The sequence below is a fragment of the Paenibacillus sp. FSL H7-0918 genome, assembly GCF_038007025.1.
GTDB classification, from domain to species: domain Bacteria; phylum Bacillota; class Bacilli; order Paenibacillales; family Paenibacillaceae; genus Paenibacillus_AQ; species Paenibacillus_AQ odorifer.
Map to the genome: position 1 here is coordinate 1 of NZ_JBBOWJ010000004.1, position 461,373 is coordinate 461,373.

Consider the following 461,373-nt stretch of genomic DNA (forward strand, 5'->3'; position numbering starts at 1 on the left):
GGTCTGGTCTGGTCTGAACTGATCTGATCTCAGAGCATTCGCTTCATAACATCGAACTTTTCTCCCCCATTAACTATCTTCAACACCCTAAACTCACAGTTAGGAATTCCACCTGAGTTTAAGTGTACTTTGTGCAACTATTCCTATCGACGTTACTCTGAGCACCTTTTTAACTGCACTTCTTACAACTATTTTTAGTGATTTTCTACTTAACCTAATCTTTGATGCGTTCTAAGTGTACAAAGTGCAACTATTTCGCATTTAGATAGCTATTTCGGCGATTTAGTTGTATAAAGTGCAATTATTCCCTTGCGCAGCTGTCCTATAGATGTCCCTAGCATACCTGGTCCGATCAGATCAGGTATGATTTGGTCTGATTTAATCTGATTTGATTTGGTCTGGTCTGGTCTGGTCTGGTCTGGTCTGAACTGATCTGATCTCAGAGCATTCGCTTCATAACATCGAACTTTTCTCCCACACTAACTAGCTCTAACACCCTAAACTCAGTTAGGAATTCCACCTGAGTTTAAGTGTACTTTGTACAACTATTTATATCGGCGTTACTCTGAGCACTTTTTTAACTGCACTTTATACAACTATTTTTAGTGATTTTCCACTTCATCTAATCTTTGATGCGTTCTAAGTGTACAAAGTGCAACTATTTCGCATTTAGATAGCTATTTCGGCGATTTAGTTGTATAAAGTGCAATTATTCCCTTGCGCAGCCTCTAAAGATCCTTACCACATTTGATCTGGTCTGAGAGCCTTCACCTCATAATACCGAATTCTTTCTCCCTGATTAACCGGCTTCAGCAACCCCTTCTCACTTAATGATTGCAGCAATCGACGCGCCGTACGGAAATTAATGCAGAAATGCATGGCCACATCCTTTGGACGAACCGGTCTACCGAGACGCCAAGCGAAACGCAGAACCTCTTTTTCCTCAGATAAAATAGCTACGCTAGCAGATTTACGCGCCAAGTAAGGCGCCAGCACCAGTTGTAACAGCATCCGGCAGACCTCGGGACGTTGCTGGATATCATCAAAAGAAAAATGAATCATCCTCCAGCCCATCCCAGTCAAAAAAGTGTCCCGATTTACTGAATAGTTGAATTTCTCGCGGTCCATATCTTTCACATGGCTTTGATATCCATCACACTCGATCCCAAAGCTGCTGCCCGTCTGTGGAAGATAAGCAAAGTCCAGAAATTGTGATTTGCGATTCCAGTCATATACTTCGTATTCTGGATGCAAATCGTCTAGGGACTCAAACATAGGCCACCATACATTCCGCAAAAATAGCTTTTCCGCAAAATTATGTCCTCTAACCAGCCTCCCTCTTCTTTCACCTGTTCTTGATTTCATATGCTGGTCGATAAACAAACCATGCGCTTCTTCAAACTCCATAACCTATAGCCTCCCCTACAAAATAAAAAAACGCCCTTCACCGCAAAAAGCGGTTAAAGGACGTTCTTCGTCTAATCTCATTATAACTAGCTCAACAGGCGATTTGCATTAGAAATCGCACCATGCGTTACACAATACCACTTATTTTGGCTAAACTTAATCATCTAAGTTTGCATTAGCCACAGCATCATAAATTTAAACCTAGTTAGTTTATTCCACTTTTGCTCGTTCTCGCCAGTTTGCTCGTTCTTCACCAGTTAGCTCATTCTTCACCAGTTTGCTCATTCTTCACCAGCTAGTTCATTCTTCGCCAGTTTGCTCGTTCTTCGTCAGTTCTTTGTGACGTCCGTTGGTCAACGCTAACTATAATCACTACACATTTAACTCAGTGTTTAGTTTAACAGTTATATAACCGAACCTACTGCCGGCTACGCCCATGCATTGTGATCGCTTCTTCGACCTTGATGCAGCGGTCCATAATGGCGATCATACCGTGCTCAGCGGCGATTTCAGCGGCTTCCGCGCTAACTATACCCTGCTGGAGCCACAGCACACGTGCGCCAATGTCAGCTGCCTCCTGCGCGACCTTTGCGCAGTGTTCGCTTCGACGAAATACATTGACGATGTCCACTGGCTCTGGAATTTCTGCTAAAGTGTGATAACACTTTTCTCCCAGGATTTCTCCGTCCACCGTTGGGTTAACGGGAATGATCCGATATCCCCGGCTTTGCATGGCGCCCGCGACCATATAAGAGGTACGATCTGTTTTGTCTGATAAGCCGACAACAGCAATGTTACCTGCGGAAGCAAGAATATCTCCGATCTGCTCCCGACTTGGATTCTCAAAGCTCATAAGTAGTGCCCCTTTCCATAGTTACACTTAATGATCCTTGTTTAACTGTAGCTAGATATGCTAGCTCCCTTATTCCTATTGTACCCACTCCACATTCGCACCAAGCGCACGCAAGTGATCAAAATATTGCGGATAAGATTTTGCCACATGATGTGCATCCTTAATCAAAAGAGGTTGACGCGCACGCAAGCCTACTACGGATAGTGCCATAATTACGCGGTGATCATAATGCGCATTAATGGTGACTCCGCCTTCGACACCTTCGGGCATGCCGTGAACAATAATCTCATCGCGTCGTTCTTCTACCTTGGCTCCGGCACGGGTTAACTCTGCCAAGTAATCGGTAATGCGATCACATTCCTTATAGCGCAAATTCTCAACATTGTAGAATCGGGAGGTACCTTCTGCAAATACTGCAGCAGCCACCATGGCCAGTACCGCATCTGTTGCAGCATCTCCATCGAATTCAACAGCTTTTAGGATACCGTTCCCTTGGACATGTACTGTACCCTCTTCATGTGTAAGAGGAACTTCCATCATCCGCAGTACATCAACAATGGCTCTTTCACCTTGTTTACTTTGTTCTGCAAGACGGTGAATTTTCACATCCGACTTTGTAACGGCAGCCGCCGCAAGGATTGCCGCAGAGCCTGGGTAGTCACCTTGAACAGTATATGATTTAGCTGCATAAGCTTGACGACCTGGAACTTTAAAGGACATGTAATCATCCGCGGCGTGCACCACAATACCTGCCTGCTCCAACACTTCCAAGGTTTGGCCCACGACAACCTTCGATTTCAAATCATCGAGGACAATAATTTCACTATCTTCTTCAAGCAATGGTGTCAGAAACAGTAGAGCACTTAAGAACTGGGAGCTTACTGCACCAGAGACAGTAATTCTGCCTCCAACCGGTTTACCCCCACGGATCGTGATCGGCAGTTTCCCTTCATTATGCTCCACCTGAACACCTAGCTGTTCCAACGACACAATCAAGTCGTCATGCGGACGTTTGCCCAATGAGTCTGGATACGTATTTACAAAAGTAACCTCAGGACTTAACGCGGCCACAGCCATAAGAAAACGCAGCACTGCTCCGGCATTTCCTACATTAAGTTCTTTAACGTCTTTTGGGTGACGTCCGAAGCCTTGAATCACAATCTTTTCCTCATCTTCTGTAAGCACAGCACCCAAATCTGCTATGCAGCGGCGGATCGCGTCGCTATCCTCACTATGTGCAGGATGATAAATTGTACTTACTCCTTCAGACAATGCCGCAACCAGCAGATAACGTGTCGTATAGTTTTTGGAAGAGAGGGCTCCAAATTCTCCTTGCAGAGATGGCGTTGGCCTAACAATAACGTCCATAATATAAACTCTCCTTAGTAGATGTAGTGGGTATGTAATGCTCGTTTGACAGGGTATTCTGTTCTTGTGTTATCATTAAACCATTCTTCTGATGAAAAGAGGTCAAACCCATGCATAATGTACCACAAATCACACCGCAAGAATTACGGCAGTGTATAGAGACAGGTGAAGACCTTGTACTCATCGATGTTCGCGAAGACGATGAGGTGGCCTTTGGGATGATTCCCGGAGCACAACATATCCCTATGGGAGAAATTCCGCACCGTACTGAGGATATTCCAAGTGACGCCAAAGTGATCTTCATTTGCCGTTCCGGTGCCCGCAGCCAACGTGTCTGCGAATATCTACAGCAATTTGGTTATAACGCTGCGAACCTTAGCGGCGGTATGATTGAATGGAATGAGACACTCTCTTAAAAGCTCAACCGCGGTAATGCATTAAAATATGTTGCGACACTTCTGCCGCAGTCAGTCCCGTTGTATCGACCGTGTAATGCGCGAATAGGTATGCATCCTGGCGATCTTCCATGATTCGTCTGACCCGTTCTTCTGCATTGCCGGCGAGCAGCGGACGATTCTCATCCCCGCTAACACGTGCAATAATCTCTTCCTCAGTTGCCGTTAGCGCAACTACATGCCCTTTACTCAGCATTAAGGCTGTATTCCCCGGCGCCAATACCGCGCCTCCACCAGTGGATATTAATTTATTCTCAGACTCTAGCATTTGCTTTAGAACCGCAGTTTCTACGCCTCGAAAGTATTCCTCACCATCTTCTGCGAAGATTTCTGCAATGCTTCTGCCTTCAGTCTCAATAATGACATGATCCAAATCAACCAGCTCATAGCCCAGCTCCTCGGCCAAAATAGCACCAACAGTTGACTTACCAGTCGCCATCATCCCTACTAAAATAATGTTTTTGTTCTTATCTTCCTGACTCATCGTTTTTAGTTCTTCTGTATCCCCAGCCATGACTATCCTCCAACCGCGATATTTGTCATATCATAACACAGGGTCAAAACATTAGACAATCCGCTTCTTCCAGTAAAAAAAGACCCGAAAGGCTCCCCATTTCTGGTGAAGCCGTCCGGGCCGCTTGTCATACAGTCAATTAGATTATTCCGCTGCCATCCAGTTGTGGTGGAAGACGCCTTCTTTGTCCACACGTTTGAAGGTGTGAGCGCCAAAGTAATCACGTTGAGCCTGAAGCAAGTTAGCAGGCAAACGTTCTGTACGGTAGCTGTCATAGTAAGCCAATGCGCTGGAGAATCCAGGAACTGGAACACCCAAAGTTACCGCAGAAGCAATGACTTTACGCCATGCAGATTGGTAATTGTCCATAACATTCTTGAAGAAAGGATCAAGAAGCAGGTTCTTAAGCTCTGCATTGTTCTCATAAGCATCTGTGATATTTTGTAGGAAACGGGAACGGATAATGCAGCCGCCGCGCCAGATTTTAGCCAGCTCGCCATATTTCAGATCCCAACCATATTCGTCGGAAGCTACGCGAAGTTGAGCGAAACCTTGCGCGTAGGATACGATTTTGCTCGCGAACAATGCTTTACGCACGTTCTCGATGAATTCGGCTTTGTCACCTTCAAATGTTGTTGCTTCTGGTCCGTTAAGCACTTTGCTTGCTTCTACGCGCTCATCCTTCATAGCAGACAGGAAGCGGGAGAATACGGATTCGGTAATCATGGACAGAGGTACACCAAGATCAAGTGAGCTTTGGCTTGTCCATTTACCAGTACCCTTTTGGCCAGCGGAATCAAGGATAACGTCAACCATAGGTTTGCCGGTTTCTTCGTCATATTGAGCAAAGATATCAGTAGTGATCTCGATCAGGTAGCTGTCGAGCTCGCCGCTGTTCCACTCTTTGAAAATATTGTGAAGTTCTTTTGCATCCAGACCTAGAACATCTTTCAACAACTGATAAGCTTCACAGATCAATTGCATATCACCATATTCGATACCGTTGTGCACCATTTTAACATAGTGTCCTGCACCGTCAGGTCCGATATATGTACAGCAAGGCTCTCCGTCCACTTTGGCTGAGATTGCCGTTAGGATAGGCTCTACAAGTTTATACGCACTTTCTTGACCACCTGGCATAATCGAAGGACCTTTAAGAGCACCTTCTTCACCACCAGAAACTCCAGTACCGATAAAACGGAAACCTTTTTCTTCCAGCTCTTTACTACGACGAACTGTATCAGGGAAGTAAGCATTCCCTCCGTCGATAATGATGTCGCCTTGATCAAGATGCGGCAGCAGTTGCTCGATGGTAGCATCAGTAGCTTTACCAGCTTGAACCATGATCAGAATTTTGCGCGGTGTTTCCAGCGAAGCTACAAATTCCTCAACGGAAAATGTGCCTACGAGGTTTTTACCTTCCGCTTCAGCAAGAAGATCATGTGTCTTCTCCGGGGAGCGGTTGAATACGGATACGGAAAAACCTTTGCTTTCGATATTTAGAGCCAAATTCTTGCCCATTACCGCCAAGCCAATAACGCCGATTTGTTGTTTTGCCATCTGGTCCTCCACCCTTTGCACCCTATATTTTTGTGAAATCCATTTCTCGCAGTATAAGAATACCACCCTTTATCAGAGACAGCAAAGCCTGCCCTGCGAATAGAGATCAATTTCATTGACAAATTCAGTCTAAGAAATGATCACAATGACTATTTTAACGTTTTTAACGTCAGAAGTGAACCCCTGTCTGCAAGTTCCAATACAAATATAAGACACCCCGATGAACGGGGTGCCTTGAAAGAACATTTGCGGCACTTGCTTACCATTCTAACATAAACAATTCCTTGGTCAAAAAGGCAAGCTCCGCTCGACATTTGTCCGCGCGAACCGTATCTCCAGCCTTTAGGGCATCATTTAACCGATCCAACTGTTCATCTACTTCAATTCTCCGCTGGCGAACCCGTTCTTCCCCTTCAATAGAATAAAAGAGTCTTGTCAGCTCCTCATCTGTGAGCATAGGTCCCTTCTGATATAACACGCGCTGCTGATAACCAGAAATTTCAACTAGGCGAATCACTTCGCCAAACAAAATATTTTCAATAATAATCTGCCGATCCCGGAAACGTTTAACGATTGCATGCCCGCGCATATCCCCAATTAATTTCTCCATCCACTCTGACAAGCGAGCATCACGGATCATATAATCGCCCACAAGCTTATAGCCGTCTTTAATCCTTTGAAACCGCAATTTCACTAACTTACGACCCGTACGGACCGAAATCACAAAGACCTGTTCATTCTCGCTCCAATATAGGGAATAACCTTCTTGAATCAAATCCTTGATCAGGTCCTGGATATGCTGTCTGTCGAACCGCAGTTCCAGGTTACAATATTCCACCTCGTCGTTTTTGTTCACGGCACTCCCCCCTAACAGCTTCACATCTGTAAAGCCAACCTTCATTAGTTCAATTCCAGAGTAATCATGGCTGCCGGACCTCTTCTTGAGTTAACTTCCTTTTTGCGTTCGTCTTAATCTTATTTTATACTTCAGTTTATGTAGCGGTAACTTGGTTTATTGACTATTTTTACCCGCAACAGCCTTTCTCCAAACGCTGATCGAGAATTTTAATGCCTTTTAGTCCTTTTGAAGCATAAACGTTCTAGTCCTTCAGCTGCACAGTGTCATACAGAAGACCTTCGAAACTTACTTCCGTTATATCGTATGTCCTTCTAATTTTCTAAAAAGCCGCTGATTTACCGGATCATTCTCCGGTTATCAGCGGCTTTTTTTCCTCAGCTAGTCTTAAATTTCTGTTTCGTTCTATGCACGATAAGCAGATGCAGCCCGAAGAGCATCAGCATTACAATAGCACTTGCCAGGAATGGGACACCATGTCCTACATGATCCCATAATCTACCTGACAATACTGGCCCCGCTACCATTCCTGAGCCTTGAAGTGTCAGGAACAGCCCCCAGACAGTCCCTCGTTCTCCCTTAGGAACTTGCTTAGCCAGAAAGGCATTCCATGCCGGAAGGATAAGCGCGTAGCTTATACCGACCAGTGCCACCGCGATAAAGGCAAGTGGCAGCCAGCGAACCTGAGAGAAAAAGGCCAGCGAAAAGGCAGCTAACAAAAAACCTATATTCAGAAACACCGTTGTCCCTATACGGTCCACCAGCTTACCTGCGGGAATAAGTGCAAGAACTGTAATCCCTCCCCCTGCAATGAGGAGCAAACTGAATTGATTGGGACTAACATGCAGCTCTGTACGTGCGAACAAGGTAACTACAGGTGTCATCAAGCCAATGGCGAAGGCCTGTAGGAACAACGCCGGGTACAGCCATCTGCTGACTTTCAGGGTAGTTCTCACCTGATGCAGCGTTCTTTTTATACTTTCTAACGGACTAAGTTTTTTACGCTCCATTGCTCCGCCAAGTCCATGCATGTCCCTCACGACAGCATGAGACCCGCTAGAAGAGATTCGTTTAGGTAAGAAAAGGGCTACTACAACTACAGCGGCAGCACAACCTAACAAGACTAGAAAAGCCACGTGATAGCTTTGTCCACCCTGATCCATTAAAAAATTCACAACAATTGGACCGATTCCTGTTCCTGCGAGAGAAGCCATCTCAACAGCGCCCATGGCCGCACCACTGCTGCCGCTTTTAGTTGATCCGGCCAGCTCGGTAATCCCGGTCATCACACAAGGCCAAAGCGGAGATGTCCCGATCCCAAGAATGAGACAGGCGATGGATAACGCAAGGGCCGTTTTGGCATAGATGATCAAACCAATGGCTACTAGAATCAGCAGCAATGCACTTGTCATCGTCCAGCGGAACCCTATGCGCTCCATAACCCAGCCTGAAGGGCTGCGGAAGACGTTGTCCCCCAAATACTGTAGGGCAAAAGCGAATCCCACTACTGTCACCGACAGCCCCAGTATATTCTCCATATACACTGGCAATAAAGCAACAAGCAGCGAACCTTTAACAAATTCAACTAAAAAAATAATTACCCACATCTCAATAATAAATGGTGATGCTAAACTAATATTCATCCGTTGTTCAGCTTTCGTGGGCATTCTATCACATCCAAATCCTAGTATTCTGAAGATTGTTTTGTTATACTGATGCTTGCCTTAAAAATTAACTATTCGCGAAAGGTTGTGACAGCATTAAATGAATCAACACCGTACTCCCCTCTTCACAGCTCTAAAAAAGCATGCCGCCGGCAATCCAGTTCAATTTCATATTCCCGGGCATAAGAAGGGGCTAGGAACCGATGCCGAATTCCGTGAGTTTATCGGCGATAACGCTCTATCCATAGATCTAATCAACATCGCACCGCTTGATGATCTACATCAGCCAACTGGCGTAATCCAGGAGGCTCAAAAGCTGGCTGCGAAGGCTTTCGGCGCCGACTATACGTATTTTAGCGTACAGGGCACGAGCAATGCCATCATGACGATGATCCTCTCTGTCTGCTCACCGGGTGAAAAAATAATTGTGCCGCGTAACATTCATAAATCCGTAATGTCGGCCATTATCTTCTCCGGAGCCAAGCCTGTGTTCGTCTCGCCTGTACAGGATGAGAATCTCGGGATAGATCACGGCATAACCACCAGTGCGCTGGAACGAGCGTTAAAGCGTCATCCAGACGCTAAAGGAGTTCTAGTTATCAATCCAACGTACTTCGGCGTATGTGCCGACCTGCGTTCGATTGTCGACCTGGCTCACCGTTACGGGGTACCCGTTCTGGTGGACGAGGCACATGGAGTACTGATTCATTTTCATGAGGATCTGCCGGTATCGGCCATGCAGGCCGGTGCGGACATAGCTGCCACTAGTGTGCATAAGCTTGGTGGTTCCATGACGCAAAGCTCGGTACTGAATCTAAATGCGAAGACTGGGCTGATTAACCCACAACGGGTGCAGACCATTATGAGCATGCTGACTACAACATCAACCTCATATATTTTATTAGCGTCTCTCGATACATCTAGACGCAATCTCGCGCTGAACGGACATGAAATGGCGGAAAGAACCATCCAATTGTCCAACTACGCACGCGAGACCATTAACACTATCGAAGGCTTGTACAGCTTTGGTAAAGAAATACTTGGAACAGAAGCAACTTTCGATCTAGATCCAACCAAACTTAACATTCACGTTCGTCATTTAGGGATCACTGGTTACGAAACCGAAAACTGGCTGCGTGAGAAATACAACATCGAAGTTGAACTGAGTGACATGTATAATATTCTTTGCCTTATTACCCCAGGTGATACTCAAGAATCAGTAGATAAATTATTAGCTGCTTTACGGGTGCTATCCGCTATCCATTATAGCAAGGGTGAAATCTATGAACTGAAGGTTCAGGTTCCAGAAATCCCGCAGCTTGCTTTAATTCCAAGAGATGCTTTTTATGCTGACACTCAGTTAGTTCCGTTCCGCGAATCTGCTGGGTACATCATTGCAGAGTTTATCTATGTATATCCACCGGGGATACCGATTCTCCTCCCTGGCGAAGTCATTACTCAGGATAATATCGACTACATTATCGACCACGTCGAAATCGGCCTGCCGGTTAAAGGGCCTGAGGACCGCAGCATCACTAATGTTAAGGTGATTGTTGAAGCCGATCCTATATCCTAAGATCTATCTTTTTCCTTAAAAACTTAAATCATTTATACAAAAACCCGATACCATAATGAGTATCGGGTTTCTGTATATAAGCATCAACTGTTCCATTCACATAGAACAGCTTAAGTTTAGTCGCTAGAATCTATTCTTGCTGAGCAAGCAGATTGTTGTAAGCTTCTTCAACAGCTTTCCATTCTTCTTCATCTTCGATATTATACAATACCATTTCTTCGTCTTCTTCTTCCATACGCAGAATAATGCCGTCTGCTTCTGGATTCTCGCGCTCTAACAACAGAGCATATAATTTCTCGCCTATGTCGAACGTTTCTACAAGCACCATTTCCACATCTTCGCCCTGCTCGTTCGTCAAGGTCAGCACAAACTCCTCGTGCTCATGGTCGTGATCATGCCCGCAACCGCATGCTTCACCATGCTCATGTTTGTGATCGCTCATTGTAATACCTCACTTTGAATTGTATTATCCTACATCTGGTATCGTACCACGTTAGATTAGTTCAGGTCAATTTAGAACACCTAATTTAACGCTGTTATTACCTTCTCCGACACAAGTACGTAATCGGCATTTTTGGAGGGCTTAATATAGAAGCCTACTCGGTATTTGCCCGCTTCTTTAAAATCATAAGTAAACTCCGAGGTTGGAAACCAGAAATTATCCTTCTGCGAGCCTTCAAGCACCTGTGACTGAATATCCTTAACGTTTCCAGACGGATCTGTCATGGCCACTTTCACAGCTGAAATCTCTTCGGTCAGACTATCTACCTGAGTTAATATCTTTATTTTCAGCTTGCCTACATTGACATTGCCAAAAACCGTATCCCCTTTAAAAAGTACAATATGGACATTAGGTTTAAGGATCGTAACTTTCCCAGAACCGTCCCAAGTAACAACCCCGCCTGTTTCTCTAGCAGGAATGTACGTTTTTCCATCAATTAGATAACCGCCGTCTACAATTTCTTTTCCGTTGCTCCATACTCTAATTTTCTGATTAACGGAATCGGCGAATAATAATGAGCCACCCATTAAGGAAAAAGCAAACACGCACAAAGTGATTTTTTTCCATCTATTCATTTGAGACCCTCCAGATAATTCATGCTGTTAATATATACTTACTTTGTTTCAGCAAGTTGCGCTGATTTCAGGTAAATATTTCATTGATCTTGCGAAAAATGATATTATGGTCTTATTCGAAGTAGAAACATTAGCTATAACCGATTTCAGGAGGGTTCTTTCTTATGAGTCTAAGCCTACAAATGCTAGGAACAGGCAATGCTTTTGCGAAAAAATATTTTAACAACAATGCCTTGCTGCTAGATGAAAATTACACCCTGCTGATTGATTGCGGGATAACAGCCCCGCTTGCCATGCATAGACTTGAAAAATCCTTCAGTGACGTAAATGCTACGCTCATTACACATATTCATGCAGATCATGTTGGAGGGCTGGAAGAGCTTGCGCTAACCTTAAAGCATGTGCACGGTAAAAGAATGACCTTACTTCTTCCGGAGACACTTATAGAGCCCTTGTGGAACAATACGTTAAAGGGAGGTCTATACCAAGAAGATGCTGTGTCTTCCTTATCTGATATCTTCGATGTTAAGCCCATGCAGCCTGAAAATACCTACAAACTCTCTCCTACTCTTTCATTAGAGATCATACAAACACCGCATATTCCCGGGAAAAACAGTTATTCCCTTCTAATAAACAACGAGATTTTTTATAGTGCGGACATGACCTTTCAGCCGGATCTACTGATTAGCCTTGTGCGGGAGCGCGGGATCCGGATCATCCTGCATGACTGCCAACTAGGTGGAACAGGCGTTGTTCACACTACGCTGGAAGAGCTGATGTCTCTGCCTAAAGATGTTCGCGAGCGGATCAAGCTCATGCATTATAGCGATGAACAACCAGATTTCGTCGGACTTACAGGAGAGATGGAATTTTTAGAGCAGCATGTGAACTATAAACTCTGATCTTTACAAAAAAAAGCCGTACATAAACGTCTGTAGACGTATGTACGGCTTTTCGTGTTGAACTATGAAAATGTCGGCAAATTATCCAGATTGTTAGTTGGATCTCCATCCGCATCTCCGCGAATATAAGTTTCTCCATCCTTACCTTTAAAAGCGTTCACTCCGGCAATATTTCCGGCCTGTACTTCTTGCAGGGCTTGGTCATACGCCAGCACACGTCCTGTAGAGGTCTGGAAGCTTGTTAAATCGCCATCCCCATTTTTTTGAACAGCTACGAAAGATTCACGTTCGTTATTTGGCACTTAAGTTCGCCCCTTGCACTTGGATTTGCCATCATTCGGCACATCCTAGCTTGCGTAGAGCGTCCAATAATTATGTGCGCCATCTTTAAAGCATTTTTTGCATACGTACATGTAATATACCTGCATCATAAAATGGTTCTGTAGAAATAACTTCATAGCCGAGTTTCTTATAGAAATTCTCTGCCTGACACTGAGCATCTAGAATTGAAGCTTCCAGTCCAAGCTCCCGAGCAAGCTCTTCCATCGCCAGTAACAAGACACGTCCGTATCCTTTGACCCGATAGTCTTTCAATACGGCGATGCGCTGCATTTTAGCAGTACCTGCTTTGTAATAGATCAATCTACCCGTTGCTACAGGTATCCCTTCATCTATAATCAGAATATGGTGCGCATTCGGACTGATGGCATCATATTCGTCAATTTCTTCCTCGGCCGGTACCTTTTGTTCCTCAACAAATACTTTAGTACGGATATCCAGCCCCATCTGAAGCTGTTCCTCTGTAGTTACCCGTAAGATTTCTGCCGCCATGTTAGTTGCAAACTCCTCTCTCTATGTAGCCAACGATAGTTGTCTATTATATAAAATAATGACAAGAAAGAAAAGCCTACACATGGAATCCGTAACCTCTCAGTAGACTAATCCACAGAATATACTTCTTCAGGGATTGAACGGTTATATACGTCTTGCATCACAGGTGACAACGGAGGATACTGACTTTTAGATTTGCCATCCAGATTGGTCATCTCATTGATTTCGATAACTTTTGCGGGTTTCACCGTAGAGCACCCCACTACACCCAGCAGTAACACTAGGCAAACGCCGACTTCCCATTTCACAATTTTAGACATAAAAAAGCTCCCTTCATCGCAGCTGCAGTTATACTCACTACAGCTTTGACGATTCAGGAGCTTTATAAACAATAGGAGCTATTCATTCCAGTTGCCCTCTTAGAGATTGACGTTTCCAACCAAATGGACTAGATACATCATCCCAACCAAAAAGCCTGCTAAAACAAAATAAGCTGTTCCATATTTCCAGCGTGTACTGGCTGGCACATCGTAATACTTATCATTATCGTGCACGGTACAGCTGATGTCACATTGCATTTTTAAATGAAGACCATTCTCTAACGTTACTTGCTCCAGCTGCGAAATTCTTACCTTTTCAATAATACATTGCTGTGGTAGTGTAGCTTTGCCATAATAATTCAGCTGGTCCCATCTGACCACAACATACTGCTGTCTCTCTAGATCACTGTAGGTAGTAAAAGGTAAATCCCGGCGATGCTCAGCTCCTGGAATCATGTAACCCGCCTCTCGCAAGGGCTCCACGGGAATTAAGAACCCCTTAGTGACAGACTGCGGCCGGTTGTTGTTACGTCTTTTCACATATTTATTATACAGATCGTAAGCAAACATTGCCCAGATGATAAAGAACAAAATCGAACGCAAGTAAACGATTATAGCTAAGCCACCCACCAGACCCACAAGCCACAGCCAGCGCGTAACTGCGGTAGCAATACGTCCACCGTCTAGCGGATGGATTGGCAGCAGGTTAATCAAATTAAGCAATAAGCCTATATAAGCCAGGGAATAAAGAAGTGGACTATCCATATAATATGCCGCTCCAAACACAGCAGTAGCCCCAATAGTACCCAGAATCGGTCCGCCAAAAGCAACATACGCTTCTGTCTTCGCATCCAGCGGATGTTTTTTCATAGTAATTAACGCGCCTAAAAAAGGAATAAATAACGGAGCGCTGACGGGTAACCCGATCCGCTTAGCGGCTATGACATGTCCCAATTCATGAACAAGCAAAAGCAGGACGATACCTATAGCAAACCCCCACGGATAAATCAAAGCATATGCCCCTATCGAAACCATCATGGAAATTAACGGCCCGGCAATTTTACCTATTTTCAGCAGAGACAAAATCGCCTTTCCTTTTAACAGGAGCATGGCGGCTCCGCCCCCCAACCATTTCAGCGGAGTAGAAGTATTCTTTTTCTGCTCATTTTGCATTTGCGGCAAGATCACAAGCTCCTTTATCTTTCAATTTTAAGAAACTACTGTACAGTTCCATCTATCTTATCATAGTAGCATTAAATATATTTCTACAGTGAGCCCTTCGGAAAGTATACGACGCAACTTTTAGAAACGTTTCAGCGTCAAACCAACTATCTTGGATAAATTTTACTGCCAGATAAAGAAAGGGTTGGTTCATATGCTCTCTTTTCACTCCAAAGCTTGGTTATCCGTCTTAATGCTCTCAACACTTTTACTCCCTACCACCATGTCAGCAAGCTCTTCATTAACTGTATCGGAGTCCTCTGCGCTTGCCCAAGCTTCCTCTGCTAGTACTTCGCAAGTATACTACCAATTTGGCATTCCTGGTGGAAACATAGGCGGACCTGCGCTGCTCAAAAATGGTGTAATCTACGTAGATGTTCGGGGGATCGCTGAACAAGCTGGCTTAAAAATGGAATGGGATAAATCCGGCAAACGTGCTCTGTTCAAAGGCTGGACTAAAAGTTTTGCTGTTCGAATCGGGAGTCAAACTGGCGTGCTTGACGGGAAAGCGGTAGATCTAGGAGGAATACCTTTTAAATCCAAAGAAGATGGGATATATGTGCCGGCCCGTTTTATCGTTAAGGTTTTCGAAGGCAGCCATCTCCGTCTGGACTCCACAACGAACACACTTTTAGCAGATGATCTGAAGACCTACAATGTTTTCACAGAATCCTTTGGAGGGCGTACCTATACGCTGGTCAAAGCTAATGGTGATTTATATGTCTCACAAGGCAAGGATACGGTGATAAAACTCACTTCACTCCAAACAAACTTTGACTGGGCAGGAATGAAGATCGAGAAAACGGCGGGGGGTCTGCTAGTCATTAAGATTATTGATTCCTATGGAGAGCCTCATATTAATACACGCAAAATCACACTCATATTCAAAAATGGTGCATTACTACGCAAGGCCACATTCGCTTACCAGTTCAGAGGAGATGCGGATTTCAAACCTTATGATGGCAACCTCATCTTGCATGATGGTAATACCTTACGTTTCATCCAAGACGGCACAGGCAATGTAATAGATACTCTTGATCTTGTAAAGCTGGGTGGCGAGGAAGATGCTTACTATGTAGAAAGCATTGATAAAGAAATCATACTGCTTCGTGGAAATCAGAATGGATTGCTAACCTTAATCGACCGCCAAACAGGCGAGCGAACCCTTTTGTATAAGGAGCTACTCACAGCAAAGGATCAGGAATATGCGGAAAATAACGATGTTCCTTTTAAAGGAGATACTTTGAAATTCGTAAAACGGAGCGGTGACAAATTGTATTTTATAAATGACTCCCCGCTTACTGGCAAAAAAGAAGTTATCTACTCCATTGAAGCTCATTCCAATAACTCCAAGAATAATACTGATTAGAAAGTACAGCACAAGCATGTGTATAGATTAAAGAACTAATCGAATCCTCCTCAGTGATTATCCCTGAAAATTAACCTTCCTACATATAGGCAAACGCCGTGAACGTTGTAGGCAAAGGACCATAGACTGTTATCAGGATTGAAACATTCGAGGAGGATATCCATGGAATCAAATACAAATTTTCATCAACAGGTCGCTTGGAATTGCATGAATAAATATGTAGGTATAGTAACGACTGATGGTCAATCCTTTGACGGCTTCATCGCTCACGTGGATCAGAACTATATCACCCTAGCGGTTCCCAGCAATGAAATGGTCGATCGTATGAACGGAATGCCTGCCGAGCAGTCGAACTATAGACAATTCGGGTTCCAGCCCGGCTTTTACCCAAGACGCCGCTTCTATCCACGCCGTATCCCTTTTTTCGGAATAAGCAGTCTATTTCTACTCCCGTTTTTTATCTGACTCGGTGCAGGGGGATGAAGGGTCATCCCCTTTCTAGCTATTTAACTACTTAATCGGAGAAAATTAAGAAGTAAATACAACTCTACATCTATATTGATTATAAAAAAGAATTGCCATCCTACTCTATCGTATGGTATTATAAATTTCGTCGCAGGACGGTAGCTCAGCGGGAGAGCACTATCTTGACAGGGTAGGGGTCATGGGTTCGAACCCCATCCGTCCTATACTGAAAAAGCCTTATTGTATAAGGCTTTTTCTTTTGTTTAGGGATGTTTATGTTTTGAGTGAATTACGAATTGGTGCCATTATGGTGCCCTGTAGTAGACTAAAGCAAAAGTGGTGCCATAATCGGCACCACTTTTTTTATCCCTGTAACCATTTAAGAAATACATCTTTTGAGACTTTTATCATCTTTCCGACCCGCACGATATGAAATTGACCCGAGTTTAATAGTTCATATGTTTGACGTTCACCGATACCAAGTATTTGTTGGATTTCCTTCGCTGTGAGTACAGAGGGATAATCAGAAGTAGTCTTATATATTTGTTCAATCACCCTTCTCTTCCTCCTTCTCGAAAGACAAAAACTCAAATATCCTATATTTTTCAAGAGCCGCTTCAACGGCAGCTTGCGTCCGTTCTCTATCTATCTCAGGCAATAAAATCTGTTGCACTGGGCAATCCCCCTTTGTTAAGAATCCCCCGACCGAAGTCGGGGAGTGTACCATCTTAGAACGGCAGATCGTCTTTATTCACAGGAATTATTTGACCATCTGTATCTTTTAGTTCCTGTTGTTCTTCCTGTTCTTCCTGATCGTCTTCTCTTTCTTCGTTCTCGTCTTCCTCTTCAGTCACCTCTTCTATCGTCATCTGACCGGAGTCAACATTAACCGATCCATCATTATCAATCGTTCCGCGAATACCTTGATGCGTATGTGTTGGAGTATAATCATCCAGATCAGCTTGCGAGCTGCTGAAGCTTACGAATGCTAGCCAGTATTTTTAATGTTTCGCAGGATGGATACCTGCTGGTCTGTGATATTGCCCTCGATCGTTAACGTGATTACGTCCTCTTTATTACCAAATTTGATATCCTTGATCTTTGTAGTTACGTTGGCTTTCATTTATAATTGCTCCTCTCAAATTTGGGTTTTATGAAAAAATAACCACCGCAGCTAATGCGATTATTGAAGCAACACATATTGCTGCCATGTCATGCTACCGAATTTATTTCTGTCCATTTCGGCGATTTACCCTATGAATGAAACTAAGAGAATAAAAGCAAAGATGATCTTAACCATATTGACGTCAGTTCCTCCCTCAATCCGTGATATATTAAATAAGAGGTGAATTTTATGAACGGTAAGAAAGTTATCACTATTCTTTTATCCATCTCTTTACTAGGTGTGATTGCTTACTTCGGAATAGCTTATGGATTACTATGGTATATCTTTAATGGGTAAGAAATGAAGATTATCCATCCCCTTTATAAGTTCAGTACAGCCAAACTATCTCTTATATCCTCCTTGTGGGAGAGAGTCTTTTTTTTGAAATTTGTTATAATTAAATAAAAACTTTTAATGAGGTGTTATCTTGCAATATTTTTTTTTAATACCGTTGGCATTTGTTTTGGCAATTCCCTTGGTTTTACTGTTAAAAGGTGATTATGGAACCAAAAACAAGGTTTCAGATAAAACTACTAGCATAGAGAAAAAATTAGACAGAATAATAGAATTACTTGAAAAAGATAAGGATGCATAAGCATTTTTATCTTTTTTCATGTCGCAATATGTATCTACTACGTCATAACCTTTGTGAGAGGAGGGCTATTAACCCTCTCTGTCCATGTATCTTCGTACTGAGAGTATCCGATTTTGAATCTGTTATGAGCCGATTTCAAGAGAGAGGAACTGATAAAATAACTCAACTCGCTGGGACACTCCCAGCGTATTACGCCATCTTTGATATCTTGATATACAAAGGTAAGGATACGGAGTTTGTACATCTGGAGTCCCGGACCAAATCTGGCATGCTTCGAAGCCCAGTATTTACAGAGTTTATCGTATAAGCACTAATAGACCCTTCAGGCATAAGCTTGACAGGTTATTTTATGTTTGTTCTGAATCTAAATCGCTACGGGACAAACGTGGCAACTCATATTTTTTAACAACACCTAGCCTCTAAAATTGGTCCCTTTTTTTATTAAAGAATTGGTAAAGGCAGGAGTAGACTCAATTGGTGTACTGGGATCAACTGGTAACTATGCGTATCTCTTAGTAGAGGGGAGCGTTTGCGTGTCCTTGAGCTTGCTGTTAGTTCTGCTGAAGGGATTCCCGTGATGACAAGCATAAGTGCGATTCGAACTTCAGAAGTACTTCGATTAGCGGAAGATGCACAACAAGCTGGGGCAAGTGCAGTACTCTTGGCTCCTATCTCCTATCAGGCACTAACAGATGAAGAGGTGTTTTTTCTATACGAGCAGGTGACAAGTTCACTCTCCATTCCACTTTGTGTTTATGATAATCCCGGCACTTCACATTTCCATTTCAGTGATGAGCTGCACAGCAGAATTGCTGTAGAAAAAATCAGAGCTGTTATTCCACTCCATGTTACGTTTGGAATAAGCGGGAATCCATCCGCATATCCAGGCTTGAGTGCAGGTTGTGACTTATGGTCTCAGTGCTAGGTGGTTTATTTCCGAGGTTATGTCTAGATATCACAAGAATGACTCAAAGTGGCCATTTAGAAGAAGCACAACACCTTTCAACATTACTAGAACCGATCTGGAAGTTATTCAATAGCTACGGTAGCCTTCGAGTGATTTCAGCAGCTGCTGAAATAATTGGCTTAATTAAAAGTCCTAGTCTTCCCTTGCCTTTACAACCATTAAACAAATCCGTTAGGAATCACCTGAATATCATTCTAAAGGAATTAAAGTTTACTGTATAAACTTAATATAATTCATTGGGAAGTATATATGCTGCTCTATAACACTGGTAAGGATCGTTAGTTTTCATCAATATAACAAATACCCCATCAACCTTAAGTGATTGATGGGGTATTTGTTATAGTCATGCTTATGCCAAAATCACGTTTAAAATATTACAACATTGTCAATTGTCAACTATTTTGCGTTCCTTAACAATGAAGTGGGTATTTTATGAATATAATCATCTTATGCAAGGGGGCTTTAATATGAATCTCACACTGATTTTTCACGCAATTGAAACAGAATTACAACTACAAATACATTTAGTCAGTGGAGAGACATATGTTGGTTTTTGTCAGGAGAGCGACTCTACAGGTTACTTCACAATAAGAACTAAGAGTGGTTTATTTTCTTTTCCTTCTTGGGCGATCAAACGGATTAAAGAAGTGTGATATCGTAGGTTATTGAATGCATGCTCTAAATTCAAATCACTTCCAAACAAAATGAGATCCAGCAAGTTTAATAGATCCGGTGCATCCCCTCTACAATCCCACCATAATCTATAAGATGACCTATTGGATCTGGTTCCAAACGAAACCAATCCAAGTATGAGTATCCATAGAGTTGCTGGTTTCCCCACAATAAAGTATGTCTCTCTGTATTGAAAATCTTTATTGTTCATCAGTACAAAAACTCCTTGTTCTCCGAACTATCTATTTCTTCGCAACCAATCTTTTTTCTGCTTTAAAGTCCATCTTAATAACTTTATTGTTGTTCATGTAATTATCCCACGAATCATACTTCCAATTAGGTGAAAAGTTATGACTAATCACATCGATGTAAATACGACACTAAGTAAACACTTCCCGCTTCTGGCACATCTTTATTGTAAAGACACTTCTTGCATTGTAGCTGTTGCTCTTGAAGAAAAACGTGGACAAAATTGAGATTAACTCCTGACTGTCCTTGGTGAAAGGGAAGTATCCGATCTTTTTACAACTCCATAACAACTATCCTCCTAATTCTATAATAACCTGGTGTTAAGATGTATAAAGATTCATCATCTTAGATCCCAATGGAGGTAATCCGATTGAACAAGAAAAAGCGGTCCGCTACATTAGTTGTTATCCTGTTTTCAGCTGGTGTGCTTGCAGCCAGTGCGCTGCTCGTCCCCAGCCTGATGAATTCCGTAGTTTTCGCCAAGAACAGTTCGTCAATTCAGGGCAGTAACCGGCTGGCTTTGAGTGAAAGCACGATACCCGTGCTGAAGGTGGAGGCGCCGGCGCCAGTATCCACCATACAACAAGACCTGTATCAACAGATGACAGCGGCGCAAATCCAGCAAATCTATGACTTTATAGACAAGGCAGAAGATCCCCATACTTCAGGTCGGGAAGAAACCGAATCCGAAATCAACCGCAGTCAAGTGTTGGACGATAAGTATGTGTATGACGGCCTCCGCCCCAAGCAGCAGCTGCCGTTAAAGGCTGGACAAGCAGATTTGTATCTAGATTTAGAAACCAATACGTACACCTACCCGGAGAGGAGTATGACTGATGAGGAACTGTTACAGCTGATTGACTGGTACTACCGGCTGAATTACTTCGTGTCCAAACGAAATCCGACTGTACCTCAGCTTCAGCCTCAGAAAATCAGCCAGGTTGAAGCTGAGGCACTGGCTTCTGACAGTGTGCGCAAGCTGTTCGATGCCGACGTGTCCAAGCTAAAAACATCGGGAATGCTGATTGAGCTGGGATTAACCAAACGTCCAACCTGGACAGTTCATTTTGCTCCTTACAAGACGCTTACCCTGCTCGGATCAGGCGAGGTATTCTGGGAATATGATGTGTTGATTAATGCAACAACCGGTGCCGTAGAGGATACGACAGCCATTAATTTGGCACTGAAGAGAACTCCCATCGACGACGACGCAGCCGGCACCATCCAGAAGGATGCCAGTTGGATTCATAAAGCCGTGCAGGTCATCACGGACAAGCAGGGAGAAACAAGAACCATTGTCAAAGCTTATCTAACCGATACCGAGTTTAACAACAAACGCGGGATGGTGGATGTTAAACTGTTGCTGGAAGATGGAAGTAGCTATACCGCGGAGTTCCGCTATCCCGATCAGACCCTTCGCTGCCTAATCTATGAAGCTTCTGACAAAGCCAATTAAGCGGAAACGTTACAGAAATACAGCAGTCGGGGCACCGCCGCCACACTGACTTTTTCAAGACCAGTTATTAATGTAATTGTGAGTATTACGCGATCACCAGATGGTTCTGATTCAGGTTGATCTGCCTTCTGAGGGGTAGCTGATGCTTTTGTTTGAAACTTAACTTTCCATTATTATTCAATGTAGTAACTACATAAAAATTGGTCTTACCGTTAGAAACAGATATATCTAAAAACCTATCTTATTACCAAGAAGCACAGTAGATGAAATACACAACATTAAAGGTTCTGTCTCTAAGAGCAGTATCTGTCGATATGGTGCAGAGGTTACATTTAAAGATGAGATCGGATATCCATATGAGTATGGTGTCTGTAAAACAACCTTTCTGTGATGCTTTAAAGTAATTAATATTTATAACTGTCAAACCACTTCATGTGTAGGTATGACTATTGTGCTACACTTCATTCGTATGTTCGAAGGTTCCACCATTTGTAAAATCTAGTGGCCCAAGCATTTCCTACTGTGCATCAAATCTCAGTCGAATGAATAGTACTCAGCAGCCTGAATCTTGTAAATATTAACATTTGATTATAAAATCAAACAAAGGCGGTGTTAACAATGAGATTAGTACTGTTCATGTTGGCTGGAGTAGGCGCGATTTTCTATCTCTCATTAGGAATCATCATTGTAAAGGTAATCCTTACAAGAAAATTACCAAATAATAATTACACTCCATTTGACTACATCACGGCCCAATCTCCTGTTGAGTTTCACGATGAGAAAAAAGAGATAGAAGAAAATGCAGACCATGGTGATGATAAGGACAAAAACATCATTTCATTATCAAAACGACGACCTTCTCTTCCCTGATGCGCAATAGGCTGCTACTTCTTCATAGCCTTTGGGAGAGGATTTCTGTAACTTCCTCTATCCCTTAATGTCATGTATCTTCGCACTACGTTTCACTCAATCATTTTTTGTTAAACTAAATTTAGATTTTGGTAATTTGTTTAGAGAGGAATTAATGATTTGAAAATATCTATCCAAACATTCTTAATCACCATGTCTTTGGTATTTGGAATTATCATCGTACAAAAAAGCCTTCAATTAATTTTTTCATCTTCGGTACTTATTAGATCACTAAATGTTGTAATGATTATTATTCTTTCTGGTTGTATTGGCGCTTTTATAAGAACATTACTTCTGCCAAAAGAGAAATAGGCTGCATTACCGCTAGATAGCCTCTATACTTCGCAATATGCGTCTACTTCGTCATGACCTTTGGAGGGACACTCCTACTCCTTGAATGATCTGTATCTTCGTACTGTGACATAAAAAAACTCTTACGTTATAATAGTGTTGAATTAAATATTGAAGGGACTGAACTATGCGCAGATATCGATATCTTAACCCCAAAACAAATAGATAATGGAGGTAATATATTGATTACAGAAATACAAACCAAAAGACTAATATTAAGAAAAATGAAATTATCTGACTCTGCTAGTTTGTTTAACATTTGGTCTGATCCTGAGGTTACAAAGTTTATGAATATCAATAGTTTCACTGAGGAAAGCCAAGCAGTAGAAATGATTAAAATTCTTAATAACCTGTCTTTGGAAAGCAAAGCTATTCGTTATTCCATAATTGAGTTAGAATCAAATCGCATAATTGGTTCCTGCGGTTATAATTCTATAGATTCTTCAAACGCTAAAGCAGAGATCGGATACGATATTAGTAAAGATTATTGGGGCAAGGGATATGCTCCTGAGGCCATTCAATCTCTGATGGATTATGCGTTCAACACTTTAAATTTCAACAGGATAGAAGCAAAAGTCGAACCCGAAAACAATAATTCCATCAGAGTTTTGCAAAAGTTAAACTATACATTCGAAGGAACAATGAGAAAGTGCGAAAAGTCCAAAGGAAAGTTTATTGATTTAAGCATTTTCTCAAAATTAGTAACAGAGTAACTTTTAATGGGTGGGCCTACATTTTTATGGTGTAGGCTTTTTATTTACTTCACGTTGCTCAACTCAACTAAATGAATAGTTTGCGGCTACTTCGTCATAGCCTTTGGGAGAAGAGGGATACTCCTACTCGTCTAATGAACTGTATCTTCGTACTGTGTATTAAGTAGAGCAACTGTTGTCACATCCTCCAAACGATGTACACATTCTTCCAGTTTGTACTCACAAAACATAATACGGTAAATGATTTAATCAATAGCAACCTTTTAGTTTATGTCGTAGCTGCTGCTATTCTTGAGGCATTACATAATCTATATGACTTTTTATGTGGCCATCTAGAGCGGTAATCTACTACTACCAAAGCTTTCCCAGGCACACATCATGGCGCAATAATGGATAGATTTACTCTATTGGTCCCTATTAATCATCTATTTTTTATATGGAGCACTTAATTGACCATCTATTGATTACATTGTATAATACAGGTATATTATGTAAAATAAAGGCAGGTGAGGCCGTTGGATGGAAATATCGATTTAGATTTAGATATAAATCTTCTAGATCTTGATCCAGCCGTAAAAGTTCTTAAAATGATATATTCTTTTGAAAGCTGGCCCAATCTTCTAAAACTAGCAGATACCTTTTTCAACCGAATAACTCAAATTTATAATAATTACACACACAATAATGAACTGGAACTAAAACACCAACGACCTTTAATTTATTATTATGGATACAGCTTGCTTATGTTGGGACTAGCCCACAAAGAAATCGAAAATTATGATAAAGCTCGAACTTACATTAAAGCTTACAGTGATTTGAGTTGGTTCAAGGGATTAGATGCTGAAGGATTAAATGAGGTAGCCTATTATAAGTACATATCAGAGCCAAATCTCTTAGAAGTAGAAGTGCTTTCCGGAAATATTCAATTCATAGATCGTTATGTTTCTTTCCTTTTATCCAACACTAAAGAAGTTCTACCGGGACTGATAACTTTGTTAAAAACAGCTACTAATTTCAATTTAAACATTGAATCTCATTTAGAACTTTTCTCTAATAGTATTTCAAAATTTGAGGATACCGCTGCTGATGAAATTATAATAAATTCCTACCAAGAAACTTTTTTTATTAATATGATCAGATATAAAACAAAAATTCAAGATTATAATACAGCTATCAAATATAGCATGAAATTATTAGATTCTGCAGAGGTCACAAACTCTGATAAAATCTTTAAACAAGCAGTAGTATACTTCGAATCATTACGTTCATGTGCTGATGCTACTCAGATTAAAGATTTTGAAGAGAAAATAATAAATTTCAAAGAAAGGGTTGAGTCTCTGTGAAAAAATTTGCCGTCTCTTTATTGTTGGTCCTCACTATCGTCAGCATTGCGCCAGCACTGCCAAGTACCTCACCAGTGGTCTTATTCCACGGAGCAGAACATTAACATCAGAAGTACAGCGCGGGTTAGGAGATTGCTCCTAACCTGTTTTTTATGAAGTGCATTATGTAGTTATTGCAATAACATCCTCCATCTTGAACCAATCCCACTCCTCCTCCGACCAGCGGAGTTTAATTCCCTGTTGTTTATCCAGCTTCATCACAATACCTCGTTTTAATATATTCTCCATGGGATCAAACAGAGTGAGTGTAATCGGGCTGTGCTCTTCCATCGAACGATATAACAATATTTCAAAGCGCTCTATCTCCTGTAGATCTAGAGTGGGTTTTTCACGACGTTCCTGTTCATTATTGTCATCTATAATCCTGCTTTTATGTTCAGGCAATATCATTCTGCTACACTCCCATACGTTCTCTAATTTTTTCATCATGAAGCTGCCCTCCTAATAATCCGTCCAGTAATTCGTTTTACTACCATCTGTCCCCCACTGGAGCTCTTGTGGCTCTGACTTTCTCTTTTTAAACCTAGGGTCAATCCTTTCCCAGCCTTCAATAATTCGGGCGCTCTCGGGTGGAGTGTGTGGGGTCCATTCTATATATTTTTCGTTAACTAATTCCCTAAGCCCACTAATGATCTTATCTGGTGTCCGTCCACTCTTGATCTCTAACTCCTGTAAAGTTGGCATATGAGCATGATGCACGGCAGAGTGGCGCATGATCATTAGTAGCTTTCGGGCGGTGTCACTAAGCATAGCGCTTCTTTTGCACAGGCTGCCAAGCAAGAATATTAGCCTCCAGAAATACGCGCGGTGCTCCGGTTGATAAGCAAGTTGCGCGAATATATCCCCCACGAATCCCTTTCACATCAATTTTCCGTTGAGATATCTTACCTGATTTATCTTGATACACTATTTCAATGGTTTGACCGATGCTTATTTGCATAATTACTCACCTTCCAAGGATAAGAACATTTGTTTGTATTATAACCAAACGTACGTTCGTTAATCAATGTAAAAATATCCCGTCAGGCATGAATTATTACATACAAAGTCATCGCTCAGGTTTATAATTTGTTCTATAAGCATTTATTGCATTTCCGCAAACAAACTAAGGAGTATGAGTGTTTTTTATATGTTATAGGGGGAAACGAATATTAGGACCGATGACTGAGGCTGAAGCTATGCGTGAATGGTTTACTCTCTCCGGTACAGTGAAGGAGATTTATATTATTGAGGTAGATGAGAACGATAAGGTAAGACGTCAGATCGGACCCACTAAGAAAAAAAAGAAATAAATATAAAGGGAAAAAACGTAAAAACACCCCGCCGACCCATTAAGGTTGACGAGGCTGTTTTTAATTTTTAAAAAGGAAACTGAGTAAGCGAGACTATTAACAATACAATCCCAACAATCGAGGATAGCACAGCCATTTTATCTTTCGTTTTCAAATACAATGCCGCTCCATTAAATATTAAAGCTCCGCACATCCCCAGCATAGTCCAAGACACTATCACTTGATCCTGGCCGCGGAAAAATGTGATTCCCAGAATGATTGTTGCTGCACTGAATAAAATACCGCACACTCTTAGTACTTTCAGCAAAATGCTCACCTCCGACAAATAAAACACGCTAATCTAATATATTGGTTCCGCCATAAATTATAATTCATAGATTACTATTCCTATATCTGGTAGAATTAATTAGCAATTATTAGCAGATTTAGGGGGATATAAAATTGAACAAAAAAGCTTTTTTATGTATCGTGGCAACTATTGTAATCCTTTCAGGATGTGGTAGTTCCACAACAAATTCAGAGAAAAAAAATACAACGTCTACAGGAGTTATACCGTCCGAAGCAACAGCCAGCCCTTCAGAGCCCACTCCTGAGCCAAAAAAGAAACTTACAGCTTCCGAGAAACTGGCTCTCAACTATGTAGAGATTTTCCTCAATGGTTCAGATATCGAAGCGAAAAAGAAATTCGTATCCGAAAATATACTTCCAGATGTACAACCCATTTTCCAAATGGCTGAATCTACTGAGACACCCGAGAATAATAAACTTAAGAATCCTACAGTAATTGAAACAGCTGATTATACGGACAAAGATGGCGGAAAAGATAAACTCGTGCTTATCCAAGGTGAGAAGTCTTCCTCCAATAGCGAACTTATCATTTTTATTAAAAATGACAAAGTTGGTTGGGGGTATTCGTCTAATGACAAAGATAAGGATGCATTTAACGAAGTGAGGAAACTCTTCAAGGAACCTGTAATTAATACTTCAGATTCAGGTAATGCAGGTACAACTGAACAGTTTCCTGAAGCGATGCTTAAAGAAATCAGTAATTTTGTCGTTTCAGATATTTGGAATGATGGATTTGTTGATATCAGCTGGTATGCAGGTTCAGGAACTGGCTCTACGGGTGAAACAATAGATATAGATTTTACAATCGAGCAATTAGGAAAAGCTATGATTCAAAAAATGGAATACGATAGTTATATCAGCAACCTTGATGCAAAATATGATTCAATTAAAAGCATCTGGGCTAAGCTCACGGGTGAGATGGATCGTATGTACAAACAAATCCAAGATACGCCTCCTATTGCAAATGATGCAACCACCAAAATAGATACAGGATTATTCACCCAGTACTTGGAAGCCTTTACTGATGAGGTTAACAAATTACCTAATACTTAGATTAAAAAATAACGTCCCTGCCGGCCGCCACGGTTAGCAGGGATTTTGTTCGGCTTTAATGGCTTGCGACTCAAAATAGTAATCCACCAGAGCATAGATGAAACCAGCAATACCGAAAAAAATAATAGCTGTACTACTATTCAAATGGTATTCCCGTATAAAGCGTTCATCGTACACCTCGTAAAAGAAACCATATCCCGCAATACCACTCAATAAGAATATCATTATGCGGTTTACTAAAGGATTAACTATCTTTCGAATAACCCATGATAAAGGAAGCAGTATAACCGGGTAAAGAAGAACTGAAAAGAGGAACACCAGAAAAATAAAAGCAAACCCAATGTTTTGAAAACCGTAATATTCTGTTGTACTTATTTTAGTTCCTTCCCAAAGCTCCAATCCAAAGGCTGCCAGGGTGAATAAAATCGTCGAAATAAACCATAACATTATAGGCTTAACTGCACGCAAAACAATCCCACCATCTTTATGCTTTTTATACTTACAGCCGATTTTTCAAATCATCATTTCGCACTTGGTTTTATTGAGGTTAAGAATGGCTTTTGCCCTATTCTACTATTATATGAAATAAAGTACTCCTCATTTACATCTATTAACTTATATATTCCTTTTGGGATTGTGACTGTATTTTGATCACCGCTCATATTTTGTATTACTATTTCTCTTTTATTTACTGACACTACATTAACAACAGCTGAAGTCCCTGCCATCAAAAAGTACCATATAATAAACAAAAAATGATCATGGGAAGTAGTGAGAATACTTTACGATAGTTCATATCTATTACCTTACACCTCTATTCATCGCCTTAATTATTTCACTTTGGATATTATATCATTAATTCCCATATATTATAGTTATGATTTCCCTTTGGAAGGGTTAATTGTCTTGTAATATGGGTAATCCATCTTCTCTTGAACTTCTCGAACTACATTTTCATTAGTAAGCGATTCTATGAAATATAAACCCAGATCAATCGAAGCTGCTACTCCTCCCCCAGTAAAAACATTTCCATCCCTTACGAACCGTTCCTTAACTACTTCGGAACAATAAGGTGCTAATAGTTCATATGCAGAAGGATTGGTAGTCGCCTTCTTCTGATTTAAGAAACCGGCAGCTCCCAAAATCAAAGCTCCTGTACACACTGACACCTTGTATTCAACCTCTCGGGCAGTCTGAATCCATGTTATAAAATTAGTATCGAATCTAAGTTGTCGAGTCGATAACCCTCCAGGGATAAATATCAAATCATAGGCTGACAGATCAGGGGAAACCTGGTTTATTTTCAACGTCAATCCTCGATCATCCGTGACTTCTTCCTTGTTGGAACAAAAATCCCACGATACATTTTCTATCGCCTTTAGAACTCCCATCCGGGTAACCGCATCATAAAAACCAACAAAATCTAACGTGGTCATCCCATCAAATAGAATATAAGCCATCCTCATCATTTTCATTCTACACACTCCTTCGATGCTTTTCGGCGAAATTCATTGGGGGTGATCCCGTATTCATTTTTAAAAACACGATAGAAAGAACGCAAACTGTTGAATCCGGAATCAAACGCGATATCCGTGACCGGATGGGTAGTGGATAACAGCAGCATATGAGCAAAGGCTACCCGTTGGCCATTGATGTAATCACGAAATGAAATGTGAAACTGCTCAGAAAAGATTCGGGAAATGATAAATTTACTAATGCCAAGCTCTCTTGAAAGCGTATTCAGATTTATGTGATCTAAAAAATGCATGTCGATGTAAGCTAGGATTTTGGGGACGAGATCCATTTCTTTTTTATAGTCTACTTTTTTCATTAGCAGTAACGGCAGCGCGTGCCCTAATACTACAGAGGTATAAGCCTTGAGCAGACGAACATCACATTGTTCTTTATATAGTTTATACAAGGTTGCCAACAGATCTTGAAGCACCTTTTGTTTCGTAACTATAGGGTTATCCGGAACATGATTAAGCAAATCCCCTGCAAAATCCCCCGGAAAAGTGGCGTCAAAAAAGAACAGCAGGATCTGGCTTTTCTCTAGAGTTTTGTAGCTGTGAGGTTGATTGGAAAAAATAATCGCTATGTCTCCTTCAGACAAATCATACTCTTTTCCATTGATGTTGATATTGATTTTGCCGGACAAAACCATTGTTATCTCTACATTTTTGTGTAGATGAAGAGGATAAGTGTTATTGGTAGAAATAAAGGAGTGAAACGCCTGGTCACGATGCTGATATTTAATATTCATGTTTTTCTCCCTGTCGTCATGGAATGCCAAGCACTATAGCTGCTGTAATACTAAGAACATAATATGAATTTGTTCGTTTACGCAAGAACCAAAGAGCAATAGTTGGCACAAAAAAAGATTTTTTTGGCAGGTAAATACGCCCTAAAAGTTTTAAAGTATTACCAGTAAGCTGCTTGTCGCAGACCAGTATCATTTCACTGAGAGGAGGAAGTATAACAGGAACAGCATTCAGCGATAAGACTGTATCCATGTTATACGTCAAAAAGATGAAATGGAAGAGTAAAAAATCAGGTAAGGTTATAGGTGTCTTATTGAGTTTTTCGGTAGCGTTTTCATTTTTAGGAGGTCACACACTTGCAGCTTCAGGGCAGGCAGACGGAGACAAAAGTTTTGCGGGTGCCTCTATTCTTGCTTTTCCTGGCGCGGAAGGTGGCGGCGCCTATACAAGCGGTGGTCGAGGGGGCGATGTATACATCGTAACTACCCTTGAAGATTACGCTGTAAAAGACAAACCGATTGCAGGGTCCCTTCGCTACGGGATTTTATCTACGCCTAAAGAGGGTCGTACCATTGTTTTTCATGTTTCCGGAACGATTGAACTGAAGAGCACGTTAAGTCTCAATAATATTAAAAACCTGACCATCGCTGGGCAAACCGCTCCAGGCAACGGAATTACCATTGCAGGTTGGGATACCAATATCAGCAATTCAGAGAATATCATTATTCGGTACACCGCTTTCCGTCCGGGTGCCACTAATGTGTATAATGGCAGTGATTCAATGGATGCGCTTTGGGGGAGAGACAACAACTACTTCCTCATTGACCATTGTTCCTTCAGTTGGAACACAGATGAAACTCTATCTTTATATAGAGGCGAAAATGGCACGATCCAGTGGTCCATTATTTCCGAAAGTCTGACTCTATCCGGGCATTCCAAAGGAAGACATGGCTACGGCGGTATTTCAGGCGGAGACAAAACAACATTCCATCACAATCTGTATGCGAACCATACCTCGCGAAACCCAAGACTAGGCGGCGGTTACGCAGGTGCTGCAGATGCTGATCATGTGGCGGTTGTTCAGTTCTCGAACAATGTAATTTACAATTGGGGCTTTAACGGCACTTATGGCGGAGGTTTTACTTTTACTAACTTTATGAACAATATCGAGATTGCCGGCCCAGGTACAAGAGATAATGTAACTAACCGAGTGATTGATGCCGGTGAAGCTACCAAACTGGGCGGTTTCTATATCGCTGGAAACAGAATTAACGGCAAGCTCACAGGCTTACTGAATGATTCTTCAGATTATGTGAAATTTTCTGGCGTGCAGAGTGGTGAACAAAAGACGACCCTTGCAGCCACACCATATCTTTCCGCGGACAGTACTGGAGTTAACCATGGTATTACCAATAAAGCATTTGATAATTATGTTAAGTCCGGCGTAAAGCAAGCGAATGAATCACTATTAAAAAGCATTCTGCAACAAGCGGGCGCTACCTATCCACGTCGCGATGCTATCGATGCAAGAATTGTGGCAGAAGTCGAGCAGAACTCGGGAAGATATATCAACACTGAACATGAAGTCGGGGGTTACATTTCAGACTTTGGCGTCATTGAGGCACAATATGATAAGCAATTTGACACTAATAAAAATGGAATAGACGACAAGTGGGAAAAGAAAAATAAAATCTGGGGCAGCAAGGATGCATACAAAACGGTTACTAAAAATGGTTACACCTGGCTTGAGCTTTATATTAACGGCCTAGTTGATATGAAACACGTCGCCGAAAACCCTGATGCTAAGCTTTTAGCGCCAGAAAACAATGCACAATTTGTTACCGGGAAAGAGGTCGTAGTTAAAATCAATGCTTCCCCTAAATCCGGAAACAAAATAAAAAAAGTTGCTGTATATAATGGTTCTAAATATCTTGGGGAAGCAGTCAAAAAAGGCAACACATACACATACACCCTCAAGAATTTAACGGATGCTTCCTACTATATTTCTGCAAGAGTGACCGATACCCAAGGAAATGAGACCCAGACCACAGCCACCAATATCCATATCAATGCTGCTACCTCTTCCCTGACTGGAAAGGGTTGGACTACAGCAGATATCGGTGATCCGAACATTAAGGGTTCCGGAAGTATGACAAATGATGTGCTTACCGTTAAAGGCAACGGAAAGCTTGGAAAAAGTGAAGGTGGCACAGAAGGATCCAAAGCAAACAATGCAACCAAAGATGACTTCCACTTCGTGTATAAAGAAATGAACGGAGATATGGAATTTACCGCGAAGCTCGAAGAAATCGGGGCCGTTGACAACCATGCCTTCACCGGGCTAATGATCCGCGATGACTTGAATAAAGACAGTGCCGCGGCGGCCCTTGGTATCTCCTATGTGAAATTGTCCAAAGAAACCAGCTGGTCATCTTATCTGACGGGCAGAAATATTAAGGGCGGAGGATTTGATGAATTAACTGAAACTTTAGACAGCGTATCTGCTGCTGAAAAAGCTGGCATTCAACTTGTTTCAGATATTCCATTTAAAATTAATGGTGTGGAGCAAGGGTATTGGCTCAAGCTTGGCCGTAAGGGAGATGTTTTCTATGCTTACGGATCAACGGACGGAAAAGACTGGAAGCTAATTGGGAAGCGAACTATTGTTATGGAGGGTTCGGTATATGTCGGATTCGCCGTTGACAGCAATGATGTCGCCAATAAGATTGAGCAACTGAACTATGCTAAGTTCTCTAACCTTACTGTGGAGAATACATTCACTCCAATAGGTGACTCAGCGATAAATAAATAGCGTCTGTTCATCTCCACAGTTCCAAAAAGACGGAAGCCAGTAAAGCGGCTTCCGTCCTTTTATTGCTATCCAATTGGACCAGCACAATAAATTGCCTGATTCACTGTTCACTATGGCTTTAAAGTTTTTTCTTTAACATTACTTCATCATCCTTAACATACCCGCTCAATTCATACGCTTTAATGGCTATACGATTATCTTCTCCTGTTAAAATCTTAACTGTTTTGACTCCACGAGAATAAAGCTGACTTTCCAGAAAAGAAATTAGTGCAGTAGCGACACCATTTCTACGAGCTGACTCTTTTACATACATTTCAGTAATTTCACCATATGCTTCATTATAACAAAATGATTTCAAACTTTGAGCACAGCCAAAACCAACCACTTCATCCCTTAAAGTAGCCACGGCCACCAATTCATTATTGCTGTTCAAACACTTGATGATCTCCGGCACAGGACGTTTTACTCCACCATTGAACTCAAGATTTAACCTAGACAAAACATCCGCGTCACATATCGTTGCTAGCCTAACATTTGGAAGCATTCTCTTCCCCCTCTACAATGTTCCCTTTTCAAGAACATACTCTTCATTGGAATTTTTTAAAACGATATCAAATTTATGATGATAAGAATGCATAAACAACTCATATTGCATCCTACGCTGTTCATGGGATTTTCTTAAATAATTAATATCTGTTCCTCTTTCAGAAACATCACGTATACTCCTTCTCATCAACTCAGTTTCTCCATCCGTGTATAAGTAGATTTTCAGATCATACAAATCCGGATCAGTAAAGGCAACGCTCATGCCTTCTACAATATTTACCTTGTTTTGTGAAGATATGAACATACTTTTTGTATAGTCTGTGCCAATTGTGTAAAAATCCAACCCATCCCTCAACATATGAATGTCTCTCTCTAAAGCAAATATATGATGAGCAGCAGGATGACAAGCTGTCACTTTATCGTGATAATGTACATTCTTATATTCATAGTCGATAGAAGTGTATTTTCTAAGACTAGATTCAACAATATAGGGGTCTGTATTAATATAATTCACATCATCCTGCTGCAAAAGCTTTAAAAGATTATTAGCAAACGTTGTTTTTCCAGATGCACCATGACCCGAAATCCCAATGATGATTCTATTAGCCTCACCGCTAATCAAATTAGCTATCTTATGTAACACCTTGTCCATATTATTCGCCCCTCTCCCTACTCGATCCTATGTATTCCTTACTCCGCTATGGTTTAGCACATTAAAATCAATGGTGCATTTTATATAAAGAAACTTAATAGAAAGGGGTAGATCTTCCATGGCTACTCGTCAGCCAGATTTAGTATTGATCAGTTGGAGCAGAAATCCTTTGGTTGCTGGATCAGCACGTAGGATTATTGCCGCCCGTGTTATTGGAAATGCCGTGCCGTGCAGACCTAGCTTGAGACCCCACGGATTGCTTAACACCGCTTTGGCTTGCTTATTAGACAACGATGTTGGTTTTAAAGTGGTCTTTCGTAAAAAAACTTCAAGCATTAGTGGATATATTTTGTTACAACGTAACTAATAGATTTAGGGGGCAGTGACATTGCTGCTCTCTTTTTCCTGTGTATCTCATTGCACTTAAAGTCCAATCAACCCTAGAAAATGGTGTATATAATTTATTAGAAACTGAATCTGATTGAAAATGGGTGAGTCCATGAAATTACAAGCTGTGAAAAAAAGCTATGATTTAATAGTAAGCTTAGGGATGTCTTGTGCTCCTGCTATAAATCTGCAAAGAAATAGCTTGAGGAAATTCTCCATGCCGCTCGACTGGATGGTTTCTTATTCATTGGCTGATGTAAATAGACTTTATAAGAATAGATTTCAAAATTTCATGGAATTAATAAATCTGCAAATTCTTGATGAAACACATTTTTTTCTGGAGGATGGATTACCAGTCTATCCTAATGGGAATAAAAATGCACTAGTGAAATCCTATTTTATTCAGGATACTTTATATAACATTATCTCAGTTCATGATTTTCCAATCCACCAAGGTAAACACTGGTCTATAACCTATCCTTCGTATAAAGCGAAGCTGGAATTACGAATTAATAGATTTTGGGACAAGTTAATCCACAGTAAAAAAACTTTATTCATTAGATGGTCCGCCTCATATGAACAGGCTGTAGAGCTACAGTCAATTTTGTCTGATTTATTAAAACCGAACGAATTTATTATTCTTATTCTTATTCCCGTTCGTGAATCAACCTCGGTACAAGAATTAAATTGGAACATTAATGATATTTGTGTGTTAGAAGTTCCTGAGGATATGAACGATTATGATAGCTGGGATTATATTTTGAAAGACATACAAGTAAGTAACTAACTAATAATTAATAATTAATCTAGCTCTTTAAAAAACGACCCTCTTATGGAATTATCAATAAGAATAGGAATGAAAATCTATGACGTTTTTATAATTTTTGGATAATGATTTGATTACCAGGACGATCAACCCAGAAAATTGAATTCCCGACCTTTTCTACGCCTTGACCGCTTCCATATGTAGGTGGTTTAATTCTCTCTAGAAACTTGAAAGAAGAGCCATCAAAATGATACTTATCCAAGCCCTGAGCATAATTCCCTCCAAATTTATTTGATCCATGTAAATTTGCATAAAGATTATCACCATCAAAAAAAATGCCTTGATACCCCCCCTCATCTCCAAATGTTTCTGAAAGTGGGTAACTTTTCTGTAGTCTAAATTGAGAATCAAATCTTCTGATTTCATTTTTGTCATGATAAACTATCCAGAAAAACCCCTTATATTTCGCTAACGATTCTGCCGTTCCATCACCGATATCGAATACATGAACTTGTTTTAAATCCGGCAAACTATACTTGACTATTCTACTAATTCGCTCATCTTCTGGTGGTGCTGAATTAAAATTATAGACAGTGGCATATAAAAAATCACTAGAAACATAACAATCTCCAAACGACATAAACCGATTATGGGTATCCTTACCGGTATATGCTCTTTTTAACTCCTTTATAAAATTGCCCTCAAGATCATAAACAGAAATTGTATTCAAAAGACTGAACTTCTCAGAACGGTCTGTGGTGACATATACGCTCTTCCCATTAGCTCCCACACCTTGCCATGCTCTAAATGGTTTTTTCATTTTAATTGTTCCTTCATAAGAGCTTTCAAAGGCCAGGGAATGAAAAGATAAAAGCCCGCTTAAACCAAAAGCAAGGCATAAACTAACAATGATTTTTTTCACGACGGCCTCCCACATGTCAATACAAGTATTAAAATCCACCTAAGCACTATCTAATCTGAAGTTCAAGTGTTCACTTAGTAGTATAGTTTTTTTGTGTTTTCACTGTATGAACACTTTCGCCTTTGTTGAAAAAATTAATTAGGGACGGTACTCATTTCTTGTAAAAAACATCTAGACAAGATGGAATTTCGCTATAAATCTAAAACAATCAACTTTGATCGATCATATGATTAATTATTTCCTCTGTTGCAAAAACATATGGATACAAATACAGCCTACTGATGCTGACCAATAAAGAAATAGGGTTACTAATTCCAAAATCGTATTGACTCCCATGCGCTGCTGGATTTGCGGGTTCAGGCTCTACAAGATCATACTTCTCCATCAGCCTTTCCTTGGTTCCACTATCTACTACTGTTCCGTTTCCTTTATCCGCAAGGACAGATCCCGATTGAAAACACGCCATGAATAAGACACAGCAAATGGTGAGGATCGCTAGTTTCTTTTTTCGCATCATACATCTCCTAATTCTTTCTGGGTCTCCCCTATAACTTAGAGCCGTTCAAATTATTTCTTGGGTAATCGCAGGAAAACTATATATTCGACAATCTTGATCAGTATAGATCATATTCCATGAAAATAATGGGAGAAAAAGTCTCGAATTCTATAATACTCCTTTCTATATATAAAAACAAAAGCACCCCACAGCTAAAATTAGCAGGGTACTTTTGGATACTTCGCCGTATTTACAATACCAACATTCCGCTGAGCGGTTTATGGAGTTGGTGTTCCGCCGTTCGCATTCAGTGTTTCGCCACTGATATAGCTAGATTCCTGGCTAGCCAGGAATACATATGCCGGAGCCATCTCCGCAGGCTGTCCCGGACGACCTAGTGGTGTGCTCGACCCGAACTCCTTCAGCACTTCCTCCGGTTGCCCACCCACAACTTGAAGAGGTGTCCATACGGGACCAGGTGCTACTACATTGACGCGAATCCCCTTATCAGCTACTTGCTGAGCGAGAGACTTACTGAATGTATTAATAGCAGCCTTGGTGGTCGCGTAGTCCAAAAGGATCGGTGAGGGATTATAAGCTTGAATAGAAGAAGTGTTAATAATGGTGCTGCCCGGTTGCATATGCTTCACCGCAGCTTTGCACAGCCAGAACATAGCATACACGTTCGTCTTAAATGTGTCGTCAAAATGCTTCGTAGTGAGATCAGCGATGTCTGGAACGAATTGCTGTTTGCCCGCGATATTGGCTAAAATATCAATTCCACCTAGCTCTTTAACCGCAGTATCGACGAGTTGTTCGCAGTATGCCTCATCCTTCAGATCGCCTGGAATGGCGATTGCAGTACGACCCGCTTCCTGCACTAGCTTGACCACCTGCTCTGCATCTTCCTCTTCCTCGGGCATATAAGATAGAACAATATCTGCCCCCTCACGAGCAAAAGCAATAGCAACAGCACGGCCTATACCGCTGTCGGCTCCCGTAACTAACGCTTTACGTCCGGTCAGACGCCCAGTTCCTTTATAGGTATCTTCTCCTGTATCGGGTACTGGATTCATTTTCTTCTGCAGACCCGGCTCCTCTTGTTGCTGCTGAAATTCCGGTCCAGCCTTAGTGTACTGAGTGGTAGGATCTTGCATCGTATATTGGTTAGACATCGATCAATTCCTCCTTTATTTTTAGAAATACATTTTTATATTTTCCGAACTCTTTGTTATGTAAACACAACAAGCACGCCTCTAAACATTCACCTTCAATAACACAGCCTTGAATAGTGCCGCAAAAATACCCCAACCACCTGTCAAGGTGGCCAGGGTATCCCCCGCCTAAAAATAAATATATGGAAGCTCACTTATTAGTTAGGGAACGCTCCGTATAGTCTGGCGTATACATTAGATAAAGGAGTGATAAATCATGGGCTTTTTTATATTCCTCTTTGTACTGTTAGCATTGCTTAATATCTTCTTTCCTCATTTGGGATGGTACATGCGCTATGGCTGGATGATGAAAGGTGATGTAGAACCCAGTGATGCCTATTTATTAATGACTCGCATCAGCAGTATAGTGGCACTTATTATCCTCTTTTTTATCTGGACTAGTTTCTGACTTACCCTAACGCTCTTAACACATCTTCAATCTTGCGCTGATGTGACAATACCCCATAATTCATCCAGGCCATAAAATCCACCTCATATACACAGCGATTACGAACAGCGGGCAGATTGCGCCAAAGTGGTGTATCCAACAGCTCCCGTCCTTCTCCTTCCTGTCGATCAAAGGTAATGAACAAATGATCTGCAGTGAGGCTCGCAAGCTCTTCTCTTGTTAGGCTCACCCGCTTCTGTCCACGGGTCAACTTCGGAACCAATTCATGGGGCTGCAAACCTAAATCCTCATGGAGTACGCTACCTGTATACCCCAATTGCCCGCATCCGTAGAGATTGATTCCGTAGGAAGATATTCTAAGGCATGCTACAGTCTGCCCTTGGACAGAACGGTTTAGCTCTCGTCTAGCTTGCTGCGCCCGATGCTCATAATTGCCGATCACTTCCTGGACACGATCCGTTCTGCCAAAGACGGCTGCTGCGGAAAATAACGTGGCCCGCCAATCCTCTTGATGAAAAGGCAGCTTGAACAACGGAGCAATTTGGCTGCACTCATCCAGGTGCCAACGCTGAAAGCCATCATCCAGCAGGATCAGTTCGGGCATGTACTGGGAGAGCTCCTGCCAATCGCCAGTCGAAATATCAACCGCAGGCACATCGAGGAGGGACAGATACTCTTGCTTCCCCCACTGAGCGTGAGAATATTGCGCCACTGGTGTAATATCCAGAGCCAGCAGATAGTCTTCCAGAAAAGGAGCGAACACCCGCAGCCCTTCCTGATGGAAGCTTCTGTATTGGCCGGGCGTAACGCCCACCGATCTTTTGAAACGCCGGTTAAAATAATACTCATTGCTATACCCTACAGATAACGCGATGTCATGCATACGGTCATTCGTAAGCAGCAACTGCTGCTGCGCCCTTTCAATACGAAGTCCGTTCAAATGCTCTAAGGGAATCCGCCCTGTCACTTCTTTAAAAATCTGTGTGTAGCGGGCACGTGTAATGCCTGCCACTTCAGCTAATTGATCGACGGTTATGGCGTGATTGTAGTGTTCCTGCATATAGCGGATGGAACGCTGTACCGCCTCATGGGCTCCTTTCATCTGGATGACAGAGGAATTTGCCCGCATGATCAGCAGCAGTAACTCTTGAAAGCGGGTATGGCCTGCGAACCATTCAATCTCTTCCGTACTTCTGCGACTATGATAGATAGCCTCCAGCAGTAATGCACATTGTGAAAAAGGTCTGCAGCTTAGCGGGCCGGACTGGAGAATTCCTTCTTTAGTCCCCTTTTCCATTCCACTCTGCCTGCTTCCCCCCGTTTCGATGACTTCAAACGTAAGCCTATAGAAGCTAAGTCCTCGCTCCTCTGCATTGATTTTGCTTATTAGCCCAGGTTCGAACAAGAACCCAACACCTTTTTCCAGAGGAAAACGCTTCTCCTCGGCTTCTAACCATCCCTGTCCTTCCGATACAATGATCAGGGTATGATTTTGAAACACTAAGGTCTGTCCGTTCACCGATAAGGATTGGGCTTCTATGTTAATCAAGCTATAGAATAGCCTCTTTTTATTGCTGTCTTGTAAATCTTCTGCCATTCTAGCGCCCTCCAATTGAGAACCATTTTCATTCACTTTACTATAGTTTAGAATAAAAAAGAAGGTCTATCAACTATGCTGATAGACCTTCTTTATGCTATTCCTTACGACGGCTGCCGTTTTATTTCACCATAGCTTTCAGCAAGTCATCAAGCTTCATCGAATTGGCTGTGATGGCACCAGTCTGCCAGTGGGAACGTTCCATTCTATAAACATTCCCGTTCTTCACCGCCGGCAGGCTCTTCCACAACGGGCCATCAAGGATTTGAGTCGCTTCCTGATTCCCTTCAGTATCCCAGCCCCCGTTGTCAGGGAACACAATGATATGATCCGCTTCGAGCTGAGGGATAAGCTCTTCGGAGATAATAGATTGATATTCGGTCATTTCTGCCGCCATAGGCACAGGTGTCAGGCCAAATTGAGAATAAATTACACCGGTGAAACGGTTTTTAACACCGAATAGAGCAAAGGTTTTATCCGCTACGTTGAGCCGGATCACTGCTACTTTTTCCTGACCTAGGGCCTGTTGCAGCTTAGCTTTCCCCTCTGCCACTTTCTGATCGTACGCTGCAAGGACAGATTCCGCCTTCTCCGGAATACCGAGGGCATCTGCAATAGCCGTAAGCACTTGTCTTGAGTCTTGCAACACCGCCTCAGGTAGACGATAGGTTGGTGCTATCTTGGAATATTGTTCATATTTCGCCGCATCCGCACCTCCATCCACAATAATCAAGTCAGGGTCTTTTTCCAGCAACACTTCCATACTACCGGTAATATCAAATTCTGGTACATCAAGATTTAAATAATCCTGTTTGCCCCAGCTTGGATGATACCACTGCACCACCGGGGTAATGCCCAATGCCTTCAAATAATCTTCAACATAGATCCCGGCTACCCGTTGCGGTTTAATTGGAATTTCAACATCCCCGAATTCCCCGGCAATCGTCCGAGTTGCACCCTCTTCTGCGGCATTTCCATTTCCTTCAGTTGGTGCGCTAGTGCTCGCTGAGGTAGATTCCTCTGCATTCTGTGTCTTAGCAACGTTTTCTTTTGCAGTATTGTTATTCGTTCCGCATGCTGCCAGCGCAGTTATTGCCATTATAAGTACCGCTGCCCATAAAAACTTCTGACCCCATCTTGCCATTGATCCCTTCACTCCTATGCTTTATTGTCATTGATTATCATTCTCAATAACCTTTATCACAATAGTAGCATGACTTTCATAGCTTTCAATGCACTTTCTCCGCAAAAAACTTATACAAACTATTTCTAGTTGTTCTGCTCTATCATTATTCGGTAGGATTCTTCTTCTATTAAAAATATGTCATCCTTTATTAATTTAATCGCAAAATTTCTTTTTTTACGATTGATTTATACGATGCTTTCGCTTACAATAAACTCATAAACGCGCGTTTATGAAAAGAGGGGAAACATGCGCAGCGAAGATATTGCTAAGTTGGCCGGGGTTTCCCGAAGTACGGTATCCCGCGTGATCAACAACTATTCCAATGTTCCTGAAGAAACCCGGGCCAAAGTGCTGCGGGTGATTGAGCAACATCAGTACGAACCGAACAGCTTTGCACGGGCTCTGGCCGGTAAGAAAACCGATACCATCGGATTGTTCGCCATCAGTATGAACGAGAAAGAGAACACTACCCGAATTTATCAGAACAATTACTTTGCACCATTCGTCGATGCCGTAGTCGACACGTCGAATGCCCGCGGATGTTACGTTCTGATTCATACGGTATACTCTCCAGACGATTTTCTGAAGGTAAAACAAGCTTTTCTGCAAAAACGGATTGACGGTGGTATAATTGTCGGCACTCAGAAGGATATTAATATCGTCCGCGAAATGGTGGGACTCGATTCTCCGCTAGTACTGATTGATTATGATATCTCAGAGATTATGTCGGAGCATCTTGACCGCAATCATTTGGCCATTGTGAATTCCAAAGATTACGAGGGCACCACAGAAGTGATTGAACATTTAATCTCCTTAGGCCATCAAGAGATCGGCATTATCTGTGGGCAAATGAATACGTACTCTGGTCGAGAACGCTACACGGCCTATGAGGACACGCTGAAAAAACATGGTCTGCCTATGAATGAGAAGTTTATCCTAAAGGGTGATTTTCTGAAAGAGACGGCTTATGAAGAGGTCAAGAAGCTGCTTGCTTCTGGTGAACCTTTGCCGACTGCCTTTTTCTCTTCCAACGATGACATGGCTATTTCAGCGATGGAAGCGTTCTCCGAACATGGAATCATTGTCCCTGAGGATATCTCCATTGCGGGTTTCGATGACATTCAGCTGGCATCCCGTATTCAGCCTAAGCTGACCTCTGTACGCTTGCCGATTTATGAAATGTCCAAGGCTGCAGTGGAAAAAGTAATCGAGCTGTGTGATTCGCAGCAGCCGACTTTCAGCACGATCAGCTTTCCAGCTCGTTTAGTGGAGAGAGATTCCTGTCAACCGCCGAAGAAGTAGCACAGATTCATCCTTCACTGAAGAATACATATTTTTCTGTGAAGCTGCTATCATCGGTTCTCGAAATCACTGCCTAATACTATCTTTTAGAAACAACGGAAAGAATCCCTTCCCTCGAGGGAATTTTTCCTGAAACTTATAAACGCGCGTTCACAATCGAAAGGAGACTTTCTCACATGAAATTCGGTACCTTTGACGACACTCGTAAAGAGTATGTAATTAACACACCAAAAACACCTTACCCTTGGATTAACTACCTTGGTAATGAACAATTTTTCGGACTTATTTCTAATACTGCTGGTGGCTATACCTTCTATAGAGACGCTCGTCTCAGAAGATTGACCCGTTACCGTTACAACAATATCCCAATGGATGCTGGCGGCCGTTACTACTATCTTTATGATGATGGTGATTTCTGGACTCCAGGCTGGATGCCAGTAAAACGTGATCTGGACTTCTACGAATGCCGTCACGGTCTTGGCTACACCTCCATTACTGGTGAACGCAACGGTATCTCTGTAAACCAGCTTGCTTTTGTACCGATGGGTCATAACGCTGAAGTACATCGTCTTGTAGTGAAAAACACGGGTTCCGCGAAGAAATCCGTTAAGCTGTTCTCTTTTGCAGAGTTCTGTCTTTGGAATGCACAAGATGATATGACTAACTTCCAACGCAATCTCAGCACTGGTGAGGTTGAAGTGAAGGGTTCTGTTATCTATCACAAAACAGAATACCGTGAGCGCAGAAACCACTACGCTTTCTACTCTGTTAACAAAGAAATCGCCGGCTTTGATACTGACCGCGAAGCTTTCGTAGGGATGTACAATGGTCTGGAAAGCCCGCAAGCTGTTGCTGCAGGTGAACCAACTAACTCCGTTGCCAGCGGCTGGTCCCCTATCGGATCGCACGCCCTGAACATTACTCTGGAGCCGGGCGAAGAGCAAAGCTTCATCTTTGTCCTTGGTTACATTGAAAACCCAGAAGAAGACAAATGGGAATCTCTGAACGTAATCAACAAAAAACCAGCAGAGGCTATGATCGAGCAATTTGCTACAGACGCTCAAGTGGACGCCGCTTTGGCTGCACTGGCTGCACACTGGGATAACCTGTTGTCCAAATATCAAATCCAAAGTGGCGACGACAAGTTGAACCGTATGGTTAACATCTGGAATCCATATCAATGTATGGTTACCTTCAACATGTCCCGTTCCGCTTCTTACTTTGAATCCGGTATTGGCCGTGGTATGGGCTTCCGCGATTCTAACCAAGACTTGCTCGGATTTGTACACCAAATTCCTGAACGTGCTAAAGAACGTATTCTCGATATCGCCGCTACACAATTTGAAGACGGCAGTGCCTATCACCAATACCAGCCGCTCACCAAAAAAGGTAACAATGAAGTCGGTACCGGCTTTAATGATGACCCGCTTTGGTTGATCCTCGGCACAGCTGCTTACATCAAAGAAACTGGCGACACATCGATTCTTGATGAGCAGGTTCCTTTTGACAGCAATCCGAACAACACAGCTACTCTGTTTGAGCACTTGAAACGCTCCTTCGAGCATGTAACTAACAATCTCGGACCTCACGGCTTGCCGCTGATCGGTCGTGCAGACTGGAATGACTGCTTGAACCTGAACTGCTTCTCTACAGAGCCGGGCGAATCTTTCCAAACTACTGCCAACATCGAAGGCCGCGTAGCGGAATCCGTATTTATCGCGGGTCTGTTCGTCTTCGTTGGACCGGACTATGCAGAAATCTGCCGGATGCGCGGACTTAATGATGTAGCTACGGATGCAGAAGCTAAGATTGACAACATGCGTGAAATCACACTGACTCACGGTTTCGATGGTGACTGGTTCCTGCGCGCTTATGACCACTATGGCGACAAGATCGGTTCCAAAGAAAACGAAGAAGGTAAAATCTTCATCGAACCACAAGGTATCTGTGTTATGGCCGGTATCGGTGTGGAAGATGGTCAAGCTGAAAAAGCTCTGACTGCCGTGCAAGAGCATTTGGATACTAAATACGGTATCGTATTGCAACAGCCACCATATTCCAAGTACTATCTGAACCTGGGTGAAATTTCTACGTACCCTCCGGGCTACAAAGAAAATGCTGGTATTTTCTGCCACAATAACCCTTGGATCATGATCGCTGAAACTGTACTTGGACATGGCGACAGAGCGTTTGAAATTTACGCTAAAATTGCTCCTGCTTACTTGGAGGACATCAGCGAAATTCACCGTACTGAACCTTATGTATACTCGCAAATGATCGCAGGTAAAGATGCCGTTCGCCACGGGGAAGCTAAAAACTCCTGGTTAACTGGTACTGCTGCTTGGAACTATGTAGCGATTACACAATCTATCCTTGGTATTCAAGCGGACTTCAATGGTCTGAAGATCGATCCTTGTATTCCTACAGAGTGGGACAGCTTTGAAATCACCCGTGTCTTCCGTGGAGATACTTATGTGATTCAAATCAAGAACCCGAATCATGTATCCAAAGGTGTAGCTAGTCTTACCTTGGATGGCGCAGCTGTAGAAGGTAACATCATCACTCCTGTTGGAGACGGCGCTGTACACCAAGTAGTTGTAGAACTGGGTTAATACAAAAAATCCGCTCAATCGTTCAAACGAACGGTTGAGCGGATCTAAAATTAACAGTAGATGCCCCCTGAAGGATTCAGGGGGCATCTTTTTTTTACCCTTCCACAATATCTGCTCTTAAATCACTCGCAACCTCAAGCATTCTAGGAATCACGGCTTCATTGGCGCCAGAAACATAAATATCGCCCTGATAATGTCTAAATGGGATTGTTGTATCACCATAGCTCCACATAAAGAAATCTCCCTCAATGGACATGGTAGTGGCACCTGTTACTGTAAAAACTGATGTATAGGTGAAATCAGGTTTGGATGCGAAATATTGCTTACACTCTTCTAAAGATAGGGTTGTTGCTGAATCTCCAGCATTCTGCATTGCTCTTGTCATCCGATAACGTTTACTCATTGTGATGCCTCCATTATTATCTGTAAAATGATCAGTTACCTTATCCAGATCAAATATAGCATACAATGAAGGGCAAATCCCATTCCATTTCTAAGTCGAAAATGTTAATATAGCCGTTTTTCATAGCTTTCTTTTAGTGATTTTGAGATATCCTCTGGAGTAACTCCAAGTTTACGGGCATGCTGCGCCAGTATTTTTGATGGATTAGGCAAGACTTCTTTCGCAAGCCAATGATCGTCATCCCACAAATGTGACCGTTTAAAGGCTTTTGCACAATGCATATAACATTCTTCAACTTCCACGCCAATTCCAATGATCGGCACTTTACCATGCGCTTCCATAGGTTTCAATATTTCTTCATCCTTAACTATACTCGCGTGCCCATTTATTCTTAATGTTTCTTCAAGTCCGGGGATGATGAATATCAATCCGACTTTTGGGTTCTCAAGTATATTCCGCAAAGAATCAAACCGTCTATTCCCAGGGCGTTCAGGGATCACTAAATGTTTATCATCCAACACGTGAACAAAACCTTCTGCGTCCCCGCGCGGAGAGACATCACAAGCACCGGACGAACCGCTTGTAGCCATAAAAAGCATTGGAGATTTTGAGATATAATCACGGCAATGATGATCTATAACAGTTATGGTTTTGTTGTTAACCAATTCGCTTGGGTACCCAAATAAAGACCTTAGCTCTTCTTCTGACTCTATAACTTTTTCGAAAAAGTTTGACTTCATACTTCTCCCTCTCTCAACTTAATAAGCCCCAATGTTCTTATTTTTGCTCAAATATCCGCTTGCTTTGAATGCACTTCTTCATTTTCAATGCCCAAAAAACAAAAGGGACAAGTATAACCCTCTGGAGCATGATTATAAATATAGCCCGCCTCCACTGTTATAGGATTTAAGAATATTTCTATGTTTCTTCTAATTTCGCCATTTCGCGTGTGTTCTCCTTTTTGCAAAAAGAAAAGGACAGACTGTAAATTACAGCTGTCCTCATCGGTAAATGTTGATAAACTACAGCCATTCCCGAGATCTATGTCTACCTATAACTTAAACGCTGGCTTCCGGAATCCATACCTTCATTTCACCACTGCCACGATTTCCCCATAAGTAATACGGAACCGCCTTAACCTTTACGGTTTGAACTGGTGCTTTGACTCTGCTGTAAAGCTCACCACTCCAGCCCTCTTTATCTACACGCAGCCCCTCTGCCTCGACAACAACAGCGCCGCCGAGCAATGTCTCATCAAAAGCCGCAGGAAGTTCACTGCCTTCTTTTAAGGAAATCGAGCTTAACGGCTCACCATTATCGATACTTTCAAGACAATACACAAGAGGTCCACGCTGAATCGTTACTTTTTGAGCATCAGCACGCAAACTTGGATGTGCGTAGATACGATGTGCCTCCATAGGGTCATGCACTTCGATTACATCTCCTGCTCTCCACAGTCTCCGGATAACGAGGTATCCCTGCTCGATGTTCTCAGCAGTATTCATTGCTTCACCGTTGACTCTGATCTCCATTCCTTGGCTCCAAGATGGAATCCGCAAGGCAATCCCAAACTCTGCTTCCGCTGCGGGATTAATCTTCAACGAGACTTTACCTTCCCATGGATAGTTACTCTCTTGCTGAATCGCAATATCTGTTCCACCCAGCTTTGTTGTCAGCTCACTGCCAATATACAAATTCGTATAGAGCGTATCACCATGGATCGTATAGATATATTGATTAAGCGAAGTCAGCAGACGCGCCACATTCGGAGGACAGCAAGCGCAGCCAAACCAACCTTGGCGCTCGGACTTCACATGATGTTTATCTGGATTGCAGCTGCATGCCTTAGGCCATACTTCTAGTGGATTCACATAAAAATAGTGCTTACCATCCTGTGCCATTGAACCCAACACATTGTTATAAAGCGCCCGCTCCATCACGTCGGCATAACGTGCATCCGGCGATATTCTCAGCATTCGCTGTGCAAAAAAGATCAACCCAATAGATGCACAAGTCTCTGCGTACACCGAATCGTTAGGCAGATCATAATCGAAGGTGAAAGCCTCACCTCGATGCGTAGATCCGATCCCGCCAGTAATGTACATTTGCTTAGTAGTGATGTTATTCCACAGTCTCTCGCATGCTTCGCGAAGGGTGTCATCTCCCGTAAGTGCGGCTAGATCAGCCATAGCAGTATACATATAAACCGCACGCACAGCGTGTCCTACAGCCACTTCCTGTTCTCTTACCGGAAGATGACTTTGGTAATATTTTAAATCTAAATTCTCCTTCTGACCTGTAAAAAAATTGATACTACCCAGATTATCCCATTGTTGCTTTAGGAAATTCGGCTGTTGACCTCGCTCATTAATAAAAAAGCTGCTGAGCTTCAAATACCGCTCCTCACCTGTGAGCCGATACAGCTTCACGAGCGCAAGCTCAATCTCCTGATGGCCATCATATCCCCGCATTTTTCCTTCTTCCGGACCAAACACAGAATCGATATGATCAACCATTCGGCACATGATGTCGAGCAGTTTACTTTTGCCTGTAGCCTCGTAATAAGAAACGGCTGCCTCAATGAAATGCCCAGCACAGTACAGCTCGTGGCAATCGTTCAGATTAGTCCAGCGTTTGCCGGGTTCTTTTATCGTAAAATAAGTATTTAAGTACCCGTCTTCCTGCTGCGCTTCTCCAACGAGGTCAATCACTTCATCCGCTTGACGCTCCAGCTCAGGGTCACGTTTGATGCTTAAGGAATAACCTACGGCCTCCAGCCACTTGGCTACATCACTGTCTTGAAATACCCAGCCGTAAAATTCACCGTTCTTCCGGCCCGCAGCAATCTCAAAGTTAGCAATGGCATGACTGGGCTCAGCTCCCGCTGCTTTATCGTGCAATGCCTCGTATTGATACGGGATTACAACATCCCGAACCAGCTTTATATAACTTCCCCAGAAATCATCTTTAATGCTAACGGATTGATCTTTTACAACTTGCTGATCCTGGATCGTTTTACTCATCATCATCTTCCCCTTAGCCTTATTTTATACTCGCTAAATACAATTATAGAGCGTACAATAGATAAAAAATATAATCAGAATCAACCCCTTTTTTGTACTATTTCACACTCCTATTTTCAAGGACTATTTTAGCTCGGACTACGATAAAAAGAGAGGTAGAACACAGTGAGTCCTTCCTATGTACATTTCGCAGCGCCGCCTTTTCCATATTTTCTGGAATGCAATCACACTGTTTATCAACCCGGAGAGCAGCATCCAAATAGAAGCCATATCGGCTTATTTGATCTGATTATTGTAGAGCAAGGTTGCCTATTTATCGGTGAAGAGCATAATCAATGGGAGGTTGCGGCTGGGCATACGCTGCTTCTGCTGCCTGACCGCTATCATTATTCCGTTAAGTCTTGCGAGGAGCTGACTTCGTTTATCTGGATTCATTTTCATACCCTCGCAGATTGGTCAAGTTCTGATGGCGAGCCCGTGTATATCAACCGAGAGACACATTTCCGGCAGTTTCTTACTCATCCATATACCATTCGCATCCCGCAGTTTGGTCCCCTTCCTGATCCCTTTAAACGGAGTGGACAAGCTGAGAAGCTTTTACAGCTGTCCACTGGAAGACGTTCCAGTGCAGTTTGGGAGCAGCAAAGGATTTTTGAAGAAATGCTGCGGATGATGGATCTGGCGCAGCATGATACTTCAGAAAGTCATGCGGTAGAGATCGCCGAGAGGACAGAGACTTATATCCGCAATCATTATGCGGAGCCTCTCTCCAATGCCTCTCTGGCGGATGCGCTGCATTTTCATTATAACTACCTTGCCCGCTGCATGAAACGCGTATATGGACTGACTCCGATGGAGTATTTAACGGATTACCGTTTGGAGCAGGCCAAGCTGCTTCTGCTTAAAACAGAGATGCCTATAGCTGCGATCGCAGAACGTATCGGTTTCGAGAGCACCGCCTACTTCTCGCGTCGCTTTACTCAGCAGATCGGAATCTCTCCGCTTCGCTTCCGCAAGCGGTATTCCCGATAACGGCAAAAACAGCATGTCTCATAATTGGAGGCGTGCTGTTCTCGTTGTTAATGCGGTGCACTGCTGTAGCTTTCTTATGTGCTGCTGCCTTTCTTCTGCGCTGCTGGCTTACGTGATCAGCTTTGGATTAATGGGATGCGAGATGCTCCTCTAGCTCGGAGAAACTTAGGTAACTATTATGATGGAGCAGTACTCCGCTTGGCACATTTATTGTGTACCCGTGATCCGTCCTAAATCCTTCTGCTGCTCTGCTTCTTGCTTCTTGCTTCTTGCTTCTTGCAATAATTTTACCAGTTTACCTTCCTAGGCGTGGCGCACTCATACTTATCATAGATCAACGCTGATTATGCGGCTCGACCCTCTATAGCTTATCAACAAGTAACTCTCTGTATAGCCATCACACTACTCTCTGTATCCCCCGGAGATGCGTCTGCTTAATCATCCATTCATAGCATTCCCCGTTGCGGACCGGATTGCAGCTATTTGTGATTTTCGATCCATTTTGCAGCAGTTTCGGACTGCATAGCTCTTATTGCTCATAATTTGCTCGGAATCGGACTACATTTGTGGGAATAGCTGCAACTGAGTCCGATAGTGTGACAAAACGAGCGAAATCATAGAAATAAGGGCAACTGAGTCCGAACAGTTGCTAAAAAGAACACCGCCTGCCGAATTTGATCCTAAACGTGCTAGCCATTGTTTAACTAGCTGTCTGGGGCTCAACCTATCTACTCCGTGCGAGAAATTAGTTACCTGTTGCTCAAACTAGCCGCCTACGTCTCGATACCTGCTACCTTTTGCTAGAACTTAATCGTATCGGACCGTATTGCAGCTATTTGTGATTTTCGGCCCATTTTTCGGAAATTTCGGACTGTATAGCTCTTATTACCCTTGATTTGCGCAGAAAAAGAGCACATTTGAGCGAATAGCTGCAACTGCGTCCGATAGTGTGACAAAACGAGCGGAATCATGGAAATAAGAGCAACTGAGTCCGAACAGTTGCTGAAAAGAACGCCGCCTGCCAAATTTGCTCCTAATCGTGCTGCCCATTGTTTAAACTAGCTGTCTGGGGCTCAACCTAGCTACACTGTGCGGAATAGCTACCTATAGCTCGACCTATCTATACCGTGTGCGGAATTAGCTACCTATGGCTTAACCTAGCTACACCGTGCGGGATTAGTTACCGATGGCTCAACCTATCTACTCCGTGCGAAATTAGTTACCTGTTACTCAACCTATCTACACCGTGCGGAATTAGTTACCTATGGCTTAATCTAGCTACTCCGTGCGCAGAATTTGTTACCTGTTGCATAACCTAGCTGTCTACGTCTCGAAATCAGCTACCTTTTGCTCGATCTTGATCCTATCGGACCCTATTGCACCTATTTGTGATTTTGGGCCCATTTTGCGGCAGTTTCGGACTGTATAGCTCTTATTGCTCATAATTTGCTCGCAATCGGACCACATTTGTGGGAATAGCTGCAACTGGGTCCGTTAGCTCGAAAAAATACTTTGTATCTGCCTAATAGGGGCTCCTGGGTCCGCATGGAGGCTGGGCGGTGAGTTACTCTAATGTCTGTTGAGCTAACGGACCGCACTGCACCTATTTGTGGGTGGGATCTCGCATAATGTATTGGTGAGAGTAACTTAACGTCTGTTGAGCGCAACGAACCGGATTGCACCTGTTTGGGGGCGGGATCTCGCTTGTGATTTATGGGTAGGAGTTACTTAAATCTATTGAACGTTGCGGACCCTGTTGCACCTATTTGTGATTTTCGGCCCATTTTTCGGAAATTTCGGACTGTATAGCTCTTATTGCTCATAATTTGCCCGCAATCGGACTACATTTGTGGGAATAGCTGCAACTGGGTCCGTTAGCTCGAAATAATGCCTTGAATCTGCCTAATAGGGTCTTCTGGGTCCGCATGATTAGGCCCGAAATCAGTTTTTTTGCTTCAATGCAATTTTTTGGAAGTGACAAGCATATTTATAAGACATGCCTTTAATGTGGAGATGTTAATATGCAGTCATTATTAAGATACGCGATCATCCTGATCGGAAGCTTGCTCATTGCAGCAGCAACTAATTTTTTTCTAGTCCCATATAAAATCCTAGATGGGGGAATAATAGGAATAGCCCTCATCATCAATTATTTATCCGATGCCAAAATCGGTATAGCTGTCCTTCTCTGCAGCTTTCCGATTTTCCTGTTAGCCTGGCTGAAGGAACGCGATATCTTTTTCAATAGTGTATTAGGTTTATTGACCTCATCGTTTCTGATTGAGCTTCTCGGTCCTTTGCAGTACCACTTTCTGTATTATTTTGAGTTCGGCTCCATTTCCAGCGCCATTATTGGCGGTTTTTTAATGGGAACGGGTCTTGGGCTTATGCTGCGGTTCAAAGCCAGTACAGGCGGAACGGATCTGCTTGCTCAATATATCAAAAGGTATCTCCCGCTTAACCTTGGACTCATCATTTTTTTGACAGATTTTATAATTATCGGCGCGGGGGGACTCCTGATTTCCAAAGAAACCTTCTTCCACTCCATCCTCACGATTATCGCTGGGGGTGTGGCCACAGGTCTCTGCACCTTGGAGACTGAAGAGAAATGGAAAAAAATATGAATATACACGATCATATGTTCGTATTATAATAATAAGAAAATCATCTACCGTATCTCTACCTCACCTGGAGAGTGTGAATCTATGAATAAAGAGCGTGTTATTTTGTTATCCGATTGTCAGAGCTTTTACGCCTCCGTGGAGAAGGCCTCTAATCCGCAATATAGCAACAAACCGCTTATTGTCGCCGGAGATCCGGCTAGACGAAGCGGGATTGTACTTGCCGCTTGTCCGTTAGCCAAATCTTTTGGCATTACTACCGCCGAGACCTTGAAGGAAGCACTCGCGAAATGCCCCGAAGTAATCGTCGTCAGACCACATATGCAGCAATATATCGATGTTTCCTCCCAAATCACGGACATTCTACGCAAATTCAGTGACCTCGTAGAACCTTATTCCATCGATGAGCAGTTTATTGATATCACCGGCAGCCTCAGCTTATTCGGAAGCCCAAGACAGATCGCTACGACCATTCAGGACTTAATCCGCAGAAATACAGGTGTGCGCGCACGTATCGGTATAGGTTATTCCAAGGTTACCGCCAAAATGGCTTGCGACCTGTGGGCCAAGAAGAACCCGGAGGGTCTATTTACCCTCACTCAGGAAGAGCTTCCAGATGTACTTTGGCCGCTGCCCATTAGTGAGTTGTTTATGGTAGGCCGCCGCATGTCCGCGCACTTCCAGAGCATGGGCCTCACAACGATTGGCCATTTGGCACAGATGCCGCTAAGCGAGCTGAAATGGCGCATGCGGGAGAAATTCCATAAAAAATGCGATATCGATGCCGAGCTATATTGGCGAATTGCCAATGGCATCGACGATAGCCCTGTAAGTCCCGCTACCTATGAAGTAGCCCCCAAGAGCGTCGGGCACCAAATGACACTGCCACGGGATTACTATACACTGCAAGAGATCAAGACCATCATTCTGGAGCTCTCAGAGCTGGTGTGCAGGCGCAGCCGCAAGCTGAAGGTGCATGGTGCAGTCGTGTCTGTTGGCTGCCAAGGCGCCAGCTTTGATGACCCCAGCGGCTTCTCGAGACAGACTACGATGAGCGATCCTACGAATGCAACCCAGCTGGTATACGAGGCCGCCCTCGCTCTTTTCAAACAGCATTGGGAAGGTCAGCCTGTGCGCCGAATTCATCTAAGCCTGTCCAATCTGTCTGACGAAAGCCAATATCAGCTAACCTTATTTGAGTCGCGCCCCCGCTACCGTGAGCTCGAACGGGCCACTGATGCGCTGAAGAATAAATACGGGGAATCGATCATTGGACGCGCTGCATCGTTCACAGATGCCGGACAACTTAAGGACAGATCCGGAAAGATTGGCGGACACTATAAATAAACAGTGCATCTTTATACATTTTATTTCTGAAACTATATTAAAATATATCCCATATCGTTTATAATGCTATATTGAGGTTGTTATTTTCACACAATGAAGCGACAATCATAAGTATATACACATAGATATGTAACATTCCAGGGGAGGACCGGAGAAGTTGGAAAGCACGAGCAACACTAACACTACCTATTATGAAATCGTTGATCTCTGTCTTCTTGCTGGCAAGATCATGCTGCAAAACGGTGCAGAAACCTACAGAGTAGAAGATACAATGACACGTATGGCTGCTTCTCTCGGTTTTCCAGGGGCACATAGTTATGTGACACCAACCGTTATTATGTTCACCACCAATAGAACGGAGCCCGTTAAGTTATATCGGATTGCCGAGCGAACCACAGATCTGCAGAAAGTCTCAGAGGTTAATGATATCTCGCGGCGTCTGAACGAGCGTCAGATTACAGCCGAGGAAGCTCGGACACGATTAGGTGAGGTCGATGATGCCGCACATGCGTATCCGGTATGGCTGCAAATCATAGCAGCGGCGCTTACCGGCGCTTGCTTCACCGTTATGTTTAAGGGCAGCTTGTGGGATGCTCTCCCCGCATTACCGATTTCCGGGTTAGGTTTTGCTGCGGTTATCTACCTGCATCGTCTTGTGCAGACTAGATTTTTTGCAGAGTTCTCTGCTTCCTTCCTGATCGGACTTCTGGCCTTCTATTCTGTAAAGCTGGGCATAGGTCAAGAAATGGACAAAATCATCATCGGCTCCGTGATGCCTCTAGTACCCGGTCTACTCATTACTAATGCCGTTCGTGATCTGATGGCTGGTCATCTGGTCTCAGGCATATCCAAAGGAGCAGATGCCTTTCTAACTGCTTTTGCGATCGGTACAGGCATTGGGCTTGTACTATCACTATTTTAATTTTCCATGTGAAAGAGGTTAGCCCTTCATGATTTTGCAACTTATAACCAGTTTTATCGCCGCGGCAACCTTCTGTATTTTATTTAATGCGCCTAAGCGCGCTCTACTGCAGTGTGGTTTTGCTGGAATGGTAGGCTGGATGGTGTATGTAATCCTTGATGTAGAGTGTGGGCCTGTTGTTGCTACGTTTGCGGCTACTGTAGTGGTGGGCATCGTCAGCCAGCTGTTTGCCCGATCCTTCAAAATGCCGGTTATTATTTTTAGTGTAGGCGGTATTATCCCACTTGTTCCGGGTGGCCTTGCTTACGATGCTATGCGTAGATTTGTAGAAGAAAACTATAATCTGGCTGTAGAAATCGCTGTTCGGGCATTAATGCTCTCTGGCGCAATTGCGGCTGGACTGGTACTGAGTGAAGTTATCGGACAAATGTTCCGCCGTCGTGCAAGCAAAGCATAACCTTCTTACAACGTCATCTCATAGATTCAAAAAAAAGAAATCGTCTCTTGGTATAATGAGGATCATCCGTCCCTCTTCCAAGAAGCGATTTCTTTGTTTACTATCCTATCTACACAAGTACTGCTACAGGTTCAACCTCCGAATAAATACTATTGATCCGGTTATTTTTAATCCAAGAAAGTCCCACGGTACCTTCACCCGCATGAACAGCCACGGCAGGAATGTAAGTCATAATCTCCGTACGTAAATCAGGCGCCATCTCTTTGATGTCTTCTTCTAGCTTCAGCGCCATTTCTAAATTATTGGAATGCATGATGCACACATCGCTAACAAGTCCAACATCCTGTTTAAAGATATCTAACAGCGCCTGCTTCGTCTTCTTCATCGTGCGGATTTTTTCCACAACAATGACCTTGCCCTCGTCAAAACGCAGCAGCAAATTTATCCGTAGTAATTGACTAAGAATTACCTGTGTACCAGAAACACGCCCACTACGGTGAAGCTGGGACAAGCTTGCAGGAATTAAGTAGAAGGACATATTTTGAATGATATTCTCTATCTTTTCTTTAATCTCTAGGCCAGTAAAGCCCATCTTGTGCCAATGAATACCTCGCGTAATCATTTCCCGAATCGGATAAGCGCCAACCTTGGAATCAATTCCAATAACATTAGCTTCCGCTATTTCAGCACCTTGCATGGAAGCATTGTATGTTCCGCTAAGCCCTGTCGAAAGATGCACCGCGATAATCTCATCATATTCTTCCTTCAACCGTTCGTATAACTCGATAAACTCACCGATTGGCGGCTGTGAGCTGCCTACTTGATCATGCTGACGCATTTTCTCATAGAACTCATCGATCGTAATATCTATATTTTCTTTATAACACTCGTTGTTAATAATCAGACGTAAAGGAACAATATACACATGGTTGTTCTTGGCGAATTCAGGATCGATTGTACATGTACTGTCGGTTACCCAGGCAATTGATTTCATGGTCACTTGTCACTTCTCTCTTTCATGAAAGGAATAGTAGAATGTTTGAAGAGACAAGGGCCACTAAACCTTCTCGGCCAATGAATCACTCTCTCATCCTGTACAATCAACATACGAATAGATCAGCGGTTTAGGAAGTCCTCGTGCGTATTCGTAAATTATACAAGATAACGAGCGATAAGATAGGCAAAACAGGCCGATAATGCAAATTTTATTCAACTTTTTTCAACTTTATTCGACATTATTTCACATTATGTATGACGAATATACCTATCCTAATAGAGACAGTTCATGTTATGTAAAAGCCTAACCACAGCAAAAATATCCCCGTCCCCACCCTCACCGTTCTTACATAAATCAGCGCTTGGTAGTTACATTAATAGGTACTCTTTACAGTTGTTACAGTACGGGGCTAAGTTATGATTGGTCAGATATGGCCCGGCATCTGTCAATTTGTCCAACTTTCCCTGTTGGCGGGTTGCGCTCGCTTTTATGAAGATCAGTTACCTTCTGCTGTGATAAAGCTTTTTACGGTGTGATTAAGGCTACCGTCCAGTTTTTCTCCTGAATTTTAAAATCCAACTCGCGATAAGACTTAGACAGTTCATCAATCCGTTTCTGAATCTCAGCGACATCCACCGTTCTCTGGAAACGAACCTCAGAGCGGCTATACCGATCCTGAGTGATCGAAGCTTGCTCAAGCAAATCGCTAAACAGCTTCCGCAGCTGAAGCATTTTATCCCGTTCGGCTAGGGCATCGGCAATACTCCAATTCTCATTGAAGGCAACAGATGAATTCGTTCGATTAATCGCTCGAATCAAAATCGTCTGCTCGTTAACAGCTATTTCTAGCTCATGCAAAAGAGCCTCCGGCTGCTCTGCCGGATCTTCCCCCTCCTGCACCTTAACGACCCGATCGAGCCGCTGCTTTAGCTGCGCGATTTTACGGGTAAGATCACTTCGGTTCACTAATGCTTCCGCAAGTTTCATCTTTAAGTTCCCCCTAAGATTTTCTGATAGCTGGCGATATCCAGTCTTCGACCAAATTTACAGCCAATCTCCTTGAAGTAGGCACATTGTTCATATCCATTCTTTGAGAAAAGCTGGCGACTGCGTTCATTCTCTGCGCAAACGGTAGCTACTAACACATGGAAATCCAGTTCGGCAGCTCTCTTTTCAATAAAGCGTAAGGCATGCTGTCCTATTCTTTTACCCACACAAGCCGGTTTCAAATACACACTGATCTCCCCAGAGCTATCATAAGCCGGCTTACTCTTATGTCTAGCAATCAGAACATAGCCCTGAATAACATTATCCCAGGATAATATAACGTATGATTTGAACCGCGGATCATCATTCATCACTGATTGCCGAATTTCGTCCAAACTTAAAGGCTCGGTATGAAAAGAAACCGTAGTGTTCAGCACGTAATAGTTATAAATATCGAGTACATCCGACAGATGCTCTTCGCGAATTTCAGTGAATAACAAGCTTTCTCCCATTACTTTGTTCAGCACAGCTAATCCTCCCAAATGGATGTTTCCAAATGATCGACGAACTTGCGTAATTTACCGGCTAGCTTGCGGTTAATGGTTCCATCCTGGTACATTTGCTGCACCTTATCCCGTTGCTCCTGAATAGCTTTCAGTTTCAATTCAAGCTTTTGATCATCAACGAGACCATCCTTTGTCCAGCCTTGACCCTGCTCGAAGCGTGAGATTAGTTGCTCATAACTGCATGCAACCTTCTCTACTGCTTTTCGGTTGTTCTCATTCATACTTGCATTAACAGCAGCTATTGCTGCGCGGGACATAGAAACCTTAGCTTTTCTTGCACATTCAGCCTGTTGCAGCATTTGTTGGCTAGCTTCCCGTTCGTTTTGTCCTGAGAACATCCCCGCAAATAGCCTTCTAATCTCTGTAAGGGATAATCTAATTTGAGAGTTGAGACTTCTGGCTAAGAAAACTTCACTATGATCCAAGAATTCTTCCATTTTCTGAGCCACTGAGGCAGGAATCTCATTGTTAGTAAGCAATCGGGTCAGCTCTTTGCGTTCAGCATGCAAGCCCACTATCCTTGCTTCAACCCCAAGCCGACGGAGTTCCTCAAATGCCGGATCGTTTGCTTGATCCTCGCGGTTCAGACTATAAACCTTTTCTCTGAATTCACTCAAAGCTGGCTGTGCGGAATCCTTGCTCTCCTCCGTCATCATACTTTGAAGCAGCGTTATCCCGGCAGCAACGACCTTAGATTTGGCCGCCTGTTCAACCTCAGTGTCCCCTGGTTCGGCAACCGGCTCTTCTTTACCTGCGAGAATTGGTAAAAAGATACTAGCGATCAGCAGCGACATCAGAATCACACCCGCAGCGATAAAGATAATTAGATCACGTTCAGGAAAAGGTGAGCCATCTCCTAACACAAAAGGAATCGAAAAGGCACCGGCTAAAGTAACCGCGCCTCGCACTCCTGAAATAGTCAGGATTAGCATGGACTTAATAGACGATTTTTCCATTTTTTGCAGGCCGGCGCCAGCCAGGGAAAATACATATACCCATATAAAACGCAGCACAAAAAGCAGTAACGTTATCGCTAATACATAACCAATCACCATAAGATTGTCCACTGCTGTATCCCGGTAGATCACTTCTATAACATCTGGAATCGACAATCCGAGAATAAGGAAGACCAAGCCATTCAAGATGTAGAGCAGCACAGACCATGTGCTGGCGGATACCAGCTGTAGCTTATACTGTGGCGAAACTGCACGATCCTTCTCGACCGCATGAATTATCCCTGCTGCAACCACAGCTAAAATGCCGGATACCCCTATTTCTTCACTAATCAGATACACAATGAAAGGAGTCAGGATTTGCAGCAGCACATGTACTGTGATGTCCTCCATCCCCAGTCTGCGGATAAATACACTGAACCGAATCAGGAGGAACGCGAGTATTGCTCCGACAATTAGCCCACCTAAAGCGATAATCACAAAGCTAATGGAGGCTTTCGGCAAAGAAAATATGCCTGTAACAGCTGCTGCAATAGCGAAGTTAAACGCAACAAGGCCAGAGGCATCATTCATCAATGATTCGCCCTCTAGAATACGATGAATACTCTTGGGAAGATGTACTCTCCCAGCGATTGCGCTTACCGCCACAGCATCTGTCGGCGATAAAATCGCTGCCAGCGCAAAAGCAGCTGCGAGTGGAATGGTGGGGATCATCCAGTTAATGGAATATCCAGCGATAAGCACTGTAGCAAATACCAAGCCTAGTGCCAGCATTAAGATTGGAGCCCGCAGGTTCCATAACTCATTTCTTGGTGTTCGCTTTCCGTCATTGAACAAAAGCGGAGCAATAAATAACACGAAAAACAACTCTGGCTCCAGTGACATATGTATTCCCAAAGGCAATAGTACGACCACTACACCCAAGCCAATTTGTATTAAGGGTATCGGCACGAAGGGAATGAATCGGTTTATGATGTTGGATATTGCGATAAGCCCAAGTAGGACGAGTACAACTAGAAATGTCTCCAAACCACATCAACTCCCTTTTTTATATTTGATTATTATATCGCAAAGCTTTAGGCAAGGGCAAAATCTAGCAAAAGATTCTTAACATTAAAATCCCCTACAAATTCCACAAAAATTCCATCAGATACATATTGACATAAATATTTATTTGTGTTATAATGAAATATTTATCTATTGTTTTTATTTTCAGTTTTGAGTAATATATGCATTAGCCTCACGGCGTCGCTCTTATTATCAATCACGGAGGGATATAATGTACATTGCTCAAGGAATAGAAATGCTCGAGATTACAGCGCAGGTTATGGGTGGAAAAGACACGATTTACCCCACGCTACTCTGGGATGAACATGCCGCCGTACTCGTCGATACCGGATTCCCGGGTCTACTCTCTACTTTCAAAGAGGCTCTAAAAGAAGCGCATGTGCCTTGGGAGAAGCTCCGTATCCTTATTATCACGCATCAGGATTTAGACCATATTGGTTGCCTCCCTGCCCTATTGGCTGATGAAGATCTAGAGCTTACTGTTCTGGCTCATGAAATTGAGCAGCCTTATATTCAAGGAGAGCGAATGCTCCTTAAGCACACTCCTGAAGCTTTAGCGGCGGCAGCGGCTATGATCCCAGCTCATGTACCTGAGGAATGGCGGCGTGCCTTCCTCTCTGTATTAGCCCATCCTCCTAAAGGAAAAGTGGATCAAACGCTTGTGGATGGAGAAAAGTTACCTTTTGCCGGTGGAATTACGGTGATCCATACCCCAGGCCATAGCCCAGGGCATCTCAGTCTTTACCATCATGATAGCCGTACACTTATTGCCGCCGATGCCTTGACCGTTCAGGATGGCGAGCTACAGGGTCCCACTCCTTCCGCCACACCTGACATGAAGCTGGCTTTGTCCTCTCTGAACAAATTCTCTAAGTATGAGATCGATACGGTCATTTGTTATCACGGTGGACGCTACCGCGGAGATGCAAACAGACGTATTGCTGAACTAGCAGAAGGAAAAGGAAAGCTGTAATGATACAAAAACAGACAGAGCCTGAAATCCGGCTCTGCCTTCTCTTGTTATATAGGATCGTTATTCTTCATTATCACTTAAGACTCTGAACCCACCGTAAACCGTTCACGAATATGCTGCGGCTGTTCGATTTCATCGACAATAGCAACGGCATAATCTTCGTAGCTGACATAACTCTCGCCTTTGGAGTTCACCAGAAGATTATCCTTACCTTTTACATAAGAACCCGTTCTTGTGCCGATGGCAAAATTAGCAGATGGGCTAACAAAGGTCCAAGAGAGTGCATCTGTCCCTTGCAGAATCTCCAGATTCTTGGCTTGATTCGTCGCTGTTGGCTTAATAAAGTCAGGAAAGTCATTCGTATCCACTACTTTAAGCGTTTTGGCTTCATCTACATAAAGACTTCCTGCACCCCCAACTACAATCAATCTTGTATCGGGCGAAGCCTTCAACGCTTCAATAAGCACATTCCCGGCATCCACATGCAGATGTTCTTGTCCAAACGGCGCACCAAAAGCATTTACAACCACATCGAACCCCTGCAAATCTTCAGCGGTAAGTGCAAATACATCCTTTTCAACGACATTCGCTTTACTATTTGTTACTTTAGATGCATCCCGCACAATCGCTGTAACTTCATGACCTCTATCCAACGCTTCCTGCGTAATTCGGCTTCCAGCTTTTCCACTTGCTCCAACAACTGCGATTTTCATATGATTGTCCTCCTGAGTTTACGATGTTTTCGCTTTAATATTTATATCAAGGAGCTCCTGAACGATGGTTCTATCGATATCGAGATCAAATTTTCTCCCCCAAAAGCATTCCGTGCCCCGTTGAGTGATCCGATCATAGTCTTCAATCGTTAGCGTTCTAGGATAATCCGGTCCTGTTTCCCAATCTGTATACCGCTTAATTTCATTCAGCACATGCATCTTATAAACACTATTCAAAATTATCGTATGGAAAAAGATTTCATCTCCACATAAAGTGTTCCTAAAAAATCTGACGTATTCCGGAGAGCTTTTTGTAAAATCCAAGATGCACTCCATACATCCACCTGTAATAGACATCCAGTTTGAGCCTTTATATAAACCGTTCGGCAGAGCGCTTAATCTTCTTTGCAGAAACGGAACGCTCATAATTAGTTTAATGTACCTCATTCGGATCGCTGTCATACGCCGGGTCCTTGAGATGAGGAATCTAGGATAATAAACTGAGACCCGCTCGTAACATCCCCAAGTTTCCGCAGCATTAGGCAGCTGCAAATACTTCACAAATTCCTTACCTTCATTCCCCTTAAAGAAATCTAGAATCACTTCATTTGAAGCCAGAGGCAGATCCTGACCGCTTAGGATGTGGATATAATTGAAATCCCCATGTTCTTTGATCAGCGAAAAGCACTTCAAAATGCATTCAATCTGGCTGTAATGCCCCCACTGCACATCAATAGGCTTTTCCACAAAATGAATATCGTTACGATGAATAATATCAGCTTCAATATTACTTTTCTGATCGACATGAAGGAAAAACTCTACGGACTCGTTAGTTAAACTATCGATTAGCAAATTGATCTGCTCCGGATTCTTATGACAAAGAATGATATACGCCATTTTGAATGCTTCCAACAAACTTCACCCTTCCGCCCATCTATTTCCAATATTATAAAATAAATGGACGAAAATGGATATATAATTATCTCTCTAAAACAAGTCTGATTCCAATGTTCCAAGGATCTTGGAATGTAGGATTTCCATTCACTTCTGTAACTGCGTACCCAGCCTGCCGAACTCGCTCCACCACAGCGTTGCGTTCCTCTTCATTCGTAAGAATTAAGGTAAAATAATCAATCCCCACAGTATCAGCTGGAGCCGCAGGTGCGCCCTGTCCAGCCCAAACATTCAGCCCGATATGGTGATGATAGCCACCAGCAGAGATAAACATAGCAGCACTTCCATAATTAGCTGTTAGTTCAAAACCAAGCAAATCGACGTAGAAGGCTTTCGCCTTATTTAAATTCCCCACATGAAAGTGTACATGCCCAATCACTGTTCCCGCTGGCAGCCCGTTCCATGATAAACCTTCAGAAGCTGCCAATAGTCCATCTACATCCACTGGATCAGTGGACATCATTACATGCCCTTCCGCATCATATTTCCATTCACTCTTAGGACGATCTCGATAGATTTCAATCCCATTATTATCTGGATCCTGAATATACAACGCTTCACTGACCAGATGATCCCCCTGCCCCACTTCAATCCCCGAAGAGATCAAATTGCGCACAACCAATCCAAGGCTAGGACGATCTGGAACAAGGATAGCGAAATGATACAACCCAGCCACAGAATTAGGGCGGATCACCCGCGCATTTTCAATCTCCCGCAAGATCAATAACACATTCTGACCGTCAGCGGTCATTTCCACTTCGCGGCCAGTCTGCCGCAAAACGCTTAATCCCATAACATTCTGATAAAAGGTGAGCGAACGCTCCAAATTGCTTACTCTAATTTGCACCAGACCGATCTGAGTGTCTGGTTGAAGTATTGTTTTAGTCGTCATTATAAATTCCTCCCAATCATGCTGTAACTGTTTTAGTTACAAATTAACTATCTTTAGTATAGTTACCTTCTATATGTTTGTCAATTACCTATAAAAAAATCATGTCGACTGGTGCACAGCCAAACATGATTCACAGGAACATATAATAAGTAATTCAAAAAAAGGTTTCCGGGTATTTCAACTCTCCCTTAATCCTCTGCAGTACGCCTTCCTTCAGCTCACAGACCATAAAGACATTCTCCGGTACCGCGAATTGTTTCAACTCCAGCCCATGTAGCCCTGCGGGTTGAAATCCGAATCTTGGATAATATTCGGGATGCCCGATCAAAAAGACAAGCTCATATCCGAGCGTTCTACATCTTTCTAACCCTTCTTGGATCAGCGCCTTGCCGATTCCTTGCTTCTGAACGAATGTTTTCGACCAACTGCGCTTCATCTTCCCGATCACCAAAAGCCTTAACATTCACTTGAAATACTTCATTATAGTCTGCCACAGTTTCTGCTCTAATTCTCATTTTTGTTGCTCCATTCCAGTAAATATTCGGATACACTGGATTCCAAAAGGCCGATCAAGTCTTCATCCATATACTTATAGTCATCAGCTATGTTCAGGCAAATTAATTTTTTGCCCCTTACACAGTCTCTAAATTTATCTTGAATTCTTCGAACATGTTTCTTCTCCATCACAAAAATCACATCCGCCCAACCCAAATGCCCTTCAGAAATTTTAATTCTGGCATGATCTTCAGTCCCTGCTGATCTCACTTCATGACCATCAATTCCTTGAAAGATCTTCTCCGCAGTTAGACTCCTCCAGCGATTCTGGCTGCAGACAAACAGGAGTTTAATAAGTGCACCTTCCTTATCCGATTGTTAAAAAGATATTTATTGTCTCGCCTGCTTCGTGTATTCAATCAACCAACAATCTCTTAGCTCTCCTTCATGTTGTTCGTGCTGTTCAAGGTATTTCTTTTTCACAAAGCCAATCTTTTCGTATACTCTAAGGGCTCTTTTATTCCAGGCTTGCGGGTCCATGACAATTTTTTCAGCCTGTTTTGCTTTTATAAGATAATTAACCGTTTCTTTAATGAGTCGCGAACCCATTCCTTGATTCCATAAATCAGGCTCGCCAATAAACTGGTCCATCCCAAAGATTTGACCTTCGAATCCCACGTAGCCGTACACCTCTAATTCTTCATCATCTATAAGATAAAACTGGAGATAACCTATATCCCGCTCCTTGTATTGCACAATACACCGTGTAACTTCAGCTTGCTCGTCGTAAAAATGCTCCTTCACCAGCTCCAAATCATGCGGGCGATCACGACCTTCATAGAACTCCAGTACAACGGGGTCTGAGAGCCATTTTACAAGTAATGCGGCATCGTTTAGCTCAAGTGTTCTCAGTCTGATCTCTTGCTTTTCAAAAATAATCATAACGCACTATACAGTTCATAAAGAGGTCTGTAGCTTGGATGTTCTTCTATTTCCGTTACGACAACACCTTGCTCGGAGTCAATCACACGGTAGGCTTTAGCTTCTTCTCTGGTCGACATCACTTTATATTCCTTATCTTTATAGATGATTGCACAATTGTTATCCACCGCGATTCCAGGCAAACCTCCACCTTTAACCATGCGTGTAAAATCTTCAACCCGAATATCCTCATTATAATGCGGACAATGAATGCCCGGCAGAATCCCCATGGCTTCAAGCTTGATATACTGCCATTCCCCCTGATCGTCGAACGCCTCAGAGTCACTATGCCCATATTCAAACCAACAGATGGAACCTGCGCTAAGCCCGGCCAATACGGTTCCAGAGGAGTAAGCTTCTTTCAAAAGCGTATCTACCCCTGTATTTTTCCAAATCTCCAGCATCTTTCGGGTATTGCCTCCACCAACATAAATCAAATCAGCAGCTGTAATTAAATCTGTAATCTCATCATGAGTGTAGGTTTGGCTCACAAGCAATAAGTGACTTGTTTCACATCCAAGAATATCGCCATATACTTTGCTAAAAGTATCACAATACCCTGGCGCATCACTACTGGCTGTTGGAATAAATAACGCCTTCGGCTTAGCCTTTTGAGTTAGCTGCACAACTTTACGATCAATTTCCAGCGTTTCAAGCTCGATTAACTCTCCCCCGCCAATCACTACGATAGTGCCCATGATTTCCCCTTCTTTCACTAGGATTACATCCTATTGCTCACTCTTGGCTTACCGATGCTTGCAAAATATTCCTCTGCCAAAATGCTGTAGATCTCCAGATCCACCAGCCCTTTACCTGACCATACATGCGCCTGCCTTAACGTGCCTTCTTTCGTAAAGCCATTTTTCAAAAGCACCCGCTTCGATCGTTCATTAAAGGGCATAACCTCAGCTTGAATTCGATTGACTTCTGCAGTCTCAAATAAATATTTCACCACTAACTGAATGGCCTGAGCTGCAATCCCTTTTCCCCAATAAGGTTCCGCCAAAAAGTAACCGATCGTCACCATATCCACCTTTTGATTAAAATCCATAACTTCGATGATACCTAGCAATATGTAAGGGTTATTTTTGAGGAAAATCCCCCATTTCACTCTTACCCCTTTGGTAAAATCACGTTCGAAATGACCGATCATATTCTTGACTGTATCTTTATTATGTTTCGGAATAATTCCACAGTACTCAAACACTTGATCATTGCTATATATCCCAAATACCTCATTAAGGTTGCTGACTTCAATCTTTTTCAGTAATAATTGCTCGGATTCCAAAGTAGGGAATTGCTCAAATACGTGACTAAGCTTCAATTTGTTCCCTCCATTACTTTTTGATGGCTTGGATCAGGGTTGCAGTTTGACTTTTTGTTTCCTTTATTATCCTTTCCTTTATTATCCCCGGACACTTCCCCTGTACTGCGCGGTTCTAAGCTCACGAATATAAGGCTCTGCAGCTGGCATATCTGCCTCAACGGCCTGTTGAACAGCTAACTCGATGTCATAAGGCACTCTTACAAATTGCATATTCAAAGGAGCTGCTGACACTCCCATGTATTCTCCCTCCATAATCACATAAGATGCCTGGGTTAGATCAAGCGGATTCCCCACACTGCCTACGTTAAATAAGGTCTTACCTTCTAGATGTTGAATAAAAGCATTATGAATATCCCCGTAACCTACGATATCCGCTTGTCGTTTTTCCTGGCAGAGATCAGAATAATCAAACAAAGACAATCGCTTTTCATAATCATCCCAAGGTTGAACACGTTAATACAGGCTTCGTGGCGAAGCATGAAATAACCGTACAAATTTACCACTCATCATAAACTCAATCGAAAACGGCAACGTGCTTAAATAAGCTAGGCGCTCTGGACCTAACAACCCGCGGCACCACCGAGCCATCTCAAAATCAACATCCTGATTCATTAAATCATCCCAGTTCCCCATAACACTGATTTCACAATTCTTTTTTATGATATCAACGGCTAGGTCTGAGTTCGGTCCTTTTCCAACAATATCGCCTAAACAAAAGACTCTGCTGATTCCCCGCTGCTGGATGTCATCTAAAACGGCCGTAAGGGCCGGTATATTTCCATGAATGTCTGAGATTATTGCAATTTGCTCCACTGTAGAACCTCCGTATATATTGATCTTTAAAAAAATTACTTATCCTAAAACTAATTGTACTGCATCAGCAGCTGTTGCTCGTTTATAGGGCATTTTTGCTTCTCTTTTAGTTCATCCATCGACTGTTGCTCGTTTATAGGGCATTTTTGCCTTTCTTTTCACACTTTCAGCGACTATTGCTCATTTATAAGGCATTTTTGCTTCTCTTTTAGTTCATCCATCGACTCTTGCTCGTTTATAGGGCATTTTTGCCTTTCTTTTCACACTTCAGCGGCTGTTGCTCATTTATAAGGCATTTTTGCCTTTCTTTTCGCTCATTCTGCGACTGTTGCTCATTTATAGGACATTTTTGCTTCTCTTTTTGCTACTTTGGATGATTTCAGCCAAATCTGAGGCATTTATACCGTACATTTCACCATTCCAGCCACTTCAGCCCATTTCAAAGGTATTTATACCGTACATTCCACCATTCCAGCTACCTCGTTCTAGTCACACTTAATCTTTTGTAAACTTTATGGATTGTAAAATATCCTCTATCCTCTTCATATCTTCTTTATGTACTTCATCCACACTATAAGGGAACTGCACCATAAATGACATTTCCGGTTCCTCAATAACGTAATAGATAGCTTTTCCTTTACTCCCTTCCTCTTCGAATACTTCAGTTTCGTACTTTACGGACTCTAACCCGCCTAAACTAGCTTTACTTTTTGTCAGCTCCGCCCCGTTGTTGTAATTCGTTTGGGCATCCTCGAGCCATTTGTTGACAAGCTCCATGTCCTTAGGCTTAAATCCAAAGAGCATTACTCCCGGACCTTTAAGTCCCTCAGCAGGTTTATAATCAGTCGTAGAGACTATCAACCATAATGGCGCTCCATACTTCTCAGTTACAACCCAATCATCCGGATAGTTAAAGGTGATTCCAAAATTAGTATCCTCGTATTTAGTGGTATCCCTTGATTCATTACATCCGGTAATCATTACTATAATTAGTAGTATAGGCAGTAATTTTTTTAACATTCTTAAGCTCTCCCTCAATGTATGTATGTATATTATCTTTAATCCGGCTTCTAAATACAGATTCTATATTCTCTCTTACTTCCCTTCTTTGACCATAAACCTAATTAAGCCAAAAAAGACCAGAATCACGTTTTCACATGTTCTGGCCTTACTTCTAAGCTGTGATATGGAGGAATCATAGTTCTGGCATTTCATTCACAATCTGTTCCAATGTAACCTCCTGGAGAACATTCTCCATTGCTTTTTGGGCGAGTGAGAACACAGGTACAATTGCACTGGCTATATTCTTGCCAACAGGACAATCTGGATTAGGATGCTCATGTACAGAAAACAACGAGTCCTCTTCCACCGCATTAACTGCCTTATAAATCTGCAGCAGCGTAATCTCGGATGCGCTACGTGTAAGCGAGGCGCCTGCGACTCCGGGGCGTGCATTTACTAGTCCTGCTTTTTGCAGCATACTCGTAAGCCGACGGATAACTACAGGGTTTGTGTTTACGCTACCAGCTATCCACTCCGACGTGCTTTTGCCTTCTTTATTGCTGTCAATCAACGTTAATATATGAATGGCTACCGCAAATCGGGTGCTAATATTCATGGAAATCTCTCCTTCTGCCTTGCTGCAAAACATCCTTCAGATGCAACTATAATAGTTACATTTCATGCATTTGTCAAACTTTTGAAGATATGAACAACTTATAATCTATCAATATTCTCCATATAGATTTGGATGGTGCATTTTAATGAAAAAAGATCGTTGGGACATATTTATAATAATAATAGCTGTCTTTGAATTTATTAATATAATGTACAGTTTAATATTCGAACAATCCATAGAGTGGTTTTCTTTGATTATATTAATTCTCTTTGTTTCTTTAATTGTTAATTCTAATATAAGTAAAAACAAAAAAAATGATTAAATACAACTGCCAAATGGCACTCGTATCCTAAGTGTCTTTTCCTATCTTATCTTATCTTATCGAATTCCTTTAGGATCTCAGCCACCTGGGCAGCATATTTTTTACTCAGACGCGATTTGCCAAGATTACTCTTCACAATCTTAAGGATTCGGGCATCTCGGCTCTTTGCAAATCTCTCCAGCATAACAAAGCCTTCTTCAGGCTCATTCGCCACAAATACACTCAAGCTGTATTCAAGTCCCTTAGATAATACACGAAAATGCTCAGCGTCCTCATGTTGCGCTCCCCCACCATCTATACTCTCCATGATTCCGGCAGCCAACTGAAGACAATACAGCGTATTTTCTTTCTTTTTTAAAAGAGGAGGATGTGCTAACGCCGCTACAAAAGCCCGTTGTTCAAGCCTGTTCGCATCTTTCTCCCACATGTCAATCAGCTGCCTGAGCAGGGTGAAATCATCCTCCCCTATACTTTGCAACGCCATAGCAGACGCTTCACGCACCCTCCATCGCGAATCATTCATAGCTGTCTTGATGCTGTTTTGAATCACTACTTGCTGTTCTTCTCCAGCGTAACTGTAATAAGCACCCAACGCCCTAACTGCACAAAACGGCAGAAACTCACGGGGATCATTCACCCCAGCTTCAGCTTCAGTAATGTCAGTCCAAGAGACGAGCAGCTCCCAGCCTGTATCTGTTAGATTAGGATGAGCGAATTGTTTGGCAAAATGGTCTGAGAGCTCCAAATTCACTCGTGGTCCTGGGAGTTTACTCTCCTGCATCATCAAATCATTAAGCTGTACCCACAGCTCCTTATCGTTTACCCATTGCTGAAACGGCACTTCAATCATCTTTTGCTCAGCCATCTCTGGTCCCTCCGATAGTTATCTTCAGATTTGAACAATTCCTTGCATCGCGTATGCGAGTTTCCTGTTCCATCAATATTTGATCAAATCTCCAGCATTAATCACTCATGGACATTTTACATCACATCAATGACTTATGCATATAACCGATGAGGGAATATTAACACCTTGGCAGAAAACTTCAAATCTAGATAAAGCGAAAACGTGCAAGACAAAAAGCAACTTATCTGTAGATAAGCCGCTTCTCTGTAACAAGTTCAATATCACCTAGGCTTAGATCGTTAAAAAGCATCCAATAGTTGCATGCAATCCTGGTGAAATTGGCATTGGTTTACCACTGAAACCTCCCCGGGAAATAAAGGGTTTTGCGCACATACGGCTAATTTATATTTCTCATCAATATGATACTGCTTAAAGTGATACAATCCGATTGTGTCATCGTTCTCCAATTGAATTCCGTTGTTTAAACGAAACGAAAACGAGTTCAATGGAAGAGATAATCCCTTCCCTATCGCTTTGATATAGCTTTCTTTAAGTGTCCAAAGGTCAAAGAACAGACTCATCCGGCCCATCTCTTCACATTCCGTCAATTGGACATATTCATCTTGCGAAAAAAAACGCTTAGCAATATTAAGATCGGCTTGCTGAATCTGCTCAATGTCAATACCAATCGGCAATTCATCCAATGCGCAAACCACCCATTCTCCTGAATGCGAAATATTAAACTCTACAGTACCCTCCCTTTTTTTTAGGGAGGGTTTTCCGTAGACATTTGTAACAAACTCGAGATCGCGGTTGTTCACTTTTAACCGTTTATTTAAGCTTACACGAACCAGCAATTCAGCAATAAGAGAATGCTGTAACGCTTCCACTCTTTTAAAGCGTTTAAGCCGCTCTCTCTTTTGTTGGGGGATGCGCCACATTAATGTTTCTAACGCAGGTTCAGATATTAGCTTAGCCACCTTCACCCCGAAAATCTCCATCGCTCATCGCTACTCCTTCAGCTCATAAGTACTTGCGGATCCTATTCATGAAAGGACAACACGTCATTCTCTATAAAAGCATCCTTCTCTACAATTTTCCGCTTATAATTCCTTACTTTTGCATCATCTTTCTCACCTTGAAGTGCAAAAAAACTATCCCGTGTTTCATCAGAAATTCCCCAGAATTTTTGCATCACCAAGGAAGTATGCATGTAACTTTCTTCACCATCTTTATAAATTCCAAAATCAAAAAGCTGTTCCTTCACCTGTTCATATAGCTGTGTGCCAACATAAGGAACATTAATATTTATCACATAATTATCAGCCTTTAAGGCTTTAAAAAAAGGTAACATCTCTATATAATCTTGGTCATTGAATCCAGGGCATCCCAGCAAAATATAGGCTGTCCGTTTGATTCCCGCCTCCGCTGCCATGCGGAAAGCTTCCTCGACTTCCGTCAATCTAATTCCTTTATTCACCACTTGCAGCATACTTTGATTGGCCATTTCTACACCAAATTTCAAATGCACGCACCCCGACTGCTTCATCTTATCAAGGATATTCTGTCTCACACAGATGTCCACGCGCGCCTCTGCCCACCAGTGAAACTCAGAGTACTCCTCTTTTAGTTCAATCAGCAATCTAAGCATTTCTGAAGTGCGTTTGCCTAAGCCCGGCAGAAAGATCATATCTGAGAAATAAAATCCAAATACATGCATATGTTCAATGCGGTAGCGGATTTCGCTAACAAAACGTTCGGGAGACATAAAGGAGACATTGCAGCCACGCAGCGAGGGCTGATAACAGAATGTACAGCGTTTGGGGCACCCGCGCATAGACATAATGTAGTCCCAGTCTTCCGGCTTATTTTTCTGCGCTAAATATGAATCTGTCAATATCGGAAGATCGTTTAATTGCTGGGCCCATTTAACAGGCAGCGTTCCCCTTGCATTCTCCTCTACTACAGAAACCGCAAGATCCTCGCCTTCTCCAACAATGATCGTATCCAAATCAGCCATATCCTTCAGCTTGGCATGTTTAAGCAAATGTCCATAACCAATACAGGTAACCTTATCTCCCCATCTCTTCTTTATCTCTTTTGCAAGGTATGCACAGGACTGAGTGCTTCCAAGCTCGACAGTAGGCATCAGAACATCGCCAACACCAATAAACACATAATCAGGCTGAAAGCATTCTAGCTCATTTATGACCATATCAAAGCTTTCATGCCCCCGAGTACAGCGTTCCTGCATAAGCCAGCTGTTCATAGTCATACTGTACCGCTCTGTATAATCATGATCATCTGGAGCATTATCGCCATTAATTAACGTGACTGCATGACCCCTACGATGCAATATCTCCGCTATGTAATGCATAGCAGGACTGATCCTATTGTTTTTCGACTCAATAAGCCGGTAAAACGGGGGAATAACACAGGCTACTCTTTTACTCTGACGATCTGCCATTGATTTCGGCCTCCATTGTTAAATTTTAGTGAAACTGAGGTCTGAATCTGAGACGATGGAAGAACCGACTTTGGCAGCGGAACCGGGAAGTGTTCCAAATCTGGCACCCAAAAAACTGGCAGAGAATTGGGGCATCCAGCCATGCACATTAAAGCAGCCATTTCGGTCAAAACCGGCAATTAACATTCCCGAACGGTCGTATCTCCCTCTTGGAAGCCAAATCCAGTATTCCGAATCCGGGGTATTACCTGTCAAAAATCTCACTCTAGCCACGAACAGAAGATACCTTTCCAAACTAAAGTTAAGATCCCCGCTGTCTTCCACCAAGTGTGCAACCTCTAGCCCTGTGTGTTTCATTAATGAAGGCGACAGCGCAGCCGATGTGCGAATCCAGCAATCTTCCTGCTCCGTTGCGGCTGTCACAAGTGGATCTTTTAAGGCCCAGCTTGAAATTCTTGTAAGCTCACCAATCTGTTCCCGTGTAATTCCCTTGGGAAAGCACAAAATAATTTCTCCATTTTCTCTCGATGAACGAATCTCTTCGCTTGTAAAAGGACAAGGCGATAGTTCGAATTTTCTGCCAATGATCTGATCTACCCCCATCCCACGATACCAGGATTCAAGCTCCAGACGCAGCATTTCGGGATCATCCGGTAAATGCTCAAGGTTTGCGGTAAACCGTTTGAGATCCGTCCGCTGAAGCACATTTGCGTTTAGCATATTATCTATAAGCTTTAACATTTGGTTCTTAGAGTTCTCCATTTCAATAAACCTCCTATACTTCTAAATCTTGTAGCATTCATTAATTTTTCTGCCTGCTGCAGTTAGCCAGCGATTGGACCGCAATGATGATATGTCTAATGTTTGTGCGGAATTCCCGGCTATTTCTTCACTGATTAGGAGTCCGGCGGCCGGGCTGTGCATAAAACCATGTCCGCTGAATCCTGACGCATGGTAAAACCCCTGGATTTTGTTATCAGCGCCCAGCACCGGATGGGAGTCCAGCGTGTCATCATAATACCCTCCCCAGCAGGATTTGATGGTTGCTTCCTGGAGACGAGGCAGTCGACGAAGAGCAGCTTCCAGATGTTTATATTCCCATTCCGGGTCTGAGTAGTTGTAATCCGGATCTTCGCATACCCCTGCAACAAAGGGCTTATTCAAGCCCGTTAACAGACCGCCTGTCTCCTTATGTAAGCCTAGACCTTCCCCGGGGAACACAATAACGGGAAAATCGGCGGGCAGCCATGGGAGCACATCTGTAACCAACAACTGCTGATGGCAGGGGATTACCGGCAACTCAATTCCGGCTTTAGCAGCCACAAATTTGGACCAGGGGCCTGTAGCATTTACAACAACTCGCGAAGTTATCGCTCCTTCTGACGTTACCACTTGCTGTATCGCGGAACCGTCAGTAATAAAGTCCGTTACAGCGACTCCAGGATAATATTTGACACCCAGCTCTCTGGAGAGCCGAATATACGCGTTTGTAATCTTATTGGGGTCGATCAATCCATCCTGCTTATTGTAAGTTGCACCGGCTACATCCTCGAGAACCAGCATCGGCAGCTTCTTTTGAATCTGCTTAGGCTCCATCCATTCCGTTTGCACACCCAACCTTTGCTGCAAAAGCATCGCATCATAAAACTCGGAAAGATTATCTTGTGCCGTGAAAATAAACATATATCCGCACTGGTCCATTTCATCCTGAACAAGGTTATACGAATCAAGCTGCTCCAGCAATCGAAAACTTAACTTGGACAATTCAATATTTATCTCCGTTGTAAACTGACTTCGCATCCCGCCTGCGCAGATAGATGTGGTTGCTCCGCCTAAACTTCCGCTTTTCTCAAGCACTACCACATCGGTTATCCCTTTTTTGGCTAAATAGTAGGCTGTACATGCCCCGACTGCTCCAGATCCAATAATAACAACTTCACATTTATCGGGTATCACCGAGAATTCTCCTTTTCTTCTATTTTGCTGATTACAGTACTAAACTCTTTCAAAAGCGCTGACAGAAGCGCGCGCTCTTGCTCATCGATACTCTCCACTGTGCGTGCAGCGATCCGCAACAGGTTAAGGTCAGGCTCAAGATGATATTTCACCAAAATGTTTCTGAGAATAAGAGTGGTTTCGTATATATCCTCATAGCCTTTCATAATGAAATCAGAAAGGTTATATCCACATTGAGACAAATATCCAAGCCTGTTAACCATGCATTTTTTGTGCTCCCAGAGTAAATGAAACGGACGAACACAATAGAAAATTTCGTTACGCGCCAACCTATCTAAATAGTCTAGCAGCGCCCCATACACCTTCATCCCCCAACACGAACCTCCATCTGTTTCCGGGCAGGTTACCATGGTTTTCGGCTGGCGTGAATAGTAATAATCCCCTAGGCTTGCGATCAGTGTAGTTGGCTCAAAATGCATCTTATCAGCTTCATTTAGCCGGACAGAGCGAATCGAATGCCGCTCGAATGCATGAGCGCGCAGCGATGATATGATCTGATCGGCGGGAAGCTCATGAAACTCGAAGATTTTATCGTAATCCGAGCCAGCAATACTAAATGTATGACTAAGATCATCATAGCCGTAAATCATAAAATTCCTTTCGAAATGAACCTTATTAAAATAGTGCTTACCTTCTATATAAAATTCATCCAAGCTTACTTCGACATACTCCTTCTCGGCAAGACAATCCAAGATCTGTTTTACAGCAACACATTCAGGACCAAGCCTGATCTCTTTAAAATTCAGATAGGGGAAATGCCCCAAAGATTGCTCGGGTGACAGAAATTCAAGATCCATCACATCCATATTCGCTCCAAGATATAAATGAATATAATGGTTATGCAGCCAATCCATCTTACTAGAGCAGACTTCCACTACACTGAGCAGATGAGAACTGTTCATGCTGCTGTTCACCATAGGGTACTTGATCGGCAGGTTAGGCATCTGTGGCACATCCTTCACCATTTTTACTCCAGAGATATGCCGTTAAATCTCCAACCGTAGGAAAATGTCCTGCTACCAAAAGGTAAGGATCAAAGTCCAATTGCAACGCCCGCTCAACTTCAACAATAAATTTGATGTAAGTAAGCGAATCCATTTCCAGATCTGTGAACGCACTTTCGGGCTCCAAGGAAATATCACACTTTACAAATAGGCGCAGCAATACCTCCACCCGCTGTTGTATTTGGTCCATCATATCCTCCCTGTCCATCATTTATCTCTGGCCTAATGTTCCTTCGCCTACTTGCAAAATTTCTTCCAATGACATTCCTAATTGAGATAACACTGATTTCGTCAGCTGTCCTTGGGCTGCAGCTGAGGACGGTTCAGACAGCATGTCCGCCATTCTTGCAATCGTAAATTCGCCTAGGTACAACTCCATAATGGTTATGTTTGTATTGAATCTTTTGTTGACAATACTAACTAGCTTTAGAGCTAATAACGAATGGCCGCCCAGATCAAAAAAATTCTCGGAAACGCCGATCGCACGGCCCTCCAAACTCAACAACTCTTGCCAGATAGATTCTATCTCTGCCTGAAACTCATTTTTAGGAAGTAGAGCGCTGCTCACTTCTTTAAATCTCACATCAGGCAGCGGAAGCGCCTGGCGATCAACCTTGCCATTTCGATTTAACGGAAATCTCTCAAGTTTCATAAAGATGCCAGGAATCATATAGGCCGGCAAATACGCTCTCGCATAGTTTCGCAGCTCCGCAGCAGCAATCTCTTCATCGCTCACATAATAGGCAATCATAAGCTGCCCCCCGTTATTCTGCTTCAGCGGATGGACAAGAATCTCTTTGATCCGGTTGTAACGGCGAAATACGGCCTCGATTTCACCCAGTTCTATCCGCGCACCGTTGAGCTTGATTTGTTGATCTGTTCTTCCCCCATAAATAATCGTGCCGTCTTCGAGGAATTTGCCCATGTCTCCTGTGCGGTACAGACGTTCAGCAGCAGGATGTCTGGAGTAAGGATTGGGTACAAAACTGCGGTTAGTCAGCTCTTCATTTCCGATGTATCCTAGGCCCACTCCTATTCCGCCAATACATATTTCTCCGTAAACCCCAACGGGAACCGGCAGAAGATACTTATCCAGAATGTAAATTCGGAGATTGGAAATCGGTTTGCCGATCGGAACACTTGAATGGCCTCGGCCTTCCGCACAGTCCCAGCAGGTTACATCAATGGCTGCCTCAGCGGGCCCGTACAAGTTGAACAAACGCGCAGCGGATTTAGAGAAAAAAGAATCACGTAATGTGGTACTCAGCTCTTCTCCACTGCAAATGACATTTTTAAGTGAAATGCAGTTTTCTATTGGAACGGAGTCCATAAACTGCTGCAGTATGGCCGGAACAAAATGAATGGTCGTAATATGCCTTTCGACAATCACATTCCCAATATATTCGGGATCATGCGGTTTATCCGGTCGGGCTAATACCAATTCCGCTCCATGCAGTAATGGCCACAGCAGCTCCCATACTGCCACATCAAAAGTGAGCGGTGTCTTCTGCAGCACTTTATCGGTCTCATCCAAACCAAACTGCCGCTGCATCCAAAGAAGCCGGTTGTATAATCCCTCATAGCTGTTCATCGCGCCCTTCGGGGTTCCGGTTGAACCGGAAGTATAGATAACATAGGCTAAATCGCTGGGCTCGGCCGGCTCATTGTGCACAATTTCACACCTTAAGTCAGCTGAATAAGAGCTAATCCCGACGAGGACCACCTTATGCATCGGTTTAAACAGAGCCGCATATTGTTCCTGGGTGATGATCAGTGCACACGACGACTCACAAATCATATGGGCCAGACGTTTGGAGGGCAGCTGTGGATCAAGCGGCATAAATGCCCCGCCGCATTTAATTACCGCCAGAATTGAGGTGACTAGCTCAACAGATCTCTCCAAGCCCAATCCAACAAGGCTGCCACGCCCGATCCCCAATTGCATCAGCCTCGAAGCAAGCATATCTGAGGCCAGATCAAGCTCCTCATAACTCATGTTGTCTTCTTCGCTCAAAAATACAGCCCGCAGATGACTATGCTTCTCAGCTTGTTTTTTGATCTGGCTTATGAACCTTCGGCTGTCCAGACAGCCGAAATCGGTACAAGTATCATTCCATTCGTAGATCACTTTATTGATTTCTTCCGCGGTCAAAAACATGTGGCTGCTAACCGTAGCCTCCGGTCGCTGCAGCAGCTGCTGGAGAATGTTAATGTAGTGGTAATGGAATTGCCTCAATGAGGCCGCGTACCATTTATCATTGTTGTATTCGTAAAATAATTGCACTCCGCTTCCGGTATCATTAAGCCCAATCGTCAGGTCAAAGGCCGAAGAGCTTTTATCTGCCTTTAACGCTTCAACAGTTAGGTTGGATAACTCCAAATCCGTTTTGCCGCTCTGCACATAAGTAAACATCGTTTGAAACAGCGGATTTTCCCCTGGCCTGCGATCTGGATGCATAATACTGACCAGCTTGTCGAAAGAGACTTGTTGATAGGCAATGCCCTCATTAATTGTTTCTTTCTCTTTATTCAAAACTTCAAAGAAGCTGTCTTCAGTCTGCACATTGGTGGTGAGTGGCAACGTATTGGCAAAAAAACCGATAAGATTCCTTACTTCAATGCGGTTACGGTTAGCCATGGTTGAGCCGATAATCAGGTTAGACTGACCGGTGTATCTAAACATCAGGACCCGGTAGGCTGCCAGCATAACGTTATAGACCGTGAATTCGGGGTGACGTTTTATAAAATCCAGCATTTCATTATAGGCATCCTGCGGCAACTCTCCCCCATAATTGCACTCCGAATCGGTTGGTCCAGCAGCTTCAGGCATTGCCGCAAGATTTAAATCAAGCCGCGTATCTGCCGAAGCTAACTTGTTGCTCCAATAATCCATTAGTGTTGAATTGCCGGCATTTGCAATATATTTTTGTTCCCAGACCGCATAAGCAGAATACTGTACCGGCAATTCAGGCAAGCGTGCCACCCTGCCTTCTTCCAAAGCGTTGTAGATCTCCCTGAATTCATTTGTAAAAATATCCAGAGACAACGCATCTGAAATGCTGTGATGGAAACGAAATATCAGTAAATGCTCGGTTGGGCTCATCTGCACCAGTACCGCCTCAAATAAAGAGCCTCCATTTAATTCGAACGGTTTATTAATCTCCATTACCAACCAATCCAGCGCCTGTTTCTCCATCTCTGACTCAAGACAATCCAGACGCTCAATCCTGACCGTTGCGGGCTGTGGAACCGTCTTTTGGTAAGGTTCCCCGTCTTTTTCGTAAAATACAGTGTCTAAAATTCGATGCCTTTCCTTCAAGATACCCAGACATTCAGTCAAGTGTTTATAATTCAGACAACCCTTCAAGCGGTATTGTATCGTCATATTGTAAGCGGAGCTGGTAGGGTTCAATTGATGCAAAAACCATAATCTGCGCTGAGCACCGCTCAGCGGAATATCAGTTAAATCGGAATCAGCACGGATAGGAGGGAGACTTCTATGCATTCGCTCGGCCTGCAGCAGCGCTTCCCAATTTGATAAACCTCGAGTCATACTTCATCCTCCCGATTCTTGGAATTAAAAATCATGCATCAGGAAATTGCCTTATCATTGAGCAACACTTTAAGACAGTTAATAATCGTCAGGGGAGACTCAAAGGTCTCCGGAGTGAGACAGTTGTCTGGAATCTGAACCCGGAAGACCTCCTCCAAATCGTACAGAAGATATAAAGCCCGAAACGAATTAACTCCCCATTCGCTTAAAGTTCTGTTCAAATCAGCAGCCTGTAGCGTCTCTTTCTGTTCTACTGTGGGTAAGGCTCCATTTTTGCGGATTAGTTCCATCACTGTCGCTTGGATATATTCCTCATCTCTGTTCATAACGGTCAAATCCCCTCGTTTCCCGTATTATTTTTCGATTAAGAAATTGCCGACCGCCAGCGCATCCATAGCGGAGGTATAGAAGGTTTTGATGGCGTCGTATGGAGTCTCACACACCGGTTCTCCTCGTGTGTTAAGCGATGTGTTCATTATCAGCGGAATTCCAGACAACTTATAATGCTCGGCAATAAGCTGATGCCAGACCGGATTCACCTCGCTTCGGACCGTTTGCGGTCTAGTGGATCCATCTACATGCACGATGGCAGGAACAGCTTGCCTTCTCTCTTCTTTGACTGTGTAGGCTTTCAGCATATACGGCGAATACTGCGCCTCCTCCACCAACCAATCCGAATGTTCATCCATAATACTTGGCGCCAGAGGTCTCCAGGATTCTCTGAATTTGATTTTTTGATTGACTTTTACATATGAATCATAACTTGCAGGACTGGCTGTTATGGAACGATTGCCCAATGCCCTTGGCCCCATCTCGGCTGCGCCTTGGAACCAGCCAATGACTTTACCTCTATCAATCAGTTCTGCCGTCTGCCGGCAAATATCGGATGAATAGTTATACTTCAAACCAAGCTTTTTTAACACCTCCGATATATGGTTGTCATCATAGGAAATTCCCCAGTAAGGAGTCTTCAGTCTGCCCTTTACAGGGAGAACGGAACGTTCTTTAGAGGCAATCATGGCAGCTCCGATACAGCCCCCAGCATCATTGGTTGCCGGTAATACGAAGATTTCATCGAACATTCCGAGGCGTTCCAGCCTTCCATTCGTCGTACAATTGAGAGCAACACCTCCGCCTATCACCAAATTTTTACTGTTGCCTTGCCGGATGGTCTGCTGGCAAAGATGCACAATAGTGTCTTCCAGCGCCTGCTGCGCCGATGCGGCAATATCTTTGTGCTTCTTGCTGTATTCGACCGTATAATTGAGCCCGCCATACAGTGTATTATTGCTATAGATACGTTTTGGAGGATCACCGAATTTACGGTACATTTCCTTCATCCATATTCGGGTCAGCTTGTTATACTTATCCTCCAAACCAAGCGAACTATCAGGTTCTCCGATAGGAATCTCGTACCCGTCTTCCGTCAACCGTACAGAAAAGTCATAGACTGACTCTCCATAAGAGGCTAATCCCATCAGCTTTCCTTCTCCCGATGCTCCAAGCTGTAAATAATCACTGACTATGGAATAAAAAAATCCAAGCGATTGTGAAATTCCGTATTCTTGCTTAACCTCAATATGCTCATTCTTCCCATAGGCTACTGTGGTTGAAATATCGTCTCCTTGTCCGTCCATGACCAAAATCACCGCATCATCGAACCCGGATAAATAGTAGGCACTTGCCGCATGGCATAAATGGTGGCTGACCGAAATGATAGTGGGCATTTTTTTGCCTGATAATACCGGGTGCTTCTTGAATTTCTCCAATATCCCCAATTCTTCCGCTTTTTGCGGGTCCCATGATAAAGCAATCAGATCGATATCTTCAAAAGCAACGCCCGCTTGTGACAGACAATTGAGGAGCGACAAAACCGGGGGCTCTCCGTAAGCATGTTTTTTTCGGCAAAAACGCTCCTCCTCAGCATAGGCCACCAAAACGCCATCATGAACCAAACATGCCGCTGAATCATGTCCTAGCCCACCGCTTAAACCAAGAATTAACACGTATACTCCCCCTCTAAGTTTTGTTGATATTGATTGAGAAGCTGATTTACAATTCGACCTGTTTTGGAATTCTTGATTTCCGCGATGTTCTCTGGTGTGCTTTCACCCAAGACTTGTCCCCCCTCCAGGCCTCCCTCCGGCCCCATGTCAATAATCCAGTCCGCCATGACTAAGACATCGGTATTATGCTCTATCACAACGACAGAATTACCCGAGTCGACCAACTGCCCAAGCATATCAATCAGCTTAATCACATCATGCGGATGCAGGCCTGTTGTTGGTTCATCAAGCAAGTACAAGGTGTGGTGTCTACTGCTTTTGGAGAGCTCTCTGGCCAACTTTACCCGTTGTGCCTCCCCGCCGGACAAAGTGGTTGCCGGCTGGCCCAGAATTAAATAATCCAGCCCAATACGGCACATCACATCCAGCTTGTTATATACGGATGGTTCATCCGCGAACAGTTCCATCCCTTCTTTTACAGAGCAAGCCAATACATCTGAAATGCTATGGTTTTTATACTTTACATCCAGAATCTCCGGCTTAAATCGTTTGGTCCGGCATACAGGACATGGGGTCTCAACCGACGGTAGGAATTGCAAATTCACTTGCACAAGCCCGGCTCCCTGACAGCGTTCGCATCGGCCGCCGGGTACGTTGCAAGAAAAGTGTTTGGCCTGGAGATTACGCATTTTCGCTTCAGGCAGCGCAGCAAAAATATTCCTTATCGCCGTGTACACATCTGTGTAAGTTGCCGCGTTTGATCTTGCAGTCTGACCGATAGGGGATTGATCAAAGCTAATGACCTTATGCACATTCTCCCAGCCCTTAACATCTGCATAGGCATCAGTCTCGGTGCTTTGGGTAAAATGAAGCTGTGCGGATCGAGCCAGGACGTCGAACATAAGAGTCGATTTCCCCGACCCTGATACCCCGGTCAGCACAACGAGCTTGCCCAACGGGATATTCACACTTACCTCCTTAAGGTTATGGCGATTGGCGTTTGTAATCTCAATGCATTTCCCGTTTCCTCTACGGCGCTGTTCAGGAAGAACCACTGTATCTTCACCAGCGAAATACTGCCCGGTCCATGATCTGCTGCACTGAATCAGCTGCTGCACGGAGCCAGCCGCAACCACTTCTCCCCCTTGCTTGCCCGCACCCGGTCCGATATCAATAATGTAATCGGCCGCCCGCATAACATCCGGGTCATGCTCGATAACTAGAACCGTATTTCCAAGATCACGCAACTGCCGGAGCACCCGGAGCAGGCCTTCGGTATCTATCGGGTGAAGGCCAATTGTCGGTTCATCGAGAATATACAAAACTCCTGTTAAGCTAGCTCCGATTAATGAGACGAGCTTAAGCCTCTGCATTTCTCCCAGAGATAAAGAAACGGTGGATCGGTCCAAGCTTAAGTAGCCGACACCCACTTCAATCAAGCGAGCCAGCTTTTTTTCCATTTCGGAAACGATGTTCATAAGCGGATCCTGACTTCCCTCTAGCTGTTGAGCGGACACTTTACGCAACCAGCCAAGCAAATGGAAGAGCGGCATTGCAGATGCTTCGGTGATACTTTTCCCGGCTAGCGTAACCGCTCGACTGTCTGTGTTCAGCTTCGTACCGTGACAATCCGAACACTCTTGCAGATGAAAGAATTTTTCAATCTTCTCTCGATAGTCCGATTCGTGTCCGCGTTCCTTGTATCTGCGTTCCAGGTTGGTCAGAATTCCCTCGAACCTTCCCTCTGCAGCATAAGTTGGAGGGGTCTTCTCAGGAAAATGCCTGATAAATCGCTGGCTGTATACACCGAAATACAGCAGATCCCGTTCGACCGTGCCCAAATCTCTCAAGGGTTTATCAGAATCAAACACAAATCCGTAATAGTTACCGGCTGCAACCAAATTATCGGCCATTAACTGTGCTCCATGAGGATTGCTCCCCTTAAGTGCACACTGCTTCAAGCTGAGGCTGTCATTGAAAATTTCTTGTAAATTCGGTTTTCGTTCAACCCCCAAGCCCATACAAACCGGACATGCGCCTTCAGGTTTATTGAAAGAGAAATGGGACATGGTCAATGCTCTAAGCTCATGGCTGCACTCTGGGCACACGGCTTTGCCCTCATCGGAATAGGACATAGGAAGATCTTTAATCTCTGTTTCGATCGACTCATAGTTTTCCTGCCAGATGTCAGCACTACTTGGACCCTTGACTTGGCTTCCGCAATTAGGGCAAGGTCTTTCTCCGCTTTTGGTAAACAATATACGAAGCAAGGTGTACAATTCCGTTGTAGTTCCAACGGTTGACCGGGGATTTCGGTTAGTGTGGCGCTGGTCAATACAGATGGAAGGCGACAACCCTTCAATAGAATCAACCTTAGGTTTGTGGATAAAATCACTTATCATACCGAGCGAATCCATGTATTGCCTCTGACATTCCTGCTGCAAGGTATTCATGGCAAGCGTTGATTTGCCGGAACCAGACAATCCAGTTAACACCACTAGTTTGTTTCGGGGGATAGACAGAGATATATTTTTCAGATTGTTTTCTCTCGCACCTTGAATTTTAATCCAGTCATTCAATGTGATCGGCTCCTTCATGAGACATCGTCATATGCTGCCGTATGAATGTTATCCATTCGGTCTTCGCTTCAGAAATGTTCATCAGCTCACTGAAGCATGATTCATGGTTAAAAGCTACTAACAGATTTCCTTGCATCTTTGATGCTGGTTTTCGTTTTTTGCCGCTCCATATTTCTCCTTCAAAAAAACAATAGCTATCTTCATCAGTTATACAAACCCCGCCTTGAGACTGGTGGCTTTGATTTAACCAGACATACACCAACACTGTAAGGGAAGCAGGATCGGCGGTACCGTGACGTATTACTTGGTCCGCAGTCATCAGTCGGTCGTGTTCCCGAAATATGGATTTCTTCTTCAATAAATCCACATATTCAAAAAAATGCTGTCTCGTATTATAGTCGCTCAGGAACTGACGAATAAGCGGACTATTCATAGATGCGAGAACATAAGCCTGCGGTTTTGTTACTAATAGTGTCTGATAAGCATATTTGGCGTACGTATATACAGAATCCGGCAGATTGCAGCTATATCTCAGCATCGTTTGACGCAGCAACCGATGAAGTTGCAGCGGGTCGGCGCATTCTTTTAAACTGGGCATTGGGCATTCATCCATATATCTAATTCCCGTTGTTAGCGGACGCGAGAATTTAAATACAATACCATCCTTGAACCAGTTATTTAACTGCTCCACCATCCGGTCTGATAAATTCGAACTTCCGGCAGCAGACCAATACTCCCTCTCATTGAACAGCTTGCTGATTTCGGTCTGATAATAGTAAGTACCTGCATTTAATTTAACAATCCGATCTGTGAAAAACAGATATGCCTCTCCAGTGATGGAGACGAGCAAACAATCGTAATTAACTAAACGGAGCTGGACGATATCCGAAGCCGCCAAGCCGCATAATCGGAGCACCGCAAAATAAAATGACATAAGCGGCGTACAATTAGCGGTTAATGGAAAGTGATCTTCAGCCAAGGTCAACAATTCATCATAACTAAACGTTGGAGCAGTAAATTTGCTTGACCAGCTGCTGTTACGATCAGGCCGCTCAATCTGGAAATTGATATTTTCACTTGCAAAATGATATAAGGACTCCAGCGTCCCTAGAGCGGTTGGCTGAAACAGCAATGCTGCCAGATCAGCTACGCGCAAAGACAGCATATTGGATAGAATGGCCGCACATTCCAATTCAGAGTGCACTTCCCGGGAACGTATATTTCGTGGAATTGCCCGAGCGTATAAATTCGCCGGCAGAGGATCGTTGCTGTTTCTAACAATCTCCAATTCCGCTTCATTGGTCCACCAGAAGAGATCAGTCATGGAATAAGTATCGTAATAAATTAGATCGGCTTCGGCCGAACCAAACGGTAGCCAGCTTTTCTCGATCGTTACAACCTTCCATTCTTTTTTGTCTTCAACATAGCGCATAGTATAAATATGCTCATCCTTTAGCTGGTCAAACTCTTCATAAGTAAAGGTCAAAGTACAGGCAGCAACAATTTCAGCAAGACTTATTCTGACATTTCGCACGTTAAATTCTATGCAAGTCGGAACTGTTTTTTGTAAATACCCATGGAACCATGCCCGCTGTGATTCAGCTTCCATTTCATCTTCGAAATACTGGGTCTCCAGCCAAAGTTCAATATCTCCTGTTGTTAAAGCGCGATGAAGACAGTCGAGCAATGTAACGGAAATGGCGGATGTATCCAATGTCTTTTCCACACTCTTCACCTCACCTTGCTGACATTTCGGATTGCAGCATATTCTCCAGATACAGTTCGAATTTTTCAGGCTGGGCCTCCGTTATAAATTCCTGCGCGGCAGCTTTAGAGGCTGCAGAAATGGATTCGTAGAGTGTCCTGTCCGTCAGCAGCCGTTGCAAAGTCTCCACCCATATGGCAGTATCCTGTTCGGGAATAACCGGCATTGTATGTCCTGTTGCTTCATCCTTGTAAGTTTCCGTAATCGGCGTCACCGGAAGATTATAGTCAACCTTGCATTTCGATTGCATGAGGCCGCCTTGGTCGCTTGCAATAACAGGAATACCTCTTAGCATCGCTTCAATTACTGTCTGCCCAAAAGCTTCAGCGCAGATGGAAGGATGAAGCCACACTCGTACCTGTTCAAAAATCAAATTCATCTCGCGCTCCGGTTCAAGCAGTGTCACATTAGGCAGAGCACGTAAAGCGGATTGTTCCTCCTGCTTCAAATCGCCCCATGTAATTATCGCAGCAAAAGGATAGTCCGGAAAAGCTTGAGCCAGCTTCAGAAAAATGGATAAACCCTTTATCTCTGTAGGGTTGCATATCGCGATGTATCCTCTGTTGAAATTATGAAAGGTTGGAAAAATACCATCCCCATAAATTGGGAAACGTAGCGAAACAGCATTGGTATAACTACCCCATTCGGTGATATTATGAGCTACGAAATCACTGTCACCAATAAAGCCGGAGACCTGGGCAAGCTCCTGTCGGAGCAGCGGATTTTCGATCCAGCTATGCGGCCCAAAAGGGAGAGTGATCACATCATGACAAATCACAACCAATTTTGTTGCGCTTCCAGCCACGAGCTTTATTCCCGCAGCAACCATGGTGTGGTAAGCCATATTCACAAGAACCACGTCCGGCTTGCCTTTTTTCATCAAATCCCCTGCTGTTCTGTATAACAGCATAACACTCGTGGTGAAATGGCATTCTACACCACTTACTGTACCCTGAAGACTATGCGCGGAACGAATAATATCGTTTACCCCATGCTCCTGCAGCTGTTCCTCCACCTGTAACAGAGAATCTTCCTGGTCTACCAGATGGACTACTCTACATTGATGTCCCCTGGCAGCCAGGGATTCGAATACTGCACGGTTAGCCTTGACGGCCCCTTGATAATAGGCAAAATAAGCACCTTCAGAAAGAAACAAAAGATTCATCGTCAGCTGCTCACCCTTTCCGACTGTCCCTCAATATATGCCGTCAATTTTCCGGTATCATTTAATAGTTCCAGTGCCAGGTCATCATCTTCAATGACGATTCCAAGCTGCTGTTCAATCTTAACGATAATCTGCAAAGCAATCAGTGAATCCATATGGAACGCTTCAAGTAAATCCGCTTGCGCATCCAGTTCCTCCATTGTAACCTCCTTGCTCAAGACCTCTGAAAAAATAGCGGCCAGCTTACCCAGAATCTCCTTGTTCTGCATGCTTATATCTCCTCTCAGAAAACCTTTGGTTGGCGCTCTGCCGTATCTTGTACCAGCTGCTGCAGCATGTTCAAGCTCTTGGTCCGGGCAGAAGGATCAGGAAACGAAAGGGCTTCAACGGCAAATTGATCGCAATACCCGCATACCGCACAATCCAGCGACCGGCAATCGACTTCTTTGAAAAAATCAATAAAACCTTGCAGCTTAGAATTGTCAAGATAAACATCCAATAAGGTCAGGGCACGGATGCTCTGGCGGCTCTGCTGCGTTTGCCGGGAAAAAACCGCCTTTTCTCGTGTAACCGCACCGGCGGCTCTGCGATGGTTGGTGTGAACGATGTTCAAAATATCAGCCAAGTTCCCCGGATACTGCCTATCATGATAGGCTTTTGCCGCCTGCAACAGCCAGGCAGTAGATTTTGACCGGTCTGTCAGCTTAAACCGGTGTATGCCTATCTTCTCATATTCCGCCAAATCCTCCGGCCTGATCCAGCGCGCCTTCATGATATTCCCTGGATCATTAAATTTCTCGTAAGTGCATTTGACGGAGCAATAATCCATAAAGCTTTGGTTATCCGTTCCACGGTTGGATGAGCCATGGCTCATTACATTGTCATGATAGACCTGCATTGGACATTCATAGAGACAGGTCTGATTGACAATGACCTGGATATCACATTCAACGCTGTTCTGTATACGTTCAAGCAGCCTGAAATCTCTGGCTATATTTTCTCTCACTGTGATCTCTTTGACGCCCATTGAATCAAAGTATTTTGCCCGTTCCACACTTTCGACCACCGCAAAGGAGGACAAGCTCACTTTGATCTCAGGATGTCTTCTCCTGCAAATATCCACAAGCAGCTGATTGGCTAAGGTGATCCAGTCTACACCTATTTCAGCAGCCCAATCCATTTGATCTACAATTTGTCGGTAGCCTTCATCCTCATATTCCCTGTTGCCGAGACAGGAACTGTTCATCAAATAGTTAAACTCTTTGTTGTACATATGGGCCCGCTTAACCGCTTGTTCAATATCGCTCCGCGTACTTATCGGCATTGCCGCAGCCGATCTTCCGCTTCCACAGCCCTCCTTAGAAGAACCACCGAAGAAGCAGCTGATATATTCGTATCCGCCCAGCTCGTCAATAAGCTGGATATCGCCGTTATATGGAACAGATATCTTCATAAATTACACCTGCCAGCTATTTTTTTGTGCCAGTGCGATCAATGCAGCACAGCAATTCTCAGTTCCGCTTAAAGTCCTCAGCTTGGACCTATAATGCCCGCGAAGCTCAGCCAAATTATCGTTCAACGCTGTCTCAACAATCTTACGGATACGGCTTGGTCTGAATGCTTGAACGGGTAGTTTATAAGTGAGCCCAAGATTTTGGAGCTGCGTACAATTATAGTCCCGTTCAAAATGTTGACCGGGAATGGTTATGCTCGGAAGTCCATGCAGCATTGTCGTAAGCATAGTATCTTGTCCGCCATGAAAGATTACCAGAGCTGCTTCCGGCATAATTTCAGCAGCCGGGATAAACCAATGGAATTGAATATTGTCGGTATGGTCAGGAAGCGCCTTAAGCTCATAATGAAATCCGCATAAACAGGCAACACGGTAGGGTTGCTTGTCAAAGATCTCTTTGACAAGCTCAATATAAATTAAAGGGGGAATGGCACTAACGCTTAAATAAATAAAAATTAGCGGCTTGTCCTGCCAGTCCGGATGCCACTGCAGATTTGAAGATTGTCTTGCCTCCAAATCCAGAATGTAACCGGCGAAATCGCACTCCTTCAACGCAGCCAGCTCCGGCTCCAGTTCCGGTAGTGTCGGTGCCATTTTAATCGTTGCTCTTGAAAATAATAATTCAGCCAGATTGGAAACAGAATCCAGTGAATAATCCGCCAACACCTCGTTAAAAGCGGCGATAGCTTTGGCAGATCCCGGATACTGTAGGTTGGCCGGGAAGGCTGGATGGCTTGGCCAGCTCGCAATCATCAAAGCGGGAATCTGGGCCACGGCAGCTGAAATGGAAGCACTCGGACGAGACTCGGCAAATATAGCGTTGGGTTTAAAAGCCTGTATCGCCTTCAGTTCAGCCTCAACCGCTTGACGGATAAAGCCCGATTCTGCCATCCCTGTCCACTCCACATAATCGGCAGCACTGCGAACATCTCCGGAATTCGCTGAAGGAAGCGGAATCGGATAGTCATAAACCTGAAAGCCGTTGGCTCGGACAAATTCAGCAAGCTTGCCGCCAATCACAAAGCTGACCGTGCAACCTTGGCTTTGCAGAACCTTGGCAATGCCCAGCGTTTTGCTTACTGATCCTACAGAACCGGAGCTAGGGGGGCTTGGAAGAAGCATAATTCTTGGCGGACTCACAAACTATTCACCTCGCTTCTATTGGACATTTCTTCGATTAAATAAGGAATCGCATGGGCGTAAGTAGGGTATGCCAGCCGTACATCGGCATTCTTTTTTATCTTTTCGTTTCCCATACGTACGGAAAGGGCACGTAAACCATGTATACTTAGTCTGATACGCTCAGTGACAGCCTCAGGAGAAATCCATTGTATTTCAGACAGTTGAGCATATTTCCGAACCTCTTTTATCAATTCCTCCTGTGTTAGAGGAAGATCATCACTCACGTTATAAATCTCTTGAACAATAAGATTGCTCCAGGCCAACTGCATCATTGAAATAACATCGTCAATATGCACTTTAGATGAGTAACTGCGTCCGTTCCCCAGCATCTGAGTGCAGCGCATTAATTGCCGGATATAATTATGCTCAAGCGGGCCGTACACTTCAGCGATCCTGAGAATGATATAAGAAAATTTCGCATGGGTGCAGTATTGCTGGACCAGCTGCTCCATTTCGAGTGTAATTCTTCCAAATGGATGAACGGGATGGCACAGTACAGATTCATCGGCCACACAAACGTTGTCGCTTCCATATACAGCCCCATTGCTTGCCACAATGAACTTGCCATACGTTCCGCTGCGCAAAAGTTGGTCCAGCAGATTCCGCGTCCCCTCTACATAAAGCTGCCTCATCCGGGACACAGAACCAGAATGTTTGCCGGCAAGATGATAGACGACATCAATATCCTCCCCTATGCCATCCATCGTTTCAGGGTTCAGAACGTCGCCTACCCACAGTTCCATACCCAATTCTGCAAGTGTTTCGCCAACGCCTTTTTCCTTCGGCAATACAAGCCCTCTGACAGCATGTCCCTGTTCCAGTAAACTGCTTGTTAACCTGCTCCCGATAAAACCGCTGCAACCTGTCACCAGAAATCTCATGGCGTCAGGATGTGACTGGCTGCTTGATTCTGATTTCTCAGCTTCTTCCCATAGCGACCCTTGGGAATGTTATCTGTCCACTTGATTACTCTAGGCACCTTATATGCCGCAAGTCTCGCTGAACAGAATCTGATAATATCATCGGCTGATACCTGGGCATCCAGCGGAACAATCTCCGCAATCAGCTTGCTGCCATAGTATTTATCGGAAACACCATATACAAGTGCTTCTTTAATGCCGTTATGGAGCAGCAGGACTTGTTCAATCTCTGCCGGATTTACCAAATGTCCGCCGACATTGATGTTATCAGAAAGCCGCCCCGACAAATACAGATACCCAGCCTCATCCAACCTTCCCAGATCACCCGTACGTACCCAACCCTGTTGAAAGACCTCTGCCTGCAACTCTGGCTGCCCGTAATACCCGCACGATATATGAGCGCCGCTGACCCATATCTCTCCCTCCTCTCCATGAGCAACCTCGTGCCCCTCCGGGTCAAGCAGCCGAATAGAAACTCCCAGATGTGGCTGTCCCACCGAATCTCTGATCAGTTCTTGCTCATTTGAAGGATTATAGGCAATTGCCCCACCTTCGGATGAACAGAACAATGAACGGATAGACTTGCCCGATAGCTTATAAAAGTCATTAAAAGTCGCTGCGTCCAGATGGGCAGAACAGCTGATGCACAGTCTCACTTTATCCCAAGCTACACTTGAGGATGACACGACTGACTCATTAAGCAAGGCATACATATAGGGAACCGCAAAAAGAATCGTTACCTCTTTGCGATTGATCTGCTCGCAAATTCTAGCAGGCATTGTTCCCTTCGACATGATTAATGTAGCACCGGCACAGAGGGCCGGTAGGACTACAGTGGTTAGCGTCGCGGGCAGCCACGGCGAAATCGGTGTGAACAGCTTGTCGTTTGCAGTAATCTCAAGCCCTCTACAGATAGCCATTACATTATTGTAGATGGCCCGATGGCTGAACTGTACACATTTAGGCGGTCCAGTCGTTCCTGAGGTATAAAAATTCAAAGCAATATCTTCATCAGACTGCTTATCTGCCTGTAAAAAAAGCGTTGCAGTCCTAAAAATAAACATCGGTACTCTGAGTACGAGCTCAAGCTGACTGCTGCCCTCCGAATCAATTGGATCGCAAATTAAATACTGACAATGGCTTGACGAGTGCATTCTCTCCAGTTCCGGTAAGTTCTTCACAGGTTCAAATGGGATCGGAACGGCTCCCGTATGCCAGCATGCAAGCCACAGCATGATAAAAGCAGATTTGTCTGCAACGGCTAAGGCAACTCTGTGCCCGGGCCGGATCCCCGCGAGATCCAGCTTCTCACTACTGTGCTCCAGTTCCTGCCGTAGCTCTTCATAAGAGATCGTTGATCCTTCATAATCAATGGCCGTAAGCCCTGGATTATTCAAGCAATTGAAATAAATCAAATCAAATATGGAAGAAGTGTCCACTTAGAATCCTCCTCAGCTTGAAGCACTTGCATATTTTTTCACTGCTCGTTTAAAAAACGCACTGGCTAACATTAGCAAAACCGCAGCTAGCAAGCTGCCTCCGAATAAATAGGACAGGCTTACCCTGCCCACTAATGCTTCTGCAGGAATAGAAACGATAAAGGCGACAGGAACGATCCAGGTAAGCGCCAATTGGATTGGTTTCTGATATACATTGACCGGAAATCTACCCATCTGCATGATACTGTCGAATATACTCAACATCGGACTTCCGGCATACCAAAACGCCAAAGAGCTTAATAATAGCAGTATTGAGTACAACAGCAGTAAAGCATTGCAAATGGCCCATACAAACATCAGACAAGTGGATATTCCTATCGCTTCTTGCATTTGAGAAACGCCAAGCACCATCACCGCTACTCCCACCATAACATCAAACAGATTAAGCGGAGACCAGTATCTCGTGCTCACATAAAATTGGGTCTCAATCGGTTTGAGCAGTGTTAAATCAAATCCTCCAGTCCATAGCTCCCCTTCCATCCCGGCTAATGAGCCAAGGCTTGGACCAACAAATAGATTTTTCATTGCCAAAATAAAATAGTAAACGCCCGATAATGCCAGCGTATCCGCAAAAGTCCAACTGTTAAGCGAATTTGTGTTGGAAAAGAGGATCGCGATCCCGCCAATCGTCCCGGTTAAATTAATTGCGGTATACAAAATTTTGATTAGAAAGTCACCGCGGAATGACGCTTCCTTTAGAAGCGCTGTAGAGAAAAACAATCTCAGCAAACGCATATATCTCAGCATGTTCCCTACCCTCCCACGGCCATGTATGCACGAATCCCTTTTTTCCACACTAAACGGTTACACAATATGATAACGACCGCCCAAATGAATTGAACAATTATGCCAAAAACAAGCTGTGAATGATCCAACTTTCCAAGGGAAAACTCTATCGGAAAGCTGATCATATATTGAAAAGGCAAATAATCCGAGATATCCTGCATAAATCCCGGAAGCAACGACGAAGGCGCTACCTGTCCGGCCAGCAAAAATACCAGGGTGTCGTTAATAGAAAGCAAGGACTTGATTTTATTGGTGAAAAATGCAAACAGGGAAAGTGTATAGGCCAGCATAAATCTGATTATTTGAGCCATGAGAAGAAGATAAACGGCCACCAGCAAGTCCAGACCGGATATAGCCAGTCTGAAGTTCAAAAAAATGGCAGCCACGCCGGCAACAAATATAACAAAAGGCATACAGACGATTTTGACAGCCAAATCTGACGCAACCACATCGTAAAAAGGCGATATCGGCCTCAACAATACAATCGACATCTTGCCGCCATAGATTTGATCGCCGACCGTCCAGTGTGAGGTAGGGTAGGTCAGCTGGTTCACAAGAATTAACAGAATATAATACCTCACAAAATCCTGCTGAGTGAACCCGGTTATGCTCCCATCCCCCGCAGCAACGGTCCAAACAAACATATAGATGATAGGTCCCATCATCCAACCAAGCGTCAATGTCCAGAAAAACCCTTTCTCAGCCATAAACCCGAACATAGTCCTACGTATCAGCGCAAAGCCTCCGCGAAAATTCAAAGGAGCCTCCCCTCTCGATACACTTCATCAATTACAGAATCGATTGGAGCATCATTGATTGTTACATTTCCAATGCAATAGCTATTAAAGATTTCTGAAACAATCTCAGGTACAGCTTCCTTCTGAATCTTAAACAATACGTAGCTTTCCGCAAGCTCCATGACCTGCAAGCTGTCAGTAAACTTCTCCTTTAGCTCTTCAATTGTGCCCGTTACGTCTTCATCCATAAAACTGACTTTGAGAATGCGGTAGGGAGCTATTTTACCGCTCAGCTGCTCCAGAGATCCGTCGTATAACAGCTTGCCTTGATTGATCAGTACAACCCGTTTACAAAGGGAAGAAATATCCTCCATATAGTGACTGGTAAGCAGGATGGTTGTCTCATGTTTTTGGTTATACTCCTTGATAAAACTGCGAAGCCGCAGCTGCATGCTGACATCTAGCCCCAAAGTAGGCTCATCCAAAAACAATACACGTGGCTGGTGTAACAACGCTGCTGTTAATTCACACTTGGAGCGTTCTCCCAAAGAGAGATTCCGCGCCTGATTCTTAAGCAGATGCCCTATATCCAGCAGTTCTTTTAGCTCATTGAGTCTTTGTTTAAAATCAGCATCAGAGACTCCGTATATTTCCTTCATCACAAAGAAAGAGTCCTCGACCGTAATATCCCAGGTTAACGTCGATTTGTTCCCCATTACCATACTGATGTTGCGCAGAAACTTATGTTGGCGTTCCCACGGTTTGAAGCCATAGACGGAAATGTCGCCTGATGTCGGATACAGGATACCGGAGAGCATCTTCAGCGTGGTTGTCTTTCCCGCGCCGTTAGGTCCGATGAACCCGACAATTTCTCCCGGCTCAACCCTGAGGTCGATACCTTTTACCGCCTCAACTTCGTTGTATTCCATTTTGATCAGACTTTTAAACGCATGCTTTAACCCATGTTCTCTTACAGGGACGCGATAGACCTTTCTCAGATTATCAATAATAATGCCCTCTTTCATTGCTGCCCCCTTAACTCTGCGACCACACTTAAGAATACAGCCAAAACATAATCGATCTGCTCATCAGTCAAATTGGGATAAATCGGCAAGCAGATATGACGCCGACAATAATCATCCGCTAGCGGATATTCCCCACTGAACTGTAGGGAAGCAGCGATCGGCTGCCTATGAAGCGGCGTTGCATATACCTCCCCTTGGAGCGAAACGCCTTTCTCCTTGAGTCTGTCCTTCAAATCGGAACTATCAACGTCCAAAGGCACTATAACAATGTACTTATACCAACTGCATCTGTCCTGCGGCATCACAATCTCGAAATCAGGAAGATTTTTCGTAAAGAAGGAAGTATAACGGTTGGCGATCGCTTCCCGTTGTTCAATGATCGCGTCGAGTCGCTCAAACTGGGTAAGCGCTATCGTAGCTGTGATATCACTCATTCGATAATTGTTGCCAAGCGAGGTGTGGTAAGTCTCCCAGGGCTGGGGCTTGCCATGATTGCGGAACATTCGCAGCTTCTCAGCCATTGAATGATCGTTTGTGACAATGATCCCTCCTTCCCCCGAGGTAATGATTTTCGTGGCAAAAAAGGAATAACTTCCGGCAATTCCGAAAGCTCCCGCACCTTTTCCAGCCATCCTGCTGCCATGTGCATGAGCGGCATCTTCAAATAACCAGAGCCCCTGCTCATCGCACCATTGCCTGATTTCTTCAATCTCCGGTGTAACAATTCCGCCAATATGTACGATAATAACCCCTCGGGTACGACTTGTGGCCTGCTTCTTTATTTCAGCCAGCGACACCGAGAATGTACGGGGATCAATATCAACAAGGCGAACATGCCCTCCGGCAAACAGGACACTGGAAGCCGTGGCAATAAACGTATTTGCCGGAACCAGCACTTCCTGCCCCTTTACTTCGAGCACTCTCATTACCGCTTCAATCGCACTTGTACCCGAATTAACCGCAATGGCATGAGTAACTCCTACATACCGGGCAAAACGTTCCTCCAGCTCCTGTACATACCTACCCTGACTCAACGCTCCTCTCGACAGACAATCATCAATTCGCTCCATAATGATACGCCGCTCCTGCTCAGAAAATGCAATATCGAGTGCGGGTACATCCATAACACCTTGTGTCAACTGCATGACGAACCTCCTCTACCAGTCATAGACTACAGTTTTCCCTTCAAAAAAGCCTTCCGCCGCTTGCCTGATAAATTGCTCCATATGTTCCGCATGAATATGTTGGGCAATTAGGCTGGTTACTTCAAGCTCTTGCTTCCCAATTCTGCGAGAGATTTCCTGAATACGGTCATGCGTTATGGATTCCTTAAGTATTCCAGGTCTTGTCAGATCAATAAATTGTATGTGCTGGTCTGGTGGATCGTTTTTTAAAGCCGAATGCCGTTGAACCTGCGAGAGCAGGTCCGAATCAAGTGCAACAATGGCTCTCTCCTCGCAGTCCCACACACCGCTATTTAACCCGGCCCAAATCTCATCCTTGGCCTCCTTCTTTTCAACACTGAAGCTCAAATCTTCATCCTGCTCAAGCAACCTTAATAAAAGCTTTCCTAGCAGTCCCATTCCCCACAGTTCCACCGTTTTAATGCCTTCATCTGCCAGCTCTTCACACACATTTAGTGCCACACAAAACATAGGAACAAACGCAGCTGTCACAGGGTCTAAGTCGTTGGAAATAAAGATCTGACCATCCACCCCACTGTGCAGAGGGACACATACATCCTTTGTATAATGAGGAGAAAACACAAGAGCTTGGCCTACGCGATGCTCTGCTCCAAGCCCCGCTTTAGTCACTACTCCGACACTGGAGTAAGGATAATGCCCTGGTAAATGGCATGCCCCATGAAAAAGCTGCAAGCAGGATGGGTCCTTTACCGTTCCCGTTAAAGTAAAACGGTTGGTAATGAACAATTCATTAGGACCCGGTTCCGCCTTGCGAGCAGTGGTGAAGTGTACACTAGGCTGAGGCCCCGATTCAGTGAACTTATTGTACATAGCCGAAATAACCGTCTCCTTACTGTTTATATATGGTCAGGTATCCAGGTATAACGTCCGCCCACCATAGGCGAGTGGAAATTCGGCATCCAGCCATGTGCTGTAAACTCGCCAGCCGAGTCGAAACCAACCACAAGCATCGCCTTTCCTTCATATTTGCCGTTGGTAATCCACATCTTTGTCCTTATATCCGGTGTTTGTCCTGTCAGATGCCTCATGCGGGCGACAAATACCAGATACCGCTCCAGACTCATTCCCAATTTTCCGGTTTTCTTGTATGTACGCTGTATTTCCACAGCCGTCCGATCCAGCATATCCGGTTCGGTTGTCCGCGGAACGGTGAACCAGAAATCCTCAATTTCCGGAGTTGCTGCGACCAGTTCACTCTCCAGCGCCCAATTGCGGATATTAAACAAGCAGCCTAATTGCTTGCGACTGACGCCTTGGGGAACACATAAAATGATCTCGTTTCTTCGGTCCGCTTCTTCTAATTCTTCTCTCGTAAACTGCGGCATCCGAAGTGAAAATTTTCGCTGGATGATATATTCGATTCCTAATGTTCTGTACCAATTCTCCATCTCGCTCCGGATGTATTCCGGAGAATATGTGTCGTGGACATCACTTTGAAACCTGAACATATCCTCCTTCTGAAGCAAGTGCTCATCGAGCATGACGCCAATCGTATGCAGCGTTTGTTGTCTTAATAGCTCCTTCTCAATCATCGCCCAACCTCCTGTACTGTGTTCAATGCCGACAATATTTCAGGTATGACTGTAAAAAGATCGCCTACGATCCCATATGTGGAGTAATCAAAGATAGGTGCATTGCGATCCGTATTTATTGCAATTATCGTCTCCGAATGATGCATCCCAACCTTATGCTGCACTGCCCCAGACACTCCGCAGGCAATGTACAGTTTGGGCTTGACCATTTTACCTGTCAGTCCGACTTGATGCATACTATCCATCCATCCACATTCTACAAGCGGTCTGGTAACCGCTACTTTCCCCCCAAGCGCATCGGCGAGCGCATAGATTAAACGAAGATTGTCTGCGTTTTGAATGCCTCTCCCGGCAGCAACAATAATTTCTGTAGTCTCGATGTTCTCCTTGCCCGCGGCTTCTTCAATTACTCCCATAAACTGCAGGACTGAGGAAGAGCAAGAATACTGGGAGCTTAGATCAACAATCTTGCCCTGCACGACGTGTGCGGTCTCAGCAGCGGAATAAAAATTGGTTTTTACAGTTGCCATTTGCGGCCGTCTTGCCGGTATTTTTATCTCAGCGAATTGCTCGCCCATTTGCGTCGGTCTGGTAATAATAAAATCCCCATGATCCGGTCCCATCTTCAAATCGATGCAATCGGCGCATAGCCCCGTCCGCAGGCGGACTGCAACTCTGGGGAAAATAGACCTCCCCCATGCGGTAGCCATACCTAGCACGACAGACGGTCTTTGATCCCGGAGCACCGCAGAAATCAAATTATAATGAATATCTTCGGCGTAACGCTGTATGCCCGGTTTGTTCACCATCCACACTTCATTTACTCCCCATTGAAGCAGACGCTGGGCTAGGTCTTCTATACGCTCTCCGACCACCAAAGCACAAATGCGCTGGGCTCTCATAGCCTGCAGCTGTTTTGCTGCGCTAACCAGTTCCGGAAAATATGAAGAGAGCGCGCCTTCAGCATGTTCCACAACAAGGCAAATACCTTCATGCTCAGGGTACGGTTGTCTGGTCTCCTGTACCCTGTCTTTCATTATAATGGCTTGGTTAGGACAGCAAGACGTGCAGACTGAGCAATAAGTACATGCCGCAACGTCGATACGCAAGCCCTCATCCTCATCTTTGATTGCAGCCGCGGGACAGCGTTTTAAACACAGGAGGCAATATGTGCATTGTTCCTGATCAATCCTAATCATCCACTTCTAACCTCGCTGATTTTGCTGATTATCGGCTCCAATACCCGTAGATATTCATCGCTTTCTAGCAAAATCCCCTTTCTTTCGGAGTGCTGTTCGTACACTGAAACTACTTCAGTAGCCGAGCCTGCCAAACCAACCGTCTGTGGGTCAAGGCCAAGGTCATGACACGACCATACCAGAATATCCTTGGTTCTGGCATGCAATTTGGCAGCAATTGTTAGCGGTTTCAACTCAGAGACGGCTGTCATTCCACCAATACTCAATACTGCCGGAAGCCGGCAAGACTGTCTGGTTGTTACCCCTTCGTCATGCTGGCGGTGGAACAATACCTCATCAGTCGAAATATCCTCAAACCGTGTTACATTTATCGCGTGGGGGATATCTAGATACTCACCGATTCCCGGACCTACCTGACCGGTATCACTGTCGGTTGAATGGCTGCCGGTCAGAACCAGATCACATCCACCAAGCTTCTCAACAGCACGAGCCAGTACCAGCGATGTCGCCAATGTATCCGAACCGGCAAAAGAAGCGTCGCTGAGCAGGACAGCCTCATCGATCCCATAACCCATGAACTCCTGTAGAACCGTTTTACAACCGGGAGGGGCCATGGAAATAAGAGTTACATTAGCATTACAGCTATTCTTCAGCTCCAATGCCACATGGATGGCTTGCCGGTCCGGATAGTTTAGCTCAAAGGTTGCCTTCGGTGGCGGTGAGGCCGAGATCTTACGGCCATCATCAATGCCACGCACATTGTATTTGTTCACGTGTGCAATAAACTTTAAACAAACCACTATTCGCAATATATCGCTCCCCCCATCACATTCTGCAGCTTTTTCACCAGAGAAACGTATGCCAAAATGTTTCCAAAAGTACTATTCTTCGCCAGATTACCACTTCCCTTTATTATCATAATATGATTATCATCACATAATTGGAATGAACAATTATTATAGTATAATAATGTCATTTATTTCATTTTTATTTAAATATAATGGGAATATGGAGGTGTAAATTGAGTAAAATTACTTTACCCGTTTCCGATCCACTAATAAATACTTCCAACACTTATGGGACTTTGTTTTCTATTATTTCTTCGGATAACCGCATATGGCCCTGGGTTTATTCCAACTTCATTCAGCTGAGATATGTAACGGATTGGGAAACTTACTTTTTTGACAATCATGAGCTTCTTGTTGATTATTGCCCATTTCTCAATAAGTTCATATTGCCTAGAACCATCATTTCCAAGTGGTCTTCCTTTACGGATTTCGTTGTAGACTCTATCAACGGCGATTGCTATGTATGGTGCCATCTCGACCGGTACTTTATATCTGCATATCAGGAGTTCGGCCAAGAGCACCGTTTTCACGAGACATTAATTTACGGCTACGATCTTGATCGCCAAACAGTCTGCATTCGGGACAATATTACGGGCGGTAAATTTATGACCGCTCAATGCACCTTTTCCGAACTGGAATCTGCCTTTGACTATCTGTGCAGAGAAGAAAATTTTATTACGCGTGTAACTTTGCTTAGCAAAATCGATGCAGAATTTGATTTAAACGTCGAACAGATTGTCGACAGCTTGCAGCGATATCTATCCTCCAAGCGCACATTTGATTTTATTAACCATACCACTACCAGCATTTATGGACAAAGTGTGTACCAACACCTCATTTATCAAATGGAGCACCCTAAAGAGGATGACCCTGAGCTTGACATTAGAGCTTATCATTTGCTGTGGGAGCATAAGAAGCTTATGGTTTTAAGACTTAAATATCTCCAACAAATAGAACTCCTGATGCAATGCAACCGATGGATTGAACGTTGTACTGAGCTTGAAGAACGTTCTCTTCTGAACAGAAATATGGTGCTTCGGTATAATCTGTCCATGGACCCCAAGGTGCTAGACGCACTCAAACATTCTCTGTTGACCATACAAACAGACGAAGCCAAATTATTGGGCGAAATAATAAGCGCACTCGGCTCCAAGGGATGAATTGGAGAATTAGCAGCAGTTGGAGGGACAATTATGCAGACGTTGCAGACGTTAGAAATGGAATATTACTATAATTCTGCAGGGGAGCCTATTGCAGAGGTACAGTCACTGGGAAACTGCTATACCCGTAATATTTTTTTCATGCTAAAAAGGTATGTCAATGACTCTAGCGTATTGTACAAGATGTTTTTAGATGATTTTAATCTGAAATTAGTTACCCATACTGACAGTGACCAGTTTGAATTAAGCTTGAACGAGATCAAAGATCCCGAGGATTATATAACAGTCGCTAATAAACATACTTTTAGCAACAATGCAGAGGCAGCCATCCAGACGATAGAGACACTGTTAGCAAATAACGAAGTCGTATTTGTCAATACGTTAATGAAACGAGTCCCCTTTTATAGAACATTTGAATTAAACCCGGCTCTGGAAACAGATCATATTGTGGATGGGCATATATTTTTGATCCTAGGGCAGACGGCAACTGATTTTTATTTCTTGGACAATTATATAAATTACAACAAAGAGTATTTCAAGCCTTATCCGCATAACAAAAATATCGGTCAAGATGCCAAAACTTCGTTTATAGATGCCTACAATCGGCAGTTTTCCTGTTTCACAGTGCATCCTAATCAAGATGAGCTTGCTGAATTGCCAGCCCGAGCCTCGCTCATTTTAAGAACCGCGCTATCGAATTATTATAAGCCGCCCTCTTGTACCGAAGGGCGCCTTGAATATATCGGACGATCAGCTATCCAGGAACTGAACAATCTGTTTGCAAGTGGACGCTTCATCCTCAATACAAAGATTTCAAACCGCCCCCATGACCTTTACTCTTTAACCCGGACGACGCTCACCCGTCATTCAGATAGAAAAAAAGTATTGCTGTTGCTGCTGAATTCCTTAGCGAATCCTAATGCTCTCAGCGATGTCATTCATTATGCTCGGCAAAGCATCGAACAATGGGAACTTTTAAGGAATGTTATGACCAGGCAGTATATCATGAATGAATTTACACTTACTGACCAGATGGAAGAATACATGGCCTATGTCCTTCATGCGGAAGACCTGTTTTATCATTCCATTGAAAAAAACATCGATAACTTATGCCAAATATAGGATATAAGCGTAACGCCTCATCCTAGAAAAAAAGAGACTTGTCAAATAGACAGGTCTCTTTAAAGTATTTACCGCATTGCCACTTATCACGGCTAATAACAACTTCGCTAACGACATGGAAGGAACGGAGGGTCCGGGTAAGGGCTTTTGCTCATATCCCCCTCCATCCTCCACCCCTTTAAGTCGCTATTCGAGCTTACACACTAGTCAGAATAACAGGCTCACCTTTAGTCACGATAATCGTATGTTCAAACTGCGCTACTCGACCGTTATCTACAACACTCAGCGTCCAGCCATCCGATTGCTGCTCCACATAGTCCGCTCCAGTCGAGAGGAAGGGCTCTATTGTAATTACTTGTCCTTCCTTTAGCACCGTGGTCACTCTTGGATTATAGAAGGGTAGAATTTCAAAAGGCTTCTCATGCAGTGATTTGCCAATTCCATGGCTGCACAGATTACGCACCACTCTATAACCGCGTTTGCGAGCTTCAAGTTCCATCATTCTGCCGATCTCGTTAACCTTCATTCCTGCCCGCAGATGATTGATCACACTCATCATGGTTTCCTCTGTACTCCGGCATAAACGCAGAATATCATCGTTATAGGGCGGCAGTTGAAAAGAAACGCCAGCATCCCCATAATACCCATTCAGCTCAGCAGAGACATCAATGTTGATCAAATCGCCAGCATTAATCACTCTCGGACCCGGAATACCATGAGCAACCTCTTCGTTCACACTGATGCAGGTGCTGCCCGGGAAATTATAAGTTATCTTCGGGGCTGAGGATGCTCCGAAGCTTTCCAGAATCTCAGCTCCAATAAGATCTAACTCCGCAGTCGTCATCCCAGGGGTTACTTTCTTTTTCATCTCGGCGATGGTGTGGCCCACCACTTTTCCAATAGCTTTTAACCCTTCTAAATCTTGTACCGTATCACTTGTCATCCAACACACATTCCTCTCACTTCATGAATTAATCATTTGTCCAGCCTCTGAAATGCACTCCCTACCCACTGAAAAGTATCTTCCACTTGTTTGCCTGCTGCGTTATCGTAGTAACTTCTCTTGAAGCTATGCTCATCAACTTTATCCAGTTTTATGGAATACCGCTCAGGACTGCTGATAAACAGCTGGTTTTCAGGTTTAATAGGCAGTTCTTCTATCACGTTATTTCTTCTGAGTGTAAAAAGCTTGTAGAAATAACCGTTACTCGTTCCATATTGTCCGATCGTAAAATCGGGATCACCATCTCCATTATAATCCTCAAACTGAAGCTGGAAAAAATCATTAAAGGTCTGGGCAAATTGATCATTTAACGGATAGCTACTCAGTGTTTTTCCATGCTTATCAGTCACTACTAGCCTAAATCGGCCACTCCAGTTTCTTCCCGCTAACGGACTCGGTGTAGTCCAATCTTCGCTATATGTCCCCTCTAGCAGTTGCAGATTTAAAAATCCCGCTCTCCCTGTGACCGGAGACAGTTCATTATGTGATAGGGTTACTGGACCTGTTACCTCGACAGAAGTCTCCACAGGGTCTGCCTGTTCAATGTTCTCCGTATCGATTGTTCCATAAATGAGCTTTCTTAACTGGTCAGAGTTTTTTACAGGAATTGTGTAGCCCTGACTGCTGTTCTCTGCTGTAGTAAACATCCCTTCATGTCCAAGTTGATCTCCAAGCGCTATGTAATAATCCTCCGAATAGCCGTCCCCATAAACAAGCTTCATTTCAAATTCCGGACCCCAATCCAGATCATCAGAAAATTTCTTACTCTTGTTCATAGCCTCCGCAAGCGTCTTGATCAAAACAGAATCCTTTAGCGTTAAGCTCTCTGAGTGCAAAGGACGATCCGCTTGTTTCTGATCACTCGTTGCCACGGGTGTCAACGACACGCCTTCGATCCATCTGGCATTGATGAAGCCCAAATCACTTTTACATCCGCTTAACACTACGACCAATAACAAAGGTGCTATCCATATTAACCGCCTAATGCGAATCGCCTCCAATACATAAGCATATTCCAATTATAACAGTGTCTATAAATATATAAAAACGACTTTATGAACACGCGATTAAAAAAAGACTACAACCTGCTTATTAAAGCGTGGTTCTAGTCTTAGAATGGCAATTGATTAGATTGCTCCCATCGTTTTGAGCCAAGCATCCGCAATAAGTGCATGACCTGCAGGAGTAGGATGTACTCCATCATATGCCCAGTAAGCCGGTTCTGCTTTTACGGAAGCCGCTGCAAAAAGTCCATCTAGCGGAACCAGCGGCGCCCCATATTCACGTGCCAGCTCGCGGACAATATGAATTTTAGGATCAAGATCCTGACGCCAAGTTCTACGATCTTCCGGTACAGGCAAAACAAAAGGCTCTATAAGCACTAATTTAGCATCTAAAGATTTCTGAGTGCGTTCGATCAGGTCCCGATATGAAGCTTCAAACTGCTCGGGAGTGGTTTCTTCACCAGAATCAAAACGCCGCCAAGTGTCATTAATTCCAATATAAATGGACACCCAAGTCGGCTTCAAATCCAGACAATCCTGATCCCAACGTCCCTGTAAATCAACAATACGGTTGCCACCAATACCACGGTTAATAAAAGTAAGATTCTTCTCTGGATATAAATACCCCAGACGAGCGGCGACCATCATTGCATAACCTACTCCAAGTGATGAAGCGTCTTCATGATTACGCCCCCAGTCTGTTATGCTGTCCCCTTGAAACAGAATGACATCGTTTTGTTGGAATATCATAAATGAAATCCTCCTCTAACTACCTCTGTTAATATAACCCAATCTATTATATCAAATACAATGAATACAGCCTACTGTGAAACATCAATAATGCAAACATTTCACTAAAAAAACAATAACAAAAACCCCGCTCAGATTTGAGCAGGGTTTAGGGTTAAACTATATTAGTAAGCTAGGCTGAACAATCCTTTAATGTGGGACAAGTAACGGATATTACTTGCTTCCTTCATTAGAGTTGCAGGCAAGCCTTTTAACGGAGTAGAACTTGCACCAACGATGGCAACACCGTCTTTACGGCCTAAGCTAGCAAGTGTACCAGAGTTGATTGGGCTAAAGCTTTCAAACGATTTATTTTTCAAGAAGGCATACAGATTGTATCCGATCAATTCACCCATTTGCCAAGCAATTTGCGCAGTTGGAGGGTAAGGACGTCCATCTTCTGCAAAGACCACCGCGCTGTCACCAGCAACGAATACATCTTTGTGGGAAGTGGATTGCAAGAATTCATTCACCGTTGCACGACCTCGGTTAACTTCAAGACCCGATTCGCCGATGAGTGGATTTCCTTGTACGCCACCAGTCCATACAAATGTGTTAGCAATAATTTTTTGACCGTCTTTCAAGTCAATCGCATTGCCTTCTACATTCGTAACAGGAAGACCTGTCAGGAATTGAACACCACGTTTCTCCAAGCTTGCTACAGCACGTTCGATTAATGCATCTGGCAATACTGGAAGGATTTTAGGACCTGCTTCAACGAGCATTAGCTTAATTTCTTTAGGATCAACGCCATATTTTTTAGTAAGTGTAGGCAATACATCCGCGATTTCACCAACAAGCTCAACACCTGTTAAGCCGCCGCCACCGATCAGGATGTTTGCATCTGCTTCATTTTTCGATTTCGCATATTCACGAATACGATCTTCAATATGTTGATGAATTTTGTTAGCATCTGCAGCTGATTTCAATACCATACTGTATTGTTCAAGCCCTGGAATGCCAAAATAAGCTGTAGTGCTGCCAAGACCTACAACAAGCGCATCATAAGTAAGTGTCACACCATCAGAAAGAACAATTTGTTTGTTCTCCACAGAAAATGAATTAACCTTCGCGATTTTCAGGTCAATATCTTTCCCTGCGAAAAGCTTAGTTAGAGGCATAGCTACAGCACCCTCTGCAACATTACCTGCTGCAAGACGATGCAATTCTGTAATGATTTGGTGTGTAGGATACTGATTAACTACAGTAATTTTAGCTTCATCTTTTTTGAGATATTTGCGTACGGTTAAGGCGCTTAGTAGACCACCATAACCTGCTCCTAGAATGACAATATGTTTAGACATGATGTTTCCTCCGTCCCTTACGTATAAGATATGAAAATGATTATTTCTGCTTACTGCGTTCTCCAGCAACTTGAAGGTATGCATTTACGAAACGGAAAAGCTTTTGCGCTTGTGGATCTTTCAACAACTTCATAAGACCAAAAAGACCAATAACTTCGTTACTTTCATTCGCACGATCTTTTGCTTCGATCACTGTAGCTGCCATATTCTTCGCGGAATGCACTACAGGTTCAGCAAGTTCTTTAATTGCACTTACCGTATCACTTTTCAAGACATCATCCGCTGCGACAGTTTGCACAAAGTCATAGGACTTTGTAAGCACGCCAACAAGCTCAGTTAATTTTGGCAGCTGTTCCACCAAGACTGTTAATGATTCCTGAACTTCTGGTTTCAAGAGCTGTTCTAGAACATCCATTTGTTCCTTGCTAACAGCTACTTTTGGTGATTCTTGTTCAGGTTGTGTTTGAGTGATTGATTCTGACATATCCAAATCTCCTCTGCAATAAGCTTTGCTGCTTAATAGTAATGAAAAACATAAGAACTTTTAACGCCATATTTCTATTATAGCACTTATCAAGTTATAAATGTCACAAAGTTTTTGAATTTCCATAAAAATTTGTGATTTTTATTACATTATAATAAATTATTTAAATTACTAGTGTTAATTAAAACCGTTTGAGTGAATTAATGTACAAATTCATTCAAATTCTTCTCAGTTTTCAATAAAACATCCACAATGTCCATATTCTTCTCTGTTAGAAGTAACCTGAAATAAAGAGAACGCAGGAAGTTCTTTGTATTTATTCGATTAACGTACTGGCTGTGGCTTCTAGGCCAACTGCCACATTGCGCCAAGTTGAGAATCCAATCGGTTATAGACTGCTGTGGAAGTAAATGATGATCGATGATTGTAACTATAATAGTAGCAATCCTTTCATCTTCTTCGTCCCTGAATATGTATTGATCGTTATAAAGCATCTTTTGAATAACTGCCAGAACCTCTTCCCGCACCGCGGCATCACTCTCCGAGCATAAAACCAGCTCATCCAAGGCGTCGGCGCCATGGGCTGCTGCGTGTGCCCAGCCTTCTTTTTCCATATAACCTCTTAAGTCCCGTTCTTCCTCATAATAACGAATCAAACCCTGCTTCACCTTTATAAATTCAGAGCTATCCAATATAGCCATTTCCCTATGCCTCTGGAGAATAAGAGCAACAACCAATACAGAAAATGTTCTTGTATACACCGTCAGATCTTCTTTATTCCCAATGTGATAAAAAAGATGCTGCTCGTCAAGAAGTATCCACAGCAGTTCACGAAGCTCCGCATCATTAAACCAATGTTTCTCATTAATCCATTTGTAGAATGTGGAATAAATCAATTCATCACGCAGTACAGGCTCGGGATCTCCTATATGCTCAAGCATCAACTTCACATAATCCTTTATGTCCTCTCCACTTCTAAGCTCGTAGTCATTCTCTTCGATTCTTTGCAAATCTATCATCAATTGTTCTCTACTATTAATCAATTTATCCACCCTTTCATCCACTGTGTTTCTACATATCCTAATATCCTAATTTATGTCCTATTTTTTGACAACAGGGTGTTCAAGATTAACTTCAATAAATTTTATCATTGACGAATTTTTTAAGCTGTGTTATTTTGAGTTAGTAACATTTAGTTAGTTCATTTACAAATATCAGGTGTTGATATTTTACAACCGAATACATACACAACGGAGGAATACTTATGAGCGCTTTTACAGACTTGATTCAGTCACGCAGATCCGCTATGAATTTTGTGGAAGGGGTTATCATCCCTCAGAATGAATTAGAGGAAATGTTCTCTTATGCCAGATTGGCACCCTCGGCCTATAATCTACAGCATACAAATTACAAAGTGATATCTAACGAGAGCTTAAAAGAAGAAATTCGCGAAGCAGCTTACGGCCAATATAAAATCCATACTGCTTCAGCAGTTATTGTAGTGCTAGGAGATAAGCATGCTTATCAGCAGGCTCCAGAAATCTATGGCGGGCTTAAAGCTTTAGGAGCGATGTCACAAGAGGAATATGATGAGCAAATAGAGATGATTAACAATGCTTACATTGATAAGGATGCTTTTCAAAGAGATGAAGCAATACGTAATGCCTCTCTCTCTGCCATGCACTTTATGCTGATCGCCAAAGATAAAGGCTGGGATACCTGCCCGATGATCGGCTTCGATGCTGATGCTATCCAATCCACCTTGAATCTGCCGGATCATATGGTACCTGCTATGCTGATCACGATCGGCAAAGACAAAAAACATAAAATCAGACCCCGCGGCTACCGTAAGCCAGTTAACGAATTCGTTGAATTCATCTGATTATAGATACAGCAAAACGTTCCATCCGAGGCAAGTAGCGGGTGGAACGTTTTTTAATTGGAACTCATCATGAAGATAATGAACCGTACGCCCGATATACAAGAGGGGCTCTACTTCGCATATTGTAAAATGGCTATCGCTGCTCGTTCCCGTCGTTCGGAGTCATCACAAATCAAAGCATCTTTCAAAATATTAAGCGCCTTAGAGAGTGTCTCCTCATCCAATTCCAGCGGACTATTCACTTCTTGTTCATTAGCAGAAACACCTGTAATCCACAGATCCAAGCGAGCACTTGGTTTGGGACCCTTATATTGTACAACCGGTGCACTTTGGTTAAATAACTCCCGCACGCCTGTGTTTAGTTCAGAAATCGGCACACTTTTCAACCACGTCACACCACGCCGATGGCATGTACCCTCGTCAACATTATCAGTAAACTCGTTGTAAAAATAATCTCCGAGGTCCCCGAGATGTACCCAATCTCCATCGGCCACCAGCACATAATCTCCATCTTGCATCGTATGTACAAATAGCTGAAGGGCTTGCAGATGTTGCGTAAGCTCCAACTCACTATATTGGTATGTGCCAATCAATCGATCACGAAGTTCCTCTGTGCTTAGATTCTCCAGATCCCCTATTCCGGGGTAGCCGATACTCACATAATTATCCTCCAAAAATGTGGTGATCCGCTCAATCCCCAGTGGCTTCGATCCCATCCGAAACAGATTCATATGTCATTCCTCCAAATACTTAATAAAATGCTTGTAGTAGCCCTTGGATTTGGGAGTAACAAACCGTCCATCATTCGCAGAATCCTTCATTAGTTTATGAAGCTTCGGACCTCCAGTATAGGGATCTACTACGCTAGCCTTAAGTCGTGTCGCTTGGATTGCCTTCTGAGGACAAGAATAAACACAACGCATACATAATAAACAATTTTGACTGAAAACAATTCTTTCTACGCCGCTACTAATATTGGATGTTGGACAGTTTCTGACACATTTTAAGCATAGTGTGCAAGCGTCCGTTGTACGCAATCCTTTGGCGAAGTATTTTCCCCCTTGGTGCTCCTCACAATAATATACTGTTCTCAGAACCCGCTCCAACACAGGGTGAATCGGCAGATTTCGTGGTGTCCGCTTTACGATTTCCTCTGCAAACAATTCCACCTTACGCTGTGCGGCTTGATACAACTGCTTATTCAACCTGTCATCATATTTAATATAAAAATTACATGGCATCGCCAAAATCGAATTGTGAAAGGGATTATATCCCTTCCCACGCAAAGAACGAAGCACCGTATTCGAAGCACCGTTATTGATATAGTGTGGAGAGGATGCCGTTTTGAATACAAATGCCGGGGTTCCATTACAATCAGGTAGCCCTTCTGCAAAACGTTCAACAAAACCGGAAGCGCCAAAGCCTAGAACCGGATGACCAATACCTATAAGATCATAGGCTTCATATTCTACAGAACGAGTGCCTTTAAAAACATCTTCCACTCTAAACAAATCTACATCTTGCCCTTTACTTCTTAGCCTTTCAGCAAATTGCTTAGCAATAATCTCCGTATTGCCCGTACCTGAGAAATAAAATATGGCCGTCTTTGCATTATGCATTCCATCCCCTCCCAGATCAAATATACCTCATTCCCGTCTGGGAAAGCTGTGAAGTTGAGATGGGTTTTGGCTATTTGGGACTCAGTTGCCCTTATTTCCATGATTTCGCTCGTTTTACCACACTATCGGACTCAGTTGCAGCTATTCGCTCAAATGCACTCCTTTTCTGCACAAATCAGGGGCAATAAGAGCTATACAGTCCGAAACCTTCGCAATATGAACCAATGTGCTGAAATAGCTGCAATACGGTCCGCTACGATCTCAATCGAGCAAAAGGTAGCTGGTTTCGAGATGTAGGCGGCTAAGTTTGGGACGTAGACGGCTAGGTTGAGTAATAGGTAGCTAATTCCGCACGAAGTAGTTAAGTTGAGCTATAGGGAGCTAATTCCGCACGAAGTAGTTAAGTTGAGCTATAGATAGCTAATTCCGCACGGAGTAGATAAGTTGAGCCCAAGACAGCTAGTTTAAGCAATGGGCAGCACGTCTAGGATCAAATTTGGCAGGCGATGTTCTTTTTAGCAACTGTCCGGACTCAGTTGCTATTTCCATAATTTCGCTCGTTTTATCACACTATCGGACTCAGTTGCAGCTATTCGCTCAAACCTACTCAAATACTGTACTTAACAAATCCTCAATCATGCGTCCTCACAGGAGTAATTAAAAAAAGTGTGGACGAAGATGCGTCTACAGGCAGGATCACCAGCGGCCTTTCTTTTCCCGCGAACCTGATTCTAAGCGTCTCACTATCGATCGCCCGAAGGATGTCCCTGAAATATTTTCCGTTAAAGGCTACTCGAAAATGATCACCTTCCAGATGCTCCAAAGGAATCTCTTCTTTTACATCCCCAATTTCTGCAGTCTTGGACACTAAACTTAACGTGTTAGAAGGAAGTACGCTGAGCAAAACACTCTCACCAGCCAATATAGAAATACGTTCAACCACATGTAATAAACGGTCTTTCTTAACAATCACTTCGGAGAGGTACGCTTTTGGGATTAAATTATTGACAGAGGGATAAGTTCCTTCTAGAAGAGCAGACTGAACCCTCAATCCATTAGAAATAAATCTGATCTGCTTGGGGCCTATTTCTAAATCGGTGCTGCTGCCTGCATCATCGTTTAATATTTTTAAAAGATCCTCCAGGGTGCTGCCCGGGATTACAACATCTAAAGGAATTGTCCCGTAATCTTCTACGCTTTCAACAACATGCTGGGCGAAGCGGATGCCATCAGTGGCGACTACACGAATATTATGCTTCTCTATTTGCAGCAAAACTCCTGTAAGCACAGGTCTGGTTTCCGATGAAGAGACCGCAAAAACCACTCTTTTAAATATTTGCTTCAGGAGAGTGTTCTTCATGCTTAACCTTTGAATGTTTGGATGATCTATGTATTGGATTCTTGGAAACTCTGCCACATCCATTCCACATAAACGAAATTGAGTGCTCCCTGATTGAATATTTAATATCAATGACTCTTCGATTTCCAGCCTAATTAGTCCAGGATCAAGCTTACGAATGATCTCATAAAAATAACGCGCCGGAACGACGATCTCACCTGTGTTGTGCACAACCACCGAATCCATTTTCACAGGGAGCTTATATTCAATGGTCATCCTTATATTGCTGGCTGTTAATATCAGACCCTGAGTTTGCGCTTGAATAAGTATTCCTGATAGAACACGTGAGGAGCAATTCGCGGATATGGCTTTTAATGCTGCCTGTAAAGCGGTACTAAGAGAATCTTTTGATACATGGATTAGCAAAGACTTCACCTAACTCTCCTTAGATTCCTTTACAAAATGCGCCTCAATGATGTTCCGAAATACTTGGGAGCGAGATGCGTTCTGATCCGCGCAAGCCTGCTCTATCTCCTGCCAAATGTCCTCAGATAACGTCAGTGATACCTTTTTAGTTACACCAGTGCTTTTTCTACCTGCACCTTCCCGAAGACCTCCCCTTGTAAAAAGAAACCCCAACTGCCCGTCTTTAGTGGCTACACCTACTTTGACTTTATCCTTGTTGTTACTTGCGCTATCGCTAGTGACTTTATCTTTAATTTCGCTAATACTGCTCCCCTTGTGTTCGCCTTCGAATTTATGATCACCCAATCCCTCACACCTCCATATTTGAATTTAGTAACTTAAATCAATATATCCACTAATTTCATAATACCATAATCGCCATTAATCCACCACATTTCTAACCACAAAAAAACACCCCAAAGATCGGAGTGTGTGCGGTGAGCTGGGCATGAGTTGGGTATTGCAACGTTAACCCATGGATTTTTTTATTTTGCTTAAAATCGTTTGGGAATCTATGAGTTAATTGCACTTTATACAACTATAAACAATACATTGTGCTGCCCGAGCGAAATAAGTGTATTCTCTGCAACTAAATTCAACGATATTAACAAATTAGTGTGAAAAGACTTCTTTTAACTGCACCAAATGCAACTAAAAGTGACTAAGCTTCTTATCTCCTGCAAATAAGTGTATAAACTGCAACTATCCCGTTTGCCCGCTCGCGGACACACGCACACACACCCTCATCATGCCACTAACCCAATCTTTATCCCCTCACGCACACCCTCATCATGCCACTAACCCAACCTTCCTCCCCTCTCCCTCACCTCATCATACCACTAACCCAACCTTCATCCCCTCACACACCCTCATCATCCCACTAACCCAATCTTTATCCCCTCACGCACACCCTCATCATCCCACTAACCCAATCTTTATCCCCTCACGCACACCCTCATCATGCCACTAACCCAACCTTCCTCCCCTCTCCCTCACCTCATCATGCCACTAACCCAACCTTCATCCCCTCACACACCCTCATCACGCCACTAACCCAACCTTCCTCCCCTTTCATATACCCTCTCCCAAAGACTCCTTTCCCTACAACTCCCATCACCATTACCTCAGAACTCCCTACTCATGTAAAAATAGCTCGCCTCATAACTCAACGCGCGGCACATATTAACATCTACTCTTCCACCCACGCGCCTTACTGAAACTACACTATCTCAGGATGTTCTGATAATTTGGTGGGAAGTCTGACTTTTTGGGGTCTTTTAGATGCTTGAACGATTCAAGCTTCACCTTAGGACCAGGAGAGATCCTAAAAGTCATGGTATCTTCTCCAACTGAAATATGTGGACCAACTGTAGGATATACGTTAAGTGTAATCAAGAAATCAAACCCACGGAAACCATTGAGCCGCTTCACCTCAGTCACATCCACAAAGTAAGGATAAACCATTGGCGATTCTCGCAAAAGCGGCGAATAAATATCTGCAATCTTTTTCTCAATATGAGGTAAAAGAAATAACATCAGCATGTCTTGAAACTTAAGTTCGCGAGAATCTTGATCTGGCAGTTGAAGTCCCGAATCAGACCTGGAAGGTGTTACAGATTGAGGTTGAATTAACCTATTTGCGGAGCAAGGTTGTGGCGTCAGAAATAGCATCACTGCGACAAGAAGGGGAGCAATCCAGCTTTTTTTCATCACAATAGCCTCCTTAGGGAACTTTATATAAATTCCCCAAAGAGACCCTATTTCTATACGTTAAATCTCAATCCTGTTAAAAAGAAAGGGTTCTCCCTTAAGATAATTTTTCAGGATCGCTAACGCATACGGCTGTTCTGCTTTTAGACCCTCGGTTTCCCTCGGATCGGATGCGTGATGGCAATAATTTTCGATCATAACCATGACCGTAAAATTCTCTAAAGTCTGAACCCACTCCCCGTCAAGCTTGGCGATACTTTCGTACCCCTTAATGACCCCTTCTCTTTGCAATGGATACAGTCCAAGAAGGGTATGTGCCACGTCATAAAGATAATACCCCCAACCACATCTCCCAAAATCAATCGGCCGAGGCTCACCCTCTTTAAATATGATGTTGCCTTGATGTAAATCTCCATGAATAACGCCATAAGACCTTCTGTTCTTATTTTTATGCTGCTTGCTTAACCAGTTGAATAATTTCTCAGCTGCCGACTGATACAGCACAAACTCATCATCCGTAAGAAAACAATGATAATGCAGCTTTAAACGAAGCATTGCTTTTCGAAAGCTATGTTCATCCCAAACAGGACGATTAAAGCCAGGGGGTAACTCCAGCTCCTGTGCCGCCTTATGTAGCTTGGCTAATAGAACGCCTTCTTTGTAAATTTGTTCTTCGGTAAGATTTTCATTCGCATGCTCCCCTTCAACCCAGCGCATTAAAGAGGCATAAACACCTTCTCCATTTCCCTGTTCCACTCTGAACGTTACAGCACCCGTGCGATCATGAACACCTTTTGGCAGGGGGACATCAATTTTGCTCTTCAAAAGCTCCAGCCACGCGATTTCGGAGTTAATTTCCTCTTTAGATCTCCCCGAATGAAGGCGCAGTAAAAAAGTTCCCTCTTTATTAGTTTCGATAACAAAGGTACAGGTATCCGATAGCTGGTTAAAACGAATCTGCGTCCAATCCAGGTCAAAGTTCTGAAGCGCTATTAAAGCTGCCTGCTTATAATTTTTTCTCATCGCAAAGGAAGGAACAATTCAGTCTCATCGGGCCAGGAAGGGTTCGCAAATTGATAGATTTCTATAACCAATCCACGATCATTACTCTGCAAACTGCTATTAAATTCTCGCTTCATTTCCGGCAATTCAAGCACTTGGACTTGGCCTTCATCATTCATAAATAACCATCCCTTCAATGATCTATAAAAATGAAAACTATCTGAAAAAATATTTATCTTGAAAATATTTTCAGAAAACTAAATAATAGAAAAACAATACTTACATGTCGGATCTATCATCTTAACCAAGGTGGAGCTTCATTACAGGCAGAAGAAAGGTTGAACATCGGCATCATGAATGCAATTCCAAACCTCAACAAGGCACAAACACGCAAAGAGCGAGCAGGGAAAGAGCCCTTTCCCATCTCTATACTCTCTCTTACGGTAGGCGCTTTTGCAATTGGTATGACTGAGTTTGTTATTATGGGTATTTTACCAAATGTGGCCAACGATTTACAGGTTAGTATTTCGACTGCTGGCCAACTCATTACAATGTACGCACTTGGAGTGGCCGTTGGCGCACCCATCCTGACCATTCTCACGCAGCGCATTCCGCAAAAGAAACTGTTATGTCTTCTCATGATTCTTTTTATACTGGGCAACGGAATCTCTGTGTTTGCACCAAACTATACCGTTCTCATGGTAGCTCGTATAATTACAGCTTTAACTCATGGTACTTTTTTTGGGGTTGGCGCAGTCATTGCATCCAATCTTGTACAACCCAATAAGCGGGCCGGAGCCGTATCTATTATGATGGCAGGTTTAACGATAGCCAATATTGTCGGAGTTCCTCTAGGAACATTTATTGGACAAAGTATGGGCTGGCGGGCCTCGTTTGCAGCGATTGCTGTCATGGGAGTCGCCGCGCTGATCGGCATCCTCATTTTTATTCCAAAGCTTAAACAAGAGAAACCAGCGAGTGTTATCCAGCAGATTGCTGCTCTGGCTAATCCAAAGCTGCTGCTATTCTTATTGATCGGGGCGTTAGGGAACGCCAGCTTGTTCACCGTGTTCACATATATTACTCCACTGCTTGAAGAAGTGACCGGTTTTGCTGAACATAGTGTGACTTGGATTCTAGTCTTATTCGGCTGTGGGGTGACCATCGGGAACATCGTTGGCGGAAAGCTTGCGGATTGGAAGCTGATGCCTTCTATCGTGGGACTTTATTTTGCAGTCAGTATGATTCTAACGATCTTTTCCTTCACGATGCATAGCCCAATAGCTGCGGTAATCACAATATTTTTCTGGGGTATGGTGTCCTTTGCCGTCATGCCAGGTCTGCAAATACGGATTATGAGTCTGGCTCAGGCAGCCCCTGCACTTGCTTCAACGACCAGCCACTCCGCCGGGAATCTCGGTAACGCAGCGGGTGCCTTTATTGGCGGTTGGGTTATTTCTCATCTAGCGATCACTTCGCTTCCTTGGGTCGGTGCGGTTCTAGTGGGCCTTGGTCTGGTATTAGGCATAGCTTGTTTTGTAGCAGAACGGAAAGAAACTGTAGCGTAAGCTTTATAGATATGTATACAAAAACGAGGGTGCTCCCAAAGTCATCATGGCTTGAGGCACCCTCGTTTTTTATATTTCAGAGGAACAATTCTGCTCTTCTAATCTTCAACATCTGCTTTGCACCTTTTTGAAATTCATAAGGAACCTCTAGTTCCTCTGCAGTAAACCCTTGCCTCACCAAATCATCAATAAGGCGGTCTAAATGCTCATACCTTTTACAAGAGAGGTCGACTAGTGGAAAGATTCGAAGCTCGCCTCTCGTCACCCGCATGAGTTCCTTAACAGTCTCTAAATGAAATTCATAGTCCAGCCGATCGCTGTACATAAATAGAAAGTGAGCAGATAATGTCAGATCAAATGCTTCATCCGCAAATGGCAGATCCGGAAGTATCACAGGAACATATCGCTGCGGGGTTTGTCTTCGATCCTTAGTGCTGGCGGTTAACGCTGCGTTCCTCGCTTCGGTCAGTCCCTCGATTGATTTAAAGTAGTTCCAAACGAAATTATCCTGTACTTTTTCCATTCCGGACATCGCATGTGCAATATCTTGAGCCCCTTTGTCTGCCAGCTCATCTTCAGAGTAATAGTAAGCAATATCAGCAGCCGTTACTTCACCACCCAACCGATTCGCTATTGCTGTAAAAGAGCAAGCACCCGCAGGACAATCCAGAATGCTCTGGCCGATAAGATCTGATTCCAGCAAATCAAACATACGTATATATTCCTCATAGGTTCTGCCAATAAAAACAATTCTCTCCAAATCAAGTTTTCCCTTTGCTCCGCTCATCTCAGCTCACCTTTCCTCTTCTAGGCTCATCTACACTTCTACTTCTGTTTTAATATACGAATAAGGTAATCCATTAGAATACCCAAAATCAAAAACGTTCCAAAATGAATAATATACGTTGGGAATCTGACGCTGATTAACGCACTAGTGGTTCCCCATCTCGAATTGTTTACATCAACCATGAAGCTTTCAAAAGGTTCTGTAAAGATCAGTGTATCTATAATAGGGTTCAAACGTACAAGAATAATATTCGCGATCCCCACCCCCAGATAGTCACTCAGACAGATGATGATACTTATAATCGAAAGCCAGAAACTGAATTTCCTCCTAAAAAACATCAAACACCGCCCTTTCTATTTTTTCTATTTCTTAACAATTCGTTTAAAATTCAAAATATCCTTGTCACGGTTAGTTCCTGTTTTAAAAAATGATACAATCTGGAGCTCGCTTGCTTAAGCGGATAATCTGAAAGTTTACATAGGATCCCACAGGTCATATCAATAACCTTCCCCTCCAGCTTCCGTACTATAGTTCCTGCTGGGGCTGGATTCAGCACAATCTCAGGAACAAGTGCCACACCTAAACCACTTCCCACAAAATATTTCAGCGCTGTCATGCTCCCAATCTCCATTGTATCTAGTGGCGGCCCGCCTGATTCCTGCAGCACACTTACTAATTTTTTACGATAAGGACAATTCGCTGCCGTAATCAGTAAGCGATGACTCTGTAGATCCTCTGGGGTGATACGTTCCTTGGATGCTAGCGGATGCTCTTCTGGCAAAAGTAACAAGAATTCCTCCGCAAATAAGGGTTCAAAATACAGCTCCTTACCGAGCTCTGGTGCCGAACACACTGCCAAATCAATTTCACCACGCAGGAGTAGTTCACTAAGTGCGGCGGTTCCCGCAATATCCACGGAGATCTTCACTTTAGGGAATTGCACCATAAACCTACTTAAAAGCTGCGGCAAACGATAGCTCGCCGTAGGGTCCGTTACCCCTAATCGCACGTTGCCAGCTTCCCCTATTTTTAAATCAGCCAAACGGCTCTCTAGTCGTTCCATATCTTTAACAATATGTAGGCTCTCTTCATAAAACAATCTGCCTGCTTCTGTTAAGCTGATTTGCTTCCCCCGCTCAAGCAATTGACATCCCAGATCAGATTCAAGCCTTTGCATCTGCATCGTAACTGTAGATTGGGCATAGTTCAATTCTTCTGCTGCGCGATTAAAGCTTCCGGAAGTTACGATCGTTTGAAAGGTTTTTATTGTTTTTAGATCCATCCTAGGGCCCTCCCCTATTCAATTCAAATTAATTGAACCAAACCTTCATTATATTCAATTATACGAAATCCACTTTTCTCTATAGAATACTTTATAACAACAACATACGCCAACATAAGGAGTGATTGAGGGTGGATCTCAACAATAAAGTCGCATTAGTAACCGGTGGAGGGACTGGAATTGGCAAAGCTGTAAGCTTGGAGTTATCCAAACGCGGAGCCCACGTCGTAGTGAACTATTCTAGATCTGAGGATGAAGCCAATGAAACCGTAAAGACGATTCTGAATCAAGGAGGGCAGGCTATAGCAATACAAGCGAATGTGTCTAAAGATCAGGAAGTGCGAAGTATGGTCGATTCGATTATTCAGCATTTCGGGACAATAGATCTGCTAGTGAATAACGCCAGTATAACTAAACATATTGCTCTCGGAGATCTGGAAAAGGCAACAGAGGAAGTATGGGATGAGTTATATGATGTAAATGTGAAAGGAATGTTTTTCTGCGCCAGAGCGGTTGCACCGTATATGAACCAAAAAAATTCAGGAGCCATACTCAATCTCGGCAGCATCGCTGGACAGACAGGCTTAGGCTCATCCCTTCCTTATGCCGTCTCCAAAGCGGCTGTCCACGGTCTTACCAAATCGCTGGCACACGCGCTGGCTCCCCATATTAGAGTTAACTGTGTAGCACCGGGAGCCGTTGCTACTAGATGGTGGTCTGGACGAGAAGAACAAATGCATAAACTAGCCCCTAATCTGCTGCTTCAGCATATTTCAACCGCCGAGAATATCGCCCAGTTCGTCTGCGCTGCGCTAGAACAGGAAGCAATGACTGGACAGATCATTACCATAGATAGCGGACAAACATTGTAACAGCCAAAACAGCAAATGGTATTTCAGAACTACCTTTAAATATCATTAGCTGGTTTTTGCGTACCGTACAGGAGGAAGTGAAGCGTTGATAGCATAATTGGGGAATTTCTCCCTAAAATTCTAAGTTTTTCGGTCATCCAGCCAATAATTAGAGAAAAACTCCCTAATTATTGGTTAATTTGCTGGAAACTAACGAATACGCCTGATTTTCAGGGAAGAATTCCCTGATTTCGTTGATTTAAAGCAAATATCGGCTATTTTCAGGGAGGTTTTCCCTAATTTTTATATAGCCAACACTATAGGAACCATAAATGCATCCGACATACCACATAACGTATACCACACCCCCTCTCATAGAACGTAGCACATAGCGTACATACCACCTATAGCCTGAGGGTTAAAGTAAGAAGCTGCCCCAAAAGTAGAATTTTCTACTTTTAGGACAGCCTCTTCAGCATAACTATTGGTGAAGATTCTTAGTTAGGTTCATTACCCCAGATCAGGTTACCTGAGATGTAGGCGGGCGCTTTTGTCCAGTCTACAAAATTGGTATCAACCGCATTAAAGGAGTAATCTCCGGTTTGAGTGTAATTTGACCAATCCTCTTTAGCTACTCGCACTTGGATATCGATGCTCGCACCCGCAGCTAGTGAACCTGCTGCACTCGAGAATCCAAGCTCCAGATAATAATCCGCATCCGCTTTAGCCGTTGGCAGCTTCACAAACGTGCCCGTTACATTCGCGCTTCCAGCCTGTGACCAATCGCAGAAGAAGCTTTGTGCCTTCTCTCCGTCAATTGTGTAATAATATCTTAATTTCACATCAGAAAGTGCAACGGCACTTGTACTTGTGTTCACCAGCTTAAACTTTGGATTTAGCGTATTTCCGGAAGCTGTCACTGTACCGTTATACATCTGCACTTTCAGTGCTGCTGTAGGAGCTACTGACGTATCTGAGAGAGTGACAACCAAGGATTGTGCCGCTCCGGCACTAAACTCAAAGGTCAGCGTTGTCGTTCCTACCGCTTGAGTTGCCAAATACTCCTTCTTGAGAGTGACTGTTGATCCACTTACCGTATAATCCGTTCCGGTTACGAGGGTTGCCGTTCCGTTCTTGATCGTGCTCAGTGTATTTCCGTTCAACGTCATAGTTACTGCGACGTCCGCTTGATTTGCTGTTTTCTTATCAAATCCCGCGTTTGTTGGCGTTATCGTGGAGTTAGATACTGGTGTTGTAGTATCTGTTACCGCTACCGCCAAGGATTGTGTGGCTCCAGCGCTAAAGCTGAACGTCAGCGCTGTCGTTCCTACCGCTTGTGTCGCTAAATACGCTTTTTTAATCGTCACTGTTGATCCGCTTACCGTATAATCCGTTCCGGCTACGAGGGTTGCCGTTCCGTTCTTGATCGTGCTCAGTGTATTTCCGTTCAGCGTCATAGTTACGGCGACGTCTGCTTGATTTGCGGTTTTCTTATCAAAGCCCGCGCTTGTTGGCGTTATCGTGGAGTTAGATACTGGTGTTGTAGTATCTGTTACCGCTACCGCCAAGGATTGTGTGGCTCCAGCGCTAAAGCTGAACGTCAGCGTTGTCGTTCCTACCGCTTGCGTCGCTAAATACGTTTTTTTAATTGTCACTGTTGATCCGCTTACCGTATAATCCGTTCCGGCTACAAGGGTTGCCGTTCCGTTCTTGATCGTGCTCAGTGTATTTCCGTTCAATGTCATAGTTACTGCGACGTCTGCCTGATTCGCTGTTTTCTTATCAAAGCCCGCGCTTGTTGGCGTTATCGTGGAGTTAGATACTGGTGTTGTAGTATCTGTTACCGCTACCGCCAGGGATTGTGTGGCTCCAGCGCTAAAGCTGAACGTCAGCGCTGTCGTTCCTACCGCTTGTGTCGCTAAATACGCTTTTTTAATCGTCACTGTTGATCCGCTTACCGTATAATCCGTTCCGGCTACAAGGGTTGCCGTTCCGTTCTTGATCGTGCTCAGTGTATTTCCGTTCAGCGTCATAGTTACGGCGACGTCTGCTTGATTTGCGGTTTTCTTATCAAAAGCTTGCAGTTATTGGCGTAATGGTCGAGCCTGTAGCTGGTGGATTTACAGGATCAGCATACAAGGTGCCTCGGCCATTCGTACCGAGATATACACGTCCATAGATTCTTGGATCCCCAGTAATCGCCATATTGATCTTAGCGTATTGGTGAGCATCGTCATTAATACGAACCCAAGTTGCGCCAACATCATCGGAACGGAATACGCCCCGTACACCATCAATCTTAGCTACGGTGTACAATGCCATATAAGTTTGGCCCGGAGCAGCCTTCCCATATCCAATAAGATCAGCTTCTTCTACATTCGTTAACTTCGTGAAGCTCGCACCTGAATTAGTGGAGTGCCATAGACCATATTTATTCTCAACCGTATTCCCTCCGGCGAACCAGATGTCACCTTCAATACCTGGAACTGCCTTCATACTGATTTGGGCTTCATTCGGCTGTAATCCAGCCACATTATTGGTCGGGAAGCCCGAAGCTGCGGTGGCAGTAAATGTAGCTCCACCATCCACACTTACATAGAAGGTTCCTGCATAAAATCCATAGTATTTGTTAGGATTCACGCGATCAGACGCTATCTTCGCTCCAGCCGGTAATCCTGCACTTGCTGTCCAAGAATTGCCTGAGGTTTTGGAATAATACACCCCGATATCTGAGGTGCTCCACAGAATGGAATTACCACTTGCAGAGACAGCTACTTGTCCATGGCCCACCGTTGTTTTGGTTCCATTGGAAGGCTCGGAGTTTGGCATGTACCAGTTCACTCCACCATCGTTAGAGATACCAATGGACTTCATACTTGGCGTTTTTTCTTTATCTGCACTGCCTACCCGCACCATATAGGACGGACTCAGTTCAGCATAGTCAATACTCATCGTCGTTGCCCATGAAGGACTGGTCTGGAATTTAGTCGGCGCTACCGACAAATCCTCATGACGGAAACCGGAAACGTCACCAAGTGCAGTGATCAAATGGGAGGTTCCTGTTGGCGGGCTAATTAGCCCCAGCACTGCAGTTTCCTCCACACCTTTTGCCATGACAGAGATATTTACCTTGCCTCCGGTATCCCATGAGGTCAAATTGTTCGAGCCATAAATTGTTGCTCCAGTGCCGTACATCATTCGATTCGAGTTAAATGGATCAATTTCCAAATCACCCATCATCCAGCCTAGCTTCGGTGAAGGATCCAGGGATGTTGAAGTGGTTCCATGATCGAGCCATGGAGCAGCGGTGATGTCCATGCTGAACTTATAAGTCCGTTCTGGATAATTGCCCCAATCCCAAATGCGACTCCAAGTAGCCCCACCATTGGTACTGCGGAAAATAACTTCATCAGGCCACCAAGCGTTTAAGCTGGATACCATCAATGTGTTAGGGTGCTGAGCATCCAGCGCCAATCCACCAAAGCCATACCAGTTATCTTCACCGGTCGTAGGACTGATATTGGTCCAAGCCCCACTAGTTTTGTTGTATTTCCAAACTTCACCCTTACTGCCATCATAGGGACCTACACCATTACTATAAGTAATATAGAGATCACCTGTGGATGACAGCTCGCCGTGATGTGGCAAGAACCCCGTAGGTTGTCCAGCCAGAGCTGTCCAGGTTACTCCACCATCTGTACTCCGATATACGCTGCTAGCCGTATCGGCCACACCGACATATATCGTTTGAGTAGCGTTGCCAAGTGTACCTGTGCTCTTATCGAAAGTGATCCAAGACAATCCGACAAGATCATTCCCATAATCAAGTGTCGGATTCTGAATATACGTTCCTACGTTTGGAAAAGAGGTTACCTTTGACCAAGTTACACCCGAATCAATACTCTTCCAGAGACCATTACCACTTCTAGCTCCAAAATAGAGAATGTTGTTCTTATTGGGATCGATGACTAGACGTTCACCAGCGGAACGGCCAGGCATATTGCCACCTACTTTAAAAGGCAGTGGAGTAGTTTGCCAGGTGTTCCCCCGGTCATTAGAGCGCATAATCTGGCCATTATTATCCCAATGATTAGTATACGTACCCGTTGCCATGTAGACTTTATTAGGATCAATTGGGTCTGTAGCCAGAGCATCAACACCATTCTTGTTCCAATCCACCCAGCCTACCGAGTCACTAATTGATGTCCAGCTAGATGTAGCTTGATTCCAGCGATAGGCCCCGCCAATATCTGTTCTGGCATAAATCAGATTCGGTTCAGTTTGATTAAAAATAATTCCGGGTACAAAGCCCCCGCCAGCTCCCGTTACAACGCTTTTCCAGGTGTAAGGTTCACTTGAGGCTGCATGGGTAGTAGCTGGGAATGCAGAGAATAAAGAGCCTACCATCGCGCCAAGCAGGACCAAAAGTCCTGTTTTCCGGATACGGTTACGAATCACGTTTTACGCCTCCTACGATATAATTGGTTTGTTTATGCCTTCTTCTTACTCTATATCCCTGCTCCTCCCTCCCCCTTAATCCATACCTTCAGAACTTAGACTCCATTTTCTGATAACGCTTTCATTATAATGGTAAGGTTTTTCATTATCGAGAGAAAATGGTTATATTTTGCAGAAGATTGTCTCTAAAAATCGTACCATTTTCACACTTCTGGATACAATTTCACTAAATTTTGATTGAAAATAATTCTGCTGATAAAGAAAACCTCCGGAATAAATCCCAGAGGCTTCTGATATAACTATTCTTCACTAGTATCTACAGGCATAACAATCTCTTTTATACCATTAAAATTGCTGATAGTTGTTTGCAACGTGAGCACTGACTCTGAATTTAAGTTTTCTGATTTCAATGAAGTGAATATTTCTGCCTCCACTTTTTGCGGCAAAAGTGTAGTTTTATCCAGCGTATATCTTAGTTTAATCTTGTCTGTCAAATTCTGCTTCATCAATTTCATCGTTTCCTTACTCGCATCATGAGACGATATCTCTATCGAAAGTATGTATTCTTGTTCCTCCTCAGAAACAACGATCCCCTGAGAATCTATCCGGTACATGTCTATATAATCATACGGGTCAATAAATCTTTGTGCGATTTGTTTTTCTTTCGCTGGAATATAATCGTCCTGCTTAATAAATAAATCATCCATTACCTTTGTATGATATTCAGTATCCGATATGTATTCTTCTCGTTCCTTTCCTTCCGCAGTCTCCGATTTTAGATATACGGTATAAGGATTTCTAACATAGTCGACATGAAATGAAACAGCGCTCGACCAATGTTTATCTTCACTTTTTTCCGATTTGCTGGATGTTTCTTCTTGTTTCTCCATTTCTATAGTATAGCTCTCCTGCTTAGCCAGTTCACTCCGAGACATGCTGAGCAGCTCCTCTGCACGCTTATCTCCCTCTCCTTCAGCACCTGATTTAGTGTTCGTTGCACAACCTGTCAAACCTAACATACAAATGATACCGATAAAAACCATTTTTCTGATAAACATATTACTTCCCCTTCACTTCAAATGAAATCCAAATATAACTAAATCTATTTTATCATTATAAAGTTAACAGCTTATATGACGGAAAAGGTAGACATGTGAAAAAACGGCTTAAGATACACTTTTACGCTGGGTTTGGTGCGATGCAAATCAAAAAATACCTCCCCGCCTTTACAGCAGAGAAGGTATTTAAATAATATTATCCAATTCCCTTAACTCAATGTGTCAACACAAACTCATCCAGCAGCTTTCCATCCACATCATAGGCCTGATAGGTTAATGTATCCCCGGTAACGTTAATGCCCGCAAACATTTGCTTATTGTTCTGAAAATGCACCGCATGATAGAACTGATCTTCTTTTTTCTCGTTAAATTTCCCTCCAGAAGCGTTGGTCACCACATAGACTGTCCCTCGTTTAGCGCCTTTGGAACTCTCACCTTCTGGAACTATTTTTCCGCCACGTAACGGGTAGGATCTGGAGTATTCATGATTATGACCCTGCAGCACTAAATCAACCTCATACGTATCAAAAATATCCGTCCAATTTTCAACTTTCTTATAGGAGTTCCCCCCGTAAGCCGGTCGGTGCATCGCAACGATTTTCCACTTCTTGTCTGTGTTCTTCAGATCTTCCTTCAGCCACTCCGTTTGCTTTTTTAGATTGCTCTCTGTATTCAGTACCGTTACATGCACTGGTCCATAATCGAAGGAATACGAGGTGCCTGCAATTGAACCCTTTGCCCCATTATCCGGCAGGTTGAAGTGTGAAGTATAATACGTTGCATCCTCATCCACCTCATCATGATTGCCTGTTACCGGCATTAACGGAATCCCTGAAATCCAGCCCTGCACATTGCCAAAAAAATCATCCCAGCCTGCCGAATCCTCCGGATCCTCCGTCAAATCCCCGTTATGCACAATAAATTTGGCTTCAGGAAATGTCTGAAAAGCCTTGTTCAGTGTATTTCCCCACAGCTTAAAATCCTCTGCCGTTTCCCCTTGAGAATCCGTTACATTGATAAAAGACACACTTGCCAGTCCATCTTCTTCCGTTGTAAATTCCGCTGCCGGACTCCATTCTCCTTCAACGCCACTACCCACTCTATAAGTATATAACGTCCCGGGTTCAAGACCCGTAGCTTCCACTTTATGAACACCTTTGGTGCCATTGTCTGTTTTGATGGAACTACTTTTCGCATCTACCCTTTGTACATCCGTATTTGCAAAAGAGGACACTTGTCCCTTTACAATCTCCAGAATGCCTGCTGCACTCGAATCACTTGTATACCAAGTAAACGCGCGGCTTGTGCTCGCATCTCCCTTAAAGGTAGTCACGAGATCATACGGTGCTGGTGAATTTGCATTACTTCCGCTTTTCGATCGTTCCAACCCATAAGCCACTAAAATAACCACAATCACAAGCACTCCTAGGATTATGGCAAATTTATAGTCTCTCATCACGGTACCTCCTTATGAAAATTTCTCTCTAGCCTTCTAAATAAGATAGCCCCCTGCAAAGTCAGAAGTCAAATTTGCACACGAATCTTTATACAGACTTTTGTTAACGCAGTGTAAAACATTCAGCAAACATTCAGTCTATTTTAAGTTAAGCATAAGGTCTGTCTCCTAGAATTAGTCAAGCAGGAAGGTTAGCCAGAGATAGAGAGAGAAACGAGGTGTGAAAATGAATAAGAAGCTTCAATTCCGGCATGAACTTAAATTTTTCATTAACTATCATCAATACCTTATATTGCGCCAGCGATTGCAAAGCTTGATTGATAAAGATCAACACGCTAATGAGAGTGGAGAATACCACATTCGGAGTTTGTATTTTGACGATATCAACAACACGGCACTTGCAGACAAGCTCGGCGGTCTCAGAGAGCGGGCCAAATACCGGATTCGCATTTACAACATTCAAGACAACATCATTCACTTTGAGAAAAAAATTAAAATGGACGATTATATCGCCAAAATCAAAGAACCACTAACCCGGCAAATGTACGACGAGATTATGGCGGGCAACTACGAAGTGCTGAACGTCCCGGACAGTCCGCTGTTCATGGAGTTATACGATCAGATGCGCCATAACCTGCTGCGACCCAAGGTCATCGTGGATTATGTTCGCGAGCCTTATGTTTGCCACAACGGAAATGTGCGAATAACGTTCGATAAAGAACTACGTACGGGCCTGCACTCTACGGATATTTTCGATAAGGATTTGCATCCGATTCGGGCGATTGATGAGAACTTCATAATTTTCGAAGTGAAATTCGATGAGTATATTCCGGAGTACATTAAAATCGCGTTGCAGCTGGAGGGACTGAATAGGCAGTCCGCTTCGAAATACGTGATCTGCCGCAAATTCTTAAAAACTAACACTTGGGAGGATTATTGATTATGAATGCATCACTAGCACCGCTAGCAGCTACAACAACGACTACAGATACTACAAATAATTTTTCAGACATTATTAAAAACTCGGTGATCGACAATTTTGTATCTGATATTAGTATCTCCAAGATGCTGATTACCTTGGGCGTAGCTTTTCTGATCGGATACTTCATTTACCTGCTCTACAAACGTGTCTTTAGCGGCGTTTTATATTCCAAAAGCTTTAACGTCTCACTCATGGGCATGACCATGATTACAGCTACTGTCATTATCGCGATTAACTCTAACCTTGTGCTGTCCCTCGGTATGGTCGGCGCATTGTCCATCGTTCGTTTCAGAACACCAATCAAAGATCCAACTGATCTGATCTTCTTGTTCTGGGCAGCTGTAGCAGGGATTGTAACTGGAGCAGGATTTTTCACCTTGGCTATTATCGGTTCGATCATTATCGGCCTTATTTTGTTCCTGTTCATTAAACACTCTTCTATCGAAACGCCATACTTACTGGTCATTAACTGCGACAGTGATGAAAGCGAACGTGAAGTACACAGCCATATCACCAAATCCGTAAAACGCTACAATGTGAAGCAAAAAACAGTCTCCGCAAACAATATTGAATTGACGCTGGAGCTTCGTCTGGATGATAAAGTAGGCGGCTTTGTCAACACAGTCTCTGACCTAAAAGGTGTCAAAAATGCACTCTTGATCAGCTATAGCGGTGACTATGTATCTTAATTACAACGAGATGAAAGGCGGTGCCCCAGATGAAAACCAGAGGTAAGTCAATCCTGCTGAGTTTTTGCTGCCTGCTGCTGGTCATCGCCGTAGCCGGGTGTCAGAACGCAAGTCCGTCTGCAATAAATAATCCAACGTCTGATGCTCAGGACAAGGTCATTTCGAGCGATGAGAAAAAGCTAGACGAGCAGGTCTTTCCAAAAGATAAGGTCGTGGATGTCAAAATCACCTTGGACCCGGACGATTTTCAGGATATGCTGGATAATGCCAGTGCTGAAGAATATAAAATGGCTTCCGTCGAGTACAACGGTATGAAATACGATAATGTAGCTGTACGGACCAAAGGAAATCTCAGTCTCAGAAGCGTAGTACAGATGACAGACTCTGACCGCTACAGCTTCAAAATTTCTTTTGATGAGTATGTTAACCAGAATTTATTCGGCATTACTAAGATCAACCTGAATAATAATTACAGCGATGCTTCTTATATGCGTGAATTTCTGACTTATGAGCTCGCTGAAAGTGTCGGTCTCCCGACGCCGAAATATTCCTTCGTCAATGTGTATGTAAACGATGAACTGAAGGGTTTCTATCTTGCAGTAGAACAGATCAGTGATGCTTATCTGGAACGCAATTTCGGCAACACTTATGGTGCACTTTATAAAGGTGTAATGACCGGTCAGGGCAGTGATTTGACTTGGCTGGGCGATGATCCATCCCTCTATACTGGACTAGAAATGAAATCCGATAAGTCTAACGATGATATTCTTGTCGACATGCTGAATGAGCTAAACAACGGCACCGATTATGAAAAATACATCGACGTAGAGGAATCGCTGAAGTATATCGCTCTAAATGCGGTCACGGGTAATATGGACAGTTATTTAGGTGGAAATAAGCAGAATTATTACTTATATGAAGACGATGGGGTCTTCTCGATTCTGCCGTGGGATTACAATATGGCTTTTGGCGGCATGGGAAGCGCAGATGTGTTAATTGACGAGCCTACCCAAGGTGCGTTGGCAGAACGTCCACTGATTGCGAAACTGCTCGCTAATGATGAATACAAAACAAAATATCATGAGATTGTTAGTGAGATGATTACTGGCTATCTAGCGGACGATACGTTCCAGGCTCGGATGGATGAGCTGAACACGATGATTTCCAGCTATGTCAAAGCGGATCCATCCGCCTTCTACACTTTCGAACAGTATGAAAATGGGATAAAGGCTGTTGAGACCTTCATGTCGAACATGGCCACAAGTATCCAGCAGCAACTCGACGGTACCATTCCTTCCTCCGGTGACGGATCAGGAAGTGGTGGTGGCATGGGCGGCGGTGGCTTTGGTGGCGGCGCTAAAAATGGCGCAGCTCAAGGCGCTGCGGGTGCTGGGCAGGCCACAGGTGCGGATGGCGCTACTGGTAATACTGGCGCAAATGCAGCTGCACCAAATACCGAAGGACAAGCGGCTACGGGTGGACAGACTGCCCAAGGCGGTGCAGGTGGTGAACCTGGTGCCATGGGCGGACCGGCTATCCCTAATGCCGGCGAGGGTCCTGGCAGTAACTCACAAGCAGCTGCGGGTGGGCAGACTACACAAACAGGCCAAACTACTCAAGACGGACAAACCAACACTAATGGCCAAGCTGCTCAAGAGGGACAGGCCAACACTAACGGCCAAGCTGCTCAAGAGGGACAGGCCAACACTAACGGCCAAGCTGCTCAAGGTGGATTTGACGGCGGCGCGGGTGGTGAGCCTGGTGCTATGGGCGGACCCGCTTTCCCTGAAGGCGGCGGAAATGGCCCTGGTGGTGGCGGCATGGGCGGCGGTGGCTTTGGTGGCGGTATGCCTGGTGGTATGGGCGGTGGCGACTTTGGTGGTGCTGGTACTATGCAGCAAAAAGGCAGCACGAGTGAAGCCATCACAACTGGCGTCGCCATCCTTCTCCTAATACTAACCGCTGCTTTCGTAACCTTTTACAAACGCAAACGGCTGTAGATAAGTAAAAAGTATCCTCATCACCAATTAATTCATGCAAGAAGCCTCCGTCGTTTATTGACGGAGGCTTCTTGCATGAACACTATATTCTTGTATCACAACTAGTTCCCGCTTACTCTTTTCGCCCGCGCAATATACTTATGGTTGCTATTAAAAAGGCTAGTAAAGAGATCCCTAATGCGATATAGACCATTGGGTTGACACTGGTGGAGTTGTTCTCGCTTTCCATGATGGCATTATGTTCTTCCATGCTCATGCCATTGTCACTGGAACCATGAGAATGTTCATCCCCACCGGAGGCTTGCACAATCGAAGTAATAGAATGCGGACTTTCTGTTCCTGCCTCACCAGACCACTGCACCAAGCTGCCATCGGCATAATGCTGATAAGCATCCCAAGCAATGTCGCCTGCAGTATCAGGATTCTTTGCTGTGAAATAGAAACGTTGGAATTGCCCTGCTTTAATTCCTTCTCCATTAGCTATCCAGCTAACTTTGTTCCCCTCAATGGTAACATCCCAGCCCGGTGTAGCCTCATATTGCTTGAACTCGGCACCCGCCGGGATTCGTAGATCGACTTGTACAGTCGCCACATCTTTTTCTGAAGGAACTTTAAGTGTGTAAGTCTCCCATGCTCCGGTACTGGATTGTGCTGGTGCTACGGTTACGTGCGCGCTAGCCACGGCTGCGAACAACAGAAGTGTTGCAGCGGCTGGTGCGAAGAGTGTCATTATTTTGCGAGATAATCTGTTCATAGTTAGAGTGCCTCTTTCTTTAAGTAATTTTATCATTTTTCACTTTCATCTCTATCCTCATATTTACTGCGGAAAATCACGTTTACGTGAAGCAAGCCCCTGCTCCAGAGCATAACGCGTCAGCTGCGTACGATTTTGGAGTTGAAGCTTCTGAAGGATGTTTTTCAGATGATTTTTTACGGTATGCTCCGAAATCGACAGGCTTATGGCAATCTCTTTATTCGTCGATCCGGAAGACACACAGCTTAAAATCTCCTTCTCCCTCGCCGTCAAAGACTCCCCTTCGTCCGTTAATGAAGGAACGGTAAATTCTTTCAAGATTTGAAAAGCCAGCTCCCGGCTTAGCGGTGCTTCTTCATTCACAATCGCTTGCAAATATTCAATCCAGGTGGAAGGTGCCAGATTCTTCAATAAGTACCCTTGTGCGCCTTGCTTCAATGCTTCGAGGAGGTGGGAAATTTCGTCCGATACCGTAACGATAACGATTTTGACATAGGGATATTCCTGCTTGATCCGGCGAGTAGTCTCCAGCCCGTCCATCTCCGGCATCTGAATGTCGATAAGAATGAGATCAGGCATCCACTGGGCCGTGAACGCGATCGCCTCAGGACCACTCTCCACTACACCAATGACCTCAAAACTATCATCCATGGACAAAATCTCACACATCGCCTCACGTGCATGCGCATGATCATCCACAACCAAAACCCGGTACCGGCTCATAAACTTCCCCCTCCTTTCGTAATTTCCACATTTGTCCCCGTATTGCCGGAGCTCACCTGAAGCTTCCATCCCATTCCTTCGACACGTTCCTTCATGATCTGAAGGCCGTAACTTCCGTTCACCTCAAAGGGATCATGCTGAAATCCTTCGCCATTGTCGACAATCGCCACGCTCCAGTTTTTCTCAGTGCCTGCACCTGTGATAGAAACCTTCGCCGCTCTTGTATGCTTACGCACATTAATAATAGCCTCTCGGATACAAGATAGCAGCTCTGCTTTTTCCGAAGGAGAGAGGGCTTCATCCTGTAGACTCCAATCCAAGGAAACCTCAATCATAATCTCGTTAGCCATTTGAGCAAGCTGATCTTTAACCGACTGTTCCAATGAAAAAGAGTGCTGCTCAGACACTGGTACCTTCAGATTGGCGATCGCCTGCCGAACATAACGGTTCACCTCGTGGACGGTCTTTTTGATCTGATCCACAATTTCTTCGCTGACTTCCCCATTCCTGCGGCTTGCTTCCAAACGATCTATTTTGACAGATAAAAGAAATAAAGATTGCGCCATCCCATCATGCAGTTCCTTAGCTAGCCCTTCCCGGGCTTTCATTGCCTCTTTGAGCGCACGTTCCTGCTCCAGCTCCCGCTGATTCCGCTCCATCAGCGAAAACAAAGGGACGAGCAAAACAAGAGTGAACAAAAATACGAGGACAGGTGTCAAATAATTCCCCAGATCCATCGAGATATAAGGCATTAGAAACTGATGGCGCACGACCTCCCAGATCCCTACCATTAGCGTTGGCAGTAACAGGATCATATACTTGATTCGGTTATACGTTGCTGTCCCCTCCCGTACATCTTATGATTAACAATATCACCGTCACAATTCTGCTACATGACTCGATCGGGCTATTTAAAGTTCTTATTGTTACAAATTTAAGTATTTTAAAAAAATAATGCTATCCTTCATAATATTATAAGCAATATATAGTGAAAATTTATACTTTCTTATATTGTAGCAAAAAAAAGATACATCCTTCGATGTATCTGCATCCCAGTTATAGTGGTGATGTGTAGCGTCCGTATTGAATGTCCATTTCTTTAAAAACATCTCCCTCTTTTTTCAGGAAAAATGTGTTTACGCCTTCCGCTCCCCACCACTCCATACCGAGTAATGGACCTTCAGCAGTTTCCGCCGCAAAAAGAATAGAGAACATCTCAGGTATCACTTCCCCTCCATCATCCACTCTCCAGACGGAAAATTCATCGCCTTGAATGACAGCCGGATAATCCATAAAGGTAAGCCCGGCCTTATCTTCCAGCACAAGACTAAATAACATCTCCTGATCCTGCCTAATGAATTGAACGAGATACAGCTGCCGATCACCAGACAGGTCAGCAAGTTTCCAAATGTGCTCTACTTCACGATTTTTCGCAGAAACAATATTCTGCCGCACACTTTCTGCAACATTTAGCGAGGCTTGCTTAACCTCCGTAGGCTTAACAGAGATTAACGCATTCGCATTAAACTCTGCCTGATCCGTCAGGTAATAGGTCTCATCAGGGGTCGCATTCCCCGCTTCAACCGTATAAAGATACCCTGGCAGATTCACAAAATTGTGAGCCTTCTCCCGGCCATTACTGTTCTCCGTACCCTCCTGCCATTTATTCAATTTCACTTTTAGCACTTGCCCATGATCGCCGATCGCCTCATTCAATTGTTGCATTTGCGCATCCAGCCCTTTTTCCTGCCCGGTGACTAAGATGCTCTTGCCAGACTCATCTGCAAAACCAAAATTCGCCTTCAGCTTTTCAGCTTCCAGATAAGCTGCTGGCTGCTGCATGCTTGCCGTTGGTGTCGGCTCTGCACTTGGAGAAGGGGTTGGCTTGTTAGAGCCTGAGCAGCCCGCCAGCAGTAGAACAATAAGGAAACTCACACTGAGCTTATTCATTCCCATTCCTCCAGACGAAACTAAAATATTCCCATACTAAGATACCGTTCCCCTGTGTCAGGTGCAATGCAAAGCACGCGTTTGCCAGCCCCAAGACGACGTGCTTCCTGCAACGCCGCCCATACAGTGGCACCACCGGATGGACCCAGCAGGATTCCTTCTTTTGCAGCCAGCGTTCTTACCGTCTCCAAGGCAGCTTCATCCGCAACCTGAACGATGTCATCGTAGACCTTTGTATTCAAAATGGCGGGTACGAAGCCCGGACTCGTTCCTACCAGCTTATGTGGTCCTGGCTTTCCTCCAGATAATACGGGCGAGCCTTGCGGCTCAACCACTAGAACCCGGATATCAGGTAGATGCTCACGCAAAACCTCACCGGTTCCAGTTATCGTGCCCCCAGTTCCTGATGAAGCAACAAACATGTCCAGCTTACCTTCCATTTGCTCCAGGATTTCCAGAGCGGTCGTTGTCCGGTGAATATCCGGGTTGGCTTTGTTCTCGAATTGCTGTGGAATAAAACTGTTCTCCACTTCTTTTCCCAGCTCAATCGCTTTTGCTATAGCTCCCGGCATCCGTTCTGCTGCGGGCGTCAGCACAACATCCGCACCATAAGCCTTTAGAATATTGATTCGTTCCTTGGTCATATTATCAGGCATGACAAGAATCGCTTTATACCCTTTTGCCGCGGCATTCATCGCTAAGCCTATCCCTGTATTTCCACTAGTCGGCTCAATGATCGTCCCGCCCGGCTTCAGCAAACCTGCTAGCTCGGCTTGCAGGATTAGATTATAAGCTGCCCGGTCTTTTACACTGCCACTTGGATTAAAAAGCTCCAGCTTCACGTATAGTTCTGCATCTTGGGGGCTAGTCAGCCGATTTAATCTTACAACCGGTGTATTCCCAATCAGCTCTGTTATATTGTTAACCACTAAGGATGTCATTTTAGAGCCTCCTTCATTTCTGTACCTTCCATTATTGTAACGTGAGCAGCACCTCCTGTCGATTCAGAACCTTACTTTCTGCAACCTGAAAACAACCGCCCCCCACGAAAGCGGGAGACGGCTGTTCAGTACTGGCAGCATTTATTTTTAAGGATTAACGTTAATCGTAAAAGTAGACGTATTATTTTTAATATTCGTTACCGTGTTGGTAATCTTCAGATTGTTAAAGGTGGCTGACCCTCTGGCAGGACCTTGCCCAGCCTCAGCCGCTTCATTTACCCAGATGCCCACTCCGGATTTGCTGTCAAAAGCATCTCCACTCTTTTGCGCACCGGAAATTGTGACATTCGTGAAGAGGGTATCTGTCACTGGGAATTGCGGCGTGGAGCCGACATAGTTGGTCTGGAACATGATGCCATGATAGGTTGGATCAATGATATCCACATCACTGACACGAATGCCTTGGAATACCTTAGAGGCTGAGAATACCCAGATTGCCGGGAAGGTCTGTGCCCCCCAGAAATGTCCACCTGCACGAACAATGGAAATATTCTCAAAATTCGTTGTCGGTGAAGCGCCAAAGCCGTTCATTGGATACCCGAAGTCAAGTGAGCTGATCGTAATTCCAGAATAGCAAAGCGTGTCAGCAATATAAATGTTGCGGAAGGTATTGGCATATCCGCCATAGACGGCTACACCTGCTGCCCGCCAGGTCAAGATTGAAGTGAGATTCTCATAAATATTATCCTTCATATCTGCACCACCGGAATCAATAGCCGAAAACAATGCAAAGCTATCATCCCCTGTTGCCCGTGCCTCAATATTGGATACGAGATTATTCGTGCTGCCATTCGTCATATTGATGCCGTCAGCGAAGGTGTTGCGGATACGGGAGTTTTTGATCACCATGTAATCCGTATTAGCTCCCCAATACATACACACCTGATGTTCGGTCCAGATGTTATCGATCGTAATATTTGCCACATTGGAGAAATCAAATACTTTACCCGGGCCATCAATACGTGATGTGTAGTTCCCAAAGTAAGCAAAATTCGCAAAAGTAGAGCCGTTAGCGGTATCGCTTGCCCGGAAACCGATATCCGTATTCTCCTGATTCGTTGGAGCGTAAAATCTCGTATACCATGGGCCCGCACCAATGATCTTCACTGCTTTTCCATAGACCTGAAATTTACTGGAGGTCTGATAGTTACCGGCTGGTAAATACACACCTACGAGATTTCCGGTCGTATCCATGCGTACTTTATCTAGCGCATTTTGCACATCCTGATGTGTAAAGCCGGCTGGGACCGTATATTTGGCCGGATCTGGATTGGTAATCGGTGATACCTGCTCCAAACTGATGAAATCAATGGCATACTGCGAGGTATTTGCCACATCCTTTTGCAGTCGAATCGTACTACCTTTCGGAATCGTGCTGTCGAACATAATGTTAGCTTCATCATAAATATGCCGCGGAGAACCCGCGCTTGGTGAATTGCCGGGACTTATCTCTGAACCGTACAGCCATGCATATTTAGAGGTCAGATTAATCGCCTTGGTATAAACTCCGTTCACATAGATGTTCAGTGTAGCATTCGTACCGTCTCCACTCGCCGAATCTGGAATGGAGAAGCGGGTGACCAGTGTATTAGTGTCAGCCTTAGTAGTGAATTCTACATAACTGCCTGTAGTATTCAGTGTGACTGCTCTTCTGCCTGAAGCCTCACCCGCAAGATCTCCAATGGTCCGATTAGCAGTAAGCTTCACAGCCCCGCCACCAATCACACCCTCCTCAGCCTCATACATGTCGTAAGGCATATTGGCTCCACGACCTACAAAAAGAGACTGTGTTTGAATATTATTGGCCTGTTTAACTGGCAGCTCATTAGTGTCTACGGCAATTTCCGTCTTCACAGTATATTTGCCATTAGCTGCTGTCCAAGTGCCAAGACTAACAGGAGGCGCTGTTACTCCACTGCCAATCACGCCGTTATAGGTTCCAGTTAAGGTTTGGAGTACAGCATTCGTAGTAGCATCCAGAACCTTCAAGGTTATGTTATGCGCACCCCCTGCGGATGCTGCTGTCCCTTGATTCTTGATTGCCACCGAGAAGCTGACCATATTGCCGCCTGCTGGATTGCTTGGTGTCCAGCTAACAGGGGAAGCTACTAGATCAGAACTGGATACGGGAGCAATAATAAGAGAATTTGGGCTAGTGAAGCTGTTATTGCCTTCGTTCAATTCAATAACCGTATTATTCTCGTCAACCTTTGCAGTTAAAGTATAGGTAGCAGCATCCTTTGCGCCCATATTTAAAGTGACGTTCGTAGATGCGCCAGCCGCTAATGCCCCCACTGGGCTAGTGCCTACAAGTGTGCTGCCCAAGTAGAAATTCACATTAGTCGCTATGGAAGCTAACGTTCCAAGGTTTTTTACCGTTGCATTTAAAGTAATGGCATTGGTCTCTACTGGAGCTGAAGGTGACCATGTAAGACCGGTTATCGCCAAATCCGGATTAGCAGCTGGTGCACCCATCACTTGGAATTCAGCGATTTGTCCAGCGGTTGAACCAGTATTGGTGGTAATCTTCAACTGTACTTCACTAGCCGTGGCCGTTACCGGAATAGTGACCGTATTGCCAGTTGCCGGATTAAAAGTATACACGGTTGCTGGCACAAGACTAGTAAAGGCTGTTGTATTCTGATTATGCCCAAGCACTTGAATAGTCTGAGTACGTGTGGACCAGGCCGATGATGGATTCAGTTTGAGGACAATGGATGTAATATCGGCATTACTACCCAGGTTTACAGATAATGTATTGGGGTAACTTCCTCCTGCTCCTTCCCAGTAAGAAGTTACATCACCGTCATTCGCATTTGTAGGAACAAAGGTAAAGACGGAAGAGGAAGCGTTGATGCTTTTGTTCAAAGCCAGATTGGAACCCGCCCCAGGCGTTGGTGTAACTGTTGGTGTCGGGGTCGGTGTTGGCGTTGGAGTTGGTGTAGGTGTTGGCGTAGGTGTTACTGTCGCTGTCGGTGTTACCGTCGGTGTCGGAGTTACCGTCGGAGTTGGGGTAGGTGTTGCCGTTGGTGTCGGAGTTGCCGTCGGCGTTGGCGTAGGTGTTGTCGCAGAAGCTGGAGTGACGTTCAAATTATCTAGATTCACATTTCCATTGTCTCCTGCATCGTACTTATAAGTAATCGTGTTAGCGCCAGCATTCAGAGCCAGCGTCTCAATCTTTGTTGACCAAGTATTCCAGTTGGCCAGATTCGCAAGTGAGGTTTGTTTAATTTTAGTTCCATTCACATAAACACTAATGGTTTTTGTACTGCCTGATGCATTTGAAAATCTTAATGTAGCATCATAGTTACCAGCAGAAGCCACATTAACGCTAAATGCAGTTGCAGCACCTTGATTTAGGTAACCATCAACAAATCCTGTACCTGTATAATCTGTATGATCCGTGTTAACCTTGGCACCACCGGATAATGCGGCATTCTCCGCTTCATATCCTGAGGATGGAGTTGTAGTTGTATTACCATGAACCTCAAATTCCGCTAACTGTGCTGCTGGCCAGACTGTATTGGATGTGAAATTCAGTTTAACATATCTGACATTCGCAGCTGTAAAGCTTATGGTCACTGTATTGGAATCACTCGTTGGATTAAATGTATAATTGGCGGAATCTACTAAGTTATTGTAAGCTGCATCATCTGTACTCCCTTGCACCGCTAACGTTTGAGTTCTTGTTTCCCAATTCGTAGGCAGCTTTAGCACAACCTGATTCACGCTGCTTGCTGCCCCTAAATCCACTTTAATCCATTGCGGAAAAACACCGCTTGCGCTCTCCCAATACGTTCCTTGGCTGCCATCATTAGCATTGGCTGCTACGTATACATCACCGAAGGAGCTTGAAGTAATAGTCTTCCCTTGGGCTAAATTCCCCGCGGCTAAACTCACCGAGGGATATAATCCTAACTGACCTACAAATAATATAACAATCAAACAATAAAGTACTGCCGTCTTCCCGGTAAATCTTTTAGAAGCTGCTATCATTGAATAACCACCTTCCAAAATTTTGTGGAGCTACACAGCAGAAAGGATGCGCTTTCAAAACAGTAGTTTTATAGACATTCGCCTCCTACATTTGAAATGATGGATTACGGATACAAGCTAACTAATAACGCTAATAATATAAGTTATAGGTAGATGGCCGTCGATGGCGATTTCTATGCTTTGTATGTGGGATATTACGTTCAACCAAAAAAAGCCCCGGAGAGGCCAAGGGGATTATATTGCCCCTTAACTCTCCGACGCTTCATGTTATACATTAAATCTAGCTACCAACCCTTGCAGTCCATGCGCCATTGTACTTAATTCACTTGCAGAGGATGCAATTTGTTCGACCGAAGCCATTTGCTCTTGTGAGGCTGCTGACACATGCTGAGTACTCGCAGCGGTTGTTTCCGAGATTTGCGTAACGTTACGAATTGACTCTACAATCTCATCCGCAGCTGCCGTAATCTCCTCCACGGCTCCAGATACTTCCTGAACCTGTTCAGCAAGTGAATCTATAGATAATCGAATCTCACCGAAGGAACGTCCCGCTTCCTCGATAATCTCCGTACCTCCCTTTACTTCACGCATGCTGCTCATCATCACCTTCATAGCATCATCTGCTTCACTTTGGATCCCAGTCGCCATTTCTGCAATTTGATTGGCGGATTCCGCGGACTGCTCTGCCAGCTTACGGACCTGATCGGCAACCACAGCGAAACCTCTACCTTGTTCACCAGCACGAGCTGCCTCAATCGTCGCATTTAGGGCCAGCATATTCGTCTGCGAAGCGATTCCTTTTATGACTCCTACAATACTGCCAATCTCCTGAGATCGATTCACAAAACCTTGGACCTGCTGTGATAAAGATTGTATGGAGTGATTAATCGATTCCATTTGCTGCCCAGCGGCCTGAAGGGATTCATCTCCTGTAATGGCAAATGCCGCAGAGCGATGGGAGGCTTCCGAGATGTCCTGGACACTGGCAGCAATTTGGCCGATTCCTAGTGATATTTCTGAGATTGTAATTGTATTAGTCTGCAAATCATTCATCTGTTTGGCTGTTCCAGAAGCGACTTCACCCATAATATCCGATATTCGTTCTGTGGCGCCTGCCGTCACTCCACTATCTGACCTAAGCTTTGTAGAGGAACTCGCGAGACTATTCGCTGATAACTTCACCTGTTCAATCATCGTGCCCAGATTATCTGTCATTTTATTAAAGTTAAACGCCAGTTCACCAATCTCATCTTTAGAACGAACACTTAACTTGCGGGTAAGATCGGCATCCCCATCTGCAATTTCCTTCAACTGAGTGTTCACATCACGAAGCGGTTTAATAATCCGTCCAGAAATTAGCAGCGCAAGGATCACCGCGAGCACTACCGACAATCCGGTCACACCAAAGCTAGTAATCAAAGCGTTGTTACGATGCGAATTTGCCAGGCTTTGTCCATTCTCTATTTCCTCTATGAGCATGTTCTGAAACACAATCTGAGATTCAATCATAGCGTCTAATGACAGGTTCGTGAATTTCTTCTGCGCTTCCGGGAAGTTGCCTTCCTTAGCTAAGGCAAAAGCTTCCTTCAGAACGATTAAATAATCATTCCATTTGCTCTTCAGCTCAGCTACACCCTTTAACTCAGCTTCACTTAATCGGGCATTCTCCAGCTCTGTAATAGCATTTTCAATCAATGGGAGCATTTCTTCATACTGCGCCAGATATGAATTCCGCTCATCATCTGTGTTACTCATCACATAACGAGCACCCAACTCATCTGCGGTACGAATCTTATCCGTTAAGCCTTGAACAAGTGACAGCTTGTCCCAGTTACGATTAACCTGATCTGTCAATTGGGTAACCTTCCCCTGAAACAATGTGTTTCCGGCTATCGCCACTAGAAAGACTATAATCACAGCAGTAAATCCTAAGACTATTTTCCCACGGATACTTTTCACCATCGGTTTTCCTCATCTCTATATGTATGTAGATCTATTTGGTACTTTTATCCTACTAGCTCTCCCTTAAGCCTCTCTGAATTTGAACTGAATGTTTGCTTAAAAAAAACAAAAAGACCCCTATTTCCGGCCGAGGCAGGAACTAATGGTCTTTTGAGATCTTTTTATTCGTATAAATTTCCGTTAGCCAGCTCTGCCAGCTTCGATTCATCCAGTACACTTAAGCGTCCACGATTTCGTGTAATGATTCCTTCATCAATAAAACGCCGTACGATTCGATTAAGATGCCGATAGCTTGTGCCAAGCAATTCTGCTGTCTCAATAAGACTTGAGGTCCGAATCTCCTCCACCCGCCGGTCACCATTTTTATCCGCGAACAAAGACATTAAATAACTGGCAAATCGATTCTCCACAGGATACAACAGGTTAAGTGCAGAGGCTTGACCGAGCGTATGCAATTTGTGACTAAGTTCTCCGACGAGAAAACGTAACAACGCTGTGTTTTCCTCAAGCTCTCTCAGGAGTAGTCTTCTCCCTGCAAAAAGAATCAAGCTCTCACCCACAGACTCCACTTGATTCTTAACAGGGAACCGGTGAAGCAGCTCTACATCCCCAATCACAGATATCGGATTTGTAAACCGCACCAGCATAGATTTGCCATTTGGCAGCAAGGTCTGGATTTTGAGCTTGCCCTCAACCAATATGAACATCCCATCCAATTGATCGCCAACCAGACACAGCTTTTCTTCATCCGCGTAACGTCTCAACTCCATTTTATGCGTTACCAGCGGGCTAAATATTCCGTCCAGACCGTTCTTCACTGCCAAGGCACGGACAGCCTCACGGTCATTTATCGTCTGCATGTAGTGCCCCCTCTATTGTTTGCTCCAGTGTAATTTAGAATACCCCACAAAAAAAGGACATATGTCCTTTTTAATGAGGTTTTCCTATGACACTTTACATTACAACAGAATCCACACAATAACGAATCATATCTACCTTCTGATCCTGCAGCCAAAATTCAATACTCCGATGGTTGATTTTATCCACGTATCCGATAATCTCAGCCCCTTGCTCCCCTCTTTTATAATAAGAAGTGCCATAAGCCTTGATCACTTCGTCTGCTGAAGCTCCAATATGAATATCTCTTGCCGTACTCATCGTATGATCGGAATAGACGCTGATTAGAATGATCTTATCATCACCACGTGCTGTGGCTATTGTTGTCTCGTGACCCAGATCATAATACTGATACCGCTCTATATCATTATTTGGCTTAGGTTCCCTAGCGATTGAATCAAGGCTTTGAAACAGCTGAATGCCGCCCAGACTTTCCTGTTCAAGATGGGTGCTGGAAACACGCGAGTAATGATTTTGTTTGGGCGCATTGTATAAATAGATATGATAGATCCCGTAACTTAAACCTACCGTAATAAAAATAATGATAAATGACCAGCCTCTTTTAAATGGCTTTTTCCTCACTGACCTCACACCTTCTTCTTACCTTTACTGTGCAAAATATTCAGCCAGCTCACGCTGCGCCAGATATTGCTGGAAATTAAACGACTGCCATGCCTGCTCACGCTTATTGAGTTCTCTCCATTCATTCTTTAAAAAATCATCCAGCATCCCATCTTCCTGTTCACTAAACTTTATCAGAGAAGGGATGACCTCCGGAGATAAACGGACCAAATAATTGGCGTCCAATTTACCACTCGCTGCATAGCGATCCATATTTTTATTAGCGATAATAACATCCATCCCGATATAGTTCATGACGACGTAGGAGATCAAGCCGAGCACAATATAACATTTCGCCAATGGCAAACGCTGAACAGCTATCCGTAAGGCTGCAACCACCAACAATAAGCCCATAAATATCATAAATGCATGCACTAAAAACCGAGTCGTGGTATAGCCATACACCTCTTCATAGAGAGTCAGACGGGTATAGGCGGAATATAACATAACTGTCGAGCAACCAACCAGAATGTAGAGCAGGACATTAATGAATTTTTGCAGCCCCCCACTTCTTTTTCCTTCCGATACCAAAGCCAGCAGTAAAATCACGAAATTAATCGCAGCCACCATAATCAGCTCAAAAAATCCACTACGTGCGTAATCAGCATATGAGCTGCCCTCTGGTAAAATCCCTTCCCATGCTCCAAACAAGTAAGAAAACTGTACGAAAACAAACAATACATATACCGTGTTAATGGCTATAAGAATCGTCGTCATAATTATCGGATCCATTTTAAAGCTTACAGGCGCCAGCACTGGACCATATTCCTTAGGCTGCATATTCCAGTCATAGATTTTCGAATCCACATACCCCCACACTAAGCCGAACAAGCCCATGCCCAGCAGGATAATCCACAGCACCCGCACAAAACCTTCCCCAAATGAAATCCGATCCAGTACATTCGGCAGCGCCAGCAGTACATGATGAAACACTCCGTCCGCTGAGGACAGCAGAGTCACCACAACCAGCAATATTGGAAAAGAGATCGCAAGTCCTATCAGCACTTTCCCCATAACCTGCTTACGCTCGTCCTTCATTTTACTGCCGCCAGACCTTTTAATGATCGTAAACACAGTGCTCCAATGGCGGAAATTCTGTGGAAGCACATGCTCCAGCGTGTTCCCCACTAATCCAAGCCGGCTCCAAGCCGGCCGTTTATCACTAAGCAAATAAGTCATATGTAATAAAATCAACACCGGGATCACCAGCAGGTTCAGCCCAAAGAAGAAAAAATTATGAAAGAATAAATAGGTTAATGAAAGTAGAAAAATCGCTCCAAACCAGAAGTAACTGAATTTGTTAAGCTTGCGGATTTTAGCCTTGGCATAATAAAGCATGAACGCATAGAACAGACATACAAAGATTGGATACGATAGGCCCGCCAGCTTTCCATAAAATAAATACTGATGAACTATTGCCAGTAAGAACGCGGCAAGCAAAGCAGCAAGCGATCGATTAAGCCTAAGTCCCGTTCCCGTTTCCATTTCCTCGGTCATGGTAATTACCCCCATTTTCTTACTTTCTCATCCTTATTTTACGTGATAAAATAAGAAAAAAAAGAGAAAGAATTTATTTATAATTTCCTATTTTCCGAAAGGAACCAAAACAATGAAGCTGCATAGTCAATTTTTAAAGCTGCAATCTCATTTTGGGGGAGCCACAGAAATCTCAGTGACGATGGATGAGTTGGCATTGATTTTCGGCTGTACACACCGCAATGCCCTGCATATTGTGAATAAAATGATGTTGCAGGAATGGATCAAATGGACGCCTAAGCGTGGGCGGGGAAGCCGCTCTTTGCTGCAATTTCTTGTTCCCTCCGAAGAAATAGCCCTTCAATCCATGATGCAGGCGATTAGCCGCAAAGATGTCCACAACGCTATAGAAGGCATCAAAACCCATGCCAGCTCCACCTCACTGCAGGATACACTGCAGGGTTGGCTGCTGACCTATTTTGGGCATCATTCTGAAATTCGTAGTGACAAGCAAATTGATACTCTCCGGCTGCCTATTACCCAGCAACTCCATACCTTCGATCCGCTCTATATGAATTTGCTGGCAGAGTCATTTGTTTCCAGCCATGTTTTCGACGGGTTAGTGAAACGAAGCGGTGAACAGGACAAAATTGTTCCCTGTCTGGCTCACGCCTGGGAAGTCGATGAGAGCCGGACGCTCTGGACTTTTTTTCTACGCAAAGAGGTGTTATTCCATCATGGAAAAGTGCTGACAGCCAAGGATGTAGTCTATTCCCTGGGACGGTTGATGCAAACCTCTAAACGGACACTCTATAGCTATATTTTCAAAGAAATCCAGCGGGTCACCGCATTAAATCCATCTACCGTTCAAATTACGCTTAAGCAGCCTAATGAACTATTTCTGCCATTTTTGTGTACGAGCAGAGCCGCAATTGTACCGCGTGATTTAGAAGGAATGGATGAGCAGAGCTTTGGCCGTAGACCCGTGGGGACTGGCCCCTTTAAGGTTGTGGATATGACCGAGGACACTTGTGTGCTGGAGGTATTTCCTTATTATTTTCAAGGACGGGCTCATTTAGATCGGGTTGAAATCCTTTATGTCCCGTGGGATACCGAAACGTCATCCTCTGATACGGGTTCTGCTTTTCACGTGATTCAGAATCCCTCATCCGCCAGTTCTTCGACCTGGAGCCGAATTCATTCGGAGTCTTCCATTCGGAAATTCGTCACCTGCAATACGCAAAAAAAGGGACCGCTAAGCGATCCCCTGCTTCGGGCAAAAATAGTCTCCTGTTTAAAAGACGATTCAGCGTCCATCGAGCAAGAAGCGATAATAGATCAAGAAATCACGTTGCAAATCTCTACGATTCCACAATATGCTGGCGATGCTGATTTTATTGCCACTAGACTAGAGCAACAAGGTTATAAATGCAATGTCATTTCCGTGTCTCCAGAGGAATTTAAAGGTCCGATTCGGCTGGAATCAGACCTGATTGTTTTCTCATTATTCCGTGACGAGGATGAACAACTTCGTTTGTTTGATCTATACCTCACACTCTCTAAGCATATTGAACCGCATACTAGAGCGGATATTGAAGGCTGGTTATATACCATCGCGCGCGAACCTAATCCGGTGGCCCGAGCGGAAAGTTTCAGTATCATCGAGAACCGTCTGATTGAAGAGCACCACCTACATATTTTGTATGAAAAACCTACTCAGACTGCTTATCTCCCTTCTGTCCGTGGAGTTAGCTTCAATAGCCAGGGTTGGGTTGATCTTCGTCATGTCTGGTTTCCGCCACTGCTCTCTAGCAGCACGAATTGATCTGCTTGAAATAAAAAATGCGGAAATCCAGAGCTTGCCCCGGATTTCCGCATACGCGATAAAGCTAATTATTAAGCTGCTGTTTTAGTCGTAGCTGTAACTGTAGAAGTCCCTGCATCCCACTTCACATCCATATTCAATCCCTCGGAAATAAATCTTACCGGAACCAGTGTCCGATTTCCGATAATTTGCGGAGGAACGTCGAGTGTGAGTGCTTTGCCATTGATGTAAGCAGTCTTGCTGCCAATGGCCATTACGATCGTTGTATTGTCTTTTACTGCGGTGATTTTCTTAGTCGTTTGATCCATGGTTACTGTAGCACCCAGAGCATTAAAGATTGCATTCACTGGCACCAGCACCCGGCCATCCTTATTCACAGGAAGCTGATCTGCAAAGCTGACCGCTGTTCCGTTTAAAAGTACGGATATTCCCTTAGTGCCCGTCGTGTTCGGATTCGTTGTTGATGGTGTTGTAGTTACAGAGGGAAGAGGTGTGACGTTAAGTCCTAGCTGGCCTTGCAGATTAGCGAGTCTGTTCAGCGCAAAGGTCATAATCGAACCTGCAGCCATTGTGCCCATACCTTGTCCCCCGCCTCCAGCGTTACCTGTTGGAGGTGTAGGATTACCATCAGTCGCAGTCGCTGTATTATCAGGACGTGCTGGCGGTGTCGTTCCATCCGGTGGTGTCATACCCTCCATCCCTTCAGGAGGAGTCATGCCTTCCATCCCAGCTGGCGGAGTCATTCCTCCACTACCACCCATTTCACCTGTTGCTGAGTAAGTAACATTACTTTCAAATTGTTCCATGGTATAAAATTTGGTTGGGTCTGCTTGAACGTAAGGTTTGATTAAGGTAGCCAATTCAGTAATTCTGCTCTGAATTCCTTCCAAATAATCAACCAGCTCAGATACATATTTCAGGTATTTAGTCTTATATTCAGGCACTTCCAACAGATTAGCAATCATTGGGACCTGATCTAAACTTATCCCAAGCGTTGGATTATCAATTGATGCAGTTACTGCGCTGGTATTGGCTGCAAGGGTTGTTGCCGATGTAGAAGTTGTGCCCGCAGCAGCTGTTGTATCTGTTGTCCCTGTTCTGCCGCCTCCGCCACCAGAATACCCGTTAAAGGACATGTTCATATCCCATGGAAGTACACTAAATTTACCGGATGCATCCCCGTACAACATATAATTATGACCTTTATCCCCGTTATAGCTGTCATAGTTACCCAATACAGCATTAGCGGCAATATACTTCAGTGCCGAATCCACATCTAGCACACTTTCAATAGAACCCTTCTCACCGGCAGGCATCTCATTCAGCACCTTGATGAAGTTCTTTAACGAAGCTTTATCATCTTCCTTACCTGTATCATAAGTTATTGTTTCGTAGTCACTGCCTTCTTTGTACTGCAGATAACTTTTTTCTTCTGTATCATACAGAACACCATCGTCATAATTTTCTCCATAGGTACGTTCTAGATAGCTATCATCTATCGCTTCCACACCTACATAAAAACCATATAATTCTCCGTTGATATACAGGTTGGTGAACACAGTCAAAGGTGCATCCACACCTACAGAACGAAGCGCTTCGTAATGTAAATATTCACGAATATACGAAGGGTCTGAGTAATTGTTGTTCAGTACCATTTTATCAAGACCAAGTAACGTTTGCTTCTTATCATATTTATCAAATTTCAGCCGGAAGCTGTATCTATCCGAGTCTGTCATACTGGCTACCGATTTTAACGTCAGATTCCCTTTAGTAGAAAATCCAACATTTTCAACAACATTCCCGTCAACTTCAACCTTAACTTTTTTGTATTCTTTTTCGAGGGGACTTGCTAATATACTTTTCCAATCCGCATCATCAATCGTTACTTTAACATCAATGATTCTGTCACCCGCGAACAGGGATTCATACGCTTTCGTTACACCTGCATCCGCCGCACTAACTACGGGCGTGTTTCCAGCAACACCAAACGCCGTTGAGACGATAGCAAGACTTAGTGTAGCTGCCATGAACTTTCTCAGCAAATTTTTCTTCTTCACCATGTGTAATCCTCCTTGAAGTACAGATTTATGTTTTCGCAGTTCAAGGAGATTGTAAAATATGAATCTGAGTATACGCTGAATAGCTTGTCTACACTTTGCCAGGTAGGCTGTTTATCAGCCCTTTGCCAATCAGATTAGCTGAAACCGGCGGTTTTCCGATCTCTCTAGCCCAGACCGATAATTGCCCGACATGATGAATCTCATGAGCAATCACATGGCGCATTACCTCACCCCAGGCATCGGTCACGATCCTGCCATCCGGAAGATGATCCTCAAAAATCCTCTGCTCCAGCCCCTCATGCCAAGCCGTTACAAAAGGTTCCACCTCTGTGTGGAATTTTGCATCCAATTCTCGTACTTGCTGCAAAGTCTTGTACCGCTCAAAATCCTCTTGGAAATCCGGCTTTCCTTGCAATACTTGAATCCAGCTCCACTCCACATCAACAATGTGAAAAAGCGTCTTAAGAATACTGCCTACACCACCTATACGTGTTGCGAGCAACTCCTCCTCAGAAATATCTCCACACCACTCATACCATTGTTCACGGACCATCCAGTTATATTGAAAAAATGTTTGCAGGTTAAAAACCTCCTAGAAAGTTGTGTGCTTTTTAATGGGAGCTTAAATGTTTTCGGTATCCCTCCACCTTTTCATCTCTATAACCTAACGATTCATAGAACACATGCGCTTCCTTCCGCTGCTCACCGGAGACTAAAATGATATAATAGCAGTCTCTTTCCCGGGCCGCTTGTTCAATGGCGTTCATAAGTTTTTTGCCAACGCCTTGACGGCGTGCCCGCGCTGAAACCACCACATTCTCAATCACCATAAACGGTTTGCAGTCCCCCACTAAATCCTGACACACGATCCCCATCAAAGACCCTAGTAACTCTCCTTCTACAAAAGCACCCAACAGGATGTAGCGGTTATCCGCCTTGACACCTTTAAATACTTTTTCAAGCTTATTAAGGTCAGACGGTTTATTCATCAGCTCTTGATATAAATTCCCCAGTTCAGGAAGAGATTCCATTTCTATTTCTTTAATAACAACCATGATTGTTCATCCTGCTATCTTTTAAATTAACAGCCCTACTCATACACATAGTCCACCATTCCGTGGATGAGATATTCGCTTTCCATTATAACCTCTTTGGACCAGCTGCTGCGCCAACACCTTCATAAAGAGTAATGCCCATAATTCCAAACTTCCTTCAACTCGAATTCGTCTTTCTGTCCATCCCACTCTACTACCACTTTGATGATAAAATCCTCTCGCTCAAACGCACCAATCCCAGAATGTACGGACTTCAACTCACCTTTGACTCCCTCAATATTATTGCTGACTTCTTCTGTAGCCTGTTGAATATATTCCGCCGACCAAAAGTTCCTCCTATACCATTTGTAAATATCTCAGCACGATCTCAACGCGCTCTCCAACCGATAAATCTTCCTCTATTCGTAAAATAGGACATTCCAGTGCGGACATCCATTCCTCATGCAGCACTTTGCTCCTGACTTCAACTCCAGCAACATCATATAATGCCGCCCACTCCATAAAGGTCTGATATGCTTCGTATTTACTTCCTCCAGGCAAAATATGATCACCATATCTTTCGTACTCTCTGGCTCTTAATCTATCTAAACGAATTTCCGGTGGAAGTCCTAGAAAAATAACCAAATCGAATAATGGTCGAAGGCCATCTCCCCAGCCACATACCGCACCGCTTAAAATCCAAGGCTCCTTATGGGTCAAATCGCTTGTAAGTTTCGCTAATCGCGCATTGACCTCACGCTGCTTAGTGAATTTATGCTCCCAAAAATAGTCGTCACTGTCTAACTGTACATGTGGCAACACTTTAGCTAATTCGTAACCTAAAGTACTCGTTCCTACGCCTGAGGCTCCCATAATATGAATTCTTCTCATACACTCCCTCACCTTTAAGTGGATTTAAAGTTGCAATTCGGGCAATTTTCCTCCAAGTATAAAAACAAATAGACTGCTCTCTAAGTAAGCAAAGCAGTCCATTTATCGTATAGATCTTATTCCGTTATAGCTGCTACGTCTTTAGGAATCCGGCGTGCTGCATCCGTGGATATAGCTGCTTGTATTACTGCCAGGCGCACCTGTTCAACTACTTTTTCGTTAAAAATACTTGGGATGATATATTGCTCATTGAGTTCATCCGGATGAACGACCGATGCAATGGCTTTTGCCGCAGCCAGCTTCATTTCCAGATTCACAGTTCTAGCCCGGCAATCAAGTGCGCCACGGAAAATACCCGGAAAACATAACACATTGTTGATCTGGTTCGGATAATCACTTCTGCCTGTCGCTAGGACGCGAACAAAAGGTTCTGCCAAATCCGGTTCAATCTCCGGTGTAGGATTAGCCATCGCAAAAACGATGTTATCACTGGCCATGCTTTTGAGATGATCCACGGTTAGAATTCCCCCACGGGACACCCCAATAAAGACATCTGCCCCTCGTATAACCTCCGTTATTCCCCCCTCAATTCCCTCAGGATTGGTTGCGGCAGCAAGCTTCTGCCATTCCGGATTATCATACTGGAGATCTTTTCTGAGAACGCCTTCACGATCAACCGCATAAATATAACGCGCGCCCGCTGCCAGCAGCAGATTACATATGGATACCCCAGCCGCCCCAATACCCACAACAACAATCCGTGCATTTTCAATAGATTTATTTACAACTTTAAGCGCATTCAAAAGTCCTGCAAAAGCCACCACGGATGTTCCATGCTGATCATCATGAAATACCGGAATGTCCAGCTCTTCCGCAAGCCGGCGTTCGATTTCAAAGCAGCGTGGCGAACTTATATCCTCTAAGTTTATCCCTCCAAAGCCAGGAGAAACTGCTTTTACGATATTGATAATTTCATCCGGATCTTTGGTATTTAAGCACAGCGGAAAAGCATCAATGTTCGCTAATTGCTTAAACAGCATCGCCTTACCTTCCATGACAGGCATCGCTGCTTCCGGGCCGATATCCCCTAGTCCAAGCACAGCAGTGCCGTCCGAAACGACTGCAACTGTATTTCTTTTCATCGTCAGAGAATAAGCTTTTCTGGGATCTTCAGCAATCGCCGTACATACCCGGGCTACCCCCGGCGTATACACTAAGGATAAATCCTCCCGATTTTTAATCGGCATTTTAGGTGTGATTTCAATTTTTCCACCAAGATGAGCCAGAAAGGTCCGATCCGACACGTTGATTATTTTAATTCCCGGCATCTTCGATAATATTGAGATAATATCTCCATTAGCTGCGTCTTGCACATTCACTGTTATATCTCGGGTAGTGACATCCTTCCCTGCACGTATCACGTCAATAGCAACAATATCTCCGCCAGCTGCGGCAATTCCTGAAGCAACATCGCCAAAAGATGCAACCGATTTCCGAATTTCGAGCCTGATAATCATTGTAGTCGCAATCGACATGAATTAGCCTCTCTTTCTTCAATCCTATTATTTAAAAAATACTATACTTTCCCATTTAAACATATCTTCCGCCTATTAACTAGATCAACGAAAAATTTTTCTTCTTACAGTATTCCCATCCGCACCCGGTCCAAATACATCAGGTATGACAGCTACGGGCACAGAGCCATTTTTCCCATAAAAATAAAATTCATCATAATCTTAAGTGTATGTAAGCATAAACAAACCGTAAGCTCTTCTACTCTTCATTACCTTTTCTGCATGCTGTAGAGCATCCTGCCGATTTCTTTTCTCCACTAACCCTTTCTAGTTGTTCTCCTTCACTAAGGTCTGTACTGCTCTTCTAGCAAAACAACCTTACCTTCTACAAATGTCAGATGGAATAATCTATCCATTAGCTCTTCGCTAATAAAACTCGTATAGTCCCCTTGCTGATGTCTCGCCCCGTTTAGTTCAGCTATAGTTACATCAGGCTCCAGCTTAACCCGCTTGATTTCTTCGCTTGCATTTCGGATATAGAATCCATTAGGCAATGATTCGGGTTCTAGTACACCATCTTCTTTAGCTGCAATTTCTGCCGCCGCTCCACCGAACCATTCCACCTCATCCAGATCCAGATAAACCGTATTCCCTTCTGTGATAACGCCCTTTATAAAAGCTAATTTTTTCTCCACTTGCGGTAACTTATAAATAATTTTTTTCAGTTCCTCCACACTCTCACCCTGCACTCCGCTCTCAGAGTTAGATTGGATTGAAATCACACCCATAGTTTGAACTAGCTCCTTGGTAGTTGGGTTAGTCTCTTTTGGTGGCTTGTTGTAAAAAGAATATCCATTAAAACCAAGTGAGACTAATGTGATACCCACTAAGACTGTAACCCTTAAATTTTTCCATTTCATAAGTTTCACCCTCTATCACGCGATTTAACGGAACCTTAATAAACAATTGCGCTATATCATAGACAATCACAAGTTGACCGGGCAGAATAAATATTATATACATGTCTTACCTATAACGTAGTTGAAGGAGCTCACACTTATGACAGAATCATTTCAAGCGTTAGTTGTCGACAAAACAGAATCATCCTTCTCCGTAGCTGTTAAACCGGTTACCCTAGAGGATCTGCCAGCTGGAGAGGTTGTAATTAAGGTTGCATACTCCAGTGTAAACTATAAAGACGGTTTAGCCAGTATTCCAAACGGTAAAATTCTAAGAACATATCCCTTTATTCCAGGGATAGATTTATCCGGTATTGTGGTATCTTCCACAGACGAGCGGTTTCATAAAGGGCAGCAAGTCATTGCGACAGGATATGGTGTTGGCGTATCACACTTTGGTGGCTTTAGCGAATACGCTCGTATTCCCGCAGGTTGGATCACTCCCCTTCCAGAAGGCCTGACGCTTAAAGAAGCTATGATCTACGGTACTGCAGGACTGACAGCAGCCTTGTCCATACTAGCCCTGGAAGATCATGACGTTTCCCCGGACAAAGGCAAAGTACTTGTAACAGGCGCTACCGGCGGTGTAGGTGGATCTGCTATTGCCATGCTTGGCGCAAAAGGGTATAGCGTAGTGGCAAGCACAGGTAACGCCGAAGCTGCCGATTACCTTAGAGGTATAGGAGCCGAAGACGTGATCTCACGTGAAGAGGTCATTGGCGGCGCCAGCAAACCCTTGGACAAACAATTATGGCAAGGCGCAGTAGATTCGGTGGGTGGTGACACCCTTGCCGCAGTTCTGAGTAAAATCACCTACAGAGGTTCTGTAGCTGCAAGTGGCTTAACCGGAGGCACTTCAGTTCCAACTACAGTACTTCCGTTTATTCTTCGGGGTGTTAACCTTCTCGGCATAGATTCTGTGGAATGTCCTGCAGACCTTCGCCAGCAGGCTTGGAAACGGATGGCGAGCGATCTGAAGCCAAGTCAGCTGGAGAACCTCGTGGATCGTGAAGTCACGTTAAATGAGCTACCGCAAGCATTGGAAGATATTCTACAAGGAAACCTTAGAGGAAGAGTTCTTGTCCGTTTATCCTAGGTTTAATTACGAAACCTCCCGGAATCTAGAGTTCCGGGAGGTTTTTTTAGTTTACTCTTGGTTATTCGGATATTGGTAATGCGGCTGCTGCTGTACATAGGGTTGTTGGCGATAATGCTGATCATAACCCTGCGTATAGTACCCTTGCATCGGGTAAGGCTGATAATTAAAGGCTTGTGTAGCTGGAGGCATTTGTGAAGATATCGGGATGGGTTGCGCCTGCATATGAGCGTAAGGATTCATATTTGGCTGCATATTAGGATGCATATTTGGTTTAACATTGGCTTGCATATTTGGAGCCATGTTAGGGGCCATATTAGGAGGCATATTGCTGCTGCCCATTACTTTATCTTCTTCGCAGCAGTCAGCAGGAGGGCCGATGAAGGTTCCAGGCTTGATTGGAGCTAAAGCTTCTTTTACCTTAGCTTCATTTAAGCAGTAAGTATGGGCTAATACATTTGCCGGGGTTTTGCTAAGAATATCCGAACCTAAGATAACCTCAGGAATAGGTGCGTCAAAAATCGCGAGCAGATGTGTATTATCGACAGTAGCTATCTCATAATGCCACCAGCCTTGCGGCACATTTGCCACTTGACCCGGACAAATCGGAAAATGCAGAAGTTCATTTGTGAACGGATTGATTAAAGACACTACCGCTGAACCGCAGATACAATATACAAGCTCTGCAGCATTTTGATGATAATGAGGTTCAACCACATTTGATTTACTAAGAAAAATATCCAGCAGTGATATGTTCTCGAGCGTATTCAATTGTTTAACCGACAGCAAGTTAATGAAGTTGTTGGCATCTTTTTTAAAAAGTGTATTAGTGTTCACATCAAAAGTAAACTCTGTATTGGGGGACGTATAGTCCATGTATGAAGTCACTTTTTTTCCTACCTTTCTGTTGCTATAAATTTTTGCTTTCCCTAAACACAAGATATGCGTTTGCCTATGCCTAGGTGCGGAGATTCACTACTCCTGATAAAAATTCATCTTTCTTTTCTAAACGGGGCATCCTCTAAGTATTACACTCTCACCCCACATAGGAGGCACAGTATGAAATCGATTCGCACAAAAATAGTGTTAGCTTTATGTATCACTGTCTTTACAATTATGGGTTTCCAGCCTATGAATCTTAGCTCCACAGTTGAGGCCGCCAATAACAAAACAGCAGCGAAACAAGCGCCTCTTACATTCGTTCTAGTTCATGGGTCTTGGGCTACTGCTGGTTTTTGGGATCAAACGGCCGCCGCACTTCGCAGCTTAGGACACACCGTCTATACTCCGGAATATGCCGGACATGGCGGGGACAAAAACAATAATGTAACGCATGCGCAAATCACACAGTCTGTTGTCGACTATATCAAGCAAAAAGACTTAAAGGATATCATTCTGCTCGGACATAGCTTTGGTGGTTCGGTGATCCAAACCGTCTCTCAGCAGGTACCGGATCGAATCAAACGTCTGGTATTCTTCGACGCCTTCGTACCGCTGGATGGGCAAAGTGTGGCGGACCAATTTCCAGTTGATTCGCTGAAGTACTTTGAACAGCTGAGAGATACTTCCGGCAATAACACCATAACGCTCCCTTTCCCTCTTTTCCGGGATACATTCGTCAACACCGCCAGTCTTGCGGAAGCGCAAGCTTTTTATAAACAAGCTCCTCCTGAGCCAGCAAGTCCACTTTTCGAAAAGCTTGATCTCAAGAAATTTTACAGTCTCCAGATCCCTAAAAGTTACCTTTATCTAACGGAGGACACCGCGATACCGCAAGGTCCATACGGATTCCACCCTACACAATCCAGTCATTTAGGCATCTTTCGCTTCATCGAGGGCAAAGGAGATCACATGACCACCGTTCGAACCGAACCCAAAATGCTGGCGGAATTAATGGTGAAGGCGGGAAGAGATTAGTCGCTTAACAGCTGGATAATCTAGGTAGCTTCTGTGGCTTGGCTGGGGTTTTTGGCACTGAGCTGGTGATTGAGCTGAGCTATGTGATGTGAGTTGGGCTATGCGATGCGAGTTGAGCTATGCGATGTGAGCTGAGCTGGCGGCTCGAGCTGCACTTTGTGAGCAAGCTAGACTACTGACGCTGAGCTGGGCTATGTCATTCTGAGATAGCCTTGCTACTTTGAGCTGGCATTGTCACTCTGAGATAGCCTTGCTACTTTGAGCTGGCATTGTCACTCTGAGTTAGCCTTGCCACTTTGAGATAGCCTTGCCACTTTGAGCTGGCATTGTCACTCTGAGCTGAACATTGCGACTTTAAATACACTAGAGTTTGGCGGTGATCGGACCGAGGAGCTCTTATTTTCATAATTTCGGCGATTTAGCCTTGCTATCGGACTCAGATGCAGCTATTCACCCAAATGTACTCCTATAATGCGTGATTGCAGGGGAATAAGAGCCATACAGTCCGAAACTCTCGCCAGGACGACCATAATGCCAAAATAGCTGCAATACGGTCCGTAACGATCTGTGAAGCGAGGTTTCTTAAATAATCACCAACGTAAGCTGATGATTTGTGACGCTGAGTTGGCATTGCCACCCTGGGCTGACATTGTCACTGATCATTTGTAGAAAAACAGACCACGTGGACTAAACGATTGTGCTTTCGAATCAAAAAAAGAGCAAGCGTATGGGAACCCCCTACTACGCTTGCTCTTTTTCCTATCCATAACCAACCTACTTACTAGGCAATCCGCCACGCGGCAGCTCGGGGTCCGATGTCACTCCGGTAATCACCCAGCTATTCTTCTCTTGCACAAGTGAGATTGTCAAAAGTATAGATTGTGCTGGTCCACTTGAAGTCGCAGTATCCAGACGCATTTCTATGACCTCTGAGTTCTTGTTAATTATCGTTTCTTTAGTGACCTCGTAGTTCGTGATCCAAGGGCTGGAGACACCCGTCACCCAGTTTAGTTCAACAAACCGCGGATACATAATCTTTTTGAAATCTTTAGAGAAGATCGAATACTGAATCGAGGCATTCCGATGCTGTAATCCGAACCCGTATAGCTCTGATGTTTGAATTGCAGAAGGTAATATAATGCGCCTAGACTCCGGAGCTGGCTTGGGCATAGCCGATAACAGTTCTCCATTAACGTGAGTCATAGTAACGTGAGCTGATGCACCCATAGCCATTCCCGGCAGAAGCAACAATCCCGCAATTAGGGCAGTCGCCATTTTCATTTTGCTAATTAGAATCACCTCATTCGTAGCCTGTTCACTACATGTGAATTGAATCTAATTATTCCCCCACTTCACTCATAAATATGTACACTGTTTCCAAATCCACCAATAATGTATACCTCAATGAATTAAACTGGTAATATAAAATACAACGATACTACACAATCATTAATTCCATTAGATTTTTATAGGAGAGGTTCCCATGAAAAAAATCTTAAACATTTGTCTAGCAGCAGGCCTGCTACTCACTCTATCCGTCGCTACCTTGAATACAGCAAGCGCAGAATCCAAGGTCAAAACCTACAAAAACTGCACGGAGCTAAACAAAGATTACAAAGGTGGAGTTGCCATTTCCAGCTCAACCAAGAACAAAGGCGGCAAAACGAAATACAAACCCTACGTATCGAAAGAACTCTATAATGCCAATAAAAAAAGCGACCGTGACAAAGACGGAATCGCTTGTGAGAAATAGGCTTAGCCTTGCTCCACTATTTGCTTGAGCCTTAGATCCGGCGTGAAAAAGAGTCGGTAGCTCAGTACACTGAGCAGCATACTCGTTATGGCAGCAGAGGCAGTGAACGAGAACACAATTAATATCTGATAACGAACAGCTACTACAGGATCAGCACCCGCGATGATCATTCCGGTCATCATTCCAGGGAGTTGAACAAGCCCAACCGTCTTCATACCGTCGATGGTAGGAATCATGCTGAATTTTACAGATCTTTTTCTAACTTCCTGGATCGCCTGTGGGATCGTTGCGCCAAGAGACAACAACGTTTCAATCTCCCCTTTGCTCTGCTGAATTTCATGCTTGATATGGTTAATGAACAACCCTGAAACCACCATAGCACTGCCAATGGTCATGCCGCTAATCGGAATGATATATTGTGGCGTAGCCTCAATGATATGTAAGCTGAGCAGAATGCCCATCATGAGCAGTTCCATAGTAGCAATCGCCAGTCCAATTCTCCAGACTAATCCGCGCAAGCCTTTGCCTCTTTTGGCTGCATTCCATGCGGCTACACTGATCATAAAGAGTATTATCACAATTACATAAATGACCTGATCCGATTTAAACATAAATTGCAGCACATACCCCACCGCAAGCAATTGAATGGCCGACCGCACTGTGCCTACAATGATATCTTTTTCCAGTCCGAGCTTTTGCCACACGGAGACCAACATTGTCCCTAATACAAACAGAAGCGTGAAACTTAGTGCTGTATAACTCATAACAACGACGCTCCTTCCGAAGGCCGAACGAACCTTTTAGCCAATTCTTCCGCAGATTCAGCAAAAAAAGACTCGCTCACATGCTGTTCCAACCTGCCTTTTCCCATAAACCATGTAGTTGTGCTTATTCTGCTCGCCTGCTTAAGATCATGAGTGACCCAAATCATCGAAGTGCCTTCTTCCTTATGCCAATCCTCTAGTAGCTTCTCAACCATTTGAGTGCTGTTAACATCGAGCGAAGCGGTGATTTCATCGAGCAATAATACCGTAGGTCGGAGCAGCAAGGATCGAATTAAAGAAATCCGCTGCTTTTCACCACCCGAACAATCTGCCGCTTTTTTGCTTAAATCCAAATGCTCCAGCCCCAATTGCCCAATTAGTCGCTGCACTAGTTTAAGATCATAAGGTTTGTCATGCAGTCTGCTGACAGTTCTTAAATTATCCTCCACACTGCCAGACAGCATGACCGCTTGTTGTGCTACAAACCCTATTTTCATCCTCCATAATCTCGCATCCATACTTTTATATGAAGTCCCCTTTACCAACATATCTCCCTCATCCGGAGCATCCAAGAGAGCTAAGATTCTAAGGAGTGTACTTTTCCCTTGGCCAGAGGCACCAATCAATGCGATGCGGTCCGATTCAGCTATGTCTGCGGAGATCTCCGAGAAAAGATATTTCGAAGTTTGGTCGTTACTTTTCCAATTAAGTTTTGCAAGTCTCTGAATCTCAAAAATACTACTCAATCCCCTACCTCCTAATACCATCCGCTAAAATAGCATACCGTCTAGTATTATAGCATTTCAGCTATAAAAAAGAGAAAGACATCCAGTTTCAGGACGTCTTTCCCTATTCGAACTATTGCTTTTTATTGATTAAAACGGGCCACAACAAACACCGCAGGTGAATTCCAATAGATCGTCACTTCATTCGTAGAATAGCTAAGCTCATGATCGACAAAGCACTGCGCAGCTGGTTTTCCTTGTAAATGCTCAACTACATATTCATCATGCAGCCCACGATCTGGCCCCCCTGACACCAATCCCGGCACCGGATCAGCCACATGGTCACCTACAGAAGGGCGATGATGCGGATTCATCACGGCATGATCCCCAAACCCGGTAACATAGCTGATATCCAGAACGTTACGCCCCATCAGATAATGTAGATGATCTAAGGCACAGTCCGCAAAACCGGAGTCTCCACTAAAATATTCAGCCGCCAGCAGCAGCATTGCATTGTTCATTACTAGCATATTGCTGCCCCAGATATAGTCCTCCTCTTTTAAGGAGATCCTATAGCCCTCCTCACGACTCTGTTCCGCTAATCGTTGTGCCTCAGCAACAAGCCCTTCTTTTAACGAGGCATATAAAGCACGGTCTGCCTGCTCCTCACCATTTAACAGATAAGCAATAGTGCCATAGCCCCCCATATCACCCCAGCCTAAACTGTATTTTGGAAAAGCCAGCTGCACTAGCTGCAGAACAGCTTGATGATATTCCTCTTTCCCTGTCGTACGATACAGCTCCGCCGCTGCCCAATACCGCTCGTCCTTATCGACTCCATCCCCGTATTCTCCAGTGCTAATCTCAGGCGGATTCGTAAAACCGGGTACATCTGGATGCTGTACAAGCCATTCCCATGCTGCCCCCGCAGCATCCAGACATTTCCCCGCATAAGCAGCATCAAAAGGCTTGTACACTCTTGCAGCCATAGCCATAACACCAGCAAAATCCCCAGTTGCAGTAGCAGATAATGGTGAGAAGTACAGGTCTGCTGTATCGTCCTCAGGCATAACATCCAGACCAGGAAAGCTTAACGTAGTCAATTTATGGTATACACCACCTGTTGCGGAGTCTTGCATTTTAAACAACCAATCGAGCTCCACCCTGCATTCCAGCAGCACATCTGGCGTAGATCCATCACTTTCAGGCAATGGGATAGCGCTTACAAAAGCCGAGGGATATAATTCATATGCAAGCAGCATATCCGCGATAGCTTTCGCTCCGGGACCGCTATATTTTCCATAATCACCTGCATCATGCCAGCCACCCGAACAGTCTAGTTGAAGATCCGGTTGCCCATATACAATCCCTTTTGCGGTATGACACGCCTTGTGCTTCCAATCTCCAGCATATTCTTCAGTCAACTCAACGCCACAGCGATAATAATAAAAAGCTTTCAGCAAGCCCTGTTGAAGCTCATGATAAGGCTGATCTGAGATTGTAAAGGATGCCGAAGCTAGACCCTCGCCCTGCTCAATCCGATATCTTCCCTCAGTATTGACTTCCGAGAAATCACCTGTGTGCAAAGTTACTCCACTGGCTTTATCAAATCTTCCAGCATCTGAACTACCTTTGAACACAATAGTCCCACTATCAACATCAACTACCTGAAAATCATGCTCAGTACCTGTAAATACTGCGATCTTTTGTCCATCCAGCGGATATCCGATTTGATTCACAGTAATGGTGCGAAGTGTACGCTCGCTCATCTTCATTCTCCTTTTATGTAAAAATGATGAAGCTGAAGTAACCATTCTCTTCTAGTTGAGAATACTCTATTCTAGTTATCTATAGCAATGATGTATACAAGAAAAAAACCTAGAGTCACCCGAAAGGAAACGGATAACTCTAGGCGGACAAAACAGCTTATTTGTCGTCAAGCAGTTTAATAAAGTTAGCTGGAAGTGTGAACTGCTTATTATGAACCACTATACGGCGAAGCTCTTCCTCGAAGGAGCTAAGATCATCTTCATCATCGTCTTTGATTTCCTTTATATCCCGGTGCAGACGCTCCATTTGCAGATCAAGGGCATGAGCGGCATCCGCCGCATTTTTCAGTTCACGAGTCATACTCTCAGGTACTGATTTATTATATTTATAAAAGATTTTATGTTCGAGGCTTGCCCAGAAATCCATAGCAATGGTACGAATTTGAACTTCTACACAGACAAGCTCCTGGCGATCGGACATAAAAACAGGGACTTGAATCAGCAAGTGAAGACTCTGATATCCGTTAGGTTTAGGGTTCTTAATATAATCCTTTACCTCAAGGACCGTTAGATCATCCTGCTTCTGAAGCATCTCACTAACATGATAGATATCAGAAATAAAAGAACAGGTGATCCGCAGACCAGCGATGTCTTTAATACAATTTTTCACTGAATCCAGCGATAATTCACCATTTTTGCGCAGCATCTTGTTCATGATACTTTCTGGAGACTTAATACGCGATTTGGTATGTTCAATTGGGCTGTAATCATGCAGAGACTGAAACTCCTGTTTTAGGATCTCAATCTTCGTTTCCATCTCATCCAATGCAAATTTATAAATTAACATGAAACGAGTGATATCGTGCTTAAGCTTCTTAAATTGTTCGATTTGATTCTCGGGGGTCATTATCTCATTTCTCCTCTTGTAGCGTTTCTCTATATTTATCATAGCCAATCCACTAGTGAATTTCAAATTCAGCGGTAATGTAGCCATAATCCAAACCTCACACTTCGTTTGATTACGTACCTTTTGCGCCGCGAATCCGCTTGCGAAGTCGCTATAGGACCCAGTTGACCTTATACACAGTATAATCCCATAATCGGGATGCTATCGGACTCCATAATCGCTATTGGCAAAAAAAACACAAAATATGAACCTCTTCATAAGAAATAACGTCACTGGAGTCCGAAACCCTCCTCAAACGGAGATAAACCTAAGAACCAAACCCATGATGCCCAAGAAACTAAAGTAACCCAAATAACCAAACTAGCCAAAGCCCCTCAATATGTTACGGACCGTATTGCAGCTATTTGCGCTTTTTGGTCATTTTTACAGAAGTATCGGACCGTATAGCTCTTATCACCATGTAACAGTGCTGAATCGGTGTGGTTATGAGTATATAGCTGCAATATAGTCCGATAGCTCGCCTAAAACGTTCGAAATGGAGAAATAAGGTCATCTGAGTCCGAGCGGTAAAGGTCATGCAGAAACTAATGCCTGATTTCGGTTGGTTTACGTCCAGGAACACAGTCTACCCGAGTACCCGATCATTAAACTGAAAGTTTCATTATTCAGTTGAGCTGTTTCCACTTTTGCTCAAGCGTTTGCGGAACATACTCCTTCAAAAGAGTCAAGAGTTCCAACGGCTCGTTGGATACGTTTAGCAGACTTAGATGCGAAGAATTAGAGAAGCCTTCTTGGATACTGTTATGTATCAGATTCATCAGAGGATCAAAATAATTCCTGATATTTAGAACCCCTACCGGCTTCTTGTGTATGCCAATTTGTGACCAGCACAAAACCTCAAAGAGCTCCTCATACGTTCCAAACCCTCCAGGCAAAGCAATAAAGCCATCTGCCAGCTCTCCCATTTTTGCTTTACGGCCATGCATATCCTCTACTTCTATCAACTGCGTTAACTCTCTATGTACCATTTCCCCATTAAATAATCCTCTAGGCATTACCCCGATTACCTCGCCTCCACCATTCAAAACAGCATTAGCGACTTCACCCATTAATCCGATTTTTGAACCACCGTAAATTAAACGATAATTATGCATAGCCATGTAGTTACCAAGTTCAACAGCTTTAGCTTTATAATCCTCATGCACCCCTAAATTCGATCCTGCGAAAACACATATTGATTTCAAAATCTCATCTCCAAACTATATATTGATAATGTCCGCTATCTAATATACTATATGTTGGAGTATAAATCATGTGATAGATTAAGGAGTGCTACATAATATGGAAATTAATGATGTGCAGAAATGGATTAATCATTTTTATGGAGAACGAGGCTGGACTACTTATGGTCCTTTTATAAGAGTCGGATTCTTAATGGAAGAGACCGGTGAAGTCGCTCGAGCTGTACGCTCCTATGAAATCGGCAGAGATCGACCGGATGAATCGACTCGTACTCCAGAGCAACTGAAAAACGACTTGATTGAGGAAATCGGGGATGTTCTCGGAAATATCGCATTGTTAGCCGACTTATATGGCATCACATTAGAAGAAGCTTTTACTGCACATAAAGAAAAATTAGTGAAACGATTTAATTCCTAGGGACGAAGTAATCCTAGAAAAAATAGGACTACAATCGGCAAGACCGAATTGTAGCCCTTCTTTATTTTACTCTTTAAGCCCTGTTAAGCTTTACCGCCTAAAGTATGATTCGAAATGGCTTTGATTATTGTTTCCCAATCATCCGGGTGGACTTCGTGGCCCGTTCCTTCCAGGCTTAGAAGCGACGCATTAGGAATTTCCGCCGCAAGCGCCAAGCCATGCTCTATAGGAAGCACCGTGTCTTCTGTGCCGTGGATAACCAAGGTAGGAACCATGATATTTTTTGCCTTGCCCTCGTAGTCGTCATCCCCTGTAAGAAGAGAATGATTAAACATACTAAGCAAGTTGTTGGCACGTTTTATTTCCAGCCTTACTTGTTTATACGCTCTTTTCTCATCGAATTTATGTTTTGAACCACAGAGTATGCCGGAACCTGAAACCAAATAATTGGCTACCTCTTCCTCATTAGACCAATCCAGTGTTGCTCCATTTGCATGGAATGCGAGGATCCGCTCATCCATAGGAGGCAAGTTCCGATCATTATCGTCAGATTCGAAAAAACTTGATGCGATCAAGGTTAAGGTTAGAACTTTTTGCGGATGACGTGTAGCAAGGACTTGCGCAATCATTCCGCCTAAGGACATTCCAACGATATTTGCCTGTTCTATATTATAGGCGTCTAGTAACCCAGCAGCATCATTTGCCATGTCCATCACGGTATAATTGGAACTCCCAGGCTCATAAACAACGGAACGTCCGACATCCCGGTTATCATAACGAATAACGTAACGTCCGGTATCTGCTAATCGCTGACAGAACTCTTCATCCCAATAAACCATAGAACAGGTGGCACCCATAATCAGCAATATCGCAGGATTGCTAGGATTTCCAAAACTTTCCGAACATATATCAATTCCGTTTACTTTTACTATTTTTTCGCTCATTGTTCATTCCTCATTTCATTCGAATTTTATCAATGAATGCACAGTTAAATAAGACTCAATACATTTTCAAAAAAATGGATGATGTCATCATTGAATTGCACCTCAAATTAACGTAAACGAATGAATTTGATAATCACGATAAGCACTCTCCTATTCCATATTGAAGGGTTTTTAACCCAATTTCGATTATAACACAAAAAAGCTATCCCCTGATTTTACGGATCAGGGAGATAGCCTCCTATTTATCGCCACAAAAATATTCGTTAAATAAATACTTCTTCAACAGTCAAATTACGCTCTTTAGATAAGTCTCTGAACGTAGTCTCATTTATTTTTACCAGAGGTTTGAAAATATCCAACGGATTATTCATAATAATCGTACCTTGCTCACCATTGCTAAGCTGAACGCTCTTACCCACAAAATTCGGCAATAAATGTCCGATCAGAGCTTGTACCGCATTTCCATTCAGCTTGCCAAATCCAAGCTCATGTACCTTGCGCAGAACGTTAATCAGGCCTTGTTTTGGTTGATTCGCTCTTCCTAAGGTCATGCCTACATAAGTATTTGCAACAGCAACAATCTGCGTATACGGATGCAAGTCCTGTTTACGGAGATTGTTAGGATAACCTGTACCATCCTCGAATTCATGATGCTGAAGCGCCACTAGTGCGGTCTTTTCGTCATTCATCGATTTAAGGATAATGTCGTATCCATACGTAGTATGACGTTTTAGTTCTTCTGATTCTTCGGGAGTTAAGTTATCCGTCTTGTTTAAGATATGTGGAGCAATCTGGCTTTTTCCGATATCGTGCAAATAACCGGCTCTACTAATCTCAAATCTTTCGGCTTTTGTATGACCTAACCAAGTCGCTATGTAAAAAGATAACAGTCCGACCTGCAATGAATGATTGTATGTACTGATATCATCACGTTCCAGCAGCAATAATAAAGAAACGACATCCTTTTGTTCATCCAATTTCTCCAGCAATGGCTGCAGCGTATTATCAACATCCGACTGCGTAAAGCTACCCTTGCTGAGTGCTTCCAGAAATATAGATTCATAGTTTTGGATGGCTTGATCAAAATTACCATCTATCCCTTGTGCCACATTCATTTCTTCATTATCCAGCACCATCATGCGTGGTTCAATATCGACATAATCAATCTGATGCCTCATCAGGATGGTGATTTCTTCTCCGTAGACCACTGTCCCCTTCGGAAGCACGTGTAGGCCAACACTATTGAATGTATCTGTGATTAGACAATCGCCATGTTTGAGATCTGTGACATGAGCTTTCAAAATTCAGCACCCCTTACTATATGTAGGTATATTTTACCTTAAGGATAGCTAAATTCTTCCAAAGTAACAATATGGTTAAAGACTCATTAAAGCACTCGGTTAGTTCAAAAGACCCCCGCGACTTCAGCACCCCTAAATCTATTTTTAGAGATTAAGCCTTACATTTATCCGTCTTACACACTACCTAAAAGGGATTGCTAAATTCAGCGATTACTTTCCCAATCAACTTATCCTTCGACACAAATGGAGTATCCCACAGATGAGCATCATAGCTTATATTCCGGTTATCTCCGAGAAAAAAATAATGATCGGCGGGTACCGTAACCGGTCCAAAAGTGTAATCCATCTGTTCATTGAGGTAAGGTTCGTTAACCTTCGCTCCGTTTCGGTAAAGTGCGCCATCTTTAATTTCCAAGGTATCTCCAGGCAGCCCCATTAGCCTTTTTACATATCTTTTATTCTCATCACCAGCTACAGGTGGCGTAAATACAACAATATCTCCATGCTCCAGTGTGGTCATCCATAACATTTTCTCAACAATTAAGCGATCATTGATTTGAATCGTTGGGATCATAGAGCCCGTTGGAACTCTCATGGCTTCAGCAACATAGGTTCTAACAAACAAAGAAATAACCACTGCGATCACAATACTCGGCAACCATTGCTTCATAAATTTCAACATTATCGCTCACCTCACATTCATTTTATAGAGTCAAACTTTTTTAGCTGGTTCATATTCAGTTCATATTGTCGTCATGTATAGTTCATCTTCATCGGGTAAGCTTTCTTTAGCAACTCATTAAGATAGCTAGAATAAAGCGATTAGAACAGGAGAAGATGCGATTGAAACCAGAAGAAGAGGTTATTAAAAAAAGGATGAATAAACCGCTGAAAATTATACTTATTTCCTTAGGGGCTTTAGCTACTGCAATAGTACTTTTTCTAGTGACTGTTTTTGTCGCTAATATTTTCCTCAATAAATCGGACCAAGCTAAAATAAAACCCTATGGTCAGTCTGTAAGCGTCGATGGTAAAAATATGAACGTTTTGATTCAAGGAAAGGGTGAAGAGACAATCGTGCTCTTACCTGGTTATGGAACGGTGGCACCGGGACTTGATTTTAAGCTGTTAATAGATGAACTATCTCCATTTTACAAAGTTGTCGTGATTGAGCCTTTCGGTTATGGATTAAGTGATAGAACTGAAAAAGAGCGAACCACAGAAAACATTGTGAGTGAAATTCATGAAGCTGTAAAGCAGCTTAATATTGACCGTTATATTCTAATGGCACACTCTATTTCCGGTATGTACAGTTTGAATTATGTGAACAAATATCCAAACGAAGTGAGTGCATTTGTCGGGATTGATAATAGTATTGCAACGGAAGACAGAATAGGTGTTAAAATACCAACAGGAAAATTAAAACTACTTAGAGAATCAGGCTTGGGCAGATTGTTATTTAAATCAAGTGGAAATCCCTATGCTGAATTGCCGTTTGATGATGAAACTAAAGAACAATTGAGATTGCTTACGCTTAGAAACACTTATAATTACACTAACTTAAATGAAGTGGAACATATGTCTTCTAATTATAAAGGGGCTCTAAATTCAACTTTTCCAAAGGATCTCCCCCTTTTGCTCTTTGTTCAAGGGGATGATACTCTCTTAAAAGATTGGATATCATTGCATGAAGAGCAAGTCAAAAATTCCGTACAAGGAAAATTGGTAAAACTTGATGCAGGACATTATCTGCACCATACCAAATCAAAAGAAATCGCCGAAAATTTTAAGACATTTATGGAAGAATTAAAATAAAAAGCGTTTCTTCTATTCTCCATGCTGCGGTCATCATGTGCAAGTTTCCTTGCATTTCATGACGCAGCATTTTTTCCTTAGTATTTAAATCTCGAACCGCTCAATAATTCGATTCATTTCCCCATCAACATCAATTGAAGTATTCTTAGGAATATGAATGACGAACAAACCGCCAAAGATCAACTCACATTTGCCTTCATTCTCTATAATTCTATGTTTAAAAGCTGCAATGGCCGTTGAATCAACAGCTTCTTTACTAAGCAGCCAAGCGTATCTTTTGAAAGGAGATTTCTGAACAGTCTCTTGGTAATAATAGACTCCATTTTCTTCCTTCACCTGTATAATATCTCCCATTGTAACAGCCGGATTAAAAATCGGTGTCTCTTCAATTCGAAATTTATCTTTGCCAAATGGAGTAACATCGAGGATTTCTATTTCACGGCCATCTGCGTTGAAGCAGATATGGATTCCGGACGATTCTAGCATCGGCACACCTCTATCCTTGTTCAATATCTAATCTTGTTCATTCTAAATAACACAAAACAAAGTAAATACATTAGACTCGTAATCCCGAACAACCTAAAGATTCCGGGTGTTAATAACATATATAAACTGTAGGGAAAACTCCAGACAAATGCAAGCAGCATTAGCCGACTTCTGTTTAAAAAGACACCTATAGCTAATAACCCCGCCGGTAATAACAACATAATTATACTAATCACAAGAGTGGAGCGATTCGTAATCTCAGCATAAGGATTGATGAATATAAAAATTAGCCATAAAAAAACGGTCATCAAACTGGACACATAACCTATTAGTTTAATGATTGTTAAATTTATGGATGACTCCATCCTATCACCTCAATTCTTTCGCAATAATTCTCTCCAGCCACTTCCATGGAAGCAGCGTTTTGCCTAAGATTAAGATTCGCGTACCTTTGCCGATAGGATAACGTAGCCGTGGTGCCTTCATTTCGGTAATACGACCGATAAGATTAGCTACTTGACTAGGGTCAGGCGCTGTCTCAGCAGTATGTTTGGAATATCGTAGCACAGCGTCAAGACGCGCTTTATACGGAGAATCCTCCTTACGTCGAATTTGCTCCATGCCTTTTCCCCATATCGGTGTTCGGAAAGAGCCCGGTTCAATTAATACCACCCTTATTCCATAAGGGGACATTTCATGACGCAGGCTTTCGCTGAAGCCTTCAACAGCAAATTTAGAAGCTGCATAAGGCGCATAACCTGGAAATCCGGATAATCCACTTACACTTCCCACATTAATAATCGTGCCGCTCTGCTGTTCTCGCATAATGGGCAGCACAGCTGTTGTCACAGCCACTAATCCAAAAAAGTTCGTCTCCATTTGCCGCCGCCATTCCTCCATAGATATTTCTTCTATGAAACCGCCAATGGCAAAACCTGCATTATTGACTAGAACATCAATTCTTCCAAATGTTTCGTGTACTGAAGATATTGCTGTCTCTATAGAATCGCTGTCAGTTACATCCATGGTCATTAAATGAAGCTGCTTTAAAATTCCTGCCTGTTCTGCCTGCTGCACCAGCTCGCCTTTACGACTTAAATCACGCATGGTTGCTATCACCTTAAACCCCTGTCCAGCTAATTTGAGCGCTGTCAGCAGTCCAAATCCACTGGAGGTTCCGGTAATCAGGGCCACACGATCGTGCCCATACTCTAGATGTGAACTCATATTTACTCCCCTTTGTATTTCACAATTACAAAAACAAGCACAAATGTTCTATTGTTCATTGACTATCCATTAATTTCAAGTTATAGTAAGAGCATCTTTTATATTTCTGTGCGGGAGAAGCACCTCGCAAGACAGGCGTCAATGCCTATCTTGGAGGTGCTTTTTTGCGTATATTAACTAATTCATTAAGGAGCTGAGAGGAATGTTTAAGCCAAAAAACACCGTCAGATGTAGAACGAACATTTTCAGAATTAGGGATTTAAAATGGATGGCTCAAGTAGTGCTGGTAGCAGCTTTCTTAACCTGTAACCTCACACTTGTGTCTGCTGCTACTGGCTGGGATTCCGCGCTGGATGACATTAACAGTCTTCATGGTAATTATACCGCGCTTCAAGCCACCCTCAAGACAGATAACTCAAAAATTCAGAAGTTACGCAAACAGAATAATGACGCTCTGAAATCTATTCGTACCGTCATACAGTCAACAGATCAAGCACTGTTAAGCCGCTTATCTTCAGAAGCTAGCTCAGTTCAGAAGAAACATGCTCCCCTTCTGGAACAATACAGCACACTCAGTAAACAGTCTACCGCATCCAAGAAAGCTAAAGACTTGAAAACAGTCACATTGCTGGACCTGAAGCGTAATAAACTAAAGGCTGCTGTAACCCTCGCCCGAGCCGAAATTAAGACAAAGACAACCGCTTTGGCAGCCGCTCGCAAGCAAACCGCTGCTAAGCTTAAACCCGTCAAAGATGCGTTGGCACCCATCACTGCTTTAAAGAAACAAATAACTGCCGAGAGTAAGAATCTCGCTGCCACGCAGAAAGTACGCGCGGAAGCTGACAAACAATATAAAGCAGCTGTTAAGCAAGGAGATGCAGTTAGAGCCGCCACAGAATTGAAATCATCCTATGAGCAAATGAAACGAATTCATTCCATGCAGCAGAATATTTACAGCTGGGAACAGAAGACTTCGCTAGCACTACGAGCAGCAGAATCTAAACTTCCCTAATGATTATGATTCGCCCCCACCGGCTCAAATCAGCTTCACTAACATACTAATTAATTGGGCTGCAGGCACAATTAGGAGCTGAGCAAATATAGTGCCTACAAATCGTGAACCCATCAATACCACATATATTTTTCCTAGCTGATCACGGTATTCTACATTTTCAGTAGCCTTATGGGTAATAAGACCAAGCTGTGGGTCGATAAATATGGTCAGCAGAATAGTCGCCATACCGTTAATCAGTCCGGAAGCTTGAGAAGCAGTCGTGCTATATTGAGGCATTAGATGAGCAGCGTACAAAGATGATATGACACCTACGGTGTAAAAGGCTGTCACAAAAACATTCATCACAATAAAACGTTTAGGAATCCCCAGGTATCTGAAGTTATATAGATTCACTTTTGGTTTTCTTATGTATTTTCTGGTGTTCTTTAGTTGCCCGATCGTCACACTGGTAAGCAGTTTTGGGATAGAACCTTCGATTTCAAGCTTAGAGATGATTCTCCCAAACAAGCCTACAAAGGTAGGGAACACAGCAATGGCAATTAAAGTCCCTAATGAAGAAGCCAATAATATAATTCTCAAGTAATTAAGAAGTGGAAAATCGGAATGTATTTTGGCATAATCTACGAATTTAGCCGTCAGTGGAGCTTGGATCATATTTGCAGTTCTTGAGACGAGAACAATAATGCCTGTGAGAGATAACGCAATGGCTATCTTGTTCAGCTTCACTCCGGCGTATCGTACCGAATACGATAAGGTTTCTGCCGTGTGAATAATCATCGTAAGCAAGCATACCACAATCAAACTATTTACCATTTAAAGGTTCCTCTCCAATAAACACTATTTATTATTTCGGTGCACCTTTTGGTGAAAGTATTGATCCAATCCATAACAAAGGGCAATGCCCACTAAATATCTAACAAGGTCGATCCACAGGAATCCTTTTCCGAGAATTAGACCACCCAATACTGTAGAACGGATGCTGTTGATCCACTCCGCTTGATACAGCTGGCTAAATTCTATGCCGAAGCTAAACACCAAACTCCATACAAAGGCGAGCCTTAGCTTTTGATTTACCAGTAGAACCCGAAACATAAAATAAACCATACTGCCCCAAAGCGCATCTCCGAAATGTCTAGATACAAACAAAGGCAGCTGATCCGTGAATACTCTAGTGCTTAACCCCAATACAATAACAACGAGGCAGATACAAATATAAAAAATTCTTTCTTTCAGATCATTGATCCTCATTTCCAACCTCTATCCAGCTTCTGACTTAAAATTGATGCTTGCGATAATACTAATCATTGCGATATAAAACGGATAAATAAACACGGCCCCTATTATGATCAGTCCTGTTACCGGTGCAGGTTTATCTGCAGGTTCTGTAATTGGGAACCAGGTTGCGAATAAACTAATGAACAGAATCAAATAGGGAAACCATAGGATCGTAGTGAAATACATGGATTTTTTTCCGCTCAAATATTTTTTTGTAAGCCAAATAAATACTATAGAAGATAATAAAAATAAAACAAGCTTGAAGATAAACAGCAAGGTATCTACTTTTCCCAGCTCCAAGCCGGAAATTCTGCTGATTCGATAAATATTCAATGGCAGCTCTATTACAACAAACAACATAAAGGCATAAAGTACGCTTAGTGCATTCAGCTTTATAAAATATTTCATCTGTTCAGCACTTCGGAGTCCCACAGCCGCTCCACATGGGTAAGCTCCAATTCTTCAAATTCCAGCTTATAAATATCCGGCTTGGACGTCTGTTCAAAGAACTCATATCCATACTTCTTATCGAAGTAATTCAGGATAATGGTCATGATATTCCCATGCGTACCTAATGCGATTTTTCCGCCTTTATGCTGTTGAATTAATTGCTTGATGACAGGAATTGCACGCTCTTGTGCTTCCTGGGTACTCTCTCCATCCGGCATTTTATATTGCTTGTCGTTGAACGATGTCCGAATGCCCTGCAGAAAATCATCTTCACTGATTTCAATCTCGACACTTCCGATTGCTCGTTCTCTGAGTTCTTCATACAGTTCAATCTCTTGGTTCGAAGCTTCTGCCAAATATTTAATTGTCTCTACGGCTCGTCTATATGGGCTGGATACAAAATATGTAATTTTCTCCTCCGCCAAAAGTTCTTTGATTCTATAAGCGTCTGCGTGTCCTTTTTCGGATAATCCCCGTTCCCGCTCGTTCCCTAATACAAAAGGTGACACTGCATGTCTAACCATATAAATGTATGTCTTCATGAGGCACTCCTCTCAGTCACTCAAATATCGTTGCAGTCTTCTCTCGGTCTTTTATAAAAATCTCTCTAGGATAAAGAATTGCAATCTCTGGCAGCTCGTTCTCTTTGAAAAATTTAAATTCTTCGATCTCCCCATCTATAGCTCTAAGCGTTCCTCTGATAATAGAGCACTCAAATACAATAACCGTATATTCTACCTGATCGCCATTACTATATTCGTATCTATATTTCGCTCCACCAAAAACACCTAAAATCGACGTAGGATGAACCATCAACCCTGTCTCTTCATATACCTCTCTGCGTAAGGTTCTTCCGGGACGCTCCCCTGGCTCAATCGCTCCCGCAGGCAATCCCCACAAAGATTCTCCTGGCTTGCGGATGAACAGAATCTCATCCTCTTTATTTCTTACTACTGCAGCTACGGAAGGCATCATTAATAATTCTGAGCCCACTTTCCCACGAATCCCTTGATAGTACTCAGACATCGGCATATTGATCATCCATCCTCTCCGTAAATGGGTTTATAATCTTTCTTTTAAAAAGCTGATCACGTTTATTTTCTCACCGTCTGGCTGAACATTACATTGAGATAACTCAACATTAAACCGCTCATCTGTCTCTATTAGTTCAATCGCTTGGCATACATATTCGATCTTCTTAGGACTACTACTCCATGCATCTCTTGTATCATCCTTTACCCAATGAAGCTCTTTACCATTAGAATAGAAATCATGAATTAACCGTCCACTATCCGTGGTGGGCTCAATCAACATCAGGTTATCTCCTTTACCTTCACTAAACCTTTGAACGGTTTCTTTCATCCTGTTTAAATCTTTTTGATCAAAATGTATTAAAATATCATCATGTTTAGACTCATCTGAGCCTGTCTCACCTAGATCGGCCGCCAACACGCCTACAAGCACAGCAATCATAAATAACTGCACAATGATTATCCATGTTCTAAATTTCATAGTTCCCCCTAATTTCTTTCCTTGGACTTCCCAAAAACCCACTATATGTATATTAGACATCACTATGAAGGAATCCTTTACATTTCACAATATGCATAGCCGTGGACAAAAAAAGCTTCCGAACTCAAAAAATGCTGAGCTCCGGAAGCAGTTACAATGAGGTGAGACTTAGTGTTTACCTTTTGTGCCAGCAAGCTGTACGATCATAATGACAAGAACGAGCAAAGCAATGAGCTGATCAATACTCATCTGCGTCCGCCTCCTATCCCAAATGAAGGATGGCTCATCGGACGGCATTTCCTCTCCCAAGGACACTGCTTCGTTCCCCTTATACACACTATGTATCCTACAGCCTATTTATTACTTAAAGAATGCCCTGCCCGTCCGTACGTGCGAGTTCCTGCTCGACTTCATCCAGCTGATCTTCGCCAAATACTTTAAACCCATTTTTCCTCAACAGCTCCGTAGTGGTGCCCTCTCCCGGTGCTTTCGTATCCTTAAAGGTTCCATCATAAATATACAGGCTTCCGCATGAAGGACTGTCTTGTTTTAAAATAGCTAATGCAACCTGATGCTCCCTAGCCAGCTTTAGTGTGGCTTGAGCCCCCTTCATAAATGGCTCCGTAACATCGACGCCTACCCCCGTCACTACCCGATCTCCTTGCCGCTGTGCGTCAGGACGAGGGGTTGGCAAACCTCCCACTACCTCTGGACAAATATGGACAAAACGCCCTTCCTCATACCACTTTAGGAATCGGGCATCGAGACACGGAACATCGCCATTATCATAACGTACTTTATGCCCTAACAGGCATGCGCTCACTAGAATCTTCCCTGTCATCGTTATCGCCACCAGTCCGTCTAGTATTTAATATATTGCTATATTATTTATGACTAGAAACGGATATGCAATATCGAAATGCCTGTCCACGAAATGTTTGTGCTTGATACACAAAAGAAGACTCGTAGTACACATATAGAAAACCATTATTTCTGATATTGAGGGGTTTTCTCCATCCGATACCGGCTCCAGCAGGTCCATAATAAATCCGCCATAAAGTAGAACCCCACGATCGGAAGCACGAATTTCCAAATAGGCTGAACACCCGAATATAAAAGCTCCATAAGCGGCTGAATTACATACACACTAGCTACTGAAAGCCCCCACCAATATAGAGAAAAACGCAGGCAAATATGCCCTTGCAGTTGATAAGACATTCCTGAGTAATCCCACCATTGCTTATGGAATACCGTTTTTAACAGCCAACCGCTTATAAATTCCACAGCAGAAGGAATGATTAGCGCAAGAAATAGGAAAAGCGGAAGTGGCAGCGTCAAATCTCTAGCAATCAATAGCAATAGTGGAGCAAAGCCGTACATCGGCTTAAATGGACCTTTTAGAAATCCTTCTTTGCGAAAGCTTCCATTACTGTATAGATTATAGGTCCCTTCCAATACCCAACCTAAAAAGGAATAGACCATAAAATAAAAAAAGTATTGGCCCACCACAGTAACTGCTATATCTCCACTTAACGAAAATATAGGAATAATCATGACCTAATCTCGCCTCCCGTTGTCATTATTTTCTTAGTTGTCCATCCGGCCCTATTATGTCTTGATCGTTCTGGAAATATGCGCACAAAAAAAGACATAACCCAAAAGGTTATGCCTCCATTCCAGAATTCCAGGAGTAAAAGTCTCCCACTTGTTACCTCTAATTATTTATGCTCTTCTTCATGAGGTGTCGTCAGCAACTGATCGTCGTTTTGTTTCTTCAGTGCATCCATCTTAAGCTCACTGCGTACGCCAAAGTTTGAACCGTACTTTTTCTCAAAGTTTCCTGCGAGAGCCTCACCACGTTTTTGCCGGTAACGGCTGTTCTCATTCCGACTACGCATTCCATTTCCTCCCTGTTGGCAAAGATCTGTGAAATTTGCGAAAAGCTAAGACGAACTTGGAGAAAACACTCTGATGAGGTTGTACTTTTATTTATTATACAATACTTACTATATTCATCAACAAAAACAGACTGTCCCCTAAAGGACAGCCTGTCTTCCGAATCATTTACTCCAAATTATCGGGAAGCGGATCTGGGTGTGAGGATTCAGCAGGTTTGGCTACCCACTCATCTGCCTCTGGCTCGATGTCTACACCGTTCTCCATCTTCTTAATTTCAGCTAATGAATCGCCTTCTTTATTTTCCTTGTTGCGGATTTCCGCTTCATCTTGTGTGTGATCGGACATGTGAAATCCTCCTCAGGTGCTTTGCTTTTTTTGTTCCTTAGTTATAGTTACCCGATGGAGTGTTTTGCAAACATAGTCCAATTAAAAGAATAATTTAAGGGTACATCATCCACGCTACAAGTGGGCCGATACAAGAGCCAACTATGGCGCAAACAGTCATCGCAACCGAGCTCATCGAAACGGATTGTTCACCATATTCCAAGGCCTTTGCTGTTCCTAGAGCATGAGAAGCGGTTCCTAGACCAATTCCGATTCCAACCTCACTACGAATTCTAAACAGTTTGATGATAAAAGGTCCGCCAATCGCACCTGTAAATCCAGCAATCATAACAAATACAGAGGTTAAAGAAGAGTCCCCACCTAAGCTGTTCGAGATCTGTATCGCTACAGGTGTAGTGATCGATTTAGGTAATAAAGATAAAACATATAATTTAGAGAAGCCTAGACCTGCCGCCAAAAGCAGTCCACTAAACATCCCTATAAGCAGACCTACAATGGCTCCGCCCAGAATTGCCGGGAGATTCTCAATCAACACATTACGTTGTTTATATAATGGGTAGGCTAACGATACTACAGCAGGACCGAGCAGCTGATTAATCCATTTGCCGCCTATCATATATGTATCATACGGAATATGAAAATATAGTAGTAAAGTTACAACAATCACTGTTGCTGTAAGCGCGGGAATAAGTACAGGAATACGAAATCGTCTATATACTACTGACATCATCAAATAAATAGCTACGTTAAGCAGTACAATACCTGTTGCGATAAAAAACATTATATTTCCTTCCCCTTTTCGCTTAGTCTCTTGCCGCTCCATCCCGCTTTCAGCTTGTTGTTTACGCTAGTAAGCCATTGGCTAGAATGTGCAGCTGCGGCAATCGTGAGAACACTGCTAACGATAAGGATTAGGATTAATAGTAAACCTCTACCACTAAAGATATCCATATGATTCACGATCCCAGCTGTCGCTGGAATAAAAAATAACGGAAGATAAGCTAATATCGTTGTAGCACCCTCTTCAATCCACTTCACAGGCACGACCCTGAATAGCAATAGAACAAAAAGTAACAGTAATCCTACGATACTCCCGGAAACGGGGAGATGCAGTTGCTTTTGCAGATAGTCCCCAGCCAAGTAGAACAAATATAGCAGGAACACTTGGATAATAATGCGAATGATTTTCATGATGCAGGATCCCTTCATTATTAAGTTAAAGCGATAGCGCTAATATGGAGTCACCTTCATAAGGGTATCAGAGTTTTCATGAAACTTTCAATTACTTTTTGAATCTTATAAGAAATATCGCAAAAAAACCTGCAAAATCCCCAGAATACAGAGACTTTACAGGCTCAAAGATTAAGATTCAATTTCGTTAAACCCACTGAATTACTTGCTCTGCACCTTGACGCGTCTTACCACGTGGTTCGTTCAGGCGATATCCGAAAGCTGCCATACAGGAGATTCCAAAATGCTCAGCGTCCAAAATCCCTTCTTCTTCCAGAATCTGCTCAACCTTAGCTTTATCAAAACCTTCCATTGGGCAGGAGTCGATCCCGATTAACGCAGCTGAAGTCAGCATATTCCCAAGCGCCAGATAAGTCTGCCGGCAGGTCCATTCGAACATTGCCCGCTCATTCTCCATCAGTCCGAAATCAATCTTCAAGAACTTATCAAAAACTTTACGTTTTCCTTCCATTCCTTGCGGAGGCAACTCCTGCACATTCTCCATGATCCCTTTAATATAATCGGAGTCAGCAGCCATATCTTTAGGAAGACGTGAGAGAATAAGCACAAAATGACTTGCGGTTGCCAATTGCTTTTGTGCGCCCCAGGCATAAGGACGTAATTTTTCACGTACTTCCGGACTTTGTACTACCACAAAACGCCAAGGCTCGAATCCGAATGAACTTGGTGACAATCGTCCAGTTTCCAGAATAAATTGAAAGTCCGATTCACTAATTTTTTTATGGCTATCGAATTCTTTAGTTGCATGTCTGAACTGATATGCAGACAGGATTTCATTCTTGTTTAACGATAAAGTATCCATGAGTAACACTCCCTTTACTTGATTAGCATCGACGAGCATTTGACTGTTTGCCGATCACATGCTTAATATTAGTGTATATATCACTTCTTTAAAAGTACGCACAATAATGTTATGTAGTATACAAAATGATACCATGGGAGTTGAACAGCTATGCGTGACCGAAAAGGTGGCTTTGGAAATTTCCCAGAAAGCAACAAAGAAGCTTGCCCTGTAGAATTTACACTGGACGTTATAGGAGGCAAATGGAAAGGAATTCTCATCTATCACTTGATTGATGGCACGAAACGTTTTAACGAATTCCGCCGGATCTGCCCGGGCATTACCCAACGCATGCTGACCCTGCAACTAAGAGAGTTGGAAGAGGATGGGGTTGTACACCGTGAGGTCTACCATCAGGTTCCCCCAAAAGTCGAGTACTCTTTAACTGAATTCGGCAAGACACTGATTCCTATTATTAAACTCATGAAAGATTGGGGCGAGGTGTACAAAACAAAACAGCTTTCCGTAGAAAGCTGTCCTGAAGGTACAGATATTACGGTGTAGCTCAATGCTGCACCTTTTATTTTTCCCCATTAAAAAACGCTGCAGCTTTTTCCTTATGTTCGTTGGTTACCTGACCGGATATCGCTTTAATGCCTGCTGCGATAATCGCTGCATCATCTGTAAATCCAAGACCTAGAATCGCATCGGGTATAGCATCTATAGGAGAAATAAAATAAGCCAATGCACCGAAAGCAATTCCTTTCGCCCATAAAGGTGTTTTAGCGTCGACGGCACAATAATACATCGCGATAGCATCTTTAGTAAATGGAATTTTGCCTGCAAACTTTTTAGTTTTCGTCCAAAAATTTTGCGTTACCATTTCCTCATTTTCTTTGCTATATGGAAATTCCTCTGCAGTGAGCTCCATGCTATTCTTGACCTTATCTTTCTTCATTGCCGGTTCCCTCCGAAAGGTTCATATGACGTACATACCTAAAGTATTCCCTCAATTGAGGTTTATATCTTTAAGATAAACTAAAGTCCGTATCCTGAACCTACTTACGATTAATTGATCGCTTTGATTTTCGTTAAATCGCTGCTGCATAACACTTCAAGATTCTTAAAGATTCGCTCAGCATCCCAATCCCACCACTTCAGCGCTTCAAGATATTCGATCATTTCATCATCAAAACGTTGTCTGATCACTTTGCAGGGATTTCCTCCAGCTACACTATACGCCGGAATATCCTTTACAACTGTAGAATTGGCTGCGATAACTGCTCCGTTTCCAATATGCACACCTGGCATAACCGTAACATTTTGTCCAATCCAAACATCGTTTCCGATGACTGTATCACCTTTTAGCGGCAGATCTTTTAAATCCGGGACCGCCTGTTCCCAGCCATGGGCCATGATATTAAACGGATAGGTCGAAACCGAATTCATCCGGTGGTTGGCACCATTCATGACAAATTCAATGCCTTTGGCAATCGCGCAGAATTTTCCAATAATAAGCTTATCGCCAATAAAATCATAATGATGAGTCACACGTTCCTCAAACTTCTCTGCACCGTTTATATCATCATAATAGGTATAATCGCCAACAATGATATTGTCTCTTGTAATCGCATTTTTTATATAGCAGATACTTTTAATTTGTTCATTGGGATAGAGCGTATTCGGGTTCGGTCCATATTGTTTCATAGTTTGCGCCTCGCTCTCTTTTGGATAAAACATAGCAGAGATCAGAGCTGAATTCAAATCATGTACGATTCATAAACATAAAAAAGCGGCTACCTGCCGGTAACCGCCTATCTTTTATCTACTTATATTGTTAAAGCTCGTTCTACTTCTACCTCTATCTTTTCGATAAAACCTCAGCCTCATACTGTTTTACTTCATTTAGCCAGCTTTCCCGGACCGGTACGCCATTCTTCGCACAATAATAATCCCAAATGGCTCCAAACGGATACGATTTAAATTCCTCGACCAAGGCAAGTCTTGAAGTGTAATCTCCATCCAGCTCAATTTGCTTCAATTGCTCGATTGGCTCCAGCATAGCACGAAGCAAAGCTTTTAATGTATTTCGTGTTCCGATCACCCAAGCAGCAACATGATTAATGCTTCCGTCAAAAAAATCTAATCCAATATGCGTTCTGCCCAGAAACTGACCACGAACCAGTTCACGGGCAATCTCGAGCAGCTCATCGTCCATAGTAACCACATGATCACTATCCCAGCGTACTGGACGGCTAACATGCAGCAGCAATTGATCACCAAACAGCAGCCAGGAAGACAGCTTATTCGAAATCGTCTCGGTTGGATGGAAATGCCCAGCATCGAAGCACACCGCCTTACCCCGGCTTAGCGCATAACCCATATAGAATTCATGTGAGCCAACCACGTAACTTTCCGAACCAATACCAAACAGCTTACTTTCTACAGCATCAATGTTATATTGCTGATCGATTTCCTCGCTGAAGATTTCATCGAGTGACTGCTGAAGCCGTACCCTTGGTGACAAGCGGTCGATCGGCGTATCTTTATAACCATCTGGAACCCAAAAATTAGTGACACAAGGCTGACCTAATGCTTGACCAAAGGACTCGGCGATTCGACGTGAGGCCTTGCAATGAGCGATCCAGAAGTTGCGGATCTCAGGATCTGGGTGACTCAGTGTGAAGCCATCATTTGCTTTTTCATGAGAAAAACAGGTAGGATTGAAATCCAATCCGAGTCCCTGCTCTTTGGCCCAGCTCACCCAGCGCTCAAAATGCTTAGGCTCTAACGCGTCGAGATCTACAGTCTCTTCTGTATCCGCATAAATAGCATGTAAATTTATTTTATGTTGCCCTGGGATGAGTGCTAGAGCCTGTTCCAAATCCCGGCGCAGCTCCTCCGGATTCCCGGCCCGCCCCGGGTAACTTCCGGTGACTGCGATCCCGCCGCTCAGTTCTTTTTCCTTATTCAAAAAACCCTTCACATCATCCCCTTGCCAACAATGCAAAGAAATCTTAATTTCCGCTAGCTGCTCCAACACCTTATCTACTTCGATCCCATGCTGTGCGTAAAGCTTTTTCGCTTCATTGTAGCTGTTCTGAATGCTCTGTAAGCTCTCTTTACTCTGCTCCATGTTTGAGCCTCCTGATTTTTAACTTAGTGTGTTTTAGATGAGGCATTTCTGCCTCTCTTTAGCTCGTTTTCCGCGTACTCCGCTCAAAGAGAGGCACTTTTGCCTCTCTTTAGCTCGTTTTCCGCGTATTGCGCTCGATGAGAGGCACTTTTGCCTCTCTTTGGCTCGTTTTCCGCGTATCGCGCTCGATGAGAGGCACTTTTGCCTCTCTTTAGCTCGTTTTCCGCGTATCGCGCTCGATGAGAGGCACTTTTGCCTCTCTTTGGCTCGTTCAGCGTATCGCGCTCGATGAGAGGCACTTTTGCCTCTCTTTAGCTCACTTTCCGCGTATCGCGCTCGATGAGAGGCATTTTTGCCTCTCTTTAGCTCGCTTTCCGCGTATTGCGCTCGATGAGAGGCACTTTTGCCTCTCTTTAGCTCGCGTTCCGCGTATCACGCTCGATGAGAGGCACTTTTGCCTCTCTTTAGCTCGCGTTCCGCGTATCGCGCTCGATGAGAGGCACTTTTGCCTCTCTTTAGCTTGCGTTCCGCGTATCGCACTCGATGAGAGGCATTTTTGCCTCTCTTTAGCTCGCGTTCCGCGTATCGCACTCGATGAGAGGCATTTATGCCTCTCTTTATCTCGTTTTCCGCGTATCGCGCTCGATGAGAGGCACTTTTGCCTCTCTTTAGCTCGTTTTCCACTAAACTTAGCTACTAATTAACGACCTGCAGCCGGGCGAACTGTGCCAAAGCCGCTTTTTTGGTCGTGGGGTCCATCCCCTTCGGTATATAAGATGTTACTTGGAATGAACGACTTATAATTTCTCTCGCCTCTTGAAGATCAGTTACAGCACCTGTGCTGATCATCTGCACCACCAGATTGCCTAAAGCCGTAGATTCTGTTGGTCCGGCGTGAATTTCCATCTCCAGCAGATCTGCCGTAATCTGGCACAACAGACCGTTATTCGCACCTCCGCCAACGATATGCAACCTCTCTAAGTTGTCACCCGTCAATTGCTGGAGATCCTGAATGTAGAAATAATAAGATAAAGCAAGACTATCAAATACACATCGAGCCATTTCCCCAGGTGTTTGAGGGACCAACTGTCCTGCTTCCACACAATAGCTGCGGATCTCGTCAATCATGCTCTGTGGATTCATGAAGCGTTCATCATTGCAATAAATGATCGATCTAAAAGGGATTTCTTGTGCTGCCAGCTCTACCAGCTCGCCGAAGCTGTATTGTCCGCCGTACTCCTCACGAACCTTTTGAATCAACCACATGCCCATAATGTTTTTAAGAAACCGGAATGATCCGTAGGCTCCCCATTCATTCGTATAGTTGCGTAACATTGCCTCTGGACTTGTGATGGCTGAACTCCGTTCCACCCCGATGAGTGACCAAGTACCACTACTGAGAAATCCCCATTTCTCGCTGTTTGCCGGAACCCCTAGTACAGCTGATGCTGTATCATGAGAGGCTACTGCTATGAACTCGCAATCTGGAAGATCGCCGCGAGCCGCCAAGTCCTCCGTCAACCTCCCAACGGGTTCCCCAGGTTCTGTTAAGGGAGGGAATTGCTCTTTTGAAAGACCAAGCACCGACAGAAGATCCTCATCGTAATCACGAGTGTGAAGATTCAGCATCCCAGAGGTGGAACCTATCGTCACTTCACTAATCTTGCGACCCGTAAGCCGATAATAAAGATAATCAGGGACCAGCAGGATGGAATGTGCTGCTTCCAGCTCCGCCTGATCATGCACAAACAGTTGATACAACGTATTTATCGGGAGATATTGTATCCCCACTTTTCCGTAAACGCTTTCAGTTGAGATGTTACGATGCAGCCTCTCTATCGCTCCATCCGTTCGGGAGTCACGATAAGAAAAAACCTCATGGATCCGCGCCCCCTCCTGATCGAGAAGTACATAATCGACACCCCAAGTATCGATGCCCACGGTGCAGCGCTCGATCCCTCTAGCCTTGGCCTGCTGTAAGCCCTTGACGATTTCAGCAACTAAATAATCTATATCCCAATATAGATTACCATTTTGTTCAGCGAATCCATTACTGAAGCGATGAATTTCTTCTATAGACAGGGTTCCTCCCGGCTGCTGCAAGGTTCCACAGACCACTCTCCCACTAGAGGCTCCGATATCAACAGCAATATGATTCTGATTTTGATTATGAGCTTGTGTATTCATCCCTATACAACACTCCTTATCTCCTATCAGCCTACTAGCAAAGCGAATACGATTCCTGGACCATGCACACCTATCGTCAGATCATTCTCAATATCCGCTGAACGGCTAGGTCCTGAGATAAAATGGATGCCCGCCGGCAGCCCCGATGGCCCAGCTTCATCAAAATCAATAAGCACCTCACCGAGACGAGTCTTCAGCCGCTCCAATGGAACGATGGCAATTAATGCGGTAGGTAATAAGCTGACTGAACGGCCTTTATTCTCAGAGGACAGCACAGTAATGGAGCCTGTATAGGCAACTGCATAATCCGCAATCACAATTCCAATATCAGCCTCGGCCGCCCTAGCTTTCCATGCCTCCTGATCATCTGTATTCCAGACAGACACCCGTGTATCTGTGAGTTCCTCCTCTAGTCGAAGTGCTGCTAGCTCGGTGACATTTTGCCGGAGAATATACCGTGCGAGCATCTCATTGACTTTGCTGACGATGAAAGCTTTGGCTTCATCCATATCCTTCACACGAAATACATGGCCACCGGCGCTTTGAAAATTCGCCGTAAATTGTTCAATCCTTTCCTCCGGACTCCACTTGAATTGCTGCCAGTACTGCGGTGCGCCGCGAAAAGGGTGTGCGGGAGCTTCAGTAATTCTCGGCCGCTTCAGGCGGCGAGCGATATCATTCATGAATCCCTGCTGCTTTTCACGTGAATCCTGCTCCATACGTTCCAACCAGTTACTGTGCGTCTCTTCAGTCATGCCCGGCCTCTCCTTCCAGCTCTTCCCGCTTCCGCTTCGCTAGTAAATCTTCCATTCGCTTCTGTATCGCCGGGTCCATTTCGCGACTGTTCTTGTCTAGCTCCTGTTGCAGCCCCTTCCAGCTCTCACGGAAGGATTGATCTGCCAGCTTCGGGGCGATCCGATAATTGTTCCAGCCTTTCAGCGGCCCCAGTTTCGACGGAATTCCTCCGTCTCGCACGAGCAGCTTTTGCCCGATTCTACCTACCTTCATCACATTACTAAATCGCTGTGACTTCGCCATAATCGCCCCAAAACCCTTCATGCCGAGACCTTCTGCCTTATCCCCATAACCACGTTCAACCTTCCGCCGCCGTAAATAGATGAGCATATCATGCAGAGGAATTTTGACCGGACAGGCTTCATAACATGCTCCGCATAGGCTAGAGGCTGAGGCGATGTCATCCCATTGATCTACATTTTTATTCAGCGCCGGGGTCAACACTGCTCCTATAGGTCCGCTATACGTTCCCCCATATGCATGACCGCCAATATGACGGTAGACAGGACAAGCATTCAGACAAGCTCCACAGCGGATGCAATTCAGCAGCTCCTGAAACTCAGGATCGCCTAGCTGCTCAGATCGGCCATTATCAAGAATAATAATATGCTGCTCTTCCGGCCCATCACCATCGTTGGTTCTGCGGGGACCCGAAATACCCGACATATATACCGTTAACTTCTGTCCTGTTGCCGAACGAGGCAATAATGTAGCCATCACTTCAAGATCACTCCACGAAGGAATAATCCGCTCCATCCCCATCAGGGTAATTTGTGTTTTCGGTAAAGTGGTGACCATACGAGCGTTGCCTTCATTCTCGAACAGCACCATCGAACCCGTCTCTGCAATAGCAAAGTTACAGCCAGTCATTCCGATATCCGCATCAAGGAACTTCTCTCTCAGCTTTCGCCGTACAAATCCAGCAAGAATAGTAGTTTCAGGCAAAAGCTCCTCCCCTGCCTCTTTGGACAACAGCTCGGCAATCTGGTAGCGGTTCTTATGAATCGCCGGAATAATGATATGTGACGGGGTTTCCCCGGCAAGCTGGATAATATACTCCCCCAGATCCGTCTCTATGGTCTCCACACCAATGGATTCCAGCGCCTTATTTAAATGCAGCTCCTCAGTAACCATTGATTTGGATTTGACCACAGAAGCTGCCTGTTTTCGCTGCGCGATTTCAAGGGCAATCTTCACAGCCTCTTCACCCGTTGCTGCAAAATGAATATGTGTGCCGTTTGCTCTTGCCTTGTCAGCAAAAAGGTTCAAATAGTAATCAAGATGGGCGATCGTGTGTAGACGGATTTGCCGCCCACGTTCACGCCACTCTTCCCAGTGGCCATGATCGTTAGCCGCTTTTTGTTTTCCATCACGCAGTCTCTCCGTGGTAAAACGAACAGCCTTGCGTAAAAAGTCATTATTCAGTGCCAAGTCTGCACGCTCTTTTACTGTTGCTGGCTTCCCGTTCTCTGATTTCTCCGTTAGATTGGTGGTGGTTTGACTCATTTATCAGTCACCCCCTCATACAGCAGTTCTGCTAAATGCATAACTCGAACGGGTTCGCGGCGGTAACGCAGATTCCCGGCAATATTCATCAGACAACCCATATCCAGACCCGTTAGGATTTCTGCTTCCGTCTCCAGCACATGATCTGATTTCTCAGTGACCATCGCCCCGGAGATATCAGACATTTTCACGGCAAAGGTTCCACCAAACCCACAGCAGTCCTCAGCAAAAGGCAGTGGTACCAGCTCCATCGCCTTCACATTTTGCATAAGCTGCATTGGTTCGTCGCGAATCCCTAGAATCCTTGTGCCATGACAGGAAGGATGATAGGTAACCTTATGCGGAAACACTGCTCCTAGATCAGTTACGCCAAGCACCTGCACCATAAACTGGCTGAATTCATAGGATTTGCGTTGCAAATTCTGCGCCTTGACCAGATTAACCGGATCTTCCTGAAACAGCTTAGGGTAATGATGAAGCATCCCCGTACAGGATCCGGAAGGTGCAATGACAAAATCACTGTCATCGAAGGCCTGCAGAATCGTAAGTGCAGCTTGCCGCGCTTCATTCCAATATCCACTGTTGTACGCAGGCTGTCCGCAGCAGGTCTGCACCTCCGGGAACTCCAGCTGTACGCCATATCTGGCCAGCAGACGAGCCATGGCTTCCCCGACCTTCGGGAACACGGCATCGCTGACGCAAGTTATAAACATCGATACCTTCATGCCTTCACCTCCTGCACAACTATTTACTACACCGTCGTTATTGCGATGTTCAGTTTCTGCAACTGCTTCATTTGTTCTTCAACAGGGCTGTAATCCGTTATTAGAACATCCACATCACTAGGAGCCGCAAAATGTGTGAACGCTTGAATTCCGAATTTACTGGAATCGCATAATAAGATCACTTGCTCCGCTATAGAAATCATCTTTCGTTTCACCATAGCTTGCAGCTCATTTGATTCACTAGCGCCACGTTCGAGATGAAATCCTTTGCAGGAAAAAAACATTTTATCCACGTGATACAATTCAAGCGAACGTTCTGCTAAATGACCCACATAGGACATTGATCTGCGGCTCAGTTGCCCGCCTGTAGAAAAGACCTCGATCCGCTCCTTCCCGCTTAACTCTGCTGCCACTCTAGTAGAATTGGTCAACACAGTGAGCGGCATATCCGGCAAATGCGAAGCCATATACCAAGCCGTTGTACTGGCATCCAGTAAAATCCGATCGCCCGGCTTAATCATCATTACCGCCTCACGGGCAATCCGCTGTTTCTCCGCTGCATTCATGATTTCTCGTTCGGCATAAGGAGTCTCCGGTTGCCGGTCACGCAGGCTAACTGCTCCGCCATGCGAACGCAGCAGCCGAGACGCTTTTTCCAATCGATCCAGATCGCGGCGAATGGTTTCTTCCGTCACTTGGCATAATGTACTCAATTCTGAGACACGGATGCTGCCGCGTTCATTCACTAGTTCTACGATTCGTTCATATCTGTCTGCAATCAGCATGATTTCCCTCCGTTATCCCTATCTATATTCAAGCTACCTCTTATCTAGTAAAAGCTGCTGGCACTCCACCATCGATTGTCAGCATACAACCCGTAGTTTTCTCTGACTTGGAAGAAGCAAAAAAAGCAACGCCTTCGGCAATATCACGTGGATAAATATTAACTAGCAGCGTCGTGCGTTTACGGTAATGCTCCTCTAATTGATCCGGCTCAATCCCGTAAGCAGCCGCCCGTTCATTACGCCAGTTCGAATTCCAGATGGCAGATCCTTGTAGAATTGCATCGGGCAGAATCGTATTGGCACGGATGCCAAACTCTCCACCTTCAGCTGCTATGCAGCGGGCCAGATGGGCTTCGAGCGCCTTGGCAGAACTGTAAGCCGAGACGCTTTTACCTGCAAAAATAGAATTTTTGGAGCCGATGAATACCATGCTGCCTCCGATTTTTTGCTCCTTCATCACTTTAAAAGCTTCGCGTGCAACGAGAAAATATCCTGTGCCCAGCACAGAAATATTCAAATTCCACTCTTTCAATGAAGTCTCATCAAACGGACTGGAGGTTGCAAGCCCAGCATTATTAACAATAATATCGACCCCGCCATAAAAAAGGGCTGTCTCCGCATAAGCTGCGGTTACCTGCTCTTCCTGAGTTACGTCCATTTTAACGGCGAATGCACGATTTTCACCATACTTAGCGTTAATCTCTTCCGCTACTTTTTGTGCACCCTCCAGATTGAGATCTGCCAATACAACATGCGCTCCTTCTGATACTAAACGACGAGCCGTCTCACTCCCAATTCCCCCGGCACCACCTGTAATAAAGGCAACTTTACGGGAGAACTCCGCTTCTCCCGGAGCCAAGGATAATTTATATAATTCCAGGGGCCAATATTCCACATTGTACGATTCATTCTCACTAAGAGAGACGAAATCTCCCAGCGCAGTAGCTCCGCGCATAACAGCAATCGCCCGGTGATACAAGGCTCCGCTGATCTTAGAATTGCTCCAGCTTTTACCTGTGTTGATCATGCCCACGCCAGGGATCAGGATCACACGTGGCGCAGCCTCGAACATTACATCGCCTTCATGTTTATTACGGTCGAAGTACGCTTTGTACTGCTCCTTATAAGCGCTAATCGCTTCGCTCAGCTTCGCCTTCAAGCCATCGATATCATTGGTATTTGGCTCCCACGCAACAAAAAGCGGCTTCATTTTGGTATGTACCAAATGATCTGGACAAGCTGCGCCTACACCGGATAACTTCTCCGAGTGAGCCCCTCCTACAAAACGCAGCACATCCTCCGCATCGTCGAAGGTCAAAATCATTTTACGCTCATCGCTGACGGCGCCTCTGATCAGTGGCATCACTGCCGCCGCTACAGCCCGCCGCTCTGCTTCCGGAAGTGCTTCCGATTTGCGGCCGCCAAATAGGTTCTGATCTTCAATTCTTTCTTCAATATAACTTTCCGCTTCGTTAATTATGGAGATTGTTTTGGCATAACAAGATTCAGGTGTATCCCCCCAAGTCACGAGACCGTGTTTCTCCATCAGCACTAATTCAGCTTTCGGGTTTGCGAGCACACCTTCGGCAATCATTTTGGATAAAGTGAAGCCTGGACGGATGTATGGAACCCATACGAAACGATCCCCATAAATCTCACGGGCAATTTCCTTACCGTTATGAGCGCAGCATAAACTGATAATGGCATCTGGATGCGTATGATCCACATGCTTGAAAGGTAAAAATGCATGCAGCAACGTCTCGATAGAAGCACGCGGATGTTTAGGATCAATCATACAATTTGCGAGATAAGCTACCATCTCTTCATCTGGCATTTCATCACGTTCAAATAACGGGGCAATATCCTGAAGCCTTAGTCCGGTAAAGTTGCCTGCTTTCATCGTAGCAAGGTCAGAGCCGCTGCCCTTTACCCACATTACTTCTACCTCACGCCCGCGAAAATCCAATTCTATCGTTTTGCTGGAGGTATTCCCTCCGCCAAAGTTACAGACTCTGCGATCTTCGCCCAGCAGATTAGAGCGGAACACTAATGCATCCAATCCCCCGTTTAATTTCGTTTTCCGAGATGAATCCCATAAGTTTTGTACCATTTGTGAATACCTCCGTTTTTGAATGTTTGTTTTTTTGTTTATTTTTGTTTGTTTTGATTTTAAACTATTTGTTTGTGTTTGAATAGAGCGCTTTCAACAAAATTTTAAATTTTTTCACATTTTAGACGAATCTCCATTGGATGAACTACAATAACATCGCGAATAACAAAAAAGAGCTGCCTCTTGGCAACTCCTCCCCTATTTTTCACACCAGCTTAAAGGGTGATCCAGTAGTTACATTTTTCATTCTCAATGCCATGTAGTATTCCTTTGTTCGCTTCAATAACCTTTCTCGAAGATATATTATCCGGCTCACAAGTCAGCATGACCTTATCAATCCCCATGTCCGCAGCTTTTTTTAACAGCTCTGCCAAAAAAATCGTACCATAACCCTTTCCTCTTTCACTGGGTCTGATACTATAACCGATGTGTCCACCGGACTTCCTCAATTGATCATTTAAGGAATGTCTTAGTTTTCCGACACCAACAGGATAAGCGTCAATCAGTAGCCAGTAGTTGGTTTGTGCTACATACTGTGGCGGAAGATTATCACCTTGTGAAAGTGCTATCCGATCCCGGATGAAATCAGGAAATTGACTGTAAGCCAGATCAAATCCGTTATTGACGAATCCATTCTCCCCCGGACCTATCTCCACAATCAGCTCAAAAATATCGCGTCCATCTGAAACACTAGCTTCCTTTAGCTCAACGAGCATAATCATCCCCACCTAGAACGTTATTAATAACTTCCCTAGCAAAATTTACCGCAAAAGAGACCGGCATGCATTATTTAATTGCACATTCTACAACTAAAATGAACTTCAATGCTCACGCCTAATGTGTTAAGTGTACTTTGTGCAATTAAATTCGCCCAATTTAGCTGAATCAGCTAAATACGAGAGAAATAGTTGTACGAAGTACATCTATTTCACCGTAGTGAGAGTAAAGTAGCAATTTAGTTGTATGAAATACACTTATCTGGTCTGCACCCCTCTTTTCACAGGAATGTTCCTATTGCGCGCTCCTCCTTCCCCACTCTCGTAGTATACTTATTGGAATAAGATACAGATGTTGTATTTTCACTAAGGAGGTTTGTGATGGTAAATAGCTTTAAAAATGCCAAGGTGCAAGAACGAGTGTGGCAATCCTACCAACAGCTAGTTGATCAGTGGCCTATTCCTCTTGAAGAGCTCGATCTCCCAACCACATATGGGCTGACGCATTGTATCCTTACCGGGCAAAAGAGTAATCCCCCTTTATTTCTGTTTCATGGCGTTGGTGACAACTCGGCGGTCATGTGGCTCCTTAACATCGAGGAATTATCGCGGCATTTTTACTGCGTTGCTATTGATACTCTGGGCGGACCCGGAAAAAGTATTCCTAATGCGCACTTTAATAAACAAAAGTTTGAGCAGGTGGAATGGATTAATGAAATAGCCAAACATGTGAGCATAGACATCTTTAATATTGCAGGGGTGTCAAATGGAGCCTATATTGCTTTTAATTATGCAACCAAGCAACCGGACAAAGTGAACCGTGTGATTTGTTTGGAAGGCGGAATGGTCACCACACCCATCAAAGCCATGCTGCAAACGCTAATGATGATGTTCCCAGAGATTCTGATTCCCACGGATCGCAATTTACTGAAAGTGCTGAAGAAGTTAAGTGCGCCTGACTCCCCTTTATTTGACAATCACCCAGAAGTAGCTGCTCATCTAATTCTTTTAATGCGAGCTCATAATCAGCAAGCTATGTTTGTTCATAAGCTTCAAAAATACGATAAAAACGCCGCAGTTGCCGTCAGAGATAAGCTTTATTTTTTAGTAGGAGAACACGCGTTAAAACAATCAAAGGACTTCATAGATATTTTAGAGGATGAAAAGTTTCATTACCAAGTAATCCCCCGTGCGGGACACGGCATTAATCATGAGCAACCGGATAGAGTCAACACTGAAATCATCAATTTCCTGACCCGCGATAATGATAAATCACTTGCATCCTTATGAAAGCGTTACTATTATGAAGGTTATTACTCATTACTCTATTAAAGGAGAGGTTACTCATCAGATACGGAACTCTGGCCCACACATTTGGCTGCCTGCCGCTCAAGTCGTTAACTTCAACCCTTCAGAATTATGATATCGATTTTGTTCAGCTTGCATTATCCAAAGCCATTCAGGACATCGACACTTCTACCGGTAAACTAAGTCCAGGTCTTGCCAGCTATATTGGCGAACAATTTGACAAAGCAGGAATACGTATCGGTGTTTTGGGCTGTTACATCAACCCTGTTCATCCGGATCCTGTCATCCGGAGAGCTGAGATCAATCGTTTTAAAGAGCATCTTCGTTATGCCCGCCAATTCGGCGCACCTATGGTGGCAACAGAAACAGGTGCGCTGACTACTTTTCAAGCACAAGATCCGGTCCATTACGAAGCTATCGGCTGGGATACGTTAAGGGCAACTGTAGAAGAACTTGCAGAGGAAGCTGAAAAATGGGGCGTTTTTCTAGGACTAGAAGGGGTCTGCACACATACACTTTCTACACCAGACAAGATGCGCCGCATCTTAGATGAAGTCCCATCAAGCTGTATAGGTGTTGTATTGGACCCTTGTAATTTTATTGGCACGGCTGCGCATTTGCAGGATCAAATTGTCGATGATTCCTTCAGATTATTCGGCGACCGTATCATTCTGGCGCATTTAAAAGATATCTATCAAGATGGTGAAAAAGCATACCACGGAAAAGCAGGCAGCGGAGTATTCCATACCGAGGCTTTCCTGCGCAAACTCCAAGAATATAAGCCAATGATCGATGTGTCATTAGAAGATATCAAGGATCTGGAGGTTAATGAAACCGTTGCTTTACTGAAGAAGCTTGCACCTATAACACAATAAAAATCCATTTCTGAGGATAGGTGTTAGCAGCAGCTGCGCATCTATCCCCAGCTTTATCTATGCTCAAAAATAATGCTTCCAGTTATTGAGCAGATGATCATCCTCTTTCTGCAGCAATTTAGAGGCATATACGATTTGACCTGTATGATAGGAATAATGCTCTGCCGCTCCGATCATAATCTTTTGAATACTCCAAGTATAATTCTCCATTCCAGCCCCCTCAGGGAAACTAATGGTGACCTCCCGTTCTAGATCAGCCTTCGTCAAATTGCCCACCACCGAACGGCTTTCTTCCCTGACCTTTAGCATATACTGCAATAATTCCTGTGATGAATAACCGCCTCTGGTCAAAAATTCATTAGGTCTATCTCTTTCTATTAGCTTATTGCCGATTCCGCTGACCAGATGCTGATATTCGCTGCCCGCAATATGCAGGCATAGGTTACCAATGGCATTCATTTTTGACTTTGGACGAAACCAGATCTCTTCGGTCGTTAGCTTATTTACAGCTTGCTCCACATACCCCAAGGATTGATCGAGCCTTCTCATACATTCGATAATGATTTCACTCATACTAACCCCTCTTCCTTCTACTTCTCTTTATAAACTTGATAAATGGTACTTTTCTATAGGAGCTGAATAAAATAAAAAAAGGAACGATTGAATCATATTTTTTCATATTATAGCTCTAACTTGGAAGGGACGGGATTATCAATGCGATTCACATTCCCTATTCTGACCTTATCTCATGGCGGAGCACAACGTATGCTAGTAGAGCTCACCAATGGGCTGACAGACTTGGGTCATCAGGTCAATCTCCTTTTGCCTGTGGATGGCGCTATTTCTTATGATGTGCGCGCAAACGTAATCCGCTCCTCACATATGAATATTCACGAGCATGACTTTCCTCCCGGAGACGTCATTGTTTCTAATTATTTTACAACTGTCCCCATCGCCCAAGCAGCAAGCCAACAAGGAAAAGGGGTTCATGTACGTTTATCTTTATGTTATGAGCCACCTTTTTTACCGGATAACGGACGCTCCTTCCCCTCCTATCACATCACTGAGCATCTAATCGTTTTATCACGTTGGCAGCAGGAGCTGATCCGTTTAAATCATGGCATCACCGGCAGTATCGTGCCCATTGGCATTAGCTCCTCTTTTAAAAATATGAATATCCGTCACAGTCTTCAAGAGCCTTTAAACATAACAGCTATATTAAGAAAAACAGAACGAGGTTTCTCCTGGCACCGTGAGCAAGATTATCTTATAGAACAGCTGGATTACGTAAAAAGCCAATATCCCGATGTAAATATTAACTTCATCAGTCCGCCTGACGAGTTCAACACCTCAGAAATTCTCCAAAGAATGAAAGCTACTGGAAAATATCGGTTCTTTACGCCAGCAAATGATGAGGAGCTCTGCTATCACTATAACGGTGCGGATATTTTTGTTAGCTCAAGTATTTTTGATACAGGCTCTTTACCGGGACTTGAGGCCATGCGTTGTGGAGCAGCGTTAGTCTGTGTATATTCGGGTGGGAATATGGAATACGCCCATCACAAGAAAAACTGTTTGCTCTCTTATCGATATGAGAACCGGCTCGGTGAAGATGTCATCCGCTTAATACGTGATCCCAACTTAAGAACTAAATTAGCGGTGCAGGGGGAAAGATATTCGCGCAAATGGACTTGGGAAAATAGTGTCAGATTATTTGAACAAGCGATCACAGATTTATTATAAAAATATAAAAAAGCAAGTCTCCGGTGGCCGAGATTTGCTTTTTTATTGATCCAAAAGAATCATTGACTAGAGAAATAATACAAGATATTATGTAAGCGTTATCAATTGCAAAATAATGAAACACTTTAGGGAAATCTAAACTAAAAGGAGAAGGAATATGGCGAAAAAAGGTAGGCAAGGTTATCGGTTGTTATTGTTGTCTTTTTTAATGCTTTTTACAACTGTTTTTTCAGCAGGATCGCAAGCTTATGCAGCAACCTGGAATCTGACTGGAGATACCAATGTACACGACCCTTCATATATCAAAGAGGGAAACACACATTGGGTATTCAGCACGGGATCAGGTCTCCAAGTGATGTTTTCAAACGATGGAACGAACTATATTCGCTCCCTCCCGATTTATAACTCGAAACCCTCCTGGTGGAGCTCTTACGTTCCCAATCAAGAAGGGCTAGATGTATGGGCTCCAGAAATTTTCTACTATAACGGTACCTATTACCTCTATTATTCTATCTCCACATTCGGCTCAAGAGTGTCTGCTATTGGTTTAGTAACTACTAAATCGATCTCCGGGGGAAAATGGACGGACCAAGGTGTCGTTATCTCGTCAAATGACGCCTCCAATTATAACGCCATTGATCCTAACATTACGGCAGATGCTAACGGAAACCTATGGATGACCTTCGGTTCCTGGAGCAACGGGATTTACATTACCTCCATCAACAAAACAACCATGAAGCCAACGGGCAACTCCTATCGCATTGCCACTAAATCCGGGGGGATTGAAGGCTCCAGCATGGTTTACAATCCAAATACCGGATATTATTATCTATTCGTATCCATTGGCCAATGCTGCTCAGGCGTAAACAGCACCTATAAAATTGCAGTGGGACGCTCAACCAGCGTACTGGGTCCTTTCTATGCAAAGGACGGTACTGATATGAAAAATGGCGGGGCTACGGTCATCGATAGCGGCAACAGTTTTTGGGCGGGTCCTGGTGGACAGGATATATACGGAACCAACGTTATCGTCCGCCATGCTTACAGTGTCGCCGAGAATGGTGCACCCAAATTGTTAATCAGTGATCTCGAATGGGATTCAGCTGGCTGGCCTTACTATAATTAACGTCTAATCGAGGAGTTGCCCCTAAGCCCTATTCTGTGATTTATGGGGCAGCTTCTTTTTACTGCTAAACCTTCTACTCTCTCTTTCGATAAATACCTGGCGAGACACCATAACGCTCCCGAAACACCCTGTGAAAATAGGTATAACTTCCAAACCCCGTCTCCTCTGCTATACGCTCTAAGGTGTAATTGGTATTGTCCATTAATCTCAGTGCCATCGCAAGCCGGATTTGCCCCGCATATTGCATAATAGAATAACCGAATTGGATTTTGAATACATGCACGGCCCTTGTCACACTAATTCCAGCATGAGCGGCTACGTCCTTTAGTCTGATCTCTGAAGTAGCATGCTCCTCCACATAACTCTTCATCTTAAGTCCGTGTAGAAGTGAAGCCGAAGATGATGCAGGTGCCTCTTCCATAGCCCGATCTAACAGCAAACATAAAGCTTTAAATAGCGCTTCTAGTATTTCAGGGCTACCCCCGTCTAGTCTTCTATTCTCCAGATCAAGCTGTTGCCATATACTTTGCAGCTTACCATCATCCGCAATTCTAACCTTTTTGGGTCGCTCACGCAGGTTCCACCAGTGGTCCACCCATTCCCCTGTACACATTACAAAATAGTCCACACTATGTCCCAGAGGACTTTTCTTTTCACCGATTCTCAGATCATATATATCATAGGGCTTAAATAATAGTAGATCCCCAGGTACTACGGTAGTCATTTCTCCATCAATGAGGACTTCACATTCCCCTTCGGCTTGCAGCCTGATGATATAGGTATCCAACCCACTGCGATATAGTTGCCGAAAAGGCTGAGTATGGCGGATAAATCCACACAAACTAATTTGAACGCTGTTTGTTTCCATCGCATTTTCTCCTCTTTCCATAATAATCAATGACCAGATTGTTGAGGTTCTTAGCCATATAGTTTCTTCAAAGTGCAGTGAATCTCCTTCTATAATAAAGACAGAATTCATATGTAGGAGGTTATCAACCATTATGAGTAAAACTATTCGCGTCATTCAAACCGCTAAAGAAACCATGGATCGTTTAACAGAAAAGGACCCTCTGATTTTCCTTCCCGATACGTCAGGAGTCGAATCAGAGCTAATCAATATCTATGATGATCTGGAGTATCAAGAAATTGAAGGCTTTGGTGGAGCCCTTACGGAGTCCTCTGCCGTTACTATCGCTAAACTTAGTGAAGCTAAACAAAAAGAAATCATTGACGCTTATTTTCATCCTGAGCACGGCATCGGATACACCCTTTGCCGCTCACACATCCAAAGTTGCGACTTCTCACTGGGCAACTATGCTTATGTAGAGGAAGGCGATGCGGAGCTACGTTCATTCGATATTTCCAGAGATCACGAATCAATTATCCCCCTCATAAAAAATGCTGCCGCAGCAGTAGGTGAAGATTTTCGTCTGTTCTCTTCCCCATGGAGTCCTCCAGCGTTCATGAAGACAAACGGGCAAATGAACGGAGGCGGAGCTCTTAAGCCTGAATATCGTGAGGCTTGGGCTAACATGTTCGTTAAATATATTGAGGCGTACGCTGCAGAAGGGATTGATATCTGGGCTGTCAGTGTTCAGAATGAAGCCAAAGCTGTACAAAGATGGGATTCCTGCCTGTATACCGCTGAAGAAGAAAAGGATTTTGTGCGTGACTACTTGGGACCTGCTCTGGAACAAGCGGGCTTGGGCCATGTAAAAGTTATGATCTGGGATCATAACAAAGAACGGGTATATGACCGTGCTAAGGTTGCTTTTGAAGATCAAGCAGCGTCCAAATACATATGGGGAATTTGCTTCCACTGGTATTCCGGTGATCACTTCGAAGCCCTCTCTGCTGTACATGATCGTTTCCCAGATAAAAAGCTGTTCTTCAGCGAAGGCTGCCAAGAAGGTGGCGTTCATCTCGGCTCATGGAACACCGGTGAACGTTACGGACATGATATCATTGGCAATCTGAACAACTGGATGTCGAGCTGGACAGACTGGAACATTGTCTTGGATGAGCAAGGTGGACCTAATCATGTAGGAAATTACTGTGACGCTCCAATTATCGGAGATACCAAAAACGATGAAATTACTTTTGAGAGCTCTTTCTATTACATCGGGCACTTCAGTAAATATATTCGTCCGGGTGCTAAACGCATTGGTTTCTCCAAATATACAGATAAGCTTGAAACAACAGCTTTCCGCAACCCTGATGGCACTATTGCTGTTATCGTTATGAATCGCACAGAGCAAGAGCTTCCATTCACCCTGCGCTTCCATGACGAACTGGCTGAGAACATGATTCCGGCTCATGCCATTCAAACCCTGCTAATTAAGTAGCAGCGGTTCATTCCTAATAAAAAAAAGGTTCTCTTTATGCCAGCGCACAGAGAGAACCTCCTTTTTTATTAAATTCAATGAAATAGTGCTTAAAGTCTTGCCGACAGTATTTCGCATAACGCTCCATACAGTGTATGTTCAAGATCCAACGAGGCAAGAGAAGCCAGGGCTGCCATCGGCGTTACTGCTGCTTTGACTACATGGTAAATTTGTTCTTTCAATTGGAAAAGAAATTGCGCACGGTTCAGAAGGCTGAACACCTCATCATCTACCGAATTCACCGCAATCCGGGCATCTGTGAACGTTACCTCCAATGAATGCTCTACCGCTTGATCCGAAATCATGATCGTAAGCGTATGTGTAGCCTCATCATAGTCCATGTTTGCTTCGATTTCTGTGCCGCCAGCGAATACCTGTACCTTCGTATCAGCAAAACCAACAAAGGACAGCTTCCACGATCTCCGCTCAGGCACAACCTTTGTATTTCCCTTAGCAGAGAGGATCTTGAAGCTCGCTCTATCCCCCATTTCCAGGATCATTTCTGTATCACACCATTGATCGTCCTGATCCTCCGCAGTATCGCCCTCATCCTCCCAAAGATGAAAATGACCCCTTCCTCCCGCAAATACACGGACCTCCATATGCTTCGGATTATCCACTGAAGAGGTAAATTGCGTCAGATCTGCCATAGGCACAATAGCACCCGCTTTAGCTAATACAGGGATATTCTCAAGATTGCGATAAAGAGAAAGCTTTCTGCCACCGTCGTACACTCTTCCGTTAAAAAAATCTATCCAAATCCCTTCAGGTAACCAAGCCTTAAACTCGGCAACGCCTACCTTTGGGTTGACCGGCTGTGTAATCGGACAGGCAATAAGTTCCGTTCCGAAATAATATTCATTGGGCACTTCATAGGCTTCATTCGACAACGCATGATGATAATACATCGGTCGGATTAACGGAAGACTATCGCGGCTGGCGTAGCGATTCATGGTGTACAGATAGGGAAGTAAACTATGCCGCAAGCGCAGGCAATCCTTCATCACATCTTCCGCAATCTTATTGAATCGCCATGGCTCCTTGCTGTTAAAGGCACTAGCAGAACTATGTAACCGCAGAATAGGTGAAAACACACCGAATTGCACCCAGCGCATTGCCAACTCATCGTCTAAATAACCATTCATATGGCCCCCGATATCATGGCTCCACCAACCATATCCCACGTTGGCGGCGTTGGCTGTGAAGTATGGCTGGAAATCCAGCGACTCCCAAGTGACAATGGTATCTCCAGAGAAGCCCACAGGATAACGATGGCTGCCAAGACCTGCATAACGGGAAAAAGTAATCTGCCGGTTGCCGCGCCGGCCGCTATCCAGATAGTGATAATGGTTCAGCATCCAAAGCGGATCTAGTCCCGGTACTTTAGTCACTCCACCCTGCTGCCAATCAATCCACCAGAAGTCCACACCTTCATCCTCTAGCGGATGATGCAGAAACTTAAAGTATGCCCGCAAAAAATTCGGATCCGTAATATCAAATTCCACAGCATCCCCTTTTTCCGGGTCCATCCCCATCTCCGCAGCAATGGCCAGATAAGGATCTTCAAACGCCCGTACACCGTCTGCTGGATGTACGTTGAGCGTTACTCGAAGACCTTTTTCATGCAGCCATGCCAAAAATCTTTGAGGCTCCGGAAACAGTTCCCGGTTCCAGGTATAACCCGTCCAGCCACTGCCATACTGCGGATCAATATCGACGAGATGCCAATCCATATCTATAACAGCGACGGAGAACGGAATTCGCTCGAGCTCAAACCGCTCCATTAACGCTTTGTATTCTTCTTCTGAATATCGGTAATAACGGCTCCACCAGTTGCCAAGGGCATAACGTGGCAATAGGGGCGTACGACCGCAAAGGTGATAGAAATCCTTCAAGCAGTGCAAATAATCATGACCGTATCCAAAAAAATAAACATCGAGGCCAGCCAACGCCCGTAGCTCGACCCGTCCATCCTCTTCCAGTACTAGGGAGGTGCTATCATCAACTAACGTATACCCCGCACGTGAAAGTAGTCCGTACTCCAGCGGAATGGCACCATCTGCATTATCCAGTGTACGTGCTGTTCCTCCCAAATCTTGGACTGTATCTCCATAATTCCAGACACTCATTAGGTGACCCGCTTCGTTTCTCACCCGAACATTGAGACCATGCCGGGAGAAAGGCTGCTTGTCATAAGTTAAATGCAGGCGCTCCGTAATCAACTCAAGTTTATTCCCCAGATCCATTACGCGGAACTCTGGAACCGGGAAATTGCGATTCACAACGGTCTGCGACGCCCGATCTTCGAAAAAACCTTCCTCACTATATTCCATCCGGATAAGCTCCGGAGTTAAGACAGTGAACCGATAGCACTCCCCCTGAATAATCGCGTCAGCATTACTGCCTGGTTCAGAATGCAGCTTTAATTGGGCCGCCAAAGGGGTTGGCTCTTTCATTATATTTCCCATCAAGTAAAAACCTCATTTCTTGTTATTCAACGCCCATATAACGGCTGAAAGCATCTGTCCGAATTTTCACCATCTTTTCGAGGCCCATCCCCCGTAGCTGCTTCACATAGTCATCCCACTGCTCGTCAATATCACCTGAGATTATAAATTGAGCACGCATTGTATTGACGTAACTATCAATATCGGTGGTCAAGGTCGGTAGCTCCTGAAACTCTTCTGCAGTGTACATTACGTTGGGGAAAGGTGGTGTTGTATAGTTACTTCCCAGCTTATCGAGTTGTAGCTTCAGTCCATCTCCGGTTTTAGGATTTAGAAAGATGGTCTTTTCAAAAGCTGGGCTTACATATTTCGGCCCAAAATCCCGGAGTGACTGTTCCCAATACCAAGCATCCGCACTGGTGCCGGTTGGAGGGTCCATCAATGTATACGTACCGTTGTCATTTTTCTTAATCACCGTTCCAATGGCACCCCAGAAATTCTGAATGCTGGCTTCATTGGTATAGAACTGATCCGCCCAGCGTGCTGCAATTTCTGGATACTTGCAGGATGTGGTGATCAACAGCTCGTTGCGTTCCAGATTCATCCCATACGGGTTCCCAACGGTGTAGCGCTTCCCGTCTGGTCCAGCAATTGGCGGAATGGTCACATATTGATCACTCCATTTGCCAAACATAGCGTCCGGCGTCCACTGATAAGAGAAGCCTACGATTGGAGCATCCGGATTTAGAAACTTTGCCGATCTCATCGTTTCGTCTTGAGTGAATGCTTCTTTATCAAGTAATCCGTCTTTAAACAATTTGCTCTCCCATTTGAGCCCTTCTTTGTATTCCTCTGAAATCGGGTAATAAACCGCATTTCCGTCCTTGACCACCATGAAGTTATTATTCAAATCTGCAATTCCGAAGGGACTGATTAGATCATTACTTAATTCGATAAAAGGAATCTCATCCTGTTTTCCGTTTCCATTCGGATCTTGTTCTTTGAATGCTTTTAGCACGTTATAAAGATCGTCTATCGTATCCGGTACCTTCAAACCCAATTTGTCCAGCCAGGTTTTATTAATCACAGGCTGACGTGAGCTTTTAGGACGTGAGGGTAATCTTGCAGGCAGCGAGTAGATTTTCCCGTCAGGAAAGGTGCTGATTTTTTTCATTTCCGGTGTTTCTTCCATAGCTGCTTTGAGATTAGGCATGTTTTGCTCAATATAATCATCTAGCGGCCGAAATAAGCTTAAATTATTGACGATATCCGCATCTCCAAAGGTCTGACTCCCTAAAATGATATCTGGAAGTGTGCCGCTGGCCAGCATAATAGACTTCCGTTCACTCCAATCATTGGAGGACATCACCTGCCACTCGATTTTGACATTCGTGTTCTTCTCCAAATCCTTGAGCCATTGATTCTCGGTAAAAGAATCTCCCATGCTTACCCACCGGACAGTGAGTACTTTCAGCGTCACAGGCTTATCCACTATCGGCAATCCTTCTTTGTTAAATCCGCCCGGCTCAGGTTCAACAGAATTAACCCCATTGCTCCCTTTACAGGCAGTAAGGCTAGCAAGCAACGTTGTCACTAATAGAATGACGGTGATTGTTCTATATATCCTGTTTTTTTGTTGCTTTTTCATAACGTTCTTGCTCCTTACGAATGAATGTTAGTAGAATAGCCGAATGTACTATTCCTTCACTGCGCCGATCATTACCCCTTGGTTAAAGTATTTTTGTACAAAGGGGTACACACACATAATCGGAACCGTTGCCACGATAATAACAGAATACCGCATCATATTAGCGAGTCGTAGTGCGATTTGCGCAGCTTCCCCGGTTCCCATCCCCGATTGCATCTGATTGGTGATCAGAATATTTCGCAGAATCAGCTGCAAAGGATACATATTAGGATTTTTCAAATAGATCAAGGCATTAAAATATGAATTCCAGTAACCAACGGCGATCCATAGACCCAGCACGGCAATAATCGCCTTCGATAGTGGCAAAACGATCTGTACAAAATATCGAAGATTTCCACAACCATCGATCTGTGCAGCTTCCCATAAATCTCCCGGAATACTCGACTGAAAAAAGGTGCGGGCAACGATAATGTTAAACACCCCAACGGAGAAAGGCAGTACCATCACCAGAAATGTGTCGTACAGATGGAAATCACGGATCGTTAGAAAAGTCGGAATTAACCCTCCATTAAAAAACATCGTAAAGATGAAAAACAGGGAAAGATATTTTCGTCCCACAAGATCCTTTCTGGACAACGCATAGGCCGCAGAAATATTTACAATTAAACCGATTGCCGTCCCTACCACCGTATACATGATGGTATTCCAGTAACCGATCCAAATATTTTCATGACGCAGCAGCTCTTTGTAACCATCGAAGGTGAACCCTTTAGGAAATAACCAAACCTGCCCCCCCGCCACCGCAGAAGGATCACTGAATGAAGCAATGACGATAAAATATAGCGGATAGATTAAGATAACTAGAAAAATTGCTGATATAACATACATCACTATTTCCATTATAGTATCCGAAGAACGATTCTTCTTTATTTTCCCCACATTCCCTTTAGTAACTGTCTCTAAACCTCCCATTTCAATGCTCCTCCCTTCTACCACAAGCTATTTTCGCTTAGTTTTTTAGAAATCTGATTGACCATGATCAATAAAATAAAATTAATAACGGTGTTAAACAGGTTGATCGCCGAGGAAAAGCTGTATTGACTGCTGAGCAAGCCAATTTTGTAGACATAAGTAGAAAGAATTTCGCTTGAAGTGATGTTCAAGTCATTTTGCATTAAGTACACTTTTTCAAACCCAACCCCAAGCAATCCACCGACCCGCAAAATAAGCAAGGTTATCGCTGTTGGCATCAGCATCGGAATATCAATATAACGAATTTTATGCATCCGGCTTGCTCCGTCTACGGTTGCCGCCTCGTACAAGCTAGGATCAACTGCGGAGAGCGCAGCGATAAAGATAATGCTGTCCCAGCCGACATGCTGCCACACATCTGACCAAACATACACACTGCTGAATAATCCAGCGGAGCCAATCAGATCAGGAGCCTCTTTTCCAAAAAGACTATATATATTGCCCAGCAGTCCGGTGCTAGGTGAGAACAAAATCATCATTAAACCCACCATTACTACTGTGGAGATAAAGTGCGGCATATAGGACACCGTCTGGAAAAAACGTCTGAACCGGTTAGGTCTCATCTGGTTAACCATCAGCGCCAGTATAATTGGAATCGGAAAGGTAATCAGACTGTATACACTGATGATCAATGTATTTTTAATCGTTGATGAAAATTGATAGGAATGAAAAAATTTCTCGAAGTACTTGAATCCAGCCCAAGGGCTGCCTCCAATTCCCAACGCCGGGCTATAATCCTTGAAAGCAATCAGCACCCCGTACATTGGCTTGTACGCGAATAATAGCGTCAGAACTACAGCAGGGAAAAGCAATAGATAGAGACCCCAATTTTGTTTGATTTGTCCGAATTTCCGCCCGAAATGAAGTGGACTAGATTTCATGACATCCCCTCCTTATTTAAAATAGAGAATGCTACCCCACAGCTATCCTGCAGGGCAGCACCTTTTTCGAAAGACGAATAGGTTATTTCACGTTCATATAACGGCTGTAAGCATCCGTGCGAATCTTAACTAACTTTTCAAGTCCCATTTTATTAAGCTTACTCACATAATCATCCCAGCCCTCGTCAATTCCGCCTTTGCTAATAAATTGCGCCCGCATAGTATTCACATAGCTGTCGATATCCGTAGTCAAGGTTGGCAGCTCCTCGAACTCCTCAGAAGTGTACATTACGTTAGGGAAAGGTGTGGTTACATATTCACTGCCCAGCTTATCCAGCTGCAGCTTCAGTCCATCTCCACTTTCAGGGTTCAGGACAATTTTCGATTCAAAGGATGGACTCACATATTTCGGTCCAAAATCACGTAGCGATTGATCCCAATACCAAGCATCTGCGCTGGTTCCAGCTGGTGGATCCATCAATGTATAAGTGCTATCATCGTTTTTCTTAATAACCGTTCCAATCGCACCCCAGAAATTCTGAATGCTCGCTTCGTCAGTATAGAACTGATCTGCCCAACGTGCAGCAACCTCAGGATATTTGCAGGATGTGGTGATCAGCAGCTCATTACGGTTAAGATTCATCCCAATCGGATTCCCGATCGTATAACGTTTACCATCTGGTCCGGCAATCGGTGGAATCGTCACATATTGATCGCTCCATTTTCCAAACACGGCGTCTGGAGTCCACTGGTACGTAAAGCCTACAATTGGAGCATCCGGATTCTGGAACTTAGCCGATCTCATCGTATCGTCCTGAGTGAATACCTCTTTATCTAGCAAGCCTTCCGCATACAATTTATTTTCCCATTTGAGACCTTCTTTGAACTCCTCCGAAATAGGGAAATATATCGCTTTTCCGTCCTTGATGATCATATTATTGTTATTCAAATCGGCAATTCCGAAAGGACTAATCAAGTCATTACCAATTTCAATAAAAGGAATCTCATCTTGTTTTCCATTCCCATTCGGATCTTGTTCTTTAAAAGCTTTGAGCACGTTATAAAGCTCATCAATCGTTTCAGGCACCTTCAAGCCCAATTTGTCCAGCCAGGTCTTGTTAATCACAGGCTGACGTGAGCTTTTTGGACGTGCAGGAAGTCTTGTTGGCAGGGAGTAGATTTTCCCGTCAGGAAATGTGCTGATTTTTTTCATTTCTGGGGTTTCTTCCATAGCTGCTTTGAGATTAGGCATATTTTGCTCGATATAATCATCAAGCGGCCGGAAAAAGCTCAGATTATTTACGATATCGGCATCCCCAAAGGTTTGATCTCCCAAAACGATATCCGGAAGCGTGCCACTTGCCAGCATAATCGACTTCTGCTCACCCCAGTCATTGGAGGACATTACTTGCCAATCGATTTTGACATTCGTATTTTTCTCCAGATCCTTCAGCCATTGGTTTTGCGTAAAGGTGTCCCCCATACTCCCCCAACGGACAGTCAGCACTTTAAGTGTCACAGGCTCATTCACAATCGGCAGGCCTTCTTTGTTATAGCTGCTCGTTTCATTTGTCGCTGCATTATTCCCGTTGTTACCGCCGCAGCCAGCAATTCCAAATACCATCGCAGCCGCCAGCAGACCCACAGTCCATTTCTTTGCAGTTTTTTTCTTACTGTGTTGACTCATCTCTTAATCCCCCATTTCAATTTATCAAAATGCATCTGAATAGCTTTATAATAACTTCTTATTTTTTCGTATTCCGGACACTTTAAGACGGTTATCCAGACCTTTGAATTCGCTTACAAAAAATACAAAAGCTAAATGCTCTACTTGGGGAGATTTAATAACAGTATCCCGACTTCTGTATGTGCTATCCGGACTTTGAGGGAAATCACTAGCGAGTTCTTATGTTTTTTTCACGCAGAGGTTTTATAATGACTTTATGATCAAAAAAACAGCGAAACACAAAACCTACCCCATTCGCCATTATATAAAAGTCATGATGTTGGTTTCATTCACAGTCCTTATTCTGGATTTAGGAATCAGCATCGCTTCCATTTCCATCGTTAAGCAGCAGTCCACTCGAAACTTGCAGGATACTGCGGCGCTTTACATCAATCGTATTAATCATGATTTTGCCTACATTAATCACTATATGGGCTGGACGCTTGGGAACGATGAGAGCTTACTAACGATGAATACTTACGGGGTCAACAGTATCGAGTTCTTAAAAGCAAATGATAATCTGTTCAAACGCTTTACCGAGCTGCAAAAAAACTACGGGCATGAGTATAACTTCTTCTACTATTTGAAAAATGAGACCTATTTTTTGAATTGCGCACCGATCAGCGTAAGCTATACGGATTACAGGGAGCTGAAAAAGAAGATTATTTCTTATATTGATGATAAGGAGATGTATGAGAAGTTTTATTCCAAATGGACGCCTATTCTTGTGAACAACCATTATTATGTAATTAATATCGTGCCCTATTACAATCGTTATTTAATTGGACTGATCTCCGCAGATAATCTGATCCGGCCGCTACGCCAAATTAATCTTGGCGCCAATGGTTATGTTTCTCTAGTAGATGAGAATGAACAGCCTTTAACCAGTCCGATCTCCAATAGCGGAACGTTAATAACGGAAAATGAGGGATTCGCTAATCTTTTGCAATCGCGTACAACCATCAACAGCGCATTCTCAGACACCACCTTCAGCACCAAAATGGTCATTAAATATGGCATATTCGAAAAAATCATGATTGCCCAGCTGCTTATTATGTTATTGTTCTTCATTGTGACCTCCACGTTATGCATTGTTCTGCTCTTTTTCAAAAAAAGAGTGTTAGGTCCGATTCAAAGCTTCTCCGATAACCTTGCTTTCATTAATGAGTCTGGGCAACCCGCAGATTTCAAAAGCAGTGAGATTATAGAGCTGGAACAAGCAAACACTCAGTTTAAAGGCTTGGTTGAACAAATCAAAACCTTTAAAATCGCTATGTACGAGCAGGAACTGGAGAAACAAAGAATACAGCTGGACTATATGAAGCTACAGATTAAACCACACTTTTTCTTAAACTGTCTGACTAGCATCTATAGCATGGCGCAAATTCATATGTATAAAGAAATTGAAAATATGACGTTGTCTACCTCTAAGTATTTCCGTTACATTTTTCAGAATGGCGAGAATTTTGTCCGGTTGGAGGATGAAATCGAGCATGTCCGAACCTACTTGGAGATTCAAAAGCAACGTTATCAGGACGCATTTATTTATTACATCGAACAAGAGGATCAGGCAGGCAGTGTGGAAATTCCACCGTTAGTGCTGCAAACCTTTATCGAAAATTCAATTAAATATGCGATTTCACGCGAACATGAAGCCGAGATCAGACTTACAGTACAACGATTACAGATGGAACAGGAAGAAGAAATGCTCGTTATCCAGCTCACCGACACCGGTCCCGGTTTTCCACCTCAGGTGTTAGAGAAACTTAATCTTGGAGAGCCCTTGGATCAAAGTAAAGGTACGCAAATCGGCATTATGAATACGCTTAAAAGACTAGAGTACCTATATTTAAAAAGAGCAACCGTCACCTTCTCCAATTTGGAGGGCGGCGGTGCTAGTGTAATCTTATATCTTCCGAAGCTTCCTAATAAATCTAAATGAATGGAGAGCAAACTATGAATGTACTGCTTGTTGATGATGACTTTTATGTTATTGCCGCATTGCAAAAGAAAATAGATTGGGAATCACTCCACATTGATACTGTTTATACGGCTAATAATGTCGCTCAAGCACGTGAAATAATAGAAAAGCATTCTGTTCAAATTCTGATTTCAGATATTGAAATGCCGCAGGGCAGCGGACTTGAATTACTAGCATGGATTCGCGAGGGAAATTATAGTATTCAGACTATTCTTCTTACCAATTATGCAGATTTCAACTATGCGCAGAAAGCAATCGAATTGCAGAGCTTTGAATATTTCCTCAAGCCCATTGAATTTGACAAGCTGATGTTGATCATCCAAAAGGCGGTCACCCAAGCAAAAGAGCAGCAAAAAAACGAAAAAGCCATTCAGGGCGGTTACTTTTGGCAAAAAAATCAGGCGAAGATTCTTGAGCATTTTTGGCGGAAGCTAGTCAGTGGCAGTACATCATTTCCGATTAAGTTGGCAGACATCACACATGCCATTGAAGAACAAAACCTCTCCTATCAAATGAGCGATACTCTACAGCCTTTGATATTTAACTTATTCCCTTACAATGGCAGCATGGGAAAAGAAGAAAAGGATCTGTTTGATTTTGCCCTGCTAAATGTATTGTACGAATTGTTTCAACGCCCTTGTTTTACCATCGAAAGCATTCTGGAATATAAAGATTATAACTGGATCGCCATTTTAAAATGGAACCAGGCACCAGACACGCAACGGCTTGAAGCATTATGTTCTTCTTTTATTCAAAAGGCGAATCCTTATTTAAAATGTGATGTCTGCTGCAATATTGGCTTATACGATAAACTGAGTAATGTAGGGAATGTTCTAAAACAATCCCTGACTATGGATGAAGAAATTACGAGATGCAGAAATCAGACCTTTTTGGTGGAGGCTTATCTGCAGCAAAATAAACCGGGCTATACACCACCGGATCTTGCCTATTTGGAAGAGCTGCTGAACCAGAATAAATTCACTGCTTTTCTTGAAGAAGTTACACAATATTTAAAGGTCATGCTTAACAATAGAACACTTGAGACCTCTGTCCTTAGCTTGTTCCGTTTAGATGTAGTTCAGCTAGTCTATTCATTTCTCAATCTGAAAGGGATACGATCGCACAAATTATACTCTGGCAAAACTAATGATAAATTATCTATGCACTCTTTGGATTCAATCGAGGATATGGAAGAATATCTTAAATACCTTGTCACTACAGCCATGAAATATCGTGACTTTGCTGCCCAGCCTAAGTCCGTCGCAGAAGAAATCAAACAATACATTCATTCACATTACGGCGATGATCTGACCCGAAATGATTTGGCTGAAATTGTTTATCTCAATCCTGATTACCTGGCGAGGATATTCAAACGAGAAACTGGGGTTTCATTAGGCAGTTACGTCATCCACGTCCGAATCGCTGCTGCGAAACATCTATTAGAAACCACAAATATGTCAGTATATACCGTCGCGAACAAAGTCGGCTATAGCAACTACTCCTATTTCTCCAAGCTTTTCAAACAAGAAGTAGGTCTCCCTCCAAACGATTATAAAAAGGAACAACAATACAATCCAGCTTACTAAAAGAGGGTAACCAAGCATCTAGTTCATGGATGCTGGGTTACCCTCTTTGGGATATCTTCTGAATATTAATTACTGTCTACCTTTACTCCTACGCTGCTGATAATGATCCACCTACGAGCTTACTCTTGCGCCCAGTAATCATACGCCACGCCTGTACTCCTACACTGCCGGAGTCATTTACGCCGAGATTACTCTTACACACAGTAATCATCCGCAATGCCTTTACTCCTTCGCTACCGGGAATCTTACACCCCTGACCTTACTCTTACATCCAGTAACCATTCGCCCCAGGTGCTTCCGGACTCAGATGACGCTATTTGCCCATTTATTGCCTTTTGAGCACAGTTTCGGACTCCAGTGCAGCTATTCCTGAGATATTGCTCCAAACCGAGTGTGTTTCTGGTCAATAGCGACTATGCGGTCCGTTAGAATTCCAAATGTGCCATAAAGCAACGTTTAAGGTCAGCTGGGTCCGATAGCTACTTCCTACGCGGAAATCTGGAGCTAATTAGCGTAGCTTGCCGGGGATCAAGGGGACAGCGCAACTCCGCCAGTAACTATCCGCTTCACTCTCTCCCCTCTGATACTTTCGGACCCAGATGACGCTATTTGCTCATTTATCGCCTTTTGAGCACAGTTTCGGACTCCAGTGCAACTATTCCTGAGATATTGCTCCAAATCGAGTGTGTTTCAGGTCAATAGCGACTATGCGGTCCGTTAGAATTCCAAATGTGCCATATAGCAGCGTTTAAGGTCAGCTGGGTCCGATAGCTACTTCGTACGCGGAAATCTGGAGCTAATTAGCGAAACATGCCGGGGGATCAAGGGAACAGCTCAACATCGCCAATAACTATGCGCCTCACTCTTACACACAGTAATCATCCGCCTCGCCTATACTCCTACGCTACCGGGAATCTTACACCTCATACCTTACTCTTACACCCGGTAATCATCCGCCACGCCTTTTCTCCTACACTACCGGAGTCATTTACGCCGAGCTTACTCTTACATCCAGTAACCCCCGACCCACCCTCTCCCCTCTGATGCTTCCGGACTCAGATGACGCTATTTGCCCATTTATCGCCTTTTGAGCACAGTTTCGGACTCCAGTGCAACTATTCCTGAGATATTGCTCCAAATCGAGTGTGTTTCAGGTCAATAGCGACTATGCAGTCCGTTAGAATTCCAGATGTGCCATATAGCAGCGTTTAAGGTCAGCTGGGTCCGATAGCTACTTCCTACGCGGAAATCTGGACCCAATCAGCGAAGCTTGACGGGGATCAAGGGGACAGCGCAACTCCGCCAGTAACTATCCGCTTCACTCTTACACCCGGTAATCATCCGCCACGCCTTTTCTCCTACACTACCGGAGTCATTTCCCCGAGCTTACTCTTACAACCAGTAACCACCCGCCCCACTCTCGCCTCAGGTGCTTTCGGACCCAGATGACGCTATTTGCTCATTTATCGCCTTTTGAGCACAGTTTCGGACTCCAGTGCAACTATTCCTGAGATATTGCTCCAAATCGAGTGTGTTTCAGGTCAATAGCGACTATGCAGTCCGTTAGAATTCCAAATGTGCCATATAGCAGCGTTTAAGGTCAGCTGGGTCCGATAGCTACTTCGTACGCGGAAATCTGGAGCCAATCAGCGAAGATTGCCGGGGATCAAGAGGACAGCGCAACTCCGCCAGTAACTATCCGCTTCACTCTCTCCCCTCTGATGCTTCCGGACCCAGATGACGCTATTTGCCCATTTATCGCCTTTTGAGCACAGTTTCGGACTCCAGTGCAGCTATTCCTGAGATATTGCTCCAAATCGAGTGTGTTTCTGGTCAATAGCGACTATGCGGTCCGTTAGAATTCCAAATGTGCCATAAAGCAACGTTTAAGGTCAACTGAGTCCGATAGCTACTTCCTACGCGGAAATCTGGATCTAATTAGCGAAGCTTGCCGGGGATCACGGGAAGGTTCCCCACTGCCAGTAATCTTGCAAGCTCCAAAAACGCATTAATGCCCCAGCAGTCATAATCAGAACGGCTGGGGCATCTCTTTTATTAAATTAAGCCTGAAGCGCTACATATTTATCGCCAAGCAGATTTTTAAAATAGGTGCGATTGTATAACATACTAGGATGGGATGGATAAAAACTCAACGCCGTTTCATTGTGATGATTCGCCTTCTCGTGTTGGCCGAGACGATCATAACAAAGTGCCAATTGAAGATGCGGCAGCCAGGTATAAAAGATTCCATTCTTCATCCCCATCGAATCGTTATCCCGCGGTAGCTGAATCGCTAGCTCATACCAGTATGCGGCTGGATGCAACTGGCCTTTTTCCAGCAGAAGTGCCCCCAGTCGGCAACAGAACTCTGAACGTGGTTTATCATACTGCAAGGTTTTACATAACGCTTCAAATGCACCGTCTTTATCCCCCAGCCGTTCCCGGCATTCGGCAAGCTTTAGGCAAGCCTGGAAATTATCTTCAATCCAGCCCTGCCCACCCGCTAAGAAAATCTCATAGTATTTGCAAGCCTCTTCATTTATAGCATGATCCCTTAATTCATTCGCATAATAATACTGGTCTCTCGGCGAAAATACTTCACCCTGTGCAACACGTTTTTGATAAATCCGCAAATTACGATCTGTGTATTCCTTATCTTTCTCATGTGTGATGCAGACATCACTACTAAAAGAAGGACCACTTACCTCTAAATACTCATGAACAGGCCCAATCCATTGAAAGTTGCAGCTGCGCCGAACCAGCCTGTTGCGGCGTAAACTAGCTGTGACATTTCCCGCTTCGTCAAAAGCCAGATTATATTGCATGTTCACACTGTGAATATGTCCTGGCAGGATTTCTTTTAGTTTTTTAAAAAGAATCTGATCCTCTTCCTTTATATAATCATCCGCATCAAGCCACAAAATGTACTCCTGAGTAGCTTTGCTAAAGGCAAAATTACGTGCGGCACTAAAATTATCAATCCATTCAAAATCATAAATTACAGCTCCGAAGGACAACGCAATCTCTTTCGTTTTATCCGTCGAGCCTGTATCCACGATAACAATTTCATCTACGAGACTTGTAATGGTAGACAAACATCTGTGTAAGCTTTTTTCTTCATTTCGTACTATCATACATAAACTAATCGTAACCATACTCGCCCTCCTACACGCTTTGTTTGAAATTCTTTCTATATTGATATGCAGGGTTTAAGAAACGGACTCCCTCTCTATCCCGCCCGATCATGAAGAACTTCAGAAATATAAAGGTTATTTAAGAAACTTTCCACTCCATTCTTAGGTCTATATAAGTAAGATCAAAGGAGGTACAACATATATGAAATCTAAACGAAGAGGAGTTAGAAACGGCTGGATCTTAACTTCAATATTGTGCGTCGTAATTGTACTAGTGCTGCTGATTGGATATAAAGGGCTCGACTGGGGTACACCTACCACACCACCCACATCCACCAACGCACAAACTAATAATGAAGCAGATAACAAACCCAGCTCCACTCAAGAAATGCTCGAATTTCCTAGCAGTGATCCCGATAATGGGCAGGTCATCATTCCACTGCACACTACGCTCGCGCAGCTAAATATTGATAGTGGCAGCGAATATGTAAATACAGAAATCCCCCCCATACCCGAAATGACCTTTGCTTTATCTCAAGACATGAAAAACCAAGTAGAAGCAACGCTGGTCTACCGCCCTGATATCGGTGGAGGTTATCTTCTACTCGCTCCTGCCGGATGGCAGGCTACCGCGGTTGTCGGCGCTAACGGTTCTTATGGAGTTACCTTTCAGGATCCGAACCATCCGGAACAAAACATGCACTATTCAGATACGGCTTGGACTTGTACAGGCTGTGCCATCACTGCAATCGGAGCCTATTTTCCGGAAAAAGCCGAATGGGCTGACGCGCTGGGATTTACCATTAATAATCCACTTAAGTTTAGCGAACAGCATATTTTAGGTACTGCCGGAGCTGAAGCAAGAACGGTCAGATATACGCTTCAAGCAGACGCGAACGGCTATCAGGATGAGGGTGCTGCCTATTACGATAAGGGAGAATGGGGTTATTTATTCCGCAGTATCGGAATACATCAAGCTCAAACATCCCCACAGCAGGAAGTAGTGGAGACCCTCATGAAGTTCTTTACAGATAATCATGGACCGCTCTTCATTGCTGACCCAAACGCAGAGAAGCTGGACTAAGGGTGGGAATTTTTAGAGGAAGGTATTTTCAACCTTGCTCTTGCTTTTAGAAAGACGTAGGTGCTATTTTTTGTTATAATCAATGCAATGCGTTGTTTATGAATTCAGACATATATAAAGGGGACGTAACCATGACTCAAATTATTAAAACTCTAACTATTGCAGGCAGCGACTCCAGTGGTGGCGCAGGCATCCAAGCGGATCTAAAAACATTTGAAGAGTATGGTACCTACGGCTTTAGTGCCTTGACCACTATCGTTACTATGGACCCGGACAACGGCTGGCACCATAATGTTTATCCAATTGATGCCTCCATTGTTGCTGAGCAGTTAAAAACTATTTTCGCTGGTGGCCCGGTTAATGCCATGAAGACAGGTATGCTTGGAAGTGTTGAAATTGTGCGCGTTGCAGAGCAAGCGATCAAAGAAAATCTTCAGACTAATGTAGTTATTGATCCAGTTATGGTGTGCAAGGGTGAAGATGAAGTCTTGAACCCTGACAGCGCTGAGGCTATTCGTGACTTATTGCTACCACTAGCAACTGTGGTCACCCCAAACTTGTTTGAAGCAGGTGTTCTTTCAGGTCTTGGCAAACTTACTACCCTTGAGGAAATGAAAGAAGCTGCCCGTCTGATTCATAAGCTCGGTGCACGTAATGTCGTGGTTAAAGGCGGCAAAGCACTCGGCGGCGATCAAGCGATTGATATCTTCTTCGACGGTTCTGAGTACACTGTATTCCAAACAGCCAAAATCGAACCCGCTCACAATCATGGAGCTGGATGTACTTTTGCCGCAGCAATTACAGGCGGTCTAGCTAATGGCTTAACGGTTCATGAAGCTGTTGCAAAAGCTAAAGATTTTGTCTCCGCAGCCATTCGTAATGGATTTGCGTTTAATGAATATGTGGGTCCTGTATTTCACGGTGGTTACCGTTTAGAACGTTAGAACTCGCAATCCAATTACACAAAAAATAAATGGCAGTCCAGACGCTGAACTTCAGCTCTGGACTGCCATTTTTATTTACTATTATTGAAAATCCGTAAATTCAAAACTTTGCTTACCGAACATTGATTTTTTATACGATTATTTTCATAAAAAAAGCACCCGAATCAAGATTCGAGTGCTTCTGAGCTACGTCCTCTAATTATTTTATCAAAATGGATAAAGCACTTTTTGACGCCAAACGGAAAGATAATTCATCCGCTCCCGGCAAGTTCAAAGCCACATTCTCAGCCTTTTCACTATCGTTGAACAGAACAACTGCAATAGAGTTATCTGTATTCTTAAAAGCTACGGAACGAATCACTTCTTGATTGGTGGAGGCGTCAATGCGCACAGCCTTCGGACGAATAAATTTACTGAAATGGGCCAGCGCATAATAGTCGAGCGTATACGTAAGCTCCTTGGTCTCTTGGTTGACTGTCACAACACCACGACAAGTACTTTTGCCAAAACCCGGTACGGTTGGGCCGTTCTTTTCATCTAAGGCCATATTCCATAACACAAAGGATTTACTATGATTTCTAAGAATATCAATCCCTGTTCTCATTACATTGGAGAAGGCTTGTTCAAACGGAGGAATCCATTCTCCACCAGAACCTTCTGTAAAATGCACTTCTTTATCAGCAAAAGCTTTCAGAACCTCTGATTGCGCTGACGCATTGCCACCATACCAGTGCCAAGCTACACCATCTACTTCATCTTTTGCATAATCGAGCACGGTTAACGGATAATCTGGACGATCCCAGTTGTGGTCGTAGCAGAGAATTTTTGTAGCGATGTTATGCTTAACAAAGCTTGGCTTCAGGTAGTTTTTAATGAAATCTTTTTGCGCCTCAGGCAACATTAACATACTAGGGTAGTGTTTGGGTTCAAATAAAGGCTCGTTCTGTGGTGTTACAGCATAAGTTGGCAATCCGTGCCCTTCAAAAGCTTGAATATATCGAACAAAATAATCGGCATAAGCCTGATAATATTCTTGTTTAAGTTCTCCAGCAATCATCGATCCGCTAGTCTTCATCCAACCTGGTGCACTCCATGGAGAAGCCATCAGTTTGATCTCAGGGTTAATTTCCAGAGCTTGTTGCAACAAAGGGATAATGTCTGCTTCATCATGTGCGATAGAGAAGTGGGTTAATTCCGTATCCGTTTCCTGTGCAGGTCTATCATCATAGCTATAAATATCTCTAGCATAATCCGATGCCCCCATTGGATTTCTTAATACGGACAAACCAATTCCATCTTGTGCGTCAAAAAGCTTGCTCATGACTTCCTTTTTCTGTTCGTTGTCCAGGACTTGATTAATCAAATAAGCGGATGAATCTGTAAAGGATGCTCCAAAGCCATCCATTTCCTGAAAGGTTTGATTCTCGTCAATAGTTACAGTAGTGGTCGCCTCTGCGTCAGCAATTGGAGTTAATTGTTGCAGACTTTGCTCTACAAACAATGTATTCTCCCCGGTGGATTGATAAATTTTAAGCTCTGGCATGTTGTTTCCCTCCATCTTTCTATGAAGAGGCCCCAGTGAAGGGGCCACATTCTATTATCTAACTTATTTAAGGCCTAATTTTTCTTTGTTGTTTTTCATTTTTTCAGAACGAACTTCTACAATCTTATCCCAGTTGTTATCATTCAAAAATGTTTTGTAAGCAGCCAAGGTGCTGTCGAATGTAGCATCGTCTTTAGCGCGGATCATACTTACAAGCGTAGTGTTCCAAGTAGTATCAATTGCAGTAAGACTGCGAGCTTCAGGCGTTCCTTGAGCCGGGTTAATATTTTCAAGAATAAAGTGTGGTTTTAGCTTTCCTTTGCCCCACTCTTGCATTTGTTTAATGGAATCTGCGAATGCGTCATTACTCAGCGCTTTATCACGGTCATGTCCAAAGAACATAAATTCGCCCATCCGGTAATCTTTTTTGAATTTATCGGCATTATTTAATTGCAGGTCTTTGATTTCAGGCAAGAATTCAATTTTACCGCTGTCATTAACTTTATAGGTCTCTCCTTCAATACCGTAGTTCATGAGCTTTTGTCCTTCGTCGCTGAGCAAATAAGTGTAAATTTGAATCGCTTTTGCAGGATCCTTAGCCTTTTTAGTAACATAGCTAATCATCCAACCTGTAATTCCGGATTGATTCAACGTTGGTTCATGTCCAACAGTACTTTGTGGGCCATCAATAGCGATATATTCCTTGCCTGGATTTTCTGTCATGAAGATTTGCAGGTTACCACTTTGTTGAGGGGTTCCATCCAAAAGTATTGTTGCATATTTACCGGATTTCACTTTTTCTTCAAAGGCAGTACCGTCATCAGCAAAGCTGTCATCACTGATATCACCATTTCTGTAGACTTCATTTAACGTTTTCAACCAAGTCAAGTAATCCTCATCTAGGTTACGGTTGTAGAATTCGCCATTTTCAGTTTCCATCGGCACTCCGATGAAATCCTCCAATACATCTCCCAAAGAACCAGTGCCTGAACCAATGGAGTTAAAACCAAAAGGAATCATGTCCGGGAATTGTTTTTTGATTTGTTGCATAACGCTCTTGAATTCCTCAGGAGTTCCAAAGCTTGGTTTTCCAATGGCTTCGTAAACATCCTTGCGGATGACAAAGGCTGTTTTAGCAGGGATGTTACCGCTATCATAATCGTTTTGCGTATTGGAATAGTTAGGGTATCCATAGGTCTTGCCATCTGCTAACTGGAACCAGTTCATCGTATCTTTTTCTGCAACTTTATTGAAATACGGATCATATTTATCTGCCAGATCATTTAAAGGCAATGCCCAGGTAGCAGCTTTTTGTACGACTGGAGAGTTGGAATCAAAAATAGTCAACAGATCTGGCATTTCACCGCCGGCAAAAATCGTATTCAGCTTAGTGTCATCGCCTGTAATGAATTTAATGTTGATGTTTAAATCCTCTTTAATTTTCTTGGTGACAAGGTCTTTTCCGAAATCAGTATTCCACCAGTCTGCATTCACGTACCAAGTCAGATCTGTTGTCTCTTTTTTTGTATCCAGCTTCCATGCCGGTGTTTCCGGATCTATAGTATAACGGCCTTCAATGGAGCTTAACTCTTTACTGGAGCTGTCAGAATTACCTTTCGATCCACAACCTGTAAATACTAATACAACAGCCATAAGTGCCGTACAAAGTTTGAGTCCTTTTTTCCCAAATGCTTTGTTCATCTTTTGTTTCCCCCTAAAATGTTTTGTAAGCATTCACTACTTGGAGATTTACTTACTATTCCTTCACCGCCCCCATCATCATGCCTGAGATAAAGTACCTCTGTAATATTGGATACATCACAACAATCGGCAAAGTTGTAATGACAATTGTTGCTAGTTGAACCCCTTTAGTCGTAGTTTCGATAATCGCAGATCCACCAACATTTTGCATGGATTGTGTTTGCGACTGAACAATGATTTCATAGAGCTTCATCTGCAGCGGGTAGAGCGATTGATCGGTAATATATAACTTGGTAGTCATAAAGTCGTTCCACTGCCCAACCCCGTTAAATAACGCAATGGTGGCCATAGCCGGCATGGAAAGAGGGATAAAGATTTTTAGGAAAATGCGCCAGTCACCTGCACCATCAATTTTGGCTGACTCTTCAAGTGAATCCGGTACATTTCTGAAGAAGTTCATTAGAATAACTACATCATAATAACTGAACAAGGCCGGGATAATATAAACCCAGAAGCTGTTTAAGAGGCCTAATGATTTAATCAATAAATACGTAGGGATCATTCCACCAGAGAAAAACATAGTGATTACACCCATGGCAACATACAGCTTACGTCCACGTATGTATTTCTTACTCAAGCCATAACCGATCATGGCACAAAAGAATACGTGGGTAATGACACCAATGAATGTTTTGGCAAGCGATACTACGAATGCTAAACCAATGGTCTCATCTTGAAATACAGCACGATAATTTTCCAAAGAGAACTCTGGAGACCAAAATATGAATCCGCCTTCCGCAAGCGCCTTGCCCGAACTTAAAGAGGATATGACTACATTCCATAAAGGAACGACAATAATGATTGTACAAATACAGAGCAAAATAATATTTAAGGTATTAAAGATTCGACTATCGAGATCTTCTTTAGCCACCGTACGATTCACAGAAATGCCTCCTTCTACAGAACTGATTGATTATCATTTAATTTACTGGATACTTTGTTGGCGCTAATCAGTAGGATGACTGAAACGATGGAGACACCTAAACCAACAGCAGTAGCATAAGAGAAGTCACCTTGCGTCATACCCATACGATACACATAAGAATTAATGACCTCCGCCTTAACGCGGTTCTGAGAATTCATCAATACCAGGGTTTGATCCAGATTTGATCCTAATAAACCGCTTACAGTGAGAATCAGATTTAAACTGATAATCGGTTTCATGTTAGGAAGCGTGATATTCCAAATTTGTCTCATACGGCTTGCGCCATCTATTTTGGCAGCCTCATAATAAGTAGGATCAATTTTCGACATAATGGCTAAGTAGAGAATCGTTCCCCAACCAGCCTCTTTCCAAATATCGGATAACGTTGCAATCCACCAGTATTTATTCGCATCAAGCAAAATATTTACCGGTTTCGAAATCAGTCCCAAACTGAGCATAATCTCATTAAACATACCGGATGAGGAAAACCAGGCAATCAGCATCCCGCCGAGAACGATCCAGGACAAAAAGTGTGGTAAATAAGAGATGGTTTGCACTATCTTTTTAAAGCGTCCACCACTTAATTCGTAAATCATAACGGATAAAATAATAGGAATAACAAACCCTATGGCTAATTTCAGAAAGCTGATCCCTAATGTATTGACTACAGCGTCCCAAAAATATTTATCAGATAAAATAATTCTGAAATTATCGAGCCCTACCCAAGGTGCAGAATCGAGCGTATCAATTACGGTGTAGCTTTTAAAAGCAATCGTCAATCCGTAAATCGGAATAAAACAAAAGATAATCATAAAAATAATTCCCGGGATGACCATGGATTGAATTTCCCATTGTCTCTTATAATCAATTACAAATTCTTTGACCCTCTGCCCCATAGGCTTTTTCCCGCTCATTGGATTCTTTCCGTTTGTTGGCACTACGGCTAATTTATCCACTTTTTCTTCTCCCCTCCAAATCATGATCCCCAAACAATAAAAACGTTTTTATTTTTTCGAAAAAAAAACCTCCCAAAACAACAAAATTTTAAAAAATGATCGGGTGAAATCTTGAACCCATTACATATATGTGTTCTTACCGACCAATCTTTACTTGACTAGAACCTCTTACAACTAATTCACCCGCCAATTTCATCATCTCGCCCTGTTCCTTCTTCTGAATCATACGAACGAGGTGATTAATAGCCAAAATACCTTGTCTAGCAATTTGATTTCTTACAGTAGTTAAAGGCGGTGAGAAATATTGCGCAATATCAATATCATCAAACCCCATAACACTAACATCTAGCGGAACTTCGTATCCATGCGATTTCAAAGCTTGAATACATCCAATTGCACTCAAGTCGTTCCCTGCTAAGAAGGCATCAGGTATTTTATCAGGACTATAGTGAAGAAAAGATTTTATAGCGTTGTAAGTGCTTTCTTCTTCAAAATATCCTTGTATAATATACTCTTCATGCGTGGGTAGCTGATACTGACGCAAAGCAGCTAAGTATCCTTCTCTCCGCTGAACACTGTCGTACATCTCATCCACACCAGATATGTAAGCAATCTTTTTATGCCCTAGACTGATTAAATATTTGGTCGCTTCAAACCCCGCTTCAAAGGAATCAAATATCACGCTTCCCATCGTGTCGTTCTTAAGCGGCCGATCCAGAAATACAGCCTTGATCTTGTCTTTCACCATTGCAGCAATTTCTTCTTCGTCTATTCTCAGCTCTTCGTAGATAATGACACCATCCACTCGTCGGCCTAGAATATTGCTCATAATCACTTGTTTATCCTTGGTAACAAATACATTCAGCCCGTAACCTAGCCGATCACATTCACGCGACATGGACTCAACCAGCTTATAGAAGTATGGACCCGACACACTTGTTGTGAAAAAACCCAGCATTTTGGTTTTCCCATTCCTAAGGAGCTTACCGTTCAGGTTAGGAACATAATTTAATCGCTTCGCAACCTTAAGAACATGTGATTTCGTCTCCGGGTTCAATACATCTACGTCATTTAGCGCGTTGGAAACCGTAGAAATGGAGACTCCAGCCTCTCTGGCAACATCTTTGATCGTTACCTTTTCCATAATGATTCAATCTTCCTTTACGAATAAAAACGTTTTTATAGATTTAAATTAACATAAAAACGTTTTCATTACAATATATTTTTTATTTTTATTTTATCAGAGGTAATAATTGGTACACAAGCTTAAATTTTCTACAGAATCTTATAAAACACCTCTTCTGCAAACTCGAAATCATTCATAATACACTCTAAACATAATGTCTTGCTCGTAATTCCCAAACCCACGGCCATATATGGTTAGTCCGCCTCTTCTCCGTCCGCTATTCTCTGCCGTTAAACGAAAGGTCCACTGATCCTGCTCTACTCGTACATCCTCCAAGGTAATATCTGAGATTTGCTGGCCATCCACAAAGGTTCCACCTGTATTAATCCGCAGAACCTTCAGCAAACCATATTGGTTAACATCCGAACGCCACCAAATGGGATTTAATCGTCCTCTAGTGAGGCCAAAGTCGCCCGGACTGGTCCATTTTCCTAAATCCTGACCATTCATCATAAAGCCAATATCCGACGGCCACTTCTCATTTACATGTGGAGCTTCGGAACCTATTTCTAGCGAAATCTCAATTTCCTGCACCACTTGATCTTGAAATAGATAATTTGGAATCTTGTACTCGATAGAACCTTTCGCAAACCATACAATGCCGGCATTCACCCGTTCCGGGTCCAGAAAATAACGTGGATCATCATAATAGCCGATCAGCTTCTCAGTAGTAGCAATCCCGCAGGTAGGTAAAGCCTGAATATCGGTATATTGCCCTACAGGGATAGACACCTCAACCACCTTTCTGGCAACTCCACGGGAGCCCGATAATTTAATCTGCAGGTAATTCGCAGACAAAGAACAATATTTATAGGTCCCTCCATTTACTCGTCTCATTTTAGAACTGATCAGGCCTGCTTTTTGCAGCTTTGCTACATGAGTACTGACAATTGCACTACTAAGGTAGAGCTCCGCTGCCAGCTCTTTGATGTGCATCTCTCTGCGGTCCAGAAGTTCAATAATTCGCAACCTAACTTCACTTGCCAGCGCTTCATACACCTGCAAGGATTCAGAATCTGTGGTTAAGTACATTTCAACGTCTCCAATGCTTATTGAATTAGTATTTTAACGAATCCTAAATTAATTCATTGCTTATTATAAGCGAAAATCAGTATCATGTAATCATAAAACAATTACTTAATTAGTGAAATCATTAATTCAACTAGAGGGAGCTGTACACTCATGCCGATTAAATCGACAATGATTATTGACAAAGATTTCAGACTAGCTGAAGTAGACCCGCGGATCTACGGCTCATTTATCGAACATTTAGGAAGAGCAGTTTACGGTGGCATTTATGACCCGGGTCACCCTACTGCGGATCAGAATGGTTTTCGGAACGATGCCATCGAAGCTATTCGTGCCTTAAACGTTCCTATCATCCGTTATCCTGGAGGAAACTTTGTATCCGGTTACAATTGGGAAGATGGGGTTGGACCCAAGCACGAACGCAAGCAATCTCTTGAATTAGCTTGGTGGACCACGGAAACCAATCAAGTGGGTACCAACGAATTTGCAGATTGGGCTAAGCTCGTAGGCAGCGAAGTCATGATGGCAGTTAACCTTGGAACACGCGGCATCGATGCAGCTAGAAATCTAGTAGAGTACTGCAATCATCCTTCCGGCTCCTACTACAGTGACCTGCGGATCTCTCATGGGTATAAAGAGCCTCACGCTTTTAAGACCTGGTGCCTCGGAAATGAAATGGATGGTCCGTGGCAGATTGGAGCTAAAACCGCGGTCGAATATGGACGGTTAGCGAACGAAACTGCAAAAGCTATGCGCTGGGTCGATCCAACGCTTGAGCTTGTGGCTTGTGGCAGCTCCGGCAGCGGCATGGACACTTTTGCCGAGTGGGAAGCTACCGTGCTTGATCTTTCTTATGATAATGTGGACTATTTATCACTGCATACGTACTACAATAACAACAATGACGACACGCCTAACTTCCTAGCCCGCTCTATGGATTTGGATCATTTCATCAGCAGTGTGGCTGCCACCTGTGATTATGTTCAAGCGAAGAAAAAGAGCAAAAAGAAAATTAATCTGTCGCTCGATGAATGGAATGTATGGAAATCACAAGGCAGCAGCCGTGCCGAACAACATTGGCAGATCGCACCGCCAGAATTCGAAGATGTGTACACACTTGAAGATGCACTTGTTGTGGGCTGCTGTCTTATTTCATTGTTGAAGCATGCTGATCGTGTGAAAATGGCCTGCTTAGCGCAGCTGATCAATGTTATCGCCCCAATTATGACTGAAAATGGCGGACCGCTTTGGCTGCAGACTACTTATTATCCGTACCTGCACGCTTCCCTTTATGGTCGTGGAACCGTACTTCACCCGCTGATTTCCAGCCCTAAATACGATTCCAAAGATTTCACTGATGTGCCTTATTTGGAAGCCATTAGTGTATACAACGAGGAGCTGAATGAAGTAACCGTCTTCGCTGTAAACCGCCATTTATCCGAAGGACTAGAGCTCGACGTGGATCTGCGCAGCTTCAGTTCCGTAAACATCATTGAGCATATTGTACTGGAACATGAAGATATTAAAGCTGTAAACACCAAATCCAATCCACATAACGTGATGCCTAGCCAAGGCAAAGCCGTTGTTGAGGGTGGACATGTAAAGGCCCTTCTCGCAAAAGCTTCCTGGAATGTGATTCGTCTGCGGGTGAACGGCTAAGTTAACTTGTAATAGTCATAGAAATGCCCCCATGAATCTTTAATAAGCCATAGATTCATGGGGGCTTCTTCGTTATTTTATTCTGAAAATTGTCACGGATTGCTTCGGAAACTCATAACTAAAGCTGCTTCCTTCTGTCTTAAAGCTGGTTTGTTTCGGAGAGACCTGCTGCTTATTCTCGAAGTTATTTTCGTCCTCAAGCGGGTATCCCGACATTTCATAGACTTCGATGGTCAGTGCTTCTTTTGCCAAAGATTCCAGTGCAACCTCAGCAGAAACACTATTCTCTTGTACGTTTACTGTCTTGAGGATAATATCCCCCGTTAAGTCTTCCACACTTGCCGTGTAATACAGCGGTTCGATCACCGGAAGTTTATCTTCTGTCTCATTCACCAGTTCTCCGTTAATAAAAGTACGGATCTGTCTGCCCACTACTTCTAACTTAAGATCGTATTCTACATCTGTTTCAACCGTAAACATAGCATGCGTCAGAACAGAATTTCTTCCGTTGATAATTGAGGCCACAATCGAATCCTGATTCTGCCAGCCACCCAGCTCCCAGTACAAATGATTCTGATCATCCGCTTTACCAAAATAAAAGATAAACCCTTTATTTCCTGCAGTTCGTGTAGCCTTAAAATGCAAAGTATAGTTTTCCCACTCTGTCTCACCAAGCTCTAGTGTCCGTTTAGCCGTTCTGTTCTGAGCAGGGTCAGGCAGATTTGAAACTTCCTCTGATAAGTCAGAATACGTCTTCACTTCTCCCGTAAGATTGTTGACTAAGGTGATCTCGGAGAAACGAGCAGCAGAGGCATCCACACCGAAACTGACGGCTCCAGTGATCGCTTCCTTTCTGCTTTCCTTCGGTGCCGTGAAGCCATCTGCTTCCATCTTCAGCAAATGATCTCCCTGATGGTTCATAAATAGCTTTTGCACATAATAGTTTGCCGTTCCGTACACTTCATGATTATTGAACCAGATCATATCCGGCTTCCAGTTAATATAATCCACATTACAGAGCATTGGAGCATAACAAGCTAAGCCAACGGCATGCGCATTATTTTGCAGACCTGTCATAAATGCTGCTTCCACCAATGCATTGTAATAGGTATTGCCCCATGAAGCATATTCACCGAGGAATACCTTTGGCTCATCGGCTTTGAAGTCATCATAACGATGATGATTAGCCAGGAACCATTCAGGTGTACAGTAATAATGCTCGTCTACGAGGTCAGACTTGTTCTCTTTTGCCGACGTCCAGCCCCGTTCATATTCCTGACCGGCAGAGAACGGACCGCTAGAATTAATGACCTTGATTTCCGGATATTTTGCTTTGATGGCTTGATGAAAGTAAGGATATCTCTCGAAAAAGGGTGCACCTACCTCTTCATTCCCAATGCCGACATACTCCAGCCCAAAAGGCTCAGGGTGACCCAGTTCTGCACGAATGCCTCCCCACTTCGTGGAAGAATCCCCCTTGGCGAATTCAATTAAATCCAAAGCATCCTCAATCCAAGGCGTTAATTCATCCAGCGGTACCATCCGTTTATGATGCGGGTCGTAGCCGCCCGGAAGTACGGGGATCGGCTTAGCTCCAATATCCTCACAGAACTGAAAATATTCATAATAACCTAACCCAAGCGTTTGATTATATGACCAGTTATTGCGTCTTGCCGGTCTCTGCGCAACATCCCCAATCGTATTCTTCCATCTGTACATGGAGTCTCTGTCATCTGGATCCAAGGAACCGTCATGCACCAGACATCCTCCTGGGAACCGCATAAACTTAGGTTTTAAATCAGCGAGCAGCAGCGAAATATCTTCACGCATGCCTCCAGGTCTATTCTTAAAGGTCTTCTCAGGAAACAGGGAAACCATATCCAGATATACCTTCCCGTTACCTTTGGTAACGATTACAAGACGACTGCTTGTGTCCGTGCTATTAGCTGTAATAACGGCTTCATATCGGGTCCATTCAGAGCTGCTTACGGCGATCTCCACTTCACCAAGAATGATGCCGTCTGTGCTTTCAATGTTTACGGTAAGCGGCACATCAAAGCTTGTCTCCCGGCGGGCATACACCGAGAAGTTATAATTCTCGCCTTCTTTTACCGGAATACCACTGTTAAAGCCTAGATTCATCAGGCCAACGCCGTCACCTTCAGCCACAATATCGATGGCAACATAATGTTGGTTGCGATCATTTAAGGGCTTACTGTCTTCTACAGAGATATTTACCTTTCCATCTCCACGTTCTACAGGCTCCCAAGCCATCAGCGCATGATAATCTGCCCGGTCAATCGGGTCGAATTCAAAAGATCGGTTCTGAACTAGCTCAGCGTAAAGCCCACCATCGGCCGCATGATTCAAATCCTCGAAGAAAATACCGAATAGATCGCCTAACTCCGCCCCCCGCTGCTGCGTATGTATCGTCAATTTTCCTTCTGTCTTCATTCTTTTGTCTTCCTCCTTGTGAATTCCAATTTGATTTATATTTATATTACTTAGTTCATATCAATATAAATCATTATAATAACTCCTCTCTATATTCGTCAATTCAAAAACGAAAAACTGACACCGAATATCCCTCGATGTCAGTTCACACTAGGAAGCCCTAGTAAAGGTTATAAAGAATACGTAAATTGATAGCTGCCCGAACCTAATTGAAGTCTCACTCCGTTATCGACCAAGCTGATGCTGTGCACGCCTCTGGACTGCTCCACAGGAACTTCATTTTCTAATAACCCTAGTTGATTGGCTCCAGGCAGAACGACAATACCGTTGCTATTGGCAGGAATCGTAACGTGAATCATCATTCCATTATCCTCTGATCGCCGCCACCCTGACTCTACTTTTCCGTACATGGTTTCAAGACTAGCTTCTGCGTAATCCAGACCGGGGCCTGGCTGTGGCTTGATATGAACGATTTTGAAACCAGGCTCCAACTCATCTGTTCCGATTCCTGCAACGTAACGATACAACCATTCACCTATTGCGCCATAGGCATAATGATTGAAGGAATTCATATCTGCACTCCAGAAGCTGCCGTCATCCTTAATCCCATCCCAATGTTCCCAAATCGTAGTCGCACCTTTCGTCACCTGATACAGCCAGGATGGATAATCCTTTTGAAAAAGAAGCTTATACGCGAGTTCATTATTTCCAATCTCGCTGAGCACAGGATTCAGATATGGTGTGCCCACGAATCCAGTAGTCAGATGATCCTTAGCTTCAGCAAGCAGCTCAGTGAGCTTCTGAATTGCACGTTCTTTGGCAACCCCTTCTATAAGATCGAAACGTAGGGCTAATATCTGTGCAGTCTGGGTAGAGACGGATAACCTTCCCGCAGGTGTTATGAACTCATCACTGAATGCTTTTATAATATTGGCGTGCAGCTCACTATAATAGTCCACGTCCTCCGATTTTTCTAAGGCTATTGCCGCTTTTAAAGTAAGAGAAACGGAATAGGCATAAAAAGCGGTGGCGACATAATCCCGATCTGTAGCTCCCACATAGCTGTCTGGCTTGGAATCAAGCGCTAGCCAATCGCCGAAATGAAAGCCAGTATTCCACAGATAAGGGTTACTTCCCTGTGCATAGATATATGAAATCCATTGCTTCATGCTCTCGTATTGCTCTGCAAGCAGCCTTTTGTCGCCGTACATTTCATAGATTGTCCATGGACAGATCGTAGCTGCATCCCCCCAGGCTGCACAAGAATGGTTAGTATCTCCGTCGCCAGGAGGCGCTGCTCTCAGCTCTGGAATAAAAAACGGAATGCCGCCCTCAGGGGTTTGGTCTGCCTTCAAATCCCGCAGCCATTTCGTAAAGAATGGTGCCGTATTCATCAAATAAGAGGCTGTTCGGACAAACATCTGAGCATCCCCCGTCCAGCCGAGCCGCTCATCACGCTGTGGACAATCAGTGGGCACATCGAGGAAATTCCCTTTTTGCCCCCACAGGATATTGTGATGCAGTTGATTCACAAGTGGATCTGAGCACTGAAAATCACCCGTACGTTCCATATTAGAGTGCATCACTATTCCTGTGAAATCCTCTAGTTGAAGATCTGCTGAGAACCCACTAAGCTTCACATACCGAAAGCCTTGGAAGGTGAAATGCGGTTCATACGTCTCTTGCTCCCCACCTTTCAGAATATAGCGGATGCACTGTTTCGCTTTACGCATATTCTCCGTGTAGAAATTTCCGTCCCGGTCTAATATTTCAGCATGCTGAAGTTCTACCGCCTGACCAGATTGACCTTTTACATTAAATTTTAACCACCCTACCATGTTCTGGCCCATGTCCAGCACTCTATCTCCCTGCGGGGTAGTCAGCAATGCAATCGGCTTCAAGGTTTCAACTTGTGTCACTGGCACATTTTCCTGGGCAACGATGATCGCTTTGGAATAATTAATAATCTCCACTGGATGCCAACCTTCTGATGAAGGATCGGTGATATCCAGCTCCAGCCGAGCATCATAAGTTTCACCATTATAAATTTCAGACATCATAATTGCGCTTTTTGCAGCCTGCCAATTCTGATCTGAGCTAATAAGCTCATTTGAACCGTCTGCGTACCGGATATGAAGCTCCAGCAGAAGTGAAGTCTTTGATCCATAAATCTCCTTTTGATTATCCCAGCCCAAATACCCTCTGTACCAGCCATTGCCCAACAGTGCGCCTAACGCATTCGCACCTTCATGCAGAAGCTTTGTGACATCATAAGTTTGATATTGCAGCCGCTTACTGTAACTGGTCCAGCCTGGAGTAAAATAATGATCACCCACCCGACTTCCGTTCAGCTGCAGTTCATACAAGCCCAAAGCAGTAGCATAAATCCTTGCACTTTCCACTGGACCTTTTACATCCACGAATGTACGAAGCTGTGGGCAAATCTCAGAATCTTGTGAAAAAGAGGCTGTAGGAGCGCTGATCCACTCCGCCTGCCAATTCCCTGCATCTAATAGTCCGGTTTCAAAAAAAGCAACCTCAGACCAACCCGAGTCTATTGCATTCTGATTCCATGCCCGAACCCGATAATAATAACGCGTGCGAGCTTCTAGCAGCAGACCTTCAAGCTCAACATGGATCGATTGAGAAGACTTTACTTCCTCTGTATCCCATAGCTTGCCTTGAAAAAGCATATTCTCCGCCACTTGAATTTGATAAGCAGACTGCATGCAGTCCCTGTCATCTGAAACTAACTGCCAACTGATTCTGGGTCTGATCACATCAATTCCTAGCGGATTTTCTTTGTACTCACAACGAAGCTTAGTGATTGCGAACATATAGATAAAACCTCCTTCTATAGCGACAAATTAGTCTTTGCCCTATAATTATAGCTGGGTTACCGCTTTCATCACCCGGTAAAAAGGACATCATATCCCTGCAATCATGCCATGAATCTGGAAGGGGCAATTCAATATGCAACGAACCACCGAGTTGTTCAAAAATGAAATCTTTTTTCAAAACGATCTGCATCTGCTCGTTAACCGCTATTCAGAGAACTTCCACGCCCCTTTTCATGCTCATGAATTTATTGAGTATTGCTATGTAGCTGAAGGAAGAGGTTTTCATCACCTTGAAAATGAGATCTTTCCCGTTAGAAAAGGAATGCTGTTCGTGATTCCTGTAGGTGCCCCCCATGTGTTCCGTCCAGCATCTTCTGATACTTTAGGGAATCGCCTGATCGTCTATAACTGCCTTTTTGATATGCAAATGGTGGAGCAATTAAATATCGTCCTTCAAGAGCCATCTATCCGGGAGCACCTAGCCACTCTTGGGAGTAGCAGCTCATCTTACTTTTCCGTCTCAGATCGAGATGGCTCTATTGAGCGCTTAATGCTGAATTTATATCATGAAATGTCGGTATCCGGTATGGGCTCCAAAACAATGCTTTACACCCTCTTAAGTCAATTAATCATAGCAGTGTACAGGCAAAAATACGGAGAAGATGACAAATCTACGATGGATATGGCAGACTTCACGCAAGTCATTCAATACCTAGAGCATAATCTGTCGGAAAAGATTACACTTGCCGAATTAGCCCGTATTTCACAGTGGAGCAGCAGGCATCTTCAGCGCATGTTCCACAAGCATACTGGCCAGTCCTTTGGGACCTACTTGAAGAATCTGCGAATGCATAAAAGCTGTGAATTGCTGCGTACTTCTGGACATAAAATTAATATGATTGCCGAGCTAGTGGGTTACCGTGACATCGACTCCTTTAACGCTGTATTCAAAAAAATAGTCGGCCAGACACCCATCGCGTACCGTAAGCTCTACAGATCATAAAAAAGCCGATGTCGTATGAACATCCATACAACATCGGCCCTATTAATTTATTGATTAGTGATCTGTTTAAGTAAAAACTCAACAAAATCAGTTGATTTAGTCTTACTGTCATCTTGTCCTAACGTTCCGACGATCATCTGGTTTGAATGGATAGGGAGTTCTGTAGCAAAATCCGTATCTGTGATATCTATGCCAGTAATCAGCTCTTGACCACTCTCCGGGTTAGTCATACGTTTCAGACGGTTATCATCAAGAGGAAGTCCTGCGGATTTAATAAACGACTCCAGATTTTGCAGTCCCGACTGCTGGCCAATCCATTCAAAAGTAGCATCATCCATAATCAGGATATCCGGATGATCGGCTGCCAGCATCGCCATAGCCCGCTGCATATAGCTCATATCCAAGGCTCCACCGTCCGTCCCACCTGTTGAGGGTAGATAAACGATTTCTGCCTCCACTCTCTTCCAAGCCGGGTAACGTTTGATAATTTCTTGTTTTAGCTCCTCATTCTTACCTGACGAGTCCTGAGATTCATAGTTGCCTAGGAACATGATTCGAACATCTACCGGTGGGAGCGTAGCTTCATATTTTCTTTCCTGCCATTGATCATAGAGCGCTTTCCCTCCAAAGATAACTACCAGCAGCACGATAATAGAAATGATAGTGTGCGTTTTGTAGAGTCGAAAGAAATTCTCCGATTTACGTGCTACGCCGGACATGGCTCCCCACTTCTCCAGCCGCTTGTCCTCTGCTTCCTGAATCTCCTTCTGATCCAAGCCATCTAGAATGGTTTTGTAAGCGCGGAATTCCTCTTCATAAGCTGCAACCTCATCTTCAGTCGAATTCGATCGACGGCGTTTCAAATGCATATCTAACCTTTTGTTCAATTCCTCCCGGGTAACGTCTTCAGGCAAGTTCAAACGCTCATAGGCTTGCTTTAGCTTCTCATTCAAAATGATGTCTCCTTCCTGATGCTTTTCGTCATTTCAGATCGTTAATTTGGTTCTATGTATTGAATTCTTGTGGCAGTAAAAGTATGGGCTAAGCCGCAAAAAAAACATCGCAGGAACTCAAGTAAACTATATCATGTTGTGCTAGACGGTAACAAGTAAGCGTTTATCTAATCCAAACCATGCAGCTGCTTAAATTGCTCAGGACTCATCCCTGTCAATCTTTTAAACACCAAACAAAAGTAACTAGCATTATCAAAACCCACTAGCTGGGCAATTTCATACATTTTTTTATCGCGTCCATTAAACATAAGCTGTTTACTCAAATTGATACGTTGCTTATTGATATAGGTTACAGGTCGATCATGAATTGTTTTTTGAAAAAGCCTGCATAAATACTGTGGCGATACAGAAATAATCTCCGCCAGCTCCTTTAAAGGAAGCGTCCTATGCAGATTGCTCTCAATATAACGCAGCACCGGCTTAATTCGCTCCAATTCATGTGCCTCATTCAGAGGCGATACTAGCTTTCTTTTTAAATCCAGAAGCAATGCATAAAGATGTTTAGATCGTGCCAAATTAGTCTCCAGCTCATTGCTATCTGGCAGCATAAGGATTTGCTTTAGAGGATTGAGCCATTGATCTTCTTTTAATCTAGCAGGACCAGACTCGCGGATGCCCGCATAGAGCAGCATTTGACCAACCTCTCTGCCATTGAACGAGACCCATGATACCTTCCATTCCTTCCCACTGATAGGGGCATACGAATGAGGAATATCCGGGAACAAAAAGAACACATCCCCTGGACCCACGAGATATCGGTTCTCATGAATGATAAGCTCACCCTTGCCTTCGTGAATCTGATGTATTTGATAGTCTGGAAAGCCTGCAGGACGTATAGTTTCTGGCTGATGCTCCCAAAATCCAAGGGTTGTAGCATAAAGCGGCAGCATGATTACATCTTCTGTTTGGCAAAAAATAATTTTGCTCTCCATAAAAAGTCCTCGTTTCATATTTTGTTATCTGGGACTAAAATTCTTTTATTTATCCTAACATTACTTCAACTTATAATATGAATATAATAACATTACAATGATTATAAAGGAGATCAACTCATGCGAGCAAAGTTTGTCTACCAGCCACCTGCTAACGGTTATCCGGAATGGAATAACAACCCAGAGACTTTTGAATTGAATCGATTGGATGCACATGCCTCCATGATCCCTTACCGTAGCTTATCCCAAGCGCTAACTAACGATAAAGAAACCTCACCTTTCTACCAAACCCTCAATGGGCTTTGGAAATTCGCTTTTTCCGAAACACCGGATCAACGAATTGTGGATTTCTATAAAACCGATTTTGATTGCAGTACTTGGGATACAATTCCTGTACCGTCCCACTGGCAGTTCCAAGGTTACGACTACCCACAATATACAAATCTCCGGTATCCTTGGGCGGAATCCGAGCCAGAGCTTAAAGCCCCCTTTGCCCCAACAAAATATAATCCAGTAGGCTCTTATCTACGAACCTTTACTGTACCTGAGTCTTGGAACGGTCAACCGGTGTACCTAAGCTTTCAGGGTGTTGAATCCGCTTTCTACGTCTGGGTAAACGGTGAACTTGTCGGGTACTGTGAAGATACATTTACTCCATCAGAATTCGATATCACCCCATATTTAGTGGCAGGGGACAACAAACTAGCTGTCGAGGTTTATCGTTGGTGTGATGCCAGCTGGCTAGAGGATCAGGATTTCTGGCGCCTGAGCGGTATTTTTCGGGAAGTCTATCTTTATTCGGCTCCTTCCGTTCATATTGCTGATTATTTCGTCCACACAGATCTGGATGAAAACTTCGTACATGCGGATTTAAATGTAGATATCAAGGTGGAAAATTACTTTAACGAGCAAAGCCCATATACACTGCAAATGCAGCTATACAATAAAGAGGGCCAGCCTGTTTGGGAGACTCCTATCTCCGCTACGGGTTCCTTTGAGCAAGAAGGCGTTCAACAACTCAAGCTTGCTGCCCCGGTTGAGCAGCCTTTTAAATGGAGTGCTGAAACCCCTTATCTTTATACCTTAGTTCTGTCTATAAATGACGGCAACGGGCATACACAAGAAACGGTCAGCTGTAAGGTTGGATTCCGCAAGTTTGAGATTAAAGACGGACTTATGAAGATCAATGGCAAAAGAATCGTACTCAAAGGTGTCAATCGCCACGAATTCTCTTGCGACACAGGTCGTGCTTTAGCCAAAGAAGATATGCTGCGCGACATCCAATTAATGAAATCACATAATATTAATGCTGTTCGAACCTCCCATTACCCGAATCAGTCTGTCTGGTACGAGTTATGTGATGAATACGGATTATATGTGATTGACGAAACTAATCTGGAAACTCACGGCACCTGGGCATACAGCCAAGAAGGGTTGAATGACGGGAATGTCCCTGGAAGCAAACCGGAATGGCGGGCCAATGTCATTGACCGCTGCAACTCCATGATGCAAAGGGATAAAAACCACCCTTCAGTCATCATATGGTCTCTCGGCAATGAATCTTTCGGAGGCGACAATTTTATCGCTATGCACGACTACCTGAGAGAAATCGATCCTTCGCGGCCGGTTCATTATGAGGGAATCTTCCACTGTAGAGAATCGGAAGCAGCAAGTGACATAGAATCTACTATGTACATTAAACCGCAGGATGTTGAAAAATATGCGCTTAATAATCCGAAAAAGCCTTATATCCTCTGCGAATACAGTCATGCCATGGGCAATTCATGCGGTGGGCTGCACTTATACTGTGACTTGTTCGACAAATATGATATTGTTCAAGGTGCATTCATTTGGGATTGGGTAGATCAAGCCATTCGGACCCACACCTCCGAGGGAATTGAATATCTCGCTTATGGCGGGGACTTTGGTGAATCGCCTCATGATGGCAACTTTAGTGGCAACGGATTGCTTTTTGCTGATCGTACGGTTACTCCTAAGCTCTTTGAGGTCAAAAAATGTTATCAAAATATTAAAGTAACGGCTGAAAATATCCTAGAAGGACTCTTCCAGATTCGCAATTCCTTCTTATTTACCAACTTAAAGGAATACGATCTCAAATGGGAAGTTCGTTTAGACGGAGTAACTGCACAAGAAGGCTTGCTGAAGATCTCATGTGCACCAGGTGAGAACATTTCATGCAAAGTTCCTTACGAGCTGGATTCACTGCGTGGCAATCATGAAGCAGTTCTGAATCTTTCCTTTATTCAGCCTTCAGCAACTATATGGGCAGAAGCTAATCACGAAATCGCTTGGGAACAGTTCATTCTGTCACCCCGTTTTGTAACCAATACCTCAAAGACAATCGCAGAACCACTGCGTGTCAGCGAGCTTGAGAATGTTTTGAATGTACAAGGTGATAATTTCGAACTGAGCTTTAGTACCACTACGGGTGCTCTGAACTCTTATCGTTCCTCAGGCAAAGAACGTCTGCTTGAACCTGTAAGAGCTAACTTCTGGAGAGCAGTCACTGATAATGATTGTGGTAATAAATTGCCACAGCGGTGTGCAGTATGGAAGCAGGCATCGCATAAACAACACTTAATCAGCTTTACATTTAGAACCGAAGGCTCTCTCTGTTTCGTCTCTGCCAGCTACCTTCTGGCTACAAGTCCGGATTCCACGCTTCGGGTCCAGTACGTGATTCGTGCTGACGGGACTTTAGAGATCACGCAAGAATTGAGTCCGGGCAGCAGCGTTCTGCCAGAAATCCCTGAGTTCGGAATGATGTTCGTTCTAGATGGAAGTCTTGATACCCTGTCATGGTACGGCCGCGGACCTCATGAGAATTATTGGGATAGACAAACCGGAGCCCCACTTGGACGTTACACTGGTAAGGTCAGTGATCAATTCACACCTTATCTCAAACCTCAAGAGTGCGGCAATAAGACTGATGTCAGATTCGCTTCAATTACAGAGAGCAACGATGGATCAGGGTTCTATTTTGAAAGTGCAACGCCTATCGAAATTAATGCCCTGCCTTGGAAGCCTGAGGAACTGGAAGCCCATGACCACGTCTATAAATTGCCAGTCTCGAACAAAAGCGTACTAAGAGTTAACTACAAGCAAATGGGTGTTGGCGGGGACGACAGCTGGGGCGCACCAACTCACGAAGAGTTCACTCTGCCGGCTAATCGCCCGTACATCTTCCGTTTCACTGTCTCACTGCTCTAATCTCTTCCACTTATAAAAAAGGCCGTCTCTGGTTGGTTTCTACCACACAGGACGGCCTTCTTCTATTTATTTCACAGCTACTGTTCCTTGTCTGAATTCCGAAGGGCTTAAACCTACATTTTTTTTGAACTGTTTGGAGAAATAATAGAGATCGCTAAAACCAAGATCATGGGCAATCTCACCGACAGAACTTTGCGTCCCCCTCAATAGCTCCTTGGCCTTAGTTATCTTTTTTCTGGTGATATACTGAATGGGTGGAACTCCGATTTGCTGTTTAAATAGCCGGATAAAATAGTTGGGATGCATGTACGCAATCTCGGCAAGCTCGTGTATGGTGATATTTCGCTCGATATGAGCGTCTATGTACGTTAATACTTTCGTTAATTTTTCGATCGAGCTCAGATTCTTAAAGGTGATTTCGTCTACATCTATGTTCATAATAAAATAAGAAAATAACTCCATTAACTTACTTTTGGCTAATAAATGAGCATACACCGCATCAGATTTCATATGACTCGTTAGGCTGCTGAATATCTCTCGGATTACATGAGGATCTACTTCTCTGCATACATGACTTAGCTCTAACATTTTGAATAGATTAATGTCTCCGACTTTTGCGCTGAAATGGCACCAATACTTCTCAAAGGGTTGATCACTTATGCAAGAATAAGATTGCTTAACTCCCTCAGGCATCAAAAAAAGCTGACCAGGCTTCGGATAATATTCTCGATCGCCAATCTTTAACCAACCCTCCCCATCGCAAATAAAATAAAATTTACTATAGTCAGGTGTGTAGTCAAGATCTTTCCAGTCACGGCCACAAAGATTGTAATCAGCCATAAATAAATCAACCTTTAAATTGGATAAATAATTTGTAAGCAAAACATGGTTATCCATCCCTTACTCCGCCTTATCAGGTTAGTTTTGTACATCTAAAAGTTAATGTCCTACATTTTGATTTCCACCTCCAATCACTACAATGAAGAAGAAATAAACGTTTGAAAGGATGATTGCAAAATGGTGGATAAAAGCAAATATTTAAAAGTAATCGAAGATACGATCGCAACTGGAAGATTCAAAGCCGATTGGGATTCACTAAGTCAATTTCAAGTGCCTACGTGGTATGAGAACGCTAAGTTTGGTATTTTCATTCATTGGGGCCTTTATTCTATTCCGGCTTTCGCCAATGAGTGGTATCCCCGAAATATGTATATCCAGGGTTCGCGGGAATATGAACATCATCTTGCTACTTATGGTGAGCATAAAACCTTTGGTTATAAAGACTTCATCCCCTTGTTCAAGGCTGAGCATTTCAATGCTGAGGAATGGGCCAGTCTCTTCAAATTATCTGGTGCCAAATACGTGATGCCTGTTGCAGAGCACCATGACGGCTTTCAAATGTATAAGAGCGCTTACTCTCACTATAACACATATGAGATGGGTCCTAAGCGGGATTTAGTCGGGGAAATGAAAGACGCTTTTGAGCAGCAGGGATTAGAGTTTTGTGTATCTTCCCATAGAGCTGAGCACTGGTTCTTCCTGTCTCATGGCAAGGAATTTGATTCCGATATCCATGAACCGCTTGTATGTGGAGATTTCTATTGGCCATCTATGCCCGAACCCGATCATCACGATTTATTTGGCTCCCCACCTAATCAAGAATTTCTGGAGGATTGGTTGATTCGCTGCTGCGAGCTGGTAGACAATTATCAGCCGAAAATCTTTTACTTTGACTGGTGGATTCATACAGCTGCCTTCAAACCCTATCTCAAAAAGTTCGCCGCTTACTATTACAATAAGGGAGAGGAATGGGGAACTCCGGTTGCAATCAATTATAAGCATGATGCCTTCATGTTTGGCTCAGCAATCCCAGATATTGAGAGAGGTCATTTCTCCGAGCTTAAACCTTATTTCTGGCAAACGGATACAGCAGTTGCTAAAAATTCATGGTGTTATACACCGGAAAATGATTATAAATCTGCCGTAGAAATTATCAGAGATCTAATAGATATCGTAAGCAAAAACGGCAACTTGCTGCTGAATATAGGTCCTAAAGCGGACGGCAGCATTCCAGCTCAGGATCAGGAGATTCTGCTTGGCATCGGAGAATGGCTAAAGGTGAATGGTGAAGCAATCTATGATACGACCTACTGGCGCACCTTCGGGGAAGGCCCTACGGAGATTGTTGAAGGTCAGTTTACAGATGGGATCACGAAAATTTTCACTAATGAAGATATCCGCTTTACGGTAAAAGGCAGTTATCTTTACGCTACTGTTCTTGTCTATCCAAACAACGGTATAGTGCAAATCAAATCCCTTAAAGAAAACTCTGCTCACTTCCATGGGATGATTAAACAGATCAAAATCTTAGGTTTTGAGGAACAACCTGCATGGGAAAGAACCGATGAAGCCTTGGTTATAAAAACAACCTCGGTTCGCAGTGAGACTCCGGTTGTTCTGCGGATTGAATTGGATTAGGGACACTTACAGACCTTCGTAACCTATAAAAAGAGTGTTCTTGCCCATCCAGCAGAGAACACTCTTTTATAGTTTTATAACCATCGTTTTATATTAAAAGTAGGGTACCCTGACGTTTACTGTCTTCATTCTAGTCCTATGAGGATATCTCGCGCGTAATTTGTTGGACTCCAAAATAATGCGACCATGAAGCGGATGCTCCGTGGGGATTTTTAGTTGTGCAGCAATGACTTCACTTAGCCCGTGGTTTCGGATGTCCGCTTGAAGCTGTAAGGCTTCTGGATCTTTTTCATGATCAAAATAAAGTGCAGAAGCAATAGCTGAGACTAAATGTGAGGTCTCAAAACCAAGTTCATGAGCAAGCATTGCCGGTTTTACGAGTCGATCATTAGGTGAAAGCTTGCGAAGCGGCGAGCGGGCGACACGTGTAATTTTATCGTTAAAGTTGGGGTTAGTGAATCGTTCCATCATCTTTTCTATATACCGGTCATGTTCTATGGGCTTGAAGCCATATAAATGCACCAATAAGGCCCCTGTTTCCTTAAGCACCCCGTGAACACGAGCTCTGATTTCGGGATCAGACATCGCTTCTTGAATGCTAGTATAACCTTCCAGGTATCCAAAATAGGCTGCACTGCAATGACCTGTATTCACAGTATATAGCTTCCGTTCGAGGTATGGCGCCAGCGAATCCACATAATGGACGCCTTTAATTTCATTGTAATTACCAATCATTCCACTGCGGGGAATAACCCACTCACTGAAGGGTTCAACGAGGATTTCAAGTGAATCTGTATTTTTCTGCATAGGTACAATCCGGTCCACCATCGCATTGGGAAAAGCGACATTGCGGTCAGCAAGTTCCTTGAAGGATTGCTTCATATGCCGATAAACTGATTTTTTCAACTTCTGACTGCTTCCAATCCCATTCTCACAGGCAATGATATGAAGAGGGTTGAGATTTCTGCTATTTTCAAGCCTTCGTTCGATGCCCTGCGCAATGGTCTCAGCAATATCTTTTAAAGCGGATATTCCGACGGCAGTTGTCACAATTTCAGCTTCTGCTATAGCTCTAGTAACGTCCTCAGTATCATTCAGATTGATTGCAGTAACATTATCAACGATAAAGCTGTCCCTGTTCTTGTTAGCTAGGGTGACAGGATATTGCCCACGTTTTTGCAATTGGGCAATTTTACTCTTATTTCTTCCGACGAAACAAACATTGTAACCGGAGTCCGACAACATAGGCCCAATAAAACCTCTGCCAATATTGCCTGCTCCAAAATGTACGGCTCTCAATTTGGTATCCCCCTTTAATTTGAACTTAGTTTCTCGGTTTCTCTATACGAAGCAACGTTGAGTAACTACATGATCAAATTCAAGAAGACTTAGATTATCAATTTTATGGTGCTGCTTATCGAATTCAAGAAAATTAGTAATTTCGTTAGGCGTCACAATGCAACGGATGCCAGCTGCTGCTGCTGCCTTAGATCCATTCGGTGAATCCTCGATAGCAACCGCCTCATCAGCTGTGATTCCAAGACAAGCTAACGTTTGGTTATATAGCTCCGGATCTGGTTTCACTTTTGCCACATGGTCGGCAGTCCGAACACATTCGAAATACTCGCGAATACCCAATTGATTCAGATATTTTTCCACCCATTCCAGTGAAGAACTTGAGGCCAGCCCTACGCGCAGTCCAGCTGCTTTGGCGGAATCAAGATAATGCTGAATGCCTGGTCGTATTGTTTCAAGCTCCATAAGTTTACTGTGTCTCTGTTTAACAGCCTTACTGAACTCTTCTTTGTCAATCGCTAGCTTAAGATCAGTCATTAAATATTCATAAGGATTAAAACTGTTCAAGCTCGTGCCGATGCAGGTGGAATATTGTTCAAGCGTCAGATCCACTCCATATTCTGCATAAGCCTCGTTAAATGCGGTGTACCAAGCAGTCTCCGTGTCGATAATCGTTCCGTCAAAATCAAAAATAATTCCTTTGATCACAATCAACCATCTCCCTCGTATTATGTTTGGTTAGAATATCTTACGCAAAACCTTCTGCATATTCTACAAAAAGCTATTTCGGCTTGCGTCTGACTATAAAAACCATAACAAAGCCCTTCTACTGACGTCAAGCACGGTAGATAACATGCCACGTAATGATAACGATTACAATCAATGTGGACAAACCTGGATTTTTGCATCACCTGAACATCTAAATACATAACAGTAATCAGATTCAAAAAAACACCACAATCCTATGTGCTTCAAGGGATTCCTTCTGCCAAGTTTGTTATCAAGACAAGCTCCCTCTCTTTCTCTCGATTGCTGTTATTTAGAGTATTTTTCCAAGCAGCTAAAAATAATTCAAAATAATTTTAAACACATCCTTTTTACTTGATTGTACAAATCAAATTACGGGGTTATTTTTTGTCCATTGAGTAAAAAGAGGCTTTAATTTATGATATATTTTAATCGAGAATGATTATCATTATTGGTGGTCGTTACATATAATAGGGAGGCAATAAGATATGAACAAGGTACGACAGTCCTTCGCTGTGGTATGTGTACTATTTTTGCTGAGTACATTGCTACTGGCGTGCGGAAACTCAAAGGAACAATCCTCTGCCAATAGTACGGTGAACGCAACCGGGAACTCTTCCGCTGCAACTGCGGTACCTTCAGCAGAACCCTCAGATAGCAGTACAGATGAAGCAGCAGCGACTACCCGCTCCTATACAGATTACATAGGGCATACTGTAGAGATTCCGGTGAATCCGCAGCGAATTATCTATTCTGGAGAAACTTATGGCGATTTGCTCGCACTTGGTGTGCAGGCGGTAGGTTATCCTCTTTCTATGGGTGAAGGCCAGGTTTTTGAAGATCAATTACAAGGTGTGGAGGATGTAGGCTTCCCTATCAATCTGGAAAAAACATTGGAGCTTCAGCCTGACCTCATCATCTATGCGGGCACAGATGAAGCTGATTTCGAACAGCTCTCCAAAATTGCACCCACTATAATATTTGATACCTTTGCCCCACTCCAGGAACGTATGCTGGACATTGGTGGAATTGTTGGGAAAACGACTGAAGCAGAAGCATGGCTTGCGCAGTATAAAACCGCTGAAGAGAACATGTGGAAGCAATTGAAATCCGCAGGCATGAAAGAGGGCGAAACGGCTGCGGTCTTCACTTATTATCCAGGAGACAGACTGTTTATAATGGCAGCAACCGGACTTTCCCAGGTACTCTATGGGGAGAATGGCTTCAAGGCAACTCCAGCTATTCAGAAGATCCTTGATGAAGGTAAAGGGTTCCAGGAAGTATCCATGGAAGTCCTGAAAGAATATGCCGGGGACCGGATATTCCTCTTGACTCCAGTGGCAGAAGAAGCAAAACAATCCACAGAGAATCTATTAAAGAGCCCTATCTGGAAGAGCCTTCCTGCCGTCAAGAACGGATATGTCTATACACAAGACATCATGAAGACTTCAAGTGATGCGACAACAAGAGAATGGCTGCTTGGCGAAATTCCACAGCTATTGAATATGAAATAACCTTCTGTGATGAAGAGTTTAACACAAGGCTGATAAAAAACTGCAAGAAGCATGTCAACAGCTGTTGATATGCTTCTTTTTTTTATATACAATGAATTCATTGATAATCATTCTCACCAAATGAACGGAGGCTGAACCCATGCTGCATACATCATCGTCCTGCCCCCCACTCCACTCTCTGCTATTTCAGCTAAACGAGGCCGAACTGATGATTCAAGCTGCCGATTCAAGCTCTATAACGCGTACAACCCAGGACTATACCCTTCTCATATTTACTGGAGGGAACGGACAATTGAACCTCGATGATCAAAGCGTGATACTAAGTACGGATAAATGTTATCTACTATCTCCTGGAATCTCCTATAGTACGGACAACCAGGAGCTGACGTTGTATTATTACCTCATCACCTTTACAGCAATTTATACAACCGAGCATCCTAAACGATATTCTGGAGAGCTGCTTTCCGGCAGACGGGAGTTAATTGTGCACCCGTTCACCAAGGTAATCCGACTAGTCGAAGACCTGCTCATGAACAGGAATAACACCGATGATGTACAACAATTCAAGCGACAATTAAAATTCCAAGAATTGCTGCTGCTACTTTTTGAGCATAATTACCCTTCCAAACACCTGCCAAGTCCTACGGAATCCGTAGAAAAGACCATAACATTCATTCAGGAGCATTATACAGAGAGTATCACCGTGAAGCAGTTAGCTGAACTGGCGGGAATATCAATCTGGCAATATACACCGATCTTTCAGCAGCTTACGGGTAAAAAGCCGCTTGAATACCTGACGGATCTGCGCATTAATCATTCCAAACGATTCCTGCAGGAATCGACTGAACCACTGCGGGAAATCGCCAGACTGGTCGGCTTCTCGGACGAATACTATTTCAGCCGCCGCTTTCGGCAAAAAACCGGAGTTACACCCGGACAATATGCACATCAGAAAGGTCGTAAGCTTACCGTCAAGGATTGGACGGGTCATGAGGTGGAGATTCCAGAGCGAGCGAAACGTATTGTCTATCATGGCGAAACACTTGGCGACCTTCTCGCGTTAGGCGTAAAGCCTATCGGTGGAGATGAAGCGTTCGCCCGGAACAGCGTCTATAAACATCGGCTTAAGAAGCTCGCCAACGTCGGGTTTCCACTGGACCCGCAGTTGACCGCTTCCCTAAACCCAGATTTGATCATTTTGGCAAATAGTGATGAAAGAGCCTACAGAGCAGTTTCTGGTATCGCTCCGACACTCACCTTTGATTCATTTGCGCCTCTCGACAACCGAATGCGGACATTAGGCAGTTGGCTAGGTAAACAGCGCGAAGCCGAAGCATGGCTGGAGTCATTCACAATCAAAAACGCTGCCATGTGGCAGCAGCTTTACACGACAACCCTCCAAGTTGGAGAAACCGCCTCTGCTTTGGTCTATGATCATGGAGATCATCTGTATGCTATGGGAATGTCCGGATTCTCCACTGCGCTTTATGCCCCTTGTGGTTTACAACCGACCGAAGAGATCCAGGCCATATTGGACGAAGAGTTAGGGTTCGCCGAAGTTGATCCAACACGACTGCCTGCCTACGCCGGAGATCATATCTTCATGCTCATTCCGGAACGCAAAGACTCGCGAGCTGCGATGGAACGATTACTAGACAGTTCACTTTGGAACAATCTCCCGGCAGTACGTCAGGGACATGTTTATCTGCTCGACGGAAGCAAATGGAACTCTAGTGATGCGTTAACCCGGGAGAAGCTGCTAACGCTGTTGCCTAAACTACTCGGCGGAAGTAGCGCTAGCAATTAAAGGTGAATCTAGGATTCTCTTTTGACTTTTCAAAACTTCATAGGGTATACTTTATCTACGCTTAATTTCCAACTTTTACAGTTGAAAAGCGGGGGAACCAGTTAATTGGGGCGAATCATTGAGCATTAGAATGTAGGGTACCATCTTACCCGAGTCCGTCAGCTAACCTCGTCAGCAGTGGATGGGTCTGCTTTTCATGTTATTTACATAACCAGAGACCCTTGCTAAGGGTCTCTTTTTGTGCTTTTTTTGGACCCTGCTGGCAGTAGATTGGCCTTTGACACTAAGGCTCCCTCATTTCTCACACTACGAGACAAAGGAGAGATGTACGTGCAAAAGGTAAAGTACTTCACGGATATTAACAAAATAGCTATGTTGTCTGAGCTGGAAAAAGAGAATCTGAAAGAAATTACGGACAAGTTTGTTTTTCGTGTAAATGACTACTATCTGTCTTTAATTAACTGGGATGATCCAAATGATCCCATCCGTAAGCTGGTTATTCCTAACGAAGGTGAACTGCTGGAGTATGGGCGCTGGGACGCCTCCGATGAGGACACGAATTATGTGGTACCTGGTTGTCAGCACAAGTATAGAACAACTGCACTACTGATTGTATCCGAGGTCTGCGGGGCTTATTGCCGCTACTGTTTCCGTAAGCGTCTGTTCCGAAATGACGTGAAAGAGGCGATGGCTGATGTCTCTCCGGGCTTGGAGTATATCGCAAATAATCCGGAGATTAACAACGTACTTCTTACGGGCGGGGACAGTTTAATTCTCTCCACACCGAAGCTAAGATCCATTATTGAAAATCTAAGAAGCATTGAGCATGTTAAGATCATTAGACTGGGTTCCAAAATTCCCGTATTTAATCCGATGCGGATCTCTGAAGACGAAGAGCTGCTGGAGCTGATTCGTACTTACTCTACCGAAGACAAACGAATCTATGTTATGGCGCACATCAATCATCCTCGTGAAATCACACCTGAAGCCAAAAAAGCATTTAAAGCTCTCCACAACGCAGGGGCAATTGTCGTAAATCAGACCCCCATCCTCAAAGGCATCAACGATGATCCCGTTATTTTAGGGGAACTACTGGACCGGCTTTCATGGGCTGGCGTTACACCCTACTACTTCTTTGTGAACCGGCCCGTAGCCGGAAACCGGGATTTCGTATTACCGCTCGAGCAAGTCTATCAAATTGTAGAAGAAGCCAAAGCCAGAACCTCAGGACTTGGCAAAAGAGTACGCTTATCCATGAGCCACACCTCAGGAAAGATAGAAATTCTCGCCATTGATAACGGGAAAGCCTATCTCAAATACCATCAATCCAGAGATCAGGAATACGGAAAATTTATGATTCTAGATTGTCCAAAGGATGCCGAATGGTTCGATGACCTGCCTGGGAATGAGCAATATTGGACCCCACCTGTGAAAAAAAACGATACTATTATTTCTGTTAATGATTTATCAGGCGAGCCTGCGGATTTAATCTGTAAATAGATTTAATCGACTCTGTCATAGGATATTTCTTCATCACCAACAACAAAACTCCTCCCTCCCAAAATTAGCCCGAAAAAATCTATGATATAATCACGCTGTAACACGAAATGGACTAATGGGTGGGAATGCACACATGAAATTGGAACGATTGATTTCTATGATCTACAAGCTATTGAACCACGAAGTTTTATCTGCCTCCAAGCTGGCTGAAGAGTTTCAGGTTTCCCAGCGAACAATCTATAGAGATATCGATGTGATTTGTGCCGCTGGCATCCCGGTCGTATCGTATCAGGGAACTAAAGGTGGATATGGCATTATGGACGGATATAAAATGGATAAAAGCCTGCTCCGTTCGTATGATGTCACTTCTCTGATTACTGTACTGAACAGTCTTTCTTCCGTGTTTGAAGATGAGCATACGCAAGGAACCATTGAACGGCTGCAAACGATTGGAACGGAGCCACAGACCTCTAGTCTCGCGGTGGATCTTGAAACCCGGCGTACGGATCCTGACGCACTTCCTCTTTTACGTGCGGCTATATCGGAACGAAATGTTGTCCGTTTTGATTACATCAGTGTAAAAAATGAACGTACAACCCGTGAAATGGAACCAGTAAAGCTTCATTTTAAATATAGCAACTGGTACATCTATGGTTATTGCCGGACACGGCAGGACTATCGGGAGTTCCGACTTTCCCGGATGCTGAATTTGTTCCTGACGCAGGATACCTTTCATTCGCAACATGAGGTACCCAAAGAGGCCGGCTGTTCAAACAGGGCAGATCAGGTGGAGGAAATAGTGATCCGGGTAGGCCCTGAGGCTTTAGCAGAAGCTTTGGATCAGTTTCATCAAGTCGACAAGGAATTTCATTTCGATAAAAGCATGACGATGCGAATTCCTGTGTATAAGCCATTGGAAGCACGTTGGCTTTGGTCCATTCTGCTGAGTTTCGGCAGCGGCGCCGAAGTCCTCGAACCCCCTGCATTGCGAGGTATTTTAAAAGAGCAGCTTCAAAACACACTCAAACTTTATGAAGAAGTATGACAGTCTGATGTCATACTTCTTCTTTTATATTAACTACAGTAACAAAAAACAAATCCATGACCATTCAAAAGGAGAATGTACGAATGACAAATTATCCAGTAGAAATGTTTAAATACCACACATGGGCAAACCAAACTATCCTGGGGAGAATCAAGGAACTCCCGCCTTCTGTGCTAAGTCAAGAAGTGAACAGCTCATTTCCCACCATCGCTCATGCCCTTAGCCATATCTATGCGGTTGATACGATGTGGTATCTTGTATTAACAGGCACTGCCATGCCAGAGGCTTTTCAACAAAGTATCCCGCTAAATTTGAGCATTCTAGATTCTGTGGATGAATACGTAAATATCTTTGCCCAGCTATCAGAACAATACAAAGCATGGTTACACAACCAATCCGATTTGGAGCAAACCATTCTGCTTGACAATCCATTCGCCGGAATCCGCCAAACACGCCTATCAGAAATTGTGTTGCAAGTCGCCAATCACGGGACTTATCATAGAGGCAATGTATCTACTATGTTACGGCAGTTAGGCCATGCTTCCACCATGAATGACTATGCTCTTTTTTGGTATCAGGTTCCTGCGGAAGCAAATTAATCTCGGATGGGCAAGACGCTCCACTCCATACCTAGAAAGGAAATTGTATTTTAATTATGGAGATTAAAAATCTAATTACAGTAAAAACGAGAGAAGATTTAAGAGTTTGGCTGCAGGAGAATTGTAAGACTGAACAATCTTGTTGGGTACTCGTTAGTATGACGCCAAACCCAGAAACGTTGCTATATTTGGACGTAGTTGAGGAATGTTTGTGTTTTGGATGGATCGATGGAGTGAAAAAGAAAATTTCGGAAACGGAGCTGGCGCAAAGACTCTCTCCCCGAAGCAAAAGAAGCTCTTGGACTGAATTGAATAAAGAGCGTGTCCGCCGCCTCGAAAAGCTGGGGTTAATGAGTGCTGAAGGAAAACGGGTACTTCCTGATATGAACCCTGATTCTTTTATAGTAGATAAGATTATAGAGCAAAGGCTAAAAGAGAACAGTCAAGTATATGAGAATTTCACAGCCTTTCCAGCCCTTTATAAAAGAGTTCGGATCGACACGATCCAAAGCAATAAACATCAGCCAGATTTATTTAAGAGTAAATTAGACAAATTCATAGCAAACACTAAAGAAAATAAAATGTACGGGCAATGGCATGATAATGGACGTCTGCTAGATTATTAAGCTGCGCTAGATGCATGATCTCCTGCTGAGGCTTTCGGACTCCAATGACGCTATTTACTAATTTATCACCTTTTCAGCAACTCATCGGACTCCAGTGCAGCTATTCCTTAGAAATGGGCTCTTATACGGTGATTTTTCCGCCATTAGGAGCTATGCGGTCCGATAATACTCCAAATGGCGGATTTTCCTGCATTTAAGGTGTACTGGGTCCGATACCGCCGAAGAATGATCATTCGCTGGGTCTATTGCTACTGTTACTTCTACTGTTACTGTTACTGTTACTGTTACTGTTACTGCTACTGTTACTGTTACTGTTACTGTTACTGCTACTGCTACTGTTACTGTTACTGCTACTGTTACTGTTACTGCTACTGTTACTGCTACTGCTACTGCTACCATGATCTCCTGCTGAGGCTTTCGGACTCCAATGACGCTATTTACTAATTTATCGCCTTTTCAGCAACTCATCGGACTCCAGCGCAGCTATTTCTTAGAATCAGGCTCTTATACGGTGATTTTTCCGCCATTAGGAGCTATGCGGTCCGATAATACTCCAATTGGCGGATTTTCCTGCTTATAAAGTCTGCTGAGTCCGATACGCCGAAGAATGATCATTCGCTGGACTCCTGAGTCCGACACGCCGAAGAATAATCATTCGCTGGTCTGCTGAGTCCGATACCGCCGAAGCATAGTCTTTCGCTGTCTGTTGCTACCGTATCCTAATCATCTGCGGATCAAACACCATTGACTCATGATCATCTCTTATTCCGAAAGTGCTATGTACGCGCGAATGGGATTGGTTCAGACGTTCAGGCAAAGTTTAGAGTTGAGAGCAGAGGTTTGGTTTAAGTTCAAAAAAAGAGAGGTGCCCCAGCCATTTTCATGGCTTTTGGGCACCTCTTTTTATTAGATTACAGCCCTTCAGCCAGAATCCGTTTCAGGAACATCCCTGTGTAGGATTCCTGCACTTCAGCAACCTGCTCCGGTGTACCTTCAGCTACAAGCTTACCGCCCACAACGCCACCTTCAGGGCCGATGTCAATCACCCAGTCGGATTCTCGAATCAGCTCTAAGCTGTGCTCCACAACTACGACGGTATTTCCCGTATCAACCAATTTGCTCAATAAGGTATGGAGCTGCTTGATGTCTGACGGATGAAGGCCTGTTGTTGGTTCGTCAAGCAGATAGAGCGTATGGTTTTTGGAAGGTTTGCTCAGCTCTTTAGCCAGTCTAATCCGTTGCCCTTCACCACCGGATAAGGTTTTGACAGATTGTCCCCATTTAAGGTAACCGAGACCCACCTCACACAATGTCTCGATAATCCCCGCCATTTTGGCTTCCGACTTAAGAATCGGCAAGCTTTCCTGTACGGACATGTCCAGCAGATCCGAGATGGAATATCCATCATATTTCACCTGGAGAACCTCATCCGTAAATCTTCTCCCCTTGCATGCGTGGCATTTAACCTCCAGATCGGGTAAGAAATTCATGTCTACAGTCAGCACCCCAAGACCCTGACAGGTTTCGCAACGTCCACCCGGTGTGTTGAAGGAAAAATGCTTGGAGGTCAGTTTTCTTTTTTTCGCCTCTGGCAATGCAGCAAACAGCTGGCGCAGATGTGTGAATACATCTGTATATGTCGCTACATTAGAACGCAACATTCTACCCATGGGCGATTGGTCAAAGATCACTATATTTCCAACCTGATCTAAGCCCGCAATCTCAGCACAGCCTATTTGCTCATGTTCTTTCGCACTGCCTTGCGCAAGAATATCAAAGACTAGTGTCGACTTGCCTGAACCCGAAACCCCAGTTACAGAAACTAGACAATCTAGAGGAAATGAAACCTCCGGGATATCAATATTCCGGTACTGTGCCTGTCGGATGGTGATTTGTTTTCCGTCACCTTTCCGGCGAACGTATGCAGCAGTCTTATTACGCTCTTCTCTAAGATAGGCTCCCGTAACAGAAGTCTCGCTTGCCATCAAATCCTCAATGCTGCCCTCGCCAACAACTTGCCCTCCGTCCAGACCAGCACTCGGACCCATATCAATAATATGATCGGCAGCGCGCATCATCTCGATATCATGCTCGATAACGAGCACCGTATTACCCAAATCGCGCAGCTCCTGAAGCACTCGAATGAGGCCAACAGTATCCCGCGGATGAAGCCCGGTCGTCGGTTCATCTAGAATGTATAACACTCCAGTCAGACCTGACCCCAGCAATGAGGCAAGGCGCAGCCGCTGTGCCTCTCCACCAGAGAGGGAGACCGTCTGACGGTTCATGGAAAGATAACCAAGACCAACATCGATAATCCGTTTTAGTCGGGTAGGCATATCGTGAAGGATGGGTTCAAGCAGATGAAGTCCCTCGGCGGGCAAAGCCGCCTCCAAGCCTTTCGTCCACTCGTAAACATCGCTTAATGGCCAATCCGATACCTCCGTAATCAATGCGCCAGCTACCCGAACGAGACGAACTTCTTTTTTTAGGCGAGCGCCAAGGCATTCCGGGCATTGCTGCTCATGAAAAAATCCGCCGTCTTTTTCCTGTGTACCAGCTTCTCCTTCCTTCTCCTTGTATCGCCGCCACAAACCAGGAATGACGCCTTCAAATTTGGTGCCTTGAATCGGCTTAACATTGGGAAAATGGCGCTTAAACGCCTCACTTTCCACTCCGTAATATAACAAGTCGCGCTGAATTTCGCCGTAATCTTTTAAGGGCTGATCCGGGTCAAACTCAAAGCCAAAATGCTTGCCAGCAGCCACTAATATACGCATCTGTATATCACGATGAACACCATTCAGCGAGGCCACCCCACCCTCACGCATACTAAGCTCTGAATTAAACACCGCCGCTTCATTTATAATTGCCACAGATCCAACACCACCGCAGGCTTCACAAGCTCCCTCCGGTTTATTAAAAGAAAAGTGGGACATGCCCAGCTTCTCAAGCTCAGCTCCGCAATGCGGACAACCCATCGTTTGACCATCCATTTCCTCGTCTTCCTCGATCAGCATTCCCCTCGCTTCAAAAGAAGGTGGGATGCTGCCACTACAAGAAGGACAAACCCGCTCGCCTAATCTGGAAAAGATAAACCGGACAAACGTATAGATGTCGGTAACTGTCCCAACTGTCGAACGGGGATTACGATTGGTGATATGTTGTCCAACACTAATGGACGGAGACAGTCCAATAATAGATTCCACCTTTGGTTTGCTGATCGTATCTGACGTCATGCCCATGGAATCCAAATACTGTCTTTGGCATTCCCGCTGAAGTGTATCCATAGCTAAGGTCGATTTCCCTGATCCCGAAGGTCCTGTCAGGACAACTAGCTTATACTTAGGAATCGTGAGCGAGACATTTTTCAGATTATTCTCTCTTGCCCCTTTAATAACAATAGTCTCTTTCACATCTATTCCCCTCTCAATTCAACCCACTGGTTCGTAGTTATATCTTCTATCCATATGGTTGCCCAAAGTTGTTGGATTGCAATTATTTTGCAAAACATTTCTAATTTCGATAGAATGTATTTGATAAATCACAAAATTTTAGAATAACTTTATAATCTAATATCTTGACTATCAAGATATAATTATTTTAAAAGGAGCGTTATCTTTTGTCAAGCCACGAACAACCTACACCAGAGCAGGAACAATTCACCTTGCTTATGCGCAGTTTGGGAAACCGAACGGTATTGTACCAACAAAATGTAGCCGCCTCACTTGGGTTATACAATAATGATTTCTTATCTATAGATATTCTACGGGAGAAAGGTCCTATCACTGCTGGAGAACTGTCTAAATTAACCGGTCTGACCACAGGCAGTGTTACGGCATTAATAGACCGGCTCGAAAAAAATGGCTATGTCCGCAGACAAAATGACCCGAATGACCGCCGTAAAGTGATTATTGTGCCATTATATGAGAATAAAGATGATGTCATTAATACGTACCAACCGCTCCATACCGCCATGGTTAAGCTCGCAGCTTCTTATACGGATGAAGAGCTCGCCCTTATTTCGCAGTTTTTAGGCCAAGCAAGTGCGGTTCTGGAAGAGCAGATTGATCATCTTGGATCCACTGCGCGCGGCAAATCTTCTTCCTAAGATACGTATTTATACAAAAAAGGACGATATCCAAAAGTCATACGACTCTCTGGACACCGTCCTTTTTCATTTATTTTCTAATACCAATCGTTACAATTTCGCATGGACCGATCAGTAAGTCAAAGCTACCTTTCTCATCCCTAGAAACTGGGTGGCTCTCCTCTTCTAGAATCGTCGTTTTATAGAAATACTGCTGTGGAATAGACGAATGGAAGGCCAGGTTGGTGTTCTGCTGACTCATGTTGTACCAACGCATCAGTATATCTCCAGTCTGCTCGTTCATTTTCAGTGAAGAAAATGCGAGTTCCTTACTCTCCCAATCGAATGGAGTATACACCGGCGCAACCACACCTGCATGTACATCTGTCTGACATACAATCCACGGAACCTGGAATTGGTAAGCTTCAGCATAAGCACCAGAAATTATACCCTCACCAGGGTGCGGGATAAGCTCCATACGAACAACATGCTCTCCCAGACACTGCGCTTCTGGAGTTGGGAATAGCCCCCAGTCACCAAGTTCGCCAACAGAACGTAGCAGCGTAATCGCAATAGTGTTACGCCCATCTCGCAGCACTTCATATTCATTTAATCCAAAATTAGCGACGGTTAGACCCGCTTTCCCATCACTAACATCAACAAAGGCTTGCTGATGTTGCGTGTTACTCGGATTTTTCCATTCTGTGGCTGGTTCAATATTCCGCTCAGCAACCTCGAACATCGAATCTACACGATGCGTGGCAGCGTTCAAATCTGTTGGAAACAGTATACGAATCCGGTGATCTTTGGCCTGGTTATCTATTGTCGTTTCGATATGCAATCCCTTTCCGCCCCGCTCCAAGGAGATTACAGTACGAAGTTTCAGAATGACTGTGTCACTACTGCGCTGAGCTTTGCGCTCCGGATAATAAACCAGTGCACGCTGCTCCTCATCCAGCTTATCATCTGCCGAGGCTGGAATCTCCCAGTTATGGTTAATTTCTATAGCGGCGCGAAACGATGTATTTTCCAGTACACAAATGTTAGCCTTCAGTCCTTTAGTCGTCAAAGCTTGTTCAGCCTCTGGCTGTTTGTACATATATTCATTGCCGATATCCCCGGTGTTTTCATATACACCAAGATCTTGATAGGTCACTCCACTAATTTTGTCACTTAGCATAAACGAACCATCATCATTAATGACTACCTTGATAACGTCATTTTCCAGCACCCGATCTCCATATAGCAAAGATTCAGCGGCTATTGCCAGTTTTGCATCTGCTCGGCGAACCCAAGCATATGATCGAAGACCTAGCGCAGGAACTTCTACGGCTTCAAAGGTAAGTCTTACCCGGCGGCACATATACGGCTGACGGAACTTATCATCTGGCAAATCATAACCAAACTGAAGCCCCAAGTCCTTCAGCTGGCAGGCAATGTTATTCCCTTGATCGTCTACTAACATACGACCGTGCAAGTCAATTCCAATCATACGGCTAGCCGTTTCTTCCAGAGAGAATCCTTCTCGCAAATATAGACGCGCCACATCAAGTTCTACGCTCACAGTACCCGTGCGACTCCAACCCGTCATATTCATCGCTACTAGTGGAAGCACGTCTTCACCATATGCTGTAAACCCGGACGTATCCACAGCTTCTGCAATCACTCGTTTACTATCCTCAACAATGGTCTCTGCCACATGACGGCTTTTGTCAAAACGGGTGACCATCTCACGGTGTACCTCATCCACGCTGCATCCACAAATACTATCATGCGGATGATTCTGCATTAATGTCTTCCATGCATAGGTGAACAGATGATGGGGGTACTCTTTGCCCAGTAAATGTGCGAACGAAGCAAGTGGCTCGGCCAACTTTTCAAGCAAGATTTGCCCTTCCTGATTCCTCTGTTTCAAATAGACACGAGCAGACGCGGTATTCACTAACGTACCCCATCCATCGGTATGCTGGCTCCGCAGTTCGCCCTTTACAGTCGACAGATTGCTGCGATCCATTACACCCTCTACGGCCTTAAGGTAATCAGGAAAGTTCGAATGAATGAACTCCATATCTGGATACAACCGCTTCGCAGTTTCGATAGCCTCTGGCAAATCCAGTTGAGCCGGCTGATGATCACAACCATTCATGAACAGCAGCTCACCAGTAGAGGCAAACTTCCGCGCATCTGCCAGCTTTTTCTCCCAGAACACTTTGGCTTCTGCTTCATTTACAGGCACTTCGTTTCCGTTAGAATACCAATTGGCAAATAGGATGCCGAGCACTTTTGATCCATCAGGGCCTTCCCAAATCAGCTCCGAGAATGAGGATTCGTAACCTCCATCCGACACCGTATTATTGAATCCAGTGGGCTTCACACCTCTTCCAAAAAAGGCATTATTGATGCCGGATTGCAGCATTAATTGTGGAGTCTGGCCGACTAGACCAAAGGTGTCCGGAAAATAACCGATTTTGGAGGGTTCCCCGTAACGCTTCGAATCCTGATGGCCAATCTGCATATTACGAACATTGGCCTCCCCACTAGTAAGGAACGCATCCTGCAAAATATACCAAGGTCCTATTAGAAGGCGACCTTCCGTAATATATTTCTGTAGCCGCTCTTGATTTTCTGGACGTACCTGAAGATAATCTTCCAGAATAATCGTCTGTCCATCCAGATAGAAACTCTTAAATTCGTTATCCTCATCCAACCGGTTCAGTAATTCATCAACCAGTTTCACTAAGCGTACATGATGCTTCTCATAGGGAAGATACCATTCCCGGTCCCAGTGTGTATGGGAAATGATATGGGCTGTCTGAGGGCTAATTGATTGTTTTGAGCTTTCCAAAGTGAAGACCTCCTTATATGCAATGCGTTCTATCTACCAAGTTGCTTAATGTAGAAGATGTGGATAATTGACATGAATCTCGACTTCCTGCGGGCGATAAACACCAAGCAAATCTCCTTTACTATCCGTGGCAAAAAGAACAGAACGTTCCTGTTCCAACACGAACGAATAAGTTCGGCCAGTGGCCGAATCCTTCACCTCGATCTTTGCATCCTGGGCATATTCCGACACGAAGGTAAAAAGTGCACCCGTAGCAAAGCTCAGTTTTCGTCCGTAGATACCCGCTAAGTCCCCACCACTAATCCATTCAAAATCACGTTCCACAAAAGCAGCATTAACCGCGTAGCGGTAAAGTGCAGCCGTAGTATCCCTACGCTCACTCAATTCAACTGGCAGTGGACTCCATAGGAGTCGACCCTTGCCCAGCGGAAGGTTCACGACAGTGTCTATAGTAGAACTCCCACCATTTTTTTGAATGATCGTTTCCTTCGTCACCTCAGCTATCCGGCGGTGGCCGAAAGAGACAGGCAGTACTTGACCTTGAAGCATAAGCACTTCTTCGCGGCGAACATTACGCAATTCACGTTTGCCAAGAATATCATTCAAGCGGTCTGATGAACGCCAATAAGCATCAATTCCGAGCGGGCCAGTGGCAAGCAACACCGCTCCTGTCTCTTCAACAATATGTAACAACCGTTCCATCGCTGCATCAGCGAAGTTATGCGCGCTTGGCAGTATAATCAGCTTCGCAGGGTTCTTCTCCAAATCATCTAGATGGTATTCGGATGCCCCCCGAAAAGACATCTTGAGCTCATAAGACAGAATGCGGGTAAGCTCTGTTGTAGACGCAAAAGCCAACTTTCGATTAGAGAAATCATTCGAATAAGGGAACACCACCGCAATCTCTTCCAATTTCCGATCACCAAATATATCACGGATACCTTCTATAAACTTCCCGAAATCATAAGATACGTCTGCCTCAGGCTTCTCGGTTCCATCTGCTCTCAGTGCTCCGATATGGGACTCATTCGCATTATCCATATAGAAATTCGTATTCCAGATCCAGTGAATAGCCCCCGCACCAGCCGTTCCAAAAGCGTAAGCATACTTCCGTTCCAGCAAATTCCGCAGCTCTTGTTCTGAACGTTTGGCTCGGCCATCTGGAGCTTCTACATACATGACGCCAGTCTCCTGAATTAGGTTTGGCTTATTGGGGGTTTTGGCAAAAATGCCATCCCATATCAAATAGTCGTTAAACCACCAGGAATGCACAGTAGTGTAATCTACCGCGTCCTCATAGAAAAACGGCGAAGGACGCTGCGCTCCTAGTCCCTCATCCTGGCCAACCGTAACCATCTGAGCTGGACATTGCTCCTTAATGGTATCGTATAATTGCTTCACCCAACGGTTATGCATTTCCATAGAGAACAAACAATAATCCAACCAGCGTGTCCCCCTCTTAGCACTGTGCATATCTTGTACGTCGAAGTTCATCTCTTTTGCTTCAGGCAGCCCTGCCGAAGCAAAGGCCGGAAGCTGTGCGGGCGTCATATTCCAGCGTTCCTGCAGCACTTCGATTACACCATGTCTTTCTTGTAGCCATTCCCTAAAAGCTTGTCGCTCAAAGCGATCATGGCATGAACTCGGGCCGTCCGAGAAAATACGGTCCGGATCAAACATCGACGGTTCATTAATAAGATCCCAGTCTACATTCGAAGAATCTTTATGACGAGATACAATAGACCGAATGAACCGCTTCTGAGCCTCCACACTTTGTGGGTCCAGATAAGGGTTCACCCCTCCCCAAGTTTCCGGGGTGAAGGAAAAGAAAGTAAAGGTGACCTGAAGATCATGCTTTTTCGCCGTCATGATGAAGGCGTCGATCGCCCGCAATACTTCTTCCGAGACATGTCCATCGTCTTGCATCACATTGCGATAAGCTGTCCAGATCCCTGTACGGATCCAGTTAATCCCGGCCTTCCGCATCTGGCCCATATCACGATCCCAAACTCCGACGTTCGGCAGAAATAGAAATTTACGCGCCACATCACTCGCCATATAAGTCATGCCGACCACTGGTAGCGGACGCCCATCTTTTATAAAATAATCTCTGCCGCTCGTTACCGGATGGCCTGCTGCCAGCAGCTCAGGAGCATGACCCCAGAACCCTTGGCGCAGAATACGAACCTCACCATCACTGGCTTCTGCTTCACAGACAATCTGGTAGAGGCCCCTACTTATCTCCAAAGGAATAGGCAGACGCACCATGTTTAGTTCTGCATTCGCCTTCATTTCCAAACTCTGAGACCACTTCAAAGAGGTATCTGATTCATGCTCTACATGAATTGTGAAATTCCATGTATCTTCATTTCGCATAGAAGGTCTCACTCGTTCAAGCTGCTGAATCTGAAGGGTTAGGGAAGCTCGTTCTCCTGATTCATAAGACGCGTAATTGGGCTTAACCCACATTTCCGTAACACCCTTGCTGCAGAAACGAGCCCAATTGGATATCGCGGAAGGACCTTTTTGCTCCCAAAAAGAAGCTGTTGCAGGTGTATTTACGAACAGCCAGCGTGAACCTGCATATAAACCAATCGTATTCTCCCAAAGAACCACTGGGGCAGCCGTTTCTCGACCCTCGGACGTAATTCCCTTTAAGAGCGGATAAATCCGTGTGCTCATCGGACCTGCCGAGCCCATTTGATGTGGTAAATCACTCGTCTTTGTCGTATGTGGCACGAGGTTCCATGTGTCCGCACTCGTTAGAAAAAGAGATTCTTGACCCTTAAGCAGAGGAATGACATCCAAGGCAAGCAATGAATGGTTGCGTGAGCATTCAACACGAAGTGCCTCATGAATATACAGCTCCTGATGATAGGAAGTCTGCTCCGCTTCGACATGCCATCGGCCATTTTCCCAACGAACAGGTTGTTTGAAGGGTGCGCCTCCAATGCTAATCAGCCCGCCACCTCTTTGCAGGTATTCAAGAATGGCTATCCAGGCCGCTTTCGGGAAATAGGGTGCATGCAGATTGATGAAACAGCCGCCTTTCGTTTCGTGCAGCGTTTGTGCAAGCTGATTCTCACTTACAATAGATCCGAACTCACTCATGGATGTAATCGCATCGCTAGGAATGGGACTGGAAATTGGAAAATCAGAATCATAAAATATGATTACAGGTCTGCTCAGGCTGCTCATAGTAGTCCTTCCTTCATCATTTTATAGACAAGTTGGGAGAACAGACTATTGGACCAGGCGAACCATTTTCTAGTGAACGTATTCGGATCATTAACATGGAATCCCTCATGCATAAAGCCAGTATCCGCATCTGTAGCTTCTAACATCGCAAGCATCTCCAGCTTTTCTTCCTTAGTTGAAGCCGTCAAACCTTGCATCGATAATGCCATATGCCAGATGTAGTCTTTGGGAGTATGCGGACTGCCGATTCCCTTCGCTGCGGTTCCTTCAAAATAAAAAGGATTCTCCTTGCTCAGAGCAAATCGTCTCGTATTCTGATAAATTTCATCCTCTGCGGTAACATAGCCGAGATAAGGAATCGACAGGAGTCCTGGTGTTCCCGCATCATCCATCAAGCAGTAGTTGCCATAACCATCGGTCTCGTAGGCGTAGATTGGACCGAATTTCGGATGACGATAAATACCATACAATTGAATTCCGTGATCAATCTCAGCTTCTAATGCTTTAAGCTGTTCCAGAAATTCAAGATCACGGAATACCCATTCAGCGAATTCCTGCATATGACGTAATGCAACAACAGCGAACATATTCCCCGGGATGTTGTAATGAAAGTCGCATGCATCATCACTCGAGCGGAATCCGGACCAGACCATACCCGTGTAATTAACAGGCATACCTAGACCGTTATTACGCAGTGTATCTTCAGGAATCCCATTGTTACGCGTAAAGCGGTATGGAGATAATTCACTATGGCGCTGTTCAGTTTTGAACAGGTTGAATATTTTGAACATTGCTGCCTTAAATCCGGCGTCGAATATATCAGCCTTTCCGGTTTCTTTCCAATAGGCATAAGCCAGACGCATGGAAAAACAAAGAGAATCGATCTCGAATTTACGCTCCCACACCCAGGGGGACATTTCCGTAATATCGCTAGTGCTCCAATGCCAATCATTCGCTGACTCATTAAACGCATTGGCGTACGGATCGATATGAATATACTCGATATGACGTTTAATTAACCCGCCAATAATCCGCTGAAGATCGGGATCGTTTTTAGCAAAGGGCACGTAGTGCATAACCTGCTCCACAGAATCTCGCAACCAAGAAGCTGGGATATCTCCTGTAATTACAAACGTTGTCCCATCATCCATAAGCTTAGTCGTTGTCTCAAGCGTATTGGGAAAACAGTTCTTAAAAAGCTGCAACAGCTTTGGCCGATGAGCTAACTTCTCCTCTGCTTCGTTCAATACTTCTTGAACCGCTTGAGGAAGCGGCAGCTTCGGCATAGAGATGGTGGGAAGTCGGAATTTTTCCATATTCTCACTACTCCTTCATAATAAATGGGGATAGATAGAGAGACGGGCAGCATAGCTGCCCGTCTCCACTAATCCTATTTGTGTTACCTTTAGTGATTAATCTTAGGCGTGTTACGTTCATTAGCTTATTTCTTTGTCTGGTTCCACTCATCAAGTTGCTTTTGAACTTCTGCAATGACTTTATCAAGTCCAGCTTCTTTAAATTTCTTCGCTGCTTTTGGCAGATATGTTTTAGGATCAACAGAACCTGTGTATAGCGCTGGCATAAATTCTTTAGTTACGTTGTTGATAGCCGCTACTTCTGTTTTTACAGGTGTAGGATCAAATGCAAAACCGAAGGTAGGGGCTTCTTTTGAAGAATCATTAAACTTCTTGAAAGCATCCCATTTATCAGCAGGGTCATCAGCATGCAGATAAGTCAGTAACATGTTCCCAAGTGTGAAGCCTGGCATTGCATAGCTATCTTGCATAGCTGGCAGATCTTCAATGACATTGTCAGAGATTTTCTTATAATGTGTTCCTTCAATACCATAGTTGAGCAAATTGCGTAAGTACTTATCTGTATTCAAAAGATTCAAGAACATCATCGCGCGCTCAGGATCACCTGAGGTTACGGAAATCGCGTGCATCGAACCTGCGGCGGACTGTGTATATACATAAGGCTCATGCATAGGCGAAGTTACAATTTCATAACCTGCTGAACGAGACCAACCTTTTTCTGCATAAGGCTGTGTAATTTCGCGATCGGCAAACCATTTACCGGTCTTAATGTTATCAATACCTTCAAGTGTTGCAACGTCTGGGCGTAAGTAACCTGCTGTGTAAAGTCTACGCATCGTATCTAACGATGTTGCAAGTTCAGGTGTCTCCAGAATATTAACAACCTTGCCATCTGTGGAATCCATATAGACCCCGATAGGTAGCTCATCACCTAGTACATAGTCAAATGGCATAAATGGTTTAAAGCCTTTAGGAACAGCTAGCGGTGTAATATCAGCCGGCTCGTTCTCTTTAATCGTTTTAAGAAGTGGCTCTAGATCATCCAATGTACGGATATTGGAAATGTCCATGTTGTATTTATCAACATATTTCTTATTGAAGCGCCATACCCATTGCTGTCCAAGCTCCTTATTTACAGGAACACCATAGATCTCACCTTTAATCTTAGTTCCTTCTAAGAAACGAGGGTCCAAAACTTCTTTCGTTTCCTTACCATACTTATCTAGCAGATCATTCAGACCCAAGAACGTACCATTAGCTGCGTTACGGCGGAAATCATTTGTCCAAGAAGAGGTAAAGGCAATATCATAAGGCTCACCAGAAGCGGTGATGACTTGCATCTTCTTATCGTAATCGCCCCAATCGAACATCGTAATGTTCAACGTCGCGTTAATTTTTTCTTGGGTATATTTATTAACTTCTTTTAAGACAAGATCCAAATCCTTTTGAGGTCCACCAATTAAATACATCTTCAACTCATATGGCTTTAATTCTGATGTGTTCCCTGCTGAATTCCCTGCTGCCGCTGAATTGTTTGTTTCTTTAGCAGCATTTGTATTATTATTCGAACCACATCCAGCTAGAAGGCCAGAAAAAAGCATTGTCCCTGCAAGAGCGAGTGTTAAGCCTTTTTTCATTTTCATTTCTATTTTCCCCCTTTAGATTAATGAATGCTTTATTTATATCGATTCCTGTCCTAGCGATTCGAATAAATACATCTTAGTAGTGTTACTCCTTTAAAGAGCCCACGGTTAAGCCTTGTACAAAATACTTTTGGAAGAACGGATACGCTAGTGCTATAGGCAAGGTCGCCAGTACAACCATCGCCATACGAACGGTTTCTGTTGGCAAGGTTGCAGCAATCTCAAAGCTTGATCCCATCTGCATACTGTTCTGAATGACAAACTCCATATTATTCTGAATTCGCATCAGCATCGCTTGGAGTGGAACAAGACTCGCATCATCTATATACAGCAGGGCATTAAACCAATCATTCCAATAGCCCAGCGTACAGAACAATCCAATCGTTGCAATCCCCGGTAAAGAGATTGGAAGTACAATTTGCAGGAAGGTCCGAAACTCACCAGACCCATCAATTTTGGCAGCCTCAATGAGTGCATCAGGTACGCTAGTCTGGAAGAAGGTCCGCATTACTAGAATAAAGAATGCATTCATCGCGATGGGCAATATTAAAGCCCATATCGTGTTGTACAAATGTAAAAACTGCGTAGCCACGATATAGTTGGGAACCATTCCGCCTGAGAATAACATCGTGAAGAAGGCGAAGAAGCTGAAATAATTACGATAGCGAAATGATCTTCGAGAGAGAACATACGCATAAGTTGTTATTAAAAATAAACTAATGAGCGTACCTAGTACAGTAACCATCAAAGTAACTCCAAAGGAACGAAGCAATTGATCACCTGTGTTAAAAACAAACTGATAAGCTGCTAAACTATATTTTTCGGGTAACAAGCTAAATCCATTTAGAGCAAGTACTTTCTCATCTGTAAAAGAAATGGCTATGACAAACAAGAACGGAAACACACAAGTAAAAGCGAAGATGCCAATTATAATATTGAGTACCACATTCCATAAAGGAGTAATGGCGTTGTTGTCGATTTCTTTTGGCTTACGTTTGAATACTGCCATAACGTCACTAACTCCTTTCTAGAATATCGCATTCTCTTTGCTGATCTTTTTCACAATAGAATTCGTTACAAGCACCATGATAAATCCAACAATCGATTGATATAGACCCGCTGCTGTACTCATCCCTAGATTACCTGTCGTACTCATGCTGCGATAAATATAAGTATCGATAACATTCGTTACGGAGTATAGAACACCTGAATCCCGAGGGATTTGATAGAATAAACCGAAGTCCGATCTAAAAATACCACCAATCGCTAAAATCGTTAGCGTTACCATTAAAGGTTTAAGCAAAGGAAGTGTAATAAACTTAATCTGCTGCCATTTGCTGGCCCCATCAATCATAGCTGCTTCATAGTAGGACTTGTCGATACCCGCTATAGCCGCTAAGTAAACAACACTTGAATAACCAATTGATTTCCAAATCCCCATGAAAATTAGGATATATGGCCAAAAGCGAGTATCCCCATACCAGGAAATAGGATCGCCTCCGAAGTAAACAACCACTTGATTCAATATTCCTTTATCTACACTCAGAAAGCTGAAGGTAAAGAAACTAATAATGACCCAAGAAAGGAAGTAAGGCATAAACATCGCCGTTTGATAAACTTTAGCCATCCGTTTGTTTACAAGTTCATTTAAGGTGATCGCAATGCCCACCGCAAGAACTAAACCGAGAGAGATCAACGCCAAGTTATAAAGAATCGTATTTCTTGTAATGATATAGGCGTCCTCCGTCGAGAACAAAAAGTTAAAATTTTCAAGGCCAACCCACTTACTATTTAAAACGCTTGCAAAGAATCCATCCCGATGAATCTTGAAATCCTTGAATGCAATTACTGTTCCAAACATCGGTAAGTAGCAAAAGATCAGGAACCATAATGTCCCTGGTAATACCATAAACCAGAGTACTTTATCCTTAATTAAACTTTTGAAAAATGCAGGCATTATTCCACATCCCCCTTCTCTCTATCCCCAAACAACCCCTATATATCCCTTCGATCTTTTTCCCTCGCCCCTTTAACTACCCTTAATTCTGCGCTATAAAAGCGGTTTCATAAAGTTGAAAAACTCCAGAATCAGATGTAAAAATTAAAGATCCACAGCAGAAAGGACATTTAAAAAGTCTATTTCCCCTTAAATTTGAGCAAAAAAAAAGGAAACATTCTCGTTATCAACGTCCATGAAGCCCGTACTTGAACGTGATACTCAGGAACATTTCCTTTATTTTAGGATCTTGCTTTTTTGTACATATTCCGAAGCTCTGTCGGCGATACACCTACTGATTTTTTAAACTGGCGATAGAAATATGCTGGATCCGGATATCCTACTTCAGCTGCAATTTCGTTGGTTAGTAACGTAGTTTGAAGCAGCAATTGTCTTGCCTTTTCAATTCGAAATTGATTAACATAATCAGAGAAACTACGGCCCATTTCCTTCTGAAATAGCTGGCCCAAATAATTAGGATGCATTTCCATACGCTGACTGAGCGTTTTCAGGGATAGCTCTTCTCTATAGTGTTTGCTTACTTGATCAACCATATATCTCATATTCGGACTGAGCTCATCATTTACTAATGATAATTGGTCTAGTGTTTCTTTCACACTTTCCTGCACATGGTGCACCAATTGCTCAATAGTATGTATGCGCAGCAATGGATTAAACACGGCACTAAAATTAGAGTTTTTCTCCATTTTCTTAGCAATCAACATTAACTCAATCGCTACGTTGTAATTATCAATGCGGGTAATCATGCCACAGCCAAACAGCTTTTCGAACGTTTCTGCGATAAATTGGTTCGTAGCCTCCCGGTCTCCAGATAATAATAATTTGGTGAATTCCTCATAATCAATTTCGAGCTTCTCCTCATGCAGAACCATCTTTGATAGTTGTTCCACATCTATAATCGGGTAACCCGGTAGCATAAGATGATCAACATATAAACTCTTCGCCTTTTTATAACTATTTGGGACTTCCTGAAAAGCATGCTCCTTACTTCCTATCGTTATCCAGACAGACTTTTCTAACTCATGCATAATCTCACATTGCACTTGCTCCAGTACACAATAAAGCTCTTCTTTGTTCTCAGCTTCAGCCCGCTCAGCAATAATAAGAACAAGATCACCTTCCATATCTATAAATACAATAACGGTTCCAAGTTGCTCTAATGATTTCACAGCGATACGATAACATTCATCCATAAGCTGATTCCTATGGAGTTTATCCTGGCCCTCATCGTCATCCTGTTCGGTGATAAGCCGAATCGCAGCCACCGTAAAAAATGAACAGTCCAGTGAGATATTTAAGACTTTTGAACGGTGCTGTAGCTCCTGCCGGCCTATATTGCCAGTTACCCAGCGGTTTAGAATATTATTGCGTAGAACTTGCCAATCCTCTTTAGCATGAAATTGTTCAACATCCTCTTGATTCAGCACTTCAACAATTTGTTCAATGGTTGATTCCAACTCATGTATATTAATGGGTTTGAGAATATAATTTTCAATGCCTAGACTCATTCCAGCTTTTAAATACTCAAATTGCTCATACCCGCTCAAGATTATAAACCTCATTTTTGAATCAAAAACCTTTATTTGCTGAATCAGTTCAAGTCCCGTAAGTTTTGGCATCGTAATGTCAGTAATTAATATGTCGATCCCTTCATTATGATTGCGTAGAAATTCTAAAGCTTCTTCCCCATTAGACGCTTGTCCCGCGATTCTCAATCCATATTTTTCCCATTCAATCACTGAACGTAATCCTTCAAGAATAAGAGGTTCATCATCCACGATAAGTATATTGTGCATTATTAGTACTCTCCCTTACTACTGGTATATTCATGATGACTATTGTTCCTTTATTTACTTCACTAGCGATCGTTAATCCATATTCAGTCCCATAATAAAGTTTAATTCGTTCATTCACATTACATAGGCCTACCGAAGAAGGAGGTTCATCCATTCTCATACTGACTTGAAGCATTTGCTGTAGCTCTGTCAGCTTGCTGGCAGTAATTCCATTCCCGTTATCACTTATAGCAATTTGAATTTCCCCGCCAGATTCAGTAACTTCAATACGGATGAGATTGCCAAAACGGTCAGGTCTAAATCCGTGAACAATATAATTTTCAATGACCGGTTGGATGAGCAATTTAACGATAGAACAATTCATGGCAACTGGACTTATTTGTGATATGATTTGGAGCCTATCTTTATGTCTAATCTGAAACAACTCCAGATACAAATTGCAGTATTCAATCTCATCAGATATTGTAACGACCATGCTTTTCTTAATCATCGTTCGAAATAATGTCGATAAAATGTAAATCATCTGACCTACATCCTTCGCTCCTTGCGTAATTGCCCGCATCCTAATCGCCTCAAGTGTGTTATATAAAAAGTGTGGATTAATCTGCGATTGAAGTGCAACTAGCTCTGCATTTTTCTGCGTAAGCTCCGAAATGTACACTTTATTAATATAGAGTTCTAATCTTTCACACATATAGTTAAAGTTGTTGGCAATTAGCTGCAATTCATCTTCTCGATTTAGGTGAATACGTGTGCTTAAATCACCTTCCTGTAAGCGCTTCATAGATTTGATAATGATCTTCACTTTTTTAGAAAAACGTAAAATAATTCCGTATGTAAAAGACATTGCAGTAATAATAAGCGCTGTGGTAATCCCGATAATCCAAGTTCGAACCGTTTTCATTTCGTTGTTGACCTGTGACTTCTGAATGATCCCTGCCATAATAAGACCTGAGCTATTCGTTGTATTTAAGTTAACCTTGGAGATCCCATCCAGTGTTGTCCAGCCATCCGCATGAAGCGCATCGAGATGTGGATATCGCTGTCCCATATACCTTCCCAATGAATCATATATAACGTCACCGCTTGGGGTTAAGACCAACAATTGACCATTATTTTCTGCAACTTTTGTGCCAAGCCATTTTGAAATAAGTTCTGCGTCAAAATCTACTATGAGCATCCCGATCGTTTTCAGTGTAATCGGATCTTTAATTTCCCTAGTCATTGTATACAAATTGTTATTGTCTTCTCTTATTTCCTTAAGCACTAATTTGGTTTCATGCGAGACCCAGCCATTCTTCGGTAAGGATAACTTTTGCTTAGAACCGTCCATGTCGCTCAAGTAGAATTGTCGGGTATTATTTTTATATAAATAATAAAATTCTTTCTCTGTACTGTATAAAATAACGTCATAAATCCCGTTTTTCTGATTCAAATAGGTTTTGAAATAAGTATCGAACGTATGAGGAACGGAGCTCCCTATGTCTGCATATTGATCTAAACGGTATTTAAGATAATCCCCATAATCATTTTGCAAAAAGTAAGACAAATCCTCACTGACAGAGGCATCGCTATAAATTTGCTGGATGGCTACTTGGATGCTTTCGTACTGCTGATTCATATACAAACTTACATAATCCAGCACCTCCCGATTGGCATCTACATGTTGGCGAGTGATCGTCTGTTCATAGTATTTATATACGGTAATGGATGAGGCAATTAACGTAATTATAATGATCGAAGAGTATATAGCTAAAATTTTATTGAACAGTTTTTTCTGCAAATGGTTTTGATAAAATTTCTTTACATTCAACAAAGCCACCTTCTTTCTGAATATCACCTTTAGGATTAGAAGCTTAACATCACACTTCTTTTTCTGCAATGGAAGCGCATGCATTTTTTTATTTATATATTCTAGCGCTCCAACTTTTCTCTCCACCGAGAGTTTACAACTCACACAAAATCGTCTATAGTTGACTTCTACCCCCCAAACAAACCTATAATAACCCAAATAGATCTTAATCTCCTCGTCCCCCATCAACATATTGGAGGGGCTATTACTCATGTTTCTAACCAAACGCAAACTCAACTCCCAACTAAACGAAATTTCCGAATATCGTTACCGGGATCGTATACACATTCCTTTTTTCAACTCAATGATTGACGAACAAGGTGAAATTGCAGCCGAACCGCCCGTGGATGGAGAATGGTCTAAGCTACGAGTTGGAGATACTTGGAAAGGCCGCGATTTGTATTTATGGCTAACTACAAATATAGACGTGCCTGCCTCTTGGGCAGGCCGTAGAGTACTGGGTCGATTTGATTTTGGCGAGACGGGTGCTGGAAATAACTCCGGATTTGAATCTTTATTCTTTTTTGACGGCAAACCCTATCAAGGTGTGGATTCCAATCATACCGAAGTGTTCTTGCCAAATGAAACGGCAGGCACTCAGCTTCCACTTACCTTCCGGTTATGGTCGGGACTCGAAGGTGGCGGCCCTAAAAAAGATCAGACACATGGCATTCGCATGGCTGAAATTTGTTGGCTGGATGAAGCAACGGATGATTTCTATTTTACCGCGCTTGCTGTAGTTGAGACGCTGAACGTACTCGATGCCAAAACTCCAGAATATACACAACTTATGAGTACAGTAGACCGCTCCTTTCTTCTGATCGACTGGTCTCGTCCAGGTTCAGACAACTTCTACGCTTCGATCGGGGAAGCCCGCAATTATTTGCGTGATGAAATTAACAAAATGGAGAAGTCCTCACCCGTCACAGTTACCTGTATTGGCCATACCCATATTGATGTAGCTTGGTTGTGGCAATTGAAACACACCCGTGAGAAATGTGCGCGTTCCTTCTCAACCGTACTACGTCTGATGGAAATGTTCCCGGACTATACCTTTTTACAGACTCAGCCGCAACTCTATGAATATATCAAAAATGACTATCCAGAAATCTATGAAAATATTCGTGAACGTGTGGCTGAAGGACGCTGGGAAGCTGGCGGAGGTATGTGGCTTGAGGCAGATTGCAACTTGACCTCAGGGGAGTCTCTAGTCCGTCAATTACTCTATGGAACTCGCTTCTTACGTAATGAATTTGGGGTTGAATGTGACTATTTATGGCTGCCGGACGTATTTGGCTACAGCTGGTCCTTGCCACAAATTCTAAAAAAATCAGGAATTAATACCTTCATGACCACAAAAATTAGCTGGAATCAATATAACCGGATGCCCCATGATACCTTTCAATGGCGTGGGATTGATGGCACAGAGGTGTTAACACACTTTATTACAACACCAGAGCCTTGGTCCGAAGAAGATTCTTGGTTCTACACTTATAATGGCCGGATTATTCCTAAGACTGTAAAAGGAATTTGGGATACTTACCGGGATAAAGAAGTAAATCGCAATCTGTTACTTTCTTACGGATATGGCGATGGTGGCGGGGGTGTGAACCGTGAAATGCTAGAGATGCGCCGTCGGTTAAACGATCTTCCCGGTCTGCCGAAGATTGAAACAGGAACAGCGGGAGACTACTTCCGTACCCTGCAAGAAACTGTTGCAAATACAGATCGTTATGTCCATGTATGGGATGGCGAGCTTTACTTAGAATATCACCGCGGCACCTACACAAGCCAAGCCTACAATAAGCGGATGAACCGTAAGCTTGAACTGCTATACCGTGAGGCGGAATGGCTAAATACACTGCAAAGTGTAATGACAGGTGACTGGTCGAACTATCGTCAGACCGATTTAGACGAGGGCTGGAGAATTATTTTGCGCAACCAATTCCATGATATTATTCCGGGCTCTTCGATTCGTGAAGTGTATGAAGACAGTACAATTGAATATGCACAAGCAGAAGCAATAGGTCAGTCTGTCTGGGAGCAATCCAGTAAGGCACTTGTGAGCGGAAATGAAGCCGGTAAATATACGATCTGGAACAATGCTGCTTGGGAGCTGACAGAACTCGTAGAAATTACTGTTGAAGCCGGGATGGAAACAGGACATTGGATAAGCTCAGAAGGAAAACAACTACAAGCTCAGCGTGAAGGTGAGCGCTGGATCGTTGAAGTATCTAACATTCCTTCTCTTGGATACACAACGATCTCCTTCGTAGAAGATGTGAATTCTAAGTCACTAAGCGCTCCATTCAAGCTAAATGAATCAGGAATCTCAACGCCTCACTTCGAAATTGAATGGAACGAACAAGGTCAATTAGTATCCATCTATGATATAAATGAACAAAGACAAGTATTAGCAAACGGAAGTCACGGTAACGTGTTCCAAGTGTTTGAAGATAAACCCCTAGCCCATGAAGCTTGGGACATTGACATCTACTATCAGCAAAAGAAACGTGAAGTCACCGACTGCCGCAGCATTGAAGTCATAGAAAAGGGTTCACTGCGATGTGTTGTACAATTCACATGGAGTTATATGGATTCCACGATTAAGCAGCAAATGATCTTACATGCACACCATCGTCGTATCGATTTCGTGACAAAGGTAGACTGGCATGAGCGACAACAGCTAATGAAGGTAGCTTTCCCTGTTGCAATACGAGCTACCGAAGCCACTTATGATATCCAGTTCGGTAATGTTACGCGTCCAACACATTGGAACACTAGCTGGGATTACGCTAGATTCGAGACTGTGGGGCATCAGTGGGCAGATTTATCAGATCGTGGTTATGGCGTTAGCTTGCTGAACGACTGCAAATACGGTTATGACATCAAGGATAATGTGATGCGTCTATCCTTAATCAAATCGGCAACGCACCCTGACCCTGAAGCGGATCAAGGTGAACATACTTTCACCTACGCTATCCTGCCTCATAATGGGGATTGGCTACAGGGTGACACCGTCCGTCAAGCTTGGTCCGTCAACAACCCTCTACGGAGCACCATGGGGCAAGCAGAAGGAGCATCCAAGTCGCTTATTCGCCTTTCTACTCAGACGGTTATGGTTTCTGCGATCAAGAAGTCTGAGGATGGTCAAAAATTAATCGTACGTGTGCACGACTATTCCGGAAGCCGTCAGCAAATTGATATGACTAGCGACTTGAATATTATTTCGTGGCAAGAGTGTAATCTAATGGAGCGTCCTGAAGGGGAAGTCCACACTGAACCTGTCATTACTTTTATACTTGAACCTTACGAACTAAAAACATTTGAAATCGAAGCAGCAAAATTAATAAAGTAACATACACAATCGAGGTGTCCCTGTAGCCATGGATCAAAGGCTGCGAGGACACCTCTTTATATATTTTCTCATGATTGTTTTATGATTTTAGGTATACACCTTGTGTAATGAGTGATCTTGACGTATACTCCGAGTAAGGGAGAGATGGATATGAGAAAAATGAGGAAAATCACAATATTCACAGGTATTGGATTATTCAGCCTTGTTTTGATTGCCATGTTTGCAATCAGCGCTTTTGTAATCAAAAGACCGGCGACTACCACCCCTATAATTGCGGAAGTGAAGCCTTACAAGTGGAATAAAGTCACGCTAGACGGAAATGTCATATCAAGTGATGGATCAGAGTATTTTTTGTGGAATAAAAAGGGTGAAAATAATAACTGGATCATCTTTTTTTCCGGTGGCGGAGCCAGCTGGGATGCCCAAAGTGCCGCACACCCCATCAAGCTTATGAACTTTATTAAAGGTGGAGATACAGGCAACTATTTCCAGAACATCCCCTTCTATATGTTGACATTGCTGAGAGGCATGATGGATACGGATAACCCTGCCAATCCTTTTCATGGCTGGAATGTGGTCTACCTTCCCTATTCCACCGGTGACTTCCATATCGGCAACCGCACAGTTGAATATAAAAAAGATGACGGCAGCCCCTTTACTATGCGTTATAACGGCAGCAATAATGTGCGAAGCAGCCTCGATTGGATATATGCCAACGTGGATAAACCCGGCAAACTACTGATTGCTGGCGAAAGTGCTGGTGGCTTCGGGTCCGCTTTTTGGGCTCCCGAGATCGCCTCTCATTACAAGAACTCCGAGATTTTCCAATATTCAGACAGTTCCTTCTTGAAATCAGACAAGTGGCCAAATGTTGTGAAGCAGGAATGGCAGGCAGACTTCGTGAAGAACTTCGGATATGCCCCTGAAGCGGATATCATCGGGGCAGCTTTTAAAGCGAACGGCCATCTACTTCCTGCGAATGCGATAATATTGCAATCCTACTCGGTATTTGACGAGATTCTAATCCACTTTCAGAACAATATCAACGATTACAAGGGGCCAAGAGATCAAAGCATCATTAATGAGTGGTCACAGGAAATGCGGCAATCTGTTTCTTCTTTGGCAGCCACTTTACCTAATTATTATTACTATCTCACCGACTATGGACTGAACGCTAAGACGGGTACAACTCCGCACACTTTTGCCACCAGAGAGACCTTCTTTCAGGCTGAACAGGATGGTGTGAAGCTTCTGAATTGGTTAGGTGATGCGATCAACCGGAAGAACCCCTATTCAGTGGGCAGCAAATTCCTCATGAATTCGAAGCCAGCTCAGAAATAGTGCTAGAAGCAGCGGAAGAGTTGCAACAAGACAGGAGAGAAAATCAATGAATTTGCGGGAAAAGCAAATGCAAATGACAAGGGAGATCATTAAGGATACAGCGCTTAGCTTATTCTGTGCTCAAGGTATTGAGCGCACGGATATGGCACAGATTGCGGAACAAGCCGGCATCTCCCGGCGTACTTTGTATCATCATTATAAAGACAAGGAAGAGTTAGCCGCTCAAATCTATGTCCTTAATCTGGAGCGGATGTTTGGACAGCTGCTGTTTGATTTTGATTTTGAACACCCTGTACAATCATTGGAGAACATTCTCGATAAATATCTGGCATTAAGAGATCAGCAGGAAGCCCTGATCTACTATGATGCCATTTTTGGAGTTTACTACAGCACGCTTTCCAAAAATCCCGCGGAACTTCCTGACTTTAAGCAGGCTATGGAAGGCTGGTATTCACGGTTAATTCTCCTTGAGTCCATATCAGTAGCTCCGGAGGAAAAAAATAAGTGGCTGGACATTCTGCACAAGTCCACCCACCTGTATTTCATGTATTTACAAAAAGCCGTCATTATTACTCATCAGCGGGGGGGTGTGGTTACGGAGGAAGATCGGGTTATGGACCGGCAATTCAAGGATTTCATTATGTTTGGCGTACGGCAATCCAAGAATCAGACAAACCCTTAATTTCACTTATGGGGCAACCTGACGATAATCGTCGTTCCCGCTCCAACCGCACCGTCCACTTCTATGTTTCCCTGATGCAGGGAGACAATTTTTTTAACGATTGCAAGTCCCAAGCCATTGCCATTGTTGTTTCCATTCCGTGACTTGTCTATTTTATAAAATCTTTGGAATACGGCGTTGAACTCTTCCGGGGAAATCCCGATCCCGTTATCACTGATGGTGACCGATACATCTGCTGCACTGTCATCTATACTAATGCGGATGTTCCCGCCTTCAGGTGTGAACTTGATGCTGTTGCTCAGCAAATTCATCCATACTTGCTTCAGCTGATCTTCATCACCCTTAATTTTGACAGCTTCCGGCAGCTCAAGATCGATAACGATGCCTTTGGCAGACCATTGTGGCTCACAGGTCACAACGATGGTTCTAATCTGCTCGTCAAGATTGAAGGAACCTGCATTAAAGGGATGATGTTCAGAATCCAGGGAAGCGAGCTTCAGCAAATTATCACTTAACCTCGACAGACGTTCACTCTCTGCAATGATGATATCAAGATATTCAGAACGTTCCTCTTCCACAATTAGATCATTGTTCTGCAATGCCTTGGCAAAGCCGGAAATAGACGTAAGCGGTGTCTGAATTTCATGAGAAACGTTGGATACGAAATCCTGCCTCATCTGTTCCAGCTGCTTCAGCTCCCCGGCCATCTCCACATAGCTTTGTGTCAGTTCCCCTATTTCGTCTACTCGGTTTACTTTAAGCTCTACCTCGAAATCACCCTTGGCCAGCCTTCTTGTCGCATTCGTCAAAGCTTTGATCGGCTCCACCAAATATCTGGCGGCAATAAGAATGCATAGACTACCCAGTAAAAGCACGAGTAAAAGCACAAAGAGCAGCATCCGATTGACGATATTTTCGTTCTCGGCAGAATACTGCAAGAACATTGCTTGCCACTCCCCGTTAAACATAAAGGGCATCCCGATAAAGGTATCCTTATCTTTCGCGGAGGAACGATAGAGTTTTCCTTGCAGCACTTGTTTCACAGCCTCGGGGGTGATAGTGACGGCCGGACTATCCTTGAGCCCATAAAAGGTATATTCCCCGGAATGATTATACAAGTGGATAGGGTATGCAGATACCTTAACCATACTATTCAAGAACTCGTCTGTATCCTCAGGCTTGGCGTCATCATAACGGTGAATGATCTCCTTCCCCACTGTGATCATTTCATTCTGTCCCTCGTAACTTATTTGTTTCTGAAAGACATACAAACCAATGAAAAAGGAACAAATCAGACTAAAGATAATGATGCCTAAAAACGTGAGAACGACGCGTACATACAATGTCTTGATCATAGCGCAGGGATCAGCCGGTATCCTAGGCCGCGGGCCGTTTCGATTTGAAATTGCTCGTCGTTACCGCAGAATCTCTCCCTCAACCGGCTTATATGCACATCTACAGTCCGGCCGTCTCCTTCATAGTTCAATCCCCAGATTTGAGAAATCAACTGTTCTCTTGTGAAGATTTGCCTAGGGTGACTAGCCAGCAGAAACAGTAGCTCAAATTCCTTCAAAGGAATCGTTACCGGTTCTTCATCACGCGTAACCTGGAAAGTGCGGCGGTTAAGCACCACATTGCCCAACTGCACAGACTGGGAAGAAACAACCAGCGAGCGTTTAAGCAAAGCTTTTACTCGCATCACCAGTTCAAGCGGATCAAACGGTTTGGTCAAATAGTCATCCGTGCCGAGTTGAAAACCTTTCACTTTATGTGCAGATTCTCCTTTAGCCGTCACCATGAGGAGGGGAATGTTGGCATCAGAGCGCCTGATTTCTCTGCACAGATCCCAACCATCCAATCCTGGCATCATAATATCTAGGATGACGAGATCGACTCGCGAGTTCTCTATAATGGACAGCGCTTTGGTGCCATCCCTGGCTTCTTTGAGGTCAAAACCTTCTTTTCGCAAAAACAAAGACATTAGCTTTCGGATGTTATCATCATCATCAGCAATAAGTATAGTAGCCACGATTGTCCTCCTCTCTTAAGCTTACATTATATATGATATATTCTTGACAAGAAACGAAGTTATCCGAACTGCCAACCCAACAGGTTCCAATAGTAGAAAAACAGAGTCATCACTACAGCCGAAAGTGCCACTAGTGTATAATGCACACGCTTGAAAGCTGTCCAGTATTTATTCTTCCAAACCAGTATAGCCGAGATTAGCAAAGCTAAAGTCAGTCCAACCAAAAGGATTGGCATAACTAAACTGAGAGAAAGCGAAAGACTGATACCGCTGAACTTCTGCATCGTATCCATGGACATAACCACCATAAATATCGTAACGAAAGATAGCAGCGCCCACCCAGCAGTTCCCGCAGATAAGCGGATGGCCCACTTTTCCGGAGGCGTCATCACCTTGATCTTGCGTCTGGAGAAGATTAGTCCAAGCAATGCAGTGATGAAAATCAACCCCGAGCCGCCAAGTACGATAAGCCAAAACTTATTCTGATTCAAGAGTGGCGTACGCTCCAGTGGCATTTCCGGTGCCATACCTAAGAGCATATGTGTAACCTTACCGGTATCATTTGTGCGGAAGCCGATTTGTTCGGTGCCTCCCTCGAGCTGGAACAAATTCGGAGCGATTTCTCTATACAACTGTTGTTCACTACCACTTCCCAAAGATAGCTTATTGTCCTTTACCTTAACATTTAGCTGGGCAAAAAAATTGAAAAATTTATCAATATCACTGTGGTTACGGCGTGTGAATTGATAGGTTCCCGCATATTTCTGAACAGATTCTGCAGAAGTGGAGAATTCAGGCTGCTTCGCTTCAGGATCGGGATAATAGCGCTCAAAAAAGGCATGGACTAGGCCTGCCGCGGAATCACCGCCCTGACCGCCGTTATAGGAAACAAAGATACCTACATGCTTGGCAGGCACAAGATAAAACTCTGTATTAAACATGGGGTCGGAACCACCATGAGTGATTAGTCTAAGACCATTGATGCGTTTCTCAGAGAACCCCAGATCTACTCCCGGCATACGTTTATCGAATTGGTACGCCGTTGAATGCATTAGTTCTGCAGTCTCCGTTCTAAGAATCTGCTGGTCACCATATTTCCCGTTCTGCAGATGGGCAATCATAAAGTGCGCCATGTCTACTGCTGATACTGTACCCGAGCCGGCAGGACGAAAGCCGCCCTCGAAGGTAGGTGTGCCAGGAATAAAGCTGCCGTTCTCACTCGTGTACCCTACAACTTGATTGGGTATGAATGACTCCGGCAAAGGCTCTACCACCGTCGAATATTTCATGTCGAGCGGATCGAAAATATACTTTTGTATATAGTCATTGTAAGGAACACCGCTGACTTCCTCCACAATCAGACCCGCGAGAGTAGCCCCGAAGTTCGAATAAGAACTCATCTCTCCGGGGGGTCTTACCCGTGCCAGCATATGCTTATTGAGTGTTTCCGAGATTGATCCCGGCAATTTGGCAGGGTCGGTAGTGATTTGATAACCCACTCCACCCTCTTCAAACCCCGCTGTATGTGTCATCAAATGGCGCATCGTGATCGGCTCAGGATATGTAGCAGGGATCTCCACTGATTTCAGGTAGGTGTTAATATCAGTGTCCAGATCTATCTTACCTTGTTCGACCATTTGCATCACCGCTGTCCAGGTGAACAGCTTTGTTGTTGAAGCGATTCGAAACATGCTGGTTGTCGGATTAACCGGTGCCGCTTCTTCCAGATTGGAACTGCCATAACCTTTGGTCAAAATAATCTTGCCGTCTTTTACAATGGAGATAACCGCTCCCGGAATTTGCAGCCGGTTCATATCTTTTTCCATAATTCCATCAACGAAGCTAGTCAGTCCCGCGGTATCATCGAGATTGGCAAATGCTTCAATTTGCGCTGCCGGCAGCGCGGTTTGACCCGTTTGGTTCTCAGCCGAGGCCTGTTTCCCGGGAAATACCAAGCTTGCGCCAAAGCCGGCACTAATCACAGCCAATAGGGTCAGACCAGCGATCAGCCTTTTTTTCATAGGTGTCAACATTATTATCCTCCGAGTCATCATTTATTGGGGTGGATGATCATCCGCCTAACACTTATAGAGATTATCAGAGTATTATGAATGGAACGTTAACAAGACAATAAAAAAACTAGACAGCAATCCACCCTTAAAAGTGACGGATCATAGTCTAGTTACATCAGAAAAATCTATAAAAAATCCCATAGCGAACGTATGCCTACAACCTTACTGTAGCTCAGTCCCGATCCCTTTTTCTCTAGCCTTCTTCACGAAGTATACCGCTGTTGCGATATCAAAAACCGCCATCCCCATCGGACAAAAGAAAATCGGCTCATCGGCTCTGAGTTCATTCAGGCAATGGCGCGAGACGACATCGGTAATCATTCGGGTATCGGCACGAGTTAACCCATGTTTCAGATGGAGCTGCTGTATGTCAGTGTTTTCGCGGCACACCTCATCCCAGTCGTCGACGATTATGGACTTCACCGAAGCTAATGCCTCAGGTTTATAATCACGCAGTGAAATATTCAGTAGAAGACTACCTTCCGCCGGAAGCATATCGATATATCTATGATTGGATACGGTACAGGTGATAAAGATATTGGACTTTCGATAAACGTCCGCCCACGTCTCCTCCACTTCTATCCTATCCTTATATATAGATGAGATGTCTGACAAATCTACTTCCCTTATATCAAAGATGCGGACACGTTCAACTCGATCTCCGTACAATGCCATAACCATTTGAAAATGATATTGCCCGATTGGTCCCCAGCCGATAATGCCAAGATAAATCCGTTCAAGTGAACGTGCCTGCAAAAAGTAGCCAATCATCAGTCCACTGATGGAAGCTGTCCTTACGATGCTGGGGAGCGGAGAGCTTAGGACGGATATAGGCTCGCCCGTAATGGGATCATTCAAGACAATGATGCTATGCGCGCGGGGAAGACCAACCTGGATATTATCCGGGAAGCTGGAAATCCATTTGATCCCTGCTGCGTTCACGTTCCCCCCTACGTATGCGGGCATTGCAATAATACGATTTTGAGGATTTTTATACCTTAGATAAGGTTTTACGGGCTGCGCGTAATCTCCAGAATCAAGTATGCGCACCGTAGTTTCTATCGATTCCACGAGAGAAGGCCAATCAAGCCCCACCTCCCGGATGTCCCGATCGTTTAAATACAGCATTCCACAACCTCCTTTTGCCGCTCGTTAAGCAAGGACATCTCCACCGTCAGCCGAGAACTCCTGCCCAAATTCATTCTGAATCCATGGGTCAGAGTATACCGTATCGAGGTAACGCTCCCCTTTGTCATGCAGGATCACCGCACAGACAGATCCTGGAGCCAATTCTTGCTCCATACGCCTAACAGCGGCAAGGTTAGCCCCTGAGGATGCACCGGCCAGAATCGATTCATTCTGAGCGAGTGCTCGGCATCCTTTTACGATATCCAAGTCTGAGACATGCACGATACGGTCGATTAAATCCGTTCTGCAGAAAGGGGGTACGATGCCAGCACCGAGTCCCGGGAACCGCCGTTTCTCTTTGTTGCCACCAAAAATAGTACTTCCCTCCGCATCGACGGCAACAATCTTAGTCTTCAGACCATGATCCCTTACATATTCCGCGAGACCTCGAATCGTGCCGCATGTACTTACGCTGCAAAACAAATAATCTACTTCCCCAAGCTCAGTCACGATTTCTTTCATGGTCGTATGGTAGTGGGACAAATAGTTATTTGCGTTTGCATATTGATTCGGCCAGTAGCTGCCCGGTATTTCCTCCAAGAGTCGCTGCACTCGATTCAGTCTAGCAGGCAGATATTCACCGGTCTCGGGGTCGGGATCGCTAACAAAGTCAATTTTTGCAGTTAATGTTTTCAGAATCTGCAGATTTGTTGTGGTAGTTCTTGGATCAACCACGCTAATAAACCGCAGCCCTAAATATTGGCAAATCATCGCCAAGCTAATCGCCATATTTCCCGAACTTGACTCAATAATAGTAGTTCCCGGCCCGATTTTCCCTTCCTTCCATGCCTCATGGATCATCCGCAGAGCTGGACGGTCTTTCGCACTTCCTCCCGGATTTAGCAGTTCCATTTTTGCGTAGACTTCGAACTCACTGTTCTGGAACAAATTATTCAGCTTGATTAATGGCGTTTTTCCGATAGTCGACAAGATACCGCCTTGGATATTTATGTCCACCTTAGCTTTGTCCTTCTGATAATATAACTTCTTGTTCTTGACCTGCCCGCTGGCCAGCGACTCCCCTTTAGCTACTATAATGATCTCAATATCATCAAGCAGATGGTTGCGAATCATCATCCCGATTTCCGGAATACACTCCCTGATTTCCTCTTTGATTACCGGAATAATAGAGGGCTTCACAGATTTACTCTTGATATAAATAGAGAGCGCATTGTTTTTTACCTTGACCCGAATGATCGCATCTTCAATATGACGGTATACGACCTGCTCGATATCGTACAGGCTGATCTTCTCACCGTGCTTCAGTTCTTGACCCACTCTTTTTACAATGGACTCAAAGCTTTGTTGTTCAACCCCGTCTATCATCACAGGCCTAAAATCCCTTACAACGTCATAAGTAACAAAACGAAGAGCTGGCAGCATCTTGCGGACAGTTGAGGTAAGCACCAGAATACTTTCATTGTTCCGAAGCGGCCTTACTTCTTCGTCTAACTCCTGAACCCCGATTCCTTCCGCAAAAATTCCGTCGGCAAAAATGTACCTGCCATGATCATGGGAGTAATAAGCGATCGTACCGATTTCAATGGAGCCGTAAGTATCGATGATATCTCTAGGATCAATACCAAACAAGCCAGCCATATTCCGCTGCCACTCAGGCGGAGCAATTTCCCCTACCAAAATAATCTTGCGAATTCCGAATTCACGCGGGTTTCCGGCAGCATATACGATATGGTCAAGGATGGACGGCATCGTATAGAGCAAGTCAGGTTTAAAAGCTTTAAGCTGTTCAATATGCTGTTCGATTGGCAGTTCAAAGGGTATTGAACTTTTCTCCAATCCTAACCTTTCAAAAATGGTCAGCGCAGTGTTTGCTGCATGTCCAGTGCCCATATCCGCCAACGCTCTGTTACATCCGCTTCCCGCAATAAGCTCGCCGAATAGCTTCGTTTTAATATCCACATAGTGTTTGTCATCTTCCTCAGAGTAGAGGATTGCTTTTCTACGGCCTGAGCTTGTACCAGACGTCCTATAAACAGTCCAAGAAGGATCGATGGGTTGGTTATAATAGAAGGTTTCAAGTGTTTTCGAAGACATAAGAGGTAAGTTCTGCAGGTTATAATTCGTTTTCTCCCCATCAATCAGCCCCTTGTACCAAGGGTATTCGTCCATTACTTCTTGCACCTTATTCTGCAATTTCCCGAGCAGCATCATAGCCGCCTCCCGTTGACCGCATGCTGCAGCCCAAGTTTAATAAATGCCTCCAATATTCATATGTAGAATTCTTTGCATGTGTTCTATTATTCTGTGTTTGCCCAAGCAAAAACTGCGTATTCCCGTAATATAGCCTATAGATATATAGAACGGAGGAACAAAATGAAGGAGCCAATACGGCGGATATCCAATAAGCTGACGAAAACAAGGGTACTGCTTAGAAAACAAGAGCTAAGGAAGTATATCCCGATAACGAAAAAAATGAATAAAAACCTACTCTATGAGATGTTGCAAAAACATAAAATGGTGTACATTAAGCCCTGCTGTGGATCTTTGGGACAGGGTGTAATCCGGATTGAAAGATCGCAAGATCATTCCTCCAAAAAACGACCAGCCTACAGCTATCAGTCCGGTACGCATAAACATACATTTTCTGATTACGAGATGGCTTATCGGGCAATCTCTAGCGAGACCCAAGGAAAGTCCTATTTGGTGCAAAAAGGGATTTGGCTTTTGGTTTATGAGGGAAGGCCATTTGATATCCGGGTTATGGTGCAAAGAAATCTTAAGGGTGGGTGGGAAGCTACAGGCATTGCGGGTCGCGTAGCTCATCCTCGCAAAGTGGTTACGAATGGGAGCCAAGGGGGAACGATTTATCCGGTAGAGGCATTATTAGAATCCTACACAAACGTAGAGAATAGTAGCGCGTTGATCCGGTCCATGCAACAAATCGGAGTGAACTCCGCCAGACAGCTGAGCACAGCCTATCCCGGCCTGCAGGAAATCGGTGTGGATATTGCTTTGGATCGACGCCTTAAACCATGGATCTTGGAAGTAAATACTGCCCCCGATCCGTGCCCGTTTACCAAACTGAATGACACCAGCATGATTGAGCGAATCGTCAAATATGCAAAAGCCTATGGCCGCACATACAATCTTAAATGCATGAAGTCCAAACAGGGTATGGTCTGAACGGATTTGATTGGTAATAATACAAACAGCCCTGATATATAAAAATCTCTACCAGAGCTGTTTGTGTTGTTTTAGAATTCGGAGTCGCTCACCTTAACAAGCATCTTCCCGAGGTTCGCACCTTGGAACAATTGCAGGAATGCTTCAACCACATTGTCGAATCCTTCAACAACTGTTTCTTCATATTTTAATTTACCTTCTGTTAGCCATTTTCCAAGCTCTTGAAGTCCTTCTGACTGGCGGGCTGCGTAATCACTAAGAACGAATCCTTTGATAAGGGAGCGGGTTTTGATCAATCTGCTCTGAATACGTGGACCCATATCTCCATCTGTACTATTATAGGAAGAAATAGCGCCACATAGGGGAATACGTGCATAATCATTAAGCAAGCTCATCACAGCATCTGAAATCGATCCACCCACGTTGTCAAAATAAACATCAACACCCTTTGGACATGCTTCTTCCAAAGCCTGGCCTAAATTTTCCGTTGTTTTATAATTAATGGTTGCATCAAAGCCAAGTTCTTTTTTCAAATAGTCGCATTTATCATCGCTACCTGCGATCCCAACGACACGAGCGCCTTTGATTTTGGCAATCTGTCCAACAAACATCCCCACTGAACCCGCTGCTCCAGACACTACGACAGTCTCTCCTTCTTTCGGCTGCCCGATATCAAGTAAACCGAAATATGCAGTGAGCCCTGTTAAACCTAGAACACTTAAGTAAGCCGATACAGGTGCAATCGAATCATCGATTTTGGTTACTGCTTTAGCATCTACAGTATTATATAACTGCCAGCCCAGCATACCGATGACTTTATCTCCAGCTTTGAATCGCTCCGATTTGGATTCTACGATCTCTCCCACAAGTCCTCCAGCGATGACTTCATTAAGCTGATACGGAGGAATATACGATTTAGAATCATTCATTCTTCCGCGCATATAAGGATCCACTGACAAATACAACGTACGTACAACAACTTGTCCTTCTTTTGCTTCAACTACAGGAATATCTTTGAACTCGAAATTTTGCTGGGTTGGCATGCCTACAGGACGTGAAATTAACAGGACCTGTTTATTTTTCAACTGATTCATAGATCACTACTCCATTAATATTTATTTTTGCTGCTACCTATAACTATTAACCAAACCCTGTACATGATTATCAAATAGTTATAAAACTATCAAACTATCAAGAAAAAATTATAGGTTTCCGGACATATTATAAACTGTCCAAGAAACCCGGTAATAATTCGCTAAACGTATCCTCTCGAAGCTGGCTAATCTTATTCTGCCCCATACGTGTGACACTTACTAAATCAGCTTCATACAAAATCTTCAGATGGTACGACACATTGGATTTATCCATTCCCATAGATTCACCAATGGACCCACATGTATTGTTCTCCTTATGGAGATGAAGATAACGAATCATTTCAATTCGTTTCACTTCTGCTAATGCTTTAAAAATCTTCACTCGCTTTTCATCATCTTTTAAGGAATATTGTTCGATAGTCATAAAACTATTGTATTCTTCTGATTGCGCAAAGTCAATTTACAATCCCATTTCTTAATCGGATTCATTTTTGTATAATATACCAATCGGCATTAGCGCGGATCTATTTATAAGGAAAGAGGGGTGGTAGAAATGGACATTACCAAATACGAAAATCTTGTTCCCCGTGTTTTTTTGTTCGTTGATCGCCGATCCTTCCCGGATTGGGAGATTACGAGGAGTAAAATTGATTTCCATGATCTTACCTTCATCGTAGAAGGAAAGTCTGACTATTTTATTAATGGAGAGAAATTCACGGTTGAAGCCGGGGATATGCTCTATGCCCCTTCTGGCAGCATTCGGGAAGCTCAGACTTTCAAGGAGGCACCCATGCGTTCCTTTGCCTTCAATTTCTTCTGGGAGGGTGAGGACAATCATGTGCAGCTCCCTTTTGAGACTGTAACTAGGAATTGGAGAACTAAAGAGATTCTAGAGGATATTAAAGAATTCTCACATGTCTGGATGGGCAAACAACCTTTCTACAAAATGAAGGCCCGGGCCATCTTTCAACTGATTGTGTACCGCTTATTAAGTATCGCCCACCATCAAGAAACACCTCTGATAGATCTAAGAATCCAAAAAGTGATGACCTATATCATGGATCATTATTCGGAGGAAGTTACGATCAAGGAGCTGGCAGATTTGGTTGCCCTAAATCCCGTATATCTTGGTAAGCTGTTTAAGCAGAACACTGGCTCCACCTGTAAAGAATTTATAAACAAGGTGCGGGTGAACAATGCTGAGATGATTCTATCGGCAGGTGGTTTTAATGTGTCCGAAGTGGCAGCGCACTGTGGTTATCAAGATGTTGCCTACTTCAGCAACGTTTTCAAAAATATAAAGGGTTATCCTCCGTCATCTGCCCTGAAATAACGGAGGATCCGAAGCAACCCTGTTGTTCGCCCTATTAATTCAACCTAACTAAGAATGGACGCCGTCCCGCTAGTATAAAAGCTCTCCTCCGGCCCTAAATAGGAATAAGGAAGCTGGGCAGCGGACAATACAAGCTTTTGTAGAACCAGACCCGCATCCAATCCGTAAAAGCGGAGGGTATGAAGACCCTTCGTTAAAGCATGGCTGGTGGTTACAGCATGAATATTGTCCATAACCGCACGGCACCACGGTTCATTATCATGATTGCCGCCTTCAAAGTTCGTTGGTAAAGCATCCTTAATCACGGGTGCCTGATCATCGAAACCTATCGCATATTTTAACCGGCTAGTTTGTGACAGATTGTTTGTCGGCGCAATATACGCGGTTAAGCTATAATCGGTGTCCTGCTGCACTAGAATCCGATATTCCAGACAAGGTGCATCCTCCGGTTGTTCAAAAGATACAGCATCCGGAAACATTTTAACCGAGGATAAAGAACGTCCATAGCTGTCAATGGTCTTCCATACCACCCCTGATTTCGAAACACGAGTTATGGTATGCTCCGCTTCAATGGACACGATATTATGGGTCTCGATGAATGTCATCGGTGGCATATCCGGAATGTCTATCCAATCCACGGCTGCCTTCACCTTAATTATATTCCCGGCACCGGAGATCGTAATTTCGCCCGTCGATGTTTCTTTGACCTTCTCCCAATCTACGGAAACCTGAAGCGTCTCCCCTGCCTCAATCCAGCCGCGTATTTTCTCAAGCTTGATCCAATCTATGCTGCTCCGCACCTGATATTCAAAACCCGCTTCTCCACCGTTACTGATTGTGATGCGATAGTTTTCTTTTTGGAGATTTGTAAATACCGGAAGATTAGCTGTGCCGGAAACATACGCTTGTTCCGTTCCTTCCACATCGACAATCATTAAAGAACCTCTGGCGGGCGTCAAGGTGTTTACATCCGGATATTTCCACCCTTCTGCATTCCAATGTATATACCCTACATGAGGGGAACTCATCATTCCCTGCCATTTTCCATCCGAAATTCCGCTATTATAAACCAGCTCCAGATACTTATCCCGTTCGATGGTTTCGCGGGTCAGAGCAGCGTAAGTATTTGCCAACATACTATTTCGCTTAGCGTATAGATGGTTCAGTCCAGCATAAATTTGCATTTTGACCACATTGGCCGAGGCAACAGCAGGGAAATATACGAGCTGGAAGTAAGCATCCTTTAGTTGTTCCGGGATTAGCTCATCGTATTTGCCGGCAGCCTTCTCGATCATCACCGCTTGCTCCAGAACTCTGTGCGCCTCATTGTAATGGATAGGACTGAAGGTGGACGGATAAATAATTTCAGGCTTGCGCCGACCGTTCATCCGGATATAATCCCCTAACAATTGTGCGATTCCCAGACATGTCTCTTGTTCCAGCACATATCCGAATTGCTGCCCTACCCAACGGTTGGTGTATTCCACAGTCCGATTGATTGCACCTGTCCCCCAAGCCTCAAAATCGTAGGCCAAATCCAGAAAGTAGGAAATGGGCAATTCCATAGGCTTCAAATCCCCGACGTTCACAATCCATACATCACGGATGCCATAGTCAAATGCCATACACATTTGCTCCCAGACTTTTTCAAGCGGGGTCGTATTTAACCATTCATAGGAATGCGGACCACCATGGTAGTCAAAATGATAATACATCCCCCATCCTGCGCTGCGGTTACGTTCGTTTTTCGTCGGGATTTTGCGGAGATTGCCAAAGTTATCGTCAGCAAGCAGGATCGTAACGTCATTCAGAACATCCCAGTCCTTCAACCCTTCCACCCCGGCAGTGCCATACCAGTACTTCTCAACTTCCTTATAAACGGCCAAAATTTGCGGCGCATGTTCAAGATTGTATTTCTTCAATAGTTCTTTTTGCGTAAGTATAATATCCTTAAGCAGATCAATATTCTCCTGATCGGAGCCCTCCAGCGCAGAGTCACTTTCCCCCCGCATGCCTAGGGTAATCAAGTTATCAAAGTCCTGATTACGCTTGATTCCGTCTTCCCAGAAATCTGTAATCGCCTGTTTATTACGGGCGAAATCCCATAGGTTACTTGTTCCGTATTGGCTGTATACCTTCTGCCATTCACTGCCTGCCCGGAATAAGGGTTCATGATGGGAGGTCCCCATAATAATTCCGTATTCTTGTGCATGCTTGGCGTTGGCAATCGGGCTGCTTTTACCATTCAGGCTGAATTCGGCGCTCCACATCGCCGGCCATAAATAATTCCCCTTCAAGCGAAGAATGAGTTCAAATACCTTGACATAGAAATCTTCATTAAAGTCACCAAATCTTTGAGTTACCCAAGAACCTAAAGACGGCCAGTCGTCATTCAAAAAAATACCTCTATATTTAACCGAAGGCTCCTTGGAGATCACATGAAGCTTGTTATCAGGAATGGACAATGCCGGCTTCTTCTCCGGCACAATATCCGCCCAGTACACCCAAGGACTAACTCCAATCTTTTCGGAGATCGAATACAACCCGTAAATCGTCCCTCGTTTATCACTTCCTACAATGACTAGCGCCTTGTCCACTCCCGCTGTGGGTTGTTCAACCACCTGAATTTTATAACATTCTCTTTTATTTTGGATGGCCGATACATCAACGGTTCCCTCCGCGATTAAATCACCGATAAAATCATTGCTGCCTATCGATCCAGCGATTATGACTGTTCCATCCAATTCGTTCAATTGTGTATATATCTCAGGCTCAACCTCTGTTACCTGTTTAACATCTGCTGCAAAAGACTGTGCCACCCGGCGTAATCCCTCATAATCTTTCCCCTTGGGGTCTATGTAAATCTTGGCAGCATTGCCCTGCTTCACAAGGTGCAATTCCTTCGTAGGCATGATAATTCTCCCCTTAAGCATCCTATTTTCGTATGACTAGGCACATTATATAAGTAAGCGATTTCAACTTCCATGTGTAAACTAGCAACTTTTTGTAATTATTAAACGAAACTTTGTTTATCGGTTGAACAATCTGGATATTTGGTGTTACTGTTAACAGGTATTCCTTCTAACAGAAGCATGTTTTTTGCAAACGCATCCATAACAAGAAAAGCTTATACAAAAAGCGAGGATGATCAATATGAAAAACAATAACGGGGTCATTACAGGTGGCAAGATTGAAGGTCCAAAGGCGCCCAAGGACCCGGCTGAACGCAGGAACGGTTTTTTTGTGCTCTACGAAACAGCGATTGAGGCGACAGCCCGGGCCGAAGGTCCACCTTCACAGGAAGTTTATCTGGAAGGTAACTATCTAATCGACAAGGCCAGATATATTGGCGGCGTCACTGATGAGACAATACTGGAGCTGCTAGGAAACTGTGTTGGATTTCGCAAATTAGTCCATAGTATCGGAGTGTCTGTGAGAAGGGATCCTGAGCAGAACGAGCCCATCTCTTTTCTATTGCAGAACTGGGGCAAAACCAGCAAATACGAAACAGGCAGCAGCATACGTGTGCCCTGTCCCTCCGACGGTTCAGAAGTCCTCTTAAAGTTAGAGGATTTGGAATGGTCTGAAGAGGATGCAGTGCTCGGCAAATTCGCTTTTGAATTTAAACATGAAGGCGAACTGGCCATCGCGAGTATAATTTTTTATTTGCATGACGGTTATTCTGTACCAGAGCTAATCATTGAACCGCCTGTAGCGTTTGATTCTAACGAATACCGGGAGATCATTACCCAATCCTTGCTTCATCCGGGCAATAATAAAAGATTAAAAACGGCCATCCATAAGGCTATAAAAGGTGAGGATGTCACGATTGCTTATATTGGGGGTTCCATTACACAGGGAGCAGGTGCTAAGCCGATCCATACAGAATGTTATGCCTACCAATCGTATCTGAGATTTAAGGAATTATTCGGTACGAATGGTGGTGAGAACATCCATTTTGTGAAGGCTGGGGTAGGTGGAACACCGTCCGAGCTTGGGGTCATCCGTTATGAAAGGGATATTCTTCGGGAAGGTTCTGTAACACCTGATATCGTGGTGGTAGAATTTGCGGTAAACGACGAAGGGGATGAAACGAAAGGCAACTGTTTTGAAAGCTTATGCCTAAAAATACTTTCCGCCGATAATAGACCGGCAGTAGTTCTCCTGTTCAGCGTGTTTATGAATGACTGGAACCTGCAGGAACGGCTCTCCCCCATTGGCCGGGCTTATAATCTTCCTATGGTTAGTGTAAAGGATGCGGTATCCGGGCAGTTCCGCCTAAGCAAAAATGAGGGGAACATCCTCTCGAAACGGCAATTTTTCTATGATATCTATCATCCTACTAATGATGGTCACCGGGTGATGGCTGATTGTCTGGCTTATTTATTCTCCGAAACCCACAAAACGCTAATGGACGAAGATGATCTCCTATTGGATCAACATCCGGTCATCGGGAATGATTTTGCGGGAACCCTTCTGCTGGACCGCAAAAGCCATATTGACGCAGGCAGGATCGAGGTGGGCGGATTTTCGGGGATCGATACCGATTTGCAGCGGGTAGAAATGGATGCCAATCCTTTCGGAACTCCGGAATTCCCTCATAATTGGATGCATTCAGCGTCTTCTGGGGAACACAGCTTCAAGCTGACGATAACAAGCAAAAATCTCATCCTCGTATACAAGGATTCTGGCAGCAGCGAATTCGGCAAGGCGAACATTTACGTCGATGGTTGTCTTGTAGTCACCGCTGATCCACATGAGAATAATTGGACACATTGCAATCCGATAATTCTTTATCAAAATGAGGTTAGCGGGGAGCATCAGGTAGAAATCAGAATGGTGCCGGAAGATCAGGACAAGTCTTTTACTATACTGGGCTTCGGCTATAATGTTTAATAATTTGACCTAGTGGCATATAACCTAAAAAGAAACCCATGGTCTTTAAATGACCTGGGTTTCTCAATAATTAGAGGAATCTTTTTCTATTTGGTAGGCAGCTTCTTATCCAAAATAGCCTTCACATCTTTAACAAGCTGTACGGACGCTTCAATTTCCAACTTACTTGTTGAAACACTTTCAATACTGCAACCAATAGGAATTCCCTTCTCCAGCCCGAAATCTAGTAATTCTTCAAAGATTTTTTGCGATAGCTGGATTGATTTATCCAAAATATCATTCGAGTATTTTAACTCGTTTTCTAACCATCCCGGGATACTGATCCCTAACCACTTCATAAATTGTAATGTTTTCGCCGTGCCGCATGGTGCAAGATTAAATAAAATAGGAACCATCTCAAAACCGTTATTTGTATAGTAATAATATAAATCAGACAATAAATTCTTAGATGCCTCTACATTATAAGTTGCCTGTGTAATAAAAAAGTTGCACCCATTGTTGGTCTTTTCGACAACCCGTATATGCTCATCATTCTTTTTTATATGTCTTTCCGGAATGACAACTCCGCCAAAAGTTAAATTGTTATTTAGCTGTTTACTTAGCTTATAAGCCTCTGGTAAATTCAATTTCACCTCTTGTTTACTTGACGAAGCGCCCACATACACGGAAAATCTATCTTCATTTTCGTCAGTTTTAACCCAATCCTCGAACTGAGCTCTAGTATCATTACCGACGCACCGGTAAATTATTTTCGGTACCTCCACCTGTCTTAGATATTTATCACCATAGACAGCCGGATCAATCGTTGGTAAATAGGGATAAGGTCTTTCATGATCCACTCTGTCTACTTCTTCCTGAACGTCGTACAGAATTAACGCATCTAAATCAAGGTTTTTAAGTCTCTCAACCTGTTTCTGGGCGATTTCCGAGACCTTTTCTGGTGCGTGGCTTGCCTTCGGTGGTGTCATCCCATATGTTATAATACCCGGTTTTTTGCTCAATATTTTTTGTTTAAATGTATTCTCTGCCGCTCCCACATTACAAAACCCCTCTACTCGTCGCTTTTAAGATAAGGTTACCATGGCGGGCTTAATATGTGTAACTTCTATTTACTATATCTAGTTATATTTTAAAGCTATGATTCCTTAATGATACTTATCGAGTAGTACATGTTGACAACCATTTGATGTGACTATAATATTAGAAGTCCTGCCAACCTTAAAGTTGGCGATAAGGGGACCGAAAGGTTCATTCTTATTTAAAAAGGGTGAGTATTATGAATAAAGAAGAATTAATGGAAAGCGCACGTAACACAAAGAAAGCTGCTTATGCCCCTTATTCTAAATTTCCAGTTGGAGCAGCCTTATTGCTTAAAGATGGAAATGTTATTAATGGAATAAACGTAGAAAATGTATCTTTTGGCGCTACTAATTGTGCAGAGAGAACAGCAATCTTCACGGCTATTACAAAGGGCTATACTAAAGGTGATTTTCAGGCTATAGCTGTAGCAGGTGACACAATGGATTTTCTGCCGCCATGCAGTATCTGCAGACAAGTATTATCGGAATTCTGTTTGCCCGACATGCCTGTCTATTTAACCAATGAGAAAAAAGAAATCTTAGAGCTGAGTTTAAGGGATTTATTGCCTTATGCATTCAAAAATTTAGATATGTAAAAATAATTCCTCTCGTAGTGGAATAACAAAAACACGCGTACCTGTGTTAGACAAGTACGCGTGTTTTTTGTGTTAAAAGCTTAGTCAGAACACAGAGTTCACAGACCAGACACACCGCGTAAATACGTTGTTACTTACCAAATCGCAATTCCAACCTTAACTTTTTCTTTAAATACTACCTTTTTCATTCCAAAGCATTTCTTACCCTAAATTCAATAAATTCTTTATCATAGTCTGTATGTAGTTCTATAGTATCTAAAACTCATATAGTTAAAACCTCTCAATGAACATCATCAATAATAAAAAACAAGCGATCCATTGAGATAAAAGGATAAACACTTCCTCTCGATGATCGCTTGCTTTTAGTAAAGTAGCTATGCATAGTCACATTTCTAGTTTTCTGTGAATTTTCATTTTAAATGAAAATTCACTATCAGAAAACCCTTATAAAATAAGAGAGACTGTTTCAATTTAATTGAGAATTTAAATCCCCAGTAACTAATAATCATCTAATATTTCATTTTAAATGAGAAAAAGCGCTATTAAAAAGAGTACCGTAAAATGGGTACACTTTTCATTTAACGTAATAATGTAATATACTGTTTGCTCCTTCAAATGAAATCCTAGGACCTCCACTTGTCCTAGATATTTATCACCATAAATAGCTGGATCAATCGTTGGTAAATATGGGTAAGGCCTTTCATGCTCAACTCTTTCTACTTCCTCCTGGACGTCGTAAAGAATTAAAGCATCTAATTCAACGTTTTTAAGTCTTTTAACCTGTTTCTGTGCAATTTCTGATATCTTTTCTGGTGAATGGCTTGCCTTCGGTGGTGTCATCCCATATGTTAAAATACCAGGTTTCTTGCTCAATATTTTTGGTTTAAATGTACTCCCTGCCCTTCCCAAAATAAAATACTCCTCTACACGTCTCTTTTAAGTTAAGGCTACCATGGCAGGTGAAACTGGATTAATTCTCGTACCATCTCCCAGTTCGCCATTCGTGTTAGCTCCCCAGCCCCACACATTTCCATCCTTAGAAATTGCAAAACTAAATAGATTGCCTGCTGTTATGACTTTTATATTGCTAAGTCCGGTTACAATTGTCGGGGTTGAGTTAGTACTGTTACTCGGAAGAGGGGTTTACTATTAATTTCCGCCTTAAAATTCCCGATGATTACATTATAAGGATATTTAGTGTTTTAGTTAAAATTAATCCATATAATTTCAGGGGTGGTATATAGGTGCTTGAAGTAAGAAGAAAATCTCGATGAAGGGTGATGATATCATTAGAGCATTAAGTGAACGAATGGAAAAGGGGAACGAAAGATGAAGTCATTCAAGACAGGACTACAAGCCATTCTTTATGTAATACTGGTGGCTGGACTGCATCTGATCTTAATCTATTTTTTAAAGATAAGAATAGAGGGATGGGGAACGGAGTTATTAAATATCTCATTTAAGGTGTACTTTATACCACTTTTATTATGTTTTATTAATTCTTTTTTGTTTATAAGGACTCAGAGGATAAAGTACAATGCCATTTGGTTTTTGGTAACTATGCTATCCAGCCTCTTACTTCTTTTATTTTTCAATGCAATGCAAGATGACAGTGATAGTGAGTATGGAGTTGTCGTTTCTATTGAATTTTTTCCAAAATATCAAGTGGAAATGCTCTTTCTGCTTCCTTGGAGTATTTCTATTATACAATTTATCTTAACTCTATATTATCTAATCAAAATAAGAAAAAATCTAATCGTTAGAAATAATAAAGGGGGAATATAATATAAAAAGAATATTTTCATTAAGTATAATTATTACAGTTTTCGTTTCTTTATTCAGTCCAACTGGAAAGCTCCAGTGATTTATAAATTGATTGAATTGATAGACGCATGGGATGAAAAACGGCTTGTTGTAAAGAAAGAATCTACTAATAAACTGTTACCCCGCTTATACGATCCTGACCTGTTATTCAATGAAGAATATAAAATTATGGATAACCGCTATAAAATATTAATTCCAGCTATCTCAGGTGAAATAAAACCGACAGAATTTCAAATGTATATTGATTTATTAACAGATGAGCTGAAAATGAGTATTGGTTCAGTATCCAGGCTATATAAATGGAAAAAAAGATATTCAGCATCTTTTCTATATGTATTACCATAAATCTTAATCGATTTATTCTCCCTGCTTACGTCAGTCCCAAACTTGTCTTTTAAAGCTTCTTCTATTTCCTCCTTAAACGTTTTAGAACGAGATGGCGCATTAACAAATCCATAATTGGAATCACTTACACCAGATCTATATTGAGTTCTGAATGTATCTTCCTCTACAACTGCAATGTCCACATCACTTTGGGTGCGTACATTAGTATTATTCGCATAAGAGCCCTGCAAGAAAATCTTAATTTGTCTTCCTCCATAAGAGATTCCAATTCTTGAAAATACGCCTAAGTTTCAGGGTACATTGGTTCCACAATACTTCTCTTTTCTTGAAATCCTAATGGCTTTAGGGCATTTACAACCATTGCAATTGCATTTTTACATTACTGATCTTCAGTCTTGCTTAGTGGTTGGGAATAATTATCTAACATTGATTCAGTAAACTTCATACCTATACCTCCACAATTCAAATAAAAAATAAGAACGAGAGTTCGTTTTGATCGATTATATAGTATCATTAGGATTACTACAATTAGGAAGAAATCGAGAATCAACCTTAACTAGTGAAGAAACCAACTAGAATCAATCGCCTATTAATAGCAGTTACGCTTAAATGAAAAGCCGGAAAGCCCTAAAAAGTTAGGCTTGCCGGCTTGATAAGAAAGATTGTGAAACTCGTTGCTTTATTTTTAGATGTATAAATATACGATTTATTGAATGACTGAGATTTTTCTCTTTTAAAACGAATTTTTATCGCTTTAAATGAACCATTTCTCATTTAAAATGAAAAATCACATTTCCCATAAAACACCTATTGGCTCTACCGTTTACCCGCAACGACTATACCCGCAATTGCCACAAGTCTTACAGCCCTCAATATTAATCAGCGAGGCGCTGCCGCAGGATGGGCAAAGGTCACGGGAAGCCGTAGCATGGTTATGTCCATGATGACCACCATGTCCATCTTCCGTAGCTGACGGAACGCTCGATTTCAACTCCGCATTTAATGCTTCATTGAAATCCTCCAGCTCCAAAGTTGCCGCAATCGGAGCAGGTACATGATCATCATGAGCATTGTTCAGCACATGTGATTCCAGTGCCTTAGCTACAGCGTCAGCAATGGATTCAACCCGGTTCGCGCCGAAGCCGATAGCTCCTGATCCGCCAATGCCTTTCAGATGTTTAATCAACAGCTCCACTTTCTCACCATGATCTCCGTAACGGAGGAACAAGGAGCATACACGGCCTAATGCTTCAGCCATAGCAAAGACGTCAGAACCCGCTTTACCTACATTCAGGAAGATTTCAGCCGGTATTCCATCAAGATCATTGATCGTAATATATGCCATCCCAAATGGTGTGTTGATTTTATAGGTAGCGCCGCGCAGAACCTGCGGACGTTTTTTGTATTGTTTATCCGCCTCTTTTGTAGTCACTTGAGGCGCTGGACTTGCTGCTACAACACTTGTACTTGCTTCTACAGTAGTTGTAGCTTCCTCTGCTGCAACCGTAGCAGCTTCTTTTTTGTCTTCCTTCTTCGTGGTTTCCAGAACTTGAACATCACGACTTCCATCGCGGTAGATCGTAACACCCTTACATCCTAGATCAAAGGCCATTTCATATAGCTCAGCCGTCTCCTCAACCGTAAAGTCAGACGGGCAGTTCGCTGTTTTGGAAATAGAGCTATCTACCCAGCGTTGGATCGCTGCTTGCGCACGGATATGATCTTTAGCTGACAGATCCATCGAAGTTACAAAGTAGTCCGGCAGCTCTTCACCCGGATGAGCTTCCAGCCACTCTTGAGCGATTGGAACAAACTGTTCATCATAGCCAAGACGACTTTGACGGAAATATTTAAAGGCAAAATAAGGCTCAATTCCCGTAGAAGTACCTACCATTGTACCTGTACTACCTGTAGGTGCTTGTGTAATCACTGTAACGTTACGCATACCATGTTCACGAATCGCTTCGCCAACCTCTGGATACGCTTCGACTATATTTTTCATAAAGCCGCTCATTAGATATTTCTCAGTATCAAAAGCTAGGAAGGAACCCTTCTCTCCAGCAATTTCTGCCGAAGCAAGGTAGGCTTCACGAGCCATAAAGCCGTATAGCTTGTCCAGAAACTCCAACGATTCCGGGCTGCCGTAACGGATGTTCAATTTAATCATCAGCTCCGCCAATCCCATGGTTCCGAGACCCACGCGGCGTTCCTTTTTCTGGTTCGCTTCATTTTCCGGGAAATGATAAGGTGTTTTATCAATTACATTGTCCAGAAAACGGACCGAATAACGGGTTGTAGTCGCAAGATCTTCCCAATCTACATCATGATTTTTCTCATCGTAGAACTTGGACAGGTTCACCGCAGACAGATTGCAGACTCCCCAGCCTGGCAGGCCTTGCTCTCCACAAGGATTCGTACAAATAATCGGGTTGAAATACCAGCTGTTAGACATCTGGTTATAGTATTCCATGAACACGACGCCTGGCTCAGCGGATTTCCATGCCGATTCAATGATCGTACGCCACACGTCACGCGCTTTTACGGTGCGATAATGGATAACGTTTTTGCCGGCAGCTTTCCACTTGTCGAGATCGCCATCCCATATTTCGTTATATTCAGGATCGGTTGTATCCGGGAATACGAGATCCCAGTCCAGATCTTCTTTTACAGCCTTCATAAAACCATTGCTCACACATACCGAAAGGTTAGCATTAGTGACTTGGCCCATCGTTTGCTTCACGGTAATGAAGTCCTCAACATCGGGATGCCAGTCATTAATCATCAACATGAGCGCGCCACGACGGCTGCCGCCTTGCTCAATAAGCCCCGTAGTATAACTAAACAAACCGCCCCAAGATACGGAACCACTGGATGAACCATTAACCCCTCTAACAATCGCACGACGAGGACGCAATGAAGACAGGTTAATGCCCACACCGCCACCACGGGCCATAATCTCCGTCATTTCAGACAATGTCTGCATGATGCCGCCACGGCTGTCTTTTGGAGAAGGGATTACATAACAGTTGAACAATGTTAATTCTTCACTAGCACCTGCACCAGCCGCAATACGTCCACCCGGCACAAGCTTCCAATCATCCAGAATTGAACGGAATTTGCCCGCCCATTCTGCTTGAAGCTCAGGTGTCTTCTCTACAGAAGCCATCGCTGTGGATAGACGGTCCCACATTTCCTCAGGAGTTTTTTCTATATTAAGGGTCAACTTTTCAACATCCGATTTCACAAACTCACCGCTGCGTGTCTTTACAGTTACGATTCGACCACTGCGCTCCACAATTTCTCCGACTTCCTTAGTTGGAAACTTCGGATCATCTTTGGTCAGCACCAATACAACGTCGCCTACTTTAGCATTGTTGCTGTCTGCATCCTTCCAAGCATAACGATCCAAAAATATTTTTTCACTTAGCCCTTCAAGGCGTTGCTTACGTTCCACTTTACTCAATAAAAAAACCTCCCGCATGTGTAGTAGATATTAGTTTCCGGTCCAAGGTATGGGCCCACAACAAAAACTCCCTTACCATCCTCCACTGCTTAACAGGTGTATGTAGGAAGCTCATCTTGTCAATAACAAATACCAGCTAAGCACTCTATAAAAAATACATTTTCAAGCTTTTGTCACAATATATTGTGTGCGTCAGCTTTTAAACTATACCACATATTGTATCGAAGGTCTTATTCGAAAATAGAGTCAAGTTGCCGAATTATCGCAAACGTTGCTGCTTTTTCTCGCTCTTGCTCTCTTTTTTAAAGGCTATCGTGAAAAATAGGAGGTTATGAATTCTCTCGTTTACGAGCATACTACTCTTACGAATGGTGATATAAATCCGAGCTTGAGGAGGCTGCATTATGACGCAATTATTCCGTAATTCTCTATCCCAGCAAGGGGGAACACCCGCGCCGATACTGCCTGTTCCTCTTTCTTTTGACCGGAATTGGTTGCAAGATCTGGAGCTCAAATTGGAAAAGGGCGGCCCATGGGGAGACTACCGTTTATCTAAGCTTGCCGTACAAGGAGAGGAAACAGGTCTAGTAACGAGCTTCGATGAGCTGCAATGTATGAAGCATTTATCCGGCTTGTCCCCTCTTCCCCATCAGCTGGATACAGCGCATAAGGTTCTGTTCGAAATGTCAGGCCGCGCGATTCTTGCAGATGAGGTTGGACTGGGCAAGACCATTGAAGCAGGACTGGTGCTCAAAGAATATCTCGTACGCGGTCTTGTCTCCAAAGTGCTTATTCTCGTACCTGCTTCTCTAGTATTGCAATGGGTTCGTGAGCTGAATGCGAAATTTGGCATCACTGCTGTCGCTCAGAAAAAAGCCTATTCGTGGGGCAACGCCATAGTCGTCGCATCGATGGATACCGCCAAACGAGATCCGCATAAGGAAATCTTGCTGGAAAATGAATACGATATGTTGATCATTGATGAAGCTCACAAGCTGAAGAATAAAAAATCGACCAATTATCTATTTGTACAGCAATTACGCAAAAAATATTGCCTGCTGCTCACCGCGACTCCCGTTCAGAATGATCTGGGCGAACTCTTTAATCTGATCACTATACTGAAGCCGGGGCAACTTGGAAATCAGGGCGATTTTGCCTCGAATTTCGTGGTTGATAAACGCCAGCCCAAGAATGAAGGTCAACTGCGGGACGAGCTTTCGAAGGTCATGATCCGCAATCGCCGTGGTGAAGGTCCTGTTAATTTCACGAAACGAAAAGTCCGTAATATTCCCTTAGTTCTCTCCCAAGAAGAAAAAGATTTGTATAACAGTGTTACTTCCTTTGTCAAAGACCAGTATCAGGAATCCGGCGGCAATCTTAGCAGTATGCTTTCTCTGGTAACCCTTCAACGTGAGGTGTGCAGCAGCCGGGATGCCGTCTTTATCACTTTAGTTAATTTGATCAAAAAGCTGCCTGCGGATTCCCCAAAAAGAGACCGGATGATGGAGCTGCTACAGACCCTCCGTACCGTTAAAACAAACACTAAAGCTGAAACAACCTTAGCCCTCATTCAAGAAATGAATGAAAAGGTCATCGTTTTCACGGAATATCGCGCAACTCAAGAGTATTTACTACAATATTTCCGTGAACATGGGCTGATGTGTGTCTCTTATTCCGGCGGAATGAACCGTGGGAAAAAAGATTGGATGATGGATCTTTTCCGCGGCCGCGCTCAAGTTATGATTGCAACGGAAGCCGGTGGTGAAGGAATTAACCTGCAATTTTGCCACCATATGATCAACTTTGATCTGCCCTGGAATCCCATGCGCGTGGAGCAACGTATCGGACGTGTCCATCGGTTAGGGCAAGAAAATGACGTAGTGATCTACAACTTGTCTACGCAAGGCACGATTGAAGAACATATCCTGCATCTGCTGCATGAAAAAATCAATATGTTTGAAATGGTGATTGGCGGGCTGGATGTAATCCTGGAACGTTTTGAAAAGAAGGAATCGCTGGAGAAAAGTTTATACAAAATCATGCTCGAATCCCGCTCCGACGAAGAATTGCGGCATGAGCTGGACCATATTGGTGAATCCCTCAGTGAATTGACACAGGGTATTAAAAAAGAAAGTGGGACTGCGACATGACCCTCACCGCACAGGAAGTACGCAAGCATGTGATGGACTATCTTGAAGCCACTGAATGCTCCATCATTGAGGCTTCGCCCCTTCACGTAACTGTGAAATTATCACCTAGAGCTGACAAAATGCTCACCGACCGGCCGTATTATTGGGGATTCGTGGAGCGCACAGGTGTAGATCCTGAGACCCTTTCTTTCACCTTTGTTTTTGATCCGGAAAAATACGACAGTCAAGCTGCAGTAGAGGTTACCCCCATTGCAAATCGTAGTGCTGGCATTTTGAATCAAGTTGTCACCGGAAGCCTAAATACAGGTGTAACAAACGATGCAGAGGCCAGCACTGACTTACTCGAATCCGCCTCCCCGGGCTCAGAAGCAGTGAATGCTCCATCTACTGACCCGGAGGAAAGTATCCTAGCCCGCTACTTCGGCATTGTGCCGGCACTCCCACGAATTGGGCCAGGAATGATCCGCAGAGAGGATATTATTTACGGAAGCAAGCGATTGCAACAGATTTGGAACGCCGCTCGGGACGAAGGGAAATGCCTTTACTTATTTGAGGACCCGGGCAGCAGGCAGCGAAACACGCTGTTCTCTGCCGCTTACGAGCCATGGCTTAGTGTCTGCTATAAAGTGGAGATGAGCTGCGATTTGAAACGTGAAGAACTCCATTATCTTGGCATCTCCCTAACAAAGGGAACCATCATTGATGACTTTAATGCAAAAGTTTCCACAAAAGAGATGATGCCACGCTTGCCGGAAAATGTGCATATCCAGCCTTATGAAATGACAGTAGCAGCCGCTACCGACTTATTGGAAACTCATCTTACCGCTCAGTTAGCCGAATTGGACTACACTTGGGCAGAACAGGCACGTGAGCGGCTAAGGGTTGAACTGGACATCATTGATGTCTATTATGGAGAGCTGCTGAAGGAGCCTGACGAAGAAAAACGCCTAGTGACTCAAGAGCAGTATAATCGGCGTCGACAAGAGACCATTTGGCAATATGAGCCGCAAATCGCAGTTTCTGCGGTAACCTATGGACTGTTTCATCTGCGGAGCCTATAGAATGCGACCCTACTCGCTAAAAGCAGGCAAAAAAACAAGAGAACTTCCGCCTTCCGGCGCGACAGCAAGCAACAGCCTTTTTATAGCTTGTCCTCTACAATAAAAAGGAAGCTTTTTACTTTCTGATATTTCATAACAAAGAAAGGTGAACGACGCCATGAAAATAAGTGTACGACGGAGGCTGCTTCTTGCAGGTCAAAGCTGCTTCCTCCTGCTTCTATGCATCGGACTCATCGCAACGAGCTCCGGTTCCTCCTCTGCGCTTGCCGCTTCCAGAGTAAGTGTAGTTGATTCAGTCACACAGGATTTGATACCTGTACTGCAGATGGATATCTTACCTTCACCCGGTACGGTCCAAGAATTTGCCAAGAGTACACTGAACAAGCTCGCAGCAGAAGCTCCATTTACAGCCTGGAAGGACGCAGGAATAGAATATTATCCTCTGGGTCCAGGTACTCATAGCTGGCTTGTCAACGTTATGAAAGGTGAACAGCGGATCGGCTACATGATCATTTCCGCTACGGATCAAGGTGGTTATATGCTTAGCGAATATGGAGCTGGCACTTACGGACTCCCCTATAGTTTATTAGAACTGCGCCAATTTTTGGTGCAGGAAGGACTTATACCTTCATCTTATACCGGAAAAATAAAACTCACAGCCTTATATGCACCACTTCTACCCGTATGGAAAATCGTCATTGACGATAAGACAATATTTATCAATGCTTCCGTGCCGCAAGTTTTACCGTGGACGCTAAGTAAAGCGGAAGAAGTGCTTAAAGGACAGCAGACAGAAACGGATGTAATCACTAACCTAACTACTGATTTGTCTCCGCTTTCGGCCTATCAAAGCGGGGGAACAGATGATCCTTATAAAGATATCATGTGGTTGACCTCCCCAAAACTGCTTGCTGTAGGTGGAGACAATATCGCCGCACTGATTCGTCCCAAGGAAAGTATTGCTTATCAAGCCGCTGGCCGAAATGATATCGTAGGGGCACCTTTTATGATTACAGGTTATCAAAACTGGTTGCCTGCTTCGAATAAAACAAAAGCAATAAACAACATGCCTACCGTTTACGCAGCATCAGGGCCAGAAGGAAGACGGTATTTGCCACTCACTGCCTTGCAAGCTATAGGAACACTGCACAAGCTGCCCGACAGAAATATCTATAACTAAACATAACAAATAACCTTCCGCTGCCACCCTTATTAGGCACTGGAAGGTTATTTGTTATTTGTTATCTGTGAAATTCAATCCTTGTCACTGTGGCTCCATTTGCTTCGCCAGATCGACCAACCAAGCGGAAGCATACCGAACCATTTCTGTGACCACGGCTGCTTTGTAGCCGCTCTACGAGCATGAATGGCACGCGGATCCTCGATATAAACAACTACCTTCTCAGTGATATACTTTACAAGCTCATCGCCGCCGGAAGCCATTTGTAACACCTCCTACATTGTAAGTGAATTAAGATAGCCAGCGTCGTTCCATGCTCTTAGTGTGCACCACCGAGCATATATCTAAACTCTTGTCTCGAATTGTTCGAATAGGTTTACCTATAAAAGCACAATATAACAAAGAATCTAGGGCACGAGGTTATTCACATGCAAGGAGGAGTTCATTTGAACAATGCGAGAAATAAAGCTTATTCCAAGACAGCAGCTGCAATATGCGGCTTACGTATTACTTTAACCACAGTTGGACTTCTAATGCTGTTTATGGGGAGTGCATATGCTACTGCAACTCCATCCAAACCCGTAGTGAATGATGAACGTCAGCATCTCTTAAGCCACGGCCACCGGATGATCTTAATTGATGCAGGACATGGGGGGATCGACGGAGGAACTTCCTACGGCAACATTCTTGAGAAGGATATTACATTAGATATCTCACGCCGATTATTTCTGCTGCTGCGCAGCGATGGATTTGACGTTGCCTTAAATCGTAATGGAGATTACGCCCCAAGCGATGAGAACCGCTGGCTGCGCAGTAAATCCCGGCATCTGCGCGACCTTGCTCAGCGTAAAGAGCTGGCTGAGACATTACCAGCTACTGTAGTGGTCAGCATCCATGTTAACTGGGCACCTTCACCATCCAAGCATGGACCACTTGTATTATATCGCCAAGAAGGCCGCAGCTTTATTCTTGCCCAGACCATTCAGCAACAATTAAACAGTCTCTATAATATCCAGGCTGAGACAAGACCAGGTAAACCTTTTTATTTACTCAACAAAATAACCGCCACAACCGTAATTGTTGAGGCGGGTTTTGTAAGCAGTCCGACAGATCGCGAAAAGCTATGCACCCCTAAAGGGCAACAAGAAATTGCTGAAGCAATTGCTGGCGGCATAGTAGCTTATCTTATGGAAGTGTAGGATTCGAGTTCCATTTCATTTCGTTTTTAACGAGATCAGATATGCCTATAAATTCAACATCATCTTTTATTTGCTCCACACCGCTGCGGATGCCTGCGGCGGTTTCTTTTCCATATACACCAACATGACCAATGGTTACGCAGAATCGTTGATCCTTCGCCAGATTATTTACGAGACCCATTTGTTTCAGCACATGATTAGCTGTATGTGTATCATCCAAAAAGATATGGTTCTCTACGCGCGGCAGCCCCATTCGATAAGCCATATTACCAGCAACAGAACGGTAGTTGGTCTTACTGTCCACAAAAAACAATCCCCGCTCTTTGCAGACGGCTAAAATCACACCCATAATCCGTTCGTCCCCGGTAATCTTAGAGCCCATATGGTTGTTTATACCGATAGCATAAGGCACATTATCGAGCGCGGCTTCCACCTTTTGACGCACTTCTTCATCAGACATCTTAGCCAGAATAGCTCCGGGTCCAAGCCATTTAGGATTCCCTTGGCGGGGCTCCATCGGCAAATGGACCAGAACATCATCTCCGCGTTCATGCGCACGTGTGGCGTCCTTCACAGATGTAGGCAAAAAGGGCATAACCGCCACAGTAAGCTTTATTGGCAGCGAAAACATTTCATCCGTCCCCTTCATGCCATTGCCGAAATCGTCAATAATAATTACGACCTTATTACGTTGAGATGTCTTCTCTTCACTTGGTGTGTTTGTAGGGTTGTCTCTGGACTCGGCAGCTGAAACAGACGGTGCCATGGGAGCGATTAAAGTAACCATTAGAGCAGCAACAGCAATCCAAATTAGTAAATAACGATTAAACTTTCGACTGTCCTTCATCAAGAGGAACGCCTCCTTCGTCTTAAACAATTATTCTCATTGTTTGGTTCACGAAGGTTAAATATGTACGGGGAGGGTTCGCAATAATTTACAATCGGGCTTTTTCTATTGTCCCCGCGCGTCTGCGGCAAGAATTGCTTCCAGCACATCCACAGCTTGAACTTCAAAGGGCATATTCCAGATGGGGCTATCCTCAGAACAGCTAGCTTCCGCCACCATCATCAATGGATCAATATCCTTACTGGTAATTCCAAGATCGTTGAGAGTAACGGGAAGACCGATTTTTTTGCAGAAACCAATCACCTGATCAATCTCTTCATATGGTGCTTTCTCCAGTACAAGCTGAATGATCGTAGCAAAAGCAACCTTTTCACCATGAAGAGTATTCCTGCATTCCTCATGCAGCGTCAATCCATTATGAATCGCATGCGCCGCAGCAAGTCCTCCACTTTCAAACCCAATGCCACTCAAGTAAATATTGGCTTCAATGATATGTTCCACCGCAGGAGAGGTGATGCCTTGCTTAACATCTTTTAATGCCGTTTCACCCTCTGCAAGAAGCGTATCCAGACAGGCACGAGCTAGTGAAAGGGCTGCAATTGTGCTAGTCCCACCTGCATGTGTAATAGCCCCAGATTCTCGACAAGCTCTTGCTTCGTAAAAAGTGGACAAAGCATCACCCATTCCAGCAACAAGCAATCTTGCAGGAGCTTTAGCAATGATATCGACGTCTACGATAACCAGATCGGGATTTCTTTTTAGTGGAAGATAACAGTCAAAGTCTCCCTCATCCGTATACAACACTGATAAAGCACTGCAAGGTGCATCCGTTGAAGCCACTGTGGGTACAATAACTACCGGGAGGTTACTCATGTGGCTTACTGCTTTTGCCGTATCTAAAGTTTTGCCACCACCAATCCCTATAATGACTTCCGCATCCTTCAAGCCAAGTGCTGCAACTATCTCATTAACCTGATTACGACTACACTCGCCCTTGAATTCACACATCACTAGCGGCATTTCGTTCATTTCAAAACTGTATGTGATCTCATTTTTGTACACAGAGAAAATATAAGGATCAATAATGGCATAAGCTCTTGTCGCTCCAAGCTGCAAACAATAATCTCCCAGCTTACGAATTTCACCATGTCCTTGTATATATTTAGTCGGTGAGCAGATGATCTGCGTCATGGTTCACTCCTCCTTTTATTTACATTCATATTAGAAGGATTAACCACATTCAGCTATTAAAAAGATCCCTTTAACCACCAGCTTAAATGAATCCACCATTCACACGGATCGTTTGCCCTGTAACCCACTGTGATTCTTTACTGGCTAAGAACAACACAATGCTTGAGATATCCTCAGGCTCGCCTAAACGTCCAAAGGAATTCATATTCCCCACGGTCGCAATCTCTTCCGCTGATTTCCCTACGGTAAATAACTCCGTATTCACAGGTCCAGGTGAAACAGCATTGATAGTGATTCCTTTTCGTCCAAATTCTTTGGCCAGCTGACGAGTGATTTGTTCCACTGCTCCCTTAGTTCCTGCATAGACGCTGTAGGTCGGGAACATTTGACCCGTAACGGAAGTAGAAAAATTGATAATCCGTCCGTTATCATTCATATATTTAGCTGCTTGCTGGCAAGCAAAAAAGGTGCCTTTTACATTTATCGCAAACTGCTTGTCGAAATCTTCTTCCGTCATATTTAGTATCGGCTTCGTAATCATAATCCCGGCGTTGTTGACGAGAATGTCGAGTTGTCCATAGGCTTCTAATGTGGTTTGGAATAATTGTTCAAGTTCTGCCACCTGGCTGATGTCTGCGCGAATAGCGACGGCCTCTCCACCCTTTTGTTTAATACCGGTTACGACTTCCTCGGCTTTGCCGGGGTTACTCGAATAGTTAACGACCACCTTCGCACCCTGTTGTGCCAAGTTCTCCGCAATCTCCCGGCCCATGCCTCTCGATGCACCTGTTACTAATGCTACTTTTCCAGCTAAATTCTGATTCATAATTACTCCTCCTATCACTTTGTCCTTCTTGTTGGTCTGATTATAAATCGATCAATTACAAATTACAAGTGACATTTTTTAATATTTGTCATTTGAATTTATTTTTGCACATATTTCACAACAGTTACTCGATTCAGCCTAATTACGGGATTTATACCGTTCATTTGCTGCAAGTCGCTCAATTCAGACTAATCTGCGGGATTTATACCGTTCATCTGCTGCTAGTCGCTCGATTCAGCCTAATCTACGGGATTTATACCGTTCATTTGCTGCAAGTCGCTCAATTCAGACTAATCTGCGGGATTTATACCGCTCATTTACTGCAAGTCGCTCGATTCAGACTAATCTACGGGATTTATACCGTTCATCTGCTGCTAGTCGCTCCACTCAGCCTGATCTACGGGATTTATACCGTTCATCTGCTAGCAAATCGCTTAATTAATCAAATCTACGGGATTTATACCTCTCATTCGCCGTTAGTCGCTCAATTCAATCAAATCCACGGGATTTATACCTCTTTAAGACACAAAAAAACCTCCTGAGTCTCAGAAGGTTTTAAGTAGATGTTACAAAGAAATCCCGGAAATAATCAAATCCCAAACGGAGGCGAAATCCTGATCAATCGTAGCCGACTGCCACTCTATAGCATGTGCTGGATGATGATACCGCGAAGTAGCATTAAAAATTGCTCTAGCCGTTACCACTGGTTCCACCACTCTATACTCTTTGGATTGTATGCCTTTTTCAATAATGCCTGCGATTTGCCCAATTAATTGATCTACGTGTAGGGTAATCATATCCACCGCTTCTAAAGTTACAGCTGCGTACATAGCAAACATTTCGGCATCATCCACAGCATAGGTGCGTTTACTACGAATCAGCGTATCCATCCATAATCGGAGCTGTTCTTTGGCATTCCCATCAAAATGCTCTGAAATATTCTTTAAAGGCTCTGAAATATTATACTGCAACCATCTTTCGGTTACGGCTTCTCGCAAAGCAGATTTACTGGAAAAATGTCTATACAACGTACCATGACTTACTTTAAGCACCTTCGCTACATCTACAACAGAAGTCTTGTCCGGGCCAAAACGCCGGAGCACTTGTTCAGCCGCGTCCAAAATGTTTTCTTTTGATAATGGAAGATCATTCGACATATGTATTCCCCTCGCTCTATCTCTGGTGGTAATTATCATAGCATATTATGTTCAAAAACGAACTGACAATATTACCACTTTGTCATTCGTTAAATCATTATCAGTATATACTCGCACCCAATTATTAAACTTAAGTCCCAGTTTAGTATCTTATTCTCTGTAGCCCCCGTACTACATGAATTCGGACTGAGGAGCCCTTATTTTCAGAAATCACCGTAATTCGCCATGCTATCGGACTCCAATGCAGCTATTCACCCAATTTCCCACCTTTTCGGCATTCTAATGTGCTAATAAGAGCTATGCAGTCCGAAAAGTTAGCCAAACACGCTAAATTGAGCAAATAGCTGCAATACGGTCCGTTACGATGAAGAAGCCTAGTATCTAGCAATCCACCTTCTGCCAACCTAACGATTTCACCAAAAAACCTCCTTGATCTCTCAAGAAGGCGAGGAATATCAGCTGCTTTTTTGCTCAATCCGATCTAACCTCGTCCTAACAAACTTACCGACATTCGCAATCGCTTGCTGCGCCTCTGGCAGCATATAAGCTAAAAAGTGAAAGACACTCCACATGTTCTCCCATATTTCCAGTTCTACATGAACATCCGCAGCTTGTGCTCGTTCAGCCAACCTCGTTGCATCACTTAACAATACCTCGTGGTCGCCTACTTGAACAAGTAAATCAGGTAATCCCTGCAAATCCAACCTTAAGGGAGATAATATAGGAGCTAGTTCTATCCGAGCACCTAGATAAACATCAATTATTCGTTTATTTCCGTCTAAGCTGCCTGTTGGATCAAACTCCGCTCGACTCAGATACGATTCACCATCCAAATGGATGAGATCTGTATGCGGCGAGATTAAAAAAGCACCCGCCGGCAATTCCCCACCCGCATCCCGTATAGTAATCAACGTCATCAGCGCAAGGCTGGCTCCAACAGAATCCCCTCCAAGCACGACATTCCCGGCAGAATATCCATTCGCGAGCAGCCACAGATAAGCGTCTATACAATCTTCATTAGCAGCCGGATAAGTAAACTCTGGTGCCAAGCGATATTCAATGATTAGGATCTTCGTGCCACTAGATTTTGCAATTCGTGTAACCAGATCCCGATAAAATTCACAAGTCCCCGAAATAAAACCCCCACCATGGAAATAAAGGATCACTTCATCAGCGAGTAGAGCAGAATTCATAGGAATAATCCACTCTCCGCTTAAGGGTCCAATCATGACCCGCTCGACGATAACATCCGTAGGACTGGGCATGTTCGCAGCCGTCGCATCCATCTCCTGCCGTATTTGCCCGATAGACTTGCTATCCCATCGGTTGCTTTGTCGCAAATAATCTTTGATCGCTGCAAGCTGCTCTGTACTTATCTTTTCCATCTCGTAAATCCCTCCTACAATTTTTTTCAACTCAGATTGTAAAGGCTGTAGGAGACTACAAGGTCAAGTTAAAAATCCATTTTTAGGATTTCGAGCGTGGACTGTACGCCTGGATGTTTATCTGTGGCTAACAAATTTTTCCTCAAATCTGCGAGGGCTGTTAGTTTTATTTCCTGTTTTGCAATTTCGCCACGAACTCGATCCATTTTCTTATCCACAACAGTTACAAAATCAGCTATACTAATGCCGCTGCTTTCAGATTTAGTGAGTGCCTTCTTGATTTCCTTTAAAGTGAAACCACACAGTTTAGCATTATGTATAAAAACAAGGCGGCTAAACACCTCATCCGAATAAAGACGATAACCAGCTTCCGAACGTAAGGGAGTGCTAATTAATCCGAGCTCTTCATAATATCTTAACGTCTCCATATTCACATTCGCCATTTTGGCAATTTGGCCTCGCAAGTACTCTGTCATAATCAGCGCCCCCTTAGAATCCCCTACATTATACCAAATCCAGAGACTGCAGAGGACATCAAAAGGACATCAAAGGGACATCAAAAGAACGTCAACAACTACCCAAACTCCTTTTTAAAAACTCCTTATTTACGCACAAAAAAAACGACATTTCTGCCGTTTTCTCATCAATCATTTCCCAATTCACTATACTTCACTTCGAACTGCATTTTTCTGTATAAGCGAAATCTGTCCGGCATGAATGCCTGTATGATACATAAGTCTGCCTATCGCTTCAAGCGGTGTAGATGTGCCAAAAGCCGACTCCACACTCACATGCCACGCTTCTTCCGGAAGCTCCTGCATCGCAGCAGTTAGATTCTCATTGGAAACAGTCAGCAGATCAACGAGTTCATTCAATGTAGAATATGCCGCCTTGTCGCCTTGAGGATTAGGTTTTCCAAAAAACCACTCTGCGAACATAAACTCAACTTCTGCATTATGCTGAATTAATCCCCCAATTGTAGAGTTCCCTAGCTTAAGGTTAAGATCTTCTTCCGGCAAAGCCTTCACGATTTTATGAAATCGCGTTTGCACCGCTTGCCAGATTGGCAACACTGAAGTGAAAGTCATAGATTATTTGCTCCCTTGTACAGTGGCTTCTTCGTCTTTTTTCTTGTCGATCACCACATGGTTGAACAGGTTCGCATCTACGTCGATGTCAAAGGCCAAGCCAAAACCAACAACATAACGCCCTTGGAGAGGGGTCAATTCAAACAATGAAAAATCCAATCCACGCAGCAAATTCACCATTGCCGCCCCATGATCAGCATTAAACAATTCAAAGATCTCCTCATGCCCGTCATTCCCGATATTGCTTGATGTGCAATTCCACCGCACACGTTCCGTTGCAAATTTATTATTCGTCGCAGACTCATCTGCAATTAGAAGCGCATCTACAAAATCGTTATTTTCCATATATCTGTAATGCTCGGCGATCTTACTAATGTAGATATACAGCTTGCCTTCATGCTTAATAAAAGGAGCATAGCTGATAAAAGGTTTTCCTTCGTCATCAATCAAGCTCAAAATCAGATTTTTACGATTCGCAATAAATTGCAAATAGTTTTCTTTATTTTTTTCAACATCTACAGGCTTCTTCATTATAAAATCCCTCCATTAATAGGTTATGTAATCTAGCCACGAATCTAGCGAACGGTACTTAGCAAATGAATACGAGGTTTCGTCTCTGTAGGAACATATTGAACTTCGGCATCCATTCGGTATATATCCCGGATCATATCGGTTGTCATAACTTCATTTGGTGTCCCATACATCGCTTTTTCACCCGCCTGCACCACAACAATACTATCACTATAGGTAGAGGCTTGATTGAGGTCATGCAACACCATCACGACGGTCATCCCCATGTCTTGATTTAGCTCACGTACTAACTCAAGAACTTCATGCTGATGCGAAATATCCAAGTAAGTGGTCGGTTCGTCAAGCAACATAACCAAAGGACGCTGCGCCAAGGCCATAGCAATCCAAGCACGCTGTGATTCACCACCGGATAACGAGGAAACGGCTCGATCCTTATAATCCTTTAAATGTGTCTTCTCCAGTGCCCAGTCGACAATGTCCATATCCTTATGATTTAATTTTTCGAACCATTTTTTATGTGGATACCTTCCATAGGAGACGAGATCGATCACAGTCATATCATTAGGTGCTTGGTTCTTCTGGCTCAGCATACACATTTTTCGAGCGACTTGTTTGGCAGTCATAGACTTTAGATCCGTACCCTCGAGTGTGACCGCACCCGTATGATATGGAATTAGCCGTGATACCGCCTTAAGCAATGTAGATTTACCTGAGCCGTTTGGTCCTATAATCGAGACGATTTCACCCTTTTTTACGGAAAAAGAGAAGTTGTTAATAATGTTTTTCTGCTCATACCGAATCGAAATAGAATCGACAGTAAACATGTTAGAACGCCTTCTTTCTCATCAGGTATAGAAAATAAGGTCCACCGATCACCGCCATAAGGATACCCGCAGGAATATCTAAAGGTGCAAATAGGGTACGTCCACCTGTATCTGCTATCAACAATACCAATGCACCAAGTCCCATACTCATCGGCAAAAGAAATTTATAGTCTGAACCCACCAACAATCGAGCCATATGTGGCACAACAAGCCCTACAAAGCCAATCATCCCAATAGCCGCTACAGAGATAGCCGCTAGAAATACTGCCAGCAAGGAAAGTAGAATACGAATTCGGTCCACATTTTCACCTAAATTCGAAGCTACCTGATCCCCTAAACGTATAATATTCGCCTTGCGGATCGCGAAAAAGGATAAGATCCAGCCTGCTATGGCATACGGGAAAACCATCATCAAGGCATTGTTCCCTTTAGCAGCCAGACTGCCGTTTAACCATTGGACCGCTGCCGGAAGTCTGTCGCTGTACATGATGGTCAGGAGTCCTATTAATCCCCCGCAAAGAGCATTCACAGCAACTCCTGATAAAATAATAGTGATGGGCGAAATACCGGTTCTTCTCCACGCTAATGCATATACAATCCCTGCAGCAATTAGTCCACCCACAAAAGCCGCAATTGGAATGAACTCCGTATATTGTGGGGCTGCAAGCATAATGACAAGCACACATGCAGCCGCTCCACTCGTTACACCGGTCAATCCTGGATCAGCAAGTGGGTTGCCCATCACGGCTTGCAGAAGAGCACCCGAAACCGCGATATTTGCCCCAATGATCATCGCCAGTAATACACGCGGCAAACGAATATCCCATATGATGGTCGCATTCACCGCTTTTGCCGCTGAACCAAAGATCGTGCTTAGGATGTCTGGTATAGGAATGTATACTGAGCCTAGTCCAATCGCAATTATAGCGGCAACGAGCGCAAGTGCTAACGTTACAATAACAATAATTCTGCTACGAGATGTATTTATCACTTGCTGTCTCCTTTAATTATTCATAGAAGTATTTTGCAATTTCGGTTAAGGCTGTCTCCGCGTTAATAATCGAAGTGACACCGAATACGCTGTAATCTAGAATGTTGATTTTGTTATTTGCATAAGCCGAAAGCTTTGTCCAAGTTTCATTTTTCTCTATTTCTTTTTTGAACTTATCCTCAGTCGCTCCGTGATCGCCTGAAGCGAGTACGAGAATGATGTCTGGATCAGCGGCTACAATGTTCTCCATATTGATAGGTGAGTAAGTGTCAGTAACTTGCAATACAGAAGTTGCGATGTTATCAGCACCAAGCTTTTTAACCAAGCTACCTAAATAAGATTTCTCACTCATAACCATAAAGGAATCTGCGGTTCCGATTACTAGCAGCACGCTTGGCAGTTCTTTGCCTTCGGCTAATTGACTCAGCTCATTTTCTTTGTTCAAAATCTTTGTTAAAGCAGCATTCATTTCATCTTTTTTATTAAAATAAGTGCCTAATACTTTGAGACTAAGCTTTAGATCCTCGAATGATTCTGTTCTCAAATATGCTTTTTGTAGGTCGATTCCTTCTAGCGATTTGTCCAACGTGCTGCGAAGAGATTCCGCTCCCAGCAGCAAGTCCGGTTCGAGTTTGGTTACTACCTCCAGATCCGGCGCCATAGGTGATCCAATACGATCAATTGTTTCGAAATCAGCAGGGATTGGATTCGTTGAAGTTGGTACACCTACCGGTGTTATGCCGAGCAAATAAAGCATTTCTGTTAACGGTACAGAAGTTGTTACAATACGCTCCGGTACTTTGGCTGGGAATTGGCTTAACGCTTCGTTGAACAACGCTTCATCCACACCATCATTCTCCAGACTGTACACCTTGCCGGCAGCTTCCGCTGTATTTGCTACTTCTGTTGTTTTTGCTGCATTTGCTTCTTTCGATTCATTAGCAGTTGTATTCGTTACCGCTTCATTTTTTGGATTGTCCGCTGTATTTGTAGACGAACATGCAGTCATTGCCGTAAGCGCTGCAATAACCAGTAGTACTAATATTTTTTTCAAAATCTATCCCTCCAAATATGTATATTTATACGTCCCATGTAGTGATAATGATTTTCATTTTCACTCATCGATTCCTATGATAATCGTTATCAATGAGAAGTGTCAAGAATTTTATTTTAATTTTAAATAAGAAGGAATTTCATTATTGTCCGTTGAAGCCAACTAGCATTTCTAATAAAAAAGCCACGCCCTATGGGCGTGACTTCAAATAGTGGTGCATGAAATCCAAGCGTTAGTTAGTAACTCCCGTATTTAATATCCCATAATGAATAAGGTCTACAAACTCATTCTCTTTATAAATATGCTGTAACAAAACGCCTTCTTTCAGCATGCCAGATTTTTGCATAACTCGTCCCGAACCAGGATTTGAAGCAAAGAATCTGGCGTACACTTTGTGATAATGTTTTTCTGTAAAAGCAAAATTAATGACCGCTTTTGTTGCTTCTGTAGCATATCCATTACCCCAGTGTTCCTCGCCTATCCAATATCCAAGCTCGCCATTTCTGTGTGTCCGGTTATTTCTCAAACCTATAGCACCATACAGTTCGTTTGTATTTTTATCAGTAATAGCGAATTCATATGAATTATCATTATTGAACTCAACTTCATGTGTTTCAATCCATGATAATGCACAATCAATAGGGTATGGATAAGGTAGAGTTAATGTACTTTTGTAAACATTATAATTATTGCAGAGCTCACTGACACGCTGTGCATCAGACAATGCAAAAGGTCTTAAAATCAATCTTTCCGTAGTAATTGTTCTCTTCTCTGAATTGTACAATGGTGTCCCCCCGTTAAACTAAATATTATAAAACAAATACAAGCCAGATAAACAGAAAACTTGGCCACCACTGCTTGCCCGCTTTCACAAACAGCCAGCCAAATACCAAAGAAAAAGCAGTAATATACAAGCCGCTTTGCAGACCATGCGTCAAATGACCTAATCCCCAAGTCAGCATTAAACCTATTCCCCCATAAGGAAGAGAAGGATTCTTAAACCATACTTCTCCTGCACGCTGCATTAGCGCAACCAATAGTACAACTAGTACAGCTTCCACAATGTAATATATGTTTTGAACCAAGGCAACCCATATGCCCATAAAACCATGTTCTAACTTGAAGTTTTCATATTCCCTATAAATCTGTGGAATGCTCTCCCCATTAATCCAAAATTCCAACACAGCGAACAAAAAGCTTGATATAAAAGCTACAATTAACAAAGGAATGACCTTAGAGCTCCAACACAAAGATATAACCGGTCCAATCAACTTCCTCTTCCTGAACCAAAGTAGAAACATCATAGCTCCTACTGCCCACAATAGGGTAACTATGCTCCAATGAACAACTAGTACGTACCAAGGGCTGACAAAAAAGTCGTCTATATTAAACAAATCCCCCCATAACCATTGATCTAATCCCATGATGAACATATCCATTCCTAACATTAAAAATATAAGCAGTCCTAATAAAAAATATTGAATACCTGATATATTCCCTTTTTCTTTCACAAAACCTCTCACCCGCCTTATATATTGTCCATTTTTGTACTATATTCCCAAAATTATGATGCTGAAAGTATGGCATCCCCCCATTCTGTTTGTCTGTAACAAATCACTCACTTGAATCAAAGTTAGAAAAATAAAAAAACAGCATGCATCGATATAAAATCGACGCATGCTGTTTACTTGACCTGGCTTGTCCAAACTAGAATCTAGCCACAAAAAATTCGCGGTCTGCGGGAACGTTAAAACTTCTTATAGTAGCTCCACTCTCATCTCTCAAAGTGAGAAGATAAGGTACCGATGTTAAGGTACTAATTGTTGGAAATCTAACTACACCAAATTCGTCAAAATCAGCAGTAACTGTTGTAGTTCCAGCTCTCAATGAAGCTGTCCACCCCGTAGTATCTTTAGGTGTACCCGTTGCATTTGTACCAATAGCAACAACAATAAATCTATCCAGAGTCTGTCTAATTCTACGTTTCTTTCTTGTAGGAGCTGCTTTCGCTTTTTTAGCCGCGAGAACTTTGCTAGCCATAACTGCTTTCTTGTTAACTGGTTTTTTAATCATTGCCATTTATTTCACCACTTTCTTTTTAGGATACGTTAGTAAATGCAAGAATCGTAAGGTTTGACCTCTCTTTCACCTACAAATCTGAAAATATGTTAAACCCTAGTTTCATAGTTTCGTGTCCACTAGCTCTGCAGTGCATATAATACCTTCAAGAGGTGATTCATTACTAATGAACGGTCAAAAATGGCTAGAGCAATATCATTCGAAAATGCACCATTCCTTGAGAAAAAGAGTTCAACGTTCCTATCTTCCAGGGCATAAAGCGAATACCATTCCAGTTATCATTAAATTCAAACAAAAAATAACTACAGCCCAGCTACAGTCTTTACAAAAGCATTTAAAATCCCACGACCTTCCGATCAGACATCATCTTCACCTGCTCAATTCGATATCATCCAAAGTTTCAAAGAACTGCCTGAACCGGATGTGCCGCTGGGATGGAATCGAAAAGATTTATTTGGATCAAGTCAAAAAAACATCCCTTAATATAGCGACACCATCCATTGGTTCTACAACCGCCCAAAAGAAAAAGGGGCTTACCGGAAAAGGCATCAACATTGCCATTCTTGATACAGGGGTGTATCGGCACCCTGACCTGTTTCGCCCTGTTAACCGTATAGTTGCTTTTAAAGATTTTATCAATCATAGAAAACAGCCCTATGACGATAACGGCCATGGAACTCATATCGCAGGGGATGCAGCAGGCAACGGATGGATGAGTAAAGGAAAATACAAAAGCCCTGCTCCAGAGGCAGGGATAGTAGGTGTCAAAGTACTAGATAAAAATGGCGATGGATATGACTCCACAATCATTAAAGGAATTGAATGGTGTATTGCGAATCGGAGAAGACTTAATCTTCGTATTCTTTCGATGTCATTCGGGGGTAAGGTGAATCTTCCTTGTTCAGATGATCCACTCTGCCAAGCTGTAGAAAAAGCAATTAAAGCCGGACTTAACGTTGTAATAGCTGCTGGAAACAGCGGCCCGGGACGCAGTACGATTGAATCTCCAGGGATTAGTCCTTCAGCAATTACTGTCGGTGCAGTGGATGACCGTCGCACGCTCACACAAGCGGACGACCGAATCACTTGGTTCTCCAGTCGCGGACCCGCACCGGGAGGAAGGAAGAAACCAGATCTCGTTGCTCCAGGCGAGACGATCATCTCCCTTCGTGCTCCACGATCCAAGCTGGATCGCGAGCTTCCTTATTTGCGGATAGCTAAAGATTACTTTGTGCTGTCCGGTACCAGTGTCTCAACACCTATCGTCTCGGGTGTGATCGCGCAATTACTCCAGAAGAACCCTTCTCTTACGCCTAAGCAAGTAAAATCCATACTAAAAAAGAACACGTATCGCCTTAAACTAAGTCCTAACACAGCAGGATGCGGTGAGATCAATGCGCGGTTTTTATCGTAAATCCGCTTCTTTTTTAAAGGCAGTAATGACGGAAACCGACAGGTCCTCTGTAAATACACCTGTAGGTTCTATTTCTAATAAAGCTGATTTCATATCATCTTCAAAACGTTCTAAGTTATCTCTAAATAATCGCTTAGAAGCATAAGACGTAGAATACAAATTTCCTAGTATCGAATCAACAGTCCAAGTGATGGAATAACTCGGTAATACCTGTCTTTTAACGTCTTTAAAACTGGATCGCTTTACAACATCCTCATGTCTTTCTTGGGGATGTTTATATGTACTTTTTCCGGCTATTCTTTCGTCACCCAACCAGCGTTTCACTACTTCCTCTACCTTTTGTTGCCATGGTAACGGTTCTTGTTGTTCATTAAAAGTATCAATTACAGCAATACCACCGTTATCATCTAAACTATGATAGAGAACTTCAAGTATGGATTCTCGGTCCATCCAGTGAAACGCCTTAGCCATCATGATGAGACGAAAGGAACCCCAGTCATTCGATAGTTCTTCCGCTCTCCCCTGTTGCCAGCTAACATTCTCAACCCTGTTGTACTGTGATAACAGCTTTGCTTCATCTAGCATCTCTAGTTCAGTATCTACGCCAATGATTTCTTCGAACCAATCCGTGAACCTTAGCGCTAACTGCCCAGTACCACAGCCTAAGTCCAGCAACCGGCCTTCTCCATGAAGTGAGAATTTATCCACTAGATATCGAATCAGTGAGGACGGATATAGCGGGCGATATCTGGTGTAATAGCTTGCAGTATCTTTGAACAGATCCGGACCATAATCATTCATAGCTGAACTCCCCCTTCTTTTTTACCAAGGACAAAATCATAGCAGATATGTTGTGCAAATAAAAGGCTATCCAGAGCATTCTGGGCAGCCTTTATTTATGTGGATACAGCCCAAAATAATTAAAAATATTGACAATTAACTTCTTTGCATATATGGTTAATTACATAACTAACTAACCAATGAAGTTGGCGGTGAATACATGGGAAACTTAATGGATGATACACGACCGATATTTATGCAGATCGCCGAACGAATAGAAAATGACATCATCGAAGAAACACTGCTGGAGGAATCACAAGTTCCTTCGACAAATCAGTTTGCTGTTTTCTACCAGATCAATCCGGCTACAGCTGCGAAAGGTGTGAATTTGCTTGTGGATCAAGGGATATTGTACAAAAAACGAGGAATCGGTATGTTTGTAGCTTCTGGAGCGCGTGCAGTATTGATGGAGAAGAGAAAAGAACAATTTTATGAACAGTATGTAGTAACCATGATCCGTGAAGCTGAAAAATTAGGAATTACGTTGGATCAATTAACAATTATGATTCAGAGGGGAGACAACAAGTCATGAATGAAGTTGTTGAAATCAAAGGATTGACTAAGTCATACGGAAATGTCACTGCCATCCATGAACTCAGTTTTTCTTTGGAGAAAAACAAGATATACGGGCTTCTCGGCAGAAACGGTGCAGGAAAAACCACAATAATGCATATGATCACAGCTCAGCTTTTCCCCACAAGTGGTGTCCTGAACGTATTTGGTGAACATCCGTACGAGAATAACCGGGTTCTCAGGCAGATTTGCTTCATTAAGGAAAGCCAAAGGTATCCGGACACGTACCGAATCATCGATGTACTGGAGGTATCCGAATTATTTTTTCCAAACTTTGATCGGGAATATGCTCACTCTTTAATCAAGGATTTCAATCTGCCATTAAAAAGAAGAATAAAAAAGCTATCCCGAGGTATGCTCTCGGCTGTAGGAATTGTAGTAGGTCTAGCCAGCCGTGCTCCGCTTACCATTTTTGACGAACCCTATTTAGGACTTGATGCTGTAGCTAGAAGCCTGTTTTACGATCGCCTAATTGAAGATTATGCTGAAAATCCACGCACAGTTGTTTTGTCCACCCATTTGATCGATGAGGTAAGTCAGCTTTTAGAGCATGTTATCGTCATCGACAACGGCAAGCTAATTATTAACGAAGATGCTGAAGCCCTTCGCGGGCAAGCTGTTACGGTAATCGGCGCGACAGCGAAGATCGAAGATTTTATCGCCGGCAAACAAGTCATTTCCCGCGAGTCTTTTGGCGGATTGCTTACGGCCACCATTATCGGTTTCAACGCGAAAGATCACGCACATGCTGATAAGTTAGGCTTAGAAATCTCACCTATATCTTTACAGCAATTAATCGTTCATCTCACAAATAAAAAATCTCTAGGAAAGGAAGTGACCGTGTAATGAATCCTACGGCAGGCATGATAAAAATGCATTTCAGAGATAAGTGGTTATGGTTGTATATGCCTTGGGTAATCTTGTTATCCAGCTTCTTGGTAAATGTCATCGTCGCTTCTTTCATCCAAGAACCAATCTATACCGGCGGTCTCGTCTCTATCTTCATTTATATGTTAATCACCGGTATACTCATTTTGGTGCAGACCTTCCCTTTTGCTCTGGGCTTAAGCCAACGAAGAACGGATTATTTCATAGGCACTTCCTTAATGGCTATTATAACTAGCGCCACCTACTCAATTCTCCTCTACCTGCTCGCAATCATTGAAAGCAGGCTCACGGGTGGCTGGGGTTTGGAACTACATTATTTTCATTTGCCCTTTTTAAATGATGGTAATGCCATGGAACAGCTGTGGATGTATTTTGTGCTCTTTCTTAATATGTTTTTTCTGGGGCTAATGATATCCAGCATCTTCCGGAGATTTGGCCGAAGCGGTTTGTTCATTTTCTCAGGGGCTATGTTTATCCTGTGCAGTCTCGGTGTATTATTAATGACCTATAATCAGTGGTGGGTAGACCTCTTCAACTGGTTTGCTGGATATACCGCATTTGAACTTGCTTTGTGGTCCATGCCTTTGACAGTTGTGTACGCTCTTTTATCGTTTTTGATGCTGCGTAGAGCAACAGTGTAATTCATTATCCTGTAAAAAAACAGGTGTGTCCCAAAAGCCATGCCGGGTGCACCTGTTTTCTTTCGTGTCTTAGACTTTGATCTAGACAACAAACTTTATTGGATTCGAGCATAGTTGCGCGTGCGATGGTGCTATCGGACCCAGCTGATCTTATTTGTGGCTTTAGAGCACATTTGGATTCCTATCGGACCCTACAGTCGCTATTGGCATAAAAAACGCCAATTGTGATCCTTTTTCCATGCAATAGCTGCGCTGGGGTCCGATACTACGCTCAAAAGGCGATAAATGAGCAAATAGCTTCATCTGGGTCCTTTAGCCTCAGGTGATGATGACTACACAGGGCGAGTAACGTAGAGGTAAAACACTAATTAGTATTTCCCCAATCTGCGCGTGGAAAGACACTATCGGACTCCGCTGACCTTATTCGTAACTTAGAGCACATGTGGTTTTCTATCGGACCCAGCTGATCTTATTCGTGTTTTTAGAACACATTTGGATTCAATCGGACCCAGCTGACCTTATTTGCAGCTTTAGAGCACATTTAGATTCCTTTCGGACCCCACAGTCGCTATTGGCATAAAAAACGCCAATTGTGATCCTTTTTCCATGCTATAGCTGCACTGGGGTCCGATGCTACGCTCAAAAGGTGATAAATGCGCAAATAGCTTCATCTGAGTCCTTTAGCATCAGGTGATGATGATGACTCCGCGGGGCGAGTAACGTAGAAGCAAAACACTAATTAGTCTTTCCCCAATCTGCGCGTGGAAAGACGCTAGCTGACCTTATTTCTAGCATTCGAGCATATTGGATTCTATCGGACCCAGCTAATCTTATTCGTGGCTTTAGAGCAAACTTGGATTTCTATCGGACCCAGCTGATCTTATTTGTGGCTTTAGAGCACATTTGGATTCCTATCGGACCCTACAGTCGCTATTGGCATAAAAAACGCCAATTGTGATCCTTTTTCCATGCAATAGCTGCACTGGGGTCCGATACTACGCTCAAAAGGCGATAAATGAGCAAATAGCTTCATCTGGGTCCGTTAGCCTCAGGTGATGGTTCTTAAGGATACCTTCCTCTTTCGCACTACCGTCTGCTGAAAAACATAAAAAAAGGATTATAAACCTGCTACTAGAGCAGTTCTATAATCCTTTTAGCTATGCGGTCAAGAGGACTCGAACCTCCACGATATTGCTACCACTGGCACCTGAAGCCAGCGCGTCTGCCAATTCCGCCATGACCGCGTATTATAATGACTCGCTTATTGCGGTCACAAGATAGATCATACCACGCTGAGAATCCAACGTCAATATATTTTCGCCGTTTTCTTATCATTCATTAATTTATGGATAATTATTGCTTTTGTTGCCGAATATAAGGTATAATGAGAACAAAAGTTCGCATAATATAAATGAGGTGATTTATAATGGCGACTACAAAGCTAAACACATCCATTATTGATGAAGAAGTAACTAAAGAAGAACTGTCCCTGGTCAGAAGCTATTTGCTGCTAACGTTTATTCATAAAGTGTTCGAACGTGACTGCCGTGTAATCAGTAGAAGCGGCCTGTTTAAGACCCCTCAGCTATATATGGAGCTCGTATCTGGTGCCACAAAGAAGACGTCACTAATGCTTCAAGAGGTTACGCGCGAGCTGAGCTCCCATGATTTGAAGATTACTACCGTTCGCCAAGATCAGCGAGGAGTCGAAGCCTTATATTCCTGCAGAGGATTTCAAGGAGAGATGAATATATTATGGCCAGGCTTCCGTAGAGAAATGATGCTGCGCATGCGCGCGTATCTTGGACTGTCCACAGAACTCTCCATACTCTCCAGAGAAGAGAATGCGTCTGAACTAGCTCTAACTATATAATCCCAAATGATATTACAGAAACAGCTCCCGCCCAGTAGGGCGAGGAGCTGTTTTGTATTATGAAGATGATTACTGCGAAAATTATTACTGTGAAGATTATATATTATCCGGATCTTGTCTTGGTTCACTAAATGGCTGGAATAAATAATTGCGATCCAGCTTCACTACTCGTCTATTCTGACGACGTATCATCACCTGAGAATCATCCCAAGCAAGAACTATCCCTTTTACATCGTTACTTTCCAAGCCATCACGCACTACACGAATTTTCTCACCGGAAATCCGATAGGCATCCAATTGCTCATCGCTAATCATCATTAATCCCTCCTGTCATAGCTTGTCCTATTTAGTCTCAGAAAAAAGACCCAAATGATAAATCATCTGGGTCTCATGTAGGCAATTAACGACTTGCATGTCTACTAAAGCATTCTTATATCAGCGCTTCATTCTTCTCAAACCAGAAGTCAAGAACTTTAGCGGACATCACACGTTGCTCCAGATACTCCACTTGGTTAGTTGTGAATTTCTCTCTCCACGGGAAGGATAACTCTTCGCACAAACCTTTGATTGTCAGAAGCTCTGACCAGGCTACATAGCGTTTGTACCAAAAAAACTGAGGATGTTCAATCATATAGGGATACAGATCGTCGAATTCCGTGTGTTTGCAATCCAGCGCACGCTCGAAATGATCCTTGGCCTCGGTTAATTTATCAATAAAAAATTGTTCAGTCACCGGTTCTTTCCCCATTGTGACGCCTCCTCCCTATGTCTAATTTTTATTATAAAGGAAAATCCATAGGGTGAAAAGCAGTTGTTTAAAAAATAGGCCTGTTCTTATTGCCAATTAGGTTATTCCCCAAATTCGATGGTGCCTCCATTTAGAGAGGTAATTCTTACGAGTGACTCCAGACGAATGCCTTGCTCTCTGATCGTCCGAGCCCCTGCCTGAAAGCTTTTTTCTACTACAACACCAAGACCAACTAGCTCAGCGCCAGAACGTTGAATGATCTTAATCAATCCACGCGCTGCATCACCATTGGCAATAATATCATCAATAAAGAGGATTTTATCCTCTGGAGAGATGAACTGGCGAGACAGCATAATATCTGTAACAATACCTTTTGTAAAAGACGGAACTCTTTCGCAAAGCGCATCCGGATCAGCTAACAGTGTTTTTTTGCGGCGTGCAAAAACTAGCGGCACCTTTAATTCATACGCGGTGGCAAATGCCACGGCAATGCCCGAGGATTCTACGGTCACAATACGTGTAATTCCTGAGTCCGCAAACCTCCCGGCAAACTCCCGTCCCATTTCCATCGTAAGCCGTGGATCAACCTGATGATTTAGCAGTGCATCCAGCTTCAGCACCTCATCCGAAACGACGACACCTTCTTCCAAAATCCGCTGTTTCAACACTTCCATGACTTTGAACCTCCAATACCCTTTATAATCGCAGACATTCCGTACAAATTAATCACTGATCATAAAGCAATTACGACGGAAGTCATGTCCTACTGATCCTCATCATAACCTGTACTATACAGAGTACACAAGGTTATCCTGCATAGCACTCATTATGATTTTTCTTTAGCTTCGTAAAACTATTAGGAGGGGAGCCATGAAATCACATGTCCGAACATTACAGATCGCTTTCACTTATATTGGCACCATTGTAGGAGCCGGATTCGCCACCGGGCAGGAAATATTAAAATTCTTCACACGTTACGGGCACTGGGCAGTCCTGACCATCCTGCTCTCAACTATATTGTTCATATGGCTGGGTACAAAAATGATGGTCATTGCTCGGCGAATAGAAGCGGAATCCTATGAGGACTTTAACCGTCACCTCTTCGGGGAACAGGTCGGAAGCACCATCAGTTTGTTCACGATGGTCGTCCTGATCGGAGTAAACAGTATTATGCTTGCAGGGGCCGGCGCTATTTTTCAGGAGCATCTCGGACTTCATTATCAGACTGGACTACTTATCACATTGCTTGGTTCATACTTTCTGCTAAAACGAGGAATTTCCGGTATTCTGCAAATGAACAGTATTGTAGTTCCTTTAATGCTTACTCTGTCACTTATCATTATTTTTAATACTTTTCAAATTCCGGGAGCTGGACGATTCCTGTTCCTTGATAACGATCGCTCTCTCTTTGGGGCATGGATGTCACCGCTGCTCTACACCGCCTTTAATTTAGGGATGGCACAAGCTGTTTTAGTCCCTATGGCTCGTCACACAGAGGAAGAAAAATCCCTTGTATGGGGCGGTATTATTGGGGGTACCGGGATTGGTTTTATGTTGATTGCCGCACATTTCGCAATGAGCTCACAGATGCCAGGGATTCTCAAGTTTGAAATTCCGATGGGCAGCATCGCCGTCCGGTTGGGTACTGTAGTGCAAACTATATATCTGCTGCTGATCTTTTTGGAGATCTTCAGCACTTTTGTCGCCGATATTTATGGAGTAGCTGTACAGCTTAAGCAACGGCTTCCCCTATCAACCGCATTGATTACACCACTTCTGATGTTGGTCTGCTATTTACTGAGCCAGTTCGGCTTTAGTTCACTGCTCTCCGTGTTCTACCCAATCTTCGGAGGTTTATCACTGGTCTGGGCTGTCAAACTGCTACGAACACCATGGTCCTCTCCACCAGGTAGTAATACTTCATCGAACTCAAAGGAGAAGGGGAACAGTATCGTATCCGTAAAACCAATCACCCGAACTACACGGAAATAACCGCTGCTGTAGGAATCATACGTGCTGCCGCTTCCGCCACATGCTTGTGACAGGTCATCATCACAATCTGGCGGGAGATCGACAGTTCTCCAAGAAGTCCAAGTGCAGCATGAAGACGAGACTCATCAAAGTTAACGAAGAGATCATCGAATAACAGCGGCAGCGATACTTGCCGTGACATGGTCTCTGCCAATGCCAGCCGGATGGCAAGATACAGCTGTTCTGCCGTCCCTCGGCTGAGCAGTCCACTGTCCAGCAGTCCCCCGTCCTTGTGTTCAGCTTTCAGCTCTTTATGCCCTAGTGTCATAACAACCCTTTTGTATTCCCCTTCCGTCAGCTTGGAGAAATAATCTGAGGCAAGCAGTAATACCTGTGGCTGCTTCTCCTGCTCATACACACGGCGAGTTCGCCCGATTAGTTCGGCAGTTATCGCTGCCACTGCATATTTATCAGCCACGATCCGCAAGGCTGCTCTCTGCTCTTCCAGTTGCTGAATAACGGAATCCTCCACGCAGCGCTCCTTCAAATACTCCCTTTCCTGAAGCAGCTTGCCTCGTTGCTCCAGCAGGGTGTTCCAACCCTCTTCCTGCCGTTCCATCAATTCTTCAGCCGATGACCGCTCCAGCTGCAATGCTTCCGCATCATGATGATTTAATAATTCCAGCAGAGCAGCAACCCGCTCCTCCTCCCAACCACCGAACATAGCAAGCTCCCACTGGCGAATCGATTTATTCAGATCACTGCGCCGCTGCACAGCTGCTGACCTGCGTAAGAAATCCTCTCCACCAGTCGCCCCGCCTTCCTGTATCAGAAGCTCACGATGTTCTCTCAGCTCACCTAATATCCTGTGGCTCTCCTTGAGTTCTTCATCCACATCCTGCAATCTTGACTGCATAGTTTCCCGGCGAATCAAGTCCTTTTTCAGATCATCCCATGCTCTTTTTCGCAGTTCCAGCCAGCTTAGTAAGGTTAATGCAGATACTCGTTTCCCCTCTTGCGGATCTATTTCAAAACCAGCTGCCGCTACACCAGACTCGTCGCCAAGATCAGCACCCGACTCATAAATAAGAGCGAGCAGCTCCTCCTCAAACACGTTACATTCTGCTTCCAGCTCCTTCAATCGTAAGGAGAGTTTATTCTCTTGGCGCAGCAGCTCATTCCCTTGTTCAACCATAGCAAAAATATCCGGCAGCCCTTCAGGAGATAATCCTTCAGGCAACCTGCGTTGGCAAAGCCATTCTTCATATTGCTCAGCCGTTTCCGTGAATGCCGCCTCCGCCCGGTGCATTTCTTCAGCGAGCAGCTTCTCTTGGCCTGCCAGCGTCTCCAGCTCCGTGCGGCAGGCATCACGCTCGGCGGCATAGCGTTCGATGCGCTGCCGCCAAGCTGACCAAGCCTCCATGAGTCTGCGAAGCTCCCTCATAGAGGCCTCCAGCCCGCCTGCGTCAGGGCTGGACCCCGGGGCGGCCGTCCGCCGCCCCGGCACAACGCTCTCCGGCTCCGCCCCGGAGAGCAGCTGCCCCCGCAGCCGCAGCATCTCGGCTGCGGCTGCGCTGACGTCCCCGCCATGCTCTGGCGGGGACGCTTCCGGCCGGCGCGCTCCGCGCAAGCCGGCCCAAAGGGCCAGATCGGCCGCACCCAGCAGGCCGATCGCAAGCACGGCGCTAGCCGGCGGAGCACCGGTCAGCCACAGCGCTGCGGGCAGCAGCACGGTTAGTGCTGCCCCAGCCCACAGCAGGCGCCGGTAGAGCGCGGCCATGCGCTTCGCGCCAAGGCCGTCACTTCCGGCGCCGCGCGCTGGCCCTTCGCTGAGCTGCGCTTCGCGCCAGCGTTCGGCCGCCTGCTGCAGCTCGTCCCACAGCTGCAGCACTTCACGGGCGCTGCGGGGAGCCAGCTGCGCAAAAGCTTCCGCGCCGGTAGCGTGCTCACGCGCCAGCGCCCGTTCTGCTGCTTGGAGCGACGCTGAGGCAGCGGCCAAACGGGATCGCAACGACTGCCGCGTTGCACCCTCCGCCTCCATGCGGCGGTCATAACTAGCGAACGCCGCCGCAAACTTCCGTGCAGCTTCACGATCCGCCGCTGTCCCAGAGAATGAAGTCAGCTCTGCAGGGCCCCAGCTCACATCAATGCCGCGCAGAATTCGCCGCAAATGCTCATTCAGCGCCGTTAATTCTCCCTCAAGCCGCTGTCTTTCCGTTCTACGGTTCTCGTAACTGCTCCGATGCCGGTCCAGCCGCTCTAAAACAGGCCCCTGCGCTGCTAATACTTCATCTGGAGGGTTCTTTGCCAGTTCAATAGTAAGCTCGCTTAGAAGACGTTCATAACGTACTACTGATCCCTGTGCATTACGAATTTCTCCTTCAAACGCCTGAAAGCGAGTTGCTCCTTCTTCAGGAAAGGCTGAAATCAATGGCAATCCTTGCAGCTCTAGCTGAGCCTCGCTCCACTTTAACCACAGCTCACGGACTTCCTGTGCTTTTCGAAACATCACTAGCTGCTCTCCAGTAATCTTGCGCTGTTGCTCCAATTCACCTAGCTCCGACTCCGTTACCCTCAATGCAACTATATTATCGTTATATCGCGGAAGATAAGAACGGCTCTCAACCATTTGTCGCTCAAGCTTTTCAATGGCTTGCACAACTTTTGCTGCTTCTTGCAGCTTGCCACGAGGTTTGTACAGCTTCTCAGCTTCCTGCACCAAACGGCGTTCCGCACGCATGATTGTACCGCCACCGCCCATACCTGCATGAAAAAGAAAGCTGCTCATCTCCTCAGATTGAAGGGCAGCAAGCTCCTGCAGCTCGTCCAGTGAAACTGCGAACAATTGCTGGAACATACTCCTAGAGATCCCCCCAAGTAAATATCGTTCCATTTCAGCTTGTCCCAGCTCTTGAGTCGTTTCATTTGGATGATTTACTGTAATGTTCAGCTTTTCATTTCTTCCTGATCCCTCAGCACCTGAAGCAAAACGGCGAATGGTCCACAAACCTTCATTACTATCACGTATCTTCAAAGTTCCCCCATGCAATCCGCCTTGCATAGGTTCATACCTTTCCAAGGGATTTCCACGGCTTGGAATTCCAAACAGCATAGAGCGTATGAATTGCAGTGTCGTACTTTTTCCTGCTTCATTACGCCCATAAAGTACGGTCACTCCCTGCGTTAAATGAATCTCTCGATTGTGAAGACGCCCGAAGCCATTGATATGCAAATGTTCAATTCTCATCGTTTTGCCCTCCGGCTTGTTGATACGAAAGACTTTCCGCCGCTTCAACAGTATCATCCATCCCGCCAAGCATCGTGATTCCCTGCTCTGCTGAACCACGTAGCCAGCTCAACTTCTCTTCTTGACTAGTCATAGACAACAGCTTTCGCAGCTCCTGATTCTCCAATAGCGGTTTAAGCGCACTATTTAATAGTTCTTCGAGCGCTTCCGGGGAATGTTCCGTATGCTCTGCAATGCGCAGCATTTCTCCAAGAAAACTATCCTCTTCCAATAAGCGTTGGCGATCAATAGCTAAACCGGACTCTATAGCGAACCCTTCCGTCCAGACAAGCCCTTTGTAATCTTTACGCTCAGCCCTAATCGCCTCACGGCGCTGGAGTTCAGACAGCAAATCCTCTGCTGCCCCTTTTTCAGCCAATACTTTATGTACGTCCCCTCGCCCAATCAGACGAAATCTGACCACCGACATGAGCTCCGGGAGCTCCGCGCGGATGTCTTCAATAACCTGCTCCACTTTCTGTATCCATTCTGCTTCATTGCTTAATCCTTCTATAGATAAGTCTCTAACCTGCCAGCGGACGAAATCCAGTTCATGAAATTGCAGAGTGGATCTTCCAGCCTCATCTACATCCACAATATAACAACCTTTAGCTCCGGTTTCCTTAATGCTGCGCCCTTGTATATTGCCTGGATATACAATCACAGGCTTCTCATGCAGTACACTACGTTTATGAATATGTCCAAGCGCCCAATAATCAAACCCCCGTTCGATAAGGTCCCTGCGACTGCAAGGAGAATAGGTCTCATGCAGCAAATCACCGTCTACATTGCCATGCAGCATCGCAATATGAAACAGGCGGCTGCCAGGTTTACGAGAAAAGGTTACAGCTGTGTTGTTCGTCACTTTCGCCGTTGGGTAAGAGATTCCACTAACGATGGCAACTTCTTGGCCATCTATACGGCGGCAAGCTGTAGCGTGATCTGGCTTCTCTCCGCCAAATACGGTAACATGCTTTGGCATTTCCGTTGTCAGACGCAGTCCGTCAAGCGGATCGTGGTTGCCATGAATCAGGAACACGTGAATCCCGTGCTCACCGAGTTCTTTGAGCGCTTCCTGAAATCGCAGCTGTCCCTGTAATGATGCATCTGAAACATCATACACATCTCCACTAATGACAATAAAATCAACATTCTCTTGGATCGCAACGCGGACAAGCCGCCCGAGGGCGGCAAAGGTAGACTCACGTAAATAAGCACGAATGGCTGGCGAAATATGCGCCAGCCCGGCAAAACGGCTATCCAGATGTAAATCAGCAGTATGCAGAAAGCGAAATGGAATCATAGGTGCTCACCCTTTCGTTCCTGAAGGATACTGTAAATAGGTTTTTTTAAGTTCATTAGCAACTCGTGTCAACGAATATAGGCTTTTGGCTTTATCCCATGCGGAGCGCGAAAGCTCATAACGATAAGCCGGATCAGATATCACCTTCTCTAATGCATCAGCAAGAGCAATCTCATCGTCAGGACTGACCAATAAACCATTCACACCATCTTCAATCTGCTCCGGTATTCCACCCACATTTGTCCCCACTAAAGCCAGGCAGCTAAGTGCCGCTTCCGCAAACACTGAACCGAACGCCTCCGCCCGAGAGGGCAATACGAAAATATCAAAGAATGGCATGAATTCTTCAGGGTGCAGCGTATATCCGTAAAAGATCGTTTCATTATAGATCCCTAAATGCTGGGCCATCTTTTCCAGATCCGCACGTGAAGGACCGTCGCCAATAATATGCAGTACATACTCATGGCCGCGATTTTTAAGCTCCGCGCAAGCGTTGAGTAATATATCTATTCCTTTAGCCGGAACCAGACGTGTCACGGTCACTAGCTGCGGAATAGCGTTATCATGCGGAACAGGCTTAAATCTTTTTTCATCAAAACCATTCGGTATAACACCTATATTAGAAGGATCAATAATATAAGGGGCCACATACTCTGCAAAAGATCGCGACACCGTCATTAATCGATCACTAACATGCTCAAGTTCACGATAAAGTGAGACTAGAAAACGATGCTCCAAGCCATCCTCGGAAATCGCTCCATTTAGAATCAATTCCCGCTCGTAACTGGAATGCAGGGTATGAATTAACGGAGTATCGGGGAACACTTTTTTCATCGCTAAGCCAGCAATCGGATGATGAGAATGAATAAGATCATAAGGCTTACTCATCCGCAGTTTTGTCCACCATAAATAATCACGATAGGTCTGAATATATTTTTGAACGATCGGACTTTCTCCATACTGCGTCCAATCAAACGTCTCGAATATTACTTCCTCATGCCCCTTATTGCGAATCCGCTTAGGCAGCCAAAACAAATCCATCTCCCAACGGCTTGAACGGAATCTTTCCTGAAGATAAGGGATCATAGATGATACACCACCGGGTTGCTCCGGCGGGAAGAAGAGCGCTTGCAGCAAATTCATATGGTACATCCCCTTTACAATTGCCCTGTGTACTGTAAGACTTGGCAATTATGATATAGTTGAATATATGTAGAATTTCAGGTACGATTACGTTCCCCATACCTTGATTTTATCGGTATAAACATGAAACAGCAACTAAGAAAAAGGAGAATGATCTATGAAGGAAGAACAGCTGCCTGCCTCTTACACCGCATCTATTAAAGAAATGCTGGGGCAAGAGGCAGATGCTTTTCTAGAAAGTTATTCAGCGCCACGAACTCAAGGACTGCGCTTTAATCCGCTAAAAAGCACCTCAGCCATAGGCCAAGTTGCGGTGGACCTTACAGTCTCACAATTTATTTTGAAGCCTATCCCATGGTGCCAGGGCGGGTTTTATTATGATGAGCCCGCTCGACCAGGCAGACATCCTTACCATGCAGCTGGACTATATTATATTCAGGAGCCTTCCGCAATGTCCGCAGCTGAACTGCTGGCACCTGAACCCGGTGAAACCGTCCTCGATCTTGCAGCAGCCCCTGGAGGTAAAACTACGCATATCGCTGGTTTAATGCAGGGACAAGGCCTCTTAATCTCTAATGAAATCCATCCGGAACGCGCAAAAATTCTAGCAGAGAACGTTGAACGTCTGGGCATTAAGAATACCCTCGTAACCTGTGCAACACCAGAACAGCTATCTGCGCGTTTCCCGCAAGCTTTTGACCGAATTATGCTGGATGCTCCTTGTTCTGGAGAAGGCATGTTCCGAAAAGATCCAAAAGCCATTCAAGAATGGTCTCCTGCTCATGTAGTTATGTGCGCAGCGAGACAATGGGATATCCTGCAAGACGCCTACATTATGCTTAAACCAGGGGGTACTTTAGCTTACTCTACCTGCACCTTTAACCGTCAAGAGAATGAAGAAACCATTGCTCGATTGACGGCTAGTTACCCCGATATGGAACTACTCACCTGCAAACGCCTTTGGCCGCATTTAGAAAAGGGCGAAGGTCACTTTGTTGCACTCCTGCGTAAGCAAATTGACACTGTATCCGTAAATGACGATGCCAACCGCAACGCCAAAAAACGCCGAAGCAAAAACAACCCAAAAACTAATTCTTCTGTACGTGATGCCTACCAGCTTTTTCAAGACTGGGCTGCGGTAGAACTGCCTGGTCTTTCATGCCAAGGTGTACCCCTGCTCTTCGGCGAATCTCTTTATTTGCTGCCAGAATCCTTTAATGGCAACCTCCATACCGGGCTGCTGGACGGACTGCGTATTCCACGAGCTGGACTACATATTGCCCATTTGAAGAAAAATCGGATTGAACCTGCTCATGCATTAGCTATGGCACTTCAGCCCCTACAAGCATCACGAAGCTTTGATCTCAGCAGTGAGGGCCCGGAAATACATGCTTGGCTCCGCGGTGAAAGCCTGCCTGTCCCCAGCGAATTACATGGATGGACGCTTGTAACTTTAGATGGTTTGCCAATTAGTTGGGGCAAGGCGAGTTTAGGCCAGCTTAAAAATCATCTCCCTAAAGGATTACGTATCCTAAAAGCCCATATTGACGAGCAATAGGCCATAGACCAGTGCAACAGGCCCTCTTCGGCATATGATGTCATTATCTCAGAAAGCTGCGACACCAGTCACAGCAATTGAGAAGAAGACATAAGTTGAGGAGGAATAAATCATGGGTGAATTTCAAGGAGGAGCTTTCACTTCGACCGGAGCGATTTTGGTACTTTTCATCTTGCTGGTCATCATTTCCCGTTCGTTGTTTGTTTAAAACCTTCCCGGCTTAATTAGCTGGTGAAACGAAGCGGCTGTGTCGTCCTTTTTTGGGGCGGTGCGGCCGCTTTATTTCTTTCCGACATAACATCTCCATTTGTTATTCTCGTGAATATTTACCGTCTGAAAGCCCGATTTCCGTAATAACTGCTCCATCTCTTCGTTCTTAGTGAATTGCTTCATATGATAATTGATTTTATAGATCTCAGAAATAATAACAAATGTACCGCCTGCTATCAGCACCCTAAATGCTTCACTTATATCTTGTTCGAGGTCCGGCCAGAAATAATGCGTCTGAATCGCTGTGATCGTCCCAAAAAATCCATCGTTGAACGGTGATGCTGGTATGTGCCTGATTCATGATTTTGATCATGATATTTCCTACGAACCCTCTAGGATTCTTGGCTTGCTCAATCAGCGCATTCAATAAACCCATATTTGTACCTCCCAATCAATTGGCCATACCAGCAGCCTGATCCCTTGATATATGTTCCGTAAGATTTTCTGCTGTAACTGCCCACTTATCTGCTTGATACTCTATTTTATGAATACTAGTATATGAAGTCGGGAAATGAGCATTCTTATTCGTCCACGTTAGCCCTTTTAAAATATGGTATATAACATTAATTACGCCACCATGAGTGACCATAATTACATTTTCATTTGGATCAGTACTCTCCAGTTCATTACATAGTTTTGAGAAACTTGAACTTATTCGCGTAAAAAATTCCTGGGGACTTTCTCCTCCTGGAAATCTCTCATCCATTCTTAAAGCCGAGAAATAAAGACCCGGGTATCGTTCATTTGCGATTTCATGGGGCATTCCAGCGATTACACCATTGTTCGTTTCTCTCCAATACTGGCTGCTTTCAACAGGCAAATTAAGCTCTCTGGCGATCTCATTTGCTGTATCTAACGCACGTTGCAAATCACTACAAAGAATACGGGTTATGTTAAAGCTAGATTGATTTTCCTTAAGATAATATCCAAGACGTTCGGCTTGTCTATATCCCTCTACTACAAGTCCACGTTGACTCCAACCCCCACGAAAGCCTTCTTCATCTATTCCATGCCTTATAAAATATATAGCCATCGATTGTATACCTCCTGAACAAGATTGTTATACATTTGCATTAAATTTCGAAAACGCTTGTTTTTTAAGTTGATCCCAATTGGGCGTTGCAATGTTTGCTTGTTGCTTCAAAATATCAAATGAATCAAACAAAGCTGCTATTTCGCTGAAAGAACCGTCCACTAATTTCATAAACGGTAATTTATGAATTATTGTCAGACCATAATATACAGCCTGCTTGTGCTTCCGAACAAAGTTAACTTGCCCTGCTGGAGTGACAGTATAACCTAATTGCTCCATGATTTGAAACCCCTCGTCCATTACTGAAATGGCTTGTTTTAATAGCTTCTTATCTTTGGATACCTTTTTCAAATCCCCGTCATGCAGATAACTAAGGGAGTTCAAAGCCACTATAGGCACGATATGACTTTTGAGCCAAGCATCCATATCCTCATGATAAGTTAGCTTATACTTAACATTTTTAAACGCATCATCCAGTACAGGCTTTATTGGAATCTCACCGTCTAAACTGCCAAGTACCATTTGCCCTCCTGCGTGTATTTTGATAACGCGACCGCTCGTTTCCCGAATTCCTGCACTAAGCTGAAATCCGAAGAGTATATTTTTCCTCACATTGCTCATTTCCTGTAGATCCTTTTGCATGCCAGGAGCATCGCCATTGTTCCCCACAAGAATTATATTCTGACTCTGATTCTCAGCTAGAATAGGTAGCACAGATGGAAAATCATTATATTTCATAACAACAAAAATAAGATCATAGAGATCATCGGATCGAAGCGTAGAGATGACCTTTACTGTATCCACAGTGTTTTTAATTTGAAAATAATGGCGAAGCACAAGTCCGTCTTTCGTCAATTGCTCTGCTCGCTTTCCTCTGGCAAGCATGGTGACATCATTTTCCCCACGCACTAGAACATGTGCAAGATAGCTGCCTAATACTCCCGCTCCAAAAACTAAAACTCTCATATTTAACTCCTCTATCCCTTTTTAGACATTTGTTGAATTTCGATCAACTGTTCGATAAAATTAGATTATCACATCTCCGGTAGGGTTCAATCGTTAGTTTGATCGGGTTTGTTGATTTTTCAACAGAATACAATACATTGTTTAATAAAAAGGGAGTCTTACCATGGACAGAAGAATTAAAAAAAACCAAACAGCCATCATGAATGCATTAATTCAACTGATGGCTGAAAAAGATTTTGAAAAAATAACGATCAACGAAATCGCAGAGCGCGCTGATGTAAACCGCGGAACGATTTATTCCCATTATGCGGATAAATACGATCTGATGGATAAATGTCTGGAGGCTCAGCTCCGGCAACTAATCGAAAGCTGCTCCGCAGTGGAGGATGAAACCGAACCTAATCCCTCGAAGGCGTCATTGCTCCGCACGCTGGAACAATTGGAGGAGAATGCTCTCTTTTATAAGACTTTATTAAGAAACAAAGCTTTACTCTCCTTTAGAAACCAATTACAAGAAATGATAAATGAGCAGATTAAGGTACAATTTTTAGAAAACAATTTTAACCTGGATGAGCTGAGTAAAAATATATCTGTGCAATTTTTGAGTTCGGCGACTGTCGGAGTGATTGAATGGTGGTTTACTCATAGTAATCCTTGCTCTGCAAAAGAGATCACTGAAAAGTTATGGTCCATGCTCGATCTAAATCTGCAGATGATCCGTTCTCAAGCTTGAATATGCTCTCCCGTATCCATCTCATAAATGGAGCTGATGATTTTTTCAATGGGAATCTCCTTAATAGATATATCAAGGATCTCTACCTTTTCGCTAAGAATATGCAGAAACTCGCCCATTTTACATTGCTCGGTATCGATCAGCAGCTCCACTTCGTAATCCGATATTCTTTCCGATATCAGAGTCCCAGGCAGATCAATATCTCCAATAGTTGTGGCGGCTGAAAGCCTAACTACTTTTTTGGCGCCCAGATGCAGTCGAAGTTCAGAAAACTTGTCGTCATATACTTTTTTCCCTTGATGAATTATAAGTACTCTTTGAACCAAACGCTCTACATCTTCCAAGTCATGTGTTGTCAGAATAAATGTGGTGCCTTCCTGATTCATTTGCTTAATGAATTCTCTGATTCTTTGTTTAGCTATCACATCCAGCCCGATCGTCGGCTCATCCAAAAAAACCACAGGTGGTGAATGAAGCATCGCCATAATAAACTCGCATTTCATTCGTTCTCCCAGGGAAAGGGTGCGTGTGGGTTTAGTGATAATATCGCCAATCTCAAACATGTTTACAAATCGGTCTAGTCTTGTACGAAAGTCGTTCGTAGGAATATCATAGATTTCCTTGTTCATATAAAAGCTATCCAAAGGGGGTATGTCCCATATTAACTGCGATTTCTGTCCGAACAATACCCCGATTTGTTTTACATATTGATTTTTCTGCTTATGAGGGTTGTACCCTAGAACATTTATTTCGCCCGAGGTAGGATAAAGGACGCCTGTCAGCATTTTAATAGTCGTAGATTTCCCCGCACCGTTTGGACCCAGAATGCCAATGACTTCTCCTTTTCCAACACTGAACGAAAGATCTTCTACAGAGGTAATGATCGATTTTTCACGGTGAAACAGACTTTTAAATACGCTTTTTGCATCTTGTCCACGGTGATAGGTTTCATATTGCTTGGTTAAGTTCTTGACGGTAATAATGTCCAAGTGAAATTCTCCTTCTTAGAGCTAAACTAATCTTTTATCCTCCAGCGCTTTTGTAACTGCGAAGCATGTATGTATAGAGCCAAATTCCGAAGGCAGCAAATAACACACAAGGGATAATCGCTATAAAAAAATAGGGTTCCCATCGGCCAATCAGTGTAGATGCTGGAAAGTAAGCAATCATGGAAACCGGAAACAGAAAAGAACTCACGGCTACGACTGCTTTAGGAAAAATCGTCCCTGGATAACGTCCAAAAGACTTAATGCTCTCAAACATCTCCGGCAAGCGGGAATTCGCTACCCATTTGAAGGAAATCGCTGCCACAATAAGCGCCACGCCGAACATAACAAGCAGCCCTGCGCCAAACAACAACAGGAACAATAACCAAGAGCCGATGGTCATCCCATCGATTCCGCTAAGTGCGTATACGAACATGATTACTCCTCCGCCTAAAAGCCCGATACTTTCGAACTCAAAAGATCTGGCCAACAGCAGAAAAAGGCTCGAGGTCGGTTTAATTAATACCACTTCCAAAGTCCCTTCTACAACATGAGACATCGTATTCCACATAATTCCGTTAAAAAAAATCCCGGCACAAGCCGTAGACAGAATAAAAACGGATTGAATCAACAGCGCCTCTTTAAAGGTCCAACCTGCAAATGAAGCATTCGAATTATAAATGAATACCGTTACTAGAGGAAACAGCACATTCCCTATGAGCATGATAAGACTATTAAGAATAAAATTAACACGATAAGTGATAGCAGAAGCAATATTCGCCTTCATGCAGGTTTTATATATTTGATACATACGTTTCATGCGCCCACCCCCGTAAAATGCTTAAGCGACACCGCATACAGCACCCGGCAGACAACTCCGGCAATAATTACCGCTATGAGCTGCAGCAATAACACTTGAGGAATAGGTAAGGTTATATCCGCTAAAGTATAGCTACCTGTATAGACCATTGCAGGAAGAAAGGCCGTGTATTGAAAGGGTAAGAAAAAGGACGCCATTTGTAAGGATTTTGGGAAAAATACTAATGGAATCAGCGATCCTGAAAATATCCCTTCGCAAAGATTAAAAAAATTACGAATACTAGAGGATTGCACCATCCAAAAAGCGACCATTCCAATACTATAATGAATGAAAAAATTCATCATAAACGCCATAGCTATCGAAAGAATCGCGTATAGTAAATTTGCAGGTAAGACATCAATATGAAAAATAAAGAAAAAGATCATAAAGCAGGGTAAAAATTCAAATAAAAGCCCAAGTACCCTATGCCCTGCCTTCTGAGACAAAGCAAAGAACATATGATTTAGCGGTCTTAACGAAAACGTAATGAATTTCCCGGTGCGAATAAGCATTTGTAAATTCCAATCGGCAAAATCCATCGTCAAATAGTTGATCAACATCGTAGCACAAAAATAGGAAAGCATTTGGGAGAGTGACATCCCGTTGATATAAGATTCCCCGCTATAAACAGCGCTCCATATATAATACTGCACTAAAAAGTACACTGGGCCTACAAAAATAGAAACCATCGAATGCGTCCTGTACGCACTCCATTCCTTATAAGTAACAAAAGCAACCGCCCTCATAATGCGAAAGCGGTGCTTTATCATCTCAAACATAAGTCACATCCTGCCTATCTATAGATATCACATAAAAAAAGTCTTTTTCTTATTCGAGTCCGGACCAGATCACATTGTGGGTGCCAAATACCGCTCTACCGTCCCATACCCCTTTGTGAAAAGGAAGATACCAAACGGCAATCAGCTTTTCAACCGGGTCAACGAATAAGGCACAGGCCCCAGCCCCTTCGTGAAAAAAAGTGCCTTCAGAGTAAGAAGTACTCACATTATAGCGAAGGTCTGGTCCCAGTCCGTATGGTCGATCCGCTCCTGCATCTCCCCATGCGTAGTTTGGAATTTTCTCAGAATTAAACCGCTTGGTCATTCTTTGTACAGCCATTCGGCTTAAGATATGACTCCCTTCGTATTGCCCTTGATTAAGCAGCATAATTCCGAACTTTTGCAGATCAGCAACTGTGGAATATAACCCACCACCAGTTTCGGGAACGTTGATTTCTTCCTCAGACCTTTGTCCCGCATCCGTAATTTCCCCGTTTTGCAGCTTCTGAAGATATTCCTTAGCCCTTTCCGAACGAATGGCGATCCTACCAGCTTTTTCTGCTGGTATATCAAAGAAGGTATCTTTCATGCCTAACGGTTTTACAATGTGGTCCATTATGTATTTTTCTGCAAAAACACCTGTTATTTTCTCGATAATTGCGCCCAAAATCGCGTATCCAAACGATGAATACATCCATTGAGTCCCTACCGGAAAATGAATCCCTTTAGATAGACCGGCTTTAATCCAGTTTTCTTTTCCAAGCTCTGATTCAAAAATATACCACCATGCACTTTTATAGTAAGTATCACTTATAGTGCCAGGATCAGGAGCGATGCCAGAGGTATGAGTCAGTAAATGTGCAATGGTAATCGGCTTAAAAGGGTCGGCATCAAACTCTGGAAGAATAGAACTCACAGGCTGCCCCATAAAAATCTTACCATCATCCGCAAGCTGCCAAATCGCTGTCGCCGTAAACAGCTTCGTAATTGAAGCAACACGAAAAATTGTATCCGTTTTCATTTCCTGGGTGCTTTCTTCTTCGTAACTGAAACGACCTCCGGCAGCACTAGCAAAGATTTTCCCGTAACGACTAAGAGAATAAATATAACCATCGACTACTTTTTTATCACAGAGATCCTCATAAAAATGATTAACTACCTCTAAACGGTCCTCCCTGTAATTCACTTCGTTCAGCTTGCTAAGCTCTGTGGATGATAACATTATTCGCACTCCCCCTTATTATTCAATAAAATACATGATGCATAAATATCATGCAATAAAACCCAAATAATTGAAAGGGTGATTTTACATATAACTATTTTATACTGCTCCAATAATTCTGTAACAGCAATGCTGTAATCTCGTTAACGGTTTGTCGTTAGAGATTTAACTAGTGCCATTCCACTAACCAGACCAAATACTATTCCATCATGTATGGTTGCGAATTTGAATATCTCCATATTCGAAATGTTAAAATACATTACTAAAGTTGGATACATAAGCAGAAGAAAACTTGGAAGAAACACAATAAACAACAGAAGCCAATTAACAACAAAAGCTTTAGGTAATCCTTCTAATAACGCCAGATAGATTCCATAGACAAACGGGACAATAGCCGTGATCCATACAGTATTTTCTAATTGATAGTTCTTTTGTGCCTCTTCAGTGTAATGGCTAATTAGCGAGTTTCCATAATGTAATAAGAGCGCCCCCACTATGATCCAGACAAGATAATATAAAAGTTTTGAATTCCGCATCTTCATGAAATCACTCCATTTCTTTTTATATAGTTCATTAGAATGTCTCCATTTAACTTACCATATAATCCATACTTTGGATATTACATTAAAGTAAACTGGCCCTAACTAAAAAGGCTACCTCTCGGCAGCCCTTAATTGAATTCCAACTCCCCTGGAGGATAAGTTTATCTGCGAGGCATGGTGACGCCAGCTTTGTTATTATATTTTTCCGTAGCTTCCTTAATGACGTCGTTGCCGCCCTTAGAAAGCCACTCTTCCACAACCTTCGGCCAGTCGCTGATAGGTTCCTTGCCATATACCATCTTTACCATGTGCGTCAGCAGTACCGGAGGAGCCGTGTCCGAGTTAGGTGCAATGTCTGGATTCTTCACCAAGGCATCTAGCCGAGGGTCGAACTGAATTCCGTCACGGCCTTCGTTAGCCAGAATAGTATCGTATACATTGATCAAGCCTCTACCTTCTTCTGTCATGTTAAGGACACCCTTATTATAAGTAGTATCCTGCACCATCCAGAGGAATGACTGGCGGTAGCGCTCCTCATCTATAGCGGCGGAATCCGCAGGAGGAGTGTATACGATTTTGCCGTTCTCTTCCTTATAGGTTTCGTCCTTAATCCCAAAGGTAAAGAAGGTTTCTGCCTCTTCGCTCAGCATCCAGTCAAAAAATTTCACGATATCCGCAGCATTCTTCGTACCTTCCTTAATAAAGTAGGTGCGCGTGGCGGAGCCGTACAAGTAGGAGCCTCCTTTTCCATCAGGTCCCACTGGCGAAGGAATAATCTCCAGCTTGGCGGATGGCGTCGTAGCCTTCAGTTGCTGCTCCCACTGCAGAAGCTCGTTGGCATTCATCGTCCACATGCCCGCTTTGCCTGAGAGAATCGCATTTTTGTAGTTGGTCGGGTTAATGGTGGCAAATTCCTTGTTGATCAAACCCTCTGTATACATGGTGTTGTAGGTTTGCAACGCCTTCATCATATTTTCGCTATCCATAAACTTCGGCTGAACCTGGCCGTTTACTTCCTCGAACATAGTCAGATACGGAAAAACATCATAAGCGCCAAAGAAAGCATCCGCATATTTGAAGTCTTGGCGGCCCATGTACGGGTTCTCTATCCCCAGCTTTTTGAAGGCACGCAACACAGTCAAGTACTCATCGACCGTTTTTGGAACCTGCAAGCCGGTTTGTTCCAGCAGGTCCTTGCGAATCCAAGTCGCCCGGCGGGAGGGATTGGACAGAAACTCCGGTATTGCATAAATTTTTCCTTGATAGGTGACGTTCTCCCAAGCTTCCTTCGGGATTACTTTCAAAAGGTTCTGGCCGTTTTGCTGCAGCAGATCATCCAAGGGCATGAACACACCAGCTTCAACAGAACCAGCCATCTCCTTGCCATTTACGCCGCCCGAGCCTTGAACGACATCCGGTATATCATTAGTAGCGAACATCTGCACCATTTTCTGCTCGAACTCTTTATGAGGAACCAACACAATATCCAAGTCTGTGTTTGTCATCTCCTCCAGCTTTTTCACCCATTTGTCCTTATTCAAGTCGGGTGATTTCTCAACATAGTTAAAAGCCAGCGTCCGCATCGAGATCGAGAATTCAGTTTTCTGCGGCGTATTTGATGCGCCTCCGGCAGTCTCTTCTTTGTCCTTGTTCGAGCAACCTGCAATAACGGTAGCAACCATTACGATAGCCAGACAGATGCCAATCCATTTTTTCATAATATAACCCTCTCCTTGTACAATGGGGTGTATACGTAAAATGAAGATATCTTAAGACTAATAAGCTTTTGGGATCTCAACCCGGTGGGTAATCCCCTGATTCGTAAAGTAGACATGAACCCCATGGTCCTGATCGTCCATAAAGTACGATACGTAATCCCGGCTTCCTGCTTTTTGGGGAATCAGAAGAGTGACGATCCGATGGCTTACGGCCTCTTGAGTAGAGGCAGTCAAATGCCAATGCTCGGGCAGCCCTTCCCATTCTTTCGGATCTACATCTGTAAATTGATTGCTTTGGCTAAGTGTCATTTCTCCCGAGGAACTATAGACAAATCTGCCCTCCAACTGAGCTTTTTTACCATGTACTTTAAAAGATTGATCCTTCAGCTTCATGGGATACAGCGTATGAAACAGCCAATCCAATTTTCCCGGACGTTCCAGCTCGACACTGTCTGTGATAACGAAGTAAGCGCTATCAAAGAAAAATATTTCCCGCACATACCGCTTGATATAGGGCACATTCTCGCGGTAGGCTTCGGTGGCATCCATTTGCGTGTAGTTGATTCCGGGCGTACTATACGCCTTCAACACCTTGCCGTAGGCTGCCATGTTCTTCGACTTGTCCGTGCCAGCATATTGGCCTTTGCCGTCAATAAGAATTGCGTTCTTGGAGCGGGTCTGCCTGCGCCACTGCATATGCATCGTACTGTTGAATGCAACGTAATAGCCGCTTTCAATAGCCAAGGGCTCGCCGAAGGCATGCAGCAGGAAGGCGTTTTGATCCCCATGGCTATGGCTCACAGAGCCGTAACGGCTGCTCTTGGTCAACAGCATGATATGTTCCTGCGGATCCTCCATCCGATGATGCATGGCCACCCATCCCACATCCTGAAACCACTTCAAAGGTTCTGCAGCCACCGGTGGCTCTGAAGAAATCTGCGGATAATCTATGCGATAAACCATCTCATCGAACCGGAAATCCCACCAGCCGTAGTTATAGAAGATCATCTGGGTGTCAGGGTTCAGTTCCTTAGTTTGCTCAAAATACCATTGGTACTGGCCATTCCCGGTTAAACCGGCGAATTGGCGGATATTGAAGCCCGTTTTGAGATTGACCGGATCTCCCAGTGACGATTGATCGCCGAAGCTGGCCCTCATGGTATCCGGACTGAAGCAATAGAGCGGAAAGTCACCTGTTTTGCGAAAGAAAGGACGGTCATAGAAATTGATTGCCATGTATTTGCGAATTAGATTGAGCGCCTCCGTAACGAATGCCATCTGAGTGGTCCAATACATCGGACCTTCTGCCCACCCGCCATCTTTGCCACCCCATGGGGTATACATGGCGGAGAAGTACTCCAGCGTATAATCAAGCCATTCCTGCGCCTTCTCCTCCTCACCCAACATGGAAATACAACAGGGTACGAGTACAGAGGATAAAGAGCGGATCGCATGGCTGTCATAAGGAACTTGATGGATGCGGGAACGTTCGATGACATGGAATGCGATCTGCCCGGTTCTTCGCAGTAGCGCCTGCCTTACCTTAAGGCGTTCTTCTTCCGTCAGAGAGCCGTGAAGCCAATCATAGCCCCATGCCAACGCTCCGGCTATGCGAAAGGAGCATTCATCGTTGTAATCCCGGCTGGTGGTACCATCTGTGTTCCAGCTTGCAGCATGAAGCAGCCACTCTTTAGCTTTGGCGATAAGCGCCTCGTCCTCTAACACAACTCCAGCTATAGCAAGATGCCGGATAGCATAGAAGACTTCCTGGCAGTCCATATACATCTGCCGCCATAGTGTGGCGACACGCTTATTATCTGGATACGGTGCAGGCTCGGGAATAAGCTCGCGCTTTGTCCAGGGTAGAACGGAATGCTTCAGGAAGTCTTCCCAGCCAGTTGAAATCGGGTCTTGGCGGACAACTTCCCGGTAAGACGGAAGTTGCTCCGATTGAAGCCAAAGCCGCGGATGGTTGGCGGAAACAGCTGAATATCGTTCTGTACGGGAAGGCAGTGGCGTTAGCGGCAATTCATCCTCCACCACAAAAGCTCTTACTTTACTCCACTCGGAACGGATATCATTCTCCCCGATAAGACTGTATCGCCAATAATACGAGCCGGGCGCCAACGGCTTATCCGGGGTAAACAAATTATAGGGAATTCTACTGTAGGTCAACGTATCTTCAGACTCAAATTCAGTTTTTGAGGAGATCTGCAGCTCATACATGCTCTCTTCCAGACAAGCAGGCATCCAAGTAAACCGCGGAGGATTCTCTCCAACATCTATATGTTCATCTGGCCCATACGACAGGTCGAGTACGCCGCTGGTAGGTTGAAATAAAGGTTCTAACATCTCTACTCCTCCGTATTCCGGGACTTTTCCTGAATCAGTCCCGCTTTAGGGTCAAGGCAATACACCACTGCTTGCCCAGTTGTTGCTATTTGGATTTGGGGCGGTTCGCCCACCTGACTCACTAGCTTCAGTACAGCAGGTTCGTGACCGTCCCGATAAACCGTAATAAAATCAACCGACGGGCCTTTGTGCCGAAGCATAATACCTCGTAGCAATCTACTCGGGTCTTCGGCATTACCCGGTGTGCGGATTTCATACATAGTGGAGCCGGGCGCCAGTAGAGTACTCGTGGATACTTCATACTCCCGGCAGGTGCTCACTCCATCATAACGGATATTCCACTCCGTATTTAACGGACAATCCGTCTCATTTTTCATTGCGGACAGTACTTCTACTGAGCCATAACCAGCTTCCAGACCAAGGACTGTCGGAGAGTCCGTCTCGACACGGTGAGGGTCGAACGGTAACAGCAAATGTCCCGTCGGATGAAACCATAAGTCTACTTCCTGACTCCGCTCCGTTACTTGCTCAACATGAAACCAATCCAGCAGCCAACCGTCGGCCAATACAAGATGCCGCTCTAGAACAGCTCCTTCATAGGCGCCGTCTGAACGAATCCATAAGTACGTAGCGTTGCCTTCCTGGCGAAATTGACAGCAGCTTCCGGTATGTGGAGCTTGGGAACGACCTCCGATGGTGACCGTGTTATGGCTCGCAGTTTCGGAATACCATTCCTTGCGCAAAACAGATCCATAAGGAACCATACCCAGTTCGGGAGCAACCTCGCCCCATCGGTGCATAATCGTGATATGAAGCTTGTCGAAATGTCCATGTGATCCGCCATGCTCTCCGAAATCCGCCAGCACGGACAGCGGATTGCCCGGGTGGCGGAGCACGGCGAATCCGGAATCCGGCAGTAGGACAGAGTCTCTCACCCTGTAACTGGTCTGAAGCTCCTTACTCTCACCTGCTCCATACAGCACTGCCTCCAGACCAGTCCTTAATTCCTGCCCGTATAGATATCTATAAGCATTCGCCAGTATTGGCTGGAGACTCGGGTCTTGGTAAACCGCAATACCTATTTCAAATACTTCAGCAATTTCTCGGGCGAAAGGAACGCGCGCATAAGGACCATCATGCACGGCTGGAAGCTCCCCGTTATCGCCGCTAAGCTCTGCCAGCAACTGAAACATGCCACGGATGGATTGTCCCTGTTCTCCTTTGGCAGCATAGAGGTCAATCCCGAAGCGCCCGTACATCTCGGCTGCTATGAGATAAGCCCGCAATACAAAAATATGGTAGTACGTGCTGCCTTCAAATTCAAAACCATCTGGCTTCACGCCAATGGACAGATGATGATAGAATCCGCCTTCTCCCTCCAGCAAAGAAGCAAGCTTTTCTCTGGTACCCTTGGCGGCATATACACAAGCCAGGCTAGCATTCAGCCATGCGGTATAATTATTCTCTGCATTCTTCTTCTCGTAAATGAGGATGTGGCGGTATTGCTCCATACTCTCCTCCAGCATCGTGAAGAACACTTGCAGCTTTACCTCTTCCTCCCCAGCGAACGTTACTCCATGATCCACAAGCAGCAGATAGGCCCGAATAAGCGTAGTGGACCAGATAGCCTCTGTCAGCGCCTGATGAAAGGCACGGCCACTAAGCATCCAGGGTTGAGCATCGGGATGAACCGGATACAAAGGAAACTGCTCCGCATAACCGACAAGAATCTTCCGGGCTAAGCTGCTGTAGAATTCTTCTCCGTCTGCGGCGAATACCACGGCAGCTTGCAGCGCGTATCGCGCCATTGCCTGATGCCGGTATACCAGCCATGCTCCCCGGTAGGGCTCACCTTCCAGCTTGCAGCCCTTCGGGCAAGAAAAGACAACCGCATCTTGCTCCATAACATCGAAGATTAGCTCAGTATGATGCTGGGGACATACATATTGGTGCCACCAGCCACCAGGTTCTGTCGGGAGCAGAATCTCTTCTCTCCGGAAGGGATCCAGCTCCATTTTCAATTTATCCACCTCAAGACCAACCCAGGAAAAAGTATCTGCTTTCTCCTTAAGGTTCATCATCGCATGAACAAGCCTCCGTTAATTTCAATAATTTCGCCTGTCAGATAATCCGACAGCTCTGAAGCGAGGAAGAGTGCCACATTGCTCACATCCTGTGGAGCACCTTCCCGGCCCAGCGGAATCTTCGCAATCGTTGCCTGTCTTGCCGCATCCGCAGTAAAGGTAGCATGGAAAGCGGTCTGACCGATAAATCCGGGAGAGATAGCGTTTACATTAATCCCGTGAGGACTCAGCTCCTTGGCAAGTCCCTTGGTATAAGACCATACCGCAGCTTTGCCCGCTGCATAAATGGAAGCGCCCGGTCCGCCGCCGTCATGGGCCGCAAGGGAAGATACATTGATGATTTTACCGCTTTTCTTGGCAATCATCCCTGCGGATACGGCTTTGCAGGCAAACACGCATGATTTAAAATTGACGTCCATCACCTTGTTGTAATGCTCTTCGTTCATTTCAGTATTGGGAACCCGATTGATCATGCCGCCTGCATTGTTGACGAGAATATCGATGGTTCCGCCGAAATGCTCCTCTATTTCCTTCACCATATTGTCCAGTTGACCAGGACTTGTTGCGTCTGCCTGAAAAGCATAAGCTTCTCCTCCGGCCTGACGGATCGCGTCCACCGTCTCCTCCGCAGAACCGAACAAATAGTTTACCGCCACTTTGGCGCCGGAAGCAGCCAAAGTCTCCAAGATTTGTCGGCCTATCCCTGCATTGGACCCTGTAACAAGCGCAATTTTACCAGTCAAATCAATTTTCATTGCCTATTTCCTCCTAATAGTAATTTTTTCTGAAAACATCTTTTTCCTCACTCCGCAGGCATGGATAAGATCAACCGGGTTCCCTCATTCTCCACGCTTTCGACACTTAATCCGTATTGTTCACCGAACACCATTTGAATTCTCCGGTGCACGTTCATGAGCCCGATTCCACCTCTATGATAGAGGGAGTCTCCTTCCGTATCCGCCAGCTGATTCAGATTCAGCTTCTCACGAAGCTTATCAAGCCGTTCGCGGGACATCCCTGCGCCGTTATCCTCTACAAGAACTAGAAAACGATCTCCCTCTTTTCTGGCGTCGATTCTAATATAGTGCTTGTCTTCAATTCCCTCGGGAAACGCATGCTGAAAAATATTTTCGATCAAGGGCTGAAGTGTCAGCCTGACCATCTTAGCCAGTAGCAGCGTCGGCGGAATCACTACGTCAATTTCGAACTCTCTGCCGATCCGGTGCTTGAGAATCGTCATGTAGCTCAGTACATGATTAAGCTCATTGGCAATCGTAATTTCCTCCAGATTAGTTTGGATGGAGTAGCGAAGCATGAATGCCATGGCCTCCACTATTTCTGTGATTTCATCCGAATCCTGAACGACCGCATAACATTTGATAGTCTCTAATGTGTTATATAGATAGTGCGGATTAATCTGCAGCTGGAGTGCCTGGAATTCAGCTTGATGACGCTCCAGAGCCTCCTTCTGGGTGGTAAGCTCCGCTTCGTATACCCGCTCAATCATTTCGGACAGCCGGGTCACCATGAGATTGTAGCTGCGCATCAATCCCCCCAGTTCATCCTGACGGCCGTTCATCTCAAGCCTGCGCCACTTGCCTTTTTCCGTCTCCCTCATGCCCTCCTTAAGAATCAGGATGGGCTTCGTGATGGATCGTCCGAACCAGGCTGCAAGGAGCAGTGTGCCGACAAGCGTGAGAACTCCCACCACCAGCGTGGTCGTACGAATGGTAGAAATAGGCTTGCGCAGCTCACCAACGGGTATGGATACTACAAGCTGCCATTTGGAATATTCGGATTTTCTCGACACGAACAAATACTCTTTCCCGTCTACTTTTTCCACCACAGAGTCATTTGGGTGTTGAAATACATTCTGAATGTGCTCAGCAGATAACCCAGGGTGGTTATTATTCCCTTCCGCCCGGTAAAGGAGCTTGCCGAATTCGTCCATGATAAAATAGGACCCGCCCTGTCCCAGATCAAGAGGTTCCCATATACGGGCCAGATCCTCAGCCTTGAATTCAATGGCGACTATACCTTTGGGACGATAGGAAGAGACACCTCTGATTCGGCGGACCATCGTAATAATGTTCTTATCCCCTTCATTCATCACATTCGTGTTGAGAATGGTGATGCGGCCGCTCTCCGGCGTATGTTCGCTTAAGAAACGGTAGCGTTCCTGAGGATGAAACTGCAGGCTATGTGCCTGATAGGAGTTATCATCGCTAATGGCCTTGCCGTGTTCACCGATGACGTACATCAGATTAATCTGGGGATACAGAATAAACAAAGAACGAAACAAATACTTCTGAATGTCATTCGTATATTGATAGTAGGAGAAGCTATCCTCCGGGTCCATATCCAAGAACTCCTTGACTTGATTGTAGGACAGGATGGAATCGCTAGCCTTTTCATAATTTTGCAAATACAGATCCGTTTGATAAGACGCACTTCTGATGACTTGAGCAATGGACTTCTCAGAAGACTTATCCAGCTCAGCCGAAGCCTGAAAATAAGAGATAAACCCAACCATGGACAAGGATAGAAGAATGACGGTCAGAAAGGAGGCAAACAGCTTGTTCGACAGACTCTTTCTCATCAATCGATCCCCAGCTGGTTGCGGTACTCAGAAGGAGCCAGCCCGGTGAACTTTTTGAACGTCTTCGTAAAATGAGGATGGTCTGCATACCCGACTTCATAGGAAATATCGGTGATCCGATAGCTTGCATCGGCAAGTAATCTTTTGGCCTTCTCCATCCTGCGTTTTATGCGGTAATGTACAAAGGTCTCTCCTGTTGAGTGCTTAAACATCTGGCTGAAATAAGAGGCATTTAGCCCAAGCACTTCCGCCACTTCTTCCAGCGATACTTCCTGGGCGAGATGCTTTTCAATAAATGCTTTTGCTTCCTCTATCGGATCCTTCGCTTTACCCTTGCGCTTTCTACGAAGCTCTTCCAATATAGCTGCTGACGCTTCTGCGAAGCAGTGAAATAACTGCTCAGGTCCAGCTGCTGCGGACAAGTCTAACACGCTTTTACCGGGTGTAACTGAATTGACACGCAGCTTCTTCACGAGTAAAGCATAGCCCTCTTCCAGAAGCTCTTTTTGCTGAATTCGGCTCATCTTACGCTGGAGGAAGTCAGTTTCCCATTCCTTCAGTACAAGGTACAGCCTTTCTTTATCCAAGGTCCAGATGGCATCATCCATACGCACGACCCATTCATCGAGCTTAGCGACAGAGACAAAACTCTCTAACTTCTCTCTATGCGCTTCCAGTTTGGCGATCACATTTTGAAGGTTCCCTTTGCTCACGGGTTTCAGGAGATATTCTTTCACTCCATAGGACACGCATTGGCGGGCGTATTCAAAATCCCCATAACCCGAGATGACAACAGTCTGAATATCCGTCTCCATCTCCGACAGCCGCCGGCACAGCTCCAGTCCGTCTACCTTGGGCATACGGATATCTGTAAAAAGAAAATCCGGCTGCTCCTCCATAATGAGCTGGATGGCCTCCTCGCCATTCTGAGCCAACTTAATGTTATACGGATGCTCGCCGCATTGCTGGATCATGATAGAAAGTCCCTTTCGAATCATGGGCTCGTCGTCTACGATTAATACACATCTCATCCATGGATACCACCTTCCGATTCGTCTCGCTTAACGCGTTCCTATTCTACCACACTATGATAGATCAGGATTTGACGGATCCGACCATCATTCCTTTAACGAAATGGCGTTGAAGAAACGGATAAATCATGATAATCGGAATAGTAGCGACAATGATAACAGCCATTTTGATGCCCTCAGGTGAGGTGTGGGCCAAAGAGCTATAAACTGAGGAAGCCGGATCAATGCTGATATCGTCCGTCTCGAAGAGCTTCTTCAACATCACTTGCAGAGGCCATAATGACGGCTTGTTGATATAATACAGAGCGCTCATGTACGTATTCCAGTGCCCGACGGCGTAAAAAATCCCCAATGAGGCCATTACCGGTTTGGACAACGGCAGTACCATATTGACTATGATCCGCAGCTCGCCACACCCATCGATTCTGGAGGAATCTATCAGCTCCTGAGGCAGCTGCATAAAGAAGCTTCTCATCACGAAAAAGTTAAATGCGCTGATGGCCCCCGGAATCATAAGTGCCCATAAGGAGTTCATAAGCCCCAAATTTTTGATCAGGATAAAGTTTGGAATAAGAGGGGCACTGAATACCATAGTGAACAATACCATCATGACGATGTATTTACGTCCTACGAATTCCGGCCGCGACACCGGATAAGCGAGAGAAGCTGTCGCAATCAGATTAATGGCGGTGCCCAGTACCGTAATATAGACGGAAACACCGAACGCCCGCCAAATGGAATGATCGCTGAAAACGTACTGATAATTGATCGCGGTAAATTCCTTTGGCAGCAAGCCTACCCTGCCATTAATAATTGCTTCAGAGCTGCTAAAGGACTGGGCAATCACATTCAGAAACGGCAGAAACATAGCCAAAGCGAGAGCGGTCAGAAACAAAATATTGAACACATTAAATAGATTCTGGCCGCGAGTATAGCGTACTCTCATCATCCCTACCTCCATAAAGAGCGATTAATACAGCGATTCACCGGTTGTTTTTTTGCTCAAAATGTTGCCGATGAGCACCAGAATGAGTCCAACTACCGACTTGAATAGCCCCACTGCTGTTGTATAGCTGTATTGCTGAGACAGCAGCCCCGCCTTATAGATATAAGTGTCCAAAATCTCCCCGTTCCCGGTATTAAGCGCGTTCAGGAATACCCATACCCGCTCGAAGCCAAGATCAAGAAATCTCCCGATATGGAGAAGGAACAAAATCATAATCGTCGGTATCAGAGACGGCAGTGTAATGGCTAAGGTTTGTTTCCAGCGCCCGGCTCCGTCTACTTCAGCAGCCTCATAAAGATCTGGGTTTATTCCTGCCAACGCGGCCAGATAAATGATCGTACCGTACCCGGAATCCCTCCAGATACCGGAACTGATCAAAATCGTGCGAATGTATGAATTTTCACCAAGAAAATAAATTGGTTCAAAGCCGAAAGCTTGTAAAGCCTGATTCACAATCCCTGTTCCTGGGGAGAGGATACCCAAGGCGATACCGCTGACAATTACCCAAGATAGGAAATGGGGCATATAAACCACCGTTTGCAAAAACCGTTTGTAAAACACAAGCCGAATTTCATTCAGCAGAAGCGCAAGCAATATTGGAGCCGGAAAGGCGAATATAAGATCATACAAGCCTAGCAGAATTGTATTGCTCAAGATTCTTCCGAAATCCTGGTATTGGAACATCGTCCTAAAGTGCTCGAGTCCCACCCATTCACTGCCTGTAAAGCCTTTAAAAATATTGTAGTTCTGAAACGCAATAACTGAACCAGCCAACGGCAAGTACTTGAAAATAATAAAATACAAGATCCCGGGAATCGCAATCACATAGAGTGCTCTGAATTTCCACATGTTTAAAAGCAAGGACCTTTTCGTGTCGGCTTTGTAGTTAATAAGGTCAACCCCAGTTAACTTAGCTTTCATAACCGTTTCCTATAGGTCCTGTTTTCAGCAGGTTCGCCGGAGCATTCTCATCCAGGGGAATTTCTTGAAATTCGACGGTAATAAATCGTTCCTCCCGTTCAATAATTCGGGATAACTCCCGCGTGAATACGGTGACTATCTCCTCCTTCTGCTCACTCGTTCGGCCTTCGTACATCCTAATCTCAATATGTGGCATCGGCTTTCCTCCATTTCCTTAAATAGTGAATGAATCTAACCTCATTCTACCTACAATAAAGCGCTTGCAATATGGAGTTTCTATGAGTGAGCTTGTGTTTTCTTTAGGGTATAATCGGTAACGGCCAACCCTCTACTACCACATGGTCATTTTTGAAATAATTGCGACTTATACTGTCAATAAGATTCCCCAGCAGGATGATCCCTTTTCCAGCAAGAAGTCGAATACCGTTCGTATTGCCAATCAGCGAATTTTCGATCAATTGAACGTCCTGCGGGTCGCCCGCTCCGATATCATTTGCTTTGCTGTCGCCGGGATCATGCTCAAGGGATACAGCCCAATAATTCGACGCGGTATTGTTGCGAATGATATTTTCCTTAATGATAGTACCTGGCCCGTTCAAAATCTGAATGCCCTTGGCGTCCTCTATATGCGTTGTATTCTCAATCACATTTCGCTCAATGACTGTATCCGGGGTGCCCATAGTTACATTGATTCCTTCTCTTGTATTACGAATCGTATTGTCATGAATATAGTTGTGCGGTCCTGACTTACTGTGATTGCTGGGTGCTGTACCCCCGGTGTTTCCCAGCCCGATCGCCGCACCGTAGGGAATGTCAATAATCACATTGCCGTATATCTCGTTCAAATATTCGAGTTCTCCATGCAGATCGATGGCATCCAGCTTTGTATTCATAAACTGATTGTTTCGCAGGACATTGTTATGGGCAACAAATTGGATCAGCGCCCCATGCCGCAAATAAGGGCCTTCGAAATGGGAGTCCTCCACAACATTCCAAACCGTGTCGTTCTCATACCCGTTGCGATCCTGTTTGGCCATGCCTTGAATCGACACACCATAGCCAGCACCGCCCGGACCTACATCTGTCGCATTTCGGAACGTGCTGCGGCGTACGACAATATCACGGCTGTTGTCGATACGCACACCCATACGTGAATACTTCTCTACAGTAACCCCATCAACCGTGATGTTGTATGACGGAACCTCACCAAAATTTGCGATGATAATCATGCTGTCGGGACCACCGGCGTCCGGGTTGTTCACTTTATGGTCCGTCGTGTAGACACCGTTCCAGGTAGAAGTCAATGTGAGATTAGATATGGACAGATCATGCTGTCCGGATACTTTCATCAGGGCGCTGTTTTTTACCTTATTGAGAGATGTCTTGAGGATGGTTGTTGATTGATCCTCACCGCGAAGGTTTACTCCTGACTTGAGCTTCAAATTGACAAGAGTATCCAATGTTGAGTTCAAATTATAAACCCCAGACGGCAAATAGACCTCATCGCCGGGCTCAGCACTGTTTATGGCAGCTTGAATAGCAATACCGTCATCTGTGTCGTTATCGGCGAGATCAGCATTATAGTCCAGCACGTTCAAGATGCGCCCAGTGGTAGTAGGTGAGGAATGAACCGGATGCACCGTACCCTCAGGTTCGGTTAATCCGGGAGCTGTGAATGGGATCGGTTCCCGGGGGGGATTAGGTGTGTAGTTCGGGATGCTGGCTACAGGTGTATCGCCATTTGCTAACGGCGCATAGATGTTTACCTCCGATAAACTTGTAAACGCGCTGCCATCAGAATTTCCAAGACCCACGATCCGCACATATCTGGCTTCTGTGTCAGGAAGATCAAAAGGTTGCATCTCTATGGTTCTGTACATGCTTGCACCAGTCCATATGGTAGTCCAAGCCAAACCGTCATTTGAAGTTTCGATACTCAATTGAGCCGTACGCGTGTCACCTTTATAAACGGCAATACCTAAATAACTGATCTGCTTCCGTTCGCCTAAATCGTATTGGACCCACGGGCTGTTACCTGCGGCGGACCAACGGGTGAACAAGTTATTATCGATGGTATTCGTTGCGATATTGCCATCGCTGTCGCTGGCTGTCACGTTTGCAATCGCGTAAGGAATGATGGGTTCTGTAAGCGTTGACCGCGTAAAAGAAAGCGGTACGGATGTATTGCCCGACTGATCCACCGCTTCAACCTTAAAGCTGTACGCCGTGCTAGGGCTAAGCCCAACGGCTGTATACGTTGCACCGGTAACATTGGATAACAGGATGTTATCCCGGTATACGCGATAGGAGCCGATACCTTGATTATCGCTGGCGGCCGGCCATGAAAGTTGAATGAACTCTGTACCTATATTGACAGCTTTCAGAGAACTTCCATCCGGCCAGGAAGGTTTCTCATGGTCGCTTGAAGGTGCAACCGCTTCTTGAACAACAAGCTGTGGACGGGGGTTGCTGTTGCCATTAGCTTCTTTCGAATAGACATTGAGGGAAATTCCAGTGCTTGCCGCATCACCAAGCAGAAAAGCGATATTACCGCCCGATGCGGACAATCTTTCTCTGACAAACTCGGACACATCGATGCTGTAAACCTGTGGAGCTCCTGATTTGTCTGCCGTTACGGTAAATTTCCCACTTAACGAAGCAATGGTCAGATCTGTGACAGGCGCATTGCTCCAAGTCAGCTCCGATTCAGTCCAATTTATATCCTTTAGGCCGAATAACGAAAGTTCGAGGTCCGCATTGGATGAACCCTTTTTGGCAACAACATTAAAAATGTACCTGTTTGCAGAATTGCTATATGAAGAGACATCAAATTTAAAATACACATATTTCTTGTTCTCGGCGCCAGAAGAAATACTGAACAATCCATTGCTGCTGCCCGTCGCGCTATTAAAGTTTACAGTGGGCTTGCTGCTGTCGATGACTGCATCGTCGCTCGGTGCCAGACTGGCTAGATCGCGGTATACAACCTCATCATCAGGTGTTGTTGCCATTCGATTCTTTACATATTGATCCATAAAAGCCCAAGCCTCGGCGCTTGCTTGCTCAGCCGCTTCGCCTATAAAACCGTGACCTTGTTTAGGTACAATTTTTACATCGACCACTTTCACGCCTGCATCCTTCAATTGATTGGAGAACGTAATGCTGTCCGTGTATGGGATCGTTGCATCCACATCCCCATGGCGGATGAAAAAAGGCGGATCGTCCGGTGACGCATAAGTGCCAGGCATGGCCAACCTTGCCTGGTCTGGCACAGAGAACGCGTCGTTCCCGCCTAAAAGCGCTTTCACTGATTTATAGCTATTAGCGAAGTTTGTTGTAAAATCCGCTGGACCGTAGAGATCGACAACGGCTTGCACTTGATCAGAATATTGCTGCCAACCGCCATTTCCTGCCAAATCCGGAACATTTACGGTATGTCCTGTATCCAATGTGATTGTCTCGCCTGACTTAATGTTCCCAGTCGTACCGAGCAGTGAGGCCAGATGCCCCCCTGATGACGAACCCCATACACCGATCCGACTCGGGTCCAGATGGTATTCTGCCGCATGCGCGCGCAAGTAACGAATAGCAAGCTTCACATCCTGAATTTGCGCCGGGAATGGCGCTTCCGGGGTTAAGCGGTAATCCAGCGATACTCCGATATATCCTCGCTTGGTTACATAGTTGCAGATACTGGCAAGGGCTTGCTTCCGGTCTCCGTGATTCCAACCTCCGCCATGAATGTATACCATCACTGGCACGGGTGCTTGAGGCAGGATCTTGGGTACGGCAATCGAAGTATAAATCGGCCGCGTTCCAGCATTCCCAATCAGCACATCTTCATACAGCTTAACGCCTTCAGGAACCACAAACGGCTTAGGTTCAGCCGGTGTAGGGATTGGCACCGGTGTCTCTGCGGGTGGTATTCCGGGAATCGTTTGAGCTTTGAGGGCGACACTATCGATGTACATATTCGCGCTCATAAGCTCCCCCACACGAACCCGGATTTTGACGTTCGGGTTGTTGTCAGCTCCGCTGCCCAAGTTTTGGACTTTGAGTTGGTTCGGCTCACTGTTCTTTTGTTCCAGCGTTCCTGGGGGCAGCTTAAATTCCTCCAGCGTTGTCCAATTTATCCCTCCGTCACTTGACCATTCTACGATGACGCTTCCTCCGATGTAGGAGGATGCCCGTGTATAATAACTCAATTGAAGATTGCGGTACCCCGTCGAATTCACTGGCAGCGCCAATGCATCCTTGCCATCGATTTTCACCAGATTCGGTACGGACGGGGCCGTGGACGAAACCGAAGTTTTCGCCATACTGTTTCCTTCGCCTTCCTGCAGCCAAGGCCCCGGAATGGCAATACCACCGGTAGATCCAAAATTGTCAGGGTCATCGAAGTTTTCCTCGTAGAGCGTAACATAGTCATCGGTTATTCCGTCTGCATAAACTTCAGTAAGCGCTTGCATTTCCAAAGGCGAATATAACAAAGCCAAAGACAACAGTACTCTAATGCCCACTCGAAAAGCTTTCCTATATAGTCCGTTTCTCAAATAAATTCCTCCTTGACATGGTATAGGTAATCACAAGCATTATGGAGTTCAAACCTCTTGTGAGATGCAGCTTATTAATGTCGGGACAAAATCACACCGTCGTTATTGTTATAACGTTCTGTTGCTTCCTTGACGACGTCACTTCCCCCTTTCTGCAGCCATTCCTCCACCACCTTCGGATAGTCGGAAATCGGCTTTTTTCCGTATACCATATTGATCACATGCGTCAATATAACTGGTGGCAATTTATCTCCACCTGGGGTGATGTCCGGGTTTTTCTGATAGCCTTTTACTTGCGGTTCAAATTGAATCCCGTCGCGTCCCTCATTCGCAAGTACTGTGTCGTAGAGCTTCATCAAATCTTTTCCTTCGGGTGTGAGACTAAGCGCACCTTTATTGTAGGTAGTATCCTGTACGAACCACAGCAGGATTTGACGGAACGTTTCTTCATCAACTTCATCAGCTGTTTTCGGTCTGTTATAGTTAATATTTCCGTTCTCTACAGTGTAGTTTTCCCCTTCAATTCCGAAGGTAAAAAACTTCTCCGCTTCGTCACTAACCATCCAGTTGAAAAACTTGACGATCCCGGCAGGGTCTTTCGCATTCTTGTTAATTAAATACGCTCGCGGCACCGTACCGACAAGACGAAGTCCCCCCTTACCGTCTGGCCCTGTGGGCGAGGCGATCAGCTTCATTTTACCTGTAGGCACCTGTTCTCTTAGCTGCTGATCCCATTGGATCAACAGGTTCGCATTCATGTTCCAGATGCCCGCCTTGCCTGCAAGAATATCGTTCTTAAATTTCGTGGGATTAATTGTGACGAATTCCTTGTTGATCAGTCCTTCGTCGAACATTGTCTTGTACGTTTGGATCGTCTTTTGCATATTTTCGATATTCATAAATTTCGGGACAATTTGATCCCCTTGTTTCATAAAGAAATTAGCAAAGGTATCGTAAGATCCGAAGAACATATCCGAATATACAAAGTCCTCCCGGCCCATATAAGGATTCTCCACACCCAGCTTCTTAAAAGCACGCATGACATTCAGGAAGTCATCTACTGTTTTAGGCTCTGGCAGCCCTGTTTGTTCCAAAAGATCCGCACGAATCCAAGTTGCCCGGCGTGACGGATTGGACAGCCATTCCGGAATCGCATAGATATTACCTTTCGCATCGGTCTCCTTCTCCCATGCCTCCTTCGGGACTTTCTTGAGAAGATCCTGCCCATACTGCTCAAGCAATTCATTTAGGGGCATGAATACTCCGGCCTCCACGGAACCTGCCAACTGAGGGTTCGTCAGCCCAGAGCTTGCTTGCACGACATCCGGAATGTCGTTGATCGCGAACATTTGAATCATTTGCGAATCAAAATTTTTCTGCTGCATCAAACGGATGTTAAGATCTGTATTTGTAAGTTCCTCCAGCTTTTTGACCCATTTGTCATCATTAATATCCGGATGATTGTCTGCATACGAAATGTTTCCGCTCCGGAACGATATGGAGAAAGCAGTGGTTTTTTCCGGACTCTCCCCTGCTTGTTCTTCTCCCCCCTTATTAGAAGAGGAACATCCATTCATAGAGGCGGCTAATAATGAAACTCCCACCATGATAAGCATCCAACGCTTCATTTCCATCAACTCCCTATTATAAAATTGGGGACACTTCAGTAGAATGACTAGAAGTTCGGAGGGGTTCGATCATGGGCCGCAACAGCTTTGCTAAATGCTCGCTCATTAGCGTGTGTCCATAATCGGAAGGATGAATAAGATCGGAGGTCAGCGAGGTAAGATCGCGCATGACTGATGCGCCATCCAGCAGATGTAGTTGTGGATGTTTATTGCTCTCACAGTAACGAAGCAGCACTTCGTTAAAAACCGCCTCTTGGACATGAAGAAGATGGCCTGTATCAAGAAAATACGTTGCACGATTCGGATAAATCGTAGTAACGAACACAGGTTTGTCAGGATGATTTTTGATAACCCGGTCCAGCATGTAAGACACTCTACGCTTGAATTCCTCGGGAGACACTACAGCACGCATATTGACACCAAGTTCCAGAAACAGAAAATCCCAATCCTCACGTTCAGCCAGATGATCGGCAACTACGTCCTCGCAATAACAAGATCCGCTAAGCGCAAGATTTAGCACATCCACACCAAGTCTGCGCGCTGTCTGCTGTAAGTAACCATTGAAATGATGCGTGGATCCCGCGCTCTGGCTGATGGAAGATCCATAGGCGAGCATCGTAAGCTTCGGTACCTCTTCCGGTCTAGGCGCACGTACTTCACAACCAAAAGCATCCACGTCGTAGAAAACAGCTCCGAAACGATCAAAATGCAAACGCCATACGTTAGAGGAAAATCCAGACTGATTCAGCCGCTTACTTGATACCTCTGTAAAACGTTCCGGCTCCTCCAAGTGCAGAGTAGTTACCGTACCCGCCTGCAGAAAATGCTGAGAATGAAAAAAATCCCCTCTGCATACCACAACGCGGCCGTTACTATCATTCGATCCGACAGTGACCCTAACATGCTTGGATTCGGTGACAAACCGCAATTCGCAGCCGTTCGATTGTATAGCTTTGGTTCTTCCTTTCTCTGACAAGCCATTGCGCACATGCTGTGGAAAACGCTGGAGATGCAATCCAGATTGATAGGGTTTATGAACCAGCTCCGAAACATTGTGAAAATAAACGCCTTCCTTTTCCATCTTTGCAGCTACACCACCTTAATAAAATCGAGTTCGCGTTAACTCATATCTGACTTCTATTGCATCATATAATAACAACAAAAGCACAGTCAACAAGTTTTTATGTTTATTATGAGTCATATATGAGTCAAGTCTTGTGCAACAAACAAATACTTCAACATACCAAAAAGCACAGATTCAGAATTGAACCTGTGCCGGGATTTTCACATAAACTTTCAGTCCTCAAGAGTGCTGAGTCTCCTGATTTACCGCATTCAATATTTCCTCAAGCCTGCGGCATAACTCGTCGTTGTCCAGTAGACCTGAAACAAACAACATGATATCACGTTGAATCTCTTTCAACTGGAGGTTGCTCAAACCCAGCTCTGTAACCAGACGATAGGTAGGGAAGATCTCACGATAAAGCTGAAAACGAGCCGGACGATAACCCACTTCCTCACCTTCCCAATCCATCACCAAACGGTTGGCTGCAATATTCAGCGTCTTGCGCCTAATGATCAGTTGCGCCTCGTGTGAGGTGAGAAAATCAACGAGCAGCATGGATGCATCCTTGTTCTGTGATTTGCTGTTAACCGCCAGTCCATTTATAATCAGCAGCGTATCAGCATTTTGCAGCCGCGGCAATGGAGCAATATCGAATGCCAAATCGGATTGACGCAATTGATTCAAGAAGTAATAGGTCGTCATTATCATGGACACTTTGCCTTGCAAGAACAAGGCTTCCGCATCCGCATCGCTCTCAGACAATACAGCTGGAAATACATCTTTCATGCCTATCAGCTTTCGGATGGTTCCTAAACTGTCGAGTAGCTTTGAGCCGCTGAACCGGTATTTCCCTTCGTCATCCTGTTCTGCCGCAAACGTTGTGCCGCTTTGAAGCAGGAACAACGGCCACCGGTTACGAGAAGGCAAATAAAAATAAAAACCGTACCAGTCTTGACCTTCTGCTACCTTTCGACCATTAGCAAACAAATCGTCCCAGGTCCAGCTACTGTCTGGTGGTGATACGCCGGCTTCCTTAAAGTGCTGTTTATTATAACAAAGCACGACTGGAGAATAAATGAAGGGGCGAACGCGATTACGGTCACCATACCGGAACGGGTCGGTAAGAAAACGATACGTGTCCGGCTGTTCCTCCATCGGCTCCAGCAGCTCCGTACAGCCTTGCTCCAAAAAATCCTGATAATTGTTATTATTCATCAGTACGACATCCATGATTTCCGACTGCAAATATTCCTTCAAAGATGTCGAGTAGTTTCCTGAAGACAACTCGAGCGGCTGAACGTCGATATGCGGATAGCGTTTGCCGAACTCATTCAGTAGCTCTTGCATCTCTACAAGCTTGGGGATGGTGTTCACATATCCGAACTTGATCGTCGTTCTGCCTTCCTCTACCGGAGGAATTACCCGATTGCCAACACGCGGAATTTTCTCAATTAAGCCTTCATCCACCAGCACCTTAAGCCCGTTGCGCACAGAAGCGTTACTAAGTCCGAAGCGCACCTCTAAGTCGCTTTCTGAAGGAAGATAACTGCCGATCGCTATACTTCCCGAATGAATTTCATGTCGCAAGGTTTGAATCATTTCCTCTAGCCTGATACGGAAAAATTTTCTGCTATTCCTTTTCTGCATTGGGTTTCCTCGCCATCTTCCGATTAATCGAGCCCATAGGGACAAGTTTATATAGTATTTATCATACTGAAATCCTTTGGGAACGACAAGTATCGGAGTCTGGCCCCATATAGCGTATGTTCTGCACCAACGGTGTCATACAGAGCGGTCAATACACCGTAATCCTCTTAATACCCCATATAACTCTCCAAACCGGCTGGATCTATAATGAGCATTTGCTTGTTTCCGATTAGCTCAATAAGACCTGAATCTTCAAACCTTGAGAATTTTCTGCTAATAGTTTCGCGGGTGACCCCAACATAACTGGCCAGCTCTTCACGAGACAACGGAAGGTCAATATGAATATGAGTGCCACGCTGCTTACCATATTTGTCGCTGAGTTCCATGATCATATAAGCAATTCGTATTTCGGGATCTTTGGTCGCCAGGCTTTGCGCCAGATTTTCCGTATGGGCTAGTCTTTTGGTCACACTCTTCAGTAGTCTGAGCGAAATATCCGGATTATCCCTCATTAGCTGCTCCATATCCGTTCGGGTCAGCATGCAAATGTTAGTGTCTTTCAGAGCATAAGCACTGAAGTTACTCAGCTCATCGCTGTTAAAAATGCTCAGTTCTCCGAAAAAGTCTCCATTCGTCAAGATGTGCAAAATTTGTTCCTTGCCCTCAGGAGTTGTTTTGGATAATTTAACATGCCCTCGCTGAATAATGTACAGCGTATCTGACGGCGCCCCTTCCAGAATTAAAGGTTGACCTTTAGTAAACTTACGATGCTTGATCATAGCGCTGATCCGGGAGAGATCGTCATCGCTTAACGCAGCAAAAATAGGCACCTTGCGGGTACAAGGTTCAGCAGCGTATTGGCAAGAATACTCCTTCATAACTGTCCCCCCTGTTGTTCATTTTTTTGTACAACTCCTACTTTCCTTTAGGATACAGAAGTTTTTTTATCTTCAACCGGCGCAAAATGACTGGTATCTTCACCGCATACCGGACAGACCCAATCTTCAGGCAAATCTTCAAATGCAGTGCCTGCAACAACATCCTCATCGGGATCGCCTAATGCCGGATCATAGATATAACCACAGGGTAGACAAATGTATTTTTTCATCTTTATCATCTCCTAAAAAGTTAATAGTTTAGTTCAACCTGGTTTGTACTTCAGCCATAATCTCCTCGATGCTACTCCCGTTAACATCGATCCCCTCAAGGGAGATGCCATACTCTACAGCGGTTTTATACCCAAGAGAAGCAGCTGCACCTTGCCAGGATATCGCACCGATCATTGTGTTATCTTTCACATAGATACGCGTATACGCCCCATTGTCATCTCCGCTTACCGCCGTATCGCAACACTGTTCATCCACGTTGCCTATCGAAAATAAAGAGATACCAAAGGCGGTAAACAAGGTAACCGGAACAGCTCTACGATACGCCGTCAGATTGGCGACCATATTACTGCCGGCAATCCTGCCCTGCTCAATCGCTCCGCCCCACAGTCCTTCCACATGCCCGTTAATTTCAGCCACATCTCCGGCTGCATACACATGCGGATCATTTGTTTGCATTTGTTCATTAACGATAATGCCCTGCCGGACTTGAATATTCGAGCCACTTACCAGTTTCGTATTCGGTACAATACCAATAGAGTAGACTACATGGTCACAGGAAAAATGAGATTGGTCGTGCAGCGTAATTCCGGTAACATACTCAGTTCCTGTTATAGACGCTACATCAGCTCGAAGAATAACCTTCACACCTGCTTGTTCAAGGTTCTCTTTAAGGAGCTGTGAGGATTTCTCATCAAGCTGTCTGCCCATCAACCGGTGAAAAGCTTCGATCACCGTTACCTGATATCCAGCTTCATGCAGCGCCCAAGCGGTTTCGATTCCCTGCACTCCCCCACCGATTACGGCTACATGGCTGCCATCCTGCAGGTTTTCTTTCAATCTGTCCGCGTCGTTCATATCCCGGAGGGTATGAACATTGTTCAGGGCGAAGCCCTCAAGGGAGAGTGCACGATTCTTCGCTCCCATACACAATAAAAGCTTATGATAAGAAACACTCTGCCCATCTTCTGTCACAACTATTTGCCGGTCCGGGTGGACAGAACGGATTCGGGTCGAGGTTTTTACGGAGATACGGTTATCGCGGTACCATTTTTCCTTTTTAATCAGCACCTTCTCACTGTGCAGGTCGGTAAACAGCCCTTTGGTCAGCTTAATCCGGTTATAGGGCAGTTGACTTTCCTCCCCGAGGATCGAAATTTCCGATTCTGCGTCTTGATCACGGATGGCTTTGGCGGCATGGACGGCGGCTACTCCTCCGCCAACAATAACGTAATGTTTTGTCATCCTATGTTCCTCCTCCCTAAAATGAACTCAGCAGCAAATCCGAAACAAATTCAGCCGCATTTTTAATTTTTTGAACTTTCTCTGGCTCTTTCGGGGAAAATCTAATTCGTACAGGGAACTCTACATGTGTCATCCCCGTGGTTTTAATAACCTCAGATGTGCTTTGCACCGTCATGTTTGTTCCATTCAGATAATCCTGAATGACTTCAATGGCTTCACCACTCCAGCCGTAGGAGCCAAAGGCTGCAGCAAGTTTACCTTCCAGATTCATATTGTGCAATTCTTTCAGAATGTTCTCCAGGTTCCCAATCATGTCCGCGTATTTAGTGGAGCTGCCAATAAAGACCGCGTCCGCTGACGTTATGCTGTTCAGAATATCGGTGGCACTACTTTTATCTGCATCCCAGACCTCTGTCTCTATATTATTTTCCTGCAAGCAATCCTGTATGATTTTGGCCATCTTCTTGGTACTGTTTTTGATGGTGGTATATACGATGGTTGCCTTTTTTCCTTGCGTCGTTTCACGGCTCAATGTGGCGTACATCCCGATATATTTACGTATGTCCTTCCGGATCACAAACCCATGGGAAGGAGCGATCATCCGGATCTCAAGATCCTTAACAGCCTCTAACAGGGTTCTTACATATCTTCTGTGAGGATGAATAATTGCTGCGTAATAGCCCTCGAAATCTTCCGTAATATCAAACCCGGCTTCATCGCTGAATAGATTCTCCACCGCAACATGCGTGCTGAAAATATCACAAGGAAATAAGATTTGATCTTCGATACAATAGGTGATCATCGTTTCTGCGGTATGGAGATACGGTGTTTCTTTAAACAGCAGCGTTTTCCCGCCAATATCCAGCTTATCTCCGTCTTTAACCACCAGGAAGTTCCGGCTATGAAGCTTGTACATTTCCTGCAATTCGGGAACAGCAATCTCGGTGCATACGATCGTGGCATTTGCAGCCTTGGCAGCGAGAGCTGCCAGTCCACCAGAGTGATCAGGCTCTGTATGATTAATTACAATGTAATGGATATCTAGAAGATCAATCATTTCACCCAGGCACTCGGCATATTCACGTCCGAATTCCATATCTACGGTATCAATGACAGTTGGCTTACCTGTTTTTAATAAATAAGAATTATAGGTAGTTCCTTTTGCCAGAATCAGGCGGTGAAATGGAACCTGGCGGTTATCGATTTTGCCTATCCAGTAAGTATCCTCGGCGATTTTTTTGAATTGTGTACTCATTTCTTTAACCTCCAATGTTTGATTGATAATGTTTATCAACAACCTTATTTTATTATGGCTGCCAAACAAAAAAGAGGATTTGAATCAAATTATAAAAGTTTGAAAAAAATGAATACCTTAAATTTAGACGATCTAAATAAAGTGATTATGCGTTGAGTCACATTTTAAATAAAAAGCCACACAAATGTTTGCACTTCGCCTTAAAGAAAGAATAACCCATAACAACTTTATGCCATATCCTAATGAAAATAATAAAAAGGTGGATATCCATGACTGAAATACAAATAGCTGCTGTGGGAGATCTAATGGTCAAACGTTATATTATTTCGGATGCTAAACAGCCTGACGGAACCTATTCGTTCTGCCCCCTGTTTGCAAAAGTAGCTCCTTATCTGAAACAGGCTGATTTGACGATTGGCAATCTCGAAACCACCTTTGCTGGAAGCGGCCCCGAATGCCGGAAAAGTCCCCGATCAGGCGGTCCGATATTCAAATGTCCAGACGAACTGGCCCCTGCACTTAAGGAAGCCGGATTCGACGTATTAGTAACGGCCAACAATCATTGCATGGATTATGGTGCCCCGGGTCTGGTTCGGACGTTACGAGTTCTGGACCGTAATGGAATCGACCACACGGGAACAGCTAAATCATTAGAAGAATCCAAGAGAACGCTTATTAAAAACGTCAAAGGAATTACGATTGGCATCCTCTCCTACACAGCAGGAACCAACCGAATTCCTGTACCAGTGAGTAAGCCATGGCTGGTTAACCGGATATCTACGCCCAAGATTATTCGGGAGATTCGAGATTTAAAAAAGAAAGTCGATCTAGTCTTGCTTTATCTGCATTTCGGAAGCGAATATCGTTACACTCCAAACAAGAGGCAAAAAGAGCTGGTCAATCTCTTCTTTAAAAATGGCGCCGACATCATACTGGGGTCTCACCCACATGTTCTTCAACCGTTAGCGCTTCGTGGAAAAAAACAATTCGTTATTTACTCATTGGGGAATTTTGTTTCGACTAAACTAATGAATATTCCTTATACACAAAGCGGTATCATTCTTACGCTTAAAATAAAGAAGGATGAAAAAGGACACACGAGTATAACTAACGTAGGTTACATCCCGACTTGTGTAGATCGAAGAATAAAAAGCGGCAGGAAAATTACAGAGATCATCCCCATCCGCGACGCATTAAAGAGAAGCGACACCGACATAAAAACAGAACGACGAAATCTCATGAATCGAATGTTGAAACATACGACAACAATCTTAAAGAGGGAATAGAGTCGTTACAGAAAAATAACGTTCCGCGGAATTTACCGCGGAACGTTATAGATTTAGACCTCAAAACTGTGTTTGGGTTTAGCGTAAACGATCAGGCATCATTAATTTAAGGAATTCTAGAATACCATTCTCTACTACAAGTTCTTCTCTATCTTGATCAGCAAGTACTCTTCTGATGAGATCTTCTTTACCCTCCAGTACTTTACTTGTCCAATGAGGATCAATGATAAGAGAGCGTCCTACTGCTACTAATTCAGCATTTGTCAACGTGTCCTCTGCGTCCTGTTTGGTACGGATATCTCCTACCCCAATTAAAGGTATACGGCCATTGATTTTCTCATGCACATATTGCAGGATTGATTTTTCTTTAAAATCTTCTGATGCAGATACTTTCTTGAAGTCCCCTAATGAAATATGCAGATAATCCAGCTTTTTATCAGCTAATTTATCAATGAGATAAAAGGTATCGGTGATTTTAATTCCAGGCTCTTCATATTCTTCTGGAGAAAAACGATACCCGACAATAAAATCCTTAACCTTTGAATTGTCAACGACAGCAATAACTGCATCCACTAATTGGTTAATGAAATTAAATCTTTTCTCTAAGCTTCCTCCCCATTGATCTTCACGACGGTTGGAGTGTGGAGAGAAGAATTGTTGGATTAAATATGTGTTTGCTCCATGAATTTCTACCCCGTCAAATCCAGCTTGAATAGCACGTTGAGTCGCTTTTTTAAAATCCTCAATTACACCGAAAATTTCATCTTCTGTTAATGCTCTTGGAATTTCTGCATTCGGGCGTTCGGCAGCAATGGCGCTGGAGGAAACGGGTTGTACGCCACGCAATATTTTTGAATCTGTCATTCTTCCTGCATGGAATAGCTGTAAAATAGCCTTTGTTCCATTTCGTTTAATAGTAGATGCTAATCGGCTGAGGCTAGGAATAAATTCATCGGAGGAAACACTAAGTTCACCTTCCCATCCTTTTCCACCCTCTTGTACATTTGCTGCCGCAGTGATGACCGCACCTACTTCGCCCGTTCTTAGCGAATAGTATTTCAATTCATCTTGTGTTACTACACCGTCATAAAAGCTCATTCGCGTGGTCATTGGAGCCATAACCACTCGGTTTTTTAATGTCAGCCCTCTGCGAAAAGTTAATGCTGTGTCTAGTGCTATCATCTTTTTCCCAACTTTCATTAAATTATATTTAGATAAATTATTATATACATGCGCATACATATAAATTACAGCAATGATTTATTCTTGTCAACTAATAAAGAACTGCTGTTGGATACAACAAAAAGCGCTGTTCCGCTGAACAGCGCTTTTCGCTCGTTATGAATCGTCCTTATTATTCTAGTTCGGCCGGTTTTACAATGGCTGCACCTTTATTATTTTTGGAATATTTAGCTTCGATTTTCGTGGTGTATGTATCTTTGGCTCCATCACTTACCAGCACATAACTCAGATCGACTATCAGCTTTTCCGTTTGCCAGGTCTTAGTATTGACGAATAATTTCCACGTTACGCTTTTGGGTTGAACTGTCTCTCCATCCCAGAGGTTCTCCTGGTCATAGAGTTTGATTATCCCCTTAGCTGCTGTCGGATCGGTTACCGTGAATTGTAAGACTGTTTGTGCGCCAGCAGTGCTGACTTTCATGGATTTTTTATAACTTTTGACCGAATCAAGCATGGAAACAGGATCGTATTGGCCTTTAGAGTAAAAGGCATCCCATTCCGTTTTCTCCAGTCCAAGCCAATATTGTGCATCAGGATCGATTGGCTCCCCGTCATCGTCGTAACCTTCATCTTCAGATTCATCGATCAGTTCACTTCCGTCTACAAGATAGTAAAACTCCTTGTCATTGGCATATAGACTGTACGATGTTTCTAAAAGACTACTAGCGACAGTGCCTGCTGCGGCAAAATTCGGCAGACGGTTGATATCCAGCTTCAGAGTGTTGGTGTTGCTGATACGCACCCCGCCGCTTTGAATATCCTGTTTTTTGGTCACATCCAGATGGAAATTCTTTATTGCTTTGGAGGCTGCCGTTACTTTGCTGATCATCTGATCCGCGGTTACTACTGTTGAGGTAGCTGCTGACACTACTCCTGGATTAGACATCCATCCGATCGTTCCGGACAGCAATAAAGCACCTACTGCCAAACTAGTACCTATTGTTTTGAAAAAACTGTTCATGTACTTCCCCTTTCGGCCCCTTGCGATAATGTAACGCCGTATAGGTCGAAATAATAAAAGAGCTCAAAATAGACTACATATTCTTAGAGCTATCCTTTATGCTTCATAAGACATCCCTATGGCGGCCTGGCGATCATTTCCTTCTGTCGAAAGGCTTTAGACCCATGGCTTTGTGTCATCATCTTTCGATGATTTTACCTTTAACGCGGACATTCAATTAGTTTTAATAGATTACGGACGCATGTCCCACCGCTAATTTTATCATGGTTATAATTACCTGTAAACGACTTATCTTCCATTCGAATTCGCTATGATACTCAGAAGAAATACTACAATCAAAATGAAAAATGAACGATTACATACGCTTATAAGTCTTATTAATGAGAACAGTAAAGACAGGGGGTGCAGCAAAATGAGTGACCGGGAAATTTTCGAGCTCTATAAAGAACAAGTATATTATTTTTGTTACTACTTAATGAAAAATCAGGCAGATGCGGAGGATATTTCCCAAGAGGTATTTGTAAAAGTTATCTTAGCGGATAAGTCGAAGGTAAGAAACTTGAAAGCTTGGATTTTACGAATTGCTTCGAATGAGTGCAACAGTGTGATCAAAAGGCGTAAGACGGGGTGGATGAAAGAAGTACGTAATTATTTACTATCCAGGTCTGAGGAATCAAACCCTGTAGAAAAACGTTTGGATCGACAGGAAACTAAAAAAGAATTACAAGGGTTATACAGTCAGCTTTCCGACAAAATCAGAATGGTAGTAGTCCTTCGTTTTATAAACGAATTGACTGTACCCGAGATCTCTAAAGTTATGAGCATACCCGAAGGAACTGTAAAATCCAGACTGAACAAGGGACTTAAAATACTAAATAGAATGGGTGGAACCCAACTAAAGGAGCTGAATAGTAATGAGTCTGTATATTGAAAAAGATAAACATATTCCCCGACCGGATTATGATTTGATGTGGACTGCCATAAAACAAGAAGCTTATACACGTCAAAGAAATCTGCATGCCTCCCAGAATACTCCTAGGTCTAATAAAAAGGTTATTCCTATCAGTATTGTCTTCTCTTGCCTCTTACTTGTAGCCATTCCTGTATTCGCTAGTATGACGATTAATTGGGATAAAATTGGTGGTCGAAGTGTGAGCAATGCATTAAATAACGGCATCGGTCAACAGTATAATCTTCAAACTTCCAGTTCAGGAGTAACAATGAATTTGAACGGTGTTGTAACTGATGGAGAAAAAATGAAAATGCTGTTATCACTTGATACTAAATCTGATCTATCCAAATATACTGGATTTGCTACAGAGGAAAACATCATGACTAATGAATCCGGTGCCAAGGCAAAGGTATACGGTTATTTAGAATACGATCCTGAAAGCCAGAAACTCATTGGAGTATATGAGACACCTGATACATTAAAGGATGATAAAAAGGACTACAGGTTTGAAGCACGGAATCTCATTTTTTACCGTGATCAGAATATTCCCTTACAATCTAATCATCAAGCAGGGGATACTATCGATACTGGAGTTAAGCAATATCCAAGCATTCAAATCGAATCCGTTCGACAGGTTTCCAATCAAACCATTATCCGTTACAAAGTCGCTGCATCACCATCTGACTTAGGACGGGGTAATCCACATTTGGTAGTTAGTACTGGTGGTCAAAAGAATGAAGCAATTCCAACCATCATGCCTAACGAAGGATCGGATTTATTTATTGAACAGGTTTTCAATATAACTGAATCAGATTGGAAGGAAGCTAGTCTTCATTTTAGTTACATTGAAGAAGCGAAACGATTTTCAGGTACGTGGAAGTTCGATTTTAACGCAGATGGAAAAAAAGCAAGTGAGGCGATTTACACTAAGAAACTGTATAACAGTCCTGAATTTCAAGAAAAGACCGGTATAACCTTAGATCAGCTAGTGGTTACCCCTTTGGATATCCAAATTCTAATAGATGAAAATGATTCGCTTAAAAAAGGAATTGTCCACTATAATACCGCTCAGTTGGTTATAGGTGATCAAACAATCACTGGGGGTTGGAATTTGAAAGGAGATCATTCCGAAAGCTACCAGCATTTATTTCAATTCGAATCTCCGGAATGGTATAACGACTGGTCCGATGTTCCAATGAAACTTATATTAAAGGATGCTGTCATTGAGAAACGTGATACTACTAAGAATTGGATCACTATAAACAAACCTAAAGAAGAAAAGCAGTTCACTTCACTTGATGTCGATGGGTTAAAAATTGAATTCACTTACTATACTGAGGGCGAAAATTTGATTGTCGAATCAACATCCAAATCTTCTGGCTTCAAAAGCGTTAACCAAACTACGTTACGGATTAATGGCAAAGAAGTGGTGCCTGAAATTACACCTAAGGGCATGATATCTACAGGAACTAATATTGATAGCTACAAAGATATCCCTTTCGACGAAAAAATCGAACTGAACCCTGGTATCTATAAATATAGCGATCCTAGCCGGAACGAGGAAATTAAACTTTAATGCAGGAAGTTAATCTATGTCCCGCCCTTTCTAGTTAATCCTAAGGGCGGGTTATTTATGGATAAAATCATTTCTGTTTAGGTATCTCTTTTATTTCCTTCACAACAAAAAAAGCATAGAACGGACTCAAGTCCGCTTTATGCTTTCCATTATTAAGATAAACAATATTTAACCAGCGCATCTCGCACACCATGCTCGTTGTTAGACCCCGTGACAGCATTCGCTGCCGCTTTGACCTCAACCGGAGAATTATCCATCGCAACGCCCATACCCGCGTATGTAAGCATAGAAATATCATTAAAATAATTACCGATCGAAAGAACTTCCTCTTGCGGAATTCCCAGCTTCACAGCCAGATTCTTTAAGGCGTTGCCCTTGGAGGCTTCCGGATGCATCAAGTCAACGAAAAATTCACCACTGCGCAAAATATTGTACTCATGGGTCCAAGTACGCCATTCACGTTCAGCTTCGTCAAGGATTTCTGGTTGTGTAAATACAGTAAACTTAACAACCGGTTCACGGAAATCTTCCCATGCTGGCAGTGTAGCCGGCACGATACGGAAGTGTTCATACATATAATTGGCTTCTTTGGTCAGGTTTTCTACATTATCTACATACATATCAAAAGCCGTATTCACATCATAATGAATATCATGCTTTCTACAATAATCAATATAAGGGTCAAGACCACGAGCATCCATACCGTATTGATGCAGCACTTCCCGATCTTTCACACGAACCGTAGCAGCTCCATTATGACCCAGCACATAACCAGACAGCCCCATTTCCTCCATAAAAGGAATCGAGTTCTGCGGACTGCGGCCGGTACATAACACGATTTGTCCTCCAAGACGTGTAACCTCAGCAATGGCTTCTTTATTCTCAGTGCTCAAGTGGTGATCATCATTCAACAGTGTACCATCTACATCTAGTGCAATCAGTTTGTATCTCATACTCCCACCATCCTTGTCTTTCTTTTTCTATATATATTGAACCTGGCTATTTGAGTTAAGTTTCAGTCGCAACTGCGGTGAATATTTGGACTTCCAGCCGCTGTTGTTTCCAGATTTCTTGATTTATACCGTTTACTAGTGGTTGAAATCCGGAAACAAAGGCGGCCGCTATCGCTCTTACAGTTCCAAATTTCCCCTCCGCCACTCCATTCCCTTATCCCAAGTTTCCAAATTCAATTTATATACCATTTTTTCTCTATATTATTTTTCTGATGCTTCTGTACTTAAGAGTGCCAGTTCCTCTAGCGTAAGTTCACGACTAGCTCCCAGTGGCAGGCTTTCATCCAGCTTCAATTCTCCCATAGATACTCGTTTCAGAAAAGTGACTTTTTTGCCGACAGCTTGGAACATTCGCTTCACCTGGTGAAACTTTCCTTCTGTGATGATCAGCGAAATATGTGAGATTACTTTACTGCCGCGTTCTCTTCCCAATATAGTTAGCTGTGCAGGTAAAGTAACATATCCATCTTCCAGCTCGACACCTGCCGCAAAAGCCGCTACATCGTCTGCATCTACGTCTCCCTCAACTGTTGCTTCATACGTCTTAGGGACATGCTTGCGTGGCGATAGTAGCTCGTGAGCAAGCTTTCCATCATTGGTGAGCAGAAGCAGCCCTACTGTGTCCTTATCTAACCTTCCTACAGGAAAAGGTTCAAACTGTACATATTCCTGCTTTAAAAGATCCAGAACGGTCCGATCCCGCTTGTCCTCTGTTGCCGACAGAACTCCCGGTGGCTTATTCATCATAAGATAAATAAATTCACGATAGGTAACAAGCTCGCCGCCAACCACAATTTTATCGTGATAAGGGTCTACATGAAATCCACTATCCTTGACGACTGCACCATTCACGGTAATTAAACCTTGCTTGGCTTGTTTACGAATATCGCTGCGTGATCCTACCCCCATATGGGACAATACTTTATCTAAACGCTGCTTTTTTGCAGTTTTCCCTGATAGGCTCATTCTTACATCCACCTCCAGCCTGCGGGATATTCATTCTTGAGCACACCGTCCTGCCACTTCCCCCAGCCTGCACTATAACCATCTATGCAGACCAGTACGTATCCTTTTTGGGTAGTTCCTATTTTAATAGAGAGACGTTCTTGACTAATCAACAATGTCTCTCCTTTAAGATAGGAAATAGCCTCATTACTCGTACTGGAAAGTGAGACACTTCGGCAGCTCTCTTCAGGGTGTAACGCGGTAGCCATTGGATGTCCTGGGATAAATCTGCCGTTACGGACATGTCCTACATACCATCCTGGACGAATCGCCTTTAATCCATTTAATCTTTCCTTAGGTAGTGGGGAGATGTACAGATGATCACCGAAGAAAATCGGATACCCTTTTGGCTCCCAGCCAAGCTGGTCTTTTATAAAATCTCCATATGCAGCTAAGGCTTGCTCTTCTCCTGAACCTTGACGGCCACGTTCAGCGCCAGCAGCAGATTTATTAGAGAACTTACCTTCTTTCCCTCGTCTGGCTTCTGGTTTGTTTGCGGATTTAATATGAGCAGTGCCTTTTTTATTCGTATTCCGTGTAACTGCACTCAACTTAACTTCGGCTTGATCACGTTCCTCTGCAGATACCTTTGGCCCCACATGCTGCAGCACAGCCATGAAATGTCCTTCACCTTTTACTTTATGCGGCCATAGTCTTGCTGTCCCTGATAGTTCTCCAAAACCAGGAGCAAATGAGCCAGTGCCTCCAACTGTAATCACCGAAAACTGTGGATGTTCAGAAATAAACTCCGCTATAATTTCTTCATTTTCTTCTGTAGCAAATGTACAGGTTGAATAGACAAGTGTACCTCCCGGTGCCAACGCTGTTGCAGCAGAACGTAAAATATCCCGCTGCATGGCAGCATATTTGGCAGGTGTACCTGAATCCCACTGCTTCACCATGTCTTCGTCTTTACGGAACATCCCTTCACCTGAGCAAGGAGCATCAATCAAGATTTTGTCAAAATAAAGCGGGAATGCCGCTGCAATATGATCTGGACTTTCGTTTAATACGATACCGTTGCGCACCCCATATAGCTCTAGATTTTTGGCTAAGGCTTTCGTGCGTTCTGGATGAAGATCATTGGTAACCAACAAGCCTTCTCCTGAGAGCTTGGCAGAAATCTGTGTGGATTTGCCCCCAGGTGCAGCGCATAAATCAAGGACACGATCTCCTGGCTGTACATCAAGCAGTTCCACAGGTGCCATAGCGCTTGGCTCTTGAATGTAATACAATCCCGCGTGATAATGTGGATGTTTACCTGGTCTGGCCCCATCCTCTGTATAGAATCCGGTTGGACACCACGGAATGGGTTCCAGCTCTAAAGTGGAAAGAGCTTGCAATTTCTCCACTGAAATTTTCAAGGTATTAACACGAACGCCTCCGTTAGGGGTCTCCTTGTACGAATCCGCAAATTGATTATAATCCGTTCCCAGCAAGTCCATCATACGCTCGCTGAAAGAACTGGGCAGTTGTGCCGCCATGATGCCGTCCTCCTGATAGTACTGCTAAAATTTAGGTGTTTAAAGATTCAAGGAACACCCTTACGGGTGTCCCTTTGGCAATACTCATTTATAGAGGATCATTATTAACGATGAGAAGAGGTCGGTCTTTGAGGACCTCGTCGTTGAGGATTATTCGGTGTGATCACCTCAGCCGCAGAGTTCACTTCATCCGCTAGACCTTGATCAATGATTTCTATAGTCAGATCATAATAAGAAAATGGCTGCTGCTCACACGACTCCATGCGGCGAACATAATCCTTCACTTCCACCACTAGCTTAGCCAAATTAATGCCGAGTGTCACTGCTGAATATTCTTCCAGCTTGGCAGCAGCCCCGCTTAGCATAATCGTTGCACCACGCATATTATTATTGCGGCAATGGTACAACCCAACAGCTACTTGGAGAAGTGCTTTGTACAATGGGTCGCGTTGCTTGGCAAGCCATAGCTCTTCGAGCACCTCGTGACATTCGAAATAATCCCGGTCACGATTAAAGTACACTAGATACGCCAAGTACAACGGATCATAAGCCATCCGGCAAACTATCCTTTTTAGCTGCGGAGAGAAGTCCCCGTACATGATCCAGAAGCTCCTTCATCGCTTCCATGTCCTGAGCCTGCCATATTTCGTTAAATCGAGCCTGAGTATCTATAGCCTCATTCACCAAATGATAGAAATACAATTGATGAATAGATTTGAGAATTTGAGTCGTCATATTCGAGTTTTCCTCGAAGGTCTTTTGCGCTTCTAGGATTTCATCACGAATACTGGACATTTCGCTGTCCAAGATGGAGGCTGCTTCAGCTGCGGTTTTCAGGCGCACTCGCATTTCATCCGGCAAGCTTTCCCGATATTTATAATTCAGAGAGTGCTCTATGGTTGCCCAGAAATTCATAGCTAGTGTACGAATTTGGATCTCTGCGAGCACTATTTTTTGTCCCAGAGCTGTCTGCACAGGATATTTAATAATCATATGAAAGCTGCGATACCCGCTCTCTTTATAATTGGTGATGTAATCCTTCTCATACAGGACTTCAAGATCCTTACGAGCCCGGATATATTCGGCCACTCTGCGGATATCCTCCACAAACTGGCACATAATCCGGATCCCGGCTATATCTTCAATGCCTGTCTCCAGATCCTCCATCTTCACATTCAGGCGCTTAGCCTTCTCCAAAATGCTTGACAGCCGCTTTACACGACCAGTTACGAATTCAATCGGCGTGTATTCCTCTCTTTTCTTCAACTCCGAACGCATTGTTTTGAATTTAACTTTCAATTCTTCCACAGTCTGTTCATATGGAAGCAAAAAAGTTCCCCAGTCCCTGCCGTCCATCGCCTTCGTCCTCCTGTCCTTTCGACTCCTTCAATCAGTGATGATCAGCACCCACTGCTTCAGAGATATGACTGAATCCGTCCCGCCGTAAGAGCTGCCGTAATCCGGCATGCAGCCTGCGGTTAACCTCCGGTCCTTCGTAGATGAGTGCTGTATAAATTTCGACCAGACTTGCGCCTGCTCTTATCTTGTCATACGCATCCTGACTGGTGAATATGCCCCCTGAACCTATGATCGGCATCTTCCCTTCAGTCTGGCGATAAATCCTACGAATGATTTCCGTTGACCGGTCACGAAGTGGCTTACCGCTTAATCCACCTGTCTCATTAGCCTTTTCATGACTAAGTCCATCCCGGTTCAATGTAGTATTCGTAGCAATAATACCATCCATACCAGCTTCTGTCAGTGATTGAACCATATACTCCAACTCAGAGTCACTTACATCTGGAGCAATCTTAACCAACAAGCTCTTATTCAGGCCTGTGGCTTTACGCTGAATCTCCATTTCTTCCTTTACTTGTGCCAGCAGGAACGCTAATTCGCTGCCATGCTGGAGACTGCGCAGCCCCGGTGTATTTGGTGAGCTGATATTGACCACAAAAAAATCACCGTACGGATAAAGCGTACGGATACACTGACGATAATCTTCATGAGCCGCTTCATTACTAGTTATTTTATTCCGTCCAATATTTACTGCTATTGGAACTCTGCGATTTTTTAATTTTTTTAGACGCTCTGCCATAGCGTCAGCCCCTTCGTTATTGAAGCCCATACGGTTGATCAGAGCTTCATCAGAGGGAAGACGGAACAAACGCGGGCTATCATTACCCGGCTGACCCTTAGGGGTAACCGTCCCCACTTCCATAAATCCGAATCCGATCGAAGAGAATCCAGAAACGGCCTCGGCATTCTTATCCAAGCCTGCTGCCAGTCCAACTGGAGTCGGAAAATGTATGCCAAACAGATCAACTGCTAAATCTGCCGTTTCAGGAACGCCATACATTAAACGCAATGCCGCGCTTCCCCCTGGAACTGATGATGATTTATCCAATCCACCTATGACGAGATGGTGAGCCTTCTCAGGGTCCAGCTTAAAGAAAATTGGTTTACCAAAATTACGATACAACACCGTTCTCGCTCCTTAAGGGGTACTTCACTAATCCACGTGTCTACCCGATTCTGTAGGTTTCTTCTTAATTTTAGCCTTTTCTTGAACAAAAGAAAAGCATTTTACCCTGTAAGTGTGCAGAGAGCTTAACCCAAAGTATAGTAATTTTCTTGTAAACGCATTACAATATAGGGGTAATCAGCGATTAAGAGAGAAAGAAGGTATGCTGGATGTCAACTAAACGTAAACCACCAACTTTGCAGCAAAAGAAAGAAGAAGTTAATCGTAAAGCGCTAATGTGGATCGGCGTAAGTTTAACTTTACTAATTCTTCTCATCATCGTTCTGTTTATAGTTGCCGGGAACTAATTCAGCCAGTGGTATACTTTGTGGGGGTTGGTCTGATCATATGGAGCAGCAGGGTTGAAGCGTTTCGCCGGCAGCAGCTGCTTGTCAGGCAGAACCCCTTTACTAATCACCACTTTTGTTCCTTTTGGAATCATAGCGAATAGTTCTTCCACATCTTCTCGACTCATCCGAATACAGCCAAGGGATTCATCCTTGCCGACACTTTCTGGCTCATTGGTGCCATGAATAGCATAATTACTATCTGAAAGTTGTAGTCCGCGGCTTCCGAACTCCCCATTATCATGACCGTTTGGATTGACCACTTTATCTGTAATGATGAAATTGCCTTCCGGAGTCTTGTCTCCCCCAAGCCCTACCTCATAATTTCGTAGAATAACAGAGCCGCTGACTACTGCCAAGCGGTGTTTTTGTTTATCCACAATCACTCTAAGCGGCTGGTCAAAAAAAGGAACGCCCTTTCCACTACTTCCACTCTCGCTTAACGCCGTCGGTATGCCCATTCCCGCCTCAGCAGTTGAGCTTGGAGGCTCACCCGCAACTTCCGGTGTACCCAGTGCCTTAGCAGTTGCTATTTCCTTAAGAGATTTGAACTCACGTTTCATAACTGGTGTCGTCCCGCCAATCCAATTTTCCGGAAAAGGTCTGGTCAATTCCGCCAGAGAAGCCGGAAGCTTGCCTTTATGATTCTGATAAGACCTCATTGCACTCCATAATGTAGCTAGCTCCTCTTGATCCCCCTGCCACTTAGCTGCATCCACCGCAAGTTCCCCTTGCTCTGGCGGTTCGCATGCACATGCCGCTGGATCATAGGATTGGTATACCAACCGTCCGTTCCCATTCTTCTGCAGTGTGGAATTAAGCGGAAGCTTCTCTTTCCACAGCAGCCACTTCCCTTCCCGCTCCATGCCCAAAATAGCAGCTTGAAACGGTTCCTCGCGCATTAGCATAGTTGCCATCAGCTTCCCTGACGAAGCCGAAGCTCCACTCTCTTGCGCTGTATACATCATTTTTCGTGCCTCTAGAACGGGTTCCTTCTCAACATCTTTTTGATCAAGCGGATCTTTAACTTCAGAAGTAACCGTGTCTTGGACCGTATCCTGATCTCCCGCAATATCTAGACCCGGAGCCACAGCCGATGGCACCATAACCAGTAATAGAAGCATCAGCCCAAGCATAATGTAGCGGAATCTTTGCTGCCTTCGGTCCCGCTGGCGGCTTGCCTGAAGCAGCCCTTCCTCATATTCCCGTAGCGTTTCCGCAGGCACCTTACTATGCTCGAAAGCTTCATATACTTCTCCAGCCTGATTGAAGCAATAGTTAGCTTTCCCCTGTTGACCGTTCTTATAGTATTCCTTACCCAGCAAGTACCATGCCATCTTATTGTCTGGATGCATCTGTACATATGCTTTGAGGTGCTGAGAATTTTTCATCGGAACCTCCGAAATTTTATAATTCCTTCCTACATTAATATCGGTCAGACATCGCAAAAAAGACATCCCTAGCTGAACAAAAGTTCGCGAGAGATGTCTTTATGTTGTGCTAGAAGTTACAAAATCCCGGCTAATTAGCCCTCTTTGTTAAAAGGCTCATCCGCAATTTTAATAGAGTCGGTTGGGCATCCATCACAAGAATCCTGGAGATCATCAAACAAATCATCCGGAATCGCTGTGATGCCGTGGTTTCCGTCATTTTCATAAATAACTTCTGCCAAACCTTCGTCATCGTAATCAAAAATATCAGGAGCCGTTGCGCCACATGCACCGCAAGCGATACAAGTGTCTTTTTCGACCCAAGTGTACTTAGCCATTTTATCTCTGCCTCCCGTTGAACAATACAGCGCTGTTGTACCAGCGTCTTATATTTTCTCATATTAATATAAAAAGAATACAATTTCAATCGATTTTCAATACGTTTGCATTTCTGACGCATTCTACGGCATCTATTTTGACATGTCATAGAATGTTCTTGTTACTCTTTATCAGACTCGACAGATAGAAGATTATCCTTTTGCAACGAAGTGCCACGTTCTTTATGATTGCGGAGCCTTGCAGAGTGAGAATCGCTTAACATCCCGGCGGTCAACACTGCATTTTCACCGAATTTATTACGTAGCATGTCCATAGTCTTGTTAAGAGACTCTTTCTTAGGCTGACGTTCGTAATCGAACAAATCAAGCTGAATGGCAGAATCCTCTTTAGCAATCAAGCCCTGCAGGGTCACACCCAGCAGCCGCACAGGCTTCTCCCCATTCCAATGACGAACATATAGATCGCAGACGGACTTGTAGATATCCTCCCCACTCTCCGAAGGAGCCTCTAGCTGACGCGAACGGGTTATGGTCTTCATATCGGGTGTCCGAATGGTCAGCTGCACCCCTGAGGCAACAAGTCCTTGCTTACGCAAGCGCCGGGCTACCTGATCACTTAAATTCAACAAAATCGGTCGTACCTCAGCAAGACCTATGACATCCCGCGGCAATGTTGTGGTGTGTCCAATCGACTTACTCTGCTCCCGCTCAGGATTAACGATCCCATGATCAATACCGTTGCCAGCACGCTTTAGCCATGAGCCCATAACTCCGAAATTCTCAACCAGCATATTTTCATCAGCCGCTGCTAATTGACCAATACTGTAAATGCCCAGTTTGCGGAGCTTTTCTGCTGTTTTTCCACCAATGCCGAACATTTCGTTACAAGGCTTGTCCCATAAAATCTTAGGCACATCCCGCAGTCGCAGCACTGAAATACCGTTTGGCTTTTTTAAATCGGAAGCCATCTTCGCAAGCAGCTTATTGGGAGCGATCCCCACTGAGCATGGCAAGCCCAATTCTTCCATTATACGGCGCTGAATCGTCTCCGCTATTTCCATGGGTGTACCGAATTGTCTGGAGCCAGTTATATCAAGGTAACATTCATCGATGGACACTGCTTCCAGTAACGGAGTATAGCTATATGCAATCTGCATAAAAGCATTAGAATATTTGCGGTATAAATGGAAGTCCGGTTTAATAACGATAAGCGATGGACAAATACGAAGCGCCTTCTGAACCTGCATTCCCGTCGAAATCCCCATTCTGCGGGCGACGTAGGAACAAGTCACTATGATCCCTTTCCGCAATTCAACACTACCCGCAACCGCAGTAGCTTTGCCTCTATATTGGTCAGGGTCCTCTGCCTCATGCACAGAGCAGTAAAAAGCATTCATATCAACATGCAGGATAACCCTGCCACTCGTTGGATAATACTGATCAACATTCTGCACAATATCTACCTTCTTATCCTCAGGTTTTCTATTGTCCAATTTAGAATAACTCTCCGCTGCGGTTAGGTCAACTTAAGAGGCTGTAAAGTTCTTTGTTACATTCCCGCGTAAAAATGCTATAATATATAAATTCATTTCCCTATAAGGAGGACTCTCATGTCTAAGTCCATCTCCATCTTCGATACTACATTACGCGACGGCACCCAAGGTGAAGGCATCAGTCTGTCGGCTGACGACAAGCTGAAGATTGCCAAGAAACTCGATGATCTGGGTGTGCACTATATTGAAGGTGGCATCCCGGGAAGCAACAATAAAGACATTGAATTTTTCAAAAGAGTCAAGGAGCTTCATCTGAACGCCAAAATTACAGCGTTCGGCAGCACTCGGCGGAAGAATTCCTTGGCCGAAAACGATGACAATTTAAAACGTATGATTGACGCAGGGGTTCCTGCTGCTACACTCGTCGGAAAATCTTGGGATTTTCATGTACACACTGCATTACAGACTACGCTTGAGGAGAATCTCGCCATGATCGGCGACTCCATATCCTACTTGAAACGCCAAGGCCTTGAAGTGATTTTTGATGCCGAGCATTTCTTCGACGGATACAAGAATAATCCTGAATATGCAGCAGCTGTTCTGTCCAAAGCCCGGGAAGCCGGAGCAGATTGGCTTGTAATGTGCGATACCAACGGTGGGACCTTACCTTACGAAATTCATGAGATTGTTACCGCTCTAAATCAACAATTGCCCGGAGCCAATCTCGGAATTCACACTCACAATGACTGTGAGCTAGCGGTTGCCAATGCACTTAGCGCCATCGGAGCTGGAGCACGGCAAGTACAAGGTACCATTAATGGTTACGGTGAACGGTGTGGCAACGCCAACCTATGTTCTATTATTCCTACACTACAGATCAAAATGGGTTATCACTGTATTCCAGGCGATTCATTGTCACAGCTTACCAACACTGCCCGCTACATTAGTGAAGTTGCCAATGTTAATCTGCCCGTAAATCAGCCTTATGTCGGAAATGCAGCTTTCGCACACAAAGGTGGAATCCATGTCTCCGCCATCATGCGTGATTCACGGACCTATGAGCATATCGCTCCTGAGCTTGTCGGGAACAAGCAGCGTGTGCTGGTCTCCGAACTTGCTGGACAGAGCAATGTACTCTCCAAAGCGCAGGATATGGGTTTAAATCTGGATCCAAGCAGCGAGCAGGCTCGCCGAGTGATCGAGAAAATCAAAACGATGGAACATCAAGGCTATCAGTTTGAAGGTGCCGATGCCTCACTGGAGCTACTCCTTCGGGAAGCTACTGGCGAGATGAATGAAACCTTTACCTTTGAATCCTTCAAGATGTTAGTTGAGAAAACCGCAGAACATCCAGTAGTATCTGAAGCGTTCGTGAAGCTGAAAGTTGGCAGTGAGAATCTTTATACCGCTGCTGAAGGTAACGGTCCAGTCAACGCACTCGATAACGCGCTTCGTAAAGCATTACAGACCTATTTCCCACAATTAAAGGAAATGCATCTATCCGACTATAAAGTCCGTGTAATAGATGAACAGGATCAGACTGCAGCAAAGGTAAGGGTATTGATTGAATCCAAGAACTTCACAGACACCTGGAGTACGGTTGGTGTCTCCAGTAACGTAATTGAAGCCAGCTGGGAGGCACTTGTTGACAGTATGCGCTACGCGCTTCTCAATGAGCTCTCTTTGGAGAATGAGAAGACGACCAGCAGTGAACCTAGAGGCCTGGTCAATCATTAATTGATCACTTATAGAATTTTGTAAGACAAAAAAGAAGCTTCCCAAAAGTAGAATTCTACTTTTAGGGCAGCTTCTTTTTTATTAAATAGGCTATATAACGGACTATTGCTTTAGCCCATAGACTTTGGGTGGTGGGCGGTGAGCAATGGGCAGTGTGCGGTGCGGGATGCGCGGGGTGCGAGTTCGGGTGCGGGTGCGGTAGAGTAATTAGGGAAAAACTCCCTGAAAATAGCCGATATTCGCTATAAATGAACAGAAACAGGGAATTCCTCCCTAAAAATCAGGGTGATTTCATTATTTTCCACCAAAACAGCTAGATCAGAGGGATATTTTCCCTAATTATTCGTTGAATGACCCGAGATCTCGAAATAATAGGGAAAAACTCCCCAATTGTTCTAACGAGGCTTCCTTCGGGGTTCCAGCCATTTCTGCTCCACTGTATAGTGAAATTAATGCTTGGGGTCAACTAAAGCAAATCGTGGCTGACCAAAAACGCAGATCAGCGATCCTCCAAAAAGAAGAATCGCTGATCTGTAGACTTTTGCTGTTTGGAGAAAAAAGCAGATCTGTCTCCACATGGGACAGCCTGCTTCATGATTCGGTAAGCTTGATTATTTTCTCCTCCAACTCTTCAGGGCTAAGAATACCTAGAATAATCTCAGAGATCACTCCATTCTTATCAATGAGCACATTGGTGGGAAAAACAGCTCCATTATATTTGCTGTACACCTCATCTTTTACATCAAACATAACCGGAAACACAAGACCGTATTTCTTGATAAAACGTTCAGCATTGGGTTTATAATCCTGACTGCTCACATTAATACCGTAGATATCTAGAACATCCTTATACTTAGTGGCCATGGTATTAAGTTCAGGAGCTTCCTGCTGGCAGGGATCACACCATGAAGCCCAGAAATTAAGGATTACCGCTTTATCTCTGGGGCCATCAACAACATAGGTAGTCCCATCTGTTCCCTGAAGTGAAAACGAAGGTGCACGCAGTCCAGCCTTAGGTCCGCTCTTCATCGGCAGCTCATTTTGTTGCGCAAGCACAGCTTCTGCTTTTGGCTCACGATTATACCACACCGCAAACACAGCAACACATACAACTATGAGTAATACTGTTATATTTAATTTATTACTTGCTTTCATAGTCATCTGTTCCTTTACGATTGGAATAGTTTTCTACTATTGTACCCTCAATAGGTTAAATTTCAAACCATCCATTTTTTACACAATAATATATACTTTTATAATAAAAAAGAGGGTTTCGTCTGCGACGAAACCCTAATGAAGAGAGAGGGGTGAACAAATGGCAGCATTCCAGGGAAATGTCCAGCCTATTAGACTGAAATATTCCGTACAGCAAGCACTGGGGAAGCACCTGCTGTCCTGTTATCCGCATGAAGCATGCGGAGTCCTGCTGGGTGCTGCCGCAGCGGGTGGCATGCTCATAGATACTTACGTACCCTTGCGCAACGTAGCGCCAGACCCGCTGCACACCTTTACTCCTCACCCTGAAGAGTGGATTGATGTTCTTTACAACGAACCGACAATCATCGGCCTATTTCATTCCCACCCACATTCAGCACCTATCCCTTCAGTTGCCGATTATAAAGGATTAACAGCACTAGGACCTGAGTTTGCGCTCTATCTTATAGGTTCTCCCAACATCAAAGACAGCTGCAATCCCATTCTGAACGGATTTTATATTGAGCGTTTGCCTGATAACCGCGGTAATTTGTCCCGCGGTTTATCCCAAGCCCCGCTTCACGTTCTACTTAAATAAGCATATAGATCTCCCAAGGTATCCACTTGGCCGCGCTCCGAAATTTCCCGCAGGTAGATCACCCACAGCTGTGCTGTCATCTTTGCGTCTTCCAAGGCATGATGACGGCCATGAATCGGAATTTCATGTACATATAGCAGCTCATCCAGCGAATAATTACTTCGCTGTGGCTCAAGCCATCGCGCTAACATCATCGTGTCCAGCACACGGTGTGTTAGCTGAACTTTAGAGGTTTTCCATAAAGCAGCATTAAGAAAAGCCTTATCATGTGAGCTTGCATGTGCCACCAGCACATTTTGACCTACAAAGGACATAAAATTATGAAGGCCATCCATTAAGGAGGGAGCGGATTGTGTCATTTCTTCCGTAATCCCAGTCAGCCTTGTAATATCCTCCGGAATAGCCGTCTGACAGTTCACCAGTGTATAAAAGCATTCCTCTTCTTTGATCTGCTCTCCAACAACCTTGACGGCTCCGAAAGACATAATCTCATCCCCATGCTGATGGGAAAAGCCTGTAGTCTCTAGATCAAAGATCACTGTCTCTAATTCAGACAATGGGGTATGCAGCACCTCAGGCCGCCGCTTCTCTCGCATCAAAGATCGAATAAAGGCCATTTGCTGCGCAGTCTGTTGCGCAGTTTCCCCACCTCTCATCGAAGCAATTGCCGAGGGCATTCCACCTTGTCTTAGATTACTCCAGAATCCTCCGCTTTTGTTCGGCTCCCTCATGACCGCCACCTTTCCGCTGAGCGGAGCTGACGCTGCAGCGCCCGATGAAGGCGTCTGACAAGCAGCAGGCTTTCACGCAGCTCAGACAGCAGCTGCTTATTCTTCAATTCACTCTCAGCTACATAATCACTGCTGATTAACAATCCATCCTGAACACTATATGGCGTGTTCACTCGCAACCGCATTGCTAATAAGAAAGCTCTGCGGATATCCTCTAAATGTTGATATTTCCCAAGCCTATCAAGCGCTTCAATCCGCTCTAATGTCGAGCCAGCTCTAATGCCATGTAGTAATGACAACCGTCTAACAATGTTCACTAACGGAATATAGACCCCATACTTAACATCAAATCCGCCTGCATAATCACCAAACCGTTCTGTTAACACCTGTCCCAGTAAATTCAAAGTCGCTTTGTGGCGTACTGTATTGCGAAGAACAGCATTAGACAGCTGCTCATTTTCCGCAAAGCCTTCATAGAAAGCTTCTTGCCACTTCGCTGATAACTTCACGCTTCCTGCCACATGACGCATATCCGAAGAGATAATAAGATACCGGATCGGCTCCCATTCCAACTGAGTTCTCCAGCTATCAAGCTGCTCTATCCATTCAGATAATGTCTTACGCCACATGACTTGGGAGCACATTACCTTCCCCGCACATTTCTCATATCCTACTTCTTCAAGCATATCGGATAACAAAGTTCCGAAAAATTCGAAATAGCGATTTTTTTCCCCATCAGGCTCTCCTTCGACTATCAGGCCATTATCCTGATCGCTCCAAAGCGTTGCCTCCTGCCTCCCACTGCTGCCAAACACAATAAAGGAATAAGCACAGGGAGGCGGGCCATAGCCCGCCTCTTTCATCTGCGCCTCACATATGAGTACTGCGGTTTGGGCAATAAGATCATGCATAGTATTCACACGGAACATCCATTCCTCTATAGGAATAACATTCAACTGTTCGAGAAGTACTTTTTGACAGGCAACACGCCTCTCCCTAAGCTCCTCTGACGAACCGGCCAATACGATGGTCCTAAAGCTTTCTTCATTATACTCATCTGTTAACTCCATCGATGCCACACGGTCCGCCTCCCTGTCCGAGTTGAAATGTTATTGTTTAAGGGTTTTGGATTCCGAATCTGCGATCAATTTCATTTGCTCAGGGTATCCGTAAGTACCATGCTCACTGATATCCAGACCCATTAATTCTTCTTCTTCTGTAACGCGAAGTCCGATAGTTACCTTCATTACATACAAGATGATGAAAGAAAGAACGGCTACGAAAACAAATGTTCCAACCACACCAAGCACTTGAACCCCTAGTTGATGGAAACCGCCACCGTAGAACAACCCAGCTTCACCTACCAAGCCGCCTTTAGTAATAAGCTCAGGTACAGCGAACAGACCCGTTGAAACTGCACCCCACATCCCCGCAATACCATGCACCGAGAAAGCATAGATTGGATCATCAAGCCCTGCACGTTCCAGCCATTGGGAAGTCATGAATGTAAAAGCACCGGCTACAAAACCAATAATGATTGCTGCCCATGGATCAACGAAAGCACACGCTCCTGTGATTGCAACCAATGCAGCCAGAACACCATTCAGCATTGCTGGAATATCAGACTTACCAAAGTACAACCAAGAAGCAATCAATGCTGCCAAACCACCTGCTGCTGCTGCGATGTTCGTTGTTAGGGCTACGTGACCGAAGAAACCGCCCATTGGGGACAAAGCACTACCTGGATTGAATCCGAACCAACCAAACCAGAGGATAATAACACCGAGTACAGTAAATACTTGGTTATGACCTGGAATGATCACGGGTTTACCTTCTTTATTAAACTTACCAAGCCGAGGCTTAAGCAATATGGTTGCTACGACTGCTGCCGTTGCACCTGTAAGATGGACAACCGTGGAACCTGCATAATCTTGCATACCCAGCTCAGCCAACCAGCCACCGCCCCATACCCAGTGAGCTACAACTGGATAAATTACGACGGAGAACAAAATTCCGAAAATGATATACACACTCAGCTTCGCACGTTCTGCCATACCACCAGATACGATAGCCAAGGAAACTGCTGCAAAGGCCATTTGGAATAAGAATTTAACATTTAAAGTAACATCAGAAAATGCAAGTGATTCAAAAGAAGCTGCGGTTGAATCTCCTCCGTACAAGAAGCCTGTAGTACCGAAGAAGCCATTGCCGTTACCGAAACCAAGTCCAAAGCCGATAGCCCAGAAGCAAAGACTTGCGATAGCCAGGGTAAGTACTGTCTTACCTGCTACGTGCCCTGCATTCTTCATCCGAACCGAACCCGCTTCGAGCATTGCAAACCCTGCTTGCATAAAGAATACTAAAATGAATGCCAGGAAGGTAAACGCTGTGTCCAATCCGACTTGTAAGTCTACGTTCGTCGGACCGTCCGCTGCAAAAGCACTTACCGGATAAATCATCAGTGTAATCATGGCCAGTAACATCATCAACCATTTCTTTTTCATTTTTACCCCACTCCCCAATGTTATATTTTCTAACAAAGCGTGAAACTCTTAATGTCATTATAATCAGAAGTCAGGTAAATTGACAAGACTATTTTGGGAATGTTTTTATTTTATTTTATTTGAGCACACGAAATTTTCACAGTACTAATGGACTAGAGGTCCTAAAGACCTGATTCTAGCTGCATTTTCATTAAAATAACTACGCGCACAACCTCATTTATATTACCTAATACTTGAACGCATCTTTTACCAAAATTACAAAATACATAACATTTAATGTTATGTATTGGGGTAACTTATAGTTTTCAACCTCAATCATTCTTCAAATTTGATATCCCTTTGAGTTTGAGTGTATTGTATAGAAACTACAGATCACCGTTCATGAATTAACCCTTCTTTACTGCATATACTTTATGAAAGTATGACGTTTGACTGTATGGTTTCCAGTTTGTTATCATTACAGATAGCATAAGAAACCATCAATTTAGGAGATGACCGCCACTTATCGGCAGTCGTATTCAATTAGTGAGGCGAGATTAAATGGGGATATGATTTTGTATCGAATTGGAGAATTAGCTAAGGCTGCTCACATTAGTGAACGAACTATTGATTATTACACGAAACTGGGATTAATCTCCCCGGAATCTAGAAGCACCAAAAATTATCGGCTATACAGCCATGAAACCTTGGCTGCTTTAGAACGTATTACTCAATTAAAGCATGACAAGTATTCATTGGAAGAAATCAAATCTATGCTAGGCAAATGGAACGAGGCAACACCAGAAACTGACGTCTCTGATAAATTAGTTGAGTTAGAGCAGCAAATGCAGCGGCTAGAACGGGAAGTAAAAGCCCTTGAACCTCTTATTAGTGGTTTGAAGCCAGGACAGGCCAGTCGCGTACTTTCAAATCTGCTCCCTCAGGGATTAGCCTGCATGGAAGCGATCCGGCTATTGCTTACGCAAGGACCGCCAATGTAAATACCATATTTACAATACAGTGGAGGAATGCATCTATGTTTATGTACCTATTAGTAATTATTGCTTTTCTTTTCTCATTGTGGGCACAGTTTAGAGTCAAAGGAACCTTCAGCAAGTGGTCAAAGGTAGCTAATTCGAACGGCCTGACTGGATATGAAGCCGCGAGACGTATGCTCGATGCTAATGGCTTACACGATGTTCCGATTGAACCTGTAAGAGGCACACTCTCAGACCATTATGACCCCATCCACAGAGTTGTACGCTTATCAGAGCCTGTGTATTATGAAAGTTCCATCTCAGCAATTTCTGTCGCTTGTCACGAAGTAGGCCACGCGATTCAGCATAAAGTAAGTTATCCTATGTTGACACTTCGTCACCGGATGTTCCCGGTAGTTAATTTCGCATCAGGCATCGCGCCTTTCATGCTGATGGCAGGTTTCATCTTCGGTTACTTTAATCTTATAGGCTTGGGTATCATTTTCTTCTCAGCAGCTGTTGCATTCCAGCTCGTAACGCTGCCTGTAGAATTCAACGCCAGTAACCGGGCTCGTCAGGTCATGGTAGAACAAGGTTTCATCCGCAACGAAGAAGAACGCGGAGTAGCAAAGGTTCTCAACGCCGCTGCATTAACTTATGTTGCTGCCGCTCTAGTATCCTTGCTTGAATTGCTTCGCTTGATCACCGTCTTTTTAGGCAACCGCGACTAATATCGCATACCTCTAAACAACAAAAACCCCGGAAGGCTAAGAGCCGACCGGGGTATTATTTTGCCTAGCTTTAAAGTAGGAGATTAAAAAAGTCCGAAAGGAACGTGCCACCAGCGGTAATTTACTATCTGTACGGTAGATCAAGCCAACCGTTCTCGTCACCGCAGGCTCCACAACCTTCACCTGGGCTGGTTGAAGCGGATTCGTCTGATAGAACGCCATCTCCGGAAGCAGGCTCACACCCATCCCTGCGGCCACCAAACCACGAATGGTATCGGTCTCTCCGCCTTCAAAAGCAATCTGCGGTTGGAATCCCGCCTGCAAGCAAGCTTGCCAAACGATAGGTCTTAACGAATAGCCTTGGCTGAATAGAACAAACTTCTCTTTTTGCAGCTGTTCCAACCGAATTTCAGATTCTCCTGCCAACCGGTGATTCTGAGGAAGAATCGCAAACAACTCTTCAGTCATTACAATATCCCCCGAAACATGCTCATCATTCTCCGGAAAAGGCGAAATGAAAGTTAAATCCACTTCTCCAGACAATACGTCTTTTATCAAAGAAGGGTAAGATCCTTGTTTAAAACGAAATTTGACATGAGGATAATACTTACGAAAATCTGCAACGATAGTCGGGATTAGATGTGTGCCAAGGCTATGCGGGAATCCAATCCGAATCTCACCACGCTCGGGATCCAGAAATTCATGCACCTCATTTACTGAATGCTCCAACTCCTTAAGGATACTCTCAACCTTTTTGCAAAAGAGCTGCCCAACAGGGGTAAGCTGCAGATTGCGCCCTTTTTGCATGAATAGATCAACCCCAAGCTCTTGCTCCAGCTGATGAATCTGACGGCTTACCGCAGACTGCGCTACATGAAGCTCTTCTGCCGCTCTTGTTACGTGTTCTTTTTGAGCTACCTTTAAAAAATATTGCAGCTGTCTTAGCTCCACTCCATCATCGCCCCTGTCTTAGGCTTTTTTTGAATATACGAATAATTAGCCCATATACGAAAAAGCCAGAAACCAAACCTCCGAGATGTGCAACCCAATTCACATTCGGTGTAGCAAACGACATAATGATCCCGATCATTAGCAATCCGTATAAAGTCTTACGCGAGCCCTCATCCATCATCGCCCGTTGAATAACGGCAATGTATAAAAATGCACCATAAATGGCGTAGATTGCTCCAGAAGCGCCAACCGAAACCGTACCAACCTCCACAACTGAGCGGGCACTAATCGCAATTGTAAGCAGATTTGCCAGAAAACCACCCGCCACATAGAGCAGCGCATAACGCCACCAGCCCAGCAATCGCTCCAGAGGCGGTGCAAACACCAGGAGAGCGAAGCAATTAAAGAACAGATGGGAAAACCCATTATGTAAAAAAATAGCGGCCAGATAGCGCCACAGTTCCTCTTTGTACGGACTCACATCAACTATAGCACCAAAATCAATAAGCGTTTGAATATTAGTTGATCCTCCGTTAATTACCGTCAGGATAAACATGATCACATTGGCCAATATGAGCAGACAGGTTACCGGATAATACCGGACATAACTTTTCCAATTTTCGTATCGAATAAATATCATAACACCCATCCCTTTACATATATATCTTGTCCGGTTGGACATCTTCCTGCTATTAAGATTATAATTTATTGTGGCAGTAAGAATCCAATATTATAATTCGAGGAGGAAAACAAGGATATGACGCAAGAAAAAACAGGCGTAGCTACTTTTAAAGGCAACCCCATCACTCTCGTAGGACCTAAGCTAACAGCTGGTGATCCTGCACCCGATTTTGTTCTGAGCAAGAATCTTCTGGAAGACGTGTCTCTAAGTGATTATGCCGGTAAAATCAAGCTAATCAGTGTTGTCCCTTCTCTTGATACCGGGGTATGTGACGCACAGACCCGCCGGTTCAACAGTGAAGCCGCAGAGCTTGGTGACGATGTGGTAATTCTCACGGTAAGCACGGACCTGCCGTTTGCCCAAGCTCGCTGGTGCGGTGCTGCCGGTATCGATCGAGTAATTACTCTATCCGACCACAAAGCAACCTCATTTGGACAAGCCTATGGTGTGCTGATTAAAGAATTCCGCTTAGATATGCGCTCCATCTTTGTTCTGGATAAGAACGACAAGATCGTGTATGTTGAATATTTGAGTGAAATGACCGAGCACCCTAACTATGAAGATGCTATTGCTGCTGTGAAGAAGCTGCTCTAATTCTTTAATCAGTAGCGGTTATTCCAACAATACTTAATTATCTCTGTTAAAAAAGCGGCAGAAGGTCCATCCTTCTCCCGCTTTTTTTGTAATAGAAAGATTTATCGATAACACACTGAGCAGCTCACCGTTTACGTAAACGCATTCATACTACCCCTAAGCAAGAAGGGTTTGACGGGCCTCTAAAAATCAGTCTGCTTTGTATTTTCCTAATTTTTTGTCCAAAGATGCATACAAGCGTTGAATCACACGGTAATTCGCCCCGAGATCACCAAGTGAACCTCTAGATGCAGAATACATGTCTACACCACAACGAACAGGCGTCGTATTTAGCACCGATACCGTAATGTCCAGCGTACGGCCAAATGCCGTTCTTTTCTCAAGAGTAATCTCACCTACAGACTCCACTTCGTGAAGCACCTTAAATCCAGGAACTTTCTTTAAAGTTGATGAAACTTCTTCCCATGCTTTGTCTTTAGTTAGATTGTAATAACGCGTTTTTAATGTCGGATCTTTGGCGCGGTCGCTTGTTCCATCATGACTGCGGAATAAGCCAACCAAGGTTCTTTTTAACGACAAAATTCTTCCCCCTCTACAAATCCCAAGTTCATTATTCTAAGTGTAACACTCTTGTCTCAGGAACAAAAGGGTATAACTCACTTTCCCTTTATTCCAGACATACAAAAAAGCGCCCGCTCCCATTATTCACGGGAAACAGGGCGCCTTGGCTTAAACAAGAGAAAACCCGCTTATGCCGTCCGGCTACAGTGTCTTCTGAACCTGCTAGAGCAGGTGGGTGATCGCAGAAAACGTTTTTGAATTCCCCAAGTCATATAGACAGGGCGGTTCAGCTGCGCTTCGTGTAGATCTCCCAAGACATTATCATTGGTTCAAAACAACGAGTAACCGTAACGTACATCGCAGGATTTGTTATTATTATATTGCGTTTTAACGAAAAAGTAAACCTGTATGCGCTTTATTTTTACACAGGAATTAATTACCTGGAAATATCCAACGCTTAATCCAGCATTTTGTTAAATGCGTTTGGTGTCCTTTTCATCAATTTCATCCTCGTAGTCATCATCATCGTCATCGTCGTCATATTCATCCGCCCGATTGTTCAATGCTGCTGCTTCTGCTTCTTCCTGCTCTTTCAGTTTCTTCTTTTCTACTTGCAGCTGTAACTTATTATAAGTAGCGTAGAAGTTAAAGAAGGCCGCCATTGCAATCAACGTTGGAATACAAATGAAATACAGAGCCGGATATCTAAGACCGATATAAACAAGAACCGCGGCTGCAATCAATGTAGAGAACACACGAATTGGGCGTGCTATAGTCAGCAATATAGAATTGGTCATCACTTGCTTGAAGCCCATTTGGTAATGAACCACAATGGAAAAGAAGTTAAACATGGATACCGACAAAAGTATCATCAGCACCAACATCAAAATACCAACAATTCTGAAGTTAGGCATTTGTGTCATGTAAACTGTTACATCAACGTACATAACAACGAACATCAATGTATAGATAACTCCTCCGAGCATACTTTTTACATAGTTCTCTTTATACCCCTGAAAAAATGTACGAAAAGTTCCTACATCCGTATTCCCCATTACCCACTTACGTACTACAGTAAATAAAGCGGCTGAAGCTGGAAACACCGTAAAGGGCGCTAGAATCCCCATTGCCCAGTTCAATGTAATTTGCTCGTTCGCTCCACCTGCGCCTGTCCCTAACATAATCATCTTTAAAACACCAAAAAACAAAAACGGGGCGGAACATAGTGCCCATAAGATATTACTTCCTGCGATACGTGAAATCCATTCTGTGACGCGGTATAAGCCGCCCATTGCTCCTTTAAACTCCAATTCCCTTCCTCCTCTGTCTCTTACATACTACATATCTTAACTATACCTCATTTGACCTCCTCATTTCCATAGCCCAACTTTCTGAATTATAGACTATCGTCTATACGTAAAGCCTTTATAGTCCATATATTAGGATTGTAACCATAAGAAATACCAAAATCCCCACATTCTAAAGGAGGTTATCTCATGTCTACACCTGTTGGCTTCGGCGGTTGGACTTCTACAGGCACGATCCTCGTATTGTTTATCTTGCTCGTTATCATCACTCGTACATTCGGATACTAATATCTCACAAAACAAATTCGCGCCCTACTAAGGACACAACAATTCACCAAACATCCTTATATTTCAGCAAAAAGAAGACGAGAACCGCAATGCGGCATCTCGTCTTCTTTGGTATCTGGACGAAGTATTAATTATCGAAATCTTCACGTTTTGCAGGACGAGTGCTCGTGCTGCTTGGACGAGTGTATGGTTTACGCTCTGCGCTGCGGTTTGCACCACCGTCACGAGCTGGTGCGCCATCACGGTTGCCTTTATAGCCACCGCCATAGCCGCCACTGCCGCTACCGTAGTTGCTGCCACCGCTGCTATAGCCGCCACGACTACCGCCACCGTTATTATCACGGTTACCACGGTATCCGCCACCGCTACCGCTGCCACCGGAAGTACCACGGTTTCCGCCATAACCACCATTAGGTTTACGGCCACTGCGGATATCGTTTTTGCCACCACGACGTTTAGCACGAATTGGATCTTCAGGAGTCAATTCAATTGCGGAATCCTTCTTGTCGCCAGTGAGAAGCTTCATAGCTGCGGACAACAATTGTACGGAATCATATTGCTCAAGCAATTGAATAGAAATTCCTTTATACTCGTTCAATTCTCCGCTTTCTACCACTTCAAGCAAACGCTCAGCAGTAACGCGTTGTTTACCTTCAATAGCTTCAGCCATTGTTGGCAAAGGTTTACGAGTAATCCGGTGACGAGTAACACGTTCGATCAAATGCAGGTGATCGATTTCGCGTGGAGTAACGAATGACCAAGCCGTACCTTCTTTACCTGCGCGTCCTGTACGACCAATACGGTGTACATAGCTTTCAGGATCTTGTGGCAAGTCAAAGTTAATTACGTGAGTTACGCCGGATACGTCCAGACCACGTGCCGCTACGTCAGTAGCTACCAGCACGTCAATGCTGCCATCACGGAATTTACGCATTACAGCATCACGTTGGTTCTGTGACAAGTCACCATGCAATCCATCAGCAGAATATCCGCGTTTTTGCAAAGCTTCAGCAAGCTCATCAACCCGGCGCTTAGTACGTCCGAATACGATAGCTAATTCAGGTGATTCCATATCAATCAAACGACTAAGAGCTTCAAACTTTTGACGCTCAGGCACTTCCACATAAGCTTGATCAATCAGTGGGGCACTGATTTGTTTCGGAATAACGGAGACATGTTGCGGGTTGTTAAGAAATTGTTGAGCTAGGCGTTGAATGTTTGGTGGCATTGTAGCAGAGAACAACATGGTTTGACGTTCTACAGGAACGAGCTTCAAGATCGTCTGAATATCTTCCATAAAGCCCATATCCAGCATTTCATCTGCTTCATCCAATACAACGGTTTGAACATCATCCAAACGGATCGTTTTACGGTTGATGTGATCGAGCAAACGACCAGGTGTACCAATAATGATTTGTGGTTTCTTTTTCAATCCACGGATTTGACGTCCAATATCCTGTCCGCCATAAATCGCCAACGAGCGAAGACCTTTGAAACGGCTTAGCTTGCCAATTTCTTCTGACACTTGGATGGCCAACTCACGAGTTGGTGCCATAATAAGGGCCAAGATTTTTTCGTCTTCACGGTTAATCTTCGAAATGAGGGGGATACCAAAAGCAGCAGTCTTACCTGTACCAGTCTGAGCTTGACCGATCAGATCCGACCCAGTCAATGCTAATGGGATCGACTGTTCCTGTATCGGTGTTGCCTCCTCAAATCCTAACTCTGTGATTGCTTGTAGCACTTTTGGCTCCAAGCCAAATTCTGCGAATGTTTTCAAATTATTCATGCTCCTTCTATACAGTGGACATTCCACATGCTTGTCTGTATTCTTAAGTAGCGGTAAACACATTTATAGGCTGTCCAATCATGCTCTATTTTCTGCATGATATAGCGCTTTTGGGACGAAAAGCCTCCCTAATCATCAGGTACCTTGTTGTACCTGAGCAACTGTAGCTTTACATCCGATGCAATGCAAAAATACCATTGTAACGTTCTACTCAAGAATATCCTATACATTATATCACAAACACATGTGAGAATACCAGTGGGTTCCTTTCTTTTCATTGCTTTCATGTTTTATTTTTTTAAATATATATATAAGGGTGGATTTACTTGTTAAGACAGATTTTGAATTGTTTGGTTGTTTTTTTAGGGGCAGCACTAATCGCCAGTGGATTTAATCTATTTTTAATTCCACACCGTTTACTAAGTGGTGGCGTATCTGGGCTTTCCATGTTAGTGGGTTATTTCACTCCATTAAACATAAGCCTCCTATACTTGCTCTTTAATATTCCTCTGCTGGCTGCTGGTTGGTTCCAGTTAGGCCGGAGATTTATTATTATGAGCATGTTGTCCGTTGTGTTTACAACCTGGTTCTTAACGGTGATTCCCGAGCATCTGGTGGCTACAGATATGCTGCTGTCCTCTGTATTTGGCGGAGTTCTTGTTGGGATTGGCTGTGGTATCTCCTTTCGTGCAGGAGGTTCTTCCGGAGGTTTTGACATCTTGGGTTCAATTATCACTAAATACCGTGATTTCCCGGTCGGTAATGTAGTGGTAAGTTTAAATGGACTAGTTATCCTGGCGGCCGCTTATCTTGACCAGAACTGGAATTTAGCACTTTCATCAATGGTATCTATATATGTAACAGGTAAAGTGTTGGATATGATTCATATCAGCCACTTAAAAGTAACCGTATATATTGTAACAAACCGTACAGATGAATTACTGCAACATCTAATAGGCCTTCAACGAGGTGTCACAAAGATTAAAACAGAAGGCGCTTATTCTCACGTTGAAAAGGACATGCTAATGACGGTAACAACCCGCTACGAACTTGCAGAGCTGCAACGTATCATCCGCACGACAGATCCTCAAGCTTTTGTAAATATTGTTGAAACAGTGGGTGTCATGGGCTCCTTCCGGAAAGACAAAATGAGGAAATAAAAATTCCTAGTATTGGAAAATGCACCAAACTCAGAATTATGATATATTATACACACGCAGAACCCTAACAATTTCATAAAGATTGAGATTTACCCCTCTTTTTTCCAAAGCACTTCGTTTTCCGATGAACACTGAATCTATTCAGAACTATCGAAAAAGGAAAGGGTGATTTTTGTGGAAATGGAAACGGTAAAACTGTCAGCAATCGTCATGAGGTGGTATCCTGATATGATGCCGTTTCTCAAACAGGACGAATTAAATTCAGTAATCGTTCTGCGAGACGGGCTAAGTATTCTGGAACCTGCAGATGCCATGGATATTATCCATTACAGCATCTGTGAACATCAGAATTCTGCGTATCTTCAATGAGCAAGCCGCAAGAGAAGTCTTGATAGTTGCCGCCTTGGGTTCGGCCCTGTTGCCGATTTAAGGCGGCATTTACTTTTTTCATACCGTTTCGAATCCATACATCTCGTTTATAAACAACAAAGGCGGTTTTTTATTCCCAATCTGAGCTAATATTGTTACAACACTGTTCTTTTTGGGAGCAACCGTTCCTATATAATTTAGGGGAAAGTACATAAAGGGAGAGAAAAACGAATGAACATCACCTGGGCTCTACTGATGATGGCCTTGGGAAGCGTAGGCGTACAACAGAACCAACATGACGCTGAAGTGGCGATCGCTTTGAAGTCCGCCATGAATCCCCCCATCATTGCACAACAAAACAACAATTCGAATGTAGCAACTCCAGCTCCAAGCGCTTCACCTGAAGCAACAAACTCAGAAAGTATGTTACACACCGATCCACAGCCAGACGCACCCAAAGTAAAAGGCATTTATGTTACCGCCTACAGTGCTGGTGGGGAACGAATGGAAAAGCTGCTTACATTGCTTGACCAAACCGAACTTAACTCAATGGTTATAGACATTAAGGACGATGCGGGTTATATCACGTATAAGACCGATAATGCCGACCTTCAGAAGCTTGGTAACCCTCAGCCTTTTATTGGAGATATCAGCAAGTTAATGGAACGTTTGAAGAAACATGATGTTTATCCTATCGCCCGGATTGTTGTTTTTAAAGATTCCATTCTTGCCAAGAAGAACCCGCAGATGTCTTTTGTTAATTCTGATGGCACTGTATGGAAGAATAAAGGCGGCGACAGCTTTGTTAATCCTTATAATGAAGATGTTTGGAAATACAATGTGGATATCGCCAAGGAAGCTGTCAATCTCGGCTTCAAAGAAATTCAGTTCGACTATGTTCGTTTTCCGGAAGGATTCGAAAAACGTGCTGAAACCCTTAAATACACTAAAACCAGTGATTCACGCGTAGAAATTGTATCTAATTTTGTTAAATATGCCAAAGCAGAGCTAGCTCCACTTGGTGTCCGTGTGTCCGTAGATATTTTTGGATATGCCGCATCTGCCCCTGCTGAGGGTATCGGCCAAGACTTTGTTAAAATATCCAAGAATGTGGATGTTATCAGTCCAATGGTTTATCCAAGTCACTATTCAACGGGATGGTTTGGGGTGAAAGAGCCCGACTTAGATCCTTACGCTACAATCAAAGGCTCCATGGTTGATACACATAAGAAGCTTGATCCACTGGGCAGCTACAAACCCGTTATTCGGCCTTGGATTCAAGACTTTACAGCAAGCTGGCTCGGAAGTGGTCATTATGTGAAATATGGTAAAAAACAGGTGGAAGATCAAATCCGCGCTTTAAAAGATGAGAACGTGGATGAGTTCCTTCTCTGGAACGCCAACAATCGCTATACAGCCGATGTTGATTACGAAAAACAATGAATACAGCCCTTATTATTTATAGCTGATCTGATATACGTATGCTAAAGACCCGGCGTCTGCCGGGTCTTTTAACGGAAACTTATTGAACTATTTAACCTATTCCATGAAAAATCATAAAGAATGAGGCACAGAATTATGATACAGACCACCTCTTTAAAACAAAAGGCAGGACAATTTTTTCATATTTTATTCCCAATCCTTGTTACACAAATTGCTTTATCCGCGATCACCTTCTTTGATACTAATATGTCCGGTAAATTCGGGACCGTCGATCTGGCAGGAGTTGCGATAGGAACTAGTCTTTGGATTCCAATCCAAACCGGTCTCAGCGGTATTCTTATGGGGATCACACCTATTGTCTCACAGCTCATCGGGAACAAAAAAGATAAGGATGTCGCCTTTCAAGTCACACAAGGTATTTGGCTGTCACTAATTGTTTCGATCATCGTCTTGCTGATTGGCAGCTTTGCCTTGTCACCTATTCTTAATTTTATGAACTTGGAGCCTGGTGTAAGAGATGTTGCTTTCCGCTTCCTCAGTGCTATTTCGTTCGGAATTATCCCCCTGTTTGGATATACGGTACTTCGTAGCTGTATAGACGCTTTAGGGCAAACACGCGTATCCATGTGTATTACACTAATAGCTTTGCCTGTAAATGTAGGTTTGAACTATTTGCTCATCTTCGGGAACTTCGGATTCCCTCGTCTCGGGGGTGTTGGTGCAGGGGTAGCTTCAGCCATTACCTATTGGGTTATATTTGCCGTTGCTCTACTGTTCATATATCGTTCTCAGGCCTTTGTAAATCTCAGATTATTCCGTAATTTCCACTTCATATCGTTAAACAGCATTAAAGATTTGCTTAAAATCGGAGTACCCATCGGTTTCTCGATTTTTTTCGAAACGGCTGTCTTTTCCGCTGTAACCTTGTTAATGAGCCGATTTGATACCGTAACAATTGCCGCGCATCAGGCAGCAATCAATTTTGCAACAACACTTTATATGATTCCGCTCAGTATTTGCATCAGCCTTACCATCCTCGTCGGCTTCGAGACCGGGTCTGGCAGACAAAAGGATGCACGCCAATATGCCATAATGGGTATCGGGCTGGCGGCAATCCTTTCGCTGGCCACAGCTTTATTACTCTTGTTTGCCGGAAATCATGTAGCTGGTCTATATTCAGATGAACCCGATGTCATCTCGTTGATTCAGCATTTCCTGATCTATGCAATCTTTTTTCAAATCTCAGATGCAATTGCTACACCTACTCAAGGGGCGCTTCGCGGATATAAGGATGTTAACCCAGCCTTTATCATTTGTTTTATTGCCTATTGGGTAATTGGCTTACCTACAGGTTATGTACTTGCAACTTATACAGATCTAGGAGCATTCGGCTACTGGATTGGTCTTATTACCGGTCTTGCCATCGGTGCGACCCTGCTATTGTCTCGGCTTATCAAAGTTCAACGGCGTTATGCCGCACAATACACACAGGAACAACCACAGAGTTAACGATCCATATTACACAAAAAAGGAACAGTGCGCATCTCGCAGCTGTTCCTTTTTATATATAGCGTCGCTAATTATTGGGAAAGACGGGAAGCCAGCTCGTACAGCTCCAGGTCAAAGCCCTTTTTCGTATTTACAACGAGATCAATATCTGTAAGAGTTAATTCACCTTTGATGATACCACAAGCCTTGTCGGATTCACCTTCGATTAGCTTACGTACGGCAAAATCGCCAAGACGGCTAGCCAGATTCCGGTCTCCAGGAGTTGGTGTTCCACCACGTTGGATATGTCCGAGTACAGTAACACGTGCATCCAGAGAAGCATGACGGTCTTTCAGAGCTTGAGCCACATCTTCACCTTTGCCAACGCCTTCGGCAACAATTACGATACTGTGACGTTTACCTCTGATAAAGTTATCGCGCATCCGGTCAGCAACTTCATTCAAATCATACGGCATTTCCGGCACAAGAATTGTTTCTGCCCCGGAGGCCAGTCCAGCATGCAGCGCGATATCGCCACAGTGGCGTCCCATAACCTCTACAATCGAAGAACGTTCATGGGAGGACATAGTGTCACGCAACTTGTTAATAGCGTCTACAACAACGCCAACCGCTGTATCAAACCCGATAGTGTAGTCTGTGAAGGAGATATCGTTATCAATCGTACCTGGCAAAGCCATAGTCTTGATACCAAGTTTACTTAATTTGTTAGCTCCTTTATAAGAACCATCTCCACCGATAACTACTAGACCATCGATACCCAGTTCATTAAGGATATCCGCGCCTTTTTGTTGTCCTTCCGGTTTCGTGAACTCCAGACATCTTGCAGACTGCAGAACAGTACCGCCACGTTGAATAATATCCCCTACACTGCGAAGATCCATTGGGAAAATATCGCGATTCAGCAGACCTTGATAACCACGTTGCACCCCAAATACCTCAATACCGAAATAAAGTGCGCTTCTTACAACCGCACGAACAGCGGCGTTCATTCCCTGTGAATCTCCACCACTAGTCAATACTGCGATTTTTTGAATTTTAGACATTCTGTTGTTCCTCCTTAAAATTGTGCGAAGTCTGATACTTCTTATGAAAATAACTTCGCGACATGGTTACAAAAAGCGTTTGCGTATCCAACGGCTGTTAGCGAAGAAGAACAGTCTTGTAAGCGGACTGCCTTTCATCAGGCTTTTAGATACAGAGCGAACTTCCCGCTGTTCGCTAACTTTGGGATCAGATAAATAAAGTGCCAGCAATCCCTCAATCACCATACGATGCATCGAAGACTCTGGAAGATTACGAACATCCTTACGGGCCCACTCAACCATTGCAGCGATCCGACTCAGCATGGTATCCGTGTCATCATAATAATTGCAGAAATTAAGATCACCGCCTGCTCGGTCCTCTTCCTGATCAATCAGATAATCCAGCATAATGTGCAGACCACATACATGCGGAAAATACGCAGCTCGAATCGAAGCCGCAGAAGCTTGGTTCAGCTTCGGATCACATGCGGAAAGAAATAACATAAATACACCTAGTGTTGATCCCGTTGCAGCCGAAAACTCATTCCATTGCAGATGCGGCGCTCGACTGCCCTGTTCCTCCCACCACTCCTTCAGGGCTGTTTCCCTGAGTTCCGGGCGGATGTGCTTATACACTTGTAAATCTGTATAGAGCACAGCCAGTTCTCGAATCTCCGCTGCAGCAGCGGAATAACCTGGCAACAAAGAAATCATTTCTTGGCATTTACGAACCAGCCTGTACAAATATCCGCCGTCATTCTGTTCACTTCGAAGCGCATAATAATTACCTGGCTCAGCATTTGGATCAATAGCATCCAGCATAGATTGATGCAGCAGCCTGAAATCTGCAGGATCAAGCGAAGTACTGCGATCACATAAGTTGTCCAGATAATCACTGATAGTTTGATAAGCAACAATTAGCGGAATCAGTATATGTTTCATCGATAAATTGCCGGCGGCATAAATACCACCGCCTATGCAATGAAACTCTTTAGTTTCAATGCTGGCAAGTGCTTGCTTCCGGAGCTCGGGATCGGGAATCCCGTTCGCATCTTGGCGCCAGAAATGGAGACATTCTCTCACTTCCGGCAGCACGTACTTATAGACCCTGTTCATAAGTCCCAGTGGACCACGCGGGCTAAGGTAACGGCCTTGCTCTAATTCACTCAATGACAGTGCCTCCACATTGTTGTCTCCTTATCCAAATCACCACTTATTATAATATGATCAGGCGTATTTGTACAAACAACAAAATCACTTTCGTAAAATCATGAAAGATTCAGAAATACAGCAGTTTTTAAAAACATCTCCCCATTGCTTTATGCTATACTAGGCATATTTCAATTTCGGAGGAGTGCAATCCATGTTTTCAAAACGGACCGGCAGCCTTTACAGTGATCAAAACTGGCTGCGTTCCTTTCTTTTTACCATATATGGTACCAGCGTCCTTGTAGTATCCTACTTTCCTTTATTCTACACACATTTAGGGTTTAGCAGTTCTCAGATAGGCTACTTGTATTCCCTCGGTCCCCTTATCTCCATCCTATCCAATCTATTCTGGAGTATGATAAGCGATAAGTTAGGCACCGTTCGAAAGATCATGTTCATACTACTTGCGGGTCAATTAGTAACTGGTCTTCTATTAGCCAGAGCGGCCGAATTTTCATCTGTCATGCTTATTTTGTCCTTCTTCTACTTCTTCTATTACCCAGTTTTTCCGCTTGCCGATACAATGGCTATCAAAGTTGCCGAAAGACACGGACGGAACTTCATTACCATTCGCGTTTTTGGCTCCTTAGGCTATTCTTTCTTTGCTCTAACCGTTGGCTATGCATTAAGAGCATTGGGCTCTACTTGGAGCTTGACCCTATGTATCATCATCATTATTGCTGCACTTTTAATTACCCTAGGTCTTAAAGATGTTAAGAGACCTGCTGTTATAGAAACAACGAATCAAGATAAGGACACAGCTGAAGCTGATAATAGCAAAAATGGACTTAAAGATATATTGTTGCAAAAAGAGGTGCTGTGGTTCTTCGGCTGTGTGTTTGTACTCGCGTTAGGCCATAGAATGAACGAAGCCTTTCTGACGATCAGTCTAAAACAACTAGGCGCTGGTGAGGAAATCATTGGCTGGGCATTGCTCGCATCAGCTCTTAGTGAAATCCCTGTATTATTTATCCTCAGCAGATACGGCGACAAATTCAAAGAATTGCCCTTGCTGGCCTTGGGGAGTCTGATGTACGCTCTGCGTTTTCTTTTGATGTCCCTGGCGGATCATCCAGGCTCAATGATTGCCATTCAAGCCATGCACAGTATATCATTTGGTGTTTTTTATGTAACATCTGTCCGTTATATCACCCGGATTATCCCGGATCGCCTTCGGGCAACAGGTCTTGCCATTTTCACCGTCGTTTGGTCAAGTGCCTCTGGGCTGCTTAGCGGTACCTTTGGCGGAATTATTTATCAAGAGGCGGGGCGTTATATTTTTTATATAGTGGCTACGGGTTTCAGCTTACTTGCTTTTGCTGGGTTTCTGGGACAGCATTTATTGAAATCCAATCTGGATCCGATCAATTATTTCAGAAAAAAGAACAAAAAAGCCTCCCTATAATTAGGGTTGGTGTTATTCCATAATACAAAAAGGTCGTTTCACTCCCCTTCACTGGAGTGAAACGACCTTTTTCATTTTGGATAACTTCTATAGCGGGCGTAAAAAAACACAGTTCCCGAAAGAACTGTGTTCTGTAAGTTGGTAACCACTCTTGCAAGGGCTTGCCAAGTAAATTATATATTTGTAGCAGACAGCTTAACTGTCCTGCTGTTTCTTATAATTTTACTACGTTTTCAGCTTGCGGTCCGCGACTACCATCAGTGATGTCGAATTCTACTTCTTGACCTTCGTCCAAAGTCTTGAATCCTTCACCTTGAATTGCTGAGAAGTGTACGAATACATCTTCGCCGCCTTCTACTTGAAGAAAACCATAACCTTTTTCTGCGTTAAACCATTTTACTGTACCTTTCAATTGAACAACCTCCTAAAAATAACCGCCATATATGGCGTATAACTATAGTATACTGCAATCTTCTGTTCAAATCAATCAAACCCAACCCTTAATATATGATTTAATTTGCTTTTCCCTTCTCCAGTGCGTTATCATTGAGCCAAAAGCCAAAAATCGCCAGGGTGGTAATGATAATGATCAAAAAACATGAAATATACAAAACAGACAAATGGAATATGATGACGGTAGAAGTTCAAGGCCGCTACATTGTACTCCGCGAAATTTCCGATCAATGGGGAGAAGAAACACATACCTTCCTTAGTCGTCCAGCGATGATGCAATGGGTGAATAACCGCTTCAACAAAGAATCTTATAAAGACAATGAAGAAGAGTACAAAAACATCATTGCAGCTTTCAAACAGGTATAACAGGAAATGAATAACGAAAATCTCACGATTTATGTTGTCCTAGTCCTCTGTCTAGGCGCAGTATTAATTATGACCAAGGATCGTGTCCCGCCGAAACTAAAGCGGGGCATGGCCATGGCTGCGGTCGTAATGATTCTGTTTGCTTTCATCTTTGTTATTTATAGCTTGTTGGCATAACTACCATATAAAGAAGACTAAATATTAATAATCAGGACTTAGCAGGACATAATAAGCTGACTCTACTTTTCAAAGAGGAGGACGTCATGCCTATTACACTCAAGTCCATCCCTCTTCTACTTGTGCTCAGCTTGCTACCGGGTGAAATATCATCCACAGTATTGCCGAGGGAGATTATGCCTACTACATCTCATCATTCTAGGAGGGTTTCTATGGAACAATTATTGAAGAGAAGTGAAGTACCTGCTGAGAATCGTTGGAAGCTTGAAGATATATTTGCCTCTCAGAAGGATTGGGATGCAGAATATGCTGAAGCTAAATCACTGATCAAAAAAGCTGCTGATTTCCAAGGTAAACTTGATTCCGCAGAAGCTGTGAAACAATGTTTTGAGCTGGATGACAAGCTGTCCGTCTCCACTGAGCGACTTTTTGTCTATGCTCATATGCGTCAGGATGAAGACACTGCTAATCCTGAATATCAAGCTTTGTCCTCCAAAGCGAAGAAGCTTGGGATCGAAGCAGGCGAAGCCTTTTCTTTTGTAACCCCAGAAATCTTGGCACTGCCTATTGAGAAGCTGGATCAATTTATTGCTGATCCTGAACTGTCCGCTTACACCTTCACTTTAAAAGAGATGAAACGTGAGAAAGCGCATGTATTGTCCAAGGCTGAGGAAGCTCTGCTTGCCCAAGTTGGAAACCTAGCACAAGCGCCTCAGAATATTTTTAGTATGCTGAACAACGCAGATCTGAAATTCCCTAAGATTAAAGATGAAGATGGCAAAGAGGTCGAGCTGACTCACGGCAACTATATCAAGTTCTTGGAAAGCTCCGATCGCGAGGTTCGCCGAAATGCTTTTAAAGCAGTCTATGAAACCTATCGTAAGCAAAAAAACACCATCGCAGCAACGCTTAGCGCCAATGTGAACAAAAACGTCTTTTTCTCACACGTCCGCAAGTATCCATCTGTAATGGAAATGTCTCTTTACGGTGATAACATTCCAAAAGAGGTATACACCAACCTGATCGATACGATTCATGAGAGTCTTCCTTTAATGCACCGTTACATGAAGTTGCGTCAAAAGCTGCTTGGTGTGGATGAGTTACATATGTATGACCTATTTGCACCACTAGTAGATGAATATAAGCTGGATATCACGTACGAAGAAGCGAAGAAAATTACCAAAGAAGGCCTCAAACCGCTGGGTGAAGATTATCTGAATGTGCTGCAAAAAGGCTACGACAATGGCTGGATTGATGTCTATGAGAACGAGAATAAACGCTCTGGAGCTTACAGCTGGGGCCCTTATGGCACACACCCATACGTCCTGCTGAACCATAACGATAATCTGAACAGTATGTTTACTCTGGCACATGAGATGGGTCATGCTCTACACTCTTATTTTTCAGACAACGCTCTGAACTATCGGGATGCACAGTATACCATTTTCCTTGCAGAGGTTGCTTCAACTACCAATGAAGCTTTGCTTATGGATTATCTACTCAAAAAGTCTACAGATCCTAAGGAAAAAATGTATCTGCTCACTTACTATGCCGATCAGTTCCGGACAACGATTTTCCGGCAAACAATGTTCGCAGAATTTGAAAAGATCATTCATCAGCGTGTTGAAGAGGGCGATTCGCTTACCCCTCAAGATCTTTCAAGTATCTACTACGACCTGAATGTCAAATACTACGGCAAAGAAATGGTTGTAGATCAGGATATCGAGATGGAATGGGCACGAATTCCGCATTTCTATAACAGCTTCTATGTTTACAAATATGCAACAGGCTTCTCGGCAGCGACTAGCTTTGCCAAACAAATCCTTGAAGAAGGTAAACCGGCGGTAGATCGTTACCTCGGCTTCCTGAAGAGCGGTGGCAGTGATTACTCCATCAATATTTTGTCAAAAGCAGGCGTTGACATGTCGTCTCCTGAGCCGATTCGCGAAGCGATGAGTGTGTTCGAAAGTGTTATCGAGCAAATGGAACAGTTGACCAAATAAGGCAGAGAGCTTAGTATTACATTAATCCCTTGCCCTATCTGGGCAGGGGATTTTATATTGTTATATCCCCCTGAGGAGGAAGAATTCAATGAGAATTCAATGGTCACTAATTGCGGGTCTAATCTTCGCGCTGCTAACCGCCATATTCGCAGTCATCAACGTTGATCCCGTTCAAGTCAATTTCGGTTTTGATGTGGTTAATATACCACTTATACTCGTTATTCTTGGCTGCGCGTTAATTGGCGGAATCATCGTGGGCTCTTACGGCATTTTTCGTCAATACAAACTACAAAAGCAAATTAAAAGCTTAACTGCTGAGCTTACCAAGCTTCGTGATGCCGACACTTCACTGGATTCTTTTAACACAGACAATGATGGCTTAACAGGAGGGCTTAACTAATGATTACCATTCAACCTAATGAAGACTACATACTTTCCATCCTAAAAAAAATACTCGACACCCCCAGCCCAAGCGGTTTCACCGCACAGGTAATGACACTAGTTGCTGAAGAAGCAGCTGCGCTGAACGTACCTTTAAGCTGGAATGAAAAAGGCGGCGTAATTCTTAACGTCCCTGGCTTAGATCCCTCTCGTACTATTGGCATCAGCGCTCACGTGGATACACTTGGTGCCATGGTCCGCTCGATTAAAGCTAATGGTACACTGCGTCTGACCTCTGTGGGTGGCTTCGCCATGCACAGCATTGAGAATGAATACTGCACGATCCATACCCGTAGCGGCAAAACTTATACAGGAACCATCTTAACCAGCCATCCATCTGTTCACGTATATCCAGACGCTCGTGACTTCAAACGATCAGAGGAGAACATGGAAGTACGTATTGATGAGCTGGTATCTTCTAAAGAAGACGTACTCAAGCTTGGCATTTCCGTCGGAGATTTCATTTCTTTCGATGCACGTGCAGTGATTACGCCTAGCGGCTACATTAAATCCCGTCATTTAGATGACAAAGCAAGCGTGGCTGCCCTTCTCGGATTGCTGGAAAGTATTAAACGTGAAGGCTGGAAACCTCTCCACAACCTTTCTTTCCTCATCTCTAACTACGAGGAAGTGGGACATGGTACAGCTTGGATTCCTGGTGAAATCAATGAAATGATTGCCGTCGATATGGGCGCCATGGGTGATGATCTCAGCTGTAAAGAAACCGATGTATCCATCTGTGCAAAAGACTCTTCCGGCCCTTACGATTATGTTATGACAGGTCGTTTGATTGAACTGGCAGAAGCACTCGCAATTCCTTATGCCGTTGATATTTATCCTATGTACGGCTCCGATGCTTCCGCAGCGCTCAGAGGCGGAAACAATATCCGTGCAGCATTGATTGGCCCAGGTGTACATGCCTCCCACTCCATGGAACGTACGCATAAGCAAGCTGTAGTGAACACTGCTAAGCTTCTCGCTGCTTATGTGGGGACAAACTGAGGGTAGCTCTGGCAAGCTGAACCAGCTCTGGAGGCGCAGACAGGGACTTATCGTCTCACTTCTGGTGTTATTGATAGTGGGGTTAGCGCTGTCGTTGTTTCTGGTATTTAGAAATCACAAGGAAGATCCCTTTAAAGGTCTTCCTCACGCCTATAGCTTTTTGGAAACAGTGAGTACAGATAACGTGCAGCTCTATATGATGTCACTTTCACCTGAAGATATTAAGCTCAGGGCCGCGGGTGTCCCTTTACGGCAAGTTAATGCATATGGGATTAACGGTGGTTTTTTCTATCAAGATGCGCTTTTATCCATGGCTATCATGCATGATACTCCAGTCAACGGAGCCCAGAAGGGTTATGGGTCTGGCTGGTTTAATGCTAAATACGCACGTGGAACCCTTGTCTGGGATGGTGCCAGCCGTAGCTTCTCCGTACAGGTTGTCTCTTCTGGAGAAGAATTGAAGATTACTGATCGCCAGCATTATTTTGCGCAAGGTGGCATTAGTATGAATCTGGGACACGAAGACTTATGGGAAGCGGCAGTAGCTGAAGAGCATCTTCCTTACGCTGATGAGAAACGCCTGCGCTCAGGCATGGTGTATGACAACACAGGAAAGCTCTGGCTGATTGTTACCCCAACGCTCTCAACAGCGGCAGAGTTCCGCTCAGCGATCCTCCAGACAGTTCCTGCTAAGGGTCTGGAGGGCATCTTCTTGGACGGAGATGGCTCTTCCCAGATGAATGCGAAGGAAATCATTGTACCCGGCGATTCTCGGTCTGTAGTACAAATGATTGCTGTGGACGGAACGAAATAAATAAGTAGAAAAATAAAAGAGTAGAATTCTCCAATTAGTGGAGGATCCTACTCTTTTTTTGTTTATTGGTGGTTCACTTGTTCTTCAACAGACACTGCCGGAATTTCCGGTGGTCATCACTTTCGGCTGGTGCTTACGGACCCAGAAGGCGTTATTCGCAAATTATTAGCCTTTGGAGCATTCTTTCGGACCCAAGCGACGTTATTCACGCAAAAAAGGAACGTATTGGGTGCTTTTAGTGTCAATAGCGACTGTGGTGTCCGTTAACATTCCAAATGGGTTATAATGCTGCGTTTAAGGTTAGCTGTGTCCGGGTAGTGATTTGTAAGAATCACTGTGATTTAAAAGCCAGCCTCAATCCCAGACTTGCTCCAGTTTATCTGAATAATAAGAAATGGCCTTACTGTAACTTCTTATCCCTTCATCCGCAGAGGTTTCTGCCAACAGCTTAAGCAGCAGCTCCATCGCTTGACTATGCTCTCCAAGATTGTGCAAGGTCATGGCTAGGAACGCCGGAAATTCCTTATTCTCCGGGTACTCCTGAACAGCCTGCATCAGAAGACCTTTTGACTTCTCGTATTCTCTGAGTGTCCGGTAGGTGCTGCCCAGTCCCAATAGAGCGCCAACTCTCTGCTCAGAAGGTAATCCTAACGCCAAGCTTTTCTCATAAAAGGGTACTGCCGCCCGCTCCAAACCCAGCACATCATGCGTCCAGGCCAATTGATATAGAAGTTCAGCGTCCCCAGCATTCTGCTCATATAGCTCAAACAGCATCATTTTGGCTTCTTCCGCTTTACCAGCGTTGCGTAGGGCTACGGCAGCTTTAAGTTTATCTTCCACACAGAGCCCTCCCCTATTTTCATTCAAAGCCATCCAACGGGTTTAAGCCTTACCAGCGATTTTCTCCGCAAGCTCGTTCAGATAGGTCCAGCGTTCCATAAGACGCTCCAGCTCTGCTTCGGCTAGGCGTTGCTCCTCTACTAGCTCCTGCAGCCTTCCAGAGTCAGCAAAAGCCGCCTCCATCTGTACACTAATATCCGTCAAACGTTGCTCTGCAAGCTCAATTTGCTCATCAATGCCCTCATATTCACGCTGTTCCTTGAAGCTGAATTTGAGTTTTGTTTTGGGAGTCGTTGAAGCTGCAGGGTTGCTGGCAGTGTCCGCGGCCTCTTTTTGCTTTGAGCTTCCTTCTTTGTTCGGTTCTCCAATGCGTGACGGTACATTTTTGGCCAGCCATTCTTCATATTCCGTATAATCTCCAACATGAATCCGGATATCGCCATTTTCAAAAGCAATCAGCTTATCTATCGTACGGTCCAAGAAATAACGGTCATGGGATACGGTAAAGACGACACCCGGAAATTCATCCAGATAATCTTCCAAAACAGCCAATGTGCCGATATCCAAATCGTTCGTAGGTTCATCCAAAAGCAATACGTTAGGTGCTCCCATCAATACACGAAGCAGATACAAGCGCCTTTTTTCGCCACCAGACAGCTTGGAGATCGGTGTCCACTGCATCGCAGGAGGGAACAAGAAGCGTTCCAGCATTTGACCAGCCGTAATCACACTGCCGTCTGCTGTCCGTATCACTTCTGCTTCTTCCTTCACGTATTCAATGGCACGCATACTGTCATCCATATCCTGATGCTCTTGTGTAAAGTAACCAAGCTTAACCGTAGCGCCAAGCTGAACTTCACCTTTATCGGGTTGCAGCTGACCTGCAATCATATTTAAGAGTGTTGATTTGCCGCTGCCGTTCGGGCCGACGATGCCCACTCTATCCTGGGGTACAGCGATATAGCTGAGATCTTTGATTAGCTGACGACCATCCAACGCTTTCGACAGGTCATTAATTTCAATGATCTTGCGACCTAAACGTGTAGAAGCCACAGAGATATCCAATGAACCGTTCGAGCTGCTTCCCGTACTCTCTTTCAGCTTCTCGAAGCGGTCGATTCTTGCCTTCTGTTTTGTTGAACGGGCTTTGGCACCGCGACGAATCCAAGCCAGCTCTGTACGCAACAGATTCTTACGCTTCTGTTCGGCAGAGGCTTCTCGTTCTTCTCGATCGGCTTTAAGCTCTAGAAACCGTGAATAGTTAGCTTCATAACGATAAAGCTGGCCACCATCTAGCTCAAGCATGACACTAGCCACACGCTCCAGGAAGTAACGATCATGCGTCACCATCAAAAGAGCGCCGCGCCGTTTCTGCAAATATTGCTCCAACCAAGCCACGGAATCCGTATCAATATGGTTGGTAGGCTCATCAAGAATCAGCAGTTCAGAGGGGGTAATCAGTGCAGCTGCCAGAGCCACACGTTTACGTTGTCCACCAGAAAGTGTGTCCATTAACGCATCAAACTTTAAGATGCCTAGCTTGGTAAGCACGCTTTTGGCTTCACTCTCCAAATGCCATGTTCCCGCAGCGTCGATCGCCTGCCCAATCTTTACTAGTTTTCCTTCCAGTTCAGCATTACCAGGCTGCTGTTCAAGCTGGGACATAGTCTCCATATACTCACGCATGGTAGCAAGGTCTGGATCATCCCCGGCGAACACTTGCTGCAAAACTGTATTCATAGGATCATAAGGAGGATTCTGCGCCAAATATTGTACTCTTACATTATTCCCGATGGCAATTTGTCCACCATCCGGAGTATCCAGACCGGCAATAATCCGTAAAAAGGTTGATTTACCCGTTCCATTCACACCGATCAAGCCAATTTTATCCCGATCGTCCATACCAAATGAAGCGTCGCTAAAGAGTACTTTCTCGCCATAACTCTTGGAAAGATGTTCCACGGTCATAATATTCATGCTATTTCCTCGCTTGCCTTATATTTTCATAAAACCGGCCCGCATCTAACCAATGCTATTTATCCGGTCTATCATCCTATCCAAAATTCAGGTGATCATGGCCCCTCTAATAAAAAGACCAGCAGCGAAATCAGCGCGTTTATACGCGTCCTCCTCCGTAAAAGACGGATCAAATAAAATATCCATCTTCAAACGATCCAGCATCCCTATGTAGGACTGTGCCATAAGCTCAGGCTCGGATGCTCCACCTTCTAATAATACCTTGACCACATCTTGCATGTATTGCTCCATAAATTGAGTCATATACGCCACTAATTCAGGATTATTGTTAGGGGCACGGAAAAAGAGCTTCGTATGCCGCTTGCGTTCATAATAATAATTCAAGTGATGTTTAGCAATGATCGAAAGTTTACCGGCCAAAGTATCACTAGCCTTCAGCCTTTCCTGTAATTGCAGGAGAAACCCCTCACAATCGCGGCGCGTCACTGCCATGAATAATTCTTCCTTGCTCTTGAAGTATAAATAAACGGTGCCCTTTGCTATCCCGGCTTGCTCCGCCACTTCCGACATCTTCGTTTCGTAAAATCCACCTGAACCGAAGAGCTCGTATGCGGCATCCAGAATAGCAGTATGTTTTTGATTGGATGCGCTACTCATCGGTCCCTCCCTAAACTGTGCCGTTCAAAGCTTAAATTCAAATGCTAAATGATCATGCTCAGCAGTAAGGCAGCTGCACCGCCGAGGATAGAGCTGATGGCATTGACTGCGTCATTGCTCATCCACTTCCAGCCTCTTGCGTGTACAGCTGGAGCCCCACAATGCTGTGAACCTTCCACTTCGCGGCCGCATACGGTACAGCGGTTCATCTGCTGCACGGTTGCACCAAGGATAGAGTCGGCAAAGGCGCCGACTAATCCTCCGGCAAGTCCTGCTAGGGTAAGCAGCACGAAAGAGTGATCCGGCATGCCGGATATCATTCGCAGCAGCCAAGCTGACGCACCGATGAGTGCACCTCCTGCTGCTGCCGCCAGCGTACCCAAGCTGGATACACCGCCCGAAGCTCCGGCAGGAAGAACTTTACCCGTAAGGACAGAACGAGGCGGTTTCTTGCTCAGTGTTCCGATCTCCGTAGCCCATGTATCCGAGGTTACTGTAGCCATTACACCAATAAATAGGAACCCCCATAGCTCATTCGGGAAGATCGCATTCAGAAAAACCAGAACCATGCCAAGTCCACCGTTAGCAAAGACCTGCCCGGCATCGCGGCGGCCCGTCTTAGCATACGTCAGCTCTAATTCTGCTTTATTATCATGATGAAGTTTGGACAGCAGGCTTGAAGTGATGAAGAAGATCAGCAATATCCCAAACCAAAAAGCATTTCCGGCACCAAAATAAATAGTGCCCATCACTACCGCGGCAATCATGCCAGAGAGACTTAAAGACTGCTTCCAATATGCCGCTCCCGCAACAATCAAAGCGCCTAAAGCGCCAATAACCCACTGCATAGATTCATCTCCAACAGATCTATTAACCGATCAGGCAAGTCCCCATCAGCTTGTCGCCCCAGTACAGCTCGAAAGCGTCGCCAGCTACAGTAGGACCCACGCCTGCCGGAGTACCTGTAAATATCACATCGTCTTTCCCTAACCCGTAGCGCTCGGCGATAAAATCAACAATTTTTTGAAGTGAAAAAATCATGTTTTTAACATTGCCGCGTTGTACTTCCACCCCATTTTTCACCACTGTAAAATCAGTTCCCTCCAGCTCTTCCTTATCTGGAAACGCTATGTAAGGGGTGAGTGGTGCGGCATTTTTAAAGCCTTTAGCTGGCGTCCACGGCAAACCTTTCTTCTGCAGATCATTATGCACATCACGCAGCGTGAAATCCAGTCCCAGTGCCATTACATCTACCAGATCCTCCACGCTCATGCCTGGTGTATAATCACGTGCAATACGCAGTACAAGTTCACCTTCATAATGAATCTGACCCGCATCCTTTGGCAGCTTAATTACTGCTTTATCGAGGGAAACAGCCGCATGTGAGGGCTTCATGAAGATGAGCGGCTCCACGGGCACATTGTTACCCAATTCCTCCGCGTGTAGCTTGTAGTTGCGTCCAACACAATATAGATTATTAACAGCAGCGCACATAAACAGTCAGCTCTCTTTCCCATCGATTTGGATTATTTATACCTTCAGAAAGGTGTCGCCCCATATATCCGGGCGGTTTGTACAGATCATTATATCAGAATGCATGTCGGCTAAGCGACGCATCTCTTTCGCTTTGTTCACAGTCCAAGCCATAATTTCCACCCCACGCTCGGACAAAAGCTTAGCCAGTCTAGGATTCAGACGCGAGAAGCTAATCGAAAGTAAAGAGCAATCCAGTTCATGCAGCCTGCGTGCAGGATTGCCAAATCTGGAATCAAAGATCAATCCGGTACGAAAACGGGGATCAATTTCCTTGACTTTTTTTAATGCTCCAGTATCAAAAGAGGTCAAGATCACGTCGTCCCGCATACCTTTTGCAGAAATAAGATCCGTCACCGTCTTCTCAATGCCAAGATACATATCTCCCACTGTTTTCAGTTCAATATTCAGACGTAATCTTCCAGAGGCTAGTGACAGCACCTCTTCCAAAGAAGGCACCCGCTCGCCCTGAAAAACACGCCCTTTCCAGCTCCCCGCATCCAGACGCCGGATATATTCCCAGTCCATGTTCTTTACCTTGCCATGACCATTGGTCGTCCGGTCCAACGTATAATCATGAATGACAACAGGAACGCCGTCTTTGGAGAGCTGGACATCAATTTCCATCCAGTGCACAAAGGGCATGGCAATCGCCATCCGAATGGCTGCCAATGTATTCTCTGGAGCTTTACCGGAAAACCCTCGATGGGCTACACACAAATTGTTCATCATAAGGACCTCCCAGGAACCCTATTTGGTAACTTGAGTGACTTTACCGTCGCTGCCGATCTTTACCCGCCCTGCGGATAGAGCTTCTACTCTTTTTAACAAAAGCTTTCCATCCACTTCGTTCATTGGCACAGGCTGTGCTAGCTCGGCTTTCATAGGCTTCAGCTTTAAGGAGCATTGACCTTTTACACTACATTCCGCCTGAAAAACCGCAGTTTCCCAAGTGGCAGGCACTGTAGATCTCGTAAAAATAAAATTCCCGGTGCTGTAGGCAATCCATTTGCCCTTGTATGGCTCCACGCCTTGCAACACATGTGGATGGCCGCCAATGACAAGATCGGCTCCTGCATCGATAAAGCTATGGCCCAGCGACTGTTGCGTTTTATCATATTGTTCTACCCGTTCTTTACCCCAATGGACCACTACGACCACCAAATCGGCTTTCTTTTTGGCTGCAGCAATAGCCTTCAGTCCTTCTGCACTATCATATACGGAGGCAAGTCCCGGCTTATTTTTCCCTGCCATCCAATCCGACGCAGGAATCACCCGGGTGAATCCCAGCAAAGCGATCTTAATGCCCTTACGTTCAAAATATTGCGCCGAATATGCTTCTTTACTGTTAAGCCCCGCACCCACATAAGGAATTCCTCTTTCAGCAAGGTGGTTAAGGGTATCCCGCAAGCCTTGCTCTCCTTGATCAAGCGTGTGATTATTCGCCATATTTACTGCGTCCACACCCGCTGACTTAAGCGCATCCAGAGCGAGTGGTGATCCTTTGAATACAAATTGCTTATTAGTGGCACTTACGCCACCTGTGGTCACTGGAGTTTCCAGATTCAAGATCGTAAGATCATCTTTCTTGAACAGACCCTCCAATGCGGCATACGAATAATCATAACCTTTCTTCTCCAGCAGTTCTCCAGCTTTCCCGGAAAATATAACATCTCCACCAAAATTCAAAGTTACCGTCTTACCAGACGCGTTATCATCTGACGGCAGACCAGACACTGCATCATTATTTGCTGCTTCCGAGCTGTCCTCATCCTTCGCAGGGGTCGCTGTCGCTTCAGGAGCTTGTGTTTCAATAATCTCTTCAGGCTCCTCCTGCGGTGTAGGCGTTGGCTCTGGAGTTGCCGTAGGAGAAGGGCTTGGCGTCTCTGTAGCTTCAGGCGTTGCAACTGCAACCACCGGAGATGCTGTCTGAGGCTGATCACTACTCTCTGGTATAGGCGTAGCTGTCGCTTCTGCTACCGGAGGCGGTGAGGCGCTTTTCTTGTCAGGGTCATTCGTAAAGCTATAAGTCAATAACACGGTAATCATCAAAAGAAGACCTGCATTGATCCAAGCCCAGGCCGTTCTGCGCTTGCGTTTGCTCTTATGTTTGTTCTTTTGTCTAGAACGCGATCGCGGCGGATACATGGTTTCTGTGATCTCCTCTACTCTCAAATTGTTTTTATTATAGCATATCTATCACAGCACCCTACAAATAAGAGAGTCGATAGAAATAGAAAATTTTACTAACTAAAGAAAAACAGTGAAGCGCCTCATGCTTCGCTTCACTGTTTTATTTAGTCATCGTACTCACATTTCATTCATTAGCTGTTTAGCAACGCTTTCCGCAATAAGCTTGGACTGCTTGATGCAATCCGGCATTGCTATGCCATTAAATCCGGCGCCAATGACATACACACCAGGAAGCGAAGCCGCTAAATCTTTGCGGAATTCGGTAATATTATCAAGATGTCCTATAGGATACTGCGGCATGGAATGCTCTAAGCGGGTGATTTCCGTAAATATTGGTTTCGCAGTAATGCCCATGATCTCTCGTAAATCTTTAAGCACAAGCTCCGTCAAAGCCTCATCAGGCAGCTGAACATTCTGTTCATCACCAGAACGACCCACATAACAGCGCAAAAGCAACTTATCATCAGGAGCCGTATGCGGCCATTTCGTAGATGTCCATGTGCAGGCAGTAATATTCCGCCCTTCTTTACGAGGCACAAAAAAACCTGATCCATCATATTCGTTAACAATATCCTTTTTGTTAAAAGCCATGACTAGATTCGCTACTGAAACATAATCCACCGCTTCCAGCGCCGTAACCTCCATATGGGGACGAAGTAAGTCAGCAGCCGAAAAATTAGGTGTAGTGATATATACATCATCTGCAAGCAACCGTTCGCCATTCTCCAGCTCTACCTCATAAATAGAAGGACGACTCCCAACAGCCTGAATAGAAACTACGTTAGATTCCGTCCGTTGTTCTACATCATGTAGCTCATAAATCAGACTATGCACGAGGCTTTGCAGCCCTTTGCGGAACGTCAAGAAGGTACTCTGTGTAGTACCTTCCTGTACCTTTTTATTCTTTCGCCCTGTGCGCATTCCACGAATAAGGCTGCCATACTGTTGTTCTAATTGTCCAAATTGCGGAAAAGTAGCATGCAGGCTAATTTTTTGTATATCTCCGGCGTACATGCCAGAGAGGAGCGGCTCGGTTAAGTTCTCCAGCACTTCAGACCCTAGACGGCGCTCAATAAGCTCACCAAGCGATTCGTCTTCATCATTACGCCGCGGAGGAAGAATAAAATCCATCATCGCACGTATTTTACCCCCAAACGAAACTAACCCACTTGATAAAAAAGGTTTCAGTTCGGTAGGGATACCGAGTACAAGACCGTTTGGCAAAGGATTAAGCTTGTCCCGCTGCAAGATATATCGCTTCTTAGCAAGAGGGTTAGTGGATACCAGCTCGTGATCCAATTCCAGTTCCTTAGCCAGCTCGCACATCTCCGCCCTTTCCGCCAGAAATGAATCCGGTCCCTTTTCAATCACAAAACCATCGCGATGTAAGGTTTCAATCTTTCCACCGAGGTTTTTCTCTTTCTCAAGCAAGACAATATCAGGCTTAATACCCGCTTCTTTATAAAATTTACGAATATAAAAGGCGGCGCTGAGTCCGCTCAGCCCTCCGCCTATGATAACAATTTTTCTTGTGGGGCCAATCATGATTGAGCGGCCTTCATCTGCTCCAGTCGTTTACGAATTACATCGCTCAATACAGACATATATGCGGGATCACTATTCAGTGAGTCAATCCGCATAAGACGCATATCAAGCTCTGCAGCTACGGCTGTTGCCTCAATATCGAGATCGTACAGTACCTCTAAATGATCGGATACGAATCCGATAGGGGCCACCAATACGTATTCCACCTGTTCTTTACTAAGCTGTTGCAGCGTGTCCAGAATATCTGGACCAAGCCACGGTTCAGCTGTGCGGCCAGCACTTTGCCAAGTAAACTGCCAGTTGGTTATGCCTGCTTGAGCTGCAATTGCCTGCGAAGTTTCCAGCAGCTGATCCCGATATGGATCACCCACAGCCAGAATACGTTCTGGAAGACTATGAGCGCTGAATAATACGCGAATCTCATCACGGGTCGCACCTGCTTCAATATATTGATCCAGCTTCGCCGACACTCTTTGGCTTAACACATCGATCAATTCAGGATGCATATGGTAACTCTCCACAAAACCCATGTCAATCTTGCATGCATCAGCCTTTTCCTGCGCACGCTTGATGTAGCTCCCTACACTCATACTGGAATAGTGTGGCGCCAAAACAATACCCACTGCTTGAGTAATGCCATCCTTCGCCATAGCCTCCACGCCGTCCTCAATAAAGGGACTGGCATGCTTCAAGCCTTGATAGCAGACAAATTCAACATCTGCTCCCGCTTTATCCGCATTTAATGCTGCTTGTAAAGCTTCTACTTGCCGGTCTGTATTCTCCCGCAGTGGGAATACCCCCCCGACGATTGCTTCATAACGGTCGGTTAACTCTTTAAGCTGCTCCGCTGTTGGCGGATTCCCCCGTCTAATATGCGTGTAATAAGCTTTAACATCTTCTAGGCTCTTAGGAGTGCCATACGACATGACGAGAACACCTATTTTTACTGTCACGGATTCCGTCCCCTTTACAATTTAATAGCGTGGAACATATAAATTCTTATATTTTTACGAACGCTGCTTAGCCGTTTCTTGTAATACTTCCTGAGAATAAGTGTGAATATACTCCGTCAATTCTCTAAGTTTGTCTAATGAGGCCTCCGGGAATAATCCATGGCCCAGATTGAAGATATAACCTGGCTCAAGCACACCTTCATCGATCAGTGCTTTCGCGCGTTCTTTCAAGAGGTCCATCGGAGCTGTAAGCAAATATGGATCAAGATTTCCTTGAATCGCAAATTTATTGCCTATTCTGCGTCGGCCTTCAGTCAAGCTAACTCGCCAATCCAGCCCGATTACGTCTGCTTGAAGCTTCGTAAGACTTGGCAGCATTTCTCCAGAGCTTACGCCAGGAAAGTATATTTTAGGTACATCAAGATCAGATAATTCGGAAAAAATACGAGAAACCGTCGGCAGCACGTATGTTTCAAAATCGCGTGGAGCAAGCGCACCAACCCAACTGTCGAACAATTGGAAGGCTTTGCCTCCACTCCGCACATGACTTCGGAGGTAAGTGATAATCATATCGCCCAGCTTGTCCATCAGCATTTCCCAGACACGGGGTTCACTGTACATTAGCTCTTTCGTACGGATATATCCTTTGGAAGGTCTACCTTCGATCAAATAGCTGGCAATTGTAAACGGCGCGCCTGCAAAAGTGATCAAAGGAACGTCCAGTTCCTTATCCAGAATAGCAATCGTTTCCAAAATGTGGCTCAGATCACCCTCCACATCAATGGGTTTTAGTCTCTCCACATCAGCTGCACTACGGATCGGATTCTCAATCACTGGACCGATATCCTTAACGATATCGAATTTCACTCCGATTGAAGCAACTGGATTCATAATGTCGGAATACAAAATGGCCGCATCCACACCCAGCTTGCGAACGGGCATCATGGTTACTTCTGCCGCCAGCTCAGGCTGCTTGCAGATTTCAAGCAACGAATACTTTTCCTTAATTTTACGGTACTCGGGATCATAACGGCCGGCCTGCCGCATGTACCATACGGGAACGTGCTCCGTGTCCTGCTTTCTGCAGGCGCGGATAAAAGTGTCATTGTAGGTCATGATAAGATCTCCATTATATTTTATTAGATTTTTTTAATCGGCATATCTACTATTATGCCCTTTTTAAAAGCTTGTAACAACTAATACGAAGAGTTTGGAATGACAATCCTATGACATTACTATGACATGTGTTGCACACATGAAGCTGCAAAAAATGATATACTGATAAAATGGCATTTTTTCCGTGAATCATATATTCTCTGAAATTCTTTGAAAGGATGTGAAAGCACTATGAAGAAATGGGAGACCTGGAAGGTCAACCTCTTAGTGCTTTGGTTCGGGCAATTTTTGGTGAATGCTGGAATGACAATGATTACACCCTTCCTGACCTTGTACCTTGCGAAGGATCTTGGTGTCCAGGGTGAACATGAAATTGGAATCTGGGCGGGACTTATTTTTGCCGCAAACTTCTTAACCTCTTTCATATTCCAGCCATTATGGGGCAAGCTTGCAGACAAATATGGACGTAAAATCATGTTGCTGCGTTCCAGCTTTGGCATGGCTATTGTCATGGTATTAATGGGCTTCGCACAATCCCCTTTACAGCTGCTCCTGCTCCGTCTCTTAAACGGTACAATCTCTGGCTTCAATCCCGCCTCCATCGCACTGGTGTCAGGTACTACCCCCAAAGAACGTATGGGCTTCTCCATGGGATTGATGCAATCAGGATCTGTAGCAGGGACAATTCTAGGGCCACTGATTGGTGGCTTACTTGCCGATTTAATCGGATTTCGGCCGATTTTTTATGTCGTTGGAGCCTTGCTCTTTATCGCCTCTCTGCTGGCATTATTTCTTGTTAAAGAAAAATTCGACCGCGCCGAAGCCGCACAAGAGCCACAGGTTTCTGTACTCGCAGGCTTGAAGGAATTAATCAAAATCCCTCAGCTTCCAGCTCTATTCGGTGTAACCTTTCTGCTGCAATTTGCAATGATTAGTCCTATGGCCTTGTTGCCACTTTATGTAGAAAAATTAAATGGACCCGCTGAGAATATAGCCTTCTTGGCCGGGATGGTCAGTGCGGTTACAGGGATCTCCAATATGCTGGCTTCGCCCTTGCTTGGGAAGCTAAGTGACAAAGTCGGCGCACATCGTATTCTGACCTATGCGTTAATTGGCGCTTCACTCTTCCTAATTCCGCAGGCATTCGTAACTAGCGTCTGGCAGCTGATTATTGTCCGTTTCCTAATGGGAGTCTTCATGGGCGGACTGTTGCCCAGCGTTAATGCGCTTATCCGCTCCTATACCCCTGACGGAAAAGAAAGCCGCGCATTCGGCTTCAACAGCAGTACATTGGCACTAGGCAATATGCTGGGAGCTATCTTGGGCGGCTTTCTATCAGGTTACATCGGAATTGAGGGGCTTTTCATTATATCCGGCTGCTTGCTGCTGGTTAATACGATTTGGGTTCGATTGAAGCTGTACAAAGTAACAACACCGCGGTTATTTCGCTAATCAGCTATTTGACCATCGCTAGTGCCAGTCCATCATAGGCAGGCAGGCATGTACTGATAAGACGTTCATCCGTGGCGATCATCTCATTGAAGTGGCGCACAGCCAGGATGGCAGGACCATTTCTATCTGTATTTAAGGTCCGTCCACGGAGAAAAATATTATCACCCGCAATGATCGCTCCTGGATTGGCCAGCTTGATGGCATATTGCAAGTAGTTAGTGTAGTTCAACTTATCTGCGTCAATGAAAAAGAAATCGAACCTAGCGCCCTCTGCTTCCAGTGCCTTCAAGCTGTCCATTGCGGGTCCTATTCTATACTCCGTAGTATCGCCGAAGCCTGCCAGCTCTAAATTACGGCGGGCAAGCTCGGCATAGTCGGCTCTCAGCTCTAGCGAAGTCAGTGTGCCACTTTCAGAGAAACCGCGGGACAAACAAATTCCGCTGTAACCGCCAAGTGCGCCAATTTCCAAAATACGCTTAGAGCGAGACAGTCTAACTAGCATGGTGAGCAGTCTTCCGTACCCTGGCTCGACAGACACCGGCGGCATGCCTGCTTGGACGATTGCTTCTTTTACTTGAAGCAGAATTTCGTCCTCTGTATAAAGTTGTTCACTGTATTCTTCTTGCGTAAGCATAAAGATTCTCCTTTGAGGATCCCCCGTTTGCTCATAGTAAGGGATGACGGGGAACATTTTATGATTTATGGAATGCCGGGCATTGTGAAGTGTCCCACATTCCCCTATACTTGTATGGATGCTTTAAAGGACGACAATGCCGTCTCTTCTTATTGTACTGGCTTTTTGTATTTATCTACAAGTTAAACGGAGTTGAGAGTATTTGAGCAAATTACAATTAATCGCTACTGCCCCTATGGGTTTAGAAGCTGTGGTAGCGCGCGAATTAAACGAACTGGGTTATGAGACCAAGGTCGAGAACGGACGAGTATTATTCAGCGGTGATTACATCGATATCTGTCGCTGTAACTTGTGGCTGCGTACATCTGACCGCGTATTGGTTAAAATGGGCCAATTCCCTGCTAAAACCTTTGACGAGTTATTCGAAGGGGTTAAAGCCTTGCCTTGGGAAGATTGGATTCCAGAGAATGGAGAATTCCCGGTTGAAGGACGGTCCCATAAATCACAACTAACGAGTGTACCCGCTTGCCAAGGGATTGTCAAAAAAGCCATCGTCGAGAAGCTGAAGCTTTCGTATCATACAGACTGGTTCCCGGAGAACGGTCCTCGATATGTGATCGAGGTGATTTTATTAAATGATATCGCTTTGATCACATTAGATACCACAGGACCCGCGCTTCACAAACGGGGTTACCGCAGACATGCAACAGAGGCTCCGCTGAAGGAAACAATGGCTGCTGCACTAATCCAGCTTAGCCGCTGGAATGGCCATCGGCCGCTGTTCGATCCATGTTGTGGTTCGGGAACACTGTTAATTGAAGCTGCCATGATCGCTTGGAATATTGCTCCAGGACTACGCCGCTCATTTCCATCTGAACATTGGCCAGTCATTCCGAAACATCTTTGGGAAGAGGCTCGTGAAGAAGCTTTTGATGCTGTGCGCGACGATTACCCTTTGCAATTAACGGGTACGGACATCGATCCAGAAGCAATTGAAATTGCTGAAGCCGCCGCCAAGAGTGCTGGACTGTCCGGAGAAATTACCTTCAAAGTGATGGCTGCCGCCAAAGCAAGACCTGAAGGAGAATATGGTTGTATCATTACTAACCCTCCATATGGGGAACGGATCAGTAATGATAAAGAAGTGGAGAAGCTGACCCGCCAGTTTGGTGAAATGATGATATATCTGCCAACATGGTCATTTTTTGCGATCAGCCCTTACAAGGAATTCGAACAATTTTACGGTCGTAAGGCAGACAAACGCCGCAAACTGTATAACGGACGTATCGAGTGTCAATATTATCAATACTTGGGTCCACTTCCACCTAGAAATCCGAAATAATTAGGATCACCATTGTTTTGAATGCAGAACGGACATCTACCTCGTATGAGGAGGATGTCCGTTTTTCTCCGAGTATAAGACTGTTTTAGTTTAGCGCCTATAACTTTTCGCTCATATATTTCTATGAGAAACGTTTATCATCTAAAAAAGACAACAACATTGTTTATTCTGGTTTTAATTATTTTCTGTGTTAGGAGGTTTTATAATGTCTGACTTTCCATCAAATCGGAGCAGCACAACCGTAACAAGTACAGTAGTTGCTGTGATTCGCTCCCGATATATCGGTTATCTCCTTTTTCTTGGCATCATGCTGGCCAAGTTATTATTTCTGCATAGTGGGCTGCATGCTCCCAATATAGATATGAACCGGCAGGACAAATGGATTGCTGTAGGTTCAGTCATGTTATTGTCTTTTTGGACCCTGTGGCTTCCCCGCCGGGGACAGACGATAGCGTTGTTAAGTATAAACTTGCTTCTTACACTGCTTATTTATTCGGATATCGTCTACTATCGTTATTTTCAGGATTTTATCACGGTACCCGTATTGTTTCAGGCTGGACAGATGGATGCGCTTGGTGGAAGTATCTTCGCCCTACTGCGTCCTTCCGATCTTTATTTGTTTGCTGACTGGCTTCTGCTTATTGCCTATGGAATCGGAATAGGGTTATACCACCGGAAAACCCATACATACTTGTCTAATGCCGCCCCTCGCCGTTATGGGCAATCTCACTCTTATTCTCAAAACGGTTATTCCCGCCGCTCTTCACGCCTGAGCAGGATGCTAAAAAGAAGCGTGAATGGCATCGTTGCTCTGGCGCTAGGTTGCGCGCTGACCTTTGGCCCTATCCACACCTACGCTACTACCTGGGCTAAAGATCTATTCACTGGCAACTGGTGGAGTCTGGCGATGTATAACGTAACCGGACTAATCGGTTTTCACGGTTATGATATTTACTTATATGCTAAAGATCATCTAGGTCCGCAGCCCGAGCTTTCGCAAGAAGAAGCCACCTCAATGCAGCTCTGGTTCAATGAACAAAACACTGAGCAAAATGCCAATAATGACAGCTTTGGAAAATACAGCGGAAGCAACATCGTTGTTATTCAAGCTGAAGCTTTTATGAACTTTGTAGTTGGATGCTCAATATCCGGCCAGGAGATCACGCCTAATCTGAACGCTCTAATCAAAGAAAACACCTATTTCAGCAATTACTACCATCAGACCTCACAAGGACGAACTTCCGATGCGGATTTCACGTCCAACGCTTCCCTGTACCCGCTGGTCTCCGGCTCGGTATTTGTCCGTTACCCGGATCATCAGATTGACACGCTGCCTGCTATTTTGAAATCAAAGGGCTACAGTACCAATGCTTTTCATGCGTACGAAGGTAGCTTCTGGAATCGGCAGATTATGTATAACGCGATGGGTTATGACCATTTTTATAACAAAAAAGACTATACAATAGACGAACCTCTAGGCTGGTCTCTGGGTGACAAATCCTTTTTGCGGCAATCCCTCGATATTATGAACACTTCAGAAACGATACAGCAGCCTTTTTATTCATTTTTGACTACACTATCCAGCCATCATCCTTATTCTCTCCCTGCAGATAAACAAGGGCTTGATACTGGAGAGTTCAAGGGCACGATCTTCGGAGATTATTTGCAGGCTGTTCACTATACGGATGAAGCTTTAGGGGAAATGGTCAAAGAGATGAAGCAGCGTGGGCTGTGGGATAATACCATTGTTGCATTCTATGGAGATCATGATAATTCGATCCAGGAGACCTCTTATTACGAACAATTTCTCGGCAAAAGCCTTAGCGCACTCGATATGCAGCAAATAATGCATCAGGTTCCCTTGCTCATTCATCTGCCAGGCTCTAACGCCTCTGTCCTTGATTCAGCTCCAGCTGGTCAGTTGGATCTTACACCTTCCTTGCTCCATTTGCTGGGGATCTCACGTGATCCTTATTATCTCATGGGCAATAATCTGTTTAGCGGGCATGAGCGTCTTGTAACGCTGCGATCCGGCGCCTATGCCGATGCAAAGCTGTCTTATCTCCCCAGCGAAAATGGGCAATTTGCCAGCGGAACCTGTTATAGTCTCGAAAGCCGCGAAGCCGTTGACGTAGGGGAGTGCAGTATCGGGTATGAGACCAGCAAGCTCCGGCTACAGATCTCCGACGATATCATGAAATATGATGGAATCAAGAAGCTCAAGAACACACAATCTGCACCTTAAGCTTACATCCGGGTAAACGAAGAGACTGTCCAAAAAACTATCGAAAAGGGCTGCTGCGATATCCTCTCTATGTTGGACATTTACCACTTGATCGCTGTTGGAAGCACGTTTGGTTTTCCGACTTAGATACGTGAAGTATCTCACTAACGGACACAACTGACCCTAAACGCAGCATTATCCGAGATTTGGAATGCTAACGGACTCCAGAGCAGCTATTAGCCTAGAAAACGCCGATATGAGCCTCTTTTTAGGGAATAGCGTCACTGGGGTCCAAAATCTTGCTTTAAAGGCTAAAAACAAGCAAATAACGTCATCTGAGTCCGTAACGCCTGTGTGATGAGGAGATGATGGGATGGTGGAATGATAGGATGGTGGATGATGGGATGGTGTGCTCGATGAGACGGTGAGATGGTGGGACGATGAGATGATGAGACGGAGAAATGATGGGATGATGGGCACGATTGAAGTAAGCCGTCAATGGCCAGAAAACACAGAGCAGCGATCCTCCAAATAACAGGAGAATCGCTGCTCTGTTTACTTTTACTTATTCTGAGAATGAAGAGGGATCGACCCTATTATCTTAGTTGATAAGAACTCAGTATTATTTCTGAACGGAGGGCTGTTTGATAAAAGCTTCCGCTTTCTTCAACACTTCATCCTCCGTTGGAGCACTCACATAACGACCATTCACATAAACAAAAGCCCGTTTGCCACATGGACCGCAGTACGACTTGCAGCCGACCTTGATCTCGGCATCAGGTGCCATTTTTTGCAGCTTAGGGATAATACTTTTCAACTTCATGAAATTACATTCATCGCACACTTGTATTTCGTTAGCCATGGAGCAACCCTTCTTTGTGTTCGAAATTTACAGGCGAATGTTTAGTGATCGCCGTGATTACCTTTAGAGGGATTCGTAATGACAAAACCTTCTTGTGGAAGATACAAATAATCAACGACCACGCCATCAAGGAGTGGTTGGCTCGGATCAAGAATAACATCGATTTCCTTATCTGTCGATACTACAACATCGTTCTCTTTAGGCGTGTCCAAGTCCAGTCCGTAGTGAGCATGATCACCGTGTGCATGTGTAATTGCTACGCGCAGCTTCAACTCACTGTTTCCTTCCAGCTCCATTTGTTTCTTTATCACTTTAGCCGCATTACGGGTAATTTTGACCTTCATCTATATTCCATCTCCTAGTCCGAAAATTAAATACTCAATTACTTATTTTAAAGGTAAATGACATCTAAAAGCAACTATATTGGCTAATTAGCTCTGAAGTTCTTGTCGAAAATGTGCGGTGTTATCCTTCACCCTGCTGAAGGGTAGGATATTTCCGGCCCATTCGTGACACGAACCAGCCCATTAGCAGCATGGTCACTCCAATATCATCGATCGGAATAAATGGCATGAAGTCCGGCAAGACCCAATAGAGCAGTACTGGAATTGTAAATAACAGCTTGTCCCCCATTGCTACTTTAGGGGAGCGGATGTATTGCCAGGAGCTACTGAAGATATGGGACCATTGTTTTAGTGACAGTATTTTTTTCAGTTTCATGGTGACCCTCCTCCCAAGTAAAAAGGATACAGCCGCGGATAACGTGTAGTGACGACAGCGGCCATACCCTATGGTTTATTTTACGCAAGTTTACTGCAAATGTTTCATAATTATTTCACATTGGAAAGGAGCGTTGCTAATATAAGTCCTGTTTCCAGGGCCATATCTTCAAAATCTGCTAGTGGCAGCGGATTTTTGCCAATCCCAAGCTCCACAGTAAATCCAGGTTTGCGGAAGGTCTGAATAAACCAATCCTTATATCCGGCATCACTTCCCGTCAGCTCCACTGCCCGGTAACTGCTCGCAACTGCCAGCTGCGCGGCTAATTCACGGCTCTCGGGAGGCTCATACCCCCGGTAGTTCCAATAAATCTCTCCTCCTTGGCTATGCAGAGACACTGCAGCTTCGCCATGCGCTTCCTCAGCCAGGGCTGCCAGAGCAGCTGCTTCAGGCTCACTCAGCGGCTCAGGGCCGCTGTAATCCCGCGGTGAGGGCTGCCTTACTCCCCGACGTTCCCGCTCCTCTTCCCAATGAGCGGGAAATTGATCCCCAAGATCCACACCGCGGATGTTAGCTTTCCAATGCCGGAAGCTGCTTCGTCCACCATTCCATCTCATGAGGTCATCATAAAACGGATGGTCAGGCAAAACCCCTTCCTGAACCAGCTCCACACCATCTGGATTAGCCATAGGCACGACCCATAATGTCCAGTTTTGGAACCAAACCTCAGGGTTATGTCCATTCCATTCCAAGCCTTCAGCATAAGCTGCTGCATACTCCTCTATGAAGGACATCAAGCATGGCGAAGTCAGCCATTCATTGGCATGCAAAGCGGCGTTAACATGCAGATGACGAGTGCCGTTCCCGATCTTGAGTACATGGAGTGGCTTGCCGAGTACGCTCGTGCCTATTGTGGCTGCTTGTATAAACGGGTATTGGACAAGCAAGCTGTCAATGTCACTCTCAACATCAGCCGGACCGTACTCCCCGCGCAGAAACACCACGCGGTCTGGAATCGGGGGTGGAATGACAAGTATTTTTCCAGGTGTACAGCAGCGCCCTGAGGTCACACCAGGATTAAGCTTCTCCAAATCCTCTAAATTCACATTAAATAATGAGGTTATCCGTTCTGGAGTGTCCCCTTCCTGCACAGCATACCTTTTACGCGGCGAAGATGGCAGAAATAAAACCTGGCCTGGGTATAAATAAGACTGCCTCCCAACCCATGGATTACCTTGAATAACATGCTCAGGAGTTAATCCATGTAGAGCGGCAATTCGGCTTACGGTATCTCCCCTGTTTGCAATATATTGTCGCATTAGGTCTCATCCTCTCGGCCTTAAATTGCTGATACAGCAATACAAAAACAGCGGCATACAGCACTTAACTCTATTGTATGCAAGCGCCACTACCCGGCATGAAGGAGAAATGAATCACAAGAAAAAACAACGTCATCGCCCTATAGATGGCAACCATTTCTCATGAAAATAAGGATATTACAGATCCGCAGCGTATAAATGCTTATATTTCAAAAAAACAGACTGGGAAATGTGCTTTCCCAGTCTGTTTTTCTTTTTACACTCCCATGGAGTTTGTCCCTATTCAATTCAACATTGCTCCTGCTTATAACGTGGATACTTGCCACACTACTGGAGTACGTCTAATTTGTTCTCCAAGCCAGTCTCGCGCGATGCTTTGAAACATCTCAGCATCACCGCTGCAGAAGAACTGATGAATTGGACTTTCATCGCCGATGGACAGCTTGCCTTTGTCATATAAAATTGTGCTGATCTCACGAGCGGTCTCATCTGCAGAACTGATCAGCTTGACTCCTGATCCCATAGTCTCACCAATGGGTTCTACAAGAAATGGATAATGAGTGCATCCTAAAATTAAAGTATCGATGTTAGTGTCTTTAATGCCTTCGAGTGCCTCTTCTACGATATCGTAACTTTTCTCTGAGCGGAACTTGCCTTGCTCGACAAGTGGGACAAGCGCTGGACAGGCTTGACTTACAACCTCAACAAAAGGGGACAACTGCTTTAATGCGTTAGTATAAGCTCCGCTGTTGATGGTTCCTACCGTACCGATCACGCCGACATGTCCGCTTTTGGTTGCGCTAATTGCTGCGCGGGCTCCGGGATGAATCACCCCAATTACAGGGATGGAGACCTTGGCTGAGATATAATCGAGTGCCGCAGCTGTTGCGGTATTACAAGCGATAACGATCATTTTAGGATTAAACTGGATCAAATAATCTACAATTTGTTCAGTAAACAGTTGTACTTCCTCGGTCGAACGGGGTCCGTACGGAGCTCGGGCAGTATCTCCGAAATAAATGATCTTCTCCCGCGGGAGTTGCCTCATCACTTCTTTGACAACTGTTAACCCTCCCACACCTGAGTCTAATATTGCTATAGCTTGCTGCACGAACACACCGCTTCCTTCTACTTGTTTTGTGTAGCTTATGTAAGGTGAAAACAAAATGTACCTGGCTTTCAGCCCCAATTGCAGATATTACTCCTTTTGCCCTCTTAGTTCAAGACTAGTCTTCTTCCATCATTTAACAAGCGGGGGCAAACTAATTAAAAAAGCCACCCTCCGCCCAATGCGAAGAAGCGGCTCTATTATAAGAGAATGAGTACTCTTTTACCACTGAAACAGAGGATTTAAACCACGGTCCCATTATAGAATTTCTTTATCAACCTTGTCATCTTGAACGACTTCTTCCAGGCTAACTTCTTCGCTTACATCTTCACTTATAGTGGCCTCAACCAACTGAGTTACCACTTCCAAAGTGGCAGCAGCCTCTTCAACAGCTTCTACAGCGTCAACAGCTTCTACAGCGTCAACTGCTTCTACAGCATCTTCTGTAGCAATACCGCTTACAGTTACTGTGATTTTTTCTTCTTCATCAACAGCATTCGCACATGATTTGCTCCATTCCCGAACTTCATGCACTACATGCCCAATCGAATCTTTTGCTTTGTCATAAATCTCAATGCTCTTGTCTCCGGCTTGAACGGCAATTTCTTGAACCTTCTCAATACCAGCGGCAGTTCCTTCCGCAATATCCTTGCGCAGCTCTTTACCTGGTTTAGGTGCGAACAGCAATGCTGTCACCGATCCAACCACACTGCCGACTAAAGCGCCCCATAATAAGCCTTTGGTGTCCTTTTTCATCGTTTCATCTCTCCTTTAAATTCATTGCTCCCCGCTCTACCGGGCTAATGCCTATATCTGCTATATCATAAGCAGCAGGGGATTGTCTTGTGACTAATTATTATAACTTTTCAGAAGTTTTGTCTGTAACATTTTTGGGTACGATAGCGTAGCGGCAGCAATGGCCGCCCTCTGCCATACATTCATTACGTGTGACCTTAGCATCCAGCAATTCTTCGAAAAGACTATGCTCACATTGGCAAGCCTTACGATACTGGGTAGCCACTTGGCGAATCGGGCAATTGTACTCCTTTATGACATATGAGCCATCCTCTTCGCGGTTCCATTCTGCCATATATCCACCGGCATTTTGGATGGAAGATAATTCGGCGACGCGTTCTTCCAAATTCCGCCGTTCCATCATCGGAGCATACTGAGCGAGCATCCGGCGGCGGCGTCCTTCAAATAATGTATTAACAGCATCCAGTCCACTGCCGTAATCCAATTCACGCAGAAGCTCCAAAGCCAAGTTGTGATAACTTTTTGGAAAATATTCTTCGGCTCTCTCCGTTAATGAGTACATATGTAAGGGCCGCCCCATCGCTTGCCGGACCACTTTTGTCTTTGCAAGCCCTTCTTGCTCCAGCTGAAGCACATGACGACGGACACCCATCTCTGTAATTCCCAATTCTTCTGCCAGCGCGCCGATGGTCAGTGTTCCTTTCGTCTTCAGGAGCGTCATAATCATTTGTCTTGTCGATCCGTTTTCCTGCCCCATCTTCATCATAAAGGAACCCCTCTCTTTCACGGCTATCGCCTATTCTATGTGATTCTATCCTATGCTATTATAGCGGTACACTGGCTCCAAGCTCCTGGTCCAAATATTTCCGTACCTCAACGGCAAACTGCTCAAGTACTTCCGAAAGAATGGGGGTAAGTGGATGCAGATCACCTCTCTCCCAGGCATAATAATCCTGAACGAGTGGCTTACGCAGAGCAACTAATTCTATCAATCTCTCATAAATCACACTTTGACCTAGCACTTTCTCTTCATGAATAATAGAAATTATATCCTCATAACTTCCAGCATCACGCATAATAAACCCGTCAATGAGACAGCTACCAACGTCTGTTACAACCTCTATTGCCAGATGGAGGCAGCGTTCCTGTATTAGTCCAGTTAATGTTGTACCATCCCAGGAAGCTGCTACAGTCCGAAGACCAGCGGTAATATCAGGGATTTGAGCAAGAATGGTTTCGATTTGATTGCGGTTGACATAATACACAGTAATACCCCCATGTCTATAATTGTTAGAGAACCGTCCTAATCTCTACTTACCGCGTTTGCCACGACGTTTCAGCCAGAAGAACATTACGAAACATGCTCCGAGAAAAACGACTAAATAAGTTAACGCTTCCATTGGATACTCAAGCTCACGCATTCCTGTCACCGCTTCCGGTATAAAATGATGATACTATATTCAAGCAGCAGCTTAAATTTCGTAATCTACAGCAATCGAGAGCTCTTTGACTTCATTAATGTGAGCAATAACTTCTTTATGCGCCGGATGAACCTGATACGCCTGTAAATCCTCTAGAGAAGCCACTTCTGTGACTAGAGCAATATCAAAGGAACGATCGGAATGAATGATGTCAGCACCCACCTCGATGGAGAGAAGCTGCGGGATCTTGCCTTCCATATTACGCAGTACTGCTACCGTTGCCGCTACGCTTTCTTCGGACCGATCTTTTAATTTGAAAAACACAATATGTTTGATCATTCTATATCGCTCCCTAATGTAATATTGTAATTAGATATTAAAAATATATCATAAGCGTAGCTGTTCTGAAAGAAACTTAAACGGTGTTGTCAGAAATAGCAGCATTAACCATTGCCGATATACCAGAAAGTGTTGTAGTATATTTTTAAAAAATCGGAGGAATTATGCCTAATAACCAACAAGAAACTCATAATATCCAGGCGTGGTCTCTGATCAATCGCAAATACCTTGGACAAGGCGTTCGAGTCAAAAGATTTCGCCGTCCAAAGCGCAGCCAGATTAGAAACCGTGTGCTGCTTGCTGTATTGATGGCTAAGGATATTAAGCTGTCACGACTCGCAGAAGAGCTTGGTATATCCTCACGCAGTGTAAGCGCTTGGGTATACGAAGGTCGTATCCCTTCCAACAATAACATTGACAAGACCTGCCGCCTATTGGGGTACCCACCCCACATTCTGTTCAATGAAGCATTGATTCGTCAAAGCCCCATTGTATGTCAGCCTACACCTTCACGTTTTATGAAAAGAAGTATTACCAGTTCACCGCGCAGCAATGTTATCCTGACCGGACTTTGTATGGTTTACGATTTCTCAGTAACGGATGTAAGTATCTGGATAGGCGTCCATCCTGGAACATTTCGAAAATGGCTCCACAACAGCCATCTGCCGACCCCTGCTCTGCAGGAAAAAGCCGAGGCTTTCTTTCGGATTCCACGCCATATTCTATTTGCAGACTGCGGAACGCTCTAATACAATCCTCTCACAAAACACGTCTAACACAGCCCTTCTTCAAGAAATCATGAGAAGGGTTATTTGCCATACCTTTTTTTCTTAAAAAGAGGTCATACTACTGTGTGTAAATATATTGTGTAGTACTAAAGAACGGGTCAGGAGGCGCAAGATGAAACTTAACGGAATTCTGTCAAAGGGCTATACCGATACTTGGAAAGTGGCCCCTGGTGTCATTGGACTTCGCACTATGTTTGTAAATGTCGCATTAATTGGCCAGCCCTCTTCGGATTGGGTTCTTGTAGATACTGGTCTTAGCTCATATACAGGCAATATTATTGATTTTGCTACGGAGCATTATGATAAACCTCCGGTGGCAATTATCCTGACGCATGGGCATTTTGACCATATTGGGGGTGTAAAAAGGCTTGTTGAGGAATGGAATGTGCCTGTATATGCTCATCCGCTAGAACTACCTTTTCTGACAGGTAAAGAAGACTACCCTCCAGCCGATCCGGCCGTAGGCGGCGGGCTTATGAGCATGATTTCCCCTTTATTTTCACATCATGGCATTGACCTTGGTTCAGCCGTTCATCCCTTGCCGGAAGACAGGACTGTTCCTGGTGCGAAGGGCTGGGAATGGATCCATACCCCTGGACATAGTCCCGGACATATCTCCCTGTTCAGGCCTGAGGATAGAGTTCTGATCGCTGGTGATACGTTCCTTACGGTCAAACAGGAATCCGTATTTGCAGTGGCTACGCAGCATCAGGTGGTGCATGGCCCACCCTCTTATTTCACGACAGACTGGGAAGCTGCTGAGAAATCGGTCCGTACCCTTGCCTTGCTGAATCCACATCTTGTTCTTTCGGGACATGGAGTACCCATGGAAGGTGAGGAGCTGTCTACTCAGCTTGCTCATTTGTGCAAAAATTTCAAAGAAATGGCGCTACCGGGTCAAGGTAAATTTGTGTAAAAAAGGTACTCCTGGTCAGCGCACAGAGGTCTAGGGAAAAAGTCCCTATAATTCATTTGATATAGCCGATTCTACGGATATTCAACGAAATTATAGGGAGTTCCTCCCTAAATTACTTGCTTAGTGCAGATTTACGTGCGACGATATATCTCAGTATGTATTGATGTTTTTTTCCAAGCGGCCCACATAAAGTCTCCACACATGAGCCGGTCGTAATTATTTTCGTACCTGCAAAATGTTGTCTTAAATCTTCTTCACTAAAAAAATGGGCGTATTTTCCCTCTTTGTATTCGTAGGTTCCCGGTTCCAAAAGTGTTCCACAGCCGTTGTTCGCATCCTCATCGGAAAAACTGGTAAAATAGAGCAAGCCATCCGGCCGCAGCTGTTCCAGACAATTAGCTACGAGCCTGCGGCGATCCTCTTCGAGAAATAAATGCAATACGTCATAGCAGTAGACAGCATCAACCTGTACTTCAGAAATAGGATCTAATACGGAACCCGAGATAAAATGGCTCTTGGGATCCCATTCTGCCGCCATCTTTAACGCGTCCTCGCTCAACTCAATGCCTAAGGTCTTAAACTCATCTGAGAACACCTTCGTATTTCTTCCGTATCCCGCACCCGGGACTAAAACTGATTTCACGTTATGTTGCCGGAATATATCCCTTGCTGCCTGAGCTGTAGGACTAGGTTCACTCCCCCAGATCATTCCTTCCTGAGCAAATCTTCGACTCCAGTATTCGGACATAGATTAGACCTTCTTTTTAAATTTATTCGCTAATTTCATCGCAAGGAACTGAGGGATCAGGTTTAGCATACTAAAAAATATAAACGATCCTGTAGGTCCAAGTGGTTTGAAAAACGTCCCGTCCCAACCGCCTTCCCCTGACAAGTTGCTAATAAAATAATAAGAGACAAATGCAGAAGCGATATTCCCAATGACTATAGCAATTATATTATTAGACCATTTTCCCAAAAAAGCTATTAGTGATGTTATGACGATCATCATTAAATAACCAATCATTGAACCATTATTGAAATCTTTATCCATCGCGAAATATACAAATGGAAAACAGTACACAATAATGATCAGGAGATTCAATCCTAATTTTCTCACCGCATCCCCTCCTCAGCTAGTTTTTCACTCTATACCAATACTGATAGATCTCCTTAAAACCCAGCTTGTCATACAAGGCTGAAGCCCCCGTATTCGCTTGCACAACTTGCAGAAAGGAAGTCGTTGCTCCCTTTGCTCTACCCCAATTAAGCAACGCTAGCAGCAGTTGTTCCGCCATTCCCTTTCTACGATGAGCAGGGGAAGTGACAATATCATACAGACCCAAGTACCCGTTCTGAATCACACCAAGACCGCAGGTGACAGGAACACCATGATTAAACAACAGGACATAACCCTGCTGCAAATGTGATGCAGACAACATTCTAGTTAAGGTTTCCCGGTTCTTATCAGACAAGCCGGTAAGCTCACTGAAGGTGTGCAGCCACTCTTCAGTCAAGCTCTCCTGTATCTGAACCGTATAACGCAGATCGGGGCTCGCTAAGTCCCCCAGATCAAGAAGCCTTACAGATGAAGGCTCGGCAATTGTATAGCCACGCTCTGCAAGAATCTCATCAAGCTTTGGCGGCTGGATGTAGGGGGTTATTTTGAACACGGACTGTAGTCCAGCATGCTCATAATAACGCTCCGCAAGCTTGATTTGCTCTGTGAGTTCAACCTGAGAGCTGTCAGCCCCGTATAATGGATTGACCGAATTGGCCCTTTTTGTATAACCAGCTGCCGAACGTAGAATCCAGCCCTGCAGGAGAACGCTTTGCTCCGCCGGCCAAGTATTAAGTGTGATTTCTTCTATGAATTTATACACCTTAATCCGCTCCTTTTGAAGCACGTTTGTTACGCATCGCAGGCAGTAATTTCACAGCTCCCTCCCCTTGGGAGGTGAAATAGTCATATTCGGGAGACTCTTTGCCATAGAGAGCTATTTTCCCCTCACCGTTATAATGAACACCCCAACCAAAACGCTTCGGCAACAGTGAAGCCCTTAGACAAGGATGATTTTTGGAAAATAGTTCGTTCCATATTTCTTCCTTACGGGCCAAACGTTCTTCCTGTGGAATTTGTTTATGGCGCACATGAACCTCGTACAGAAGTTCTTCATGATTGTATTTGTAGGGCTCATTGATTAACAGTTCATATTGAATCACATGTGCAGGCGGGAGCGTTCGGCAAGACATCGGAGGAACTCCTATTTCCTCAGGACAGTCCTCTGCTACACGAATAAAAGTATCGGTATAGCTCATTTGCATCACCTCCATCTTAAATAGAAATATATTCCTTCTATGATAAATCATTTTCCTATTCTAAGCATAGCCGAATTTTCTAAAGCCCATGATGGATGAACAGCAAAAACGGCCAATCCTCTAAACTACGGAGGATTAGCCGTTCTCATTTACCAACTCGACTTGGTAATGCCCGGAATCTGACCTTTATGCGCCAATTCGCGGAATACAATTCGGGAAACATTAAATTTCCGCAAATAGCCTCGAGGTCTGCCAGACACTTGGCATCTATTTTTTTGACGAGTTGCGGAGGAATCACGTGGCAGCTTTTGCAAAGCCATATAGTCCCCCTGTTCCTTTAGTTCTTTTCTTTTAACAGCGTATTTGGCGACTAGTGCTTGTCTCTTCAATTCTTTCACAACTTTAGATTTCTTGGCCATGTTCGTTCTCCTTCCATCCTTTAAATCTACTCGTTCAATGCACTCTTCAAGGCTTCCAGGTTCTGACGCATGATTCCTAAATAATCCAGGTTTTGACTGCGATCTTCCTCTGTTAATCCTTCAATTGGGTTTAGAACGGCTGCTTTGGCACCAATCTCTTTTGCTATTGTGTCTGCCACACTGGAGGATACAAGTGTCTCGAAGAAAATCGTCTTCACTTTATGCTCTTTCGCAAACTCCACAATCTTACTCATATTTGCGGCAGAAGGCTCCTGCTCCGGAGATAGTCCGGCAATCGGGACCTGAGTTAATCCATACTGCTTGGCAAGGTATCCGAAAGCCGCATGCTGAGTAATAAAATCCTTGCGTTTAGTATCCTTAAGACCGTCCTTAAATTCTTGATCCAGTTGCTCCAGCTTAGCTACATAAGCATCTGCATTTGTCTTAAAATCCTCGGCATGTTCAGGTGCGGCAGCAGCTAAAGCTGCTTCAATGTTACGCACTTCTTGAATGGCTAATGTAGGATTGAGCCACACATGCGGATCTAATCCACCGTGATCATGCGAATGCTCTTCATGAGCATGTTCTCCTTCTTCATGAGCATGCTCCTCTTCTTCATGAGCATGCTCTCCTTCTTCATGGTGGTGGTCAGCTTCTTCATGGTGGTGGTCAGCTTCTTCCTCTTCCGTGCCTTCCATGATGTCCAGACCCTTGCTCGCTTCTACAGTAATTAACGGAGTGCCAGATACACTTTCCAGCACCTGATCTACCCAGCCTTCCATTCCTGCGCCATTATAGATCAGCATATCCGCATCTGAGATTTCTGCCATATCTTTTGCTGTCGGTTCCCAATCATGGGGTTCGATTCCTGCTGGTATGAGTGCTTCCACGTCCGCCAGATCTCCTGCCACATTTTTGGTAAACTCGTAAATAGGATAGAAACTGACTTTAATATTTAATTTAGATGACTCCGGAAGGGCTGTAGCTTCTGCGGCTCCAGAAGCATTCGTAGTAGTAGAAGAATTAACAGCATTATTACCGCAACCGGCGGCAATAAGTAACGCGGACAGGGACAAAATGGCTAAATGATGGATTCTAAATTTCATTGAGAGGTGTAACTCCTTTACTGGAAATAGTTTTATGAATTCGCCGACGATTTCTTAGTCGGATCAGCTTCTGTACCAAAATTGCGATTAATAAGAACGATAGCAGTATAAGAGCAATCGTCCCACCAGGCGGTGTATTGATGTAATACGAGGCACTTAGGCCACTAAAAACGCCGAGTAATCCTACGCCGATTGAGATCAATATAGCTGTCGTAAAACCAGACGCTATACGCAAAGCAATCGAAGCTGGCAAAACAATAAGCGCTGAGACTAACAGCACTCCAACAACTGGCATCGCAGCAGCGACTGTCATTCCAGTTAGTACAGCAAACGAAAATGATAACCAGCCCACATGAACTCCACTGATACTAGCGGTCTCTTCATCAAAGGTCAGATTATATAAGGATCTGCGTAACACAATAAAATAGATCAGACCGATTACAGCAACCACAGCGATAATCTTTAGTTGAGTGTCGCTGACCGCAACGATGGAACCAAACAGATAGGAACTGAAGCTTTTACTTAAATTCTGCTTTAAGCTCATAAGTACAACTGCCAATGCTAATCCAGAGGTCATAATAATCGCTACCGGAAGCTCGCTATATGTACGATAAGAACGTCGAAGCTGTTCGATGACAATACCACCGAGAATCGCTACCATGAAGCCACTTAGTGCCGGATTAAGCTGTAGTATTGAGCCTAGTGCTACTCCTGCAAGCGAAACATGAGAGAGGGTATCCGCCATTAGGACCTGACGGCGAAGCATGAGATATACCCCGAGTAGCGGACCGATAATGCCAATTAATCCACCGGCCCAAAATGCACGTTGCATGAATTCGTAACTAAACATTGCCAACCCTCATTCTCCTTTCGTTCCAGGCTGATCAACGTATCCAGATAGGAGCTGGTCTCTTCCAGGCCATGCGTCACCATGATTACGGTCCGGCCGTGTTCACTGACATCATGGCGCATCAGCTTATAGAACCCAATACGACTGTCCAGATCCATTCCCGTAGTTGGTTCGTCAAGAACCAATATCTGCGGCTGTTGTGCCAATGCTCGAGCGATGCAAATCCGCTGCTTCTGGCCGCCTGACAGTTCTCCTATCTTCCGGTCTCGCAAATGCCACATCTCCACCTGCTTTAAACTTCGCTCGACGATCTCGTCCTGCTCAGGTGTAAAACGTCTAAATAATCCAAGCCTTGGATAACAACCCGAGCGAACCAGTTCGATCACCTTACTTGGGAACCCTGCGTTAAAAGAAGCTACCTGCTGTGGAACGTAGCCGATAACCATCTTTCCGTTATCTGATAACTCTTTATTCAACTGAACCGTTCCACTCCATGGACGAAGCAGGCCGAGCATTAGCTTCAGCAGGGTGGTTTTAGCAGCACCATTGGGTCCCGTTATACCAATAAACTGTCCGGTATGAATATCTAATGAGATATCATCAAGAACAGGTTCATCCCCATACCCGAACACTACATTCCGCATGGATGATAGGATCATCATGCCTCGCCTCCCTTCTGACTGATATTATGTCCAACCCAGATTAAATCGTAAGTTTTACGATTTAACAAATTTGATAATATCGTAATCATTACGATTTGTAAACCCAAAACTGAAAATTAATCGTAATAATAACTATTAGTCCTTTTTCGAATACAACAAAAATCCGGAATCCCACCTTCTGGATTCCGGATTTCCACCGTTAATTTACTAAGTATCTATTCCTCAGCAGCCGCAAGGAGTTCTTCAACAGGCCACGGAAGTGGATTGTTGAACTTTGTCCAATCCTGCTTCAGCTCCTCCGCTGTCAGCAGACATCTGTCCAATCTGGCTTCGAGTTGTGCCTGATCTATATTTACACCGATAAATACGATTTCATTTATTCTATCGCCCCACTGCTCGTCCCATTTTGCCCGCAGCTCAGGTTCGCTTTCCAGCACCTCCAGCTGCTGATCCTTAGGCATTGTAGCCAACCAGTAACCAGCAGGTCCGAACTGAATGGAAGGTCCTGCCTGACTTACAGTAGCTGCAAGATCACCTTTTGCCGCTACCCATGCCACCCCTTTTGCCCGAACGACCTCTTCCGGCCAGTTGCTAAAGAAAAAACTTAATCTTTGCGGGTGGAACGGTGTTCTCCGGCGATAGACGAAAGAAGAAATCCCGTATTCCTCCGTCTCAGGGGTATGGGTCTCTTTATTCAGCTCGGCGATCCAACCAGAGGATAAGCTTGTTTTCTCAAAATCAAACAATCCGGTATTTAGAATTTCCTTTGGATCTACTACGCCGTTAATTGTACGGATCAGCTTAGCAGACGGCTGAAGCTTACGCAGCACAGCTTCAAGCTTATTGAGTTCATCTTCTTTCAACAGATCGCACTTATTAAGCAGCAAGACATCACAAGTTTCGATCTGATCAATAAGCAGATCCACAATATCGCGGAAATCCCCTTCTCCAGCCGTTTGGTTGCGGTCCATCAGACTATCACCTGAGGAGAAGTCATGCCAGAAACGCCCAGCATCCACAACAGTCACCATCGTGTCTAATTGAGCAAGCGAAGTCAGATCAATATCCAACTCGGGATTGGCATAGGTAAAGGTCTGTGCTACTGGTACAGGTTCGCTAATGCCTGAGGATTCAATCAGGATGTAATCAAATCGCCCTTCCGCAGCCAGTTTTTGTACTTCGACAATCAAATCATCACGAAGTGTACAACAGATGCAACCATTGGACATCTCAACCAATTTCTCTTCAGTCCTGGAAAGCGTATTTCCGGACTTCACCAGATTCGCATCCACATTCACTTCACTCATGTCATTTACAATAACAGCTACTTTAAGACCGTCACGGTTGTGCAGAATATGATTCAACAATGTTGTTTTCCCAGAGCCCAAATATCCACTGAGCACGGTAACAGGGAGCTTTTTCAACTATATCACTCCTATCGTTTATAAAATCAAGATTAAAAACATCCGCCCTTAACGGGTTTCGCGATGTAAGGTTACTCTCTTAAGGCGTGGACAATATTTTTTCATTTCCATACGCCCTGGATGATTTCGTTTATTCTTGGTAGTGGTATAGTTGCGATCTCCTGTCTCCGTACATGCCAGAGTTATGATTACTCTCATCGTTTCCATCTCCTTTTGATTAAATCGTAATAATTACGATTAACACATCGTACACGGTTTATTCACAATCTGTCAACTATGATCTTGTAAAAATTTCAACTCTCTTAATTTTGTGGTCTTTCTGGTGGACAAATTACGTATAGATGGAATTATAAAAAATATGATTCTTGTAATTCCTAGAGAATCAGGCAGGAGTGGAGATCATGAAGATACCAGTAATTATTTTGAGCGGGTTTCTGGGGAGCGGGAAGACAACTCTGCTGTTGTCCCTGCTGAAAGAGAGCAAGGTAAGAGGGCTGAATCCAGGAGTAGTAATGAATGAACTGGGCAAACGAGATGTGGACGGGTATATTTTGCAGGAGCATACCGGTACAGCTGTAACTAAACTGCTGGACGGATGCGTATGTTGTAGCCGTAAAGAGGATTTGGCAGATAGCCTGATGGTGCTGCTGAGAGGACGTCCAGATGCCATTTATATGGAGTTGACCGGCGTCGCCGATCCTGAAGAAATCGCCAAAACGTTGCAGGAAACTCCTCTACAGGATCTGGTGGAGCTGCACTATACCATCACTCTGTTAGATGCGGAAAATGCTCTGGAATATAACAGCAGACTCTCCTCTGACAAACAGCTCGTTCGGACCCTGCGTAAGCAGCTTTCCACAGCTGATCTTATTGTCGTTAATAAAAGTGATCTCGTAGAACCGGAAACCTTATGGCGAATTGAAAAGGGAGTTCGTAAACAAAATACGGAGGCTGAAATTGTATACACCCATTACAGCGAAATCAACCTCTCTCCGATATTGTCAGGAATTATCCCACGTAAAATCATAGCTCCGGCTCCACAGCGAGCGCCTCAAACCTTCAAAGGAGCATCATTGAAACAAATGCATTCAGAGCATGGGGGAACCGCTGTAAAAGAGCTGCATGAGGAGCAGCATGCTTCTTTCTCGCAGGTAACAGCCATCACGTTAACCATTCCGCAGGTAAGGACAACAATGCCTTCTAAAGAACGCCTAGAGGCTTTCTTTCAAGAATGGGGTGACAACCTATTACGTGCCAAGGGGCATATTCTTTTGTCCGAACAGGAGCCGGTTCAGCTTGTTCAATATGCGGGGATGCGTACTACCTGGGAAGCCTCTCGTTATCCTGGTATGCCTTATGTGGTGTTCATCGGGATGAATATAGATGAAGAACAGCTGGCAGATCGGTGGTCCGCCTTATTCGAGTTTTGACTACCTTTTCACCATTAAAAATACTGCCGTTGCTCCTCCCGATCTCGTTCCTGATTATCATTGGTTTTGTATGGCTGCCGAATCATCTGGAACTGCTGGATAATGCGTACATCGACACCTTCAAAACCGCTTTTATCGGCATATTGCTGGAAGCCTTGCCGTTTGTATTAGCAGGAGCATTGTTATCTTCACTGCTTCGCGTCTTTATCCCGGATGAAATGATTTCCCGGTGGATTCCGCGGCGACCTCTTCCGGCTATTCTGTTCGCATGTCTGCTCGGAATTATTTTTCCGGTCTGCGAATGTGGAATGATCCCGCTCGTCCGCCGGCTTATCCATAAAGGTATGCCTGTTTACGTGGCTATCGTCTTTATTTTGTCCGGACCGATCCTAAATCCTGTTGTCTATGGGGCGACCATGACAGCATTTCGCAGCCACTCGGAGCTGGCCTATGCCCGTATGGGTCTGGCTTTTGCTGTAGCCTGTCTCATAGGCTTGATAATCTACGCAACGGTCAAAAAATCTCCCATCCGCCTAAATGTTCAGCGTGAAACGGGGGAAGCTCATCAGAATAATTCTCGCGGGGGAAAAATAGCCGCTGTCTTCGTCCATACCTCAGATGAGTTTTTTGAGATGGGAAAATATTTAATGATCGGCTGCTTATTAACCGCTGGCATTCAGACATTTATGGTTCAAGACAGTCTGGCCGCGATCGGAGCTAAACCGCTGGGTTCATATTTTTTCATGATGGGACTGGCATTTGTGCTCTCGCTCTGCTCCACCTCAGATGCCTTTGTAGCTTCCACCTTCGTACATTCTTTTCCATCGGGGGCTCTGCTCGCTTTTATGGTATTCGGACCCATGCTGGATTTCAAAAATTCATTGATGTTGCTCTCGCTGTTTAAGACCAAATTCGCTCTTTATTTGTTCTTTCTGATCTTCGCAAGCGTGTTTATTGGGGCGGTATTCATGTCCTTGTGGCTGTAATTCATAGAGGTGGTAAGCTGTTGCTTACAACATGGGTAGGAGGATAGAGCATGAATGACTCTCGTAGCATCCGGTTTCACTATTTGTTAAGGGCGGTCATTCTGCTCGCTTTCGCCCTCTATATCGGGCATCTGGTACAGCAGGACGCTTTGCATTATTATGTAGCTCCTAAACTGGCACGCTGGGTTCAATTATGCCCAATCCCGCTGACACTTATGGCGCTCAGTCTGACCATACAGGCTTTATTTGGCAAAGGTAGTGTTCTCTGTGACTGCGAGCATCGGCTCCCACATTCTTTTTTCAAAAGTACAGCGCTATATGGATTATTCCTTTTTCCACTGCTGCTCGGATTTCTTCTTCCTGATCGCGCATTGGGAAGTATGGCTGCTGCTAAAAAAGGAATCTCCCTATCCTCCTTGCCCACTGAAGCTAAAAATTCCGCGAGATTCGAGTCCATTGATCCTTACCATGAAGAGCTTACTGAGCTGGCCAAGATCCTTTATGCACAACCTGTGGTCCCAGTTTATTCGGCGATTTTCTCCGAAACTTTAGGTGCGCTTGAGCTGTACAAACAACAATTTGCAGGCAAAGAAATTACTATTTCCGGCTTTTTATATCGTGATCAAGGTGAACATTCAGAGAATTCTTTTGCCATAGGTAGATTTCTGGTCCAATGCTGTACTGCCGATGCTACACCTTTTGGGATATTAGTGGATTCCGGCAAGCTAAAAAGCCTGCCTACCGATACCTGGATAGAGGTCCGGGGCAAGCTTCAAGTTGTTCCCTATAAAGGTCAAGAAATTATGCAAATTAGTGCAGAGTCTATTACACCTATCAAACAACCCGTAACACCTTACATCTACACCAGTCCTGACTCTATCACCGCATGGAAGGAGCTAGAAGGCTCAACTAAGATTACTAAATAATCGCATCTAGCTCATCCTCATCATTCTCAGACTTATTAGGATTAAATACTTCTACCATAATACGAGCTGGAATACAGATAATTTGCTGTTTGGGTCTTGAGATGAACCCCATTTCCAAAGCAATTCTTAAGGGAGCATCAGAATAGGTCATTTGGATTCCATAATCAAACACCTTTAGCGTATTGTGGCCGAATTTCGTTTGAATATCTATAATTTGTTCTTCTTTAGTCAAAGAAACGGTTTTGTACTCTTGACCGTCCACCGTAATTATAGCTTTCAAATCCCCTTGCTGATACTGCTCATTGCTGCTGTCCCACCACTTCATGCCATAAATCAAGCCCGCAGCTAACAAGGCTATCACAATAATTAAAATATCCCCGCGCTTCATTGTTAGCAAGATAAGAATCCTTTCATGACAAATAATATACGTAATGATTACGATTAATATCAATATATTAATCATAACCTTATTTGTCAATGATGCTCACCTAAACGAATTTGGGCAGACCACTCTCTTAATACCCGGTCGAGCTCTTTTATCGAGATGGGTTTAGAAATGAAATCCTGCATTCCAGCACTAAGACACATCATCTTATCTTCATCTCTGGCAAAGGCTGTAGCCGCAATGATGATTGGATTCAGCCCAAGCTTCTCACGTATGATTCCTGTTGCTTCTATTCCATCCATAATAGGCATCTGAATATCCATAAATACCAGATCATAATGATTGGAAAGCACAGCCCGAACTGCTTCCTCACCATTTAAGGCGATGTCAGGAACATATCCCCTCTTTTTCAGATACGCCTGCATAAGCTGCTGATTCACAGGATGATCTTCAGCAATAAGAATGGACATCGGTCCATATTCACCGGTAGTTAACTCTTTAACAGTGGATTTATCATTTCTGACCAAATCTGTTGAGGCGTTGACGGTCAATTTCTGATCCCATTCCTCTTTGGGTAGAGAGACCTCCACTGTAAAATAAAACTCCGAGCCTTCATTCTCACAGCTATTTACACCGATAGATCCGCCAAGAAGCTCGGCCAGCTTTTTACTAATGGCAAGTCCAAGCCCTGTACCGCCATATTTACGATTGATCGACGGATGCAATTGAGAGAAGGATTGAAATAATAGACCTTGGCTGGAAACTGGAATCCCCAACCCAGTATCTTTTACGACAAATTTCACGATAAGATTTCCGGATGCCTCTGAGGCTTCTAGCATAACAGAGATACTGATTTCACCTGTCTCCGTAAATTTCACTGCATTCCCAACCAGATTTACGAGAATTTGACGCAATCTCGCCCCATCAGTCATGATGACGGCTGGAAGCTCAGGAGATAACTCGCTAGTAAGTAAAAGCCCTTTTTCCTTAACCTTCGGATAAAACAGTTCACAAACGTTCTGTATCACTTCATGCAAATCCACCATTTGCAGTTCAAGCGTCATCATGCCTGCTTCAATTTTGCTGAAATCCAGCACTTCATTCAGAATATGAAGCAATGCCTCTCCGCTTTTGTTAATGATCTGTGTGTAGTAGCTTTGCTCTTCATCCAGCTCCGTCCCCGATAAAAGATCAGCCATCCCAATAATACCGTTCATAGGCGTACGCAGCTCATGGCTCATGATCGCTAGGAACTCCGATTTTGCCCGGTCGGCTTCCTCGGCAGACTCCTTCGCCCGCACAATCTCCTTCTCCTCCGTGATATCACGAAAGACGACAACCGCCCCAATCCGTTCATCACCATCAAATAGTGGGGTCATTCGATATCTGACTAAAAAGCTTGAACCATCCTGCCTCCAAAACACACCCTCCCTATCTTCAATAGTGAGATTATTGGAGCGCGAAGGAAGCAGCGTCTTCTGAATTCCTGTAAAAGACTCGTTATCCAGCCAGGTTTGGTGAATTGCATGAAATTTGCTGTTTCCCCACTCAGTAGGATCGAAACCCAACATAGTAATGGCTGCTGGATTAATGAACATCGTGTTGCCTTCAAGGTTCATCCCAAATATGCCCTCAGAGACCGAATTCAAGATCAGCGCATATTCGTTACTTAATTTCTGTATTTCTTCAAAATGACGCGTACGTTCCCCAATATCGCGGGTTACACAGACAAGCTCCTGATTCCCGCAGGTCTCAGAGTAAATATACCGCAGTGTCGTTTCTGTCCAAATACAGGTTCCGTCTTTGCAAATAAACCGGAGAATAACAGGCTCAAGCTTCTTCCCCTCCATACAATTGCTGAGATATGAAGTTAATTTGATTCTGTCCTCCGGATGTATGTAATCAATCCCTCTAGTTCCGCACATTTCTTCTGGTGCATAGCCAAACATAGTCTGGCAGATGGGTGAGGCATACAGATAGGTAAAGCTCCCGTCCGCTGCATTACGTGAAATGAAGTCCATAGAATTTTCTGAGATCAGACGATAGTTCTGCTCACTTTCCCGCAGTTGTTCTTCCATTCGTTGACGTTCGGTGACATCCTGGGCTATCCCGCTGATCTGCAGCAGTCTTCCTTCTTCATCCGTAATCACTTCCCAGTGCGCATCCAGATATTTCAGCTCTCCATCCGCACTATGAATACGGACCGTTACTTCGCCATTAGTCCCATTCTCCATGGATTGATGTACTAACCGTTCAAGCCTGATGAAATCGTCAGGATCAATGCAAGCAAAAACACGTCTGTAATCAAAATAAGAATGATTGCTCTCATCTTCCAAAAAGCCAAAAATATTACGCATCTCTCTGGAAACCGTCAGCCGTGATTTTGTCATGTCCCATTCCCAGGATCCCATCTTCGCAAGGTGTTGCGCTTTAGCCAGCATATCCTCGTATTTCTTGCGCTGAGTAATATCGCGACCAATGGTTAATATCTGTTTAACGTTCCCCTGCTCATCACGTACCACTTGGGAAGAACTCTCGATCCACAAATAATGTCCATCTTTATGACGGGCTCTACGAGTAAATACGTCCGTATCGGAATATATCTTACCTTGTTCAATCATCTCTAGAGCATCATCTACGTGATAATACTCGGGTCTTTTGGTACCTATCATTTCTTGTGCAGAATAACCTAATAGCAGCTCCACTGAGGGAGATACGTAGTGCAGTGTCCCGTCAGGATCGCCAAAAGAAATCATATCCGGTGTATTTTGCGTAATCAAATTATATAACTGCTCATCTTCATGAATCTTTTGTTCAGCAAGTTTTCGGTCAGTGATATCCGTTAACTCAGAAATCAGGACATAGGGTTCACTGGAGTTCTCCTGATAGATTAAAAATATATGTTGGGCTACCCAGATGATATCGCCATCCTTACGCAAGAACCGCCGTTCTTTCTCCAATGCAGTCCCAGGCTCAGCTAGCAAATCGTTCAGGATAACGGAATGATCGTTATTAGTTTTATCTTCCGGATACACAAGATCCAGATAATTTATATTCAAAAGATCTTCTTCTGCATAACCAAACATTTGGCATAGCGCAGGATTCGATTGTAATAACGTCCCATCCTTTGGAGAGACTACCGCAATCCCGATAGAAGACCGTAAGTATAGCTGTTTAAAAAGAAAATCAGACACCTGTAAGCCTCCTCTTTTGAAAATGGGGGACTATATTAACAAACTTGTAATAATTTCAGTATACCTTTTTTTCGGTAAATAAGCTTGATAGTTGAGTCCTAAATGATAGACTGGTAAATTTCGCAGTAAAACTCCGCAAAAATAAACAGCAAGTCTCCCTCTGAAAAGGAAACTTGCCGTGTGTGCATGTTACAACTCTAAAGTCCTATTCTATTATCAAATTTTCCAGCTGAAGCTTCTTAATTTTCTTACGGATAGGTGCACCAATAATTAAAAAAACAAGACCTAACAAAATCAACATACCGCCCATTATTACGTTTACCATGCTGAGATTCTGTGATGAAAAAGAATAATTTATTACACCAATCATCACATTAAATAGGCCTAAAATCAACTCTAACCACATTACAGATTTCCATAACCTGTTGATTCGCTTATAGTGTTTTATTCTGGATTCCAGATCTGTGTAAATATCAAACGGACCTTCCACTGACTTCTTTCTAAGGTAAACCCAGCGCATGTAAGTACTTACACAATCTATACCGTTTTCCTCTAAAAACTTGAGATATTTGATGCTATCCGGATGATCCGGCAAGTTATCTAAAAGCTCAATTCTATACGTGTACTCATTATTGGGGGTCTCTGTAAACACATATTTGCACCAGGATAATTCTGATAGAGCCATCCCCTTCGCAGACATTTCATTAAGCCACTTTTCTTCCTTCTCATAATCCCAAATCAGCTTGCGAACCACATGTTTCATTTGGACTCACCTCCAGCTATTCTCTTACCATTGGCTATCAATTCTTCCAGACGGATGATCTCTCCCTGAATCACTGACTTTCCTAAGCCGGTAATTTCGTATTCTTTTCTACGGGAACCTTGCTCCCCTTCCACTGCTTTTATCCAGCCTTTTTCCAGTAAAGTGTTAAGTGCTCCGTATAAAGTGCCCGCGCCCAGATCAACCCGACCGTTACTTAAGTCCTTCACATTCTGCATAATTGCGTATCCGTGCATTGCTGTATATAGAGACAATAAGATATAAAATACAGCTTCAGTTAATGCGCCTCTTTCTGTGCTTTCAGGCATCATTTCATCCCCATTCTATTACCGTTGTCGATATATCGGCTTCCGTAATACCATTATTACGGAAGCCGATATAATTGTCAATACAAAAACACCCATTTTTTCATCGCAGCGATTATGAGCGCAACAAAAAAAACGCCTAGCACTTAGCTAGGACGGATTTGTTGGGGGGCTACTCAACAGCTAGATACTCCCACCGTGGCAACTATTCCTTCCTCATTATGATGTATCGGACTGAGATGCCGCTATTTCCGAAAAATAGCGTGTTTCAGCTTACTTTCGGACTCAGATGCAGCTATTCGTCTCCAAACACTCGCTTTTCACACGATTCCTTAGCAATAAGCGCTATGCAGTCCGAAACCTCTGTAAAATGTGCCAAAAATCAATAATAACGGCCATACGGTCCGTTAGCAGACACTGTTCGTACATATACTAAAACTACAAAAGTCTATACAAAAAATAGGCCAGATAAGATATGTAAAAAAGGAACATACCCAACCTGACCTATTCTTTATTTTGTTCTGCATAGTTTTTTATGATCTCTCTTTTGAGGCATTTTCAACCATGACACCTAATACATTTTTAAACGTTTGAAGATCCTGTTCGGAAATATTGGTGATCGTATCATCTTTAAACTTTTCGGCAACCGGCAGTAAATCGAGATAGATCTGTACTCCCTTATCTGACAATTCCAACTGCTTGACTCGCTTATCCGCATGGGTGCCAGAGCGATGCAAGAACCCCTCAGATTCTAATTTTTGAAGCAGCCTGACTACGCTGGGCTCTTTTATAGACATTTTATCTGCTAGTTCTCTCTGGGTAATGGATTCACTGGTATAGATGTAATACATCGCAATCCATTGGCTCCGGGTCATATTATACGGCCGAAATTCCTTTTCCAAGGCTTCCGCGAATATTTTTGCACTACGGTTTGCAATAAAGGCCATACAGTCATCTAAATTAAACAATGTTTACACCAACCAATCCCAACTGTTTTATCTTAAAATAATCAACTCTTTTCTAATTTATTATAGCAAAATATATTAAGGAAGCTGAACATACTTTTCAAGTGATCAAATAGTTCATTTATTTAGGCTGCAGTAGGGGATCCGTCTCCCGAGATACATAGAACAACTTATCCTTGATGCAACGCCCCAATTCCTAAACCGAATGCAGCTTCATGAATTACTTCCCCAGTAGTTGGATGGGCAAAGATTGTCTGTGTAATCTGTTGTTCCGTAAGCCCATTGGCAATCGCAAGTGTAAGGCTACTAATCAGAGAAGACGCATCGGGACCAATGATAGACCCTCCCACAATCTTTCCGGAGCCATTATCTTTGATTAATTTGATAAAACCTTCCGGTTCATTCATTGTCAATGCTTTTCCGTTACTTGCAAAAGATACCTTACTCACACGATAGTCCAGCCCATTCTCCTTACATTCATCTTCCAACAGCCCGACGCTGGCAATCTCTGGAGAAGTGAAAATTACATTCGGTACCGCGGAATAATGCATATCTTGGGATTCACCGAGTAAGGTGTTTACAGCCGTAATGCCCTGATGTGAAGCAACATGAGCAAGCTGAATAATGTTAGTTACATCGCCAATCGCATACACATTTTCTACATTCGTACGCATTTGTTTATCAACGGCAATACCTTTACCACGTTCATTTAGTTGAATACCTGCTTTTTCGATATCCAGACCCTCTAGGTTAGGCTCGCGTCCAATAGCGACCAATACTTTTTCACTAACTAGCAAATGCTCACCCTCACTATTCTCATAGGTTACAATCGCCTGACCATCATCCGCACGTTGGATTTTGGAAACTTTGGAGTTGGTATGAATATGAATCCCAGCCCGCTGAGCTAAACACATAATTTCTACCGAAATATCACTGTCCAGCATCGTTAGCAGACGGTCCATAAATTCTACAACATGAACTTCAACTCCTAGGTTACGGTAAATGAAGGCGAATTCCATGCCGATAACCCCGCCACCGATGATAGTTATTACCTTTGGTAACTCTTCGCAGGCGAGCGCTTCAGTACTGTTCATTACAAATGGCAGATCAATTCCTGGGATATTCACCTTGGAAATCCTCGAGCCTGTTGCCACAATGATATTTTTTGCTGAAATACGGTAACTATTTTCGCCGGTTACCTTCACTTCATGCGCCGATAGGAACGAAGCGTGGCCGCGAACAACCTGAACACCGTTTTTTTCCATTAAATAACCAACGCCGGAGACCAATTTCTCTTTGACTTCATTTTTACGACGAATAACCTGCTTCATATCCACTTGAAGATCAGATCCTGTTGTTATACCAAACAAAGAGGAGTTTTTTATTTCATGACAGATTTCAGATGATTTGACTAAAGATTTTGTAGGGATACAGCCAACATTTAAGCAGGTACCTCCTAATTCTTCTTTCTCAATCATCGCTACCTGAAGTCCTTTTTTTGCTGCATAAATAGCGGCAACGTAACCTCCTGGTCCTGCTCCAATGATAAGCAAGTCAGGGTTTATAGCATGAGTTTGTTGCACGGCGACTGCAGGTTGTGGGACAGATAATTGGACCGGAGCCTCCACCTGGATTGGATTTACTTCAAATAAGACTTGATTTGAGGCAATCTCGCCCCCCTCTTCAAATAATATATTGATAATAATACCCTCTTCTGCCGCTTCAATCGATCTGTTGCCTTTTCCAGTTTCAATCTGTACCAAGGTATCTCCTGCAGATATCTTGTCTCCGATATTTACATTTATCTTGCCTGCTTTCCCCTTTTTGCCACCTGGAATCATAGACATTTTTATTTCCATCGTTATGCTCCTCATATCCTTGAGGGGACTCATAAAGAGCCCCCTCAAGCGAATGTATTAGTGAATGACTACGCCTGCTTTTACCAGCTTCACACCGTTAGCAAGACAATCTCCAACAGGACATGTCTTTTCGATAAAGTCTGCAAAAGCATCTGCCTTTTCTTGGCTTTCGTTGGTTTTAAAATGCATAACAAAACGAATTTCTTGGAAACCATTTCTCACATCTGCAAGACCCATGAAACCATCCGGATCTAAATCTCCTTCAAGTTCAACATAAAATTCTTCGAAGCTAAAATCGTTAGCGTCTGCAAAGGCACTAGCGACAATGGACTGACATGCACCAAAGGCACACAATAACGCCTCGACGGGATTCAAACCAACATCGGTCCCCCCCAAATCCTCTGGTTCGTCCATAATAATCTTAAAACCTCTAGAATTGGTTTCAACTTGCATTCCATTAGGCAGTTTTTTAGCTGTCGCTTTAAAAGTAGTTAACATATGTATTACCTCCTCCTTAAGATTGTGAAAATAATAACATAGTAATCGATGAATATCAATACTTAGCTAAGTAAGTATTTTTTCGAAGAAGAACTCGAACCTGATTCAATAAAAAAACAGGTTTCCAATCTACCTGAATAGGTAAATCAGAAACCTGTTTTTGTTGATAGGATGCGGTCAAGAGGACTCGAACCTCCACGATATTGCTACCACTGGCACCTGAAGCCAGCGCGTCTGCCAATTCCGCCATGACCGCATATTATGTAACTGGCGACCAAAACCGCCTGTACATAATACTATACTCCCTCTGCATTTAAAACGCAAGGTTTTTGTGTTATTGAAATAGGCTTCATATAGACTCATAGGTATAACCAATCAATATTATTCAGTTTATATATTTCTATTATAAAGCCTCCTATGGTACAACATAGATAAAGTAAGGCGCTATGACGGAGATGTCGGAATAATCGATCAATAGAAAGGATGAATACTTATGAACCAACAGTGGAATACCCAAACCTATGATACTGATATGGCCTTTGTGTCTCAGTTTGGAGAATCATTGATTGAGCTGCTTCACCCACAGCCAGGCGAACAGATTATCGATTGGGGCTGTGGAACCGGGGATTTGGCGGCAGCCATTGCTGCTAAGGGCGCCACTGTGACAGGTATTGATGCCTCTGCCGAAATGATTCAGACAGCCCGTGACAAGCATCCCCATCTAAGCTTTGTCTTAGCTGATGGGCAAACTTATGTCGCGGAACAGCCAGTCGATGCTGTGTTCAGCAACGCTGCCCTTCACTGGCTAACAGACGCAAACGGAGCGGCGGCGTCCATTGTTGCCAGCCTGCGGGTAGGCGGCCGTTTCGTGGCCGAGTTCGGTGGACTGGGCAATATTGCTTCCATCGTCGCTGGCCTTCCACAAGCTTTTGCAGCCATTGGCTGTAGTCATAAGCTGCATTTGCCCTGGTACTTCCCAAGCGTTGGCGAGTATGCAACTCTACTAGAGAAGCACGGACTGACCGTGGACCTCGCCCTTTGTTTTGACCGGCCAACACCACTGGAAGGCTTGGAGCAAGGATTTCAGCGGTGGCTGAATACTTTTGCCGATGGAATCTTAAGTGTGCTCACACCGACCGAACGCGCAGAAGTTCTCTCTTCTATGGAACAGAAATTGAAATCCAAGCTATATCAGGACGGCCGCTGGGTAATGGATTATCGCAGAATCCGGATTGTTGCTTACAAACGAAGCTAGAATAGATAAGAAATACTTCTCATGTTCAATAGTCAAAAAAAGAGTGCACTGGCGCTTAATACGCGCTAGTACACTCTTTTTTACACGGGATCCTATTTTCTGTCTCCAACATACCGATCACTGCCAGCGCCAAGCCCGACAACCATCAACAGTACACTTGCACCCAGCAGTAAAATCAATGGCACCGTCCAGCTGTTCGTTACATCATGCAGCCAGCCGAATAATGCCGGTCCCATTGCTGCCAGTACATAACCCACAGATTGGGCCATTCCTGACAGCTCCGCCGCTTCTTGCGTGCTTCTTGTTCTTAGACTGAAGAACATCATCGCAAGACCGAAGGCAAATCCTCCGGCAATACCAAAGCATACCGCCCAGACAGCCATTAAAGCGCCACTGCCCTGCCAGATGCCACCTAATGCGATGAAATAAAGAACAGCAGTGATTATAACTAGAATACGTTGGTTCTTCATCCGGCCTGCCCACAGCGGTACGAAGAAAGTAAAGGGTAGCTGTGCCAATTGCATGAGCGAGAGAAACCAACCCGCATTACTCGACGACATTCCCCGTTCACCGAGGAGAACCGAAAACCAGGCAATAAAGACGTAATAAAGCAGTGACTGTAAGCCCATAAAGATCGTGACTTTCCAAGCAAGAGATGAACGCCACATATTTTTGCTTGAGGCTGCACTCTTAGAGCCGGTTCCTTGATTAAGCTTACGCATTTGCGGAATCCAGAACACTGTTGCTAGAGCTGCGATCATAAACCAGATGGCCAAGGTTCCTCTCCAACCGAATCCAGCATTCGTTGCCAGCGGTACACTAATTCCTGAGGCAATAGCTGCGCATAAATTCATAGAAACCGTGTAGATACCTGTCATTAGCCCGATTTTGTGAGGAAACTTCCCTTTAATAAGACCTGGAAGTAGTACATTACACACGGCAATGGATAATCCAAGTATAGCAGTACCTGTGAACAACAGACCTGCTCCAGATCCCGAGCGAATTAGAATTCCCATAGCCAGCATGACCATGGCAACTAATAACACATTAGCTAAACCAAAACGGCGGGCCAGCTTTGGAGCAAACGGGGACAAGATGGCAAAAGCCAATAATGGTAAAGTAGTAATAGCTCCTGCTAGAGTATTGGATAAGCCGAGGTCATCCTGAATCAATTGTATTAATGGACCCACAGAAGTAAATGGAGCCCGCAGCGCTGCAGCGATAAAAATAATTCCCAGCACAAGTAGCCAGCGATCATATTTGCTGTCCATTAAGCTATTATTCTGAATGTGTCCTTCGCTTTGTGAAGCTTTCATCGTGTATCCTCCTAAATTACAAACAAATAACCCCGCCAAGCACAGAGCTTGTCAAGGATTTGAAATATTTTAAACACTATGAACCATCATCTACTATTCTATTAGAAGTTACAACCCTTAAGTAATTTTATACCCGAATTATTGACAAAACCGCTGACCATCTTTAGTATCCATATCATCGGGTAGTTGAGAATCAATTTCATTTGAACTCATATTTAAACCACAGAAAAGAGTGAACAGAATGCTTCGAAGGTTTTTTTCCTACTATCGTCCGTATAGAAAATTATTTATATTGGATTTCTCCTGCGCTGTTTTTGCGGGACTGCTAGAACTGGCTTTTCCGGTAGCCGTCAATAAATTTATTGATGATTTGCTTCCTGGTCAAGATTGGCCGCTTATTCTTATCGCTTGTGTTGCGCTGCTGGCGATTTACGCCTTAAATACGGTGATGCAGTATATTGTCACCTACTGGGGTCATATGCTGGGCATAAATATCGAAACTGATATGCGCAAAAAAATGTTTGACCATATTCAGAAACTCTCGTTCCGATTCTTTGATAATAATAAAACAGGCCATCTAATCGGAAGAATCACCAATGACTTAAATGATATCGGCGAAGTGGCGCATCACGGTCCTGAGGATGTATTTATTGCAATCATGACCCTTGTCGGAGCCTTTCTCCTAATGGCTGATATTAATCTGAAGCTGGCGATTATTACTTTTATTATCGTTCCAATTATGGCTTGGGTAATCATCTACTTCGGCCGCAATATGACTTCAACTTATCGCCAGCTATTTGGAAATGTAGGCAGTTTCAATGCCCGTATCGAAGACAATGTCGGCGGGATTCGGGTCGTGCAATCTTTTGCCAATGAGCAGCATGAACAAGAACTATTCGCAGTAGATAATCAAATGTTCCGCAAAACAAAACTTATGGCTTATAAAATCATGGCTAGAAGCTTGTCCGTCAGCTATATGATGACCCGCCTCATTACTATCCTGGTGATGATCTGCGGCGCATGGTTCTTTATCAATGGCGAGCTGCAAATCGGTGAATTTGTGGCGTTTATCTTGTTGTCTAATATCTTCTTCCGCCCTATCGAGAAAATCAATGCCGTGATCGAAAGTTATCCTAAAGGAATTGCCGGCTTCAGACGTTATCTGGAGATCATTGACACGGAACCTGACATCAGTGACAAACCGGATGCCGTGGAGATCAACGCTTTGCGCGGTGATATTACATTCCAGGATGTATCTTTTGGATACGAAGAGAATCGTCCGGTTCTGCAAAATATAAGCCTTAACGTAAAGGCTGGCGAAACCATTGCCTTTGTTGGGCCGTCCGGCGCAGGCAAAACAACAATCTGCAGCCTGCTTCCGCGCTTCTATGATGTCACAGCCGGGGCCATCACGATTGATGGCATCGATATCCGTGACATGAAGCTGGAATCGCTGCGCAAACAAATCGGGATCGTGCAGCAGGATGTTTTCCTGTTCTCCGGGACAATTCGCGAGAATATCGCCTATGGGAAACTGGATGCAAAGCTGCCTGAAATCTGGGAAGCTGCGCGACGTGCTCATCTGGAGGAGCTCATTCAGAATCTGCCAGATGGAATGGAGACAGTCATCGGGGAGCGCGGTGTGAAATTGTCCGGTGGACAAAAGCAGCGCCTGGCTATCGCTCGCATGTTCCTCAAGAATCCGCCGATTCTGATTCTGGATGAAGCTACTTCCGCGCTGGACACAGAGACCGAAGCCGCGATTCAGCAATCCCTGGCTGATCTGTCCGTAGGCAGAACCACACTCGTCATCGCTCACCGTTTGACGACGATCAAAAATGCCGACCGGATTATGGTCGTGAATGAAGAAGGAATCGCTGAACAAGGCAGACATGAGGAATTAGTCCATGCTGGTGGAATTTACAGCCGTCTGCATCAGGCACAATATAACTTTTAAAAAGTAATTTGCCACAGCTGGGCAAAAATGAAGCAAGCCTAGTCACCATGTTTTTGGCGACTAGGCTTGCTTTTTCACGTAACTCCTCTATTTGCAGCAAACGTGATGCTTGATTAAGGAATTCCTCCCTGATTTTCTTTGGTTTATTGCTCTAATCCTTGCAATCAGGGAAAACCTCCCGCAAATTCACCCCAATTTGCTCATAATAGTGGAATTCAGGCAATATTTAGGGAGGTTTTCCCTAAAAATTAAAAACGGCACAATTAAAGCTCAGTTCCCCTAGTTTCGCTATTGCGGCTCTGTTCCCCATACCAGCACTCCGTTCCGATAAAGGGTCACCTTGTTCCAATCCGCATAAGCGGTCTGAAGTGAATTAAACGAATAATCATTGGCCTCGTTAAAATTGCTCCAATCTGTCTTGTGTATCCGGGTCTGAATATCCCCGGAAGTTCCTCCAGCGGCAAGCATGCCCGCACCTGCGTTGAATTTCACTTCCAAATAGTAATCCGCTCCCGTTCGAGGCGTGTCCAGCTTTACAAAACTGCCTGCTACCTTGCTGTTGCCGATCTGGGCATAATCGCAGAAAAAGGATTGCGGCTTGTCTCCATCGATCGTATACCAGTAACGGATGCTCAGCTCGCTAAGATCGACTGCAGTTGTGCCGTTATTTTTAATATTAAAATAGGGCTTCATCTGGTTGTCATTTGGGTTAGTATCCGCTGTCCGATACGCCACTGCAAGCCCGGTGACCGGTTCGACAGGCCCCGAGTCTTGCGGTGTAGCCATCGCTTGTACAGAATTGCTGCTCGTACCCGCACTATTGACTGCATTCACAACATAATAATAAGTCGTTCCGTTGCTAACCGCCGCATCGCTATAGCTCGTCCCGGTAGCCGTAGTCAGAGTGGTATAAGGGCCACCACTCGTAAGTGACCGTTTCACCGTATAGGAAGTTGCGCCCGCCGAGGTGCTCCAGCTAAGATTCACGAGCCCATTGCCTGCAGCTGCATTCAAGTTAGCAGGAGCTGCTGGAACTACGGGAGCTGCCACTGTCTCCAATACGGACCAGTAGGCCGGCTTAGATTGAAGGCGCTCATCAAATAATAAAGGCCAATTGTTACGGGCTACCGGATAAGTGTGCAGCCAAGTATTACTGTCATCCTTCCCCCAGAGAGTGACATTCGTGACCGTATCCGTGTGCCGCAGGAAGATCTCAAATAATGATTTGTATAAAGCCGCTTGGCGCTGCTTCAAATTATCAGGGAAGGTCTCATAGGCTTGAGAATTATCAGAATACACACTAATATCCAGCTCAGTAATATGAGTTTCCAGCCCTAAAGCCTTGAACTTGATAATCGAATTTTCGATTTCAGAGAGCGAAGGATAATACAAACTAATGTGCGTTTGATGCCCTACTCCGTCAATAGGAACCCCTTTAGACTGAAGTCGTACAATCAGATTGTATAGCGCTTGGCTTTTGGCTGGCTCATGGGTATTGTAGTCATTGATGAACAGTTTTGCGTTAGGATCAGTTTCATGAGCGAACTGGAACGCCTTCTCAATATACTCTTCACCCGCGATCTGGTACCACAGGCTGCGGCGCATGCCATCAGATTGCGAAGTGTCAATCACTTCGTTGACGACATCCCAAGCATAGATTTCACCTTTATAACGTTCCATAACAGTCTTAATATGACTCTTCATCCGCTCATATAACACCGTTTTGGAGACCAAATTACCGCTGGCGTCACGGAACACCCAATCCGGTGTCTGCGAATGCCAGACCAGGGTATGTCCACGTACCTGCTGCCCATTTGCGGTAGCAAAAGCTACTGCCGTGTCAGCTTCAGCGAAATTAAACACACCTTCCTGCGGCTCCGTGCTATCCCATTTCAGAACATTTCCTGGCGTTACACTATCAAAATGCTTGGCCAACAATTGCCGATCCGGAGCTGTCAGCAGCTCACTATTCGTAAACGCCGAGCCGATCAGAAATTTGTTTGCAAACACATCCTTCAGCGAAGGAATTGCATCCTCGATGACAATTGGACCGAGATCCGGTAGCTTTTCCAATCGAAAATCATCCAAATAAAAAGAAGTTGTCGCGCTACCCGGCACTTCAAAATAAATAGAAAGTTGATCTGCCGGCTCCAATAGCTTGTACTGCGCCTGAAGCTTCACCCAACCGTTCGCTGTCACTGCTCCAAAGGTCAAATTGTCATAATGAATGGTAGAAGGTAATGTCCGCTGCAGTGACATATAGATATTCGCGTTGGATGATCCGGCAGGCAGCTTCACCCATCCAATAAACACATAAGTTTGTCCCACTTCCAGCTGGCTAGTCACATCCAGTGAAGGTCCATGCCACGTTTTTGTTCGGCCGCTTACCTCCAGGCCATATGTGCCGCTGCGTGCCGCATCTGTTTTGGCTGTAAGCACCTCAACTTCCCCACGTCCACTCCAACCCTGAACAGTGCCATCTTCAAAATCGCTTTGCTGAATAAGCGTGTTCTCCGCATGTGCGGGTGCAGCCCAATACGCAGGTACAAGCAAACATAAAACCAAAACAAAATTAAGCGCTTTCAAAAAAGTTCCTTTTTTCATCGCTTCGATTCTCCCTTCTGAGTTAGGTTCGAACCTTATGGCTTCGTTTCTTCCTGTCCCCGATACCGCTCGGGCCACACCACCTTCCTCATAAAAAAATCAGAGCCTATCCTCAGGAGGAACCAAGCTAGGCAGGTCATCCGTGAAGTATGGGCTCTATATCGCCATAATATCACATATGTTTCCATTTATGGAACTAAAATTAATTATTTTCGATCTTATTTTACTTAAGCTGAACGGATCTGCATTATCAGATCCATTTAGCGCCGAAAAAACCCAAGAGACGACACTATTAAGGTGTTGTCTCTTGGGTTACATAACATGCTGGCTGAATGTACGGGATTTCTACCGTTCATTTCGCCACTTCCAGCTGGATCAGCTCATTATACGGGAGTTATACCGTTCATTTCGCCACTTCCAGCTGGATCAGCGCATTGTACGGGAGTTCTACCGTTCATTTCGCCACTTCCAGCTGAATCGACCAATTGTACGGGAGTTTTACCGTTCATTTCGCCACTTCCAGCTGGATCAGCACAATGTACGGGATTTCTACCGTTCATTTCGCCACTTCCAGCTGGATCAACGCATTGTACGGGATTTTTACCGTTCATTTCGGCGTTTCCAGCTGGATCATCGCATTGTACGGGAGTTTTACCGTTCATTTGGACGTTTCCAGCGGGATCAACACATTGTACGGGATTTTTACCGTTCATTTCGGCATTCCTAGTATGTACAAGAACATTATGCTAGTCAGATATTTATTTTTCTTTCGTTACTATCATGATCAGTAGTAAAAAAATCAAAACTAGTTGAATACCTAAATATATTATAGGAAAAAAATAGATAAGTCTTATCTGATCAAAGTCAGGCTTAATATCAAAAAAACTTAAATCAACAACCCCTGAACCTCTAGACTCTTTTCCTTGTAATTCTTTTAAATAAAATAGAATTCTCGTGCTAGGAACAATACTAATAACTAACCAAGAAATATTGTACCTAAGCTTTTCCGTCTTTAAAGCTATCTTGCAAGACACATTCAGAAGAATTATTGGTGCTGCATACATTATAAACATTTTTTTTACTACTTCTACTTCCAACTTCCCCGTTTTCATTCCCAAATGGTGACTTGTAGGAGTACTTTCATCCTTGTGCTTCTAGATTCACCTTTCAATCTATCACCTCTCACAAGTTATATTCTAGTTTCTATAATTTTACAATGAAAAAATGGAGATACTGAGATACAACAACAAATAAAAAAAGAGCCGTGTTGTGAACACGACTCCCTCTTCATATAAACCGCATCAGTAGCGGCATATTTGCAAGGAGCTTAGCAATAAGCTGTCATCCCTGATTTATTTTTTCGCAATATGAACCTTCAGCTGCTTACCCTTCACGGTGGTCTCTCTCATCGCTTGCAGCACCATTGCGCCTTTACCGTTCAAAATATCCACGTAGGTCACATTGTCCTGAATCGAGATAATCCCGATATCTTCGGCGGAAATACCTTCAAGTTTTGCTATTGTGCCGACAAAATCGACGGCTCTTAGCTTCTTTTTCTTGCCGCCGTTGAAGTATAGCTTCATAATCTCTTTGTTTAAGCTTTCGCTTTTGTCCTTCTTGCGGACAGGTTGCTTATTGATCTTCTGCTCGAACGCTTCCTTTGCGTAGGCAACTGCGTCGTCCGAAGGAGCTTTCATATGCGGAATGCTGAAGCCAATATAGCTTTCAATTTCAGTTACCCACTTCTGCTCATTCGGAGTGACAAAAGTGATCGCTTTACCCGTCTTGCCTGCACGCGCGGTTCTGCCTGTACGATGCACGTAGCTTTCTTTTTCCAGTGGAATATCGTAATTAATCACATGGGTGATATTCTCGATATCAATCCCTCTAGCCGCTACATCGGTAGCGATTAAATAGCGGAATTGCCCTCTTTTAAAAGCATTCATGACCTCAAAGCGCTCATCCTGCTCCATACCTCCGTGGATCTTATCACAAGGATATTCCAGATCCGCCAATCCTCTGAATACAGCATTTACCTGCTCCTGCGTACGGCAAAAAATAATACAGCTATCCGGATTCTCCACCGTTATGATATCGCTTAGCAAAGAGAATTTGGCAGCTTGTCTCACTTCAATCAACGCATGTTCAATCGTAGCCGTCGTAATTCCACTTGCCTGAATCTCGATATCCGTTGGATCGCTCATATATTTTAGGCACAAATTCTTAATGACTTCGGGTAAGGTAGCTGAGAATAACATCGTTACTCGCTCTTTGGGCAGCTGCTTAATGATCTTCTCGATCTGCTCAATAAAGCCCATGCTCAGCATTTCGTCAGCTTCATCGATGATCAAATATTTGATTCGATTTAGCGGAAGTGTGCCTCTTTCAATATGGTCAAATACGCGTCCAGGCGTACCTACGACAACATGTGTTTTTTGCGTAAGCTCTATCTTTTGAGGGGCAAAGGGCTGCTTGCCGAAAAGAGCAACTGCTTTAATCCGTTTAAAACGTCCGATGTTCGTAATATCCTCTTTCACCTGCATCGCAAGCTCCCGAGTTGGCGTAAGAATCAAAGCCTGCGGCTTATTCTCCACCCAATCCACCAGATCGCAAAGCGGAATACCATAAGCTCCCGTCTTGCCACTGCCTGTTTGCGATTTCACAATCAGATCCTTTTGCTGCAAAGCCACAGGAATTACCTTGCTCTGTACCTCCGTAGGTGTCATAAATTTCAGAACATCCAGTGCTTTAATTATCTCTTCGTCTAACTCATAATCTCTAAATTGCAATTCACTCATCGTTCAACCTCTTCTATGCCGATTGTTCTGGTTAAAGCGGAAACTCCGCGATCCTTCCATCTTGTGCATACTTATCATTATAACAGTTATTGGCGTCCTTGATTCCATTCCTTATAGAACTGGTCCAGAAAATTCAACATGAAATCATGCCGTTCTTCCGCTAACTTGCGTCCATAAGCCGTATTCATTAAGAATTTTAGTTTCAACAGCTTCTCATAAAAATGATTCACAGCCGTCCCTTTGCTATAATCCCTGTATTCCTTCTGCAGCGACTCCTCGCGTGGAGAAACTTCCGGATCATAGGCCGGACGTCCCTTTGCGCCTGAGAAAATAAAGGTTCTGGCAATGCCAATCGCGCCAAGTGCATCTAGTCGATCTGCATCCTGCACCACTTGACCTTCCAGAGTCTGCATAGGTTCTCCTCCACCACCACTAAAAGACATCGTTTCAACGATCAGCATGATATGACGAATTTGCTCCTCCTCTGTAAGGTTTGCCGTAAGCCAAGTGTGGACTTTAAGCAGACCTGCTTCTTTTGACGGATTAAGCTTCTCGTCTGCAACATCATGCAGCAAGGCTGCCATCGTACAGATAAAAACATCCGCACGCTCGATCTCAGCAATTTCACATGCCGTGCTGCGGACCCGATGGGTGTGCCACCAGTCATGCCCCGTAGTATCTTGTCCTAGTTGTTCTTTCACAAATTCTTCCGCCCGGGCTATTATTAAAGGTTGATTCATCGTCAACAAGCTCCCCTCGCCTATGAAATATCGAAGCCCTATTATAGCTGATTGCCTGTCCATTCGCCTACTAAAAATCTTCGTTATAACAAATTCTTACTTGCACGACTCCAAATGATCCGCTATAATCGGCAGTAATCAAAATGTCGAAGGGAATTGATTCTGATGAACACCATAACAATCATGCTGAATCAACTTCATTATTATCACAAACAGCGTTAGCAACCCTGAAATTCTCAGGGAGGCTAACGCTACTCGCGTTGGCCTCCCTGCGGCATAGATCACGCGCAGGACCATGAGGTCCTGCGCGTTTTTTTATTTCTAAACTATGCCAATTCAAAGGAGCTACTAACGATGCAAAACATTAAAGGAACTTATGATTACTTCGGAAAAGAGCAGGCGCTCAGAAAGAACATTCAAAATACGCTGCAGGATTTGTTCGAACTCTATGATTTTGAATCCATGGACACCACATTATTAAATGAACTGGAGTTATTAACCTCGAAATATGCAGGTGGGGATGAAATTCTCAAGGAGATGTACCAACTAACCGATCAAGGTAACCGCAAGCTGGGCTTACGATATGATCTGACCATCCCTTTTGCCAAGGTGATCGCTTTAAATCCCGGAATAGAGTTCCCCTTCAAGCGTTATGAGATCGGAAAAGTATTCCGTGATGGTCCCGTGAAACGTGGGCGCCTGCGTGAATTTCTGCAATGCGATGTTGATGTTGTTGGTATTTCAGGACCTGAGGCGGAAGCTGAATTGATGCAGCTGGCCACAGAAGCTTTTCGCAAGCTGGACATCCCGATCATCCTAAAATGGAACAACAGACGTTTTCTCGGTGAGATTCTGGAATCGCTGGGTGTACCTGCCGAGAACCAACTGTCCGTTATGCTAACCTTGGATAAATTAGAAAAAATCAACCTCAGCGGCGTGAAAAATGAATTGATCAGCAAGGAAATAGATCCTACAACCATCGCTGCTATTCTAGAACTTATTGAAATGGACAATCCAAGCTTTGAGCAGTTATGCCAAAAATATAGTCTTACCGGACAACCGGGAGCAATGGAGGTTCTTGTCCTGCAAAAGCTGCTCCAAGACATTCAGCTGCAGCAGACTTGCCGTTTCGATCCCTTCTTGTCCCGCGGGCTTTCTTTCTACACTGGAACCGTCTACGAGATCTTTGATGCATCCGGTTCCTTTACCTCAAGCTTGGGTGGTGGAGGCAGATATGACGCTATCATCGGACAGCTAGTGGGCAGAGAGGATATTCAATATCCTACGGTTGGCTTATCTTTTGGTATGGAGTCTATCATGGCGCTCCTTGCAGAACGTCCTATCCAAGAGCGCAAGACAGCAGAGGTTATGGTCATTCCGATTGGCGAGACGCTCCCACAGGCTTTAATTGCAGCCGCCGAGCTCCGTGCCTGTTCTATCCGGACCACTCTGGTATCCGGTAAAAGAAAACTTAAAAAGCAACTCGCCACAGCCTCATCCAAAAAAATCCGTTACGTTATTCTGATCGGCGAGAGTGAATCCAGTGTGGATAAGGTGCGGCTGAAGGATATGAAGGAACAAACAGAAGTTATAGTTCCATTAGATGAAGCTATCTACCTTATTACTGGCTAAACTGCTGCCTGATATCCTCCTAAAAAGATCTGCATAAAAAAAAGACCCCGCCGGCGACCGGCGGGGTAAAGTCTATATATAAGGGAGGTTATACATGTACTATAACCCTGCAAGCTTAATATTTTATGAAAAAGAGATAAGGATTCCCTTAATTCATTTCAAACCCTTAGATCTTAAACTTATCTACTAACCCCTGAAGCTCTTTGGCACTTTGAGTATTTTCATCAGCCATAGTAACCTCCAGGAATGTTTTTTCCACGATATCCGCCGTTTTTACCGCGATATCCTGAATCCCTATAGCTCCCTCGTTTACTGTAGCAGCTACCTCATTAACGGCAATATTAATACTTGATATAGCCATACTCAAATGATCGGCTGCGCTCTCGAATTGTTTTAACAGCGTATTTACAGTAGCAGCATCACTGTTGTATTGCTGACTTACCTCAGTTAATCGTTCATAATCTGCTAGAACATTCTGATCAATAAAAGAAAGTAATGCCTCAGAATTCTCCTTCATGGATTCAACAGAGGAATATACACCTGTTACCACACCTTGAATTCCAGCCGCAATCTTAGACGACTTCTCAGCCAACTTCCGAATCTCACCAGCTACAACCGCGAAACCTTTGCCTGCCTCACCCGCTCTTGCCGCTTCTATAGCTGCATTCAGGGCCAGCAGATTGGTCTGACTGGCAATGGATAGAATCGTATCCGTCAGTACATTAATCTCTGCAATCGCGCTCGACTGTTCAATCGCTTTTTCCATATCGATTCGCACGGATTCATAAATTTGTTTAGCATTCGTCGTAGATTCTGTTGCCTCATCTTGGAGAGCCAGCGCCCGCTCACTAATTTGTCTAGAAACGGCAGCGCCTTCCTTCACATTATTGGTGATCCCGGATACATTGTTATCAATTTCAGTAATTGCTGCTGTCATTTCCTCTGTGGAGGCTGCGGTCTCTTCCATACCTGCCGATAGCTGCTGCGTAGTCGCTGAATTATCGTGGGCATTTTCCCGCACATCTATAGACAGCTTCTCCAGCGTTTCTGCATTTTCAAGCACTTTGGACGAGATCGTAATTAAGCTTCCAGCCATCTCACGAAGTGTAGCCCGGGTGCTGAACATCGCTTTGGCGATCGTCCCTGTCTCATCTTTGTTTTTAGTCAAATACTCATACTCTGAGTCATGCGTCAAATTCAATTCTGCCGTTTTATTAATCATGTCCGTTAGTTTAACAATCGGAGAAGAGATTTTTTTAGCAAAATAAAGAGCAATCAGCAAGGCAATAATCAAACTTCCCACACCAAGAAATAAGTTGAAATTTCTCATATCAGTGACAGGTTTCACGATTTCATCGAGGTCTGCGGTTAATACAAGCAACCAGTGCGTCTCAGGTAAAACTGTATAGGTTGATTTTTTTTCCACATCTTTATATGTATTATTGAGCAGGCCATCCGCTACCTTCTCACCAGATTTCACACGCTCCATAACAGCTGCGATCTGCGTATTCTCAATAGGCTGACCAATTTGTGTTTTATCCGGATAATATAATTTATTGCCGTTCTCATCCAGTAAATAAGCGTAAGAGCTCGTCGTGTTTACCACTTTGGTATCGGCCAAATACTTAATCATACTATCTGCGGAAACAGCTGACGCAATAAATCCAATCATCTTTCCATTACTCTTTACGGGCTGTACAAAAGCCACTACATAAGCTCCTGTAGATTTTGATTTCAGCGTTTCACTGATCACAGGCTCAGCCGTCTCCATTACTCTTTTCGTATAATCTCTTTCACTAAAATCTGTCCCTATAAGCTTAGTATCACTGTCAGCCACACTAATACCTTTCATATCACTGACTAGAATGTGCTCAAGGTTCCCGGCCTCCTCCACAATGCTTTGAAGACTGGCGTTCACCTCATTCTGAAGCTTATCTCCTTTGTTAACTCCACCATTCCCAGCTTGCAGCAGTAGATTAACAATTTCCGAGCGGCTCGCAATAAGCTCTGTGCTTCTCTGCTCTTTTGCTATCATGGCTGATATGGTCTGAGCTTTGTTCGTATTGACCTGCTTCATAGAATTCTCAGTAAGATTCACAATCGCCTGAGTTGATTTCAAATACGTAAATATCCCCATTACAGAAATACATAAAAGGGTCACACCTATCATAACAAGTGATAACTTTAGGCGAATCTTCATATTCTTTTCATCCTTCCGACTGCTTGTTCATTTGCGAACAATGAAATTGTAAATAATACAATTACTATCGGGTGGCAAAGTTGAATAGTGAATATAAATCGCGCAAAAATAAGAAATATATCATAAAATGTCGAAATTTTTCATGTAAATGAATAAAATATCACAGCTTTTAGGTCATATATCCTTCATAAGGTGGTTAACAAGGCCTGTCATCTGTCCTAGATGAACTATGTGGTTCTAGCTGAGAGACAGTATTCGCTTGCATTAATGCACCCTCACTTAACAGTCGTTTAGTTCTACTACGTAAAAATAGACCAGACATCGCAGCGAGTATTTGTTGGAACAACATCCCCGAAATTACTGGAAGCGCAACAGCAGGAGGAAAATATTTCACCGCTAATACAGCTCCCGCACTTAAATTCCGCATACCCGAATTAAACTGTACAGCCACGGAATCTTCATAACTAAAGCGGAAGCGGCGTGACACCAAAGCTCCGATTACATAGCCAAGCACAACGGTTATGAAGGTCACTCCAATTATGATCGCTAATTTGCCATCCGGATGTTTCAGATAACGGGCAATGCTGGCCCCATTAATAGAAACAACTACAAACAATCCGACTTTAACAAACGGAGCAAGCGGCGGTCCACATACCGTATTTACTTTCCCTTTTGTCCATTGATTCAGCAGCATCCCAACTACAGAAGGAATGACTACCATCCATAGCAGCCCTTTCATCATATCGCCTAGCTGAATTTCAACACTCGCTCCCATCAGCAAATATAAGGTACCCGGGACAACAATGGGCGACAAGAGCGTATCAATCAGAATAAGCGCCAATGTCAGCGCAATATTCCCTCCGTACATCGACACCCATACCACACTTACAACACCTGTAGGAATCGCGAACAGCAATACATAACCAGTTACTGTATATGGATCTCCCGGAAAAAAAGCCATGGCTGCAAGCCAGCCGATCAGCGGCATTACAATATGTAAAATTACCATTAGAATAATCAGCTTCTGAGGTTTCAGAAGTACCCCCAGCAGATCCTTTAGATTGGACTTCAAGCTACCGATCAGCGTCATTACAGCGAAAATCCAGGGCACGAGACCTGTGAACGGCAGCAGTCTGCTTTCGTTAATTACCCCGACCACGATGGCCGTGGGTGTTAATAACGGCATAATCTTTTCTAGAACAACATTAGATTTGATGAGTCCATTTCTTATATTAGCAAACACTTGGCAGTACACCTTATGTATGAAGCTCATACATCCCTTATCTTTGTTTTTTATTAAGTCTACCATAAAAAAATAGGAACCAATTCTTAAATTGGTCCCTCGAAGTAATCTATATAGAGTGTTAAACTTCTATGCCTTGTGGAAACAATGCATCCAGTGCTGGGCAGGGCTGCTTATCCAAAAACTGTGCCAATGGCGCTGGCATATTATTGTATAAATCTTTTAGTGAAGTTCCTTGATAAATGTTGCCGATAATCACCGGATGGCAAAGCTCTGAAATCAAAATGTCGCCATTTCCATGCAGATGAAGCTGCTTCTTCCCCTCAATACAGTGAGGAAAATACACACCCGGCTGCTCTTCGAACCCAAGGGCGTCCATAAAGCGGTCCATACAGGTGAAATACAGAATCGTATCTTCTTTCTTCCGTGCGATCAGCTCGCTCACTGCATTCTTTAATTGTTCCCGTGCAGCTATAGACTTCCAACCCGTATGATCCATGATAATACTGTTCTGAATTTCATGTGTGCGCACGCCCATTGCGTAGACATGATCGCTGATCTCCTTCATATTATCCTGGGTTTCACTGAACAGCAGCGTCTCCAGTACGGTATCCACACTTGTTGCAGCGAATAGGGTAATATTTTCTCTTATTTTTTCATAGATGCTTGGATGAATATTATAATATTTTGAGAAAGCTTCCGCAGTAGTAAAATTGAAGGAAATATGTATAGTCGTTAATCCTGCGGAGACCAATTGGCCAATTCGTTCAGCATTTAAAAGACTGCCGTTGGAATTTAACTGTGTCTGAATCCCTCTGGATGCGCAGTAGGTTACAATTTCCACACAGTCATCGAATTTCAGCGTCACTTCTCCACCTGATAAGCGTACTCTTTTAAGGCCTGGAAGTTCGTCCAGAATGCGGATGACCTCTTTGGCTTTGATGCTTTGTCCATCATTTCTATTATATGCACAGCAATAATCGCAGCGGAAATTACAGTTCGAAGTTACCCCTATTTCTAACCCTTCCAGCTCATAAGTAAGCGGTTTGTCGAGCTCTAATGCTTTATATCTCATACTCTAAAGTCCTCCCGAAAAATAATGAATTTAGTTCAAAAGTTCAACCTTAGAGATTATATAGGTTTATGGCTTAGGTTAATGTGAGTTTTATAACATTCGAATGTACGGTTTGATTAACGAATTAGTCGGAAGCGCATGCGTAATCACTTTCAGATACGCATAGTAATCTGTAACGGACTCAGCTGACCCTAAACCTAAAATTATCCTATTTTAAGAATGGCAACGGACTCCAGTGCACCTATTGACCGGAAAAACGCCCAATATGAGCCTTTTGCCAATGAATAGCGTCAGCGGAGTCCGAAATCATGTTTTGATAGCTGATAACATACAAATAACGTCATCCAAGTCCGAAAGCCTCGTGGAGTGATGGATAAACCGATACGCATTCAGGCATGTATATTACAGGTTATCTTCAAACTGGTGATGTCCACCGACACTTTTTATAGGGATATAAAGATCAACTTTTGCTTTACCTTCAGGGTCTGTATATGGATCATTCATACAAAATTCGAGCGCATACCGATCATCCGGTTCATAATCACTGTTAGTTAGCCATTGACCGTACACACTTTGATAGGCAATAGCCAATTTGTCGATCGTATCATAAAACGAATATAAGGCATAAAGACCACCAGATAAAGTTTTGAACTCTACGCTCGAATCACCCTCTTTAACAAACTCTTCTGGAATGGTTATGCAGGCATCATATCTACAAGAGTATTCGTCAGTCACGCTGGGATCATCTAAAGAAATACCAATGAAGTATTCTGTTGACGGTAAATCATTTTTCTCAACCCACTTGCTGAGTGTTCCCCATGCCTTATACGTTTCAAGATAGCTGCCAACATGCCTTACGTATGCCACTTGATAACTTGGAAGTTCTTTTACCTCAATGTTCATTTCCCATACTCTCCTTAAAAAATTATTTATGTTGATACTCACATCATAATTTTTAGAAGGAGACAATTCTTCCTGATTATTGCTGGACATTAACTGATAATTGCTATGTTCTTGCCTTGACCTTCTCATCTCGCTTGGGGTTGTCTTAAACAGTTTCCTAAAGGATGAATTAAAACTTGAGATGGAACTAAAACCGCATAGAGTTGAGATATCTAGCATGGTTTTATGGGTTGTTTCAAGATAGGTTATCGCGTGATGTAGACGTCTTTCCGTCAGATAGGTCATTGGTGTTTTATTTGTAATTGCAGAAAAAACTCTAGAAAAATGATACTTAGAAAAATTAGAAACTTCAGCTAGCGTTTCTAGATTTATTTCTTGATCTAAGTTGTCCTCGATAAAATGAAGAACCGTCTGAATACGCACCCTGTAATCATTGTTCACTAGACCTACCTCAATCCCGTGATGATTAAATGATTTTTTTCTTATTTATTTTCTTCGCCCTATATACAACAGATGAGATGAAATCCCCAAAATGGATGGATCCTTTGCTGCATTAATGAGAAATTCTAAGAGCTCCTCATGTTCACCCCGGTCAGTCCAGTATTGTTTCTGCTCATTTGTCAGTAATGCTCCGAGGCTAGAAGAACCAATTAAATCTATGGTTTGAAATCCATTCTCCTCCATGAAAGGTTTTATTTCCTCAATATTGAAGTAATAAGCTCCCGTAAACCTACCTTCATCTTTATGATTAAAAATCCCGCTATCATAAAATTCTTGTATTGAATCCATGTTGTCATTAGGCTTCCAATGTTGTGGGAACTGTAAGGATGTAAGAGTCATTCTCATCCGACTTTGAAAGGCTACAAATACGATGCCATTCTTCTTTGTCACACGAAACAATTCCTTAACTGCTAAAATCCGATCCTCTTCTTCTTGCAAATGATATAAAGGGCCTAACATCAGAGAAGCATCAAAGCTCTCGTCTGATATTCCCTCTAAACTAATTGCATTCAGCACATGAAAACCTTTAAATTGCTCAGTTAATCCTAATTCATTAACCTTCTGCTGAGCTATTTCAACTAACTTAGGGGTAAGATCCGATAACGTTACGTTATAGCCCAGCTTCGCCAGCTCCATGGCATATTTACCGGGCCCAGCACCATTATCCAGTATAGATTGTGCGGTAGTTAAATACTGTTTTATATAATGCAGATTAATGATGAACTCCAGCGGCTCCCTATCCAATCTTCCCCACTCATCAAATTGGGAGTAATAATCAATAATATTGCCCATTACCAAAACACCCGCCTTCAATTGTATTTTTTCTGTAGAGAACAGAAAAAACCTATCGCCTCCAAAGAGGCGATAGGTTTAACCTTCGCGGTACCACTCTTTTTGATCGTTGCTTATTGCTTATAATAAACAACGAATCTTAGAACCCGATTACGGAGGTTTAGCCGTTAAGATCTACTGAGGTTCGATCTTACCGCTCATGGGTGAGTTGGGGAACCTACTCCGCTGTCTTGCACCAACCGGCAGCTCTCTGGGCAGTAGTTATTCCTTAATACTCCCAATCATTACGTTTATTCCGTATTGTATTTTGACCTAGTATATATTTAGAAATTATTCCCTGTCAATACAAATTCCACTTACAGCTCTACTGACTTCCCCATCTCGTTCCAGACAGGCTCTCCGATCAGACCTAAACGCCAGATTGCAATTCCTTTAAGGCCATAACGTTTAGCAAGTCCTACCTTCGAATTCACTGAAGATTCGTTTTCGCTATACACAGAGATCCCTAGGATCAGCTTATCCTTACTCACTTGCTGAAGCGCAAGCCTGATGCCTTCATCAACTAAACTCATCGGCTCTGGAACTTTTTTCTCTTGTAAATAATCGTACGCCATAATGACCAAATCATCTGCAAGTGTTCCTAAAGTTTT

The 461,373-nt window shown here is 44.0% G+C and carries 425 protein-coding genes, 3 tRNA genes, 1 other RNA gene, 6 pseudogenes, 2 riboswitches and 1 other annotated feature (1 of these 438 only partly in view); of the genes and pseudogenes, 118 read left to right on the forward strand and 317 right to left on the reverse strand.

Annotated features, from left to right (window positions below; translation table 11 throughout):
• Window positions 1-738: 738 nt before the first annotated feature.
• The 3 genes from MHI15_RS24930 to aroA form a co-directional block, all read right to left on the reverse strand.
• Window positions 739-1,407 (reverse strand): hypothetical protein, encoded by a 669-nt coding sequence (locus MHI15_RS24930; RefSeq protein WP_076279822.1) that lies wholly within the window; start codon window positions 1,405-1,407, stop codon window positions 739-741.
• A 418-nt stretch (window positions 1,408-1,825) separates the two neighbouring features.
• Window positions 1,826-2,260 carry a CoA-binding protein gene (locus tag MHI15_RS24935; protein ID WP_076104783.1) on the reverse strand — a complete coding sequence of 145 codons (435 nt, stop codon included), beginning with the start codon at window positions 2,258-2,260 and terminating at the stop codon, window positions 1,826-1,828.
• Window positions 2,261-2,335: 75 nt separating this feature from the next.
• On the reverse strand, window positions 2,336-3,628 hold the full coding sequence (gene aroA, locus MHI15_RS24940; RefSeq protein WP_076129118.1) for a 3-phosphoshikimate 1-carboxyvinyltransferase: 1,293 nt from the start codon (window positions 3,626-3,628) through the stop codon (window positions 2,336-2,338).
• Between the two features lie 110 nt (window positions 3,629-3,738).
• Here aroA and MHI15_RS24945 point away from each other — a divergent pair, with 110 nt between their 5' ends.
• On the forward strand, window positions 3,739-4,044 hold the full coding sequence (locus MHI15_RS24945) for a rhodanese-like domain-containing protein (RefSeq protein WP_076279825.1): 306 nt from the start codon (window positions 3,739-3,741) through the stop codon (window positions 4,042-4,044).
• A 4-nt stretch (window positions 4,045-4,048) separates the two neighbouring features.
• Here the strand turns inward: MHI15_RS24945 and MHI15_RS24950 are convergent, their stop codons facing one another.
• From MHI15_RS24950 to MHI15_RS24965, 4 genes are all read right to left on the reverse strand, one after another.
• Window positions 4,049-4,597 (reverse strand): shikimate kinase, encoded by a 549-nt coding sequence (locus tag MHI15_RS24950; protein ID WP_254847616.1) that lies wholly within the window; start codon window positions 4,595-4,597, stop codon window positions 4,049-4,051.
• A 144-nt stretch (window positions 4,598-4,741) separates the two neighbouring features.
• Window positions 4,742-6,157: an NADP-dependent phosphogluconate dehydrogenase gene (gene gndA / locus MHI15_RS24955; RefSeq protein ID WP_038570246.1), complete on the reverse strand. Its 1,416-nt coding sequence runs from the start codon at window positions 6,155-6,157 to the stop codon at window positions 4,742-4,744.
• A gap of 259 nt (window positions 6,158-6,416) precedes the next feature.
• On the reverse strand, window positions 6,417-7,013 hold the full coding sequence (locus MHI15_RS24960) for a hypothetical protein (RefSeq protein ID WP_036686566.1): 597 nt from the start codon (window positions 7,011-7,013) through the stop codon (window positions 6,417-6,419).
• 377 nt (window positions 7,014-7,390) lie between these two features.
• Complete coding sequence (locus MHI15_RS24965; protein WP_341165005.1) at window positions 7,391-8,656, reverse strand: MFS transporter; 1,266 nt, start codon at window positions 8,654-8,656, stop codon at window positions 7,391-7,393.
• 121 nt (window positions 8,657-8,777) lie between these two features.
• Between MHI15_RS24965 and MHI15_RS24970 the strand changes: the two genes are divergently transcribed.
• A complete protein-coding gene (locus tag MHI15_RS24970) occupies window positions 8,778-10,253 on the forward strand; it encodes an aminotransferase class I/II-fold pyridoxal phosphate-dependent enzyme (protein ID WP_036686120.1) in 1,476 nt (491 codons plus the stop codon).
• A 130-nt stretch (window positions 10,254-10,383) separates the two neighbouring features.
• Here the strand turns inward: MHI15_RS24970 and MHI15_RS24975 are convergent, their stop codons facing one another.
• Both MHI15_RS24975 and MHI15_RS24980 read right to left on the reverse strand, forming a co-directional pair.
• Entirely contained in the window at window positions 10,384-10,695 is a 312-nt protein-coding gene (locus MHI15_RS24975; protein WP_036686118.1) for a DUF1292 domain-containing protein, read from the reverse strand.
• A gap of 80 nt (window positions 10,696-10,775) precedes the next feature.
• Window positions 10,776-11,330 carry a copper amine oxidase gene (locus MHI15_RS24980; RefSeq protein WP_036686116.1) on the reverse strand — a complete coding sequence of 185 codons (555 nt, stop codon included), beginning with the start codon at window positions 11,328-11,330 and terminating at the stop codon, window positions 10,776-10,778.
• A 164-nt stretch (window positions 11,331-11,494) separates the two neighbouring features.
• Here MHI15_RS24980 and MHI15_RS24985 point away from each other — a divergent pair, with 164 nt between their 5' ends.
• Window positions 11,495-12,232 carry an MBL fold metallo-hydrolase gene (locus MHI15_RS24985; protein ID WP_076279827.1) on the forward strand — a complete coding sequence of 246 codons (738 nt, stop codon included), beginning with the start codon at window positions 11,495-11,497 and terminating at the stop codon, window positions 12,230-12,232.
• Between the two features lie 62 nt (window positions 12,233-12,294).
• On the opposite strand, the gene MHI15_RS24990 is transcribed toward MHI15_RS24985, so the two are convergent.
• The 4 genes from MHI15_RS24990 to MHI15_RS25005 all read right to left on the reverse strand — a co-directional run bounded on the left by MHI15_RS24990 (window position 12,295) and on the right by MHI15_RS25005 (window position 14,556).
• Window positions 12,295-12,534 carry a DUF3892 domain-containing protein gene (locus MHI15_RS24990; RefSeq protein WP_036686113.1) on the reverse strand — a complete coding sequence of 80 codons (240 nt, stop codon included), beginning with the start codon at window positions 12,532-12,534 and terminating at the stop codon, window positions 12,295-12,297.
• Between the two features lie 85 nt (window positions 12,535-12,619).
• Window positions 12,620-13,063 (reverse strand): GNAT family N-acetyltransferase, encoded by a 444-nt coding sequence (locus tag MHI15_RS24995; protein WP_076136093.1) that lies wholly within the window; start codon window positions 13,061-13,063, stop codon window positions 12,620-12,622.
• A gap of 107 nt (window positions 13,064-13,170) precedes the next feature.
• Window positions 13,171-13,383 carry a hypothetical protein gene (locus tag MHI15_RS25000; protein ID WP_076219148.1) on the reverse strand — a complete coding sequence of 71 codons (213 nt, stop codon included), beginning with the start codon at window positions 13,381-13,383 and terminating at the stop codon, window positions 13,171-13,173.
• Between the two features lie 99 nt (window positions 13,384-13,482).
• Complete coding sequence (locus MHI15_RS25005) at window positions 13,483-14,556, reverse strand: site-2 protease family protein (protein ID WP_076219152.1); 1,074 nt, start codon at window positions 14,554-14,556, stop codon at window positions 13,483-13,485.
• Between the two features lie 160 nt (window positions 14,557-14,716).
• On the opposite strand from MHI15_RS25005, the gene MHI15_RS25010 reads away from it, so the two are divergent.
• From MHI15_RS25010 to MHI15_RS25020, 3 genes are all read left to right on the forward strand, one after another.
• The gene (locus MHI15_RS25010) at window positions 14,717-15,973 is read left to right on the forward strand and encodes a copper amine oxidase N-terminal domain-containing protein (protein WP_341165006.1); all 1,257 of its coding nucleotides are present in this window, start codon (window positions 14,717-14,719) and stop codon (window positions 15,971-15,973) included.
• A 162-nt stretch (window positions 15,974-16,135) separates the two neighbouring features.
• Window positions 16,136-16,438 (forward strand): hypothetical protein, encoded by a 303-nt coding sequence (locus MHI15_RS25015; RefSeq protein ID WP_036686108.1) that lies wholly within the window; start codon window positions 16,136-16,138, stop codon window positions 16,436-16,438.
• A 152-nt stretch (window positions 16,439-16,590) separates the two neighbouring features.
• Window positions 16,591-16,662: transfer RNA gene (locus MHI15_RS25020), tRNA-Val, on the forward strand.
• 139 nt (window positions 16,663-16,801) lie between these two features.
• Here the strand turns inward: MHI15_RS25020 and MHI15_RS25025 are convergent.
• The 4 genes from MHI15_RS25025 to MHI15_RS25040 form a co-directional block, all read right to left on the reverse strand.
• Window positions 16,802-16,993 (reverse strand): helix-turn-helix domain-containing protein, encoded by a 192-nt coding sequence (locus MHI15_RS25025; RefSeq protein WP_076280846.1) that lies wholly within the window; start codon window positions 16,991-16,993, stop codon window positions 16,802-16,804.
• On the reverse strand, window positions 16,986-17,111 hold the full coding sequence (locus MHI15_RS25030) for a hypothetical protein (protein ID WP_256716059.1): 126 nt from the start codon (window positions 17,109-17,111) through the stop codon (window positions 16,986-16,988). The genes MHI15_RS25025 and MHI15_RS25030 overlap by 8 nt, the downstream gene beginning before the upstream one ends.
• Before the next feature lie 55 nt (window positions 17,112-17,166).
• Complete coding sequence (locus tag MHI15_RS25035) at window positions 17,167-17,307, reverse strand: hypothetical protein (protein WP_175618939.1); 141 nt, start codon at window positions 17,305-17,307, stop codon at window positions 17,167-17,169.
• A 119-nt stretch (window positions 17,308-17,426) separates the two neighbouring features.
• Window positions 17,427-17,561, reverse strand: coding sequence for a hypothetical protein (locus tag MHI15_RS25040; RefSeq protein ID WP_256716060.1), 135 nt, complete (start codon window positions 17,559-17,561; stop codon window positions 17,427-17,429).
• Window positions 17,562-18,030: 469 nt separating this feature from the next.
• Here MHI15_RS25040 and MHI15_RS25045 point away from each other — a divergent pair, with 469 nt between their 5' ends.
• The 7 genes and pseudogenes from MHI15_RS25045 (at window position 18,031) to MHI15_RS25075 (ending at window position 24,858) form a co-directional block, all read left to right on the forward strand.
• Window positions 18,031-18,198: a hypothetical protein gene (locus MHI15_RS25045; protein ID WP_254924592.1), complete on the forward strand. Its 168-nt coding sequence runs from the start codon at window positions 18,031-18,033 to the stop codon at window positions 18,196-18,198.
• A gap of 440 nt (window positions 18,199-18,638) precedes the next feature.
• Window positions 18,639-19,386, forward strand: a pseudogene (locus MHI15_RS25050) (dihydrodipicolinate synthase family protein); the annotation flags it as partial.
• A 246-nt stretch (window positions 19,387-19,632) separates the two neighbouring features.
• Entirely contained in the window at window positions 19,633-19,818 is a 186-nt protein-coding gene (locus tag MHI15_RS25055) for a hypothetical protein (RefSeq protein WP_139330169.1), read from the forward strand.
• Window positions 19,819-20,456: 638 nt separating this feature from the next.
• Window positions 20,457-21,542, forward strand: coding sequence for a hypothetical protein (locus MHI15_RS25060; protein WP_341165007.1), 1,086 nt, complete (start codon window positions 20,457-20,459; stop codon window positions 21,540-21,542).
• Between the two features lie 618 nt (window positions 21,543-22,160).
• Entirely contained in the window at window positions 22,161-22,412 is a 252-nt protein-coding gene (locus MHI15_RS25065; RefSeq protein ID WP_036686019.1) for a DUF3951 domain-containing protein, read from the forward strand.
• Between the two features lie 572 nt (window positions 22,413-22,984).
• Window positions 22,985-23,515 carry a GNAT family N-acetyltransferase gene (locus tag MHI15_RS25070; RefSeq protein WP_076183325.1) on the forward strand — a complete coding sequence of 177 codons (531 nt, stop codon included), beginning with the start codon at window positions 22,985-22,987 and terminating at the stop codon, window positions 23,513-23,515.
• 515 nt (window positions 23,516-24,030) lie between these two features.
• A complete protein-coding gene (locus MHI15_RS25075) occupies window positions 24,031-24,858 on the forward strand; it encodes a hypothetical protein (protein ID WP_076189826.1) in 828 nt (275 codons plus the stop codon).
• Between the two features lie 162 nt (window positions 24,859-25,020).
• Here the strand turns inward: MHI15_RS25075 and MHI15_RS25080 are convergent, their stop codons facing one another.
• Genes MHI15_RS25080 through MHI15_RS25090 form a run of 3 tightly spaced genes read right to left on the reverse strand, consistent with a single transcriptional unit; the run spans window position 25,021 to window position 25,858 of the window.
• A complete protein-coding gene (locus MHI15_RS25080) occupies window positions 25,021-25,347 on the reverse strand; it encodes a YolD-like family protein (RefSeq protein ID WP_341165008.1) in 327 nt (108 codons plus the stop codon).
• A 12-nt stretch (window positions 25,348-25,359) separates the two neighbouring features.
• Window positions 25,360-25,602: a hypothetical protein gene (locus tag MHI15_RS25085; RefSeq protein WP_139331037.1), complete on the reverse strand. Its 243-nt coding sequence runs from the start codon at window positions 25,600-25,602 to the stop codon at window positions 25,360-25,362.
• Between the two features lie 58 nt (window positions 25,603-25,660).
• Entirely contained in the window at window positions 25,661-25,858 is a 198-nt protein-coding gene (locus MHI15_RS25090; protein ID WP_282579736.1) for a hypothetical protein, read from the reverse strand.
• Window positions 25,859-26,078: 220 nt separating this feature from the next.
• Here MHI15_RS25090 and MHI15_RS25095 point away from each other — a divergent pair, with 220 nt between their 5' ends.
• The gene (locus MHI15_RS25095; protein ID WP_256715146.1) at window positions 26,079-26,210 is read left to right on the forward strand and encodes a hypothetical protein; all 132 of its coding nucleotides are present in this window, start codon (window positions 26,079-26,081) and stop codon (window positions 26,208-26,210) included.
• A 67-nt stretch (window positions 26,211-26,277) separates the two neighbouring features.
• On the opposite strand, the gene MHI15_RS25100 is transcribed toward MHI15_RS25095, so the two are convergent.
• A complete protein-coding gene (locus tag MHI15_RS25100; RefSeq protein ID WP_076189823.1) occupies window positions 26,278-26,517 on the reverse strand; it encodes a hypothetical protein in 240 nt (79 codons plus the stop codon).
• 134 nt (window positions 26,518-26,651) lie between these two features.
• On the opposite strand from MHI15_RS25100, the gene MHI15_RS25105 reads away from it, so the two are divergent.
• Entirely contained in the window at window positions 26,652-27,611 is a 960-nt protein-coding gene (locus MHI15_RS25105; RefSeq protein WP_081387711.1) for a hypothetical protein, read from the forward strand.
• A 33-nt stretch (window positions 27,612-27,644) separates the two neighbouring features.
• Here the strand turns inward: MHI15_RS25105 and MHI15_RS25110 are convergent, their stop codons facing one another.
• The 3 genes from MHI15_RS25110 to MHI15_RS25120 form a co-directional block, all read right to left on the reverse strand.
• Window positions 27,645-28,079, reverse strand: a complete 435-nt coding sequence (locus tag MHI15_RS25110) for a hypothetical protein (protein WP_081386269.1) — start codon at window positions 28,077-28,079, stop codon at window positions 27,645-27,647.
• 407 nt (window positions 28,080-28,486) lie between these two features.
• Window positions 28,487-29,077, reverse strand: a complete 591-nt coding sequence (locus tag MHI15_RS25115) for a DJ-1/PfpI family protein (protein ID WP_076305235.1) — start codon at window positions 29,075-29,077, stop codon at window positions 28,487-28,489.
• Between the two features lie 5 nt (window positions 29,078-29,082).
• On the reverse strand, window positions 29,083-29,874 hold the full coding sequence (locus MHI15_RS25120; protein WP_076189820.1) for an AraC family transcriptional regulator: 792 nt from the start codon (window positions 29,872-29,874) through the stop codon (window positions 29,083-29,085).
• A 311-nt stretch (window positions 29,875-30,185) separates the two neighbouring features.
• On the opposite strand from MHI15_RS25120, the gene MHI15_RS25125 reads away from it, so the two are divergent.
• Window positions 30,186-32,684, forward strand: a complete 2,499-nt coding sequence (locus MHI15_RS25125; protein ID WP_341165009.1) for an Ig-like domain-containing protein — start codon at window positions 30,186-30,188, stop codon at window positions 32,682-32,684.
• A gap of 118 nt (window positions 32,685-32,802) precedes the next feature.
• Here the strand turns inward: MHI15_RS25125 and MHI15_RS25130 are convergent, their stop codons facing one another.
• Together MHI15_RS25130 and MHI15_RS25135 are read right to left on the reverse strand one after the other, a co-directional pair.
• The gene (locus MHI15_RS25130; RefSeq protein WP_341165010.1) at window positions 32,803-33,228 is read right to left on the reverse strand and encodes a GNAT family N-acetyltransferase; all 426 of its coding nucleotides are present in this window, start codon (window positions 33,226-33,228) and stop codon (window positions 32,803-32,805) included.
• A 12-nt stretch (window positions 33,229-33,240) separates the two neighbouring features.
• Window positions 33,241-33,882 carry a uridine kinase family protein gene (locus MHI15_RS25135; protein ID WP_341165011.1) on the reverse strand — a complete coding sequence of 214 codons (642 nt, stop codon included), beginning with the start codon at window positions 33,880-33,882 and terminating at the stop codon, window positions 33,241-33,243.
• A gap of 118 nt (window positions 33,883-34,000) precedes the next feature.
• Here MHI15_RS25135 and MHI15_RS25140 point away from each other — a divergent pair, with 118 nt between their 5' ends.
• Both MHI15_RS25140 and MHI15_RS25145 read left to right on the forward strand, forming a co-directional pair.
• Window positions 34,001-34,249 carry a hypothetical protein gene (locus MHI15_RS25140; protein WP_076130563.1) on the forward strand — a complete coding sequence of 83 codons (249 nt, stop codon included), beginning with the start codon at window positions 34,001-34,003 and terminating at the stop codon, window positions 34,247-34,249.
• A gap of 132 nt (window positions 34,250-34,381) precedes the next feature.
• Entirely contained in the window at window positions 34,382-35,056 is a 675-nt protein-coding gene (locus tag MHI15_RS25145; protein WP_341165012.1) for a DUF1796 family putative cysteine peptidase, read from the forward strand.
• An 88-nt stretch (window positions 35,057-35,144) separates the two neighbouring features.
• Here the strand turns inward: MHI15_RS25145 and MHI15_RS25150 are convergent, their stop codons facing one another.
• The 3 genes from MHI15_RS25150 to MHI15_RS25160 all read right to left on the reverse strand — a co-directional run bounded on the left by MHI15_RS25150 (window position 35,145) and on the right by MHI15_RS25160 (window position 37,628).
• On the reverse strand, window positions 35,145-35,957 hold the full coding sequence (locus MHI15_RS25150; RefSeq protein ID WP_340012396.1) for a hypothetical protein: 813 nt from the start codon (window positions 35,955-35,957) through the stop codon (window positions 35,145-35,147).
• A 208-nt stretch (window positions 35,958-36,165) separates the two neighbouring features.
• On the reverse strand, window positions 36,166-36,471 hold the full coding sequence (locus tag MHI15_RS25155; RefSeq protein WP_341165013.1) for a hypothetical protein: 306 nt from the start codon (window positions 36,469-36,471) through the stop codon (window positions 36,166-36,168).
• A gap of 260 nt (window positions 36,472-36,731) precedes the next feature.
• The gene (locus MHI15_RS25160) at window positions 36,732-37,628 is read right to left on the reverse strand and encodes an SDR family oxidoreductase (RefSeq protein ID WP_076130566.1); all 897 of its coding nucleotides are present in this window, start codon (window positions 37,626-37,628) and stop codon (window positions 36,732-36,734) included.
• A 256-nt stretch (window positions 37,629-37,884) separates the two neighbouring features.
• On the opposite strand from MHI15_RS25160, the gene MHI15_RS25165 reads away from it, so the two are divergent.
• A complete protein-coding gene (locus tag MHI15_RS25165; protein ID WP_076130567.1) occupies window positions 37,885-38,076 on the forward strand; it encodes a DUF6199 family natural product biosynthesis protein in 192 nt (63 codons plus the stop codon).
• Between the two features lies 1 nt (window position 38,077).
• Here the strand turns inward: MHI15_RS25165 and MHI15_RS25170 are convergent, their stop codons facing one another.
• Both MHI15_RS25170 and MHI15_RS25175 read right to left on the reverse strand, forming a co-directional pair.
• Entirely contained in the window at window positions 38,078-39,673 is a 1,596-nt protein-coding gene (locus tag MHI15_RS25170) for a helix-turn-helix domain-containing protein (RefSeq protein ID WP_076189814.1), read from the reverse strand.
• Window positions 39,674-39,794: 121 nt separating this feature from the next.
• Window positions 39,795-40,817 carry an ABC transporter substrate-binding protein gene (locus tag MHI15_RS25175; RefSeq protein WP_076279835.1) on the reverse strand — a complete coding sequence of 341 codons (1,023 nt, stop codon included), beginning with the start codon at window positions 40,815-40,817 and terminating at the stop codon, window positions 39,795-39,797.
• Window positions 40,818-41,105: 288 nt separating this feature from the next.
• On the opposite strand from MHI15_RS25175, the gene MHI15_RS25180 reads away from it, so the two are divergent.
• Both MHI15_RS25180 and MHI15_RS25185 read left to right on the forward strand, forming a co-directional pair.
• Complete coding sequence (locus MHI15_RS25180; protein ID WP_036685989.1) at window positions 41,106-42,161, forward strand: LacI family DNA-binding transcriptional regulator; 1,056 nt, start codon at window positions 41,106-41,108, stop codon at window positions 42,159-42,161.
• Between the two features lie 176 nt (window positions 42,162-42,337).
• Complete coding sequence (locus MHI15_RS25185; protein ID WP_312150679.1) at window positions 42,338-44,773, forward strand: GH36-type glycosyl hydrolase domain-containing protein; 2,436 nt, start codon at window positions 42,338-42,340, stop codon at window positions 44,771-44,773.
• Window positions 44,774-44,867: 94 nt separating this feature from the next.
• On the opposite strand, the gene MHI15_RS25190 is transcribed toward MHI15_RS25185, so the two are convergent.
• From MHI15_RS25190 to MHI15_RS25200, 3 genes are all read right to left on the reverse strand, one after another.
• On the reverse strand, window positions 44,868-45,176 hold the full coding sequence (locus MHI15_RS25190; RefSeq protein WP_076130570.1) for a hypothetical protein: 309 nt from the start codon (window positions 45,174-45,176) through the stop codon (window positions 44,868-44,870).
• Window positions 45,177-45,280: 104 nt separating this feature from the next.
• Window positions 45,281-45,916, reverse strand: a complete 636-nt coding sequence (locus MHI15_RS25195; RefSeq protein WP_076183294.1) for a pyridoxamine 5'-phosphate oxidase family protein — start codon at window positions 45,914-45,916, stop codon at window positions 45,281-45,283.
• A gap of 318 nt (window positions 45,917-46,234) precedes the next feature.
• Window positions 46,235-48,202 carry a glycoside hydrolase family 127 protein gene (locus MHI15_RS25200; RefSeq protein WP_139330171.1) on the reverse strand — a complete coding sequence of 656 codons (1,968 nt, stop codon included), beginning with the start codon at window positions 48,200-48,202 and terminating at the stop codon, window positions 46,235-46,237.
• A gap of 162 nt (window positions 48,203-48,364) precedes the next feature.
• On the opposite strand from MHI15_RS25200, the gene MHI15_RS25205 reads away from it, so the two are divergent.
• From MHI15_RS25205 to MHI15_RS25225, 5 genes are all read left to right on the forward strand, one after another.
• Window positions 48,365-49,231, forward strand: a complete 867-nt coding sequence (locus tag MHI15_RS25205) for a helix-turn-helix transcriptional regulator (protein ID WP_076183289.1) — start codon at window positions 48,365-48,367, stop codon at window positions 49,229-49,231.
• Between the two features lie 2,021 nt (window positions 49,232-51,252).
• On the forward strand, window positions 51,253-51,855 hold the full coding sequence (locus tag MHI15_RS25210; protein WP_038570150.1) for a YitT family protein: 603 nt from the start codon (window positions 51,253-51,255) through the stop codon (window positions 51,853-51,855).
• Between the two features lie 81 nt (window positions 51,856-51,936).
• Complete coding sequence (locus tag MHI15_RS25215; RefSeq protein ID WP_076189810.1) at window positions 51,937-53,199, forward strand: DNA polymerase IV; 1,263 nt, start codon at window positions 51,937-51,939, stop codon at window positions 53,197-53,199.
• Between the two features lie 157 nt (window positions 53,200-53,356).
• Complete coding sequence (locus MHI15_RS25220) at window positions 53,357-54,121, forward strand: threonine/serine exporter family protein (RefSeq protein ID WP_076129956.1); 765 nt, start codon at window positions 53,357-53,359, stop codon at window positions 54,119-54,121.
• 28 nt (window positions 54,122-54,149) lie between these two features.
• On the forward strand, window positions 54,150-54,578 hold the full coding sequence (locus MHI15_RS25225; RefSeq protein WP_036685970.1) for a threonine/serine exporter family protein: 429 nt from the start codon (window positions 54,150-54,152) through the stop codon (window positions 54,576-54,578).
• 109 nt (window positions 54,579-54,687) lie between these two features.
• Here the strand turns inward: MHI15_RS25225 and MHI15_RS25230 are convergent, their stop codons facing one another.
• The 4 genes from MHI15_RS25230 to MHI15_RS25245 form a co-directional block, all read right to left on the reverse strand.
• Complete coding sequence (locus MHI15_RS25230) at window positions 54,688-55,572, reverse strand: DegV family protein (protein ID WP_076183845.1); 885 nt, start codon at window positions 55,570-55,572, stop codon at window positions 54,688-54,690.
• A gap of 528 nt (window positions 55,573-56,100) precedes the next feature.
• Entirely contained in the window at window positions 56,101-56,562 is a 462-nt protein-coding gene (locus tag MHI15_RS25235) for a DIP1984 family protein (protein WP_076280857.1), read from the reverse strand.
• A gap of 2 nt (window positions 56,563-56,564) precedes the next feature.
• Window positions 56,565-57,089: a GNAT family N-acetyltransferase gene (locus MHI15_RS25240; protein WP_341165014.1), complete on the reverse strand. Its 525-nt coding sequence runs from the start codon at window positions 57,087-57,089 to the stop codon at window positions 56,565-56,567.
• Between the two features lie 2 nt (window positions 57,090-57,091).
• Window positions 57,092-59,110, reverse strand: coding sequence for a Na+/H+ antiporter (locus MHI15_RS25245; RefSeq protein WP_076129954.1), 2,019 nt, complete (start codon window positions 59,108-59,110; stop codon window positions 57,092-57,094).
• A gap of 250 nt (window positions 59,111-59,360) precedes the next feature.
• Here MHI15_RS25245 and MHI15_RS25250 point away from each other — a divergent pair, with 250 nt between their 5' ends.
• Window positions 59,361-60,122 (forward strand): MBL fold metallo-hydrolase, encoded by a 762-nt coding sequence (locus MHI15_RS25250; protein WP_076129953.1) that lies wholly within the window; start codon window positions 59,361-59,363, stop codon window positions 60,120-60,122.
• 77 nt (window positions 60,123-60,199) lie between these two features.
• On the opposite strand, the gene MHI15_RS25255 is transcribed toward MHI15_RS25250, so the two are convergent.
• The 38 genes and pseudogenes from MHI15_RS25255 to MHI15_RS25435 form a co-directional block, all read right to left on the reverse strand.
• A complete protein-coding gene (locus MHI15_RS25255; RefSeq protein WP_076129952.1) occupies window positions 60,200-60,835 on the reverse strand; it encodes an NAD(P)-dependent oxidoreductase in 636 nt (211 codons plus the stop codon).
• Between the two features lie 18 nt (window positions 60,836-60,853).
• Window positions 60,854-61,747, reverse strand: a complete 894-nt coding sequence (locus MHI15_RS25260; RefSeq protein WP_341165015.1) for a beta-1,6-N-acetylglucosaminyltransferase — start codon at window positions 61,745-61,747, stop codon at window positions 60,854-60,856.
• Window positions 61,748-61,814: 67 nt separating this feature from the next.
• Window positions 61,815-62,681, reverse strand: a complete 867-nt coding sequence (locus tag MHI15_RS25265) for a VOC family protein (protein WP_341165016.1) — start codon at window positions 62,679-62,681, stop codon at window positions 61,815-61,817.
• A 154-nt stretch (window positions 62,682-62,835) separates the two neighbouring features.
• Window positions 62,836-63,144, reverse strand: coding sequence for a GNAT family N-acetyltransferase (locus MHI15_RS25270; protein ID WP_248548044.1), 309 nt, complete (start codon window positions 63,142-63,144; stop codon window positions 62,836-62,838).
• Window positions 63,145-63,185: 41 nt separating this feature from the next.
• Window positions 63,186-63,530: a low molecular weight protein tyrosine phosphatase family protein gene (locus MHI15_RS25275; protein WP_076309932.1), complete on the reverse strand. Its 345-nt coding sequence runs from the start codon at window positions 63,528-63,530 to the stop codon at window positions 63,186-63,188.
• A 36-nt stretch (window positions 63,531-63,566) separates the two neighbouring features.
• Complete coding sequence (locus MHI15_RS25280) at window positions 63,567-64,118, reverse strand: GNAT family N-acetyltransferase (protein ID WP_341165017.1); 552 nt, start codon at window positions 64,116-64,118, stop codon at window positions 63,567-63,569.
• The gene (locus tag MHI15_RS25285; protein WP_143759908.1) at window positions 64,115-64,873 is read right to left on the reverse strand and encodes a Type 1 glutamine amidotransferase-like domain-containing protein; all 759 of its coding nucleotides are present in this window, start codon (window positions 64,871-64,873) and stop codon (window positions 64,115-64,117) included. Before MHI15_RS25285 ends, MHI15_RS25280 begins: the two co-directional genes overlap by 4 nt.
• Before the next feature lie 5 nt (window positions 64,874-64,878).
• Window positions 64,879-65,481, reverse strand: coding sequence for a GNAT family N-acetyltransferase (locus tag MHI15_RS25290; protein ID WP_051491425.1), 603 nt, complete (start codon window positions 65,479-65,481; stop codon window positions 64,879-64,881).
• Between the two features lie 81 nt (window positions 65,482-65,562).
• Window positions 65,563-66,297: pseudogene (locus MHI15_RS25295) on the reverse strand (metallophosphoesterase family protein).
• Window positions 66,298-66,792: 495 nt separating this feature from the next.
• Entirely contained in the window at window positions 66,793-67,317 is a 525-nt protein-coding gene (locus MHI15_RS25300) for a hypothetical protein (RefSeq protein WP_340939978.1), read from the reverse strand.
• Window positions 67,318-67,492: 175 nt separating this feature from the next.
• Window positions 67,493-67,915, reverse strand: a complete 423-nt coding sequence (locus MHI15_RS25305; protein ID WP_076100677.1) for an Rrf2 family transcriptional regulator — start codon at window positions 67,913-67,915, stop codon at window positions 67,493-67,495.
• 368 nt (window positions 67,916-68,283) lie between these two features.
• Window positions 68,284-69,102 (reverse strand): HEAT repeat domain-containing protein, encoded by an 819-nt coding sequence (locus MHI15_RS25310; protein WP_341165018.1) that lies wholly within the window; start codon window positions 69,100-69,102, stop codon window positions 68,284-68,286.
• A 377-nt stretch (window positions 69,103-69,479) separates the two neighbouring features.
• A pseudogene (locus MHI15_RS25315) lies at window positions 69,480-70,070 on the reverse strand (4'-phosphopantetheinyl transferase family protein); the annotation flags it as partial.
• A 56-nt stretch (window positions 70,071-70,126) separates the two neighbouring features.
• A complete protein-coding gene (locus MHI15_RS25320) occupies window positions 70,127-71,551 on the reverse strand; it encodes a B12-binding domain-containing radical SAM protein (protein WP_341165019.1) in 1,425 nt (474 codons plus the stop codon).
• 18 nt (window positions 71,552-71,569) lie between these two features.
• Window positions 71,570-72,313, reverse strand: a complete 744-nt coding sequence (locus MHI15_RS25325) for a hypothetical protein (protein WP_341165020.1) — start codon at window positions 72,311-72,313, stop codon at window positions 71,570-71,572.
• 21 nt (window positions 72,314-72,334) lie between these two features.
• Window positions 72,335-73,507 carry an NAD(P)/FAD-dependent oxidoreductase gene (locus tag MHI15_RS25330; protein WP_341165021.1) on the reverse strand — a complete coding sequence of 391 codons (1,173 nt, stop codon included), beginning with the start codon at window positions 73,505-73,507 and terminating at the stop codon, window positions 72,335-72,337.
• Window positions 73,504-74,532 (reverse strand): hypothetical protein, encoded by a 1,029-nt coding sequence (locus MHI15_RS25335; RefSeq protein ID WP_341165022.1) that lies wholly within the window; start codon window positions 74,530-74,532, stop codon window positions 73,504-73,506. Before MHI15_RS25335 ends, MHI15_RS25330 begins: the two co-directional genes overlap by 4 nt.
• Window positions 74,504-74,761, reverse strand: coding sequence for an acyl carrier protein (locus tag MHI15_RS25340; RefSeq protein WP_076129941.1), 258 nt, complete (start codon window positions 74,759-74,761; stop codon window positions 74,504-74,506). Before MHI15_RS25340 ends, MHI15_RS25335 begins: the two co-directional genes overlap by 29 nt.
• 21 nt (window positions 74,762-74,782) lie before the next feature.
• Window positions 74,783-78,124 carry a non-ribosomal peptide synthetase gene (locus MHI15_RS25345; RefSeq protein WP_076189798.1) on the reverse strand — a complete coding sequence of 1,114 codons (3,342 nt, stop codon included), beginning with the start codon at window positions 78,122-78,124 and terminating at the stop codon, window positions 74,783-74,785.
• A gap of 38 nt (window positions 78,125-78,162) precedes the next feature.
• Window positions 78,163-78,450 (reverse strand): hypothetical protein, encoded by a 288-nt coding sequence (locus MHI15_RS25350; RefSeq protein ID WP_076129939.1) that lies wholly within the window; start codon window positions 78,448-78,450, stop codon window positions 78,163-78,165.
• Between the two features lie 27 nt (window positions 78,451-78,477).
• Entirely contained in the window at window positions 78,478-80,130 is a 1,653-nt protein-coding gene (locus tag MHI15_RS25355) for a carbamoyltransferase family protein (protein ID WP_076129938.1), read from the reverse strand.
• Window positions 80,124-82,727 (reverse strand): excinuclease ABC subunit UvrA, encoded by a 2,604-nt coding sequence (gene uvrA, locus MHI15_RS25360; RefSeq protein ID WP_341165023.1) that lies wholly within the window; start codon window positions 82,725-82,727, stop codon window positions 80,124-80,126. Before uvrA (MHI15_RS25360) ends, MHI15_RS25355 begins: the two co-directional genes overlap by 7 nt.
• A complete protein-coding gene (locus tag MHI15_RS25365) occupies window positions 82,702-84,435 on the reverse strand; it encodes a hypothetical protein (protein ID WP_139329832.1) in 1,734 nt (577 codons plus the stop codon). The genes uvrA (MHI15_RS25360) and MHI15_RS25365 overlap by 26 nt, the downstream gene beginning before the upstream one ends.
• 10 nt (window positions 84,436-84,445) lie before the next feature.
• The gene (locus MHI15_RS25370) at window positions 84,446-85,639 is read right to left on the reverse strand and encodes a glycosyltransferase (protein ID WP_076129935.1); all 1,194 of its coding nucleotides are present in this window, start codon (window positions 85,637-85,639) and stop codon (window positions 84,446-84,448) included.
• A 2-nt stretch (window positions 85,640-85,641) separates the two neighbouring features.
• Window positions 85,642-85,908, reverse strand: coding sequence for an acyl carrier protein (locus MHI15_RS25375; RefSeq protein WP_036685924.1), 267 nt, complete (start codon window positions 85,906-85,908; stop codon window positions 85,642-85,644).
• A gap of 14 nt (window positions 85,909-85,922) precedes the next feature.
• Window positions 85,923-87,092: a peptidase U32 family protein gene (locus tag MHI15_RS25380; protein ID WP_341165024.1), complete on the reverse strand. Its 1,170-nt coding sequence runs from the start codon at window positions 87,090-87,092 to the stop codon at window positions 85,923-85,925.
• 3 nt (window positions 87,093-87,095) lie between these two features.
• Window positions 87,096-88,292 (reverse strand): glycosyltransferase, encoded by a 1,197-nt coding sequence (locus MHI15_RS25385; RefSeq protein WP_076129933.1) that lies wholly within the window; start codon window positions 88,290-88,292, stop codon window positions 87,096-87,098.
• Complete coding sequence (locus MHI15_RS25390) at window positions 88,289-89,215, reverse strand: NAD-dependent epimerase/dehydratase family protein (RefSeq protein ID WP_076189795.1); 927 nt, start codon at window positions 89,213-89,215, stop codon at window positions 88,289-88,291. The genes MHI15_RS25385 and MHI15_RS25390 overlap by 4 nt, the downstream gene beginning before the upstream one ends.
• Window positions 89,212-90,693 (reverse strand): class I adenylate-forming enzyme family protein, encoded by a 1,482-nt coding sequence (locus tag MHI15_RS25395; protein ID WP_076183229.1) that lies wholly within the window; start codon window positions 90,691-90,693, stop codon window positions 89,212-89,214. The genes MHI15_RS25390 and MHI15_RS25395 overlap by 4 nt, the downstream gene beginning before the upstream one ends.
• Before the next feature lie 12 nt (window positions 90,694-90,705).
• Window positions 90,706-91,500: an ABC transporter permease gene (locus MHI15_RS25400; RefSeq protein ID WP_036685913.1), complete on the reverse strand. Its 795-nt coding sequence runs from the start codon at window positions 91,498-91,500 to the stop codon at window positions 90,706-90,708.
• A gap of 5 nt (window positions 91,501-91,505) precedes the next feature.
• Window positions 91,506-92,297: an ABC transporter permease gene (locus MHI15_RS25405; RefSeq protein ID WP_038570104.1), complete on the reverse strand. Its 792-nt coding sequence runs from the start codon at window positions 92,295-92,297 to the stop codon at window positions 91,506-91,508.
• Window positions 92,294-93,301: an ABC transporter ATP-binding protein gene (locus MHI15_RS25410; RefSeq protein ID WP_076129930.1), complete on the reverse strand. Its 1,008-nt coding sequence runs from the start codon at window positions 93,299-93,301 to the stop codon at window positions 92,294-92,296. Before MHI15_RS25410 ends, MHI15_RS25405 begins: the two co-directional genes overlap by 4 nt.
• Window positions 93,298-94,446, reverse strand: coding sequence for a DegT/DnrJ/EryC1/StrS family aminotransferase (locus MHI15_RS25415; RefSeq protein ID WP_218641646.1), 1,149 nt, complete (start codon window positions 94,444-94,446; stop codon window positions 93,298-93,300). Before MHI15_RS25415 ends, MHI15_RS25410 begins: the two co-directional genes overlap by 4 nt.
• Before the next feature lie 12 nt (window positions 94,447-94,458).
• Window positions 94,459-95,316, reverse strand: a complete 858-nt coding sequence (locus MHI15_RS25420) for a hypothetical protein (RefSeq protein WP_076129929.1) — start codon at window positions 95,314-95,316, stop codon at window positions 94,459-94,461.
• 26 nt (window positions 95,317-95,342) lie between these two features.
• Window positions 95,343-96,038: a hypothetical protein gene (locus MHI15_RS25425; RefSeq protein ID WP_036685905.1), complete on the reverse strand. Its 696-nt coding sequence runs from the start codon at window positions 96,036-96,038 to the stop codon at window positions 95,343-95,345.
• Window positions 96,035-97,147: an FAD-binding protein gene (locus MHI15_RS25430; RefSeq protein WP_438357257.1), complete on the reverse strand. Its 1,113-nt coding sequence runs from the start codon at window positions 97,145-97,147 to the stop codon at window positions 96,035-96,037. Before MHI15_RS25430 ends, MHI15_RS25425 begins: the two co-directional genes overlap by 4 nt.
• A 3-nt stretch (window positions 97,148-97,150) precedes the next feature.
• Window positions 97,151-97,237 (reverse strand): annotated as a pseudogene (locus tag MHI15_RS30810) (4Fe-4S binding protein); the annotation flags it as partial.
• Complete coding sequence (locus tag MHI15_RS25435) at window positions 97,234-98,010, reverse strand: electron transfer flavoprotein subunit beta/FixA family protein (RefSeq protein ID WP_341165025.1); 777 nt, start codon at window positions 98,008-98,010, stop codon at window positions 97,234-97,236. The pseudogene MHI15_RS30810 and the gene MHI15_RS25435, both read right to left, overlap by 4 nt.
• Before the next feature lie 248 nt (window positions 98,011-98,258).
• Here MHI15_RS25435 and MHI15_RS25440 point away from each other — a divergent pair, with 248 nt between their 5' ends.
• Both MHI15_RS25440 and MHI15_RS25445 read left to right on the forward strand, forming a co-directional pair.
• Complete coding sequence (locus MHI15_RS25440; RefSeq protein WP_076183212.1) at window positions 98,259-99,245, forward strand: hypothetical protein; 987 nt, start codon at window positions 98,259-98,261, stop codon at window positions 99,243-99,245.
• 33 nt (window positions 99,246-99,278) lie between these two features.
• The gene (locus MHI15_RS25445) at window positions 99,279-100,367 is read left to right on the forward strand and encodes a hypothetical protein (protein ID WP_076183209.1); all 1,089 of its coding nucleotides are present in this window, start codon (window positions 99,279-99,281) and stop codon (window positions 100,365-100,367) included.
• A gap of 196 nt (window positions 100,368-100,563) precedes the next feature.
• Here MHI15_RS25445 and map read toward each other — a convergent pair whose 3' ends face one another.
• The 6 genes from map to MHI15_RS25475 all read right to left on the reverse strand — a co-directional run bounded on the left by map (window position 100,564) and on the right by MHI15_RS25475 (window position 105,994).
• Window positions 100,564-101,310: a type I methionyl aminopeptidase gene (map, locus tag MHI15_RS25450; protein ID WP_036685897.1), complete on the reverse strand. Its 747-nt coding sequence runs from the start codon at window positions 101,308-101,310 to the stop codon at window positions 100,564-100,566.
• A 32-nt stretch (window positions 101,311-101,342) separates the two neighbouring features.
• Window positions 101,343-102,329, reverse strand: a complete 987-nt coding sequence (locus MHI15_RS25455; protein WP_341165026.1) for a hypothetical protein — start codon at window positions 102,327-102,329, stop codon at window positions 101,343-101,345.
• Between the two features lie 168 nt (window positions 102,330-102,497).
• Entirely contained in the window at window positions 102,498-103,124 is a 627-nt protein-coding gene (locus MHI15_RS25460) for an SGNH/GDSL hydrolase family protein (RefSeq protein ID WP_341165027.1), read from the reverse strand.
• Between the two features lie 164 nt (window positions 103,125-103,288).
• Window positions 103,289-104,467 (reverse strand): NAD(P)/FAD-dependent oxidoreductase, encoded by a 1,179-nt coding sequence (locus MHI15_RS25465; protein WP_076189793.1) that lies wholly within the window; start codon window positions 104,465-104,467, stop codon window positions 103,289-103,291.
• 40 nt (window positions 104,468-104,507) lie between these two features.
• Window positions 104,508-104,951, reverse strand: coding sequence for a DUF1641 domain-containing protein (locus MHI15_RS25470; protein ID WP_036685888.1), 444 nt, complete (start codon window positions 104,949-104,951; stop codon window positions 104,508-104,510).
• A gap of 200 nt (window positions 104,952-105,151) precedes the next feature.
• Window positions 105,152-105,994: a DUF2785 domain-containing protein gene (locus MHI15_RS25475; protein ID WP_076190145.1), complete on the reverse strand. Its 843-nt coding sequence runs from the start codon at window positions 105,992-105,994 to the stop codon at window positions 105,152-105,154.
• Window positions 105,995-106,215: 221 nt separating this feature from the next.
• Here MHI15_RS25475 and MHI15_RS25480 point away from each other — a divergent pair, with 221 nt between their 5' ends.
• Window positions 106,216-106,833 (forward strand): nitroreductase family protein, encoded by a 618-nt coding sequence (locus tag MHI15_RS25480; RefSeq protein ID WP_076189792.1) that lies wholly within the window; start codon window positions 106,216-106,218, stop codon window positions 106,831-106,833.
• Window positions 106,834-106,943: 110 nt separating this feature from the next.
• Here MHI15_RS25480 and MHI15_RS25485 read toward each other — a convergent pair whose 3' ends face one another.
• From MHI15_RS25485 to MHI15_RS25515, 7 genes are all read right to left on the reverse strand, one after another.
• Complete coding sequence (locus tag MHI15_RS25485; RefSeq protein ID WP_076189791.1) at window positions 106,944-107,564, reverse strand: hypothetical protein; 621 nt, start codon at window positions 107,562-107,564, stop codon at window positions 106,944-106,946.
• A gap of 3 nt (window positions 107,565-107,567) precedes the next feature.
• Window positions 107,568-108,452, reverse strand: a complete 885-nt coding sequence (locus MHI15_RS25490) for an EFR1 family ferrodoxin (protein ID WP_076189790.1) — start codon at window positions 108,450-108,452, stop codon at window positions 107,568-107,570.
• Window positions 108,453-109,083: 631 nt separating this feature from the next.
• On the reverse strand, window positions 109,084-110,226 hold the full coding sequence (gene dnaN, locus MHI15_RS25495) for a DNA polymerase III subunit beta (RefSeq protein WP_076189789.1): 1,143 nt from the start codon (window positions 110,224-110,226) through the stop codon (window positions 109,084-109,086).
• Complete coding sequence (locus MHI15_RS25500) at window positions 110,227-110,562, reverse strand: hypothetical protein (RefSeq protein WP_256715846.1); 336 nt, start codon at window positions 110,560-110,562, stop codon at window positions 110,227-110,229.
• A 918-nt stretch (window positions 110,563-111,480) separates the two neighbouring features.
• Window positions 111,481-111,966, reverse strand: a complete 486-nt coding sequence (locus MHI15_RS25505; protein ID WP_076189788.1) for a DUF3888 domain-containing protein — start codon at window positions 111,964-111,966, stop codon at window positions 111,481-111,483.
• Between the two features lie 60 nt (window positions 111,967-112,026).
• A complete protein-coding gene (locus MHI15_RS25510) occupies window positions 112,027-112,989 on the reverse strand; it encodes a phosphotransferase enzyme family protein (RefSeq protein ID WP_076189787.1) in 963 nt (320 codons plus the stop codon).
• Window positions 112,986-113,147: a hypothetical protein gene (locus MHI15_RS25515; protein ID WP_175618940.1), complete on the reverse strand. Its 162-nt coding sequence runs from the start codon at window positions 113,145-113,147 to the stop codon at window positions 112,986-112,988. Before MHI15_RS25515 ends, MHI15_RS25510 begins: the two co-directional genes overlap by 4 nt.
• Window positions 113,148-113,321: 174 nt before the next feature.
• Between MHI15_RS25515 and MHI15_RS25520 the strand changes: the two genes are divergently transcribed.
• Window positions 113,322-114,536 carry an MFS transporter gene (locus MHI15_RS25520; protein ID WP_076190144.1) on the forward strand — a complete coding sequence of 405 codons (1,215 nt, stop codon included), beginning with the start codon at window positions 113,322-113,324 and terminating at the stop codon, window positions 114,534-114,536.
• A 76-nt stretch (window positions 114,537-114,612) separates the two neighbouring features.
• Here MHI15_RS25520 and MHI15_RS25525 read toward each other — a convergent pair whose 3' ends face one another.
• The 3 genes from MHI15_RS25525 to MHI15_RS25535 are packed head-to-tail and all read right to left on the reverse strand — an operon-like array spanning window position 114,613 to window position 116,605.
• A complete protein-coding gene (locus MHI15_RS25525) occupies window positions 114,613-115,323 on the reverse strand; it encodes an SAM-dependent methyltransferase (RefSeq protein ID WP_076189786.1) in 711 nt (236 codons plus the stop codon).
• A 38-nt stretch (window positions 115,324-115,361) separates the two neighbouring features.
• A complete protein-coding gene (locus MHI15_RS25530; RefSeq protein ID WP_076189785.1) occupies window positions 115,362-115,661 on the reverse strand; it encodes a hypothetical protein in 300 nt (99 codons plus the stop codon).
• Between the two features lie 50 nt (window positions 115,662-115,711).
• The gene (locus tag MHI15_RS25535; RefSeq protein ID WP_076189784.1) at window positions 115,712-116,605 is read right to left on the reverse strand and encodes a LysR family transcriptional regulator; all 894 of its coding nucleotides are present in this window, start codon (window positions 116,603-116,605) and stop codon (window positions 115,712-115,714) included.
• Between the two features lie 131 nt (window positions 116,606-116,736).
• On the opposite strand from MHI15_RS25535, the gene MHI15_RS25540 reads away from it, so the two are divergent.
• On the forward strand, window positions 116,737-117,477 hold the full coding sequence (locus MHI15_RS25540; protein ID WP_076129915.1) for an SDR family NAD(P)-dependent oxidoreductase: 741 nt from the start codon (window positions 116,737-116,739) through the stop codon (window positions 117,475-117,477).
• Window positions 117,478-117,953: 476 nt separating this feature from the next.
• Here the strand turns inward: MHI15_RS25540 and MHI15_RS25545 are convergent, their stop codons facing one another.
• The 4 genes and pseudogenes from MHI15_RS25545 to MHI15_RS25560 form a co-directional block, all read right to left on the reverse strand.
• The gene (locus MHI15_RS25545) at window positions 117,954-118,736 is read right to left on the reverse strand and encodes a X2-like carbohydrate binding domain-containing protein (RefSeq protein ID WP_445668017.1); all 783 of its coding nucleotides are present in this window, start codon (window positions 118,734-118,736) and stop codon (window positions 117,954-117,956) included.
• Window positions 118,710-121,863 (reverse strand): annotated as a pseudogene (locus MHI15_RS25550) (X2-like carbohydrate binding domain-containing protein); the annotation flags it as partial. The pseudogene MHI15_RS25550 and the gene MHI15_RS25545, both read right to left, overlap by 27 nt.
• A gap of 350 nt (window positions 121,864-122,213) precedes the next feature.
• The gene (locus tag MHI15_RS25555) at window positions 122,214-122,972 is read right to left on the reverse strand and encodes a DUF6612 family protein (RefSeq protein ID WP_341165028.1); all 759 of its coding nucleotides are present in this window, start codon (window positions 122,970-122,972) and stop codon (window positions 122,214-122,216) included.
• A gap of 214 nt (window positions 122,973-123,186) precedes the next feature.
• Window positions 123,187-124,428 carry a purple acid phosphatase family protein gene (locus MHI15_RS25560; RefSeq protein ID WP_076309245.1) on the reverse strand — a complete coding sequence of 414 codons (1,242 nt, stop codon included), beginning with the start codon at window positions 124,426-124,428 and terminating at the stop codon, window positions 123,187-123,189.
• Between the two features lie 226 nt (window positions 124,429-124,654).
• On the opposite strand from MHI15_RS25560, the gene MHI15_RS25565 reads away from it, so the two are divergent.
• From MHI15_RS25565 to MHI15_RS25575, 3 genes are read left to right on the forward strand one after another with little or no spacing between them, the layout of a single operon-like run.
• Window positions 124,655-125,368 (forward strand): polyphosphate polymerase domain-containing protein, encoded by a 714-nt coding sequence (locus MHI15_RS25565; protein WP_036683495.1) that lies wholly within the window; start codon window positions 124,655-124,657, stop codon window positions 125,366-125,368.
• A 2-nt stretch (window positions 125,369-125,370) separates the two neighbouring features.
• Window positions 125,371-126,099 carry a DUF4956 domain-containing protein gene (locus tag MHI15_RS25570; RefSeq protein WP_036683492.1) on the forward strand — a complete coding sequence of 243 codons (729 nt, stop codon included), beginning with the start codon at window positions 125,371-125,373 and terminating at the stop codon, window positions 126,097-126,099.
• Between the two features lie 29 nt (window positions 126,100-126,128).
• Window positions 126,129-128,099 carry a CotH kinase family protein gene (locus tag MHI15_RS25575; protein WP_341165029.1) on the forward strand — a complete coding sequence of 657 codons (1,971 nt, stop codon included), beginning with the start codon at window positions 126,129-126,131 and terminating at the stop codon, window positions 128,097-128,099.
• 112 nt (window positions 128,100-128,211) lie between these two features.
• Here MHI15_RS25575 and MHI15_RS25580 read toward each other — a convergent pair whose 3' ends face one another.
• The 10 genes from MHI15_RS25580 to MHI15_RS25625 form a co-directional block, all read right to left on the reverse strand.
• Window positions 128,212-128,853 carry a DUF1775 domain-containing protein gene (locus MHI15_RS25580; protein WP_076130655.1) on the reverse strand — a complete coding sequence of 214 codons (642 nt, stop codon included), beginning with the start codon at window positions 128,851-128,853 and terminating at the stop codon, window positions 128,212-128,214.
• A 63-nt stretch (window positions 128,854-128,916) separates the two neighbouring features.
• Window positions 128,917-129,576, reverse strand: a complete 660-nt coding sequence (locus MHI15_RS25585) for a response regulator transcription factor (protein WP_341165030.1) — start codon at window positions 129,574-129,576, stop codon at window positions 128,917-128,919.
• Window positions 129,573-130,391 (reverse strand): sensor histidine kinase, encoded by an 819-nt coding sequence (locus MHI15_RS25590; protein ID WP_341165031.1) that lies wholly within the window; start codon window positions 130,389-130,391, stop codon window positions 129,573-129,575. The genes MHI15_RS25585 and MHI15_RS25590 overlap by 4 nt, the downstream gene beginning before the upstream one ends.
• 241 nt (window positions 130,392-130,632) lie before the next feature.
• Complete coding sequence (locus MHI15_RS25595) at window positions 130,633-131,526, reverse strand: hypothetical protein (protein ID WP_341165032.1); 894 nt, start codon at window positions 131,524-131,526, stop codon at window positions 130,633-130,635.
• A gap of 20 nt (window positions 131,527-131,546) precedes the next feature.
• Window positions 131,547-132,467: a cysteine synthase A gene (cysK, locus tag MHI15_RS25600; RefSeq protein WP_341165033.1), complete on the reverse strand. Its 921-nt coding sequence runs from the start codon at window positions 132,465-132,467 to the stop codon at window positions 131,547-131,549.
• Window positions 132,468-132,614: 147 nt separating this feature from the next.
• A complete protein-coding gene (locus tag MHI15_RS25605; RefSeq protein WP_341165034.1) occupies window positions 132,615-136,523 on the reverse strand; it encodes a galactose-binding domain-containing protein in 3,909 nt (1,302 codons plus the stop codon).
• A gap of 267 nt (window positions 136,524-136,790) precedes the next feature.
• Window positions 136,791-138,485 carry a methyl-accepting chemotaxis protein gene (locus MHI15_RS25610; RefSeq protein WP_076303021.1) on the reverse strand — a complete coding sequence of 565 codons (1,695 nt, stop codon included), beginning with the start codon at window positions 138,483-138,485 and terminating at the stop codon, window positions 136,791-136,793.
• Between the two features lie 161 nt (window positions 138,486-138,646).
• Window positions 138,647-139,345, reverse strand: coding sequence for a Crp/Fnr family transcriptional regulator (locus tag MHI15_RS25615; protein WP_036683474.1), 699 nt, complete (start codon window positions 139,343-139,345; stop codon window positions 138,647-138,649).
• A 94-nt stretch (window positions 139,346-139,439) separates the two neighbouring features.
• The gene (locus MHI15_RS25620; protein WP_340034346.1) at window positions 139,440-139,964 is read right to left on the reverse strand and encodes a hypothetical protein; all 525 of its coding nucleotides are present in this window, start codon (window positions 139,962-139,964) and stop codon (window positions 139,440-139,442) included.
• A 24-nt stretch (window positions 139,965-139,988) separates the two neighbouring features.
• A complete protein-coding gene (locus MHI15_RS25625; protein ID WP_341165035.1) occupies window positions 139,989-141,500 on the reverse strand; it encodes a DUF4153 domain-containing protein in 1,512 nt (503 codons plus the stop codon).
• Between the two features lie 112 nt (window positions 141,501-141,612).
• Here MHI15_RS25625 and MHI15_RS25630 point away from each other — a divergent pair, with 112 nt between their 5' ends.
• The gene (locus MHI15_RS25630; RefSeq protein WP_341165036.1) at window positions 141,613-143,304 is read left to right on the forward strand and encodes an ABC transporter substrate-binding protein; all 1,692 of its coding nucleotides are present in this window, start codon (window positions 141,613-141,615) and stop codon (window positions 143,302-143,304) included.
• A 71-nt stretch (window positions 143,305-143,375) separates the two neighbouring features.
• On the opposite strand, the gene MHI15_RS25635 is transcribed toward MHI15_RS25630, so the two are convergent.
• From MHI15_RS25635 to MHI15_RS25665, 7 genes are all read right to left on the reverse strand, one after another.
• Window positions 143,376-145,364: a CotH kinase family protein gene (locus tag MHI15_RS25635; RefSeq protein ID WP_076193875.1), complete on the reverse strand. Its 1,989-nt coding sequence runs from the start codon at window positions 145,362-145,364 to the stop codon at window positions 143,376-143,378.
• Between the two features lie 88 nt (window positions 145,365-145,452).
• On the reverse strand, window positions 145,453-145,944 hold the full coding sequence (locus tag MHI15_RS25640) for a DinB family protein (protein ID WP_076130644.1): 492 nt from the start codon (window positions 145,942-145,944) through the stop codon (window positions 145,453-145,455).
• Between the two features lie 31 nt (window positions 145,945-145,975).
• On the reverse strand, window positions 145,976-146,419 hold the full coding sequence (locus tag MHI15_RS25645; RefSeq protein ID WP_076193873.1) for a GNAT family N-acetyltransferase: 444 nt from the start codon (window positions 146,417-146,419) through the stop codon (window positions 145,976-145,978).
• Between the two features lie 122 nt (window positions 146,420-146,541).
• Window positions 146,542-146,676: a hypothetical protein gene (locus MHI15_RS25650; protein ID WP_341165037.1), complete on the reverse strand. Its 135-nt coding sequence runs from the start codon at window positions 146,674-146,676 to the stop codon at window positions 146,542-146,544.
• A 79-nt stretch (window positions 146,677-146,755) separates the two neighbouring features.
• Window positions 146,756-147,289 carry an AAA family ATPase gene (locus MHI15_RS25655; RefSeq protein WP_076219442.1) on the reverse strand — a complete coding sequence of 178 codons (534 nt, stop codon included), beginning with the start codon at window positions 147,287-147,289 and terminating at the stop codon, window positions 146,756-146,758.
• A gap of 116 nt (window positions 147,290-147,405) precedes the next feature.
• Entirely contained in the window at window positions 147,406-148,824 is a 1,419-nt protein-coding gene (locus MHI15_RS25660) for an NAD-dependent malic enzyme (RefSeq protein ID WP_076130640.1), read from the reverse strand.
• Window positions 148,825-149,147: 323 nt separating this feature from the next.
• A complete protein-coding gene (locus MHI15_RS25665) occupies window positions 149,148-149,690 on the reverse strand; it encodes a hypothetical protein (protein ID WP_341165038.1) in 543 nt (180 codons plus the stop codon).
• A gap of 172 nt (window positions 149,691-149,862) precedes the next feature.
• On the opposite strand from MHI15_RS25665, the gene MHI15_RS25670 reads away from it, so the two are divergent.
• Complete coding sequence (locus MHI15_RS25670; protein WP_076130638.1) at window positions 149,863-150,858, forward strand: acrylyl-CoA reductase family protein; 996 nt, start codon at window positions 149,863-149,865, stop codon at window positions 150,856-150,858.
• A 300-nt stretch (window positions 150,859-151,158) separates the two neighbouring features.
• Here the strand turns inward: MHI15_RS25670 and MHI15_RS25675 are convergent.
• A pseudogene (locus tag MHI15_RS25675) lies at window positions 151,159-151,746 on the reverse strand (cupin domain-containing protein); the annotation flags it as partial.
• A gap of 171 nt (window positions 151,747-151,917) precedes the next feature.
• Between MHI15_RS25675 and MHI15_RS25680 the strand changes: the two are divergent.
• Window positions 151,918-152,775 (forward strand): alpha/beta hydrolase, encoded by an 858-nt coding sequence (locus MHI15_RS25680; protein ID WP_341165039.1) that lies wholly within the window; start codon window positions 151,918-151,920, stop codon window positions 152,773-152,775.
• Window positions 152,776-153,549: 774 nt separating this feature from the next.
• Here the strand turns inward: MHI15_RS25680 and MHI15_RS25685 are convergent.
• On the reverse strand, window positions 153,550-154,050 hold the full coding sequence (locus MHI15_RS25685; protein WP_341165040.1) for a hypothetical protein: 501 nt from the start codon (window positions 154,048-154,050) through the stop codon (window positions 153,550-153,552).
• A 208-nt stretch (window positions 154,051-154,258) separates the two neighbouring features.
• Here MHI15_RS25685 and MHI15_RS25690 point away from each other — a divergent pair, with 208 nt between their 5' ends.
• A complete protein-coding gene (locus MHI15_RS25690; RefSeq protein WP_076187014.1) occupies window positions 154,259-154,528 on the forward strand; it encodes an excalibur calcium-binding domain-containing protein in 270 nt (89 codons plus the stop codon).
• 2 nt (window positions 154,529-154,530) lie between these two features.
• Here MHI15_RS25690 and MHI15_RS25695 read toward each other — a convergent pair whose 3' ends face one another.
• From MHI15_RS25695 to MHI15_RS25715, 5 genes are all read right to left on the reverse strand, one after another.
• Window positions 154,531-155,292 carry an ABC transporter permease gene (locus MHI15_RS25695; RefSeq protein WP_341165041.1) on the reverse strand — a complete coding sequence of 254 codons (762 nt, stop codon included), beginning with the start codon at window positions 155,290-155,292 and terminating at the stop codon, window positions 154,531-154,533.
• Window positions 155,289-156,038, reverse strand: a complete 750-nt coding sequence (locus tag MHI15_RS25700) for an ABC transporter ATP-binding protein (protein ID WP_175618941.1) — start codon at window positions 156,036-156,038, stop codon at window positions 155,289-155,291. The genes MHI15_RS25695 and MHI15_RS25700 overlap by 4 nt, the downstream gene beginning before the upstream one ends.
• Window positions 156,039-156,160: 122 nt before the next feature.
• A complete protein-coding gene (locus MHI15_RS25705) occupies window positions 156,161-157,786 on the reverse strand; it encodes a glycoside hydrolase family 9 protein (protein WP_340395462.1) in 1,626 nt (541 codons plus the stop codon).
• 157 nt (window positions 157,787-157,943) lie between these two features.
• Window positions 157,944-158,693 (reverse strand): GTP pyrophosphokinase, encoded by a 750-nt coding sequence (locus tag MHI15_RS25710; RefSeq protein ID WP_076130330.1) that lies wholly within the window; start codon window positions 158,691-158,693, stop codon window positions 157,944-157,946.
• A gap of 665 nt (window positions 158,694-159,358) precedes the next feature.
• Window positions 159,359-159,937 carry an LOG family protein gene (locus MHI15_RS25715; RefSeq protein ID WP_076193859.1) on the reverse strand — a complete coding sequence of 193 codons (579 nt, stop codon included), beginning with the start codon at window positions 159,935-159,937 and terminating at the stop codon, window positions 159,359-159,361.
• 97 nt (window positions 159,938-160,034) lie between these two features.
• Here MHI15_RS25715 and MHI15_RS25720 point away from each other — a divergent pair, with 97 nt between their 5' ends.
• Window positions 160,035-160,352, forward strand: a complete 318-nt coding sequence (locus MHI15_RS25720; protein WP_076130332.1) for a MazG nucleotide pyrophosphohydrolase domain-containing protein — start codon at window positions 160,035-160,037, stop codon at window positions 160,350-160,352.
• Window positions 160,353-160,435: 83 nt separating this feature from the next.
• On the opposite strand, the gene MHI15_RS25725 is transcribed toward MHI15_RS25720, so the two are convergent.
• From MHI15_RS25725 to lepB, 3 genes are all read right to left on the reverse strand, one after another.
• Complete coding sequence (locus MHI15_RS25725; protein ID WP_341165042.1) at window positions 160,436-161,296, reverse strand: alpha/beta fold hydrolase; 861 nt, start codon at window positions 161,294-161,296, stop codon at window positions 160,436-160,438.
• 263 nt (window positions 161,297-161,559) lie between these two features.
• Window positions 161,560-162,597, reverse strand: coding sequence for an HD-GYP domain-containing protein (locus MHI15_RS25730; RefSeq protein WP_076130334.1), 1,038 nt, complete (start codon window positions 162,595-162,597; stop codon window positions 161,560-161,562).
• 184 nt (window positions 162,598-162,781) lie between these two features.
• Window positions 162,782-163,279, reverse strand: coding sequence for a signal peptidase I (lepB, locus tag MHI15_RS25735; protein WP_076130335.1), 498 nt, complete (start codon window positions 163,277-163,279; stop codon window positions 162,782-162,784).
• A gap of 155 nt (window positions 163,280-163,434) precedes the next feature.
• On the opposite strand from lepB, the gene MHI15_RS25740 reads away from it, so the two are divergent.
• Window positions 163,435-164,412 (forward strand): alpha/beta hydrolase, encoded by a 978-nt coding sequence (locus tag MHI15_RS25740; protein WP_341165043.1) that lies wholly within the window; start codon window positions 163,435-163,437, stop codon window positions 164,410-164,412.
• Window positions 164,413-164,496: 84 nt separating this feature from the next.
• Here the strand turns inward: MHI15_RS25740 and MHI15_RS25745 are convergent, their stop codons facing one another.
• Window positions 164,497-164,922 carry a DUF4265 domain-containing protein gene (locus tag MHI15_RS25745; RefSeq protein WP_139330203.1) on the reverse strand — a complete coding sequence of 142 codons (426 nt, stop codon included), beginning with the start codon at window positions 164,920-164,922 and terminating at the stop codon, window positions 164,497-164,499.
• A gap of 345 nt (window positions 164,923-165,267) precedes the next feature.
• Complete coding sequence (locus tag MHI15_RS25750; protein ID WP_076130339.1) at window positions 165,268-166,125, reverse strand: SDR family oxidoreductase; 858 nt, start codon at window positions 166,123-166,125, stop codon at window positions 165,268-165,270.
• 202 nt (window positions 166,126-166,327) lie between these two features.
• Here MHI15_RS25750 and MHI15_RS25755 point away from each other — a divergent pair, with 202 nt between their 5' ends.
• Entirely contained in the window at window positions 166,328-167,137 is an 810-nt protein-coding gene (locus MHI15_RS25755; RefSeq protein ID WP_341165044.1) for a hypothetical protein, read from the forward strand.
• A 24-nt stretch (window positions 167,138-167,161) separates the two neighbouring features.
• Here MHI15_RS25755 and MHI15_RS25760 read toward each other — a convergent pair whose 3' ends face one another.
• From MHI15_RS25760 to MHI15_RS25825, 14 genes are all read right to left on the reverse strand, one after another.
• The gene (locus tag MHI15_RS25760; RefSeq protein WP_036689792.1) at window positions 167,162-167,953 is read right to left on the reverse strand and encodes a lipid II flippase Amj family protein; all 792 of its coding nucleotides are present in this window, start codon (window positions 167,951-167,953) and stop codon (window positions 167,162-167,164) included.
• A 24-nt stretch (window positions 167,954-167,977) separates the two neighbouring features.
• Window positions 167,978-168,388: a ribosomal maturation YjgA family protein gene (locus tag MHI15_RS25765; RefSeq protein ID WP_076193850.1), complete on the reverse strand. Its 411-nt coding sequence runs from the start codon at window positions 168,386-168,388 to the stop codon at window positions 167,978-167,980.
• A 9-nt stretch (window positions 168,389-168,397) separates the two neighbouring features.
• Window positions 168,398-168,823 carry a hypothetical protein gene (locus MHI15_RS25770; RefSeq protein ID WP_076277963.1) on the reverse strand — a complete coding sequence of 142 codons (426 nt, stop codon included), beginning with the start codon at window positions 168,821-168,823 and terminating at the stop codon, window positions 168,398-168,400.
• Window positions 168,820-169,407, reverse strand: a complete 588-nt coding sequence (locus MHI15_RS25775) for a histidine phosphatase family protein (protein WP_076130342.1) — start codon at window positions 169,405-169,407, stop codon at window positions 168,820-168,822. Before MHI15_RS25775 ends, MHI15_RS25770 begins: the two co-directional genes overlap by 4 nt.
• A gap of 16 nt (window positions 169,408-169,423) precedes the next feature.
• A complete protein-coding gene (locus MHI15_RS25780; protein ID WP_076130372.1) occupies window positions 169,424-169,897 on the reverse strand; it encodes an NUDIX domain-containing protein in 474 nt (157 codons plus the stop codon).
• A 30-nt stretch (window positions 169,898-169,927) separates the two neighbouring features.
• Window positions 169,928-170,377, reverse strand: coding sequence for a DUF4362 domain-containing protein (locus MHI15_RS25785; protein ID WP_076303035.1), 450 nt, complete (start codon window positions 170,375-170,377; stop codon window positions 169,928-169,930).
• Between the two features lie 168 nt (window positions 170,378-170,545).
• Window positions 170,546-170,692: a hypothetical protein gene (locus MHI15_RS25790; RefSeq protein ID WP_155288116.1), complete on the reverse strand. Its 147-nt coding sequence runs from the start codon at window positions 170,690-170,692 to the stop codon at window positions 170,546-170,548.
• A 49-nt stretch (window positions 170,693-170,741) separates the two neighbouring features.
• A complete protein-coding gene (locus tag MHI15_RS25795) occupies window positions 170,742-171,218 on the reverse strand; it encodes a DUF523 domain-containing protein (RefSeq protein WP_341165045.1) in 477 nt (158 codons plus the stop codon).
• A 146-nt stretch (window positions 171,219-171,364) separates the two neighbouring features.
• A complete protein-coding gene (locus MHI15_RS25800) occupies window positions 171,365-171,931 on the reverse strand; it encodes a putative ABC transporter permease (RefSeq protein WP_036689784.1) in 567 nt (188 codons plus the stop codon).
• Between the two features lie 164 nt (window positions 171,932-172,095).
• On the reverse strand, window positions 172,096-172,275 hold the full coding sequence (locus tag MHI15_RS25805; RefSeq protein ID WP_038570027.1) for a hypothetical protein: 180 nt from the start codon (window positions 172,273-172,275) through the stop codon (window positions 172,096-172,098).
• 166 nt (window positions 172,276-172,441) lie between these two features.
• Window positions 172,442-172,621 (reverse strand): hypothetical protein, encoded by a 180-nt coding sequence (locus tag MHI15_RS25810; protein ID WP_036689781.1) that lies wholly within the window; start codon window positions 172,619-172,621, stop codon window positions 172,442-172,444.
• Between the two features lie 94 nt (window positions 172,622-172,715).
• The gene (locus tag MHI15_RS25815) at window positions 172,716-173,402 is read right to left on the reverse strand and encodes an LrgB family protein (RefSeq protein WP_076280892.1); all 687 of its coding nucleotides are present in this window, start codon (window positions 173,400-173,402) and stop codon (window positions 172,716-172,718) included.
• Entirely contained in the window at window positions 173,402-173,830 is a 429-nt protein-coding gene (locus tag MHI15_RS25820) for a CidA/LrgA family holin-like protein (RefSeq protein WP_256716148.1), read from the reverse strand. The genes MHI15_RS25815 and MHI15_RS25820 overlap by 1 nt, the downstream gene beginning before the upstream one ends.
• Before the next feature lie 169 nt (window positions 173,831-173,999).
• The gene (locus MHI15_RS25825) at window positions 174,000-174,674 is read right to left on the reverse strand and encodes an NAD(P)H-dependent oxidoreductase (protein ID WP_341165046.1); all 675 of its coding nucleotides are present in this window, start codon (window positions 174,672-174,674) and stop codon (window positions 174,000-174,002) included.
• A 150-nt stretch (window positions 174,675-174,824) separates the two neighbouring features.
• Between MHI15_RS25825 and MHI15_RS25830 the strand changes: the two genes are divergently transcribed.
• Window positions 174,825-175,217, forward strand: a complete 393-nt coding sequence (locus MHI15_RS25830; protein ID WP_341165047.1) for a winged helix-turn-helix transcriptional regulator — start codon at window positions 174,825-174,827, stop codon at window positions 175,215-175,217.
• Between the two features lie 16 nt (window positions 175,218-175,233).
• On the opposite strand, the gene MHI15_RS25835 is transcribed toward MHI15_RS25830, so the two are convergent.
• The 10 genes from MHI15_RS25835 to MHI15_RS25880 form a co-directional block, all read right to left on the reverse strand.
• A complete protein-coding gene (locus MHI15_RS25835) occupies window positions 175,234-175,611 on the reverse strand; it encodes a YkvA family protein (RefSeq protein WP_081383451.1) in 378 nt (125 codons plus the stop codon).
• Between the two features lie 110 nt (window positions 175,612-175,721).
• The gene (locus tag MHI15_RS25840) at window positions 175,722-176,360 is read right to left on the reverse strand and encodes a Vat family streptogramin A O-acetyltransferase (RefSeq protein WP_076130349.1); all 639 of its coding nucleotides are present in this window, start codon (window positions 176,358-176,360) and stop codon (window positions 175,722-175,724) included.
• 154 nt (window positions 176,361-176,514) lie between these two features.
• Window positions 176,515-177,789 (reverse strand): L-rhamnose isomerase, encoded by a 1,275-nt coding sequence (rhaA, locus tag MHI15_RS25845; protein WP_076280893.1) that lies wholly within the window; start codon window positions 177,787-177,789, stop codon window positions 176,515-176,517.
• A gap of 696 nt (window positions 177,790-178,485) precedes the next feature.
• Window positions 178,486-179,976, reverse strand: coding sequence for a rhamnulokinase (gene rhaB / locus MHI15_RS25850; protein ID WP_076193840.1), 1,491 nt, complete (start codon window positions 179,974-179,976; stop codon window positions 178,486-178,488).
• Window positions 179,977-180,002: 26 nt separating this feature from the next.
• Entirely contained in the window at window positions 180,003-180,731 is a 729-nt protein-coding gene (locus tag MHI15_RS25855) for a LutC/YkgG family protein (protein ID WP_076130352.1), read from the reverse strand.
• Window positions 180,724-182,277: a LutB/LldF family L-lactate oxidation iron-sulfur protein gene (locus tag MHI15_RS25860; protein ID WP_076130353.1), complete on the reverse strand. Its 1,554-nt coding sequence runs from the start codon at window positions 182,275-182,277 to the stop codon at window positions 180,724-180,726. The genes MHI15_RS25855 and MHI15_RS25860 overlap by 8 nt, the downstream gene beginning before the upstream one ends.
• Entirely contained in the window at window positions 182,274-183,002 is a 729-nt protein-coding gene (locus tag MHI15_RS25865; protein ID WP_076130354.1) for a (Fe-S)-binding protein, read from the reverse strand. The genes MHI15_RS25860 and MHI15_RS25865 overlap by 4 nt, the downstream gene beginning before the upstream one ends.
• A gap of 26 nt (window positions 183,003-183,028) precedes the next feature.
• The gene (locus MHI15_RS25870) at window positions 183,029-183,787 is read right to left on the reverse strand and encodes a DeoR/GlpR family DNA-binding transcription regulator (protein ID WP_076130355.1); all 759 of its coding nucleotides are present in this window, start codon (window positions 183,785-183,787) and stop codon (window positions 183,029-183,031) included.
• A 40-nt stretch (window positions 183,788-183,827) separates the two neighbouring features.
• On the reverse strand, window positions 183,828-185,897 hold the full coding sequence (locus tag MHI15_RS25875) for a bifunctional aldolase/short-chain dehydrogenase (RefSeq protein WP_076130356.1): 2,070 nt from the start codon (window positions 185,895-185,897) through the stop codon (window positions 183,828-183,830).
• A 215-nt stretch (window positions 185,898-186,112) separates the two neighbouring features.
• A complete protein-coding gene (locus MHI15_RS25880; RefSeq protein WP_076130357.1) occupies window positions 186,113-186,613 on the reverse strand; it encodes a GNAT family N-acetyltransferase in 501 nt (166 codons plus the stop codon).
• A gap of 381 nt (window positions 186,614-186,994) precedes the next feature.
• On the opposite strand from MHI15_RS25880, the gene MHI15_RS25885 reads away from it, so the two are divergent.
• Window positions 186,995-187,903 (forward strand): alpha/beta fold hydrolase, encoded by a 909-nt coding sequence (locus MHI15_RS25885; RefSeq protein ID WP_341165048.1) that lies wholly within the window; start codon window positions 186,995-186,997, stop codon window positions 187,901-187,903.
• 134 nt (window positions 187,904-188,037) lie between these two features.
• Entirely contained in the window at window positions 188,038-188,796 is a 759-nt protein-coding gene (locus tag MHI15_RS25890; RefSeq protein ID WP_341165140.1) for a sugar phosphate isomerase/epimerase family protein, read from the forward strand.
• Window positions 188,797-188,859: 63 nt separating this feature from the next.
• Here MHI15_RS25890 and MHI15_RS25895 read toward each other — a convergent pair whose 3' ends face one another.
• Complete coding sequence (locus tag MHI15_RS25895; protein ID WP_339247936.1) at window positions 188,860-189,369, reverse strand: DinB family protein; 510 nt, start codon at window positions 189,367-189,369, stop codon at window positions 188,860-188,862.
• 141 nt (window positions 189,370-189,510) lie between these two features.
• On the opposite strand from MHI15_RS25895, the gene MHI15_RS25900 reads away from it, so the two are divergent.
• Window positions 189,511-190,539 carry a glycosyltransferase family 4 protein gene (locus MHI15_RS25900; RefSeq protein ID WP_341165049.1) on the forward strand — a complete coding sequence of 343 codons (1,029 nt, stop codon included), beginning with the start codon at window positions 189,511-189,513 and terminating at the stop codon, window positions 190,537-190,539.
• Window positions 190,540-190,696: 157 nt separating this feature from the next.
• The gene (locus tag MHI15_RS25905; protein ID WP_076130361.1) at window positions 190,697-191,665 is read left to right on the forward strand and encodes a glycoside hydrolase family 43 protein; all 969 of its coding nucleotides are present in this window, start codon (window positions 190,697-190,699) and stop codon (window positions 191,663-191,665) included.
• Between the two features lie 73 nt (window positions 191,666-191,738).
• Here the strand turns inward: MHI15_RS25905 and MHI15_RS25910 are convergent, their stop codons facing one another.
• Window positions 191,739-192,533 (reverse strand): AraC family transcriptional regulator, encoded by a 795-nt coding sequence (locus MHI15_RS25910; RefSeq protein ID WP_076130362.1) that lies wholly within the window; start codon window positions 192,531-192,533, stop codon window positions 191,739-191,741.
• Between the two features lie 133 nt (window positions 192,534-192,666).
• Here MHI15_RS25910 and MHI15_RS25915 point away from each other — a divergent pair, with 133 nt between their 5' ends.
• Entirely contained in the window at window positions 192,667-194,010 is a 1,344-nt protein-coding gene (locus tag MHI15_RS25915) for a glycoside hydrolase family 30 protein (RefSeq protein ID WP_076309124.1), read from the forward strand.
• An 89-nt stretch (window positions 194,011-194,099) separates the two neighbouring features.
• Here the strand turns inward: MHI15_RS25915 and MHI15_RS25920 are convergent, their stop codons facing one another.
• The 5 genes from MHI15_RS25920 to MHI15_RS25940 form a co-directional block, all read right to left on the reverse strand.
• Complete coding sequence (locus MHI15_RS25920; RefSeq protein ID WP_341165050.1) at window positions 194,100-196,505, reverse strand: glycoside hydrolase family 31 protein; 2,406 nt, start codon at window positions 196,503-196,505, stop codon at window positions 194,100-194,102.
• A gap of 34 nt (window positions 196,506-196,539) precedes the next feature.
• On the reverse strand, window positions 196,540-198,144 hold the full coding sequence (locus tag MHI15_RS25925) for an extracellular solute-binding protein (protein ID WP_341165051.1): 1,605 nt from the start codon (window positions 198,142-198,144) through the stop codon (window positions 196,540-196,542).
• 48 nt (window positions 198,145-198,192) lie between these two features.
• On the reverse strand, window positions 198,193-199,116 hold the full coding sequence (locus tag MHI15_RS25930) for a carbohydrate ABC transporter permease (RefSeq protein ID WP_076130365.1): 924 nt from the start codon (window positions 199,114-199,116) through the stop codon (window positions 198,193-198,195).
• Window positions 199,117-199,133: 17 nt separating this feature from the next.
• Window positions 199,134-200,057: an ABC transporter permease gene (locus MHI15_RS25935; RefSeq protein WP_076130366.1), complete on the reverse strand. Its 924-nt coding sequence runs from the start codon at window positions 200,055-200,057 to the stop codon at window positions 199,134-199,136.
• A gap of 82 nt (window positions 200,058-200,139) precedes the next feature.
• Window positions 200,140-201,744: an extracellular solute-binding protein gene (locus MHI15_RS25940; protein ID WP_076186969.1), complete on the reverse strand. Its 1,605-nt coding sequence runs from the start codon at window positions 201,742-201,744 to the stop codon at window positions 200,140-200,142.
• Window positions 201,745-202,000: 256 nt separating this feature from the next.
• On the opposite strand from MHI15_RS25940, the gene MHI15_RS25945 reads away from it, so the two are divergent.
• Together MHI15_RS25945 and MHI15_RS25950 are read left to right on the forward strand one after the other, a co-directional pair.
• Window positions 202,001-203,725, forward strand: a complete 1,725-nt coding sequence (locus MHI15_RS25945; RefSeq protein ID WP_341165052.1) for a sensor histidine kinase — start codon at window positions 202,001-202,003, stop codon at window positions 203,723-203,725.
• A 14-nt stretch (window positions 203,726-203,739) separates the two neighbouring features.
• Window positions 203,740-205,350 carry a response regulator transcription factor gene (locus MHI15_RS25950; RefSeq protein ID WP_341165053.1) on the forward strand — a complete coding sequence of 537 codons (1,611 nt, stop codon included), beginning with the start codon at window positions 203,740-203,742 and terminating at the stop codon, window positions 205,348-205,350.
• Window positions 205,351-205,438: 88 nt separating this feature from the next.
• Here the strand turns inward: MHI15_RS25950 and MHI15_RS25955 are convergent, their stop codons facing one another.
• Window positions 205,439-205,567, reverse strand: coding sequence for a hypothetical protein (locus tag MHI15_RS25955; protein ID WP_340395444.1), 129 nt, complete (start codon window positions 205,565-205,567; stop codon window positions 205,439-205,441).
• A gap of 1,843 nt (window positions 205,568-207,410) precedes the next feature.
• Window positions 207,411-208,505 carry a glycosyltransferase gene (locus tag MHI15_RS25960; protein ID WP_076280902.1) on the reverse strand — a complete coding sequence of 365 codons (1,095 nt, stop codon included), beginning with the start codon at window positions 208,503-208,505 and terminating at the stop codon, window positions 207,411-207,413.
• Window positions 208,506-208,686: 181 nt separating this feature from the next.
• On the opposite strand from MHI15_RS25960, the gene MHI15_RS25965 reads away from it, so the two are divergent.
• Together MHI15_RS25965 and thiD are read left to right on the forward strand one after the other, a co-directional pair.
• Complete coding sequence (locus MHI15_RS25965; protein ID WP_341165054.1) at window positions 208,687-209,568, forward strand: DUF4850 domain-containing protein; 882 nt, start codon at window positions 208,687-208,689, stop codon at window positions 209,566-209,568.
• Window positions 209,569-209,699: 131 nt separating this feature from the next.
• Window positions 209,700-210,512, forward strand: coding sequence for a bifunctional hydroxymethylpyrimidine kinase/phosphomethylpyrimidine kinase (gene thiD, locus MHI15_RS25970; protein ID WP_038570000.1), 813 nt, complete (start codon window positions 209,700-209,702; stop codon window positions 210,510-210,512).
• A 199-nt stretch (window positions 210,513-210,711) separates the two neighbouring features.
• On the opposite strand, the gene MHI15_RS25975 is transcribed toward thiD, so the two are convergent.
• The 6 genes from MHI15_RS25975 to MHI15_RS26000 form a co-directional block, all read right to left on the reverse strand.
• Window positions 210,712-212,055 (reverse strand): glycoside hydrolase family 30 protein, encoded by a 1,344-nt coding sequence (locus tag MHI15_RS25975; RefSeq protein WP_036689741.1) that lies wholly within the window; start codon window positions 212,053-212,055, stop codon window positions 210,712-210,714.
• A 63-nt stretch (window positions 212,056-212,118) separates the two neighbouring features.
• The gene (locus MHI15_RS25980) at window positions 212,119-213,756 is read right to left on the reverse strand and encodes a sugar ABC transporter substrate-binding protein (protein WP_038569996.1); all 1,638 of its coding nucleotides are present in this window, start codon (window positions 213,754-213,756) and stop codon (window positions 212,119-212,121) included.
• A gap of 55 nt (window positions 213,757-213,811) precedes the next feature.
• On the reverse strand, window positions 213,812-214,699 hold the full coding sequence (locus MHI15_RS25985; protein ID WP_036689738.1) for a carbohydrate ABC transporter permease: 888 nt from the start codon (window positions 214,697-214,699) through the stop codon (window positions 213,812-213,814).
• Window positions 214,700-214,713: 14 nt separating this feature from the next.
• Window positions 214,714-215,655: an ABC transporter permease gene (locus tag MHI15_RS25990; protein WP_036689816.1), complete on the reverse strand. Its 942-nt coding sequence runs from the start codon at window positions 215,653-215,655 to the stop codon at window positions 214,714-214,716.
• A 178-nt stretch (window positions 215,656-215,833) separates the two neighbouring features.
• On the reverse strand, window positions 215,834-216,841 hold the full coding sequence (locus MHI15_RS25995; protein ID WP_036689737.1) for a LacI family DNA-binding transcriptional regulator: 1,008 nt from the start codon (window positions 216,839-216,841) through the stop codon (window positions 215,834-215,836).
• A gap of 171 nt (window positions 216,842-217,012) precedes the next feature.
• Entirely contained in the window at window positions 217,013-217,915 is a 903-nt protein-coding gene (locus MHI15_RS26000; RefSeq protein WP_076130581.1) for an ArsR/SmtB family transcription factor, read from the reverse strand.
• A gap of 150 nt (window positions 217,916-218,065) precedes the next feature.
• Here MHI15_RS26000 and arfA point away from each other — a divergent pair, with 150 nt between their 5' ends.
• Complete coding sequence (arfA, locus tag MHI15_RS26005; protein WP_076100772.1) at window positions 218,066-219,571, forward strand: arabinosylfuranosidase ArfA; 1,506 nt, start codon at window positions 218,066-218,068, stop codon at window positions 219,569-219,571.
• A gap of 72 nt (window positions 219,572-219,643) precedes the next feature.
• On the opposite strand, the gene MHI15_RS26010 is transcribed toward arfA, so the two are convergent.
• Together MHI15_RS26010 and MHI15_RS26015 are read right to left on the reverse strand one after the other, a co-directional pair.
• The gene (locus tag MHI15_RS26010; protein ID WP_341165055.1) at window positions 219,644-222,025 is read right to left on the reverse strand and encodes an alpha-L-arabinofuranosidase C-terminal domain-containing protein; all 2,382 of its coding nucleotides are present in this window, start codon (window positions 222,023-222,025) and stop codon (window positions 219,644-219,646) included.
• A 170-nt stretch (window positions 222,026-222,195) separates the two neighbouring features.
• The gene (locus MHI15_RS26015; RefSeq protein WP_341165056.1) at window positions 222,196-224,862 is read right to left on the reverse strand and encodes a family 78 glycoside hydrolase catalytic domain; all 2,667 of its coding nucleotides are present in this window, start codon (window positions 224,860-224,862) and stop codon (window positions 222,196-222,198) included.
• 136 nt (window positions 224,863-224,998) lie between these two features.
• Here MHI15_RS26015 and MHI15_RS26020 point away from each other — a divergent pair, with 136 nt between their 5' ends.
• Window positions 224,999-225,868, forward strand: coding sequence for an AraC family transcriptional regulator (locus tag MHI15_RS26020; RefSeq protein WP_076130584.1), 870 nt, complete (start codon window positions 224,999-225,001; stop codon window positions 225,866-225,868).
• Between the two features lie 47 nt (window positions 225,869-225,915).
• Here the strand turns inward: MHI15_RS26020 and MHI15_RS26025 are convergent, their stop codons facing one another.
• Entirely contained in the window at window positions 225,916-226,821 is a 906-nt protein-coding gene (locus MHI15_RS26025; RefSeq protein ID WP_076130585.1) for a hypothetical protein, read from the reverse strand.
• A 167-nt stretch (window positions 226,822-226,988) separates the two neighbouring features.
• Window positions 226,989-227,813 (reverse strand): AraC family transcriptional regulator, encoded by an 825-nt coding sequence (locus MHI15_RS26030; RefSeq protein WP_076143215.1) that lies wholly within the window; start codon window positions 227,811-227,813, stop codon window positions 226,989-226,991.
• A 120-nt stretch (window positions 227,814-227,933) separates the two neighbouring features.
• Between MHI15_RS26030 and MHI15_RS26035 the strand changes: the two genes are divergently transcribed.
• Window positions 227,934-231,044, forward strand: a complete 3,111-nt coding sequence (locus tag MHI15_RS26035; protein WP_341165057.1) for a glycoside hydrolase family 2 TIM barrel-domain containing protein — start codon at window positions 227,934-227,936, stop codon at window positions 231,042-231,044.
• A 66-nt stretch (window positions 231,045-231,110) separates the two neighbouring features.
• On the opposite strand, the gene MHI15_RS26040 is transcribed toward MHI15_RS26035, so the two are convergent.
• A complete protein-coding gene (locus MHI15_RS26040; protein WP_341165058.1) occupies window positions 231,111-231,941 on the reverse strand; it encodes an AraC family transcriptional regulator in 831 nt (276 codons plus the stop codon).
• Between the two features lie 120 nt (window positions 231,942-232,061).
• On the opposite strand from MHI15_RS26040, the gene MHI15_RS26045 reads away from it, so the two are divergent.
• On the forward strand, window positions 232,062-233,522 hold the full coding sequence (locus MHI15_RS26045; RefSeq protein ID WP_341165059.1) for an alpha-L-fucosidase: 1,461 nt from the start codon (window positions 232,062-232,064) through the stop codon (window positions 233,520-233,522).
• Between the two features lie 93 nt (window positions 233,523-233,615).
• On the opposite strand, the gene MHI15_RS26050 is transcribed toward MHI15_RS26045, so the two are convergent.
• Together MHI15_RS26050 and MHI15_RS26055 are read right to left on the reverse strand one after the other, a co-directional pair.
• A complete protein-coding gene (locus tag MHI15_RS26050) occupies window positions 233,616-234,821 on the reverse strand; it encodes a mannitol-1-phosphate 5-dehydrogenase (protein WP_076130590.1) in 1,206 nt (401 codons plus the stop codon).
• A 42-nt stretch (window positions 234,822-234,863) separates the two neighbouring features.
• Window positions 234,864-235,526: an HAD family hydrolase gene (locus MHI15_RS26055; RefSeq protein ID WP_076130591.1), complete on the reverse strand. Its 663-nt coding sequence runs from the start codon at window positions 235,524-235,526 to the stop codon at window positions 234,864-234,866.
• A 527-nt stretch (window positions 235,527-236,053) separates the two neighbouring features.
• Here MHI15_RS26055 and MHI15_RS26060 point away from each other — a divergent pair.
• From MHI15_RS26060 to MHI15_RS26085, 6 genes are all read left to right on the forward strand, one after another.
• Entirely contained in the window at window positions 236,054-237,079 is a 1,026-nt protein-coding gene (locus MHI15_RS26060) for an ABC transporter substrate-binding protein (RefSeq protein ID WP_076280446.1), read from the forward strand.
• A 139-nt stretch (window positions 237,080-237,218) separates the two neighbouring features.
• Window positions 237,219-238,886: an AraC family transcriptional regulator gene (locus tag MHI15_RS26065; RefSeq protein WP_341165060.1), complete on the forward strand. Its 1,668-nt coding sequence runs from the start codon at window positions 237,219-237,221 to the stop codon at window positions 238,884-238,886.
• A 48-nt stretch (window positions 238,887-238,934) separates the two neighbouring features.
• Window positions 238,935-239,078, forward strand: a riboswitch (cyclic di-AMP (ydaO/yuaA leader).
• 132 nt (window positions 239,079-239,210) lie between these two features.
• Window positions 239,211-240,386 carry a KamA family radical SAM protein gene (locus MHI15_RS26070; RefSeq protein ID WP_376747901.1) on the forward strand — a complete coding sequence of 392 codons (1,176 nt, stop codon included), beginning with the start codon at window positions 239,211-239,213 and terminating at the stop codon, window positions 240,384-240,386.
• Window positions 240,387-240,519: 133 nt separating this feature from the next.
• Window positions 240,520-241,431, forward strand: a complete 912-nt coding sequence (locus MHI15_RS26075; protein WP_341165061.1) for a helix-turn-helix transcriptional regulator — start codon at window positions 240,520-240,522, stop codon at window positions 241,429-241,431.
• A gap of 83 nt (window positions 241,432-241,514) precedes the next feature.
• The gene (locus MHI15_RS26080; RefSeq protein ID WP_076280442.1) at window positions 241,515-242,030 is read left to right on the forward strand and encodes a DinB family protein; all 516 of its coding nucleotides are present in this window, start codon (window positions 241,515-241,517) and stop codon (window positions 242,028-242,030) included.
• Between the two features lie 56 nt (window positions 242,031-242,086).
• Window positions 242,087-242,656 carry a YdeI/OmpD-associated family protein gene (locus tag MHI15_RS26085; protein WP_341165062.1) on the forward strand — a complete coding sequence of 190 codons (570 nt, stop codon included), beginning with the start codon at window positions 242,087-242,089 and terminating at the stop codon, window positions 242,654-242,656.
• Window positions 242,657-242,806: 150 nt separating this feature from the next.
• Here the strand turns inward: MHI15_RS26085 and MHI15_RS26090 are convergent, their stop codons facing one another.
• The gene (locus MHI15_RS26090; RefSeq protein ID WP_341165063.1) at window positions 242,807-243,055 is read right to left on the reverse strand and encodes a hypothetical protein; all 249 of its coding nucleotides are present in this window, start codon (window positions 243,053-243,055) and stop codon (window positions 242,807-242,809) included.
• Between the two features lie 512 nt (window positions 243,056-243,567).
• Window positions 243,568-246,072 (reverse strand): excinuclease ABC subunit UvrA, encoded by a 2,505-nt coding sequence (gene uvrA / locus MHI15_RS26095; protein ID WP_341165064.1) that lies wholly within the window; start codon window positions 246,070-246,072, stop codon window positions 243,568-243,570.
• Between the two features lie 257 nt (window positions 246,073-246,329).
• Here uvrA (MHI15_RS26095) and MHI15_RS26100 point away from each other — a divergent pair, with 257 nt between their 5' ends.
• Window positions 246,330-246,767, forward strand: coding sequence for a MarR family transcriptional regulator (locus MHI15_RS26100; RefSeq protein WP_076277474.1), 438 nt, complete (start codon window positions 246,330-246,332; stop codon window positions 246,765-246,767).
• Window positions 246,768-246,837: 70 nt separating this feature from the next.
• Here MHI15_RS26100 and MHI15_RS26105 read toward each other — a convergent pair whose 3' ends face one another.
• The 8 genes from MHI15_RS26105 to MHI15_RS26140 all read right to left on the reverse strand — a co-directional run bounded on the left by MHI15_RS26105 (window position 246,838) and on the right by MHI15_RS26140 (window position 261,344).
• Window positions 246,838-249,591, reverse strand: a complete 2,754-nt coding sequence (locus MHI15_RS26105) for an alpha-mannosidase (protein WP_341165065.1) — start codon at window positions 249,589-249,591, stop codon at window positions 246,838-246,840.
• A 45-nt stretch (window positions 249,592-249,636) separates the two neighbouring features.
• Complete coding sequence (locus tag MHI15_RS26110) at window positions 249,637-252,789, reverse strand: beta-galactosidase (RefSeq protein WP_341165066.1); 3,153 nt, start codon at window positions 252,787-252,789, stop codon at window positions 249,637-249,639.
• A complete protein-coding gene (locus MHI15_RS26115) occupies window positions 252,786-254,105 on the reverse strand; it encodes a glycoside hydrolase family 125 protein (protein ID WP_341165067.1) in 1,320 nt (439 codons plus the stop codon). The genes MHI15_RS26110 and MHI15_RS26115 overlap by 4 nt, the downstream gene beginning before the upstream one ends.
• A gap of 125 nt (window positions 254,106-254,230) precedes the next feature.
• Complete coding sequence (locus tag MHI15_RS26120; RefSeq protein ID WP_076129999.1) at window positions 254,231-255,748, reverse strand: ABC transporter substrate-binding protein; 1,518 nt, start codon at window positions 255,746-255,748, stop codon at window positions 254,231-254,233.
• Between the two features lie 85 nt (window positions 255,749-255,833).
• Window positions 255,834-256,757, reverse strand: a complete 924-nt coding sequence (locus MHI15_RS26125) for a carbohydrate ABC transporter permease (RefSeq protein WP_038569957.1) — start codon at window positions 256,755-256,757, stop codon at window positions 255,834-255,836.
• A gap of 18 nt (window positions 256,758-256,775) precedes the next feature.
• Complete coding sequence (locus MHI15_RS26130; RefSeq protein WP_076129998.1) at window positions 256,776-257,705, reverse strand: ABC transporter permease; 930 nt, start codon at window positions 257,703-257,705, stop codon at window positions 256,776-256,778.
• Window positions 257,706-257,986: 281 nt separating this feature from the next.
• Entirely contained in the window at window positions 257,987-259,561 is a 1,575-nt protein-coding gene (locus MHI15_RS26135) for a response regulator transcription factor (protein ID WP_076129997.1), read from the reverse strand.
• Complete coding sequence (locus MHI15_RS26140; protein ID WP_341165068.1) at window positions 259,536-261,344, reverse strand: cache domain-containing sensor histidine kinase; 1,809 nt, start codon at window positions 261,342-261,344, stop codon at window positions 259,536-259,538. Before MHI15_RS26140 ends, MHI15_RS26135 begins: the two co-directional genes overlap by 26 nt.
• A 280-nt stretch (window positions 261,345-261,624) precedes the next feature.
• On the opposite strand from MHI15_RS26140, the gene MHI15_RS26145 reads away from it, so the two are divergent.
• The 3 genes from MHI15_RS26145 to MHI15_RS26155 all read left to right on the forward strand — a co-directional run bounded on the left by MHI15_RS26145 (window position 261,625) and on the right by MHI15_RS26155 (window position 266,794).
• Window positions 261,625-264,771, forward strand: coding sequence for an alpha-mannosidase (locus MHI15_RS26145; protein WP_341165069.1), 3,147 nt, complete (start codon window positions 261,625-261,627; stop codon window positions 264,769-264,771).
• A 150-nt stretch (window positions 264,772-264,921) separates the two neighbouring features.
• Window positions 264,922-266,112 carry a pectin acetylesterase-family hydrolase gene (locus MHI15_RS26150; RefSeq protein WP_341165070.1) on the forward strand — a complete coding sequence of 397 codons (1,191 nt, stop codon included), beginning with the start codon at window positions 264,922-264,924 and terminating at the stop codon, window positions 266,110-266,112.
• Between the two features lie 46 nt (window positions 266,113-266,158).
• Complete coding sequence (locus MHI15_RS26155; RefSeq protein ID WP_076129994.1) at window positions 266,159-266,794, forward strand: TetR/AcrR family transcriptional regulator; 636 nt, start codon at window positions 266,159-266,161, stop codon at window positions 266,792-266,794.
• 2 nt (window positions 266,795-266,796) lie between these two features.
• Here MHI15_RS26155 and MHI15_RS26160 read toward each other — a convergent pair whose 3' ends face one another.
• The 5 genes from MHI15_RS26160 to sbnA form a co-directional block, all read right to left on the reverse strand.
• Window positions 266,797-268,149 carry a HAMP domain-containing sensor histidine kinase gene (locus tag MHI15_RS26160; RefSeq protein ID WP_076129993.1) on the reverse strand — a complete coding sequence of 451 codons (1,353 nt, stop codon included), beginning with the start codon at window positions 268,147-268,149 and terminating at the stop codon, window positions 266,797-266,799.
• Window positions 268,146-268,823 carry a response regulator transcription factor gene (locus MHI15_RS26165; protein WP_341165071.1) on the reverse strand — a complete coding sequence of 226 codons (678 nt, stop codon included), beginning with the start codon at window positions 268,821-268,823 and terminating at the stop codon, window positions 268,146-268,148. Before MHI15_RS26165 ends, MHI15_RS26160 begins: the two co-directional genes overlap by 4 nt.
• 59 nt (window positions 268,824-268,882) lie before the next feature.
• The gene (locus MHI15_RS26170) at window positions 268,883-270,856 is read right to left on the reverse strand and encodes a serine hydrolase domain-containing protein (RefSeq protein WP_341165072.1); all 1,974 of its coding nucleotides are present in this window, start codon (window positions 270,854-270,856) and stop codon (window positions 268,883-268,885) included.
• Between the two features lie 201 nt (window positions 270,857-271,057).
• A complete protein-coding gene (locus MHI15_RS26175; RefSeq protein ID WP_076186487.1) occupies window positions 271,058-272,023 on the reverse strand; it encodes a 2,3-diaminopropionate biosynthesis protein SbnB in 966 nt (321 codons plus the stop codon).
• A 24-nt stretch (window positions 272,024-272,047) separates the two neighbouring features.
• The gene (gene sbnA / locus MHI15_RS26180; protein ID WP_341165073.1) at window positions 272,048-274,252 is read right to left on the reverse strand and encodes a 2,3-diaminopropionate biosynthesis protein SbnA; all 2,205 of its coding nucleotides are present in this window, start codon (window positions 274,250-274,252) and stop codon (window positions 272,048-272,050) included.
• Window positions 274,253-274,417: 165 nt separating this feature from the next.
• Here sbnA and MHI15_RS26185 point away from each other — a divergent pair, with 165 nt between their 5' ends.
• On the forward strand, window positions 274,418-275,227 hold the full coding sequence (locus MHI15_RS26185) for a YheC/YheD family protein (RefSeq protein ID WP_341165074.1): 810 nt from the start codon (window positions 274,418-274,420) through the stop codon (window positions 275,225-275,227).
• A 71-nt stretch (window positions 275,228-275,298) separates the two neighbouring features.
• Here the strand turns inward: MHI15_RS26185 and MHI15_RS26190 are convergent, their stop codons facing one another.
• On the reverse strand, window positions 275,299-276,321 hold the full coding sequence (locus MHI15_RS26190) for an NADP-dependent oxidoreductase (RefSeq protein ID WP_076186483.1): 1,023 nt from the start codon (window positions 276,319-276,321) through the stop codon (window positions 275,299-275,301).
• A gap of 127 nt (window positions 276,322-276,448) precedes the next feature.
• Window positions 276,449-276,745, reverse strand: coding sequence for an ArsR/SmtB family transcription factor (locus MHI15_RS26195; RefSeq protein ID WP_038569940.1), 297 nt, complete (start codon window positions 276,743-276,745; stop codon window positions 276,449-276,451).
• Window positions 276,746-276,874: 129 nt separating this feature from the next.
• On the opposite strand from MHI15_RS26195, the gene MHI15_RS26200 reads away from it, so the two are divergent.
• Window positions 276,875-277,654 carry a helix-turn-helix domain-containing protein gene (locus MHI15_RS26200; RefSeq protein WP_076204516.1) on the forward strand — a complete coding sequence of 260 codons (780 nt, stop codon included), beginning with the start codon at window positions 276,875-276,877 and terminating at the stop codon, window positions 277,652-277,654.
• Between the two features lie 44 nt (window positions 277,655-277,698).
• Here the strand turns inward: MHI15_RS26200 and MHI15_RS26205 are convergent, their stop codons facing one another.
• Complete coding sequence (locus MHI15_RS26205) at window positions 277,699-280,566, reverse strand: glycosyl hydrolase 115 family protein (protein WP_341165075.1); 2,868 nt, start codon at window positions 280,564-280,566, stop codon at window positions 277,699-277,701.
• 241 nt (window positions 280,567-280,807) lie between these two features.
• On the opposite strand from MHI15_RS26205, the gene MHI15_RS26210 reads away from it, so the two are divergent.
• Window positions 280,808-282,550 carry an SGNH/GDSL hydrolase family protein gene (locus tag MHI15_RS26210; RefSeq protein WP_341165076.1) on the forward strand — a complete coding sequence of 581 codons (1,743 nt, stop codon included), beginning with the start codon at window positions 280,808-280,810 and terminating at the stop codon, window positions 282,548-282,550.
• An 86-nt stretch (window positions 282,551-282,636) separates the two neighbouring features.
• Here the strand turns inward: MHI15_RS26210 and MHI15_RS26215 are convergent, their stop codons facing one another.
• A complete protein-coding gene (locus MHI15_RS26215) occupies window positions 282,637-283,587 on the reverse strand; it encodes a methylenetetrahydrofolate reductase (protein ID WP_256720931.1) in 951 nt (316 codons plus the stop codon).
• A 239-nt stretch (window positions 283,588-283,826) separates the two neighbouring features.
• Here MHI15_RS26215 and MHI15_RS26220 point away from each other — a divergent pair, with 239 nt between their 5' ends.
• Window positions 283,827-284,225, forward strand: coding sequence for a cytidine deaminase (locus MHI15_RS26220; RefSeq protein WP_341165077.1), 399 nt, complete (start codon window positions 283,827-283,829; stop codon window positions 284,223-284,225).
• A 522-nt stretch (window positions 284,226-284,747) separates the two neighbouring features.
• Here MHI15_RS26220 and MHI15_RS26225 read toward each other — a convergent pair.
• Window positions 284,748-285,134 (reverse strand): hypothetical protein, encoded by a 387-nt coding sequence (locus tag MHI15_RS26225; protein WP_341165078.1) that lies wholly within the window; start codon window positions 285,132-285,134, stop codon window positions 284,748-284,750.
• 27 nt (window positions 285,135-285,161) lie between these two features.
• Window positions 285,162-285,329 carry a hypothetical protein gene (locus tag MHI15_RS30815; protein ID WP_111503454.1) on the reverse strand — a complete coding sequence of 56 codons (168 nt, stop codon included), beginning with the start codon at window positions 285,327-285,329 and terminating at the stop codon, window positions 285,162-285,164.
• A 225-nt stretch (window positions 285,330-285,554) separates the two neighbouring features.
• Here MHI15_RS30815 and MHI15_RS26230 point away from each other — a divergent pair, with 225 nt between their 5' ends.
• Window positions 285,555-286,010 carry a hypothetical protein gene (locus MHI15_RS26230; RefSeq protein WP_340034298.1) on the forward strand — a complete coding sequence of 152 codons (456 nt, stop codon included), beginning with the start codon at window positions 285,555-285,557 and terminating at the stop codon, window positions 286,008-286,010.
• Window positions 286,011-286,106: 96 nt separating this feature from the next.
• Entirely contained in the window at window positions 286,107-286,394 is a 288-nt protein-coding gene (locus tag MHI15_RS26235) for a hypothetical protein (protein WP_341165079.1), read from the forward strand.
• On the opposite strand, the gene MHI15_RS30820 is transcribed toward MHI15_RS26235, so the two are convergent.
• Both MHI15_RS30820 and MHI15_RS26240 read right to left on the reverse strand, forming a co-directional pair.
• Entirely contained in the window at window positions 286,280-286,663 is a 384-nt protein-coding gene (locus MHI15_RS30820) for a nucleotidyltransferase domain-containing protein (protein ID WP_445668018.1), read from the reverse strand. The genes MHI15_RS26235 and MHI15_RS30820 overlap by 115 nt on opposite strands.
• 554 nt (window positions 286,664-287,217) lie before the next feature.
• Window positions 287,218-289,857, reverse strand: coding sequence for an adenosylcobalamin-dependent ribonucleoside-diphosphate reductase (locus MHI15_RS26240; RefSeq protein WP_438357154.1), 2,640 nt, complete (start codon window positions 289,855-289,857; stop codon window positions 287,218-287,220).
• Between the two features lie 404 nt (window positions 289,858-290,261).
• On the opposite strand from MHI15_RS26240, the gene MHI15_RS26245 reads away from it, so the two are divergent.
• The 3 genes from MHI15_RS26245 (at window position 290,262) to MHI15_RS26255 (ending at window position 294,248) form a co-directional block, all read left to right on the forward strand.
• Window positions 290,262-292,007, forward strand: a complete 1,746-nt coding sequence (locus tag MHI15_RS26245; RefSeq protein WP_340034297.1) for a DEAD/DEAH box helicase — start codon at window positions 290,262-290,264, stop codon at window positions 292,005-292,007.
• Window positions 292,004-293,068 carry a YqhG family protein gene (locus MHI15_RS26250; RefSeq protein WP_076280308.1) on the forward strand — a complete coding sequence of 355 codons (1,065 nt, stop codon included), beginning with the start codon at window positions 292,004-292,006 and terminating at the stop codon, window positions 293,066-293,068. Before MHI15_RS26245 ends, MHI15_RS26250 begins: the two co-directional genes overlap by 4 nt.
• A 157-nt stretch (window positions 293,069-293,225) precedes the next feature.
• A complete protein-coding gene (locus MHI15_RS26255; protein ID WP_076195020.1) occupies window positions 293,226-294,248 on the forward strand; it encodes a hypothetical protein in 1,023 nt (340 codons plus the stop codon).
• A 74-nt stretch (window positions 294,249-294,322) separates the two neighbouring features.
• On the opposite strand, the gene MHI15_RS26260 is transcribed toward MHI15_RS26255, so the two are convergent.
• Entirely contained in the window at window positions 294,323-294,511 is a 189-nt protein-coding gene (locus MHI15_RS26260) for a YqzE family protein (protein ID WP_036689445.1), read from the reverse strand.
• 183 nt (window positions 294,512-294,694) lie between these two features.
• On the opposite strand from MHI15_RS26260, the gene MHI15_RS26265 reads away from it, so the two are divergent.
• Window positions 294,695-295,447, forward strand: coding sequence for an N-acetylmuramoyl-L-alanine amidase (locus tag MHI15_RS26265; protein ID WP_341165080.1), 753 nt, complete (start codon window positions 294,695-294,697; stop codon window positions 295,445-295,447).
• Here MHI15_RS26265 and MHI15_RS26270 read toward each other — a convergent pair.
• From MHI15_RS26270 to MHI15_RS26280, 3 genes are all read right to left on the reverse strand, one after another.
• Window positions 295,434-296,294 (reverse strand): divergent polysaccharide deacetylase family protein, encoded by an 861-nt coding sequence (locus MHI15_RS26270; RefSeq protein ID WP_081388374.1) that lies wholly within the window; start codon window positions 296,292-296,294, stop codon window positions 295,434-295,436. The genes MHI15_RS26265 and MHI15_RS26270 overlap by 14 nt on opposite strands.
• A 105-nt stretch (window positions 296,295-296,399) precedes the next feature.
• Entirely contained in the window at window positions 296,400-297,485 is a 1,086-nt protein-coding gene (locus MHI15_RS26275; protein WP_076309882.1) for a glycerol dehydrogenase, read from the reverse strand.
• 82 nt (window positions 297,486-297,567) lie between these two features.
• Window positions 297,568-298,311 (reverse strand): SDR family oxidoreductase, encoded by a 744-nt coding sequence (locus MHI15_RS26280; protein WP_076301191.1) that lies wholly within the window; start codon window positions 298,309-298,311, stop codon window positions 297,568-297,570.
• Window positions 298,312-298,415: 104 nt separating this feature from the next.
• Here MHI15_RS26280 and MHI15_RS26285 point away from each other — a divergent pair, with 104 nt between their 5' ends.
• The gene (locus MHI15_RS26285; RefSeq protein ID WP_341165081.1) at window positions 298,416-298,853 is read left to right on the forward strand and encodes a hypothetical protein; all 438 of its coding nucleotides are present in this window, start codon (window positions 298,416-298,418) and stop codon (window positions 298,851-298,853) included.
• Between the two features lie 24 nt (window positions 298,854-298,877).
• Here MHI15_RS26285 and MHI15_RS26290 read toward each other — a convergent pair whose 3' ends face one another.
• From MHI15_RS26290 to MHI15_RS26340, 11 genes are all read right to left on the reverse strand, one after another.
• Complete coding sequence (locus MHI15_RS26290) at window positions 298,878-299,468, reverse strand: TetR family transcriptional regulator (protein ID WP_076186459.1); 591 nt, start codon at window positions 299,466-299,468, stop codon at window positions 298,878-298,880.
• Window positions 299,469-299,923: 455 nt separating this feature from the next.
• Window positions 299,924-300,853, reverse strand: a complete 930-nt coding sequence (locus MHI15_RS26295) for an alpha/beta hydrolase (RefSeq protein WP_341165082.1) — start codon at window positions 300,851-300,853, stop codon at window positions 299,924-299,926.
• A 68-nt stretch (window positions 300,854-300,921) separates the two neighbouring features.
• On the reverse strand, window positions 300,922-301,329 hold the full coding sequence (locus MHI15_RS26300; protein WP_076280932.1) for a MerR family DNA-binding transcriptional regulator: 408 nt from the start codon (window positions 301,327-301,329) through the stop codon (window positions 300,922-300,924).
• Window positions 301,330-301,515: 186 nt separating this feature from the next.
• Window positions 301,516-301,941 (reverse strand): DinB family protein, encoded by a 426-nt coding sequence (locus tag MHI15_RS26305; RefSeq protein WP_076280933.1) that lies wholly within the window; start codon window positions 301,939-301,941, stop codon window positions 301,516-301,518.
• A gap of 3 nt (window positions 301,942-301,944) precedes the next feature.
• On the reverse strand, window positions 301,945-302,472 hold the full coding sequence (locus MHI15_RS26310; protein WP_076219470.1) for a HugZ family pyridoxamine 5'-phosphate oxidase: 528 nt from the start codon (window positions 302,470-302,472) through the stop codon (window positions 301,945-301,947).
• Window positions 302,473-302,516: 44 nt separating this feature from the next.
• Window positions 302,517-303,296 carry an ABC transporter ATP-binding protein gene (locus tag MHI15_RS26315; RefSeq protein ID WP_076186450.1) on the reverse strand — a complete coding sequence of 260 codons (780 nt, stop codon included), beginning with the start codon at window positions 303,294-303,296 and terminating at the stop codon, window positions 302,517-302,519.
• 1 nt (window position 303,297) lies between these two features.
• Window positions 303,298-304,287, reverse strand: a complete 990-nt coding sequence (locus MHI15_RS26320; RefSeq protein ID WP_051491618.1) for a FecCD family ABC transporter permease — start codon at window positions 304,285-304,287, stop codon at window positions 303,298-303,300.
• A 16-nt stretch (window positions 304,288-304,303) separates the two neighbouring features.
• A complete protein-coding gene (locus MHI15_RS26325) occupies window positions 304,304-305,341 on the reverse strand; it encodes an ABC transporter substrate-binding protein (protein WP_081386282.1) in 1,038 nt (345 codons plus the stop codon).
• A gap of 232 nt (window positions 305,342-305,573) precedes the next feature.
• Window positions 305,574-306,125 (reverse strand): GNAT family N-acetyltransferase, encoded by a 552-nt coding sequence (locus MHI15_RS26330; RefSeq protein WP_076280935.1) that lies wholly within the window; start codon window positions 306,123-306,125, stop codon window positions 305,574-305,576.
• 25 nt (window positions 306,126-306,150) lie between these two features.
• Window positions 306,151-306,852, reverse strand: a complete 702-nt coding sequence (locus MHI15_RS26335; RefSeq protein ID WP_076129972.1) for a hypothetical protein — start codon at window positions 306,850-306,852, stop codon at window positions 306,151-306,153.
• A gap of 196 nt (window positions 306,853-307,048) precedes the next feature.
• On the reverse strand, window positions 307,049-307,420 hold the full coding sequence (locus MHI15_RS26340) for a hypothetical protein (protein WP_076133586.1): 372 nt from the start codon (window positions 307,418-307,420) through the stop codon (window positions 307,049-307,051).
• A gap of 166 nt (window positions 307,421-307,586) precedes the next feature.
• On the opposite strand from MHI15_RS26340, the gene MHI15_RS26345 reads away from it, so the two are divergent.
• Window positions 307,587-308,834: a S8 family peptidase gene (locus MHI15_RS26345; protein ID WP_076129970.1), complete on the forward strand. Its 1,248-nt coding sequence runs from the start codon at window positions 307,587-307,589 to the stop codon at window positions 308,832-308,834.
• On the opposite strand, the gene MHI15_RS26350 is transcribed toward MHI15_RS26345, so the two are convergent.
• Complete coding sequence (locus MHI15_RS26350) at window positions 308,826-309,635, reverse strand: class I SAM-dependent methyltransferase (protein WP_076277471.1); 810 nt, start codon at window positions 309,633-309,635, stop codon at window positions 308,826-308,828. The genes MHI15_RS26345 and MHI15_RS26350 overlap by 9 nt on opposite strands.
• A gap of 199 nt (window positions 309,636-309,834) precedes the next feature.
• Between MHI15_RS26350 and MHI15_RS26355 the strand changes: the two genes are divergently transcribed.
• Genes MHI15_RS26355 through MHI15_RS26365 form a run of 3 tightly spaced genes read left to right on the forward strand, consistent with a single transcriptional unit; the run spans window position 309,835 to window position 311,776 of the window.
• On the forward strand, window positions 309,835-310,206 hold the full coding sequence (locus MHI15_RS26355) for a GntR family transcriptional regulator (protein WP_036689422.1): 372 nt from the start codon (window positions 309,835-309,837) through the stop codon (window positions 310,204-310,206).
• Window positions 310,203-311,093 carry an ABC transporter ATP-binding protein gene (locus tag MHI15_RS26360; protein ID WP_341165083.1) on the forward strand — a complete coding sequence of 297 codons (891 nt, stop codon included), beginning with the start codon at window positions 310,203-310,205 and terminating at the stop codon, window positions 311,091-311,093. Before MHI15_RS26355 ends, MHI15_RS26360 begins: the two co-directional genes overlap by 4 nt.
• Complete coding sequence (locus MHI15_RS26365; protein WP_341165084.1) at window positions 311,093-311,776, forward strand: hypothetical protein; 684 nt, start codon at window positions 311,093-311,095, stop codon at window positions 311,774-311,776. The genes MHI15_RS26360 and MHI15_RS26365 overlap by 1 nt, the downstream gene beginning before the upstream one ends.
• A gap of 1,160 nt (window positions 311,777-312,936) precedes the next feature.
• Here the strand turns inward: MHI15_RS26365 and MHI15_RS26370 are convergent.
• Window positions 312,937-313,020, reverse strand: a tRNA-Leu gene (locus MHI15_RS26370).
• 182 nt (window positions 313,021-313,202) lie between these two features.
• Here MHI15_RS26370 and MHI15_RS26375 point away from each other — a divergent pair.
• Window positions 313,203-313,649, forward strand: a complete 447-nt coding sequence (locus MHI15_RS26375; RefSeq protein ID WP_051491615.1) for a hypothetical protein — start codon at window positions 313,203-313,205, stop codon at window positions 313,647-313,649.
• A gap of 96 nt (window positions 313,650-313,745) precedes the next feature.
• Here MHI15_RS26375 and MHI15_RS26380 read toward each other — a convergent pair whose 3' ends face one another.
• The 3 genes from MHI15_RS26380 to MHI15_RS26390 all read right to left on the reverse strand — a co-directional run bounded on the left by MHI15_RS26380 (window position 313,746) and on the right by MHI15_RS26390 (window position 315,071).
• Window positions 313,746-313,964, reverse strand: a complete 219-nt coding sequence (locus MHI15_RS26380; protein WP_036689413.1) for a hypothetical protein — start codon at window positions 313,962-313,964, stop codon at window positions 313,746-313,748.
• A 115-nt stretch (window positions 313,965-314,079) separates the two neighbouring features.
• A complete protein-coding gene (locus tag MHI15_RS26385; protein ID WP_036689410.1) occupies window positions 314,080-314,397 on the reverse strand; it encodes a hypothetical protein in 318 nt (105 codons plus the stop codon).
• A gap of 101 nt (window positions 314,398-314,498) precedes the next feature.
• Window positions 314,499-315,071, reverse strand: a complete 573-nt coding sequence (locus tag MHI15_RS26390; protein ID WP_340034292.1) for a xanthine phosphoribosyltransferase — start codon at window positions 315,069-315,071, stop codon at window positions 314,499-314,501.
• A gap of 196 nt (window positions 315,072-315,267) precedes the next feature.
• Between MHI15_RS26390 and MHI15_RS26395 the strand changes: the two genes are divergently transcribed.
• The gene (locus MHI15_RS26395; protein ID WP_339281929.1) at window positions 315,268-316,389 is read left to right on the forward strand and encodes a YkvI family membrane protein; all 1,122 of its coding nucleotides are present in this window, start codon (window positions 315,268-315,270) and stop codon (window positions 316,387-316,389) included.
• Here the strand turns inward: MHI15_RS26395 and MHI15_RS26400 are convergent.
• The 3 genes from MHI15_RS26400 to MHI15_RS26410 are packed head-to-tail and all read right to left on the reverse strand — an operon-like array spanning window position 316,376 to window position 322,100.
• Window positions 316,376-319,615 (reverse strand): AAA family ATPase, encoded by a 3,240-nt coding sequence (locus tag MHI15_RS26400; protein WP_341165085.1) that lies wholly within the window; start codon window positions 319,613-319,615, stop codon window positions 316,376-316,378. The two genes, MHI15_RS26395 and MHI15_RS26400, sit on opposite strands and share 14 nt — an antisense overlap.
• Complete coding sequence (locus MHI15_RS26405) at window positions 319,605-320,957, reverse strand: metallophosphoesterase family protein (protein WP_076218090.1); 1,353 nt, start codon at window positions 320,955-320,957, stop codon at window positions 319,605-319,607. Before MHI15_RS26405 ends, MHI15_RS26400 begins: the two co-directional genes overlap by 11 nt.
• A gap of 6 nt (window positions 320,958-320,963) precedes the next feature.
• Complete coding sequence (locus MHI15_RS26410; protein ID WP_076191391.1) at window positions 320,964-322,100, reverse strand: glycosyltransferase family 4 protein; 1,137 nt, start codon at window positions 322,098-322,100, stop codon at window positions 320,964-320,966.
• 157 nt (window positions 322,101-322,257) lie between these two features.
• Between MHI15_RS26410 and MHI15_RS26415 the strand changes: the two genes are divergently transcribed.
• Both MHI15_RS26415 and MHI15_RS26420 read left to right on the forward strand, forming a co-directional pair.
• Window positions 322,258-323,658 carry an RsmB/NOP family class I SAM-dependent RNA methyltransferase gene (locus MHI15_RS26415; protein ID WP_076191388.1) on the forward strand — a complete coding sequence of 467 codons (1,401 nt, stop codon included), beginning with the start codon at window positions 322,258-322,260 and terminating at the stop codon, window positions 323,656-323,658.
• A 112-nt stretch (window positions 323,659-323,770) separates the two neighbouring features.
• Window positions 323,771-323,866 (forward strand): sporulation protein YjcZ, encoded by a 96-nt coding sequence (locus MHI15_RS26420; RefSeq protein WP_081383126.1) that lies wholly within the window; start codon window positions 323,771-323,773, stop codon window positions 323,864-323,866.
• Between the two features lie 71 nt (window positions 323,867-323,937).
• Here MHI15_RS26420 and MHI15_RS26425 read toward each other — a convergent pair whose 3' ends face one another.
• The 4 genes from MHI15_RS26425 to MHI15_RS26435 are packed head-to-tail and all read right to left on the reverse strand — an operon-like array spanning window position 323,938 to window position 325,927.
• Window positions 323,938-324,177, reverse strand: coding sequence for a hypothetical protein (locus MHI15_RS26425; protein ID WP_376747903.1), 240 nt, complete (start codon window positions 324,175-324,177; stop codon window positions 323,938-323,940).
• The gene (locus MHI15_RS30825; RefSeq protein ID WP_076191385.1) at window positions 324,122-324,304 is read right to left on the reverse strand and encodes a hypothetical protein; all 183 of its coding nucleotides are present in this window, start codon (window positions 324,302-324,304) and stop codon (window positions 324,122-324,124) included. Before MHI15_RS30825 ends, MHI15_RS26425 begins: the two co-directional genes overlap by 56 nt.
• Before the next feature lie 15 nt (window positions 324,305-324,319).
• Entirely contained in the window at window positions 324,320-324,961 is a 642-nt protein-coding gene (locus tag MHI15_RS26430; protein ID WP_076191382.1) for a histidine phosphatase family protein, read from the reverse strand.
• Between the two features lie 27 nt (window positions 324,962-324,988).
• A complete protein-coding gene (locus MHI15_RS26435; RefSeq protein WP_076191379.1) occupies window positions 324,989-325,927 on the reverse strand; it encodes a ketopantoate reductase family protein in 939 nt (312 codons plus the stop codon).
• Window positions 325,928-326,090: 163 nt separating this feature from the next.
• Between MHI15_RS26435 and MHI15_RS26440 the strand changes: the two genes are divergently transcribed.
• Entirely contained in the window at window positions 326,091-326,660 is a 570-nt protein-coding gene (locus MHI15_RS26440) for a TetR/AcrR family transcriptional regulator (protein WP_076191376.1), read from the forward strand.
• Here the strand turns inward: MHI15_RS26440 and MHI15_RS26445 are convergent.
• The 22 genes from MHI15_RS26445 to MHI15_RS26550 all read right to left on the reverse strand — a co-directional run bounded on the left by MHI15_RS26445 (window position 326,651) and on the right by MHI15_RS26550 (window position 355,259).
• Window positions 326,651-327,649 carry an ABC transporter ATP-binding protein gene (locus MHI15_RS26445; protein WP_256717187.1) on the reverse strand — a complete coding sequence of 333 codons (999 nt, stop codon included), beginning with the start codon at window positions 327,647-327,649 and terminating at the stop codon, window positions 326,651-326,653. The genes MHI15_RS26440 and MHI15_RS26445 overlap by 10 nt on opposite strands.
• 34 nt (window positions 327,650-327,683) lie before the next feature.
• Window positions 327,684-328,466: an ABC transporter permease gene (locus tag MHI15_RS26450; RefSeq protein ID WP_036689373.1), complete on the reverse strand. Its 783-nt coding sequence runs from the start codon at window positions 328,464-328,466 to the stop codon at window positions 327,684-327,686.
• Window positions 328,463-329,284, reverse strand: coding sequence for an ABC transporter permease (locus tag MHI15_RS26455; protein WP_076191374.1), 822 nt, complete (start codon window positions 329,282-329,284; stop codon window positions 328,463-328,465). The genes MHI15_RS26450 and MHI15_RS26455 overlap by 4 nt, the downstream gene beginning before the upstream one ends.
• Before the next feature lie 49 nt (window positions 329,285-329,333).
• A complete protein-coding gene (locus MHI15_RS26460) occupies window positions 329,334-330,506 on the reverse strand; it encodes a serine hydrolase domain-containing protein (RefSeq protein ID WP_076191371.1) in 1,173 nt (390 codons plus the stop codon).
• 143 nt (window positions 330,507-330,649) lie between these two features.
• Window positions 330,650-331,048, reverse strand: coding sequence for a hypothetical protein (locus MHI15_RS26465; protein ID WP_339247811.1), 399 nt, complete (start codon window positions 331,046-331,048; stop codon window positions 330,650-330,652).
• 161 nt (window positions 331,049-331,209) lie between these two features.
• Entirely contained in the window at window positions 331,210-332,766 is a 1,557-nt protein-coding gene (locus MHI15_RS26470) for an extracellular solute-binding protein (RefSeq protein WP_341165086.1), read from the reverse strand.
• 57 nt (window positions 332,767-332,823) lie between these two features.
• Window positions 332,824-335,118, reverse strand: coding sequence for a DUF4962 domain-containing protein (locus MHI15_RS26475; RefSeq protein WP_341165087.1), 2,295 nt, complete (start codon window positions 335,116-335,118; stop codon window positions 332,824-332,826).
• 2 nt (window positions 335,119-335,120) lie between these two features.
• Window positions 335,121-337,199 carry a heparinase II/III domain-containing protein gene (locus MHI15_RS26480; protein WP_341165088.1) on the reverse strand — a complete coding sequence of 693 codons (2,079 nt, stop codon included), beginning with the start codon at window positions 337,197-337,199 and terminating at the stop codon, window positions 335,121-335,123.
• Complete coding sequence (locus MHI15_RS26485; protein ID WP_076280949.1) at window positions 337,196-337,957, reverse strand: SDR family NAD(P)-dependent oxidoreductase; 762 nt, start codon at window positions 337,955-337,957, stop codon at window positions 337,196-337,198. Before MHI15_RS26485 ends, MHI15_RS26480 begins: the two co-directional genes overlap by 4 nt.
• A 47-nt stretch (window positions 337,958-338,004) precedes the next feature.
• Entirely contained in the window at window positions 338,005-339,801 is a 1,797-nt protein-coding gene (locus MHI15_RS26490; protein ID WP_076130133.1) for a sensor histidine kinase, read from the reverse strand.
• Window positions 339,801-340,832, reverse strand: a complete 1,032-nt coding sequence (locus tag MHI15_RS26495; RefSeq protein WP_076301211.1) for a response regulator transcription factor — start codon at window positions 340,830-340,832, stop codon at window positions 339,801-339,803. Before MHI15_RS26495 ends, MHI15_RS26490 begins: the two co-directional genes overlap by 1 nt.
• 64 nt (window positions 340,833-340,896) lie before the next feature.
• Window positions 340,897-341,778 carry a carbohydrate ABC transporter permease gene (locus MHI15_RS26500; RefSeq protein ID WP_445668014.1) on the reverse strand — a complete coding sequence of 294 codons (882 nt, stop codon included), beginning with the start codon at window positions 341,776-341,778 and terminating at the stop codon, window positions 340,897-340,899.
• Window positions 341,779-341,802: 24 nt separating this feature from the next.
• The gene (locus MHI15_RS26505; RefSeq protein WP_076130130.1) at window positions 341,803-342,759 is read right to left on the reverse strand and encodes an ABC transporter permease; all 957 of its coding nucleotides are present in this window, start codon (window positions 342,757-342,759) and stop codon (window positions 341,803-341,805) included.
• The gene (locus tag MHI15_RS26510) at window positions 342,749-342,955 is read right to left on the reverse strand and encodes a tautomerase family protein (RefSeq protein ID WP_076130129.1); all 207 of its coding nucleotides are present in this window, start codon (window positions 342,953-342,955) and stop codon (window positions 342,749-342,751) included. Before MHI15_RS26510 ends, MHI15_RS26505 begins: the two co-directional genes overlap by 11 nt.
• Window positions 342,956-343,058: 103 nt before the next feature.
• The gene (locus MHI15_RS26515) at window positions 343,059-347,312 is read right to left on the reverse strand and encodes an alpha/beta hydrolase fold domain-containing protein (protein WP_341165090.1); all 4,254 of its coding nucleotides are present in this window, start codon (window positions 347,310-347,312) and stop codon (window positions 343,059-343,061) included.
• A 74-nt stretch (window positions 347,313-347,386) separates the two neighbouring features.
• On the reverse strand, window positions 347,387-348,940 hold the full coding sequence (locus tag MHI15_RS26520) for an extracellular solute-binding protein (RefSeq protein ID WP_341165091.1): 1,554 nt from the start codon (window positions 348,938-348,940) through the stop codon (window positions 347,387-347,389).
• A 16-nt stretch (window positions 348,941-348,956) separates the two neighbouring features.
• Window positions 348,957-350,021, reverse strand: coding sequence for an SGNH/GDSL hydrolase family protein (locus tag MHI15_RS26525; RefSeq protein WP_076191358.1), 1,065 nt, complete (start codon window positions 350,019-350,021; stop codon window positions 348,957-348,959).
• A gap of 222 nt (window positions 350,022-350,243) precedes the next feature.
• Window positions 350,244-351,653 (reverse strand): extracellular solute-binding protein, encoded by a 1,410-nt coding sequence (locus MHI15_RS26530; RefSeq protein WP_341165092.1) that lies wholly within the window; start codon window positions 351,651-351,653, stop codon window positions 350,244-350,246.
• Window positions 351,654-351,820: 167 nt separating this feature from the next.
• Entirely contained in the window at window positions 351,821-352,531 is a 711-nt protein-coding gene (locus MHI15_RS26535) for a Crp/Fnr family transcriptional regulator (protein WP_051491610.1), read from the reverse strand.
• A gap of 47 nt (window positions 352,532-352,578) precedes the next feature.
• A complete protein-coding gene (gene rd, locus MHI15_RS26540; protein ID WP_076130123.1) occupies window positions 352,579-352,761 on the reverse strand; it encodes a rubredoxin in 183 nt (60 codons plus the stop codon).
• 28 nt (window positions 352,762-352,789) lie between these two features.
• Window positions 352,790-354,004 carry an NAD(P)/FAD-dependent oxidoreductase gene (locus tag MHI15_RS26545; RefSeq protein WP_076186683.1) on the reverse strand — a complete coding sequence of 405 codons (1,215 nt, stop codon included), beginning with the start codon at window positions 354,002-354,004 and terminating at the stop codon, window positions 352,790-352,792.
• 16 nt (window positions 354,005-354,020) lie between these two features.
• The gene (locus tag MHI15_RS26550) at window positions 354,021-355,259 is read right to left on the reverse strand and encodes an FprA family A-type flavoprotein (RefSeq protein WP_036689344.1); all 1,239 of its coding nucleotides are present in this window, start codon (window positions 355,257-355,259) and stop codon (window positions 354,021-354,023) included.
• 269 nt (window positions 355,260-355,528) lie between these two features.
• Between MHI15_RS26550 and MHI15_RS26555 the strand changes: the two genes are divergently transcribed.
• Window positions 355,529-356,545: a CapA family protein gene (locus tag MHI15_RS26555; RefSeq protein WP_341165093.1), complete on the forward strand. Its 1,017-nt coding sequence runs from the start codon at window positions 355,529-355,531 to the stop codon at window positions 356,543-356,545.
• A 78-nt stretch (window positions 356,546-356,623) separates the two neighbouring features.
• Here the strand turns inward: MHI15_RS26555 and MHI15_RS26560 are convergent, their stop codons facing one another.
• Window positions 356,624-357,745, reverse strand: a complete 1,122-nt coding sequence (locus tag MHI15_RS26560; protein ID WP_254848841.1) for an NADH-dependent flavin oxidoreductase — start codon at window positions 357,743-357,745, stop codon at window positions 356,624-356,626.
• A gap of 154 nt (window positions 357,746-357,899) precedes the next feature.
• A complete protein-coding gene (locus tag MHI15_RS26565; RefSeq protein ID WP_076301216.1) occupies window positions 357,900-358,748 on the reverse strand; it encodes a DUF6612 family protein in 849 nt (282 codons plus the stop codon).
• A gap of 117 nt (window positions 358,749-358,865) precedes the next feature.
• A riboswitch (cyclic di-GMP riboswitch) is annotated at window positions 358,866-358,957 on the reverse strand.
• A 203-nt stretch (window positions 358,958-359,160) separates the two neighbouring features.
• On the opposite strand from MHI15_RS26565, the gene MHI15_RS26570 reads away from it, so the two are divergent.
• Both MHI15_RS26570 and MHI15_RS26575 read left to right on the forward strand, forming a co-directional pair.
• Window positions 359,161-359,679 carry an RNA polymerase sigma factor gene (locus tag MHI15_RS26570; protein WP_340034284.1) on the forward strand — a complete coding sequence of 173 codons (519 nt, stop codon included), beginning with the start codon at window positions 359,161-359,163 and terminating at the stop codon, window positions 359,677-359,679.
• On the forward strand, window positions 359,663-361,276 hold the full coding sequence (locus tag MHI15_RS26575) for a DUF4179 domain-containing protein (RefSeq protein WP_341165094.1): 1,614 nt from the start codon (window positions 359,663-359,665) through the stop codon (window positions 361,274-361,276). The genes MHI15_RS26570 and MHI15_RS26575 overlap by 17 nt, the downstream gene beginning before the upstream one ends.
• Before the next feature lie 152 nt (window positions 361,277-361,428).
• On the opposite strand, the gene MHI15_RS26580 is transcribed toward MHI15_RS26575, so the two are convergent.
• The 6 genes from MHI15_RS26580 to MHI15_RS26605 all read right to left on the reverse strand — a co-directional run bounded on the left by MHI15_RS26580 (window position 361,429) and on the right by MHI15_RS26605 (window position 367,263).
• A complete protein-coding gene (locus tag MHI15_RS26580) occupies window positions 361,429-362,229 on the reverse strand; it encodes a Cof-type HAD-IIB family hydrolase (RefSeq protein ID WP_036689337.1) in 801 nt (266 codons plus the stop codon).
• A gap of 261 nt (window positions 362,230-362,490) precedes the next feature.
• Window positions 362,491-363,255: a pseudouridine synthase gene (locus tag MHI15_RS26585; RefSeq protein WP_341165095.1), complete on the reverse strand. Its 765-nt coding sequence runs from the start codon at window positions 363,253-363,255 to the stop codon at window positions 362,491-362,493.
• A 2-nt stretch (window positions 363,256-363,257) separates the two neighbouring features.
• Window positions 363,258-364,778 (reverse strand): RsmB/NOP family class I SAM-dependent RNA methyltransferase, encoded by a 1,521-nt coding sequence (locus MHI15_RS26590; RefSeq protein ID WP_076140926.1) that lies wholly within the window; start codon window positions 364,776-364,778, stop codon window positions 363,258-363,260.
• A gap of 104 nt (window positions 364,779-364,882) precedes the next feature.
• Window positions 364,883-365,332, reverse strand: a complete 450-nt coding sequence (locus tag MHI15_RS26595; RefSeq protein ID WP_340034281.1) for a DUF309 domain-containing protein — start codon at window positions 365,330-365,332, stop codon at window positions 364,883-364,885.
• Window positions 365,322-366,134, reverse strand: a complete 813-nt coding sequence (locus MHI15_RS26600; protein WP_036689325.1) for a GTP pyrophosphokinase — start codon at window positions 366,132-366,134, stop codon at window positions 365,322-365,324. Before MHI15_RS26600 ends, MHI15_RS26595 begins: the two co-directional genes overlap by 11 nt.
• Before the next feature lie 34 nt (window positions 366,135-366,168).
• Complete coding sequence (locus tag MHI15_RS26605; RefSeq protein ID WP_076130115.1) at window positions 366,169-367,263, reverse strand: quinone-dependent dihydroorotate dehydrogenase; 1,095 nt, start codon at window positions 367,261-367,263, stop codon at window positions 366,169-366,171.
• A gap of 209 nt (window positions 367,264-367,472) precedes the next feature.
• Here MHI15_RS26605 and MHI15_RS26610 point away from each other — a divergent pair, with 209 nt between their 5' ends.
• The gene (locus tag MHI15_RS26610) at window positions 367,473-367,610 is read left to right on the forward strand and encodes a hypothetical protein (protein ID WP_167348489.1); all 138 of its coding nucleotides are present in this window, start codon (window positions 367,473-367,475) and stop codon (window positions 367,608-367,610) included.
• Here the strand turns inward: MHI15_RS26610 and MHI15_RS26615 are convergent.
• From MHI15_RS26615 to MHI15_RS26625, 3 genes are all read right to left on the reverse strand, one after another.
• Window positions 367,607-369,040, reverse strand: coding sequence for a L,D-transpeptidase (locus MHI15_RS26615; protein WP_076280960.1), 1,434 nt, complete (start codon window positions 369,038-369,040; stop codon window positions 367,607-367,609). The genes MHI15_RS26610 and MHI15_RS26615 overlap by 4 nt on opposite strands.
• 134 nt (window positions 369,041-369,174) lie before the next feature.
• Window positions 369,175-369,417, reverse strand: a complete 243-nt coding sequence (locus MHI15_RS26620; RefSeq protein WP_036689316.1) for a ferredoxin — start codon at window positions 369,415-369,417, stop codon at window positions 369,175-369,177.
• 161 nt (window positions 369,418-369,578) lie between these two features.
• On the reverse strand, window positions 369,579-370,910 hold the full coding sequence (locus tag MHI15_RS26625; protein WP_282579938.1) for a DNA polymerase IV: 1,332 nt from the start codon (window positions 370,908-370,910) through the stop codon (window positions 369,579-369,581).
• Window positions 370,911-371,027: 117 nt separating this feature from the next.
• On the opposite strand from MHI15_RS26625, the gene cimA reads away from it, so the two are divergent.
• The gene (cimA, locus tag MHI15_RS26630) at window positions 371,028-372,647 is read left to right on the forward strand and encodes a citramalate synthase (RefSeq protein ID WP_076191352.1); all 1,620 of its coding nucleotides are present in this window, start codon (window positions 371,028-371,030) and stop codon (window positions 372,645-372,647) included.
• Window positions 372,648-373,238: 591 nt separating this feature from the next.
• Here the strand turns inward: cimA and MHI15_RS26635 are convergent.
• Complete coding sequence (locus MHI15_RS26635; protein ID WP_076191350.1) at window positions 373,239-373,802, reverse strand: TlpA family protein disulfide reductase; 564 nt, start codon at window positions 373,800-373,802, stop codon at window positions 373,239-373,241.
• A gap of 160 nt (window positions 373,803-373,962) precedes the next feature.
• Here MHI15_RS26635 and MHI15_RS26640 point away from each other — a divergent pair, with 160 nt between their 5' ends.
• A complete protein-coding gene (locus MHI15_RS26640; RefSeq protein WP_076280961.1) occupies window positions 373,963-374,439 on the forward strand; it encodes a M67 family metallopeptidase in 477 nt (158 codons plus the stop codon).
• Here the strand turns inward: MHI15_RS26640 and MHI15_RS26645 are convergent.
• The 3 genes from MHI15_RS26645 to MHI15_RS26655 are packed head-to-tail and all read right to left on the reverse strand — an operon-like array spanning window position 374,421 to window position 377,674.
• Window positions 374,421-375,170: an exonuclease domain-containing protein gene (locus MHI15_RS26645; protein ID WP_038569828.1), complete on the reverse strand. Its 750-nt coding sequence runs from the start codon at window positions 375,168-375,170 to the stop codon at window positions 374,421-374,423. The genes MHI15_RS26640 and MHI15_RS26645 overlap by 19 nt on opposite strands.
• The gene (locus tag MHI15_RS26650) at window positions 375,167-376,240 is read right to left on the reverse strand and encodes a DUF294 nucleotidyltransferase-like domain-containing protein (protein ID WP_076184365.1); all 1,074 of its coding nucleotides are present in this window, start codon (window positions 376,238-376,240) and stop codon (window positions 375,167-375,169) included. Before MHI15_RS26650 ends, MHI15_RS26645 begins: the two co-directional genes overlap by 4 nt.
• 39 nt (window positions 376,241-376,279) lie before the next feature.
• Window positions 376,280-377,674 (reverse strand): ammonium transporter, encoded by a 1,395-nt coding sequence (locus MHI15_RS26655; RefSeq protein WP_036689307.1) that lies wholly within the window; start codon window positions 377,672-377,674, stop codon window positions 376,280-376,282.
• Between the two features lie 548 nt (window positions 377,675-378,222).
• Here MHI15_RS26655 and MHI15_RS26660 point away from each other — a divergent pair.
• Both MHI15_RS26660 and MHI15_RS26665 read left to right on the forward strand, forming a co-directional pair.
• Window positions 378,223-378,654, forward strand: a complete 432-nt coding sequence (locus MHI15_RS26660) for a MerR family transcriptional regulator (protein ID WP_036689305.1) — start codon at window positions 378,223-378,225, stop codon at window positions 378,652-378,654.
• Between the two features lie 35 nt (window positions 378,655-378,689).
• Window positions 378,690-379,361 carry a zinc metallopeptidase gene (locus MHI15_RS26665; RefSeq protein WP_076125126.1) on the forward strand — a complete coding sequence of 224 codons (672 nt, stop codon included), beginning with the start codon at window positions 378,690-378,692 and terminating at the stop codon, window positions 379,359-379,361.
• 36 nt (window positions 379,362-379,397) lie between these two features.
• Here MHI15_RS26665 and MHI15_RS26670 read toward each other — a convergent pair whose 3' ends face one another.
• Window positions 379,398-380,312, reverse strand: a complete 915-nt coding sequence (locus MHI15_RS26670) for a LysR family transcriptional regulator (RefSeq protein WP_076125124.1) — start codon at window positions 380,310-380,312, stop codon at window positions 379,398-379,400.
• Window positions 380,313-380,316: 4 nt separating this feature from the next.
• Window positions 380,317-380,952, reverse strand: coding sequence for a rhomboid family intramembrane serine protease (locus MHI15_RS26675; protein ID WP_076125160.1), 636 nt, complete (start codon window positions 380,950-380,952; stop codon window positions 380,317-380,319).
• Between the two features lie 117 nt (window positions 380,953-381,069).
• On the opposite strand from MHI15_RS26675, the gene tpx reads away from it, so the two are divergent.
• Window positions 381,070-381,588 carry a thiol peroxidase gene (gene tpx, locus MHI15_RS26680; RefSeq protein WP_076125122.1) on the forward strand — a complete coding sequence of 173 codons (519 nt, stop codon included), beginning with the start codon at window positions 381,070-381,072 and terminating at the stop codon, window positions 381,586-381,588.
• 189 nt (window positions 381,589-381,777) lie between these two features.
• Here tpx and MHI15_RS26685 read toward each other — a convergent pair whose 3' ends face one another.
• From MHI15_RS26685 to MHI15_RS26695, 3 genes are all read right to left on the reverse strand, one after another.
• Window positions 381,778-382,167, reverse strand: coding sequence for a DUF1499 domain-containing protein (locus MHI15_RS26685; RefSeq protein ID WP_036689295.1), 390 nt, complete (start codon window positions 382,165-382,167; stop codon window positions 381,778-381,780).
• A 159-nt stretch (window positions 382,168-382,326) separates the two neighbouring features.
• Window positions 382,327-382,518, reverse strand: a non-coding RNA gene (ssrS, locus tag MHI15_RS26690) — 6S RNA.
• Between the two features lie 104 nt (window positions 382,519-382,622).
• A complete protein-coding gene (locus MHI15_RS26695) occupies window positions 382,623-383,459 on the reverse strand; it encodes a YesL family protein (RefSeq protein ID WP_076125120.1) in 837 nt (278 codons plus the stop codon).
• A 186-nt stretch (window positions 383,460-383,645) separates the two neighbouring features.
• Here MHI15_RS26695 and MHI15_RS26700 point away from each other — a divergent pair, with 186 nt between their 5' ends.
• Window positions 383,646-383,744 carry a hypothetical protein gene (locus MHI15_RS26700; protein WP_036689290.1) on the forward strand — a complete coding sequence of 33 codons (99 nt, stop codon included), beginning with the start codon at window positions 383,646-383,648 and terminating at the stop codon, window positions 383,742-383,744.
• A gap of 127 nt (window positions 383,745-383,871) precedes the next feature.
• Here MHI15_RS26700 and MHI15_RS26705 read toward each other — a convergent pair whose 3' ends face one another.
• On the reverse strand, window positions 383,872-385,524 hold the full coding sequence (locus MHI15_RS26705) for a DEAD/DEAH box helicase (RefSeq protein ID WP_036689288.1): 1,653 nt from the start codon (window positions 385,522-385,524) through the stop codon (window positions 383,872-383,874).
• A 335-nt stretch (window positions 385,525-385,859) separates the two neighbouring features.
• Here MHI15_RS26705 and MHI15_RS26710 point away from each other — a divergent pair, with 335 nt between their 5' ends.
• The 4 genes from MHI15_RS26710 (at window position 385,860) to MHI15_RS26725 (ending at window position 390,014) form a co-directional block, all read left to right on the forward strand.
• Window positions 385,860-386,693 carry a YitT family protein gene (locus MHI15_RS26710; protein WP_036689285.1) on the forward strand — a complete coding sequence of 278 codons (834 nt, stop codon included), beginning with the start codon at window positions 385,860-385,862 and terminating at the stop codon, window positions 386,691-386,693.
• Between the two features lie 180 nt (window positions 386,694-386,873).
• Window positions 386,874-387,062, forward strand: coding sequence for a hypothetical protein (locus tag MHI15_RS26715; RefSeq protein WP_036689649.1), 189 nt, complete (start codon window positions 386,874-386,876; stop codon window positions 387,060-387,062).
• A 231-nt stretch (window positions 387,063-387,293) separates the two neighbouring features.
• On the forward strand, window positions 387,294-388,505 hold the full coding sequence (locus MHI15_RS26720) for a putative glycoside hydrolase (RefSeq protein WP_341165096.1): 1,212 nt from the start codon (window positions 387,294-387,296) through the stop codon (window positions 388,503-388,505).
• Window positions 388,506-388,640: 135 nt separating this feature from the next.
• Window positions 388,641-390,014, forward strand: coding sequence for an MATE family efflux transporter (locus MHI15_RS26725; RefSeq protein ID WP_076280962.1), 1,374 nt, complete (start codon window positions 388,641-388,643; stop codon window positions 390,012-390,014).
• Between the two features lie 71 nt (window positions 390,015-390,085).
• Here MHI15_RS26725 and pfkA read toward each other — a convergent pair whose 3' ends face one another.
• Both pfkA and MHI15_RS26735 read right to left on the reverse strand, forming a co-directional pair.
• Entirely contained in the window at window positions 390,086-391,057 is a 972-nt protein-coding gene (gene pfkA / locus MHI15_RS26730) for a 6-phosphofructokinase (RefSeq protein WP_036689277.1), read from the reverse strand.
• A 66-nt stretch (window positions 391,058-391,123) separates the two neighbouring features.
• Window positions 391,124-392,206, reverse strand: coding sequence for a tetraprenyl-beta-curcumene synthase family protein (locus tag MHI15_RS26735; protein WP_036689648.1), 1,083 nt, complete (start codon window positions 392,204-392,206; stop codon window positions 391,124-391,126).
• Window positions 392,207-392,399: 193 nt separating this feature from the next.
• Here MHI15_RS26735 and MHI15_RS26740 point away from each other — a divergent pair, with 193 nt between their 5' ends.
• On the forward strand, window positions 392,400-393,650 hold the full coding sequence (locus MHI15_RS26740) for an MFS transporter (RefSeq protein ID WP_076280963.1): 1,251 nt from the start codon (window positions 392,400-392,402) through the stop codon (window positions 393,648-393,650).
• 214 nt (window positions 393,651-393,864) lie between these two features.
• Here the strand turns inward: MHI15_RS26740 and MHI15_RS26745 are convergent, their stop codons facing one another.
• Window positions 393,865-394,062, reverse strand: coding sequence for a cold shock domain-containing protein (locus MHI15_RS26745; RefSeq protein ID WP_036689272.1), 198 nt, complete (start codon window positions 394,060-394,062; stop codon window positions 393,865-393,867).
• 173 nt (window positions 394,063-394,235) lie between these two features.
• Here MHI15_RS26745 and MHI15_RS26750 point away from each other — a divergent pair, with 173 nt between their 5' ends.
• The 6 genes from MHI15_RS26750 to MHI15_RS26775 all read left to right on the forward strand — a co-directional run bounded on the left by MHI15_RS26750 (window position 394,236) and on the right by MHI15_RS26775 (window position 398,906).
• Complete coding sequence (locus tag MHI15_RS26750) at window positions 394,236-394,469, forward strand: hypothetical protein (protein WP_036689271.1); 234 nt, start codon at window positions 394,236-394,238, stop codon at window positions 394,467-394,469.
• A gap of 6 nt (window positions 394,470-394,475) precedes the next feature.
• A complete protein-coding gene (locus MHI15_RS26755; RefSeq protein ID WP_036689267.1) occupies window positions 394,476-394,646 on the forward strand; it encodes a hypothetical protein in 171 nt (56 codons plus the stop codon).
• Between the two features lie 212 nt (window positions 394,647-394,858).
• Window positions 394,859-396,649, forward strand: a complete 1,791-nt coding sequence (gene pepF, locus MHI15_RS26760; protein WP_248549265.1) for an oligoendopeptidase F — start codon at window positions 394,859-394,861, stop codon at window positions 396,647-396,649.
• Between the two features lie 88 nt (window positions 396,650-396,737).
• Window positions 396,738-397,049, forward strand: coding sequence for a LapA family protein (locus MHI15_RS26765; protein ID WP_042126298.1), 312 nt, complete (start codon window positions 396,738-396,740; stop codon window positions 397,047-397,049).
• A gap of 2 nt (window positions 397,050-397,051) precedes the next feature.
• On the forward strand, window positions 397,052-398,092 hold the full coding sequence (locus MHI15_RS26770) for a M42 family metallopeptidase (RefSeq protein ID WP_076125158.1): 1,041 nt from the start codon (window positions 397,052-397,054) through the stop codon (window positions 398,090-398,092).
• Complete coding sequence (locus MHI15_RS26775; RefSeq protein ID WP_076218386.1) at window positions 398,076-398,906, forward strand: hypothetical protein; 831 nt, start codon at window positions 398,076-398,078, stop codon at window positions 398,904-398,906. Before MHI15_RS26770 ends, MHI15_RS26775 begins: the two co-directional genes overlap by 17 nt.
• Before the next feature lie 354 nt (window positions 398,907-399,260).
• On the opposite strand, the gene MHI15_RS26780 is transcribed toward MHI15_RS26775, so the two are convergent.
• The 10 genes from MHI15_RS26780 to hemE form a co-directional block, all read right to left on the reverse strand.
• Window positions 399,261-399,746, reverse strand: a complete 486-nt coding sequence (locus MHI15_RS26780) for a tetratricopeptide repeat protein (RefSeq protein ID WP_254848719.1) — start codon at window positions 399,744-399,746, stop codon at window positions 399,261-399,263.
• A gap of 42 nt (window positions 399,747-399,788) precedes the next feature.
• Complete coding sequence (locus tag MHI15_RS26785) at window positions 399,789-401,723, reverse strand: ABC-F family ATP-binding cassette domain-containing protein (RefSeq protein ID WP_076125106.1); 1,935 nt, start codon at window positions 401,721-401,723, stop codon at window positions 399,789-399,791.
• Window positions 401,724-401,810: 87 nt separating this feature from the next.
• Window positions 401,811-402,380, reverse strand: a complete 570-nt coding sequence (locus MHI15_RS26790) for a TetR/AcrR family transcriptional regulator (protein WP_076098408.1) — start codon at window positions 402,378-402,380, stop codon at window positions 401,811-401,813.
• A gap of 44 nt (window positions 402,381-402,424) precedes the next feature.
• Window positions 402,425-403,228: a DUF92 domain-containing protein gene (locus MHI15_RS26795; RefSeq protein WP_076184351.1), complete on the reverse strand. Its 804-nt coding sequence runs from the start codon at window positions 403,226-403,228 to the stop codon at window positions 402,425-402,427.
• Between the two features lie 22 nt (window positions 403,229-403,250).
• Window positions 403,251-403,874 carry a fumarylacetoacetate hydrolase family protein gene (locus tag MHI15_RS26800; RefSeq protein WP_036689251.1) on the reverse strand — a complete coding sequence of 208 codons (624 nt, stop codon included), beginning with the start codon at window positions 403,872-403,874 and terminating at the stop codon, window positions 403,251-403,253.
• A gap of 36 nt (window positions 403,875-403,910) precedes the next feature.
• Window positions 403,911-404,642, reverse strand: coding sequence for a glycerophosphodiester phosphodiesterase (locus MHI15_RS26805; RefSeq protein WP_445668019.1), 732 nt, complete (start codon window positions 404,640-404,642; stop codon window positions 403,911-403,913).
• A 21-nt stretch (window positions 404,643-404,663) separates the two neighbouring features.
• Window positions 404,664-406,061, reverse strand: coding sequence for a CapA family protein (locus MHI15_RS26810; RefSeq protein WP_076278636.1), 1,398 nt, complete (start codon window positions 406,059-406,061; stop codon window positions 404,664-404,666).
• A 162-nt stretch (window positions 406,062-406,223) separates the two neighbouring features.
• Complete coding sequence (hemG, locus tag MHI15_RS26815) at window positions 406,224-407,651, reverse strand: protoporphyrinogen oxidase (RefSeq protein ID WP_341165098.1); 1,428 nt, start codon at window positions 407,649-407,651, stop codon at window positions 406,224-406,226.
• Complete coding sequence (gene hemH / locus MHI15_RS26820; protein ID WP_341165099.1) at window positions 407,648-408,604, reverse strand: ferrochelatase; 957 nt, start codon at window positions 408,602-408,604, stop codon at window positions 407,648-407,650. Before hemH ends, hemG begins: the two co-directional genes overlap by 4 nt.
• A gap of 54 nt (window positions 408,605-408,658) precedes the next feature.
• Window positions 408,659-409,720, reverse strand: coding sequence for a uroporphyrinogen decarboxylase (gene hemE, locus MHI15_RS26825; RefSeq protein ID WP_076278633.1), 1,062 nt, complete (start codon window positions 409,718-409,720; stop codon window positions 408,659-408,661).
• A 231-nt stretch (window positions 409,721-409,951) separates the two neighbouring features.
• Here hemE and MHI15_RS26830 point away from each other — a divergent pair, with 231 nt between their 5' ends.
• Window positions 409,952-411,172 (forward strand): MFS transporter, encoded by a 1,221-nt coding sequence (locus tag MHI15_RS26830; protein WP_038569803.1) that lies wholly within the window; start codon window positions 409,952-409,954, stop codon window positions 411,170-411,172.
• A gap of 4 nt (window positions 411,173-411,176) precedes the next feature.
• Here the strand turns inward: MHI15_RS26830 and MHI15_RS26835 are convergent, their stop codons facing one another.
• Window positions 411,177-411,806 carry an O-methyltransferase gene (locus MHI15_RS26835; RefSeq protein WP_341165100.1) on the reverse strand — a complete coding sequence of 210 codons (630 nt, stop codon included), beginning with the start codon at window positions 411,804-411,806 and terminating at the stop codon, window positions 411,177-411,179.
• A gap of 202 nt (window positions 411,807-412,008) precedes the next feature.
• Here MHI15_RS26835 and MHI15_RS26840 point away from each other — a divergent pair, with 202 nt between their 5' ends.
• Both MHI15_RS26840 and MHI15_RS26845 read left to right on the forward strand, forming a co-directional pair.
• Entirely contained in the window at window positions 412,009-413,148 is a 1,140-nt protein-coding gene (locus MHI15_RS26840; protein WP_036689227.1) for a THUMP domain-containing class I SAM-dependent RNA methyltransferase, read from the forward strand.
• A 205-nt stretch (window positions 413,149-413,353) separates the two neighbouring features.
• Complete coding sequence (locus MHI15_RS26845; RefSeq protein ID WP_341165101.1) at window positions 413,354-415,393, forward strand: LTA synthase family protein; 2,040 nt, start codon at window positions 413,354-413,356, stop codon at window positions 415,391-415,393.
• Window positions 415,394-415,994: 601 nt separating this feature from the next.
• On the opposite strand, the gene MHI15_RS26850 is transcribed toward MHI15_RS26845, so the two are convergent.
• The 9 genes from MHI15_RS26850 to MHI15_RS26890 form a co-directional block, all read right to left on the reverse strand.
• Window positions 415,995-416,234 (reverse strand): DUF1450 domain-containing protein, encoded by a 240-nt coding sequence (locus tag MHI15_RS26850; RefSeq protein WP_036689224.1) that lies wholly within the window; start codon window positions 416,232-416,234, stop codon window positions 415,995-415,997.
• A 41-nt stretch (window positions 416,235-416,275) separates the two neighbouring features.
• Complete coding sequence (locus tag MHI15_RS26855; protein ID WP_036689223.1) at window positions 416,276-416,578, reverse strand: HesB/IscA family protein; 303 nt, start codon at window positions 416,576-416,578, stop codon at window positions 416,276-416,278.
• Window positions 416,579-416,699: 121 nt separating this feature from the next.
• A complete protein-coding gene (locus MHI15_RS26860) occupies window positions 416,700-416,954 on the reverse strand; it encodes a hypothetical protein (protein ID WP_076125091.1) in 255 nt (84 codons plus the stop codon).
• Window positions 416,955-417,064: 110 nt separating this feature from the next.
• Complete coding sequence (locus tag MHI15_RS26865; RefSeq protein WP_341165102.1) at window positions 417,065-418,273, reverse strand: M14 family metallopeptidase; 1,209 nt, start codon at window positions 418,271-418,273, stop codon at window positions 417,065-417,067.
• A gap of 304 nt (window positions 418,274-418,577) precedes the next feature.
• A complete protein-coding gene (racE, locus tag MHI15_RS26870) occupies window positions 418,578-419,384 on the reverse strand; it encodes a glutamate racemase (RefSeq protein ID WP_036689641.1) in 807 nt (268 codons plus the stop codon).
• 255 nt (window positions 419,385-419,639) lie between these two features.
• Entirely contained in the window at window positions 419,640-420,137 is a 498-nt protein-coding gene (locus tag MHI15_RS26875) for a YtxH domain-containing protein (protein WP_341165103.1), read from the reverse strand.
• A 100-nt stretch (window positions 420,138-420,237) separates the two neighbouring features.
• Entirely contained in the window at window positions 420,238-420,903 is a 666-nt protein-coding gene (locus MHI15_RS26880) for a helix-turn-helix transcriptional regulator (RefSeq protein ID WP_076184345.1), read from the reverse strand.
• Window positions 420,904-420,961: 58 nt separating this feature from the next.
• Window positions 420,962-421,402, reverse strand: coding sequence for a DUF86 domain-containing protein (locus tag MHI15_RS26885; RefSeq protein WP_076125085.1), 441 nt, complete (start codon window positions 421,400-421,402; stop codon window positions 420,962-420,964).
• Window positions 421,403-421,609: 207 nt separating this feature from the next.
• Window positions 421,610-421,897, reverse strand: a complete 288-nt coding sequence (locus tag MHI15_RS26890; protein WP_036689213.1) for a Dabb family protein — start codon at window positions 421,895-421,897, stop codon at window positions 421,610-421,612.
• A 164-nt stretch (window positions 421,898-422,061) separates the two neighbouring features.
• Here MHI15_RS26890 and MHI15_RS26895 point away from each other — a divergent pair, with 164 nt between their 5' ends.
• Both MHI15_RS26895 and MHI15_RS26900 read left to right on the forward strand, forming a co-directional pair.
• The gene (locus MHI15_RS26895; RefSeq protein WP_036679391.1) at window positions 422,062-422,646 is read left to right on the forward strand and encodes a helix-turn-helix domain-containing protein; all 585 of its coding nucleotides are present in this window, start codon (window positions 422,062-422,064) and stop codon (window positions 422,644-422,646) included.
• A 151-nt stretch (window positions 422,647-422,797) separates the two neighbouring features.
• Window positions 422,798-423,601, forward strand: a complete 804-nt coding sequence (locus MHI15_RS26900; RefSeq protein ID WP_076125083.1) for an MBL fold metallo-hydrolase — start codon at window positions 422,798-422,800, stop codon at window positions 423,599-423,601.
• A 112-nt stretch (window positions 423,602-423,713) separates the two neighbouring features.
• On the opposite strand, the gene MHI15_RS26905 is transcribed toward MHI15_RS26900, so the two are convergent.
• The 10 genes from MHI15_RS26905 to rpmG form a co-directional block, all read right to left on the reverse strand.
• Window positions 423,714-424,349: a class I SAM-dependent methyltransferase gene (locus tag MHI15_RS26905; protein ID WP_076125081.1), complete on the reverse strand. Its 636-nt coding sequence runs from the start codon at window positions 424,347-424,349 to the stop codon at window positions 423,714-423,716.
• A 3-nt stretch (window positions 424,350-424,352) separates the two neighbouring features.
• Window positions 424,353-424,718, reverse strand: a complete 366-nt coding sequence (locus tag MHI15_RS26910; RefSeq protein WP_341165104.1) for a hypothetical protein — start codon at window positions 424,716-424,718, stop codon at window positions 424,353-424,355.
• A 16-nt stretch (window positions 424,719-424,734) separates the two neighbouring features.
• Window positions 424,735-425,481 (reverse strand): GNAT family N-acetyltransferase, encoded by a 747-nt coding sequence (locus MHI15_RS26915; protein WP_076309940.1) that lies wholly within the window; start codon window positions 425,479-425,481, stop codon window positions 424,735-424,737.
• A 1-nt stretch (window position 425,482) separates the two neighbouring features.
• Complete coding sequence (locus tag MHI15_RS26920; protein ID WP_081383129.1) at window positions 425,483-425,917, reverse strand: DUF6157 family protein; 435 nt, start codon at window positions 425,915-425,917, stop codon at window positions 425,483-425,485.
• 149 nt (window positions 425,918-426,066) lie between these two features.
• The gene (gene rpsN / locus MHI15_RS26925; RefSeq protein WP_038569786.1) at window positions 426,067-426,336 is read right to left on the reverse strand and encodes a 30S ribosomal protein S14; all 270 of its coding nucleotides are present in this window, start codon (window positions 426,334-426,336) and stop codon (window positions 426,067-426,069) included.
• Between the two features lie 26 nt (window positions 426,337-426,362).
• Entirely contained in the window at window positions 426,363-427,442 is a 1,080-nt protein-coding gene (locus MHI15_RS26930; RefSeq protein WP_339190446.1) for a metal ABC transporter substrate-binding protein, read from the reverse strand.
• Entirely contained in the window at window positions 427,432-428,298 is an 867-nt protein-coding gene (locus MHI15_RS26935; RefSeq protein ID WP_076125073.1) for a metal ABC transporter permease, read from the reverse strand. The genes MHI15_RS26930 and MHI15_RS26935 overlap by 11 nt, the downstream gene beginning before the upstream one ends.
• Window positions 428,244-428,951, reverse strand: a complete 708-nt coding sequence (locus MHI15_RS26940) for a metal ABC transporter ATP-binding protein (RefSeq protein ID WP_076125071.1) — start codon at window positions 428,949-428,951, stop codon at window positions 428,244-428,246. The genes MHI15_RS26935 and MHI15_RS26940 overlap by 55 nt, the downstream gene beginning before the upstream one ends.
• 218 nt (window positions 428,952-429,169) lie before the next feature.
• Window positions 429,170-430,378, reverse strand: coding sequence for a GTP-binding protein (locus MHI15_RS26945; protein ID WP_076125069.1), 1,209 nt, complete (start codon window positions 430,376-430,378; stop codon window positions 429,170-429,172).
• Between the two features lie 48 nt (window positions 430,379-430,426).
• Window positions 430,427-430,576: a 50S ribosomal protein L33 gene (rpmG, locus tag MHI15_RS26950; RefSeq protein ID WP_076098468.1), complete on the reverse strand. Its 150-nt coding sequence runs from the start codon at window positions 430,574-430,576 to the stop codon at window positions 430,427-430,429.
• 203 nt (window positions 430,577-430,779) lie between these two features.
• Between rpmG and MHI15_RS26955 the strand changes: the two genes are divergently transcribed.
• The 3 genes from MHI15_RS26955 to MHI15_RS26965 are packed head-to-tail and all read left to right on the forward strand — an operon-like array spanning window position 430,780 to window position 433,720.
• Window positions 430,780-431,808, forward strand: a complete 1,029-nt coding sequence (locus MHI15_RS26955; RefSeq protein ID WP_036679372.1) for a CobW family GTP-binding protein — start codon at window positions 430,780-430,782, stop codon at window positions 431,806-431,808.
• Window positions 431,805-432,794 carry a permease gene (locus MHI15_RS26960; RefSeq protein WP_341165105.1) on the forward strand — a complete coding sequence of 330 codons (990 nt, stop codon included), beginning with the start codon at window positions 431,805-431,807 and terminating at the stop codon, window positions 432,792-432,794. The genes MHI15_RS26955 and MHI15_RS26960 overlap by 4 nt, the downstream gene beginning before the upstream one ends.
• Window positions 432,795-432,844: 50 nt before the next feature.
• Window positions 432,845-433,720, forward strand: coding sequence for a TIGR03943 family putative permease subunit (locus tag MHI15_RS26965; RefSeq protein WP_076191309.1), 876 nt, complete (start codon window positions 432,845-432,847; stop codon window positions 433,718-433,720).
• On the opposite strand, the gene MHI15_RS26970 is transcribed toward MHI15_RS26965, so the two are convergent.
• The 8 genes from MHI15_RS26970 to MHI15_RS27005 form a co-directional block, all read right to left on the reverse strand.
• Window positions 433,713-434,108, reverse strand: coding sequence for a NusG domain II-containing protein (locus MHI15_RS26970; RefSeq protein WP_076219890.1), 396 nt, complete (start codon window positions 434,106-434,108; stop codon window positions 433,713-433,715). The genes MHI15_RS26965 and MHI15_RS26970 overlap by 8 nt on opposite strands.
• A gap of 86 nt (window positions 434,109-434,194) precedes the next feature.
• Window positions 434,195-437,299: a PAS domain S-box protein gene (locus MHI15_RS26975; protein WP_341165106.1), complete on the reverse strand. Its 3,105-nt coding sequence runs from the start codon at window positions 437,297-437,299 to the stop codon at window positions 434,195-434,197.
• A gap of 205 nt (window positions 437,300-437,504) precedes the next feature.
• Window positions 437,505-438,062 (reverse strand): DUF2812 domain-containing protein, encoded by a 558-nt coding sequence (locus MHI15_RS26980; protein WP_076125063.1) that lies wholly within the window; start codon window positions 438,060-438,062, stop codon window positions 437,505-437,507.
• The gene (locus MHI15_RS26985; RefSeq protein ID WP_076133666.1) at window positions 438,059-438,388 is read right to left on the reverse strand and encodes a PadR family transcriptional regulator; all 330 of its coding nucleotides are present in this window, start codon (window positions 438,386-438,388) and stop codon (window positions 438,059-438,061) included. The genes MHI15_RS26980 and MHI15_RS26985 overlap by 4 nt, the downstream gene beginning before the upstream one ends.
• A 530-nt stretch (window positions 438,389-438,918) precedes the next feature.
• Window positions 438,919-439,332, reverse strand: coding sequence for a MarR family winged helix-turn-helix transcriptional regulator (locus MHI15_RS26990; RefSeq protein WP_254857035.1), 414 nt, complete (start codon window positions 439,330-439,332; stop codon window positions 438,919-438,921).
• A gap of 188 nt (window positions 439,333-439,520) precedes the next feature.
• The gene (gene lpdA / locus MHI15_RS26995; RefSeq protein WP_341165107.1) at window positions 439,521-441,209 is read right to left on the reverse strand and encodes a dihydrolipoyl dehydrogenase; all 1,689 of its coding nucleotides are present in this window, start codon (window positions 441,207-441,209) and stop codon (window positions 439,521-439,523) included.
• Window positions 441,210-441,266: 57 nt separating this feature from the next.
• Window positions 441,267-441,707 (reverse strand): OsmC family protein, encoded by a 441-nt coding sequence (locus MHI15_RS27000; protein ID WP_076125055.1) that lies wholly within the window; start codon window positions 441,705-441,707, stop codon window positions 441,267-441,269.
• A gap of 172 nt (window positions 441,708-441,879) precedes the next feature.
• Window positions 441,880-441,963: transfer RNA gene (locus MHI15_RS27005), tRNA-Leu, on the reverse strand.
• Window positions 441,964-442,200: 237 nt separating this feature from the next.
• On the opposite strand from MHI15_RS27005, the gene MHI15_RS27010 reads away from it, so the two are divergent.
• Window positions 442,201-442,962 (forward strand): methyltransferase domain-containing protein, encoded by a 762-nt coding sequence (locus MHI15_RS27010; protein ID WP_076184332.1) that lies wholly within the window; start codon window positions 442,201-442,203, stop codon window positions 442,960-442,962.
• A 92-nt stretch (window positions 442,963-443,054) separates the two neighbouring features.
• On the opposite strand, the gene MHI15_RS27015 is transcribed toward MHI15_RS27010, so the two are convergent.
• Window positions 443,055-444,233: a CynX/NimT family MFS transporter gene (locus MHI15_RS27015; protein ID WP_248549329.1), complete on the reverse strand. Its 1,179-nt coding sequence runs from the start codon at window positions 444,231-444,233 to the stop codon at window positions 443,055-443,057.
• Between the two features lie 286 nt (window positions 444,234-444,519).
• On the opposite strand from MHI15_RS27015, the gene MHI15_RS27020 reads away from it, so the two are divergent.
• Window positions 444,520-446,235 (forward strand): ABC transporter ATP-binding protein, encoded by a 1,716-nt coding sequence (locus MHI15_RS27020; protein ID WP_076125049.1) that lies wholly within the window; start codon window positions 444,520-444,522, stop codon window positions 446,233-446,235.
• A gap of 288 nt (window positions 446,236-446,523) precedes the next feature.
• Here MHI15_RS27020 and MHI15_RS27025 read toward each other — a convergent pair whose 3' ends face one another.
• From MHI15_RS27025 to MHI15_RS27045, 5 genes are all read right to left on the reverse strand, one after another.
• The gene (locus MHI15_RS27025; protein ID WP_341165108.1) at window positions 446,524-448,839 is read right to left on the reverse strand and encodes an endo-1,4-beta-xylanase; all 2,316 of its coding nucleotides are present in this window, start codon (window positions 448,837-448,839) and stop codon (window positions 446,524-446,526) included.
• A gap of 383 nt (window positions 448,840-449,222) precedes the next feature.
• On the reverse strand, window positions 449,223-449,552 hold the full coding sequence (locus tag MHI15_RS27030) for a hypothetical protein (RefSeq protein WP_341165109.1): 330 nt from the start codon (window positions 449,550-449,552) through the stop codon (window positions 449,223-449,225).
• Between the two features lie 45 nt (window positions 449,553-449,597).
• The gene (locus MHI15_RS27035; protein ID WP_280775623.1) at window positions 449,598-449,951 is read right to left on the reverse strand and encodes a hypothetical protein; all 354 of its coding nucleotides are present in this window, start codon (window positions 449,949-449,951) and stop codon (window positions 449,598-449,600) included.
• A gap of 240 nt (window positions 449,952-450,191) precedes the next feature.
• Complete coding sequence (locus MHI15_RS27040) at window positions 450,192-451,637, reverse strand: DEAD/DEAH box helicase (protein WP_076184329.1); 1,446 nt, start codon at window positions 451,635-451,637, stop codon at window positions 450,192-450,194.
• 86 nt (window positions 451,638-451,723) lie between these two features.
• The gene (locus MHI15_RS27045; RefSeq protein WP_076276371.1) at window positions 451,724-452,377 is read right to left on the reverse strand and encodes an HD domain-containing protein; all 654 of its coding nucleotides are present in this window, start codon (window positions 452,375-452,377) and stop codon (window positions 451,724-451,726) included.
• Between the two features lie 354 nt (window positions 452,378-452,731).
• Here MHI15_RS27045 and MHI15_RS27050 point away from each other — a divergent pair, with 354 nt between their 5' ends.
• A complete protein-coding gene (locus tag MHI15_RS27050; RefSeq protein WP_076191292.1) occupies window positions 452,732-454,009 on the forward strand; it encodes a histidine--tRNA ligase in 1,278 nt (425 codons plus the stop codon).
• Between the two features lie 166 nt (window positions 454,010-454,175).
• Here the strand turns inward: MHI15_RS27050 and MHI15_RS27055 are convergent, their stop codons facing one another.
• The 6 genes from MHI15_RS27055 to MHI15_RS27080 all read right to left on the reverse strand — a co-directional run.
• Complete coding sequence (locus tag MHI15_RS27055) at window positions 454,176-456,209, reverse strand: methyl-accepting chemotaxis protein (protein WP_339172876.1); 2,034 nt, start codon at window positions 456,207-456,209, stop codon at window positions 454,176-454,178.
• Between the two features lie 196 nt (window positions 456,210-456,405).
• Window positions 456,406-457,395: a bile acid:sodium symporter family protein gene (locus MHI15_RS27060; protein WP_341165110.1), complete on the reverse strand. Its 990-nt coding sequence runs from the start codon at window positions 457,393-457,395 to the stop codon at window positions 456,406-456,408.
• 178 nt (window positions 457,396-457,573) lie between these two features.
• A complete protein-coding gene (locus MHI15_RS27065) occupies window positions 457,574-458,527 on the reverse strand; it encodes a radical SAM protein (RefSeq protein WP_038569765.1) in 954 nt (317 codons plus the stop codon).
• A 402-nt stretch (window positions 458,528-458,929) separates the two neighbouring features.
• Window positions 458,930-459,871 carry an AraC family transcriptional regulator gene (locus tag MHI15_RS27070; protein WP_341165111.1) on the reverse strand — a complete coding sequence of 314 codons (942 nt, stop codon included), beginning with the start codon at window positions 459,869-459,871 and terminating at the stop codon, window positions 458,930-458,932.
• 45 nt (window positions 459,872-459,916) lie between these two features.
• Window positions 459,917-460,723: a class I SAM-dependent methyltransferase gene (locus MHI15_RS27075; protein WP_076301243.1), complete on the reverse strand. Its 807-nt coding sequence runs from the start codon at window positions 460,721-460,723 to the stop codon at window positions 459,917-459,919.
• A 62-nt stretch (window positions 460,724-460,785) separates the two neighbouring features.
• Window positions 460,786-461,017, reverse strand: a binding site (T-box leader).
• A 62-nt stretch (window positions 461,018-461,079) separates the two neighbouring features.
• Window positions 461,080-461,373 carry the 3' portion of a stalk domain-containing protein gene (locus MHI15_RS27080; protein WP_445668015.1) on the reverse strand. 960 nt of this gene lie beyond the right edge of the window, so 294 of the gene's 1,254 nt are visible here — the last part of the coding sequence; its start codon lies beyond the right edge, outside the window; its stop codon occupies window positions 461,080-461,082.

Bases quoted from the DNA above. Each gene is read 5' to 3' on its own strand.
- MHI15_RS24930 (WP_076279822.1), bottom strand. From the start codon at position 1,407: ATGGAGTTTGAAGAAGCGCATGGTTTGTTTATCGACCAGCATATGAAA.
- MHI15_RS24935 (WP_076104783.1), bottom strand. From the start codon at position 2,260: ATGAGCTTTGAGAATCCAAGTCGGGAGCAGATCGGAGATATTCTTGCT.
- aroA (WP_076129118.1), bottom strand. From the start codon at position 3,628: ATGGACGTTATTGTTAGGCCAACGCCATCTCTGCAAGGAGAATTTGGA.
- MHI15_RS24945 (WP_076279825.1), top strand. From the start codon at position 3,739: ATGCATAATGTACCACAAATCACACCGCAAGAATTACGGCAGTGTATA.
- MHI15_RS24950 (WP_254847616.1), bottom strand. From the start codon at position 4,597: ATGGCTGGGGATACAGAAGAACTAAAAACGATGAGTCAGGAAGATAAG.
- gndA (WP_038570246.1), bottom strand. From the start codon at position 6,157: ATGGCAAAACAACAAATCGGCGTTATTGGCTTGGCGGTAATGGGCAAG.
- MHI15_RS24965 (WP_341165005.1), bottom strand. From the start codon at position 8,656: ATGAATATTAGTTTAGCATCACCATTTATTATTGAGATGTGGGTAATT.
- MHI15_RS24970 (WP_036686120.1), top strand. From the start codon at position 8,778: ATGAATCAACACCGTACTCCCCTCTTCACAGCTCTAAAAAAGCATGCC.
- MHI15_RS24975 (WP_036686118.1), bottom strand. From the start codon at position 10,695: ATGAGCGATCACAAACATGAGCATGGTGAAGCATGCGGTTGCGGGCAT.
- MHI15_RS24980 (WP_036686116.1), bottom strand. From the start codon at position 11,330: ATGAATAGATGGAAAAAAATCACTTTGTGCGTGTTTGCTTTTTCCTTA.
- MHI15_RS24985 (WP_076279827.1), top strand. From the start codon at position 11,495: ATGAGTCTAAGCCTACAAATGCTAGGAACAGGCAATGCTTTTGCGAAA.
- MHI15_RS24995 (WP_076136093.1), bottom strand. From the start codon at position 13,063: ATGGCGGCAGAAATCTTACGGGTAACTACAGAGGAACAGCTTCAGATG.
- MHI15_RS25000 (WP_076219148.1), bottom strand. From the start codon at position 13,383: ATGTCTAAAATTGTGAAATGGGAAGTCGGCGTTTGCCTAGTGTTACTG.
- MHI15_RS25005 (WP_076219152.1), bottom strand. From the start codon at position 14,556: ATGCAAAATGAGCAGAAAAAGAATACTTCTACTCCGCTGAAATGGTTG.
- MHI15_RS25015 (WP_036686108.1), top strand. From the start codon at position 16,136: ATGGAATCAAATACAAATTTTCATCAACAGGTCGCTTGGAATTGCATG.
- MHI15_RS25035 (WP_175618939.1), bottom strand. From the start codon at position 17,307: ATGACGATAGAAGAGGTGACTGAAGAGGAAGACGAGAACGAAGAAAGA.
- MHI15_RS25040 (WP_256716060.1), bottom strand. From the start codon at position 17,561: ATGAAAGCCAACGTAACTACAAAGATCAAGGATATCAAATTTGGTAAT.
- MHI15_RS25055 (WP_139330169.1), top strand. From the start codon at position 19,633: ATGAATCTCACACTGATTTTTCACGCAATTGAAACAGAATTACAACTA.
- MHI15_RS25065 (WP_036686019.1), top strand. From the start codon at position 22,161: ATGAGATTAGTACTGTTCATGTTGGCTGGAGTAGGCGCGATTTTCTAT.
- MHI15_RS25080 (WP_341165008.1), bottom strand. From the start codon at position 25,347: ATGATGAAAAAATTAGAGAACGTATGGGAGTGTAGCAGAATGATATTG.
- MHI15_RS25085 (WP_139331037.1), bottom strand. From the start codon at position 25,602: ATGCCAACTTTACAGGAGTTAGAGATCAAGAGTGGACGGACACCAGAT.
- MHI15_RS25090 (WP_282579736.1), bottom strand. From the start codon at position 25,858: ATGCAAATAAGCATCGGTCAAACCATTGAAATAGTGTATCAAGATAAA.
- MHI15_RS25095 (WP_256715146.1), top strand. From the start codon at position 26,079: ATGACTGAGGCTGAAGCTATGCGTGAATGGTTTACTCTCTCCGGTACA.
- MHI15_RS25115 (WP_076305235.1), bottom strand. From the start codon at position 29,077: ATGAGGATGGCTTATATTCTATTTGATGGGATGACCACGTTAGATTTT.
- MHI15_RS25120 (WP_076189820.1), bottom strand. From the start codon at position 29,874: ATGAATATTAAATATCAGCATCGTGACCAGGCGTTTCACTCCTTTATT.
- MHI15_RS25130 (WP_341165010.1), bottom strand. From the start codon at position 33,228: ATGCTTCCAAATGTTAGGCTAGCAACGATATGTGACGCGGATGTTTTG.
- MHI15_RS25135 (WP_341165011.1), bottom strand. From the start codon at position 33,882: ATGGACAAGGTGTTACATAAGATAGCTAATTTGATTAGCGGTGAGGCT.
- MHI15_RS25140 (WP_076130563.1), top strand. From the start codon at position 34,001: ATGGCTACTCGTCAGCCAGATTTAGTATTGATCAGTTGGAGCAGAAAT.
- MHI15_RS25145 (WP_341165012.1), top strand. From the start codon at position 34,382: ATGAAATTACAAGCTGTGAAAAAAAGCTATGATTTAATAGTAAGCTTA.
- MHI15_RS25155 (WP_341165013.1), bottom strand. From the start codon at position 36,471: ATGCGAAAAAAGAAACTAGCGATCCTCACCATTTGCTGTGTCTTATTC.
- MHI15_RS25160 (WP_076130566.1), bottom strand. From the start codon at position 37,628: ATGTCTAACCAATATACGATGCAAGATCCTACCACTCAGTACACTAAG.
- MHI15_RS25165 (WP_076130567.1), top strand. From the start codon at position 37,885: ATGGGCTTTTTTATATTCCTCTTTGTACTGTTAGCATTGCTTAATATC.
- MHI15_RS25170 (WP_076189814.1), bottom strand. From the start codon at position 39,673: ATGGCAGAAGATTTACAAGACAGCAATAAAAAGAGGCTATTCTATAGC.
- MHI15_RS25175 (WP_076279835.1), bottom strand. From the start codon at position 40,817: ATGGCAAGATGGGGTCAGAAGTTTTTATGGGCAGCGGTACTTATAATG.
- MHI15_RS25180 (WP_036685989.1), top strand. From the start codon at position 41,106: ATGCGCAGCGAAGATATTGCTAAGTTGGCCGGGGTTTCCCGAAGTACG.
- MHI15_RS25185 (WP_312150679.1), top strand. From the start codon at position 42,338: ATGAAATTCGGTACCTTTGACGACACTCGTAAAGAGTATGTAATTAAC.
- MHI15_RS25190 (WP_076130570.1), bottom strand. From the start codon at position 45,176: ATGAGTAAACGTTATCGGATGACAAGAGCAATGCAGAATGCTGGAGAT.
- MHI15_RS25195 (WP_076183294.1), bottom strand. From the start codon at position 45,916: ATGAAGTCAAACTTTTTCGAAAAAGTTATAGAGTCAGAAGAAGAGCTA.
- MHI15_RS25200 (WP_139330171.1), bottom strand. From the start codon at position 48,202: ATGATGAGTAAAACGATCCAGGATCAGCAAGTTGTAAAAGATCAATCC.
- MHI15_RS25210 (WP_038570150.1), top strand. From the start codon at position 51,253: ATGCAGTCATTATTAAGATACGCGATCATCCTGATCGGAAGCTTGCTC.
- MHI15_RS25215 (WP_076189810.1), top strand. From the start codon at position 51,937: ATGAATAAAGAGCGTGTTATTTTGTTATCCGATTGTCAGAGCTTTTAC.
- MHI15_RS25225 (WP_036685970.1), top strand. From the start codon at position 54,150: ATGATTTTGCAACTTATAACCAGTTTTATCGCCGCGGCAACCTTCTGT.
- MHI15_RS25230 (WP_076183845.1), bottom strand. From the start codon at position 55,572: ATGAAATCAATTGCCTGGGTAACCGACAGTACATGTACAATCGATCCT.
- MHI15_RS25235 (WP_076280857.1), bottom strand. From the start codon at position 56,562: ATGAAACTTGCGGAAGCATTAGTGAACCGAAGTGATCTTACCCGTAAA.
- MHI15_RS25250 (WP_076129953.1), top strand. From the start codon at position 59,361: ATGTACATTGCTCAAGGAATAGAAATGCTCGAGATTACAGCGCAGGTT.
- MHI15_RS25255 (WP_076129952.1), bottom strand. From the start codon at position 60,835: ATGAAAATCGCAGTTGTTGGAGCAAGTGGAAAAGCTGGAAGCCGAATT.
- MHI15_RS25265 (WP_341165016.1), bottom strand. From the start codon at position 62,681: ATGACGACTAAAACAATACTTCAACCAGACACTCAGATCGGTCTGGTG.
- MHI15_RS25270 (WP_248548044.1), bottom strand. From the start codon at position 63,144: ATGTTAAGGCTTTTGGTGATCGGGAAGATGAAGCGCAGTTGGTCGAAA.
- MHI15_RS25280 (WP_341165017.1), bottom strand. From the start codon at position 64,118: ATGATTATTTTTGAAAAGCAAGAGATCAGACTGAGAACACTTGAGCTA.
- MHI15_RS25300 (WP_340939978.1), bottom strand. From the start codon at position 67,317: ATGTTAAAAAAATTACTGCCTATACTACTAATTATAGTAATGATTACC.
- MHI15_RS25305 (WP_076100677.1), bottom strand. From the start codon at position 67,915: ATGAATATTAGCACCCGATTTGCGGTAGCCATTCATATATTAACGTTG.
- MHI15_RS25310 (WP_341165018.1), bottom strand. From the start codon at position 69,102: ATGGCTGAGCAAAAGATGATTGAAGTGCCGTTTCAGCAATGGGTAAAC.
- MHI15_RS25320 (WP_341165019.1), bottom strand. From the start codon at position 71,551: ATGGCAGATCGTCAGAGTAAAAGAGTAGCCTGTGTTATTCCCCCGTTT.
- MHI15_RS25325 (WP_341165020.1), bottom strand. From the start codon at position 72,313: ATGGAGAACTCTAAGAACCAAATGTTAAAGCTTATAGATAATATGCTA.
- MHI15_RS25335 (WP_341165022.1), bottom strand. From the start codon at position 74,532: ATGGTGAAGGATGTGCCACAGATGCCTAACCTGCCGATCAAGTACCCT.
- MHI15_RS25340 (WP_076129941.1), bottom strand. From the start codon at position 74,761: ATGGACCAAATACAACAGCGGGTGGAGGTATTGCTGCGCCTATTTGTA.
- MHI15_RS25345 (WP_076189798.1), bottom strand. From the start codon at position 78,124: ATGACTCGAGGTTTATCAAATTGGGAAGCGCTGCTGCAGGCCGAGCGA.
- MHI15_RS25350 (WP_076129939.1), bottom strand. From the start codon at position 78,450: ATGAACAGAGATGAGGAATATATCCAAGCGACAGTGATGGAACTAATC.
- uvrA (WP_341165023.1), bottom strand. From the start codon at position 82,727: ATGAAGGAGCCGATCACATTGAATGACTGGATTAAAATTCAAGGTGCG.
- MHI15_RS25370 (WP_076129935.1), bottom strand. From the start codon at position 85,639: ATGAATCTTTTGTTTCTTTCTGAAGGTGCTTATTTTGCCTATTATCAA.
- MHI15_RS25375 (WP_036685924.1), bottom strand. From the start codon at position 85,908: ATGCAGAACAAGGAGATTCTGGGTAAGCTGGCCGCTATTTTTTCAGAG.
- MHI15_RS25380 (WP_341165024.1), bottom strand. From the start codon at position 87,092: ATGAAGATATCTGTTCCATATAACGGCGATATCCAGCTTATTGACGAG.
- MHI15_RS25390 (WP_076189795.1), bottom strand. From the start codon at position 89,215: ATGAGATTTCTGGTGACAGGTTGCAGCGGTTTTATCGGGAGCAGGTTA.
- MHI15_RS25400 (WP_036685913.1), bottom strand. From the start codon at position 91,500: ATGCTGAGATATATGCGTTTGCTGAGATTGTTTTTCTCTACAGCGCTT.
- MHI15_RS25410 (WP_076129930.1), bottom strand. From the start codon at position 93,301: ATGAAAGAGGGCATTATTATTGATAATCTGAGAAAGGTCTATCGCGTC.
- MHI15_RS25415 (WP_218641646.1), bottom strand. From the start codon at position 94,446: ATGCAGTTGACACAAGGTGTTATGGATGTACCCGCACTCGATATTGCA.
- MHI15_RS25420 (WP_076129929.1), bottom strand. From the start codon at position 95,316: ATGTACAATAAGTTCACTGAATCGGGGCCTCAGCCTAGTGTACACTTC.
- MHI15_RS25425 (WP_036685905.1), bottom strand. From the start codon at position 96,038: ATGATTGAGAAGGAGCTATTAAGACAACAAACGCTGCATACGATTGGC.
- MHI15_RS25445 (WP_076183209.1), top strand. From the start codon at position 99,279: ATGCAGACGTTGCAGACGTTAGAAATGGAATATTACTATAATTCTGCA.
- map (WP_036685897.1), bottom strand. From the start codon at position 101,310: ATGACAAGTGATACGGTACAAGATTTAGAAGGGTTAAAAGCTATTGGA.
- MHI15_RS25460 (WP_341165027.1), bottom strand. From the start codon at position 103,124: ATGATATTCCAACAAAACGATGTCATTCTGTTTCAAGGGGACAGCATA.
- MHI15_RS25465 (WP_076189793.1), bottom strand. From the start codon at position 104,467: ATGTCTAAACATATTGTCATTCTAGGAGCAGGTTATGGTGGTCTACTA.
- MHI15_RS25470 (WP_036685888.1), bottom strand. From the start codon at position 104,951: ATGTCAGAATCAATCACTCAAACACAACCTGAACAAGAATCACCAAAA.
- MHI15_RS25480 (WP_076189792.1), top strand. From the start codon at position 106,216: ATGAGCGCTTTTACAGACTTGATTCAGTCACGCAGATCCGCTATGAAT.
- MHI15_RS25485 (WP_076189791.1), bottom strand. From the start codon at position 107,564: ATGAATCTGTTTCGGATGGGATCGAAGCCACTGGGGATTGAGCGGATC.
- MHI15_RS25490 (WP_076189790.1), bottom strand. From the start codon at position 108,452: ATGCATAATGCAAAGACGGCCATATTTTATTTCTCAGGTACGGGCAAT.
- MHI15_RS25505 (WP_076189788.1), bottom strand. From the start codon at position 111,966: ATGAAAAAAAGCTGGATTGCTCCCCTTCTTGTCGCAGTGATGCTATTT.
- MHI15_RS25510 (WP_076189787.1), bottom strand. From the start codon at position 112,989: ATGAGAAAAAATTATAAGCAGGCAGCTTTAATAGCGCTTCAGAACTTT.
- MHI15_RS25515 (WP_175618940.1), bottom strand. From the start codon at position 113,147: ATGAATGATGAAGGCCAAGTCCAAGTGCTTGAATTGCCGGAAATGAAG.
- MHI15_RS25520 (WP_076190144.1), top strand. From the start codon at position 113,322: ATGAATGCAATTCCAAACCTCAACAAGGCACAAACACGCAAAGAGCGA.
- MHI15_RS25525 (WP_076189786.1), bottom strand. From the start codon at position 115,323: ATGAGCGGAGCAAAGGGAAAACTTGATTTGGAGAGAATTGTTTTTATT.
- MHI15_RS25530 (WP_076189785.1), bottom strand. From the start codon at position 115,661: ATGTTTTTTAGGAGGAAATTCAGTTTCTGGCTTTCGATTATAAGTATC.
- MHI15_RS25535 (WP_076189784.1), bottom strand. From the start codon at position 116,605: ATGGATCTAAAAACAATAAAAACCTTTCAAACGATCGTAACTTCCGGA.
- MHI15_RS25555 (WP_341165028.1), bottom strand. From the start codon at position 122,972: ATGTTTATCAGAAAAATGGTTTTTATCGGTATCATTTGTATGTTAGGT.
- MHI15_RS25560 (WP_076309245.1), bottom strand. From the start codon at position 124,428: ATGAGAGACTATAAATTTGCCATAATCCTAGGAGTGCTTGTGATTGTG.
- MHI15_RS25565 (WP_036683495.1), top strand. From the start codon at position 124,655: ATGAATAAGAAGCTTCAATTCCGGCATGAACTTAAATTTTTCATTAAC.
- MHI15_RS25570 (WP_036683492.1), top strand. From the start codon at position 125,371: ATGAATGCATCACTAGCACCGCTAGCAGCTACAACAACGACTACAGAT.
- MHI15_RS25575 (WP_341165029.1), top strand. From the start codon at position 126,129: ATGAAAACCAGAGGTAAGTCAATCCTGCTGAGTTTTTGCTGCCTGCTG.
- MHI15_RS25580 (WP_076130655.1), bottom strand. From the start codon at position 128,853: ATGAACAGATTATCTCGCAAAATAATGACACTCTTCGCACCAGCCGCT.
- MHI15_RS25585 (WP_341165030.1), bottom strand. From the start codon at position 129,576: ATGAGCCGGTACCGGGTTTTGGTTGTGGATGATCATGCGCATGCACGT.
- MHI15_RS25590 (WP_341165031.1), bottom strand. From the start codon at position 130,391: ATGATCCTGTTACTGCCAACGCTAATGGTAGGGATCTGGGAGGTCGTG.
- MHI15_RS25595 (WP_341165032.1), bottom strand. From the start codon at position 131,526: ATGAATAAGCTCAGTGTGAGTTTCCTTATTGTTCTACTGCTGGCGGGC.
- cysK (WP_341165033.1), bottom strand. From the start codon at position 132,467: ATGACATCCTTAGTGGTTAACAATATAACAGAGCTGATTGGGAATACA.
- MHI15_RS25605 (WP_341165034.1), bottom strand. From the start codon at position 136,523: ATGATAGCAGCTTCTAAAAGATTTACCGGGAAGACGGCAGTACTTTAT.
- MHI15_RS25610 (WP_076303021.1), bottom strand. From the start codon at position 138,485: ATGGTGAAAAGTATCCGTGGGAAAATAGTCTTAGGATTTACTGCTGTG.
- MHI15_RS25615 (WP_036683474.1), bottom strand. From the start codon at position 139,345: ATGCAGACGATAAATGACCGTGAGGCTGTCCGTGCCTTGGCAGTGAAG.
- MHI15_RS25625 (WP_341165035.1), bottom strand. From the start codon at position 141,500: ATGACCGAGGAAATGGAAACGGGAACGGGACTTAGGCTTAATCGATCG.
- MHI15_RS25630 (WP_341165036.1), top strand. From the start codon at position 141,613: ATGAAGCTGCATAGTCAATTTTTAAAGCTGCAATCTCATTTTGGGGGA.
- MHI15_RS25635 (WP_076193875.1), bottom strand. From the start codon at position 145,364: ATGGTGAAGAAGAAAAATTTGCTGAGAAAGTTCATGGCAGCTACACTA.
- MHI15_RS25645 (WP_076193873.1), bottom strand. From the start codon at position 146,419: ATGGTTGTTATTAAAGAAATAGAAATGGAATCTCTTCCTGAACTGGGG.
- MHI15_RS25655 (WP_076219442.1), bottom strand. From the start codon at position 147,289: ATGAGAAGAATTCATATTATGGGAGCCTCAGGCGTAGGAACGAGTACT.
- MHI15_RS25660 (WP_076130640.1), bottom strand. From the start codon at position 148,824: ATGTCGATTGCGACTACAATGATTATCAGGCTCGAAATTCGGAAATCG.
- MHI15_RS25670 (WP_076130638.1), top strand. From the start codon at position 149,863: ATGACAGAATCATTTCAAGCGTTAGTTGTCGACAAAACAGAATCATCC.
- MHI15_RS25680 (WP_341165039.1), top strand. From the start codon at position 151,918: ATGAAATCGATTCGCACAAAAATAGTGTTAGCTTTATGTATCACTGTC.
- MHI15_RS25685 (WP_341165040.1), bottom strand. From the start codon at position 154,050: ATGGCGACTGCCCTAATTGCGGGATTGTTGCTTCTGCCGGGAATGGCT.
- MHI15_RS25690 (WP_076187014.1), top strand. From the start codon at position 154,259: ATGAAAAAAATCTTAAACATTTGTCTAGCAGCAGGCCTGCTACTCACT.
- MHI15_RS25695 (WP_341165041.1), bottom strand. From the start codon at position 155,292: ATGAGTTATACAGCACTAAGTTTCACGCTTCTGTTTGTATTAGGGACA.
- MHI15_RS25705 (WP_340395462.1), bottom strand. From the start codon at position 157,786: ATGAGCGAGCGTACACTTCGCACCATTACTGTGAATCAAATCGGATAT.
- MHI15_RS25710 (WP_076130330.1), bottom strand. From the start codon at position 158,693: ATGACCCCCGAGAATCAAATCGAACAATTTAAGAAGCTTAAGCACGAT.
- MHI15_RS25720 (WP_076130332.1), top strand. From the start codon at position 160,035: ATGGAAATTAATGATGTGCAGAAATGGATTAATCATTTTTATGGAGAA.
- MHI15_RS25725 (WP_341165042.1), bottom strand. From the start codon at position 161,296: ATGAGCGAAAAAATAGTAAAAGTAAACGGAATTGATATATGTTCGGAA.
- lepB (WP_076130335.1), bottom strand. From the start codon at position 163,279: ATGTTGAAATTTATGAAGCAATGGTTGCCGAGTATTGTGATCGCAGTG.
- MHI15_RS25740 (WP_341165043.1), top strand. From the start codon at position 163,435: ATGCGATTGAAACCAGAAGAAGAGGTTATTAAAAAAAGGATGAATAAA.
- MHI15_RS25750 (WP_076130339.1), bottom strand. From the start codon at position 166,125: ATGAGTTCACATCTAGAGTATGGGCACGATCGTGTGGCCCTGATTACC.
- MHI15_RS25755 (WP_341165044.1), top strand. From the start codon at position 166,328: ATGTTTAAGCCAAAAAACACCGTCAGATGTAGAACGAACATTTTCAGA.
- MHI15_RS25760 (WP_036689792.1), bottom strand. From the start codon at position 167,953: ATGGTAAATAGTTTGATTGTGGTATGCTTGCTTACGATGATTATTCAC.
- MHI15_RS25765 (WP_076193850.1), bottom strand. From the start codon at position 168,388: ATGAGGATCAATGATCTGAAAGAAAGAATTTTTTATATTTGTATCTGC.
- MHI15_RS25770 (WP_076277963.1), bottom strand. From the start codon at position 168,823: ATGAAATATTTTATAAAGCTGAATGCACTAAGCGTACTTTATGCCTTT.
- MHI15_RS25775 (WP_076130342.1), bottom strand. From the start codon at position 169,407: ATGAAGACATACATTTATATGGTTAGACATGCAGTGTCACCTTTTGTA.
- MHI15_RS25780 (WP_076130372.1), bottom strand. From the start codon at position 169,897: ATGCCGATGTCTGAGTACTATCAAGGGATTCGTGGGAAAGTGGGCTCA.
- MHI15_RS25785 (WP_076303035.1), bottom strand. From the start codon at position 170,377: ATGAAATTTAGAACATGGATAATCATTGTGCAGTTATTTATGATTGCT.
- MHI15_RS25795 (WP_341165045.1), bottom strand. From the start codon at position 171,218: ATGACAGGGAAGATTCTAGTGAGCGCATGCCTGTTAGGGCATAAAGTA.
- MHI15_RS25800 (WP_036689784.1), bottom strand. From the start codon at position 171,931: ATGATTATTCCTATATTTTCGTTAAGTGGAGATATAGCAGTTACTGTG.
- MHI15_RS25805 (WP_038570027.1), bottom strand. From the start codon at position 172,275: ATGCGTAGTCGGAATGAGAACAGCCGTTACCGGCAAAAACGTGGTGAG.
- MHI15_RS25810 (WP_036689781.1), bottom strand. From the start codon at position 172,621: ATGTCCGATCACACACAAGATGAAGCGGAAATCCGCAACAAGGAAAAT.
- MHI15_RS25815 (WP_076280892.1), bottom strand. From the start codon at position 173,402: ATGTTTTTTATCGCAACAGGTATTGTACTGCTTAACGTAGCTATTTAT.
- MHI15_RS25820 (WP_256716148.1), bottom strand. From the start codon at position 173,830: ATGAAGGGATCCTGCATCATGAAAATCATTCGCATTATTATCCAAGTG.
- MHI15_RS25825 (WP_341165046.1), bottom strand. From the start codon at position 174,674: ATGGATACTTTATCGTTAAACAAGAATGAAATCCTGTCTGCATATCAG.
- MHI15_RS25830 (WP_341165047.1), top strand. From the start codon at position 174,825: ATGCGTGACCGAAAAGGTGGCTTTGGAAATTTCCCAGAAAGCAACAAA.
- MHI15_RS25835 (WP_081383451.1), bottom strand. From the start codon at position 175,611: ATGAAGAAAGATAAGGTCAAGAATAGCATGGAGCTCACTGCAGAGGAA.
- MHI15_RS25840 (WP_076130349.1), bottom strand. From the start codon at position 176,360: ATGAAACAATATGGACCGAACCCGAATACGCTCTATCCCAATGAACAA.
- rhaA (WP_076280893.1), bottom strand. From the start codon at position 177,789: ATGGAGCAGAGTAAAGAGAGCTTACAGAGCATTCAGAACAGCTACAAT.
- rhaB (WP_076193840.1), bottom strand. From the start codon at position 179,976: ATGAATACACAAGCTCATAATCAAAATCAGAATCATATTGCTGTTGAT.
- MHI15_RS25855 (WP_076130352.1), bottom strand. From the start codon at position 180,731: ATGACTGAAGAGACGCACAGTAACTGGTTGGAACGTATGGAGCAGGAT.
- MHI15_RS25860 (WP_076130353.1), bottom strand. From the start codon at position 182,277: ATGAGTCAAACCACCACCAATCTAACGGAGAAATCAGAGAACGGGAAG.
- MHI15_RS25865 (WP_076130354.1), bottom strand. From the start codon at position 183,002: ATGAAGGTATCGATGTTTATAACTTGCGTCAGCGATGCCGTGTTCCCG.
- MHI15_RS25870 (WP_076130355.1), bottom strand. From the start codon at position 183,787: ATGCTGATTGCAGACAGATATGAACGAATCGTAGAACTAGTGAATGAA.
- MHI15_RS25875 (WP_076130356.1), bottom strand. From the start codon at position 185,897: ATGGTACAAAACTTATGGGATTCATCTCGGAAAACGAAATTAAACGGG.
- MHI15_RS25880 (WP_076130357.1), bottom strand. From the start codon at position 186,613: ATGCTCGTTGAGCTAAAGGAAGCTAGTGTTTCAGATGGACGCGATATT.
- MHI15_RS25885 (WP_341165048.1), top strand. From the start codon at position 186,995: ATGGTAAATAGCTTTAAAAATGCCAAGGTGCAAGAACGAGTGTGGCAA.
- MHI15_RS25895 (WP_339247936.1), bottom strand. From the start codon at position 189,369: ATGAGTGAAATCATTATCGAATGTATGAGAAGGCTCGATCAATCCTTG.
- MHI15_RS25900 (WP_341165049.1), top strand. From the start codon at position 189,511: ATGCGATTCACATTCCCTATTCTGACCTTATCTCATGGCGGAGCACAA.
- MHI15_RS25905 (WP_076130361.1), top strand. From the start codon at position 190,697: ATGGCGAAAAAAGGTAGGCAAGGTTATCGGTTGTTATTGTTGTCTTTT.
- MHI15_RS25910 (WP_076130362.1), bottom strand. From the start codon at position 192,533: ATGGAAACAAACAGCGTTCAAATTAGTTTGTGTGGATTTATCCGCCAT.
- MHI15_RS25915 (WP_076309124.1), top strand. From the start codon at position 192,667: ATGAGTAAAACTATTCGCGTCATTCAAACCGCTAAAGAAACCATGGAT.
- MHI15_RS25920 (WP_341165050.1), bottom strand. From the start codon at position 196,505: ATGAAAGAGCCAACCCCTTTGGCGGCCCAATTAAAGCTGCATTCTGAA.
- MHI15_RS25925 (WP_341165051.1), bottom strand. From the start codon at position 198,144: ATGAAAAAGCAACAAAAAAACAGGATATATAGAACAATCACCGTCATT.
- MHI15_RS25930 (WP_076130365.1), bottom strand. From the start codon at position 199,116: ATGGGAGGTTTAGAGACAGTTACTAAAGGGAATGTGGGGAAAATAAAG.
- MHI15_RS25935 (WP_076130366.1), bottom strand. From the start codon at position 200,057: ATGAAATCTAGTCCACTTCATTTCGGGCGGAAATTCGGACAAATCAAA.
- MHI15_RS25940 (WP_076186969.1), bottom strand. From the start codon at position 201,744: ATGAGTCAACACAGTAAGAAAAAAACTGCAAAGAAATGGACTGTGGGT.
- MHI15_RS25945 (WP_341165052.1), top strand. From the start codon at position 202,001: ATGATCAAAAAAACAGCGAAACACAAAACCTACCCCATTCGCCATTAT.
- MHI15_RS25950 (WP_341165053.1), top strand. From the start codon at position 203,740: ATGAATGTACTGCTTGTTGATGATGACTTTTATGTTATTGCCGCATTG.
- MHI15_RS25960 (WP_076280902.1), bottom strand. From the start codon at position 208,505: ATGGTTACGATTAGTTTATGTATGATAGTACGAAATGAAGAAAAAAGC.
- MHI15_RS25965 (WP_341165054.1), top strand. From the start codon at position 208,687: ATGAAATCTAAACGAAGAGGAGTTAGAAACGGCTGGATCTTAACTTCA.
- thiD (WP_038570000.1), top strand. From the start codon at position 209,700: ATGACTCAAATTATTAAAACTCTAACTATTGCAGGCAGCGACTCCAGT.
- MHI15_RS25975 (WP_036689741.1), bottom strand. From the start codon at position 212,055: ATGCCAGAGCTTAAAATTTATCAATCCACCGGGGAGAATACATTGTTT.
- MHI15_RS25980 (WP_038569996.1), bottom strand. From the start codon at position 213,756: ATGAACAAAGCATTTGGGAAAAAAGGACTCAAACTTTGTACGGCACTT.
- MHI15_RS25990 (WP_036689816.1), bottom strand. From the start codon at position 215,655: ATGAGCGGGAAAAAGCCTATGGGGCAGAGGGTCAAAGAATTTGTAATT.
- MHI15_RS25995 (WP_036689737.1), bottom strand. From the start codon at position 216,841: ATGGAAAAGGTAACGATCAAAGATGTTGCCAGAGAGGCTGGAGTCTCC.
- MHI15_RS26000 (WP_076130581.1), bottom strand. From the start codon at position 217,915: ATGTACTTAACCACAGATTCTGAATCCTTGCAGGTGTATGAAGCGCTG.
- arfA (WP_076100772.1), top strand. From the start codon at position 218,066: ATGCCGATTAAATCGACAATGATTATTGACAAAGATTTCAGACTAGCT.
- MHI15_RS26010 (WP_341165055.1), bottom strand. From the start codon at position 222,025: ATGAAGACAGAAGGAAAATTGACGATACATACGCAGCAGCGGGGGGCG.
- MHI15_RS26015 (WP_341165056.1), bottom strand. From the start codon at position 224,862: ATGTTCGCAATCACTAAGCTTCGTTGTGAGTACAAAGAAAATCCGCTA.
- MHI15_RS26020 (WP_076130584.1), top strand. From the start codon at position 224,999: ATGCAACGAACCACCGAGTTGTTCAAAAATGAAATCTTTTTTCAAAAC.
- MHI15_RS26030 (WP_076143215.1), bottom strand. From the start codon at position 227,813: ATGGAGAGCAAAATTATTTTTTGCCAAACAGAAGATGTAATCATGCTG.
- MHI15_RS26035 (WP_341165057.1), top strand. From the start codon at position 227,934: ATGCGAGCAAAGTTTGTCTACCAGCCACCTGCTAACGGTTATCCGGAA.
- MHI15_RS26040 (WP_341165058.1), bottom strand. From the start codon at position 231,941: ATGGATAACCATGTTTTGCTTACAAATTATTTATCCAATTTAAAGGTT.
- MHI15_RS26045 (WP_341165059.1), top strand. From the start codon at position 232,062: ATGGTGGATAAAAGCAAATATTTAAAAGTAATCGAAGATACGATCGCA.
- MHI15_RS26060 (WP_076280446.1), top strand. From the start codon at position 236,054: ATGAACAAGGTACGACAGTCCTTCGCTGTGGTATGTGTACTATTTTTG.
- MHI15_RS26065 (WP_341165060.1), top strand. From the start codon at position 237,219: ATGCTGCATACATCATCGTCCTGCCCCCCACTCCACTCTCTGCTATTT.
- MHI15_RS26070 (WP_376747901.1), top strand. From the start codon at position 239,211: ATGTACGTGCAAAAGGTAAAGTACTTCACGGATATTAACAAAATAGCT.
- MHI15_RS26075 (WP_341165061.1), top strand. From the start codon at position 240,520: ATGAAATTGGAACGATTGATTTCTATGATCTACAAGCTATTGAACCAC.
- MHI15_RS26080 (WP_076280442.1), top strand. From the start codon at position 241,515: ATGACAAATTATCCAGTAGAAATGTTTAAATACCACACATGGGCAAAC.
- MHI15_RS26085 (WP_341165062.1), top strand. From the start codon at position 242,087: ATGGAGATTAAAAATCTAATTACAGTAAAAACGAGAGAAGATTTAAGA.
- MHI15_RS26090 (WP_341165063.1), bottom strand. From the start codon at position 243,055: ATGGTAGCAGTAGCAGTAGCAGTAACAGTAGCAGTAACAGTAACAGTA.
- MHI15_RS26100 (WP_076277474.1), top strand. From the start codon at position 246,330: ATGCGCAGTTTGGGAAACCGAACGGTATTGTACCAACAAAATGTAGCC.
- MHI15_RS26110 (WP_341165066.1), bottom strand. From the start codon at position 252,789: ATGAGCAGCCTGAGCAGACCTGTAATCATATTTTATGATTCTGATTTT.
- MHI15_RS26115 (WP_341165067.1), bottom strand. From the start codon at position 254,105: ATGGAAAAATTCCGACTTCCCACCATCTCTATGCCGAAGCTGCCGCTT.
- MHI15_RS26120 (WP_076129999.1), bottom strand. From the start codon at position 255,748: ATGAAAATGAAAAAAGGCTTAACACTCGCTCTTGCAGGGACAATGCTT.
- MHI15_RS26125 (WP_038569957.1), bottom strand. From the start codon at position 256,757: ATGGCAGTATTCAAACGTAAGCCAAAAGAAATCGACAACAACGCCATT.
- MHI15_RS26130 (WP_076129998.1), bottom strand. From the start codon at position 257,705: ATGCCTGCATTTTTCAAAAGTTTAATTAAGGATAAAGTACTCTGGTTT.
- MHI15_RS26135 (WP_076129997.1), bottom strand. From the start codon at position 259,561: ATGCACAATATACTTATCGTGGATGATGAACCTCTTATTCTTGAAGGA.
- MHI15_RS26145 (WP_341165069.1), top strand. From the start codon at position 261,625: ATGTTTCTAACCAAACGCAAACTCAACTCCCAACTAAACGAAATTTCC.
- MHI15_RS26150 (WP_341165070.1), top strand. From the start codon at position 264,922: ATGAGAAAAATGAGGAAAATCACAATATTCACAGGTATTGGATTATTC.
- MHI15_RS26155 (WP_076129994.1), top strand. From the start codon at position 266,159: ATGAATTTGCGGGAAAAGCAAATGCAAATGACAAGGGAGATCATTAAG.
- MHI15_RS26160 (WP_076129993.1), bottom strand. From the start codon at position 268,149: ATGATCAAGACATTGTATGTACGCGTCGTTCTCACGTTTTTAGGCATC.
- MHI15_RS26170 (WP_341165072.1), bottom strand. From the start codon at position 270,856: ATGTTGACACCTATGAAAAAAAGGCTGATCGCTGGTCTGACCCTATTG.
- MHI15_RS26175 (WP_076186487.1), bottom strand. From the start codon at position 272,023: ATGCTGTATTTAAACGATCGGGACATCCGGGAGGTGGGGCTTGATTGG.
- sbnA (WP_341165073.1), bottom strand. From the start codon at position 274,252: ATGCTGCTCGGGAAATTGCAGAATAAGGTGCAAGAAGTAATGGACGAA.
- MHI15_RS26185 (WP_341165074.1), top strand. From the start codon at position 274,418: ATGAAGGAGCCAATACGGCGGATATCCAATAAGCTGACGAAAACAAGG.
- MHI15_RS26190 (WP_076186483.1), bottom strand. From the start codon at position 276,321: ATGAATCAGTTGAAAAATAAACAGGTCCTGTTAATTTCACGTCCTGTA.
- MHI15_RS26195 (WP_038569940.1), bottom strand. From the start codon at position 276,745: ATGACTATCGAACAATATTCCTTAAAAGATGATGAAAAGCGAGTGAAG.
- MHI15_RS26200 (WP_076204516.1), top strand. From the start codon at position 276,875: ATGGACATTACCAAATACGAAAATCTTGTTCCCCGTGTTTTTTTGTTC.
- MHI15_RS26205 (WP_341165075.1), bottom strand. From the start codon at position 280,566: ATGCCTACGAAGGAATTGCACCTTGTGAAGCAGGGCAATGCTGCCAAG.
- MHI15_RS26210 (WP_341165076.1), top strand. From the start codon at position 280,808: ATGAAAAACAATAACGGGGTCATTACAGGTGGCAAGATTGAAGGTCCA.
- MHI15_RS26220 (WP_341165077.1), top strand. From the start codon at position 283,827: ATGAATAAAGAAGAATTAATGGAAAGCGCACGTAACACAAAGAAAGCT.
- MHI15_RS26230 (WP_340034298.1), top strand. From the start codon at position 285,555: ATGAAGTCATTCAAGACAGGACTACAAGCCATTCTTTATGTAATACTG.
- MHI15_RS26245 (WP_340034297.1), top strand. From the start codon at position 290,262: ATGACGCAATTATTCCGTAATTCTCTATCCCAGCAAGGGGGAACACCC.
- MHI15_RS26250 (WP_076280308.1), top strand. From the start codon at position 292,004: ATGACCCTCACCGCACAGGAAGTACGCAAGCATGTGATGGACTATCTT.
- MHI15_RS26255 (WP_076195020.1), top strand. From the start codon at position 293,226: ATGAAAATAAGTGTACGACGGAGGCTGCTTCTTGCAGGTCAAAGCTGC.
- MHI15_RS26260 (WP_036689445.1), bottom strand. From the start codon at position 294,511: ATGGCTTCCGGCGGCGATGAGCTTGTAAAGTATATCACTGAGAAGGTA.
- MHI15_RS26270 (WP_081388374.1), bottom strand. From the start codon at position 296,294: ATGAAGGACAGTCGAAAGTTTAATCGTTATTTACTAATTTGGATTGCT.
- MHI15_RS26275 (WP_076309882.1), bottom strand. From the start codon at position 297,485: ATGACGCAGATCATCTGCTCACCGACTAAATATATACAAGGACATGGT.
- MHI15_RS26280 (WP_076301191.1), bottom strand. From the start codon at position 298,311: ATGAATCAGAATTTAGCTGGAAAAGTAGCATTAGTAACAGGTGCATCG.
- MHI15_RS26290 (WP_076186459.1), bottom strand. From the start codon at position 299,468: ATGTCGAATGATCTTCCATTATCAAAAGAAAACATTTTGGACGCGGCT.
- MHI15_RS26295 (WP_341165082.1), bottom strand. From the start codon at position 300,853: ATGGAAAAGATAAGTACAGAGCAGCTTGCAGCGATCAAAGATTATTTG.
- MHI15_RS26300 (WP_076280932.1), bottom strand. From the start codon at position 301,329: ATGACAGAGTACTTGCGAGGCCAAATTGCCAAAATGGCGAATGTGAAT.
- MHI15_RS26305 (WP_076280933.1), bottom strand. From the start codon at position 301,941: ATGACTTTCACTTCAGTGTTGCCAATCTGGCAAGCGGTGCAAACGCGA.
- MHI15_RS26310 (WP_076219470.1), bottom strand. From the start codon at position 302,472: ATGAAGAAGCCTGTAGATGTTGAAAAAAATAAAGAAAACTATTTGCAA.
- MHI15_RS26315 (WP_076186450.1), bottom strand. From the start codon at position 303,296: ATGTTTACTGTCGATTCTATTTCGATTCGGTATGAGCAGAAAAACATT.
- MHI15_RS26340 (WP_076133586.1), bottom strand. From the start codon at position 307,420: ATGGCAATGATTAAAAAACCAGTTAACAAGAAAGCAGTTATGGCTAGC.
- MHI15_RS26345 (WP_076129970.1), top strand. From the start codon at position 307,587: ATGAACGGTCAAAAATGGCTAGAGCAATATCATTCGAAAATGCACCAT.
- MHI15_RS26350 (WP_076277471.1), bottom strand. From the start codon at position 309,635: ATGAATGATTATGGTCCGGATCTGTTCAAAGATACTGCAAGCTATTAC.
- MHI15_RS26355 (WP_036689422.1), top strand. From the start codon at position 309,835: ATGGGAAACTTAATGGATGATACACGACCGATATTTATGCAGATCGCC.
- MHI15_RS26360 (WP_341165083.1), top strand. From the start codon at position 310,203: ATGAATGAAGTTGTTGAAATCAAAGGATTGACTAAGTCATACGGAAAT.
- MHI15_RS26365 (WP_341165084.1), top strand. From the start codon at position 311,093: ATGAATCCTACGGCAGGCATGATAAAAATGCATTTCAGAGATAAGTGG.
- MHI15_RS26375 (WP_051491615.1), top strand. From the start codon at position 313,203: ATGGCGACTACAAAGCTAAACACATCCATTATTGATGAAGAAGTAACT.
- MHI15_RS26380 (WP_036689413.1), bottom strand. From the start codon at position 313,964: ATGATTAGCGATGAGCAATTGGATGCCTATCGGATTTCCGGTGAGAAA.
- MHI15_RS26385 (WP_036689410.1), bottom strand. From the start codon at position 314,397: ATGGGGAAAGAACCGGTGACTGAACAATTTTTTATTGATAAATTAACC.
- MHI15_RS26390 (WP_340034292.1), bottom strand. From the start codon at position 315,071: ATGGAAGTGTTGAAACAGCGGATTTTGGAAGAAGGTGTCGTCGTTTCG.
- MHI15_RS26395 (WP_339281929.1), top strand. From the start codon at position 315,268: ATGAAATCACATGTCCGAACATTACAGATCGCTTTCACTTATATTGGC.
- MHI15_RS26400 (WP_341165085.1), bottom strand. From the start codon at position 319,615: ATGAGAATTGAACATTTGCATATCAATGGCTTCGGGCGTCTTCACAAT.
- MHI15_RS26405 (WP_076218090.1), bottom strand. From the start codon at position 320,957: ATGATTCCATTTCGCTTTCTGCATACTGCTGATTTACATCTGGATAGC.
- MHI15_RS26410 (WP_076191391.1), bottom strand. From the start codon at position 322,100: ATGAATTTGCTGCAAGCGCTCTTCTTCCCGCCGGAGCAACCCGGTGGT.
- MHI15_RS26415 (WP_076191388.1), top strand. From the start codon at position 322,258: ATGAAGGAAGAACAGCTGCCTGCCTCTTACACCGCATCTATTAAAGAA.
- MHI15_RS26420 (WP_081383126.1), top strand. From the start codon at position 323,771: ATGGGTGAATTTCAAGGAGGAGCTTTCACTTCGACCGGAGCGATTTTG.
- MHI15_RS30825 (WP_076191385.1), bottom strand. From the start codon at position 324,304: ATGGGTTTATTGAATGCGCTGATTGAGCAAGCCAAGAATCCTAGAGGG.
- MHI15_RS26430 (WP_076191382.1), bottom strand. From the start codon at position 324,961: ATGGCTATATATTTTATAAGGCATGGAATAGATGAAGAAGGCTTTCGT.
- MHI15_RS26435 (WP_076191379.1), bottom strand. From the start codon at position 325,927: ATGAGAGTTTTAGTTTTTGGAGCGGGAGTATTAGGCAGCTATCTTGCA.
- MHI15_RS26440 (WP_076191376.1), top strand. From the start codon at position 326,091: ATGGACAGAAGAATTAAAAAAAACCAAACAGCCATCATGAATGCATTA.
- MHI15_RS26450 (WP_036689373.1), bottom strand. From the start codon at position 328,466: ATGAAACGTATGTATCAAATATATAAAACCTGCATGAAGGCGAATATT.
- MHI15_RS26455 (WP_076191374.1), bottom strand. From the start codon at position 329,284: ATGTTTGAGATGATAAAGCACCGCTTTCGCATTATGAGGGCGGTTGCT.
- MHI15_RS26460 (WP_076191371.1), bottom strand. From the start codon at position 330,506: ATGTTATCATCCACAGAGCTTAGCAAGCTGAACGAAGTGAATTACAGG.
- MHI15_RS26465 (WP_339247811.1), bottom strand. From the start codon at position 331,048: ATGAAGATGCGGAATTCAAAACTTTTATATTATCTTGTCTGGATCATA.
- MHI15_RS26470 (WP_341165086.1), bottom strand. From the start codon at position 332,766: ATGAAAAAATGGATTGGCATCTGTCTGGCTATCGTAATGGTTGCTACC.
- MHI15_RS26475 (WP_341165087.1), bottom strand. From the start codon at position 335,118: ATGTTAGAACCTTTATTTCAACCTACCAGCGGCGTACTCGACCTGTCG.
- MHI15_RS26480 (WP_341165088.1), bottom strand. From the start codon at position 337,199: ATGATGAACCTTAAGGAGAAAGCAGATACTTTTTCCTGGGTTGGTCTT.
- MHI15_RS26485 (WP_076280949.1), bottom strand. From the start codon at position 337,957: ATGAAAATTGATTTGACTGGTAAAATTGCGCTTGTTACAGGGTCCAAT.
- MHI15_RS26490 (WP_076130133.1), bottom strand. From the start codon at position 339,801: ATGAGAAAGAGTCTGTCGAACAAGCTGTTTGCCTCCTTTCTGACCGTC.
- MHI15_RS26495 (WP_076301211.1), bottom strand. From the start codon at position 340,832: ATGAGATGTGTATTAATCGTAGACGACGAGCCCATGATTCGAAAGGGA.
- MHI15_RS26500 (WP_445668014.1), bottom strand. From the start codon at position 341,778: ATGAGAGTACGCTATACTCGCGGCCAGAATCTATTTAATGTGTTCAAT.
- MHI15_RS26505 (WP_076130130.1), bottom strand. From the start codon at position 342,759: ATGAAAGCTAAGTTAACTGGGGTTGACCTTATTAACTACAAAGCCGAC.
- MHI15_RS26510 (WP_076130129.1), bottom strand. From the start codon at position 342,955: ATGCCACATATTGAGATTAGGATGTACGAAGGCCGAACGAGTGAGCAG.
- MHI15_RS26520 (WP_341165091.1), bottom strand. From the start codon at position 348,940: ATGAAGCGTTGGATGCTTATCATGGTGGGAGTTTCATTATTAGCCGCC.
- MHI15_RS26525 (WP_076191358.1), bottom strand. From the start codon at position 350,021: ATGGAAAAGGAAGGCGTTTATTTTCACAATGTTTCGGAGCTGGTTCAT.
- MHI15_RS26530 (WP_341165092.1), bottom strand. From the start codon at position 351,653: ATGCAGAAAAGGAATAGCAGAAAATTTTTCCGTATCAGGCTAGAGGAA.
- MHI15_RS26535 (WP_051491610.1), bottom strand. From the start codon at position 352,531: ATGAAGGAGTATTCTTGCCAATACGCTGCTGAACCTTGTACCCGCAAG.
- rd (WP_076130123.1), bottom strand. From the start codon at position 352,761: ATGAAAAAATACATTTGTCTACCCTGTGGTTATATCTATGATCCGGCA.
- MHI15_RS26545 (WP_076186683.1), bottom strand. From the start codon at position 354,004: ATGACAAAACATTACGTTATTGTTGGCGGAGGAGTAGCCGCCGTCCAT.
- MHI15_RS26550 (WP_036689344.1), bottom strand. From the start codon at position 355,259: ATGAGTACACAATTCAAAAAAATCGCCGAGGATACTTACTGGATAGGC.
- MHI15_RS26555 (WP_341165093.1), top strand. From the start codon at position 355,529: ATGACTGAAATACAAATAGCTGCTGTGGGAGATCTAATGGTCAAACGT.
- MHI15_RS26560 (WP_254848841.1), bottom strand. From the start codon at position 357,745: ATGAAAGTTGGGAAAAAGATGATAGCACTAGACACAGCATTAACTTTT.
- MHI15_RS26565 (WP_076301216.1), bottom strand. From the start codon at position 358,748: ATGAACAGTTTTTTCAAAACAATAGGTACTAGTTTGGCAGTAGGTGCT.
- MHI15_RS26570 (WP_340034284.1), top strand. From the start codon at position 359,161: ATGAGTGACCGGGAAATTTTCGAGCTCTATAAAGAACAAGTATATTAT.
- MHI15_RS26575 (WP_341165094.1), top strand. From the start codon at position 359,663: ATGAGTCTGTATATTGAAAAAGATAAACATATTCCCCGACCGGATTAT.
- MHI15_RS26580 (WP_036689337.1), bottom strand. From the start codon at position 362,229: ATGAGATACAAACTGATTGCACTAGATGTAGATGGTACACTGTTGAAT.
- MHI15_RS26585 (WP_341165095.1), bottom strand. From the start codon at position 363,255: ATGAGCCTATCAGGGAAAACTGCAAAAAAGCAGCGTTTAGATAAAGTA.
- MHI15_RS26590 (WP_076140926.1), bottom strand. From the start codon at position 364,778: ATGGCGGCACAACTGCCCAGTTCTTTCAGCGAGCGTATGATGGACTTG.
- MHI15_RS26595 (WP_340034281.1), bottom strand. From the start codon at position 365,332: ATGGCTTATGATCCGTTGTACTTGGCGTATCTAGTGTACTTTAATCGT.
- MHI15_RS26600 (WP_036689325.1), bottom strand. From the start codon at position 366,134: ATGGACGGCAGGGACTGGGGAACTTTTTTGCTTCCATATGAACAGACT.
- MHI15_RS26610 (WP_167348489.1), top strand. From the start codon at position 367,473: ATGTCAACTAAACGTAAACCACCAACTTTGCAGCAAAAGAAAGAAGAA.
- MHI15_RS26615 (WP_076280960.1), bottom strand. From the start codon at position 369,040: ATGAAAAATTCTCAGCACCTCAAAGCATATGTACAGATGCATCCAGAC.
- MHI15_RS26620 (WP_036689316.1), bottom strand. From the start codon at position 369,417: ATGGCTAAGTACACTTGGGTCGAAAAAGACACTTGTATCGCTTGCGGT.
- cimA (WP_076191352.1), top strand. From the start codon at position 371,028: ATGTCTAAGTCCATCTCCATCTTCGATACTACATTACGCGACGGCACC.
- MHI15_RS26635 (WP_076191350.1), bottom strand. From the start codon at position 373,802: ATGAAAGCAAGTAATAAATTAAATATAACAGTATTACTCATAGTTGTA.
- MHI15_RS26640 (WP_076280961.1), top strand. From the start codon at position 373,963: ATGGCAGCATTCCAGGGAAATGTCCAGCCTATTAGACTGAAATATTCC.
- MHI15_RS26645 (WP_038569828.1), bottom strand. From the start codon at position 375,170: ATGAGGGAGCCGAACAAAAGCGGAGGATTCTGGAGTAATCTAAGACAA.
- MHI15_RS26650 (WP_076184365.1), bottom strand. From the start codon at position 376,240: ATGGAGTTAACAGATGAGTATAATGAAGAAAGCTTTAGGACCATCGTA.
- MHI15_RS26655 (WP_036689307.1), bottom strand. From the start codon at position 377,674: ATGAAAAAGAAATGGTTGATGATGTTACTGGCCATGATTACACTGATG.
- MHI15_RS26660 (WP_036689305.1), top strand. From the start codon at position 378,223: ATGATTTTGTATCGAATTGGAGAATTAGCTAAGGCTGCTCACATTAGT.
- MHI15_RS26665 (WP_076125126.1), top strand. From the start codon at position 378,690: ATGTTTATGTACCTATTAGTAATTATTGCTTTTCTTTTCTCATTGTGG.
- MHI15_RS26675 (WP_076125160.1), bottom strand. From the start codon at position 380,952: ATGATATTTATTCGATACGAAAATTGGAAAAGTTATGTCCGGTATTAT.
- tpx (WP_076125122.1), top strand. From the start codon at position 381,070: ATGACGCAAGAAAAAACAGGCGTAGCTACTTTTAAAGGCAACCCCATC.
- MHI15_RS26700 (WP_036689290.1), top strand. From the start codon at position 383,646: ATGTCTACACCTGTTGGCTTCGGCGGTTGGACTTCTACAGGCACGATC.
- MHI15_RS26715 (WP_036689649.1), top strand. From the start codon at position 386,874: ATGGAAACGGTAAAACTGTCAGCAATCGTCATGAGGTGGTATCCTGAT.
- MHI15_RS26720 (WP_341165096.1), top strand. From the start codon at position 387,294: ATGAACATCACCTGGGCTCTACTGATGATGGCCTTGGGAAGCGTAGGC.
- MHI15_RS26725 (WP_076280962.1), top strand. From the start codon at position 388,641: ATGATACAGACCACCTCTTTAAAACAAAAGGCAGGACAATTTTTTCAT.
- pfkA (WP_036689277.1), bottom strand. From the start codon at position 391,057: ATGTCTAAAATTCAAAAAATCGCAGTATTGACTAGTGGTGGAGATTCA.
- MHI15_RS26740 (WP_076280963.1), top strand. From the start codon at position 392,400: ATGTTTTCAAAACGGACCGGCAGCCTTTACAGTGATCAAAACTGGCTG.
- MHI15_RS26750 (WP_036689271.1), top strand. From the start codon at position 394,236: ATGATCAAAAAACATGAAATATACAAAACAGACAAATGGAATATGATG.
- MHI15_RS26755 (WP_036689267.1), top strand. From the start codon at position 394,476: ATGAATAACGAAAATCTCACGATTTATGTTGTCCTAGTCCTCTGTCTA.
- pepF (WP_248549265.1), top strand. From the start codon at position 394,859: ATGGAACAATTATTGAAGAGAAGTGAAGTACCTGCTGAGAATCGTTGG.
- MHI15_RS26765 (WP_042126298.1), top strand. From the start codon at position 396,738: ATGAGAATTCAATGGTCACTAATTGCGGGTCTAATCTTCGCGCTGCTA.
- MHI15_RS26775 (WP_076218386.1), top strand. From the start codon at position 398,076: ATGTGGGGACAAACTGAGGGTAGCTCTGGCAAGCTGAACCAGCTCTGG.
- MHI15_RS26785 (WP_076125106.1), bottom strand. From the start codon at position 401,723: ATGAATATTATGACCGTGGAACATCTTTCCAAGAGTTATGGCGAGAAA.
- MHI15_RS26790 (WP_076098408.1), bottom strand. From the start codon at position 402,380: ATGAGTAGCGCATCCAATCAAAAACATACTGCTATTCTGGATGCCGCA.
- MHI15_RS26795 (WP_076184351.1), bottom strand. From the start codon at position 403,228: ATGCAGTGGGTTATTGGCGCTTTAGGCGCTTTGATTGTTGCGGGAGCG.
- MHI15_RS26800 (WP_036689251.1), bottom strand. From the start codon at position 403,874: ATGTGCGCTGCTGTTAATAATCTATATTGTGTTGGACGCAACTACAAG.
- MHI15_RS26805 (WP_445668019.1), bottom strand. From the start codon at position 404,642: ATGAACAATTTGTGTGTAGCCCATCGAGGGTTTTCCGGTAAAGCTCCA.
- MHI15_RS26810 (WP_076278636.1), bottom strand. From the start codon at position 406,061: ATGTATCCGCCGCGATCGCGTTCTAGACAAAAGAACAAACATAAGAGC.
- hemG (WP_341165098.1), bottom strand. From the start codon at position 407,651: ATGATTGGCCCCACAAGAAAAATTGTTATCATAGGCGGAGGGCTGAGC.
- hemE (WP_076278633.1), bottom strand. From the start codon at position 409,720: ATGACCTACAATGACACTTTTATCCGCGCCTGCAGAAAGCAGGACACG.
- MHI15_RS26830 (WP_038569803.1), top strand. From the start codon at position 409,952: ATGAAGAAATGGGAGACCTGGAAGGTCAACCTCTTAGTGCTTTGGTTC.
- MHI15_RS26835 (WP_341165100.1), bottom strand. From the start codon at position 411,806: ATGCTTACGCAAGAAGAATACAGTGAACAACTTTATACAGAGGACGAA.
- MHI15_RS26845 (WP_341165101.1), top strand. From the start codon at position 413,354: ATGTCTGACTTTCCATCAAATCGGAGCAGCACAACCGTAACAAGTACA.
- MHI15_RS26850 (WP_036689224.1), bottom strand. From the start codon at position 416,234: ATGGCTAACGAAATACAAGTGTGCGATGAATGTAATTTCATGAAGTTG.
- MHI15_RS26855 (WP_036689223.1), bottom strand. From the start codon at position 416,578: ATGAAGGTCAAAATTACCCGTAATGCGGCTAAAGTGATAAAGAAACAA.
- MHI15_RS26860 (WP_076125091.1), bottom strand. From the start codon at position 416,954: ATGAAACTGAAAAAAATACTGTCACTAAAACAATGGTCCCATATCTTC.
- MHI15_RS26865 (WP_341165102.1), bottom strand. From the start codon at position 418,273: ATGCGACAATATATTGCAAACAGGGGAGATACCGTAAGCCGAATTGCC.
- MHI15_RS26875 (WP_341165103.1), bottom strand. From the start codon at position 420,137: ATGAAAAAGGACACCAAAGGCTTATTATGGGGCGCTTTAGTCGGCAGT.
- MHI15_RS26880 (WP_076184345.1), bottom strand. From the start codon at position 420,903: ATGATGAAGATGGGGCAGGAAAACGGATCGACAAGACAAATGATTATG.
- MHI15_RS26890 (WP_036689213.1), bottom strand. From the start codon at position 421,897: ATGATCAAACATATTGTGTTTTTCAAATTAAAAGATCGGTCCGAAGAA.
- MHI15_RS26895 (WP_036679391.1), top strand. From the start codon at position 422,062: ATGCCTAATAACCAACAAGAAACTCATAATATCCAGGCGTGGTCTCTG.
- MHI15_RS26900 (WP_076125083.1), top strand. From the start codon at position 422,798: ATGAAACTTAACGGAATTCTGTCAAAGGGCTATACCGATACTTGGAAA.
- MHI15_RS26905 (WP_076125081.1), bottom strand. From the start codon at position 424,349: ATGTCCGAATACTGGAGTCGAAGATTTGCTCAGGAAGGAATGATCTGG.
- MHI15_RS26920 (WP_081383129.1), bottom strand. From the start codon at position 425,917: ATGAGCTATACCGATACTTTTATTCGTGTAGCAGAGGACTGTCCTGAG.
- rpsN (WP_038569786.1), bottom strand. From the start codon at position 426,336: ATGGCCAAGAAATCTAAAGTTGTGAAAGAATTGAAGAGACAAGCACTA.
- MHI15_RS26930 (WP_339190446.1), bottom strand. From the start codon at position 427,442: ATGAAATTTAGAATCCATCATTTAGCCATTTTGTCCCTGTCCGCGTTA.
- MHI15_RS26940 (WP_076125071.1), bottom strand. From the start codon at position 428,951: ATGATCCTATCATCCATGCGGAATGTAGTGTTCGGGTATGGGGATGAA.
- rpmG (WP_076098468.1), bottom strand. From the start codon at position 430,576: ATGAGAGTAATCATAACTCTGGCATGTACGGAGACAGGAGATCGCAAC.
- MHI15_RS26955 (WP_036679372.1), top strand. From the start codon at position 430,780: ATGAAGATACCAGTAATTATTTTGAGCGGGTTTCTGGGGAGCGGGAAG.
- MHI15_RS26965 (WP_076191309.1), top strand. From the start codon at position 432,845: ATGAATGACTCTCGTAGCATCCGGTTTCACTATTTGTTAAGGGCGGTC.
- MHI15_RS26970 (WP_076219890.1), bottom strand. From the start codon at position 434,108: ATGAAGCGCGGGGATATTTTAATTATTGTGATAGCCTTGTTAGCTGCG.
- MHI15_RS26980 (WP_076125063.1), bottom strand. From the start codon at position 438,062: ATGAAACATGTGGTTCGCAAGCTGATTTGGGATTATGAGAAGGAAGAA.
- MHI15_RS26985 (WP_076133666.1), bottom strand. From the start codon at position 438,388: ATGCCTGAAAGCACAGAAAGAGGCGCATTAACTGAAGCTGTATTTTAT.
- MHI15_RS26990 (WP_254857035.1), bottom strand. From the start codon at position 439,332: ATGGCCTTTATTGCAAACCGTAGTGCAAAAATATTCGCGGAAGCCTTG.
- lpdA (WP_341165107.1), bottom strand. From the start codon at position 441,209: ATGGAAATAAAAATGTCTATGATTCCAGGTGGCAAAAAGGGGAAAGCA.
- MHI15_RS27000 (WP_076125055.1), bottom strand. From the start codon at position 441,707: ATGTTAACTACTTTTAAAGCGACAGCTAAAAAACTGCCTAATGGAATG.
- MHI15_RS27010 (WP_076184332.1), top strand. From the start codon at position 442,201: ATGAACCAACAGTGGAATACCCAAACCTATGATACTGATATGGCCTTT.
- MHI15_RS27015 (WP_248549329.1), bottom strand. From the start codon at position 444,233: ATGGACAGCAAATATGATCGCTGGCTACTTGTGCTGGGAATTATTTTT.
- MHI15_RS27020 (WP_076125049.1), top strand. From the start codon at position 444,520: ATGCTTCGAAGGTTTTTTTCCTACTATCGTCCGTATAGAAAATTATTT.
- MHI15_RS27025 (WP_341165108.1), bottom strand. From the start codon at position 448,839: ATGAAAAAAGGAACTTTTTTGAAAGCGCTTAATTTTGTTTTGGTTTTA.
- MHI15_RS27030 (WP_341165109.1), bottom strand. From the start codon at position 449,552: ATGAACGGTAAAAATCCCGTACAATGTGTTGATCCCGCTGGAAACGTC.
- MHI15_RS27035 (WP_280775623.1), bottom strand. From the start codon at position 449,951: ATGAAAACGGGGAAGTTGGAAGTAGAAGTAGTAAAAAAAATGTTTATA.
- MHI15_RS27040 (WP_076184329.1), bottom strand. From the start codon at position 451,637: ATGAGTGAATTGCAATTTAGAGATTATGAGTTAGACGAAGAGATAATT.
- MHI15_RS27045 (WP_076276371.1), bottom strand. From the start codon at position 452,377: ATGAATCAACCTTTAATAATAGCCCGGGCGGAAGAATTTGTGAAAGAA.
- MHI15_RS27050 (WP_076191292.1), top strand. From the start codon at position 452,732: ATGCAAAACATTAAAGGAACTTATGATTACTTCGGAAAAGAGCAGGCG.
- MHI15_RS27055 (WP_339172876.1), bottom strand. From the start codon at position 456,209: ATGAAGATTCGCCTAAAGTTATCACTTGTTATGATAGGTGTGACCCTT.
- MHI15_RS27060 (WP_341165110.1), bottom strand. From the start codon at position 457,395: ATGCCGTTATTAACACCCACGGCCATCGTGGTCGGGGTAATTAACGAA.
- MHI15_RS27065 (WP_038569765.1), bottom strand. From the start codon at position 458,527: ATGAGATATAAAGCATTAGAGCTCGACAAACCGCTTACTTATGAGCTG.
- MHI15_RS27075 (WP_076301243.1), bottom strand. From the start codon at position 460,723: ATGGGCAATATTATTGATTATTACTCCCAATTTGATGAGTGGGGAAGA.